General features: G+C 36.2%; 474 protein-coding genes, 14 pseudogenes, 5 riboswitches and 2 other annotated features (1 of these 495 cut by a window edge). Of the genes and pseudogenes, 101 read left to right on the top strand and 387 right to left on the bottom strand.

All coding sequences use genetic code 11. The features are described 5' to 3' along the window. Positions 1-661 carry the 3' portion of a Crp/Fnr family transcriptional regulator gene (locus ACX5JI_RS04970; RefSeq protein ID WP_459499956.1) on the top strand. Its footprint begins 29 nt before the window's first position, so the window shows 661 of its 690 coding nt (coding positions 30-690); the start codon falls outside the window, past its left edge; its stop codon occupies positions 659-661. Between the two features lie 97 nt (positions 662-758). Here the strand turns inward: ACX5JI_RS04970 and ACX5JI_RS04965 are convergent, their stop codons facing one another. The 4 genes from ACX5JI_RS04965 to ACX5JI_RS04950 form a co-directional block, all read right to left on the bottom strand. Further along, positions 759-1,181: a YfmQ family protein gene (locus tag ACX5JI_RS04965; protein WP_459499955.1), complete on the bottom strand. Its 423-nt coding sequence runs from the start codon at positions 1,179-1,181 to the stop codon at positions 759-761. Between the two features lie 33 nt (positions 1,182-1,214). Then, positions 1,215-2,651 (bottom strand): MocR-like pyridoxine biosynthesis transcription factor PdxR, encoded by a 1,437-nt coding sequence (pdxR, locus tag ACX5JI_RS04960; protein WP_459499954.1) that lies wholly within the window; start codon positions 2,649-2,651, stop codon positions 1,215-1,217. A 313-nt stretch (positions 2,652-2,964) separates the two neighbouring features. Next, a complete protein-coding gene (locus ACX5JI_RS04955; RefSeq protein WP_459499953.1) occupies positions 2,965-3,159 on the bottom strand; it encodes a hypothetical protein in 195 nt (64 codons plus the stop codon). Positions 3,160-3,503: 344 nt separating this feature from the next. After that, positions 3,504-4,895 (bottom strand): amino acid permease, encoded by a 1,392-nt coding sequence (locus ACX5JI_RS04950; protein ID WP_459499952.1) that lies wholly within the window; start codon positions 4,893-4,895, stop codon positions 3,504-3,506. Between the two features lie 741 nt (positions 4,896-5,636). On the opposite strand from ACX5JI_RS04950, the gene ACX5JI_RS04945 reads away from it, so the two are divergent. Both ACX5JI_RS04945 and ACX5JI_RS04940 read left to right on the top strand, forming a co-directional pair. Next, the gene (locus ACX5JI_RS04945) at positions 5,637-6,035 is read left to right on the top strand and encodes a DUF2871 domain-containing protein (protein ID WP_459499951.1); all 399 of its coding nucleotides are present in this window, start codon (positions 5,637-5,639) and stop codon (positions 6,033-6,035) included. 13 nt (positions 6,036-6,048) lie between these two features. Further along, positions 6,049-6,531 carry a CcdC family protein gene (locus ACX5JI_RS04940; protein ID WP_459499950.1) on the top strand — a complete coding sequence of 161 codons (483 nt, stop codon included), beginning with the start codon at positions 6,049-6,051 and terminating at the stop codon, positions 6,529-6,531. Between the two features lie 261 nt (positions 6,532-6,792). On the opposite strand, the gene ACX5JI_RS04935 is transcribed toward ACX5JI_RS04940, so the two are convergent. The 7 genes and pseudogenes from ACX5JI_RS04935 to ACX5JI_RS04905 all read right to left on the bottom strand — a co-directional run. Next, complete coding sequence (locus ACX5JI_RS04935) at positions 6,793-7,500, bottom strand: GntR family transcriptional regulator (RefSeq protein ID WP_459499949.1); 708 nt, start codon at positions 7,498-7,500, stop codon at positions 6,793-6,795. Positions 7,501-7,530: 30 nt separating this feature from the next. Next, positions 7,531-8,940 (bottom strand): glycoside hydrolase family 1 protein, encoded by a 1,410-nt coding sequence (locus ACX5JI_RS04930; RefSeq protein ID WP_459499948.1) that lies wholly within the window; start codon positions 8,938-8,940, stop codon positions 7,531-7,533. Positions 8,941-9,583: 643 nt separating this feature from the next. After that, positions 9,584-10,396: pseudogene (locus tag ACX5JI_RS04925) on the bottom strand (glycosyltransferase); the annotation flags it as partial. A gap of 108 nt (positions 10,397-10,504) precedes the next feature. Beyond that, a pseudogene (locus ACX5JI_RS04920) lies at positions 10,505-11,158 on the bottom strand (class I SAM-dependent methyltransferase); the annotation flags it as partial. Between the two features lie 448 nt (positions 11,159-11,606). Further along, entirely contained in the window at positions 11,607-11,963 is a 357-nt protein-coding gene (locus ACX5JI_RS04915; RefSeq protein WP_459500284.1) for an amidohydrolase family protein, read from the bottom strand. Positions 11,964-12,036: 73 nt separating this feature from the next. Beyond that, positions 12,037-12,306 carry a DUF1292 domain-containing protein gene (locus ACX5JI_RS04910; RefSeq protein ID WP_459499947.1) on the bottom strand — a complete coding sequence of 90 codons (270 nt, stop codon included), beginning with the start codon at positions 12,304-12,306 and terminating at the stop codon, positions 12,037-12,039. Positions 12,307-12,472: 166 nt separating this feature from the next. Beyond that, positions 12,473-12,679, bottom strand: a pseudogene (locus ACX5JI_RS04905) (IS200/IS605 family accessory protein TnpB-related protein); the annotation flags it as partial. A gap of 675 nt (positions 12,680-13,354) precedes the next feature. Between ACX5JI_RS04905 and ACX5JI_RS04900 the strand changes: the two are divergent. Further along, positions 13,355-14,248, top strand: coding sequence for a mechanosensitive ion channel family protein (locus ACX5JI_RS04900; RefSeq protein ID WP_459499946.1), 894 nt, complete (start codon positions 13,355-13,357; stop codon positions 14,246-14,248). Positions 14,249-14,672: 424 nt separating this feature from the next. On the opposite strand, the gene asnB is transcribed toward ACX5JI_RS04900, so the two are convergent. Together asnB and ACX5JI_RS04890 are read right to left on the bottom strand one after the other, a co-directional pair. After that, on the bottom strand, positions 14,673-16,571 hold the full coding sequence (gene asnB / locus ACX5JI_RS04895; protein WP_459499945.1) for an asparagine synthase (glutamine-hydrolyzing): 1,899 nt from the start codon (positions 16,569-16,571) through the stop codon (positions 14,673-14,675). A 302-nt stretch (positions 16,572-16,873) separates the two neighbouring features. After that, the gene (locus tag ACX5JI_RS04890) at positions 16,874-17,821 is read right to left on the bottom strand and encodes a LysR family transcriptional regulator (protein WP_459499944.1); all 948 of its coding nucleotides are present in this window, start codon (positions 17,819-17,821) and stop codon (positions 16,874-16,876) included. A 458-nt stretch (positions 17,822-18,279) separates the two neighbouring features. Here ACX5JI_RS04890 and ACX5JI_RS04885 point away from each other — a divergent pair, with 458 nt between their 5' ends. Then, positions 18,280-18,918, top strand: a complete 639-nt coding sequence (locus ACX5JI_RS04885; protein ID WP_459499943.1) for an HD domain-containing protein — start codon at positions 18,280-18,282, stop codon at positions 18,916-18,918. Positions 18,919-19,270: 352 nt separating this feature from the next. Here the strand turns inward: ACX5JI_RS04885 and mutL are convergent, their stop codons facing one another. From mutL to spoVFB, 33 genes and pseudogenes are all read right to left on the bottom strand, one after another. Continuing rightward, positions 19,271-21,202, bottom strand: a complete 1,932-nt coding sequence (gene mutL, locus ACX5JI_RS04880; protein WP_459499942.1) for a DNA mismatch repair endonuclease MutL — start codon at positions 21,200-21,202, stop codon at positions 19,271-19,273. An 8-nt stretch (positions 21,203-21,210) separates the two neighbouring features. After that, the gene (mutS, locus tag ACX5JI_RS04875) at positions 21,211-23,880 is read right to left on the bottom strand and encodes a DNA mismatch repair protein MutS (RefSeq protein ID WP_459499941.1); all 2,670 of its coding nucleotides are present in this window, start codon (positions 23,878-23,880) and stop codon (positions 21,211-21,213) included. Positions 23,881-24,049: 169 nt separating this feature from the next. After that, entirely contained in the window at positions 24,050-24,592 is a 543-nt protein-coding gene (gene cotE, locus ACX5JI_RS04870) for an outer spore coat protein CotE (protein WP_459499940.1), read from the bottom strand. Positions 24,593-24,721: 129 nt separating this feature from the next. Beyond that, positions 24,722-25,153: a YlbF/YmcA family competence regulator gene (locus ACX5JI_RS04865; RefSeq protein ID WP_459499939.1), complete on the bottom strand. Its 432-nt coding sequence runs from the start codon at positions 25,151-25,153 to the stop codon at positions 24,722-24,724. After that, positions 25,154-26,683, bottom strand: a complete 1,530-nt coding sequence (gene miaB / locus ACX5JI_RS04860; protein ID WP_459499938.1) for a tRNA (N6-isopentenyl adenosine(37)-C2)-methylthiotransferase MiaB — start codon at positions 26,681-26,683, stop codon at positions 25,154-25,156. A gap of 438 nt (positions 26,684-27,121) precedes the next feature. Next, positions 27,122-27,988 carry a 2-oxoacid:ferredoxin oxidoreductase subunit beta gene (locus ACX5JI_RS04855; RefSeq protein WP_098490052.1) on the bottom strand — a complete coding sequence of 289 codons (867 nt, stop codon included), beginning with the start codon at positions 27,986-27,988 and terminating at the stop codon, positions 27,122-27,124. Beyond that, complete coding sequence (locus tag ACX5JI_RS04850) at positions 27,975-29,732, bottom strand: 2-oxoacid:acceptor oxidoreductase subunit alpha (RefSeq protein ID WP_459499937.1); 1,758 nt, start codon at positions 29,730-29,732, stop codon at positions 27,975-27,977. The genes ACX5JI_RS04855 and ACX5JI_RS04850 overlap by 14 nt, the downstream gene beginning before the upstream one ends. Positions 29,733-29,991: 259 nt before the next feature. Further along, positions 29,992-30,915: a dipeptidase gene (locus tag ACX5JI_RS04845; protein ID WP_459499936.1), complete on the bottom strand. Its 924-nt coding sequence runs from the start codon at positions 30,913-30,915 to the stop codon at positions 29,992-29,994. Positions 30,916-30,977: 62 nt separating this feature from the next. Then, on the bottom strand, positions 30,978-31,238 hold the full coding sequence (gene spoVS, locus ACX5JI_RS04840) for a stage V sporulation protein SpoVS (protein WP_000404341.1): 261 nt from the start codon (positions 31,236-31,238) through the stop codon (positions 30,978-30,980). A gap of 148 nt (positions 31,239-31,386) precedes the next feature. Next, a complete protein-coding gene (ymdB, locus tag ACX5JI_RS04835) occupies positions 31,387-32,181 on the bottom strand; it encodes a 2',3'-cyclic-nucleotide 2'-phosphodiesterase (RefSeq protein WP_459499935.1) in 795 nt (264 codons plus the stop codon). Between the two features lie 348 nt (positions 32,182-32,529). Further along, on the bottom strand, positions 32,530-34,098 hold the full coding sequence (gene rny, locus ACX5JI_RS04830; protein WP_459499934.1) for a ribonuclease Y: 1,569 nt from the start codon (positions 34,096-34,098) through the stop codon (positions 32,530-32,532). Between the two features lie 462 nt (positions 34,099-34,560). Next, complete coding sequence (gene recA / locus ACX5JI_RS04825) at positions 34,561-35,592, bottom strand: recombinase RecA (RefSeq protein ID WP_459499933.1); 1,032 nt, start codon at positions 35,590-35,592, stop codon at positions 34,561-34,563. Positions 35,593-35,736: 144 nt separating this feature from the next. Beyond that, positions 35,737-36,975 carry a competence/damage-inducible protein A gene (locus ACX5JI_RS04820; RefSeq protein ID WP_459499932.1) on the bottom strand — a complete coding sequence of 413 codons (1,239 nt, stop codon included), beginning with the start codon at positions 36,973-36,975 and terminating at the stop codon, positions 35,737-35,739. A 20-nt stretch (positions 36,976-36,995) separates the two neighbouring features. After that, the gene (pgsA, locus tag ACX5JI_RS04815; protein WP_459499931.1) at positions 36,996-37,574 is read right to left on the bottom strand and encodes a CDP-diacylglycerol--glycerol-3-phosphate 3-phosphatidyltransferase; all 579 of its coding nucleotides are present in this window, start codon (positions 37,572-37,574) and stop codon (positions 36,996-36,998) included. A 63-nt stretch (positions 37,575-37,637) separates the two neighbouring features. Next, positions 37,638-38,552, bottom strand: coding sequence for a helix-turn-helix domain-containing protein (locus ACX5JI_RS04810; protein WP_459500282.1), 915 nt, complete (start codon positions 38,550-38,552; stop codon positions 37,638-37,640). Between the two features lie 21 nt (positions 38,553-38,573). Further along, positions 38,574-39,359: a DUF3388 domain-containing protein gene (locus tag ACX5JI_RS04805; protein ID WP_459500281.1), complete on the bottom strand. Its 786-nt coding sequence runs from the start codon at positions 39,357-39,359 to the stop codon at positions 38,574-38,576. A 137-nt stretch (positions 39,360-39,496) separates the two neighbouring features. Next, on the bottom strand, positions 39,497-39,745 hold the full coding sequence (locus ACX5JI_RS04800; protein WP_459499930.1) for a DUF3243 domain-containing protein: 249 nt from the start codon (positions 39,743-39,745) through the stop codon (positions 39,497-39,499). An 80-nt stretch (positions 39,746-39,825) separates the two neighbouring features. Further along, on the bottom strand, positions 39,826-40,539 hold the full coding sequence (gene ymfI / locus ACX5JI_RS04795; RefSeq protein WP_459499929.1) for an elongation factor P 5-aminopentanone reductase: 714 nt from the start codon (positions 40,537-40,539) through the stop codon (positions 39,826-39,828). A 154-nt stretch (positions 40,540-40,693) separates the two neighbouring features. Further along, positions 40,694-41,980: an EF-P 5-aminopentanol modification-associated protein YfmH gene (gene yfmH, locus ACX5JI_RS04790; RefSeq protein WP_459499928.1), complete on the bottom strand. Its 1,287-nt coding sequence runs from the start codon at positions 41,978-41,980 to the stop codon at positions 40,694-40,696. Next, positions 41,981-43,255 carry an EF-P 5-aminopentanol modification-associated protein YfmF gene (gene yfmF / locus ACX5JI_RS04785; protein WP_459499927.1) on the bottom strand — a complete coding sequence of 425 codons (1,275 nt, stop codon included), beginning with the start codon at positions 43,253-43,255 and terminating at the stop codon, positions 41,981-41,983. A gap of 197 nt (positions 43,256-43,452) precedes the next feature. Beyond that, the gene (locus tag ACX5JI_RS04780; RefSeq protein WP_459499926.1) at positions 43,453-44,412 is read right to left on the bottom strand and encodes an ABC transporter permease; all 960 of its coding nucleotides are present in this window, start codon (positions 44,410-44,412) and stop codon (positions 43,453-43,455) included. Then, positions 44,413-45,471: an ABC transporter permease gene (locus ACX5JI_RS04775; protein ID WP_459499925.1), complete on the bottom strand. Its 1,059-nt coding sequence runs from the start codon at positions 45,469-45,471 to the stop codon at positions 44,413-44,415. Continuing rightward, positions 45,464-46,996 (bottom strand): ABC transporter ATP-binding protein, encoded by a 1,533-nt coding sequence (locus ACX5JI_RS04770; protein WP_459499924.1) that lies wholly within the window; start codon positions 46,994-46,996, stop codon positions 45,464-45,466. The genes ACX5JI_RS04775 and ACX5JI_RS04770 overlap by 8 nt, the downstream gene beginning before the upstream one ends. 105 nt (positions 46,997-47,101) lie before the next feature. Next, complete coding sequence (locus ACX5JI_RS04765) at positions 47,102-48,178, bottom strand: BMP family lipoprotein (RefSeq protein WP_459499923.1); 1,077 nt, start codon at positions 48,176-48,178, stop codon at positions 47,102-47,104. An 88-nt stretch (positions 48,179-48,266) separates the two neighbouring features. Continuing rightward, entirely contained in the window at positions 48,267-48,992 is a 726-nt protein-coding gene (locus tag ACX5JI_RS04760; RefSeq protein ID WP_459499922.1) for a GntR family transcriptional regulator, read from the bottom strand. 222 nt (positions 48,993-49,214) lie between these two features. Beyond that, positions 49,215-49,316, bottom strand: a riboswitch (purine riboswitch). Positions 49,317-49,520: 204 nt separating this feature from the next. Then, the gene (locus ACX5JI_RS04755) at positions 49,521-51,917 is read right to left on the bottom strand and encodes a DNA translocase FtsK (protein ID WP_459499921.1); all 2,397 of its coding nucleotides are present in this window, start codon (positions 51,915-51,917) and stop codon (positions 49,521-49,523) included. A gap of 213 nt (positions 51,918-52,130) precedes the next feature. After that, complete coding sequence (locus tag ACX5JI_RS04750) at positions 52,131-52,334, bottom strand: YlzJ-like family protein (RefSeq protein ID WP_459499920.1); 204 nt, start codon at positions 52,332-52,334, stop codon at positions 52,131-52,133. Further along, positions 52,331-53,080: a ClpP family protease gene (locus ACX5JI_RS04745; RefSeq protein ID WP_459499919.1), complete on the bottom strand. Its 750-nt coding sequence runs from the start codon at positions 53,078-53,080 to the stop codon at positions 52,331-52,333. The genes ACX5JI_RS04750 and ACX5JI_RS04745 overlap by 4 nt, the downstream gene beginning before the upstream one ends. 98 nt (positions 53,081-53,178) lie before the next feature. After that, positions 53,179-54,849, bottom strand: a complete 1,671-nt coding sequence (locus ACX5JI_RS04740; protein ID WP_459499918.1) for a ribonuclease J — start codon at positions 54,847-54,849, stop codon at positions 53,179-53,181. A gap of 622 nt (positions 54,850-55,471) precedes the next feature. Continuing rightward, the gene (dapA, locus tag ACX5JI_RS04735) at positions 55,472-56,350 is read right to left on the bottom strand and encodes a 4-hydroxy-tetrahydrodipicolinate synthase (protein ID WP_459499917.1); all 879 of its coding nucleotides are present in this window, start codon (positions 56,348-56,350) and stop codon (positions 55,472-55,474) included. Between the two features lie 11 nt (positions 56,351-56,361). Continuing rightward, positions 56,362-57,594 carry an aspartate kinase gene (gene dapG, locus ACX5JI_RS04730; RefSeq protein ID WP_459499916.1) on the bottom strand — a complete coding sequence of 411 codons (1,233 nt, stop codon included), beginning with the start codon at positions 57,592-57,594 and terminating at the stop codon, positions 56,362-56,364. Between the two features lie 22 nt (positions 57,595-57,616). Then, a complete protein-coding gene (asd, locus tag ACX5JI_RS04725) occupies positions 57,617-58,663 on the bottom strand; it encodes an aspartate-semialdehyde dehydrogenase (RefSeq protein ID WP_459499915.1) in 1,047 nt (348 codons plus the stop codon). Between the two features lie 149 nt (positions 58,664-58,812). Next, positions 58,813-59,001 (bottom strand): annotated as a pseudogene (gene spoVFB, locus ACX5JI_RS04720) (dipicolinate synthase subunit B); the annotation flags it as partial. A 111-nt stretch (positions 59,002-59,112) separates the two neighbouring features. On the opposite strand from spoVFB, the pseudogene ACX5JI_RS04715 reads away from it, so the two are divergent. The 3 genes and pseudogenes from ACX5JI_RS04715 to ACX5JI_RS04705 form a co-directional block, all read left to right on the top strand. Then, positions 59,113-59,304 (top strand): annotated as a pseudogene (locus ACX5JI_RS04715) (hypothetical protein); the annotation flags it as partial. Between the two features lie 211 nt (positions 59,305-59,515). Then, complete coding sequence (locus ACX5JI_RS04710; RefSeq protein ID WP_459499914.1) at positions 59,516-60,088, top strand: hypothetical protein; 573 nt, start codon at positions 59,516-59,518, stop codon at positions 60,086-60,088. A gap of 11 nt (positions 60,089-60,099) precedes the next feature. Beyond that, complete coding sequence (locus ACX5JI_RS04705; RefSeq protein WP_459500293.1) at positions 60,100-60,354, top strand: hypothetical protein; 255 nt, start codon at positions 60,100-60,102, stop codon at positions 60,352-60,354. 15 nt (positions 60,355-60,369) lie between these two features. On the opposite strand, the gene ACX5JI_RS04700 is transcribed toward ACX5JI_RS04705, so the two are convergent. From ACX5JI_RS04700 to ACX5JI_RS04490, 43 genes and pseudogenes are all read right to left on the bottom strand, one after another. Further along, entirely contained in the window at positions 60,370-60,564 is a 195-nt protein-coding gene (locus ACX5JI_RS04700) for a Phr family secreted Rap phosphatase inhibitor (protein ID WP_459499913.1), read from the bottom strand. Next, a complete protein-coding gene (locus tag ACX5JI_RS04695) occupies positions 60,561-61,655 on the bottom strand; it encodes a response regulator aspartate phosphatase (protein WP_459499912.1) in 1,095 nt (364 codons plus the stop codon). The genes ACX5JI_RS04700 and ACX5JI_RS04695 overlap by 4 nt, the downstream gene beginning before the upstream one ends. A 166-nt stretch (positions 61,656-61,821) precedes the next feature. Continuing rightward, positions 61,822-62,823 carry a GH25 family lysozyme gene (locus ACX5JI_RS04690; RefSeq protein WP_459499911.1) on the bottom strand — a complete coding sequence of 334 codons (1,002 nt, stop codon included), beginning with the start codon at positions 62,821-62,823 and terminating at the stop codon, positions 61,822-61,824. Continuing rightward, positions 62,823-63,050, bottom strand: a complete 228-nt coding sequence (locus ACX5JI_RS04685) for a BhlA/UviB family holin-like peptide (RefSeq protein WP_000389069.1) — start codon at positions 63,048-63,050, stop codon at positions 62,823-62,825. Before ACX5JI_RS04685 ends, ACX5JI_RS04690 begins: the two co-directional genes overlap by 1 nt. 63 nt (positions 63,051-63,113) lie before the next feature. Beyond that, positions 63,114-63,902: a hypothetical protein gene (locus tag ACX5JI_RS04680; RefSeq protein ID WP_459499910.1), complete on the bottom strand. Its 789-nt coding sequence runs from the start codon at positions 63,900-63,902 to the stop codon at positions 63,114-63,116. Positions 63,903-63,995: 93 nt separating this feature from the next. After that, the gene (locus tag ACX5JI_RS04675) at positions 63,996-66,137 is read right to left on the bottom strand and encodes a glycosyl hydrolase family 28-related protein (protein WP_459499909.1); all 2,142 of its coding nucleotides are present in this window, start codon (positions 66,135-66,137) and stop codon (positions 63,996-63,998) included. Further along, positions 66,064-66,261 carry a hypothetical protein gene (locus ACX5JI_RS04670; protein ID WP_459499908.1) on the bottom strand — a complete coding sequence of 66 codons (198 nt, stop codon included), beginning with the start codon at positions 66,259-66,261 and terminating at the stop codon, positions 66,064-66,066. Before ACX5JI_RS04670 ends, ACX5JI_RS04675 begins: the two co-directional genes overlap by 74 nt. 1 nt (position 66,262) lies before the next feature. Further along, a complete protein-coding gene (locus tag ACX5JI_RS04665) occupies positions 66,263-68,413 on the bottom strand; it encodes a phage tail spike protein (protein WP_459499907.1) in 2,151 nt (716 codons plus the stop codon). Next, entirely contained in the window at positions 68,410-69,087 is a 678-nt protein-coding gene (locus tag ACX5JI_RS04660) for a phage tail protein (RefSeq protein WP_459499906.1), read from the bottom strand. Before ACX5JI_RS04660 ends, ACX5JI_RS04665 begins: the two co-directional genes overlap by 4 nt. Before the next feature lies 1 nt (position 69,088). Continuing rightward, a complete protein-coding gene (locus ACX5JI_RS04655; RefSeq protein WP_459499905.1) occupies positions 69,089-72,379 on the bottom strand; it encodes a phage tail tape measure protein in 3,291 nt (1,096 codons plus the stop codon). Between the two features lie 13 nt (positions 72,380-72,392). Continuing rightward, entirely contained in the window at positions 72,393-72,581 is a 189-nt protein-coding gene (locus ACX5JI_RS04650; protein WP_459499904.1) for a hypothetical protein, read from the bottom strand. A 38-nt stretch (positions 72,582-72,619) separates the two neighbouring features. Then, positions 72,620-73,006 (bottom strand): hypothetical protein, encoded by a 387-nt coding sequence (locus ACX5JI_RS04645; protein ID WP_459499902.1) that lies wholly within the window; start codon positions 73,004-73,006, stop codon positions 72,620-72,622. Between the two features lie 11 nt (positions 73,007-73,017). Next, the gene (locus ACX5JI_RS04640) at positions 73,018-73,653 is read right to left on the bottom strand and encodes a major tail protein (protein ID WP_459499901.1); all 636 of its coding nucleotides are present in this window, start codon (positions 73,651-73,653) and stop codon (positions 73,018-73,020) included. An 11-nt stretch (positions 73,654-73,664) separates the two neighbouring features. Further along, on the bottom strand, positions 73,665-74,042 hold the full coding sequence (locus ACX5JI_RS04635; protein WP_459500279.1) for an HK97-gp10 family putative phage morphogenesis protein: 378 nt from the start codon (positions 74,040-74,042) through the stop codon (positions 73,665-73,667). Further along, positions 74,035-74,367 carry a hypothetical protein gene (locus ACX5JI_RS04630; protein ID WP_459499900.1) on the bottom strand — a complete coding sequence of 111 codons (333 nt, stop codon included), beginning with the start codon at positions 74,365-74,367 and terminating at the stop codon, positions 74,035-74,037. The genes ACX5JI_RS04635 and ACX5JI_RS04630 overlap by 8 nt, the downstream gene beginning before the upstream one ends. Continuing rightward, positions 74,357-74,689 carry a hypothetical protein gene (locus tag ACX5JI_RS04625; protein WP_459499898.1) on the bottom strand — a complete coding sequence of 111 codons (333 nt, stop codon included), beginning with the start codon at positions 74,687-74,689 and terminating at the stop codon, positions 74,357-74,359. The genes ACX5JI_RS04630 and ACX5JI_RS04625 overlap by 11 nt, the downstream gene beginning before the upstream one ends. Further along, on the bottom strand, positions 74,667-74,927 hold the full coding sequence (locus ACX5JI_RS04620) for a head-tail connector protein (RefSeq protein WP_459499897.1): 261 nt from the start codon (positions 74,925-74,927) through the stop codon (positions 74,667-74,669). Before ACX5JI_RS04620 ends, ACX5JI_RS04625 begins: the two co-directional genes overlap by 23 nt. Position 74,928: 1 nt before the next feature. Next, positions 74,929-76,224, bottom strand: a complete 1,296-nt coding sequence (locus tag ACX5JI_RS04615; protein WP_459499896.1) for a phage major capsid protein — start codon at positions 76,222-76,224, stop codon at positions 74,929-74,931. Position 76,225: 1 nt separating this feature from the next. After that, positions 76,226-76,807, bottom strand: coding sequence for an HK97 family phage prohead protease (locus ACX5JI_RS04610; RefSeq protein ID WP_459499895.1), 582 nt, complete (start codon positions 76,805-76,807; stop codon positions 76,226-76,228). Continuing rightward, positions 76,797-77,981 carry a phage portal protein gene (locus ACX5JI_RS04605; protein WP_459499894.1) on the bottom strand — a complete coding sequence of 395 codons (1,185 nt, stop codon included), beginning with the start codon at positions 77,979-77,981 and terminating at the stop codon, positions 76,797-76,799. The genes ACX5JI_RS04610 and ACX5JI_RS04605 overlap by 11 nt, the downstream gene beginning before the upstream one ends. A gap of 15 nt (positions 77,982-77,996) precedes the next feature. Continuing rightward, positions 77,997-79,721: a terminase large subunit gene (locus ACX5JI_RS04600; protein ID WP_459499893.1), complete on the bottom strand. Its 1,725-nt coding sequence runs from the start codon at positions 79,719-79,721 to the stop codon at positions 77,997-77,999. Continuing rightward, entirely contained in the window at positions 79,718-80,143 is a 426-nt protein-coding gene (locus ACX5JI_RS04595) for a P27 family phage terminase small subunit (RefSeq protein WP_459499892.1), read from the bottom strand. The genes ACX5JI_RS04600 and ACX5JI_RS04595 overlap by 4 nt, the downstream gene beginning before the upstream one ends. 103 nt (positions 80,144-80,246) lie before the next feature. Continuing rightward, complete coding sequence (locus tag ACX5JI_RS04590) at positions 80,247-80,621, bottom strand: HNH endonuclease (RefSeq protein WP_459499891.1); 375 nt, start codon at positions 80,619-80,621, stop codon at positions 80,247-80,249. After that, a complete protein-coding gene (locus tag ACX5JI_RS04585; protein WP_459499890.1) occupies positions 80,618-80,911 on the bottom strand; it encodes a Rho termination factor N-terminal domain-containing protein in 294 nt (97 codons plus the stop codon). The genes ACX5JI_RS04590 and ACX5JI_RS04585 overlap by 4 nt, the downstream gene beginning before the upstream one ends. A gap of 169 nt (positions 80,912-81,080) precedes the next feature. Continuing rightward, the gene (locus ACX5JI_RS04580; protein ID WP_459499889.1) at positions 81,081-81,539 is read right to left on the bottom strand and encodes a hypothetical protein; all 459 of its coding nucleotides are present in this window, start codon (positions 81,537-81,539) and stop codon (positions 81,081-81,083) included. A gap of 525 nt (positions 81,540-82,064) precedes the next feature. Then, a complete protein-coding gene (locus tag ACX5JI_RS04575; protein ID WP_459499888.1) occupies positions 82,065-83,213 on the bottom strand; it encodes a YecA family protein in 1,149 nt (382 codons plus the stop codon). 180 nt (positions 83,214-83,393) lie between these two features. Further along, on the bottom strand, positions 83,394-83,936 hold the full coding sequence (locus ACX5JI_RS04570) for a site-specific integrase (RefSeq protein ID WP_459499887.1): 543 nt from the start codon (positions 83,934-83,936) through the stop codon (positions 83,394-83,396). Next, positions 83,933-84,394, bottom strand: a complete 462-nt coding sequence (locus ACX5JI_RS04565; RefSeq protein ID WP_459499886.1) for an ArpU family phage packaging/lysis transcriptional regulator — start codon at positions 84,392-84,394, stop codon at positions 83,933-83,935. Before ACX5JI_RS04565 ends, ACX5JI_RS04570 begins: the two co-directional genes overlap by 4 nt. Positions 84,395-84,520: 126 nt before the next feature. Then, complete coding sequence (locus ACX5JI_RS04560) at positions 84,521-85,039, bottom strand: BC1872 family protein (protein WP_459499885.1); 519 nt, start codon at positions 85,037-85,039, stop codon at positions 84,521-84,523. After that, positions 85,026-85,208 carry a DUF6877 family protein gene (locus ACX5JI_RS04555; protein WP_459499884.1) on the bottom strand — a complete coding sequence of 61 codons (183 nt, stop codon included), beginning with the start codon at positions 85,206-85,208 and terminating at the stop codon, positions 85,026-85,028. The genes ACX5JI_RS04560 and ACX5JI_RS04555 overlap by 14 nt, the downstream gene beginning before the upstream one ends. A 25-nt stretch (positions 85,209-85,233) precedes the next feature. Then, complete coding sequence (locus ACX5JI_RS04550; RefSeq protein WP_459499883.1) at positions 85,234-86,091, bottom strand: hypothetical protein; 858 nt, start codon at positions 86,089-86,091, stop codon at positions 85,234-85,236. A gap of 41 nt (positions 86,092-86,132) precedes the next feature. Next, positions 86,133-86,342, bottom strand: coding sequence for a DUF3797 domain-containing protein (locus ACX5JI_RS04545; protein WP_459499882.1), 210 nt, complete (start codon positions 86,340-86,342; stop codon positions 86,133-86,135). A gap of 23 nt (positions 86,343-86,365) precedes the next feature. Further along, positions 86,366-86,557 carry a DUF3954 domain-containing protein gene (locus ACX5JI_RS04540; RefSeq protein ID WP_459499881.1) on the bottom strand — a complete coding sequence of 64 codons (192 nt, stop codon included), beginning with the start codon at positions 86,555-86,557 and terminating at the stop codon, positions 86,366-86,368. Positions 86,558-86,633: 76 nt separating this feature from the next. After that, on the bottom strand, positions 86,634-86,996 hold the full coding sequence (locus ACX5JI_RS04535; protein ID WP_459499880.1) for a cell division protein SepF: 363 nt from the start codon (positions 86,994-86,996) through the stop codon (positions 86,634-86,636). Further along, positions 86,971-87,160, bottom strand: a pseudogene (locus ACX5JI_RS04530) (hypothetical protein). Before ACX5JI_RS04530 ends, ACX5JI_RS04535 begins: the two are co-directional and overlap by 26 nt. After that, a complete protein-coding gene (gene dnaB, locus ACX5JI_RS04525; RefSeq protein WP_459499879.1) occupies positions 87,160-88,491 on the bottom strand; it encodes a replicative DNA helicase in 1,332 nt (443 codons plus the stop codon). Before dnaB ends, ACX5JI_RS04530 begins: the two are co-directional and overlap by 1 nt. Next, positions 88,488-89,447, bottom strand: coding sequence for a DnaD domain-containing protein (locus ACX5JI_RS04520; RefSeq protein ID WP_459499878.1), 960 nt, complete (start codon positions 89,445-89,447; stop codon positions 88,488-88,490). The genes dnaB and ACX5JI_RS04520 overlap by 4 nt, the downstream gene beginning before the upstream one ends. A 1-nt stretch (position 89,448) precedes the next feature. Beyond that, positions 89,449-89,625, bottom strand: coding sequence for a hypothetical protein (locus ACX5JI_RS04515; protein WP_459499877.1), 177 nt, complete (start codon positions 89,623-89,625; stop codon positions 89,449-89,451). A gap of 121 nt (positions 89,626-89,746) precedes the next feature. Then, positions 89,747-89,929, bottom strand: a pseudogene (locus ACX5JI_RS04510) (hypothetical protein); the annotation flags it as partial. Between the two features lie 182 nt (positions 89,930-90,111). Then, positions 90,112-90,333: an RNA polymerase subunit sigma gene (locus ACX5JI_RS04505; protein ID WP_459499876.1), complete on the bottom strand. Its 222-nt coding sequence runs from the start codon at positions 90,331-90,333 to the stop codon at positions 90,112-90,114. A 12-nt stretch (positions 90,334-90,345) separates the two neighbouring features. Beyond that, the gene (locus ACX5JI_RS04500) at positions 90,346-90,933 is read right to left on the bottom strand and encodes a sporulation sigma factor-processing peptidase (RefSeq protein ID WP_459499875.1); all 588 of its coding nucleotides are present in this window, start codon (positions 90,931-90,933) and stop codon (positions 90,346-90,348) included. Between the two features lie 88 nt (positions 90,934-91,021). Continuing rightward, a complete protein-coding gene (locus ACX5JI_RS04495; protein ID WP_459499874.1) occupies positions 91,022-91,270 on the bottom strand; it encodes a hypothetical protein in 249 nt (82 codons plus the stop codon). 37 nt (positions 91,271-91,307) lie between these two features. Next, the gene (locus tag ACX5JI_RS04490) at positions 91,308-91,499 is read right to left on the bottom strand and encodes a helix-turn-helix transcriptional regulator (protein ID WP_459499873.1); all 192 of its coding nucleotides are present in this window, start codon (positions 91,497-91,499) and stop codon (positions 91,308-91,310) included. Between the two features lie 133 nt (positions 91,500-91,632). On the opposite strand from ACX5JI_RS04490, the gene ACX5JI_RS04485 reads away from it, so the two are divergent. The 3 genes from ACX5JI_RS04485 (at position 91,633) to ACX5JI_RS04475 (ending at position 93,311) form a co-directional block, all read left to right on the top strand. After that, the gene (locus ACX5JI_RS04485) at positions 91,633-92,097 is read left to right on the top strand and encodes a helix-turn-helix domain-containing protein (RefSeq protein WP_459499872.1); all 465 of its coding nucleotides are present in this window, start codon (positions 91,633-91,635) and stop codon (positions 92,095-92,097) included. A gap of 13 nt (positions 92,098-92,110) precedes the next feature. Further along, on the top strand, positions 92,111-92,539 hold the full coding sequence (locus ACX5JI_RS04480; RefSeq protein WP_459499870.1) for an ImmA/IrrE family metallo-endopeptidase: 429 nt from the start codon (positions 92,111-92,113) through the stop codon (positions 92,537-92,539). 97 nt (positions 92,540-92,636) lie between these two features. Then, positions 92,637-93,311 (top strand): hypothetical protein, encoded by a 675-nt coding sequence (locus ACX5JI_RS04475; protein WP_459499869.1) that lies wholly within the window; start codon positions 92,637-92,639, stop codon positions 93,309-93,311. A 4-nt stretch (positions 93,312-93,315) separates the two neighbouring features. On the opposite strand, the gene ACX5JI_RS04470 is transcribed toward ACX5JI_RS04475, so the two are convergent. Further along, a complete protein-coding gene (locus ACX5JI_RS04470) occupies positions 93,316-94,053 on the bottom strand; it encodes a hypothetical protein (protein WP_459499868.1) in 738 nt (245 codons plus the stop codon). Positions 94,054-94,262: 209 nt separating this feature from the next. Between ACX5JI_RS04470 and ACX5JI_RS04465 the strand changes: the two genes are divergently transcribed. Continuing rightward, on the top strand, positions 94,263-95,810 hold the full coding sequence (locus tag ACX5JI_RS04465) for a recombinase family protein (RefSeq protein WP_459499867.1): 1,548 nt from the start codon (positions 94,263-94,265) through the stop codon (positions 95,808-95,810). A gap of 32 nt (positions 95,811-95,842) precedes the next feature. Here the strand turns inward: ACX5JI_RS04465 and dpaB are convergent. Then, positions 95,843-96,268 (bottom strand): annotated as a pseudogene (gene dpaB / locus ACX5JI_RS04460) (dipicolinate synthase subunit B); the annotation flags it as partial. Further along, entirely contained in the window at positions 96,265-97,167 is a 903-nt protein-coding gene (gene dpaA / locus ACX5JI_RS04455; protein WP_459499866.1) for a dipicolinic acid synthetase subunit A, read from the bottom strand. The gene dpaA and the pseudogene dpaB, both read right to left, overlap by 4 nt. A gap of 343 nt (positions 97,168-97,510) precedes the next feature. On the opposite strand from dpaA, the gene ACX5JI_RS04450 reads away from it, so the two are divergent. The 6 genes from ACX5JI_RS04450 (at position 97,511) to ACX5JI_RS04425 (ending at position 98,777) form a co-directional block, all read left to right on the top strand. Continuing rightward, positions 97,511-97,636, top strand: a complete 126-nt coding sequence (locus ACX5JI_RS04450) for a YjcZ family sporulation protein (RefSeq protein ID WP_459499865.1) — start codon at positions 97,511-97,513, stop codon at positions 97,634-97,636. Between the two features lie 40 nt (positions 97,637-97,676). Continuing rightward, a complete protein-coding gene (locus tag ACX5JI_RS04445) occupies positions 97,677-97,787 on the top strand; it encodes a YjcZ family sporulation protein (RefSeq protein WP_459499864.1) in 111 nt (36 codons plus the stop codon). A 41-nt stretch (positions 97,788-97,828) separates the two neighbouring features. Further along, positions 97,829-97,939 (top strand): YjcZ family sporulation protein, encoded by a 111-nt coding sequence (locus ACX5JI_RS04440; protein ID WP_459499863.1) that lies wholly within the window; start codon positions 97,829-97,831, stop codon positions 97,937-97,939. Positions 97,940-97,980: 41 nt separating this feature from the next. After that, a complete protein-coding gene (locus ACX5JI_RS04435; protein WP_459499862.1) occupies positions 97,981-98,091 on the top strand; it encodes a YjcZ family sporulation protein in 111 nt (36 codons plus the stop codon). Positions 98,092-98,130: 39 nt separating this feature from the next. Then, the gene (locus tag ACX5JI_RS04430; protein WP_459499861.1) at positions 98,131-98,235 is read left to right on the top strand and encodes a YjcZ family sporulation protein; all 105 of its coding nucleotides are present in this window, start codon (positions 98,131-98,133) and stop codon (positions 98,233-98,235) included. A 119-nt stretch (positions 98,236-98,354) separates the two neighbouring features. Next, positions 98,355-98,777, top strand: coding sequence for a hypothetical protein (locus ACX5JI_RS04425; protein ID WP_459499860.1), 423 nt, complete (start codon positions 98,355-98,357; stop codon positions 98,775-98,777). Positions 98,778-99,217: 440 nt separating this feature from the next. On the opposite strand, the gene ACX5JI_RS04420 is transcribed toward ACX5JI_RS04425, so the two are convergent. The 56 genes and pseudogenes from ACX5JI_RS04420 to ACX5JI_RS04145 all read right to left on the bottom strand — a co-directional run bounded on the left by ACX5JI_RS04420 (position 99,218) and on the right by ACX5JI_RS04145 (position 159,877). Continuing rightward, positions 99,218-99,451, bottom strand: coding sequence for a YlmC/YmxH family sporulation protein (locus ACX5JI_RS04420; RefSeq protein WP_459499859.1), 234 nt, complete (start codon positions 99,449-99,451; stop codon positions 99,218-99,220). A 198-nt stretch (positions 99,452-99,649) separates the two neighbouring features. Next, positions 99,650-100,888 carry a M16 family metallopeptidase gene (locus tag ACX5JI_RS04415; RefSeq protein WP_459499858.1) on the bottom strand — a complete coding sequence of 413 codons (1,239 nt, stop codon included), beginning with the start codon at positions 100,886-100,888 and terminating at the stop codon, positions 99,650-99,652. Between the two features lie 86 nt (positions 100,889-100,974). Beyond that, positions 100,975-101,874 carry a polysaccharide deacetylase family protein gene (locus ACX5JI_RS04410; RefSeq protein ID WP_459499857.1) on the bottom strand — a complete coding sequence of 300 codons (900 nt, stop codon included), beginning with the start codon at positions 101,872-101,874 and terminating at the stop codon, positions 100,975-100,977. A gap of 157 nt (positions 101,875-102,031) precedes the next feature. Next, complete coding sequence (gene pnp, locus ACX5JI_RS04405; RefSeq protein WP_459499856.1) at positions 102,032-104,185, bottom strand: polyribonucleotide nucleotidyltransferase; 2,154 nt, start codon at positions 104,183-104,185, stop codon at positions 102,032-102,034. A 160-nt stretch (positions 104,186-104,345) separates the two neighbouring features. Continuing rightward, positions 104,346-104,615 carry a 30S ribosomal protein S15 gene (gene rpsO, locus ACX5JI_RS04400; protein WP_001229392.1) on the bottom strand — a complete coding sequence of 90 codons (270 nt, stop codon included), beginning with the start codon at positions 104,613-104,615 and terminating at the stop codon, positions 104,346-104,348. Positions 104,616-104,715: 100 nt separating this feature from the next. Continuing rightward, positions 104,716-105,687, bottom strand: coding sequence for a bifunctional riboflavin kinase/FAD synthetase (ribF, locus tag ACX5JI_RS04395; RefSeq protein WP_459499855.1), 972 nt, complete (start codon positions 105,685-105,687; stop codon positions 104,716-104,718). A gap of 43 nt (positions 105,688-105,730) precedes the next feature. After that, positions 105,731-106,654: a tRNA pseudouridine(55) synthase TruB gene (truB, locus tag ACX5JI_RS04390; RefSeq protein WP_459499854.1), complete on the bottom strand. Its 924-nt coding sequence runs from the start codon at positions 106,652-106,654 to the stop codon at positions 105,731-105,733. 220 nt (positions 106,655-106,874) lie between these two features. Next, a complete protein-coding gene (gene rbfA, locus ACX5JI_RS04385) occupies positions 106,875-107,231 on the bottom strand; it encodes a 30S ribosome-binding factor RbfA (protein WP_002173084.1) in 357 nt (118 codons plus the stop codon). A 15-nt stretch (positions 107,232-107,246) separates the two neighbouring features. Further along, positions 107,247-107,528: a DUF503 domain-containing protein gene (locus ACX5JI_RS04380; RefSeq protein WP_459499853.1), complete on the bottom strand. Its 282-nt coding sequence runs from the start codon at positions 107,526-107,528 to the stop codon at positions 107,247-107,249. Then, positions 107,525-109,591 carry a translation initiation factor IF-2 gene (infB, locus tag ACX5JI_RS04375; RefSeq protein ID WP_459499852.1) on the bottom strand — a complete coding sequence of 689 codons (2,067 nt, stop codon included), beginning with the start codon at positions 109,589-109,591 and terminating at the stop codon, positions 107,525-107,527. Before infB ends, ACX5JI_RS04380 begins: the two co-directional genes overlap by 4 nt. 4 nt (positions 109,592-109,595) lie before the next feature. Further along, positions 109,596-109,907, bottom strand: a complete 312-nt coding sequence (locus ACX5JI_RS04370) for a YlxQ family RNA-binding protein (protein WP_001286526.1) — start codon at positions 109,905-109,907, stop codon at positions 109,596-109,598. Further along, on the bottom strand, positions 109,908-110,180 hold the full coding sequence (gene rnpM / locus ACX5JI_RS04365; protein WP_000071126.1) for an RNase P modulator RnpM: 273 nt from the start codon (positions 110,178-110,180) through the stop codon (positions 109,908-109,910). 11 nt (positions 110,181-110,191) lie between these two features. Next, positions 110,192-111,292 (bottom strand): transcription termination factor NusA, encoded by a 1,101-nt coding sequence (gene nusA, locus ACX5JI_RS04360; protein ID WP_459499851.1) that lies wholly within the window; start codon positions 111,290-111,292, stop codon positions 110,192-110,194. A gap of 17 nt (positions 111,293-111,309) precedes the next feature. Next, positions 111,310-111,780, bottom strand: coding sequence for a ribosome maturation factor RimP (gene rimP, locus ACX5JI_RS04355; protein WP_000359094.1), 471 nt, complete (start codon positions 111,778-111,780; stop codon positions 111,310-111,312). Between the two features lie 334 nt (positions 111,781-112,114). Beyond that, positions 112,115-113,530: pseudogene (locus ACX5JI_RS04350) on the bottom strand (PolC-type DNA polymerase III); the annotation flags it as partial. A 97-nt stretch (positions 113,531-113,627) separates the two neighbouring features. Continuing rightward, entirely contained in the window at positions 113,628-115,454 is a 1,827-nt protein-coding gene (gene ltrA / locus ACX5JI_RS04345; RefSeq protein ID WP_459499850.1) for a group II intron reverse transcriptase/maturase, read from the bottom strand. Positions 115,455-116,184: 730 nt separating this feature from the next. Further along, positions 116,185-119,082 (bottom strand): annotated as a pseudogene (locus ACX5JI_RS04340) (PolC-type DNA polymerase III); the annotation flags it as partial. Between the two features lie 128 nt (positions 119,083-119,210). Beyond that, complete coding sequence (locus ACX5JI_RS04335; protein ID WP_459499849.1) at positions 119,211-120,911, bottom strand: proline--tRNA ligase; 1,701 nt, start codon at positions 120,909-120,911, stop codon at positions 119,211-119,213. 150 nt (positions 120,912-121,061) lie between these two features. After that, positions 121,062-122,318 (bottom strand): RIP metalloprotease RseP, encoded by a 1,257-nt coding sequence (gene rseP / locus ACX5JI_RS04330; protein WP_459499848.1) that lies wholly within the window; start codon positions 122,316-122,318, stop codon positions 121,062-121,064. A gap of 17 nt (positions 122,319-122,335) precedes the next feature. Then, entirely contained in the window at positions 122,336-123,478 is a 1,143-nt protein-coding gene (gene dxr / locus ACX5JI_RS04325; RefSeq protein WP_459499846.1) for a 1-deoxy-D-xylulose-5-phosphate reductoisomerase, read from the bottom strand. Between the two features lie 20 nt (positions 123,479-123,498). Next, positions 123,499-124,290, bottom strand: coding sequence for a phosphatidate cytidylyltransferase (locus tag ACX5JI_RS04320; protein ID WP_459499845.1), 792 nt, complete (start codon positions 124,288-124,290; stop codon positions 123,499-123,501). 17 nt (positions 124,291-124,307) lie between these two features. Continuing rightward, a complete protein-coding gene (uppS, locus tag ACX5JI_RS04315) occupies positions 124,308-125,084 on the bottom strand; it encodes an undecaprenyl pyrophosphate synthase (protein WP_459499844.1) in 777 nt (258 codons plus the stop codon). 85 nt (positions 125,085-125,169) lie between these two features. Beyond that, a complete protein-coding gene (frr, locus tag ACX5JI_RS04310) occupies positions 125,170-125,727 on the bottom strand; it encodes a ribosome recycling factor (protein WP_459499843.1) in 558 nt (185 codons plus the stop codon). Positions 125,728-125,729: 2 nt separating this feature from the next. Next, positions 125,730-126,452: a UMP kinase gene (gene pyrH, locus ACX5JI_RS04305; RefSeq protein ID WP_459499842.1), complete on the bottom strand. Its 723-nt coding sequence runs from the start codon at positions 126,450-126,452 to the stop codon at positions 125,730-125,732. A gap of 66 nt (positions 126,453-126,518) precedes the next feature. After that, entirely contained in the window at positions 126,519-127,406 is an 888-nt protein-coding gene (gene tsf, locus ACX5JI_RS04300; RefSeq protein WP_459499841.1) for a translation elongation factor Ts, read from the bottom strand. 82 nt (positions 127,407-127,488) lie between these two features. Continuing rightward, positions 127,489-128,190 carry a 30S ribosomal protein S2 gene (rpsB, locus tag ACX5JI_RS04295; RefSeq protein WP_026590321.1) on the bottom strand — a complete coding sequence of 234 codons (702 nt, stop codon included), beginning with the start codon at positions 128,188-128,190 and terminating at the stop codon, positions 127,489-127,491. Positions 128,191-128,677: 487 nt separating this feature from the next. After that, positions 128,678-129,457, bottom strand: coding sequence for a GTP-sensing pleiotropic transcriptional regulator CodY (gene codY, locus ACX5JI_RS04290; RefSeq protein WP_459499840.1), 780 nt, complete (start codon positions 129,455-129,457; stop codon positions 128,678-128,680). Positions 129,458-129,533: 76 nt separating this feature from the next. Continuing rightward, the gene (hslU, locus tag ACX5JI_RS04285; RefSeq protein ID WP_459499839.1) at positions 129,534-130,925 is read right to left on the bottom strand and encodes an ATP-dependent protease ATPase subunit HslU; all 1,392 of its coding nucleotides are present in this window, start codon (positions 130,923-130,925) and stop codon (positions 129,534-129,536) included. A gap of 22 nt (positions 130,926-130,947) precedes the next feature. Then, positions 130,948-131,490, bottom strand: a complete 543-nt coding sequence (gene hslV, locus ACX5JI_RS04280; protein ID WP_459499838.1) for an ATP-dependent protease proteolytic subunit HslV — start codon at positions 131,488-131,490, stop codon at positions 130,948-130,950. A gap of 43 nt (positions 131,491-131,533) precedes the next feature. Further along, positions 131,534-132,433: a tyrosine recombinase XerC gene (gene xerC, locus ACX5JI_RS04275; protein WP_459499837.1), complete on the bottom strand. Its 900-nt coding sequence runs from the start codon at positions 132,431-132,433 to the stop codon at positions 131,534-131,536. Between the two features lie 65 nt (positions 132,434-132,498). After that, a complete protein-coding gene (trmFO, locus tag ACX5JI_RS04270) occupies positions 132,499-133,803 on the bottom strand; it encodes an FADH(2)-oxidizing methylenetetrahydrofolate--tRNA-(uracil(54)-C(5))-methyltransferase TrmFO (RefSeq protein ID WP_459499836.1) in 1,305 nt (434 codons plus the stop codon). Positions 133,804-133,854: 51 nt separating this feature from the next. Continuing rightward, positions 133,855-135,933: a type I DNA topoisomerase gene (gene topA, locus ACX5JI_RS04265; protein ID WP_459499835.1), complete on the bottom strand. Its 2,079-nt coding sequence runs from the start codon at positions 135,931-135,933 to the stop codon at positions 133,855-133,857. 144 nt (positions 135,934-136,077) lie between these two features. Then, positions 136,078-136,947, bottom strand: a complete 870-nt coding sequence (dprA, locus tag ACX5JI_RS04260; RefSeq protein WP_459499834.1) for a DNA-processing protein DprA — start codon at positions 136,945-136,947, stop codon at positions 136,078-136,080. Positions 136,948-137,035: 88 nt separating this feature from the next. Next, the gene (sucD, locus tag ACX5JI_RS04255; protein ID WP_459499833.1) at positions 137,036-137,938 is read right to left on the bottom strand and encodes a succinate--CoA ligase subunit alpha; all 903 of its coding nucleotides are present in this window, start codon (positions 137,936-137,938) and stop codon (positions 137,036-137,038) included. Positions 137,939-137,957: 19 nt separating this feature from the next. Continuing rightward, positions 137,958-139,118 carry an ADP-forming succinate--CoA ligase subunit beta gene (sucC, locus tag ACX5JI_RS04250; protein ID WP_459499831.1) on the bottom strand — a complete coding sequence of 387 codons (1,161 nt, stop codon included), beginning with the start codon at positions 139,116-139,118 and terminating at the stop codon, positions 137,958-137,960. Positions 139,119-139,318: 200 nt separating this feature from the next. Then, positions 139,319-140,086: a ribonuclease HII gene (gene rnhB / locus ACX5JI_RS04245; protein WP_459499830.1), complete on the bottom strand. Its 768-nt coding sequence runs from the start codon at positions 140,084-140,086 to the stop codon at positions 139,319-139,321. 58 nt (positions 140,087-140,144) lie between these two features. After that, positions 140,145-141,008: a ribosome biogenesis GTPase YlqF gene (gene ylqF, locus ACX5JI_RS04240; RefSeq protein ID WP_459499829.1), complete on the bottom strand. Its 864-nt coding sequence runs from the start codon at positions 141,006-141,008 to the stop codon at positions 140,145-140,147. A gap of 22 nt (positions 141,009-141,030) precedes the next feature. Continuing rightward, positions 141,031-141,582, bottom strand: a complete 552-nt coding sequence (gene lepB, locus ACX5JI_RS04235; RefSeq protein WP_459499828.1) for a signal peptidase I — start codon at positions 141,580-141,582, stop codon at positions 141,031-141,033. Between the two features lie 101 nt (positions 141,583-141,683). After that, on the bottom strand, positions 141,684-142,028 hold the full coding sequence (rplS, locus tag ACX5JI_RS04230; protein ID WP_001186515.1) for a 50S ribosomal protein L19: 345 nt from the start codon (positions 142,026-142,028) through the stop codon (positions 141,684-141,686). A gap of 144 nt (positions 142,029-142,172) precedes the next feature. Further along, entirely contained in the window at positions 142,173-142,907 is a 735-nt protein-coding gene (gene trmD, locus ACX5JI_RS04225) for a tRNA (guanosine(37)-N1)-methyltransferase TrmD (RefSeq protein ID WP_459499827.1), read from the bottom strand. Beyond that, on the bottom strand, positions 142,907-143,422 hold the full coding sequence (rimM, locus tag ACX5JI_RS04220; protein WP_459499826.1) for a ribosome maturation factor RimM: 516 nt from the start codon (positions 143,420-143,422) through the stop codon (positions 142,907-142,909). The genes trmD and rimM overlap by 1 nt, the downstream gene beginning before the upstream one ends. A gap of 120 nt (positions 143,423-143,542) precedes the next feature. Further along, on the bottom strand, positions 143,543-143,770 hold the full coding sequence (locus tag ACX5JI_RS04215; protein ID WP_033664774.1) for a KH domain-containing protein: 228 nt from the start codon (positions 143,768-143,770) through the stop codon (positions 143,543-143,545). A gap of 14 nt (positions 143,771-143,784) precedes the next feature. Beyond that, positions 143,785-144,057, bottom strand: coding sequence for a 30S ribosomal protein S16 (gene rpsP / locus ACX5JI_RS04210; protein WP_000268748.1), 273 nt, complete (start codon positions 144,055-144,057; stop codon positions 143,785-143,787). Between the two features lie 102 nt (positions 144,058-144,159). Beyond that, positions 144,160-145,509, bottom strand: coding sequence for a signal recognition particle protein (gene ffh, locus ACX5JI_RS04205; protein ID WP_459499825.1), 1,350 nt, complete (start codon positions 145,507-145,509; stop codon positions 144,160-144,162). A gap of 12 nt (positions 145,510-145,521) precedes the next feature. Next, complete coding sequence (locus tag ACX5JI_RS04200; RefSeq protein WP_459499824.1) at positions 145,522-145,854, bottom strand: putative DNA-binding protein; 333 nt, start codon at positions 145,852-145,854, stop codon at positions 145,522-145,524. 283 nt (positions 145,855-146,137) lie between these two features. Further along, positions 146,138-147,127 (bottom strand): signal recognition particle-docking protein FtsY, encoded by a 990-nt coding sequence (gene ftsY, locus ACX5JI_RS04195; protein WP_459499823.1) that lies wholly within the window; start codon positions 147,125-147,127, stop codon positions 146,138-146,140. Positions 147,128-147,141: 14 nt separating this feature from the next. Further along, on the bottom strand, positions 147,142-150,714 hold the full coding sequence (smc, locus tag ACX5JI_RS04190; RefSeq protein WP_459499822.1) for a chromosome segregation protein SMC: 3,573 nt from the start codon (positions 150,712-150,714) through the stop codon (positions 147,142-147,144). A gap of 269 nt (positions 150,715-150,983) precedes the next feature. Then, entirely contained in the window at positions 150,984-151,721 is a 738-nt protein-coding gene (rncS, locus tag ACX5JI_RS04185; protein ID WP_459499821.1) for a ribonuclease III, read from the bottom strand. A 59-nt stretch (positions 151,722-151,780) separates the two neighbouring features. Then, on the bottom strand, positions 151,781-152,014 hold the full coding sequence (gene acpP, locus ACX5JI_RS04180) for an acyl carrier protein (protein ID WP_000786063.1): 234 nt from the start codon (positions 152,012-152,014) through the stop codon (positions 151,781-151,783). 71 nt (positions 152,015-152,085) lie between these two features. Continuing rightward, on the bottom strand, positions 152,086-152,826 hold the full coding sequence (gene fabG / locus ACX5JI_RS04175; protein ID WP_459499820.1) for a 3-oxoacyl-[acyl-carrier-protein] reductase: 741 nt from the start codon (positions 152,824-152,826) through the stop codon (positions 152,086-152,088). Then, positions 152,820-153,770, bottom strand: a complete 951-nt coding sequence (gene fabD / locus ACX5JI_RS04170; RefSeq protein ID WP_459499819.1) for an ACP S-malonyltransferase — start codon at positions 153,768-153,770, stop codon at positions 152,820-152,822. Before fabD ends, fabG begins: the two co-directional genes overlap by 7 nt. 14 nt (positions 153,771-153,784) lie before the next feature. Continuing rightward, the gene (gene plsX / locus ACX5JI_RS04165; protein WP_459499818.1) at positions 153,785-154,777 is read right to left on the bottom strand and encodes a phosphate acyltransferase PlsX; all 993 of its coding nucleotides are present in this window, start codon (positions 154,775-154,777) and stop codon (positions 153,785-153,787) included. Continuing rightward, positions 154,774-155,367 carry a transcription factor FapR gene (fapR, locus tag ACX5JI_RS04160; protein ID WP_459499817.1) on the bottom strand — a complete coding sequence of 198 codons (594 nt, stop codon included), beginning with the start codon at positions 155,365-155,367 and terminating at the stop codon, positions 154,774-154,776. The genes plsX and fapR overlap by 4 nt, the downstream gene beginning before the upstream one ends. Before the next feature lie 89 nt (positions 155,368-155,456). Next, a complete protein-coding gene (gene recG, locus ACX5JI_RS04155) occupies positions 155,457-157,505 on the bottom strand; it encodes an ATP-dependent DNA helicase RecG (protein WP_459499816.1) in 2,049 nt (682 codons plus the stop codon). A gap of 307 nt (positions 157,506-157,812) precedes the next feature. Further along, on the bottom strand, positions 157,813-159,492 hold the full coding sequence (locus tag ACX5JI_RS04150; protein ID WP_459499815.1) for a DAK2 domain-containing protein: 1,680 nt from the start codon (positions 159,490-159,492) through the stop codon (positions 157,813-157,815). 22 nt (positions 159,493-159,514) lie between these two features. Next, positions 159,515-159,877 (bottom strand): Asp23/Gls24 family envelope stress response protein, encoded by a 363-nt coding sequence (locus ACX5JI_RS04145; protein WP_000021109.1) that lies wholly within the window; start codon positions 159,875-159,877, stop codon positions 159,515-159,517. 376 nt (positions 159,878-160,253) lie between these two features. Between ACX5JI_RS04145 and rpmB the strand changes: the two genes are divergently transcribed. After that, a complete protein-coding gene (gene rpmB / locus ACX5JI_RS04140) occupies positions 160,254-160,442 on the top strand; it encodes a 50S ribosomal protein L28 (protein ID WP_000124776.1) in 189 nt (62 codons plus the stop codon). Between the two features lie 71 nt (positions 160,443-160,513). On the opposite strand, the gene spoVM is transcribed toward rpmB, so the two are convergent. The 17 genes from spoVM to ACX5JI_RS04055 form a co-directional block, all read right to left on the bottom strand. After that, complete coding sequence (gene spoVM / locus ACX5JI_RS04135; RefSeq protein ID WP_001213600.1) at positions 160,514-160,594, bottom strand: stage V sporulation protein SpoVM; 81 nt, start codon at positions 160,592-160,594, stop codon at positions 160,514-160,516. Positions 160,595-160,659: 65 nt separating this feature from the next. Next, positions 160,660-161,301 carry a thiamine diphosphokinase gene (locus ACX5JI_RS04130; protein WP_459499814.1) on the bottom strand — a complete coding sequence of 214 codons (642 nt, stop codon included), beginning with the start codon at positions 161,299-161,301 and terminating at the stop codon, positions 160,660-160,662. Positions 161,302-161,405: 104 nt separating this feature from the next. Then, a complete protein-coding gene (rpe, locus tag ACX5JI_RS04125) occupies positions 161,406-162,050 on the bottom strand; it encodes a ribulose-phosphate 3-epimerase (RefSeq protein ID WP_459499813.1) in 645 nt (214 codons plus the stop codon). 2 nt (positions 162,051-162,052) lie between these two features. Next, a complete protein-coding gene (gene rsgA / locus ACX5JI_RS04120; protein ID WP_459499812.1) occupies positions 162,053-162,934 on the bottom strand; it encodes a ribosome small subunit-dependent GTPase A in 882 nt (293 codons plus the stop codon). Positions 162,935-163,235: 301 nt separating this feature from the next. Then, positions 163,236-165,209 carry a Stk1 family PASTA domain-containing Ser/Thr kinase gene (pknB, locus tag ACX5JI_RS04115; RefSeq protein ID WP_459499811.1) on the bottom strand — a complete coding sequence of 658 codons (1,974 nt, stop codon included), beginning with the start codon at positions 165,207-165,209 and terminating at the stop codon, positions 163,236-163,238. A gap of 8 nt (positions 165,210-165,217) precedes the next feature. Next, complete coding sequence (locus ACX5JI_RS04110; protein ID WP_459499810.1) at positions 165,218-165,970, bottom strand: Stp1/IreP family PP2C-type Ser/Thr phosphatase; 753 nt, start codon at positions 165,968-165,970, stop codon at positions 165,218-165,220. A 4-nt stretch (positions 165,971-165,974) separates the two neighbouring features. Then, entirely contained in the window at positions 165,975-167,063 is a 1,089-nt protein-coding gene (gene rlmN / locus ACX5JI_RS04105; RefSeq protein ID WP_459499809.1) for a dual-specificity RNA methyltransferase RlmN, read from the bottom strand. A 4-nt stretch (positions 167,064-167,067) separates the two neighbouring features. Next, the gene (rsmB, locus tag ACX5JI_RS04100) at positions 167,068-168,402 is read right to left on the bottom strand and encodes a 16S rRNA (cytosine(967)-C(5))-methyltransferase RsmB (RefSeq protein ID WP_459499808.1); all 1,335 of its coding nucleotides are present in this window, start codon (positions 168,400-168,402) and stop codon (positions 167,068-167,070) included. Continuing rightward, a complete protein-coding gene (gene fmt, locus ACX5JI_RS04095; protein ID WP_459499807.1) occupies positions 168,399-169,343 on the bottom strand; it encodes a methionyl-tRNA formyltransferase in 945 nt (314 codons plus the stop codon). The genes rsmB and fmt overlap by 4 nt, the downstream gene beginning before the upstream one ends. 16 nt (positions 169,344-169,359) lie before the next feature. After that, a complete protein-coding gene (gene def, locus ACX5JI_RS04090; RefSeq protein WP_459499806.1) occupies positions 169,360-169,836 on the bottom strand; it encodes a peptide deformylase in 477 nt (158 codons plus the stop codon). A gap of 11 nt (positions 169,837-169,847) precedes the next feature. Next, positions 169,848-172,253, bottom strand: coding sequence for a primosomal protein N' (priA, locus tag ACX5JI_RS04085; protein ID WP_459499805.1), 2,406 nt, complete (start codon positions 172,251-172,253; stop codon positions 169,848-169,850). Continuing rightward, positions 172,250-173,455, bottom strand: a complete 1,206-nt coding sequence (coaBC, locus tag ACX5JI_RS04080) for a bifunctional phosphopantothenoylcysteine decarboxylase/phosphopantothenate--cysteine ligase CoaBC (RefSeq protein ID WP_459499804.1) — start codon at positions 173,453-173,455, stop codon at positions 172,250-172,252. Before coaBC ends, priA begins: the two co-directional genes overlap by 4 nt. 199 nt (positions 173,456-173,654) lie before the next feature. Then, a complete protein-coding gene (gene rpoZ / locus ACX5JI_RS04075) occupies positions 173,655-173,867 on the bottom strand; it encodes a DNA-directed RNA polymerase subunit omega (RefSeq protein WP_459499803.1) in 213 nt (70 codons plus the stop codon). Position 173,868: 1 nt separating this feature from the next. Then, entirely contained in the window at positions 173,869-174,486 is a 618-nt protein-coding gene (gmk, locus tag ACX5JI_RS04070; protein WP_459499802.1) for a guanylate kinase, read from the bottom strand. Between the two features lie 13 nt (positions 174,487-174,499). After that, complete coding sequence (gene remA, locus ACX5JI_RS04065) at positions 174,500-174,763, bottom strand: extracellular matrix/biofilm regulator RemA (RefSeq protein WP_001251459.1); 264 nt, start codon at positions 174,761-174,763, stop codon at positions 174,500-174,502. A 67-nt stretch (positions 174,764-174,830) separates the two neighbouring features. Next, positions 174,831-175,706 (bottom strand): YicC/YloC family endoribonuclease, encoded by an 876-nt coding sequence (locus ACX5JI_RS04060; RefSeq protein ID WP_459499801.1) that lies wholly within the window; start codon positions 175,704-175,706, stop codon positions 174,831-174,833. A 98-nt stretch (positions 175,707-175,804) separates the two neighbouring features. After that, a complete protein-coding gene (locus ACX5JI_RS04055) occupies positions 175,805-178,525 on the bottom strand; it encodes a calcium-translocating P-type ATPase, SERCA-type (RefSeq protein ID WP_459499800.1) in 2,721 nt (906 codons plus the stop codon). Positions 178,526-178,630: 105 nt separating this feature from the next. Here ACX5JI_RS04055 and ACX5JI_RS04050 point away from each other — a divergent pair, with 105 nt between their 5' ends. Together ACX5JI_RS04050 and ACX5JI_RS04045 are read left to right on the top strand one after the other, a co-directional pair. After that, positions 178,631-180,340 (top strand): Rqc2 family fibronectin-binding protein, encoded by a 1,710-nt coding sequence (locus ACX5JI_RS04050; protein ID WP_459499799.1) that lies wholly within the window; start codon positions 178,631-178,633, stop codon positions 180,338-180,340. Between the two features lie 377 nt (positions 180,341-180,717). Further along, positions 180,718-180,972, top strand: a complete 255-nt coding sequence (locus tag ACX5JI_RS04045; protein WP_459499798.1) for a YbeF family protein — start codon at positions 180,718-180,720, stop codon at positions 180,970-180,972. Between the two features lie 165 nt (positions 180,973-181,137). Here ACX5JI_RS04045 and ACX5JI_RS04040 read toward each other — a convergent pair whose 3' ends face one another. Further along, complete coding sequence (locus ACX5JI_RS04040) at positions 181,138-181,692, bottom strand: helix-turn-helix domain-containing protein (protein ID WP_459499797.1); 555 nt, start codon at positions 181,690-181,692, stop codon at positions 181,138-181,140. A 114-nt stretch (positions 181,693-181,806) separates the two neighbouring features. On the opposite strand from ACX5JI_RS04040, the gene ACX5JI_RS04035 reads away from it, so the two are divergent. Continuing rightward, positions 181,807-182,391 carry a LysE family transporter gene (locus tag ACX5JI_RS04035; protein ID WP_459499796.1) on the top strand — a complete coding sequence of 195 codons (585 nt, stop codon included), beginning with the start codon at positions 181,807-181,809 and terminating at the stop codon, positions 182,389-182,391. 47 nt (positions 182,392-182,438) lie between these two features. Here the strand turns inward: ACX5JI_RS04035 and pyrE are convergent, their stop codons facing one another. The 40 genes and pseudogenes from pyrE to ACX5JI_RS03835 all read right to left on the bottom strand — a co-directional run bounded on the left by pyrE (position 182,439) and on the right by ACX5JI_RS03835 (position 226,588). Beyond that, positions 182,439-183,071, bottom strand: coding sequence for an orotate phosphoribosyltransferase (pyrE, locus tag ACX5JI_RS04030; protein ID WP_459499795.1), 633 nt, complete (start codon positions 183,069-183,071; stop codon positions 182,439-182,441). After that, positions 183,068-183,784: an orotidine-5'-phosphate decarboxylase gene (gene pyrF, locus ACX5JI_RS04025; RefSeq protein ID WP_459499794.1), complete on the bottom strand. Its 717-nt coding sequence runs from the start codon at positions 183,782-183,784 to the stop codon at positions 183,068-183,070. Before pyrF ends, pyrE begins: the two co-directional genes overlap by 4 nt. Next, the gene (gene pyrD, locus ACX5JI_RS04020; protein ID WP_459499793.1) at positions 183,769-184,698 is read right to left on the bottom strand and encodes a dihydroorotate oxidase B catalytic subunit; all 930 of its coding nucleotides are present in this window, start codon (positions 184,696-184,698) and stop codon (positions 183,769-183,771) included. The genes pyrF and pyrD overlap by 16 nt, the downstream gene beginning before the upstream one ends. Further along, positions 184,695-185,474: a dihydroorotate oxidase B electron transfer subunit gene (pyrK, locus tag ACX5JI_RS04015; RefSeq protein ID WP_459499792.1), complete on the bottom strand. Its 780-nt coding sequence runs from the start codon at positions 185,472-185,474 to the stop codon at positions 184,695-184,697. Before pyrK ends, pyrD begins: the two co-directional genes overlap by 4 nt. Then, positions 185,471-188,689 carry a carbamoyl-phosphate synthase large subunit gene (carB, locus tag ACX5JI_RS04010; RefSeq protein ID WP_459499791.1) on the bottom strand — a complete coding sequence of 1,073 codons (3,219 nt, stop codon included), beginning with the start codon at positions 188,687-188,689 and terminating at the stop codon, positions 185,471-185,473. The genes pyrK and carB overlap by 4 nt, the downstream gene beginning before the upstream one ends. Beyond that, positions 188,674-189,771: a carbamoyl phosphate synthase small subunit gene (locus ACX5JI_RS04005; RefSeq protein ID WP_459499790.1), complete on the bottom strand. Its 1,098-nt coding sequence runs from the start codon at positions 189,769-189,771 to the stop codon at positions 188,674-188,676. Before ACX5JI_RS04005 ends, carB begins: the two co-directional genes overlap by 16 nt. Beyond that, positions 189,768-191,054 (bottom strand): dihydroorotase, encoded by a 1,287-nt coding sequence (gene pyrC / locus ACX5JI_RS04000; RefSeq protein ID WP_459499789.1) that lies wholly within the window; start codon positions 191,052-191,054, stop codon positions 189,768-189,770. The genes ACX5JI_RS04005 and pyrC overlap by 4 nt, the downstream gene beginning before the upstream one ends. Then, entirely contained in the window at positions 191,038-191,952 is a 915-nt protein-coding gene (locus ACX5JI_RS03995; RefSeq protein WP_459499788.1) for an aspartate carbamoyltransferase catalytic subunit, read from the bottom strand. The genes pyrC and ACX5JI_RS03995 overlap by 17 nt, the downstream gene beginning before the upstream one ends. 148 nt (positions 191,953-192,100) lie before the next feature. Beyond that, positions 192,101-193,384 carry a uracil permease gene (uraA, locus tag ACX5JI_RS03990; protein ID WP_459499787.1) on the bottom strand — a complete coding sequence of 428 codons (1,284 nt, stop codon included), beginning with the start codon at positions 193,382-193,384 and terminating at the stop codon, positions 192,101-192,103. Positions 193,385-193,529: 145 nt separating this feature from the next. Then, positions 193,530-194,072 carry a bifunctional pyrimidine operon transcriptional regulator/uracil phosphoribosyltransferase gene (gene pyrR, locus ACX5JI_RS03985; RefSeq protein WP_459499786.1) on the bottom strand — a complete coding sequence of 181 codons (543 nt, stop codon included), beginning with the start codon at positions 194,070-194,072 and terminating at the stop codon, positions 193,530-193,532. Between the two features lie 205 nt (positions 194,073-194,277). Further along, positions 194,278-195,186, bottom strand: a complete 909-nt coding sequence (locus ACX5JI_RS03980; protein ID WP_459499785.1) for an RluA family pseudouridine synthase — start codon at positions 195,184-195,186, stop codon at positions 194,278-194,280. A gap of 4 nt (positions 195,187-195,190) precedes the next feature. After that, on the bottom strand, positions 195,191-195,649 hold the full coding sequence (gene lspA, locus ACX5JI_RS03975; RefSeq protein ID WP_459499784.1) for a lipoprotein signal peptidase LspA: 459 nt from the start codon (positions 195,647-195,649) through the stop codon (positions 195,191-195,193). Positions 195,650-195,773: 124 nt separating this feature from the next. Then, the gene (locus tag ACX5JI_RS03970) at positions 195,774-196,103 is read right to left on the bottom strand and encodes a TraR/DksA C4-type zinc finger protein (RefSeq protein WP_459499783.1); all 330 of its coding nucleotides are present in this window, start codon (positions 196,101-196,103) and stop codon (positions 195,774-195,776) included. 222 nt (positions 196,104-196,325) lie between these two features. Next, a complete protein-coding gene (gene ileS2, locus ACX5JI_RS03965; RefSeq protein WP_459499782.1) occupies positions 196,326-199,091 on the bottom strand; it encodes an isoleucine--tRNA ligase in 2,766 nt (921 codons plus the stop codon). An 82-nt stretch (positions 199,092-199,173) separates the two neighbouring features. Beyond that, positions 199,174-199,397, bottom strand: a binding site (T-box leader). A gap of 51 nt (positions 199,398-199,448) precedes the next feature. Continuing rightward, positions 199,449-199,955: a septum site-determining protein DivIVA gene (gene divIVA, locus ACX5JI_RS03960; protein ID WP_016116021.1), complete on the bottom strand. Its 507-nt coding sequence runs from the start codon at positions 199,953-199,955 to the stop codon at positions 199,449-199,451. A 93-nt stretch (positions 199,956-200,048) separates the two neighbouring features. Next, on the bottom strand, positions 200,049-200,822 hold the full coding sequence (locus ACX5JI_RS03955) for a YlmH family RNA-binding protein (RefSeq protein WP_459499781.1): 774 nt from the start codon (positions 200,820-200,822) through the stop codon (positions 200,049-200,051). Positions 200,823-200,837: 15 nt separating this feature from the next. Beyond that, the gene (locus tag ACX5JI_RS03950; RefSeq protein ID WP_459499780.1) at positions 200,838-201,101 is read right to left on the bottom strand and encodes a YggT family protein; all 264 of its coding nucleotides are present in this window, start codon (positions 201,099-201,101) and stop codon (positions 200,838-200,840) included. Between the two features lie 6 nt (positions 201,102-201,107). Next, on the bottom strand, positions 201,108-201,566 hold the full coding sequence (locus tag ACX5JI_RS03945; protein ID WP_459499779.1) for a cell division protein SepF: 459 nt from the start codon (positions 201,564-201,566) through the stop codon (positions 201,108-201,110). A gap of 19 nt (positions 201,567-201,585) precedes the next feature. Then, entirely contained in the window at positions 201,586-202,260 is a 675-nt protein-coding gene (locus ACX5JI_RS03940) for a YggS family pyridoxal phosphate-dependent enzyme (RefSeq protein WP_459499778.1), read from the bottom strand. A 5-nt stretch (positions 202,261-202,265) separates the two neighbouring features. Further along, positions 202,266-203,075 carry a peptidoglycan editing factor PgeF gene (gene pgeF / locus ACX5JI_RS03935; RefSeq protein ID WP_459499777.1) on the bottom strand — a complete coding sequence of 270 codons (810 nt, stop codon included), beginning with the start codon at positions 203,073-203,075 and terminating at the stop codon, positions 202,266-202,268. A 116-nt stretch (positions 203,076-203,191) separates the two neighbouring features. Further along, positions 203,192-203,470 carry a YlmC/YmxH family sporulation protein gene (locus ACX5JI_RS03930; RefSeq protein ID WP_459499776.1) on the bottom strand — a complete coding sequence of 93 codons (279 nt, stop codon included), beginning with the start codon at positions 203,468-203,470 and terminating at the stop codon, positions 203,192-203,194. Positions 203,471-203,590: 120 nt separating this feature from the next. Further along, entirely contained in the window at positions 203,591-204,370 is a 780-nt protein-coding gene (gene sigG / locus ACX5JI_RS03925; RefSeq protein ID WP_003199794.1) for an RNA polymerase sporulation sigma factor SigG, read from the bottom strand. 171 nt (positions 204,371-204,541) lie between these two features. Further along, positions 204,542-205,261: an RNA polymerase sporulation sigma factor SigE gene (gene sigE / locus ACX5JI_RS03920; RefSeq protein WP_459499775.1), complete on the bottom strand. Its 720-nt coding sequence runs from the start codon at positions 205,259-205,261 to the stop codon at positions 204,542-204,544. A gap of 19 nt (positions 205,262-205,280) precedes the next feature. Beyond that, positions 205,281-206,198 (bottom strand): sigma-E processing peptidase SpoIIGA, encoded by a 918-nt coding sequence (gene spoIIGA, locus ACX5JI_RS03915; protein WP_459499774.1) that lies wholly within the window; start codon positions 206,196-206,198, stop codon positions 205,281-205,283. Between the two features lie 614 nt (positions 206,199-206,812). Next, on the bottom strand, positions 206,813-207,967 hold the full coding sequence (gene ftsZ, locus ACX5JI_RS03910; RefSeq protein ID WP_459499773.1) for a cell division protein FtsZ: 1,155 nt from the start codon (positions 207,965-207,967) through the stop codon (positions 206,813-206,815). Between the two features lie 39 nt (positions 207,968-208,006). After that, entirely contained in the window at positions 208,007-209,308 is a 1,302-nt protein-coding gene (ftsA, locus tag ACX5JI_RS03905; protein WP_459499772.1) for a cell division protein FtsA, read from the bottom strand. 183 nt (positions 209,309-209,491) lie between these two features. Beyond that, a pseudogene (locus tag ACX5JI_RS03900) lies at positions 209,492-209,587 on the bottom strand (small basic protein); the annotation flags it as partial. Positions 209,588-209,691: 104 nt separating this feature from the next. After that, complete coding sequence (locus tag ACX5JI_RS03895; protein WP_459499771.1) at positions 209,692-210,477, bottom strand: cell division protein FtsQ/DivIB; 786 nt, start codon at positions 210,475-210,477, stop codon at positions 209,692-209,694. 98 nt (positions 210,478-210,575) lie between these two features. Then, complete coding sequence (murB, locus tag ACX5JI_RS03890; protein WP_459499770.1) at positions 210,576-211,481, bottom strand: UDP-N-acetylmuramate dehydrogenase; 906 nt, start codon at positions 211,479-211,481, stop codon at positions 210,576-210,578. A 50-nt stretch (positions 211,482-211,531) separates the two neighbouring features. Then, positions 211,532-212,635 carry an undecaprenyldiphospho-muramoylpentapeptide beta-N-acetylglucosaminyltransferase gene (gene murG / locus ACX5JI_RS03885; RefSeq protein WP_459499769.1) on the bottom strand — a complete coding sequence of 368 codons (1,104 nt, stop codon included), beginning with the start codon at positions 212,633-212,635 and terminating at the stop codon, positions 211,532-211,534. A gap of 215 nt (positions 212,636-212,850) precedes the next feature. Then, on the bottom strand, positions 212,851-213,942 hold the full coding sequence (gene spoVE / locus ACX5JI_RS03880; protein WP_459500278.1) for a stage V sporulation protein E: 1,092 nt from the start codon (positions 213,940-213,942) through the stop codon (positions 212,851-212,853). 87 nt (positions 213,943-214,029) lie between these two features. Further along, entirely contained in the window at positions 214,030-215,382 is a 1,353-nt protein-coding gene (gene murD, locus ACX5JI_RS03875; protein WP_459499768.1) for a UDP-N-acetylmuramoyl-L-alanine--D-glutamate ligase, read from the bottom strand. Continuing rightward, complete coding sequence (gene mraY / locus ACX5JI_RS03870) at positions 215,383-216,357, bottom strand: phospho-N-acetylmuramoyl-pentapeptide-transferase (RefSeq protein ID WP_459499767.1); 975 nt, start codon at positions 216,355-216,357, stop codon at positions 215,383-215,385. A 22-nt stretch (positions 216,358-216,379) separates the two neighbouring features. Further along, on the bottom strand, positions 216,380-217,855 hold the full coding sequence (locus tag ACX5JI_RS03865; RefSeq protein ID WP_459499766.1) for a UDP-N-acetylmuramoyl-L-alanyl-D-glutamate--2,6-diaminopimelate ligase: 1,476 nt from the start codon (positions 217,853-217,855) through the stop codon (positions 216,380-216,382). A gap of 280 nt (positions 217,856-218,135) precedes the next feature. Beyond that, on the bottom strand, positions 218,136-220,052 hold the full coding sequence (locus ACX5JI_RS03860) for a stage V sporulation protein D (RefSeq protein WP_459499765.1): 1,917 nt from the start codon (positions 220,050-220,052) through the stop codon (positions 218,136-218,138). 97 nt (positions 220,053-220,149) lie between these two features. Continuing rightward, positions 220,150-222,297, bottom strand: coding sequence for a penicillin-binding protein (locus tag ACX5JI_RS03855; protein ID WP_459499764.1), 2,148 nt, complete (start codon positions 222,295-222,297; stop codon positions 220,150-220,152). A 22-nt stretch (positions 222,298-222,319) separates the two neighbouring features. Beyond that, the gene (gene ftsL, locus ACX5JI_RS03850) at positions 222,320-222,682 is read right to left on the bottom strand and encodes a cell division protein FtsL (protein ID WP_459499763.1); all 363 of its coding nucleotides are present in this window, start codon (positions 222,680-222,682) and stop codon (positions 222,320-222,322) included. Between the two features lie 15 nt (positions 222,683-222,697). After that, positions 222,698-223,630: a 16S rRNA (cytosine(1402)-N(4))-methyltransferase RsmH gene (gene rsmH / locus ACX5JI_RS03845; protein WP_459499762.1), complete on the bottom strand. Its 933-nt coding sequence runs from the start codon at positions 223,628-223,630 to the stop codon at positions 222,698-222,700. Positions 223,631-224,004: 374 nt separating this feature from the next. Further along, positions 224,005-225,621, bottom strand: coding sequence for a bacillithiol biosynthesis cysteine-adding enzyme BshC (gene bshC, locus ACX5JI_RS03840; protein ID WP_459499761.1), 1,617 nt, complete (start codon positions 225,619-225,621; stop codon positions 224,005-224,007). 79 nt (positions 225,622-225,700) lie between these two features. After that, positions 225,701-226,588, bottom strand: coding sequence for a 2-dehydropantoate 2-reductase (locus ACX5JI_RS03835; RefSeq protein WP_459500276.1), 888 nt, complete (start codon positions 226,586-226,588; stop codon positions 225,701-225,703). A gap of 302 nt (positions 226,589-226,890) precedes the next feature. Between ACX5JI_RS03835 and ACX5JI_RS03830 the strand changes: the two genes are divergently transcribed. After that, a complete protein-coding gene (locus tag ACX5JI_RS03830) occupies positions 226,891-227,364 on the top strand; it encodes an N-acetyltransferase (protein WP_459499760.1) in 474 nt (157 codons plus the stop codon). A 26-nt stretch (positions 227,365-227,390) separates the two neighbouring features. On the opposite strand, the gene ACX5JI_RS03825 is transcribed toward ACX5JI_RS03830, so the two are convergent. From ACX5JI_RS03825 to ACX5JI_RS03815, 3 genes are all read right to left on the bottom strand, one after another. Beyond that, positions 227,391-227,912, bottom strand: a complete 522-nt coding sequence (locus ACX5JI_RS03825) for an RsfA family transcriptional regulator (protein ID WP_459499759.1) — start codon at positions 227,910-227,912, stop codon at positions 227,391-227,393. A 129-nt stretch (positions 227,913-228,041) separates the two neighbouring features. Then, complete coding sequence (gene rpmF, locus ACX5JI_RS03820; protein ID WP_001984764.1) at positions 228,042-228,215, bottom strand: 50S ribosomal protein L32; 174 nt, start codon at positions 228,213-228,215, stop codon at positions 228,042-228,044. Between the two features lie 61 nt (positions 228,216-228,276). Next, positions 228,277-228,777 (bottom strand): YceD family protein, encoded by a 501-nt coding sequence (locus tag ACX5JI_RS03815; protein WP_459499758.1) that lies wholly within the window; start codon positions 228,775-228,777, stop codon positions 228,277-228,279. Positions 228,778-228,930: 153 nt separating this feature from the next. On the opposite strand from ACX5JI_RS03815, the gene ACX5JI_RS03810 reads away from it, so the two are divergent. Continuing rightward, positions 228,931-230,172, top strand: coding sequence for a nucleotidyltransferase (locus ACX5JI_RS03810; RefSeq protein WP_459500275.1), 1,242 nt, complete (start codon positions 228,931-228,933; stop codon positions 230,170-230,172). A gap of 24 nt (positions 230,173-230,196) precedes the next feature. Here ACX5JI_RS03810 and ACX5JI_RS03805 read toward each other — a convergent pair whose 3' ends face one another. After that, positions 230,197-231,222 (bottom strand): SepM family pheromone-processing serine protease, encoded by a 1,026-nt coding sequence (locus tag ACX5JI_RS03805; protein WP_459499756.1) that lies wholly within the window; start codon positions 231,220-231,222, stop codon positions 230,197-230,199. After that, positions 231,215-232,006, bottom strand: coding sequence for a patatin-like phospholipase family protein (locus ACX5JI_RS03800; RefSeq protein WP_459499755.1), 792 nt, complete (start codon positions 232,004-232,006; stop codon positions 231,215-231,217). The genes ACX5JI_RS03805 and ACX5JI_RS03800 overlap by 8 nt, the downstream gene beginning before the upstream one ends. A gap of 114 nt (positions 232,007-232,120) precedes the next feature. On the opposite strand from ACX5JI_RS03800, the gene spoVV reads away from it, so the two are divergent. After that, complete coding sequence (gene spoVV, locus ACX5JI_RS03795) at positions 232,121-233,353, top strand: dipicolinic acid transporter SpoVV (protein ID WP_459499754.1); 1,233 nt, start codon at positions 232,121-232,123, stop codon at positions 233,351-233,353. On the opposite strand, the gene coaD is transcribed toward spoVV, so the two are convergent. Next, entirely contained in the window at positions 233,345-233,836 is a 492-nt protein-coding gene (gene coaD / locus ACX5JI_RS03790) for a pantetheine-phosphate adenylyltransferase (RefSeq protein ID WP_459499753.1), read from the bottom strand. The two genes, spoVV and coaD, sit on opposite strands and share 9 nt — an antisense overlap. Beyond that, positions 233,833-234,399 carry a 16S rRNA (guanine(966)-N(2))-methyltransferase RsmD gene (gene rsmD, locus ACX5JI_RS03785; RefSeq protein ID WP_459499752.1) on the bottom strand — a complete coding sequence of 189 codons (567 nt, stop codon included), beginning with the start codon at positions 234,397-234,399 and terminating at the stop codon, positions 233,833-233,835. The genes coaD and rsmD overlap by 4 nt, the downstream gene beginning before the upstream one ends. A 564-nt stretch (positions 234,400-234,963) precedes the next feature. On the opposite strand from rsmD, the gene ACX5JI_RS03780 reads away from it, so the two are divergent. Then, positions 234,964-235,353, top strand: a complete 390-nt coding sequence (locus ACX5JI_RS03780; protein ID WP_459499751.1) for a DUF7147 family protein — start codon at positions 234,964-234,966, stop codon at positions 235,351-235,353. Positions 235,354-235,424: 71 nt separating this feature from the next. Here the strand turns inward: ACX5JI_RS03780 and ACX5JI_RS03775 are convergent, their stop codons facing one another. The 6 genes from ACX5JI_RS03775 to ACX5JI_RS03750 all read right to left on the bottom strand — a co-directional run bounded on the left by ACX5JI_RS03775 (position 235,425) and on the right by ACX5JI_RS03750 (position 238,847). Next, positions 235,425-235,691, bottom strand: a complete 267-nt coding sequence (locus ACX5JI_RS03775) for a YlbG family protein (protein WP_459499750.1) — start codon at positions 235,689-235,691, stop codon at positions 235,425-235,427. 128 nt (positions 235,692-235,819) lie between these two features. Beyond that, positions 235,820-236,272, bottom strand: coding sequence for a YlbF/YmcA family competence regulator (locus tag ACX5JI_RS03770; protein WP_459499749.1), 453 nt, complete (start codon positions 236,270-236,272; stop codon positions 235,820-235,822). Positions 236,273-236,374: 102 nt separating this feature from the next. Further along, the gene (locus ACX5JI_RS03765) at positions 236,375-236,947 is read right to left on the bottom strand and encodes a histidine phosphatase family protein (protein ID WP_459499748.1); all 573 of its coding nucleotides are present in this window, start codon (positions 236,945-236,947) and stop codon (positions 236,375-236,377) included. Positions 236,948-237,024: 77 nt separating this feature from the next. Further along, complete coding sequence (locus ACX5JI_RS03760) at positions 237,025-237,270, bottom strand: YlbE-like family protein (protein WP_459499747.1); 246 nt, start codon at positions 237,268-237,270, stop codon at positions 237,025-237,027. A 12-nt stretch (positions 237,271-237,282) separates the two neighbouring features. Beyond that, positions 237,283-237,720 (bottom strand): YlbD family protein, encoded by a 438-nt coding sequence (locus ACX5JI_RS03755; protein ID WP_459499746.1) that lies wholly within the window; start codon positions 237,718-237,720, stop codon positions 237,283-237,285. Between the two features lie 89 nt (positions 237,721-237,809). Further along, a complete protein-coding gene (locus ACX5JI_RS03750; protein ID WP_459499745.1) occupies positions 237,810-238,847 on the bottom strand; it encodes a CAP domain-containing protein in 1,038 nt (345 codons plus the stop codon). Between the two features lie 205 nt (positions 238,848-239,052). On the opposite strand from ACX5JI_RS03750, the gene ACX5JI_RS03745 reads away from it, so the two are divergent. After that, the gene (locus ACX5JI_RS03745) at positions 239,053-239,418 is read left to right on the top strand and encodes a YugN family protein (RefSeq protein WP_459499744.1); all 366 of its coding nucleotides are present in this window, start codon (positions 239,053-239,055) and stop codon (positions 239,416-239,418) included. A 45-nt stretch (positions 239,419-239,463) separates the two neighbouring features. On the opposite strand, the gene ACX5JI_RS03740 is transcribed toward ACX5JI_RS03745, so the two are convergent. The 7 genes from ACX5JI_RS03740 to cyoE form a co-directional block, all read right to left on the bottom strand. Further along, a complete protein-coding gene (locus ACX5JI_RS03740) occupies positions 239,464-240,462 on the bottom strand; it encodes a formamidase (RefSeq protein WP_459499743.1) in 999 nt (332 codons plus the stop codon). A gap of 266 nt (positions 240,463-240,728) precedes the next feature. Further along, positions 240,729-241,634 (bottom strand): cytochrome c oxidase assembly factor CtaG, encoded by a 906-nt coding sequence (ctaG, locus tag ACX5JI_RS03735; RefSeq protein WP_459499742.1) that lies wholly within the window; start codon positions 241,632-241,634, stop codon positions 240,729-240,731. A gap of 187 nt (positions 241,635-241,821) precedes the next feature. Beyond that, positions 241,822-242,160 carry a cytochrome c oxidase subunit IVB gene (ctaF, locus tag ACX5JI_RS03730; RefSeq protein WP_459499741.1) on the bottom strand — a complete coding sequence of 113 codons (339 nt, stop codon included), beginning with the start codon at positions 242,158-242,160 and terminating at the stop codon, positions 241,822-241,824. A gap of 3 nt (positions 242,161-242,163) precedes the next feature. After that, positions 242,164-242,787 (bottom strand): cytochrome c oxidase subunit III, encoded by a 624-nt coding sequence (gene ctaE, locus ACX5JI_RS03725; protein WP_459499740.1) that lies wholly within the window; start codon positions 242,785-242,787, stop codon positions 242,164-242,166. Continuing rightward, positions 242,787-244,622: a cytochrome c oxidase subunit I gene (gene ctaD, locus ACX5JI_RS03720; RefSeq protein WP_459500273.1), complete on the bottom strand. Its 1,836-nt coding sequence runs from the start codon at positions 244,620-244,622 to the stop codon at positions 242,787-242,789. Before ctaD ends, ctaE begins: the two co-directional genes overlap by 1 nt. Positions 244,623-244,682: 60 nt before the next feature. After that, a complete protein-coding gene (coxB, locus tag ACX5JI_RS03715) occupies positions 244,683-245,732 on the bottom strand; it encodes a cytochrome c oxidase subunit II (RefSeq protein ID WP_459499739.1) in 1,050 nt (349 codons plus the stop codon). A 97-nt stretch (positions 245,733-245,829) separates the two neighbouring features. Next, on the bottom strand, positions 245,830-246,753 hold the full coding sequence (cyoE, locus tag ACX5JI_RS03710; RefSeq protein ID WP_459499738.1) for a heme o synthase: 924 nt from the start codon (positions 246,751-246,753) through the stop codon (positions 245,830-245,832). Between the two features lie 502 nt (positions 246,754-247,255). Between cyoE and ctaA the strand changes: the two genes are divergently transcribed. Next, positions 247,256-248,161 carry a heme A synthase gene (gene ctaA / locus ACX5JI_RS03705; protein ID WP_459499736.1) on the top strand — a complete coding sequence of 302 codons (906 nt, stop codon included), beginning with the start codon at positions 247,256-247,258 and terminating at the stop codon, positions 248,159-248,161. A gap of 88 nt (positions 248,162-248,249) precedes the next feature. On the opposite strand, the gene pyc is transcribed toward ctaA, so the two are convergent. The 3 genes from pyc to ACX5JI_RS03690 form a co-directional block, all read right to left on the bottom strand. After that, the gene (pyc, locus tag ACX5JI_RS03700) at positions 248,250-251,696 is read right to left on the bottom strand and encodes a pyruvate carboxylase (protein ID WP_459499735.1); all 3,447 of its coding nucleotides are present in this window, start codon (positions 251,694-251,696) and stop codon (positions 248,250-248,252) included. A gap of 361 nt (positions 251,697-252,057) precedes the next feature. Next, positions 252,058-253,248 (bottom strand): FtsW/RodA/SpoVE family cell cycle protein, encoded by a 1,191-nt coding sequence (locus ACX5JI_RS03695; RefSeq protein ID WP_459499734.1) that lies wholly within the window; start codon positions 253,246-253,248, stop codon positions 252,058-252,060. A 123-nt stretch (positions 253,249-253,371) separates the two neighbouring features. Continuing rightward, positions 253,372-253,659, bottom strand: a complete 288-nt coding sequence (locus ACX5JI_RS03690; RefSeq protein ID WP_459499733.1) for an Fpa/YlaN family protein — start codon at positions 253,657-253,659, stop codon at positions 253,372-253,374. Positions 253,660-253,812: 153 nt separating this feature from the next. On the opposite strand from ACX5JI_RS03690, the gene ACX5JI_RS03685 reads away from it, so the two are divergent. Further along, complete coding sequence (locus tag ACX5JI_RS03685) at positions 253,813-254,310, top strand: peptidyl-prolyl cis-trans isomerase (RefSeq protein WP_459499732.1); 498 nt, start codon at positions 253,813-253,815, stop codon at positions 254,308-254,310. Positions 254,311-254,383: 73 nt separating this feature from the next. Here the strand turns inward: ACX5JI_RS03685 and ACX5JI_RS03680 are convergent, their stop codons facing one another. Together ACX5JI_RS03680 and ACX5JI_RS03675 are read right to left on the bottom strand one after the other, a co-directional pair. Next, positions 254,384-255,712 (bottom strand): PhoH family protein, encoded by a 1,329-nt coding sequence (locus tag ACX5JI_RS03680; protein WP_459499731.1) that lies wholly within the window; start codon positions 255,710-255,712, stop codon positions 254,384-254,386. A gap of 258 nt (positions 255,713-255,970) precedes the next feature. Further along, on the bottom strand, positions 255,971-256,426 hold the full coding sequence (locus tag ACX5JI_RS03675) for a pyridoxamine 5'-phosphate oxidase family protein (RefSeq protein ID WP_459499730.1): 456 nt from the start codon (positions 256,424-256,426) through the stop codon (positions 255,971-255,973). Between the two features lie 142 nt (positions 256,427-256,568). Here ACX5JI_RS03675 and ACX5JI_RS03670 point away from each other — a divergent pair, with 142 nt between their 5' ends. After that, positions 256,569-256,769: a YlaI family protein gene (locus ACX5JI_RS03670; RefSeq protein ID WP_459499729.1), complete on the top strand. Its 201-nt coding sequence runs from the start codon at positions 256,569-256,571 to the stop codon at positions 256,767-256,769. Between the two features lie 36 nt (positions 256,770-256,805). Here the strand turns inward: ACX5JI_RS03670 and ACX5JI_RS03665 are convergent, their stop codons facing one another. The 3 genes from ACX5JI_RS03665 to typA form a co-directional block, all read right to left on the bottom strand. Continuing rightward, positions 256,806-257,081: a hypothetical protein gene (locus tag ACX5JI_RS03665; protein ID WP_459499728.1), complete on the bottom strand. Its 276-nt coding sequence runs from the start codon at positions 257,079-257,081 to the stop codon at positions 256,806-256,808. A gap of 11 nt (positions 257,082-257,092) precedes the next feature. Further along, positions 257,093-257,395 carry a YlaH-like family protein gene (locus ACX5JI_RS03660; RefSeq protein WP_459499727.1) on the bottom strand — a complete coding sequence of 101 codons (303 nt, stop codon included), beginning with the start codon at positions 257,393-257,395 and terminating at the stop codon, positions 257,093-257,095. A 218-nt stretch (positions 257,396-257,613) separates the two neighbouring features. Then, on the bottom strand, positions 257,614-259,458 hold the full coding sequence (typA, locus tag ACX5JI_RS03655; RefSeq protein WP_459499726.1) for a translational GTPase TypA: 1,845 nt from the start codon (positions 259,456-259,458) through the stop codon (positions 257,614-257,616). Positions 259,459-259,598: 140 nt separating this feature from the next. Between typA and ACX5JI_RS03650 the strand changes: the two genes are divergently transcribed. Next, complete coding sequence (locus tag ACX5JI_RS03650) at positions 259,599-259,775, top strand: DUF5325 family protein (RefSeq protein WP_000400126.1); 177 nt, start codon at positions 259,599-259,601, stop codon at positions 259,773-259,775. Between the two features lie 45 nt (positions 259,776-259,820). Here the strand turns inward: ACX5JI_RS03650 and ACX5JI_RS03645 are convergent, their stop codons facing one another. Continuing rightward, a complete protein-coding gene (locus ACX5JI_RS03645) occupies positions 259,821-260,612 on the bottom strand; it encodes an inositol monophosphatase family protein (RefSeq protein ID WP_459499725.1) in 792 nt (263 codons plus the stop codon). Between the two features lie 88 nt (positions 260,613-260,700). After that, positions 260,701-260,889 carry a YkzI domain-containing protein gene (locus ACX5JI_RS03640; RefSeq protein WP_001250169.1) on the bottom strand — a complete coding sequence of 63 codons (189 nt, stop codon included), beginning with the start codon at positions 260,887-260,889 and terminating at the stop codon, positions 260,701-260,703. Positions 260,890-261,095: 206 nt separating this feature from the next. On the opposite strand from ACX5JI_RS03640, the gene ACX5JI_RS03635 reads away from it, so the two are divergent. Continuing rightward, positions 261,096-261,722: a YktB family protein gene (locus tag ACX5JI_RS03635; RefSeq protein ID WP_459499724.1), complete on the top strand. Its 627-nt coding sequence runs from the start codon at positions 261,096-261,098 to the stop codon at positions 261,720-261,722. Positions 261,723-261,804: 82 nt separating this feature from the next. On the opposite strand, the gene ACX5JI_RS03630 is transcribed toward ACX5JI_RS03635, so the two are convergent. Next, positions 261,805-262,074 (bottom strand): UPF0223 family protein, encoded by a 270-nt coding sequence (locus ACX5JI_RS03630; protein ID WP_459499723.1) that lies wholly within the window; start codon positions 262,072-262,074, stop codon positions 261,805-261,807. Positions 262,075-262,623: 549 nt separating this feature from the next. Here ACX5JI_RS03630 and ACX5JI_RS03625 point away from each other — a divergent pair. Together ACX5JI_RS03625 and ACX5JI_RS03620 are read left to right on the top strand one after the other, a co-directional pair. Next, a complete protein-coding gene (locus tag ACX5JI_RS03625; protein WP_459499722.1) occupies positions 262,624-264,096 on the top strand; it encodes an aminotransferase class I/II-fold pyridoxal phosphate-dependent enzyme in 1,473 nt (490 codons plus the stop codon). 74 nt (positions 264,097-264,170) lie between these two features. Next, entirely contained in the window at positions 264,171-265,001 is an 831-nt protein-coding gene (locus tag ACX5JI_RS03620; protein WP_459499721.1) for a protein-glutamine gamma-glutamyltransferase, read from the top strand. 34 nt (positions 265,002-265,035) lie between these two features. On the opposite strand, the gene ACX5JI_RS03615 is transcribed toward ACX5JI_RS03620, so the two are convergent. The 4 genes from ACX5JI_RS03615 to ACX5JI_RS03600 all read right to left on the bottom strand — a co-directional run bounded on the left by ACX5JI_RS03615 (position 265,036) and on the right by ACX5JI_RS03600 (position 266,042). Next, a complete protein-coding gene (locus tag ACX5JI_RS03615; protein WP_459499720.1) occupies positions 265,036-265,167 on the bottom strand; it encodes a GapA-binding peptide SR1P in 132 nt (43 codons plus the stop codon). 62 nt (positions 265,168-265,229) lie between these two features. Next, positions 265,230-265,361, bottom strand: a complete 132-nt coding sequence (locus tag ACX5JI_RS03610) for a GapA-binding peptide SR1P (RefSeq protein ID WP_459499720.1) — start codon at positions 265,359-265,361, stop codon at positions 265,230-265,232. Between the two features lie 58 nt (positions 265,362-265,419). Then, positions 265,420-265,548: a GapA-binding peptide SR1P gene (locus tag ACX5JI_RS03605; RefSeq protein WP_459499719.1), complete on the bottom strand. Its 129-nt coding sequence runs from the start codon at positions 265,546-265,548 to the stop codon at positions 265,420-265,422. Between the two features lie 197 nt (positions 265,549-265,745). Then, the gene (locus tag ACX5JI_RS03600; protein ID WP_459499718.1) at positions 265,746-266,042 is read right to left on the bottom strand and encodes a DUF3055 domain-containing protein; all 297 of its coding nucleotides are present in this window, start codon (positions 266,040-266,042) and stop codon (positions 265,746-265,748) included. A 132-nt stretch (positions 266,043-266,174) separates the two neighbouring features. Between ACX5JI_RS03600 and ACX5JI_RS03595 the strand changes: the two genes are divergently transcribed. After that, positions 266,175-266,567, top strand: coding sequence for a DUF1885 family protein (locus ACX5JI_RS03595; RefSeq protein WP_459499717.1), 393 nt, complete (start codon positions 266,175-266,177; stop codon positions 266,565-266,567). On the opposite strand, the gene ACX5JI_RS03590 is transcribed toward ACX5JI_RS03595, so the two are convergent. The 5 genes from ACX5JI_RS03590 to pdhA all read right to left on the bottom strand — a co-directional run bounded on the left by ACX5JI_RS03590 (position 266,564) and on the right by pdhA (position 272,087). Beyond that, complete coding sequence (locus ACX5JI_RS03590; protein ID WP_459499716.1) at positions 266,564-266,797, bottom strand: hypothetical protein; 234 nt, start codon at positions 266,795-266,797, stop codon at positions 266,564-266,566. The two genes, ACX5JI_RS03595 and ACX5JI_RS03590, sit on opposite strands and share 4 nt — an antisense overlap. A gap of 395 nt (positions 266,798-267,192) precedes the next feature. Next, positions 267,193-268,605: a dihydrolipoyl dehydrogenase gene (gene lpdA, locus ACX5JI_RS03585; RefSeq protein ID WP_459499715.1), complete on the bottom strand. Its 1,413-nt coding sequence runs from the start codon at positions 268,603-268,605 to the stop codon at positions 267,193-267,195. A 5-nt stretch (positions 268,606-268,610) separates the two neighbouring features. Further along, a complete protein-coding gene (gene pdhC, locus ACX5JI_RS03580) occupies positions 268,611-269,897 on the bottom strand; it encodes a pyruvate dehydrogenase complex dihydrolipoyllysine-residue acetyltransferase (RefSeq protein ID WP_459499714.1) in 1,287 nt (428 codons plus the stop codon). 93 nt (positions 269,898-269,990) lie between these two features. Further along, positions 269,991-270,968 (bottom strand): pyruvate dehydrogenase complex E1 component subunit beta, encoded by a 978-nt coding sequence (gene pdhB, locus ACX5JI_RS03575; RefSeq protein WP_459499713.1) that lies wholly within the window; start codon positions 270,966-270,968, stop codon positions 269,991-269,993. Positions 270,969-270,971: 3 nt separating this feature from the next. After that, positions 270,972-272,087 carry a pyruvate dehydrogenase E1 component subunit alpha gene (gene pdhA, locus ACX5JI_RS03570; protein WP_017151120.1) on the bottom strand — a complete coding sequence of 372 codons (1,116 nt, stop codon included), beginning with the start codon at positions 272,085-272,087 and terminating at the stop codon, positions 270,972-270,974. Between the two features lie 514 nt (positions 272,088-272,601). Between pdhA and ACX5JI_RS03565 the strand changes: the two genes are divergently transcribed. Together ACX5JI_RS03565 and def (ACX5JI_RS03560) are read left to right on the top strand one after the other, a co-directional pair. Continuing rightward, the gene (locus ACX5JI_RS03565; protein ID WP_459499712.1) at positions 272,602-272,757 is read left to right on the top strand and encodes a YjcZ family sporulation protein; all 156 of its coding nucleotides are present in this window, start codon (positions 272,602-272,604) and stop codon (positions 272,755-272,757) included. A gap of 168 nt (positions 272,758-272,925) precedes the next feature. Next, positions 272,926-273,480, top strand: coding sequence for a peptide deformylase (gene def / locus ACX5JI_RS03560; RefSeq protein ID WP_459499711.1), 555 nt, complete (start codon positions 272,926-272,928; stop codon positions 273,478-273,480). 71 nt (positions 273,481-273,551) lie between these two features. Here def (ACX5JI_RS03560) and ACX5JI_RS03555 read toward each other — a convergent pair whose 3' ends face one another. Then, positions 273,552-274,325: a Cof-type HAD-IIB family hydrolase gene (locus ACX5JI_RS03555; RefSeq protein ID WP_459499710.1), complete on the bottom strand. Its 774-nt coding sequence runs from the start codon at positions 274,323-274,325 to the stop codon at positions 273,552-273,554. Between the two features lie 576 nt (positions 274,326-274,901). Between ACX5JI_RS03555 and ACX5JI_RS03550 the strand changes: the two genes are divergently transcribed. Together ACX5JI_RS03550 and rnjA are read left to right on the top strand one after the other, a co-directional pair. Further along, a complete protein-coding gene (locus ACX5JI_RS03550) occupies positions 274,902-275,114 on the top strand; it encodes a DNA-dependent RNA polymerase subunit epsilon (protein ID WP_459499709.1) in 213 nt (70 codons plus the stop codon). 3 nt (positions 275,115-275,117) lie between these two features. Next, a complete protein-coding gene (gene rnjA / locus ACX5JI_RS03545; RefSeq protein ID WP_174099243.1) occupies positions 275,118-276,785 on the top strand; it encodes a ribonuclease J1 in 1,668 nt (555 codons plus the stop codon). A 38-nt stretch (positions 276,786-276,823) separates the two neighbouring features. On the opposite strand, the gene ACX5JI_RS03540 is transcribed toward rnjA, so the two are convergent. The 12 genes from ACX5JI_RS03540 to ACX5JI_RS03485 form a co-directional block, all read right to left on the bottom strand. Continuing rightward, positions 276,824-277,489: a potassium channel family protein gene (locus ACX5JI_RS03540; protein WP_289372530.1), complete on the bottom strand. Its 666-nt coding sequence runs from the start codon at positions 277,487-277,489 to the stop codon at positions 276,824-276,826. An 82-nt stretch (positions 277,490-277,571) separates the two neighbouring features. After that, positions 277,572-278,438: a cytochrome C oxidase assembly protein gene (locus ACX5JI_RS03535; RefSeq protein ID WP_459499708.1), complete on the bottom strand. Its 867-nt coding sequence runs from the start codon at positions 278,436-278,438 to the stop codon at positions 277,572-277,574. 365 nt (positions 278,439-278,803) lie between these two features. Continuing rightward, on the bottom strand, positions 278,804-279,262 hold the full coding sequence (locus tag ACX5JI_RS03530; protein WP_459499707.1) for a TlpA disulfide reductase family protein: 459 nt from the start codon (positions 279,260-279,262) through the stop codon (positions 278,804-278,806). 74 nt (positions 279,263-279,336) lie between these two features. After that, positions 279,337-279,885, bottom strand: a complete 549-nt coding sequence (locus ACX5JI_RS03525; protein ID WP_003199933.1) for a peroxiredoxin — start codon at positions 279,883-279,885, stop codon at positions 279,337-279,339. Positions 279,886-280,170: 285 nt separating this feature from the next. Further along, positions 280,171-281,301, bottom strand: coding sequence for an N-acetyldiaminopimelate deacetylase (locus ACX5JI_RS03520; RefSeq protein WP_459499706.1), 1,131 nt, complete (start codon positions 281,299-281,301; stop codon positions 280,171-280,173). Between the two features lie 56 nt (positions 281,302-281,357). Continuing rightward, entirely contained in the window at positions 281,358-282,080 is a 723-nt protein-coding gene (gene dapD / locus ACX5JI_RS03515; protein WP_459499705.1) for a 2,3,4,5-tetrahydropyridine-2,6-dicarboxylate N-acetyltransferase, read from the bottom strand. 71 nt (positions 282,081-282,151) lie between these two features. Continuing rightward, positions 282,152-283,009 (bottom strand): transcriptional regulator CcpC, encoded by an 858-nt coding sequence (gene ccpC / locus ACX5JI_RS03510; protein WP_459499704.1) that lies wholly within the window; start codon positions 283,007-283,009, stop codon positions 282,152-282,154. Between the two features lie 392 nt (positions 283,010-283,401). Next, positions 283,402-283,845, bottom strand: a complete 444-nt coding sequence (gene cbpB, locus ACX5JI_RS03505; protein ID WP_459499703.1) for a cyclic-di-AMP-binding protein CbpB — start codon at positions 283,843-283,845, stop codon at positions 283,402-283,404. A 251-nt stretch (positions 283,846-284,096) separates the two neighbouring features. Continuing rightward, positions 284,097-284,288, bottom strand: coding sequence for an antirepressor AbbA (abbA, locus tag ACX5JI_RS03500; RefSeq protein ID WP_459499702.1), 192 nt, complete (start codon positions 284,286-284,288; stop codon positions 284,097-284,099). Between the two features lie 74 nt (positions 284,289-284,362). Next, a complete protein-coding gene (locus ACX5JI_RS03495; RefSeq protein WP_459499701.1) occupies positions 284,363-284,881 on the bottom strand; it encodes a ribonuclease H-like YkuK family protein in 519 nt (172 codons plus the stop codon). 76 nt (positions 284,882-284,957) lie between these two features. Beyond that, positions 284,958-285,107, bottom strand: coding sequence for a hypothetical protein (locus ACX5JI_RS03490; protein ID WP_459499700.1), 150 nt, complete (start codon positions 285,105-285,107; stop codon positions 284,958-284,960). Between the two features lie 297 nt (positions 285,108-285,404). Beyond that, positions 285,405-285,641, bottom strand: coding sequence for a YkuJ family protein (locus ACX5JI_RS03485; RefSeq protein WP_000055151.1), 237 nt, complete (start codon positions 285,639-285,641; stop codon positions 285,405-285,407). A 232-nt stretch (positions 285,642-285,873) separates the two neighbouring features. On the opposite strand from ACX5JI_RS03485, the gene ACX5JI_RS03480 reads away from it, so the two are divergent. After that, positions 285,874-286,110 carry a glutaredoxin family protein gene (locus tag ACX5JI_RS03480; RefSeq protein ID WP_459499699.1) on the top strand — a complete coding sequence of 79 codons (237 nt, stop codon included), beginning with the start codon at positions 285,874-285,876 and terminating at the stop codon, positions 286,108-286,110. Positions 286,111-286,134: 24 nt separating this feature from the next. On the opposite strand, the gene ACX5JI_RS03475 is transcribed toward ACX5JI_RS03480, so the two are convergent. From ACX5JI_RS03475 to fadH, 3 genes are all read right to left on the bottom strand, one after another. After that, the gene (locus ACX5JI_RS03475) at positions 286,135-286,629 is read right to left on the bottom strand and encodes a DUF3993 domain-containing protein (protein ID WP_459499698.1); all 495 of its coding nucleotides are present in this window, start codon (positions 286,627-286,629) and stop codon (positions 286,135-286,137) included. Positions 286,630-286,812: 183 nt separating this feature from the next. After that, positions 286,813-288,030: an EAL domain-containing protein gene (locus tag ACX5JI_RS03470; RefSeq protein WP_459499697.1), complete on the bottom strand. Its 1,218-nt coding sequence runs from the start codon at positions 288,028-288,030 to the stop codon at positions 286,813-286,815. A gap of 239 nt (positions 288,031-288,269) precedes the next feature. Continuing rightward, a complete protein-coding gene (gene fadH / locus ACX5JI_RS03465) occupies positions 288,270-289,034 on the bottom strand; it encodes a 2,4-dienoyl-CoA reductase (RefSeq protein WP_459499696.1) in 765 nt (254 codons plus the stop codon). A 410-nt stretch (positions 289,035-289,444) separates the two neighbouring features. On the opposite strand from fadH, the gene ACX5JI_RS03460 reads away from it, so the two are divergent. Further along, complete coding sequence (locus ACX5JI_RS03460) at positions 289,445-290,302, top strand: metallophosphoesterase (RefSeq protein WP_459499695.1); 858 nt, start codon at positions 289,445-289,447, stop codon at positions 290,300-290,302. 99 nt (positions 290,303-290,401) lie between these two features. Next, positions 290,402-290,635, top strand: a complete 234-nt coding sequence (locus ACX5JI_RS03455) for a hypothetical protein (RefSeq protein ID WP_459499694.1) — start codon at positions 290,402-290,404, stop codon at positions 290,633-290,635. Between the two features lie 166 nt (positions 290,636-290,801). Here ACX5JI_RS03455 and ACX5JI_RS03450 read toward each other — a convergent pair whose 3' ends face one another. Both ACX5JI_RS03450 and ACX5JI_RS03445 read right to left on the bottom strand, forming a co-directional pair. Then, positions 290,802-292,925: an RNA degradosome polyphosphate kinase gene (locus tag ACX5JI_RS03450; RefSeq protein ID WP_459499693.1), complete on the bottom strand. Its 2,124-nt coding sequence runs from the start codon at positions 292,923-292,925 to the stop codon at positions 290,802-290,804. Positions 292,926-293,034: 109 nt separating this feature from the next. Then, positions 293,035-294,573, bottom strand: a complete 1,539-nt coding sequence (locus ACX5JI_RS03445; protein ID WP_459499691.1) for a Ppx/GppA family phosphatase — start codon at positions 294,571-294,573, stop codon at positions 293,035-293,037. A 180-nt stretch (positions 294,574-294,753) separates the two neighbouring features. Between ACX5JI_RS03445 and ACX5JI_RS03440 the strand changes: the two genes are divergently transcribed. Continuing rightward, entirely contained in the window at positions 294,754-295,212 is a 459-nt protein-coding gene (locus ACX5JI_RS03440; RefSeq protein WP_459499690.1) for a YkyB family protein, read from the top strand. A 30-nt stretch (positions 295,213-295,242) separates the two neighbouring features. Here ACX5JI_RS03440 and ACX5JI_RS03435 read toward each other — a convergent pair whose 3' ends face one another. Beyond that, positions 295,243-295,863, bottom strand: coding sequence for a YkyA family protein (locus ACX5JI_RS03435; protein ID WP_459500271.1), 621 nt, complete (start codon positions 295,861-295,863; stop codon positions 295,243-295,245). A gap of 862 nt (positions 295,864-296,725) precedes the next feature. Between ACX5JI_RS03435 and ACX5JI_RS03430 the strand changes: the two genes are divergently transcribed. Continuing rightward, positions 296,726-296,959: a phage holin gene (locus ACX5JI_RS03430; RefSeq protein ID WP_459499689.1), complete on the top strand. Its 234-nt coding sequence runs from the start codon at positions 296,726-296,728 to the stop codon at positions 296,957-296,959. Between the two features lie 31 nt (positions 296,960-296,990). Here ACX5JI_RS03430 and ACX5JI_RS03425 read toward each other — a convergent pair whose 3' ends face one another. Then, positions 296,991-297,506, bottom strand: coding sequence for a hypothetical protein (locus tag ACX5JI_RS03425; RefSeq protein ID WP_459499688.1), 516 nt, complete (start codon positions 297,504-297,506; stop codon positions 296,991-296,993). A 407-nt stretch (positions 297,507-297,913) separates the two neighbouring features. Between ACX5JI_RS03425 and ACX5JI_RS03420 the strand changes: the two genes are divergently transcribed. The 3 genes from ACX5JI_RS03420 (at position 297,914) to metE (ending at position 303,092) form a co-directional block, all read left to right on the top strand. Continuing rightward, a complete protein-coding gene (locus tag ACX5JI_RS03420) occupies positions 297,914-299,449 on the top strand; it encodes an MDR family MFS transporter (RefSeq protein WP_459499687.1) in 1,536 nt (511 codons plus the stop codon). Positions 299,450-299,539: 90 nt separating this feature from the next. Next, positions 299,540-300,094, top strand: a complete 555-nt coding sequence (locus tag ACX5JI_RS03415) for a PadR family transcriptional regulator (protein ID WP_459499686.1) — start codon at positions 299,540-299,542, stop codon at positions 300,092-300,094. A gap of 392 nt (positions 300,095-300,486) precedes the next feature. Continuing rightward, positions 300,487-300,675, top strand: a riboswitch (cobalamin riboswitch). Between the two features lie 128 nt (positions 300,676-300,803). Further along, positions 300,804-303,092, top strand: a complete 2,289-nt coding sequence (metE, locus tag ACX5JI_RS03410; RefSeq protein WP_459499685.1) for a 5-methyltetrahydropteroyltriglutamate--homocysteine S-methyltransferase — start codon at positions 300,804-300,806, stop codon at positions 303,090-303,092. Between the two features lie 437 nt (positions 303,093-303,529). Here the strand turns inward: metE and comJ are convergent, their stop codons facing one another. Both comJ and nucA read right to left on the bottom strand, forming a co-directional pair. Beyond that, complete coding sequence (gene comJ / locus ACX5JI_RS03405) at positions 303,530-303,913, bottom strand: competence protein ComJ (RefSeq protein ID WP_459499684.1); 384 nt, start codon at positions 303,911-303,913, stop codon at positions 303,530-303,532. A gap of 52 nt (positions 303,914-303,965) precedes the next feature. Next, a complete protein-coding gene (gene nucA, locus ACX5JI_RS03400; protein ID WP_459499683.1) occupies positions 303,966-304,400 on the bottom strand; it encodes a DNA-entry nuclease in 435 nt (144 codons plus the stop codon). A gap of 237 nt (positions 304,401-304,637) precedes the next feature. Here nucA and ACX5JI_RS03395 point away from each other — a divergent pair, with 237 nt between their 5' ends. Beyond that, positions 304,638-305,381: a DUF3967 domain-containing protein gene (locus tag ACX5JI_RS03395; RefSeq protein WP_459499682.1), complete on the top strand. Its 744-nt coding sequence runs from the start codon at positions 304,638-304,640 to the stop codon at positions 305,379-305,381. Positions 305,382-305,409: 28 nt separating this feature from the next. Here ACX5JI_RS03395 and ACX5JI_RS03390 read toward each other — a convergent pair whose 3' ends face one another. Further along, positions 305,410-306,684, bottom strand: a complete 1,275-nt coding sequence (locus ACX5JI_RS03390; protein WP_459499681.1) for a sensor histidine kinase — start codon at positions 306,682-306,684, stop codon at positions 305,410-305,412. A 306-nt stretch (positions 306,685-306,990) separates the two neighbouring features. Here ACX5JI_RS03390 and ACX5JI_RS03385 point away from each other — a divergent pair, with 306 nt between their 5' ends. Both ACX5JI_RS03385 and ACX5JI_RS03380 read left to right on the top strand, forming a co-directional pair. Then, positions 306,991-307,191, top strand: a complete 201-nt coding sequence (locus ACX5JI_RS03385; RefSeq protein WP_459499680.1) for a protein YkzT — start codon at positions 306,991-306,993, stop codon at positions 307,189-307,191. A gap of 102 nt (positions 307,192-307,293) precedes the next feature. Continuing rightward, positions 307,294-308,457 (top strand): aminotransferase A, encoded by a 1,164-nt coding sequence (locus tag ACX5JI_RS03380; RefSeq protein ID WP_459499679.1) that lies wholly within the window; start codon positions 307,294-307,296, stop codon positions 308,455-308,457. Between the two features lie 14 nt (positions 308,458-308,471). Here the strand turns inward: ACX5JI_RS03380 and ACX5JI_RS03375 are convergent, their stop codons facing one another. From ACX5JI_RS03375 to ACX5JI_RS03360, 4 genes are all read right to left on the bottom strand, one after another. Beyond that, on the bottom strand, positions 308,472-309,494 hold the full coding sequence (locus tag ACX5JI_RS03375) for a LacI family DNA-binding transcriptional regulator (protein ID WP_459499678.1): 1,023 nt from the start codon (positions 309,492-309,494) through the stop codon (positions 308,472-308,474). Between the two features lie 275 nt (positions 309,495-309,769). Then, positions 309,770-310,612, bottom strand: coding sequence for a maltosaccharide ABC transporter permease MalD (gene malD, locus ACX5JI_RS03370; RefSeq protein ID WP_459499677.1), 843 nt, complete (start codon positions 310,610-310,612; stop codon positions 309,770-309,772). Then, entirely contained in the window at positions 310,613-311,914 is a 1,302-nt protein-coding gene (locus ACX5JI_RS03365; RefSeq protein WP_459499675.1) for a sugar ABC transporter permease, read from the bottom strand. 77 nt (positions 311,915-311,991) lie between these two features. Beyond that, positions 311,992-313,251 (bottom strand): sugar ABC transporter substrate-binding protein, encoded by a 1,260-nt coding sequence (locus ACX5JI_RS03360; RefSeq protein ID WP_459499674.1) that lies wholly within the window; start codon positions 313,249-313,251, stop codon positions 311,992-311,994. Between the two features lie 320 nt (positions 313,252-313,571). Here ACX5JI_RS03360 and ACX5JI_RS03355 point away from each other — a divergent pair, with 320 nt between their 5' ends. Beyond that, positions 313,572-315,332: an alpha-glycosidase gene (locus ACX5JI_RS03355; RefSeq protein WP_459499673.1), complete on the top strand. Its 1,761-nt coding sequence runs from the start codon at positions 313,572-313,574 to the stop codon at positions 315,330-315,332. A gap of 110 nt (positions 315,333-315,442) precedes the next feature. Here the strand turns inward: ACX5JI_RS03355 and ACX5JI_RS03350 are convergent, their stop codons facing one another. Further along, positions 315,443-317,137 (bottom strand): glycoside hydrolase family 13 protein, encoded by a 1,695-nt coding sequence (locus tag ACX5JI_RS03350; protein WP_459499672.1) that lies wholly within the window; start codon positions 317,135-317,137, stop codon positions 315,443-315,445. 235 nt (positions 317,138-317,372) lie between these two features. Between ACX5JI_RS03350 and ACX5JI_RS03345 the strand changes: the two genes are divergently transcribed. After that, positions 317,373-318,473 carry an ABC transporter ATP-binding protein gene (locus ACX5JI_RS03345; RefSeq protein ID WP_459499671.1) on the top strand — a complete coding sequence of 367 codons (1,101 nt, stop codon included), beginning with the start codon at positions 317,373-317,375 and terminating at the stop codon, positions 318,471-318,473. 73 nt (positions 318,474-318,546) lie between these two features. On the opposite strand, the gene ACX5JI_RS03340 is transcribed toward ACX5JI_RS03345, so the two are convergent. Continuing rightward, positions 318,547-319,056, bottom strand: coding sequence for an SDR family NAD(P)-dependent oxidoreductase (locus ACX5JI_RS03340; protein ID WP_459499670.1), 510 nt, complete (start codon positions 319,054-319,056; stop codon positions 318,547-318,549). Positions 319,057-319,504: 448 nt separating this feature from the next. Then, positions 319,505-319,960 (bottom strand): RDD family protein, encoded by a 456-nt coding sequence (locus ACX5JI_RS03335; protein WP_459499669.1) that lies wholly within the window; start codon positions 319,958-319,960, stop codon positions 319,505-319,507. A 156-nt stretch (positions 319,961-320,116) separates the two neighbouring features. Here ACX5JI_RS03335 and ACX5JI_RS03330 point away from each other — a divergent pair, with 156 nt between their 5' ends. Continuing rightward, a complete protein-coding gene (locus tag ACX5JI_RS03330) occupies positions 320,117-320,533 on the top strand; it encodes a DUF3997 domain-containing protein (protein ID WP_459500270.1) in 417 nt (138 codons plus the stop codon). Positions 320,534-320,548: 15 nt separating this feature from the next. On the opposite strand, the gene ACX5JI_RS03325 is transcribed toward ACX5JI_RS03330, so the two are convergent. Both ACX5JI_RS03325 and ACX5JI_RS03320 read right to left on the bottom strand, forming a co-directional pair. Then, on the bottom strand, positions 320,549-320,734 hold the full coding sequence (locus tag ACX5JI_RS03325) for a hypothetical protein (protein WP_459499668.1): 186 nt from the start codon (positions 320,732-320,734) through the stop codon (positions 320,549-320,551). Between the two features lie 81 nt (positions 320,735-320,815). Beyond that, entirely contained in the window at positions 320,816-321,568 is a 753-nt protein-coding gene (locus ACX5JI_RS03320; RefSeq protein ID WP_459499667.1) for a hypothetical protein, read from the bottom strand. A gap of 934 nt (positions 321,569-322,502) precedes the next feature. Between ACX5JI_RS03320 and ACX5JI_RS03315 the strand changes: the two genes are divergently transcribed. After that, positions 322,503-323,165, top strand: coding sequence for an AAA family ATPase (locus ACX5JI_RS03315; RefSeq protein WP_459500269.1), 663 nt, complete (start codon positions 322,503-322,505; stop codon positions 323,163-323,165). A gap of 46 nt (positions 323,166-323,211) precedes the next feature. Here the strand turns inward: ACX5JI_RS03315 and ACX5JI_RS03310 are convergent, their stop codons facing one another. From ACX5JI_RS03310 to ACX5JI_RS03300, 3 genes are all read right to left on the bottom strand, one after another. After that, complete coding sequence (locus ACX5JI_RS03310) at positions 323,212-324,387, bottom strand: acetyl-CoA C-acetyltransferase (RefSeq protein WP_459499666.1); 1,176 nt, start codon at positions 324,385-324,387, stop codon at positions 323,212-323,214. A 139-nt stretch (positions 324,388-324,526) separates the two neighbouring features. After that, the gene (locus ACX5JI_RS03305; protein WP_459499665.1) at positions 324,527-324,976 is read right to left on the bottom strand and encodes an NUDIX hydrolase; all 450 of its coding nucleotides are present in this window, start codon (positions 324,974-324,976) and stop codon (positions 324,527-324,529) included. A 122-nt stretch (positions 324,977-325,098) separates the two neighbouring features. Further along, the gene (locus ACX5JI_RS03300) at positions 325,099-325,392 is read right to left on the bottom strand and encodes a DUF3928 family protein (RefSeq protein ID WP_459499664.1); all 294 of its coding nucleotides are present in this window, start codon (positions 325,390-325,392) and stop codon (positions 325,099-325,101) included. Between the two features lie 186 nt (positions 325,393-325,578). Here ACX5JI_RS03300 and ACX5JI_RS03295 point away from each other — a divergent pair, with 186 nt between their 5' ends. Beyond that, positions 325,579-326,196: an ImmA/IrrE family metallo-endopeptidase gene (locus ACX5JI_RS03295; RefSeq protein ID WP_459499663.1), complete on the top strand. Its 618-nt coding sequence runs from the start codon at positions 325,579-325,581 to the stop codon at positions 326,194-326,196. A gap of 134 nt (positions 326,197-326,330) precedes the next feature. On the opposite strand, the gene ACX5JI_RS03290 is transcribed toward ACX5JI_RS03295, so the two are convergent. Together ACX5JI_RS03290 and ACX5JI_RS03285 are read right to left on the bottom strand one after the other, a co-directional pair. Then, positions 326,331-327,095 (bottom strand): DUF1129 domain-containing protein, encoded by a 765-nt coding sequence (locus ACX5JI_RS03290; protein ID WP_459499662.1) that lies wholly within the window; start codon positions 327,093-327,095, stop codon positions 326,331-326,333. Continuing rightward, entirely contained in the window at positions 327,095-327,427 is a 333-nt protein-coding gene (locus ACX5JI_RS03285) for a PadR family transcriptional regulator (RefSeq protein WP_459499661.1), read from the bottom strand. The genes ACX5JI_RS03290 and ACX5JI_RS03285 overlap by 1 nt, the downstream gene beginning before the upstream one ends. Positions 327,428-327,622: 195 nt before the next feature. On the opposite strand from ACX5JI_RS03285, the gene ACX5JI_RS03280 reads away from it, so the two are divergent. Continuing rightward, positions 327,623-328,399, top strand: coding sequence for a 3-hydroxybutyrate dehydrogenase (locus ACX5JI_RS03280; RefSeq protein WP_459499660.1), 777 nt, complete (start codon positions 327,623-327,625; stop codon positions 328,397-328,399). Between the two features lie 71 nt (positions 328,400-328,470). Here ACX5JI_RS03280 and ACX5JI_RS03275 read toward each other — a convergent pair whose 3' ends face one another. From ACX5JI_RS03275 to ACX5JI_RS03260, 4 genes are all read right to left on the bottom strand, one after another. Next, complete coding sequence (locus ACX5JI_RS03275) at positions 328,471-328,614, bottom strand: YvrJ family protein (protein WP_459499659.1); 144 nt, start codon at positions 328,612-328,614, stop codon at positions 328,471-328,473. A gap of 438 nt (positions 328,615-329,052) precedes the next feature. Beyond that, the gene (mtnA, locus tag ACX5JI_RS03270) at positions 329,053-330,123 is read right to left on the bottom strand and encodes an S-methyl-5-thioribose-1-phosphate isomerase (protein WP_459499658.1); all 1,071 of its coding nucleotides are present in this window, start codon (positions 330,121-330,123) and stop codon (positions 329,053-329,055) included. Further along, on the bottom strand, positions 330,120-331,301 hold the full coding sequence (mtnK, locus tag ACX5JI_RS03265; protein ID WP_459499657.1) for an S-methyl-5-thioribose kinase: 1,182 nt from the start codon (positions 331,299-331,301) through the stop codon (positions 330,120-330,122). Before mtnK ends, mtnA begins: the two co-directional genes overlap by 4 nt. Before the next feature lie 90 nt (positions 331,302-331,391). Further along, a riboswitch (SAM riboswitch) is annotated at positions 331,392-331,533 on the bottom strand. 73 nt (positions 331,534-331,606) lie between these two features. After that, positions 331,607-332,386: a carbon-nitrogen family hydrolase gene (locus ACX5JI_RS03260; RefSeq protein ID WP_459499656.1), complete on the bottom strand. Its 780-nt coding sequence runs from the start codon at positions 332,384-332,386 to the stop codon at positions 331,607-331,609. 97 nt (positions 332,387-332,483) lie between these two features. On the opposite strand from ACX5JI_RS03260, the gene ACX5JI_RS03255 reads away from it, so the two are divergent. The 6 genes from ACX5JI_RS03255 (at position 332,484) to ACX5JI_RS03230 (ending at position 337,631) form a co-directional block, all read left to right on the top strand. Further along, positions 332,484-333,674 carry a pyridoxal phosphate-dependent aminotransferase gene (locus ACX5JI_RS03255; protein ID WP_459499655.1) on the top strand — a complete coding sequence of 397 codons (1,191 nt, stop codon included), beginning with the start codon at positions 332,484-332,486 and terminating at the stop codon, positions 333,672-333,674. Between the two features lie 52 nt (positions 333,675-333,726). Further along, positions 333,727-333,832: riboswitch (SAM riboswitch) on the top strand. A 64-nt stretch (positions 333,833-333,896) separates the two neighbouring features. Next, positions 333,897-335,141 carry a 2,3-diketo-5-methylthiopentyl-1-phosphate enolase gene (mtnW, locus tag ACX5JI_RS03250; protein WP_459499654.1) on the top strand — a complete coding sequence of 415 codons (1,245 nt, stop codon included), beginning with the start codon at positions 333,897-333,899 and terminating at the stop codon, positions 335,139-335,141. Beyond that, complete coding sequence (locus tag ACX5JI_RS03245; protein WP_459499653.1) at positions 335,138-335,797, top strand: 2-hydroxy-3-keto-5-methylthiopentenyl-1-phosphate phosphatase; 660 nt, start codon at positions 335,138-335,140, stop codon at positions 335,795-335,797. Before mtnW ends, ACX5JI_RS03245 begins: the two co-directional genes overlap by 4 nt. Further along, complete coding sequence (locus ACX5JI_RS03240; RefSeq protein ID WP_459499652.1) at positions 335,794-336,432, top strand: methylthioribulose 1-phosphate dehydratase; 639 nt, start codon at positions 335,794-335,796, stop codon at positions 336,430-336,432. The genes ACX5JI_RS03245 and ACX5JI_RS03240 overlap by 4 nt, the downstream gene beginning before the upstream one ends. Then, positions 336,410-336,940 carry an acireductone dioxygenase gene (mtnD, locus tag ACX5JI_RS03235; protein WP_459499651.1) on the top strand — a complete coding sequence of 177 codons (531 nt, stop codon included), beginning with the start codon at positions 336,410-336,412 and terminating at the stop codon, positions 336,938-336,940. The genes ACX5JI_RS03240 and mtnD overlap by 23 nt, the downstream gene beginning before the upstream one ends. Before the next feature lie 415 nt (positions 336,941-337,355). Then, on the top strand, positions 337,356-337,631 hold the full coding sequence (locus tag ACX5JI_RS03230; protein WP_459499650.1) for a hypothetical protein: 276 nt from the start codon (positions 337,356-337,358) through the stop codon (positions 337,629-337,631). Positions 337,632-337,752: 121 nt separating this feature from the next. On the opposite strand, the gene ACX5JI_RS03225 is transcribed toward ACX5JI_RS03230, so the two are convergent. The 4 genes from ACX5JI_RS03225 to ACX5JI_RS03210 form a co-directional block, all read right to left on the bottom strand. Next, complete coding sequence (locus ACX5JI_RS03225; protein ID WP_459499649.1) at positions 337,753-338,085, bottom strand: DUF3909 family protein; 333 nt, start codon at positions 338,083-338,085, stop codon at positions 337,753-337,755. Between the two features lie 4 nt (positions 338,086-338,089). Further along, complete coding sequence (locus ACX5JI_RS03220) at positions 338,090-338,968, bottom strand: NAD(P)-dependent oxidoreductase (RefSeq protein ID WP_459499648.1); 879 nt, start codon at positions 338,966-338,968, stop codon at positions 338,090-338,092. Between the two features lie 4 nt (positions 338,969-338,972). Beyond that, positions 338,973-340,103 (bottom strand): serine hydrolase domain-containing protein, encoded by a 1,131-nt coding sequence (locus ACX5JI_RS03215; RefSeq protein WP_459499647.1) that lies wholly within the window; start codon positions 340,101-340,103, stop codon positions 338,973-338,975. 92 nt (positions 340,104-340,195) lie between these two features. Next, entirely contained in the window at positions 340,196-341,488 is a 1,293-nt protein-coding gene (locus ACX5JI_RS03210; RefSeq protein WP_459500268.1) for a GGDEF domain-containing protein, read from the bottom strand. A gap of 443 nt (positions 341,489-341,931) precedes the next feature. Between ACX5JI_RS03210 and ACX5JI_RS03205 the strand changes: the two genes are divergently transcribed. The 3 genes from ACX5JI_RS03205 to ACX5JI_RS03195 all read left to right on the top strand — a co-directional run bounded on the left by ACX5JI_RS03205 (position 341,932) and on the right by ACX5JI_RS03195 (position 343,626). Next, positions 341,932-342,549, top strand: a complete 618-nt coding sequence (locus ACX5JI_RS03205) for a nitroreductase family protein (protein WP_459499646.1) — start codon at positions 341,932-341,934, stop codon at positions 342,547-342,549. 219 nt (positions 342,550-342,768) lie between these two features. Further along, entirely contained in the window at positions 342,769-342,987 is a 219-nt protein-coding gene (locus ACX5JI_RS03200) for a hypothetical protein (protein ID WP_459499645.1), read from the top strand. A gap of 234 nt (positions 342,988-343,221) precedes the next feature. Beyond that, a complete protein-coding gene (locus tag ACX5JI_RS03195) occupies positions 343,222-343,626 on the top strand; it encodes a DUF3915 family protein (RefSeq protein WP_459499644.1) in 405 nt (134 codons plus the stop codon). A gap of 57 nt (positions 343,627-343,683) precedes the next feature. On the opposite strand, the gene ptsP is transcribed toward ACX5JI_RS03195, so the two are convergent. The 4 genes from ptsP to glcT all read right to left on the bottom strand — a co-directional run bounded on the left by ptsP (position 343,684) and on the right by glcT (position 349,041). Further along, a complete protein-coding gene (ptsP, locus tag ACX5JI_RS03190) occupies positions 343,684-345,396 on the bottom strand; it encodes a phosphoenolpyruvate--protein phosphotransferase (protein WP_459499643.1) in 1,713 nt (570 codons plus the stop codon). Beyond that, a complete protein-coding gene (gene ptsH, locus ACX5JI_RS03185; RefSeq protein WP_000411078.1) occupies positions 345,396-345,659 on the bottom strand; it encodes a phosphocarrier protein HPr in 264 nt (87 codons plus the stop codon). Before ptsH ends, ptsP begins: the two co-directional genes overlap by 1 nt. Before the next feature lie 134 nt (positions 345,660-345,793). Further along, positions 345,794-347,857: a PTS glucose transporter subunit IIABC gene (gene ptsG, locus ACX5JI_RS03180; RefSeq protein WP_459499642.1), complete on the bottom strand. Its 2,064-nt coding sequence runs from the start codon at positions 347,855-347,857 to the stop codon at positions 345,794-345,796. Positions 347,858-348,192: 335 nt separating this feature from the next. Beyond that, complete coding sequence (gene glcT / locus ACX5JI_RS03175; RefSeq protein ID WP_459499641.1) at positions 348,193-349,041, bottom strand: glucose PTS transporter transcription antiterminator GlcT; 849 nt, start codon at positions 349,039-349,041, stop codon at positions 348,193-348,195. 165 nt (positions 349,042-349,206) lie between these two features. On the opposite strand from glcT, the gene ACX5JI_RS03170 reads away from it, so the two are divergent. Next, positions 349,207-350,025 (top strand): HAD family hydrolase, encoded by an 819-nt coding sequence (locus ACX5JI_RS03170; RefSeq protein WP_459499640.1) that lies wholly within the window; start codon positions 349,207-349,209, stop codon positions 350,023-350,025. A 74-nt stretch (positions 350,026-350,099) separates the two neighbouring features. Here the strand turns inward: ACX5JI_RS03170 and phnF are convergent, their stop codons facing one another. The 6 genes from phnF to ACX5JI_RS03140 form a co-directional block, all read right to left on the bottom strand. Further along, positions 350,100-350,831: a phosphonate metabolism transcriptional regulator PhnF gene (gene phnF / locus ACX5JI_RS03165; RefSeq protein WP_459499639.1), complete on the bottom strand. Its 732-nt coding sequence runs from the start codon at positions 350,829-350,831 to the stop codon at positions 350,100-350,102. Then, positions 350,761-351,549, bottom strand: a complete 789-nt coding sequence (gene nagB / locus ACX5JI_RS03160; protein WP_459499638.1) for a glucosamine-6-phosphate deaminase — start codon at positions 351,547-351,549, stop codon at positions 350,761-350,763. Before nagB ends, phnF begins: the two co-directional genes overlap by 71 nt. A gap of 4 nt (positions 351,550-351,553) precedes the next feature. Continuing rightward, positions 351,554-352,696 carry an N-acetylglucosamine-6-phosphate deacetylase gene (gene nagA / locus ACX5JI_RS03155; protein ID WP_459500267.1) on the bottom strand — a complete coding sequence of 381 codons (1,143 nt, stop codon included), beginning with the start codon at positions 352,694-352,696 and terminating at the stop codon, positions 351,554-351,556. A 249-nt stretch (positions 352,697-352,945) separates the two neighbouring features. Beyond that, a complete protein-coding gene (locus ACX5JI_RS03150) occupies positions 352,946-353,848 on the bottom strand; it encodes a ComEC/Rec2 family competence protein (RefSeq protein WP_459499637.1) in 903 nt (300 codons plus the stop codon). A gap of 76 nt (positions 353,849-353,924) precedes the next feature. Further along, positions 353,925-354,500, bottom strand: coding sequence for an SMC-Scp complex subunit ScpB (gene scpB / locus ACX5JI_RS03145; protein ID WP_459499636.1), 576 nt, complete (start codon positions 354,498-354,500; stop codon positions 353,925-353,927). A gap of 213 nt (positions 354,501-354,713) precedes the next feature. Beyond that, the gene (locus ACX5JI_RS03140; protein WP_459499635.1) at positions 354,714-355,451 is read right to left on the bottom strand and encodes a segregation/condensation protein A; all 738 of its coding nucleotides are present in this window, start codon (positions 355,449-355,451) and stop codon (positions 354,714-354,716) included. Positions 355,452-355,620: 169 nt separating this feature from the next. Here ACX5JI_RS03140 and ACX5JI_RS03135 point away from each other — a divergent pair, with 169 nt between their 5' ends. Together ACX5JI_RS03135 and ACX5JI_RS03130 are read left to right on the top strand one after the other, a co-directional pair. Continuing rightward, positions 355,621-355,716 carry a YjcZ family sporulation protein gene (locus ACX5JI_RS03135; protein WP_000510192.1) on the top strand — a complete coding sequence of 32 codons (96 nt, stop codon included), beginning with the start codon at positions 355,621-355,623 and terminating at the stop codon, positions 355,714-355,716. Between the two features lie 191 nt (positions 355,717-355,907). Next, positions 355,908-356,426, top strand: coding sequence for a DUF309 domain-containing protein (locus ACX5JI_RS03130; RefSeq protein ID WP_459499634.1), 519 nt, complete (start codon positions 355,908-355,910; stop codon positions 356,424-356,426). Between the two features lie 20 nt (positions 356,427-356,446). On the opposite strand, the gene ACX5JI_RS03125 is transcribed toward ACX5JI_RS03130, so the two are convergent. Both ACX5JI_RS03125 and ACX5JI_RS03120 read right to left on the bottom strand, forming a co-directional pair. Then, positions 356,447-356,812 carry a GNAT family N-acetyltransferase gene (locus ACX5JI_RS03125; RefSeq protein WP_459499633.1) on the bottom strand — a complete coding sequence of 122 codons (366 nt, stop codon included), beginning with the start codon at positions 356,810-356,812 and terminating at the stop codon, positions 356,447-356,449. A 276-nt stretch (positions 356,813-357,088) separates the two neighbouring features. Further along, complete coding sequence (locus ACX5JI_RS03120) at positions 357,089-357,526, bottom strand: peptidylprolyl isomerase (RefSeq protein WP_459499632.1); 438 nt, start codon at positions 357,524-357,526, stop codon at positions 357,089-357,091. A gap of 186 nt (positions 357,527-357,712) precedes the next feature. On the opposite strand from ACX5JI_RS03120, the gene ACX5JI_RS03115 reads away from it, so the two are divergent. Further along, the gene (locus tag ACX5JI_RS03115; RefSeq protein WP_459499631.1) at positions 357,713-358,579 is read left to right on the top strand and encodes a DUF1002 domain-containing protein; all 867 of its coding nucleotides are present in this window, start codon (positions 357,713-357,715) and stop codon (positions 358,577-358,579) included. Positions 358,580-358,836: 257 nt separating this feature from the next. Here ACX5JI_RS03115 and ACX5JI_RS03110 read toward each other — a convergent pair whose 3' ends face one another. From ACX5JI_RS03110 to ACX5JI_RS03065, 10 genes are all read right to left on the bottom strand, one after another. Further along, complete coding sequence (locus ACX5JI_RS03110; protein WP_459499630.1) at positions 358,837-359,640, bottom strand: Cof-type HAD-IIB family hydrolase; 804 nt, start codon at positions 359,638-359,640, stop codon at positions 358,837-358,839. Between the two features lie 226 nt (positions 359,641-359,866). Further along, complete coding sequence (locus ACX5JI_RS03105; protein ID WP_459499629.1) at positions 359,867-361,339, bottom strand: spore germination protein; 1,473 nt, start codon at positions 361,337-361,339, stop codon at positions 359,867-359,869. Continuing rightward, the gene (spoVAEA, locus tag ACX5JI_RS03100; protein ID WP_459499628.1) at positions 361,317-361,895 is read right to left on the bottom strand and encodes a stage V sporulation protein SpoVABEA; all 579 of its coding nucleotides are present in this window, start codon (positions 361,893-361,895) and stop codon (positions 361,317-361,319) included. Before spoVAEA ends, ACX5JI_RS03105 begins: the two co-directional genes overlap by 23 nt. Positions 361,896-361,900: 5 nt before the next feature. Then, positions 361,901-362,251 (bottom strand): stage V sporulation protein AE, encoded by a 351-nt coding sequence (spoVAE, locus tag ACX5JI_RS03095; protein WP_459499627.1) that lies wholly within the window; start codon positions 362,249-362,251, stop codon positions 361,901-361,903. Between the two features lie 3 nt (positions 362,252-362,254). Further along, positions 362,255-363,271, bottom strand: a complete 1,017-nt coding sequence (spoVAD, locus tag ACX5JI_RS03090; protein ID WP_459499626.1) for a stage V sporulation protein AD — start codon at positions 363,269-363,271, stop codon at positions 362,255-362,257. A gap of 12 nt (positions 363,272-363,283) precedes the next feature. Continuing rightward, entirely contained in the window at positions 363,284-363,742 is a 459-nt protein-coding gene (gene spoVAC / locus ACX5JI_RS03085; RefSeq protein WP_459499625.1) for a stage V sporulation protein AC, read from the bottom strand. A gap of 393 nt (positions 363,743-364,135) precedes the next feature. Beyond that, positions 364,136-364,894, bottom strand: coding sequence for an RNA polymerase sporulation sigma factor SigF (gene sigF / locus ACX5JI_RS03080; RefSeq protein WP_459499624.1), 759 nt, complete (start codon positions 364,892-364,894; stop codon positions 364,136-364,138). A 12-nt stretch (positions 364,895-364,906) separates the two neighbouring features. Further along, positions 364,907-365,347, bottom strand: coding sequence for an anti-sigma F factor (spoIIAB, locus tag ACX5JI_RS03075; protein ID WP_459499623.1), 441 nt, complete (start codon positions 365,345-365,347; stop codon positions 364,907-364,909). Next, entirely contained in the window at positions 365,348-365,698 is a 351-nt protein-coding gene (spoIIAA, locus tag ACX5JI_RS03070; RefSeq protein WP_459499622.1) for an anti-sigma F factor antagonist, read from the bottom strand. It lies immediately after the preceding gene. Between the two features lie 177 nt (positions 365,699-365,875). Then, the gene (locus ACX5JI_RS03065; RefSeq protein ID WP_459499621.1) at positions 365,876-367,069 is read right to left on the bottom strand and encodes a D-alanyl-D-alanine carboxypeptidase family protein; all 1,194 of its coding nucleotides are present in this window, start codon (positions 367,067-367,069) and stop codon (positions 365,876-365,878) included. 165 nt (positions 367,070-367,234) lie between these two features. On the opposite strand from ACX5JI_RS03065, the gene ACX5JI_RS03060 reads away from it, so the two are divergent. From ACX5JI_RS03060 to ACX5JI_RS03045, 4 genes are read left to right on the top strand one after another with little or no spacing between them, the layout of a single operon-like run. Next, complete coding sequence (locus ACX5JI_RS03060; RefSeq protein WP_459499620.1) at positions 367,235-367,654, top strand: GntR family transcriptional regulator; 420 nt, start codon at positions 367,235-367,237, stop codon at positions 367,652-367,654. Further along, on the top strand, positions 367,620-368,501 hold the full coding sequence (locus ACX5JI_RS03055; RefSeq protein WP_459499619.1) for an ABC transporter ATP-binding protein: 882 nt from the start codon (positions 367,620-367,622) through the stop codon (positions 368,499-368,501). The genes ACX5JI_RS03060 and ACX5JI_RS03055 overlap by 35 nt, the downstream gene beginning before the upstream one ends. Further along, on the top strand, positions 368,491-369,576 hold the full coding sequence (locus tag ACX5JI_RS03050; RefSeq protein WP_459499618.1) for an ABC transporter permease: 1,086 nt from the start codon (positions 368,491-368,493) through the stop codon (positions 369,574-369,576). The genes ACX5JI_RS03055 and ACX5JI_RS03050 overlap by 11 nt, the downstream gene beginning before the upstream one ends. 21 nt (positions 369,577-369,597) lie before the next feature. Continuing rightward, the gene (locus ACX5JI_RS03045) at positions 369,598-370,665 is read left to right on the top strand and encodes an ABC transporter permease (RefSeq protein WP_459499617.1); all 1,068 of its coding nucleotides are present in this window, start codon (positions 369,598-369,600) and stop codon (positions 370,663-370,665) included. A 19-nt stretch (positions 370,666-370,684) separates the two neighbouring features. Here the strand turns inward: ACX5JI_RS03045 and ACX5JI_RS03040 are convergent, their stop codons facing one another. Together ACX5JI_RS03040 and ACX5JI_RS03035 are read right to left on the bottom strand one after the other, a co-directional pair. Further along, the gene (locus ACX5JI_RS03040) at positions 370,685-371,230 is read right to left on the bottom strand and encodes a hypothetical protein (protein ID WP_459499616.1); all 546 of its coding nucleotides are present in this window, start codon (positions 371,228-371,230) and stop codon (positions 370,685-370,687) included. 104 nt (positions 371,231-371,334) lie between these two features. Continuing rightward, the gene (locus tag ACX5JI_RS03035) at positions 371,335-371,754 is read right to left on the bottom strand and encodes a MarR family winged helix-turn-helix transcriptional regulator (protein WP_459499615.1); all 420 of its coding nucleotides are present in this window, start codon (positions 371,752-371,754) and stop codon (positions 371,335-371,337) included. A gap of 160 nt (positions 371,755-371,914) precedes the next feature. Between ACX5JI_RS03035 and ACX5JI_RS03030 the strand changes: the two genes are divergently transcribed. Together ACX5JI_RS03030 and ACX5JI_RS03025 are read left to right on the top strand one after the other, a co-directional pair. Next, entirely contained in the window at positions 371,915-372,577 is a 663-nt protein-coding gene (locus ACX5JI_RS03030; protein ID WP_459499614.1) for an SIMPL domain-containing protein, read from the top strand. A 135-nt stretch (positions 372,578-372,712) separates the two neighbouring features. Next, positions 372,713-374,002 (top strand): NCS2 family permease, encoded by a 1,290-nt coding sequence (locus ACX5JI_RS03025; protein ID WP_459499613.1) that lies wholly within the window; start codon positions 372,713-372,715, stop codon positions 374,000-374,002. Positions 374,003-374,037: 35 nt separating this feature from the next. Here the strand turns inward: ACX5JI_RS03025 and corA are convergent, their stop codons facing one another. The 9 genes from corA to spoIIM form a co-directional block, all read right to left on the bottom strand. Then, positions 374,038-375,000 (bottom strand): magnesium/cobalt transporter CorA, encoded by a 963-nt coding sequence (gene corA / locus ACX5JI_RS03020; protein ID WP_459499612.1) that lies wholly within the window; start codon positions 374,998-375,000, stop codon positions 374,038-374,040. Between the two features lie 61 nt (positions 375,001-375,061). Beyond that, positions 375,062-376,366, bottom strand: a complete 1,305-nt coding sequence (locus tag ACX5JI_RS03015; RefSeq protein ID WP_459499611.1) for a pyrimidine-nucleoside phosphorylase — start codon at positions 376,364-376,366, stop codon at positions 375,062-375,064. A 7-nt stretch (positions 376,367-376,373) separates the two neighbouring features. Then, positions 376,374-377,195 (bottom strand): purine-nucleoside phosphorylase, encoded by an 822-nt coding sequence (locus ACX5JI_RS03010; protein ID WP_459499610.1) that lies wholly within the window; start codon positions 377,193-377,195, stop codon positions 376,374-376,376. A gap of 13 nt (positions 377,196-377,208) precedes the next feature. Continuing rightward, complete coding sequence (deoB, locus tag ACX5JI_RS03005) at positions 377,209-378,393, bottom strand: phosphopentomutase (protein WP_459499609.1); 1,185 nt, start codon at positions 378,391-378,393, stop codon at positions 377,209-377,211. Between the two features lie 355 nt (positions 378,394-378,748). After that, positions 378,749-379,489 carry a FixH family protein gene (locus tag ACX5JI_RS03000; protein ID WP_459499608.1) on the bottom strand — a complete coding sequence of 247 codons (741 nt, stop codon included), beginning with the start codon at positions 379,487-379,489 and terminating at the stop codon, positions 378,749-378,751. 456 nt (positions 379,490-379,945) lie between these two features. Continuing rightward, positions 379,946-380,836 carry a site-specific tyrosine recombinase XerD gene (gene xerD / locus ACX5JI_RS02995; protein ID WP_459499607.1) on the bottom strand — a complete coding sequence of 297 codons (891 nt, stop codon included), beginning with the start codon at positions 380,834-380,836 and terminating at the stop codon, positions 379,946-379,948. 6 nt (positions 380,837-380,842) lie between these two features. Then, entirely contained in the window at positions 380,843-381,073 is a 231-nt protein-coding gene (locus tag ACX5JI_RS02990) for a YqzK family protein (RefSeq protein WP_459499606.1), read from the bottom strand. Positions 381,074-381,176: 103 nt separating this feature from the next. Further along, entirely contained in the window at positions 381,177-381,632 is a 456-nt protein-coding gene (gene fur, locus ACX5JI_RS02985) for a ferric iron uptake transcriptional regulator (protein WP_000392654.1), read from the bottom strand. Positions 381,633-381,739: 107 nt separating this feature from the next. Beyond that, positions 381,740-382,357, bottom strand: coding sequence for a stage II sporulation protein M (gene spoIIM / locus ACX5JI_RS02980; protein WP_459500266.1), 618 nt, complete (start codon positions 382,355-382,357; stop codon positions 381,740-381,742). 155 nt (positions 382,358-382,512) lie between these two features. On the opposite strand from spoIIM, the gene ACX5JI_RS02975 reads away from it, so the two are divergent. Then, complete coding sequence (locus ACX5JI_RS02975; RefSeq protein WP_459499605.1) at positions 382,513-383,064, top strand: GNAT family N-acetyltransferase; 552 nt, start codon at positions 382,513-382,515, stop codon at positions 383,062-383,064. 22 nt (positions 383,065-383,086) lie between these two features. Here ACX5JI_RS02975 and ACX5JI_RS02970 read toward each other — a convergent pair whose 3' ends face one another. Beyond that, positions 383,087-383,626, bottom strand: a complete 540-nt coding sequence (locus ACX5JI_RS02970; RefSeq protein ID WP_459499604.1) for an NUDIX hydrolase — start codon at positions 383,624-383,626, stop codon at positions 383,087-383,089. A gap of 75 nt (positions 383,627-383,701) precedes the next feature. Between ACX5JI_RS02970 and mciZ the strand changes: the two genes are divergently transcribed. Continuing rightward, positions 383,702-383,830, top strand: a complete 129-nt coding sequence (gene mciZ / locus ACX5JI_RS02965) for a Z-ring formation inhibitor MciZ (protein WP_459499603.1) — start codon at positions 383,702-383,704, stop codon at positions 383,828-383,830. Between the two features lie 53 nt (positions 383,831-383,883). After that, positions 383,884-384,798 (top strand): aldo/keto reductase, encoded by a 915-nt coding sequence (locus ACX5JI_RS02960; protein ID WP_459499602.1) that lies wholly within the window; start codon positions 383,884-383,886, stop codon positions 384,796-384,798. Between the two features lie 29 nt (positions 384,799-384,827). Here ACX5JI_RS02960 and ACX5JI_RS02955 read toward each other — a convergent pair whose 3' ends face one another. From ACX5JI_RS02955 to ACX5JI_RS02945, 3 genes are all read right to left on the bottom strand, one after another. Next, the gene (locus ACX5JI_RS02955; RefSeq protein ID WP_459499601.1) at positions 384,828-385,655 is read right to left on the bottom strand and encodes an aldo/keto reductase; all 828 of its coding nucleotides are present in this window, start codon (positions 385,653-385,655) and stop codon (positions 384,828-384,830) included. A gap of 145 nt (positions 385,656-385,800) precedes the next feature. Further along, a complete protein-coding gene (locus ACX5JI_RS02950) occupies positions 385,801-386,325 on the bottom strand; it encodes a GrpB family protein (RefSeq protein WP_459499600.1) in 525 nt (174 codons plus the stop codon). 68 nt (positions 386,326-386,393) lie between these two features. Next, positions 386,394-386,657 (bottom strand): YqkE family protein, encoded by a 264-nt coding sequence (locus ACX5JI_RS02945; RefSeq protein ID WP_459499599.1) that lies wholly within the window; start codon positions 386,655-386,657, stop codon positions 386,394-386,396. 233 nt (positions 386,658-386,890) lie between these two features. Between ACX5JI_RS02945 and ACX5JI_RS02940 the strand changes: the two genes are divergently transcribed. Both ACX5JI_RS02940 and ACX5JI_RS02935 read left to right on the top strand, forming a co-directional pair. Next, positions 386,891-388,480: a bifunctional metallophosphatase/5'-nucleotidase gene (locus tag ACX5JI_RS02940; RefSeq protein ID WP_459499598.1), complete on the top strand. Its 1,590-nt coding sequence runs from the start codon at positions 386,891-386,893 to the stop codon at positions 388,478-388,480. 179 nt (positions 388,481-388,659) lie between these two features. After that, the gene (locus ACX5JI_RS02935) at positions 388,660-389,103 is read left to right on the top strand and encodes a ferritin-like domain-containing protein (protein ID WP_459499597.1); all 444 of its coding nucleotides are present in this window, start codon (positions 388,660-388,662) and stop codon (positions 389,101-389,103) included. Positions 389,104-389,236: 133 nt separating this feature from the next. Here ACX5JI_RS02935 and ACX5JI_RS02930 read toward each other — a convergent pair whose 3' ends face one another. Further along, complete coding sequence (locus tag ACX5JI_RS02930; RefSeq protein WP_459499596.1) at positions 389,237-389,713, bottom strand: ribbon-helix-helix domain-containing protein; 477 nt, start codon at positions 389,711-389,713, stop codon at positions 389,237-389,239. Positions 389,714-389,847: 134 nt separating this feature from the next. Between ACX5JI_RS02930 and ACX5JI_RS02925 the strand changes: the two genes are divergently transcribed. Beyond that, a complete protein-coding gene (locus ACX5JI_RS02925) occupies positions 389,848-390,873 on the top strand; it encodes an alpha/beta fold hydrolase (RefSeq protein WP_459499595.1) in 1,026 nt (341 codons plus the stop codon). A gap of 254 nt (positions 390,874-391,127) precedes the next feature. On the opposite strand, the gene ACX5JI_RS02920 is transcribed toward ACX5JI_RS02925, so the two are convergent. After that, positions 391,128-392,066 (bottom strand): LacI family DNA-binding transcriptional regulator, encoded by a 939-nt coding sequence (locus tag ACX5JI_RS02920; RefSeq protein WP_459499594.1) that lies wholly within the window; start codon positions 392,064-392,066, stop codon positions 391,128-391,130. A 146-nt stretch (positions 392,067-392,212) separates the two neighbouring features. Continuing rightward, positions 392,213-392,692: a GNAT family N-acetyltransferase gene (locus tag ACX5JI_RS02915; RefSeq protein WP_459499593.1), complete on the bottom strand. Its 480-nt coding sequence runs from the start codon at positions 392,690-392,692 to the stop codon at positions 392,213-392,215. Positions 392,693-392,775: 83 nt separating this feature from the next. Here ACX5JI_RS02915 and ACX5JI_RS02910 point away from each other — a divergent pair, with 83 nt between their 5' ends. Continuing rightward, positions 392,776-393,699 (top strand): alpha/beta hydrolase, encoded by a 924-nt coding sequence (locus ACX5JI_RS02910; RefSeq protein ID WP_459499592.1) that lies wholly within the window; start codon positions 392,776-392,778, stop codon positions 393,697-393,699. 15 nt (positions 393,700-393,714) lie between these two features. Here the strand turns inward: ACX5JI_RS02910 and ACX5JI_RS02905 are convergent, their stop codons facing one another. Then, complete coding sequence (locus ACX5JI_RS02905; protein WP_459499591.1) at positions 393,715-393,960, bottom strand: DUF2552 family protein; 246 nt, start codon at positions 393,958-393,960, stop codon at positions 393,715-393,717. Positions 393,961-394,062: 102 nt separating this feature from the next. Between ACX5JI_RS02905 and ACX5JI_RS02900 the strand changes: the two genes are divergently transcribed. From ACX5JI_RS02900 to ribH, 5 genes are all read left to right on the top strand, one after another. Beyond that, positions 394,063-394,302: a CDGSH iron-sulfur domain-containing protein gene (locus ACX5JI_RS02900; RefSeq protein ID WP_459499590.1), complete on the top strand. Its 240-nt coding sequence runs from the start codon at positions 394,063-394,065 to the stop codon at positions 394,300-394,302. Positions 394,303-394,562: 260 nt separating this feature from the next. Continuing rightward, a riboswitch (FMN riboswitch) is annotated at positions 394,563-394,707 on the top strand. A 308-nt stretch (positions 394,708-395,015) separates the two neighbouring features. Continuing rightward, the gene (gene ribD / locus ACX5JI_RS02895) at positions 395,016-396,128 is read left to right on the top strand and encodes a bifunctional diaminohydroxyphosphoribosylaminopyrimidine deaminase/5-amino-6-(5-phosphoribosylamino)uracil reductase RibD (protein WP_459499589.1); all 1,113 of its coding nucleotides are present in this window, start codon (positions 395,016-395,018) and stop codon (positions 396,126-396,128) included. Further along, positions 396,110-396,754, top strand: a complete 645-nt coding sequence (gene ribE, locus ACX5JI_RS02890; protein WP_459499588.1) for a riboflavin synthase — start codon at positions 396,110-396,112, stop codon at positions 396,752-396,754. Before ribD ends, ribE begins: the two co-directional genes overlap by 19 nt. Before the next feature lie 12 nt (positions 396,755-396,766). Beyond that, the gene (locus ACX5JI_RS02885; protein ID WP_459499587.1) at positions 396,767-397,960 is read left to right on the top strand and encodes a bifunctional 3,4-dihydroxy-2-butanone-4-phosphate synthase/GTP cyclohydrolase II; all 1,194 of its coding nucleotides are present in this window, start codon (positions 396,767-396,769) and stop codon (positions 397,958-397,960) included. A 22-nt stretch (positions 397,961-397,982) separates the two neighbouring features. Beyond that, the gene (ribH, locus tag ACX5JI_RS02880; RefSeq protein WP_459499586.1) at positions 397,983-398,444 is read left to right on the top strand and encodes a 6,7-dimethyl-8-ribityllumazine synthase; all 462 of its coding nucleotides are present in this window, start codon (positions 397,983-397,985) and stop codon (positions 398,442-398,444) included. Positions 398,445-398,467: 23 nt separating this feature from the next. Here ribH and ACX5JI_RS02875 read toward each other — a convergent pair whose 3' ends face one another. The 8 genes from ACX5JI_RS02875 to ACX5JI_RS02840 all read right to left on the bottom strand — a co-directional run bounded on the left by ACX5JI_RS02875 (position 398,468) and on the right by ACX5JI_RS02840 (position 405,342). Continuing rightward, on the bottom strand, positions 398,468-398,788 hold the full coding sequence (locus tag ACX5JI_RS02875; RefSeq protein ID WP_459499585.1) for a hypothetical protein: 321 nt from the start codon (positions 398,786-398,788) through the stop codon (positions 398,468-398,470). Positions 398,789-399,077: 289 nt separating this feature from the next. Next, entirely contained in the window at positions 399,078-400,076 is a 999-nt protein-coding gene (gene bioB / locus ACX5JI_RS02870; protein WP_459499584.1) for a biotin synthase BioB, read from the bottom strand. Then, positions 400,030-400,890 carry a malonyl-ACP O-methyltransferase BioC gene (bioC, locus tag ACX5JI_RS02865; RefSeq protein ID WP_459499583.1) on the bottom strand — a complete coding sequence of 287 codons (861 nt, stop codon included), beginning with the start codon at positions 400,888-400,890 and terminating at the stop codon, positions 400,030-400,032. Before bioC ends, bioB begins: the two co-directional genes overlap by 47 nt. Continuing rightward, complete coding sequence (locus ACX5JI_RS02860) at positions 400,883-401,596, bottom strand: alpha/beta fold hydrolase (protein WP_459499582.1); 714 nt, start codon at positions 401,594-401,596, stop codon at positions 400,883-400,885. Before ACX5JI_RS02860 ends, bioC begins: the two co-directional genes overlap by 8 nt. Then, a complete protein-coding gene (bioF, locus tag ACX5JI_RS02855) occupies positions 401,593-402,780 on the bottom strand; it encodes an 8-amino-7-oxononanoate synthase (RefSeq protein WP_459499581.1) in 1,188 nt (395 codons plus the stop codon). The genes ACX5JI_RS02860 and bioF overlap by 4 nt, the downstream gene beginning before the upstream one ends. Further along, entirely contained in the window at positions 402,746-403,474 is a 729-nt protein-coding gene (bioD, locus tag ACX5JI_RS02850) for a dethiobiotin synthase (RefSeq protein ID WP_459499580.1), read from the bottom strand. The genes bioF and bioD overlap by 35 nt, the downstream gene beginning before the upstream one ends. After that, a complete protein-coding gene (bioA, locus tag ACX5JI_RS02845; protein WP_459499579.1) occupies positions 403,471-404,862 on the bottom strand; it encodes an adenosylmethionine--8-amino-7-oxononanoate transaminase in 1,392 nt (463 codons plus the stop codon). Before bioA ends, bioD begins: the two co-directional genes overlap by 4 nt. Before the next feature lie 123 nt (positions 404,863-404,985). Continuing rightward, positions 404,986-405,342, bottom strand: coding sequence for a hypothetical protein (locus ACX5JI_RS02840; protein WP_459499578.1), 357 nt, complete (start codon positions 405,340-405,342; stop codon positions 404,986-404,988). A 143-nt stretch (positions 405,343-405,485) separates the two neighbouring features. Continuing rightward, positions 405,486-405,706, top strand: a binding site (T-box leader). A 253-nt stretch (positions 405,707-405,959) separates the two neighbouring features. Here ACX5JI_RS02840 and nhaC point away from each other — a divergent pair. Beyond that, on the top strand, positions 405,960-407,333 hold the full coding sequence (nhaC, locus tag ACX5JI_RS02835) for a Na+/H+ antiporter NhaC (RefSeq protein ID WP_459499576.1): 1,374 nt from the start codon (positions 405,960-405,962) through the stop codon (positions 407,331-407,333). Between the two features lie 70 nt (positions 407,334-407,403). Here the strand turns inward: nhaC and cpdB are convergent, their stop codons facing one another. Then, positions 407,404-409,785: a bifunctional 2',3'-cyclic-nucleotide 2'-phosphodiesterase/3'-nucleotidase gene (gene cpdB, locus ACX5JI_RS02830; protein WP_459499575.1), complete on the bottom strand. Its 2,382-nt coding sequence runs from the start codon at positions 409,783-409,785 to the stop codon at positions 407,404-407,406. Positions 409,786-410,075: 290 nt separating this feature from the next. Between cpdB and ACX5JI_RS02825 the strand changes: the two genes are divergently transcribed. Continuing rightward, positions 410,076-410,846, top strand: a complete 771-nt coding sequence (locus tag ACX5JI_RS02825; protein WP_459499574.1) for a GDSL-type esterase/lipase family protein — start codon at positions 410,076-410,078, stop codon at positions 410,844-410,846. Between the two features lie 73 nt (positions 410,847-410,919). Beyond that, positions 410,920-411,366, top strand: coding sequence for a MarR family winged helix-turn-helix transcriptional regulator (locus tag ACX5JI_RS02820; RefSeq protein ID WP_459499573.1), 447 nt, complete (start codon positions 410,920-410,922; stop codon positions 411,364-411,366). Positions 411,367-411,389: 23 nt separating this feature from the next. On the opposite strand, the gene ACX5JI_RS02815 is transcribed toward ACX5JI_RS02820, so the two are convergent. The 7 genes and pseudogenes from ACX5JI_RS02815 to argC all read right to left on the bottom strand — a co-directional run bounded on the left by ACX5JI_RS02815 (position 411,390) and on the right by argC (position 416,925). Then, positions 411,390-411,560 carry a hypothetical protein gene (locus ACX5JI_RS02815; protein ID WP_459499572.1) on the bottom strand — a complete coding sequence of 57 codons (171 nt, stop codon included), beginning with the start codon at positions 411,558-411,560 and terminating at the stop codon, positions 411,390-411,392. A gap of 57 nt (positions 411,561-411,617) precedes the next feature. After that, positions 411,618-411,754: pseudogene (locus ACX5JI_RS02810) on the bottom strand (DUF2062 domain-containing protein); the annotation flags it as partial. Beyond that, entirely contained in the window at positions 411,751-412,701 is a 951-nt protein-coding gene (gene argF / locus ACX5JI_RS02805) for an ornithine carbamoyltransferase (protein WP_459499571.1), read from the bottom strand. The gene argF and the pseudogene ACX5JI_RS02810, both read right to left, overlap by 4 nt. A gap of 12 nt (positions 412,702-412,713) precedes the next feature. After that, positions 412,714-413,874, bottom strand: coding sequence for an acetylornithine transaminase (gene argD / locus ACX5JI_RS02800; protein ID WP_459499570.1), 1,161 nt, complete (start codon positions 413,872-413,874; stop codon positions 412,714-412,716). Then, positions 413,871-414,638: an acetylglutamate kinase gene (argB, locus tag ACX5JI_RS02795; protein ID WP_459499569.1), complete on the bottom strand. Its 768-nt coding sequence runs from the start codon at positions 414,636-414,638 to the stop codon at positions 413,871-413,873. The genes argD and argB overlap by 4 nt, the downstream gene beginning before the upstream one ends. 12 nt (positions 414,639-414,650) lie before the next feature. Beyond that, positions 414,651-415,877, bottom strand: coding sequence for a bifunctional glutamate N-acetyltransferase/amino-acid acetyltransferase ArgJ (argJ, locus tag ACX5JI_RS02790; RefSeq protein ID WP_459499568.1), 1,227 nt, complete (start codon positions 415,875-415,877; stop codon positions 414,651-414,653). Between the two features lie 10 nt (positions 415,878-415,887). Then, positions 415,888-416,925, bottom strand: coding sequence for an N-acetyl-gamma-glutamyl-phosphate reductase (gene argC, locus ACX5JI_RS02785; RefSeq protein WP_459499567.1), 1,038 nt, complete (start codon positions 416,923-416,925; stop codon positions 415,888-415,890). A gap of 225 nt (positions 416,926-417,150) precedes the next feature. On the opposite strand from argC, the gene ACX5JI_RS02780 reads away from it, so the two are divergent. Next, positions 417,151-417,336 (top strand): YqzH family protein, encoded by a 186-nt coding sequence (locus ACX5JI_RS02780; RefSeq protein WP_459499566.1) that lies wholly within the window; start codon positions 417,151-417,153, stop codon positions 417,334-417,336. A 29-nt stretch (positions 417,337-417,365) separates the two neighbouring features. Here ACX5JI_RS02780 and ACX5JI_RS02775 read toward each other — a convergent pair whose 3' ends face one another. Continuing rightward, a complete protein-coding gene (locus ACX5JI_RS02775) occupies positions 417,366-418,160 on the bottom strand; it encodes an SDR family oxidoreductase (RefSeq protein WP_459499565.1) in 795 nt (264 codons plus the stop codon). Between the two features lie 9 nt (positions 418,161-418,169). Then, on the bottom strand, positions 418,170-419,123 hold the full coding sequence (locus ACX5JI_RS02770) for an MBL fold metallo-hydrolase (RefSeq protein ID WP_459499564.1): 954 nt from the start codon (positions 419,121-419,123) through the stop codon (positions 418,170-418,172). A gap of 167 nt (positions 419,124-419,290) precedes the next feature. Here ACX5JI_RS02770 and proI point away from each other — a divergent pair, with 167 nt between their 5' ends. Next, positions 419,291-420,130 (top strand): pyrroline-5-carboxylate reductase ProI, encoded by an 840-nt coding sequence (gene proI / locus ACX5JI_RS02765; protein WP_459499563.1) that lies wholly within the window; start codon positions 419,291-419,293, stop codon positions 420,128-420,130. A 53-nt stretch (positions 420,131-420,183) separates the two neighbouring features. Here the strand turns inward: proI and sdaAA are convergent, their stop codons facing one another. From sdaAA to rnz, 3 genes are all read right to left on the bottom strand, one after another. Beyond that, the gene (gene sdaAA / locus ACX5JI_RS02760) at positions 420,184-421,062 is read right to left on the bottom strand and encodes an L-serine ammonia-lyase, iron-sulfur-dependent, subunit alpha (protein WP_459499562.1); all 879 of its coding nucleotides are present in this window, start codon (positions 421,060-421,062) and stop codon (positions 420,184-420,186) included. Between the two features lie 18 nt (positions 421,063-421,080). Next, the gene (sdaAB, locus tag ACX5JI_RS02755) at positions 421,081-421,740 is read right to left on the bottom strand and encodes an L-serine ammonia-lyase, iron-sulfur-dependent subunit beta (protein WP_459499561.1); all 660 of its coding nucleotides are present in this window, start codon (positions 421,738-421,740) and stop codon (positions 421,081-421,083) included. 986 nt (positions 421,741-422,726) lie between these two features. Further along, entirely contained in the window at positions 422,727-423,650 is a 924-nt protein-coding gene (gene rnz / locus ACX5JI_RS02750) for a ribonuclease Z (RefSeq protein WP_459499560.1), read from the bottom strand. Between the two features lie 188 nt (positions 423,651-423,838). Here rnz and ACX5JI_RS02745 point away from each other — a divergent pair, with 188 nt between their 5' ends. Beyond that, on the top strand, positions 423,839-424,093 hold the full coding sequence (locus tag ACX5JI_RS02745) for a DUF3932 family protein (protein ID WP_459499559.1): 255 nt from the start codon (positions 423,839-423,841) through the stop codon (positions 424,091-424,093). 155 nt (positions 424,094-424,248) lie between these two features. Further along, complete coding sequence (locus ACX5JI_RS02740; protein WP_459499558.1) at positions 424,249-424,770, top strand: YhcN/YlaJ family sporulation lipoprotein; 522 nt, start codon at positions 424,249-424,251, stop codon at positions 424,768-424,770. Positions 424,771-424,927: 157 nt separating this feature from the next. Here the strand turns inward: ACX5JI_RS02740 and ACX5JI_RS02735 are convergent, their stop codons facing one another. After that, entirely contained in the window at positions 424,928-426,166 is a 1,239-nt protein-coding gene (locus ACX5JI_RS02735) for a DNA polymerase IV (protein ID WP_459499557.1), read from the bottom strand. 158 nt (positions 426,167-426,324) lie between these two features. Here ACX5JI_RS02735 and ACX5JI_RS02730 point away from each other — a divergent pair, with 158 nt between their 5' ends. Continuing rightward, a complete protein-coding gene (locus ACX5JI_RS02730) occupies positions 426,325-426,531 on the top strand; it encodes a hypothetical protein (RefSeq protein ID WP_459499556.1) in 207 nt (68 codons plus the stop codon). A gap of 209 nt (positions 426,532-426,740) precedes the next feature. Here ACX5JI_RS02730 and ACX5JI_RS02725 read toward each other — a convergent pair whose 3' ends face one another. Beyond that, positions 426,741-427,859, bottom strand: a complete 1,119-nt coding sequence (locus tag ACX5JI_RS02725; RefSeq protein ID WP_459499555.1) for a tripeptidase T — start codon at positions 427,857-427,859, stop codon at positions 426,741-426,743. Positions 427,860-427,983: 124 nt separating this feature from the next. Then, positions 427,984-428,526 (bottom strand): GNAT family N-acetyltransferase, encoded by a 543-nt coding sequence (locus tag ACX5JI_RS02720; protein WP_459499554.1) that lies wholly within the window; start codon positions 428,524-428,526, stop codon positions 427,984-427,986. Between the two features lie 256 nt (positions 428,527-428,782). Between ACX5JI_RS02720 and prli42 the strand changes: the two genes are divergently transcribed. Continuing rightward, complete coding sequence (gene prli42, locus ACX5JI_RS02715) at positions 428,783-428,875, top strand: stressosome-associated protein Prli42 (protein ID WP_459499552.1); 93 nt, start codon at positions 428,783-428,785, stop codon at positions 428,873-428,875. Between the two features lie 115 nt (positions 428,876-428,990). Here prli42 and ACX5JI_RS02710 read toward each other — a convergent pair whose 3' ends face one another. From ACX5JI_RS02710 to ACX5JI_RS02625, 18 genes are all read right to left on the bottom strand, one after another. Beyond that, on the bottom strand, positions 428,991-429,230 hold the full coding sequence (locus ACX5JI_RS02710) for a DUF3894 domain-containing protein (RefSeq protein ID WP_459499551.1): 240 nt from the start codon (positions 429,228-429,230) through the stop codon (positions 428,991-428,993). A 63-nt stretch (positions 429,231-429,293) separates the two neighbouring features. Next, positions 429,294-429,854 (bottom strand): L,D-transpeptidase, encoded by a 561-nt coding sequence (locus ACX5JI_RS02705; RefSeq protein ID WP_459499550.1) that lies wholly within the window; start codon positions 429,852-429,854, stop codon positions 429,294-429,296. 140 nt (positions 429,855-429,994) lie between these two features. Then, positions 429,995-430,963 (bottom strand): aromatic acid exporter family protein, encoded by a 969-nt coding sequence (locus ACX5JI_RS02700; protein WP_459499549.1) that lies wholly within the window; start codon positions 430,961-430,963, stop codon positions 429,995-429,997. Between the two features lie 276 nt (positions 430,964-431,239). Further along, positions 431,240-431,962 carry an amino acid ABC transporter ATP-binding protein gene (locus ACX5JI_RS02695; protein WP_459499548.1) on the bottom strand — a complete coding sequence of 241 codons (723 nt, stop codon included), beginning with the start codon at positions 431,960-431,962 and terminating at the stop codon, positions 431,240-431,242. Further along, positions 431,955-432,614, bottom strand: a complete 660-nt coding sequence (locus ACX5JI_RS02690) for an amino acid ABC transporter permease (protein ID WP_459499547.1) — start codon at positions 432,612-432,614, stop codon at positions 431,955-431,957. The genes ACX5JI_RS02695 and ACX5JI_RS02690 overlap by 8 nt, the downstream gene beginning before the upstream one ends. Positions 432,615-432,651: 37 nt before the next feature. Next, complete coding sequence (locus ACX5JI_RS02685; RefSeq protein WP_459499546.1) at positions 432,652-433,431, bottom strand: transporter substrate-binding domain-containing protein; 780 nt, start codon at positions 433,429-433,431, stop codon at positions 432,652-432,654. Between the two features lie 303 nt (positions 433,432-433,734). After that, entirely contained in the window at positions 433,735-434,148 is a 414-nt protein-coding gene (locus ACX5JI_RS02680) for a BrxA/BrxB family bacilliredoxin (RefSeq protein ID WP_459500264.1), read from the bottom strand. 144 nt (positions 434,149-434,292) lie between these two features. Beyond that, positions 434,293-434,700: a YjdF family protein gene (locus ACX5JI_RS02675; RefSeq protein ID WP_459499544.1), complete on the bottom strand. Its 408-nt coding sequence runs from the start codon at positions 434,698-434,700 to the stop codon at positions 434,293-434,295. A 119-nt stretch (positions 434,701-434,819) separates the two neighbouring features. Then, positions 434,820-435,293 (bottom strand): NUDIX hydrolase, encoded by a 474-nt coding sequence (locus tag ACX5JI_RS02670; RefSeq protein WP_459500263.1) that lies wholly within the window; start codon positions 435,291-435,293, stop codon positions 434,820-434,822. Positions 435,294-435,452: 159 nt separating this feature from the next. After that, complete coding sequence (locus tag ACX5JI_RS02665) at positions 435,453-436,631, bottom strand: FtsW/RodA/SpoVE family cell cycle protein (protein ID WP_459499543.1); 1,179 nt, start codon at positions 436,629-436,631, stop codon at positions 435,453-435,455. A 345-nt stretch (positions 436,632-436,976) separates the two neighbouring features. Next, positions 436,977-438,296: a dihydrolipoamide acetyltransferase family protein gene (locus ACX5JI_RS02660; protein ID WP_459499542.1), complete on the bottom strand. Its 1,320-nt coding sequence runs from the start codon at positions 438,294-438,296 to the stop codon at positions 436,977-436,979. 15 nt (positions 438,297-438,311) lie between these two features. After that, complete coding sequence (gene bfmBAB / locus ACX5JI_RS02655) at positions 438,312-439,295, bottom strand: 3-methyl-2-oxobutanoate dehydrogenase subunit beta (RefSeq protein WP_459499541.1); 984 nt, start codon at positions 439,293-439,295, stop codon at positions 438,312-438,314. Positions 439,296-439,308: 13 nt separating this feature from the next. Then, entirely contained in the window at positions 439,309-440,310 is a 1,002-nt protein-coding gene (bfmBAA, locus tag ACX5JI_RS02650) for a 3-methyl-2-oxobutanoate dehydrogenase subunit alpha (RefSeq protein ID WP_459499540.1), read from the bottom strand. A gap of 26 nt (positions 440,311-440,336) precedes the next feature. After that, positions 440,337-441,758 (bottom strand): dihydrolipoyl dehydrogenase, encoded by a 1,422-nt coding sequence (gene lpdA, locus ACX5JI_RS02645; protein WP_459499539.1) that lies wholly within the window; start codon positions 441,756-441,758, stop codon positions 440,337-440,339. 4 nt (positions 441,759-441,762) lie between these two features. Further along, on the bottom strand, positions 441,763-442,866 hold the full coding sequence (buk, locus tag ACX5JI_RS02640) for a butyrate kinase (protein WP_459499538.1): 1,104 nt from the start codon (positions 442,864-442,866) through the stop codon (positions 441,763-441,765). 87 nt (positions 442,867-442,953) lie between these two features. Continuing rightward, the gene (locus tag ACX5JI_RS02635; protein ID WP_459499537.1) at positions 442,954-444,054 is read right to left on the bottom strand and encodes a leucine dehydrogenase; all 1,101 of its coding nucleotides are present in this window, start codon (positions 444,052-444,054) and stop codon (positions 442,954-442,956) included. A gap of 34 nt (positions 444,055-444,088) precedes the next feature. Beyond that, positions 444,089-444,988 (bottom strand): phosphate butyryltransferase, encoded by a 900-nt coding sequence (gene yqiS, locus ACX5JI_RS02630; protein WP_459499536.1) that lies wholly within the window; start codon positions 444,986-444,988, stop codon positions 444,089-444,091. 195 nt (positions 444,989-445,183) lie between these two features. Further along, on the bottom strand, positions 445,184-447,256 hold the full coding sequence (locus tag ACX5JI_RS02625) for a sigma-54 interaction domain-containing protein (RefSeq protein WP_459499535.1): 2,073 nt from the start codon (positions 447,254-447,256) through the stop codon (positions 445,184-445,186). A gap of 137 nt (positions 447,257-447,393) precedes the next feature. On the opposite strand from ACX5JI_RS02625, the gene ACX5JI_RS02620 reads away from it, so the two are divergent. Then, positions 447,394-447,627, top strand: coding sequence for a DUF2627 domain-containing protein (locus tag ACX5JI_RS02620; protein ID WP_459499534.1), 234 nt, complete (start codon positions 447,394-447,396; stop codon positions 447,625-447,627). Positions 447,628-447,665: 38 nt separating this feature from the next. Here ACX5JI_RS02620 and ACX5JI_RS02615 read toward each other — a convergent pair whose 3' ends face one another. Continuing rightward, positions 447,666-448,394 carry a glycerophosphodiester phosphodiesterase gene (locus tag ACX5JI_RS02615; protein ID WP_459499533.1) on the bottom strand — a complete coding sequence of 243 codons (729 nt, stop codon included), beginning with the start codon at positions 448,392-448,394 and terminating at the stop codon, positions 447,666-447,668. Positions 448,395-448,444: 50 nt separating this feature from the next. Here ACX5JI_RS02615 and ACX5JI_RS02610 point away from each other — a divergent pair, with 50 nt between their 5' ends. The 3 genes and pseudogenes from ACX5JI_RS02610 to ACX5JI_RS02600 all read left to right on the top strand — a co-directional run bounded on the left by ACX5JI_RS02610 (position 448,445) and on the right by ACX5JI_RS02600 (position 450,405). After that, positions 448,445-448,591: a YycC family protein gene (locus tag ACX5JI_RS02610; protein ID WP_003200201.1), complete on the top strand. Its 147-nt coding sequence runs from the start codon at positions 448,445-448,447 to the stop codon at positions 448,589-448,591. A gap of 414 nt (positions 448,592-449,005) precedes the next feature. After that, positions 449,006-450,106: pseudogene (locus ACX5JI_RS02605) on the top strand (tetratricopeptide repeat protein). Next, the gene (locus tag ACX5JI_RS02600; RefSeq protein ID WP_459499532.1) at positions 450,106-450,405 is read left to right on the top strand and encodes a Phr family secreted Rap phosphatase inhibitor; all 300 of its coding nucleotides are present in this window, start codon (positions 450,106-450,108) and stop codon (positions 450,403-450,405) included. The pseudogene ACX5JI_RS02605 and the gene ACX5JI_RS02600 overlap by 1 nt, the downstream one beginning before the upstream one ends. Before the next feature lie 585 nt (positions 450,406-450,990). Here ACX5JI_RS02600 and ACX5JI_RS02595 read toward each other — a convergent pair. The 7 genes and pseudogenes from ACX5JI_RS02595 to ACX5JI_RS02565 all read right to left on the bottom strand — a co-directional run. Beyond that, positions 450,991-451,086 (bottom strand): annotated as a pseudogene (locus ACX5JI_RS02595) (sporulation initiation factor Spo0A C-terminal domain-containing protein); the annotation flags it as partial. 171 nt (positions 451,087-451,257) lie between these two features. Beyond that, positions 451,258-452,070, bottom strand: a complete 813-nt coding sequence (locus ACX5JI_RS02590; protein WP_459499531.1) for a hypothetical protein — start codon at positions 452,068-452,070, stop codon at positions 451,258-451,260. A 108-nt stretch (positions 452,071-452,178) separates the two neighbouring features. Continuing rightward, on the bottom strand, positions 452,179-453,537 hold the full coding sequence (locus ACX5JI_RS02585; RefSeq protein WP_459499530.1) for an ATP-binding protein: 1,359 nt from the start codon (positions 453,535-453,537) through the stop codon (positions 452,179-452,181). Between the two features lie 99 nt (positions 453,538-453,636). Then, on the bottom strand, positions 453,637-454,317 hold the full coding sequence (locus tag ACX5JI_RS02580; protein ID WP_459499529.1) for a sigma-70 family RNA polymerase sigma factor: 681 nt from the start codon (positions 454,315-454,317) through the stop codon (positions 453,637-453,639). A 221-nt stretch (positions 454,318-454,538) separates the two neighbouring features. Next, positions 454,539-454,880, bottom strand: a complete 342-nt coding sequence (locus tag ACX5JI_RS02575; protein WP_064469362.1) for a hypothetical protein — start codon at positions 454,878-454,880, stop codon at positions 454,539-454,541. Positions 454,881-455,129: 249 nt separating this feature from the next. Next, positions 455,130-456,071 (bottom strand): hypothetical protein, encoded by a 942-nt coding sequence (locus ACX5JI_RS02570; protein ID WP_459499528.1) that lies wholly within the window; start codon positions 456,069-456,071, stop codon positions 455,130-455,132. Between the two features lie 98 nt (positions 456,072-456,169). Next, positions 456,170-456,427 (bottom strand): hypothetical protein, encoded by a 258-nt coding sequence (locus ACX5JI_RS02565; RefSeq protein ID WP_459499527.1) that lies wholly within the window; start codon positions 456,425-456,427, stop codon positions 456,170-456,172. A 1,316-nt stretch (positions 456,428-457,743) separates the two neighbouring features. Between ACX5JI_RS02565 and ACX5JI_RS02560 the strand changes: the two genes are divergently transcribed. Further along, positions 457,744-458,319: a recombinase family protein gene (locus ACX5JI_RS02560; protein WP_459499526.1), complete on the top strand. Its 576-nt coding sequence runs from the start codon at positions 457,744-457,746 to the stop codon at positions 458,317-458,319. A gap of 336 nt (positions 458,320-458,655) precedes the next feature. On the opposite strand, the gene ACX5JI_RS02555 is transcribed toward ACX5JI_RS02560, so the two are convergent. The 5 genes from ACX5JI_RS02555 to ACX5JI_RS02535 all read right to left on the bottom strand — a co-directional run bounded on the left by ACX5JI_RS02555 (position 458,656) and on the right by ACX5JI_RS02535 (position 461,345). After that, a complete protein-coding gene (locus tag ACX5JI_RS02555) occupies positions 458,656-459,291 on the bottom strand; it encodes a hypothetical protein (protein ID WP_448160908.1) in 636 nt (211 codons plus the stop codon). A 14-nt stretch (positions 459,292-459,305) separates the two neighbouring features. Beyond that, positions 459,306-459,683, bottom strand: a complete 378-nt coding sequence (locus tag ACX5JI_RS02550) for a phBC6A51 family helix-turn-helix protein (protein ID WP_459499525.1) — start codon at positions 459,681-459,683, stop codon at positions 459,306-459,308. Beyond that, positions 459,676-459,951 (bottom strand): helix-turn-helix domain-containing protein, encoded by a 276-nt coding sequence (locus tag ACX5JI_RS02545; RefSeq protein WP_064469356.1) that lies wholly within the window; start codon positions 459,949-459,951, stop codon positions 459,676-459,678. The genes ACX5JI_RS02550 and ACX5JI_RS02545 overlap by 8 nt, the downstream gene beginning before the upstream one ends. Before the next feature lie 531 nt (positions 459,952-460,482). After that, positions 460,483-460,650 carry a hypothetical protein gene (locus ACX5JI_RS02540; RefSeq protein WP_459499524.1) on the bottom strand — a complete coding sequence of 56 codons (168 nt, stop codon included), beginning with the start codon at positions 460,648-460,650 and terminating at the stop codon, positions 460,483-460,485. A gap of 485 nt (positions 460,651-461,135) precedes the next feature. Continuing rightward, complete coding sequence (locus ACX5JI_RS02535; RefSeq protein ID WP_064469355.1) at positions 461,136-461,345, bottom strand: hypothetical protein; 210 nt, start codon at positions 461,343-461,345, stop codon at positions 461,136-461,138. Positions 461,346-461,373: the final 28 nt, after the last annotated feature.

The following is a 461,373-nucleotide window of genomic DNA, read 5'->3' as shown; positions in this document are numbered from 1 at the left end:
ATCAACTTACTTAACAAATAAACATATACAGAAACTTTTCACTCACCTTCATCACCCATTTCAAATTCGACGATATGATGTAAAAGAAATTGTGTTACACGAAGGAGGAACTATTGACGGCCTATACATTCAAATATCTGGACGTACAAAAATCACGACGAGCGTAATTACAGGGAAAGCATTATTACTTCGATTTTGTTCTGCAATTTCCATCATGGGTGATATCGAACTCATTCAAAATGTAAATATACAATCTCATGTATGCGTTGAAGAAAAAACCGATTTTATTTTTATTAATAAACACTATGTTAATAAAGTACTTTTACATGACATTACTTTTTTACAGGAACTTTTACGCCATGTGACTTACAAACTACAAACATGTACAACTGCCTCACGTATTAATTTGCTAGCTTCAGTAGAAACACGATTTGCAAGTTACTTATGTACAATACGAAATACATCTAAACTATTCGGGAGAGAAATTCGTACAACAGATCATCACGAGATTGCTTCACTTATCGGTACTACAACTCGACATTTAAATCGTATTATCGAAAAATTAAGTATAATGAATGTCATTCACAAAGAAAATAAACAAATTATCGTAAAAGATTGGGAATCTATTGAACAGCTTTCTAATGGTTTAAGATACGAATGATATCGTTATACTAAACATCGCTGCATTCCCAAAAGGAGCAACTCATTCTAATTGCTCCTTCTCTTTATGATTTGTCTTTATAAATGTTTAGACGATCCTAAACTACATCTCCCGCCACTAACATAGAACGGTTTTGAAGTGTTTTTGAACGCAGACTATACCCAATTACTTTCTTCTTATACTGTTTAATTACATCAACGTGATCATCGAAACTGTAAATCGAAAACTTAACATCATGTTTGCCTCTCTTTGTTTCAATTACTAATGGAATTCCATCATGCTGTGGCGGAAAATAGTATTTCTCTAAAAATATCGCTTCGTTAAACTGATTAATTATTTGGAGTCTATCTTCCTCTTCTAAGCCTTTTCCATCAACCGTTACAGTGACAGTCTCCTCATTCAATTGTGGGTGCAATTCAAATCTACTGATAAAAGACTCTACAACTGAGGTTGGAACACTTGACACTACTATTTTAAGACCACCGAAAAGAAACAACATCACTACAAACCAGGTCGTCATAATTTATCATCTCCGCTACATTCTAAATTCTTATTATCTTTGAATACTATTTAAAATTTCTGCAAATCGTGTCATTCCTATATGAATGTGATTCGTATTCTCTCTCCCAAAAGTAAAGCGTACATACTCTTTTTTTGACCCTAAAACACTTCCTGGAACAAAAGCTATCCCGTTTTGTATCGCCCCTCCCAATAAATGGTGTTCATTAATTGAGCTCTGCACTTGACACCATAAATGGATACCCCCCTCCGGAACATGAAATTTAACTTGATTCCCTAAAAGTTCCCTAAGACTTGTAATTAATTGGTCTCTTCTCTGTTTTAGTTGTTTACGAAGCATCGAAATATGAACATGAAAATTTTCTGATTCTAAAAATTGATTCGCTATCCATTGTGGAAAGACACTATGTCCAAAATCGACTTGCTGCTTTGCATCTGCTAAACGCTCAATGACCCGGGGCGGACCAATAATCCACCCAATTCGCAATCCAGATGCTACAATTTTCGATAATGAACTAATATACAGAACATTTCCATTCGTATCCATAGATTTTAAAGTTGGATTTACGTTACCATCGAAGGCTGTTAAGCTATAAGGATCATCCTCTACGATTGGTATCCCAAATTCAGATGACAATTCTAAAAGCCTTTTCCGGCGAGACAAAGAAAGGACCGTTCCTGTTGGATTCTGATAGTCTGGATTTACAAATACCATGCGTATTCGATGTTTTTTATGCAAATCTACCAAGTCATCTGGATTCATCCCATCCTGATCTACAGGTAGATAGAATATTTTTAACCCAGCAGATTTAAACATCGGAAGCGAAAAACAATAAGATGGGTCTTCAATCGCAATCGCATCTCCCGGTTTAAGCAAACATTTCACAATAAGATTAAGTGCTTGTTGCGCCCCTGATGTAATTAAAATAGAACGAGAATCAACATCGATATTTTTATATTTATCAACATGCAAAGAAATCGTTTCCCTTAACTTTTCATTTCCTTGTGGATGATCATATCCTAGATGCTCCATAAATATTTGTTCTGAAAGAATCATGCGAAACTGATCAGTAGGAAATAAATCCTGTGACAACTCACCACTTGCCAAATTAATCAAATCATCCTTTTGTATTTCCGTTCGAATATGTTGGACTAGCGGCAGATTCGGGAGAAATGAACCATCTTCTACGTATCTCCCCCAGTTTGGGGTACGTTTACGCGATACCCCCCATATATCTGTGTTTATCCGCGTTCCGCTTCCTTTTTTTCTCTCTACTATCCCAAGCGATTTCAGTTCCTCATATGCCGCTACTACCGTACTACGGTTCACTTGCAACTCTTTTGCTAAAGTACGTTCTGAGGGTAACATACTATCTGAAGAAAATTCTCCCGAAGAAATTCCCTGTTCTATATAGTCAGCAATTTGTTTATAGACTGGCGTTTTATCTGCACGATTAGGTCTCCATTCCATCTAATTCTCTCTCCCTTATCAGCAGACTTTTTTATTATTCAAAATAAAAATTAACGTGTTAACTTCCGTTTGTTATATACTAAATACTTCTACACGAAATGTCATTTGAAAGTATTTCCCTATTTTCATTTAGCCTACCCTATCCCTATCCAACTATGAAGATATTAACTCATTCTACAGTATGAATAGTAGTAACTAAATTCATACATTAGGGCATCTAGCTACTTTACGTTAAAGAGCAATGTCTCTCTATTCTTATAAAAAATAATCATCCCATTTCATTTAGACCACCTATTTATTAAAAATAGAAGGACTACAAAACAGCAACCGCATACCACGTAACACCTATAAGCAGACTTAAAAGCAGAACGATATAAATAGCAGTCAAGTTCGTCACATTTTGCTTCGTAGACTGCCCGTAATTTTCTTCCGTATTTCTTGCAACTAACATCGTCCCTAAAAGGGATACAATTACAATAATAATAACGAATGAAATTGCAAATTTCATTGGCTTTCTCCTCTCTAAAACCAGTCTATTTGAACAAATAATCTAATTGTTTAACTTAGGGATGAGAACATAATTATGATACTTAAAGCATACTATCCTTCTCTTTTATAATAAGTGATATTCACTCCGAAAGGACCATCCACTTTCACAAGTTTTTACTCATCCACTTTACAAATATAAACTAAAAAAGAATCATACCAACAAAAAAAAGCAAACAACCTACTGAGCCTTGCTCATCAGTTGTTTGCTTTATATTAACCCTCTAATATATTTTGGCTTCTTTATACCTACATCAAAATTTTTTAATCTTATTAATTAGAAACATGTTAACTAGACAAAGTGAATTAACGGTTAGCTACTTCACTCTCTGATTGAACATCTACCGGAACACGCTTCCCAATTCCAAAAGCATAAAAGCTAATGGTAACGACCGCCAGGAAAATGATACCTACGATAAGTGAGATTCGTGTATCTTCATTGAACCACATACCGATTAATACCATAATTAAAAAGGCAATCGTTACATAGTTTGTCACAGGTGCAAACGGCATTTTAAACGGATGATTTTCCATTTCAGCTCCTTTTGCTTTTCTGAAGCGAATTTGACTAATCAGAATGACAAACCACGGAACCATACCCGGAAGCACACTTGCGCTGTATACATACACGAATAAGTTTTTCGGTGCAATATAACTTAAAATAACACCAATTGCTAAACCAATTAACACACCAATCGTACCAAATAAAGGTACACCGTTACGAGAAATTTTCGCAAAGTATTTTGGTGCTTGTCCATTCACTCCTAATGTATAAAGCATACGTCCTGCACTATAAATACCACTGTTACACCCAGACATTGCAGCTGTAATTACGACAAAGTTAATCAATCCTGCTGCTGCTGTAATCCCAACTTTCGCAAAAGTTGCTACAAATGGACTACCAATTGAATTCAGCTGATCCCAAGGGTAAACAGTTACAATCACAAAAATAGCCCCAATATAAAAGATTAAAATACGCCAAATCGTACTTTGAATTGCTTTCGTTAACGTTTTTTTCGGATCTTTTGCTTCACCAGCTGTAATCCCAATTAATTCAACACCTTGATACGCACCAACAACTAGCGATAGAGCAAAGAAGAATCCCGACCAGCCGCCCGTAAAGAAGCCGCCGTTCTCCCAAAGATTAGATACCCCGATTGCATTTCCTCCGTTACCAACTCCAAAGAAAATAAGTCCAAACCCCGCAATAATCATTAATACAATGGTAACGATTTTAATCATTGCAAACCAAAATTCAAATTCACCAAACGATTTAACAGAAATTAAATTCGCTGCACCAAGAATCACCATTGTGATGATGCCTGGTATCCAAGCAGGTAAATCTGGGAACCAGTACTGCATATATGCCCCAACTGCTATAATTTCTGACATTCCAACGATGACCCATTGGAACCAGTTGCTCCACGCCGTCATATACCCAGCTAATGGATGTATATATTTATGACCAAACGTCGCAAATGAACCTGTACCTGGCTCTACATACAACATTTCTCCCATCGCACGCATAATGAAAAATATAAAAATCCCTGCAATTGCATAAGCAAGCATTACCGATGGGCCTGTCCATTGAATCGTACTGGCTGATCCCATAAATAAACCGACACCAATTGTACCGCCTAAAGCAATCATTTGAATATGACGCGCTTCTAATCCCCTTTTTAGTTCTTTATTTGCCACTTTATTTCCTCCTCATTCACAATTCATCAGCGAAATGTGATACTACAACTCATATTAAGTAAAAATAATAAGCAAGCGTCACTTCTCTCTCTCCGAAAAACTCCCCCTAAAATCTTTTTTACTTCTTTTGATCATTCGAAATAATCTGAAAAATAAACCCATCTCCCTTTCATCATTAAGTTACAAAATTACTTATTTTATAATAATTTATCTTTCCGAAAAACACAATTATTTTCTGAAAAATTATTCTATATAAATTATTAGAAAATAATAACTATATTAGGAATAAAAACCATTATCAACTTATTATAAAACCACTTTATCATCTAGCAAATTTAAGAAAATAGTTATCTACCTACTATGAAATCGCTACATTAGTATAATAAAAAGTACAACTTCCTTATCAACGTTTCGGCTTTATTTTAAATTCATAAAAGGCTAGTAACAAATCCGTTTCATGTATTATGTTATGAACAACCTCGCAGAAGATGGTTATATCATTGACAGGAGACTTTTTCCATTACACTTATGCTATATTTCCCTATCCCACTGCCAGATTTATATACACTCCAGTAATTTTTCTTTCATTTACAACAGAAATGAATCTAAATATAACGATCAAACAAGCCGAATATGTAATATTGCGTTCATATTCTATTCATAATTCTCATGTAACATGCTTTATATAAAGTTTTTATTATCAAAAATCACCATTGCTAAAACTACCTTAGGAGGTATACGATGAAAAAACTATATCATGCATCGTTCACGTATTTAATTATCGGTTTACTATCAGGTATATTTGCAAGAGAATATGCAAAAGCACAAGGAATTCAAGGTACTACTCTGCTGAACCTTTTGCACACACATGTACTAGTTCTTGGATTTTTCTTCTTTTTAATTGCCTTAGCCTTATCAAAATCATTCGCATTTCATGAAACAAAAGGTTTTAACACGTGGTTCATCGTCTATAATATTGGATTAATTTCAACCATTTCTTCAATGGCGGCTCGTGGATTTCTTCAAATCAATGGAACTGATTTGAAAGGATTAAGCCATATTGCAGGAATGTCTCATTCTATCATCGGTGTCGGCCTCGTTTGGTTTATGATTCTATTAAAAAAATCATACAAAGGATAAAAGGAGGACAAATATGAACTTAGCTGTTCTATCAAGTATTATAGCTCTTTGTATGGCTGTGGGAATGATGTTTCTTCGTTTAAAATCAGCAAAAAAACCTGTAACACTAAAAAAAATTATACTCCCACCAATTTTTATGAGTACGGGAGCTTCTATGTACGTCTTACCAGAATTTCAATTAACAACAGCAGAAATTCTAGAAACAGTTATCATTGGTTTATTTTTCTCCATTTTTCTTATCAAGGCGTCAAAATTTGAAATACGCGGAAAAGACATCTATTTAATTCCCTCTAAAGCGTTTATATTTATTTTAGTCGGTTTACTTGTTGTCCGTATTGCTTTTAAATCATATTTAAGCCAATCAATTGATTTAGGGCAGTTAAGCGGCATGTTCTTTTTACTCGCTTTTGCGATGATTGTTTCTTGGAGAATTGGAATGTACCGTTCATTTATAAAATTACAGCGTGAAATGCTGTTTGTAGACAGAGGTCTTTAATGGAAAACGGTCATCTCTATATAATGTGAGCCCGATACAATATCGGGCTCACATTATTTACTTTTCTATGGAAACATTCATGAATATATAGGGGAGTCATACTCCTCTATATATTCATGATGCTCCCCAAAAGTTAATACATGTATAGCAATACTTTCCCCTAACACTTCATAATATGCCTACTTTTATAACAGCTTGAAAACACTAGTTAGAAAGATTAAATTATGGATTTGTACTTGTATCCGCCCATAAAATTTTTGTTTATTTAAAATTAATTCGATTTAAAAGCTTTGTCTTTTGATAGTGGAACATCGATTGAGAGAGCTCAAAGATCGTTCCATTGGCAAGGTGTACTGTATTTTCGATGAGAAGTACTGGATCATGTTCATGTATTTCTAATAATTGTGCACTTTCTTCATCTGCTTTTTCACAACTAATTACTTTATCGGCAAATCCGATATTAAGTTGTAAATCTTCAATTAAATAGCTGTATATAGATTTTAATGCAATGTCTTCATTTAAATATGGAACGATATCTTTTTTTAAATAGCTTAGTTCAGTAGAAAACGGTTTACCGTCGACAATACGTAGCCGCTTCAAAAAGTATAATTTTGTTCCTACTTGACATTGCATCCGCTTTGCTATTTCTTCATTTGCTTCTAGTACTGCTAGTCGTAACACTTTCGTCTCCACATTTTGTGAAACAAGGTTTTTCGTTAAACCCCGTAGACTTCCTAAATTAATGTAATCTGTTACAGATGTTTCTCGTAAAAACATTCCACTTCCTTGCACTTGAAAAATATAACCTTTATTCACAAGTTGACTGATTACTTTGCGGATTGTATTTCGACTTACTTCAAATCGATTCATCAACGCTTCTTCTGTAGGTAGCTTTTTCGTTTCATTAAAAATTCCATCTCGAATGTCTTGCTCTAAAACATCTGCAATCTGTTTATACTTCGCACTCATATACTTTCTCCTAAAATTCTCTTTTGTCCTTTATAACTCTTCACCTCTCGTTTCAATAATATGCTTATACCAATGAAACGAAAGTTTTTTCTTCCGTTTTAAGTTATCATTATGGTCGACAAAAATAAAGCCATATTGTTTTTTATAACCATTTAACCAACTTAACAGATCAATAACAGACCATGCGTAATACCCTTTCAAGTGAATCCCTTCTTGAATCGCACGTTTCACAACTTTTAAATGCTCTTCAATATATTTAATTCTTGGAATATCTACAATTTCTCCATCTATAATTGGATCTTCATCACCAAGTCCGTTTTCCGTTACGTACATTTTAATATCACCATATCGTTCTTTCAACATATGCAAGCCATCCAAAAATCCTTCTGAAGATATTTCCCATCCCCATTTTGTATACGTTTTATCTTCCATCTTCACTGTTCGATAAAAACCATCAAAAGAAGGATTCCCTGGAGCAAGTGTTGCGTTTTCTCTAGAATGTTCCTCGTTTTTAACACCGCTATTATATCGTTCAACTCGTATAGGTTGATAATAATTCAAACCGATAAAGTCATTTTTTTCAGCATTTTGTTTTATCGTTTGTAACTCTTCGTTCGTCCAGTTCGGTGTCCAGCCTTTTTCTTCTAATTGCTGCACAACATAAGATGGATACTCCCCTTTCAATACTGGATCATAATACCAAAATGTTTCATATTCATTCGCATGATTTGCTGCTCGTATATTTTCCGGGTGATGATCCACACTATACGCAGGTAAAAACACATGTGTAATCCCAATCTCTCCGTATTGCTTTAACTGCTTGTACAATGCAACGGTTTTAGCATGTGCATAAAATACATAGTGAGTGGCTTGAAAATATTTTGAAACGTCATTTTGAATTCCTGGTGGATGCGCTCCCTTTAAATACCCTAATCCGCAAAACATCACTGTCTCATTAAACGTAATCCAATGTTTAACCCTATCACCGAATGCTTTAAAACAAACTTCTGCATACTTTACAAAAGCTTCTGCAGTTCGTTTATTCGTCCAGCCCCCATCTTCTTCTAAAGTTGATGGCAAATCCCAGTGGTATAACGTTACAAATGGAACAATTCCATATTTTAAACATTCATCAATAATATGATTATAAAATGCTAATCCTTTTTCATTTACTTCTCCGTCTCCAGTTGGTAAAATCCTCGCCCAAGAAATAGAAAAACGATAAGACTCTAGACCCATTTCTGCCATTAATCGAATATCTTCTTTATATCGATGATAATGATCAACAGCTACATCACCATTTGTCTCATTGTACGTTTTACCAGGGATTTTCGAGAACATATCCCAATTCGTAACACCTTTTCCATCCTCATTCCATGCACCTTCTACTTGATAAGAAGCTGAAGCAGCCCCAAATAAAAAATCATGCGGAAACTTCATAGTATATACCTCCATTTCATTCCAATAAATCAAATTCATGTATACATATAAAATTTATAGGTACAAATTTTATATGTACCAGTATATCGTAAGTTTTTATTTTTTTCTATATGCAAAGTATGAGTGCTCCCACTTAGAATTTTCTCGCCCGTTGGACCCTTCCTATTTCACGTACAAGTGATTCTACATATAAAAGCGAAACAACCTTAAAATTCCTAACCTAATAACGATAGTTCTTCTCCAAAATTTAATGTAAGAAACAAAAACGGTCACCCTTTCACGAAATATTGATGACAAGGTGACTGTTTTTGTTTTAAATTATACATAACTTTAACTTGATAACTATACTTCCTGATCATCCCTTTTCAAATCCACTTCAATCTTTCATAATAAACATTTCGCTACTACTGTACCTTATTCGTTTTGATATTATACTCATAAAAAATGTAATCTCTTCATTAAATAGCAAAGAAGATTGCCAAGGATGATCCTTGAAACTGCTGAAAATTTTAATCTTAACAGCCCCAAAAGAAGCGATTGACTATATCACTTCTTTCATTCCTAAACTTATACAAACTATTTAACAGTTTCCAATAGCAGTCTACTTCCCTTTTTTGGATTGCCTATCTACCAATATCTCGTGCTATTTCGTATGATGAAAGTTTTGAAAAAAGCTAGTTTTACATAATTCAGACGGTTCAAGCAACTGGCCAGCATGGTAAGCATATTTAGCCATAGCAGTAAGATAATTCGCATTGGAAGTAAAAAAACCTTCTTGCTTTCCTGTTTGAATTCCATGATACCAATCTTCTAACCCCTCTACTATTTTACTTCGTTCATTTGATTGTTGATTTGTATGAATTCTAAAATAACTAAGTGGTTCAGCTATATATACTGATTTCCCTTGAGATAATAATGTTAACCAAGAAGCTATATCAACGTTACACAAATATCTTCTACCTTTAAACGTACCAAATGGATGTGTTAAATCTTTTTTACGAAACAACACTGTTGTTGGTTCTCCTATCAAATTACATACATTCATCAGCACTTTTTCCCCTAATTGTTTTTCATTTAATACTGTATCTATTGTAAATAAAGGTTCAGTGGACCATACATTTGGCGAAATATTTCCTTCATCATCAATTACTTTACGATATGATGTTACTAATTTAATTTCTTCGTTTTCATCCATTAAATAATAGTTCATCATTTTTTCAATTTTCTTCTCATGATATAAATCATCGTCCATCAAAAAGTTAATATATTCACCTTTTGCTAATTGTAAAAGCAGAATATCATTCTTAAATTGTCCCAAGTTCTCCTCATTTTTTATATACTGTATATTTTTGTGAAAAGGTAAATATTTATTTTTAACTAATTTTTCTGTTTCGTTATTTGTACTATCATCACCAATAATAATTTCGATATTTGGATATGTTTGTTTCAAAGCAGATTGTAAAGCTAATTCGAAATATACTGGTCTATTATATGTTGGTATTAATACGCTAACCAATGGTAATTCAATTTGTTTTTTTTCTACATTCCGAAAAAAATTCCCTGTATATCGATTTTGCAACTCATTTATTTTATTAAATACACCTTCAAATTTTTCATCATAGCCTTTAGGAAATAAAACACCTAAACCAGAAGAATGAACAAACTCAAAATGTGGATATTTTTGTTTTACTTGATCCCAAAATTTATATACTCCAAAATTTCTTTCTTTTACCGAAATATCATGAAACAATATAACTCCTTGTTTTTTTAATTTAGGTAACCACGTTGTAAAATCATGCGAAACTGCTTCATAAGTATGATAGCCATCAATATGCAATAGATCTATTGTTTCATCTTCAAAAAGAGGTAGCGCATCATCGAATGTAGAACGTATCATTTTAGCTATATTAGAGTAATATAAATTTATTGCGATAGATACTGTTTTAAACACATCATCACCATAAAATCCACTATGCAAATCCCCCGTCCAAGTATCAATAGCAAAACATTCCGTAGAAAGACTCCCATCTTTTATACTTTGGCAAAAGCTAAAAAAAGAACTTCCAAAATGAGTACCTAATTCTACAATTTTTTTAGGTTTCATAAATCGCACTAAATCGTATGCAAAATTAGCATGCCCACTCCAAGCTGAACTTCTAATATTCGGATCATGATTGTCAACCTCAAACACAGGCAAATAATATATCCACTTTTCCATCATTTCACTCCTATAAATAAAAATTATAAAGCATTCAATCCTACACTCTATAAAATGTATTCATAAGCTTTAAATGTGTGATGTTATAACTTTTTTGTAAATAGGAAAAGTGCGAGTTATGATTGGCAACTATATAAATCCATTTTGATTTTAGGGCACATAACCCACTGCTAGGAAAAACAAAAAGTGAACGACACTCATTTTCTCTCTTTGTTTTCACTTGGCATGGGGCAGGAAGAGGGGCTGACCGCTTCTATGCATAGCAGGATGCTCTCTCCCTCCTAATTGGAACCTAAAAATTTGATTAAACTATCTCGCATAATTATAAATCCAGGATTACTCCCCTCAACGTATTTAACGAAAGAGATAACCTAAGTTTTGCAAGATGATTCACAAACTGTAGACCGCCATGGTCCTATTCAAGGGAATTATGCATTTTGAGAAGCTATCAGGAATTATTTACAACTATATTAGGTAATACTAATAAATTCGCTTTCTTACCTTCATCTATTGTACCTACTTGTTCATCAATCCCTAAAATCTCCGCGTTATTTTTTGTTACCAGATGAATTGCTTTTCTTTCATTAATACCACCAAAACGAATCATGCGATCTAACTCTCGCCAAAAATCATAGTGTGATACATAAGCCATTGTCGCATCGTTTCCCGCTCCTACACTAATGTCATTTTCAACTGCTTGTTGGAAACTAATTAACATGTCTTCGTAAACAATTTTAGCATTTTCAAAAAGTACATCATTAATATTTTTTTTACTTCTATCTAGTAATGCATATGGATAAGCAATTGATGGACATGTATGGTGCCCCCCCTATAAAAAAGAGGACAGATATACATCTCCCTCTTGTGTTCAGCCAATATTATTCTTGCTCATCCATAATTTTCTCAAACGCAGCAGATACTTTTTCAAATTCCTCGTCACTCTCAATGTATGAGAATTCACTATCTTCTTCTACTTTTAAAAAGAAGATATCAATGTCTTCCTCTGTTTCCGTTTGAATGTCTTCTACAAAGCCAACAGCAATGTATTCTGCTCCTTCGACATTCATCGTTCCAAGCACTTCAACTTCCTGCTCCTCATTATTCTCATCGCTAAGAGTAAAAATTTCTCCTACTTCAATTTCCGCCATACTCATCCTCCTGTCATACTCTAAAAAATAGAATGTATAAATCGCATACTTACTAGTATAGCTTTCCATAAAAAATCGAATTAATGCGCAAAGAACAACAATTTCTTGCCGCTTCAGCGTAAGTATCCACTTTCTTGTTCATATCTTTCTACAATCATCTTCGGCAGTAAGAGTTCAATTGATAGTTCCGTTTGAGAACAAGATGAAGACTGTCTGTATGCATCTTACGGTTCCAACGTTTTTTCCAGACGATTGTTTGAAATGCAAAGCGCTTCGCTCGATTATATATTTCAATCGTCTGTGTCAATACATCTATCATTTCATACGGTAAACCGGTCTTATAGATCCGTTTCGAAAAATACGCTTTCTTCACCCGTTCTCACCCCATTTTGTTTGATACGATTATCATACACTAAAACAAACGTATGTTCTTAAAAATGATTCATCCCCTACCTTCACTTCACATTTAGAGGCGGGGCCTTCTCAGTTAAAATGATAAATTAAATATGAAGCAAGTGTTAAGGTGAACTAAAGGTGACTTTAACTTAATTCGAAGAATGAAGTGACCAAACTTTGTTTTAAACACTGTACATATACTTACAAAGAGGTATCTCCAATTTGATTAACCTTTATTCAAATTGGAGTGTTTCTATTTGTAGTTAACTCCATGTTTATTTGAAGTTTTTAATCAACCTTTATTGTAAAGTTACATCCTTTTGTGGATTTGAAATAAAGTCGTATCGTTTATAAAAAAATTGCACCGTTATACTCCCTTTATATTATCTAAAGGGGTATATTTATAATAAACAGGAAAAGAACATCTGAAATTGAAAGATCAATTAAGAAAATGTTGAATGACAATTAATTGTTTCGTTAAAGGGTCATAGTGTTGAAGATGAACTGGGAATAAAAATCAAAACACATAATAAAAAAAACAATATTTAATGTCAAAGTAACAGATGACTCTAGAAAAAATTTCCAGTTGATTAAAAAGGATTTACAATAAACCAGTTCTTCATGAAATTTTCATTTTTAAGGAAGTGGACGGATGAATTTATTAACTTTTACTGAGGAATTTTTTAATTATGTAAGGGAGTTTTTACTTTTAAGATTTACACTATTTGCTTTAGTTCTCATGACTTTTTCCTTTGTCGTAAACCGTAGTATTGATTGGTTCTTTAGGAAGTCAAGCTTTTTTGATAAAGAAGTAGAACAGACGATTCAAAGTGTAATTCGATCAATTTTTAGGTATGGAATTATAATCAGCCTTGTTATTTATCTAATTAGTCAATTTGTAGATATCAAAGGTATTCTTGCAGGTGCAGGGATTGCTGGAGTTATCGTCGGTTTTGCTGCACAACAAATGCTAAAAGATGTTATATTAGGGTTCGCAAGGTTAACGGACAAAGAGTTTCGTGTCGGCGATTTTGTTACTTTTAACGGAACAAGTTCAGGTACCATTGAGGAAATTGGTATTCGTTTTATGCAAATCCGTGAATGGTCGGGAAAACTTCTTACCATCCCGCACGGAGAGATTAGAACCATACAAAATTTTAATAAAGGCTGGATGCGGATTATTGAACGGCTTACGGTAAGTTATCAGGAAGATCCTATAAGAATAAAGGAATTGTTAGAAAAAGCATGTGTTATCTGCAATGAAAAATTGAATCACAGTCTATATAGGATAGAGGAAGAGGTTGTTGAACCATTTCAATATATTGGTGTTACAGACTTAAATCCAAACCTTAAATATGTTGGGTACGAATTTTGTATTGTAGGTTCGGTTAAACCTGAGGAATATTTTGAAACTTCTAGGCGAGTAAGGTTTGAACTAATGTCTATATTCCATAAGAATCAAGTACAAATGCCAGCAGCGAATATGTTCGTTCATACTGAAAAATTACAGGAGATTCCTGGAGAACAGCTTTCACCAAGTAGGTAAAGAAAACTAGCTGATTGGAGAACCTAAGTCTGTTCATGAGGTGTGATTGGAAATTATATTTTTGGGTTTGTAGACGACAGCTTTTGATGAGTTTAAGGGGTCTCCTAAAAAGTAACTTCCTTACTTGGGCGCGGTTCTGTAGCAAGAATCGTGCTCATTCTTTATGTATCGGGACATATTCTTGAATAACTCATTGTGGAAATAATAAAAATTCGGGATGGTGCGTTGGTGGAATAAGGAACATTAAAGTAATCAAACTTTTTTATATTTATAGTCATTTTAATATGTCGCTCCTTTTCCTCTTTTTATCATTGTTGACAGATTAAAAGAGGCTCGGGCACAAAAAAAGGCCGTGGAGAAGACTTTCTCCACGGCCTGTAAAGAATGTCATTTGTATGACATTCTTTTACCCAATCCATTCGTTTTAAACTAAGCTATACACTCCACACTCTTCACGAAATAAATTCGTATCATATTTATGTTCTATATAAACTTGGTGCCATACCATAAATGCTATTACTGTCCAAATTTTACGACTATAATCACCTTTATCTGTGCGATGTGCTTCCAGTAAGTTTAATACATATTGTTTATCAATTAAATGCTCTGTTTGGCTTTCTTTAATAATAGTAACAGCCCAATCATGCATTTCATCTTTTAACCAGTGACGTATCGGCACTGGAAAACCAAGTTTCTTACGATCTAGTACATGATCTGGAACGATTCCGCGTACGGCTTCACGTAAAATAGCCTTTGTTTTTCCATTGGAAATTTTTAACTCTGTCGGGATTTTAGAAGCGACATCAAAGACTTCTTTATCTAGAAATGGAACGCGTAATTCTAGTGAGTGAGCTGTAGACATTTTATCCGCTTTTAATAAAATATCTCCACGTAACCATGTGTACATATCAATGTATTGCATTTTACTTACATCATCATAATCTTTAATTTCATTATACAATGGTCTGGTGACATCCTTATAGTTAACACTTTCATTGTAAGACTTCATTAACTCCCTTTTCTCTTCTTCACGAAAGATTTTCGCATTACCATAGTAGCGTTCTTCAATTGGTGTGCATCCACGCTCTAGAAAGCTTTTCCCTTTAAATCCTTCTTTAAGCGCTCCACTTAAAGCTTTTAAAACTGTTTTCCCTGAAGTTGGAATGTATGAAAACATTTTTAAAGAGTTTGGCTCACGGTAAATATTATATCCACCAAATAGCTCGTCTGAACCTTCACCAGAAAGAACAACTGTTACATGTTTACGCGCTTCTTTTGCAACAAAATACAATGGCACTGCTGCTGGATCTGCTAATGGATCATCCATGTGCCACATGATTTTTGGAAATTCATCCATAAATTCTTGTGGTGTTACAAATACACTATAGTTTTTTACACCTAATTTCTCAGCAGTTTCTTTCGCTACATCTACTTCACTAAATCCACGGTGCTCAAAACCAACGGAGAACGTTAGGAGATTCGGATTTATTTCTTTTGCAATGGAAGCAATAATAGACGAGTCGATCCCGCCAGATAAAAATGCACCTACTGGGACATCACTGCGCATATGTACTTTTACTGAATCATATAATACATTGCGAATTGCTTGAATGTGTTCCTCTTTTCGGGTATCTAAAGCATTGAAGTATGGTTTCCAGTAGCAATGAATCTCTATTTCTTTTCCAATTTCTTTTATGAAATAATGACCAGGTTCAATTTTGTTAATATCATTTGTTAATGTTTCCGGTTCTGGTCCGTATTGATACGTAAAATAATGTTGCAGAGAAGTTGGATTTACACTCTTATCTTGCATGACATGTAAGATACTTTTCTTTTCAGATGCAAAGAAAGTTGTATCATCCTGTTGTGCAATGTAAAGTGGTTTAATTCCAAAATGATCACGCGCGCCAAATAACTTTTTCTCTTGACGATCCCAAATAACAAAAGTATACATTCCACGAAGATGATTTACACATTCTTCTTTTACATGAGCATATAATGCAACAATAACTTCCGTATCTGACTGAGTTGAAAAATTTGCTCCCTGTTTAATTAACATTTCACGTAGTTCTATATAGTTATAAATTTCACCATTGAACATAAGTATATAACGTTCATTTTCATATGTTAGCGGTTGATGTCCCGCATCCAAATCAATAATGCTTAAGCGTCTAAATCCAAATTGGACATGCTCGTCACGGAAATATCCTTGATCATCCGGACCGCGATGGTATAACAGATTTGTCATATTTTCAAATTGTATTTTTTCTGTTTCTGAATAATCTCTTGCAGTATTATACAGGCACCCTACATAACCACACATTTTTTTACCTACTTTCGATTTATCTATTTCCTAAAATTTCAATAGTGTGATTCACTTTCTAAAAGGTAAGAAAATCACATCCTTTATTTAAGGCTTAGCAAATATTTAATGCTTATAAATTAATATTTATCTCTTATACAGTTTCTAATAAATTTAGATAACAAAGATATTATTATTGATAAGTCAAGCTAATTTAAACCTTAGTTAAATTATAAATCTATAACAGTTTAGGGCAATGCTGATTTTTCTATCACAATCATAGATATGTTCTATAATTTTTCTACTATTTATTTCAATTTCTATTAATATTTAATTAATTTTCTAATCTGTTCTTTACTTTGTTCAGAAATAGGAAATCCCAATTTTATAATTTCATTTGTAAGTAATTCGATAAAATTTCTAGTACCAAACCCAATAAATTTATCCCTACGCAAAATAAGATTAACTTCCCTACTAATACTAGGATTTACTATAGGGATAGCTGATAAATCATTATCCTCATTAATATCCAGTAAAGTTTTAGATACAATCGTCGCTCCAAATTCACTCCTAACGAGATCAAATAACGAGTCGATACTAGAGGTCTCAATGATTGGATACAAGTTTATTTTTCGTGGTATGCATGTATAATTCAATAACTTTCTACATTCATGACTTTCTGGAAACAAGATTAGTGGTAATTTATTCACTTCAGAGAATTGTATTTCTTTCTCATTAACTAATGGGTGGTTATTTGATAACACTAAAAATAGCTCTTCTGTATATAATGGTATTTTTATAATTTTTTCATCTTCGAATACGTAATCGGAAGAATCAATTGTAACAGCAAAATTAACCTGATTCTGATTTATTAATTCTAATATTTCATCTGAACTTATAATCTTTACTGTTACCTCTGGATAATTTTTATGAAAATCTAATAATAAAGTGGAAACTAGGTCTGTTAGTTCGCCAGGCAAAGCTGCGATTGAAATTTTCCCTCCCTTTATTTCTTTCAATTCACTTATTTTTTCTTTTATATTATCTACTGCATTAAAAATATGTTTACATTCATTAGCTAAAATATAACCAGCATCAGTTATAGCTATTCTCTTCCCTAATCGGTCAAATAACGGCATACCTATTTCATCTTCAAGTACTCTAATTTGATGGCTTAATGTAGGTTGTGTAATCCCCAACTTATTTGCTGCTTTTGTAAAATGAAGTTCTTTACAAAGTGTCATGAAATACTCTAACTGCCTTAATTCCATATTAAAAATAATCTCCTTCATTTTTTATTAGTCCATTACTAGAGACTTAATTTATTTAGTGAAAATAATTGTATTTCTTTGTACCTCTTTCCTCTTATTATAAGAAAGCCTTAACTTTCTAACCTTATAATAACTTTATATTCTTTCTGTACTTTACCATTGTCGAAATGTCCTATTCCTTCATTTATGAAAAAACGTAATTCACTCTAAATACATGTATGAGAGTGAATTACGTTTTTGTTACTTGAGATTCGCTAAAATTTTATGTAGCAACCTCATTTTAACTCTCAGTTGTTAATGAATCAATTCTATCATCTCTATAATTAAAATAGATACTATCTATCATTTTTATAGAAATCATAACATTGATAAATAACCAGTGGTTTATATAATAAAGTTAAGCTCATGAGCCAATCGTTTAAACAAATATAGAGATAATAAATAAGGAGGCAACTTATATGCAAAAAACAGTTGCAGGTATTATAATTCCCGATAGTAAGATGGCGGTAGAGGCTCAAGAAATACTTCGTGAATATGGTAATGATTTACTTTGGAATCACTCAAACCGTGTTTATTTATTTGGTGCCCTTCAAGGGAAAAAAGCTGGTCTTAAATATGATGAAGAGCTATTATATGTTAGCGCTCTATTCCATGATCTTGGGCTTACAAAGAAATTTAGTAGTCCAGATAAACGTTTTGAAGTAGATGGTGCAAATGCTGCACGTAGTTTTCTTCAACAACATAGTATGGATAATGAGTCAATTAGACTGGTTTGGGATGCGATTGCACTTCACACAACGATTGGAATTGCTGAATATAAAGAACCTCAAGTTTCATTAATTTATTCTGGAGTAGGATACGATGTTATGGGGGATGGATATGACGAAATTTCAGAGGAAATTCGTGAACAAGTTGTATCTGCCTTTCCTCGAGATAATTTCAAGCAAAAAATTCTTCCTGCTTTCCTTGAAGGTTTCGCTCATAAACCTGAAACTACTTTTGGGAACATTAAAGCAGATGTTTGCTCGCTCCTTCTTCCGGGCTTTAAACGCAAAAACTTCTGTGATTGCGTTTTACACTCACCTTGGAAAGAATAGTCATTAAACTTTTTATTGGTAGAAAAAGGAAACGTCTAAAATAACTTGATTACAATGCTGTTTTTTCTTTATTTTCTAAACTGCGTTTTTTCCGCTTTATCATTATCAAGAAAATGACCAAAATAAATCTTTTCATATTCATTCTTCTATATAAATATCAAGGAAATTAAAGAAGCTGATCCCTGTTGAATACAGAAATCGGCTTCTTGATGTTACATAACTTTTTTTCAAAATGCCCTTTACAAAGGGTACGGATTATTCTATCGCTTCTTTTTCATAAATCAATATTTTATCAAAATAATAACAAAAAAACTCATTATTTCCTTTTAGTTTTTCCTTTTACACACTATACCTACATCACCCGCTTAAACATCTTCTCCAGTTCATACGTCGAATGATGTACCAAAATTGGTCTACCGTGCGGACATGTGTACGGATTTGTTGTTGTGCGTAGTTCTTCGAGTAAAGCAAATATTTGATCGTTCGTTAAATATTGATTTGCTTTAATTGATGCTTTACAGCTCATCATGATCGCTGCTTCTTCACGTAGTTTTTTTATATCTACTTTTTTCAACTTGACTACTTGCTGCATCATTTCATCAATAATTTGTGTTTCCTGTCCTTTCGGAAACCACGTTGGATGCGAACGAACGATAAAGGATTGATGACCGAATTGCTCTAGGAACAATCCCACTTTTTTCAATTCTTCTAACTGTTCTTCGACACGTAAAAATTCAGTGAGAGACAAGTCAATGCGATATGGTACGAGTAATTCTTGTACTTCTTGCGTAACTCGTCCTACTTTTTCACGGAAATATTCATAATTGATCCGCTCTTGTGCTGCATGCTGATCAATCATATATAACCCTTTGTCATTTTGAGCGAAAATATAGGTTCCATGCATTTGTCCAATTGGATAAAGCGGTGGTAAATCATTTCCGTTCATTTCGATTTCTTGTATTTCGTCCGATTCTTCTAATTCAAAGTCTTCCTCATCAAAGTTCCAAGCTTTTTCCCCTTGGATAGGCTCCTTAGCAATTGGCTTAACAGGTTGCCAATTATTTTCTTCTCTAACTAAAGATTCCGGTGGTTGCCACTCCTCTTTTGGCGGCTGCCAAAGTACGTTTTGTTTTTGTGATTTCTCTTGATCTTCTTCCTGCTTCTCATCCATTCCAGTCGGTAAAATAATCTTTGGCATAGGCGGCTCTTTCGGCTTTGTATGCTCGAACTGAAACTGTTCTTGTACACTTTCATCTTTTTCTTTCTTCTTTGTTGTAGCGCCGGCATCTGGAATGAGCTGAATTTTTTTAAAAGCATCTTGCAACGTTTGTTCAATTAATTGCAGCAGCTCTTGTTCTTTACTAAAACGCACTTCTAATTTCGCTGGATGAACGTTCACATCAACTAACATCGGGTCCATCTCGATTGATAAGAATCCGATTGGATAACGTCCAACTGGAAGCAATGTATGATACCCTTGCTGAATAGCTTTCATTAATACGTAGTTTCGAACGTAACGGCCATTTACAATCGTTGACATGTAGTTACGAGATGCTCTCGTTACTTCAGGTAATGTTACATAACCACGAATGGTAAAATCTAATGATTCTGCTTCAATTGGAATAAGTTTTTTAGCAACTTGGATGCTATAAATAGCTGCAAGCACTTGTCTTACATCACCATTCCCGGAAGTGTGTAGTAACTTTTTCTCATTATGAAATAACTTCAAAGATACTTCCGGATGCGACATTGCAATTCGGTATACAATATCTGTAATATTCCCGAGCTCCGTATGAATGGTTTTCATATATTTAAGGCGTGCTGGCGTGTTAAAAAACAAGTTTTGAACAGTAATGTCTGTTCCTTTACGACTCGCTGTTTTCTCCTGTTTGATAATGTCCCCGCCTTTAATAATAAGGTGTGTCCCTGGCGCATCCCCTGTACTTGTAATCAGCTCTAATTCACTAACAGATGCGATACTTGGCAATGCCTCACCACGAAAACCTAAAGTCCGAATACGAAACAGGTCATTTTCATCTTTAATTTTGCTTGTTGCATGTCGTTCAAACGCGACGATGCAATCCTCTTCAGCAATCCCGTCTCCATTATCAATGATACGAATTTTCGATAATCCAGCTTCTTCTAAGTGGATTTCAATAGATGTACTATTCGCATCGATGGAATTTTCGACAAGTTCTTTTACAACTGAAGCAGGGCGTTCAACTACTTCCCCTGCCGCAATTAAATTGGAGAGTTGATCATCGAGTTTGCGAATTTTCCCCATCTACTTACTCATCCTTTCTTTAACTTTTTCTGTAAACGATACAATTCATTTAACGCTTCTAAAGGCGTCATATCAAGCAAATCAATTTTTTTAATTTGTGTTAAGACAGCTGTTTCTTTTTGATCAAACGTAGGCTTGTCTTCTTTTTTCACAGACTGCTCTGCCGCAAAGAAAGATAGCTGTGATTCCGCTGATTCTTCCTTCTCATCTGGCAATACTTCTTGCTCTTCTTTCACAACTACAGGCTCTTGAATGACTTCTTCTACTTGCACTTCTTTTCGTTTTGGAATGATAATTTCTTCTTGCCCTTCGAGTTGCGCTAATACTTCTTTCGCACGAGCAATTAAACTATCTGGAAGCTCTGCAAGCTGGGCAACGTGAATACCATAACTTTTATCTGCTGCACCATCTTGAATTTTATGCAAGAAAACAACCTTTCCGTTTTCTTCAATAGCTGAAACATGTACATTTTTCAGCTGCGCTAAACTTTCTTCTAATACTGTTAATTCATGATAATGTGTTGAAAATAATGTTTTCGCTCCAATTTGGTCATGAATATGTTCAATAATTGCTTGCGCAAGCGCCATACCATCATACGTAGATGTACCGCGTCCAATTTCATCAAATAAAATTAGACTTCTTTCTGATGCATTTGCGATTGCATTTTTTGCTTCTAACATTTCGACCATAAATGTACTTTGACCTGAAATTAAATCATCGGCTGCACCAATTCTCGTAAAGATCTGATCAAAAACAGGTAACACCGCTTCCGTTGCTGGTACAAAACAACCAATTTGCGACATTACAGTGACAAGCGCTAATTGACGCATATACGTACTTTTACCAGACATATTTGGCCCTGTAATTAAAAAGACATCCATATTTTCTGGCATGACACAATCATTTGGCACGTACAATTTGCCGTTCAATACTTTTTCTACAACAGGATGACGACCATCTTTTATAAAAATTTCGCGTTTATCTGTTAAAACTGGTTTTACAAATTGTTCTTCTTCACTTACTGTTGCAAAACTTTGCAGTACATCTAATTCACTAATCACTTTCGCTAAGTGCTGCAGCTTTGGAATAAATACTTTTACTTCTTCACGAAGTGCAGTAAACAAATCATATTCTAGCTGTACAATTTTTTCTTCCGCTTCTAAAATTAATGTTTCTTTTTCTTTTAATTCATCTGTAATGAAGCGCTCGGCATTGGCAAGCGTCTGTTTGCGCTCATAACGTCCTTCCGGAAGCGAAGCAAGGTTTGCCTTTGTCACTTCAATATAGTAACCAAAAATACGGTTATAACCGATTTTTAATGATTTAATCCCTGTAATATCACGTTCACGTTTTTCAAGTTCCGAAATCCACGTTTTCCCATTTTTACTAACATAGCGATATTGGTCTAGTTTGTCATTATAACCATCTTTTATAATATCTCCATCTTTTATAGAGAGCGGTGGATTCTCTTGAATACTTCTTCCTAGTAACTCTGTTAAACTTTCACATGGGTCTGCCCCGTGAATTAATCTTGCCGCATACGAATTATCTAGCAAACTAATTGCCTCTAAAATAGCTGGCACTTGTAGAAGTGAACGCCTTAATTGTAATAAATCGCGTGCATTTACATTACCATATGCGACTTTTCCTGCTAACCGTTCTAAATCATACACTTCTTTTAGTTTTTCTTTTAAATCTTCACGTAAGAAATAGTCATTCACAAATGTTTCAACCATTTCTAAACGTTCTTCAATAGCGCCTTTTTGTATAAGCGGGCGTTCCATCCACTGTTTTAACATGCGACCGCCCATAGCTGTTTTCGTTTTGTCTAATAACCATAATAAAGAACCTGTTTTTTCTTTTGTTCGAAGGGTTTCTGTTAACTCTAAATTACGTTTTGAATGCACATCAATTTTCATAAATTGATTTGTATAATAAATATCTACTGGTTGCAGATGATCTAATGAACGTTTTTGTGTTCGTAGGACGTAATTTAATAAGCGTCCTATTGCTGTAATTAATTTCGTTTGAGTTACATTTTTTACAAGATGCTCTAACCCTTCTGGAACTTTCGTCTCATCTTCATAAGAGATTGTCATCTTTAGTGTTTCTGTCAACTTGTTCAGTTCATCTTTTGAAAATGTAGAGTCTACAACAATTTCTTTTGAACCAGTTGCGTATACTTCTAACAACACATCTTCTACAGAACCTGTTAACAATGTTACCGTATTTTGTCCTGTTGTTAAATCATTACAAGCTAATGCATACGAACCATCTTCAAAATGAGTTAATGCTGCTAAGAAATTGTTTTCTTTCTCATCAATTGTCCGCCCTTCCATCATCGTTCCTGGCGTAATCAACTGAACAACTTCCCGACGCACAACACCTTTTGCTGTTTTTGGATCTTCTACTTGCTCACAAACTGCTACTTTATATCCTTTTTCAACGAGCTGTTCAATATAGTTTTTCGCTGCATGATATGGGACACCGCACATCGGTATGCGATCACTACTGCCACCATCTCGGCTCGTTAGTGTAATTTCAAGTTCATGCGCTGCCTTAACTGCGTCTTCAAAAAACATCTCATAAAAATCACCTAAACGGAAAAATAAAAAGGCATCTTGATAGTCTGCCTTGACCTTTAAATATTGTTGTATCATCGGGGTATACTGAGCCATGTGTTTCCTCCATACTTCATAAAAATGTGCTATATTTATATGCCGCACTTCACGGACATTCTTATCTCCTCTTTTTAGGAGTCTCCTTTCATTATAGCACATTTTTATCCAGAAATATGTTCATTCACATTATACAAAAAGCTAGGAAGAATTTCTCCCTAGCTCTCTATTACTCCTCTTCTGCATCTACAATAAAGTTTGGATCTAACTCTTCAAATTCATCATCATCTACTTCAAAATTATCTTCACCTTCTGGGCATCCATCTGGATTTACATTTACACAAATTTTCGTTTCCCCTACAACTTCTGTTACAAATTCACGCTCTACAGTTACTACAATTTTGTTACCATTTGGTGAAACAATCGCTTCTAAACAATTTGGATGTTGAATAACACGAGCGATAATTTCTAAATCTTCACCTGAAAAATTTTTGTCACGATATCCAACATCGATTTCGTCCGTGTAACTAACGCGTTCTGTTACAACTTCTGTTTTTGTGTTTTCATCAAATGAGTACCACGTATTTACATCGTAGTATCCTTCAATTCCTACAGACTTTCCATTCTTTTTCGCTTCGTATGTGTGATTGATTACCCAGCAACCGAGAATACTTGTCGGCTCATGATTTGATTCACATGTATGCGTTGACTTTGTATACTTACGTCCTTTGCCCACTACTGCCTTTGTAATAATCTCTCTAAATTCGGACATTCGGAACCCTCCTCAATCAATATTCATTTAATCATATGCGTGACAATAGCGGAATGTGTCATTCTTTTTTTGACAAAAGATTATAAGGCAGCAGAAAAACAAAAAAGAGATGTCTATCAGACATCTCTTTTAACAACCACAGTCCCCTTTTTTACTCTCTACTTCAGCACCTGTTTCACCTTTTAACACATTGCCACCAGTTGAAATTAAAATTTCATCCGTTACATTATTAGAAATAGTACTTGCTACAAGTTGCAGTAAATCATTTACATATGTTTGTGAAGATTTAAATTCTTGTACAACTGGAATAGCATCAAGTTTATCTTGCAGAGCATCTATTTCCGCTTCTACTTTTTTCAATGCTTCCCATTTCCCATAATGCTGCAAGTTTACTGCTTGTTTTTGCAATACTTTAATTTCATCAATTGTACGCTTTACATTTTCATTCTTATGAATTTGCGCTTCTGCACGTTTAAAGAAATCTACTTCTTCTGTTTCAGAAATCATTTTCGCTAATTCTTTCGCTTGCTCGACAATTTCATCTTTTGTATAAACTTTCATCTATTTCACCTCGATCGGCTCCTCAACCAATTCCCCGTTTAGAGACCAAGTTTTTGCTTCTGTTATTTTTACTTTTACAAGCTGACCAATTGCAGATTTTGGAGCAACGAAATTTACAAGTTTATTTACACGCGTATAACCTGCAAGTACGTCAGGATTATTCTTACTTTCTCCATCAACTAACACTTCAACAATTTGCCCTTTATATCGTTTATTCTTTTCCACAGAATATTCATTAACTAATGCATTTAAACGTTGTAAACGCTCTTTTTTCACTTCCATTGGTACATTATCCTTCATTTTTGCAGCAGGTGTACCTTCACGTGGGGAATAAATAAATGTAAATGCACTATCAAATCCTACTTCGCGATATAATGACATCGTCTCTTCAAACTGCTCGTCCGTTTCATTTGGAAAACCAACAATAATATCAGTTGTTAATACTGCATTCGGAATCGCTTCTTTAATTTTACGTACTAGTTCTAAATAATGTTCACGTGAATATTTACGTGCCATAATCTTTAGCATATCTGTACTTCCAGATTGCACTGGTAAGTGGATATGCTCAACTAAATTACCACCTTTTCCGAGCACTTCAATTAAGTGATCGTCAAAATCACGTGGATGGCTTGTCGTAAAACGAATACGTGCTATATCAATCTTACGAAGTTCATCCATCAAATCACCAAGACCATATTTCACATCTTCAAAGTCTTTACCATATGCGTTTACATTTTGACCAAGAAGCGTAATTTCTTTATATCCATTTGCAGCTAAATGACGAATTTCATTAATAATATCTTCTGGACGACGACTACGCTCTTTCCCGCGTGTATACGGTACAATGCAATATGTACAGAACTTATCACATCCATACATAATATTTACCCACGCTTTAATATCACCACGACGTACTTTCGGAAGATTTTCAATTACATCGCCTTCTTTTGACCATACTTCAACAACTGTCGCTTTTGAAAACATAGCCTCTTTTAAAATGTACGGTAAGCGATGAATATTATGTGTACCGAATACCATGTCCACATGCTGATTCTTTTGCATAATTTTATTTACTACAGATTCTTCTTGAGACATACAACCACACACACCAATTAAAAGATCAGGATTTCTTTGTTTTAATGGTTTTAAATGACCAAGTTCCCCAAACACTTTATTTTCAGCGTTTTCACGAATGGCACAAGTATTTAATAGAATCACATCTGCATCTTCTGTCGAAAATGTTGGTTCATATCCAAGCGCTGTAAAAATACCAGCCATTACTTCTGTATCATGCTCATTCATCTGACATCCATAAGTACGGATATAAAACTTTCTCCCTGTCCCAAAGTTACGAAACTCTTCTGGCAAACCAAAATCACGCTCGATTTTCACTTCTTCTTTCCCGCGTTTTTTTGCATCCTTTAAGGAAGGTGGCTGATATACATTTTCAAAGTATTTACTGTAATCTTTTTCTCCTTTTTTCATAGAAGAATTGGCTTGCTGACTTGCTAATCGTTGCTCTTCGTTCATGGGTAATCTCCTTTCAACCTTCACCATACTCACTCTGTAGTCTATTTTGATGACAATCAGACCCATTTTTAAGATTCGGATAGTTTGAGAGATAGCTTGCCCCTTTGAAAACCAAGTAACCGATCTAACCATCCGTAAGAATGGAGTCTTCCCGACACCAATAGACATCCCTTGTTGTTTTCATCTTGTCCTTTAAAAATGTATTACTTTATTCCTATATACACTATCATAGTATAAGATGTTTAGCCAATTTTCACAACAAAGAGACCGTATCATACCCATGTACTACATGCATACAGACCAATCGTCTTCTGACCAGACGATACACGACTATTTTATCATTCTAAATTTTCTGAGTAAATAAAACACACTGAGGTTAACACATTTTAATCACTCACTATGTAAAAAAAAGCTGCCAATTAGCAGCTTTTTTTACGATTACATAAACTCAGCAACGAGTTCATCAAACATTTTTTGATCCATTTGTAAATCAGCTTGAACTAATGGTTTTTCACTATACCCTTTTACTAACTCTTGATAAGAAGGCTGCTCTGTATTTTGATAAATTAAGCCCGTTACTAAACCTTTGTTTTCCATTAATGTTTGCATAGCAACCATCCGATTAGATGGATCGTATCCTTCGACTGTACTTAGTTTTGTTAAATTCTCTTTAAACCAGTCATACGTATTTACTTTATTATACGTTACGCATGGACTGAATACGTTAATTAAAGAGAAGCCTTTATGCTGAATACCAGCTTCAATAAGCTGCGTTAATTCTTTTAAATCACTAGAGAAGCTTTGTGCCACAAAAGTTGCACCAGCTGTTAACGCCATCTCCATTACAGATAACGCCGGTTCAATTGAACCTTGTGGTGTACTTTTTGTTTTAAATCCTGCTTCACTACGTGGTGAAGTTTGCCCTTTTGTTAAACCATAAATTTGGTTATCCATAACGATGTACGTAATGTCAATGTTACGACGAATTGAATGAATTGTATGTCCCATACCAATTGCAAAGCCATCTCCATCACCGCCAGATGCGATAACTGTTAAATCACGGTTTGCCATTTTCACACCTTGAGCGATCGGAAGTGCACGTCCATGAATACTATGAACGCCATATGAATTAATATAACCTGAAATACGACCTGAACAGCCAATCCCAGAAATAACAGCTAATTCATCAGGGTTTAAACCAACGTTAGCTGCTGCACGTTGGATCGCAGCTTGCACCGAGAAGTCTCCGCAACCTGGACACCAGTTTGGTTTTACACTGTTACGAAAGTCCTTAAATGTTGCCATTTAATACAACCCCTTTTTTGCATTCGTTGTAAATTTCTTTTGGTAGGAATGGATTCCCGTCATATTTTAACAGACTAGAAATCTTCTCACCATTACCAAGATTCATTTTTATAATGTTAGCAAGCTGACCAGTTGCATTGTTTTCTACTACAACAACGCGTTTTGCGTCCTTCACAAGTGGAAGAATTTCATCAGTTGGGAACGGATGAATTAAACGAACATGAGCATGATTTACTTTTAATCCTTCTTGCTCTAAACGCTCCATTGCTTCTTCAATTGCACCACGAGTAGAATTAAAGCCAACTAACAATACATCAGCATCATCATATTTAGCATTTTTGTAAACAGGGGTATTAAACTTTAAATTCTCCATTTTACGGAAACGTTTGTCCATTTGTGCTTTACGATTCAGTGCTGATTCAGATGGTTTACCCGTTTCATCATGTTCTACACCTGTCACATGGTGAACACCATTTTTCATACCAGGTAAAACGCGTGGTGAAATACCATCTTCCGTCACTTCATAACGTTTAAAGTAAGCTTTATTTTCGCGCTCTGGTAACTCTACTTGTAAATCAAGCTTACCTCGGCGAATTTCTACTCTATCTAACTTCAGTGGTTCTACTGTTTGCTTTCCTAAAGAAAGCTGTAAATCTGTTAAGAAAATAACAGGAACTTGATATTCTTCTGCTAAGTTAAACGCTTCTACGATATCATAGAATGCTTCTTCAACAGTACTTGGCGCCATTACGATTTTCGGGATTTCACCGTGTGTCCCGTAAATCATTGCCATTAAATCAGATTGCTCCTGCTTTGTTGGTAAACCAGTACTTGGACCCCCACGCTGCGTATCAACGATTACAAGAGGTGTTTCTGTAATACCAGCTAATCCGATTGCCTCCATCATTAAAGATAGACCTGGACCCGCAGATGCCGTTAGAGTACGTACACCAGCATAGTTTGCACCAATTGCCATTGTACAAGCAGCAATCTCATCCTCTGTTTGAATAACGGTTCCGCCTACTTTTGGTAATTTTTTAATTAAGTATTCCATGATTTCAGAGGCAGGTGTAATTGGATACGCCGACATAAAGCGTGCACCACCAGCTACTGCACCAAATGCAATTGCATCGTTACCGATCATAAACATACGTTTTTGACCATCAGCCTTTTCAAGCTGCATCATATTTACTTTTTCACCAAGTAATTCTTTCATATATTGAGAGCCACGTTTAATCGCTTCCATATTCTTTTGAACGACTTGCTCTCCCTTACGACCGAAAATTTCTTCAACAACTTCTAAATATACTGTTTCATCTAATCCCAATACTGCACTAGATGCTCCAACAGCAACCATATTTTTCATTAATGATGTCCCTAATTCAGAGGCAATATCCGTAAACGGTATTGCATATAAATTCACATCTGCATTTTCCGGTATAGTTGGATTAAATTTTGCATCTGCAACAACAATCCCACCTGGGCGTAATTCGTGAAAATTAAAGTCTATTGTTTCTTGATCAAATGCAATTAAAATATCTAAATCATCAGATATCGCGCGCACTTCAGTTGTACTTACGCGAATTTTATTGTTTGTATGACCGCCCTTAATTCGTGATGAAAAGTGGCGGTAACCGTATAGGTAATATCCTAAACGGTTTAATGCAATACAGAAGATTTCCCCTGTACTTTCAATTCCTTCACCTTGTTGTCCTCCAACTTTCCATGAAAGTTGACTAATCATTCCCTACACCCCTTTTGGCTGCATTCATTGTAGTGTATTTTTTTACAGTAATAGTTTAGCACTTTTTATACAAAGAAACTACAATGGATGCAAATTATACCTCTTCAGACTTCCATGAATCTTTTGCATAATCTTAATTTGTTTACAATTCTAGCCTTCCAGTGAAAAAAATGCAATAATTCGGCTTTGTTTTTATTCTATTTTTAATTTTTTTCGAACTCTTTATATTTAAATTTAAAAGACATTATAAAATAAGCAACTAAAAAGAAATATGGCGAATGAAATTACCATATAAAAAGCTTTGAACATTCGTTTCACTGTATCGCTTACTCAGTTCATTGATTACATATTCATAACACCGATACGCTTCTACCCCAACCACCATTTCTGTGATACCATCAAAATCCGAACCAAACCCTATATTACGTTCTCCTCCAAGCGAGCAAATACGCTCCACATGCCGTAATATATCATCCATATAAGCAGGCCTATGATTGGTTAAAAATTCTGGAACGAACGTTACCCCCATTACACCATCTTTTTTAATAAGGGCTTGTACTTGCTCATCTTTTAGGTTCCGAGGGTGCTGACAAAGCTCATGACAATTTGAATGTGATGCAATTGGATATTGAGCAATCTCCATCACATCCCAAAAACCTTTTTCATTCAAGTGAGACACATCGGTCCATAAACAAAGTGAATTCAACTCTTCTACAACCTTCTTACCAAACGTAGTAAGCCCCGCTCCCCTTGTTTCCAACGCTCCATCAGCTAATAAATTCGCATAATTCCACGTAAGTCCGACAGATCGAACTCCTAAACGGTAGAGTGTGCGCAGTTTCATCATATCTTTGCCAATTGCTTCGCCACCTTCTAATGTTAAAATGGCACCAATTTCATTTGAACCTAGTTGCTCTATATCTTTTTTTGTCTGAATCAATTTCATATTTGGTAGCGATAACACCTGCTTATAAAATATATCTACCATAGCTAAAGCTACTTCAAAACGTTGTTCATATGATATGAATTCAGGTACATATATCGCAAAACATTGAACGCTTCCTTTTCTTCTTTCCAATTGTTCAAATGTAATATGTAAAGACGAATCATCTTGAAAATCCTTCTTCCCTTTTGCACTCCAGAGTTGCCATAATACATCACAATGCGCGTCAAAAATTTTCATTTTTATTCCCCCTTCCCCATAAAAACAACCTGTTTGCTTTTAGGCAAACAGGTTGTTTAAACTTAACGAGGTTCTACAATTAATTTTATTGCTGTACGTTCTTCACCATCAATCATAATGTCTGTAAAAGCTGGGATACAAATCAAATCCAAACCACTAGGCGCTACAAATCCTCTTGCAATGGCTACTGCCTTCACGGCTTGATTTAATGCACCTGCGCCAATAGCTTGGATTTCTGCTGTTCCGCGTTCGCGAATAACTCCAGCAAGTGCACCGGCTACAGAGTTAGGGACCGAAGTTGCTTTAACTTTTAATATTTCCATTCCTCGTTTCCTCCTCGTTTCTTTAAAAAGTATTAGCGATTATTTCACTTTAACTTATATTCACGAGGAGAGACATGTATTCCTGCTAAATTTCTGTAATTTTTCTAAAAAATTAAAATATAATGTTTTTTCTAATTTTTAAACAGTATTATTCAAAAAATGGCTGATCATCATTGATTAAAATACGTTCAATTTTTTTCGCTTTTCCTGTATTAGGATCCACATCAATTAATACTGCACTTAATTGCGTTCTTCCATTTGTTACTTCAAAACGTACGGGTAAATTCGTTAAAAACTTTTTCAGTACAGCTTCACGATCCATACCTAAAATCCCATCATATGGACCAGTCATTCCAACATCTGTAATGTAAGCTGTCCCGCTCGGTAAAATACGATTATCCGCTGTTGGAACATGCGTATGTGTCCCCACTACTGCCGTAGCACGTCCATCTACATACCAACCAAGCGCTTGTTTTTCACTTGTTGTCTCAGCATGAAAATCAATAAAAATAATATTTGTACGCTTTTTAGCAATATTAATTAATTCATCCACTTTTCGGAACGGACAATCAATCGGCGGAAGAAACGTGCGTCCTTGTAAGTTAATCACCGCTACTTCTGTACCGTTGCAATTTACAAAAATAAGTCCTTTTCCTGGTGTTCCCTCTGGGAAATTGGCTGGTCTTGCGAGATATTTTGCATCATCAATAAATTCGAATACTTCACGGTTATCCCAAGCATGATTCCCAAGTGTAACTGCTTGCGCACCACACTCTAAAAAGTTACGATAAATTTTCTCTGTAATACCACGACCACCCGCAGCATTTTCTCCATTAATAATTGTAACAGTCGGCGTATATTTTTTCTTTAACGCCGGCACGTATTGTTGAATCATACTTCTTCCAGGAGATCCTACTACATCTCCAACAAATAAAATCCTCATATGTCTTACCCTTTCTATGTACCATTTATTTTATTACTACTTTACAAGCTATTCGTTTGCAAGAAGAACACAACGTGAATTGAAACACTTCCTCCATTCCAGTCAGTTAAAACTGAAATCGAATAAAGTGCAACTTTAATTAGTAGGAACTTTTTCATTCTCCACTAATTATTAGTCCTAATCAATTGACCTTATCCGTAATGTATCTCTCCCCTATATTCGTCGTTTCTACAACATTTTAAGGCGAAAATATTCCCCCTACAAATAGCAAGATAACAGTAGTTTACAAACGTTTTATTTTATATTACCCAATCCCAACACAAAAAAATAAAGTGGTGTTTCACCACTTTATTTTGCGTATTCCACCGCACGTGTTTCACGAATAACGGTTACTTTAATATGTCCTGGATAATCCAGTTCATTTTCAATACGTTTTCGAATATCTCGTGCTAAACGATGAGCTTCTAAATCATCAATTGTATCCGGTTTTACCAAGATGCGAACTTCACGTCCTGCTTGAATTGCAAAAGATTTTTCTACTCCTTCATAGGATTCTGAAATCTCTTCTAGCTTTTCAAGACGACGAATATAGTTTTCAAGCGTTTCACTACGAGCTCCTGGTCTTGCAGCTGATAGCGCATCCGCTGCTGCGACTAGAACAGCAATGATAGAAGTTGGTTCCGTATCTCCATGGTGAGATGCGATACTATTTATAACAACCGGATGCTCTTTATACTTCGTTGCGAGTTCAACACCGATTTCAACGTGGCTACCTTCTACTTCATGATCAATCGCTTTTCCGATATCATGTAATAAACCAGCACGTCTTGCTAGTTTTTCATCCTCGCCAAGCTCCGCTGCCATAAGTCCTGTTAAGTATGCTACTTCCATAGAATGTTTTAAGACGTTTTGTCCATAGCTTGTACGGTATTTTAAACGACCTAAAATCTTAATTAAATCTGGGTGTAATCCGTGAACACCCACTTCAAACGTTGTTTGCTCTCCGACTTCGCGAATATACTCATCCACTTCACGTCTTGATTTTTCGACCATCTCTTCAATACGCGCTGGGTGAATTCGTCCATCCTGTACAAGTTTATCAAGAGCGATACGAGCTGTTTCACGACGAATTGGATCAAATCCTGATAGGATTACCGCTTCCGGTGTATCATCAATAATAAGGTCAATACCTGTTAACGTTTCTAACGTACGAATATTACGACCTTCACGTCCGATAATACGTCCTTTCATTTCGTCATTTGGAAGATTTACAACCGAAACGGTTGTTTCAGCAACATGATCAGCTGCACATCTTTGCATTGCAAGAGATAAAATCTCTTTTGCTTTCTTATCCGCTTCTTCTTTCGCACGAACTTCACTTTCTTTTACCATAATGGCAATTTCATGAGAAATTTCACTTTCTACTTTTCCTAAGATAATTGCTTTTGCTTGTTCGCGTGTCAGATTGGAAATGCGCTCTAATTCCGTTTGTTGCTTTTGAACTAACTCTCCCACTTTGCTTTCCAACTCTTCAATCTGTTGTTGTCTCGCTACAAGAGATTCCTCTTTCTTTTCTAACATTCGCTCGCGTTTATCGAGCGTTTCGTCTTTACGATCAAGGTTCTCTTCTTTTTGCATTAAACGATTTTCTTGTTTTTGTAATTCACTTCTACGATCACGAATTTCTAATTCGGCTTCTGTACGAAGTGTATGAATTTCATCCTTTGCTTCTAAAAGCGCTTCCTTCTTAAGTGCCTCTGCCTCACGATTCGCTTCGTCTAAAATACGTCTCGCTTCGTTTGCTGCACCATTAATCTTCGCTTCTGCAATAGACTTTCGAACAAAAAAGCCAACAACTGCACCGACTGTTGCAAGCAAAATGGAGATGAGTATCCAAATTAATGTACTACTACTCATGATTTCACCTCCCCTTGCTATGAATGAAAAAAGACTGTCGGCATGTACATTGATTCGCAACGTACAGCAAAGACCGTCGTCCCGCTTTTTTAAGGGACTTTCTTCATTTCACAATTAAAATGTCATATTATTATTTCGGCAAGATTTAAGTCTTACTCCGAATATTACTTCTCTTCTAGAGAAGAGTGTATCGTATATAAGAAAAAATATACATTCTCATTGTATCTATCGCAATTTTCATTGTCAAGCGTTGTCTACTTTTACTTTCTTTACCTTTGTACCTTAATCATCTATGAATAATAAAAACAAATCATATATTATCCTGGAAAACCTTAGTAAATGCCATCTAATCGTCCTAAAACATGTAAATATTTTTCTTTATACACTTTCCTCAAAGTAATGAAAATATTTTGTATTCGTATACATATAACAAAAAAAGACACACGAACGTGTCTTTTTTCATTAATCAATAAGCGTTCCATCTTCCATGTTTTCAGAAGCAGAATCCTCACCAATTCCATGATGTTCACGAATAAAGAAGGCAATTTCATCTCTTACATCCGGATTTTCTTTTAAGAACTGCTTCGAATTTTCACGACCTTGTCCTAAGCGTTCTTCATTGTAAGAGTACCAAGCACCACTCTTTTGAACGATATCAAGTTCAGAAGCCATATCTAAGATTTCACCTTCTCTTGAAATCCCTTCTCCGTACATAATATCAACTTCAGCAACACGGAATGGTGGTGCTACTTTATTTTTAACTACTTTTATTTTTGTTTTATTACCAACAATATCGTTACCCTGCTTTAATTGCTCGGCACGACGTACTTCAAGACGAACTGTTGAATAGAATTTCAACGCACGACCACCTGGAGTTGTTTCTGGGTTCCCGAACATAACCCCAACTTTTTCACGAATTTGGTTAATAAAGATCGCAATTGTTTTTGATTTGTTGATTGCACCTGAAAGCTTACGAAGCGCTTGTGACATTAAACGTGCCTGTAAACCGACATGAGAGTCACCCATATCCCCTTCGATCTCAGCTTTCGGCACAAGAGCTGCTACAGAGTCAATTACGATAATATCAATTGCTCCACTTCGTACTAAAGCTTCTGCAATTTCTAAACCTTGTTCTCCTGTATCAGGTTGTGATAATAGTAACTCATCAATATTAACACCTAACTTTTGTGCATATACAGGATCCATCGCATGCTCAGCATCAATAAATGCTGCTTGTCCACCTTGACGTTGCACCTCTGCAATCGCATGTAAGGAAACTGTTGTTTTACCTGAACTTTCAGGTCCATAAATTTCAATAATACGGCCGCGTGGGTAACCACCTACACCTAAAGCTACATCAAGTGCTAACGAACCACTCGGCACCGTAGAAATTCTACGTTCCGCTTGTTCTCCCAATTTCATAATTGAACCTTTACCGAATTGCTTCTCTATTTGTTTTAACGCCATATCTAATGCCGCTTGACGATCACTCATTCAAAATTCCTCCTTAACTGAATTGCTACTCTTATTATACCTATTTTCATATCAATTTGCCAACAAAAATCGAACGTTTATTCGATTTTTTTATTTTCTATAGAAGAATGTATCATTTTTCATTACAAAAAAGCTAGAAAAGATTTAAATCTCTTCTAGCTTTTTATATAAATGATAAAATCCATATTTCACCGAGCGTTCTCGAATTTGCTGACGGCTTCCGCTTAATATAAGAGAAAAAACAACAGTTGGTTCATTCTTTATTGCTATACCTACAAAAACAGTACCAGGTTCTTTATTTTCCGAAGCATCCGGTCCTGCCACTCCAGTGAAGCTAATTCCAACATCTGCCTTCAATAATGTCTTTACATTTTCAGCAAGATAACGAGCACATTGTTCACTAACAGCACCAAATTTTCGTAGTGTTTCTTCAGGTACTTGCAACATATGTTGCTTCACATCGTTATGATAGCAAATTACGCCGCCCTTAAACACAGAAGATACACCTGCATTTTCTGTTACTTGATTTCCAAATAGACCACCTGTTAAACTTTCCGCACATGCTAAAGTTAAACCTTTTTTCTTCAATAAATCGATTGCTTTATTATGAAGAAAATCTTGGTTATACCCGTAGAAAAATTCCCCTACTCGATCTAAAATCAAATTTTCCACATGTTGAATAAGCACTTCTGCTTGCTTTATATCGTGATGTTTAGCGGTCAAACGGAGCGTTACTTCTCCATCTGAAGCTAGTGGAGCAATTGTTGGATTCGTTTGACCCTCAATTAAATCTTGAACTTTCACTTCTAGTTGGGATTCTCCAATACCGAAAAAACGAAGAACACGGGAATATATATGCTCTTCAGTTGTAAAGTTACGTAAAAACGGCTCTACGTAGCTTGTATACATCGGTTTCATTTCTTTTGGCGGGCCTGGTAATAGAATATAAACCTTTTCTTTCTTAGCTACTCCCATCCCCGGTGCCATACCATGATCATTTGCAAATACAGTCGATCCTTTTAAAACAAGCGCTTGTTTCTTATTATTTTCTGTGAACTCGCGTCCTGTACGTTTGAAATATTCACCAATTGACGTTAGTGCCACTTCATCATAAACAAGTTCTTCTTGCAAGGCTGACGCAATGGTTTCTTTCGTCAAATCATCTTTTGTCGGTCCTAATCCACCAGTAAAAATGAGTATATCTGCACGCTTCTCAGCAATTTGAATCGCTTCTTGTAAACGATGATTATTATCACCGACAACAGTATGATAATACACATTGATTCCGATGGAAGCTAACTTTTCAGATAAAAACTTCGCATTTGTATTTGTAATTTGTCCGAGTAACAATTCCGTTCCAACCGCAATAATTTCGGCATTCATTCCGATTCCCCCATAAGCTGTTATTTTGAATTTACAAAAGCAGCTCTATTTTTCCAGAAATAGTCCCAGCCAGAAATAACTGTAAAGATAAGTGCAATCCATATGAAAATGTCCGCAACCGGAATATGGATTAGATTTAACGGTACATCATGTAATAAATATGCTGAAATTGCAATAATTTGTGTCCATGTTTTAATTTTACCTAACATATTTGCCGCAACAACCTCACCAGTTCCAGCCAATATAAGACGCAATCCTGTTACAGCAAACTCACGGCTAATAATTACAATAACAATCCAAGATGGAACATATTGCATTTCTACTAACGTAATAAGCGCCGCTGAAACGAGTAATTTATCAGCTAATGGATCAAGAAACTTCCCTAAATTCGTTACAAGGTTATATTTTCTTGCATAATGTCCATCAATCCAATCTGTAGCTGAAGCAATAATAAAAATTATCGCTCCTACTAAATGTTGAATTGGTAAATCTACATTCCCAACTGTATACGTTCCCCAGTTAAAAGGAGCTAACATAGTTACTAAAAAAATTGGAATTAAGCAGATTCGAGATATTGTAATTTTATTTGGTAAATTCACAGCTATTCCTCCATCATGTCAAAAACATTTGTTCATTGAAAAAAGTCATCGAAGTGATGACTGTTATTGTGCAGGTTGTCCTATCCCTTGGTTTTTTATCACCAATCTTTGATGATATTCTTTCTCTGGATCTAACGGGAACGCAACCACTTGGCCATTCAGTTTAATTTCAACATTTCGTGCATTTCCTATGTTAAGGTTTACCTCTTTTACTGTTGATAAATCTTGTTTTTCTGTTTGACCTTCTTGTAGTGTACCGCTAAAAATGTCATTACCTGCTTCATTTTTAATACCTACATAACTCGCACCCTTTGCTACAACTTCCAATTCTAATGTTTTATTATTATGAACTTCCAAAGTAGATATCTTACCGCTTGTTCCAACCACTTTCACCTCTTGTTGTCCAGCTGGTGGTTGTTCAGTTTGCTCTTCTTTCTTTGGCTCTTCTTTTTTAGGTTCTTCTTTCTTTGACTCTTCCTTTTTCACTTCATCTTCTTTCGCATCTAACGGAGAGTCCTTTGCTTTTTGAACTTCAATTTGTTCACTGTTTTTTGTTTGTACTTGTCCATCATCTTTTCCAGTTAACCATTGGACTACAAACCAAATCACTACTCCAAATGCAATTATCAATAATGCAATCAATATTTTAGGCATATGATCTGCAATTGGATGCGATGTTGCTTTTTGCATTGTTTCTTGTGTCTTTTGACTTTTTGATACTTGCGGTACATCATGAGATTCAGATTGTGGTATCACACTTTGATACTCGACAAGCAACTCTTCTCCATTCAAACCAACTGCATCCGCATATTGTTTAATAAATGCACGTGCATAAAATGCACCAGGCAATACGCTATAATCGCCTTCTTCAATTGTAACTAAATAACGTTTTTGAATTTTCGTAACCTCATGTAGCTGATCGATAGACAAGCCTTTCGCTTCCCTTGCCTCTTTCAACTTTTGTCCTAATTCCGTCACTACTAACACCTCAATATTTCTTTAAAAATCAAACATAGAGAAATTATTTTGCGTTCCTTGCTCAATTTCATCTACTAAATTGTATTGAATTTCTTCATCATAATCGTTACGCAATTCAATAATATAATCAAAATCATCAAGTGTGTATTCTGATTGACTTACAAATACATCTGGATGTTCGACAACCTTTGTTGCAGGCAATCTCATAATTTCACGAACGAGCTGCCAATGTCTTTCATTCGCACGCTTTGTTGAAACAATTCCATCTAATATAAAAATATTATCGTCACTATATTCATCTTCAATTAGTTGACTGCGCACAGTTTGTTTAATTAGAGTAGATGAAACAAAAAGCCAACGCTTATTTGCGCAAACACTTGCAGCAACGATAGATTCCGTTTTACCAACGCGAGGCATCCCTCGTATCCCAATGAGTTTATGGCCTTCTTTTTTCATAATTTCTGCCATAAAATCAACGAGTAATCCAAGTTCATCACGCACAAAACGAAATGTTTTCTTATCGTCTGCATCTCGTTGTATGTACCTGCCGTGCCTAACTGCCAACCTATCTCTAAGTTTTGGCGGACGATATTTCGTTACTGTTATATTATCCATCGTATTCAAAATTGATTCAAGTCTAGAGATTTGCTCTTGACTATCACACATAAGTAACAGTCCACGCCGAGCGTTATCCACACCATTAATCGTGACAATATTAATACCAAGCATACCGATTAACGAAGAAACGTCACCAAGCAAGCCAGGTCGATTTTTATGTATTTCATATTCAAAATACCATTCAATCACCAAACGTCACTCCCCTCGCTTACTTTACACCTACGTACTATATTATATGATTTTTCGTTAATAGGGAAGATAAATGTAGAATTGAATCACAGTATTTTCAATACCTAAAAAAAAGAGAGGATTTTCCCCTCTCTTTTTTACTTATGTTGGACAAACTTTACCATTAAATTAGCGATCGTGTGTTGCTCTTGTTCATCAGCAACTTTCCAAAGCTCCGCTAATAACTTTTCTTGATCATTTCGTGCCTCTACTTCATTTGCCAAATAGTCACCGACACGGAATGCCATATCTGAAACCGCACCACCATCTAGCCCTTTTCCTTCTGCCTGTTCTAAGCGCTCTCCTAAAAAGCTTTTCCACTGGTCAAAATTATCTAATACTGACATGATTAAGCACCTCACTATTAAGTAATTGAATCATACTTAATATGGACCACTTCTCACTTTTTATGTACATATTTTTCTTTTTAACAATGCCACCCACCGTTCACTCCAATAACTTGTCCTGTTATATATGAAGCGGATGGTGATACAAGGAACGAAACAGCTTTTGCAACTTCCTCTGGAAATCCAATTCTTCCTGCTGGAATCTCTTCTGCAATTTCTTTCTTATCCTCTTCTGAAAACACACTTAACATTTCAGTATTTATTGCTCCTGGCGCCACTGCATTTACACGTATCCCGCTCAAAGCTACTTCTTTCGCTAATGCTTTTACATACGAATTTTGCGCTCCTTTCACCATGGAATATAGCACTTCACAAGACGCTCCTATTTGACCCCATATAGATGAAATAACAACGATATTTCCATTCCGCAAGCGAATCATCGATGGAAGCGCAAGCGAAAGAAGGTTATAAACACTCTTCACCTGCAATTCCACCATCTCATTCAATTGCTCATTTGTCACATCTGTAGCCAAACCAAATACACTTTTCCCAGCTGCATACACAATAACATCAATAGAGTGATGAATTTGGGCCCAAAGTTTTTGCGCCCCATCTGCCGCAGCTAAATTAGCTTGAACTGGAATAATCGCTCCTAACTCGAGCTTTAATTTCTTTATTTTTTCTTCACTCTTGTTGTAATGAACATACACTGTATAACCATCTTCAACTAATTGTTTTGAAATTGCAGAGCCAATTCCTCCGCTTCCTCCCGTCACTAGTGCGAACTTTGTCATATGTATCCTCTCTTCTCTTTCAACTCCTATATTCACAAACAAATAACACCCCCACCTTACAATTTAGCAATAGCTAAAAAGCTAGATGAGGGGGAACGAACTATCCATAAAATTCTAAACCTCAAAATTCAAGACCAACTATTCATGTTTCACTTTATTTCTTTGGCAAGACTTGGCAAACACTCATTCTTTCCTCAGATAAAAATACTTTTGCTGCTTCTTGTAAATCTTGAACAGTTAAACCTTCTAACACAGAAAGAGCATCAAACAAACTAGTTTCATTAAACGCATACCTTGTGAATTGATTTGCAATATATTCAGGTGAGTTAAGTGAGCGTAAAAAGCCACCAATTTTCTTTTTCTTTACACGCTCTAGCGCCTTCTCATCTAACTCATCATAATCCGTCTGTAATAAAATACCTTTCAAGCGATCGGCTAGCTGATCCGGCTGTTTCGTGTCGCCACCTACCATTGCAAAACCGAAGTTATTTTCTTCTGTATAATCATAAGAGAATGAATCATCAATGAGTCCTTCATTATATAAAGACTCATAATGTGCTGATCCTTTCCCAAATAAATAATCTAAAAGTAATGTAAGCGCAATCTCTTGTTTTAAAAGTTCTTTCCCTTTTTCTTTCAGTCCCGTCGCTTTAATACCGACTAAACATTTTGGTGTTTGAACGGGCATAGAAATAATTTTTTTCTTTTCATTTACCGCTTCTGGTTCCTTTTCAAATGAACGTACAATTTCTGGTTGGTTTTTATAATCTTTTTTCGCCTGATTTTCACGTACTAAACTCATTGTTTTTTCTGGATCAATTGCCCCTACAACAAATAACAACATATTGCTAGGATGATAAAACGTCTCGTAACATTCATACAATAGATCTTTTGTAATTTTGCTAATAGACGCAATCGTCCCTGCAATATCAATCTTAATTGGATGTTTCACAAATAAACTATCGATTAAACCGAAATACAGACGCCAATCTGGGTTATCTTGATACATTTGAATTTCCTGACCGATAATCCCCTTTTCTTTTTCAACTGTTTTTTCAGAGAAATAAGGTTCCTGAACGAAATTTAATAATGTATTTAAATTTTGTTCTACATTTGATGTACACGAAAACAAGTACGCTGTTCTCGTAAACGATGTAAAGGCATTTGCAGAAGCACCTTGTTTACTAAACAACTGAAACGCATCATGATCTTCTTTTTCAAACAGTTTATGCTCAAGAAAATGCGCAATTCCATCTGGCACCCGAACCATTTCTTCTTTTCCAAGCGGAACAAATGTATTATCAACGGAACCATATTTTGTTGTAAATGTCGCAAACGTTTTGTTAAACCCTTGCTTTGGTAATACATATACATCTAGCCCATTTGGAAGTCTTTCATAATAAAGAGTTTCTTTTAATTGTTCATAAGAAATTTTCTCCATCTATTCTCCCTCCGTTCCGTGTAAAAAGTAAATTGTATCTAGTTCGATATTATTGGCAACCTTTACAATTTCCTCTTTTGTAACACTTTCAATCCCAGTCAACCATTCCTCTACTGGACGCGTGCGTTCTGCAATAACGCCATGATAAAGCATTTCCACGAAACCACGTGGTGTATCAATCGCTTCTAAAATTTGATTTTGAATGACACTCTTCGTTTGATGAATCTCTTCTTCTGAAAACTCACCGCTTTGCATTGCTTTCATTTGCTCTTTAATAATTTCGACCGCTTTTTCATAATTTTTCGCTTCAATTCCCGACATAACAAAAAGAAGACCTTTATGGCTTTCAAAACGAGATGCTGCATAATACGCTAAACTATTTTTTTCACGAACATTCACAAATAATTTCGAATGCGAGAATCCACCAAATAATCCATTAAATAACTGCAGTGCAAAATAATCTTCATCACGGTACGTAATATATGTGCGATATCCAATATTTAATTTACTTTGCTTTAATTCTTGTTTTTCTATAATTTCTTGTTCTTCATTATTTCGTTTATGAAGAATGACATTTTTCTCTTTTGCCACGCGAGGCGAAATTGAAAAGTATTTACCTACTAGATCAATTGCCTCTCCAGCTATGTCACCAATAATATATAAATCCATTTCATCTTCCGCTAACACTTTTTGATAATAGCTGTATAACGTTTCATTCGTAATAGCAGCAACACGGTCTTTTTGACCATTTGCACTTAAACGATACGGCTCTACTTTACACATTTCTTCTATTAATCGCTCATTAGCATAACGCATTTTATCATCATATGTCGCTTCAATTCGTTGCACGAGCGCCCTTTTTTCACTTTCTACAATTGATTGTAAAAAACCATTCCCTTCCGTCGCTGGATGTAATACGATGTCAGCTAGCATAGACAGCGCCTTTTCAAAGAGTGGCGGTGCATCCTGTAAATATGCCTCATTGGCAATATCCACATAAATAGAGATGATATGATCTTCCCCTTTTTTACTTACATCCACTGCTAGGGAAGAACCGTACAGCTCCTCTAAATATTGACGAAGACGAATGACAGATGGTAGTTTTTCTGTTGCACTTTGTAATACATATGGTAATAAAGCACGCTCTGTCACCGTTTCTTCGTTTAAAGGTGCTTTCAAGCGAAAGACAAATGTATTTGTTTTATATTTATCTGTCGGAATCATATGTACACGCAAACCACCTAGTTCATGCATTTGCTGTTCCATTAGTTTCATTATTATAGCCCTCCTTTACGTATGTAGGAATATTCCTCTTCAATATACAGTTTTTAGAAACGAAAAAGCAACTTTTCTCCCTTACATACTTTCTTCAAATCGTTATAAGTGAAAAGCTGAAAGAAAATTTCTGTATTAAGCATATTCTATGTAAAAAAGCCCGCACTAATGTGCGAGCTTTTTTACTTTATCAATACTTATCGTTTTCCTTTTTCATAAGGGGTTCCAAGCGCTTTTGGAGCTTCAGAACGCCCTACAAAACCAACAAGTGCTAAAATTGTAAACACATACGGTAATATCGTTAAGAAAACACTCGGAATTTCTTTTAATACAGGAATTGTACCGCCAGTTATCCCAAGGGATTGTGCAAACCCAAAGAATAAAGCTGCACCTAGTGCACCAAGCGGATTCCATTTACCAAAGATCATCGCAGCTAACGCTAAGAAACCTTGTCCTGTAATCGTTGCACCTGAGAAGTTGTTTGAAATTGACATTGCAAAAATTGCACCGCCCACTCCTGCAAACATCCCTGAAATACAAACAGCGATATAACGCATTTTATACACATTAATTCCCATTGTATCTGCTGCCATTGGGTGCTCACCAACTGCACGAAGACGAAGACCAAATGGTGTTTTATAAATAATGTACCAAACAACAAATGCTAAAATAATGGCAATATACGATGTCAATGGTACATTTGAGAAAAATATTTTTCCAATAACCGGAATATCTGAAAGTCCTGGAACATCAATTTTTTCAATACGGTATTGAATAAAATCAGTTTGTCCCTTACCAAAAATCTTCTTAATCGCAAACACTGTTAATCCAAGAGCTAAAAAGTTAATTGCTACTCCACTTACAACTTGATCAGCACGGAATGTAATGGATGCGACTGCATGAAGAAGCGCAAATAATCCCCCGCCAATCGCAGCAAATATTAGTGCAATCCAAGGAGTCATTGCCCCCCACGTATCGCCCATTAATAGAGTTGTAACGATACCAACAAATGCTCCAAACAGCATTAATCCTTCCAATGCGATGTTTACAACTCCAGATCGTTCACTAAACACCCCACCTAGTGCTGTGAAAATAAGTGGCGCTGCCGTATATAACGTACCCGTCACAAGAATGGCTAAAATATCTAGAAAGCTCATTTATTTCCCCTCCTTGCTCATGCGCGTAAGTGCCCAGCGTAATACATAGCTACAAGCAACAAAGAAAATAATACATGCAATGATTACATTAATTAACTCAGATGGTACATCTGCTTCAAAGTTCATTTGCGGAGCTGCACTTTTTAAACCACCAAATAGTAAAGCTGCCAGTAATATACCAAATGGATTATTTCCGCCAAGAAGAGCTACTGCAATCCCATCAAATCCAATCCCTGTAAATGACGACATTGCTGTCATATTCTGAAACGTTCCAAGCCCTTCCATTGCACCGCCAATCCCTGCAAATGCCCCTGCAATTGTCATGGATAGTACAACGTTACGAGATACTTTCATACCAGCATATTGAGAAGCATGTTCGTTAAATCCAACAGATTTCAATTCATAACCTAAAGTTGTTCTATCTAATAAGAACCACATCAGAATCGCAATTAAAATTGCCACAACAATCCCCCAGTGTAAACGAGAGCCATCCGTCAAAGAAGCTAACCACTCAGAAGATAATGAGGCACTAGACTTAATATCATACGATTTTTCATTTGCTTCATGTAAAAAGCGCTTAATAAGGTCATATGTAACATAAAGTGCAATGTAGTTCATCATAATCGTAACAATTACTTCATTTACTTTAAATTTCCCTTTTAAATAACCTGGAATAAATCCCCATAAGCCACCAACTATAGCTGCAACTAAAATTGATAACGGTATATGCAAGAATGCTGGTAATGATACCGCATAACCAAACCAAACTGCTGCAAGCCATCCAACTAATAATTGTCCTTCTACCCCGATATTAAATAAACCTGTACGGAATGCAAATGCAACCGAAAGACCTGCTAAAACAAGCGGAATCATCGTCCGAAGTGTTTCACCTATAGCTTGCGGATTACCAACCATTCCTTCCCATAGTGCTGCATAGCCGACAATTGGATCATATCCACTAACTAACATAACAATGGCACCAACAAGCAAACCAAAAATAACGGATAACACCGGAACTAAAATATTAATCGTTCGCTCCGTTAAAAAATTTTTAGCCATTTGTATTCACCTTCTCTTTCCCTGTTCCACCAGCCATTAACAGGCCAAGCTGTTGTTCATTTGTTTCTTTTGCATCAACAATTGCTACGATTTCTCCTTCATATATAACAGCAACACGGTCACTAACATTTAAAATTTCATCAAGTTCTAAAGATAAAAGAAGTACAGCTTTTCCTTTATCTCTCTGCTCGATTAGTTTCTTATGAATAAATTCAATCGCCCCTACATCTAAACCACGTGTTGGCTGCGCTGCGATTAACAAATCGGGGTCACGATCCACTTCACGCGCAATAATTGCTTTTTGTTGGTTTCCACCAGAAAGCGCACGAGCCAACGTTTGTTCGCTAGGTGTACGTACATCAAAATGTTCAATAAGCTCTTTTGCTTTTTTCGTAATTTTACTAAAGTTTAAAATTCCCTTATTTGAAAATGGGTTTTGATAATATGTTTGCAAAACAATGTTATCTCTAACAGAAAAATCAAGAACAAGCCCATGCTTATGACGGTCTTCTGGAATATGACCAATTCCTTCTTCCGTAATTCGTCTAGCTGGCCAGTTTGTTATTTCTTTACCTTTAATTGCAATAGAACCTGACTCAACTTTTCGTAAACCAGTAATTGCTTCTATCAATTCACTTTGTCCATTCCCATCAATCCCTGCAATACCAACAATTTCTCCTGCACGAACAGTTAAGTCAAGGCCTTTTACAGCAGGTAATTGGCGTGCATCATGAACAATAAGATTTGCAATAGAAAGTACATCTTCCTTCGGTTTCGCGTCTACTTTTTCTGTTTTAAAATTCACTTGACGTCCGACCATTAGCTCTGCAAGTTTATGTTCATTTGTATTTGCAACGTCAACGGTTCCAATCCCTTTTCCTTTACGAATAATCGTACAACGATCGCATACTTCCATAATCTCTTTTAACTTATGTGTAATAAGAATAATAGATTTACCTTCTTGCACGAGCTTTTTCATAATTTGAATTAATTCATGTATTTCTTGTGGAGTTAATACTGCTGTCGGTTCATCAAATATTAAAATTTCCGCTCCGCGATAAAGCGTTTTTAAAATTTCAACACGCTGCTGCATACCAACTGAAATATCTTCAATTTTCGCATACGGATCTACCGCTAAACCATATTGTTCCGATAACTGTTTAATCTCTTTTGCAGCTTCCTCAACAGCAATTTTTCCTTTTTTCTTCGGTTCATTTCCAAGAATAATATTCTCTGTAACTGTAAAATTATGAACGAGCATAAAGTGTTGATGAACCATACCGATTCCAAAGTCATTTGCGATGTTAGGGTTTGTGATTTTCACAGAGTTCCCTTTAATTTTAATTTCTCCTTGTTCTGGTTGATATAGGCCAAAAAGAACGTTCATTAGCGTTGACTTCCCTGCACCGTTTTCTCCGAGTAAAGCATGTATTTCTCCCTGTTTTACCTGCAGCGTAATATCATCGTTCGCTACAATGCCTGGGAATACTTTCGTAATATTGTTCATCTCAATTACGTATTCCATTTTGTTCCTCCTTTTAGCAGGGAACATTCCCCAATTACACTCTATTAAAAGTAATGTTATATATACAAAGGTTAGTTCCAAGAACTAACCTTTGCTATTGCTCTATTATTTCTTCAGAGAAGCTTCGTATGCTTTATACTCATCATCAGTGGCAGGTACTTTAATTTCACCAGCAGTGATTTTTTTCTCAAATTCTTCTACTTTTGTTAAGATGTCTGGGTTTACTTTTTTCACATTATCAGTTGTTTTTGCAATACCAATACCGTCATCTTTCAAACCAAACTCTTCTACTTTTCCGCCTTTTAACTTACCATCTTTTGCTTCTTGTGCTACTTTTGCAACTGCGATATCAACACGTTTCACCATAGAAGTTAGCGTTACATTTTCAGGCATACCTTCTTGATTTTGGTCACGGTCAACACCAATTACCCAAACATTTTCACCTTTTTTCTTGCGGTTTTTCGCTTCTGTAAACACACCGTTACCAGTTGCACCTGAAGCATGATAAATTACATCTACTCCTTGACCGTACATTGCTGATGCTAATACTGATCCTTTTTCTGGTTTATCAAATGCATCCGCATACTGCGCTACAATTTCAATGTTTGGATTTACTGCTTTTGCGCCAGCTTTAAAGCCTGATTCAAACTTTGTAATCAATGGACTCTTTACCCCACCGACAAAGCCAACTTTATTTGATTTCGTTGCCATCGCTGCTGCAACCCCAACAAGGAAAGAACCTTCATGGTCTTTAAATGTAATACTTGTTACGTTTGGTTTTTCCACAATAGTATCTACAATTGCAAATTGTTGTTTCGGATATTGATCTGCTACCTTTTCAATTGAGTCCTGCATTAAATATCCAATACCAAATGTCGCATTATAATTTCCTTTTGCAAACTTCGTTAAATTCGGAATATAATCTGAATCTTTAGTTGATTGAAGATATCGGAATCCTTCATTTTTTTTCAAATCATTATCTTTACCAAATTTCGTTAAGCCTTCCCAAGCTGATTGGTTAAATGATTTATCATCAACGCCCCCAATATCTGTAACCATACCAACCTTGAAACTCTTATCAGTTTTTTTGTCACTACTTGCCTTATCAGAATTACCACATGCACCTAACACTGTACTCGCTGCTAACGTTAATGATAATAAAAGACCTGTTTTTTTCTTCATACTAGAAACCCCTCCTAATTGTTATATGTATCTATCAATATGCCAGCGTCCCCTTCTTCTTGCTGTCACCCCCCTAAAAAGGAACTGATTACATACGTTTTCGTAATACGTGGAAGCTAAATTTATCGGCTCTAAAATAATTAATAGAATATAAAATCGGCTCATCATTTTGATCATAATGCATTTGCTTTAGTATGAGCAGTGCTGTTTCTGGCTCACATTGTAAAACTGGTGATATTTTAGGATGGTAACCAATCGGTTCAATATGAGCAACTGCATATGTAATACGTTTATGCGTATTATTATGAATGACAGTAAGTAGTGACTCTTCATTATAATCAGACAAGTCCGGCAATACTTCTTTCGCCAACTTATCAATGCAATAAACAACAGGCTCTCCGTCTGCTGTACGAACACGCTCAATCATCACAGCCTCAAAGCCTTCATCACTATTAAACTTTTCTTTTTCCTCTTCTGTTAGACTCGTAGTAGATGATGATAAAAAGATTGTTCCTGGTGCTTTCCCCACACTAGAAATCATATCCGTAATACTAGAAAGTTGTTCAATTCCAGAAGAAAATAACGGCTTCGCATTCACAAAAGTACCAACACCATGTCTGCGAATAACAACATTCTCTTCTTCTAAAATGCGTAATGCTTCTCGCAAAGTCGCTCTACTTACGCCAAGTTCTTTCGCCAAATCAAACTCTGAAGGCAACTTTTGTTTTTCTTTATACGCCCCACTTTTGATTTTCTCTTTAATATGATCGATTACGCGTAAATACAAGTGTCGACTATCGGATTTAACTGACATAAGACTCCCCCCACACTTCAATTATTCGACCTCTGATGTAAGACTTCTGTTCTCTTTTTTCAACCAATATTATCGTAATCATACAGTAGAAAAACATTTGTCGAATAAATGTTAATACTTTTTCAAAATGCAATTTTCTATCTTTATTCCATAAAAAAAACTTTGCACCACCCCATTCCTCATATAGAGAAAAAGTTAGGTACAAAGATCCCTTAATCCTTTGTTACACACTTTTCCCCTCATAGTCTAGCAATTCATGGTTGCCAGGTAGAAACTTATGGACCTTATCTCCAAGATTATATGAGGCAGTGATTCTTTTCGAAGTAATCGTACCACCTGCTCCCATATGTGTCAACACAATTCAACATTTTTTTACATTTAATATCGAACATTTTTCAAAAATATCACGAAAAGCATTCGTATTCTAAAGTATCAATATTAATGTAAGCCCTTTCTTTAACACTGGTTATAGTATATAACAAAAATCTTATATAAAAAAGCCCAATTGTAAGGAATTGGGCTTTTTTATCAAGAACTTTTTTCTTGTATATCTTTAATTAAAACTTCTCTCGGTTTACTACCTTCATAAGGACCGACTACACCATTCATCTCCATCGCATCAATGAGACGCGCTGCACGTGTATATCCTACTCGAAATCTACGTTGTAGCATAGAAACAGAGGCCGTTTGCATTTCTACAACAAGTTGCACCGCTTCGTCATATAATTCATCTTCTACTTCCTGTTTTGTTTCTGGCACATCTTGCGGGATCATATCCTCCTGATATTGCGCTTTTTGTTGCGCAACAACATATTCTACAACTCGTTCTACTTCATCATCTGATAAAAATGCACCTTGTACACGAACCGGTTTCGATGCACCAATTGGTATGAATAGCATATCCCCTCGACCTAATAATTTCTCAGCGCCACCACCATCAAGAATCGTTCGAGAATCAGTTTGTGAAGACACTGCAAATGCAATACGAGACGGAATATTCGCTTTAATAACACCTGTAATAACATCAACAGATGGACGCTGCGTTGCGATAATTAAGTGAATACCAGCAGCGCGTGCCATCTGTGCCAAGCGCATAATTGCATCCTCTACATCAGAAGAAGCAACCATCATTAGATCAGCTAGCTCGTCCACAATTACAACGATATAAGGAAGCTCTGGTTGCTTTGCTTCTGATTGATTATTATGCTCTTTAATATAGTCATTATATCCTTCAATGTTACGTGTTCCGCTATGTGCAAACAATTCATAACGACGCTCCATTTCACTCACAACTTTTTTCAAAGCTTGTGATGCTTTTTTCGGATCCGTTACAACAGGCGTTAATAAATGCGGAACCCCATTATATACATTTAACTCTACCATTTTCGGATCAATCATCATTAATTTTACTTCATGTGGTTTGGCACGCATTAAAATACTAACAATAATACCATTAATACATACACTCTTTCCGCTACCGGTTGCTCCAGCTACTAATAGATGGGGCATCTTATTTAAACGTGCTAACACTGCTTCACCAGTAATATCACGTCCAAGACCAATTAGCAATTTTTCTTCGGGATGATTGTTCGCTTTTGAATCAAGCACTTCTCTAAGCGTTACCATAGAAACCTCTGCATTCGGAACTTCAATTCCCACTGCGGATTTCCCAGGAATTGGAGCTTCAATACGAATATCTTTCGCAGCTAATGCGAGTGCTAAATCATCACTTAAACTCACAATTTTACTTACTTTCACTCCCATATCAGGGTACACTTCATATTTCGTAACTGCAGGTCCTTTATGTACTTTCGTTACTTTCGCTTTCACACCAAAACTTTGGAAAGTACGTTCAAGCTTACGAGCATTTTCATAAATTTTCTCATTTTCATTTGTAACCTGCTTATTTTTTGGAAACTTCAATATATCGATAGAAGGCAGCTTATAATCTTTGTTTTCTACATTTGAAAATTGCATTGGGGGCGTTTTTGTTTCCCCCTCTAAAGATTCAACTATCTTTTCTCCTCGTTTCTTTTGCGGCTGCTCTTTCAGTGCAGCTGGTGGATGTTCCTCTTCCATAACAGACGGTGCAATCAAATCACCAGCAGCCTCATCTTCACGATTTTTATCCTTTTCTTCACTTACTGGGTAATTCTCTGTGAAGTTTGAAATAATTGGTGGACCAATTTCGATTTCTTCTGCTGGTTCAACACTCTCTTCTTGCATATCGAAACGTTCACTACGCGTGCGCCTTGTCGTTTTTTTCTTTTCTGTTTGCTCAGCAACACGCTTCGATCTCCAATCTTTATAATCACCTTGCATGACTTGAAACTGACTTCTTATCATCCGTCCAATTGGCGCTAACACTTCTCCAATATGTTTATTTGTAATGCAAAGTATACCAAGAATAACAAAAATAATACCAATAATATATGCTCCTACTTCATCAAATAAAAAATAACAAGTTGCAAACATAAGGGCACCAAACATACCACCGCCTAAATGGACAGTATCTGCACCTTTTTTCATTTCAAGAAAGAACATATTTTTTGTACTAACAATCACAGATGTATTTTCTACCGCTCCATCTTTTGTAAGAAGGTTAAATAATGTAATATGACTAAACATTAATATCGCTAGCACGATTAAATAAACACCAATTAACCTTTTATTCAACAAATTCGGCCATGCACGTTTTATAACGAATGCGACTGATAAAACAATTACACCTATTACGCCAATGATGTACCATTCGCCAAAGAAAAAGCGAAAAAATAACACAAACGATTTTCCTACAACACCTAGTTGCAAAATTGTAATGATTGAAAGTGCAAAAAGAGTCAACCCGACGATTTCGTAATACAAAGTTGGTTTTATGGTACGTCTCGCTTTTGATTTCGTCCCTCTTTGCTTTTGTTTTGCCATTTCTTCACCTCAAGTCCAAAAATTAAGTAAAACTTTCATTCATTGAAAAGTCCCTCTACGTATCATTTATCATATCTTTTAAATCTGCTTACCTGACATTTTACACTTCTTGTAAAATGTCAGGTAAACAGAAGAAAGCAGCCTAATCATGGCTGCTCAACCGTCTTGTTTTTTATATTATACCATAGCTTCTAAACAAAATCCTGCTTTTTGCTAAAAGGTTATTTTCTGACCCGGTTCATACTGTAGGTAATGGGATGGATTGGTACTTAATACACGAACAACGGAATAATGTTGATTACTCTCTTCCAATACAACCATCTCGACTCCATTTACATTCACTACCTTTTGTCGTTCGTATTGAGAGTAATCTACTTCGTACACAAGTTGCTCTGGCATAATTGTATATAAAATCATTGCAACAACTTCCCGTCTTGACTTCCATCTATTTTCATATCTATTAATGCGTTCAACTTTCGAATCGCATCCCCAATACCGCCAACATCATCTATAAGACCATACTTCACGGCATCTATTCCAATTACATTTGTTCCAATATCTCGCGTTAAATTCCCTTTAGCAAACATGAGCTCTTTAAAACGATCTTCCGTCACTTTCGAATGTTTTGTTACAAATCGAATTACACGTTCTTGCATCTTATCCAAATACTCAAACGTTTGCGGTACACCAATGACAAGACCGGTGAGACGAACTGGATGAATCGTCATCGTTGCAGTTTCAGCAATAAATGAATAATCGGTTGAAACCGCAATTGGCACACCTATCGAGTGCCCTCCACCTAAAACTAAAGATACAGTTGGCTTCGACAATGAAGCCACCATTTCAGAGATTGCCAATCCAGCCTCAACATCCCCCCCCACAGTGTTTAGCAATAAAAGTAATCCTTCAATTTTCGGATTCTGCTCAATTGCCACAATTTGTGGAATCACATGTTCATATTTCGTCGTTTTATTTTGTGGTGGAAGCTGCATATGTCCTTCTACTTGTCCAACAATTGTTAAGCAGTGAATACGTGATTCATTCATTTGCGGAACATTCGTTTGACCGAGCTGTTGGATTTTCTCTATTACTGATGCCTCTTTGGAATCCTCTTTCGGTTCTGCTTCTTTTTCCTCATTTGTTAAACCATCACGTTCTATCATATCGCATCCCCTTTCACTCTTATACAACTATTATTTCTTAAGTTGCAAATTTCATGCGATAGGGATGAAAAAGAAAAAACCACCGGTAAAGGTGGTTTTTATACTTCCATGATAATTGGTAAAATCATCGGTTTTCTCTTCGTTTCCTCGTACAGGAATTGTCCTAATAATTCACGAATATTTTGTTTTAACATAGACCACTCAATAGAATATTCTTTAATGGATTGTTCAACAATTGTACGTACAATATCTGTAGACTTTTCGATTAACGCCTCAGATTCACGAACATACACAAAACCACGTGAAATAATTTCTGGTCCAGAGATGATTTTCTTCTCGTCTTTTCCAAGTGTTACAACAACGACTAAAATTCCGTCTTGTGATAACATCTTACGATCACGCAAGACAATGTTCCCAACATCACCTACACCTAATCCATCAATAAGGATATTGCCCGCTTGTACTTTTCCAGCTGGCTTTGCCTCTTCACCTTCAAAAGCAATTACGTCGCCCTTTTCTACGATGAAAATATTTTCTTTCAAGACACCAACATCTTCCGCCAAATACGCATGTGCTTTTTGCATACGAAACTCACCATGTACGGGTATAAAGTATTTCGGTTTCATTAAATTTAACATCAATTTCAATTCTTCTTGACTACCATGACCGGAAACATGAACTTTTCTTTCTCCGTAATAAACGACTTCTGCACCAGCTCTAAATAGTAAATCAATAATTTTAGACACCGATATTTCATTTCCCGGAATTGGAGAAGCTGCGATGATAACTGTATCACCTTTACGAATTGAAATTTGTTTATGAGCTTGCTTCGCCATACGTGAAAGGGCTGCCATTGGTTCACCTTGACTCCCAGTTGTTAAAATCGCTACCTTCTTCTCTGGGAAATTATCAACTTCTTGCAATGAAATAACCATACCATCTGGAATTTCTAAATATCCAAGGCGTCTTGCAATATCAACCACTTTCACCATACTCCGACCTACTACTGCCACTTTACGTCCTGTTTCAGCAGCTGCATCAAATACTTGTTGGATACGATGTACATTAGATGCGAAAGAAGCAATGATAATGCGTCCTTCTGCATTATAAAATACTTTTGAAATTTCCACACCAACCTCTTTTTCAGAACCTGTGTAACCAGGACGTTCAGCATTCGTACTATCAGATAAAAGACAAAGAACACCTTCGTTCCCAATTTGCGCCATTTTACCCAGATCTGCCCCACTATTACCAATTGGTGTTTGATCAAATTTAAAGTCTCCTGTATATACAATAGCACCTTTTGATGTATGGAAGCACACACCAACTGAATCTGGAATACTGTGTGTTGTTCCAAAGAATGAAACCGTTGTCGTATTAAATTCTACAGTCGAATTAGAATCAATTGTTTTTAAATCTACGCGGCCTAGCATTCCCGCTTCGCCAAGCTTTTCTTGTATAAGACCTAATGTTAATTTTGTTCCGTACACTGGAATAGATAGTTTACGCAGTACATAGACAATCCCACCAATATGATCTTCATGTCCATGTGTAATAAATAAACCTTTTACTCTGTCTTGATTCTCTACTAAATATGTAATATCAGGAATAACAATATCAATTCCAAACATTTCGTCTCCCGGGAACATCAATCCCGCATCAACAATAAAAATTTCAGAATCAATTTCCACACAATACATATTTTTCCCGATTTCACCTACTCCACCAAGAGCAAATACTTTTACAGAATCAATCTCTTTTCTCTTCATGTTGTTGCCTGGTTTAAAAATCTTGCAAACACTGATTTCACTAAAATTGCAGAGACACCAGGGAAACTCTACAACCACCATATATTCACCGTCCAAGACGAATGTCCTTACCGTTATGCGATATCATGTTCTTGTTTGTTTTTTAAACCAGGTTTCACCTCTCTTTCATTATATAAATCAAATATCTTATGCGATATGATATGAAAATTCCGTTAAAACATAATTTTCCCATTTTTGCTAAGCATACCCGTACTAAGCTACTTAGCCATATTATAACTGATACAAGAAATAGAACACAAGTTAATTTGTGAGAAAGAGAGGAGAACCAGTGAAATTTCAAGGGAAACAGATCTTCAATTCACAACAAATTCGTTATGATTTCTTTTTTATTTCAAACATAGTTACAACCATATTAATACAAATTAAAAGAACTAGATGTATATAGAGTCGTATATTTTACAACATACAATCTCGCCCGAGTAATTACATATGCTTTTAGCCTATATTTATTTAAACCCATTTAAAAACACTAGCCAAATTCACAAAATACTAATTCTTTACCGTAAGACAATTCTTTCATTCATAATAAAAATGACCTAGCTTTTACACTAGGTCATTTTTATTAACGAGAAATCGATTGCATTACACCTTGCAACGTTAATCGTTCGTCTTCTGTTAATGGGATAAGTGGTAAACGTACAGATCCTACGTCTAATCCAACTATTTGTAACGCTGTTTTTACTGGTGTTGGGCTCGGTGCCATAAATAATGCATTTGTTACTTTAACAAGTAATTGATGCAGTTTCTGTGCTTTTTTGAAATCTCCCGCTTGGAATGCTGCAATCATTTCTTGCATTTCATTTCCAATTACATGAGAAGCAACCGAAACAATCCCTTTTGCTCCAACTGCCATAGCTGGTAACGTTAAACCATCATCACCGCTGTATACAGCAAAGTCGTCCGCTGTTTTTTCAATAATTTCTGTCATTGTTAATACATCGCCGCCAGCATCTTTAATCGCAACAATGTTTGGTATTTCTGATAAACGAACAACTGTATCAACGGAGATTTGTACAATAGATCGCCCTGGAACATTGTATAGCATAACCGGCAGCTCTGTGCTTTCAGCAATTATTTTAAAATGCTGATACATCCCTTCTTGACTCGGTTTATTATAATATGGTGCCACTAGCATAATCGCATCGACACCAACTTCTGTTGCTTTTTTCGTTAATTCGATAGAAGCATGTGTATTATTGCTACCTGTTCCAGCGATTACGGGCACCCTTTTATCGACAACAGATACGACATGGCGATATAACGCTACTTTTTCTTCTGATGACAATGTAGGAGATTCTCCAGTTGTTCCTCCTACCACGATTGCTGTTGTACCGTTATCAATTAAATAATTTACCAATTTCGTTGTCTTTGCAAAATCGATGTTTCCATTTTTATCAAACGGCGTTACCATCGCTGTTGCAATTGTCCCAAAATCTACCATGGTCTCACTCCTTATTGTTCCAGTCGCTTTTCTTTTGAAAGTTCAAACGCACTATGCAATGCATTTACAGCTTCCACTAAATCTACTTCTTTCACAAGCACCCAAATTGTCGTATGACTGTCAGCTGATTGTAAAATTTGAACACCTTTTTCCGCTAGAGCTGTAACAATTTTAGCGGTAACCCCTGGATAACCGGCCATCCCAGCTCCAACGATAGATACTTTCGCACAATGTTCTGTCACAACCGGCTCATATCCAAGGTTTTTTAACAATTCAACAGCACGTCTTGACACATTATCACTTACTGTATAGGCAACACCTGTAGGCGAAATGTTAATTAAGTCCACACTAATTCCTTCATTGGCCATTTCTTTGAAAACATGTTGCTGTAAATCATATGATCCATCTTTCGCAAGTACTTTAATTTGCGTTACATTTGATACATGTGCAATACCTGTAACTGGACGTTCTTCTACATCCTGCCCTTTTGTAGCACCATCATATGCAGCAATCAGTGTCCCTTCACTATCAGAATACGTAGAACGTACACGAAGTGGTACCTTTGCATGCATTGCAATTTCAACTGCACGCGGGTGAACAACTTTTGCGCCTTGATAAGCCATGTTACAAATCTCATTGTATGTTACGTTTTGAAGATGACGTGCATCCTTAACAATGCGTGGGTCAGCAGTCATTACACCTTCTACATCAGTAAAGATATCTATATATTCAGCATGAAGCGCAACACCTAACGCTGATGCTGAAGTATCACTACCTCCGCGTCCAAGTGTTGTTGTATCGCCTTCTTTCGTCTGCCCTTGGAATCCAGTAACAACAACAACATCTACATTTTGTAATTCTTCATGTATACGATCACAATTCATTTCAACAATCTTTGCGTTCGTAAAATCATCATTTGTCACAAAACCAGCTTGCGCACCGTTCATTGCTGCTGCTTGTACTCCGTTTTCATTTAACATATTTGAGAAAACGATTGCCGAGATTAATTCTCCGCATGATAATAATAAATCTTGCTCTCGTTTTGAGATACTAGATTCATTTTGATTTACAAGACTTAATAATGTATCTGTTGCATACGGTTCACCTTTACGTCCCATAGCTGATACAACCGTAACCACTTTATAACCAGCATCTAATGATTTTTTAATATGATGAAGGGCATGCTTACGTCCGTTTTCGTCACGTACAGATGTCCCACCAAATTTTTGAACAATAATTTTCATTTTTACACCTTCTCTTAGCCGTTTACACTAATTGCAATTTTACTAATCGTTCTGCAATTTGAACAGAGTTCCATGCAGCACCTTTTAATAAGTTATCAGATACGACCCAAAGATGGAATCCTTTTTCATTATTTAGATCTTTCCGAATACGTCCAACGAACACTTCGTTTTTCCCTACTGCAGTAGATGGCATTGGGTATAATTGTTCTGCTGGATTATCTTCCAGTACAATTCCTTCTGCATTTGCAAGTAAGTTTTTCATTTCTTCTACTGTTACACCTTCTTTTTCTACTTCAATGTAAACAGACTCAGAATGACCTGATACAACAGGTAAACGCACACATGTTGCTGCTACTTCTAACTCAGGCATATGCATAATTTTTTTCGTTTCATTAATCATTTTCATCTCTTCAAATGTAAATCCATTATCTTGAAACTTATCAATCTGTGGGATCGCATTAAAAGCAATTTGGAAATGTTTTTTATCACCTGATACAGGTAAAACATTTGCCTGTATTTCTTCCCCATTTAAGATTGCTTGTGATTGTTCATGAAGTTCTTCGATTGCAGCAGCGCCCGCACCAGACACAGCTTGATATGTGGAAACGATTACTCGTTTTAAACCAAACTGTTGACGAATTGGCTCAAGAGCAACTACCATTTGAATTGTAGAACAATTTGGGTTCGCAATGATACCATTATGTTCTTTTAAATCGTCTTCGTTCACTTCTGGTACAACAAGTGGTACAGTTTCAGTCATACGGAATGCACTTGTATTGTCAACAACAATCGCACCACGTTTCGCTGCCTCCGGTGCTAATTGTTTCGATACAGATCCACCTGCACTAAAGAGTGCAATATCGACTCCTTCAAAGCTTTCAGGAGTTGCTTCTTGTACTGTGAACTCTTCTCCTTTAAATACAAGCTTCTTGCCTGCAGAACGTTTAGATGAAAGTAACGTTAACTTCCCAATTGGAAATTCTCGTTTCTCTAAAGTATTTAACATTTGTTCACCAACTGCGCCAGTTGCTCCAACTACAGCGACATGAAAAGTTTTTTGCTTTTCCATCACTATGCCCCTTTCTAGATACCAATTCTTCTATACTTAGAATTAGAAGGAGTATAAAGTACCCCTTCTAACTTTAATAACGTTAATTTTATCATATTCTGCAGTAAGAATGATGGTTTCATAAAAAAATGTCTGTTTTTTTTCGTTTCTCAATTCATATATCTGAATTTTTCCACAACAACAGGCTGTAATTGCTTCCCTTCCAACGCTTCTATAATTGTATCTTCAAGCAGTTCCATACGAGCTACCATTGAGTTTGGTTTTTTCTCTGGGGCATCTTGCCCAAATGGGACGAAGTATATATTTTTTGTGGCCATTAAGCGCATGAGGTTGACGCCAACAGGGTAGTAACAAATATATGTATTATATAATTTCTTCTATTATATATAAAAAAACTTAAAGACTAAATTAATTTTCAAATCCATTTCTTGGAGAATTACATTAACATTAACTTTACTACTGGTGATAAAGCATTTGATAAGGATTAGGAGCTTACTATTGGGTTAAAAGCTATTAAAGAGTTTGTTATGAAAGTTAAGTCCGGAGTAAAAATGAATAAGGGTAAGTTCGCTTGTTTCAACGGGATTTTCAATAACTTAATGGACAAGTTCTACTTTGATAAGGAGTTTATGGGAGTATAAAAAAGCTCCCAAACGTTGAGGAATCAATAAGGGAATTTTTTCAAAAAGCATATGGAGCGGGATTTCCTACAACCGTAATACATTTTTTCATATTGTTAAAACACTCAAATTTTCTCTTAAGGATGGGAAATCTTTATATCTTATTTATATAATTTATGTTATGGTACAATATGTTAATTAATTACAATACTTTCTAAAAGGAGTATACATAATGAAAGCAACGAAACTAATAAGTCTCGCAATTCCGTTTATGTTACTAACAGGTTGCGGAACAGATTCAGCAGAGAAGAAAGCAGACACGAAGGTAGAAGTAAAAGCAGAAGAAAAGAAGACTGATAGCTTACAAGTATCAGAAGAAAAGAAGTCTGATAGTTCAAATGTAGCAAAAGCGAAAAGCCAAGATGACGCAAAGGTTAAAGCAGAAAAAGAGTACAAGTCAAAATTAAACTCTTTAATGGGGGATTTTACGAAACAAATACAGGAATTAAACGACATTGTAGCTAGTGATAAATCAGTAATAGACAAAGGAACAGAATTCAACGAAAAGAAGGATGCTTTTACAAAAACAACTGAAAAGATAATTACTTTAGACCCTGGAGATAAATATAAAGACGTTCATAGTATTCTACAAGACGCTATGTATTCAGCAAAAACGGGCGCACTTACAGTAGATGGTGGTTTAATCTTAAAAGATGAAAATTTAGTTCATCAAGGTGGGGAGTCAATGACTAAAGCGTCTAAACTACTACTTGAAGTAGATAAAAAGTTGAAAGAGACAAAATAAGGGATATAACAATGAAACGTAAACTATTAGCAGTTGCATTGCCAGTTATGTTAATTAGTGGGGTAGGTTGTTCTAAAGACAATGCAGAAAAAAAGAAGACTGATAGTTTACAAGTAGCAGTAGATTATAAAACTTCTATACTTGACTTAAGTAAAGCGTTAGAAAGCAAATTATCTACAGAAGAATTAAAAGAGTTACTTATGAATGCTAAAGTTCAATACATAGTAAAAAAACCGACTCAATTAAGAGCCGGTTTTTCCTTTTAATATATATTAAGTTGTTTACTGTTGTACTACTCCACCGTGATCCCCATGATTAGATGTAGGATAATCTCCATAAACTAAATCTGGTCTTGCAGGTGCTCCGCCATCACCAACATTGATTGCTTGTTGTGTACTTAAAGAAAGATTCAAACCAAATGATAAAATCCCTGCAATTACTAATCCTTTTATTATTAATCCCTTTTTTTTCATCATTTTAATGCTCCTTTTTCTAAATATTTTTTCTGGGCTTGATTATTGACGTAAAAATACTTACTTGCCTTTGAATCATTTTCTTCTTTGTAAAATTGCAAAGCCAAAACTTCGCTATATTCTTGAATACACTCCCATAAACTTTCTTTTTCAAAGTACGAAATTCCTTCTAAAACTACAGGTTCTAGTAGTACACCCGAAACTTTTTTATTCAGTTCTTTCAAAATCATAAAACGATGTTGAAACTCTTTGTTCTTTAACTTATTACATATATTTAAACCTTCTTCAATTAGTTCTGCTGCAATGTTTGTTTCACCTAATTTATAGTGTTCACGTGCTAATGCAAAAATAGCTTTAAAGTGGTTAGGGTTAACCTTTGTTACTTCTAAAAGATGACGGATAGCTGAACTAGAAAGATTTTGATTCGCATATAACCATCCTAAATTGTGACGAACCATTAAAATGAACCTTTCTATACCTGATTTTTGAAATACATCTAATGCTAAAGTGAAATTTTCTTCGGCTTGTTCATATTGCTTCAAATCTATACACGACATTCCATATATATTGTTACACAAAGCAACGTTTACTTCATACCCTGTATGTTTTATATACTCGTCCTTTGCTACACGTACATAGTTAATTGAAAGTAAAGGCTCGTATGACTGATAGTAAAAGTATGCAATTCTATAATTAAATTCAGCCTGTTCTATTGGGTTAGACATATATTTTAATAATTCTTCAGCTTGTTCAAAATGATTTTTTGACTCATTGTAATTTGAAACGAACATTAAATGAATACCCTTGAATAAATGATAATAGTATATTAAATGTGCATCATTAGGAATTGGTAAAGAATCAATTTTATCAAATTCATCATGAGAAATATTCATACTATCTGTTAATACTTTATACCTAAAATTTAATAACGAATAGTAAAACCATATGTTTTGATCTTCTTCGATATGATTAATTGTAGAATCGATTTCTTCTTGTAATAGTTTAGATTGAATAAAATCTTGTTTTAACATTGATTGATACCAAGCATCCAATGAATGCTTAATTCGTTCTTTAGTTACTATATGTGTATCCACAATAAATTATCCCCCTTGTCATCTATCTATATTTTACTAAATATTAACACAATTCAGCGCGTTTTATATTTAGTCCCCTTTAAAACCACTTGAAAAACAATTATCAGAATATTCACCCAGAAACAAAAAACAAAAAAGCCGACTCACTTAAAAGCCGGCAATTATTTTATCTAATCCATTTCACATAAGATTCATCAAAGTACATCCAACCTTCAACACCCTCGCCTGTAACGTAAATCCAATTTTCATAACGATAATGTACATCGTATGCAGATTGTTTTGTAATTACATTAACCACCGGATCTCCTGTGCTTGCTCCTTTGCGAAGATTAATATTCGTCCCAGAAACCCAAACGACACCATTTGTTTTACCACCTTTATTGATAAAGCACACATCATCTCTCAACCAATTATCCTCAGCGATTTTGTACCAAAAATGACCGTCAACATAACTCCAAGCTAAGTATGGATGTTTACTCCCTTTATTGACTTGGCGCATAACTTTTGCATCAGTCGATGGGCTTTGTCGTACATTTGTAACATCAGCGCTTACAGTAATGCTGCCTAAAGTATCTTTTTCTTCTACAATTTCATTATTTGTACCAGCACCAGTAAACCAATCTAAAGATTTACTACCAATTAATTTGTTTAAATCACATTTTCCAATACCAGTTACATTGCCTGTTTCTGTATACTGCCAAATATCACATGGATAAGCTGGTTTATTATCGCCATAACGTGGGATCCATACGAAATCAGCATTTATATTTGCTGCCCCAAATTCTACATACGTATGATGGGCAATGTATAACCCTACTTTTTTAGCACCTAAACGGCGTAACTCGTCAATGAAAGCCTGTGTTCCTTCCTTCATGTTATCCATTGTTTTTTCTTCCACATCCACTACCCAGAACAATGCATCCTTATCGCCACGATTCCAGAAATCTCGAGCTTCTACTTTTGCATCTTCCACAGATACAAATCGGCAAAAAGCATAGTTTCCGAATGGTACATTATGAGCCTTCATAGAAGCTACATAAGACTTGTACATATGATCTACAACATTTGACCCATCTTGTACCCTAGCAATTACTAAATCTAGCTGTGGAGCTGCTACGCTCCAATTAATATCACCATTCCATTTTGAAATATCTACAACGTATCCCATTACTGAACATCTCCTTCAAATAGTTTTTGTTTAATTTCTGTTACATCTTTAGAAATAGATCCAAAGGCCTTAGCCTGCTCTTCAATTACTTGTTGGTTTCTATCAATTACTTGTTGATACTTTTCTTCACGCTGCTCATTCTTTTTCTGCGTAGTAAAGAGCATCCACACGAATAACGCTGCGAATGCTCCTTGTTGAATAACTGAATTGAAAATAGCGTCCTCCACCATTCCCATCTCCTTTTGGCAAAATAAAAAGAGAGACGATTGTCCCTCTTTTTTAAAAGCTTTTTATATTTTATAATCACTTAAACAATGGCTAATAAATGCCAATATTTCATTCATACTATTTTTTGCTACTTGATTATGTCTCGTAACGAAAACCTCATCATTACTGTAAACTCTAGTGTTAATGTCTTTTTCTTTTAATGCTGATAACAATTGCGGTATGTGATCCTCATACGTTTCATCATTTATAGATGTAATCAAATACACATTCGGTTTATATCGAGAATCCTTTATCACATTTTCTAGATAACTAGAATAAAATCTCTTACTCTTTCTATCTGCGTCCTCTGGAAGTAAATAAGAAAGGAACGGCTTATAATTTTCGATCCAAGCCATTAAATCAAATTGAGGAACAACACCAATAATGTTCTCTATCCCCAATTTGAACCCGAAACTCAAGCTAGCATATGCTCCTTTTGATATACCGAAAAAAGTAACATTGTCTTTTCGAATTCCGTATGCATTGATTTTATGTTTCAGAAACTCCATGACAGCCTCTTCTACATCAAACTTTCCATTTAATCCTAGATAATATGAGCCTACTAATCCAAAATCATCTTTAATATATATCTTTCTACAATTGAAATGCTTTAAACCGTCGATTAAGGTGTATGGGAATCTTTCCGCTGGTGATTCGGATTTTTCGTTACCCATCGATTGAAAAATAACTAGCAACTTAGATTTCCCTACATAGTTTGCTACACCGTAAGGATCTTCTAAAAAAGTTAGTTCAACACCATTTTTCGCTTTGTATTTTTGTTCTTCATCTTCAATAATTAACCGTTTAGCCATTTTGTTAAGTACCCCCATCATGTCTATATACATATATATTAACATGTGAAACTAAATACCTTACATTAAAATTCCCATTTGTTAACTAAATTGTTAAATTGCATTACCTGTTTCCACTAAATATGAAGGGTTCGAATTGAATTTGTTAGTACACCCTTTAAAACTGTTACCTGTAACAACTACAGATTGAGATGTACTGCTAAGCATTACAGCATTGGTAAATCCTCTAGCAACACTTCCTGTGATTGTTACATTCTCACAATCTTGTGTGTTAAAGGCATTATTTCCAACTGCACCTGTATTCACAAGGATTGCAGATACACTAGCGCTTTTAACGTTTATAAGTCGCATAATAGATGAATTATATTTCGAGCTGTCTACCGTCAACGTCATGTTCGTCATATTTACACGATCCGCCATAATGTATACGCAAGCCGTGCTCGCTGCCCCTACTGGGTCGCCTGGTAAGATGTCAACGTTACTTATATTCAAAGAGCCACCAGCATGACCTGCACGTATTGGTGTGTACATATCCCTGAAACTGCAATTTTCTATAATTAAACCATCTCCAGTTCCATAACTATGGATCCCATATCCATCAACCGCACCACCGATGTTCGCACCGATAATTTTCATATCTTTAAATAGTTTACCAACATAAATGCAAGTTGATTTCGTAGGTTCTCTATCACTCGGCGCTTGAAGTGATTGCCATGTGCCACCGTTAATGGTGACATTGAAATGACTACCTGCCTCGCCCCCGGGTAAACGGCAGAATGCATTCGGACTTCCCAATGATGTACAGTTTTCATATGTGATATTTCCCATTTTAGAACCCTCTGGAGTTTGTCCTACAGCAAAGCCCCCAACTTGGCGTGTTACATTTTCTGCGAATGGGTAATTGTCTATCGAAACACAATTAATATATTTAACGTTAGATAAATCAAATTCGGGTAGGTGAATATGAATTTCGAATCCGCAACCTCTATTATTTATCGCTTTACAATTGATGTATTCAATATAACTTGGACCATCGTCCATCTCGTAAGCGTTCATGCTAGACGAACCTTCTCCATTAATTGTGCAAGAATTTTTTACTACACATCCATCAAATGTGATTCGAGTCGAAAGACCTCTGTGAACAGCTCCTACAGGCGCTTTCAAGTTTTGATCTGTAACACTTATTCCGTCTTCCTTAATGTTGTCACACTCTACATTGAAGTATGAATAACGAACAGAACGAAGATCTAAAGCGCCTTTTGTATTTATAACTTTACAGTTTTTAACTTTTACATAATCGCTGGTAATGAATTGCAAACCGTACACATGATTATTAAGACCATCAAATGTAATGTTTTCGATTGTTATATTTTCATTTAATCCAACAACAGCCACTCTATCAGTAGCACTAGGTGCTTTGTACGTCGGAAAATTAGCATTAATCAACATAGACCTGGAATAAAATCCAGGGACTCCACCGGTATTTTTATGAATAATAAAGGTATTATCAGGATTCTCACCAATGAGTTTCGTTGATGATTTAACAGCTAGTGTACCGCATAAATACATCCCTCTTGGAAAGTATATAAGTTCTTCAGAGTCTATTGCGGCTTGTACAGCTTTTGTATCATCATTTATTCCATCACCTTTAGCCCCAAAACTTAATACACTAACCCAGTTCTTTTGTAAAACATTTACCTTTTTATTAATTTCTTCTGCTATTGTTATTGCTTCTACAGCTATATCTTTCGCAGCAATAATTGCAGGGACATCCATTTTATAAACTTCCTCAAGTATGGTATCAGCTGTCTCTTGTGTTTCATTTATCCTCTCTTTTAAATTGTCGAAATCACTAACATAGTTTTCTAAAATACTCTTACCTTGTTTTACATCATGTCCTAGCACAACTTTTAAGTCCGGTGTTGTAAATCTCTCGGTTCCTTTTTCAAAAGCAAAGTACCCCATCCACACTCCACGAGCTGAAACGGCTTCTTTTGAAAATACATATTCAAACATTCCACCTGCTGCATTTGTAATATCCGCAACATTACGAACGAACGGCCCACTTGAATTAGCAGCCTCATAATTTGCTGCGTATCCGGTCAGATCAACTGTTTTCCCTCGTTCTTTTAAAATTACAACAACCTTTAGTCCGTTCTCATCATTTTCCCGTGCTGTTATTGTTTTCAGTGGATTTTGACTCGCTAGGTCGATCACTATCGTTTCCGTTCGCATGTAGCATCTCTCCTTCTAAGATAAATAATCTTGCTTTCAAGGTCGCATTCTCATGCTGTACTCTAGCAATCTCTTGAGCTAAAAATTCATTTGTCAATTGCACCATTTGTACGTCAATCTTCATCTTATCCCTCCTTATCTGCTTTTCGGTTTAACGAATCACGAAGCTCTTGGATTTCTCTATCGTGCCGATCTGTCTTGCCCTGTAGACTTTGAATATCTACCTGAGCTGTCCCTAATCCACTACCTAAGTCGTTAATCTTCTCTAGGTTTGATGAAGCGTAATCCCAAGCACCATTCGCTCTATTTTTCGCATAGGTAACATCTCCCCATGCAGTATTCACGTCACGACCATTGATTTTCACTGTGTTAATAGTATCTATAAAGGCTTCTCCCCATACTTGTTTACTTTGACCTAGAGACCCACTTCCTGAGGTGTTCGGATTAAATGCGACAGACTCTCTGAATCCGCTGTGATTCGTAATACTCCAACTTCTGCCAAAGATTGAACTTTCGAATCTTCCTGCACCCTCGAAGTATATCGGTTGTTTAAAATAAGAACTTGCTAAGAAATTCAGTTCTGCATGACAGAAGAATGTTGGCGCAAATGAGTATAAATCACCTTTTTCACCGTCAATGTAAACGGATTGAGTAACTGATCCGTCAATATTACGTTTACCAAAAGAAAGTGCAGCATCTTTATTCGCTGTGGATTCTATTGCCCATGTTGTGATTTCTTTTCCATCCGCAGCTCGAACTTGTGATATTGTGGTTGATATTTTTTTATTTACACTGTAAAAATCGATGGCCGATCTATCCAGGTCGATTTTGAACGTATCATTACGCGCTCTTAGTTTTCCCGATTCAATGTCATCAGCTATTAGATTCTTAATTTTAGCCAACGAAGCATCTAATGTACCTGTTGTCATAAAGTCAGCTACTATTCGACCATCACGAGTGATAGCTGTTTCATATGGTCCGTTTATCCCTTTTGAGGAATATCCCAATCCATTTATATTCCATTGCCAAACTTTTTGAGTTGTCTTTTCGGAATCTGTATCCATAATTAATAATCTTTCGGGATACACACGTACATGACCACCAAAACCACTGTTAATAAGATTAGTTGCATTATTCTTCGCTTCTTCCAATACGGAAAGTGGCATATCAGATAATTCATTTTGCATTTGATCAAGTTTCCCCATCACATCTGTAAATGAATTTTTGAAATTACCAATTGTCAAGTTGGTATATTCTTTTTTAATCGGATCATACTTGTACGATATTACTTTTGCTTGTATGTGGAGATTATCTTCACTATGTATAACTGTAACTGTATCAGACATATATACACGTTGTAGCACAGCAAAGTCTTTGTATTCTTCTGTCTGGGATAGTTCTTGAAACTCTACTTTATAAGTCGCCTGTGGCTGGTCTACTTTTTGAACCTCAAATATTTCTTTCGCCGCTGCTCTTAACAATTTATACGCTTCTTCTAAAGGAACCGCGCCTTCATCATCTGCATTATCACCAATAGCCGCTTTTATGTGCTTAAACTCTACAATTCGAATCTTAGGATGTGGATACTTGTTAATTAGTGGACTATCTACATATTTTTCAGGTAAAAACAGTCCATCAAATCCTTGAGGCATGATACGAGTAACCGGACTCTTCCAATCAACCGTTCCTTCATAACCTAACAAGTTTTTCTTGTGTCTAATTTCAACTCCACGATCTCTTCCACGATGATTTAACATCTTTACATCAAAGTTATCCCGTAGTAATTCTCCGCCCCAACGATTGATAAAAGAATTTTCCTGGCTACTATCCAAAATGGCTTCCACAGGATTCTTTCTTACTATACGAGCGCTAGAAACCTTTGGTATATCAGAGAAAAAAACAAAAGGATGCTTATATTGACACCCTCTTGAAATCCTTTCTAATGCACCACTTCCATTTATAGACTCTGGAAATATATCTTCAATTAAATTTTCGGTTAAATCATAAAAGATATGATAACAAAATACCTCTAACTCACCCATACTAGGTTTGGCCGTTGCAATCCTAAACAATTGGTCTCCATCTGGTGTAGGTGCTTTAACAATACTCATACCATCAATTTCTGTTCCGTAAGGAGCAAATAGAGGATATCTAAACTTAAACACAAATAAACCGTTAAGTTCTTCCTCGACGGATGGATCATAAATATGTGGGTCTAGAATCCCGATTCCATTGTGTGTAAAATCTGTTTCATTCGGCTTATATAACTTAATCATAGGTATCTCCACCGCGGTTCAATTACAATTCGATTTACATTATCGGACCATGCAATTGTATTTCCTCCTACTTTAAAAATAGGAAATTCACCTACTGTTGTTATTGGAGTTGTTCTGGAATAAGCGGTTAATAACTCTGAATCTATGACAACAGAATCCTTTACACCCTTTATTTGAAAAGTAACATCATTAATTGTTAGTTTTATATCTCCACTACCATAAATTTCAAACTTCGGTTCTGATTCAAATGTACCAATATTAAAAATCATATCCGACTGTGTCAATTCAATTGAAGTTGTCATTGCATATTCGAATGGATCAAAATTAAATCTCACTTCAAACTTCCCATACTCTTCAATTTCGTTTTCTACGTCTCCGATTTCTACACTTTTTATTTTCCGATACACATCGTCATCAGTAAAAAATAATGTTTCTCCATTCAACAACCATGCTTTAGCCTGGCGAATCAAACGTTTAATATTATCATGATCTGACAAATTAAATTGAATCGATAAAGGAACGTCTTCATATGCTCCCTTTTTGGTAAGCGATCCATGTCGCCCTGGAACTTTTATAAATTCCACTTCCCTTTTTGCAGTAGGAATAGCAGGGCGTTCTAATACATATAATCCATAATTCGTTGCGAATTCATTATCAATTATTACATCTAACAATTTAAACCCTCCCTATTCCTACTTGTACACTTCGCCCATGTTCTGCAAACCATTCATTTGCTTTTTCATACATACGGTCGATATCACGGTCATTTCTGACCACAGGATTGTGAATGTGGACTTCCACAGATTCTTTTTCCATTGTTGCAGCAATCCCTCGTCCAATTGCCCCTAACGTTTGTTCATTCAAAGGTAAAACACCCTCTGGTCCAGCTTCTCCTGCACCTTGTAAATTACCACCGTTCATCCCGAAAATAGTTGGACGAGTAAAAATACCACCTTTTGCACGCCAATCTATATTGAGACCGCTTGGATAAGAAATTTCCTTTCCTAACACTGTTTTTGTACTAGTTTCCAAACTAAAGTGTGGCATTTTAGGCATTTCAGGCTTCGGAATTTTTAATTTAAGTCCCTCAAAGAATCCCTTGATTTTATCAATCCACCCCTTCACCGTATCCGCTGCCTCTTTTATTGGATCAATAATATTACGTTTAGCTTCATTGAATTTTTCCAGTGCAGAACTTTTGATACTCTGAAACCTTTCGTTTGCCGTGTTATACATTGATGTTACTCTTTCTTTCAAACTATTATACGCTTGCGTTATTGGATCAATAATATGCTGTTTCACTGAATTCCAAGCTGAAAGTGTAGCTGATTTTATTTGTTCATATTTTCCGCTTAACCAAGTAACTAAATCTCCAAATTTTTCTTTGCACCAGTTATATGCATCCTGAACAGGCTGTATAATATATTGTTTCACAGCATTCCAGGCTGATTGAGTAGCAGCCTTTGCTTGTTCATATTTTTGACCTAGCCAATTGACTAACTCGCCAATCTTTCCACTCACCCAGTTATATGCTTCTGTGATCGGATCGATAATGTATTTACTTATTGCAGCCCAAGCAATTTGAGTTGCCGCTTGAATAAGTAGCCACCCTGCCTGAAGAACCGTTGAAATTAAAGAAATAATAGGGTCTAAGACTGTAAGAATAGTATTCCAAGTATCCGACCAGGCTTGAGTCAGTTGCCCCCATAATTGCGATGCTGTTTCGACAAGAGACGACCACCAAGAGGACGCCGTTTCGACAATTCCTGACCATAAATCACTAAAAAATTGACCTATCGGGTCAAAAAATGAGTGACACATTTCTAAAAATGAAGCCCAGGCTTCTGAAAAATATGCAACTGTGGAAGACCAGGCATCTTGACACGTTTGAACTATACCAGACCACAATTCACCAAACCACGTCGAAAATTCAGACCACTTTTCAGAAAGCCAATCAGTTATTGCACCCCAATTTTGTATAACTACTATAATTGCGGCTATTGCTGCTGAAACACCTGCAATAATCCCTATTACTGGCCACAACGCTAAATTTAAAGCACCAAAAGCAACTGATAAAACACCTACAGCTATACCGATAGCCGTAATAATAGCTGTCAAACCAGCACCAATAGCAATAAAGTTTTGAAGTGGCTCGGGTAATTTCGAGAACCAATCAATTACTGAGGTTAATCCCTCCGCTGCCTTAGGTAAAACATCTGCAGCAAGATCTGCAAGTTTCTTTCCGACCGGTTCTAAAGCTGCTTGTGTTTCACGTAACGCACTTTGCAGCTTCTGTCCAATAGATTCTTCCTGAAGCTTTTTCATTTCATTCATACGTCCGTTTACATCACCTAAACCACCATTTACATCATTTAAACTTAATACTGCATCAGCGCCCATGTCTTCCCACTTGGTACCAAATAGAGCAACACCAATCTGGTTTGCTTTTACTTTGTCATCCATTTTTTGAAGATCGCCTAATACAGCATTAAATACATCGGCTGCTGTACCTTTACCTTGATTAAAAGACTCCCATACTTTTTGTGTCTCTTCAGATAAATCACCGAATCCTTCAGATACACCTTTAGATCCATCTTGCACACGAATGCCAAATTCTTTCACAAGGTCATTGATGTAATCGAGATTATAAGAGCCGCTTGCAGTTCCATTAGCTAGAATAGTAAACATTTCATCGGCACTAAATCCAGCCTGTTTGAATAACGGTGCATATTCTGAAAGGTTATCAAATAATTCATCCGAATAATTCAAACCGCTTTGCGCACCTGCAGCAAGTAAATCAAATGTTTCTTGTGTAGATAATCCAAACTGTGACATCAGTTGACCTGCACCACGAGTCGCTTCATTTAGGTCCACATCATATATCTTTGCAAGTGTTAAAACATTCTCAGATGCACCTTGTAGTTCTTCATGTGGAACATCTCTCATATTTTGATAGACTTTTATTAACGCCTGGTCCACTTCCTCAAGGTTTTCACCAAATCCCTTTTTCCAAGTATCAACAGCGATTTTTTGAAGGTTTTCTGCTCCCTTCCCTGTCAAACCTAAAGAAGCTTGGATTTTTCTTTGAGAAGCATCAAATTCTATCGCTGTATTTGCAATGGATTTACCAATTTCAATCAACTTCCCTGACATATCCTGCAATATCTGAGTAGCTTCCAATAAATTATGTACATCTAACTTCCGTCCAATTTCAGCCATACCGTCCGCTGCTTGACCACCACTTCGGCCAACATCTTGAAGTGAATTCTCAAATTGCTTTAATGTCGTTTTCGCTTGATTTAATTTAGTTTCAAGTTGCTGCACTTCTGCGGAATTCTCACCATACACACGCTTTGCTGCACTTAACTGTCGTTCTAAATTATCAACTACCCTATCAGTCATTTCCATTTGTTGACGTAGTTGTCTCTGAGCCAATTCCAGCTTATCTGCTTCACTAGCATTCGCACCTAATTCAGCATTTTGAAGTTTAAATGAACTTGTTAACCGCTTTTGTTCAGCTTCAAGTTTCTTCGTATTCTCTTGTAACTTGTCCATATCTTCACGTGCTTCTCTGGCCTCAATTGCTTGTTGTGAAAGACCTTCTGTAACTCTTTTCATTGCATTTCCAAGAGATGTTTCAGCACGTTCTGCATCAAGTAGCTTTCCATACATTTTATTAAGCTGTTCAGCTGTAGTATTAGTGTCCCTGGACATTGCTTCATATTCGGCACGTAACATTGCTGTACGTTTCTTTGCAGCCTCCATTTGTATTTCAAGCTTTTTCTTTTCGGCCCGAAGTCTATCAGTCATAGTGGCATCTTGCCCCATCGCTGCAATATGATTTTTATATTCCTTCGCGGCATTGTTCATAACCATATTGATTTGTTTTAACGTCTGAGCATACTGAACTTGTCCATCCATTTTGAAATTAAGCACGACGTTTCTTTCTTTATTATTCCCTGCCATTTTCTCACCTCACTTATCGGAACGGAGTTTGATCTAACGTGTAAATTTGTTTTTCCTTCTTCTCATTTAAAGCATCTGGATTGTTATATCGAAGATGCATAATGTATTGTTTTAAAAAATGATTAGGAGTGATTTCCCAAAAATCATCCATGCTATAACCAAGCAACGTATTACCGACATAAAAATAAAAATCCCAGTCCAATTCGGACTGAGATTCTTCATTTTTATTCAGTATGTTCTTTACTTTTTTTCTTGTTTCAATTTCTCCATATCAGAGTGTTGGAAGGTTTGGCCTTGGAAAATGTCCATTACAACTTTGAAAACATCAGGTAGATCATACATAGGTATTGAATTTTTGATTTCTTCCGGTGTACATTCAGTACCAACACTACGAACCATCGCATAAATCAGCGTGCTCATTAATTTAATTTCTTTTTCACCTAAACTAAATTGTTCTTTCGCCAGCATTGCATGCAATTCTTTTTCGAACACATGATAATCACCACCATATGACTCTTCCACATACGGAAATGAAGCCATCGTAAAAATAACAGGGATTTCTACTCCCTGTATCTTAATTTTATTTCTATTTATATCAACGTTAACTAAATCACTTAAACGTGCCATATTATCACTCCTTATTCACCTGTTTGAGTCGTTCCACCTAATTGCGCTAATTGAGATTCATCGAAAATTACTTGTTTTAGGAAATCTGCAACTTTAATCTCTTTTGCTTCTGGATCACCAGTATCTAATTCAGCTTGTGTAACATCATTGTATAGCAATGGATCTGCTGTAATTGTGTAAGCAACGTCGTCCACAGTCATTTCTTCATTCTGCGTTTTCCAAGATTCTTCTACTGGAGCAACTGTACATTTCGGATACCACCGTAATACTTTTGTCCCATCATTCAGTGGAAATACAACACCTACTGCAAACTTTGGATATTCCTTCGCCTTTGCAGTTTCAAAAGACACACCTTTTTTACGTGTTTTTGCAAAGATTTTATCTTTTACCTCACGGTTTAGACCAGCAAGATTAAATGCTAGTCCGAACGCTGTATTCTTGACAATGTTAATAATCTTTTTGTTAGATGCCCATTTTGTAAAATTTGTAGATGTCGTCGAAATTGTTAAATCTGAAATATTTGTTTGTTGATAAATGGTATCTTCATAAGTTGGCAAAGCATTAGATGTTTCAGTTCCTTTCATCATACATAAATATAAATCTTCAATCCCCACAGAATATTGAATTTCTTTATTTTCAATTGGCATGTATATTATCCTCACATTCTATCTATTATTTTTTGCACCATAATATCTGAAATTTTGTCGCCCTCTGCATCAAAGGTATTCTGTACAAAGTGTTTTCCCTTCACACGACCTTTGCCATTTGCTTTTTTATGGCCATGTTCAACTAAGTACCAATACCAAGCTTCATCTTTAAATTCGACAGATACATGATCATTTTTCATGACAACCTTTAGGCTATCTCTTAAATGCGTTCGCTTATTTTTATTGGACGCTTTGATTTTTGGTTTTAATTTACTTGCGAAATACTTTGCTGCCTCGTCTAATACATCCAGGCTTACTTGTTTATCAACACTTAATAGCGTATTAATATCTTCCAATACCTCCGCAAATCCATTATTATTACTAGCCATTAATACACCTGACATACGTTATAAACTGCGTCACAGTGTCGTCATTTTCATCGTAAGGCATTCCATCAAACTGTGCATATGAAACACCAGCATCATTAAAAACAACCTTTAATGGTTCAATATCTTGCTCTGTACCCTTTGTAACAACTGAAATTTGATATAACGGCATGGACTTTAAAACCTTATTAGAAGCCCTCTTATGTTGTTCATTCACAAATTCATACACAATATAAGGCTCTTTTGCTTTTGTTGGAGCTTCATCACGATAAACAGGTATTCCTGATTGCTTCATGATTGTTCGCAACTCTTGAACATTAATTTGCATAAGATAATGACACCTCCATCATGCGGTCCTCTTCACGTACATAAATGCGCTCAATATTGTAAATACGGCCACCAACTTTTACACGATAATCTTTTTGATTATTTTCAATATCTCTATCAACACGAACCTCAATTTTCTTTACAATTTCATTCGTATCTTTTGTTGTAAATTTGTCAGTGGCGGTAACTCCAATGTTGTTATAACGAATTTTACGTTCCAAGGGATACCCCATGACAACACGGTCTGTCTCTGGATCAATTGTCTCTCCTAATTTAAGTAGGTCGCCCAGCCATCTAAGTTTATTCGTCTGTCTCTTCGGCATCATATACCTCCTGAATAAAGAAAGGTGTCATTGCATCAAGTGCCTGTTCTAATTCTTTTTCTGCCACACGATATTCATAGAAAATACCGGCACACATAATAACCAGGTATTCTACTTCTCTTCCACAAGCCTTTTTTACATATCTTTGACCTTGTTTGATATAAAAAGAGAGCATGGAATCATCCATACCCTCTTCCCAATGTATATGACCTTTTAGTTTATCGATTAAATCATCCATATTAAGCTCCAGTAGAAGCTTTTAAAACATACTTATAAACTGGAACTTCAAATGGTGAATGAATTAGTTGTGCATCTAGTAAGTTCCAAATACGGAAACCTACACGGTTTGTACGTGAGAATAACTCAACTAATTTTTGGACTTCTAATGATCCAATGACATCTTGAATGTAGAATTTAGAGAAGTCACCAAAATAGAATACTGGTGTATCTGGTGAATCAGTAATGTCAATTGCATCTTCTTCCTCAACAGGGAAGCCTAATAACGTATAACCAATTCCGCCTTCCGCTTGATTAAATGGACGAAGTAATGGGAAACCGTCATCCGTTTTCATTGTTTCAATTTTTGTTAGCGCTGCTGTATTTAACACCCATCGTGCTTTTTTACGTACTTCTTTAACTGGTGTATTTTTCATCTTTACCAATGCATCATAAAGATTTTTATCATCCGTTTTAAATTCAACGGCTTTCTTTGCTAATGCACCATCATTTATGTTATTAGCTTCATCGCCATTAACCATATATTGAGTTTCTTTACGAACATAAGCCTTTTTCAGCTCATCCATAACAATTTGTTCAATCGGTAAACCTGTACGTGCTAATAATTTTTTCGTCACTGTAGCAAGTGCATCAAATTCCGTTGGTGATAATTCGATCTCATCAAATTCGATATCTGTTTCTGGAATTTCATTATTTGTTCGCTCATTTTTATGCCCTTGAGCTTCTGCCTTTTTAACTAAAACAGGATACTTAATATTTTCTTTTGTTTTTACTCCTGTTCCTAATCGACGTAAGAAGTTTTCTTCTTGAGCATACGTAATAATTTCTTTACTTAAGAAATCTGGAATCGTAACAGACCCATTACCAGTAACTAAGCCTAATGCACGAGCTTCTCTCTCATCAATATTACCCACAATATAATTAGCGAAAGCTGAACGAGTTTCCTTTTCTTTATTTTTAGTAGATTTATGACCTTTAGTAGCAAGACCCGTTCCAATAGCTGCCATGATTTCAGAACGTTGCTCTTCTGACAGTTCAGTTTTTACATCTGAATCTTCTTTTGCTTCTGGATCCTCTTTTTTCTCGTCTTTCTCCGGATCTTCTTCTTTTTCGTCTGCTTCTAATTTCGCTAATTCCTCAGCAAGAGTTTGCGCTTCTTTTGTTAATGCTTCTACTTCAGTCTTAACCGCTGCTAATTCTTCTGAACGAACTTCACCTTTTTCAACTTTACCTTGTAATTCTTCTAAACGCTTTTTCGTTCTTTCTTGAGATGCTTTTAAGATCTCTTTTAATTTCATGTCACATTTCCTCCAAAATAGTTTGTATTTGTTTAATAATATTGCTTCTTTCTTCTGTATCATCTTCCACAACTGTTTTTACAGCTACTTCTGTACTTCTCATTTCAATCATGGTTGCATTTTCGCCCCTGGTTTCAATAGAAGTAGCAACATACGCTGGTGTCATATCCAAAATAGAAACTTCTAAAAGCTCTAATTCTTTAATCGATCGTTTTTGAACACCAGCTTCGCCCTCTTCCCATGAATCTTTTTCAGAAACAAAACCAAATGACCAACCACGCAATTCTTTATTCCTTGCCTTCTCAATCACTTGTTCATCTGTAACTGTAGCAATCGCCCTTAAACCAATATTATCTTCATACAATTCCAGATTTCCGTTTTCAGTAGATCCTAGTTTCCTAGTTTTATCGTGGTTAAAAAGCAAGTCTATATTTTGAGCCTTCTTTAACGCTTTTTCAAACGTTTTGGGAGCAATCTTCTCTTTGAAATACCCCCTTGGAGAAGGCAACATTCGACTTTCTCTGTCCACAACATTCACATAACCATCAAGTACGACTTGATTCCCTCGAACCTCAATTTTCATTCTCTTCACCTCCTCCCAATGAACCATCTGTTGCTTCTTTCTTGCCTATTTCGGTTAAATCATTTGAAATATAAATAGCTCGTGATTCCTTTGTATTTTGTTTAGGGAATCCAAGCATATCGGCAACATTATCAGGTGAAGTAATAGCTGTACGCACAAGATTATAACCGATATTCGTCTTGTTGCTATAAGTGACAAAATCAAGAATATTAATCTTGAATTTAATTCGTTTCCCCGGATTTTGACCATAAAAAAGAAGACTCAAATGGTCTTCAAAATTTTTCATTATTGGTCTCACTGCTTTGTTGTGGATATACATCATGGCTTTTTCCATATCTTCTTTGATTAGCTCCGTGTATGTATCCACATTTATACCTAAAAACTTACCCAAATCCTTTTTATATACATTTAGGTAGGCTAGGGTCTTTTCGTCATCTAACGGGCTTTTAAGCGTGTCAATTGAGTACCCTTTTCCGAGAGGGATCATTTTTACAGACCTTGATTCATCGATGGATTCCAGTTGATCTAAAATTGCATTGATTAACTTTGACTGTGCACCATTTTGTGGATTAATATGAGCATCCAAATTTAACAAGAATGCTAATAGGCCACCCTTTTTATATTTGTCAGTTAAAGTTTTCTCAGCTGACATCACGCCCTCGAGTGTATCTCTTCCCAAGTCAAGAATACCTTTTCCTTTTAAATGATCTGCACCAATATTTTTCACATGACGAATCATAAATGGAGGAACTTCTTGGCCACCAATATTAAAATGTTCTACCAAATTATCATCTAACTCTGTAAAAACATTTGAGGCTAAATGTATTTGAGTGCCGTTTAATATCGGAAATGTTTCTCCCTCGAGCAAATAAGTATTCGTCATTAATTTAATGAATTCAGATTGTGTAAGATAATTATTCGGATTCTTTAAAATGCGAAGTGCAATATCATCTTTAATTTCATTACCGAGTTCATCTTCCACAACAATATCAGCCAATACCATTTGATTACTAATATCTTGTAGCAACTCGTAAACATCGCTAGATTGCAAGATATTTGAATCCGTAACATACACACCGCCATAACGAATACTTTTTCCTAAGACATCATCAAGATAGCCACGCTTTTCAGCCTGCTTAAATAAAAAATTTGAAAACCTATCCCTTAAACCCAATTTCTCACCACCTTTCTATCTGTAAATTTCACCGATTAATTCATCCATTCCCTCTTCGCTCACATCATCCATAACCATCATGGTTTCTTTATGAGCAACTAAAAAAGCAACAAATCCATCAATTTTCTTTTTGGACTGTCGCTTACTTGGGGCTTTCATTCCGTTGATATTTGTGACTACTACAACATTAAGAGCACAATAAACAAATAAAGGGTTATCGGTAATCAATCGTTTTTCATATATTAGTATTTCTGAATCATCAAGCATCGCATTCATAACGTTTGGATACTGGTTTACAGCTATACATTCTAACCCTAAGTTCTCTAGTTTTTCTATTAACTTTTGAGACATCGCTGGGTCATAGTTTATTTGTTGTACATCGTATAAATTCATGCATTCCACAATATATTCCATGACTTGGTCCTGATCAATCATTTTGCCATCGCAAAATTGAACGAAACCACGTTCAATCATATCTGTATATGGCACATTATCCTCTTTCTCTCTAAATTCAATGTTATCAGTAGGAATAAAGTACATTTGTTTAACTTTAAGAATCGACCTTCCTTCTTCATCATGTGAAGGAAAGTTTAAACTTACACATGTTAAATCTGTTGTTTTAGATAAGTCTAATCCTAAATAACAAGTTTCACCTGTAAGATCACCCAACTCGTCCACAAGAACATGCTGTACTTGATCTTGCTCAAAATAATTATCCGCTCCATTTACGAAAACATTTAAGTGTTTGGAAAGGAACTCAGCTTTTGAATGTGCGGACTGTTTCGCCTTTTTGAACTCAATCTCGAGTTGTTCCATCGTAACGGACACGCCAATATTCGGATTAACCATTTCCCAAACTTTACGGTCTTCCCAATCATAATTTTTGTTTGGCTCCCAAATTGCAACAAACAAAGAATCATCATCGTCATTTTCGAGAACTTGTTTTGCGTATTTATATACACGCATCCCAACCGAAGAAGAGCCTTTACCTGCCGTTGAAATATTCAACATGATTGGCTGTTCACGAGAAATCTGTGCCGATTTCAAGTTATCGTACATATCCATATTCTCTTGCGCATGAAGTTCATCATTCAACACGAAATAAGGGTTCTTTCCTTCAAGACCCTTTGTGTTTTTTGTTAGTACCTTGAACTTATTTTGATATGCAATTCCATTGATGTTATAACGATACATCGCACCGCTGACTGTACCATTAACACCTTTATAAATTTGTGTAGGCGCTGCTAAAGGTTCTGAGTTTTCTATTGCTTGCGCTATTGGTTCGGCTGCATTTTGGGCTTGTTCATAGTCAGATGCCGCACAATAACAGTCCGCACCAAGTTCACCTTCTCCATACATCGCGTATAACAATGCACCGGCCGCAATAATGGTTTTCCCATTTTTCTTCGGAACTTGAACATATGATTCACGAACAACACGAACAGTCTTACCCTTTTCATTTTTATGATACCAACCGTACATGTTTGCAAAAACAAACATTTCCCACAACTCTAATTCCATTAACTGACCTGCAAGCGGTCCTTTAACATGACGGACGAAGGATTGAACGAAATCTAGCATTTCATTTGCACGATTTACATCAAACCAAATATCTTTACGTTTCTTCCACTTCTTATAACGCTCTACAGCAAGAATAATCGACTTCGGGTATTTCTTCTTATTACGCATAACGTTATTTGCATACTTATCCGCAAAGTTAACGTTTGGTGTAATAATCATTTTGTTTTCCGCCATTTCTCACGATGAGCTGCTAATTCATCTTTTGGTTCATTAGATTGAATATTTTCTGTATTTTTAGGCGTTTTTTGTACACTTTTACCCTTATTCGTCATTCCAAGAGATTCTAACATTTTATTCTTCTTATCATTCCAAGTTTCAACTTGTTGAGCAAGTGGATGCTTCATTTCGTTTATCGCTCCAGCCTTGTTCTTATGGGTTTTTGTAGCTGCAAAACCATCAGATTTCCATTCATCAAACATAGTTTTATAAATGATAAAAGCATCTAAATAATTTTCAATTAATGGTTCGAGTAAAGGTGTGAAATTCTCTTCATCAGTCAATAATTTTATGATTCTATTTCGTTCTTCATCCCTTGCTACATCTAACATTTCCAACTTTTTCTTTTTTGACATTCGAGTCATTTTCACACCCCCCTTTATTTTTAAAAACTGGTGCAACTATTGATGTGCCCCCTACGCTACCTATCCTTCCCAAACCAAAAATTTTATTTTTTGACAGGGGGGCTTATCCAAAATAACTCGGAAAAACCTTTTTTGGTTTATCTTCATTTTCTTCTTTGATATGACATTTTGGACAAAGTAGCATTAAGTTGTTTATTTCTAATTTAAGTGTTTCATCTTGTTTAATTGGTATGATGTGATGAACATGAGCACTTCGACCAAAGACGAACCTTCCACATCGCTGACAGTATCCTTTCTCTCTTTCGTATACTTGAGACCTGACATACTTCCATTCGTCTGTTCTATAGAAAGGTTTGTTCTCATGATGATAGATGTTCTTCTTGTCTTTCTTCTTCCTTGGTTTGTTACGCTTATGTTCCTCACAGTAACGACCTTTGTTTATTTTGTTATGGCAGCCATTGAAGTCACAGTACTTCATGATAGTAATTCAATGATGTCTTCTTTCTTTTTAACATCAGTTGGAATTTCAATACCTAACTCATCAGCATACTCACGTAACTCTTTCACTGTCATGTTACTCAGTACTGGTACTTCACTAACCACTGTCATATCTTTACCGTTTGCTAAGTCCACACTCATGATCATACTCTCTGGATTAACAGTTACTTCGAATCCTGGTTCTTCACCAGCTGGAACAAATAGACTTCGCTTTTCTTCGTTATCCCAATACTCTGTGCCTGATATTGTTTTTCTAATTTCAGTAATCATTTTGTTTCACTCCTTCATTTATCAATCTAATTCTTTAACTTCCTTTGCTTTGAGGAATTGAATCATAATTATCAAGCAAAGTATGAAGCCACCGAAAAAACTTAAACAATAATACATGTCATTACCACCTATGTAATTTTCACACAATAAAAAGCACCCAAAATGGATGCTATTTTTTATAAACTATATAATTCCCTTTAGAGACTAAATAACCAACTAGTAACATACAAAAACCTCGTAACGTACCCATAACACTTGGGTCATTAAGGGTAAACTCTTGGGCAAGCCATTTTCTATCTCGAGGTAATGCGCTATACAATTCCCTAATTAATTTTTCATCAATTTCTTGATTGTAATAATGTGCTATGTTATTTCTTATACGATTAAATTTATTATAAGCCCCTCGCATATCATCGCTTATTAAATCTAGGGCATGAACCAATTGAAGCTTTTGGGCAAAGCTAAAATTATTTAAATCAATCGCTTTAGAATTAGGTAAATTCTTTTCAAGAATTTGTATCATTATAGATTCAATATATAAGTGAGATTTTAAAAAAACATATAACGGTTCCTCGTTTTTCATATCTTTACTAAACTTAGCTACTAAACTATTTACTGACTCATTCAAATGTTATCACCCCTTAAATAGATAATAACATCAAAGTTCCTCATACTACCTATATATTTTTACATAATAAAAGAGCAACCATGCATCAGTTGCCCTTTCGTCAATCTCTTATGCGAATACGGTAAATGAAGTTTTTGTCTTTTCCCTTAGAAAGAAAAAACCGCTATCCAATTAGATAGCGATTTTCCTCAAAAATAGACAAGTCATGTTTGTATATCGCATATTTCATTTCGTTTGGTTAAGGTGTTTTCACGCCTCTTTCAGTCGCTAAACTGTATATGTCTTTCCTGCTACACACGTCTCTGTATTAGCGACTGAAAGAAGAGCAAAAGCTCTCCTGCATCAACGGGTTCCATTCAACCTGCACCATTGATCTGGCTACGGATTTTAAAAAACATACCGTCAATATGGAGCCGTTTAGAATTCAAAAATCGACATCGCGAGTTGTGTTTTCCGCCACTTCTCACAATACAAATATATCACGTTGATTACAAAACAACCGGTACATTTACTGCCAAAAAGCGGTCACGACTCTGCCACTTTTTCTTCCCTCACGTAGTTTGTAAGTAAATCATACGGTGTACTTCTTAATAGATTTTTCCGCATTTGGATATAGTAATATGTTTCAAACTCAGCAGAAAACATTTTAAAGAACGTATCTTTTTGTTGTTTCGTAAAGCTTCTCCATAAGCTAGGCGCTACTACTAAGTTTTCTGTATATGCTGGTAAGAAATTATTAATGTAATTTCTGAATTGATCTTTTGTTAAACTTTCTAATTGTTGAATGTAACCCTTGAAAAAATCAGTCTCATCCTTTACCCAGCTAAATATAAAACATGATTTCCCACCGTTTGGAAGAATAGTGAAGAATAGTGTCTTTAACCTTTCATCTTCCATAGAATATGTATCATTCATTACATTCCCTTTAATATCATGAGTTAATGTACAGGCTCCACAAGACGCCATACTTATTTCATAATCAAACGTAAATGTTATAGATTGAATCATATCATAATTCTCATTCATTAAAGCATCGTCAAATAAACGCTTGTACTCAAATAAATCTTTTAGAGATAGTTCCTTAAATCTGTAATCTGCTACAAAGTCACTTACCTTCGCGATAGATGGTCTTACTTTGAATAGTTGTTGTGAAGATTTCAATAGCTCTTTTTTCTTATGCATTTCTAAAGCAAACGCTCTGTATGCAAACAAAAAGCATTGATTACTAGAATTAACATCAATTTCTTTAGTTTCTATATCTCGAAAAACTAATGTGTCGTGTTTATCACAAAAACCAGTGAAAGTTGTTGCTTTATTTTTACTCTCGTCTTTAACATCATAAATTAGATCATCTTTTCCGTAGTCTGTATTCAGGATTACTACATGACCATCCTCTGATATTTTTGACAAGACACCATTATTTTGTAGTGAATGAGCACTCTTTATTTTACCTTCACATTGTTTAGAATCTGGATATAAACATTCTTCGATTTTCGATTCTTTATCCAACTTATATGCGTAATTTTTAAATGCTCCCTCTCTTTTTTTATTAGGTACTTTTTCAAACGGTAATTCTTGATCTTTTCTATTAATACAACAGGCTCTGTATTTTTTCCCACTACCGCATGGGCATGGCTCAGTTTTCATAAACTTATGGAATTTAATTGGTTCCATGTGCATCACACTCCCTTAAGTAATATTAACATATGACTTACCCATATCTTATATTTTGTGTAACTGTCCCAAATGCTGAATCCCTTATCACACTTAGCTTTATAAATCCTTTGATTTTGAGTTACACAACACATAAAAAATGGTTAACTGTAAAATACAAAAAAGAAAAAAGGATGTTTGCTATATCTTGAACTTAGTCATAGCCTTATCCATTGCATCCTGGTTAACACCAATGTATCTTAATGTGACTCTTTCGGATGAATGATTGAATATCTCCATAAGTAAAGCGATATTCTTTGTCTGCATGTACATGTGATATCCGAATGTCTTACGTAATGTATGTGTTCCTATTTCATCTAATCCAAACTCCGCTGCGGTATTTCTAAGTATCTTATATGCCATACTCCGCCCGATCGGTTTATTTTTCCCTTCTCGACTCTTAATCAAGTATTCATTATCTTCTCTTTCCTCAATGTACCAGCGTAGTTCTCTTTTTAGTGCTGGAGTCAATTGAATACGCTTCTGCTTCCCTGTCTTCTTTTCTCTCATTGAGATATGGCTTCCTTTTAAATCACTGACTCTTAATTTTAAAATATCACTGATCCGTAAGCCTGTATTAATTCCCATTACAAACAAAATATAATTACGCTCATTGTTTTCTCTCAAGTGCTCTTTAATCTGTTGTATTTGCTCTGGATCACGAATTGGTTGAACAAAATTCATTCCTGCTCACCTTCCGTTTGCTCATAAACTTCTAATCTAAGTGCAAAAGCAAGTTTATAAAAAGCATTAGCTTTATTACGTCTATATGTACGTTCACTCATGCCAATCTCGTTATAAACCATATAATCAAAGACTTCTTCATCTTCTAAATAACGTTTTACAATTATGTCTCTTTGATTCTTACTAAAACGATTTAATGCCTTGTCAATTTGGAGAGATAAACGCTGTAATTTCACTTCTCGCTCACCTAATTCCACATTTGCTAAAGCAACATCTTCAGCGGGATTGCCTACCACGTTTGTCGGGCCGTGATATCTTACCTCACAAGAAGCTGTGACTTTCATCTCATTTCTGATCATCCCAAACTGTCTATAAATACGAACATTTTCAAGAACATCTTCTATACGAGATTGTGTTGCTTTACGATCAATTTCGGGTAAGAAAGTTAATTGTGCCATATATAAAACACTCCTTGTCTGTTTGAATAAAATAAAAAAAGCGGACATCAAACTACAGAGCAATATTGATAATGCTCTTTATAGTTTGATGTCCGCTGGTTCTTCCAGTAGGACTAAATATTTAATTTAATCTATTATACCATTTCCCCTAAATGCATTTACAGCTGCTACACAAACAGCAATTCCAAACTTTTCTTCAACAATATAATCATTGTTATCTATGTTAACTTGCCAATAACCATCTTCAGTTTTAACTCTCACGTCACGACCGGCTTCATTTAACTGATCCAAAATGATTGCCGCGTAATTGATGGCATCAAAATTTTCTATTGGCATATCATGAAACGGTTTTCCATCTTTCCCCCAATGGGTTTCTACCTTCTCCCATCCAAGCACTTCATGAGCAATCACATCATTCAATTTTTCAACTTCATTTAAACTATCAAAAGAAATCCAGCTATCTTCAAAATGAGCAACGAAATTATCATCGATGACACTATATACAACACATCCGACTTTCCATTCACAGCCATCATGTGCTATTACAGAATCATATTGTTTTAACGCTTCCCCGTTCTTATCAACCGCATTTATTTCAATTGCACCTTGTTTCCACATTTCTTTAGCTTTTTCAATGTTTGTCATTTTTCGTTTCCTCCATTCTTTCTGCCACTCTTTTGGCATATCTAACTTGTTGTTTTATATAAGGATCGTCCCAACTTCCACCACTTGCAACCCGATCCGTTAAACGACTTTTTATATCTGTAAGTACCTCGAAAGGTAATAAATGAGCAACCCTATTTAGTTCGTCCATATTCTCACTCTTTTCTTCAAAATAACTATTTGGTTAACATTCCATTTTCTGTTGCATCTGCAAAACTTACAGGATTAACGCTAGAAGCATCCCAATATTCTCCGCCTATTAGAACTGCATTTTTTTGTTTGTTATAGCCTTCTACAAGTTGCCATGCATTTTCATTATCCAGCGGTACAACAACATCACCATTCTTAAATTCATCCATCTCACGACCAGCCTCTTTAAACTTTTCGCAGCGTGTTTCTTTTGCAAGTTTAGCTACTTCTCTTTGTTGAGCTTCTTTATTCAACTCTTGTCCCATTTTCATTAACAGATTACGGAAGTGAACGAAATCGCCTCTATTGTCATACCCAGCCGAATAAGTATAGATTCTTGATCTACCTAGATTATGAGCTTGATATTTTTGATATCGTTTAGCTTCTTCAAGAATGAAGAAGAACGCTTCATTTTCCCATTCTGTTTCTACCCATGCCATTGCCAACTCATCTTCAATGCCATAAACTTTGAAATAATCGTAAAAATCATTAACAAAAATCGTTTTTCCATTAACGCTTTCTACATCTTCATATTGCAGATTTTCAAAACTTCTCACTTCAATTGGACACTCTTCATCTTTCCACTCATAAAAAGAGTCTACCGCCTCCACTTCGTTGTCATGCCATAACTCCCTATCCGTATCTGCACAAAATTCCAATGTACTATTATCAAAATAACCTTCTAAATCCATGCTATACGGTATATATTGTTTTCTTTTTTTCTGAACAACGTGTATAGGGTCACTTGTATAAACGTTATCCTCTGCACCGCTATACTGCTTTTCACTAAATAACTTTAAGAACTCTGCTTGTTTTTCTGTTAATTCAACTGTTACCTTTGCCATTTCTCATTTCCCCCTAGTTTTATAATCTAATAACGCTTTGGTTACAATTTATTTAATGCTTCATCGATCACTTGTTTAATTTTCTTTTTACTTACTCCGTTGTTAACATCGTATTCGAAATTAAACCCACACTTACAAGTACGTTTGACTATATCGTCATCAACTTCTAATGTACCTTGACCATTACCAACAAATTGATTACTACAATTCGGACAGTCATTAATAAGTGGTGATATTCTCAAAAAATCCATTGCGTTAATTTTTATTCCCCCATTTAAATTAACTGTGTTTTCCGTTCATCTACACGAGTTACTTTTCCGCTTTTATATGTAAAGGACTGTTCCCCATGACCGCTTGTTGGTGGCTCTATTGGATGAATTTGTCCATCTTTCACAACATAAATCATATTTTCTACTAAAGAAATTTCAGCCTTCATTTCTGCAATATTTTCCTTGATGATTGCCAACAGAACCACTCCCATATATGTTATAATTACTTTGTCGAAGTAAGTCGGGAGTAGTCTCGGCTTTTTTATTTTGTCCTCATAAATACTGCACAACATTTTCTGGAACAAAGGTTTGATCAAACGATAAGTGAAGTCGAATTGGAATTGGCTCTTTGTTATCCCTTGCTTGCTTACACAGTTCTTCAGCATCTTCCCAACCAAATCGTTTATCCTCTGCTCGTTTATAACGCCAAACTCCAATTGTATAATCTTCAAATAGTTCATACTGATCACTTGGTGCTGTTGTTGGCTTTAACTCATCTACTGCTTTTGCCTGACGTGGAACTTGAACAACTACATCAGCAAACCGCACTTTTGAATTTAATCGCTGAATGTGTGCTTTCTTAGGATTGAACGCTACCACCGGCTCAACATCAAAGATTGTTAACTGCTTTGTCATTGTTCTTTCCCCTCTAGCACCAGCAAGCCTGTCTTTAAAATCCTTTCAAGCTGCGTTAAAGTTAATTGATCTAATGTTTGTCCATTTATTTCTGCTAATCCTAAACCAAGTAATTTACGAATAATGAATAGTTTTCTACGTTCAACTTCTTGTCGTAGTATCATCACTTAGCCTCCTGCTTTGGATGTGTATCAAATCTTCTCTCTAAGTTAACGAACTTACTAAATTCTTTAACGAAAGCTAGTTCTACACTTCCAACAGGGCCATTTCGCTGTTTAGCAATTATAATTTCAATCATATTTTTGTTTGGTGTTTCCCTATCATAATAATCCTCTCGATATAAGAGTGTAATAATATCTGCATCTTGCTCAATTTGCCCCGTTTCACGTAAATCTGACGGCATCGGTCTTTTATCTTGTCTACTTTCTACAGCGCGGCTCAACTGTGATAAAGCAACTACACACACACCTAACTTTCTAGCCATCAATTTCAATTTACGACTGATTTCACTTAATTCTTGCATCCGATTTCCTTTGTGTTTTGGATCACCTGTAATAAGCTGTAAATAATCAATCATAACTAATACCTTTTTGCCTGGGTGCTTACGTTTGAGCTTTCTCGTTTTGCTATAGATCTCTTGCATTGTCATGCCAGCATCATCGTAAATCTCAAGAGGTAATTTATTTATGATTCCCATAGCTTTCGAAGCCTTATTCCAATCATCTAAGTTAAATGATTTTTTTGGGTTTTTCATTTTCATTGCGTCCACATTACCTACACTAGAAACCATTCGTTTAAGCAATTGCTTATTGCTCATTTCAAGCGAAAATATTGCTACTGCTGTATCTGTTTCAGCCGCATTGCATGAAATATTTAATGCGAATGCTGTCTTTCCCATCGATGGACGAGCTCCAACAATAATTAAATCTCCTTCCTGAAAACCAGAAGTCATATTGTTCAGTTCTGTATATCCAGTATTAATCCCGGTTAAATCACCAACATCTAATTGCATTTCCTTGTATAGATCAACTAGTGTTTCCTTCAAATCGAATTCTTCTGAGTATCCAGTTTCCTCAATTGCATTCAACTGATCAACTGTGTTACTAATTGCGCTAATATCTTTATCGTTTTGAATACGTTTGTATAAGTTCCCAGCAACTTCTTGAGCATGCCGCATTTTCCAAGATTCGATAACTAAACCTTCGTGATATGAAAAGTTCTTTGTTGTAGGAACTGAATCAGTTAGATTAATAAAAAAGTCAATCCCGCCGATTTGCTGTATAAAAGCCTTATCGAACTTTGCAATAAGTGACACAATATCTATTGGGCTATCGTTAACATCTAATTCACGCATAGCTTTAAAAATGACTTGATGTGTTGGAAGTGCGAATTGATTTTCTTTTAACTGACAATCTTTAATCAACTCTCCTTCCGAGATAATAGCTCCCAAAATACTTTGTTCTGCTTCTACATTGCGAATGATGTCGTTACTCATTGCGCCCACCCATTATTCTGTAAAAACGCTTGAAGTTCTTCTTCAGTAGGAATACTTTCTTTCCAAGCTTCTTGTTGATGTAACACTTTTTTAGTTGATTCAGATAAACCATGCTGTTGATGTGCTGGTTGTTGTACTTGCACTGTTCGTTTATCTCGAAATCCTTTATCAGCCGCTTCTACATCAGCTACTGTTTTAAGACCTTTAAGATGCCAATCTCGTAAGATAGCATTTACATACGACATATTTCTTGTATTTTTTCCCAAAGCAATTTCCATTGCCTTGATAACTAGCTCTGCATTTAAATCATCTACCCAATCATAAATACCATCCGCGATAAAAGGTGTGATCAATCCGAAGTTTTGCTCGTAAAAAGAAATTGGATTAACAACAACCTCGTTCTCGCGTTCTTCTTGTTGTTGTTCTTCTTGTTGTTGTTCTTCTTTTTCTTCTTCTTTTTCTTCTTCTTTTTCTTTTTCTTCTTCCTTGCTAGGGTCTTCCAAGCCCCTTATAAGCCCCTTCAAACGGACTGATAAATACTCCTTAATACGAGGGATTTTAAAATCTTGTTCTTGCTCTAATTGCAAACATGTTTCATAAAAATCAACTAAGAAATCCTGGTCTTTTGCAGATTGAATCTCTTTTAAAACACACTTTTCAATGTTTACATTTTTTATAGGATTGAACTTTAACCAGTTGATTAAAAATAGTTCTTTTGTTTTTTGGTTGTAGTTAATTTTCCCGTACTCAGCAAAACGTTCTAATAGCTTCATAACAGTTTCGCGATTATATCCTGTATCCGTTTCAATAATACGAAGTGGAAGCTCGTAGATGCCCGATTGAGACGTTTTACCGTTTGTCATCAAATACAAGTAAAAATACTTTTCCTCCGGTGTAAGATCTAAAACAAATGAATCCTGCCAAAATGAAACTTGAACTGGTCTATAAACTGCCATATTATTCATCCTCCCGTTTGCATATCGCAAATCCATCTTCTATACGTAATAAGCGATAGTTCTTGTATCCTTTTGTGAGATATTGTGTTACTAAGTACTTTAGGTGCTGTTCTGATGTCGATTGCTGAATTAAATTAGGATTCAGCAACACTTTATGTAATGTTTTGTCTAAAAGCATTTCGCACCCTCCGTTGTTATACCAATTCTAATTTGGTATAATTAACCTAAATTAAATTTATTAAGTACATTCTTCTATCACTTTGCCGAGTGATAGATTTTTTATTTTCTACGAGTTACCAACGAAGCATTTGAAACTCTTTTGCGCATCGATCTAACTCTTTTTCCCAACGGCTTGATTCTTCAAGCGACTTCGCATTAAACATGTTATGAATGCATGAAATCATACAATCATGAAGCTTATTCGCAAACGAAAAATCTCCTGGAAGAACAAGATCATGAAGACGATTGTATTCATTTTTCATGGTTTCCACCCCATTTCTATGTAGATTGATGCTGTACGCATCGTTACAACCAGAAAGGTTTATTGTAAGGGGATGGGAGGAACAATCCCTTTCTGGTCATAACGACAAGCACAGTGCTTGTCCAAACGAATAATAAAATGTTATAATTGCTTTATCGATATATTTTTTTGAGCTACTGTTGTCTAGGCGGTAGCTTTTTCTTTTGCCCATTTATGCTTTAAAGTGAATGATGCTTCAATAATTTTTATACGAATTTCCACTAACTTCTTCTCTTGATGTAATTCCTCTAGTTTTTTATGATCATTAAATGTTTTAGCTATTGTTATTTCGCCATTTAACTTGGCATCATATCGAACTAATTTCTTATAATCATTTAAATTAGGATTCTTATAATCTACTGTCATATATATTCCTCCTTACAACACTTTCGTGAGATTCATTAAACTATCTACCGAATGAATAATGACGTTTTCCGATATCGCTTTTTGCAACCAACTTCTTTGTATTTGGTCCATAATGTCAGAGTGAACTTGCGATAAGGCTTGTACTACACATTGAGTCGCTTGAATCATATCGAATATTTCTTTTGCATGAACTGCATACTCATGTTTCTTTTGTTCACTCAACTGCCATGATCGTGTCGTGATTTGCAAATTCATAATTTCCTTTGCTGCTGCAATACCTTCTTCAGCTTGTTTGATGTAATTCATAAGTTGTAAATTAACATCTTGTGTTAAACGTGGATCTGTAGGCGGTAATCCTACACCGTAAATATGTTTAATTGCTTGTTTGTTTAACGTTGCTTTTGTCGCATCACACCAGTCCATTGCAAGCTCGAACGGTGGTTTAGAAAAGCCGGCCTCTATATTTTTCAAACGGTCGTATGTAATACCCAAATACTCCGCTAGTCCTTTCTTTGTTTTTAACGTTGCATCTTCACAACATTCCCTCGCATTTTGTAACAGTGTATTTATTGATGAATTGCAATAAATACTTGTTCGCATATTTGTTCGCCTCCATATTAAGTTTTTAAAGTATTAAAATGATTAGTACATACATAACTTGTCTATTTTTTATGTAAAAAGAGAGGAACTACTCCTCAATATTTTCTTTTGTTTGCAATTCATCGATGATGGCCCAACCTGCCTGGTAATATGCTCGAAGGATTTTATCAATTTCCTTTTGTGGTTTCGGCTCAGGAGCCACAACATAAACTTTCGTTTTCCCAAATTCATAAGACGCTGAATATTCTTCTTGTTGGCTCATGGTGTCACCTCTTGAAGTGCTTTCTATATTTGTATGCTGCTGATCTGTTGGTACTGCCATGTTACTTGCTGCCATTTTTTCACCTACTTTCTACAATTCAGCGCACCATGGTTTACACTTGTTCAAAAAAAATATCTTCTACTTTGGTATTTAGTTCTTTTGCAATTTTCACAGCAATAATAACGCTAGGTTGCTTCTTTCTGTTTTCAATCTCTGATAGATATTGTCTTGTTATCCCCACTTTTTTCGCTAAAATTTCCTGCGACATCCCCACTTTTTTCCTAGCTTGAGCTAGACTGTTCATTCAATCACCACCAGTTATTTGTTTATGAGTTGATTGTAAACTAAAGTGCGCAAATCTGTCAACCATAAAGTGCATGTTTTTCCTAGATTTTTTGTAAACTATTGTTTACAATTTTAAACAAGGAGGTTCTCATATGAATACATTAGGTACAGTAATTTCAGAATATCGATTAAAAAACAAACTCTCTCAAAGAGATTTTGCTTTACTATGTGATGTCAGTCATTCATATATAAATAAATTAGAAAAAGGCATAGACCCTCGAAGTGGCAAGCCTGTAGAACCCACTTTATTTATGGTTGAAAAAATCGCAAAAGCAATGAAGAAAAGCAAAAATGAGCTATTAGAAGAAATAGGTTATCTAGAACCTAAAAAAAGAACCAACGTTCCTCTTTCTTCAAAAGAAGAACGCGATATTGCACGTGATTTAGAAAAAACATTAGAAGAATTAGATAATAGTGAAGAAGCATTAATGTTTGATGGAGAACCAATTGATGAACATACGAAAGAAATGATTCGTATTTCTCTTGAAAACTCAATGCGCATGGCAAAACAATTAGCAAAACAAAAATTCACTCCAAATAAATATAAAAAAGATTGAATGGAGCGAACGAATGGACATCAAAGAATACGTACTAAAAATTACACAAAAACACGGCACCACAAATCCATTTGAAATTGCTAGGCAAAAAGATATTTATGTGTTGTATGAGGACCTAGGGAATACTCTTGGCTTTTACAACACTTATAAACGATTTAAATTTATTCATATTAATAATCAAATTGGCGAAATAACCCAGAGATTTGTTTGTGCTCATGAATTAGGACATGCTTTACTTCACCCTAAAGCTAATACTCCTTTCTTACGTAATCAAACATTTTTCTCTGTAGATCGTTTAGAAATTGAGGCGAATACATTTGCTGTAGAATTATTACTTACGGATGAAATGGTTGCTACATATGACAATACACGTCTTACTATTCAAGAAATTGCAGAGATTCATGGAGTCCCTAAAGGATTTTCTCGTTTAAAAACTTATTAATGTAAATCTAAAATACATTTCTATAGATTAAGAGTTACAACATCAGGTATCAATGAAAAGTGTTTTATATTAATTAATGCAAAAGGAGATATGTTACATGGCTACATCTTTTTTTATATGTAATGCTGTAAAGTTTTCTACTGAAGCATTTAGCACCAATAGTCAATTGCAATTAGTAGAGCCCAATGGATTAGAACTATCAGAGGGAGAGCCAAACACTCAGCTCGTCCCAAATTCACAAACATACTTACAACACTTTCATACCTTTGATTGCTATCACGAAACTACAGAAAAAGTTTATGGAAAAGTTTTCGGTCGGAACTTTTCATATTATTTGAAACCTCATAAATTCTACACTTTTTGTAATTTTGAGCAAGAGTTAGCTTTTTTACGCTTGAATGTGGATTCTTCAGAAGAGGTTATTAAAACGTTAAATACACAAAGTTCATATAAACTTACCAAAATAAACATAGACTTTGAAAAAATCATTACAAAGGTTCCAGAAATATCTGGAATGTGGTTAAAGGTTTTAAACAACTTAAACCTGGATTCTGTAGCATATTTTGGAAAAGATGTCGATCGAGATCCTAGGGTTCAAGAAATGGTTGAAAGTGGTGAGGTTTCTTATGTTCAAATGAGATATTTAAAAGATGGTCAAGAACACAAAATAGGTATTTCAAAACGTGGATCGATTACACTATATAATTCATATAAAAATATAGAAACAGAGTTGGACATGGCTTGGGATATATATATAAAGCTACTAGCTTAATCACCTATTTTGGCGATAAAGCTAAGTAGCTTTTTGCTAGATTTTTTAATTGATCATAAGTACCACTATTTATTTCAATCTGTTTTTTATAAATAGAAACTTTGTTATCTTGAATATAGAAACTCGCATTAAAATCAATATTGGTAGGATCTATTTTCTTAAGGAACAATCCAAAATATGGATTATTTCCTTTAAATTCAATTCTAACACTATATCTTTCATTATATGGTTGAAATACCCTTTTCAATTCATTAACAATAACATCTAATTTTTCTTCAAATATTATTTTACTTCCACGATAAGAAATTTCCATATCTTGTATATCAAAAACGAATTGTTTTCTCTCCTCGTCCCATGTAACTTCAAACCGTATTGCACCTAATTTATAGTCTTTACGAGTTTCACTTATTTGTCTTACCTTTAACTCATTTGTCGAATATATTTCTCTAAGTTTAACATCTAACTCTTCTAAAGCTTCACTAGATAGGTTAGACATCATATAAATTCTCATATTCCACAAACATTCTTTATTAGAAAGATGAAATTTTATTCTTTGTATAAAAAGGAAAAATATATTTGAATTATTATAGGTAGCCTGGATTGCAAATAGTAACCAACCTATAATTATAGTCCCATTAGTCCAAAAGTTCACCCATGAGCTTGATGGTGGTACTATAAAATTAAATATACAGAGCCCTATAAATAATATCCAAACCAGAGCTAAATTTATGTACTTTTTCATAACATATCCTCCCTTCTTTATATACACTTACAATATTGATTAAATTATACAACAGAACATACGTTTTTTCATTACAATTGCCTATACAAAGTGATGTTCCTCTTTATTATTTATATATTAGACAATATATCATCTTTCAAAACATTTTTCATTCACTTTCATAGAACAAACGTTTCCTATATAATAAATAATAACAAGGAGGTCTAATTATGAAAACCGCAATCTACCTAAGAAAATCCCGCGCTGATCTCGAGGCTGAAGAACGCGGCGAAGGCGAAACATTAGCAAAGCACCGTACTACCCTTTTAAAGATAGCTAAGGAAATGAATCTAGATATTTTAACCGTTCGTGAAGAAATCGTTTCTGGTGAAAGCTTAGTCAAACGTCCTGAAATGTTAGCACTACTTGAAGAAATTGAGGATAACAAATACGATGTTGTCCTTTGCATGGATATGGACCGCTTAGGACGCGGTGGTATGAAAGAACAAGGAATCATTTTAGAGACGTTTAAACGCTCCAATACGAAGATTATGACACCTAGGAAGACTTATGACCTTAATGACGAATGGGACGAAGAATACAGCGAATTTGAAGCTTTTATGGCACGGAAAGAATTGAAGATTATTACTCGTCGTATGCAACGTGGCCGCATAGCTAGTGTGGAAGCTGGTAACTATCTCGGTACACATGCGCCTTACGGATATGATATCCATCGTTTAAATAAACGAGAGCGTACATTAACTATTAATTCGGAAGAAGCTTCTGTTGTAAGAATGATATTTGAGTGGTATGCAAATGAAGATATGGGTGCCTCTGCTATTATGCATAGGTTAAACCAACTTGGCTACAAAAGTAAGCTAGGAAATGATTGGAATGCATATACTATATTGGATATGCTCAAAAATAATATTTATATTGGAAAAGTCACTTGGCAAAAACGAAAAGAAGTAAAACATCCGGATGCAACGAAACGAAGTTGTGCTAGACAAAATAAGGCTGATTGGATTATTGCCGATGGAAAACATGAGCCTATCATCTCTGAAAGTTTATTTGAAAAAGTACAGGATAAATTAAGTACGAGGTACCACGTTCCCTATAATACAAATGGTATTAAGAACCCACTAGCTGGAATCATTAAGTGTGGTAAATGTGGCTATAGCATGGTGCAACGTTATCCTAACAAACGAAAATATACAATGGATTGTAAGCACCGCGGTTGTCAAAACAAATCAAGTTATACAGAGCTAATCGAAAAGCGTTTACTCGAGGCGTTAAAAGAATGGTACATCAATTATAAAGCTGATTTTGAAGCACATAAGCAAGGTGACAAATTAAAAGAAACACAAGTTATTCAAATGAATGAAGCTGCATTACGAAAGCTTGAGAAAGAATTAGTGGATGTCCAAAAACAAAAAAATAATTTACACGATTTATTAGAGCGTGGCGTTTATACCGTCGATATGTTTTTAGAACGTTCGAAAGTTATTTCCGATCGTATCAATGAAATTACTTCCACGATGGAAAACTTAAAAAAAGAAATTAAAACAGAAATTAAGAAGGAAAAAGTGAAGAAAGATACCATACCTCAAGTCGAGCATGTTCTTGATCTGTACTTTAAAACAGACGATCCAAAAAAGAAAAACAGCCTCCTAAAGTCAGTTTTAGAAAAGGCTGTTTATAAGAAGGAAAAGTGGCAAAGGCTCGATGATTTCGAACTTGTGCTTTACCCTAAGCTCCCTCAAGATGGCGACATATAAGCGTTCGCGCTTTGTCGTCACCTTGTTGGTGTAATTAGATTTACCCCATTAAGACCAAGAGCATCGTTTGTCGAAACAGCCAACACAACTGGCTTCCCATTTCGCAGTGCCGCCTTTGCCGCCATTAATACTGGCGAATCGGTCATTGCGTTCGCGAATTTACTCATTGAATTTCCTGTTAAAGGAGCAATCACCATGCAATCTAATGGGATTTTTGGCCCAAGTGGTTCTGCTCCTACAATAGAATGAATAACCTTATTTCCTGTTATTTCTTCAATTTTTTCAATCCACTCCGCTCCTTCACCGAATCTCGTATTCGTTGTTTGGACAGTATAGGAAACAACCGGAAGCACTTCCACTCCCTCCGCAATCAACTTTTCTACATGCGGCATAACTTCTGCATACGTACAATGTGAACCTGTAAATCCAAAACCAATTCGTTTCCCTTTCAAACTCATTTTTCATCCCCCTCTCTTGCAATCATATCTTCTGTTAATAGCTGAGAAAGAACATTTGCTAAAATCTGTCCCGCTGTTTTCGGCGCAACAATCCCCGGAAGACCTGGCGCTAGCAATGCTTTAACTCCCCGCTTCTCTGCATAGCGAAAGTCCGTACCACCTGGCTTAGAAGCTAGGTCGATAATTAAAGTGTGTGCTGGCATTTGTGAAATGACACTTGCCGTTACTACAAGGTGTGGAATTGTATTAATAAGAATGTCAATATCACTTACTTCCTTCTCAATGTGCTCCATGTAAAAAGGAGAAAACGTCATTTCCGAAATACGAGCGATATGTTCCGAACGCCTTGCTCCTACTTTGACATGTGCTCCTAATGATTGAAAAGCCCTAGCTACACTCATCCCAGTTCTACCAAATCCTAAAACCATTACGTTTGAACCGTGAATCGTATAATCTGTATTTTGAATTACCATCATTAATGTTCCTTCTACAGTTGGGATAGAATTGTAAATCGCCACATCATCACGATCGAATAATTTCACAAGTTTTCGATTTGTTACAGATACGATATTCTCCAAATAAGGTGTACCAATTCCGGAATATATAGTAAAATTTGCTGGTGTTTTTTCAATTTGTTCCTGCGTAATAACAACTTTTTCATTTGAAAAAATAGTATCTACTTCCCCTTTTGGATTTGTTCCTGCTACCGGCAAAATAATTGCATCTAAAGAAGTGAAATCTAGATCGTGCATATGTTCTTTTGCCGCCCCTGTAAATCCATGATCCAGTTGATCAAACCCTACTAATGAAAGTTTGGCATCAAGTTCAACCAACTTCCGAATCACCTCCAGCTGCCTTGCATCTCCTCCTATGACAGCAATGTGCATCTCAGTCAACATTCCCTACTTCACCTTCTTTTTCTTTCATTTATAAGAAAAGTGCCTACTTTTTCTTTTTCCTCCATAGCATATGTAATGTATAAGCTTTGGGTGATTGACTTCAAACGGATATTTTAAATATACATAAATTTTAATATCATATTTTTAAAATTGATTAATGACACTTGTCCTCTAATTAAAAAAATTAATATAAAAGCACATAACCATCTACTAATTCTGACATATATTAACATTGTATTGACAAGCAAGCACAAGCTGTTCATATCGTTGAAATTAGCTTGCTTTCATTACTATCTATATTGCTAGAAATTTCGACAGCGCTATGAAGTCTATTTTTTGTTGAATGGAGGGATTTTTCTTGGCTGAACAAAAAGGATATGGATCCGGCTATGGTAGCTATGGCGGGTTCGCTTTAATCGTCGTGTTGTTTATTTTGCTTATTATTGTTGGTGCTGGTTATTATCGTTAATTTTATGCATTTCATTTTTATTTAGAATGGAGGGATTTTCTTGGCTGAACAAAAAGGATATGGATCCGGCTATGGTAGTTATGGCGGGTTCGCTTTAATCGTCGTGTTGTTTATTTTGCTTATTATTGTTGGTGCTGGTTATTATCGTTAATTTTATGAGGCTCATTTTTGTATAGAATGGGGGGAAATCTCTTGGCTAAACAAAAAGGAAATGGATCCGGCTGTGGCAATTATGGCGGATTCGCTTTAATCGTCGTGTTGTTTATTTTGCTTATTATTGTTGGTGCTATTTATTATTATTAGTTTTATAAAGCTCACTTTTGTATAGAATGGGGGGAAATCTCTTGACTAAACAAAAAGGAAATGGATCCGGCTATGGCAATTATGGCGGATTCGCTTTAATCGTCGTGTTGTTCATTTTGCTTATTATTGTTGGTGCTGCTTACTTTTGTTAGTTTATAAAGTTCATTTTTATTTAGAATGGGGGGAATCTCTTGGCTAAACGAAAAGCATATGGATACAGCTGTGGTGGCTACAACCAATTTACTTTAATCGTTGTGTTGTTTATTCTGCTTATTATCGTTTATTTAGCTAAGTGACATCCTCTTTGCACCGTTAAAGTTAGACAATAGATTGCTTCACATAATGTGAAGCAATCCTTACCTCATATAACATATGTTTAAGACAATCTATACGTTCACTGCGAAAGGAGAAAAAAATGGAATCTCTCCCGCATTTCCCCGAAAATGTTTCTTGTCAACTTTTATCTATTCCAAAGAATACAGAACCAAAAATTAAAAATTCAGTTCAAAAAGAATTGATCGCACAGGTAGCAAAAATAGAGAAGTTTATTACTTCCAAACCAACAACGAGTAACATCAATAAAACCCAAGAATCTAAGTCTAATATCCCTTTTCCACTCCAAATCAATATTCCTTATTTCAATATACACTTAGATTCAACAGAACTACTAGGCATTGCTAAATCTGTACTTATAGAAACACTATTAAAAAAAGTTCAGGACCCTGAATTTTTAATGAATATTTTAAATAGTGAAGGTGGAAATAAATTGCTTAGTTTAGTAGGTAATTTATTCAATACTAATAATCAAAAACCAGAAGAAAATGCTGACGAAAAATAACTTTCATCTATTTTATAAGTAATATTCGAATACTTCTATCGTACACATTTTTTATATACTTTCCTTCTTCAATACTAAACACTGTGTAATACTTTTCTACTCTTATATTTAAAATAGGGTACACCTTTTAACCAATGAAAAGGTGTACCCTATTTTTATAATCGCTAGTCCGTAAAATAGAATATTGTTCATATATATAAATCCAATTTGATTTTCTAACAGATACATTATGGTTATGAAGAACAGTTGGAGACCTTCACTCATTTTCTCCTTCTGTCTTCACATGGAATGGGGCTAAAAAAGGCACTGACCGCTTCTATCCATGGCCGGATCCTCTCATCCATCTGAAAAGAATGATTTGATGTTAGTTTTTTAATTTGGATTTATATAACGAAAGCATTTACATAATTTCAAATGATTGATTTGTAATAGGTTTGCTACTATTCCAAATCAAAAATAATCATATCATGCCCGACTTTCTTAATCCTACTCCAGTCTATCCTTACTTCTTGTTGTTCTCGTTTCAACCCCCCCCATTTGCCAACCGGTATGATGAGAGCTTGAATTTTCCCGTCTTTCTCATTAATCTCTAAATCAGCATGACCTAAAACTCCCATTTTTTCCGCACGTTCTAAATCCACAATTTCTTTTCCACTTAATTCGCTTAAGCGCATATGCCTCTCTCCTTTACAAAAAGACTTGCCTGCATTCCCTTCAAATTTCATCCTATAATAAGTACGTATTCTACATGTCTCTAAAAAATACCAAGAACATGGAGTCCTCTTTCTAACCTTCAAAATTTCTTATAATGCTAAAAAAGTTGGTGTATAAAAATAACCGTATCTCCTCGTAAGAGATACGGTTATTTCGTCTTATTTCATTCCTTTTGGAAGCTCTCCATTTGGACTAATAAGTGCTGCAGAAAATTCATTTGTAAACATATTGCGAACCAATGCATCTACATCTTTTTTCGTCACATTGTTTACACTCTCAATAATTTCATCAAGAGAGCGATGCTTTCTAAGAAGTAATTCATTTTTACCATTACGACTCATACGGCTATTCGTACTCTCTAAACTCAACATTAAATTCCCTTTAAGCTGTTCTTTACTATTCACAAGTTCTTTATCTGTAATACCTGTATTTTTCAATGTCTCTAAAGTCTCTTGCATTGTATCGTATAACGTATCTAATTGTTGACTTCCTGTGCCACCGTAAAGTGTTAACATCCCTGTATCTTCATAAGAAGAATGATAAGAAAACACTGAATATGCTAACCCTCGTTGTTCGCGCACTTCTTGGAATAAACGGCTACTCATACTGCCACCTAATACATTATTTAATACAATTAAGTTATAAATATCTTCATGCCCCATTTGCAATCCTTGGAATCCTAAACATAGATGAGCCTGCTCTGTTTCCTTCTTACGAGAAACCTTATTAAAATGGAAAATTGGGCTATGTACTTGTTCCCGATTTGTTGTTCCTTCGTAATCACCAAAATATTGTTCCACTGTTTGAAGAAATGATTCATCAATATTTCCTGCAATCGATACGACAACATTTTCAGGTGTATAGTGATCTTTTATATATTGACGCAACGTATCACCAGTAAACGTTTCAAGTGTTTCTTCTGTTCCTAAAATTGGATACCCAAGTGGATGCGTTTCATATGTCGCCTTCGTTAACATATCATGTACGATATCATCTGGCGTATCCTCGTACATTTTAATTTCTTCAAATACAACATTCTTCTCTTTCTTCAATTCTTCCTCATCAAATGTAGAGTTAAAGAACATATCAGCTAACACATCGAGCGCATATTTTGCATGCTCATCAAGTACCTTTGCATAATAGCACGTGTATTCTTTTGAAGTAAATGCATTCACTTGACCACCGATACTATCAAATGACTCTGCAATTTCTCTCGCACTACGCGTCTCTGTCCCCTTAAAAAACATGTGCTCTAAAAAGTGCGAAACTCCATTATTTTTTTCATTTTCATTCCTTGAACCTGCATGAATCCATATACCAATTGCAACAGAACGAACAGTTGGTATATTCTCCATAACGATTCTTACACCATTTTTACAAGTATATTTTTTAATCAAAAACTTTCCTCCTAATGCCAGTTTCTCTAAATAATTGCTATTATTTAATGATAACAAGTTTGAACATGAATGTCATGCAAATGTATTTAATCAATACGTTTTTCATCTAATAATTCTGTAATGCCTCCTACTTTATATCCTTGTTTTTTAAGCTGCGAAATCATCGTATCTAGCGCCTCTGTTGTTGGGGATGTCGGATGCATCAATACAATTGCACCCGGGTGTACTTTCTGCATCACACGCTGGAGGAGCACTTCAGGTTCTGGACGTTTCCAATCAATTGTATCAACTGTCCACATAATGGTCCCCATCTTTAATTCATCCGCCACTTCTACAACTTCATCACGGAAACTTCCACTTGGTGGTGCAAACCATCGTACTTTTTGATTTGTAGCTGCCTCTATAATTTGATTTGTCTTTTGTAATTGTTCTTGTATCTGACTTCTAGATAGCGTTTTCATATCTGGGTGTGTATAAGAATGATTCCCGACTTCTTGTTTTGCATCCACAATCATTTTTGCAAAACGTAAATTTTCTTTTACCCAACGTCCTTCTAAAAAAAACGTTGCTTTCACATCATGTTTTTTTAGCGTCTCTAATATACGAGGTAAGTACTCATTCCCCCAAGCTACATTTATTGTTAATCCGACCATTTTCTTATTCGGATGCCCACGGTAAATCGGAGATGGAGATAAATCCTCTAAATGAACGCTAGGTGATGTTTCTCGAAAGACAAGCTGTTTCTCATTAAACCCTCCTAGCTTCTTCATATTATTATAAGACGCCTCTATATCAATTTTCTTCCCATTATATCCTGGTGTCGCTTTCCAAATTTTATCGATTACTGCATTTTGCGGGGCGATTACATACTGTTTTGCCTGCTTTTGAATTTCTTCATACAAATTATCTTTTGCAACCACTGAATATGAATATACCCCTATACAAAAAAAGAATATAGTTATACATGCAAATATACGTGTTTTCATATACACCCTCCCATTAACAATCCACAACGAAAAAACCATTTTCTTCTTATCTTTGTTAATTTGAGCGTTATGATGAAAAGTATACCTATCTGGCTGTAAAATCTATATTGTTACTGTTTTTTTTATAATAAAAAAGCCAGGGATTCTGGCTTTTCACTTAGTTCTGTTCTTGTGTATTTTCTTCTTTTGAAGCTTCTTCTTTCGCAGCTTCTTTTTCTTGCTCTTCTTTTAGCAATACTTTTCTAGATAAGTTTACACGGCCTTGTTTGTCAATCTCGATAACTTTAACTGAAATCTCATCACCGATTTTCACAACATCCTCTACTTTACCTACGCGCTCAAGTGCAAGTTCAGAAATATGAACAAGTCCATCTTTACCGCTGAATAATTCAACGAAAGCACCAAATTTTTCAACACGTTTTACTTTTCCTAAGTAGATTTCCCCTACTTGTACTTCGCGAACGATATCTTCAATAATTTTCTTCGCCTTTTCATTCATCTCTTGATCAATTGATGAAATAAAGACTGTGCCGTCTTGTTCGATATCAATTTTGACACCTGTTTCTTCAATAATCTTATTAATTTGTTTACCACTTGGTCCAATCACATCACGGATCTTATCCGGATTAATCGTCATTGTGATAATTTTTGGAGCATATGCAGATAACTCAGTACGAGGCTCAGCAATAACAGATAACATATGGTCTAGAATGTGCATACGACCAACTTTCGCTTGTTGTAATGCTTCCTCTAATATCTCACGAGATAAACCATCGATTTTAATGTCCATTTGTAATGCAGTTACACCTTTTGCTGTACCTGCTACTTTGAAGTCCATATCACCTAAATGATCTTCCATACCTTGAATATCTGTTAAAATTGTGTAATGTTCACCAGATTTCACTAGCCCCATTGCAATACCAGCAACTGGCGCTTTAAGTGGTACACCCGCATCCATCATCGCTAATGTACTACCGCAAATACTTGCTTGTGAAGTAGAACCGTTAGATTCTAAAACTTCAGATACAAGACGAACTGTATACGGAAAATCCTTTTCAGATGGGATAACAGGCTCAAGAGCACGTTCTCCTAATGCACCGTGACCAATTTCACGACGACCTGGTCCACGCATCGGTCTTGTTTCACCAACACTAAAGGATGGGAAATTATAATGGTGCATAAAGCGTTTTGATTCTTCTACACCAAGACCATCTAAAATTTGCACATCGCCTAATGCTCCTAATGTACAAATACTTAATGCTTGTGTTTGCCCACGTGTGAACAAACCAGAACCGTGGGTACGAGATAAAATACCAACCTCTGATGCTAAAGGACGAATTTCGTCACCTCTACGTCCATCTGGGCGGATTTTTTCAACTGTAATTAGACGACGTACTTCTTCTTTTACAATTTTGTATAGGATTTCATTTACTTGTCCTAATGTCTCAGCATCAGCTTCTTGTGCTTCATAATGCTCAATAACACGCTTTTTCACTTCGTTAATTGCATTTTCACGTGCATGTTTTTCATGCACTTGGATTGCTGAATGCATATCTTTTTCTGCCATTTCACGTACAGCTTGGTTCAGATCAGCATCCACTTCATAAAGTTTCACTTCTGTTTTTTCTTTACCTACTGCTTGTACAATCTCCTCTTGGAAAGCAATTAGACGTTTAATTTCTTCATGTCCAAACATAATTGCTTCCAACATTGTTTCTTCAGGTACTTGATCAGCTCCTGCTTCGACCATGTTAATCGCATCTTTAGTACCAGCTACAACAAGGTGAATATCACTTTGCTCTTGCTGTTCTACTGTTGGATTAATAATGAATTCGCCATTAATGCGACCAACTGTTGCGCCTGCAATTGGACCTTCAAATGGAATATCTGAAATCGATAATGCTAATGAAGAACCAAGCATAGCCGCCATCTCAGAAGAACAATCTTGATCAACACTCATTACGATGCTGACAACTTGTACTTCGTTACGGAAACCATCTGCGAAAAGCGGACGAATTGGACGATCAATTAAACGACTTGCTAAAATTGCTTTTTCACTTGGACGACCTTCACGTTTAATAAAACCACCTGGGATTTTTCCTACTGCATATAAACGCTCTTCATAGTTTACTGTAAGCGGGAAAAAATCTACATTTTTTGGTTCTTTTGATGCAGTTGCTGTAGATAGAACTGCTGTATCGCCATATCTTACTAATACTGCTCCGTTTGCTTGTTTTGCAAGCTGACTTGTTTCAATCGTTAACTGACGACCAGCTAAATCTATCGAGAAGACTTGCTTTTCTTGACTCATTTAAGTACCCCTCTCAATTTAAAATATTCAATTCTTCTATGTAAATGGATAGTATATCACAATATTCTTCCTCTAGTATTGCCGAAAATTAAGTAAGCTATAAAGAGTAGAAGATATATTTTTACCTAACAAAAAAGCGGGAATATTCCCGCTTCTTTGACTATCGACGTAAGCCAAGCTTTGTGATTAATTCACGGTAGCGTGTGATATCGCTATTACGAAGGTAAGTAAGTAAGTTACGACGTTTACCAACCATCTTTAATAGACCACGACGTGAATGATGATCTTTCTTGTGAGTACGTAAGTGCTCATTTAGAGTGTTAATTTGCTCTGTTAGGACAGCAATTTGAACCTCTGGAGAACCAGTATCAGTCTCATGAGTTCTAAATTGTGCAATGATTTCATTTTTACGCTCTTGTGTTAAAGCCATCCTATTTCACCTCCTAATAATTAAACCCCCAATTACCTAGCAAGCGTCGGTGAGTCGCAATGCCAAGCAATGGTTGTCATAAAGTACATAACATAGAATACTACTTTTCATTTGAAAAAGCAAGTATATTCTTTGCGGTACTAAAATATTCTTGTGCTGTTTTTTTATCTTTTTCAATTTGAGCAACTAACTCGTCAATACCATTAAACTTTTTCTCTTCTCGAATGCGCATATGCCACTCAACAGCAACAACCTGATCATATATATCCTCATTGAAATGGAATAGATGCACTTCAATAGACAACTTACGTTCCTCTTCTTTAAATGTTGGTTTATAACCAATGTTACATACGCCATCATGCCACTCATCATAAACTTTTAATCTTACCGCATATACACCAACAGGTGGCAGAAGATACTCATCACTCAAAGCTACATTAGCTGTTGGAAAGCCAATTTGACGTCCACGTTTATCCCCGTGCACAACCGTTCCTTCTACTGTATAAGCTCTACCTAAAATAGATGGAATTTGTTCCATTTCTCCATTTCGAATGAGTTTTCGTAATGCTGTAGAACTTACTTTTTCTTCTTGAAATTCAACTTTTTCGATCACGGTCTGTGTAAACTCCCCTCTTGCATGAAATGGTAAAGTCTCCATCGTCCCTTTTCCTAAACGTCCATATGAATAGTCAAAACCAGCTACTACATGCTTTACATTTAGCCCAATAATATATTCATCTACAAACTGTTGTGGCAGTAATCCAGCAAATAATTCATCAAATTTCACTACATATAACATATCAATCCCTAAATCTGCAATTACTTTTTCTTTAATAGATAGCGGTGTAATATACTCCACATGCGCTTCTTTTTTCCCTAATACAACCGATGGGTGTGGATGAAACGTTATGACAGCACTTTTGTACCCTCTTTCATCCGCTATTTTTTTTGCTGTTCGAATCACACGTTGATGCCCTAAATGAATGCCATCAAAAAATCCTAATGCCATTACAGTAGGTGGTAATTCTACTTTATTTTGTTCATGTGGATGAGTTAAATGAATGAGTTTCACGCTTGAATTCACCTTTTTCTGTAATAATCCTTCCAATAATTCATTATAGCTTTAGTTCTTGATTATTCACAAGCACTTTCATTGGCTTTAACATACCAGGGTGTTTTGGATGATGTTCATAAATCGCTAAACAACGCCTGTTTTTATCAAATACTGTAATGAACGGAGCTGTCACTTGCAGTTCATTCTTTAAAAACATGCCATTTTTTATCTTTTCTGCTTGTTTTTCATCTACAACCATTTTTGGAAATTTACTTAATGCTTCATCAATTGAGATGAAAATAGACTCTACTGTTCCATTTTGCATGTTTTCTTCAATTTCTTCAAATGATATGCAATCTTCTAGCACAAATTCTCCTGAAGCCGTTCTCACCAGATGTGACATATGTGCTGGAAATCCTAGTTTTTCACCAATCATAACCGCTAATGTTCTGACATATGTTCCTTTACTACATGTAACGCGGAAACGGAATGAAATATTCTCCCCTTCAAATACTTCACGATTATCAAGTAGCACAAACTCGTGAATTGTTATTGTCCGAACTGGACGTTCAACTTCTTGTCCTGCTCTTGCATATTCATATAGTTTCTTCCCATTCACTTTTACAGCTGAATACATGGGGGGGACTTGTTCAATTGTACCTGTTAATTCTGCTAATACAGTTTCTACTTCCGTACGTGTAATTACACGATTTACATCTTGTTTTTCCACTACTTCACCAGAAGCATCTTCAGTCGTTGTCGAAAATCCTAGTGTAACTTCACCTTCATATGTTTTTGTTTCGCTTGTTAAAAATTGCGCAATTTTTGTAGCACGCCCTACACAGATCGGTAATACACCTGTTACATCTGGATCTAACGTTCCTGTATGGCCAATTCTCTTTTCACGCAATATCTTTCTTAATTTAAATACACAATCGTGTGATGTCATTCCTTTTGGTTTATGTAATAGTAATACACCTTCCATACGTTCACCTCATCGTTATACTTTTGTAGAAGGTATCCAAAAATCCGGCATAAATAGCAATCACATTTCTTCACCATACCTCATGTACATCCAGCAACACTCAGTCTCCTTTTGGCTTCTTCACTTCGAAATGCACAGCTTTCTTTATCCTTCCTTTTGAACACACTAATATGCAAAACTTACCCTCCATTGAAAAAATGGATAGACAAATGTCTATCCATTATTCTTCACGTTTACCGTCTTTATTAATTTCATGTAAAAGTGTGTCAATTCGATGACCATATCCGATAGACTCATCAAATTCAAAGGAAATCTCCGGTGTTTTACGAAGACGAATACGTTGGCCAATTTCTGAACGAATAAAGCCTTTTGCCTTCGCTAAGCCCTTTAATGTGTTTTCTTTCTGTTCTTCGTCTCCTAAAACAGAAATATACACTTTAGCAATTTGTAAATCTCCACTCACTTGTACATCCGTTACTGTAACAAATCCAATACGTGGGTCTTTAATTTTACGACTAATAATGTCGCCTAATTCTTTTTTCATCTGCTCGCCCACACGGTTCGCACGTAATTTCATAACTATTCACCTCATTCAATACCATTCCAATTGTGTTATCGTACGTTCAATCTCAGGAAATGAATCAATGTACGAAAGTACACGATTCATTTCTTTTTCACAGACAACACGATTTGAGGATACGGAAACAATTGCAATTTCTGTACGTTGCCATACATCTTGGTACCCCACTTCTGAAACAGACACATTGAAGCGCTGTTTCAGACGGGTTAACACACGTTGTAAAATTGCTCGTTTCTCTTTTAAAGAATGCACATCATAAATCATACACTCAAATGAGAGTGAAGCAATGATCATCGCTTCACTTCTTCCATAATGTAAGCCTCAATGATGTCCCCTTCTTTAAGATCGTTGTATTTCTCAATTGTAATACCACACTCATAGTTTTGTGCAACTTCTTTTACATCGTCTTTGAAACGTTTTAACGTATCAAGTTGCCCTTCATAAATTACTACGCCATCACGAATAATACGTACGCCGCTATCACGTGTAATTTTACCATCTATTACATAACATCCTGCGATTGTTCCAACTTTCGTTACTTTGAACGTTTGACGAACTTCCGCTTGACCAATTACTTTTTCTTCGAATTCAGGATCAAGCATACCTTGCATTGCTGCTTCAATCTCTTCGATTACTTTGTAAATGATGCGGTGTAAGCGAATATCAACATTTTCTAATTCAGCTGTACGCTTCGCATTTACATCAGGACGTACGTTAAATCCGATGACAATTGCATTAGATGCAGAAGCTAAAATAATATCAGATTCTGTAATCGCACCTACGCCTGTATGGATGATTTTTATTTTTACACCTTCAACATCAATTTTACGAAGTGATGCTGCCATTGCTTCTACAGAACCTTGTACATCTGCTTTCACAATTAGGTTAATTTCTTTCATTTCGCCTTCTTGAATTTGTTGGAATAAATCTTCAAGGCTTAACTTAGATTTTTCACCGCGCTGCGCAAGCAATGCTTGTTGTGCACGTGATTCACCAATTTGACGTGCTTTCTTCTCATCAGCAAATGCCATGAAGCGATCACCAGCTTGTGGCACTTCATTTAAACCTGTAATTTCAACAGGAGTAGATGGGCCAGCAACTTTAACGCGACGACCGATATCACTTACCATTGCACGAACGCGTCCAAATGAAGTTCCAACAACGATTGGATCTCCAACTCGAAGTGTACCATTTTGAACAAGTAATGTCGCGATTGTTCCTTTTCCTTTATCAAGTTGCGCTTCAATTACAGTACCAGCTGCATAGCGATTTGGATTTGCTTTATATTCTTCTACTTCACTTACAAGAAGAATCATTTCTAGCAAGTTGTCAATGCCTTCGCCTTGAATTGCAGAAATTGGTACGAAAATTGTATCGCCACCCCAAGCTTCTGGAACTAATTCATATTCTGTTAATTCTTGCATTACGCGATCTGGATTTGCTGCTGGTTTATCCATTTTATTCACAGCAACGATAATTGGTACTCCAGCTGCTTTCGCATGGCTAATCGCTTCAACTGTTTGTGGCATAACACCGTCATCAGCTGCAACAACAAGAATTGTAATATCTGTTACTTGTGCACCACGAGCACGCATCGTTGTAAATGCCGCGTGACCCGGTGTATCTAAGAACGTAATTTTCTTATCATTTACATCAACTTGGTATGCACCGATGTGTTGAGTAATTCCACCAGCTTCGCCAGCAGTTACTTTTGAATTACGGATAGAGTCAAGTAATGTTGTTTTACCATGGTCAACGTGTCCCATAATTGTAACAACAGCTGGACGCTCTTTTAAGTTTTCTTCATTATCTTGCTCATCAATGAAAGTTTCAAACTCAGTTTCGCTTACAATTACTTCTTCTTCTACTTCGATACCGTAATCAGTAGCAATTAGCTCAATTGTATCTTTATCCAAATCTTGGTTGATCGTTGCCATAATTCCTAGCATAAAGAGCTTTTTAATAATTTCAGATGGCTCTTTGCTTAACTTTTTAGCAAGGTCACCTACTGTAAGGCTTCCAGAGAAAGTAATTTTATCTGGCGTCTCTACTATTTGCGTTTGTTGTCTTCCAGCAAAGTTATCTTGACGTTTGTCTTCATTTCCTTTGCCTTTTTTCTTCTTCTTATTGCTGTTCTTTTTGCTACGAACAACTTTTTCTTCTACTTCAAACTCATCTGCAACAGAAGGTTTTTCTGCTTCATTATTATACTCATTATCTAATTTGTTTACTACTTCATCGTCTAACATTGTCATATGATTCGAAACCTCAATATTCATTTCTTTTAGTTTTGTAATAATATCTTTACTTGAAATATTGTACTTCTTTGCATATTCGTGTACTCGAATTTTACTCATACCTTCACCCCCGGTAAGTTGTATCAAGCATGCTACGCAGCTTTTTCGCAAAGCCCTCATCTAACACAGCTACAACGACTCGCTCATCTCTCCCAATCGCATGCCCTAATTGTTGTCGATTTTCGACTTTTCTCATTGGTATATTGTAGTACGTGGTCTTATCAGTGATACGTTTTGTAGTGTTCGCTGACGCATCTTCAGAAAGCAATACAAGCTTTGCTTTGCCACTTCGTACTTCTTTTAAAACAAGTTCTTCACCCGAAATGAGTTTCCGAGCGCGGTTTGCTAGTCCTAAAAATGATTTCCAATCGGACACTTATTTCGACTCCTTTTCAACAAGCTCAAGAAGCTCTTCGTAAAGGGAACTGTCGATTTTCGCTTTTAGATGATGTTCCAAAATATTTTTCTTTTGCGCTTGGATAATGCATTCCTTGTCTTTTGACAAATATGCACCGCGTCCTGATTTTTTTCCAGTTACATCAATAGACACTTCGCCCTCTTTGGAACGAACAATGCGAACGAGCTCGCGTTTTGACTTCATTTCTTGCGTTGCAATACATTTTCGTAACGGAACTTTTCGATTGCTCACAATCATCACCTCTATTCGATTTCGTCTTCGACTGAATCGAATGCGATCATGTTGTCTTCTTCTGTTACAATACCAAGTTGTTTCGCATCAGATTCGCTTTTAATATCAATTTTCCAACCTGTTAATTTAGCTGCAAGACGTGCATTTTGTCCACGCTTACCAATTGCTAATGAAAGCTGGTGGTCTGGAACAACAACAGTTGTTGCTTTTTCCTCCTCATCCACAAGTACTTTTACAACTTGTGATGGGCTTAAAGCATTAGCCACATATTCAACTGGATCATTTGACCAGCGAACGATATCAATTTTTTCACCTTTTAATTCATCTACGATACGTTGTACACGTTGTCCTTTTGGTCCTACACAAGAACCTACCGGATCAACATCAGTATTCTCTGCATATACAGAAATTTTAGAACGATCGCCTGCTTCACGTGCTACAGAACGAATTTCTACAGTTCCATCATAAATTTCTGGCACTTCAATTTCAAATAAACGTTTTAAAAGGCCAGGATGTGTACGTGATACGTAAATTTGTGGTCCTTTTGTCGTTTTTTCTACTTTTGTAATAAATACGCGAATACGATCATGTGGTTTATATTGTTCATTCGGCATTTGCTCACTTACAGGTAATAAAGCTTCTACTTTCCCTAAGCTTACATAAATGAAACGAGCATCTTGGCGTTGTACAATACCAACCATGATGTCTTCTTCACGATCACTAAATTCTGAATAAATCACACCACGCTCTGCTTCACGCACACGCTGTGTTACAACTTGTTTTGCAGTTTGCGCTGCAATACGTCCGAAATCTTTTGGCGTTACTTCAATTTCTAGTACATCGCCATCTTGATAGTTCGGGTTCATTTGTCTTGCTTCTTCTACAGAAATTTCAAGACGTGGGTCAAACACATTACTTACAACATCTTTACGTGCTAAAACTTGAATTGTTCCCACTTCTGGATTAAAGCTAACACGCACGTTTTGTGCTTGGTTAAAATTGCGTTTATACGCAGAGATTAAAGCTGCTTCAATTGCATCAATAATAATATCTTTGCTAATACCTTTTTCTGATTCTAATACGAGCAAAGCATCTAACAACTCAGTGCTCATGAAGATCCCCCTTCTTACTAAAACGTAACAGCAAGTCGCGCATTTGCAACTTTATCCATTGGAATTTGGATTTCTTTTTTACGTGTTTTAATAGTTAATAGTAATGTAATTGTTGTACCATCGTAGGAAAGTAGCTTTCCTTCAAACATCTTTTCACCATCAATTGGCTCATATGTTTTAATTGCCACTTGCTTTCCTACCGCTTGTTGGAAGTCTTTCTCTTTCTTTAATGGGCGTTCTGCTCCAGGAGATGATACATCCAAAAAGTAAAGATGAGGAATTGGATCCTCTTTATCTAAAGCTTCGCTTAAACGTTCACTTACCGCACCGCATTCTTCAATGTCGACCCCTTTTTCAGAATCGATGAATACGCGTAGAAACCAGTCTTTTCCTTCTTTCACATATTCTACGTCTACAAGTTCAAGATTTAACTCTTCAACAATCGGCTGTGCAAATGCTTCTACAACTTCTGTGACTTTCTTATCCATAAACAGCCTCCTTCCTGCCGCCATGTACCATTTGAAAGAAAAGAACTCCGCTCATAAAAACGGTCTTTCTTATTCTTTCTCGTTAGCTAACAAAAGCCCCTGCCGTTAAGCAGGGAATATCTGTCTTAGTATTACCAAATTTAAGAAGTAAAACTTGTAACAAAATATGTATATACGACAGAAATGCCTCACCTACCTACATAGATAAAACATAGATAGTAACAAGAAAGAGTGGGTTTCCCCACTCTCTTTTTCGCAAAATATACATGACATGGTTATCTCGGTTAATAGTATACCATAGCAAATGCTGATTTGCAAAGACTTTTCCTACCTATTAGAACAGCGATAATTGGTTTTGATCCGGCAAATCACCTAGGCAACCTTGACTATCTAAATACTCAATTATCGTTTTAGAAACCTTACTACGTTGTTGTAAATCTTCTTTTGATAAGAAATCCCCATTTTTACGAGCTTCTACAATACTAACAGCTGCGTTTGTACCAAGACCAGGTACTGCATTGAATGGAGGGATTAACGAATCTCCATCAATAATAAAGTCTGTTGCATGCGAACGGTATAAATCAACTTTTTGGAATGAGTAGCCACGTTCACACATTTCAAGTGTCATTTCTAATACCGTTAATAAACTTTTCTCTTTCGGCGCTGCATCCAATCCTTTTTGGGCAATTTCATCAATCCTCGCTCGTATGGATACTGAACCTTTTGCCATCGCCTCTACATCAAAGTCATCCGCACGTACTGTAAAGTATGCTGCATAGAATAGGAGCGCGAAATGTACTTTAAAGTATGCAATACGCACAGCCATAAGTACATACGCAGCGGCGTGGGCCTTAGGGAACATGTACTTAATCTTCTTACAAGATTCAATATACCATCCAGGCACATTATTATTGCGCATTTCTTCTTCCCATTCTTCCGGAACACCTTTACCTTTACGTACCGATTCCATAATTTTAAACGCTAGTGATGGATCTAATCCTTGATAGATTAAATATACCATGATGTCATCACGACAACCGATAACTTCACTTAGCGTACATGTACCGTTATAAATTAATTCATTCGCATTACCAAGCCATACATCCGTACCGTGAGACAGTCCAGAAATTTGGACAAGCTCTGAAAATGTTGTCGGTTTTGTTTCTTCTAACATCTGCCTTACGAATTTTGTACCGAACTCCGGTATACCAAGTGTACCTGTTTTACAATTAATTTGTTCTTCTGTTACACCTAAAGATTCTGGGCTAGAGAAGATTTTCATTACTTCAGGATCATCTGTTGGTATAGTCTTCGGATCCACCCCACTTAAATCTTGCAGCATACGAATAACAGTTGGATCATCGTGTCCTAGTATATCGAGTTTCAGCAAATTATCATGGATAGAATGGAAGTCAAAGTGTGTTGTTCTCCACTCCGCTCCTATTGAATCCGCAGGAAACTGAATTGGTGAAAAGTCAAAAATGTCCATGTAATCCGGTACAACGATAATACCACCTGGATGCTGTCCAGTTGTACGTTTTACCCCTGTGCATCCTGAAACAAGACGATCAATCTCTGCATTTCGAATTGTTAAGTTATGATCATTCGCATAACCTTTTACATACCCATAAGCTGTTTTCTCTGCAACCGTACCAATTGTTCCAGCACGATATACGTAATCCTCACCAAACAGTACTTTCGTATAATTATGGGCGCGTGGCTGATATTCTCCTGAGAAGTATAGTGATAGGTAAGCATTTGATATTATCTCCAGCTTTTCCCCCACTCCACACCGTGCGTGAGGCTTTCACACTCACACGGCGTTCCATCGTTAACTCTGTCGAAGTTTATAAGCTAAGTTTTGGATTTCCTACTTCCGTTCTCAGCTTATTTAATTTGTTTAAAGCTTTCTTTTCAAACTTAGCTAACATTTTTTTGTAATCTTTATTTGCAAGAGGGTCTTTATTATGAATTAACATATGATATTTCTTATTGATAATAATTAAGTTATCATATTCATCACTACCGCCTTCAGCTGTTGACTTGATGTGGTGACATATAGCATTATGAGGAGTCAATCGTTCCCCTGTTATTCCACAACATCCTTTTTGCGCAACATATTTACTTAAGCGGTTGTTTTCATACAGAACACTTTTTGCTTTATATATTCCTTTACGAAACATTTCGATTTCCCGCACAGACACACGCTTTATCTCTTTATGAATTGATGCCCTATCCTTTTCATTATAAACGGAGAAGTTAGGATCTCTTTGACCTCGTATATCATGTCGAATCGCTTCAATAGGATAGACCAGTAATCCATTACTTTTAAACCTTGGACAATTATAATCTCCATAGAATTTATCAATGATATTATTCGTTTCCTTTGTATAAACAAAGATGTTTCTGAACATCAATGATTTTATATTCGGATGAATTTTATGTCTTATCTCATTAAAATCTTGAGAAATTCTGGTCGCAATTTTGTAGTAGTTATGCAATCCAAGAATGTTAGAATTAAAATTCATCACTTTTTCTGGAGTGGGACTTTTCCTCATCTTAACGAGTTGATGGCGGATAACGCCTAATACCTTCTCTTTTGCTTTCGGGTCCATCTTTGAGTTTACGATATAGCCTGTTTTGGCATTTCTTTTTTGAACGGCTCTAAAGCGAATCCCTAAAAAGTCTGTACCGTTTTTCCGTAAGTTTGTGATTTTACTTTTTTCTTCACTTATCTCAAGACCTAATCTTTCCTTAAGCCATGTTTCAACCGCTATTTTAATCTTTCTAGCGTTTGCGTAGGAATTTGTGAAGATTTTAAAGTCATCCGCATATCTTACTAAATACATTGGTTTTAACCTTGTCTTTTTAAGTGCATCCGTTTTATTACGTTTCAATTTGTAAGGCACTCTCGTCGGTTTTGTTTCCCATTGGTTTGACACCCACCAATCAAGTTCATTTAACACAACATTGGCTAGCAATGGAGATAAAATACCACCTTGAGGAGTCCCTTTAACAGGAATACCTTCGCCTTTAATTTCCGCCTTCAGCATTTTTTTGATGATGGATAAAACACTTTTGTCCCGTATTCCAATTGTCCATAGCTGCCTCATTAACTTTTTATGATTAACGTTATCAAAGAAACCTTTAATATCTATGTCCACTACAAAATGTTGGTGACTGTGATTGACCATATGATAACACCTAGCTAAAGCGTCATGAGTGCTTCGTTTTGGTCGAAAACCATAGCTTTGCGGATGAAACTTCCCTTCAACAATCGGTTCCAAAATTTGCAGGAACATTTGCTGAATTAATCGGTCTTCAATCGTCGGAATTCCTAGAGGTCGCATTTTCCCGTTTGGCTTTGGTATAAACACACGTCTTACTGTGTGTGGCATGTAGTTTTCCAATCTCTTCTTCGTTAATCTGATTAGCTTATCAGCATCTATTTTATTAAGATGTTTCATTGTGTGTCCATTTGTACCTTTCGTTTTACTCCCCGTGTTGCTTTTTAAATTACGAAAGGCTAATCGAATGTTTTCTTCAGAAACAATCAGCTCATAAATGTTTTTGAAATATCGACCCTTTTTGCTCTCTTCATAAAGATTATCAAAAGTTGATTGTAAGCCAAAATATTCATTGTTTCTTAATTTTTGAATCATTAAGTCAGCCAACTAATCACTTCCTTATGAAGTTTTCGTTTCTCTTTTGTCATACACGAATCTGACTTTTGTAGGTTTTGTTTCGACGTTAACGACTTGTGCCCTTCCCTCTGAAATGTTTTTATCCTCCGACTTATTGGTTATTCAGTCATCTTCAGCATTTCATTAAGCGGTACTACGGCACTACTGCCACTTTCGTAAAATGTGTTATAGCATCTGCCTTTCCACATACCATCGTCATCGAAGTGCAACCTTCTCTTATGTCGAAAGCTTCACACGTTCCACTATTCCTATCTGTACATAATTCCCTTAGGTTCCCCCTAAATTCCGCCAAGCTTGACTGTGCCTGTAACACAGTATGGATTTTCATAACCAAACGCTTACTCATCCACACTTGGAAGTCCTCTTTAGACCCCGTTACATTTCTGTAACGTGACATTCACGAAAAGTCAGTCGAGGGTTCGTCCCAGTGATTCTACTGATTCTAACCGTAGGAATTTTATAGACACCAGACATATCATTCACAGAAGATTTATATCTCCCTTTCCTCGTCTTTTACGTTAGGGTGAATTTCAGCCTACTTTAACGGGCTTCAAACGATGTTGATGTTTGCAATATCGCTATCGCTTGCCGTTGCTTCAGTGAGTATGTTTCAGGGCGTTATTCCATCATTCCATACTTCGGAATAGCAGTTCTACTAGCAGATGCTAGTGCTTAACCTTTTCAGTTAAGAACGTGTCGCACTCAAATCAATGTCGGGAACTTTATCCCCTTTAAATCCAAGGAATGTTTCGAACGGAATATCATGTCCATCTTTTACATACGGAACATTACATGTTGGGCATTCTTTATCTGGCAAGTCAAAACCAGAACCTACAGAACCGTCATTAAAGAATTCTGATTGCTTACACTTCGGACATACATAATGCGGTGGCAATGGGTTTACTTCTGTAATTTCCATCATCGTCGCAACGAATGATGAACCTACAGATCCACGCGAACCTACTAAGTATCCATCTACAAGTGATTTTTTTACAAGCTTATGTGAAATTAAATAAATAACGGCGAATCCATGTCCAATAATACTTTTCAATTCTTTTTCAAGACGAGCTTCTACAATTTCCGGGAGCTCTTCGCCATAAATGCTACGAGCCATTCTATAACTCATATCACGTGTTTCATCATCAGCACCTTCAATTTTCGGTGTGTATAAATCATCTTTTACTGGATGGACATCACCAATGAATGATGCGATCTTTTGTGTATTTGTTACAACAACTTCTTTCGCTTTTTCTTCACCTAAGAATGAAAAACAATCTAGCATTTCATCTGTTGTACGGAAATGTACAGGCGGTAATGAATGACGGTTTAATGGGTTTGCTCCACCCTGCGAACTCACTAAAATTTTACGATACATTGCATCTTCTGGATCTAAATAATGTACGTTCCCTGTAGCAACAACTGGCTTATCTAATGTTTCACCTAGTTTTACTAAGTTAGAAATAATTGTTTTTAACTGTCCTTCATCTCGGACAAGTTCACGTTCTACTAAATGACGTAACACCTCTGGAGGCATAACTTCAATATAGTCATAGAACTGCGCAATCTCCTCTACTTCTTCAGGAGCCTTTTGCATCATCGCTTCAAAAACTTCTCCTTTATCACAAGCAGTCCCTACTAAAATGCCTTCACGGTATTTTTTTAATAATGAACGCGGCACACGTGGTACACGGTAAAAGTAATCTAAGTGAGAATATGAAACAAGTTTATATAAATTCTTCAATCCAACATCTGATGTAGCAAGTAATGTTGTATGACTTGGACGCCCACGTTTATATGCATCCCCTTGTCCCATACTATCGTTTAATTGATCGTGATATTCAAATCCTTTTTCAATCACATCTTTTAACATTTTCACAAGTAAGTATCCCGTTGCTTCTGTATCATAAATTGCCCGGTGATGTTGCGTTAATTCAATATCAAGTTTTTTACACATCGTATTTAAGCGATGGTTCTTCATTTCTGGGAATAAGAATCGTGCAAGTTCTAACGTATCAATAACTGGGTTTTTCGTTTTTTCTAAACCAGCCTTTTTAAACCCTACGTTAATAAAGCCCATATCAAAGCTTGCGTTATGAGCAACGAGTGTATGATCACCCATCCATTCCTCAAATTTTTTGAACACTTCGTCCACTTCCGGTGCATCAGTTAACATATCATCTGTAATGCCTGTTAATTCAATAATCGTCGCCGATAAAGGTTGATGCGGATTTGCGAAAGATTCAAAGCGATCGATAATCTCGCCTCCTTTTACCTTTACAGCAGCTAACTCGATAACCGTATCGTATACAGCAGATAGACCCGTCGTCTCAACGTCAAAAACAACGTACGTTTCATCTGCAAGTAAACGATGCGCTTCGTTATAAGCGATAGGTACACCGTCATTAACTAAGTTTGCTTCTACTCCATAAATGACTTTTACCCCTGCCTTTTTACCCGCTGAATACGCTTCTGGGAAAGACTGTGCAACAGCATGATCTGTAACCGCAATGGCTTCATGCCCCCATTTCCCAGCTTGTGCAACAAGCTTAGATACTGAAGTAACAGCATCCATTTGGCTCATCGGAGTGTGAAGGTGAAGTTCTACACGTTTTTCCCCTTCAGGTGCTTTATCTTTACGAGAAGGCCCTGTTATTTCATTAATATCATTTGCGATCATTACTAAATCTCGAACAAATGTATCGTTTTGAACAGAACCACGCGCTTTAACCCACATTCCTTTTTTCAAAGATTGTAGCATCGGAATATCTTCTTTATCACGTGAGAACATTTTGATCATAATAGAATCCGTATAATCTGTTATTTTTAAAGTCAATAACGTACGTCCACTACGAAGTTCTTTTGTTTCTACATGGAAGACATATCCTTGAACTGTTTTTCTTCTTTCTTCATCTTGAATCTCTCGCATCGGTGTAATTTCTTCATCCGGCTTAATAAGATATCCAAGTACAACCGGTCCTTCATGAACAACATTGCTTTCCTCAGCTTGCTTCTTAGCCATTTCTTCCATAGCTTGTATAACACGTTGACGATCTTCTTGCTCTGTTTGTTCACGAAACTTTTGAACTTCTTCTTCATTTTGTTTTATATTTGTGTCGAGCTGAAAACGAGGAAATCCAAAGACTTCATATTGATCCCCTACTAACTTCGCTACATTTTTCTTTAAAGCCGTAGATTCCAACTCATTATTCACATTCAGTAACAACTTCACTCCATTTACATGTGGAAGTTGCTTCTTTAAATATGCAAACATAGGTGAAAACGTAATTCGCTCTGTACAAAGTGGCCAATATGCCCTAACCTCTTCTTCTGTAAATTGTTTATTCTCTGTTTCTAATGCGAATGATGTTTTTGCAATATGAGAAAATGACTGCTTAAGTTTCGTTTCTAGCAATTCATATAGTTCTGTTGGCAAAATGCTCGGCACTTGTAAATTAAAATGCCAACTTTTATTTGCTTTGTCAATGACTAGCCTTTGAATACTACCACCTTTTAAATATTGATTAATAAGGTCTTCAGGCATTTGCAACTGCTGGAGCAAAATTTGAAATCGCTCTTGTTGTTCGTTTAATACTGACATAAGCAACCTCCTTCCATCTGCTATTATAAATTGAAATGTTCGGTTCAGCAAAGAAAGGTTCTTCCTTCTTTACTAAAAAGTTTGCTCTACAAAGAAAGAGAAGGTACCTCCTACTGAGGTACCTCTTCTTATTTTAAAATATTAGCGATATATGTGTGAAATTCTTCTACTTTCACTTCTGCAGATTCATTTGTAGCACGTACTTTTACTTCAACGATACCTTCATCAGCTTTTTTACCAACTGTTACTCGAACTGGAAGACCGAATAAGTCCGCATCAGCAAATTTAACACCCGCACGCTCTGCACGATCATCTAATAACACTTCATAACCTTGTTCTTGTAATGAATTGTAGATCGATTCACCCACTTCGCGTTGTGCGTCAGACTTCATGTTTACGGGAATCACATGTACATGGAATGGTGCAACTGCTTTTGGCCAAACTAAACCATTTTCATCATTAAATTGCTCAGCAATTGCTGCAACTGTACGAGATACCCCAATACCATAGCACCCCATGATAAGTGGCTTCATTTTTCCATTCTCATCTAAGAATGTTGCATTCATTGCTTCGCTATAGCGTGTACCTAATTTAAATACATGTCCAACTTCGATACCACGAGCAAACTGAATTGTTCCATTTCCATCTGGAGATTGATCTCCTTCTTGAATAAAACGTAAATCTGTATATTGACTTACTTTAAAGTCACGCTCTGGATTTACATTTACATAATGGAAGCCTTCTTCATTTGCACCACAACAACCATTTACAATTGCTGCTACAGCATGGTCAGCGATTACTTCCACATCACCAGTTACTCCAATTGGTCCTAATGAACCAACTTCACAATGTAACAGTTCGCTTACCTCTTCATGAGAAGCAAGTTCAACAACAGAAGCACCGTATACATTCTTCACTTTTACATCATTTACTTCATGATCTCCACGAACAAGTACAACTACGAATTTCTCATCTACTTTGAAGACCAAAGATTTAATACAATTGGATGCTTCAATATTTAAGAAAGCAGACACTTCTTCAATTGATTTTTGATCTGGTGTTGCTACTTTTTCAAGAGCTTTTTCTGCTTCATCACTCTTCGTATAAGAAGCAACAACAGGTGCCATTTCAATATTCGCTGCATAATTAGATGTATCAGAATACGCAATTGTATCTTCTCCTACATCCGACAATGCCATAAATTCGTGTGTATCTTTACCACCCATTGCTCCAGAATCAGCAATAACTGCGCGGAAGTTCAAGCCACAACGAGCAAAGATATTTGAATATGCTTGATATAGACGATTGTAAACTTCATCTAAGCTTTCTTGTGTTGCGTGGAAAGAATATGCATCTTTCATTAAAAACTCTCTACCGCGCAATAAACCAAAACGTGGTCGCTGCTCATCACGGAACTTCGTTTGGATTTGGTATAATGTTAAAGGTAACTTTTTATAAGATTTAATTTCATCACGTACAAGATCTGTAATTACTTCTTCATGTGTCGCTCCAAGAGCAAATTCACGATCATTACGATCTTTCATACGCATTAACTCAGAACCGTAAGAATACCAGCGACCTGATTCTTGCCATAATTCCGCAGCTTGTAACGCTGGCATTAATAATTCTACAGCCCCTGCTCGTTCCATCTCTTCTCGAACGATACGTTCCACTTTATGTAATACTTTTAGCCCAAGTGGTAAAAAGCTATAAATACCAGAAGCATTTTGACGCATGAATCCTGCACGAAGTAACAATTGATGACTTTTAATTTCAGCATCAGCTGGTACTTCACGTAATGTAGGACTAAATACCATACTTTGTTTCATCTATTCGCACCTCTTCAATTTACTCTAATACGCAGTAAAACCCCTCACCTCAAATTCGGTGAGGGATTACCACTCTAAGAGTTTTATTCATTTGATTCACTTCATAGAAAATATCATGAACTTTATACTAACTGCAATTCTCACTTTATTTTACAAGAAGAACCTTCGAATGTCATTCCACGTTACAACTAACATAAGTAGCATTAATAACGCAAAACCAATAAAGTGAACCATTCCTTCTTTTTGACGATCAATTGGTTTTCCTCGCAACGCTTCAATTAAGAAGAAGAATAAACGTCCTCCATCAAGAGCTGGAACAGGTAATAAGTTGAATAAACCAAGGTTTATACTTAAAACAGCCGCCAAGCTCAGAACACGAATGACACCATAATCTACTACCTGGTCTGTTAAATTATAAATCCCTACCGGACCTGATAAATCATTAATAGAGAACTGACCCGTTACTAATTTCACAAGGGAATCAAAAATTAATTTTGTCCATGTATACGTCTGCTCAAAACCTGATTGAATAGAACCAACAATAGATTTCTCTACAGGAGAGTATACACCTATTCTACCAACCTCTTCTTTACCTTCTTTATCAGCTGTTGGGGTTACGTTTACATTAAATTGTTCGCTGTCACGTTTTACATGCAACGTAATTTCTTTATTTGGATGTTCACGTACAATCGTCACAACATCTTTCCAAGTATTCGTATCTTTCCCATCGATTGCTTGAATCGTATCATCTTGTTTCAATCCTGCTTGTTCTGCAACACTATCCTTCATTACTTTTCCAATCATTGGCTTATCAACAGGAATACCTTGTACCAATCCAATGATAACAAAAATAACAAATGCCAAAATGAAATTCATCGCAGGCCCTGCAAAGATTGTTAATGCTCTCTGCCCTAACGTTTTAGAACCAAATTGTCTATTAAACGGGGCAATTTGTATTTCTTCTCCAGCTGAAACGATACGAGCCTTTTCATTCACACGGAATGTTTGTAATTCTTCCTCGTATTCTTCATAACCAGAAATTGTGAGATGATTTTCTAAATCAGCTTGTTCTACTTCAATCACGCGAACATTCGGATACTTTTCACGCCCGTCTAAAACTAATTTCATAACCTCTTCTTTTTCATTTAACACAAGTCCAACTTTTTTCCCTGGTTTTAATTCAACCGTTTCTGCATCCTCGCCAGCCATTCTAACATAGCCTCCAAGAGGCAGCAGCCGAACTGTATACACCGTTTCATTTTTTTCAAATGAAAATATTTTCGGTCCAAAACCAATTGCAAACTCGCGACATAAAATACCCGCTCTTTTTGCGAAATATAGATGCCCTAGCTCATGGAAAAATACGAGTGCACCAAAAATTAATATAAAGGCAATCGCTGTATTCAATTCCATAACCACCTTTGCTAAATTTGTTCCATCACAAATCGTCTTGTGGCTGCATCAATTTCCTGAATCTCCTCTAAGCTCGGACGCGCAATGACATTGTGATGGTGCATTGCTTTTTCAATGAGATCTTCTACTGTTAAGAAACCAATTTTCTTTTGTAAAAAGGCTGCTACAGCTACTTCATTTGCTGCATTCATTACAGCTGGCATACTACCGCCTATCTTTCCAGCTTCATACGCAAAACGCAGGCAACGGAAACGCTCTTGGTTCATTTGTTCAAAGTGCAGTGTTCCAATTTCCCATAAATTTAACTGTTTTGTATCTGAAAGCGGTAATCTGTCAGGATATGTAAGTGCATATTGAATGGGTACACGCATATCCGGTGAACCGAGCTGTGCCATTACACTACGATCCTCAAATTCAACCATAGAATGGATAATGCTCTCTTTATGTAAAACAACATCAATTTGCTCATAAGGTATGCCGAAAAGCCAATGCGCTTCGATGACTTCCAGCCCCTTATTCATCATTGTAGCAGAATCAATTGTAATTTTCGAACCCATTGACCAGTTTGGATGACGTAGTGCATCTTCCACAGTCACATGATGTAATTCATCTCTCGTTTTATCACGGAAGCTTCCGCCAGAAGCAGTTATAACTAAACGAGAAATTCGCTTTTCATTTTCTCCGTTCAAACATTGAAAAATAGCTGAATGTTCACTATCGACGGGAAGTAATGACACATTATGTTTGCGTGCAGCTTCCATTACAATGTGTCCTGCAGTTACTAACGTTTCTTTGTTCGCAATTCCAATTGTTTTTTTCGCCTCAATTGCACGAAGTGTTGGTAACAACCCTACGCTACCTACAACAGCATTTATGACGACTTCTGCACTCGGATAAAGAGCTACCTCTAATAATCCTTCGTCCCCATATACTACTTTTGTATTTCCAGAAACGGATTGTAACCTGACAACATCTTCTTCTCTTTGTACAGAAACAAGCTGAGGAGAAAATTCTTGAATAACTTTTACTGCGTAGTCAATATTTTTCCCTACAGAAAAAGCAACGAGACGGAATTGTTCTGGATGCAAGCGTAACACATCTAAAGTTTGCGTTCCAATTGATCCGCTTGCTCCTAATAAACTAATGTTTTTCATGACTCGAGCCCCTCGTTTTGTTATGAAATGAAATGTAAGAAGTGTAAAATTGGTAATACGAACAACCAACTATCTGTTCGATCTAATATCCCACCATGTCCAGGTAAAATTGTACCTGAATCTTTCACACCGTAATGGCGTTTAAATGCGGATTGCACTAAATCACCAATTTGTCCAAAAATAGATATTGCGATTGTAACAACGATTACCATTCCAATATTCTCATGCACTTGGAAGAACATATTATATACAAAAGCAACAACTATACCGCAAAAAATACCGCCTAATGAACCTTCTATCGTTTTATTCGGACTAATCTCTGGCCATAATTTTCTTTTTCCAATCGCTTTCCCTATGAAATATGCACCTGAATCAGTTGCCCAAATAACAAATAATGCATAAAACACATATTCAATTCCCGCTATTCTTGTTTCATTTAAATACAAGAAGCCCATTGCAACATATGTTGTTGCCATAAGTAAAAATGAAGCATTGTCAAAAGTAAATGTATTCTTTGAAAGAACTGTATATGATAACAGTAATAAAACAATCACAAATGTGATTTCTAATTTATCCAATCCAATCCAATCAAAAACTCCTCGCGCACTACTTGGAACTAAAGTAATCCATAGTAATAATGCAGCTAAAAATGTTGGTACCGAAATAAGTGTAAGCTTGTTCATACGAACTAATTCATACAATCCAATAGAAGCAAGTGCATACACTAAAACTGTAAAAGGCACGCCACCGTAAAATACGATGGGGATAAATAGCGCGGCAGCAATCACTCCAGTAATAATTCTCTGTTTCACTACCAAACCCTCTCTTTCTACACGCCTCCGAATCTGCGCCCCCTATGTTGAAAGTCTGTAATCGCATTTAGCAAATGTTCCTCGGTAAAATCTGGCCAATACACATCTGTAAACCAAAGCTCCGAATACGCAATTTGCCATAGCATGAAATTGCTAATACGCAATTCCCCACTTGTACGAATAAGCAGGTCTGGATCAGGTAAAGAACTTGTCATTAAGTATGAAGAAATCATTTCTTCATTTATATCTTCTGAACGAACTTTTCCTTCTTCGCCATCTTTCACCATATGTTGCACAGCAGAAACGATTTCATCGCGACTTCCATAGTTTAACGCAAAATTGAGAATTAATCCCGTGTTCTCTTTTGTATCTTCCATGGCCTTTTCCATCGCTCTGCGCGTATGCGTAGGAAGACGATCTTTTTGTCCAATTACTCGAACTTGTACATTTTCTTCAATTAACTCTGGTAAAAATGCACCTAAAAATTCTTCTGGAAGTTTCATTAAATAATCTACTTCCTTTTTCGGTCTTTTCCAGTTCTCAGTAGAAAAAGCATAAAGAGTCAGCACTTTCACATCAAGTTTACTAGCAAATTTCGTAATCTTTTTTACTACTTGCATTCCTTCATGATGTCCAGCAATACGAGGCATTGCTCTTCTCTTTGCCCATCTTCCATTACCATCCATAATGATTGCAATGTGCTCTGGGATATAGCCCTCTTTCACTTTTTCAATGAGATGATCAAACGATGTGACCTTTTTACCTTTAAAAAAAGGAAATTTTTTAAACATCATTCATACCCTCCAACAAGCAGACGTATGCCTAAAAGTGTAAAAAGACCCCCTTAAGAAGAGGGTCATAATTGCGAAGTTATCGCTATTACACTTCCATGATTTCTTTTTCTTTGTTTTTTGCGATCTCGTCAACTTTTGCAATATATTTATCTGTTTCTTTTTGGATATCTTCAGTATATCCTCGTAAGTCATCTTCTGTAATATCGCCAGCTTTTTCAAGCTTTTTAAGATCGTCATTCGCATCACGACGTACGTTACGAACTGCCACTTTTGCTTCTTCAGCGTATTTCTTAACAGTTTTCACTAAATCTTTACGACGTTCTTCCGTTAATGCAGGAAACGCGATACGAATTACCGATCCGTCGTTAGAAGGGTTTAATCCTAAATCAGCTTTTAAGATTGCCTTTTCGATATCACCGATAGATGTTTTATCATAAGGTTGAATCACAAGTAGACGTGCTTCAGGAACTGTGATGTTCGCTAATTGCACAACAGGTGTTGGTGCGCCATAGTAATCAACTTGTACCTTATCTAAAGCAGACGCGCTTGCACGACCAGCACGAACTGACGCTAATTCACGAGAATAAGCAGCAACTGCTTTTTCCATTTTTTCATTTGCATTTTTTAATACTTGTTGTCCCATATTTATTTCCCCCTTACAATTGTTCCGATATTTTCGCCTAAAACGGCACGTTTAATATTTCCTTTTTCCATAACCGAGAATACAATTAATGGAATATCATTATCCATACATAATGAAGAAGCAGTAGAATCCATTACACCTAAACCTTCTTTTAATACATCTAAGTATGTCAGTGTTTCATATTTCGTAGCTGTTTCATCAATAGACGGATCTGCACTGTAAACGCCGTCTACATTATTTTTCGCCATTAAAATAACATCAGCTTCAATTTCTGCAGCACGTAAAGCCGCTGTTGTATCTGTAGAGAAATATGGATTACCTGTACCCGCTGCGAAAATCACAACACGTTTCTTCTCTAAGTGACGAATCGCTTTACGACGAATATAAGGTTCTGCCACTTGACGCATTTCAATAGAAGTTTGAACACGCGTTTGAATGCCAATGTTCTCTAAACTATCTTGAAGAGCTAATGAATTCATAACTGTCGCTAACATGCCCATGTAATCCGCTCCTGCGCGATCCATGCCCATTTCACTTCCAATTTTCCCACGCCAAATGTTACCGCCACCTACAACAACAGCAACCTCTACATCAAGTTCTGCAATTTCTTTCACTTGTTCTGCAACTGACTTAATAACAGCTGGATTAATCCCAAATCCTTTTTCACCAGCTAAAGCTTCACCGCTTAACTTTAAAACAACACGATTATATTTCGGTTTACCCATAATGAACCTCCAATTGCTTACATCTTTATTTTAAAAAAGGGAACACAATGTGTTCCCTAAACTGTATTAGTTGCTACCTTTTACTTGGTTCATTACTTCTTCAGCAAAGTTGTCTTCACGCTTCTCGATACCTTCACCAACAGCATAGCGAACGAATCCTTTAACTGTTCCGCCTTTAGATTCAGCGAACTGACGAACTTTCATATCAGGGTTTTTAACGAATGTTTGGTCAAGTAAGCAAATCTCTTCAAAGAATTTACCTAGGCGACCTTCAACCATCTTAGCAACGATTTTTTCAGGCTTTCCTTCGTTTAAAGCTTGTTGCGTTAATACTTGACGCTCATGCTCAACTTCTTCAGCTGTTACAGCATCGCGGTCGATGTATTTAGGGTTAACTGCTGCAATGTGCATTGCTACGTCTTTAGCAGCTGCTTCATCAGTAGAACCTTCAAGAACTGTTACTACACCAATGCGTCCACCCATATGTAGGTAAGCACCGAATGCATCTGCATCAGTTTTTGTTACGATTTCGAAACGACGAAGAGTAAGTTTTTCACCAATTTTAGCGATTGCTTCATTGATGTGCTCTTCTACTGTTTTACCATTTGCAATTGTTTGAGTCATAGCTTCCTCAGTAGTTGCAGGCTTGTTAGCTAGTAAGTGAGCAGCTAATTCTTTTGTTAAAGCTTGGAAACCTTCGTTTTTCGCAACGAAATCAGTTTCAGAGTTTAATTCTAAGATTAAAGCTTCGTTACCTTTTGTTTCGATGTAAGTTAAACCTTCAGCAGCAATGCGGTCTGCTTTTTTCGCAGCTTTCGCAATACCTTTCTCACGTAAGAAGTCAATCGCCTTCTCCATGTCGCCATTTACTTCTGTTAAAGCTTTTTTGCAGTCCATCATACCTGCGCCTGTTTTTTCGCGAAGTTCTTTTACCATTTGTGCAGTGATTGCCATACTTTTCATCCTCCTAAAATATGTATTTATACCTTAAAAAAGGTGATAAAAGGCCTAACCCCTTATCACCTTTCCAAATTTGTTACGCAGTAACAGTCTCTTCACCTTGTTTTGCTTCAAGGATCGCGTCTGCCATTTTAGATGTAAGAAGTTTTACAGCACGAATTGCATCATCGTTTGCTGGAATTACGTGATCGATTTCGTCTGGATCACAGTTTGTATCAACGATACCGATGATTGGAATGTGTAATTTGCGTGCTTCAGCAACTGCGATACGCTCTTTACGAGGGTCTACTACGAATAATGCACTTGGAAGACCTTTCATATCTTTAATGCCGCCTAAGAATTTTTCAAGACGCTCTAACTCTTTTTTAAGTTGAACAACTTCTTTCTTAGGAAGTACTTCGAAAGTACCATCTTCTTGCATTCTTTCGATGTCTTTAAGACGCTTAATACGCTTTTGGATTGTTTGGAAGTTTGTTAACGTTCCACCTAACCAACGTTGGTTAACGAAGTACATACCAGCACGAGTTGCTTCTTCTTTAATAGCTTCTTGCGCTTGTTTTTTTGTACCTACGAATAAGATGTCTCCACCTTCAGCAGCGATGTTACGCATTACGTTGAAAGCTTCCTCAACTTTTTTCACAGTTTTTTGTAAGTCGATGATATAGATACCGTTACGCTCTGTGAAAATGTAACGTTTCATTTTTGGGTTCCAACGACGAGTTTGATGTCCGAAATGAACACCAGCTTCAAGCAATTGCTTCATAGAAATTACTGACATAATTTAGTTCCTCCTAAATGGTTTTTGATATCCTCCGTTTACTTCATCTTTAAGTGAAACTACAAACGTAGCACCAACACTTAAATCAGTAAACGTGTATACTTTGTACTGACACCACTGCTTACTATATCATAATGAAATAGTACAATCAAGTCGAAAATGCGAACAATGTAAAACTTTCTTTTTGATTATCATTCTATTCGTCTTTTTCTCTGATTCAATTCTCTATACAAATTGAAAGACCATCAAAATTTTTCTACTTGAGCCATTCCCCCTGCGTAAAAAAGTGCAAGTTATCCTTATGACCTCTCACAGTAGTGAATTACATAGTAAAAACAAAAACACTTTTATATAGTATTACCACTCTATTTCACTTTAAGCACACTTATCTATGATAAAGAGCAAAGATCATCTTCTCACAAACTTATAATGATTCTCTCAGAAAACAAAAAAATCTCTCCTCCTCAGAGGAAAGATTTTCTCCATGTTAGTTTGTTTTCAATTTAGCAAGTTCATGTAAAAACTTGTCATTTAATACTTTAATGTATGTTCCTTTCATACCTAAAGAACGAGATTCAATAACGCCTGCACTTTCTAATTTACGAAGTGCATTTACGATTACAGAACGTGTAATCCCTACGCGATCAGCAATTTTACTTGCAACAAGTAAACCTTCTGTTCCGCTTAATTCTTCGAAGATGTGCTCGATTGCTTCTAACTCACTGTATGATAATGAACTAATTGCCATTTGAACAACAGCTTTACTACGAGCTTCTTCTTCAATTTCTTCCGCTTTTTCACGCAAGATTTCCATACCTACTACAGTTGAACTGTATTCAGCAAGAATCAAATCATCATCTAAAAATTCTTGACCAAGACGAGCTAAAATTAATGTACCTAAACGCTCACCACCACCAACGATTGGCACGATTGTAGTTAAACCTTGATCAAATAGTTCTCTATTCTCTACAGGGAACGCTGTATATTCACTGTTTACATCTAAGTTAGACGATGTTTCTGTAATATTAAATAGACTTTGTGTATATTCTTCCGGGAATTGACGCTCTGCAAGCATTTGCTTCATACGCTCATTTTCAATTTGTTGATGAATTGCATATCCTAATAATTTACCGCGACGACTTACAACGAATACGTTCGCTTCAATCACTTCACACATCGTGTCTGACATTTCTCTAAAGTTTACAGGTTTTCCTGCTGCACTCTGTAATAATGCATTTAATTTTCTCGTTTTTGCTAATAATTCCATTTCTAAATTTCCTCCTACATGTTACTCACATTTTTTTCATCATTTGGAAACTTGGGCGAGTCACCTGATGACACTATTACAAAATAAACTGGCTCACATCTTTATTTTTGGCAATTGTCGCCAATTTCTCCTCTACATATTGAGGTGTTATCGTTATTTTTTCTAACGTAATTTCAGATGCTTCAAACGATAAATCTTCAAGAAGTTTCTCCATAATGGTATGAAGCCTTCTCGCTCCAATATTATCTGTATCTTGATTAACTTGATAAGCAATCTCAGCAATCTTACGAATAGCATCGTCAGAAAATTCAATTTCTATACCTTCAGTTGCCAATAATGCTATATATTGTTTCACTAAAGCATTATCAGGTTCTACAAGAATTTTAACAAAATCATCTACCGATAATTTTGTTAATTCCACTCGAATTGGAAATCTTCCTTGCAGTTCTGGAATCAAATCAGACGGTTTGGACATATGGAAGGCACCAGCCGCAATAAATAAAATATAATCTGTTTTCACCGATCCATATTTCGTTGCAACGTTCGATCCTTCGACAATTGGCAAGATATCACGTTGTACACCTTCACGCGATACATCCACGCTATTCGACTGCTTACCAGCAATTTTGTCAATTTCATCAATAAAAATAATCCCGAGCTGTTCAGCACGATAAACAGCCTCTTGTGTAACTTCATCCATATCAATTAAGCGCTGTGCTTCTTCATTTGTCAAGACTTTTCTTGCTTCTGTTACAGAAAGTTTGCGTTTTTTTGTTTTTTTCGGCATAAAACTTCCTAGTGCATCTTGGAAATTCATTCCCATTTGCTCCATGCCAGTTCCTTGTAACATATCAAACATAGAAGACTGTTGCTCCGTTACTTCAATCGATACAATCTCTTCTTCAAGCAATCCGGCAGCGAGTTTCTTTTCAACTTCTTGACGTTTCTTTTCAACGTCTATATCATCTTGTGTTTCAGCTGTCTGATTTGTACTTTGATTTCCACCAAATAACATTTCTAACGGATTTTTAAATCCAGTTTGTTTTTGCGGACTTGGTACTAAAATTTCAACAAGTCGTTGGTTCGCTTGTTCCTCAGCCTTATCTTTAACCTTTACGACCATTTCTTCTTTTACGATGCGAACTGAAGTTTCGACGAGATCGCGTACCATAGATTCTACATCTCGGCCTACATATCCAACTTCTGTAAATTTCGTGGCTTCAACCTTAATAAAAGGTGCTCCAACGAGCTTCGCCATTCGTCGTGCTACCTCTGTCTTCCCAACTCCTGTAGGGCCAATCATTAAAATATTCTTCGGAGCAATTTCATCACGTAAATCTTCTACTAATTTACTGCGACGATACCGATTTCTAAGCGCTACTGCAACCGCTTTTTTCGCATCTTTTTGACCAATAATATATTGATCTAATTTTTCTACAATTTGACGCGGAGTAAAATGTAAATGCATATAAAATGCCTCCCTTACGATTCTACAATTCTTCCACAATAATATTGTGATTTGTATACACACAAATGTCCCCAGCAATCTCCAAACTTGCTTTCGCAATCGCTTTCGCTGTTAACTGTTCACTTGCATGTTGCTTTAAAGCGCGGCCAGCTGCAAGTGCATAATGTCCACCTGAACCAATTGCTAAAATACCATCATCCGGCTCTATTACTTCTCCTGTTCCCGAAACAAGAAGCATCGTTGTTTCATCCATGACAATGAGCATCGCTTCCAATTGACGCAGCATCTTGTCACCACGCCATTGTTTCGCCATTTCAACCGCAGCACGTTGTAAGTTGCCGTTGTACTCTTCTAATTTCCCTTCAAACATTTCAAAAAGAGTAAATGCATCTGCAACGGAACCAGCAAAGCCAGCTAAAACTCTACCTTGAAATAGCTTTCTAACTTTGCGTGCCGTATGCTTCATCACAACCGCATTACCCATTGTCACCTGACCGTCTCCAGCCATTGCACATTCCCCATTATGATGAACTGCAAATATCGTTGTCGCGTGGAAATTTCCCATAGAAAAAAACTCCTTTATATGTTTTTATAGCTTTAAAAGCAATTTATGCCCGTGGGTGATGCTTCATGTAAACAGAGCGCAATCTTTCTTTTGAAACATGCGTATAAATTTGTGTCGCTGATAAATTTTCATGCCCCAATAACTCCTGCACAGTTCGTAAATCTGCGCCTTCATCTAACATATGCGTTGCAAATGTATGCCTTAACATGTGCGGACTTATTCGCATTGTAAGAGAAGTTTTCTTAATGAGCTCATTTAAAATATAACGTACACCTCGATCTGTTAACGGCGTGCCTTTTGCATTTAAAAACACCATTTGAGAGTGTTCCTCTGTTTTTTTAGCTAACTGTTTTCTTCCGTTTTCTATATAAGTAATTAAAGCACCTTGTGCATAGTCCCCAAACGGTACGTATCTTTGTTTTTTGCCTTTTCCCATTACTAGAATTGTTCCTACCGAAAAATCAATGTCCTCAAGTTGTAAACCTACACATTCACTCACACGAATCCCGGTTGCATACATCAGCTCTAATAAAGCTTGATTTCTTTGACCTAGCGGCGTTTCTATATCAGAAACTTCAAACAAATTCTCTAATTCTTCACTATACAAAAACTTTGGAATTGACCATTCTTTTTTGGGGAGTGACGCAAGTGCAAACGGATTATCTTCTCGATATCCTTCACGCATCAAAAAACGATACAAACTTCGTAAACTTGATACTTTTCTTGCGACAGATTTACGGGCTAACTTTTCATCGTGTAGCATCGTTAAATATAAACGAACATCTACGTATGTAACATCTAAAAAAGAGGATATACCTTCTCGTTCCATAAATTGCACAAAATGTTCTAAATCATTTTGATAACTCGCAATTGTATATTTTGAATAATTTCTTTCAATTTGTAAATATGTAACGAATAATTGTAACAATTTATTCACATTCATATAACTCACCTCAATAAAGGCTACTAAATTGTAGCACAACTCAGTAGCCTTTGCAAGAAATTTAACTAAATATTTACAAAATTTTGAATTGTTTCTAAAGCGCGTGTTGCGTACGCTTCATTTCGTTCTTGTTTCTTTTTAATTTTCTTTTCTAACGGTACAAATAAACCAAAGTTTGCATTCATCGGTTGGAAGTTTTTTGCATTTGTTGCAGTGATATAATTCGCCATACTTCCCATTGCAGTTACAGGAGGTAATACAACTGGCTCCTCGCCTTTTACAAGACGCGCTGCATTAATACCCGCTAATAGACCTGATGCAGCTGATTCTACATACCCTTCCACACCCGTCATTTGACCTGCGAAAAATAAATCATCGCGATGTTTGTATTGGTACGTTGGACGAAGTAACTTAGGCGAATTAATAAATGTATTACGATGCATTACGCCATAACGTACAATTTCAGCATTTTCTAATCCTGGAATTAACTGTAACACTTCTTTTTGAGGCCCCCACTTTAAATGTGTTTGGAAACCAACAATATTGTATAACGTTCCTGCTGCATCATCTTGACGTAATTGAACAACAGCATATGGTGTTTTCCCTGTTTTTGGATCTTCTAATCCAACTGGTTTCATCGGTCCAAATAACAATGTTTGTCTCCCGCGTCCCGCCATTACCTCTACAGGCATACACCCTTCAAAGAATACTTCTTTTTCAAACTCTTTTAATGGCACTGTCTCTGCAGCAATTAAAGCATCATAAAAACGATCGAACTCTTCCTCTGTCATAGGACAGTTCAAATATGCTGCTTCGCCCTTATCATAACGAGATTTTAAATATACCTTGTTCATATCAATGCTGTCTTTCTCGACAATCGGTGCAGCAGCATCATAAAAATAAAAGTAATCTTCACCCGTTAATTCTTTTAGCTGTGCAGCAAGATCCGGAGATGTAAGTGGGCCTGTTGCAATAACAGTTGGTCCTTCTGGTATTTCTGTAATTTCTTCGTTCATCACAGTTACGTTTGGATGATTTTTCACATACTCTGTTACTTTTGCTGCGAATTCATGACGATCCACAGCCAACGCTCCTCCTGCTGGAACAGAACATTCATCTGCCGCACGAATAATGACAGAGTCCATTCGGCGCATTTCTTCTTTAATAACACCAACAGCGTTAGTTAATGTATTCGCGCGAAGCGAGTTACTACATACTAGTTCTGCAAATTTATCCGTATGATGAGCCGGTGTTTGTCTTACAGGCCTCATTTCATATAATTTTACTTGGACACCACGTTTTGCAATTTGATAAGCTGCTTCACTTCCTGCAAGACCTGCACCAATAACGTTTACTACTTGTGTTGTCATCTGTTTATCACCTTTCCTTTTCTACCCCGAAAAAAATGTGAGCAGTTACGCTCACATTTGTTGTTCTTCTTCATAATCACAAGAAATACATTGTACTTGAACGCCTTTTTTCAACTTCTTCTCTACAAGCATACTTTCACACTTTGGACATTTCCGACCAATCGGCTTATCCCAAGACACAAAGTCACATTCTGGATATGTGCCGCACCCATAGAAAAGACGTTTCTTTTTATTGCTTCGGCGTTCAATAATTTGTCCTTTATCACATTTCGGACAAGTTACACCGATTTCTTTCACAATCGGCTTTGTATTACGGCAATCAGGGAAATTAGAACAAGCCATAAACTTCCCATATTTACCCATTTTAAAGACCATTGGGTGACCACACAACTCACAGTCTTCCCCGGCAGGTTCATCTTTAATTTCGACTTCACGCATTTCCTTTTCTGCTTTTTCTAAACGAGGTTCAAAGCCTACGTAAAAATCATCAACAACTTTCACCCAATTCGCTTTTCCTTCTTCTACTTTATCAAGATTTTGCTCCATGTTGGCAGTAAACTCGATATTAATAATTTCTGGGAAAAACTCTAAAATGAGTTCAATTACAATTCCTCCAAGTTCAGTAGGAACAAATCGTTTATTGTCTAATGCAACGTATCCTCGCTTCTGAATCGTCTCGAGTGTTGGCACATAAGTAGACGGCCTTCCAATCCCAAGATCTTCAAGCGTCCGAACTAAGCGAGCCTCAGTATAACGTGGTGGTGGCTGTGTAAAATGCTGCTTCGGTTCCACATCTTTTGAAAATACGGTTTCTCCTATTTCTAACGGCGGCAACATTTTATCTTTTTCTTCTGCACCATCATCTTTTGACTCCACATACACTTTCGTAAATCCTGGGAATTTCACCACTGATCCACTTGCACGGAATTGAACATTATTATTAATGAGTTTAGCTGTAACGGTATCCATTATAGCAGATGCCATTTGACTTGCAACAAATCGCTCCCAAATCAATTTATATAAACGATGTTGATCGCGACTTAAGAAACTTTTCAATTCCTCTGGCTTTCTCATCACAGAAGTTGGACGAATGGCTTCATGCGCATCTTGTGCATTTGCTTTTTTCGTTTCTTTCTTCTTCTCTGTTCCTATGTATTCCGAACCAAACGCCTCAGTAATATAAGAACGTGCTTCTTCTTGTGCCGTTTCTGAAATACGTGTTGAGTCTGTTCTCATATACGTAATAAGACCGACAGTTCCCTGCTTACCAATGTCTATCCCTTCATAAAGTTGCTGTGCAAGCATCATGATTTTCTTCGCACGCATATTTAGTTTACGCGCTGCTTCTTGTTGCAGAGAAGACGTAGTAAATGGTAATGCTGGATTGCGCTTTCGCTCTTTCTTCATCACATCTTCAACCGAAAATGCATTGTCCTTCATTTTTCCAATTATTTCTTTTACTTGTGCTTCATTTGTTAACTGGACTTTTTCACCGTCCACACCGTAAAATGACGCTTCAAATGTGTCTTTTCCTTTTACAAATTCTGTTTTAATTGTCCAGAATTCTTCAGGAATAAAGTTTTGAATCTCTCTTTCACGCTCAATTATTAAGCGAACCGCTATGGATTGTACGCGTCCTGCACTTAATCCTTTTTTAACTTTCTTCCATAATAAAGGACTAATATTATAACCAACAAGACGGTCAAGTATCCGTCTTGTTTGCTGCGCATCTACTAAATTCATATTGATTGCACGAGGATGCTTAAATGATTCTTTTATGGCATCTTTTGTAATCTCATTAAATACAACTCGGCAATCTGATTCAACGTCCACATTTAACGAATTCGCTAAATGCCAAGCAATTGCTTCCCCTTCGCGGTCTGGATCGGCTGCGAGATAGACTTTCTTTGCTTTTTTTGCGGCTGATTTTAAATCTTTTAAAACAGGACCCTTACCACGAATGGTAATATATTTCGGAGTGAAGTTATTTTTCACTTCTATCCCCATTTGACTTTTTGGTAAATCGCGAACATGTCCCATAGACGCGACAACTTTGTATTTTTTCCCTAAATATTTCTCAATGGTTTTCGCCTTAGAAGGCGACTCCACGATTACGAGGTAATCTGACATGCTAGTGCCTCCTTAAGAGGTGGATTCAAGTCTTCATTAATCTTATTGATTTCTCTTGTTTTTGTCAATCAAGAATGAGTATAACATACAGTGCCACTCTACCATTTGTCAATAATTGTTTAATAAAAACATAAAAATATAAGGTTAAATTAAAAATTCTTCGAGAATATCCTCTGCTTTCTGCACAAGTTTGGCCCCTTGCTGAATGAGCTGATTTGTCCCTGTTGAACTTTCCTTAAATATAGGACCAGGAAGCGCAAATACTTCTCTATTTTGCTCTAAAGCAAGATCTGCAGTAATAAGCGATCCACTTCTTGCTTTTGCCTCTACAACTAAGACCCCTTTACAAAGTCCACTTATAATTCGATTTCTTTTTGGGAAATACCATTTTCGCGGAGGATAATGGGGTGGATATTCTGTTAATAGCAACATATGTTTTTTCCACATACTATAAAAATGATTATTTTCCTTCGGATACATGTACTGTAATCCATGCCCTAATACAGCGATAGTCGGACTTTGTTGACGCACTGTAATTTCATGAGCGATTGTATCAATTCCACTTGCAAACCCGCTAACAATTAACCAGTCTTTATGTATTAGAGGATGTAAAATAGATTGTATGCTATTTCTCTCATATAAAGACGGTTTTCTCGTTCCGACCACCGCTATTTTATTTGCCTTATCAAGAAACTCCCTTTGCCCTTTTCCATATAAAATAAGGGGTGGATCTGGTATTTCACGCAACAATTTTGGGTAGTTCTCATCAAATATTGTAATATAAAAAATATGGTTTTGTTCTAAATGACGTATACATTGTAAGGGTGTAGTTGTTTGTAGGAAGTTAACTAGTTCTAAAGATTTTTTTGAGGTTAAACCAGCATGCTTTTCAAACTCCATCGCACTAAAGCGATACAGTTTCTTTACCTCTGGATCGATATACAATAAGCGAGTTAATGCTTTCCAATGATCTGCTAACACATAATGAAGATGGAGCAATCGTTCCTTTTTCATCACCATTCTCCTTACCCATAATTTTTATTATGTAAACAGAAAAAGTGTAAAAAGACACCCTCTAGCACGAAGGTGTCTTTCAAAAAGATTAATAGTTTTTACAAGTTTCAAATAACCCTTTTTCTTTTAAAACAGAAATTAATGTTTCACCCATAACAGCTGGTGTTTCAGCAACTTTAATACCACAAGCTTCCATTGTTTTAATCTTTTCAGCTGCTGTTCCCTTTCCACCAGAAATAATAGCACCAGCATGCCCCATACGTTTACCTGCTGGCGCTGTTTGACCGCCGATGAAACCTACGACAGGCTTTGTCATGTTTGCTTGTACCCATTCTGCTGCTTCTTCTTCTGCTGTTCCACCAATTTCACCAATCATAATAACAGCATGTGTTTCTTCATCTGCATTAAATGCTTCTAATGCATCGATAAAGTCTGTACCATTGACAGGGTCACCACCGATACCTACAGCAGTTGATTGACCAATGCCTTCTTGAGTTAATTGATGTACAGCTTCATATGTTAGTGTACCAGATCGAGATACAATACCTACATGACCTTTTTTATGAATATATCCTGGCATAATACCAATCTTACATTCATCAGGCGTAATTACACCTGGACAGTTTGGTCCAAGTAAACGTGTCTGTTTACCTGTCATATATTTCTTAACTTTAACCATATCCAATACAGGGATTCCTTCTGTAATACATACTACTAAATCAATCTTTGCATCAACAGCTTCCATAATTGCGTCAGCCGCAAAAGCGGGTGGAACGTACACAACTGAAGCGTTTGCGCCCGTTGATTTTACAGCATCTTCTACTGTATTAAAGACCGGTACACCTTCAATTTCAGTGCCACCTTTACCAGGTGTTACACCACCGACAATTTTCGTACCGTATTCAATCATTTGCTTTGTATGGAATAAACCTTGTGAACCAGTAATACCTTGTACAATAACTTTTGTATCTTTATTAACTAATACGCTCATTTTTCTCCCCCGCTTTCTATTAGCCCACTAGTGAAACAATTTTTTGTGCACCGTCTGCCATAGATTCTGCTGCAACAATATTTAAACCAGATTCATTTAAAATTTTCTTACCTAACTCAACATTTGTACCTTCAAGACGAACAACAAGCGGTAATTCAAGACCTACTTGTTTCGTAGCTTCAATAACACCTTCTGCGATTACATCACATTTCATGATGCCACCAAAAATGTTAACAAAAATACCTTTTACATTTTTGTCAGAAAGAATAATTTTGAAAGCTTCTGTAACTTTTTCAGCTGTAGCACCGCCACCAACATCTAAGAAGTTAGCTGGATCACCATGATAATGTTTAATGATATCCATTGTTGCCATTGCTAATCCTGCACCATTTACCATACAACCGATATTTCCATCTAAAGGAATATAGTTTAAGTCGTATTTAGAAGCTTCGATTTCTTTTGGATCTTCTTCTTCAAGATCACGAAGTTCTAAGATGTCTTTATGACGATATAATGCATTCGAATCAAAGTTTAGTTTCGCATCTAATGCCATAACCTTCCCGTCACCAGTTGTAACAAGTGGGTTAATTTCTGCAATAGAACAATCTTTTTCGATATAAGCACGATATAAGCCCATCATAAACTTCACAGCTTGTCCTACAAGCTCATTTGGAATATTGATGTTAAATGCAATACGGCGTGCTTGGAAGCCTTGTAGACCTACTGCTGGATCGATATACTCTTTAAAGATTTTTTCTGGTGTTTTTTCTGCTACTTCTTCAATTTCTGTACCGCCTTCTTCAGAAGCCATTAGAACAACTTGAGAAGTCGCACGATCTAAAACTAGACCAACATAATATTCTTTTTTTATATCGCAACCTTCTTCAATAAGTAAGCGTTTCACTTCCTTACCTTCAGGACCTGTTTGATGCGTAACAAGCGTAGTACCTAATATACTTTCCGCATATGTACGAACTTCTTCTAAATTTTTCGCAACTTTTACACCGCCAGCTTTGCCGCGTCCACCAGCGTGAATTTGCGCTTTTACTACACATACTTCTGTTCCTAGTTCTTTTGCTGCTTCTACAGCTTCTTCTACTGTAAATGCAACCTTCCCGTTCGGAACGCTAACCCCATAGCTTCTAAGGACTGCCTTACCTTGGTACTCATGGATATTCATGGTCCCATCCTCCCCTGTTTTCCTGTTTTACTCAAAAAGTTTTTTAATGTTTAAAAAACACTACATTGCCATTGTATAAAATGATTGCCACGCTGTCTACAATAAAGTGTCAGAAAACTGAAATCGCTTTATTCTTTTTTAAAAATAGTAATATTAATATGCGAAAATAAAAAAATAAGCTGTAGATTCACAGCTTATTTTTAGATCATATCTTTAATTGGTGCAAATGTTTTTCTATGTTCTTCTAATACACCATATGTTTCAATCGCTTGTAAGTGTTGTTTCGTTCCATAACCCATATGTTGTTCAAAACCATATTCAGGATGTTCCTTACCTAACTCCTTCATCATACGATCACGCGTAACTTTTGCGATAATAGAAGCAGCTGATATAGAAATACTTTTTGCATCCCCTTTAATAATGGATGTTTGTGGGATTGATGTAGGAAGTTTCATCGCGTCAATTAATAAATGTTCTGGTGTACATGATAAATTCGCGATCGCATCTAACATCGCTCTTTTCGTCGCTTGATAAATATTTATCTCATCAATAACTTCAGGTGTTACAATCCCAACACCAATCGCTACCGCCTTTTCTTTAATTTCACCATAGAAACGCTCACGCTTCGCTTCACTGAGTTTTTTAGAGTCATTTAACCCCGGTATATAGAACTCCTCTGGAAGAACGACAGCGGCCGTAACAACCGGCCCAGCTAACGGCCCTCTTCCTACTTCATCAATTCCAGCAATATACGAAAGCCCTCGTTCACGTAATGCTTGTTCATATTTAGACATCTCTAAAAATTGTGCTCTTTCTTTTTGTCCTTGTTCTTTTTGTTTATGCCATTTCACAATTAATTTTTGAACACCTTTTCGCTCATCTTTTATTAACATTTGAAGGCGTTCATCTTCTTCTGTCATAATTTCTTGCAGCAAACATTCCACTTCGTGAATTGTGAGTTTTTGCATTATATGTACACTCCTTTTAAAAAAATAACCAAAAAGAAAAGACGTACAAACGTACGTCTTATACCTCTTCTACAAATTCATCCGGCGTTTCAAATGTCATTCTTCCAAGTTTACCACCACGAAGTTCACGAAGAACAAGTTCTGACGTCTTATCATAATCAATCATTCCGCCGCCCATTAGACAGCCTCTATTCTTGCCAATCGCATCAAATAATTCAACAATATCTTCTGGTATTTCACTTAGTTTATAACGCTCTTTTAATCGCTCTGGATAATATTTTTCCATAAAGCGCAGTGCATAAACTGCTACATCTTGTAAGTTTAAAATAGAGTCTTTAATTGCACCAGTGGTTGCAAGGCGAAGACCTACTAATTCATCCTCGAATTTCGGCCATAAAATACCCGGTGTGTCTAACAGCTCCATTTCTTTTCCAACTTTAATCCATTGCTGAGCTGTTGTAACACCTGGGCGGTCGCCTGTTTTCGCGATATTTTTCTTTGCTAATTTATTAATTAACGTAGATTTCCCAACGTTCGGAATTCCAACAATTAATGCGCGAATTGCTCTTGGTTTAATCCCTTTTGCAACCATTTTATCAAACTTTTCTTTTACAAGCACTTTACATGCAGCTGTAATTTCTTTCATACCTTGTCCAGCTTGTGCATTAATCGAAATCGCTTTATGGCCTTTCTCGTCAAAGTAAGCAATCCACTGCTTAGTTAAACGATCATCCGCCATATCAGCTTTATTTAAAACAACCAATCTTGGTTTATGTGTAATAATTTCATCAATCATCGGATTTCGGGAAGATAAAGGTAAACGAGCATCTACAAGTTCAATTACAACATCGATTAACTTTAACTTTTCTGTTACTTGGCGCCTCGCCTTTGCCATATGCCCTGGAAACCATTGAATTACCATGTTGCCACCTTCTTTTTCTCTTTTATTTCACAATACGTGCGTCTTTTAATGGCCAATATAACATATTTGCTTTCCCCATTATTTGGTCTATCGAAATCGTTCCAATGGTACGGCTATCTTTACTAAAACGACGATTGTCACCTAGTACAAATAATTGACCTTTTGGAACAGTTTTTTTACCAGTAATTTCTTCAAGCTTAAAGTCATATGTAAGTGGTCCATCAGCAAGTTGTTGTTTCTGTTTGTCCAAATACGGCTCCTCATAAGGTTTTCCGTTAATATAGAGCTTATCATTACGATACTCAATTTCATCACCTGGTAAGCCGATAACACGTTTAATATAATCTTTTTCCTCTGTCGCTTGGAATACAATAATATCAAAACGCTTCGGTTCTCCAATGTGATAACCAATTTTATTCACTATCATTCGATCACGGTCATGTAACGTCGGTGACATTGATACGCCATCTACAAGAATTGGCGCGAAGAAAAACTGTCTAATAACACCAGCTAGCACAACAGCAATTAAAATCGCTTTTATCCATTCCCAAAGCGAACTCTTCTCTTTCTTCATGTATTTCCCCTCCACAATTATGTAAGCTGATCGTATTATATCAAAAATTCATATAGATTGGAAAAAGGGAGCTTGTGCAATTACAAGCTCCCATACATGTCTTATCGAATTTCTTTAATACGTGCTTTTTTACCGCGAAGGTTACGTAAGTAGTATAACTTAGCACGACGTACTTTACCACGGCGAAGTACTTCGATTTTCGCGATTCTTGGTGTATGGATTGGGAATGTACGTTCAACACCTACACCGTAAGAAATCTTACGAACTGTGAAAGTTTCACTAATTCCGCCACCACGACGTTTAATTACAACACCTTCAAAAAGCTGAATTCTCTCACGAGTACCCTCAACTACTTTTACGTGTACACGTAAAGTGTCACCAGGACGGAATGAAGGTAGGTCAGTTTTTAATTGGCCTTTTGTAATTTCTGCGATTAATTGTTGCATATTCAATTCTCTCCTTTAAACAGATGCTCTTATAAAGTCATTAATAAATTACAGCGGAACATCGTTAATACGGCTACTGCTTTCAGTAGCACAAATGTTATAATAGCATATCGCTAAGCCCGTTGCAATAGAAAATATATGAAGTTATTGTTCTTCTTCAATCTGGTGGAGCCATTTTTCTTCTTGTTGTGATAACTCACGTTCTTTAAGTAAATCCGGTCTACGCGTATATGTGCGACGCAACGATTCCTTATGACGCCATTCTTCAATATTCTTATGATTTCCTGACATGAGTACATCTGGTACTTTCATGCCGCGAAAATCAGCTGGACGTGTATAATGCGGATGTTCCAATAAACCTGTACTAAAAGAATCTTCAACTTGCGAATTTTGATTTCCAAGTACCCCCGGCAAAAGACGTACCACACTATCCGTAACAACCATAGACGCTAATTCTCCGCCCGTTAACACATAATCACCAATAGAAATCTCATCTGTTACAAGATGTTCACGAATCCGCTCATCATATCCCTCATAATGACCACACACAAAAATAACATGTTCCTCCTGCGCGAACTCTTCTGCCTTTTTCTGCGTAAATCGTTCTCCTTGTGGACACATTAATACAACCCTTGGTTTACGTTCTGTTTTCTTCGTTAATTCTTCTACAGCATCAAAAATAGGTTGCGGTGTTAAAACCATACCTGCTCCACCGCCGTATGGATAATCATCTACACTATTATGCTTGCTTGTTGTATAATCTCGAAAATTTACAACTCTAAGCTCCACTGCTTCTTTCTCTTGCGCTTTTTTCAAAATCGAAGATCCAAACACACCAGTGAACATCTCTGGAAATAATGTTAAAATATCAATTTTCATTATAGCAATCCTTCCATCACATGAATGGTTACTAGTTTATTTTCGATGTTCACTTGCAGCACAACATCATCAATGTATGGAATTAAAAGCTCTTGCCCCTTCGGACGTTTAATCACCCATACATCATTTGCACCAGGAGATAAAATCTCTTTTATCGTCCCTAACGCCTCTCCATCTTCTGTTACAACTTTACACCCAATAATTTCATGGTAATAATATTCACCTTCAGCAAGTTCACCAAGTTGTTCTTCGGGCACCTTTAATAGAGAACCTTTAAACTTCTCCACTTCATCCACATTGTTATATCCTTCAAATGTCAACAAATCAAACGTTTTATGTTGACGATGAGAAGTGATTTTTACCGGAAGCGGTTCTGATCCTTTTTCGCTCCATATGTATAATGTATTCCCTACCTTATATCGTTCTTCTGGAAAGTCAGTACGAGAAATGACACGGATTTCTCCTCTAACACCATGAGTATTTACAATTTTCCCTACATTAAACCACTTTGTCATAAACAGCACGTCACCCCTGTTTTCTATATAATTTAAGCATCTCCATTCCGTACATGGAACATGCAATTTCTCTTAAAATGTTAAAAAAGGGAGAGGAACAGATCCTCGCCCTTTTAACATTTATTGAATTTCCAGTGTAACTTTTTCATGATTATGATGTCCCACTGAATACAAGAGCATCCGAATTGCTTTTGCAACTCGCCCTTGCTTTCCAATGACTTTCCCAACATCCTCAGGATGTACAGTTAATCGATATTTTATCTCTCCGTTGCAAAGTTCCTGTGTAACCTTCACATCTTCAGGATGATCTACAAGAGGCTTGACGATCGTTTCGATTAACTCTTTCATAGCCATTGCCTCAATTACTTACCTTGTTTAGATAAGTGGAATTTCTCCATGATACCTTGGTTAGAGAAAAGATTACGAACTGTATCAGATGGTTTCGCACCATTTCCTAACCATTTTAATGCTGCTTCTTCGTCGATTTTCACTTCAGCTGGTTGAGCAACTGGATTGTAAGTACCGATTTCCTCAATGAAACGTCCGTCACGAGGAGAACGAGAATCTGCAACAACTACACGATAGAAAGGAGTTTTTTTAGCTCCCATACGTTTTAAACGAATTTTAACTGCCATTTATAAAGCACCTCCGAATTTATTTCACACAGATAATTATATTAGCAAAAAGACTATTGCTTTGTAAAGTATTTTTTCTTAACAGAGCCATCTTTTTTTTCCTTACATAAATGGAAACTTCAATCCACCTAGTCCTTTTTTCTTACCTTTTTGCATGCCCGTCATCGTCTTCATCATTTTTTTCATATCTTCAAACTGTTTCAGTAGACGATTGATTTCTTGTACGGTTGTACCGCTACCTTTAGCAATGCGTTTTTTACGACTAGCATTGATGATTTCCGGTTGTTCTCGTTCTAAAATTGTCATAGAACGAATAATGGCCTCAATATGCCCAATTTGTTTTTCATCAACTTGCGCATTTTTCAGCCCTTTAATTTTATTTGCACCAGGAAGCATCCCTAACAATTCGTCAAGCGGTCCAAGTTGACGCACTTGTCCAAGTTGCTCGAGAAAATCGTCAAGTGTAAACGAAAGCGTGCGCATTTTTTGCTCAAGTTCTTTTGCTTTTTCTTCATCAACTGTAGCTTGCGCCTTTTCAATTAATGTTAGCACATCACCCATCCCTAAAATACGGGATGCCATACGCTCAGGATGGAATGCTTCAATCGCATCTAACTTTTCACCCATACCAGCAAATTTAATTGGTGTATTTGTTACAGCTTTAATAGATAATGCCGCACCACCGCGTGTATCACCATCTAATTTCGTTAACACAACACCTGTTAAACCTAACTGATCATGGAAGCTTTGTGCAACATTGACCGCATCTTGTCCTGTCATCGCATCGACAACTAGGAAAATTTCATCCGGCTTAGCAATTTCTTTCACTTTCGCTAATTCATCCATTAGTTCTTCATCGATATGCAGACGACCTGCTGTATCGATTAAAACATAGTCATGATGATCTTCTTTTGCTTTTGCAATCGCTTGTTTCGCAATTTCAACAGGACTTACTTGATCTCCTAATGAGAAAACAGGCATGTCCAATTGCTTCCCTAATGTTTCAAGCTGTTTAATGGCTGCTGGACGGTAAATATCAGCTGCAACAAGCATTGGTTTACGATTATGCTTTTTACGAAGCAAATTCGCAAGTTTACCTGTTGTCGTTGTTTTACCTGCTCCTTGCAGACCAACCATCATAATAACAGTTGGCGGCTTATTAGCGACAGCAATTTTACTTTGCTCTCCGCCCATAAGTTCAGTGAGTTCTTCCTGTACAACTTTAATTACTTGTTGCCCAGGTGTCAAACTCTTCATTACATCTTGTCCGACAGCACGCTCAGACACACGCTTTACAAAATCTTTTACTACTTTAAAGTTAACATCCGCTTCTAAAAGAGCTAGACGAACTTCTCTCATCATTTCTTTTACATCGGCTTCAGAAACTTTTCCTTTGCCGCGGATTTTTTGCATCGTCTGTTGAAGTCGGTCGGCTAATCCTTCAAATGCCATATTGCCGCCCTCCTAATCTAATTTTTCGATAGCTTCAACAACTTGTTTCATTTCTTCATTCACATGCTCTTCTTCGATGATTAGCTGTTTTAGCTTTGCAACAAGTCGCTGTCGCTCTTGAAACTTTTGAAGTAATACTAATTTCTCTTCATATTCTTCAAGCATCGCTTCAGTCCGTTTAATATTATCATACACGGCTTGGCGACTTACATCAAATTCTTCCGCAATTTCACCAAGAGATAAATCATCTAAATAGTAAAGCGACATATAACTTCTTTGTTTTTGCGTTAACAACGATTGGTAAAAATCAAACAAATAATTCATTCTCGTTGTTTTTTCGAGCATGTTGGATCATCCTTTGTTAAGTGATTTCCCTTTACATGAATTAGTTTACATGGAGTCTAAAAGAGTGTCAAGTTTTTTTCTTAACATCCTATATTTTTATAAAGTGAAACTTTAATCAGTGGGGGTTTTCTTCCCCCTACTGATTATTAGCACTCACCAATCGGGCTTTTACGGGCAGCAAGGCTCCCATCTAACTTCTTTGTATTCGCCGAACTTTGAGGCGGAAGTTTTACTGCCCGTTAATGCGGGACAAAAAAGAAGCGGAAATACCGCTCCTTCTACTTTATACTTCTTCTTTTTCTACTAAATTTGCAAATAAACCATATACATATTGTTCTGGATCAAATTGCTGCAAGTCGTCCATTTGCTCTCCAAGCCCAACAAATTTTACAGGTACATCCATCTCATTACGAATGGCTAATACGATACCACCTTTAGCCGTTCCATCTAATTTCGTTAAAATAATACCTGTAACATTCGTTGCTTCACGGAATGTTTTCGCTTGACTTAAACCATTTTGTCCTGTCGTCGCATCAATGACAAGCAACACTTCATGAGGAGCTCCTGGAACTTCGCGTTCAATAACACGCTTCACCTTTTCTAGCTCTTTCATTAAGTTTACTTTATTTTGTAAGCGTCCTGCTGTATCACATAATAAGACATCTACTCCGCGCGCTTTTGCCGCTTGAACTGCATCATACATAACAGCTGCTGGATCAGAACCAGATCCTTGTTTAATTACTTCCACACCAACGCGATCGCCCCATACTTCTAACTGTTCAATTGCTCCTGCACGGAACGTATCTCCTGCTGCTAATAAGACAGACTTACCTTCTGATTTAAACTTATGAGCCATTTTACCAATTGTCGTTGTTTTCCCAACACCGTTAACACCGACAAATAAAATGACTGTTAATTGATCTTGTTGCATATTCAGTTCATTACTAAAGCCTTCATCGCCTTTATAAATCCCTACTAATTTTTCCGAAATAACAGCTTGTACTTCTTTCGGATCTTGAATATTACGTCGTTGTACTTCTTCTTTCAGCTGATCGATAAGCTCCATTACCGTCGCAACACCAACATCTGCACCAATTAAAATTTCTTCTAATTCTTCAAAGAAATCCTCATCAACTTTACGATAGCGATATACTAGATCATTTACTTTATCCGCAAATGAATTTCTCGTTTTTTCTAACCCATGCTTAAACTTTTCAGTTACAGTGTCTGTTTGCTTTGAAATTTTTTCTTTTAGTTTTTTAAAGAAACTCATTCTTCTCATCCTTCCTATTCACTTGTAACAAGCTCTTCTTCCCCGTCACCTAATCGAACGGAAACAAGCTTAGAAACTCCTGATTCTTGCATTGTTACCCCGTATAATACATCTGATTCTTCCATCGTACCTTTTCGATGTGTAATAACAATAAACTGCGTTTCATCACTAAACTTTTTCAAATACTGCGCGAAACGAGCTACATTTGCTTCATCAAGCGCCGCTTCAACCTCATCTAACACACAGAACGGAACGGGTCTCACTTTTAAAATACCAAATAGCAGTGCAATCGCAGTTAAAGCACGTTCTCCACCTGAAAGTAAACCTAAGTTTTGCAATTTCTTACCTGGTGGCTGTGCAACAATATCAATACCCGTATTTAATAAATCTTGCGGATTCGTCATCACTAAATCTGCTCTTCCACCGCCAAACAACTCACAGAAGACCGATTGAAACTCCGTACGGATTGCTTGGAATGTAACAGAGAAACGTTTTTTCATTTCTTCATCCATTTCCATAATCACTTGATGCAATGTCGCTTTCGCTTCCTCTAGATCATCTCGTTGTTCTAACAAGAATGTATGTCGTTCCGCTACACGTTCATACTCTTCAATGGCACCTAAGTTTACTGTTCCGAGCTCTTCAATAGACAGTTTAATTAATTTCACCTTTTTACGCGCATCCTCTGGCGGCATCGTCATTGTATACTTCAGTTTTGCTGCTTCAAATGAAATAGTGTACGTTTCACGTAAATGTTGCAATCTATTTTCTAATTCAACATCCAGACGATTGATTTGCACTTCTTGGTCTTTTAAAACCTCAAGAACATATTTATGGCGTCCTTTCGTCTCTTTTACTTCACGCTCTATATGTTCTACCCGTTCTTGAAGAGTCAAACGTTGCTCACGACGAGAAGCAATTAATTCCGATGTTTGATTTCGATCATGCGCTTTCTTTTCAATCATATTCGTAATTTGCTCTTCACCGCTTGAATTAGATGTCATTTCTTGCTTTAAGAACGATAAATCTTCTTTTGTTTTTACAAGTGTTCGCTCTGTTTCTTCTTGTTCTTTCGTCAAACGATCCACTTTCTCTTTTTGATGTGACAAACGTTGCTGCTGTTCTGCTACTTGTACTTTTAGCTCCGTCATCTCCGTTTGCACTTTTTCTCTCGAAGAATGTTGCTCACTTTTTTGCTTCGTTAAAGCGATAATCTTTTCGTCAAGCGCTGTAATATCTTTTTGAAGCTCCTCTAAAATTCCATCCAGCTCTTGCTTTCGCTCTTGCATTTTCACTTGATCTTGTAAAAACCCTTCTATTTCTAAATCATAGATAGATAAACGATCATTAATACGGTGCTCTTCTAGCTCAAGTTGATTAATTTCTTCTTTTAATTTTTGTTCATCGACACGCTCTCGTTCCGCATCATGACGTAATTCATTTATTTTAATTTCTTTTTCTTGTATTTCTTGTTTTAACGCTCTAACAAAGTTTTCTAACTTAGAAGTTTTTTCTTCCATTTCAACAAGTTTCTTGCTCCACTCTTCTAATTCTCGCTGTCGTCCTAATAAGGATGATTTCGCTTGTTTTACAGCTCCACCTGTCATCGAACCACCTGGATTCACAACATCACCTTCAACAGTTACAATACGATAGCGATATTGTAATTGCTTCGCTAGCTCATTTGCTCCCCTTAAATCTTTCGCAACAATGACTGTTCCTAATAAATTTGAAACGATGTTTTCATATTTATTATCGTAATGTACAAGTTCCGCTGCAACACCGATAAACGATTGATGTTGTTTTACTATACGTAGTTGTTCGAATGATAACGATCTTCCTTTGATCACTGCCTGTGGTAAAAACGTTGCACGCCCATGACGATTTTGTTTCAAAAAGGCGATTGCCTTACGAGCATGTTCTTCTGTTTGGACAACAACATGTTGCATAGCTGCACCAAGCGCAATCTCCATAGCAACTTCATATTCCTTCGGTACAGTAAGTAGTTCAGCTACCGCACCTTCAATTCCTTGAAGCTTGCTTTCACGGGCTTTTAACACCTCACGTACACCTTGATAGAATCCAGAATAATCTTCTTGCATCTCTTCTAGCATTTCTTTTCGAGAACGAGCTTGTTGAACAAATTGATACGCTTGATACAATTTCGTTTCATTTTCACTATATTGCGTCTTACATTTCCCAAGCGCCGTTTCTGTTTTTTGTATATTTGTAATAACGCTTATAATTTTCTCTTTTACTTGTTCATAGTTCTCTACAAGTTTCGCCTTTTTGGCTGTAATTTGCATACGTATTTGTACATACTTTTCATTTTCTTCATCAAGGCGTTGATTTTTAGAATTTTGTTGTTTGAATTGTTCCTCAAGCATAGATAGTTCATTGCGGTTACTTGCTTGTTGATTTAAAAGTTCAATATAATCGCCTTTTAAATGTTCGATTTGCTCTTCCAGGTTTTCGGCATATGTAGACAGAAGGTTCTCGTTTTCATGTAGCTTCTGTTCTAACTCCTTTACCCGATTTGCAAACGTCATAAGTTCTTCCGTACTTGTTTCAATTTCTCCATCGTAAACCTTAGCTTTTTCTGTTAACTCAATAATGAACTGTTCAAGCTGCGCACAGTGCGTTGTTGCATTTTGCTTTCGTTCCTTTAACAATTCACGCTGTCCTTCTAATTTTTCTAACTCTTTACTAGAAAGAAGGAGAACCTCTTGTAAGGAATTTACAGATTCATCAATCGCTTGCAATTGTCCACGCAATTCTTCAAGCTCCGCTTCACTTTTTTGTAAATGTGTTGCCATTTTTACTTCTTCATCTTTATTCTGCCCAAACTGCTTTCTAAGCGTTTCCCATTTCTCATGTAATTCTTCAATTTCATATACAATGAGAGCCGCTTCAACTTTTTCAAGTTCTTCTTTTTTCTCAAGGTAATCTTTCGCAATAGAAGCTTGCTGCTCGAGCGGCTCCACTTGGCTACTTAATTCATGAATGATATCTTGCACACGATTTAAATTTTCTTGTGTTTCTGCTAATTTTCCTTCAGCTTTCTTTTTACGAAGTTTATATTTCAATACGCCTGCAGCTTCTTCAAATACACCGCGACGCTCTTCAGATTTACTGCTTAAAATTTCTTCTACTTTCCCTTGACTAATAATCGAAAAAGCTTCTCGTCCCATACCAGAATCCATAAACAAATCAACTATATCTTTTAATCGACATGATTGTTTGTTAATAAAAAAGTCACTATCTCCCGAGCGAGAAACCCGGCGCGTAACACTCACCTCGTTATACTCAATCGGCAAACGCTGATCTTCATTATTTAAAGTTAATGTTACCTCTGCAACATTAACCGCTCTTCGCGTATCACTTCCTGCAAAAATAATATCTTCCATTTTTGCACCACGTAATGATTTTGCAGATTGTTCACCTAGCACCCAGCGAATCGCGTCAGTAATATTACTTTTTCCACTTCCGTTCGGACCTACTACAGAGGTCACACCTGGGACAAAATCAACAGATACACGTTCTGCAAAGGATTTAAATCCTACTATTTCTAATCTCTTTAAAAACACGAAAGGCTTTCCTCCTATTCTCCGCTTCTATCGCTTATATCTGTAAAAACAGATTACTGTACGGATTGATATTTATCTTCTTATACGTAAATAAAATAAAACTTTAATCAGCCCTTACCAATCGGGCTTTTCCAAGCAGCCCACCCCACCGGATCCTCCTTGCTTCTCTCTGAATCTTTAAGTCGTGGTCTTACTGCCCGCAAATAGCGGGATAAAAATAAAGTTTCATTCTATGCATAAGGAATCCCCCTCATATAAAGGGGGATTCCTTATGATTGTTCTTTTAACGTTTTCAACGCCTCTGCAGCAGCTTGTTGTTCTGCTTCTTTTTTCGACTTGCCGCTACCAAGACCTAGCGCCACACCATTTAATGTAACACGTGACACAAATTCTCGATTGTGAGCAGGTCCTTTTTCTTGCAAAATTTGATACTCGATATTACCGCTACCATCACGTTGAATTAATTCTTGTAATTGACTCTTATAATCCATCACATGAGAAAAAGCACCTTCATTAATTTTGGGGTATACGATTTCTTTTAAGAAACCCCATACTGTATCTAATCCTTGATCAAGATAAAGGGCACCAATAAACGCTTCAAAGACATCCGCTAACAGAGCTGGTCGTTCGCGTCCGCCTGTCATTTCTTCACCTTTTCCTAATAGAACGAGATTACCAAATGACAATTCATTTGCAAAACGGACAAGAGATGGTTCACACACAACAGCTGCGCGCAGCTTTGTTAGTTCCCCTTCGCTCATTGTCGGATATTTTTGAAACAAATACTGTGATACAGTTAGTTCTAATACAGCGTCTCCAAGAAATTCAAGACGTTCATTGTCTTCATGTGGTTTTTTCCGATGCTCATTCACATACGATGAATGCGTAAATGCTTGAATTAATAATTTTTCGTCTGTAAACGTAATACCTATTTTTTGTTGAAACGTTTTAAAAGCTTCACGATATTTTGTTTCATATTTTTTTTCTCTATATTTTCGGTACGGCATAGGTCCCTCCAGATATAAGCCGAGAAAGCCCCGCTATAAAACGGGACTTCACTTAAGCATTATAGATGACTCTCTATGTAAGTCACAGCATCGCCAACAGTAGCAATTTTTTCTGCTTCTTCATCAGAAATTTCCATTTCAAACTCATCTTCTAGTTGCATTACAAGTTCAACTACATCTAGGGAGTCTGCACCTAAATCTTCTTTAAAACTTGCAGCTGGTACTACTTCTGTTTCTTCTACTCCTAAACGATCCACGATGATTTTCGTTACACGCTCTAAAACATCTGCCATAATTCATTCACCTCCCCTCAAATATTATATTAAATATTTCACAAAAAAACTAGGTGAAATCGTTTCTTTTCTTACATTACCATACCACCATCAACATGAAGTGTTTGTCCTGTAATATATTTACTGTGATCAGCAGCAAAAAATGTTACAGCATTTGCAATATCTTGCGCTTCTCCAAATTTAGCGGCTGGTATTAATTTTAGCATTTCCTCTTTTACATTTCCGCCTAACACATCTGTCATATCAGTCGCAATAAACCCCGGAGCAATTGCATTTACTGTGATATTTCGACTAGCTAATTCTTTTGCAGAAGTCTTTGTCAACCCAATTACCCCAGCTTTTGCTGCAACGTAATTCGCTTGACCAGGATTTCCTGTAACACCGACAACAGAAGCAATATTAATAATGCGACCATGGCGCTGACGCATCATATAGCGAGATACTGCTTTTGTACATAAGAATACACCTTTTAAGTTTGTATCAATAACTGTATCCCATTCGTCTTCTTTCATACGCATCAATAGGTTATCTCTAGTTACTCCTGCGTTATTTACAAGAATGTCAACTTGTCCAAATGTATCTACAGTTTGTTTAACAAGGTTGGTAACTTCTTCAGCATTCGCAACATCTGCTCTCACCGCGATTGCTTCTGAACCAAGTCTTTTGATTTCATCAACTACTTCATTAGCTTTTTGTTCATTGCCGGCATAGTTCACTACAACCGTCGCCCCTTGCTTTGCTAAATCAATTGCAATGGCACGGCCAATCCCGCGTGACGCACCTGTCACTAACGCTACTTTCCCTTTTAACATCCGCTTTCTCCTCTCAAACTTGAAATGGTATCTTTCAATGTCTCTTCATCATATATCGCATATACTTTTGCAGATGGAGCAATTGATTTCATAAGACCAGCAAGAACTTTTCCAGGACCAATTTCAATAAATGTATCTACACCTTGTTCTACCATATATTCAATAGATGGGTACCATAAAACTGGCGAATAAAGCTGTTCAATTAGCTTCCCTTGAATATCTTCACTACGGTTAACACACGTTGCTGTAACGTTTGCAACAACTGGAATGTTTGCATCTTGAATTGTGATTTCATTTAAAACACTTTGAAATTTCTCAGCTGCCGGTTTCATTAACGAAGAATGGAATGGTCCACTCACACGAAGCGGAATTGCTCGTTTCGCACCATTTTCCTTCACTTTTTGAGAAGCAAGTTCCACCCCTCGTTTCGTTCCAGAAATAACAATTTGCTTCGTACTATTCATATTCGCAATTTGCACAGCGTGCCCTTCATTTGTCACTTCTTCTGTAACTTGTTTCAGAACATCTGGGTTTGCTCCTAAAATAGCAGCCATTGCACCTTCTCCACTTGGCACAGCTTCTTCCATATATTCACCACGTTTTCTTACAGCGTATACAGCGTCCTCAAAGGTTAACGCTCCTGCTGCAACAAGCGCGCTATACTCACCTAAGCTATGTCCTGCAACATAATCAGGCATAATATCATATTGTTTCAAAGCTGTTAAGATTGCAATACTTGTCGTCAGTAGTGCTGGTTGCGCATTTGTCGTTAATGTCAGCTTTTCCTGAGGTCCCTCAAAAATTAATGATGAAAAAGATTCCTGTAAAACTTCATCCGCTTTTTGAAACACTTTCGCAACCTCTCTATTATTCCCTGCTAATTGCTGTCCCATTCCAACCGCCTGTGAACCTTGGCCTGGAAAAAGAAATGCTAGTTTTCCCATTTCAAATCCTCCTCTTATTGAAGCGGCTCTTTCTCCATTACACTTGAAATTGTAGGAATAACTTCTTTCGCTACCATTTCTCTCGTTTGACGAATCGCACTAAAAATCGATTGATCATTAGAAGAGCCATGAGCCTTAATGACTGGAGCTTTTAATCCAAATAGTGCTGCTCCACCATATTCCGAATAATCCATTTTATCTTTTAATACCATCAGCTTCGGTTTTAATACCGCTGCCGCTAATTTACTTGTGAACGAACTCATTAATTGTTCTTTTAACATAGAGAATAGTGCAAGTGCAGTTCCTTCCAATGATTTTAGTGCTACGTTTCCAGTAAAACCATCACATACAACTACATCTGCCACACCTTGTAATAAGTCTCTTGACTCGACATTTCCAACAAAGTTAATTGGTGCTTCCTTCAACATCGCAAATACTTGTTTTGAAAGATCATTTCCTTTGCCATCTTCAGTACCAACATTTAAAAGTCCAACACGTGGATTTTTAATTCCCCTTACTTTTTCAGCGTAAACAGAACCCATAACCGCGTATTGATATAAATGAATCGGTTTTGCATCAACATTTGCTCCAACATCTAGCATAACAAATCCTTCTCCATCAACAGTTGGCATTGTTGGTGATAGCGCTGGTCGTTCAATCCCTTCCATACGTCCTACCACAAACAATCCAGCGGCCATTAAAGCTCCTGTACTACCTGCTGATATACATGCATCTGCAATCCCATCTTTTACTTGCTGCGCTGCAAGTACCATGGAAGCTTGCTTTTTACGGCGAACAGCTCTTACCGGCTCATCCGTCGCTTCAATCATTTCATCTGTATGAAGTATCGTAATTCGTTCTTCATTTGTTAAATGTTGACGAATCTCCTCTTCTTTTCCGACTAACGTAATATGTAAATCTGAATATTCCTTAATAGCTTTCATTGCTCCTAATACAACTGCCTTCGGAGCGTGATCGCCGCCCATTGCATCTATTGCGATTTTCATAATTTGTTACCTTCCTCACTATAGTTACTAGATCGATACATCTCAAAAGTGCCTTCAAAAACAAGTTCTTCACCAACAAAGCTACGCACTTTGACAATCGTCCGTCCTTTATCATTCTCCACGTCTTCAACTCGCACTTTTGCAACAACACGTTCTCCTAATTTTACAGGGCGAATGTATCGAATAGTAGACTTTGCAGTTAGAGCTAATTCTTCATCAATAACTGCAACAGCTAGTGAGTTTGCTTGAGCAAATAAATGATGTCCTCGAGCAATTTGATTTCTTTTAAATACATGCTCCATCTTCACTTCGAAAATAGAAATTGCATGTCTATCCAATTCTATATCAATAATTTCTCCAACTACCTCTTCTAATGGTAAAGATTTCACATCTTCTTCATGCTGCCTTGTCGCCACATGTTTAATTCGTTCTCTTAACTCCGGAATAGATAATTCCATTCGATCCAGACGAACCGTTTGTATACTGACTTGAAACTGCTCAGCTAACTCTTCATCCGTTATAAAGGGATTCGTTTCTATTGTTTGCTGTAATAATGCTTGTCTTTCTTTCTTGCTTGTTCTTTTCTTCATACCGCACCATCCATTTTTATGACTAGGTACTAACAGTAGTATATAATCATTAAAAGTAGAATGCAACAAAAAATTTGCACATCCCACTTTTAATCAAGCTTTTCTCCTTGAAACACACCAGTTCCTTCAAGATATACACGTAACGGCGCATACTGTTCGTTGTGCCAAAACGCTTCTGAATCAACAAGTAACGCTGCATCTTGTCTCGCCGTTTCCAACGCTCGATAATCATGTACCATATCAGCTACCTTAAACTCTGGTAGACCACTTTGTTTACTCCCAAAGAAATCCCCAGGACCACGTAACTCTAAATCTTTTTCCGACAATACAAATCCATCATTTGTTTCCGTCATAATGCGCATGCGTTCTTTCCCAGTTTCCGATTTCGGATCTGCGATTAACAAACAATACGACTGCTCACTCCCCCGTCCAACACGGCCTCTTAACTGATGGAGCTGAGATAAACCGAAGCGCTCCGCATCATAAATTACCATAACAGTTGCATTTGGCACGTTGACACCAACCTCAACTACGGTTGTTGAAACAAGAATTTGTACTTTATTTTCACTAAATTGCTCCATGACAGCCTCTTTTTCTTGAGAAGATAGGCGTCCATGCATTAATCCCACTTGAAATTTCCCTTGATAATGATGCATCAACATACTATGTAAATCAATAGCATTTTGCACATCTAGTTTCTCAGACTCTTCAATAAGTGGACAAATAACGTAAGCTTGCCTTCCATTTTTGACTTCTTTTTCAACAAAGCCAAGAACGCGATCTAACATATCGTGTTTCGCCCAATACGTTTCAATTACCTTTCGACCAGCTGGCATCTCATCAATAATAGAAACATCCATCTCTCCAAACGCAGTAATTGCCAATGTACGCGGGATTGGAGTTGCTGTCATAAATAATACATCCGGATTTTCACCTTTCTCCCGTAACACACGGCGCTGTGCTACACCAAATCGATGTTGTTCATCAGTAATAACAAGTCCAAGCCTATGAAAAATAACTTCATCTTGAATTAAAGCGTGCGTCCCAACAAGGATGTCTATTTCACCTTGTTCAAGCTTCGCCAAAATCTCACGCCGTCTCGCTCCTTTTACCGAACTTGTTAACAACTCAACCTTCATATTAAAATGAGAAAATGTCTCAGCGAGCGACTGATAGTGTTGCTCTGCTAAAATTTCCGTAGGCACCATTAACGCTCCTTGATAATGAGCTAACTTAGCTGCATAAAGAGCAATTGCAGCTACAACAGTCTTCCCTGACCCTACATCCCCTTGTAATAATCGATTCATTCGATATGGAGATTCCATATCTTTCATAATTTCATTCACAACTCGGCTTTGGGCACCAGTTAATGGAAACGGAAGCGCATCGGTAAACTCTTGTAATTCTTCCATCAGAATTTCTTTTTTCGTTCCCTTTGAACTTTCTCTTTCTAATTTACGAAGAGTTTGCATTTTAAGTTGAAATAAGAAAAATTCTTCATATACAAATCGGCGACGCGCCTGTTTTAAATCTTCTTGGCCAACCGGAAAATGCAATGCCCGAAGAGCATCATAGCGCGGCAATAATTTATAACGACTTAACAAACCAGCCGGCAACACTTCCACTATAGAATTCCCATACTCTTTCAATGCTTGCGCAATAAAACGACGCATTTGTTTTACTGTCAACTTTCCCTTCACCGAATACACAGGCTCCACTTCTTGCTGGCGTACAATCGGTCCAAAATGAAGCTCCGAGACAGAAATTGTTTGGCGATGTTGATCCCATTTACCGGTAATCGTTACCGTCTCATCCAGCGTTAATTTTTGCTTATAATAAGGTCTATTAAAGCATACAGCTGTAATTAAATAGCGACCAACAAGAACACGAACGGTAAGACGCGATTTTTTCTTTCCATAATATTGCAATAAGGGGGCACTATGCACTTTCCCCTCAACTGTCACACGTTCGTCATGCTTCACCTCAGCCAAGTCTTTCATCGCATAATCTTCATAACGGTACGGAAAATGTTCTAATAGATGAGAAACTGTATAAATTCCCATCTCATGTAATAACTCAGATGTTTCTTCTCCGATTCCCTTTACATCCGTAACAGGAACTTGTACAACTTCATTCAAAATTTTCACGCTCCGTCACATCATTTTCTTCATTTTATTTTACAGATTACAGGCTAATACTTCCACCTGCAATCGCTCTCTTCTACTTATATATTCTATCATAGGCACTCTAAAGGAAACTACTTTAACCCTCTTCATACATACAATCTACGAATGATATACGTAAGAAAAGAGCCTCACTATAGCAGCAAGGCTCTTTTCCATCATCGATATGCTAGCCTTTTGAATAAGAACTAGGGATGCTGTACATATTACTAGTTCTTGCTCATTAGCAAGTAGTCAATTCCTCGGTATAAAACATTCTTTCTTATTCTACAGAGAAGATGAAAGAATACACAGGTTGGTTTCCTTGATGTACTTCTACTTCAGCATCTGCAAATTGCTCTTCTACAAATGAAACTAATTCAGCAACTTCTTTATCTGTCGCATCTTCACCTTGTAAGATTGTTACAATTTCAGAGTCTTCATCAATCATACTTTCTAACAATTGCTTCGCTGCACCTACTTTTTCAGCATTTGTAGATACAATTTTCCCATCTGCAATACACATGAAGTCGTCTTTTTGAATTTCTACACCATCAATTTCTGTGTCACGAACCGCGTACGTAATTTGTCCTGTTTTCACATGAGATAATGCTTCCTTCATGTTTTCTTCATTTTCTTCTAATGTTCCCGCTGGATTAAATGCCAACATTGCAGCCATACCTTGAGGAACCGTTTTTGAACGAACAACAATAACATCTTGATTTACAACTGATGCCGCTTGCTCCGCTGCCATCACGATATTCCCATTATTCGGTAGAATGATGATTTTTTCAGCATTTGCTTCTTCAATTGCTTTTACGATGTCTTCCGTACTTGGATTCATCGTTTGTCCACCTTCGATAACCTTAGTTGCCCCAATGCTCTCGAATAAGTTTTTAATACCCGATCCCATGGCTACTGTTACAATACCGTATGGCTGTTTTTCTTTCTGCTCTTTCACTTCTTCACGCATAGGTGCTGTTGGCTCATCTAATAAAGCAGTGTGCTGTTCACGCATGTTTTCTACTTTAATTTTAATTAAACTACCGTAACGTTGACCATAGTTCATCGCATCTCCAGGGTGTTCTGCATGAATATGAACCTTTACAATTTCATCGTCCGATACAACAAGTAACGAATCTCCATATACACTAATATCTTCACGGAATTTTTGTTCAGAGAAATTATGCTCCTTTACTTTATCAGCCTCTAATTTCACCATGAACTCCGTACAATATCCGTATTTAATATCTTCTGTACTCAATTGACTTTGTACACTACGGTGATGCTCTGCACGTACCATGTCATTCATAGATGATTGCACTGGCGCATCAGAAGAAATCATTTCTCCTTTTAAGTCAGCTAAAAAGCCTTCATATACAACAACAAGACCTTTACCACCGCTATCTACAACGCCAACTTGTTTTAATACAGGTAATAAATCTGGCGTACGATTTAACGATGCATTTGCTTCTTTTACAACGTCTTCCATAAACAAAACAAAGTCGCGCTGTTTTTTCGCAACTGTGACTGCATATTTACCCGTTTCTCTGGCAACCGTTAAAATCGTTCCTTCAATCGGTTTCATAACCGCTTTATACGCTGTTTCTACACCTGCTTCTAAAGCAGCCGCAAAATCAACTGTTGTTAACTCTTCTTTTTGCTCAATGGATTTAGAGAAACCTCGGAATAACTGAGATAAAATAACACCTGAGTTACCACGCGCTCCCATTAACAATCCTTTCGCTAAACTCACACCGACTTTACCAGCATGCTGTGAAGGGTTTGCTTTCACTTCACGTGCTCCTGAAGTCATTGATAAATTCATATTCGTACCGGTATCGCCATCTGGAACTGGAAAAACGTTCAATGCATCAACAAGTTGAACATTGTTTGTTAAATTATTCGCTCCTTGAATAATCATTTGTGATAAACGTTTTCCATCAATTTTTTGAATTGACACAGATTTTCCTCCTTAATGCACATTACAAGTTGATTACTTTAACTCCTTGTACGTAGATGTTTACAGAATCTACTGCTAGTCCTACCGTTTGATCTAATGTATATTTCACTTTTGTTTGGACGTTATGTGCTACCTCTGAAATTTTTGTACCATAGCTCACAATAATATACATATCAATATGTACTTCATCTTCGTCTTTACGAACAATAACGCCTCTAGTGAAGTTTTCTTTTCGTAAAATGTCTGTTAATCCATCTTTTAATTGGTTTTTTGAAGCCATACCAACGATACCGTAGCAATCTACCGCGGCACCTCCAGCAATTGTTGCAATTACATCTGTACTAATATCAATTTGACCGTACTTTGTTTTAATTTCAATTGACATCTCGTTTCCCCCTTCATAAATGGTGAAAGTGAGCTAGACTACTTTAATTACTATCATATAATCTTTTCAAAGAAAATTCCATCGTTCTTTCTTTTCGCTCTCATATTTATGCTAATCATTACACTTTTTTATGACGAGCAAAATAGTCCATTGTTATTATACAACATGTACTACTATATTATGTCAAGTAATTTTTCTTGATTTCTTCTTTTCTTTATTAACATGTAGTGTCAAGTAATTTTTCTTGATTTCTTTTTTATACACTGTTGCATTCTCTTTTTAGTTGTGTTAAATTATAGTAGTGTTTTTAGCATCGCATAAAAGACTAACATTGAAAAATTACGTATGGTAAGGTAGTTAAGGGAGGGAAATATAGATGGCTCGTGTTTGTGCTATTACTGGAAGAAAAGCTCGTTCTGGTAACTCTCGTTCTCACGCAATGAACGCTACAAAACGTAAATGGGGCGCTAACCTTCAAAAAGTTCGCGTACGCATCGACGGTAAAGTTCAACGTGTTTACGTTTCTGCTAGAGCATTAAAATCTGGCAAAATCGAACGTGTTTAATAATAAAAAAAAGAGCCAATAGGCTCTTTTTTTATTATCCTCATGAAAAAAGCACCATTAATGGTGCTTTTTTAGTCTTTTTTAAAGGTATTTAACACCGCGCGAACAATTCCACCAAGAAATTTAGGTAACTTAATTGTATAAAATCTCATGGTTTCCCTCCTAATCCCCATTACTCCACTTGTTTACTATAGATGTAAGGAGCCACGTTGTTGCTTCAATCCGTGCTTCTTATCATCATTAATATGCCAGAAGTAAATGAAAAAGTACCTTTTTCCGCAACGAGTTCATTACTAATACAAAGCGTTGATCCCCATTCTATCGTTTTATCAGTAAGAGGATATTTAAAACCACGAAGTGTAATACCACTTACAATTTCCGTAACAGGTACAAAGGATATGTATGGAAATTGTTTATTTTCTTCAATTATATGTACACCTACTTTTTTTACAGATATTTCATTTTTATTATCAACAATATACATTTCAGTATTCGCTTCTAATCCTTTTAAAAGCATTTGTATATTCGCTAATCCATGATCGAGCCTTCCACCTGTAGCACCAAAAATACGAATCAACTTCGGCTTTTGCTCTAGTGCCCAATGAATCGCAATTTCTAAATCCGTTTGATCTTTTTCTCGCGGAACAATATGTAACTCATCTGTCTGTTTTTGCATCCAAGCTAATTCTTCACCTGTAACTGAATCATAATCACCAAATGCAACGAATGGTTTAATCCCTCTTTGCAACAAATGATATACACCACGATCGACTGCCGTCCATACTACTTCCTCATTTTCATAGAGAGAGAAATCAGCACAATACTCCCTAGGTCCTCCAGCTAAAATATGAATAATCATCTTTTCTTCCCCCTCTATAGAAAAAGGCAATCTGCCAGTCGGTAGATTACCTTTTTTCTACATGATCCCTTTCTAACAGATCATGAAATTTTTCTTACATCTATTTATCCACGAATTACTCGAATTGCTTCACCGCGGTCTTTTTGATTGTATACTGCCGATCCTGCTACAAGAACGTTCGCTCCAGCTTCCACACAAAGTCTTGCAGTTTCAGCGTTTACACCACCATCAACTTCGATTTCCACTTGTAACTTACGCTCTTTGACCATTGCTGCAACTTGTTTAATTTTCGATAGTACAGAATGAATAAACTTCTGTCCGCCAAACCCTGGATTTACTGTCATAAGTAATACCATATCAACATCTTCTAGTACATGTTCAATCATAGAAACTGGTGTATGAGGGTTTAATACAACTCCAGCTTTGATACCATATGATTTAATTAATTGAATTGTACGATGTAAATGTGGACACGCCTCTACATGAACAGTAATAATATCTGCTCCAGCTTTTGCAAAAGTAGGAATATAGTTATCTGGATTTTCGATCATTAAATGCACATCTAATGGTAAAGATGTGATAGGACGAATCGCTTCTACAATTAATGGACCAATGGTAATGTTCGGAACGAAATGTCCATCCATTACGTCAACATGAATATAGTCCGCTCCGCCCTTTTCTACATCTTTAATTTCTTCCCCTAGTTTTGAAAAATCTGCTGATAAAATCGATGGTGCAATTTTAATCATAATTAATACCTCGGCTTTCTCTCTCTAATTTCTTCTACAAATTGTTTATAATGTTCATAGCGATATTGTGTAATTTTTCCTTCTTCAACTGCAGTTTTCACCGCACATTTCGGCTCTGAAAGATGTGTACACCCTCTAAATTTACAGTATTGACTCTCTTCTTTCAACTCTGGGAAACAATGTGTAAGATCTTCTACCTCTATGTCAATAAAATCAAGAGAACTAAACCCTGGTGTATCTGCAACAAGACCGCTTCCTACTGCGATTAGTTCCACATGTCTCGTCGTATGCTTTCCACGTCCTAAGTGAGAGGAAATATCGTTTGTTTTTAGCGCCAAATCTGGGCGCAATACATTTAACATGGAAGATTTCCCGACACCCGATTGCCCCGCAACAACTGAGATACAACCTTCTAAAAATGGTTTTAAGATATCAATACTTTCTGATGTATTGATCGAAGTAAATAACACATCATATCCCATTTCGCGATAATCCTGTGCATAAGATTCAACAGTTTCTCGCATACGTTCATCTACTAAATCCATTTTACTAATACAAATAATTGGCTTAATGTTATGATATTCAATTAATACTAGAAAGCGATCTAATAACCCTGGGTTAAAATCTGGTTCAACTGCTGAGAAAACAAGGATTGCCTGATCCACATTAGCAACAGGCGGTCTCACAAGTTCATTTTTCCGCTCAAAAACCTCTAAAACATACCCCTCATTTGGATTCTCTGCTTGAAAAGCTACTTGATCTCCTACAAGTGGTGTAATTTTATTTTTTCTAAATACACCACGACCGCGGCACTGTGTAATTCCATCTTCATGCTGCACATAGTAAAAACCACTTAACGCTTTTACAATTTTTCCTTCTGCCATATCATTCTCCTTGATTCTATATAAAGTAAAATTTTTATCAGCCTCTCATCAAGCAAACTTTTGCATACCGTTATCCTTTTTAAAAGCTTTGAGACTGAGTACTACTAGCGAATACTAGGATAAAACTGACTACCAACTCAAATTACCCTTTATTTTCACTTCACCTTTATGGCCATTCTTCTATTTCAAAACATAATTTCTTCCCTTTTTCCATCCACTACGTTAACAGCATAACAGGCATGGACAACAAATTCCACTTTCTATACAAAGAAGGTGGAATCCACAAACTGGAGACACACCTTTACTCGGCTGGATATGGAACTTCTTTATCAATAATTGTCGTTCCATCTCGAACAATTTTGTAATGACCTTTCGTTCCTTCTTGAATAACAAATTCTAAAGAGATCGTCGTTGACTCCGTTATCGTTCGTGTTTCAATCGGTTTATCCATTTTCTGCTGCATATCTTCTTTATATACCTCAATTGTTTGCGGTTTTCTCTCACCCACTGTAGGAGGCTCGTATGGAATCGGGATGTTATCCACTTTTACTGTTTTCGTTACTTTAGGCTTCGGACCATCAGAGATAGTAATCGTTACTGTATCGCCTTCTTTTAGCGGTGTTCCTGGTTTTGGTGATTGTGAAATGACCAATCCTTTACCAACTGTATCCGAATGTTCTCTTTTTATATTTGGAACCAATTTCTTTTCAGTTAAATAGCTATTCACACTATTTTCAGTCCACCCCGAAAAATCAACAGGTCGAATTTGGTAAGGACCTTTACTTATCCAAACTTTCACATCCTGCTCAGCTTCCACAACCATCTGATCTACCGTTGGAATTTGTTCAACAATTTCACCTTTTGGCTTTTCACTTTCAATATAGTATGGGACGATAATTTTATATTTCCCTTCTAATTCCTTCTTCACGGTTTCAAAGTCTTGCCCAATTAAATTATCCATCTTATTCTTTTGTTTCCCACCAGATTGATAAATAGTGATTTTTGTATTTTCTTTTACAATTCTCCCTGCTGTTGGATTTGTTTTAATTACCTTACCCGCTTCTACTTCATCTGTATACACAATATTAGGCTCAGCAACTTCAAACCCTTTCTCAACAAGCGTATTCACCGCTGTTTCATATTTCATCCCAGACACATCTGGAATTTTCACTTCTTTTGGTATAAAGAATCCCGGGATTACAGTAAGCGCTAACGTGATACCGATTGCTAAAAGTAAAAATGTTGTAATTAAAACTTTCAACATTTTATTACTTCGCTTTTTCTTTTCACTCGGTTTCACTTCTTCGTTTTTGATCTGTTCTTCTACATTACTCCCATTCAATACAATGGTTTCGTCGCTTACATTGCCAAATAGTTGTTCTTGCTGAATAATCGGAATCGCTTTCGTCGCTTCCATATCTTCAGGTATATAGAATGGTTGTTCATTAATCCGTTCTGGATATAAAGCTGTTTCAATATCTCTCTTCATCGCATTGGCAGACTGATAGCGATGAAACGGATCTTTGGCGGTTGCTTTTAAAATAATATTTTCTACGCTTTGTGGAATATCTGGATTCCATCGCTTTGGAGATGGGGTCTCATTTTGTAAATGTTTTAAAGCTATCGCAACCGCAGACTCTCCCGAAAAAGGTTGACGCCCTGTTAACAGTTCAAACATAACAATCCCAAGTGAATAAATATCCGATTGCTTACTCGCTATCCCTCCGCGCGCTTGTTCTGGCGACAAATAGTGAACTGAACCAAGCACTGAGTTCGTATGCGTTATCGTCGTTGCACTTGTAGCCGTTGCAATACCAAAGTCGGTCACTTTCACAACTCCATCATTCCGAATTAAGATGTTATGTGGCTTTATATCTCGATGAACAATTTCAAAATGATGAGCGTGTGCCATTGCAGATGTTAACTGCTCCATAATATCAAGAGCTTCTCCTATAGGTAACATCCCACGCTCATTTATGTATTGCTTTAATGTTTGTCCAGGTACATATTCCATAACAAGATAATAAATTCCATCTTCTTCCCCAACATCATACATATTCACAATATTTGGATGCGACAACGTTGTAACAGATTGCGCTTCTCGATGAAAACGTTTAATAAACTCATCGTTATTTGCATAATCGAGTCGTAGAATTTTTACCGCTACATCCCGGCCTAATATATCATCATGTGCTAAATATACATTGGCCATTCCTCCGCCACCAATCATTTTTAGTAGCTTATAACGGTCGTTTAAGCGTTTTCCAATCATCACGTTGTAATTCACCTACTTTCGTTTGCCGAATCCACATAATCAACAATAACAAGTGTAATATTATCTTCTCCACCATGGTCATTCGCAAGTTGAATAAGATGTTCCCCTTTTGTCTCGAGCTGTTCTTCTAATTGCAAAACCTTTCGCATATCATCCATAGCAACTTTATTTGATAATCCATCAGAGCAAAGAAGCAATTGATCATTTTCTTCCAACACCAATGTTTTAACATCTAACCCTACTTTTTCTTCTGTTCCAAGCGCTCGTAAAAGCACATTCTTTTTGGGATGATACTCTGCATCCTCTTTTGAAATCTCACCATACCTAACCAATTCATTTACAAGTGAATGGTCTTCTGTTACAAGCGATATATCTCCATCTGATACAATGTAACAACGGCTATCTCCTATATGCCCAATTGTTACAAATCCTGCTGTACAAATTGCAGCAATAATCGTCGTTCCCATGCCACTACATTCTACATGCTTTTTAGAGTATTCATATACACGCTCATTAATAATTTTAACATTTGTATGTAACCATTCTTCTGCTTTTTTTGGTGTATCCATATTATATGTTTGCTTCCAATAATCATGGAATAGTTGAATGGCCATCGAGCTAGCAACATCGCCTGCTCGATGACCTCCCATTCCATCAGCTACCACCGCTAAAATATCCCCATCTAAATTATGAAAAACTCCTGCACCATCTTCATTATGTTGACGAACTTTCCCTTTATCCGATAGAAACACGGCTTTCATCTTGTCACCTCGTCTCTTCTTTGCGCTCCTTTGCACGCAACTGACCGCAGGCAGCATCAATATCATGACCTTGTTCACGGCGAATCGTTACATTTACTCCACGGTCTTTCAACGTTTTTTCAAATAAGAAAATTTGTTCACGTGGTGTTCTTACGTAATCGCGTTCTGGCACATAGTTTACCGGAATTAAGTTAACATGACATTTTACACCTTTTAACAGTTGAGCCAATTCTTCAGCATGCTCAACTTGGTCATTTTCTCCCCCAAATAAACCATATTCAAACGTAATGCGACGCCCAGTTCTATTTACATAGTACTTAATAGCTTCCATTAAGTCAGGTAGCTTATATGCACGGTTAATCGGCATTAACTTTGAACGTAATTCTGTATTTGGAGCGTGCAATGAAATCGCAAAGTTAATTTGCATATCTTCTTCAGCAAACTTATAAATTTTCGGGATAATTCCACTTGTTGAAACCGTCATATGACGTGCACCAATATGGAGGCCTTTTTCATGGTTGGTAATGCGTAAGAATGCCATTAAATTATCGTAATTATCAAACGGTTCTCCAATTCCCATTACAACAAGAGAACTCACGCGTTCATCCGTCTCATCCAGCGCACGCTGCACTTCTACCACTTGTGCTACAATTTCTCCAGCCTCTAGGTTTCTCTTTAACCCACCTAGTGTAGATGCACAAAACGTACAACCAATGCGACAACCAACTTGTGTTGTGACACAAATGGAATTCCCATACTCATGTCGCATTAATACTGTTTCAATAGAATATCCATCATATAATTGGAATAGAAATTTAATGGTTCCATCAGAAGATGTTTGTTTCACTAACGTCTTTAAAGTAGTAATATCAAAGGAATTCGACAATTTATCACGCAATCCTTTGGAAAGGTTTGTCATATCCTCATAATTTTTTACACGTTTTTTATATAGCCAATCAAAAATTTGACCTGCACGGAATTTTGGTTCCCCTTGTTCCTTTAACCAATCTTGCATTTCATGAAGTTGTAAAGAGTAAATAGAGGGATTTTTTGGTTCTACAGTTTTCTTTTGTTTTTTTACAGTCGTTTCCATGATGCTACACCTTCTTTCTTAAACAAGCAATATAAAAGCCATCCGTTGCAAAATAATGCGGTAAAATTTGTACTTGTCCTTCATTTATATAAGGACGTAACTTTTCTGGCATACGCTCTTTCATAGTAGTATCCCATTCAAATTCAGGGTGTCTTTGTAAAAATTGCTCTATTACTTGTTCATTTTCTATTTTTTCAATTGTACACGTACTATAAACGAGACGACCACCTACTTTTAATAAAGGTGCTACTTTTTCTAGTATCGATAGCTGAATGGTCGACAGTCTTTCACTATCGCCCTTTTCTTTCCCTAATTTAATATCAGGTTTACGTCTAATTACACCAAATCCAGAGCATGGTGCATCTACTAATATTTTATCAAAACTTTCGCTTGCAAAATGCTCTTGTACTTTTCTGGCATCAAGGGCCTTTGTCACAACATTTTCTAAACCGAGACGCTTCGCTTGTTGCTCGATTAAACGAACTTTATGCGGATGCAAATCAAGTGACATTACCTGTCCAGTTCCCTTTAAACGCTCTGCAATGTGCGTTGTTTTCCCACCAGGTGCTGCGCAGCTATCAAGAACCGTATCTTCTTCTTTCGGTTCCAAAGCACGCGCAACAAGCATAGAGCTTTCATCTTGAATGGAAAGGAAACCGTTTTTAAACGCTTTTGTATGCGCTATGTTTCCTTTTTCAATTTGGATAGCATCCTCTGATAAATCACCATGCTTTGCCTCTATTCCCTCATTTTCTAGCAAGGAAATCGCTTCTTCTACCATTCCTTTATTAACATTTACACGCGCTGCTGAAACAGGTGGAAGTAGGTTTACTTCACACATTTTTTTCGCCGTTTCTAAATCGTATGCTGCCGTCCACTCTTGTACAAGCCACTCTGGATGACTTGTTGCAACAGCCAGGCGTTTTACAGGATCTTTTATCTCCTCTACAGACGGAACACCTTCACGCTGAATGGAACGTAACACTCCATTTACCATCCCCGCAATTCCTTTATGTCCGCGACGTTTTGCAATTTCAACTGCTTCATGGATTGCCGCTCTTTCTGGAACACGATCTAAGTACAACATTTGATATAAAGATAGGCGGAGTAAGACTTTCACCCATGCCTCTACCTTTTTTCTTAAAAATGGTTGCAAATAATAATCAAGCGTGTCACGACGTTGAATCGTTCCATACACGATTTCTGTTAACAATCCAACATCTTTTCTATCAATTTGACTCTTCTCGATTAAATTATTTAAAAGTAAGTTGCTATAAGCTCCGCTTTTTTCAACTTGTATTAAGCCATCAAGAGCTAACTCACGAACATTTTGTCTCATGCGTCTTCTCCTAACTTCGTACCAATTTCAAGTTTCGTTCCACGTAAAAATTGTGAACAGCTCATACGCTTTTTACCAGATGGTTGCAAATCAGTAATTTTAATCGCTGTTTCATTTCCTGTTGCCACAACGAAACCATCTTCTTCAATTGCTACAATAGAACCTGCTTCAGCTTGCACTACTACAGAAACTTTTTCGCCCCACCATACTTTCACAACTTGCCCAGCTAAAGTTGTATAAGCAACTGGCCACGGATTTAAACCACGAATGTGATTGTATACTGCTTCGCCTGTTTTCGTCCAATCAATCTTTTCTTGCTCACGTTTAATATTGTAAGCAAACGTTGCTTCATCCTCATTTTGTTTTATTGGCTCTAATCTTCCTTGTATTAAAAGCGGCACTGTTTTTGATAATAAGTGCGCTCCTGCTTCACTTAATTTATCAAATAATGAACCCGTTGTTTCGCGCTCTTCAATTTCTACTTCTACTTGCGTTAAAATATCACCAGCATCTAATTTTTCCACCATATACATAATTGTAATACCTGTTTTTTCTTTTCCCTGCATGATAGAGTAATGAATCGGTGCACCACCGCGAAGTTCTGGAAGTAATGAAGCATGAACGTTAATGCATCCATACTTCGGTGCTTCTAAAATTTCATTTGGTATAATTTGCCCGAACGCAGCTGTTACAATTAAATCTGGCTCTAATGCCAATACTTTTTCATATTCGTCTTTTTCACGAATTTTTAACGGTTGTAACACCGGGATACCATGCTTTTCCGCTTCAACCTTAACAGGTTGTGGCGTCATAACTTTTTTTCTACCTACCGGACGATCTGGCTGCGTTACAACACCAATCACATCATATCCATCTTCAATAAGACGACGAAGCACCGGTACAGAAAAGTCCGGTGTTCCCATAAACACTACTTTTATCATTCAAAAACCGCTCCTTTTACATCTCTTCTAATTCATTTTCCTCATAATATCTCGTCACTTTTGATGTAAATAAAACACCGTGCAAATGATCGATCTCATGTTGAATGGCGCGTGCTAGAAAATCATCTGCCTCTAATAAAAAGATTTTACCACGACGATTTTGCGCACGTACTTTAATATAATCTGCACGCTCCACTTCACCATAAAGTCCCGGAAAGCTTAAGCAGCCTTCGGGACCTACTTGTTCACCACGTTTTTCTAAAATAACCGGATTAATCAATTCGATTTTCCCCGTATCATCACCAATATCAACAACTGCCACTTGTAAACTTACGCCGACTTGTGGTGCTGCTAAACCAACACCGTCTGCAACTAACATTGTTTCATGCATATCTTTTAACAAATTCACTAACTTTTTATCAAAGTTAATTACCCGTTCACATGGTGTTTCTAACACTTCATTAGGATGCTTTACAATTTCTAAAACTGCCATATTTTCCTCCACTACATTAACATTGTTGGATTAAAGTCGATTGAGATCTGCAAATCTTTTTGCATTTCTGCTTGATAATGTTCATTTACCATTTTGAGCACGTACTTTAAGTTTGGTTCCCGCTTGTATTTTATCATGCATTGGTATCGATATCTATCTTTTATCCTTGGAATTGCTGAAGCGACAGGTCCTAACACTATTGTTTGCCGCGAGCAATGCGTTCGTAAATGACCGACAATTTTTTCCGTTACTTGTACCGCTTTTAATAACTCTGGATGTGAAACGGTTACAAGCACAACATAATAGTATGGTGGATATTGCCTCATTTTTCTCATTTGCATTTCTTGTTCAAAAAATACATCGTACTGCTGATTTTTTGCTAGTTCTATACTGTAGTGTTCCGGCGTATATGTTTGAATGACTACTTCTCCTGGTAATTCATGTCGACCTGCTCTCCCACTTACCTGTGTCAATAATTGATACGTTTTTTCGCTTGCCCTGAAATCTGGTAAATGTAGCATCGTATCGGCTGTTAAAACACCGACAAGTGTAACCTTTGGAAAATCAAGACCTTTAGCAATCATCTGTGTTCCAAGTAAAATATCAGCTTTCTCTTCACCGAAAGCTCTTAATAACTTTTCATGCATTCCTTTACGGCTCGTTGTATCAACATCCATCCGGATGACCCGTGCCTCTGGAAATAACTTTGTAATTTCTTCTTCTACCTTTTGCGTTCCTGTCCCAAAGAAACGAATATACGAACTATTACAAGCAGGACAAGCATTCGGCATACTTTCCTCATAACTACAATAGTGACATTTTAAACGATGATTCATCTTATGATAAGTAAGTGATATATCACAATGAGGGCATTGCACGACATAACCACAATCACGACACATAACAAACGTTGAATGGCCTCTTCGATTTAAAAAAAGAACCATCTGTTCATTCTTTTCTAACCGATCTGCTATTTTCTCATGAAGTAATTTTGAAAACATAGAACGATTGCCATCACGCAGTTCCTCACGCATATCCACAATTTCCACTGTCGGTAATGCTTGTTCATTCATACGCTTCTGCATAGTGAGTAATTCATAAACACCTTTTTTCGCTCTAGCAAATGATTCTAGTGTCGGTGTTGCACTGCCAAGTACGATTGGGCAATTATGATATTTCCCTCGCCAAATCGCTACATCTCTAGCATGATACCTCGGATTATCCTCTTGTTTATAACTAGACTCGTGTTCCTCATCAATAATAATAATTCCTAAATTTTCAAATGGAGCAAAAATAGCAGAACGCGCTCCAACAACAACCTTTACTTCTTTTCGTAAAATTTTCCGCCATTCATCATATTTTTCCCCAACAGAAAGCGCACTATGAAGAACTGCAACTTGCGAACCGAAACGTCCTTTAAATCGGTCTACCATTTGTGGTGTTAACGCAATTTCCGGAACAAGTACAATCGCCTCTTTTCCTTTTTCCAGCACCTCAGCAATCGATTGCAAATACACTTCTGTTTTACCACTTCCTGTAACACCATATAGCAAAAATGGATTGTATGTTTCATTTGTAATAGATGACAAGATAGGCATAATCACTTGATTTTGTTCATCTGTGAGCGGAAATGGCTTTGTCTGTTCAAAAGATTCATCATCATACGGATTACGATATACTTCAACATACTTTTCTAAAAGCAACCCTTTTTTCACAAGCGACTTTACCGGTGCATCTGTTATTTGCAATTCTTCTGTTAACGTTTTCAACGTCACACTGTTGTAATTTTCCACAAAGTAATACAGTACATCTTGCTGTTTCTTACTTTTCATTTCAAAGGCAGCTGCCTCTAATTGTTCCTGTAATACTTGCGGCTGAACTACTCTTTGTTTTTTCTTTTGAACTTTATCCTTTACTTTATAGATAACTTCAATCGTACCGTTTGTTATTTCTTTTTGAACTATACGATACATATGTGAATGAGTAGCAATTTCTTCCCAATCTATTGCTTCTTTTCCTTGAAATAAATCACGAATTTCCGGTGCTACTTCATCTACTTTATGGAGCTGTAACCGCTTTTTGTAGGTCGCTTTTATTGCAGTCGGGAGCATAACTTGAAAAGCTGAAATCGTATAACATAACGTTTCATCTGTCAGCCAAAAACCAAGTTTTAATAACTCTTCATTTAAAACCGGCGTAACATCTAATATTTCATGCAATGCTTTTAATTTCTTACTTTCCACATCAACTGAATCTTTTATTTCAATAATAAAACCTTGTAATTTCCGCGGCCCAAATGGAACGACTACACGCATACCTGTTTGTACAATATCTTCCCATTTCTTAGGGATAATGTAATCAAACGGTCGATCAGTTTGCCGTGCCGGTACATCTACAATTACACTTGCAAATTTCATACATGATCCTCTTCCAACATCGCTTCAATTTGCATAAAAATTTCACGTGCAACTTCTTTCTTTGTTAAAAGAGGTAATTGAATAACTTCTCCATCTTTTCTATACATTGTTACAATATTCGTATCCGTACCAAATCCGGCTCCTTGTACTTTCACATCATTCGCAACAATCATATCCGCATTTTTTTCACGCATTTTTTTCGTTGCATATTCCTCTATATTTGTCGTTTCAGCAGCAAAACCGATAAGGAGTTGATGCTCTTTTTTCTCTCCAAGTGTTTTCAAAATATCAATTGTTCTTTCTAACTCAATAACTGCATCGCCACTTTTCTTTTTCATCTTCTGATCATACACAAATTTTGGGCGATAGTCTGCTACTGCAGCTGTTTTAATGACAACATCCATCGATCCATAATGTTGCATTACAGCTTCTAACATATCCTGCGCAGATTCTACTGGCACAGTTGTTACATTTTCAGGTGGCGCTATTGCAGTTGGACCCGAAATAAGAATTACATCCCCTCCTAAATGAGCAGCAACTTCCGCTAAAGCATACCCCATTTTCCCTGAAGAAAAATTGGTCATAAAACGTACTGGATCAATTTTTTCACGAGTTGGGCCAGCGGTTACTAAAATTTTCTTTCCTTGTAATGGTTTATGTTCTGAAAAGACTTCTTGTAATCGATTCATAATTGTTTCTGGTTCTTCTAATCGACCTTTCGCAACATATCCACAAGCTAAAAAGCCTTCTCCAGGTTCAATAAATGTATATCCCAAACCTTTTAATGTCATCATGTTCTTTTGAACAATTTTATTTTCATACATATGCACATTCATAGCAGGTGCAATCCAGACTGGTGCTGTAGTAGCTAATAACGTTGTTGTAATCATATCATCCGCGATACCATTTGCTAATTTTCCGATACAATTCGCAGTTGCTGGAGCAACAAGCACAACATCTGCCCAATCTGCTAAATCAATATGAGCGATGACTGCAGAATCTTTTTCATCAAACGTATCCGTATATACATCGTGGCGAGACAGCGCTTGAAATGTAAGAGGTGTAACAAATTTCATCGCCGATTCACTCATCATGACTTTTACAAGTGCTCCTGCTTGTGTTAGTTTACTCGTTAGTGCAGCTGCTTTAAAAACAGCAATGCCCCCTGTTACACATAGAAGTATCTTTTTCCCTTTTAGCATATGACTCGTCCTCTTTCTTTTTCAAACTTATTCTGCTGAAATGTATTCATTCCAGCTCGTCAGTGCTAGTATTTCATTAGGCCAGAACCTAGTTCTTTATAGCTCCATCGTAAAAAAATAACAACCTACTTGTAAATAGGTTGTTACCGTTACATAGAAAAGTATAAAGTCTATGTTTTCATTTGTCGAAGAGAATGCTTTACTCAGCTATTTTTCCTTCGCTTGGTACATACTTCAATGCTTCCGCATCGATTTCTTCTAACGCTTTACCTACACATTTATGAGAAACAGGCTTTTCCACAACACAGTTGTTAGCCATTTGCATTTCACGAGCACGCTTTGCAGCTACTGTTACTAATGTATATTTAGAGTCGATTTTTTTTAGTAATGAATCAATTGATGGATTTAACATATTATATACCCTCCGTCATTTCTTTATAATATTTCGCTACTCTCTCACGGCGGCAATGTTCACCAACCACAATAGCTTTAATACGTTCACAAGCAAGTTCTACTTTATCATTTTCTACTACATAGTCATAAGCGTCCATCATCTCGATTTCTTCTTTTGCTACAGTTAAACGATTTTCAATAACATCTTCAGTCTCTGTACCTCGACCCACGATGCGATTCTTAAGCTCTGATAAGCTTGGAGGAGCTAAGAAAATAAATACACCTTCTGGAAAAGCTTTCTTTACTTGAATTGCTCCTTGTACTTCAATTTCTAAGAACACATCTTTTCCTTCTTGCAATGTTTGTTCAACATAATCGACTGGTGTTCCGTAGTAATTCCCCACGAATTCTGCCCACTCAAGTAGCTTTTCGTTACGAATCATTTCTTCAAACTCTTCTCTCTCTTTAAAGAAATAATCCACACCATCCACTTCACCTTCGCGCGGCTTACGCGTCGTTACTGAAATGGAGTATTGGAATTTTGTATCTTCATGGCTGAACAATTCTTTTCGAACTGTCCCTTTTCCAACGCCAGAAGGTCCTGAAAGAACGATGAGCAACCCTCTTCTACTTCTCATAAATATGTAAAACCTACCCTTCCTCACTTAAATCTTCTTTATTATTTAAACGATGTGCAATCGTCTCTGGTTGAATGGGACTTAATACAATATGTCCATCATCCATAACAATAACCGCCCTTGTTTTTCTCCCATACGTAGCATCTAGTAACACGTTATGTTCACGCGCTTCCTGCACCGTTCGTTTAATAGGAGCTGACTCCGGACTTACAATTGCAATAATTCGATGAGCAGATACGATATTTCCATATCCAATATTTAAAAACCGCATGGCCATAGTTTGCGCCTCCTAGTAAGTCTATCCGATTTCCCCACCACGTATAACTTTATATATTTTTTGACAGCTACTCAATATTTTGTACCTGTTCACGAATTTTTTCAAGGTTATTTTTCATTTCTACAACATATTTTGAAATTGTTAAGTCATTTGCCTTAGAACCAATTGTATTAATTTCACGATGCATCTCCTGTACGATAAAGTCCATTTTCCTTCCAACAGGCTCTTTCGTCTCAAGTGCTTCTTGAAATTGATCCAGGTGACTTTGCAAACGAACCAATTCTTCATGAATATCCGAGCGCTCTGCAAACATCGCTACTTCTGTCAACAATCGTTGTTCATCTAAATCCTGATTATGTAATTCCTTTAACCGATTTTCTAATCGTTCACGATATCTTTGAATCACAGTTGGTGCATGCGGAATGATCGCATTTACACAATTATGAATCTCTTGTAAACGATACACTACATCTTTATGTAAGCGTTCTCCTTCGCCATCCCTCATTATTTTCAACATACTAGCAGCTTGGCGAACAGCATCATATAAATTTTGTTCAAATTGTTCGTTTTCATTTTCCATTTCCTCAATTGCCGTTACTTCTGGCATTCCCATGAGTTGTTGAAGTGTAATGGCATCTTGTAATTGGAATTTCGTTTTCACATCTTCCATAATGGATTTGTACTGCTGAAGAAGCGACCAATTCACACTCAGCTTTCTTTCCACAAGCCCTTCGCCTGTAATGATAATAGACACTTCAATACGTCCACGACGAACTTGCTCTGCAATTAATTTACGAATTTTGTCCTCAAAAACCACCATTTGTTTCGGAAGTCGAATATTCATCTCTAAAAAGCGATGATTCACTGACTTCATTTCTACTGTAATTTGGAAAGCTTCGTTTTCTACCTTTGCTCTTCCAAAACCTGTCATACTAGAAATCATTTTTATCACATCCACACCATGAAATAACTCAATGAAAAAGGTAATAGAGATACAACTCTACTACCTTTTGTAATTATATCACATTTTCATATCATTGACTATTTCAAGTTTATCCCTCTCTTATACAATATAGGTTTCTTTTTCTCTTTTTTTCCTGTCAATAAAGAGCCCACTAATAAAAATGTTGGAATAGATGATAAACCACCGATTAATAACCAATCCCTCGCTTGAATAGGCATTGTACTAAAAATCGGTTGCAATGGCGGATAATAAATAACAACTAACATGAGTAATACTGAAATAATAACTGCTCCAACTAAATACATATTGCCAAGCGGATTACGATGGAAGATAGAATGTTCACTTCGGCAATCAAATACATGAATAAGCTGTGCTAGAACTAATGTAGCAAAAGCTACTGTTTGAGCATATTTCAATTCATTTGGATGCTGATTAAACGCAATAATAAATGCAAGTAACGTTACAATACCAATTAGAAAGCCGCGACTCACAATTTTCCAAGCTAGCCCTCTTGCAAACACCCCTTCTTTCGGATGTCGTGGATTTCTTCGCATGACATCTCCTTCAGCTGCATCTAATCCTAGTGCCATTGCAGGTAAACCATCTGTTACTAAATTGACCCATAAAATTTGAATTGGAACCATCGGAAGTGGCAATGCCAGTACCATCGCAAATAGCATAACTAAAATTTCTCCAACATTTGATGCTAATAAATAACGAATGAACTTCCTAATATTTTCATATATATTTCTTCCTTCTTTAATTGCCGATTTAATCGTTGCAAAATTGTCATCTAACAATACGAGAGATGAAGCTTCCTTTGCAACATCTGTTCCTGTAATTCCCATCGCGATCCCAATATCCGCTGTTTTTATTGCAGGAGCATCATTCACGCCATCTCCTGTCATTGCAACAACATGATCTTTATTTTGAAAAGCTTTTACAATTTTTAATTTATGTTCAGGAGATACACGGGCGAATACATAAGTATCTTCCACAATATCCTCTAGTTCGTCTACAGACATATTTGCTAATTCCACACCTTCTATAACGCGGCCACCAGACGGTAAAATCCCTAACTGCTCCGCAATTGCCATCGCTGTTACTTTATGATCTCCTGTAATCATTACCGTTTTAATGCCAGCCTCTTTACACTCTTTTACAGCCTGTTTTACTTCTGGTCTTGGCGGGTCTATCATTCCTTGTACCCCGACAAGCATGAAATCTTTTTCGACGTCTCTTTCATTTTCAATTGAATCTGTTGCTTTTAACGGCTTAAACGCCACTGCAATTGTTCTAAGTGCTTGACTTCCAAGACTATGAATCGCCGCCTGTACCTCTTTACGATACAATTCGCTTAAAGGTTGCTGTTTATTTCCCCACAAAATCGTTTGACTCATTTGCAAAAGAACATCAGGTGCCCCTTTTGTAACTACAAATTTTTTACCCTCACGGTCCCTTACGATAACACTCATCATTTTACGTGTAGAATCAAAAGGGAACTCATGAATAATTTCAAATTTTTCTTTTAAAGCCTCACGTGATATTCCGGCTTTCATTGCCGCTGCAACGAGCGCACCTTCTGTCGGATCTCCATCTAAAACATACGTTTTTTTCTTTTTTACAACGCTCGCGTTATTGCATAGACAACCAAATGTTAACAATTGGTATAACGACCTTGTAGATGCCGGATCAATCTTCTGTTCACCTTTCATAAACGACCCAGTAGGTTCATATCCTTGCCCTGTTACATGCCATATTTCGCCACCTGACCACATGTGTGTTACCATCATTTTATTTTGTGTCATCGTTCCTGTTTTGTCCGAACAAATAACAGAAGCACAGCCTAAAGTTTCTACTGCTGGTAATTTTCGAACAATCGCTCTCTTTTTAATCATACGCTGTACACCAAGTGATAACGCGACCGTAACGATTGCCGGCAACCCTTCTGGAATAGCAGCAACAGCAAGGGAAACTCCCGCTAAAAACATATGATATACTTCATTCCCTTGATATACGCCAGCTAATACAACAAGCGCCGTTAAAATAAGAGCGACAATAATTAATATTTTTCCGAGCTGCTCTAATCTTCTTTGTAATGGTGTTTCCATCTGCTCTGCATTTTGTAACATATTCGCAATTTGCCCCATAGCAGTATTCATACCAGTCGCTACAACGACCCCTGTTCCAGATCCCCTTGTAATCATCGTACCCATAAACGCCATATTTTTTTGATCACCTATTGAAACACCTTGCCCTTGCAATGCTTCAACCTTCTTTTGTACAGGTACCGACTCTCCTGTAAGAGCCGATTCTTCAATATATAAACTTGATGACTCCACAAGACGCACATCTGCCCCAATACGATCACCACTAGAAAACTTAATAATATCCCCCAAAACAAGCGCCTTTGATGGTGCTTTCATCCACTTTCCATTTCGTAATACAGTAACTTGCGGGGCGGCTAACTCTTTTAAAGCTTCCAGTGATTTTTCCGCTTTTCTTTCTTGAAAAAAACCGAGAATGCCATTGATGATGACAATGGCAACAATAGCAATAGAATCAATGTATTCACCTAAAAAAGCTGAAACAATTGTTGCCCCAAATAAAACAAGCACCATAAAATCTTTAAACTGCGCTAAAAAAACCATCAGTGCAGAAGGTCGTTTTGCTTCTTGTAATTCATTTGGACCTAACTTCTTCAAACGCCCTTCCGCTTCTTGTTCTGACAGTCCTACCTCCACATTCGTATTCGTTCTTTCTTCCACTTCATGTGCACGCATTTCATACCAATTCATCTCGCTATCGACCTCCTGATTGCAGACATGCTCTAATGAAAGCTTATTCAGCCTCGTCCAAAAAAATGCTATAATTAACATGTAGTTAGAAAGGAGTGTTCATTGATGGCATTCGATGGATTATTTACAAGAGCGATTACACATGAAATTGCAAATTCTCTTCAAACAGGAAGAATTTCAAAAATATATCAACCTTCAAAATATGAAATTTTATTACATATTAGAGCAAACGGAAAAAATCAAAAATTAATTCTTTCCGCACACCCTACATATGCACGTATGCATCTTACAAATCAAAACTATGATTCACCAGCACTACCGCCAATGTTTTGTATGCTTCTTCGCAAACATTTAGAAGGTGGTTTTATTGAAAAAATCGAACAAATTGATTTAGAACGTATCATCCAGATTACAGTTCGAAGTCGAAATGAAATTGGCGATGAATCTTTAAAAACAGTAGTAATTGAAATAATGGGGCGCCATAGTAACATCATCCTAGTAGATGCGAAAACAAACGTTATTTTAGATAGTTTAAAACACGTTTCTTTAGCGGTAAACCGCCATCGTACTGTATACGCTGGAGCTGAATACGTTGCACCACCAGCTCAGCATAAAATCAATCCTTTGCAGATTGAAACACAAGATGAGTTTATTCGACCACTAGACTTTTTAGCTGGAAATATGGATAAACAACTCGTCGGATCCTTTATGGGGCTTTCTCCACTCTTTGCAAAAGAAGTTGTAAAAAAAGCTGGTATGGTAAATGAAACTGCATTATCAGCAGCATTTTTCACATTACAAAAACCATTGCAAGTACATCAATATGAGCCGACAATGATAACAGCAAGCGGAAAAGAATTCTTTTATTTATTCCCACTCGGCCATTTAAATGGCGAAGAGAAAACATTTTCATCTGTTAGTGAATTATTAGACCGTTTCTTCTTCGGGAAAGCGGAGCGCGACCGTGTCAAACAACAAGCTCATGATCTAGAACGATTTATGCACAACGAAAAAACAAAAAATGAAAAGAAGTTAATTAAGTTACAAAAAACATTACAGGACGCTGGAAAAGCAGATAAATATCAATTATTCGGTGAGCTGCTTACAGCTAACATGTACGCACTAAAAAAAGGAGATAAAGAAATAGAAGTCGTTAACTACTACGATGAGAATGGCGGAACAGTAAAGATCACATTAGATCCATTAAAAACACCATCCGAAAATGCACAACGTTATTTCCAAAAGTATCAAAAAGCAAAAAATTCTGTTGCAATTGTAGAAGAACAAATCGAAAAAACAAATGAAGAAATCATTTACTTTGATAGCTTAATGCAACAAATGGAGGCTGCTTCTTCAAAAGATATTGAAGAAATCCGCGAAGAATTAGCTGAAGAAGGTTACATGCGTAACCGCAAATCAAAAAACGCAAAGAAAAAACCATCCAAACCCGTATTAGATAAATATATCGCCAGCGACGGAACTGAAATTTTCGTCGGTAAAAACAATAAACAAAATGACTATTTAACAACGAAATTTGCACGACGTGATGAAATTTGGTTACATACGAAAGATATTCCAGGTTCTCATGTTCTCATTCGCTCATTAGAACCTACAGATGACACGCTATTAGAAGCTGCCAACCTTGCTGCTTATTACAGTAAGGCAAAAGATTCTAGTTCTGTTCCTGTCGATTTCACAAAAATTCGTCATGTTAAAAAACCGAGCGGTGCTAAGCTAGGTTTTGTTACATACGATAATCAACAAACGTTGTATGTTACGCCTGATGCAGATACCGTGATGAAGTTAAAAGCTTAAAATTAGTAAGAAAAAAACGCAATGATTGTGAGTAATCATTGCGTTTTTTTATAACATGTTTTAGACCCGTCATTATCTATTAATATTTTTTATTCACCTTGTCATTACAGTACATGAAATTAATCTATTTTCTTTCTTCCCGGACGTAAAAACTCCCAATCTCTTCATACACTAAACTACACGAATGCCTAAAGGATGTGAGCAAAATGGGAGTGGAATTAACACTTCTGCATCCCCTCTATATTCTTTGTTAATTGTTGAAATACACTAATTTTAAAAAGGGGTTGCTAACCACTTGTCGAAATTATATTAGAAGAACAATATTTTCAAAACGTTTATGACAAACAGATTACTTTTTAAGAAAAGGAGACGTAACCATGAATGAATTGATGTTCGTCTTGTTTATTTGTCCAGCACTTATTTTTATCGTTTCAGTAATTGGGACACGTAGAACAAAAACATATTACGTGATGCCAATTGTAACGTTTGCTATTTTTCTCATATTAGGAGTTATATTGTTTCCCCCATCCTTTTTCTTTTGGGTTGGCATGTATAGCATTTTCTCATTTATCGTTTCTTATATGACTTTATTATTTATAAAGGGGTATGAAGCCATAGAGGAGAAACACTAATATTTTACTTTGAATTCTGTTAAGAAATAATATTGATAATTTGGACAAGTCCAGGATTTCTATTAAGTAGTCCTATTTCCTCATAATAAGTAACCATCATGAAAACGTCTTAAAGAAAAAACCGGCTCCCTTTATGTTAAGGTAGCCGGTTTTTTAGGTTCCTTATTAACTTGGATAATATATCGTCATACTTAATCTAGCTAATGTTTCTCCCAAATTATAATATGTATGTGGTCTATCAGCCTTAAACCTGATTGAATCACCACTTTTTAACTTATAGTTACATTCACTAACGCGAATCATTACTTCTCCATCAAAAACAGTAATAAATTCCTCCGTTCCCTCTCTATGAGATTCAGAACTTAACATCCCTTCTTTTTCAATTTCGACAGAGTAAATTTCAAAGCGTCTATCCTCTTGGAATGGAAAATGAGGATAAACTCTATATCTCCCATTGTCTTCAAATAATACTTGAATTTCCTTTTTTAAAACAACTGTAATGTCTGGTTGCGGATTATTTATAAGAGAAGTAAAAGAAACCTTTAACCCATTCGCTATTTTCCAAATCGTTGTAAGAGTTGGACTTGACTCTCCTCTTTCAATTTGTCCGATCATCGTTTTACTTACACCACTTAATTGAGAGACCTTTTCCAAACTTAACTTTTCTTTTTCTCTAATAGCTTTTAAATTTTTTGCAAGAATAATCTGAATTTCTTCCATAAAACCACTCCTATCCTATATACATTATAACGACCGTTATGTATAATAAAAAGCACAACGTTATATTGTTCATTTCGGACATTATAACATACATTCATGAAAGGGAGATCCAAAATGCCTTTATTTTCATTTTTGTTATTTGTTTTTATTAGCAGTTTCACCCCAGGTCCCAATAACATCATGGCAATGACGTTTGCGAATAAACATGGATTAAAGAAAACATTTACATTTTGTTTAGGAGTTAGTTTTGGATTTTTTGTTCTCACATTATTGTGTAGTTTTTTTAACATCATACTTACAAGTGCTCTGCCAATCATTGAATTTCCTTTAACCATTTTAGGTGTAGCTTATATGTTATATTTGGCTTTTAAAATACTTACCAGTAAAGGAAATACGGGGGGAAATGATGAAGAAAATCGAAACTTTTTTTTGATAGGTATCTTGTTACAATTTGTTAATCCAAAAGGTATTCTTTTTGGGCTTACAGTAGTGGCAACCTTTATTCTCCCCTATTACCATTCCTATTCCAGCTTCCTTATGTTCTCATTATTTTTAGGAATGGTTGGCTTAATGAGCACATTTAGTTGGAGTCTATTTGGCTCTATTTTTCAAAAGCTCTTATTACAATACAGACAGCAGTTTAATATAGTTATGGCAATTTTATTGGTATTTAGTGCTATATCCATTCTTTTCAAATAGGTAAAAAAACACGACCGCGTTTCCCCCCGCAGTCGTGTTTTTCGTCATTAAGCTGTAACCCAAGCTTCGTCAGCTGGATTTTTACGCCATTCTTGCAATTTCTTCGTTTCAGCTTGCCCGATCATACCTTGTTCTGCTGCTACTTCAGTTAATGTGCTGTAGTCACTTAAAGAATACGATGCTACGTTTGCTGCTGCTAATTTTTCTTTTCCTGCTTCAAGTTCGTATGTGAAGATTGATACGATTCCTAATACTTCACAACCAGCCTTCCGAAGTGCTTCTACACAAGTAATTGCGCTGCCACCAGTTGAAATAAGGTCTTCTACTACTACTACTTTTTGACCTTTTTCTGCTTTTCCTTCAATTTGGTTCCCTTTACCATGACCCTTTGCTTTACTACGTACGTAACACATTGGTAAGTCCATACGATCACTTACCCATGCAGCGTGTGCAATACCAGCAGTTGCTGTTCCTGCAATAACTTCTACAGCCCCGAAGTGCTCTTTAATTAACTCTTCTAATCCTGCTGCAATCGCTTGGCGTACTTTTGGATAAGATAATGTTAAACGATTATCACAATAAATTGGTGATTTCATACCAGAAGACCAAGTAAATGGATCATTTGGTTGTAAAAATACTGCTCCAATTTCTAATAGATGAGATGCGATTTCTTTTTTCATATTGTTACACCTTCCCACTGTTGTTTTACTGTTTTATACGCTTCAAGCGGATTTTCTGCTTTGGTAATGCTACGTCCTACTACGATGTAACTTGAACCAAGTTCCCTCGCACGTTTCGGCGTCGCTACGCGCACTTGGTCATTCACGTCATCACTTGCAAGACGAATCCCCGGTGTTACTGTTACAAATGCAGATCCACATACTTCATGTAACTTTGGTACTTCTAGTGTTGAACATACAACACCGTCAAGTCCACTTTCTTTCGTTAATTTCGCATAGTGAGCAACCGCTTCTTCTAACGTTTTCTCAATGCCGATCTCTTTTTTCATCATAGCTTCCGAAGTGCTTGTTAGTTGTGTAACTGCAATACAAATCGGTCTCTCTTTTCCTTCTTGCTTACCTTCCTCTAATCCCTCAATCGCGGCTTTCATCATGTTGCTTCCCCCAGCAGCATGAACATTTACCATATCAACATCTAGACTAGCTAGGCTACGCATAGCGCTTTTTACTGTATTCGGAATATCATGAAGTTTTAAATCTAGAAAGATTTTATGTCCTTTTTCTTTTAAGTACGTAATAATTGCAGGGCCCTCTTTGTAAAATAACTCCATACCTACTTTGACAAATAATGCTTCCCCTTCAAAGTGGCATAAAAATTGTTCTACCTCTTGTTTCCCTGGAAAATCTAGTGCAACGATTAACGACTGTGACATACTTGCTTCCAGCTCCTTCCTTGACATTCCGAAATATGATCAAATCCTAATTCATCTAATAGTGCCGGTAATTCTTTAATAATTGTCGGACATACGAACGGATCAATGAAGTTCGCTGTACCTACTGCAACTGCACTTGCGCCTGCATAGAAGAACTCAATTACATCTTCTGCTGATTCAACGCCGCCCATTCCGATAATTGGAATGTTCACCGCTTGACTTACCTCATGTACCATACGAATTGCCACCGGCTTAATCGCTGGACCTGATAGTCCACCTGTACGGTTCGCTAAAATTGGTTTTGCTGTTTTTAAATCTAGACGCATACCAAGCAATGTATTAATCATCGTTAAACCATCCGCACCTGCATTTTCGATCGCCTTTGCAATCTCCACAATGTTTGCCACATTCGGTGACAATTTCACATATACGGGCACTTCAGAAACCTCTTTTACTCGCTTCGTTAAATCAGCAGCAATTTCCGGGACAGTACCAAAAGCGATACCACCCGTTTTTACGTTTGGACAAGAAATATTTAATTCTAGCGCATGAACATTTGGTGCTTTCGAAATTTCCTTTGCTACTGCTACATAATCCTCAGCTTGTGAACCAGCAACATTCGCAATAATAGGAAGGTCGAATTGTTCTAGCCAAGGTAATTCAGAAGTCATAACCTTTTCTAGTCCAGGATTTTGAAGTCCAATGGCATTTAGCATTCCGCCTGGCGTTTCAGCTACACGCGGCGTTGGATTCCCAAAACGAGGTTGTTCTGTCGTTGCTTTAATCATAATGGATCCAAGTACGCTTAAATCATAAAACTGTGCATACTCACGACCAAATCCGAAGCAACCAGATGCTGGGATGATTGGATTCTTTAATGATAATCCTGGTAATTCAACTTGCAATCTGTTCATAGTACAACCTCCCCGATTGGAAATACTGGTCCATCGCTACACACCTTCTTGTAAGAATGTCCATTTGGATCTTCTTGCAAATGGCATACACATGCGAAACATGCTCCAATACCACAGCCCATACGTTCTTCTAGTGAAATGTAGGCTTTTTTCTCTTTATAACGGCCTTCTAATGCACGTAGCATTGCTAATGGTCCACATGAGTAAAGAATGTCAAAGTCAATTCCATACGCGTCAATTACATCTGTTACAAATCCTTTTGTACCATGTGTACCATCGACCGTTGCAACATACGTATCACCGAGCTCTGCGAATTTTTCTTCGTAGAAGACAACATCTTTCGTTTGGAAGCCTAATATGTGAATGACACGTACACCTTTTGCAACAAGGCGTTGTGATAGTTCATAAAGTGGCGGGACACCGATTCCGCCGCCTACTAATAGAGCGGTTTTTCCAGCTTCCGCTTCTGCGACCGGAAACCCGTGTCCGAGTGGTCCTAACACATCTACAAGTTCACCTTGTTTTCTTTTTGCTAATGTTTTTGTCCCTTGCCCTTCCGCACGATATAGCATTGTAAATTCGTTCTTATCTTGATCAACGTTACAAATACTAATTGGGCGGCGTAGCAGAGGCGTAATGCCTTCTGCTACCTTAATGTGTACAAACTGCCCTGGTTCGTTCATTTGCTTTACAAGATCCCCTTGAAGCACTAATTCATAAATATTTTTTGCGATTTCTGTTTGGTTAACGACGATCATATTTTGCTTTTGCATCATGCATGTACCACCTCGTGACGCTGCGCTGGCGCGATTTCTTTCATTGCGTGAGCTGAGAATGTCATTGATTCTAGTACTCTTAAAATTGCTCTTGTTGTATCAAGTGACGTTAAGCAAGCCACACCATTTTCTACTGATTCACGGCGAATGCGGAAACCATCACGCGCTGGTTGTTTTCCTTTTGTTAATGTATTGATTACAAACTGTGCTTTCCCTTGACGGATAATATCAAGTAAGTTGTAGTCTTCAGAATCAATTTTGTTTACAACTTGCACCGGAATGTTTTTCTCTGTTAACGATTGTGCTGTCCCTGCTGTTGCTAATAAGTTATAGCCGATTTCATGGAAACGTTTTGCAATTTCCATTGCTTCTTCTTTATCTTTATCCGCCACAGTAATGATTACTGATCCATGCGTTGGAATGTTAATTCCAGAAGCAACAAGCCCTTTATATAATGCTTTTTCAAGCGTTAAGTCTTTCCCCATTACTTCCCCTGTTGATTTCATTTCAGGCCCTAATGTTGTATCAACTGAACGTAATTTCGCAAATGAGAATACTGGAGCTTTTACATACACTTCCTTCTCTTCTGGGTGATAGCCAGTTCCATATCCTTGTTCTACAAGGTTTTGACCTAAAATAACTTTCGTTGCAACATTTGCCATCGGTACGCCTGTAATTTTACTTAAGAATGGTACCGTCCGGCTCGCACGTGGGTTTACTTCAATTACGTACACTTGATCTTCGAATACTACAAACTGGATATTCAGTAATCCAACAATGTTTAAACCTTTTCCAAGTGCAATTGTATGTTCAATAATTTGTTCTTTCAGTTTTGCCGATAAACTTTGTGGTGGATATACTCCAATTGAGTCACCAGAGTGGACGCCAGCGCGCTCAATATGTTCCATAATACCTGGAATGAATACATTTTCACCGTCTGAAATTGCATCTACTTCAATTTCTTTCCCAACCATATAGCGGTCAATTAATACTGGATGATCTGCATGAACTTTAACTGCGTTTTTCATGTAGTGCAGCAGTTCTTCTTGACGATATACGATTTCCATCGCACGTCCACCTAGCACGTAAGATGGTCTTACTAATACTGGATAACCAATTTCTTCAGCGATTACTACCGCTTGTTCTACAGTTGTTGCTGTTTTACCTACCGGTTGCGGGATACCTAATTGTGTTAATGCAGCTTCGAATTTATCACGATCTTCTGCACGGTCTAAATCTTCAAGTGATGTTCCTAAAATTTTCACACCGTGTTCTTCTAATTTCGCTGCTAAGTTAATTGCCGTTTGTCCACCGAACTGAACGATAACACCTTCTGGCTGTTCTAAATCAATAATGTGCATTACATCTTCGATTGTTAATGGTTCAAAGTATAATTTGTCAGAAATACTGAAGTCTGTTGAAACTGTTTCTGGGTTATTGTTAATAATAATTGCTTCATATCCGGCTTCTTTAATTGCCCATACAGAGTGAACTGTTGCATAGTCAAACTCAACACCTTGGCCGATACGGATTGGACCAGATCCAAGTACAACTACGCTTTTACGATCGGTAACGATCGATTCATTTTCATCTCCATGTGTGCTGTAGTAGTAAGGTGTTGCAGATTCGAATTCTGCCGCACAAGTATCTACCATTTTGAATACTGGCGTCATGCTATTTTCTTTACGCACATCATAAATTTCACGTTCTGTTTTACCCCAAGCAGCTGCGATGTAATGATCACTGAAGCCCATTTCTTTTGCAGATTGTAATACTTCCATATTTCCTACATTCGCTTTTACTTCGCGTTCCATGTTTACAATGTTTTCGACTTTTTGTAAGAAGAAGAAGTCCATTTCACACCATGCGTTGATTTCTTCTTTCGTTACACCTTGACGGATCGCTTCTGCTACAACAAACAGACGCTCATCATCAGCTTTTATAATACGTTTTTTCATCGTTTCTTTATCAAGCTCTTTTAGATGCTCTAACTCTAAGTGATAAATGCCAAGCTCTAAAGAACGAACCGCTTTTAATAATGATTCCTCTAAGTTACGTCCGATTGACATAACTTCACCAGTTGCCTTCATTTGTGTACCAAGTGTTCGGTTTGCTGATTCAAACTTATCAAACGGCCAGCGCGGAATTTTTGAAACAACATAGTCTAATGCTGGCTCGAAGCAAGCATATGTTTTTTGTGTTACTGGGTTTACAATTTCATCTAATGTTAAGCCGACTGCAATTTTCGCTGCTAACTTCGCGATTGGATATCCTGTTGCTTTAGATGCTAATGCAGATGAACGACTTACACGTGGATTTACTTCGATTACATAGTATTGGAAGCTATATGGATCAAGTGCGAGCTGAACGTTACATCCACCTTCAATTCCTAACGCACGAATAATTCGCAATGAAGTGTTACGTAACATTTGATACTCACGGTCACTTAATGTTTGACTCGGCGCTACAACGATAGAATCACCTGTATGCACACCAACTGGATCGATATTTTCCATGTTACATACTACGATTGCGTTATCATTTGAATCACGCATTACTTCGTATTCGATTTCTTTACAGCCAGCAATACTCTTTTCTAATAAACATTGCGTTACTGGGCTATGTTTTAAACCACTTGTTACCGTTTCAATTAATTCTTCTTCATCGTGGCAAATACCGCCGCCTGTTCCGCCAAGTGTAAATGCTGGGCGAACAATTACTGGATAACCAATTTCTTTTACAAATTCATATGCTTCATCAAGGTTATGAATGATTTCACTTGGTGGTGTTGGTTCATTTAAATCTTGCATTAATGTACGGAATAAATCACGATCTTCTGCTTGCTCAATTGCTGATAATTTTGTTCCTAAAATTTCAACTCCGCACTCATCAAGTACACCTGATTTTGCAAGTTCAACAGCCATGTTTAAGCCCGTTTGACCACCTAATGTCGGTAAGATTGCATCTGGACGTTCTTTACGAATAATACGGCTTACGAATTCTAATGTTAATGGTTCAATATATACTTTATCTGCCGTTGCAGTATCTGTCATAATTGTTGCTGGGTTAGAGTTAACAAGGATTACTTTGTAACCTTCCTCTTTAAGAGATTGACAAGCTTGTGTACCAGAGTAGTCAAACTCCGCTGCTTGCCCAATTACAATTGGTCCTGATCCGATTACTAAAATTGTGTTAATGTCTAGGCGTTTTGGCATAACTCTTCCCCTTCTTTCTTGAAGTTTTCGATCATTGTTAAGAAATCTTCGAATAAATCATTTGCATCTTCTGGTCCCGCTGAAGCTTCTGGATGGTATTGTACTGTAAATGCTGGGAACTTCGTATGACGAAGACCTTCTACTGTTCCATCATTTAAAGCTACATGCGTAATTTCAAGCTCTGTATTTTTAACTGATTCTTCTTCTACTGCATAACCATGGTTTTGAGAAGTAATTGCTACTTTTCCAGTTGCAAGGTGTTTTACTGGATGGTTTAAACCACGGTGACCGAATTTCAATTTACTTGTATTTGCACCAGATGCTAGAGCGAACAATTGATGTCCAAGGCAAATCCCGAATAAAGGTACTTTTCCGATGATTTCTTTTAACATTTCAATTGCTTCTGGTACATCTTTTGGATCACCAGGTCCATTACTTAACATAATTCCGTCTGGACTAAGACGTAAAATTTCTTCCGCTGTTGTATTGTAAGGTACAACGATTACATCACAATCACGTTTATTTAGCTCGCGCAAAATACCGTGCTTCATTCCGAAGTCCACAAGTACAACGCGGTAGCCACGACCGGGACTTGGATACGGATCTTTTGTTGATACACGCTTTACATGATCTGTAAAGACCGTTGCTTTTAATTGACTTACAATGTAATCTACGTCTGCATCCATGTTACAAAGGCGTCCGCGTAATGTTCCATATTGACGAATTTTTCGTGTTAGTTTTCTCGTATCAATTCCTGCAAGTCCTGGAATGTTTCTTCCTTTTAAATACTCATCTAATGAAATTTCGTTACGGAAGTTAGATGGATGGTCACAAATTTCATTTACAATTAAACCGTGTACAGATGGCTGAATCGATTCAAAGTCGTCACGATTAATTCCGTAGTTTCCAATTAGTGGGTACGTAAATGTTACAATTTGACCGCAATATGATGGATCGGATAATGTTTCTTGATATCCAGTCATTCCTGTTGTAAATACAACCTCACCTGACTTTTCGATCTCTCCTCCGAAACCTTTTCCAATTAATACTGTTCCATCTTCTAAGATAAGTTGTCTTTTCATACTAATGCACTCTCCTTTTGCCATGCGATCTTACCACCAACGATTGTCATAACCGGCCAACCTTGGCATTCCCAGCCTGCGAATGGTGTATTTTTTCCTTTTGATAAGAATGTTGTTGGATCAATTTTGTCTTCTTGTTCTAAATCGATAATTGTAATGTCAGCTGCTCTGCCTTCTTTCAGGCGGCCTGCTTCTAAACCAAATGTGTCTGCTGGTTTTTCCGTTAAAAATTGAATCAATTGTTCTAATGTGATAATTCCTTTTTTCACAAGGTTTGTATAAAGTAGTGGGAATGCTGTTTCGAAACCAGTAATTCCAAATGGTGCTCTTTCAATACCTTGTGCTTTCTCTTCCGCTGTATGTGGTGCATGATCTGTTGCGATTATATCGATTGTTCCATCTAATAACCCTTCAATCAAAGCAGCATGATCTTCTTTTCCACGAAGCGGTGGGTTCATTTTAAAGTTAGGATCCGCTGACGGAATATCATCTTCACATAGTAGTAAGTGATGTGGTGTTACTTCTGCTGTCACTTTAATTCCAGCACGTTTCGCATCACGAATCACTCGTACAGATCCTTTTGTACTTACGTGACATACGTGATAGTGACAATCTGCCGCTTCCGCAAGCAATATGTCCCGGGCAATATGTACAGATTCACATACTGATGGGATACCGTTTAATCCGTGTTTCTCAGAAAACTTCCCTTCATGTACACAACCTTTATTAATTAGCGTATTTTCTTCACAGTGCGCAACGACTGCCATATTTAATTTCGCTGCACGCTTCATAGCAGCTAACATCATGCTCGCATCTTGTACGCCTACTCCATCGTCAGTAAACGCGAATGCGCCAAGTTCTTTTAATGTTTCAAAGTCTGTCATTTCAGAACCTGCTTGGCGTACTGTAATCGCGCCATATGGCAGTACATTTACATGCGCGTTTTCTTTAATTCGCTTTTGCAAATCTTCCATATGTTCTTTACTATCTGGTACTGGTCGTGTATTTGGCATTGCACAAATTGTTGTAAAACCACCTTTTGCCGCGGCAAGTGTACCTGTTTCAATTGTTTCTTTATGTTCACCACCTGGTTCACGAAGATGAACGTGTACATCTACTAATCCAGGTGCAATTAATTTTCCGTTTACATCGATTACTTCAGCATTATCTGCCGTAATATTTTCTGCTACTTTCGCAATTTTACCGTCTTGTACGAGAAGATCTGTTGCTACAATTTTTCCTGCTTCATTTAGATAACGTCCGTTTTTAAACAAATAATTCATGTTTCATTCCTCCTAATACATTTGGTAATGCGCGTTTTAGTACAGCCATTCTTACGTAAACTCCGTTTTCCATCTGTTTGAAAATACGAGAGCGCTCACACTCAACGAGCTCACTCGCAATTTCTACATCGCGGTTTACAGGAGCTGGATGCATAATAATGCTTCCTTGTTTCATACGTTTTTCTCGTTCAATTGTTAAACCGTGCTGCTCATGATACTCTTTCATGATGCCTGTTTCATAATGATCATGACGCTCATGTTGTACACGAAGTAACATCATCACATCAACTTCTGAAACAAGTTCATCTAAGTTTTTGTATGTTCCAAATGCGTTTGTTTCATCCTTCCACTCTTCTGGGCTAGCAAAGTAAATGCTCGCTCCTAATTTCGTTAATGCTTCAGCATTAGAGCGTGCTACTCGGCTGTGGCGGATATCTCCTACGATCGCAATCTTTAATCCTTCAAAACTCCCAAACTCTTGTTTAATTGTTAGAAGATCTAGTAAACACTGTGTTGGATGATTTCCACATCCATCACCAGCATTTAAAATTGGAATGTTTACTTTATCTTTTAGCTCATCGAAGTAGCGATCCTCTTGATGGCGAATGACTACTGCTTTTGTTCCGATTGATTCTAGTGTTCTTATCGTATCGTATAGTGTTTCTCCCTTTTGTACGCTAGAGGAATCTGCTGAGAAGTTTAACACATCTAGTCCTAATCTCTTCTCTGCAACTTCAAAGCTAAATTTTGTTCTCGTACTATTTTCGAAAAATAAGTTCGCTACAAACGTTTGCTCTGTTGTTTTGCTCTCTTTCCCATTCGCGAAATCTTCTGCTTCTTTCAGGATTTCTGAAATCTCTTCTTTCGATAATTCACTCATCGTTAACAAATGGCTCATTGTCATCCCTCATCTTTCTGATTTTTATGATAACACCTTTGTATTTGTATAACAATAACTGCATAAAAATACCCTAGCCGTGTGAGACTAGGGTGCAAGAAAGAAGCCACCCTTTTCTGTCTCACAGGACTGAATTAAAAGGTTGTTTTTATGAAGCAAGCTGCTTAGATTGTTGTTTCTGTTTCATTTCAGGTAACAGTAGATTTAACAGTACACCAACGATTGCTGCAAGCGCCATTCCTTCAACTTGGAATGATTCTCCAACGCGGAGTACTGCACCACCAATACCGATTACAAGAATCACTGATGCGATCATTAAGTTACGTTTGTCGCTTAAGTCTGTTTTCTCGTCTACCATCATGCGTAAACCACTTGATGCAATTACGCCAAAGAGTAAGATTGATACACCACCCATAACCGGTGTTGGAATCGAGTGAATCAATGCTGAAATCTTACCGATAAATCCGAACATAATTGCGAACACCGCTGATCCAACGAATAAGTATACACTGTACGCTCTCGTAATTGCGAGTACACCGATGTTTTCACCATATGTTGTATTCGGTGGTCCGCCGATTACTGAGGCGATTAATGTTGCTACACCATCCCCAAAAATTGAACGATGTAAACCTGGTTTTTCAATTAAATCTCTATTTATTACATTGCCAAGTACAATTTGATGCCCGATATGTTCTGAAATTGTTACAAGTGCTACTGGCACCATTAAGAGTACAATCTTCCATGAAAACTCTGGTGTGTAAGTTATAAATGGTACGGTAAAGTCTGGTACAGTGAACCATTTCGCTTCTGCTACCGGCTTTAAGTCTACTAATCCTTGGAAGTACGCGAAGATATATCCGCCGATAATCCCTAGTAAAACTGGTATGATACTGAAAAATCCTCTTCCAAATATGGAGCAAATAATTGTAATTGCTAACGTTACGAGCGCTACGGAGAAATGTGTAACACTATATTTTCCATCAGCATTATTCATTGCCATATTAACTGCTGTGTGTGCTAATGCCAATCCGATAACCATTACAACCGGACCTACGACAATCGGCGGAAGTAACTTCATAATCCACCCCGATCCTGACTTCTTAATTCCAAGTGAAATTAAGATGTAAACAAGTCCTGCTAGTAAGCCACCAAGCATTGCTGCTCCTGGCCCACCTGCTGTTTTTGCTGTAATAATTGGTGCGATAAACGCAAATGATGATCCGAGATATGCTGGTACTTGACCTTTTGTTATAAGAAGGAACGCTAGTGTTCCTAATCCACTTGATATTAAAGCTACTGATGGATTCAGTCCTGTTAAAAACGGAACAAGCACTGTTGATCCAAACATCGCGAACAAATGTTGTATACTTAAAAATAACCATTTTCCGGGTTTCGGTACTTCCTGAACGTCTAACACTGGCTTTTGTTCCATTGTTACATCCTCCTTCAGTTTAAAACTTTGCAATAAAAAAACTCTTTGCGCCTATGCACAAAGAGTCCTATACGTTCATATGCCAAATTTGACATATGAAGGCCAAGACCCTTTGGCAGCCTCACGGGACTACATTTAAAAGGGCTTATTTATCATATATACTTACTCGATCTTGCTGATCCGTCTCTTGCAGATCAACTTCAATTCGTTCTTCACTCGACGTTGGAATGTTCTTTCCTACATAATCAGCGCGAATTGGTAATTCACGATGACCTCTGTCTACAAGAACAGCGAGCTGGATTTGTGATGGTCTCCCTAAATCCATAAGAGCATCCATTGCTGCTCGTACCGTTCTTCCTGTATATAATACATCATCTACAAGAATCACTTTTTTCTTCGTAATGTCCACGGGAATATCTGAACCTTTTACAAGTGGTTCTTTGTTTTTAGATTGTAGTGTTAAGTCATCACGATACAATGTGATGTCTAACTCACCTACTGCTATTTCTTTCCCTTCAATTTGACCAATGCGTTCTGCTAAACGCTGTGCAATAAAGATACCACGTGTTTTAATTCCGACAAGAACACAATTATCAACACCTTTATTACGTTCCACAATTTCATGACTGATACGTGTTAAAGCGCGGCGGATCATTTGGTCATCTAAAACGACAGCTTTTTCTTGCATGTTCTACACCTCCAAGCTTTTTTCCTTACGTGAGAGGAATGGTATAAAAAAAGTCCTCTCAGCGTGTGCGAGAGGACTTTTGAAAAAAGGGTATAACCATACCCTAAGTATTTCAAACCGTTACCTTCTCAACCTCACGGGGCTGTGTTAAAGGATCATTATTTAACTGTTGTTAGTATCGCAGGTTTTACGCACTTTGTCAATACTATTTCCGTAAAGCATGTAAGACTTCTTCAAATATCGCTGGTACAGGTGCTTTTAATTCAATATATTCACCTGTACGAGGGTGATCAAACCCTAAAATCCCTGCATGAAGCGCCTGTCCATCTATATCTAATGTTTTTTTCGGACCATATTTCGGATCTCCCGCAAGTGGATACCCGATATATTTCATATGAACACGAATTTGATGTGTACGTCCCGTTTCTAAACGACATTCAACAAGCGTGAAATCTTTAAATCGTTCTAACACTTGAAAATGTGTAACAGCGTGTTTCCCATTTTCATCAACCGTCATACTTTGACGATCCTTCTTGTCTCGAGCAATCGGTGCATCAATCGTCCCTTTATCATGCGGAATTACACCATGAACAATCGCCTTATATCGTCTTGTTACTGTTTTTTCCACAAGCTGATTTACAAGAGATTCATGTGCCATATCATTTTTAGCTACCATTAATAAACCAGATGTGTCTTTATCAATACGGTGCACAATACCAGGACGCATTACGCCGTTAATACCGGATAAATCTGTACAATGGTGCATTAACCCATTTACAAGTGTACCACTCGTATGTCCAGGTGCTGGGTGTACAACCATACCGCGCGGTTTATTCACAACTAGTACATCAGCATCCTCATAATGAATTTCTAAATTCATATCTTCTGCACGAATGTCAAGTTCTTCTGGTTCTGGAATCGCTACTGCGATTTCATCATTCGCTTTTACTTTATAATTTCCTTTAATGGCATTTCCATTTACCGTTACGACACCATCTTTAATCCATTGCTGTACCTGGGAACGTGACCATTCACTGTTTACACCTGCAACGAATTTATCAATCCGTTCACTTTTTTGTTCTTCTGCAACTGTTACTTGTACTACTTCGCTCATTCAATTACTCCTTCATTTTCTTTCCTTCTAATAATGTTTGAATAATAATTAATACAACCCCAATACATAAAGCTGAGTCAGCTATGTTAAATACCGGATAGTTGTATGAAAAAATATACACGTGAATGAAATCCACCACTTCTTGTCTAAATACACGATCAATAAAATTGCCAATTGCTCCGCCTAATATAAGACCTAAAGAAACGCCTAGAAGCTTGTCTGTTTTTGCATACTTCTTCATATAAAATACGATAAATCCTACAAAAACAACTGTAATAATATAGAAGAACCACATTTGATTTTCTAACATGCCCCAGGCAGCTCCTCTATTCCGATGTGATGTTATGTATAATACATTATCGATAATCGGGATACTTGTACCTAATTCCATGTTCTTTACAATGAACCATTTCGATATTTGATCAATGGCAATGACAAATACGGCTATTAAATAATATATCATTTTTATTTCCCCCACAAAGACAGTGTACCTCAAAATTTTAGCATAGCTACGACCTTTTCACAATGAACCTTTACGGTAAGAATAAAATAAAATGAAAAAAGGCAATATAATATCGTTGTGCCTATCAGACATTTACTTTCTCATATAAAAATTCATGAATTGTACGAGCTGTTGGCATCATTTGCATTTTCTTTACAGGAATATATTTCCCTGTTTCTTCACAAACCCCATACATATCAATTTCCATTTTAAATAGTGCTCGTTCCACATCTTTTAAATCTTCTCTTATATCATGTAAAAACAACTTCTTTTTCGCATCTTCCTTCATTTCATAGCCTAGTTCTTGCCCAAATTCCATATGGTATGTGTGCATCGCTTCTTTTGCCAGTCGCTCCTGTAATTCTTTTTTCATCAATTGTAATTCTTCTTTGATTTCCATATAGATTTCATTCACGTATACATTCCTCCCGGCTGCAATGTACCGTTAGTGTGTCCGAAAAATTCTCACTTACCGCTCACACATTTTTCCTTCCTAGGAAATTGCTTAACAATCTCCTTCACCTTATCCAATAGAAAAGTCCATAACCAATCGAATTTCCCATCCTTTTGCTAAAAATTCTTCCTCAATATAAAAAACTGACTGCTGGAATAGCAGTCAGTTTTCATTATCACATTATTATTTCACATAGTTTTCTTTTACAACTGTTGCACAACGCTCACATAATGTCTCATGCTCAGCGTCCTTACCAATTGTTTCAGAAACAACCCAGCAACGTTCACATGTTTCACCAGTTGCCTGTGCTACGACAACAGCTGTATGCTCATATTTCGGAGCATCTGCTGGAGCTTCTTCCATTGTTCCGCCAAGTTTATACTCAGAAACAATAAACAATTGTTTTAAATCTTCACTAATCGATTCTAATGTTTGTTTCATTTCTACAGTTGGATATAACGTAATACTTGCATTTAATGACTTACCGATTACTTTTTCATTACGAGCCACTTCTAAAGCTTTTAATACGTCATCGCGAAGTGTCATAAATGCATCCCACTTTGTTTTTAATGCTTCTGCACCTTCTACTTCTACAGCTTCTGGCATATCAGTTAGCTGAACGCTTTCTTCTACAACACCAGGAACATATGGCCATACTTCATCAGCTGTATGAGGTAAGATTGGTGTTACAAGTTTTGTTAATGCAACAAGAACATCATAAAGAACTGTTTGAATGGCACGACGATCATGCTGATTTGCAGCTTCGATGTATAAAATGTCTTTTGCAAAGTCTAAATAGAATGAGCTTAAGTCAATTGTACAGAAGTTATGAATCGCATGGTACACTGCCGCAAAGTCATATGTTTCGTATGCTTCTTTTACTTTTGTAATTAAGTCATTTAATTTTACTAGCATATAACGATCCACTTCACGTAGTTCCGCTTTTGCTACTGCATCTTGACTTGGATTAAAATCAGCTAAGTTTCCTAATAAGAAACGGAATGTGTTACGGATTTTACGATATACTTCTGCTACTTGTTTTAAAATATCATCTGAAATACGTACATCAGATTGATAATCAACAGAAGACACCCACAGACGTAAAATATCTCCGCCTAATTGATCCATAATTTTCTTCGGTACAACAATGTTCCCGATGGATTTACTCATTTTACGGCCTTCACCATCTAGTACGAATCCATGACTTAAGACACCTTTATATGGCGCTTTACCTGTTACTGCGACTGCTGTTGATAATGAAGAGTTAAACCAGCCGCGGTATTGATCAGATCCCTCTAAGTATAAATCAGCTGGACGTTGTAAGTCCTCACGCTCTTCTAAAACAGCTTGGTGTGAAGAACCTGAATCAAACCATACGTCCATAATGTCTGTTTCTTTACGGAATTCGCCATTTGGACTAGATGGATGTGTAAATCCTTCCGGTAATAAATCCTTCGCTTCACGTTCAAACCATACGTTAGAACCGTTCTCACGGAATAGACCTGCTACATGATTGATTGTTTCATCCGTAATAATTGGATCGCCATTCTCTGCATAGAAAACAGGAATTGGTACACCCCAAGCACGTTGACGAGAAATACACCAGTCACCACGATCACGAACCATGTTATGAAGACGTGTTTCCCCCCATGCTGGCACCCATTTCGTTTCTTGAACAGCTTGTAATAGCTCCTTGCGGAACGCTTCAATAGATGCAAACCATTGCGCTGTCGCACGGAAAATAATTGGTTTTTTCGTTCTCCAGTCATGTGGATAAGAATGTGTGATAAATGTTAATTTTAATAACGCGCCAACTTCCTCTAATTTTTCCGTAATTGGTTTATTCGCTTTATCGTAGAATAAGCCTTCAAATCCAGGTGCTTCACTTGTTAATACACCTTTATCATCAACTGGGCAAAGAACTTCCAATCCATATTGTTTACCAACAAGGAAATCGTCTTCCCCGTGTCCAGGCGCCGTATGTACACAACCTGTACCAGCGTCTGTTGTAACGTGCTCACCAAGCATAACTAAAGAATCACGCTCATAGAATGGATGCTGCGCAACCGTGTACTCAAGTTCGCTACCTTTAACTGTTTTCACGACTTCAGTATTTTCCCATTCTAACGTTTTAGACACTGTATCAAATAGTTCAGAAGCAATAATATATTTTTCACCATTTACTTTCACAATACTGTATTCAAGTTCTGGGTGAACAGAAATACCTAAGTTGGCTGGTAATGTCCAAGGTGTTGTTGTCCAAATGATAAATTTCTCATCGCCTTCTAATACGTTTTTCCCGTCCTTTACTGGGAAAGCTACGTAAATAGATGCTGATTTTTTATCTTGATATTCAATCTCAGCCTCAGCCAAAGCAGATTCACTCGTTGGAGACCAATAAACAGGCTTTTGTCCTTTATAAATGTAACCTTTTTTCGCCATTTCACCAAACACTTTAATTTGTTGTGCTTCATACGCTGGCTCTAAAGTAATGTACGGGTTATCCCAATCTGCACGTACACCTAGACGTTTAAACTGCTCGCGTTGACGATTGACTTGTTCATATGCGTACTCTGCACATAATTTACGGAATTCTGCCACTGTCATTTCTTTACGCTTTACACCTTTATTTGTTAAAGCTTGCTCAATTGGTAAACCATGTGTGTCCCAGCCTGGTACATATGGTGCGCAATATCCAGTCATCGATTTGTAACGAACAATAAAATCTTTTAATACTTTATTTAATGCGTGTCCCATATGAATGTCACCATTTGCATATGGAGGACCATCATGCAGTACAAATAAAGGACGACCTTTTGTATGTTCTTGTACTTTTTCATAAATGTTCATCTCAGCCCATTTTTCTTGCATTGCAGGCTCACGTTTTGGTAAATTCCCACGCATTGGGAATTCTGTTTTCGGCATTAGTAATGTATTTTTGTACTCCATGCTCAATTCCTCCTCGAATATATAAAAGAAAAGCTCTTTTTCTAAATAAAACGGAATAAAAAAGAGACCTTCTCATCCCCCAAAAAGGGACGAGAAGGTCTCCCGCGGTACCACCCTAGTAGACCATACATATAAATTGGTCCTCTTTATATTCTTAACGCGAATATACGCCTACGCTTACTTTTTTTTGTTCAGCGTGGAACTCCAGGGTGATCTTCCCGTTTATCTCCTTATCCTGAGCTTACACCGTCCTCAGTTCGCTATATAAGGTATGAAAAAGGTACTTATCCCTATCTTCGTTTTTCTTAATAAATATGTTGTTTAAAATTATATGTAATAATGAGAAAAACGTCAAGCTTACACTGTTTCTTCTTTCTTTAATAGCTCGTCCACTTCTTCTTCTAACTCAATTAATTTGTCCCAATCATCGTTGTTTAACATTTCCAGCTGGGCTTCTAATAGCATACGGAAACGCGTACGGAATACTTTCGCTTGTTTCTTTAACTCTTCAATATCAAATGCAACTTTTCTTGATTTTACTAAAGCTTCATTAATGATACGATCTGCATTTTTTTCCGCTTCACGTACAATTAATTTCGCTTCTTTTTGTGCATTACGCTTTACTTCTTCCGCCGCTTCTTGTGCAACGACGATAGATTTATTTAACGTATCTTCAATGTTAGAGAAATGATCTAATTTCCCTTCTAGCTGGGCAACTTTTTCTTCTAATGCTTTTTTTTCACGAATGACCAATTCATAATCTTTAATGATCTGATCAAGAAACTCATTTACTTGATCCTCATCATAGCCACGGAATCCACGACCAAATTCTTTGTTATGAATATCTAATGGTGTTAACGGCACAAACGCCACCTCCAAGTAGTTATCTAAATTTTCCTCTTTTAATTATATCTTTTTTCTTCGACAAAATAAGAGATTTTCCTTCTAAAAAACCAATCATTTTAGTATACCATACAAAACTCTCCATTTGTCGCGTTTCGTTTTTCCTTCTACAGAAAATAATTTACTCCGGCCGTATCCTCTAACTGAAAAAACATCACCTGGAAAACATTCGTATGCAATTTGCTCAACCGTTTTCCAATTTACTTTCACAAGACCATTTTTTATAAGCGGTTGTACTTTTTGTCGTGATATATGAAGCATTTCAGCTAGTAAGACATCTAGCCGAAGTGATGAGACAGTTCCGGACTGTTCTCTCCATTCTTCTTGCAATCGCAATACTTTATTTGCTTGTACCGAGGAGAGTGAGACCTTCATTTTCCCTATCGATTGTAAATTCATTTCAATGTACGAAACAATTTCTTTTGCAACTATAATTTGGGCACGATTTTCTTGAAGCAAAATATCACCACATTTTTCTCTTGTGAGACCAAGAGACATAAATGCCCCTAATATTTGCCTATGTTCAAGCACATAAAACTTGGAAGGATAGTCAATTTCTAATACTTCAACTTGAAACTCTTCTTCATTTACATTCAGGTAACTCGGATAAATAAGAGCTCTTTTCCTTTCCGCTTTTGGCGCAGCACCATAAAACCACAAAGTAGCATCTCCTTGATTTCCCACTATCATCGCAACAATTTGTTGCTGACGTGGATCAAGAAAATCCGTTAGTTTCACTTGATGATATTCTTCAGCCACCTGTTTCCATTCTAATGCTTTATCAACAAAGACCGCTTCTTCAGGTCTAAAATGCTCATAGATGCTCATTCGTTCAACCTCTTATTACAAGAAATAACGAAACAGACTTACTAAACCACTGCTAGCCAATCTCAGCGCAATAATTGCGACAATAGGAGAAATATCAATCATACCAAAAGGCGGGATAAATCTCCGAAACGGCTCTAAATATGGTTCACAAATACGCGCTAAAAAATCACCAAATTTCGATTCCCTAGCCCCAGGAAACCAAGATAGCAGAATATAGATAATAAGCGCCCAGGAATAGATTTGGATAATCCAAAGCAATGCTTGCAAAATAGTTATCATGGCCTATTACCACCTCTTTATATTTGTCTCTTCCTCTTCACCGAACAACTCAGAAATGGCTCCAACAATATCTACAGTCTCAGGTGTACAAATAAATGTTTTTGGTCCTAATTTTTGAATATCCCCGCCTATAGCGTATACAGTACCACTTAAAAAGTCAACGATACGCACAGCTTGATCTGTAGACATTCTTTGCAAATTAATGACAACAGCTCTTCTTCCCTTCAAATGATCCGCAATACCTTGTGCTTCCGAATATGTACGCGGTTCTAGTAAAACAACTTTAGAAGACTGCTTTGCTGTCTCAATACTTACAATATTTTGTTTTGGCTGTGCTTTCGTAATCGGGATATCCTGCTGCTGAGGTTCCTGTTTTTTCATTTCAACTTGCTCCTTTTCCTTTTCGTAAGCTTCTCGCTCTTCCGGTGTGTCAAAAAAGAAGTACTTTACTTTTGACCAACTCATAATAACATTCTCCTTCCTTTTACGCTTTTCCTACTAAAATCGTTCCCAAACGAATATATGTAGCGCCTTCTTCAATTGCAATTGTATAATCATTTGACATTCCCATCGACAACTCCTCACATGGAGCGTACGATAACTCTAGTTCTTGCACTTGCTTTTGTAACCCACGCAACGCTTTAAAACAATGACGAATTTCTGATTCTTCCTCAGTGAATGGTGCCATTGTCATCAAGCCAACTACTTTAATTTTGTCAAACTCTTGCAAAGCACGAATGAACGCAATCGTCTCCTCAGCTGCTATCCCTTGCTTTGATTCTTCAGCTGATGTTTTCACTTGTACAAAACATCGAACCTCTTTTGTAGCCCGTTTTTGGATTTCTTTTGCTAGCGAAATGCGATCTAATGAATGTAAATAGGCAACTTCATTAATAATTTCTTTTACTTTTCTCGTTTGTAACGAACCAATGAAATGCCAGTTTACTTCTGAGCCAAAATGCTCATACTTTTGTAAAAAACCTTCATTACGATTTTCACCTAAATGAGTCAATCCAGCTTCTATTACTTCATTTGTTTTTTCAATTCCTACTGTTTTGGTGACTGCAACGAGCTTAATCTCTTGTACCGAGCGCCCCGCTCGTTCACATGCTGTTTTAATTTCCTCATTTACAAATGTTAAATTCTCTCGTACTACCACTGTTTTCAATCCTCCTTAAAGCCTATGAAACTCAACATTCTTCCTGTTTTCCCTTGATCACGGCGGTGTGAGAAGAACAATCGTTCTTCACAGCTTGTACAAAGAGACGACATCACAATATGCTCTTCTTTTATGCCTGCTTGTATGCATAATATACGATTGATTTCTTTTAAATCAATTGCATATTGTCCGTCTGAAATCACTTTATATGGAACAGGTCCGTTTACTGCTTGTTTTGCGGCTGATAATACACGATCATCAACTACATAACAGCAGGACCCAATGGCTGGTCCAATTGCAACATACATCTCATGAACTGGTACCCCTTCTTCATTCCACTTTTGAATCATTTCTTTTGCAATTTCTTTTACAGTACCCTTCCATCCAGCATGGGCAAGTCCTATCATACCATGTGATGGTGCATAGAAATAGAGTGGAACACAATCAGCATAACACGATGTTAAACATACATCTCTATCCGTTGTATAAATACCATCTGTACTTGGAATACCATCTTCATATAAATAGATTCCTCGTCCTTTTTCTCCGTGCCCTACTTTTTCAACGTGATGATCATGAACTTGCTCTGAACAAATCCAATTTTCTAATGGCTGTTGTAACTTGTTCGCTAAAATACGTCTATTTTCATGAACATTCTCCATTACATCATTTACATGTAACCCTAAGTTCATCGCATGAAAAGAACCTGTACTTACTCCGCCCTCTTTTGTCGTAAACCCTGCAGTAATGTTTCCAAGTTCTTTCCACGCTTGTAAATACAATATACCGTCCTCATATATAAATGGCTCTCTCATAAAACGGCTCCTTCTAATAAAATAACATAAAAAAGTATGATATTTCTTGTCTATTTTACCATACTTCTATTTTTCCATAATGACAACATAAAAAAAAGAGGAATTTGTAATATTATTTAAGAAATTGTCGGTGTTTGTATAGATTCTGTTACAGAATCTACATGATCAGCTCTTACTAAGATTACATCCTCTCCAATTTTTACAATTTGCTTCCACGGAATAATAAATTCGGCCTCTTTTCCAAATATTCCGAGCATACGTGCCTGCTTTGAAATAATAACTGCTTGAATCTTTCCAGTGTTCATATCAATATCTATATCACTAATATTTCCAAGCTTTTTTCCGTCAGAGACATTTACAACATCCTTAATTTGAAATTCTGAAATCCGTATCATTGTCATTCTCCTCCTGCCAATAGCTTCATTTTATTTTCATTATATGAACACACGATCTTTCATATGAACAGAATCTTACGGTGTACAACTTAAAAAGACCTCATCTTAAATGATGAGATCTTATCCTTGAATTGTTTTATTCATTTGTTTAATTGCTGACTTTTCAAGACGTGATACTTGAGCTTGAGAAATTCCAATCTCTTCCGCAACTTCCATTTGTGTTTTCCCTTGAAAAAAACGTTTTCGAATAATCATTTTTTCACGATCATTTAACCGTTTCATTCCTTCTTTCAACGCCAATTCTTCCACCCATTGCTCGTCCCTTTGTTTATCATCACTTAGTTGATCCATTACAAAAATAGGATCGCCTCCATCATTATAAATTGGTTCGAATAATGATACTGGATCTTGAATAGCATCAAGTGCAAAGACGATTTCTTCATGTGTCACTTCAAGTACTTTTGCAATATCCATCGCCGTTGGCTCTTTTGAATTTTCAGCAATTAACTTTTCTCTAACTTGCAATGCTTTATACGCAATATCTCGCAGTGAACGAGAGACGCGAATCGGATTGTTATCCCTTAAATATCTGCGAATTTCTCCAATAATCATCGGCACAGCATATGTTGAAAATTTAACGTTTTGGCTTAAGTCAAAATTATCAATGGATTTCATAAGTCCAATGCAGCCAACTTGAAATAAATCATCAACAAATTCTCCTCTGTTGTTAAATCGCTGAATGACGCTCAGTACAAGACGTAAGTTTCCATTTACTAATTTCTCTCTTGCGCTTATCTCTCCACTTTGCATTTCTCGAAATAATTTACGCATCTCTTCATTTTTTAGTACTGGAAGTTTAGCTGTATCAACACCGCAAATTTCTACTTTGTTTCTCGTCAAAGTGTTCCCTCCTATCGGGAGTTGCTGTACAGTGTAAAGTATCTCCTTTGAAGGGAATTTTATGCATACCATTTTTCTAGTATTTTCAAATAAAAAATACAATAAAACCAATCGGAATACCGATTGGTTTTATGTGCCCACCTTGATAATACAAGTTTTGTAAGTTCTATTTTATACCATTTTATTAAATTCTTTTCGAAGCCTTTTTATAATTCTTTTTTCAAGTCGAGAAATGTAAGACTGCGAAATCCCCAGCATATCTGCTACATCTTTTTGCGTTTTTTCTTCTCCCCCTGCGAGCCCAAAGCGAAGCTCCATAATTTGCTTTTCACGATCATTCAATTGATGTAGAGCTTTCATAAGAAGATGCCTATCTACAGTAGCCTCTAAGTCTTTTGTAATAATGTCATCATCCGTACCAAGAACATCTGATAGTAATAATTCATTCCCATCCCAATCAATATTTAATGGTTCATCGAATGATACTTCCGAACGATTCTTATTATTTCTACGTAAATGCATTAAAATTTCATTTTCTATACAACGTGATGCATAAGTTGCGAGTTTTATTTTCTTTTCAGGATTGAATGTATTCACAGCCTTAATAAGACCAATTGTTCCTATACTGATTAAATCCTCAATATTAATTCCTGTATTTTCAAATTTACGTGCGATATACACAACAAGCCGTAAGTTACGCTCAATCAGTAATGATCGTGCCGCTTGATCACCTTTTGGCAATTTATTAAGGAGTACCTCTTCCTCCTCTTTTGTCAAAGGCGGTGGTAATGCCTCACTTCCACCAATATAGTAAATTTCATCGGTCTTAATTCCAAGTTTCAGCAATACTTTATACCAAAGATATATAAAATAAAATTTTATTTTCCCCATATTCTCCCACCTCTCATAATTAAGCAATTGTCACTTTCTGTGATATCAACATTTTCGGATGTACGATACATTGATATTCTCCATTTGTAGATAATTGCTGTGTATTTAAGCCGATTAATACTTTGTTTACAACCAGATTGTTTCCTTCATGATGGATTTGAACAATATCTGGTTTAATTGCCCATAAAAATTGATGATTAACCCCTACTGCTCGAAAAGGAATTAAGCGTAGCCTCGTTGCCCAGCCCGAATCATTTTCTGGTATTTGAGGAATCTCTGTTTTTGAATAAATCTGTTCTGTTAACCATGTTGGTAAACAATGCTCTAATGATGAAATATGCATAATCATAACCGGTGTTTTCGTCAACGGATCATAAAGCTGATTTCCACTATCAATCAAGCCATCTAATATAATTTCATTGTCAACAAGTTTAATATTCACCTGTACAATTTGGTCATAATGAATCTTAGTCACTTCCACATTTTCAATACGTTTTTTGGAAAAATAATAAATAATTGGAAAACCAAAAATGACAAACATCCAACTTATAGGATCACCATAAGAGATTGATTTTACCTGGACTAACCCATCTACCATTTCATTTGTTTGCAGAAAAAAATGAGTTCCAATTAATCCTCCCCCTACCATAAATGTTACAAAATAAAAGGTGAAAATAGTCTGTATATAATCTCTGAAAGTAGAAAACCCAAACGCTGTATACACAATAAGTAACGAGTATACTAGTTTCATAATTGGATGCGTCATTAAAGAAGCAAAAGGAGTAAAGGCAAAAATAACAATCGTAGAACCAATAAACGCTCCTAGCACAAGCCTCCATCTTTTGATCCTCTTTTTTAACACAGTTGCTGTTAATAAAAGTAAAAGAAAATCAATGCAGGCGTTTAACAACCAAACAACATCGGCGTAAACAACCAAACAATTCACCTCTTTTTTTTAGTTGAGACTAGTATAAAGCATATCCAATAGGAAAGTGTGTCAATTTACGGAGGGGTTTTTTTGTTATTTTGTGGTTTCTAGACATAATCTGTCGTGAGGTATATATATAAATACAAATTGAAAAAATGACATAAAACCATTCTTTTTAGGGGGGAGAGAGCATCCGGCCATGCATAGAAGCGGTCAGCCCCTCTTCCTGCCCCATGCCAAGTGAAAACAAAGAGAGAAAATGAGTGTAGTACACTTTTTGTTCTTCCTAGCAGCGGGCTATGTGCCCTAAAATCAAAATGGATTTATATATTATGAATTTTCTACAAGTTAAGCGGTAGTATCGTTATAGAAATACAAATTGAAAAAATCGGCATCAAACTTAATCTTTGAGGACAAGCGCACATCTGCTCATTCATGAAAGCAATCAAAGCTTTTTTATTCCCCTTTCAGGTAAAAATAGAATGAGGAAATAAGTGGAGTAGCCCCACTCACCACTTATAAAGGAGGGAATCGAAGTAAATGTATAATAGTAAGAGAAGTTTTTTATTTAGAAACATGTAAGGTTATATACAAAAAAAGAAAGGAGCTCGGCTCCTTTCTTTTTATCGTCTACGACGGTTACGTAAAAACGCTGGAATATCAATATCATCTGAATCAGTATTACGTTCATGTACAAGAGGCTCTTCCCGTTTCACTTCGCGTTTTACTTCACGTTGTTTTGGTGGTTGAGCAGTTGGTTGCTGTTGTGCATGACTTGTAGTTGTTGTTGGACGTACGAATGGTTTTGGTGGCTGAACTGCAACACTATCATCAAAACCAGTTGCAATTACAGTGACAACAATTTCATCCTTCAAACTTTCATTAATTACAGAACCGAAAATCATATTTACTTCTGGATCTGAAGCTGAAGCAACGATATCTGCCGCTTCTTGTACTTCATATAAACTTAAGTTTGTGCCTCCAGTAATATTCATAAGAACACCTTGTGCACCATCAATAGATGTTTCTAATAACGGACTAGAAATTGCACGTTTTGCTGCTTCTGCTGCACGATTTTCACCCGTTCCAACACCAATACCCATTAACGCTGAACCTTTATTAGACATAATTGTTTTTACGTCTGCAAAGTCTAGGTTAATGAGACCAGGTGTAGCGATTAAATCAGAAATACCTTGTACACCTTGTCGTAATACGTTATCCGCTTCACGGAATGCTTCAAGCATTGGTGTATTTTTATCAACAATTTCTAAAATACGATCATTCGGTATAACAATGATTGTATCCACATTATCTTTAAATGCTGTAATCCCAGATATAGCTTGTGTCGCACGTTTGCGACCTTCAAATGTAAATGGACGTGTTACAACACCAACTGTTAATGCGCCTAATTCCTTTGCAATTTGCGCGATAACTGGAGCTGCACCTGTACCGGTTCCACCGCCCATACCAGCTGTTACAAAGACCATGTCTGCACCGCGAAGTGCTTCTTGGATTTGTTCTTTACTTTCTTCTGCGGCTTTCTTCCCTACTTCAGGGTTTGCGCCGGCACCAAGTCCACGCGTTAACTTTCCGCCAATTTGCATTTTCGTTTCAGCTTTTGATAAATTTAATGCTTGCGCATCAGTGTTCACAGCGATGAAATCCACACCTTGTACACCGTGCTCAATCATACGGTTTACAGCGTTATTTCCTCCACCACCGACACCGATAACTTTTATGCTCGCTAATTGATCTTGAGTAGTATCAAACTCTAACATGTCGAAATCCCCCTAGAACCTCATTTTTCGTGTGCAATTTTAATCCCATAAATAGCGGAATACACGTTTTACTTTTGACATCATACGCTCGTTGTCTTCATTATTTTTGCTTTGCTGACGAGTTGTTTGTTTTGCAGGTTGTTGCTGTACCGGCATTGGTGCTGGTACGGGTTCAAAATGCGTTTCTTTTTCCTGAACATTTTTCCCGCGCAATTTCGCTTTTTGATAAGAATGTTTAATTAATCCAACCCCAATTGTATACTGTGGTTCGCGAACACCAATATAATCTGGGGTTGCTATACGAACATTTTCATGTAAAATATCATATGCAAGATCAAGAACACCTGGCATAGATGCGATTCCACCAGTAAGTACGTAACCAGACGCTACTTGGTTTACTCCTAGCTTTCGAACCTCTTCTTGAACGAACATCAAGATTTCCTCTACACGTGCCTCAATAATATCAGATAACTCTAATTGTGAATATTGTTCTGTTTGATCGCTTCCCATAATAGGAACAGTAAACACTTCTTCTTCCGATGCAGTATCATAAAAAGCATGTCCATATTTCAACTTAATTTGATCCGCATTTTCAGTGGAAGTTTTAAATCCGATAGCAATATCCTTCGTTATATGATCTCCACCTAAAGGCAATACACTTGTTGCTTGTAATTCCCCATCTTGAAAAATTGATAAAGTTGTAGAACCTCCGCCAATATCAACAAGAGCTACACCTCTATTTTTCTCATCAGAAGATAAAGCAACCGTCGCAGCTGCTAAAGGTTGCAGACAAATATCAACAATTTCAAGGCCCGCTTTTTCTACACAACGTAGTAAGTTATGTAATAACGTTCTTGAGCCTGTAATTAATGTGCCTTCCATTTCTAATCTTACACCGATCATCCCGCGTGGATCGTTAATCTCATCAAGACCGTCTACGATGAACTGTCGAGGCACCACATCAATAAACTCACGCTCAGGAGCAATTGATACAACTTGCGCTGCATCCAGAACGCGTAAGACATCTTCATTTCCAATTTCACGATCTTCATTTGAAACAGCGACAACTCCGTGACAAGGAAGAAGCTGCACTTGATTTGCATTCACACCTACAACAACTTGTTCAATGTGGATTCCCACCATACGCTCAGCTTGTTCAATTGCTTTTTTAATTGATCGAACAGTTTCGTCTATGTCAACTATGGAGCCCTTTTTCAAACCATTTGATTTTACGTTTCCAACACCAATAATGTTTAAACCATCATTAACCATTTCACCAATGATGACTTTAACATTGGATGTACCGATGTCAAGACTAACATATATTTCATTGCTGTTCATTCTTTGGCACCTCCTTCTTTATTTATACCATACAAATCAATATATGGAACAACAATCGCAGCTTTACTATTTATAAGAAAAATATTCAACGTCTTTATGTGTTTCCCTTTTTTAACCCTATATTTTTCTTATTTTTATTTAACATTCACTTATTGATATCACAGTAATCTGTGAATAACTGCTTTATCTTTGAAATAACTGTATTTCAAATGCAAAGATTACCGCCAAATATAAGTCTACACTAAGATGTACTCATAGAAAAGCTAAACTTGCACCAATCCTAGCATGAATCGAAGAAAATCTAATTATTTTTTACCAAATTAACCATAATTATAATGAATTTCGCACATAGAAGAACACAATTATATGCAAAAATGACTATTCTACTGCTTTTTTTCTCCATCATCTAAATATTTGAAGTAGGCGCCGACTTCTAAATCAATTAGAGCTTTTCTACCTGATTCTATATTTTTTATAATAAGTGGATATGCTTCCATTCGCTTAGCAAAATCTTGTATCGTTGTGCTCACTTCATACCCTTCATTCATATATAGAGTAAGATGATCTTCATTTGCATTCGTTGGAGCGTAGTGAATTTCAGAAATAGATCTGAGCGTAGTCGGGGTTAATTCTTCTAGCTCTTCAATTAACTCTTTCATTTTCTCTTCCTTAAACGGTTCAAAAATCGGAGCTGCGACCGGTAGTTTCCCATTCGGTAACACGTCAAGCGTTTTACCATTTTCTAAAAGCGGCTGTAACTTTCCACCCTTGTTTATATAACCTATCGTTACATACTCTTCGATATGAATGTCAATTTTATTGGGAAAACGTTTCTTGACATTCACTTTTTTAATTTCATTTCGTTTCGTTAAATTTCCTTCAGCCTTATGCGCCGTCACTCGAAAATAACTCATTTCATATGTAATTCCAGATTCCTTCATAACTTGTTCATCTGTCATATAATGATTTCCTAGAACACTTATCTTCTTTATATTACTAAGCGGAGACCGAAAATAAATTAAGAAAAGTACTAATAAAAATAAAATCGACACATATAGAATTAATCTCTGATTGACGGGCTTTTTCTTCTTCTTTGGGCTTTTTGGATTCGTTTGGTTCTTTAGTTTTGGTACACGATCTTGTAGTTTAATCACTTTACTATTTTTCATGTACGATCCCCCTATGTAACATAAAGAACGGCATGTTACGCATGCCGTTCTTATCTTCTAATTATACCATAAATGATAACGAGCGGAACAAATAACAGCTATCTTCCAATAATTTCTATTTCTGTATGCATGTCTACATCAAATTTTTCTTTAATTGTTTTTTTTACAAATGCAATTAAATCTAGCACATCTTGTGCTGATGCTGATCCTACATTGACAATAAAGTTTCCATGCATTTCGGAAATTTTCGCACCACCAATTTGATAACCACGTAGCCCTGTCTTTTCGACTAGATTTCCTGCGAAGCTTGGTCGTGGATTTCTAAATATACTACCCGCACAAGGGTGATTCCATGGCTGCGTTTCACGACGATACTCTTTATTCTGTTGCATTATATTAACTATTTTTTCACGATTCCCTGCTTTTAGCTGTAATTCTGCTTCTACTACAATACCAGAACGTTTTTCTTGTAATACAGAAGTACGATAGGAAAATTCCATCTCTTCTTTTGTTAACCACTTCATTGTACCATCTTCAAACATAATACGTGCTCTCACCAAGATTTCTGACATATCTGATTTATGTGCACCAGCATTCATATATACTGCCCCGCCCACACTTCCTGGGATACCACTAGCAAACTCTAATCCGGCTAAACCTTGGCGGCTAAGTAATGTTGACAGCTTAATAAGCGGATATCCTCCTCCAACTCGTACAGTAGTTCCTTCTACTTCTAAGTGATCTAATCCTTCTCCTAGAAGAATTACAACACCTTCGATACCTTTATCCGATATGAGAAGATTAGAGCCACGCCCAATCGCTGTCCACTTTGTGTTATATTTTTTGACTAAATTCAAAGTCTTTTCCACACCAGCAACACTACTTGGCACAATTAGAATATCAGCCGGTCCACCTATTTTTATAGTTGTGTAACGAGCTAAAGGTTCATTTTCTAACACTTTACCAACTTTCGCTTCGATAAGTTTCTTTGCTAATTGTTTCATGATGATCTCCCCCGTATGAAATCTCCGTATTACAGTAGTATGCAGGGTATTCACCTAACGTTATTTTGTACAAGTTGTTTCATCACTTCAAATAATCTATTGGCTGCATCCGGCATTCCTAACTGCGCAGCAGCCATTTTCATATTTTGTAATGTTTCTGTATGTAATAGAATTTCATCAATATCATGAAGAAGTGTTTCAGCAGTTAAATCTTTTTCAAGAAGCATTTTTGCTGCTCCCTTATCGACAACTGATCTCGCATTTTTCTCTTGATGATTATTCGTCACATAAGGACTCGGAATTAAAATACTCGGCTTTCCTAACGCTGTCAACTCTGCTAATGTTGTTGCACCAGCGCGTGAAACAACAAGATCCACACCAGTAAGTACCTCCGGCATATTATGAATAAATGGTTTAATAATTACATTATTCGGATTCCCTTTTTGTTTCACAGCTTCCATGACTTTATCATAATGCACTTCACCTGTAATATACAATACTTCATAATTTTTGTTACCTAATTGTTCAATTGCTGCCACAAATGCATCATTAATCGGTCTTGCTCCACGGCTCCCACCAAAAATAAGCACAGACTTTTTAGAAAGCGATAATCCAACAGAACGCTTTCCTGTCATACCGTTTTGGTTCATCACTTCTGACGCACGTGGATTTCCTGTCATGACAACTTTTGATTTCGGAAAATGTTCAGATGCTGCTTCAAAACAAACTGCAACTTTATCCACATAACGACTTAAAAATTTATTTGTTACACCAGGTACACTATTTTGCTCATGTACTATCGTTGGAATCCCTAATTTTGCTGCCGCATATACGACTGGACCACATACATAGCCACCTGTGCCAATTACAACATCTGGATTGAAACGACGAATATATCTTTTACTATCTTGTACACCTGTTAGAAAACGCATTACTGTTTTTACATTATCAAGAGATATTTTTCGTTTAAATCCACTAATGACGATTGATTGAAAAGGTATTCCTGCTTTTGGAACAATTGTACTTTCTAATCCATTTTCTGTACCAATGTATAAAAATCTTGCTTCAGGATGTAATTTTTTTATTTCTCTAATTAAAGCAAGAGCTGGATATATATGTCCACCTGTGCCACCACCGCTAACTAATACTCGCACTGCAAATTCCTCCGCTTCTCTATTCTAAATTCTATTATATATATTCGTATATTTATAATACACTTCCCGTTTTCCATATAAATCTATTGCGATTTTCCGACACATACATTGCTGATTCAACGAAGAGAGGAATGACTTATACTCATTTTCTCTCCCCTAAAAAAGAAAAGATCCACTTTATATGCAAACGAAAAACCCTGTCTTATAAACAGGGTTTAGTAGCGAGAGTGACGACTTATATTCAATAGTACGCCAACTGCCATTAACATTAAGGTCAAACTCGAACCCCCATAACTTAAAAATGGCAAAGTAATTCCTGTAACAGGCATTAACCCTGTTACAACACCAACATTAATCATCACTTGAATCGCAATCATCGCCACAATACCTACTGCTAAAAACGTACCATATAAATCAGGCGCTCCTAATGCTATACGAATCCCACGCCATAATAACAGACTAAATAATAATAACACAAACGACCCACCAATAAAACCTAATTCTTCGGATAAAATCGCAAAAATAAAATCAGTTTGTGGCTCGGGTAAATAAAGAAATTTTTGCCGACTTTGTCCAAGTCCAAGTCCAAACAAACCACCAGGACCAATCGCAAGTAAAGATTGAATAATCTGAAATCCACTTCCGAGCGGATCTGACCATGGATCCAAATACGAAGTAATTCGTTTCATTCGATATGGTGCTGACGCAATTAATCCAACAAACCCTACTATGCCAATTAACCCTAACATGGAAAAATGAAAAACACGTGCTCCTGAAATGAAAATCATTACGATACATGTCCCAACCATTACAGTTCCTGTTCCAAGGTCTGGTTGTAACATAATCATGCCAAATGCAACAAATACAAAACTAAGTGCAGGAAGTAGCCCCCTTTTAAAAGAAGTGATTACCTTTTGCCTTTCTGCTAAAAATTTCGCCAAAAAAATAATCATCGCAAACTTCATAAATTCTGATGGCTGAATCGAAAATGCTCCAATCCCAATCCAGCTCCGTGCTCCTCCTCGAACAAGTCCAACTCCAGGAATGAGAACAAGGATAAGAAGAATAAAACAAACCAGTAAAATCACCTTTGAATAGGTTCGCCATGTCCAGTAGTCAATTTTCATAATAAAAAACATGGCAGCTACACCAATTCCCGCAAATAACAGCTGTCGTTTTGCAAAAAAGAATGAGTCACCCATCTTATAGGAAGCCCAGACAGCACTTGCACTGTAGACCATTATCATCCCAATTGTTAACAACAAAAGCGTAACGATAATTAAAATAAAATCAGGTGTTTTCTTCATTGGCAATGAGCACCACCTCTTTTAAAGAAGCTTTTTTCTATGTAACAAAACATCAGTAGGTGTTAGCCTACTGATGTTTTGTTTACTTTATATAAGTTTATGCACAGCTTGTATAAAAATGTCTCCTCTTTCTTCAAATGTTTTAAATTGATCCCAGCTTGCACATGCTGGTGAAAGAAGAATAACATCTCCATCTACAGAATGAGCATACGCTCTTTCTACTGCCTCTTCTAAATTATTGACAGTTTCAATGACATCTAATCCTGCTTTTTCCGCTGTCTTTACTAACTTTGGTGCGGTTTGTCCAAATGTTACAATCGCTTTTACATGTTCAAAATACGGAATTAACTCATCAAATTCATTTCCACGATCAAGGCCACCAGCTAGCAAAATAATTGGCTGTGTAAATGCAGATAGTGCTTTTTCTGTCGCTAGCATGTTCGTTGCTTTTGAATCATTATAGAACTTCCGATTGTTAATCGTCGCTACATACTCGAGACGATGTTTTACACCTGTAAAACGTTTTAACACTGTAACGATAGCATCATTTGTTACCCCTAGCAATTTAGCGATACTCATGGCTGCTAAAATATTTTCTAAATTGTGCTTCCCTGGTAAAACGATGTCCTTAATCTCAACAACTTTCTCACCTTGAAAATAAAGAGCACCATCTTTAATACATGCACCATCTTCAATTACCTTAGTAGCTGAAAATAACACTTTTTGTCCCTTACTATTTGCCGATAAAGCCATTACTTCTGCATCATCGGCATTTATAACACTATAGTCCGTTTCAGTTTGGTTTTTAAAAAGATTCGCTTTCGCTAAGCCATACTCTTTCTTTGTACCATGGTAATCTAAATGTGCTTCAAATAAATTTAAAAATGCCGCCACTTTAGGTTGGAATGTTTCCACTCCCATTAACTGAAATGACGAAAGTTCTGTAACTACTACTTCGCTTTCTTTCGCAAATTGTGCGACTTCACATGCTACTGTACCGATGTTTCCAGCAATAACAGGATGCTTTTCCCCTTCTTTCAACATCTCAAATGTTAACATTGTCGTAGTTGTTTTTCCATTTGATCCCGTAATCCCAACAAACGGTGCTGCTGAAATGCGATACGCAAGTTCTACTTCTGTCACAATCGGAATTTGTTTTTCTTTCGCTGCAACAAGTAATGGATTAGAATATGGAATTCCTGGATTTTTAACAACAAGGGAAATATTTCGTTCTAACAACTCTAGTGGATGTCCACCGCATACAACGTCCATTCCTTTTGCTTGTAATTCTGCAGCTAACACATTATCAGCTAATGGTTTTCCGTCATTTACAATGACATTTGCACCTAAGCTTTTTAATAAAGTTGCTGCTGCATAACCACTTTTTGCAATACCTAGTACAAGAATATTTTTATTTTGATAGTCAGTTACAGTTTTCAATTACATCCACACTCCGATATAAATTCCTAACATTGCCAATAAAAATCCTGCAGACCAGAACGTTACGACAACACGCCATTCCGACCAACCGCATAATTCGTAATGATGATGCAGTGGACTCATTTTAAAGACACGTTTTCCTGTTGTTTTAAATGAAATAACTTGAATGATAACAGATAATGTTTCCATTACAAATACGCCACCAATTACAACAAGTAATAGTTCTTGTTTCAATAAAATAGCTACCGCTGCTATCGCGCCACCTAAAGCGAGGGAGCCTGTATCTCCCATAAAAACTTTAGCTGGATTTGCATTAAATACTAAAAATCCAAGTACGGCTCCTACAACTGCCATACAGAAAATAGCTACTGCGTATTGATTTTGTGCAACCGCGATAACACCGAACGCTCCAAATGCGATTGCAGCTGTTCCCGATAATAATCCATCTAAACCGTCCGTTAAATTGACTGCATTTGATCCACCAATAAGCATAAATAGTACAAGAATAAAATATGCCCATTGTAAATCAAATTTCATTTCAGTTCCTGGAATCATTAAATGTGTATCAAATCCCTGTCCTTTTGCGATTACAAAGAATGCAATTGCAATAACGAGCTGGCCAATTAATTTTTGTTTTGATGTTAAACCAAGATTTCTTTTTTTAACAACCTTTATATAGTCATCTAAAAAGCCAATCAATCCATAACCAAATGTCACTAATAACAATAATGATACTTCCGTACCTAACTGTTTAAATTTAATTGCCATGATAAGTGTTGTAACCATCATAGACACATAAATAACGATACCACCCATCGTTGGTGTTCCTGATTTCTTTTGATGTGATTTTGGTCCTTCATCACGAATACTTTGCCCAAACTTTAACTTACGTAAAAATGGAATAAACAATGGCGAAAGGGCAACTGAAATTAAGAAAGCCACCCCAGCCGTTACTAATAAACCTTGTTCAAGCATCTGTAGTCCCCCTCTCATGTTGTTATTCTTTGTTGTTTAGACGCTCAGTGATTGCCTCTTTTGCAATTTCACGATCGTCAAAATGATGTACGTCTTTACCAATAATTTGATACGTTTCATGCCCTTTTCCAGCAATAATAATAATATCTTCTGCTTTCGCTTCTGAAACTGCATGGAAGATTGCTTCTTTTCGATCCGCAATTACTTCATAATTATTTCCGTTTACGCCTATTAACATATCATCCAAAATAGCTTTTGGGTCTTCGCTCCTTGGATTATCTGAAGTCAAGATTGCATGTGTTGCATATTCTGTAGCAACGCCAGCCATAATTGGCCTTTTCGTCCGATCACGGTCCCCGCCGCAACCAACAATACAATACACTTTTCCTTTTGCGAATTGCTTCGCTGTTGTTAACACATTTTCTAAACTATCTGGCGTATGTGCATAATCAACAATAACTGTATAATCTTGTCCTCCATCCACAACTTCAAAACGACCTGAAACTCCAGTTAACTTTTGCACAACATCAACAATCGTTTGTAAAGATACACCAGAAACAAGTGTAGCGGCGATTGCTGCTAACACATTGTATACGTTAAACTTCCCAATTAACTTCATCGTAATATCTATACTTTCATTTGGCGTAACAAGGGTAAATTTCGTTCCACCACTCGTCATTACAATATCTTTTGCCATAATATCACTATGTGTATCAATTCCATAGGTAATAACGGTAGCAGCAGTACTTCTCATATACTCTTCCGCTACTGGATCATCATTATTTAACACAGCGTATTTTTCACGATTATGGTGGTAGCTATTACCAAGTTGAGCAAACAACAAGCCTTTTGCATGCTTATACTCTTCCATCGTTTTATGATAATCTAAATGATCTTGTGTTAAATTTGTAAATACAGCCACGTCATAATCACAACCATGAACACGGCCAAGATCTAAAGCATGTGACGAAACTTCCATTACCGCGCTATTTACATTTTTCTCAACCATACGGTAAAACGTTTGCTGAAGTGTCAGTGCATCTGGCGTTGTATTTTTCACCTCAAATGTTTCATCATCAATTTTCATATTAATTGTTCCAATTAGCCCTGTTTTATGACCATGTGCACGCATAATTTCATCCATGATATGCGATGTTGTTGTCTTTCCATTTGTACCTGTAATGCCAATCAAGTGTAACTTATGCGTTGGCTGCTCGTAAAAACAATCAGCTAAAACCGCTAAAGAACGATAGGTATTTTTCACAAGTACAACTGGAACGTCAACATCAATCGGTCTTTCCGCAATAATAGCAGCCGCACCTTGCGCGGCTGCTTGCTTAGCAAAATCATGGCTATCAACCGTATACCCTTTCATACATACAAATAAGCTTCCATTCGTCACTTTACGTGAATCAGCTTCAATAGATGTAATTTCTGGATTCTCTTTTGGAACAACTGGAAAATCATGCAAACATGATACAAGTGTGTGCAACTTCATTTCACTAAACCCTCTCTACATTGTTTATTTATTTCTTACTTAATAAGCAGTTCTCCATCCTTCATTTGTTAAAGATTGAGAAGAGGAGCATTTGCTAAGCCCGATACATCAGACTCATTTATCAGTGAAGCATATATACTAGCCAAGCTGATAAAGTTTTACTTTACTTCTTATGTTGAAGAGCAATATCTGTTTTCATAGAAAATCAATTTCTATGAAAACAGATATTGATATTATCCCAACTTCCACCAATTGTATCATAAAACACAACCTCTGACCTTTAATTCCCAAAGTAAATTCGGATTTTTGAACCTTCCTTTACTTTCGCGCCAGCTTCTGGTGATTGCTTAATTACTTTCTCTCCATCACCGCTTACATCAAGCTGTAAGTCTACAAGTTGCGTTTGTAAATCTTTTTTCTTCATCCCAATTAAATCTGGAACTTCTATTGTTGGGGTATCTCCCCATTTATATTCCCTCTCCACTTGCTCCTTGCGTGGCTCAACTCCCATAACAGGAAGGACATCGCGAAGAATATTCCCTACAATTGGCGCAGCAACAACACCACCAAATTGCGTAATTCCTTTTGGATTATCAACTGCAACATACACAACAATTTGCGGATCATCTGCTGGCGCAAATCCAATAAAAGATACGATATAGTTATTATCTAAATACTTCCCATCTTTTACTTTTTGAGCAGTTCCTGTTTTCCCACCAACACGATAGCCATCAATATACGCACCTTTTCCAGAACCTTTCGCTACAACATTTTCTAACGCATAACGAACTTTTTCCGATGTTTCCTTGGAAATAACCTTTTTTTTATCGACTGGTGTTTTCTTTCTTACAACTTGATGATTCGATGGATCAACAAATTCTTTCGCAATATAAGGTTGATATAACGTCCCGCCATTTACAGCTGCTGCTACTGCAGCGACTTGTTGAATTGGTGTAACAGAAACCCCCTGTCCAAAAGCCGTCGTTGCTTGTTCAACCGGTCCAACCTTATCTAAGTTGAATAAAATCCCTTTTCCTTCTCCTTGTAAGTCAATTCCTGTCTTCTGTCCAAAACCAAAATCACGAATGTATTGGAATAACTTTTCTTTTCCAAGCCGATCTCCAAGCTCAATAAAACCTGGGTTACAAGAATTTTGGACGACTTCTAAAAACGTTTGACTCCCATGGCCACCAGCTTTCCAACAATGTAACTTAGCACCGCCCACTTCAGCTGCTCCATCATCATAAAACGTATCTTTCTCCAAGTCTACTAATTTTTCATTTAAAGCAGCCGCAAGTGTAATGATTTTAAAAGTCGATCCTGGCTCATATGTACTCCATACAGGCAAGTTTCGATTAAACACTTCTGGTGAAACACTCTGAAAATCTGCTGGATCAAAACTCGGGCGACTTGACATCCCTAAAATTTCACCATTTTTCGGATTCATCGCAATCGCGATCATACCATCTGGGTCATACGTCGAATCTGCGATATTCATTTCTCTCTCTATAATCGTATTGATTCGAGAATCGATTGTTAATTTTAAATCTAAGCCGGCTTCTGGCTTCTTAAAATCATCACCGACATTCGGCATCCTTTGTCCTTTCGCATCCGCAAAAAAACGCACATGCCCTTTATCACCATTTAACTCTTTATCATAATACGCCTCAAGTCCCATAAGCCCTTGATTGTCACTACCAGCAAACCCTAATACATGCGATAAATATTTTCCGAACGGATAATACCGAATGGAATCTTCAGCAATATAAACACCTTTTAAACTTAAAGCACGCACTTCTTTTGCTTTATCATGAGAAATCTTTCTTCCGCCTTTATCCAATCTGACAATAGACTCTTTTTTTGTAATCCGCTTATAAATTTCTTCTTTTTCCACACCTAAAACTGCAGCTAACTTCTCTGCAGTCTCTGCTGTTTTTTCAATTTGCCTCGGTACAACAAAGACAGTTGGTGCACTTTTATTCGTCGCAAGTTCTACACCGTTGCGATCTAAAATTTTTCCACGCTCGGGCTCAAAAGTAATATTTCGGCTCCACGAATCCTTCGCCCGATCTGTTAACATATTCCCAAGAAAAAACTGCACATATCCAAGACGAATATCAATAATTGTAAAAATGAGTATACCTGATATCAATACAAAAATGAGTCTTTTTCGAACAGTCACATTTGATACACGCATACTGGAACAAACCTCCTTTACGCCTAGCTTGTTCCAATATATGCTTGTACCTGTCCGAATAGAACCTCTCATCCTTCTTACATTATGCCCCTAAAATTTATGGTTTTTCTGCCTCTTGCTGTGGTTCAAGTGGTGGTACTAGCGTTACAGCTAATTCCATACCTGCTTGTAATGGCGTTCCTTCCGCCACACTTTGTTCTGTCACATACCCTGTACCAGATGGCTTCAAATTAAGATTTAATGTTTTCGCTAAATTCATTACATCACGAAGTGCCCATCCTTGTACATTTGGCATCAACGGGTTATCCCCTACTAAAAAGACTCGATCACCCTTTAATGTTTTTTCAGTCGCTTTTGGTACTTGTTGTTTTACTTTTCCTTCACCTAGTATAATCGGACGGAATTTAGCCTTTTCTAATGTTGCTTTTGCCTCTTCCATCGTTTTTCCAGTTACATCCGGAACAACCGCCTGTTGCTCTTTCACATATTTCTTCGTATCTTTCACTTCATTCGGTTTAATTTTCAAGTACTCTAAGCTATTTTTCGTTACAGATTTAAACATTTCTGCAAGTGGTTGTGCTCCGTATTCATTATCTTTTAATTTCGGCTGCTTAATTGCAAAGTAAACAATTAACTGTGGATCGTCCATTGGTGCCATACCAAGGAATGAGAAAATATAATTTTCTCTTCCAGTCATATATCCACCTTTTCCATCTGGAATTTGGGCTGTTCCCGTTTTACCACCAACAGAGTATCCGTCAATTTTATATGCATTCCCTGTTCCTTTTGGTGATGTAACAACGCGTTCTAATAATTGTCTTACTTGTGCTGCTGTTTCTTTTGTGACCGGCTTTCCTACTTCTTCTGGTTTATTCTGTAATTCCACCTTATTCGTTATTGGATCTACAATACGATCAATTGTATAAGGTTTCATCATTTTCCCATCATTTGCAATTGCAGTCGCAGCTTGTACAAGCTGTATCGGTGTTACAGTAGAACCTTGTCCAAACGCCGTTGTTACCTGCTGAATTTTTTGATCAAATATAATTGTATTTGATCCTTCACCAGGTAAATCAATACCAGTCTTTTCATCCAATCCAAATTTATGAATATATTGACGAAAACGATCTGGACCGAGTTTTTGATCTCCTAAAATTGCAAATGCAACGTTAGAAGAACGCTCAACCCCTTCATCGAATGTGATAGATCCCCAACCTGCACCATTATTATGGTCTCCTATTTTACGATTTCCAACTGTATACGTACCTGACTGGTAATATTCTTGACCGTTATATACACCTTCATTAATCGCTGCAGCTAGTGTAAAAATCTTCATTGTAGACCCCGGCTCGTACGCATTTGCAATTGGATCATTTAAAAAGTATTCAATATCTCGCTTATTCGGATCATAGCTAGGTTGACTAGACATCCCAAGGATTTTTCCTGTTTTTGGATCTGCAACTATTCCAATTAGCATAGAAGGTTCATAATGCTGATCAGCTTCTTTCATGGCATCTTCTAAGAACCCTTGAATACGTTGATCCGTTGTTAGGTACACATTGTCTCCATTTTTCGGTGGCTTTACATTTTGTTTCCCACCATCTAGAGAAACACCATTACGATCCCCTGTATATGCTACGCTTCCATTAGACGCACGCAAATACTTATCTAAACTCTTTTCTAATCCAAATTTCCCTTCTGCAATCCCATCATCATTCGGTTTAGCAAAACCTAACACGTAAGATGCGAAATCTCCATTTGGATATACTCTAGCTTTTTCTGTAACAAATGAAATACCTGATAAGTTTAAACTTGCTATTTGTTCTTTCTTCTCTTTTGTTAAATTCTTCCCTAGCGTTCCGAATTCCACCTGACTCTTATCTTTATTTAAAGTAGCTAAAATTTCATCTTCACCAGTTCCAAGTACACCTGCAATTTTTTTTGCAGTGTCCTCTTTATCTTGTACAGCATTTTTACCTTTTAACTCCGCGACAAGCTTATATGAGTTTGCATCTTGCGCTAACACACGTCCATTTTGATCATAAATCGTTCCACGGTTCGCTTCTAGTACACCTTTTTTATTATGTTTGTCTTGTGCAAGCTTTGTTAAATCTTGATCGTGTACTGTTCCGGTTGCTTGAATATAAAAGAATCGGGCTAACAACAGCAAAAAGAGCAGGAGGAAAAATATCATAAAGTAACCTGCTCCTTTATTGGTATGAATTTTGTTCATATTCGTCTTCATATTTTCTTCACACCTACTATATTTAATGTAAACCTTTCACATTATTCGCATTAATTTCTAGCCCGTGTTTTTTTGCGATTTCTTCGATACGCTCATAACGACTTAATTTCTCCACTTCAGCTTGCAACTCTTGATTTTGTTTTTGTTGTGTTACAATTTTCTGTTCTATCGTCGCTGCTTCTGTATTCACTTGATACAACCCCGCCTTATTTCCAATAAAAGCAACGCACGCATATAATAAAAAACCAACAAAAGCTACATACAATAATTTTTCAATCCTTGTAATTTTTGTTTTTACCTTTGGTTGTACGCTTTGTTGCGGAGCTTGAGATTGTACTTGTTCTTGCACTTGTTCTTGTTTATACTTTACAGCTAAATTTGTCATACCTCTCTCTCCTTTTTATCGTTTTTCAGCGATCCGTAACTTCGCAGAACGCGCTCGATTATTGTCTTCTAACTCTTCATCAGAAGGTAACGTTGGTTTCCTTGTAACAAGCTTTAGTTTTGGCTTGAACTCATCAGGAATAATCGGTAAGCCTGGCGGAAGCTGTGGCGTTGTACTATTTCGTTTAAACGTTGTTTTACAAATACGGTCTTCTAACGAGTGGAACGTAATAACACTAATTCTTCCACCTGGCTTGACCATTTCAATTGCAGATTCCAACGCTTCCTCAAATACTTTCAATTCATCATTTACAGCAATACGAATTGCTTGGAATACTCGTTTTGCAGGGTGTCCACCAGTTCTGCGAGCTGGAGCAGGAATTCCTTCTTTAATTAACTCCACTAACTCCCCCGTCGTTTCAATCGACTTATTTTCACGATACGCTTCAATTTTCCTTGCAATCTGCTTTGAAAATTTTTCTTCACCATATTGGAAAAAGATTCTTACGAGTTGTTCATATGACCAGTTATTCACAACATCATATGCAGTTAATGAGGCATCTTGATCCATCCTCATATCTAAGGGTGCATCATGATGATAACTAAAACCACGTTCTGGTGTATCTAATTGCGGGGACGAAACACCTAAATCAAACAGAATTCCATCTACTTCTGTTATTCCTAATTCATGTAGCTTTTCTGACAAATAGCGGAAATTACTCTTTACTGTTATAAATTGATCACCGTAAGAAGAAAATTTTTCTTTTGCATTTTGAATCGCAATCTCATCTTGGTCAAACGCAATTAATTTTCCCCCTTCTGTTAGCTGGGATAATAAATAGGAACTATGGCCTCCACCACCTAGCGTACAATCTACATATGTACCACCCGGTTTTATATCCAAACCATCTACTGTTTCTTTCAAAAGAACTGTTACATGTTTAAACATTGTTGCACCTACTTTTTGCAAAATAATTATGTTGAATGTCTCTCTTTTTCCCTTCTAAATAAACCAGACAATATATCGGGAAATGAATGTGCTGAAAACATTTCGCATTCAACTTAGCGTAAGTGGACATCTAATATCCACAAATCGCAGTTTCATTTTATTATATACTAAATTTTATCATTTTTTGCGGGAAATGAAATAAAAACATGTCGAAAAACATAATAATACGTTTACATTTTGTTCTATTTTGTCATATACATCCTTTTTGCTATTCATTTCATACTCTCAATCCAACAGTTTGATAATTCAGTTTCTTTCGTTTTACAGTTAATTCCACAAACTAAAAATAAAATCCTGCTCCTAAGAGCAAGATTTTATAGTTTTATAATATGATGTTTTCCATCCCAAGAGTAAGATTGCTTCATTATTCGTTCAACAAAATCTAATCCAAATTGATTTAAATAATAACATATATTCCATACACGTTCTTGTGGTGCGCCCAACGGACGGAGCGCGTATTGCAAACGACGAAATTTATTCAGCTCTATTTCATGTTTTTTCTCAACATTCCGTTTTAACATTCTTTCTAATAGCTCAATTTGTTCTTTAATTTTCAACTCATTTTTCTCAGCAAACGGCTGTAATCCTGGGTCTACTTTTTTTACAAACTGTTGTAAAGAAGCATGAATGTCCATCATTCTTTCTGTAGCCTCTATAAACTTATCATCAATTGGTTCTTCTATTTGATTAGAAAGCCACTCTTTACGTAACATATCTATATCATTTATAAATGGATCACTCTCTTGTAACTGTAAATCGTGTAAATCGGTTAAAATATCACGTTCCACATAACTAATTGTGAGCCTTGGAACAACCGGAGGTACCATAAACCCGAACACATGAAATACTTGCTGTAATTCACTCCAATAAGCAATTTCACCAGGACCTCCAACAAACGCTAATGTTGGAAATATATACTCCTGCATAAGTGGTCTTGTTACAACATTATTGCTAAATCGTTCTGGTTTTTTTTCCATTTCCGCTATCAGTTCTTCATACGAAAATGAATAAGCACCCTCTTTCCCAACAAATTTTCCATTCTCTTCTTCTAACAACACACGTTCTTCATCAATTTGCATAAATATGTGCACTGCGCTAGATTTCGTTTCAATAATCGGTTTATATCCTTGTTTTTTTACTAACTGTTGTTGACTTTGAAGACCAACCTGCAGTTCTTTATATCGACTTAGTATTTGCTTAAAAAAAGAAACTTCCAATTTTCTTAGCGCTGGATGATGTGAATCAACAAGAATTAAGCCTGAATCTGTAAATAATTTCATAATAAGATGCGCAAAGAAATCTACATATGTACGCGACACCTGCAGTGCATCTTCAACAAACTGTAATACATCCTTTGTAAAATTTGTTTCTGGATATGTTTTGAAAATTTCTTCAATCCACTTTCTACAGTCTTCTATTGAAAGATCAGACTGAGAAGCACTCGCTTTGTTAGGATGACGATCATGAAAAATCGTCTTTTTTATTTTTTTATTTTTCGTTACAAACATATGATTAATTTCATCAATGTCGTGATCTTCACCAGCAATCCAAAATACAGGAACGACGCGAACTCCTAAACTGGCTTCCTTTTCTTTTGCAAGTTGTAAAATCGAAATAATTTTATGTACGGTATAAAGAGGTCCTGTTAATAGTCCTGCTTGTTGTCCTCCTACAATAACATATGTATTTTCGTCCGCTAGTGCCTTTATATTCTGAAGAGTACGCTCTCCAGCATGCAAATGAGTATTATACTCTAATAAATGCGCCACTAAATCTTGACGGAGAAACTTCTTATTACGCAACTCATGCAGACGCTGCTCGAATCCTTCTTCTGTCAATGGATAATCGAAGTATGCCTGCACTTCTTCCTTACCCTTCATATAGTCCGCCACAATACCTTGTAGTGGAACAGAGATTTCTTTTATCTCCATATCATTCTTCCTTTCCTATCCTGTTCTCTCACCAATCCAAATTGTAGTCAATGTTGAATGTAAAAGCAAAGAATATCTCTTATACTTCTAATCCCTTTATTGAATTGTATACAAATTGCAATGTAGGGACTTGCTTTTGCTGTTTCTTTGCTTCTTCTATCACATAACCAATAATAGCATCGATTTCCGTTTGTCGACCTTCTCTTATATCAGCTAGCATAGAGGATGTATTACTAGCTGTAGTTTTACATACACGACAAACTAATTCCCATAATTCCTCTTTTTTTTCCTCTCCGACAAGAAACACGGCCTCTTGAAATATTTGCTCCATAACTTTATAAAAATAAGGATTCGACAACAACGCTCCATTTTGCGCCCCAAATAAAGCCGTTAGTGGATTAATACAGACATTTATTATAAGTTTATTACACATCGTTTGTTTCCAATCTCCCTCTACTCGCACCGGAAAATATTTTGGAGAAAAACAATCTAATAGTGGTTCAAATTGAGATACATCACCATTTATCACTCCAAACTTTGTAACTCCTACTCCTGTATGATTCACTGTATATTCATTTTCTTTTTTTGCACCATGCTCTACAATTCCCACTGCTACATTTTCACATTTTATTTTTTGTAAGATAGGCAAATGAGCCATCCCATTTTGCAAAAAGATAATCCGCCTTTGCTCTTTTATAAGCGGAAGTATATTCACTAAATGATATTGTTTTACAGCAATGAATATATAATCCATTTGTTCGAAGACAATATTCTCCACTGGTATAGCATGTATACGTACCGTTTCCATTTTTCCGTTACAATTACACCTTATTCCCTCCTGCATGAACTTTTCCGCTTGTTCTGCTGTTCTTGTAAATACTGTAACATTCTGTTTATTCTTTTTTAAATAAAATGCAAAAAGCAAACCAATCGCTCCTGGGCCAACAATTCCAATTTTCATCTTTATTCTTCAAAAGTTCCTACTGAGTACCAAAAAGAAATAAATCCTCTCACCTACCAGCATTCTTTTGATTTCCTCCTCCCCATGCTCGTCCTCACATTAATTATATCTTATTTATATTTTAACAATCGAAAGTACATTTCATAAATATATATCAATCCGCTACCTATGGCTAGGATAGCAAACACTAAAAAAATACTGAAAGAAATATTCAATTTTATTCATAAAATCGAAAAAATGAGTTATAATATTATTGGAAATATTTATACTTTTCTTTATTTACAAAAACAAGAAAAGGATGTGGCTTTATGACATTCCCAAAAGTAGAGCGCTTGCTCACCAATTATAAAACGTTAGATGAATTTAAAAAATTTAAAGGCTGTGGCGCTCAAGAACTCTCCATGTTTGAAGAATTACAAGCAAATATTATTGAAAATGATAGCGAATCTCCATTTTACGGTATTTATTACGGTAGATCGCTTATCGCACGTATGAGCTTGTACATGAGAAGGCTTGGTGAATCCAACCTTGAAATTACCGGCCCTTATGTGGAACTTTCAAAACTTGAGGTATTAGCAAACTTTCAAAAACAAGGTTTTGGTCAAATGCTTGTTAACTATGCAAAACAACTACAATTTCCGATTAAAACAACAGCCCGTATTCAATCCGCTGCATTTTGGGAGAAACAAAATTTCGAAAAAATCTCAACAACTGATGGCGAATTTTATATTTGGCATCCAGAAACTAATTTGAATGCGGTTATAAACGAAGAATCTGCATAAAAAAAACAGCTGTTATTCAGCTGTTTTTATTTTTTCAACTTTTCTAATGTTTCATGCTCATGCATCAAATCTCTTTCTTTTGTTTCTAGCACCATTACACTTCGTTTTCGATCAATATAATCAAGCAAAGTACGATACTCTTCCTCATATACAGATAAACGCTGTAAAAGACGTTCCTGTTCCTTTTGTAACAATTCAATTTTTCGGTGTAATTCTTTTCCGTCTTTCTCTTCTTTATATTTTTGCAAAAACGCAATAACATCATCTAATGTAATTGCTACTGGAGAAAGCTCCACTACTTTCGGCCGCTTTACTTCATAATTTCCCACCTTACGAATTTGTTTTGCCTCTTCAATACGTTCCTTATATTGCTTTCTAACATAAGAATTCCATCTAAATCCGCATGCTGCAGGTGTACGAGATAAGTGTCTACCTACCTCTTTAAATGCGGAAAGTTGCGTTCCACCTTCACAAATATGCCGGAGTACCACTTCTGCCAGAAGTAAATCTTCATCATCAGTCCATGCATCTTGTCTTGTTGTCGCCATCTCTCTAGTCCTCCTTATGCATTTTTTATTAAACATATGCAGTTACTAGAAAAGATAGAATACCAATATGTAAAGATCAGACAAAAAAAATAAACGTAGAAGAATATCTTCTACGTTTATTTTTTGCAATTACTTGCTGATTACTTCTTTACCTTTGTAAGTACCGCATGCTTTACATACACGGTGAGCTAATTTCGCTTCACCACAGCTTGGGCACTCTACCATACCAGGTACTGATAATTTGAAATGCGTACGACGCTTTCTTTTTACTGTTTTAGAAGTTCTTCTAAAAGGTACAGCCATTCTTCCCACCTCCTTAAAAGAAATAGTTATTTTCATATGAAGGCCTGAACCAGTCTTCCGATTATTTGTCAAAAAACTTCGCAAGTCCTGCTAATCTTGGATCCACAGGCTTTTCTTTGCTTTCTTCCGAAATCACTTGCCAGTCTTGACCTTGCGTCGGTGCTCCACCGGAAACATCATCACTGAAAATTTGCATTGGAATCTCCAAAAGTATATTTTCCTTTATTATCGGGAGTAAGTCAAGTACTTCTCCTTCTAAGTAATGAATTTCTGCTTCCGTTTCATACTCTTCTGCTGAAGTTTGGAACACCTCAGTTGTTTTAATGTCAAATGGTAATGTTACATCTACTAAAGAGCGAGAACATGGTAACACCATGTTTCCAGTTATATGTAGATGAAACGTAAACTTACTAGAGCCAAAATCAACTCTACCTGTTACATGAACAGGATTAATTTCACGAATCTCTTTCTCGACTTCTTTTAGCTCACTTACATCTACCATCTCATCCAATGTCAATCCTTTATTTCTCAATTTGTTCAATTGATGGATGGACCATTTCATATCATATCACCTCAAGGCAACAAACAAAATTATAGCTAGCCATTTTATATTTGTCAATGTTTTTTCTTTACACTATAATGAAGTCATTATAGGAAATAATATATAGATTATCACGTTTTTAGAAAAGATGCTACATCGAAAGGAGAGATTATCATAAAGGCTAGTGGTATTATTGTCGAATATAACCCCTTTCATAACGGTCATGCTTATCATGTGCAAGAAACAAAAAAGTTAACACAGTGTGATATTACAATCGCTGTCATGAGTGGACCGTTTTTACAGCGCGGCGAACCAGCTCTCGTGTCAAAATGGTACCGAACAAAGATGGCTCTAGCTGAGGGCATCGATCTTGTCGTTGAACTTCCCTATGCATTCGCAACACAAAAGGCTGAAACATTTGCTAATGGTGCCATTTCTATTTTAGATGCGCTTGGCGTTTCTGACATTTGTTTTGGTAGTGAAGATGGAAACATTCAAAATTTTTATAACACCATTTCTATACGCCAAAAAGAAAAAAACACTTTCAATCAACTTGTGCAACAATTTATGGATACTGGAAACAGCTATGCAAAAGCAACTTCCCAAGCCTTCTCACATATATTATCAGACAGCAATACTGTTGATATGTCACAACCAAATAATATATTAGGTTTACATTACATTGAAGCGATTCTTTCTCAAAAAAGTTCCATTCATGCACATACCACCGAAAGATTCGCAGCTCATTATCATGACGAGAGCTTTCAAAATGACCATATCGCAAGCGCTACCAGTATTCGCAAACAATTATTTAGTGAAAATAATTCATTCACAACCATTTATCCATTTGTACCGAATTGTACCGCATCTATTTTAGAAAACTATAAACAAACGTATCGTATACTACATTGTTGGGAGACGTATTTCCCATTTTTTAAATATCGACTTTTAACAATGCCTCCCAAGGAGTTACAACATATATATGAGATAGAGGAAGGATTGGAACACCGTATTTTATCAAAAATACATCATACCTCTTCATTTCTCACTTTTATGGAAGCACTAAAAACAAAACGTTATACATGGACTAGATTACAACGAGCATGTACTCATATTTTAACGAATACAACAAAAGAAGAAATAGAAAAGGCACGTATAGAAAAGCATTCACCATATATCCGTTTACTCGGTATGTCACAAAAAGGACAAACTTATATTTCGAAACATAAAAGAAGTCTAGGGCTTCCGCTTCTTACTCATATGAAGGGACCTGGACATCCTGTTCTAGATATAGAACGCAAAGCGAGCGCCGTTTATTTTTCAGCACTACAAGAACCTTTACGTACAACATGTATCCAAAAAGATATAACACAACATCCTATTCGGTATGACGAAATAACGAATACATTTTTATAAAAAAACCTCTCTAAAGCGAGAGGTTTACTTTTTTTCTGACATTTTTTCTAAATATGTTACCGCGTCATCTAATGTATCTACTGGTACAATTTTCATCTTTGTTTCAATATCTTTCGCCGCTTCAAGTGCTTCTTTATAATTCGATGTCGGTGCTCCTTTTTCATTTGGAGCAAAAAATATTTCTGCACCCGCATCACTAGCTGCGACAACCTTTTGCTGAATGCCGCCAATCGGACCGATTTCTCCTTTTTCATTAATGGTTCCTGTCCCAGCAATTTCGTGACCTTTTGTCATATCTTTTTCAATTAATTGATTATAAATTTCTAATGTAAACATTAATCCAGCCGAAGGACCGCCAATTTCATGTGAATCAATTTTTACTTTTGGATCTACTACTAATTCCCTTTCAGTAACAATGGAAACTCCGATCCCCACACGCCCCTTACCATCAGGAATTTGTTTTAATGTCAACTTTTCTTCAAAATGTTTTCCCTCTCGAACGTACTCAACCTTTACTACCTCGCCTTCTTTCTTCCCCTTCATGTGCGCAATAAATTGGTCTATCGATTCAAATGGCTGACCGTCAACAGAAACAATTATATCTCCGAGTTTCAACTTTCCTTCAGCAGACATTTCTTTCGCAACCCCAGCAACTAACACACCTTTATTTTGAAAGAAAACTGGGCGATTCGCACGTTTATATGCATTATAAATCGCTGCATCTTGAGAATCTTTCATTGCATACGCTTGACGAAATTGATATTCCTCATCACTTTCGCCCTTTTGTAAAACTTCCTCTGCTTTAGAAATATGATTATATTTATTAAATTGGGCAGCGATTAAGTTTATAACATTTGCCGGTCCCATTGAAACTGTCACGAGCATAAAATCACCTGATTCTTTCTTTCCACCATCAACTTGTACATAAGGCTCTAATTTCGCAGCCATTCCTGGTTTCGTTACATAATATGGAAGACGTACATAGACCAGTAACATCGCCAATATAACCCCAATTAAAATTGCATATATAAATCGAAAACGCTTAAACATTATTTTTCTCCTTCCACTGCTCGATTAATAAGTAAATTTTCTGAATATGTTTTTCAGCTTCTTCTTCTCCAACTCGAATAATATCTTCAATATTAGTAAACGCGCGCGAACTAAATTGTTCTACCGCTGGGCGCATCATTAAATCCGAAGCAATTTGGCGATTAACAACAAGTTCATGTTGCATAATTTCAATACTTTGCATGATAACATCATAAATGGATGTAATTTCTCCGTTCACCTTAATAGGCGATACATCTACAGCAATTATAATATCAGCACCTAGCTCTTTTACAACAGATACAGGAATACGATCAATAACCCCACCGTCCACTAATAAGCGACCATCTATTTTCTCAGGCACGAACACTCCTGGCACAGAAATACTTGCTCTGACCGCATCAGCGATAGAACCCTTTGTAAATACAACCTTTTCCCCCTTTAAAATGTCAGTAGCCACAACTGCTGTGGGAATATCTAGCTCTTCTAATTTTTTATTATATGTAAACATTTTAATCATATCTTTGACACGTTTTCCAGAAATAAAGCCCATTTTTGGTACAGTAAAATCCAAATAGTATTTTCGTTTAAATAATGCCGCCATTCGATAGAGTCTCTCAATGTTGCAATTTGCTGCATAAAAAGTACCAATTAACGCCCCCATGCTACTTCCAGCAATCATATGAATCGGAATATTTGCTTCTCGTAACACTTTAATTACACCAATATGCGCGAAACCTTTCGCACCTCCAGATCCAAGAGCTAAACCTATTTTAGGCTCATTCATTTCTCTCACCCTTAAAATTTTTTCGTCCTCTTTTTCATACTTATGGTCTAAACTCACCTTATGTCCACGTATACTGAAGTGAACGTTTTTTGGGACAAAGGGGGCTAAATTAAAATGTATGAAAAATGGAAAACTGCTTTTCTCACCATAACGATCCTATTTCTCACATCAGCTCTCATACTTCACCCCCAAGCCGCTTTGCAATCTTCTGTTCGCGGATTAAATATATGGTGGGAGGTTGTCTTTCCTTCACTACTACCTTTTTTTATCGTTGCGGAGCTTTTAATTAGTATAGGGGTTGTAAAGTTTATCGGTGTTATATTAGAACCACTTATGCGCCCACTCTTTCGTGTACCTGGTATTGGAGGCTTTGTCTGGGCAATGGGTATGGCTTCTGGTTTTCCAGCAGGTGCTAAATTAAGCGCCAGACTAAGGAAAAGTAACCAGCTAACTCAAATAGAAGCAGAACGACTCGTATCATTTACAAACTCTTCTAATCCATTATTTATTTTTGGAGCTGTTTCTATTGGCTTTTTTAACAACCCAAAGTTAGGTTTCATATTAGCTGCTGCACATTATGTTAGCAACTTTACCGTCGGATTACTGATGCGTTTTTACGGTAACAACAATACTTATATAAAAGAGAAACAACCTATTCAAAAACGTTCCTTACAGCACGCTTTTTCACTCCTCCATGAAACACGTTTACAAGAAAACAGACCAATTGGCCAACTGCTTGGTGATGCTATTATTTCCTCAATTCAAACTTTACTCATGATTGGTGGATTTATTATTTTATTCTCCGTTTTAAATAAAATGATTACTATCTTTCACATCACAGCAGCACTAGCTTTTATTATGCAACATATTTTAACATTCTGCCAACTACCGCCGCACTTTAGCATTCCAATCCTATCAGGGCTTTTTGAAATGACAATGGGTAGCCAGATGATTAGTCAAACGAATCAAGCTACAGTTCTTGAGCAAGCAATGGTAACAAGCTTTATTCTCGCATTTAGCGGCCTTTCCATTCAAGCTCAAGTAGCAAGCATTTTAGCCGAAACTGACATTCGCTTTACACCCTATTTCGTCGCAAGAATTATCCAAAGCATTCTCGCTCCCATCTATACTTTTATATTTTGGGTACCACTTTACGAAAAATTACATTCTTTTTCACCAAATGAACAAGATATTCCTGTTTTTTTCTCAAATCAGTCTTCCATTCTTACAAAGTCTTGGGATGTACTACTTCACTACGGACCTACTTTCACACTATTTTGTTTATATTTATATGTTTTTTTATTATTCTTACGCATAATCAATAAAGAAAAACCCCGTTCATCTTAACGGGGTTTGGAATTTCTCTTTCAAAGCGCGTTCGACAACGGAAGGAACAAGACCAGCTACACTTCCACCATAACGAGCCACTTCCTTCACAATGCTCGAACTTAAAAATGAATATTGATTATTTGTCATAATGAAAAATGTTTCAATGTTTTCATCTAACTTACGATTCATCGATGTAATTTGCATTTCATATTCAAAATCAGAAACCGCACGTAAACCACGTAAAATTGCATTTGCATTACGCATTTTTGCATATTCCACTAATAGTCCGCTATGCGAATCCACTTTCACGTTTGGAATCTCTTTTGTTGCTTCTCGAATGAGCTCCAGGCGCTCTTCTACTGAAAAAAATGGTTTCTTAGAAGAATTATTTAAAACGACAACATATACTTCGTCAAATACCTTTGCGCCTCTTTTAATAATATCCAAATGTCCAAGGGTTATTGGATCAAAACTCCCTGAAGAAATTGCTATACTTGTCATTCGGTCCCCTCACCTTCATACTTATAAATCGAAATCGCCGTAATGCCATAATTTTCTGCTCTTACCTTTACAAGTCTCCCTATCGTTTCAGGTAAGAGTACATCATCTCCATGTTCTGCCATAATCAACCCATCTTCATTCAATAATCCGTGTTGGTCCATAACACTAATTAAAGAAATGATTTTTTGATCTTTGTATGGCGGATCTAACAATATGAGGTCAAATGACAATTCACGTTTAATTAACGCCTTCACAGCGCGTTCTGCATCATTTCTATACACTTCAGCTTGATCATGTAACCTGCAGCTTTCTAAATTTTGATGAATCACCCTCACCGCTTTATTATCTCGATCAACAAAAATCACTTTGTCAATCCCTCTGCTAAGCGCTTCAATCCCAAGTCCTCCGCTACCTCCAAACAAATCGAGAGCAATCCCTCCCTCGAAATAAGGACCAATAATATTAAAGATGGATTCCTTTACTTTATCTGTTGTCGGTCGCGTTGTATTACCTGGCACAGCCTTAAGCGGATGCCCTTTACATTTTCCTGAAACTACTCTCATTTGTTGTCACTACCTTTATTTCAATGTATCGAGCGATTATGCCAAGCGTATATCTGCCCTAGTAACCGCTATCATATTCCACTATTTACTGATGTTTTCAACTAAAAAATCTCCAAATCCACTACCTATTAAAAAAATATTTTATTTCTTTTCATTCATAGTCATCATTGTATCATCACTTTTTAGTATCTCATATGTATATTCATTTCACCCTTTGCGAGCAAAATCTCCTCTACTATTGCAAGTTTTCCTTTATCTTTTTTATCCTATCATAAAATAAAAAAAAGAAAAATAAAAAGCCTACGATAAATTTTAAATTCATTATGTATATCTTCATTTAGATTGGACATAAATAAATATAACAACATCACCTTCGATGTTGTTGCCAACCGCGGAGAAGACTTACGTTTCCCCATAAGTTCTTCCTCCGGTTTCTCCTCTCCCTTTGCCTTCTTACTAGTACATACTAGTATAAGAAGGGCCCTGCTTTGCAGGGTTTTTTTCTTTGTTTACTTTTCATTTTAAAAATGAAGTGATACAGTAAAAGAAAGAGGAGGAAATAATATGATTCAACGTTTTATTGAACTAGGAGAAGGCTACTCCGATTTATATGAATTACTTGAAATTGCAAAGACAAATAAAGAGCGTGTGTCGCACATGTTACAATTTGAAACCTTAAAAAATGATAAAAAGGTATGCTCACTTGTTGTTGTTCTTAAACCAACAACAGTTGGTGATTTCCAACCGTTATACATATGCCGTGAAGGAATTCCTATACTTGAAAATAAAAAAAGCAAACGAATACTTTTATTCGAAGAAACAGCTGAGAGGATTGGAAAAAGTGTCACTTCTTTTACCGTAAAACCTTCTACAACTTTCCCAGAAAAAGAATTATATTTTAACCATCTTATCGGCATCTTACGAATGAATCATTTCATTCCTCCAATGCAATAGCAAATTATACTCATTGTATATTTTTGTTAAAGAAAAAGACCCTCCACCAAAATCATGAAGGGTCTTTCTCTTTAACTATAGTCGTATTCTTTCGCACGATCTGGACGTGAATTTTCAAATTCCGTTTTAAGAAACGGACGATATGATTGCTCAATTTTTTTCACAAAAGGAAGTTTATTTAACTTTTGTATCATATGCTCTATTTGTTCCATATCACAATATACAATTGCATATTTCAAACGCTTTGATATGTAATGAATATTACCATATTTCCGTAAAATCTTGGCATGTTTCAATGAATGTAAATAAACAATCATACTTTGTCGTTGCCCGAACATAACCTTCTCCTTTTATATACTCATATTCTTATATCTTATAAACATCAATCAGAAATTTGAGAAATCATAATACATTGCAGAACAAATTCTGTATACGTTTTCTTTCATATTCTAAAAAACGGGGCACATCACCCCGTTTTTTTACAACCACAACTTCCTCCGGAGCCACAACCGCCTCCGCATCCACCTGCATCAAAAAACGGATTTCCAGTAGGAACTTTAATAGCAGATGATACTTCAGAACCAATTACGACACTGACTTCATCTAATAATTTTTGCAAAGTATTTTCCGCTTTTTTAAAAGCAGCTATCTTTTCGTGTAAATCTACAGAACGTTTCAACTCTCGCATACTTTTTGAAACGAAAGTATAATCAGGATGGTATTTTCCAAAGCGTTGCACTTCTTCATAGCGCTCTTTCATCACTGTAAATTGACCAATTAATGTTTGAGCCTCCAAATCTTCCTGTAACGCCTTATAACATTCACGATAATTCTCTGCTATATCTGAACAGACAATCACTTTTGCAAGCTGTTCTGCTTCGTCTAATATCATTACGCTTTCAAGCGTCGCTACAATCATGAGAGACACCTCCGAGTATCCATCATAACATACTTAAAGCAGAACTACTAATTAGAAAAGTTAAAACTTCTATTACTGACAGTATTCATCCGCCATACCCTCTTATACGCAAATATGCTCCGCGATATTGTATCGCAGTACGTCCCAGCTTCCATTTTTCTCTTTTACATAACTCATGCACGCATTTTTCAATGGCGTTTTAAATGTAATTTCATTAGGTAAGATTGCGTGTAAGATTGCTTTTATCGCATGTGAATGCGCAACAATAATCACGCGTTTACCCACATGTACTTGTGCAACATCTTGCAATGCAGCAAAGCAGCGATTTACAATCTCTTCATCTGTCTCCATACCTTCTACCTTTCCTTCCGCGATAAGCTCTCTAACTGTAGAAACAGGTTTTCCAGAAGCCTCTCCAAAATCCCGTTCAACAAACCGCTCATCAAGAAGAATAGAATGTATTCCAACAGCATTACCAATTACCTGTGCCGTTTCTTGCGCTCTGCCTAAGGGACTGCTAATAATTACATCCCATGCTTCCGACTGCAATGCAACTGCACTTTGACTTGCTTGCTTTTTCCCAACTTCATTAAGCGGAATGTCTTCACGCCCTTGAATAATCTCTTGAAAATTCCAATCAGTTTGTCCATGTCGTACTAAACAAATTTCCGTCATGCTATAACTCCTTTTTTCAATAATCCGTTTCCATTGTAACAAAAGTTTCGCATGACGGACATAGTTTTCCCTTCCAATCATGTTACATTTTGCTGCTTCATATATTGAAACATGTCAATCATAATAGAAGCAACTGACACTTGATTTTGAAATTTTGTAACTTTGTCTGGAATGGTCTTTTTATAATGCTGTAAGGCAGCTAATTCAAATGCCTCTTTTTCCTTAGGATTACGTGATAATTTCCGATACCAATACGGTTGTTCACGAATATAACGCTCTAAATCTTGATCAGCCTTGATAAACTCCATAAGCTCTGCCCTCATCCTCTTTTCCCCCTAATCTTTTCGGAAAAAAAACGGATTATTTTCAGGAGTTCTTTGCTCCGGTTGTGTACGATTCCCTTGAAATTGCTGAATGACCTGTTGCACACTTCCGATCGCATTTGTCACATCAGCTAAATGCTTTTGCATTTGTTCTGCATCTAATTTTTTAAAAAAAGAAAGCATTTGTCCCATTAAATCAACAGTTTTTTCATCCTTGTTTTCTTGTCCTGGAGAAGAAATCACTTTTCTTTCACCTTTATAAACCTTCCACATTTCATCTTGTTCTCCAAGTAAGTACCATTCCTCATAAAATTGTTGCCATGTTTTTTGACCATTTCGAACTTCATGAACCATTTTAGGATGGTGGTTTACAAACTCTTTAAATCGTTGAATAGAAGGGTGTAACCCTGCCTTTGCCTTTGTTTCTGTCTTTGTTTTTGTCTTTGTCATAATACTCACCTCTTCAGATATATCTACTACATTGTAAGAAAAAAAAGGCACATGGTTCGCCTATTTTTAGACGCTTCATGTACCTTTTCTTACTTTCTAATGAAATTTTGAGTATAAAATTTATCGAAGACCCCAACACCTAGCCCAGTAAATTGTTCATTTAACAAATTTTTCCGATGTCCTTCACTATTCAACCAACCTTGTACTGCTGCAATTCCATCAGTATGTTGCGCTGCTATATTTTCTCCTGCAAGTTGAAACGCGACTTGACCACGTTGCAAACGATCTCCTAAACTCCCAAATTTCGGCGAATCATGTGAAAAATAATTGTTCTCTTTCATATCTTTACTATGTCCAAAAGCCACTTCCGCTGTTTGTTGATCCCATGTTAATACTGGCAATTGATGATGACTACGAATAATATTGGTCAAATCTAGAATTTGTTGCATATTCCCATGCTCAATTTGTGCCATTTTCCCTGGAGAGATCGGCTGCTCTGTTGCTAGTTCTCCAGAATAAACAAGTTGATACGGTCTTTGTCGAAGCAATGTATCATCATCCATATATCTAATGCCAACCAGTTTCTGTGTAAACCGATCAAAATATAACTGCGCCCAATCATCTTCTTCTATCGAAACAAGTGGTTGTTCCATAATTTCGGTATCAGACAATTCAAATTGATAACTGTTTTTTCCTTTTTTTAAAGAGATTTCATGTGAAAATGGATTTTTTTTATAAACATCTTCATACTTCTCATTCATACGAAATGGCGCTACATCCACTTGGTCACCAGCAACATAAGCTGTTACAATTTTATGCTCTAGAACACCAAACTGTACATATTGTGACAAGTCTTGATTATAAATCCACCATTCGTAACCATACGCAGAAGGTTCAATTCGAGCTGGCTCACCCCATTTTGCTAATAAATTTTCCGAATCCCCTCCTATTAATTGGGAGATTGTCTCTGGAAATCCTTCATTCATCTGTTTCTTTTTCTTAACAATCTTATGTTCCTTCGGAGAATGAGATTCTTGTAATATATATTGCGAAACGAGTAATTTCCCGTATAAATCAATTGCTAAAATTAAAATCGTAATCATTACGATACGTAATACTTTCTTCAAACAATATACCTCCTGGTCAAACATGAAATTGAGATATACACAAATCCTTATCTTCTTTTTTGTGTGTACCGTACTCTTTTCACTATATCATATTTTCATGAAAAAAGCCGTGATTCTCCCTTTTCTCTCCATACGGGTTGAGTTTTCTCATTTTTCGTACTATTATAAAATTAATGGTTCTCAAATGAAAATAAGGAGGAATTCCATGCAAATTACAAATTCAAAACTTATAGATGCAACCATTGATTTTACGCTTCTCACAGAAATTATGCAAAATCAACACTTTGTCCTTGCCGGGCAGTGGGATTATGAACGAGTTACATACGACTATAAATTTGAAATATTGAATGATGTATATTATTTACGAGTGCAAGGATTTGCAGTAGAGGGAGAGATTGGCAGCCGACACGCACAAGTTAAATTACTTCCTCCATTGTTAGGAAAACATTATTATCCTCATGGTGTTGAATATGGCGAGAATGAAGTCTTCCCTACAAATGTCCTTCAAAAAAGCGAACAACTCTTGCAAAACATTGAAAAAGAGCTAAAGGAATTTCAAGTTATTGAGTAAACAAAACAGGCGTGTCCATATGAACACGCCTGTTTTGTTTATTCATTAAGAATGAATTGTCTTTTTCACTGGATAACCATATATAGATCCATCTTTCACCTTAATTTTATCTTCCCACGGAACTTTATAGTTGCCTTCTGCTAAGTCTTTTACAAATGTGTATGGATTTTCTTTTACCCCTCCCGGCGTAGCTACATAACCTCTAGAACCTAAATTGTAAATATTGTTTTCAAGACCCCATCCTATTCTAGCTTGGTCCGCTAATTCTGGATACACTTCTGCAGTAACAATCTCCCACGGATTTCGGTGCCCTTGTACTAATGTAGTCCCATCAAAATTACATACTTGTCCTTCACCAAAGTAATAAAACACACCATCGTATCCAGCTAAGTTTACCGATAATGTATACATCAAATTTTGCCATGCATTCGAACGATTCGTTAACATCCATTGCTCACTCACCTGTGTGCTATATCCAGAAATGCGAATTAAAACATTGGCACCTTTATAGGCTGCCTCGCGAGCAACTTCAGGAAACATACCATCATGACAAATACAAACTGCTAACTTACTTCCTCCCGGTCCCTCACAAACAGGTAAACCTAAATCTCCTGCTTTCCACGGTTCAACAGGCACCCAAGGATTCAATTTCCGATATTTCAAAATCATCTCACCTTGTGGATCAATAATAATTGCTGTATTGTATGGTTCTCCACCATCTGGATTTTTTTCCATGATCGAAAACACACCATACACCCCTGCTTCTTTACACGCTTCAGCAAATAAATCTGTTTCTGGTCCAGGTACCGTACATAAAAATTCTTCTGTTGTCCATTTCTTCGTGTTAAGTCCCTGCGTGCTATACTCCGGAAACACTATTAATTCTAAACCCGGGTAACCAGCTTTTGTTGAATGAATTGTTTTAATAATCTGTTTTATTTGATTGTCAATATCTGCTCGCGACTCCACTATTGGTACCGGATATTGAATTAAAGCTGTTAAAAAACCACTAATTGGCTTTACCATACTTCCACTACTACCCATTTAAAATCCCCCTTAAAAATAATTTATGTTTAATAAAGAGAGCGTATTATATACTTCTCTATTCAAACCTAAAATTAAAGTTTAAAAATGCACCTCAATAAAACTAGTGGCGACTCCTTGCATGTCTTTAACAATATAATTTTCAAATCATTTCTTATATTTAAACAGATACCACAACCACACTTAAAATCCCTTCTTTTACCATTATCAGTTATGTTCTCCTCCCATTCCATACACAGAAAAAAGGTGCACGCTTATGCACCTTTTCATTTCGTTTGTAAATAAGGAGGCACTGCCTGTAGTTGCTCCTCATCTTTTTTCCGCTCTCTACGTGCCCATTTAAAAAATACATAGCCAATAATCGTACCATATACTATTTCCTGGACAATTTTCATAATGATTCCACCTGTTTGTTGATCTTGTACAATCGGCATCCAATGTAAAAATTCTGGCCCAGTAATATTTAAATCAGTCAGTGTCCCCGCCGGTACACAAAGCTCCATCGCTTTCATCCATGCACTCGGATCTGTATATGTAGTAAACAACGATTCGCTAGCAAATATGATTAATGCACAGGCTGGTGTCAATAATACACCGTTTGCAAACATGTAACCTATTTTTTTTATTTCACTTAATGTTTGATACTGTGGTAATGGATTTAGCATTGGCCACCACATCATAATTGCTGTAAAAAATAACACAGCGAGGAAGATAGGATGTGCAATTTGACTTTGTTTTACAGTATCAAAAACTGCTGGTAGATGATAAAAAGAAAATAAACCATTGAATACAAACAGCGCAATAAGTGGTTTTGTAAACAACATTAATATAATTTGAATAACCTTAAGAGATGTAATATATTGATACAGCCAAATCGGTATTCCTAATAGTAATAGCGGAGGTACTGCGATATACATCACAGCCATTTCAAACATATGCGCACTAAATATAATATGCCCAAGTAAATCTACAGGGCCACCCTTCACAATATATAGAAGGACTATCCCTGCCGTGAAATAGAATATCTGTTTTTTGTTTACCCTTTCTGCATTTTTAAACCGATTCCTATACGGCCCAATAATAAGAAAATAACAGATGAGAATAGACAACATAAAAAGTAAAAAGATCGGGCTCCATAAAGCTTGAAAACCAAATATCCATAAGTTGCTCATTTTTACACCCATCCTTTCAATATAAAGTGAAACTTTAATCAGTGGGGTTTTCTTCATCCCCCACCTATCTTCCTCGCTTCTCTCTGAATCTTGAGGTGGAGGGCCGCCCGCAAATAGCGGGACAAACTCCTTACCCTCATAGGAAAAAGGGAGCGAAGATACCTCCAAGCTCCCTATCCTTTACTTTTTACACCCACACAATTGTCATAAAAGCTACAATTGTTAATAAGCCTACTAATAACCCCGAATATAAGAAAAAGGCTGCTGCTTCATGTCCTTTATGACTCATATGCATAAAATAGTACAATTGAAATATGACTTGCACAACAGCTAACAATAAAATAAATGGTACTGAGAAAAGAGGACTAAATGTTTTCGGATAAGCGACCGCCACAAAAGCTATAATCGTTAAGAAAATCATTAAACCAAATGTAATCACTTGGTGTCTCATTTCCTCTGCACTTCTTTTTCTACGATAAACAAGATCTATCTTTTCATTACTTGTGTTCGTTTGCTTTAACGCCATTGTTTATCCCACCATTCCCATTAAATATACTACAGTGAAAATAAACACCCAAACAACATCAATAAAGTGCCAGTAAATAGATGCGACGTAAAATTTGGGGGCATTATATAAATTCAGCCCCCGCTTCGCATTTCGAAAAACTAATGTTAAGATCCATAACAATCCAAATAATACGTGTAATCCATGAGTTCCAACAAGCGCATAAAACGCTGAGCCAAATGCACTGCTTCTCATAGTATGCTTAAATTCATGCGTATAATGATAAAATTCATAAATCTCAAACCCTAAAAATCCTAATCCTAATAGTACCGTAACAATTAACCAAATTTGCATTTGCTTAAAGTTAAAGTTCTTCATATGATACATTGCATATACACTTGTTAAACTACTTGTTAACAACAGCATTGTCATAATAAAGACAAGTGGCATTTGAAACATTTCTTGAGAAGTGGGGCCGCCATTTGTAGAATTTTTCAACGCTAAATATGTGCCAAATAAGGAAGCAAACAATACTGTTTCGCCTCCAAGAAATAGCCAAAATCCAACAAATTTATTTTTCCCCTCTAGGGTTGCTTTTTCAGGCTCTGCTGGGAATGTTTCATTTGTTAATTTTTCCTCTACATGCATTACGCTGTGCCCCCCTTATCATCTAAATCTTCTTTATGAATATGGTAACCATGGTCATCCATTACAGAACGTAAGAACATTGTACCAAATGTAATGATAAGACCAATAATCGCAACTAAGAGCCAAAACTTATCTTTTCCACCTTGCATGTACATTGCACCAAATGCCGCTATAAATAATCCAAGCGATATTACAAATGGTGAGAATGAAGAGTTTGGCATATGAATGTCACTAACAGGCTCTGCTGGTGTCATTTCTTTATTCCCTTCACGTTTCTCAATCCAAAACGGATCTAACCCCCGGACGAACGGTAATTGCTTAAAGTTATATTCTGGTGTTGGAGCTGGCATTGTCCATTCTAATGTACGACCATCCCATGGGTCACGACCTGCTCTCTCTTTAGACAACGATGTTTTCACCACATTGAATAAAAGAACAATCGTTCCAAGTCCCATGAATATAGCACCAATCGAACTAATTAAATTGCCCGTTTCTAACCCTTGTCCTGGTAAATACGTAAAATAGCGACGCGGCATACCAATTAAACCAAGGAAATGTTGGATAAAGAATGTTAAATGGAATCCGATAAAAAAGAGCCAAAATGTAATTTTTCCTAATGTTTCATTTAATACTCTGTTAAACATAAGCGGCCAATAATAATGTGCACCTGCTAATAATCCAAATACAACCCCACCAACGATTACGTAATGAAAATGTGCCACAACGAAATAATTATCATGGAATTGATAGTCAGCAGGAGCTGAAGCGAGCATGACTCCTGTTACACCGCCCATTACGAAAGATGGGATAAAAGCAACAGCCCACATCATTGGTGTTGTAAACCTAATACTTCCGCCCCACATCGTAAAGAGCCAGTTAAAGATTTTAATACCAGTTGGAACTGCAATTGCCATTGTCGCAACTGAAAAAATGGCATTTGCAACAGGGCCAAGACCAACTGTGAACATATGATGCGCCCACACCATGAATCCTAAAAATCCAATCAACACTGTTGCAAATACCATAGATGAATAACCAAATAAGCGTTTTTTAGAAAATGTAGCGAAAATTTCTGAGAATATTCCGAAAGCTGGGAGTATAAGAATATACACTTCTGGGTGACCAAAGATCCAGAATAAATGCTCCCATATGATCGTATTTCCGCCTAAAGCCGGATTAAAGAAACTCGTACCAAATAAGCGATCTAACATAAGTAGTGCCAATCCCACTGTTAATGGTGGGAAAGCAAATAAAATAAGTGAAGAAGTTACAAAAGTTGTCCATGTAAACATCGGCATACGCATATATGTCATTCCTGGTGCACGCATGTTAATAATTGTAACAAGGAAGTTAATACCACCAATTAAGGTACCTATACCTGATATTTGTAACCCTAGTACATAAAAATCAACACCATGTCCTTTAGAAGCAAGAGATAACGATGCATAAGATGTCCATCCTGCATCAGGTGCTCCGCCTAAAAACCAACTTAAGTTTAAAAATACTCCACCAAAGAAAAACAACCAAAATCCAAGTGAATTTAAAAATGGAAACGCCACATCCCTTGCCCCAATTTGAAGTGGCACAGCAGCGTTCATAAATGCAAACACGAGCGGCATAGCTGCGAGGAAAATCATTGTTGTACCGTGCATCGTTAACACTTGGTTATAAGCATCCCCAACAAGAAAAGCATTGTTTGGAATAGCTAATTGAAGACGAATAAATAAAGCTTCTATTCCGCCAATGATAAAAAACAATCCACCTGCAATTAAATAGAGAATGGCAATTTTTTTATGGTCTACTGTCGTTAAATAATCCCATATAACCGCACCCATCCCCTGTTTTTTTGCTACAGAACCCACGTTTTCAACCTCCCCTTCGCAAATAATCCCTCTTTACCTCTCAACTTTTAACGTTTTCAAATATGCATTTAATGCATCTACTTGATCGTCCGTTAAGTTTCCATATTTACCAGTCATTTTATTTCCTGGTTTCATATTTTCAGGATCTTTTAGCCATTTTTTTACGTTTTCATCGTTATTTTCAGCAATGCCGGCAACCATATCGCGATCAGCAAAGTTTGATAAGTTTGGTGCGATACGTGCAGAAGGTGGTCTACTATCATTTGATCCAGTTGCGTGACAACCAATACAGCTTTTGTTGAATATTTCTTTACCCTCTTGTTCTTTTGTAGAAGCTACTTCCTTCTTGCCATCAAGTTTCTTCATATCTGCAATCCAAGTTTTGTACTCGCTTTCATCAACAGCTTTAACTTTAAATTGCATTAGAGAATGTGATGGGCCACAAAATTCTGTACAAAAACCATTATAAGTGCCTGTTTTATCTGCCTGTAACCACATCTTATTGACATTATCTGTATTCGTATCCATTTTTCCAGCTAAAGATGGAACCCAAAACGAATGTTTAATGTCAGCGCCCTTCAAATTCAAATACACTTTTTTACCTGTGGGGATAACTAAATCTTGCGAAGTTACTATCTTTTCTGATTTGTAAGAAAATTCCCACCAATAAAGATTCGCTGTTACATCAACAACGATTGTATCTTTATCAATATTCTTTTTCTCCATCGCACTTACATCAGCAAGTTTGAATGTATATGTAACAGTCGGAACAGCCAATATTAATAAAAGAATAATCGGAATGACTGTCCATATAATTTCTAGTTTGTGATTCCCTTCCACTTGCTTTGGAATATAATCCTCTTGGCCCTTCTTTTGTCGGAAACGCACAATTACATACAAGAAAATAATAGTAACTACAAGTACTACGCCTACCATAATCGCACTTGCTAACAACAGTAAATCATATTGCATTTTTGCTACTTCACCTTGCGGAATTAAAGTAGATTGAAAGGCTTTACCGCATCCCCCTAACAGTAAAGCCAGCAGTGAAACGAATGAAAGCAGTCGCCACTGTTTCTTCATACAAACAACCCCCACTTTCTTTGTGAATTAGATTGTACTTTATTTATAGTAAGTAAAGTAAATCTCAACGTAAAGAAAATCCCCTTATGTCGTTGTCTTAGAAGAATGTAACTACAATCATTGACACAAATAAGATTGTCAAATAATTCAAGGAGTATACAAACATTTGCACGGACCATTTAATGTCATCCTTCTTACGGAATCCATAGAAACCTAATACGATCCATCCAATGTTAAGCAATGTTGCGATTACCATGAATGTTACTCCAAGTCCACTCATATAAAATGGGAGTGGCAATAAACATACTGTCCAAATCATGATTTGACGTTTTGTAATATCAAATCCGTGTACAACAGGAAGCATTGGAATGCCTGCATTTCGATATTCATCAACACGCTTCATCGCTAAAGCGAGGAAATGTGGGATTTGCCAAATAAACATAATTAAAAATAACATCCATGCGATTGGATGACCTAAACTAGGATCAACTGCTGCCCAGCCAATTAAGGGCGGAACTGCTCCAGATACGCTTCCTACTACTGTATTAAGTGTGTATGCTCGTTTTGTCCATAATGAATATAAAACAACATATGTGAAAGCACCAATGAAACCAATAATTGCTGCCATCGGTGTTGTTAATAACAAGAATACAAATCCAAGAAGTAACAGTGCAATTCCTAACGTTAACACAAACCCAGGTTTATATTTCCCAGTTACTGTTGGACGATTTTTTGTGCGCTCCATTAAATGATCAATATCTCGATCAATATAATTATTTAAGCTACATGATCCGGCCATAATTAATGCAGCGCCGACAATTGTAAAGAACATCTTATCCAAATGGTTTACAGCATCTAATCCATTAAAATGTAAAGCCAACCAAAAACCTGTAAATACAGTAAGTGTATTTGAATTTACAATCCCCATCTTAACGAGCGCTAATAAATCTTGTACGCGTGTTGTTTCCGGTACATTTGTTACAGCTGACTCATCATGCAGCTCACTTGTTGCATGGCTCATCATTTCAACCCCCTCTTAAACCTTTCATCCTTCTTGCGCACCTTTACTTTTCATAATTAGTACGCTTTCATATAGCGATATTATTACAGTAGAAATGTTGTTTTCTCACTCTACTATTAATCTACGCTCATACTCGAGTATATTAAATCATATTTCCTTAACATTTTGTGAAGAAAACATGAACTTTTTGTGTCGAATAATAAAAAAGGTTTTCCTATTACTCCTTATCATAACATGAGGTTACCCTCTATAATAAACTATTTTGTCATATTTAGCATGTATTCTCCCCATTTCTTTTCATAAAAAGTAACATTTCACCACCAAAAAATGGAATTAACCCCCTATCTCTCCCTTGTTTTTGGACACGCTCTCCTCATCTTCATTTTTTTGCTATTTTATTATTTTTTATATATCATAGGGGTTGTAGTGCGTTTTGTTCTATAAAATGCATGGGATGAAAATATTTCGCAATAACTTCATAACAGAAAGATGGTGAAACAGATTGCAACGCTTTATTAAATGGTTAGCAGTCATCACAAGCCTTGACTTACTAGGAGTTTTATTAGGAGGGGCTTTAGTTACAAAAACAGGTTCAGGTCAAGGGTGCGGTAAATCATGGCCACTTTGTAATGGTGAGCTCGTTCCTTCTAATCTATCAATGGAAACAATTATTGAACTCAGTCACCGTTTAACATCAGGATCAGCAGGAATTCTCGTTACCCTTCTTTGTATCTTATCCTGGAAATATTATAAGCATGTACGCGAAACAAAAACGCTTGCTATTTTATCTTTTGTCTTTTTAGTTGCACAAGCGCTAATGGGAGCGGCGGCAGTTGTTTGGGGACAAGTACCAGCTGTACTAGCTATTCATTTTGGTATCTCTCTAATTTCATTTGCTTCTGTCATTTTACTAACGTGCCTAATTTTTGAAATCGACAAAAAATTCGATGCACGTTCCCTCATTATGGACAAAAAAATGAAGTTTCATATTTATGGTGTAACAATTTACAGCTATATCGTCGTCTATACAGGAGCTTTAGTCCGTCACGAACGTGCTAGTTTAGCTTGTCCAGACTTCCCGCTTTGTAGCAAAAACAGACCATGGCCTACGCAATTACATGAATGGGTTCAAATGGGACATAGGGTTGCCGCAATCTTAATATTTGCTTGGATCCTATACGCGATGATTCTTGCTATTCGTCATTATAAACAACAACGAGTTATATACTTTGGATGGATTATTTCATTTATTCTTGTTACGCTTCAAGCAATTGTCGGTATTTTAGTTGTTTATACAAATGCGAGCTTATCAATGGCTTTGTTACATTCGCTCTTTATTTCTTGCCTCTTTGCCGTACTATGCTATTTAGTTATGTTAGGTACACGAAGTGCAATAAATGCAAAATAAGCAATCCTTTTAATAACTTGCCATTATGGCAAGTTATTATTTTTATATAAAGAAAAGAGCTACTTTTGGGTAGCTCTTTTCTTTATTATTATTGCTCTAATTCAATCAGTAAATCTCCTGTTTGAATCGCATCGCCATCTTTTACATATACTTTCTTCACTTTTCCATTGAATGGCGCCTGAACTGTTGTTTCCATTTTCATCGCTTCGGTAATTGCCATAGAATCGCCTTTTTTTACTTCATCGCCTTCACTTACAACGATTTTAATGACCGTTCCTGGCATCGTTGCACTAATATGATTTGGATTTTCACGATTTCCTTTCACCCGCTGCGCAACTGTCGATTTAATACTTTCATCTTTCACAACAATTTCACGCGGTTGGCCGTTAAATTCAAAGTAAAGCACGCGCGTTCCATCTGGCTGAGGCTCTCCAATTGACACAAGTTTAACCATCAATGTTTTACCTTGTTCAATTTCCACTCCAATTTCTTCGCCAAGTCTCATGCCATAGAAAAACGTAGGAGTATCAAGTACTGATACGTTTCCATAAAGCCCAGCAACTTTTTCATAGTCCATAAACACTTTTGGATATAGCGCATATGCAACTACATCAAAAATTGTTACCTCACGGCCAAGTTTATGGAAGAGTTCTTCTTTTAACGCGTTGAAATCTACCGGCTCTAATAATTCTCCTGGTCTTACTGTTAATGGTTCTTTTCCTTTTAAAATAATCTTTTGTAATTCTTTCGGGAAACCACCATATGGTTGTCCAAGATCACCAGAGAACATTTCTACAACAGAACCAGGGAAATCCAATGCATGTCCACGCTCAATAACATCCTGTTCTGTAAGATGATTTTGCACCATAAATAACGCCATGTCACCAACAACTTTTGATGATGGTGTTACTTTGACAATATCACCGAACATATCATTTACACGACGATACATGACTTTTACTTCATCAAATCGATCTCCTAAACCGACCGCTTTCGCTTGTTGTTGAAGATTACTGTATTGACCACCTGGCATTTCATGCATATATACCTCTGTATGAGGCGCATTCATACCACTTTCAAATGGTGCATAATATTTCCGCACATCTTCCCAGTAATGTGACAATTTTTCTAATGAATCTACATTCACATCTGGTTGTCTTTCATTCCCACCTAACGCATAATATAACGTATTTGCACTTGGCTGTGATGTTAGACCTGCCATCGAGCTTACAGCTACATCGACAATATCAACACCCGCTTCAATTGCTTTCGTATATGTTAAAACACCGTTTCCACTCGTATCATGTGTGTGAAGGTGAATTGGAATTGATACCGTTTCTTTTAGAGCAGAAACTAAGTCATAAGCTGCATTCGGTTTTAATAGTCCAGCCATATCTTTAATACCTAGAATATGTGCTCCTGATGCTTCCAATTCTTTCGCTAAGTTTTTATAATAATTCAAGTCATATTTACTACGCAGTGGATCATGAATATCTCCTGTATAACACATTGTTGCCTCTGCAATTTTGCCACTCTCTCTTACAGCGTCAATTGCAACTCTCATACCTTCCACCCAGTTTAAACTATCAAAAATGCGGAATACATCAATTCCAGCTTGTGCTGAACATTCTACGAATTTTTGAATTAAATTATCTGGATAGTTTTTATAACCAACTGCATTCGATGAACGAAGAAGCATTTGGAATAAAACATTTGGCATCCTTTCACGAAGTTCTAATAATCTTTCCCATGGATCTTCTTTTAAGAAACGATACGCAACATCAAATGTTGCACCGCCCCACATTTCAGCTGAGAATAAATTAGGTAACATTCTAGCTGTTGGCTCAGCAATTTGATTTAAATCTTTTGTACGAATACGCGTTGCAAGTAATGATTGATGCGCATCACGGAACGTTGTATCTGTTAAAAGCACACGTTTTTGATCTTGCACCCATTTGACTAATCCATCTGCTCCGCGTTTGTCTAAAATTTGTTTCGTTCCCTCTTGAATTGGTTCGTAATGTTTTACATTTGGTATACGTGCATCTGAGAAAATTGGCTTCTCTTTCTTCCCTACTCCCGGGAACCCATTTACTGTTACCGTACCAATATAACTTAACATCTTCGTTCCGCGGTCTTTACGTTTCGGGAACACGAACAATTCAGGTGAAGCATCAATAAACGATGTATCGTACTCCCCTGATAAGAAGTTTTTATGTTTTACTACATTCTCTAAGAATGGAATATTTGTTTTAATACCACGGATACGAAACTCTTTTAAGTTACGCTCCATTTTCGCTGCAGCTTGTTCAAATGTAAGTGCCCAAGTTGTAACTTTAACAAGTAAAGAATCATAATACGGCGTAATAACTGCTCCTTGGAAGCTATTACCTGTATCTAGACGAACACCAAAACCACCACCAGAACGATATGCCATAATTTTTCCTGTATCAGGCATGAAGTTATTAAGCGGGTCTTCTGTTGTTACACGTGATTGAATCGCATATCCATGTACAATAACGTCTTCTTGTTTTGGTACACTCACTATTGGACTATGTAAAGAATGTCCATCAGCAATCAAAATTTGCGACTGGACAATATCAATTCCTGTAATCATTTCTGTAATTGTATGTTCTACTTGAACACGCGGATTTACTTCAATGAAATAAAATTCATTACCTTTTACAAGGAATTCAACTGTACCAGCATTTAAATAGTTTACATTTTTTGTTAATTTCACTGCCGCTTCACATATACGATGACGAAGTTCATCTGAAAGCGATACACTTGGTGCGATTTCAACCACTTTTTGGTGACGACGTTGTACAGAACAGTCGCGTTCGTATAAATGTACAACATTTCCTTCTTCATCTGCTAATATTTGAACTTCTATATGTTTAGGTTTTTCAACGAATTTTTCAACATATACTTCATCGTTACCAAAAGCTGCTTTCGCTTCTGATTTTGCACGATCATAAGATTCTTTCAATTCATCACCATTGCGTACAATACGCATACCACGGCCACCACCACCAAGTGATGCTTTAATAATTATCGGGTAATCATACTTTTTAGCGAACTCTTCAACTTCTTCTAATGAATCCACTGGTCCATCACTGCCAGGGATAACTGGAATATTTGCTAATTGCGCTTGTGTTCTTGCTTTTACTTTATCTCCAAACATATCTAAATGTTTGCTCTTTGGTCCGATAAAAATAATCCCTTCTTCTTCACAACGTCTAGCAAATTGGATGTTTTCTGACAAGAAACCATATCCAGGGTGAATCGCATCCACATGATTACTTTTCGCAATCTCAATAATTCCCTCAATATCAAGGTAAGCATCAATTGGCTTTTTGCCTTCTCCCACTAAATAAGATTCATCTGCTTTATAGCGATGGTAAGAACCGCTATCCTCTTTTGAATAAATTGCAACTGTTTTTAATCCAAGTTCTGAACAAGCCCTGAATACACGAATTGCAATTTCCCCGCGGTTAGCTACCAATACTTTTTGAATACGTTGCAGCTTTGTCATGATTTTCCCCCTCTACTTTCCTACCACTCTAAAGATTAAATAGACACACACTCTAAAAAGCGTGAAATTCTTCACTTTCTTTCCGAACTAATATTTAGAAAGCTTCACTTTATTTTTATTCATCATACCTTATTTTTCAACAAATGATAAGTTTTCTGATCAATTTGTTTCACAAAAATAGTATAGCACAACTCTTCTTTTTCTAACACCTTTATTGTATATCACATTAAAATAAATATAACATACTATATTGTTTTACCTCTCAAAAGTATAACCTAATTTAAAAGCATAATAAAAAGGCTTTGTGTTATTCAACACAAAGCCTTTTTATCCTACTATCCATAGACAGTAAGAACCCACTTTATTTTACAACAACAAGGTGCGGTTCACCTTGTTCTGTCTTTTTCTTTACTTGTTCTTGTTGTTTTTCTTGTCGTTTTATATAACTTCCTATGTTGAGTAATATGCCCATCGCAACTAAATTTGCCATTAAAGAGCTACCGCCATAACTGACAAAAGGCAAAGGTACACCAGTAAGAGGCATTAGCCCAGACATACCACCAATGTTAACAAACGTCTGTACCCCAAGTAAACTAGCAATACCTATAGCAATTAAACTGCCAAATGGGTCTTTACACTTTTGCGCAATTCGCAATGAACGTATAATAATAAGTAACAAACTAATTAAAATAATCGCTACACCGATAAAGCCGAGCTCTTCCGATATAATCGCCATAATAAAGTCTGTATGTGGCTCAGGTAGATATCCGAACTTTTGTATACTATTCCCAAGCCCTCTTCCGTTTAGTTCACCCGAAGCAATACCAATAAAAGAATTTACCAATTGGAATCCATCACCTTGTGGATCTTCAAATGGATTTAGAAATGCTACGAACCGTGCTTTTTGATAAGGCTTCAATACTAAGTTACCAACTAAGTATAAAAGCGGAATCCATACAATTGCACTTAATACGATACGCTTTATCCACTTGTTAATTGGCCCTCCTGAACAAAGGAACATAATCCCGACTACACCTATGATTAACAGTACCGTCCCTAAATCATTTTGCTTCAGAATTAAAAATACTACTAACCCTATAAACAAAATTGTCCCTGCTGACCCTTGCCATACTGAAGTATCTGTTTCTTGCTTTCTTGCAAAGAAACGTGCGAGTACGATAATGATAGCTATTTTAACAAATTCAGCAGGCTGTATACCAAACACCCAAGCTTGCGCGCCATTTGCTTTCGTTCCAAGCAACAAAGCTAACGATAGCAAACTAATGCTCCCTAGCATCATTAGTAATAAAATAATTCTCTTTCTCCAAAATTGGTATGGGATCACAGAGATTATGCCCAATCCAAATACTGTACCTATACCTAATGCTACTAATTGCTTATGAAAAAAGTAATCACTCGGCAAATTCAGTTTAGCATACCTTGTAATGGCCAAAATAGAGCTAGCACTGTATACCATTATAACTCCCAGTACACATAAAATAACAAGAGGAAGCAATAATGAATAATCCATTGACTTCCATACTTTTTTCATTCCATATCCTCTTTCTGTTTTCAATTTAATTGTTGTATTCCATATGTATTGGAATTCTTCCTGCTTTATTATACAAATAAAAAGCTCAAACTTAGCCAGTTTGAGCCCCCTTATTTGAACCCTTTATTGTTGTTTGTTTGTAAATGCTTCATGAAGTGCTGATAATTCCCGTTCCAACTCTCCTAGCATTTCTTTCCCTTGCTCTTCTGTAATAAGACCAAGACGAACCGCAAAGTCAACTTCACGGGATAGCCCAAACATTTGTGTGTCGAGCACTTCTTCATATAATGGACATTGCGGCATCGTAAGGTGGTCCATTTGCACCTTAATAAGTCTTAAAATCTTCTCCGCATCCGCTTGTAGAAGGGCAAGTGCCTTTTCCTGATGATTTGCTACTGTCTCAGACGCCAAATTGATTCCCTCCGTTTCCGTCCTACTCTCCTATCCTATCTATTAATATTAGCGATAGTTTTCATAAATTGCAATAGAAACATTTCTTGTGACAATCGTGTCTAATACTATTATACTGAAAAGTGGGAGCATAATACAAATGGGGGAACAACAATGAGTGAAATTTTATTTATAAATGGAAACGTACGCTTTCCGATCACACTGGATCCAAGTGTTTGGATTTTTGATGATCGAAAAGTAGATTTAACAACTTACTTCGCTGAAACGAAAGAAGAGAAATCAGAATTAGAAGACTATTTAAAGCATACTTCCGAACACTGGGACCGGGAAATTCGTGATGGTGCTGCTTTTCCACCGATTCAAAAAAGCGTAAAGAAATTTAAAAAAGAACAGCTTATTACAGGAACGTTTGGCATACCACTTCGCCCTTTTCTCAACAATGCTGAACTTACAACCGAAGCAACATATGTTGAAATCCATACACTACATGATTCAATCCTACTTTCATTAGAAGAAGCCAATCATGTTATCCTTGGATTTTCAAAAGATGGACAGCCGCTAAGAGAAGATGGACCTGTTCACCTTTACTTTGGGGACGGCTCTAATATAAACAATCCAATTCGAAATATCCGTAAATTTACAATTATTTAAAAAAGGAGTTGGCAATAGCCACTCCTTTTTCTGCTCTTTATAGTTACCAATATTCCTACCTTAAACTTTTACTTTACAATAAATCGGCTGCTAATTGCGCTAAATTAGAGCGCTCTCCTTTGACAAACTTTACATGTCCGCTAATTTTTTGTTCTTTAAATTTCTCGACAACATATGTTAGTCCGTTATTATATTCATCTAAATAAGGGTGATCAATTTGTTGTGGATCTCCCATTAATACAATTTTACTTTTTTCTCCTACCCTTGTTAATATTGTTTTCACTTCATGTTTCGTTAAATTTTGCGCCTCATCAATAATAATAAATTGATCTGGAATACTTCGCCCTCGTATATAAGTAAGGGCTTCTACTTCAATGGACCCCATTCCTGCTAAAATCGCATCTAATTCACCTGGTTTTTTTGTATTAAATAAATACTCTAGATTATCGAAAATCGGCTGCATCCACGGTCTTAATTTCTCTTCTTTTTCTCCTGGTAAATAACCAATATCCTTACCAACAGGAACAATCGGCCGAGCAACAAGGAGTTTTTTATACAATCCTAAATCCTCAGTTTGCATAAGGCCAGCAGCTAACGCAAGTAACGTTTTACCTGTTCCTGCTTTTCCGGTTAACGTTACGAGTGGAATATCTTCACGAAGCAACAATTCTAACCCCATAATTTGTTGCACATTTCGCGGGCGTATCCCCCAAACTTGCTCATTATGAAAAATAAGTTTCCTCACCTTTTTCCCTGAATAATCAACAATTCCAAGTGCAGAGCTAGAACCACCTAATGCATCTTTCATCACAATAAACTGATTTGGATAAAATGGATGATTAGCAATTTCTGATAAAGGAAGTTCCCCTTTTTCATAAAAGTGATTTAATTTTTCTTTTGATATGTAGCCTTCTAAAAAACCTGAATATATATTATCTACTTCAATAACACGATCACTTAAATAATCTTCCGCTTGTAAACCAATTGCATCCGCTTTTACTCTTACAAGTACATCTTTACTTACTAAAATGACGGCCTTTCCATTCTCTTTCTCTTCTTCTTCTACAGATAAGTTTTTCGCAACAGCTAAAATGCGATTATCGTTTGTTTTTTCAACAAAAATATCTTGCAGTTGAACAAATGAGCGATGATTTAATTCAATACGAAATGTACCTCCATTTTCAAGAGAAATACTTTCATGCAATTTTCCCAATTCACGAAATTTATCTATCAATTTAGATACATAACGAGCATTTCGTCCAACTTCATCCATGTAGCGCTTTTTCGAATCAACCTCTTCTAATACAACTGCTGGAATCACTACTTCATTTGTTTCAAAAGAAAAAATAGATAAGGGATCCTGCAAAAGCACATTCGTATCTAACACATAAATTTTATCCAACCTGTTACCCCCTGACTCCACTTTTTAATTTGTAGAACAAGGGTTTCATCCATAATTATGATATGGACGAACCATTGTTATAATTATATGTAATGTATTAACGAGGTAGAATCGAAATTCATATAAATCAAAAACTTTTCTGAATCATTTTTCTCATTTGCAATTAAATACTATATTCTAACGTAAAACAATGATTACCTGCTCATTCGATAGAAAAAAATAGAACAGGATGAACAACCATATTGCTCATCCACTTTTTTACAACTCCTTCATCGCCGTCAAAACTTGATTATCAAGTTTTACAGCAGCACGAAGATCGTATGTTTTTTCATATGTTGGTTCCGAGGTAAGCTTTGCTCCATAAAACATAACATCACGCACTTCTTGAACAGACACTTCTACTACAGTTAATTTAAGCGAGATACCATCCAATCTATCCTTTAAAATCTTTGCTTCACCGCTAATGGAAAATACAGATTCATTTGCCATTACATTCAGTACAATCCCTGCATGATGGCGTAAATTTTCTACAATGCGCGAGCGTTGATCAACTGCAAATCGAATTCTCGTCCCATTCATTGCGTACACCCATGAAATAGCACTTACATTTGGAACAGTCTTTTCAAAATCAATTGTTGCAATTGTTATAATACGTCCTTCTCGTAAAAATTGAACTAAAGAATCTGTCAATGTAGGTTCTACTACATTTGCCATATTTCCACCTCCAATACTTTATTCATCTTAATAATAACTTATTTTTCGAATTGCGAAAATATTATTTTTTTCCCTCACAGTTCAAAAATATCAAATTTACATGATATACTTATATCGATAGAACTTGTATTGAGGTGACGAAATGAGAGTCAAATGCATGCTTTGTGATAAAAAAGAAGAATTAGATGACGAAAATCCTATGGCCAAAAGGCTTCGTAACCGTCCCATTCATACATATATGTGCATGGAATGCACAGAACGTATTGCAGAACGTACAACGGAACGCCATGCAACCGGAAAATTCCACCTATATCGTGATAAAACAGTAGAAGATGAGTGGTAAACTGTTAAATAAGTCCTTAATCATTCAGATGGGGGCTTATTTATATTTCTCTGGCTCTTGTATCATTTGATCTAAGAAACAATCTATGAGCTCTACTGGAAATCTTGTAGAACATTTCCCTTCTTCTCGTTCATATGTAACCAAATACATATCTTCTTTTTTTTCCACCGTGACATCTCTTACTTGATGATCTTCATATAAGATGTTATGAAATAGCAAATATGTTTCTTGTGCAGCCACATCATGCGGACGAGCTTCTGCGACAGTTTTAATTGTCAACCAATTATATAATACATCTTGTACAGAACGCATGAAATCCCCCCTTAACTCGCCTTTTGTTGCTTCGCTTGACGTAAACGTAATCTATAAATACCTAGTACAATCGCTGCTACAACAAGCCCCTCTCCAACCGGTAACAAAACTCCTAAAAAAGTTAAAACTGTACATCCAATTGCTAAGGCCCCGTAAACCACAACATTTTTTAATAACGATAGCTTCCTAGCAAAACCTAAGTTATATACAAGCGCACTCAAAACAATCATTGTGCCATACAGCATCCACATCCCTACTTCAGGATTTACATCTACATTGTATAGCTTCGCGAAAAATGACATTCTTTCTAGCACTACACTTTCCTCCTTTATCTAATACAAACGAAAAAGCCTATGTATTTGAATATAACCTCAACTCATTCAACCAACTCTGCGTGCCTTAATTCTTAATTTGCGGGGCCATCTACTATAAGATTACCTCGCAAAAAAAATGCTGTCTATAAAAGATTTAATTTTCTAAAAATAAAACCAAAAAAGAACTGCCTTTTTTACAAAAGGCAGTTCTACATTTTTTACGCTTCTACAGATTTCTTTTTCTTAGCAGCTCTTTCGCGCTCACTCTTATCAAGAATCTTTTTACGAAGACGAATTGATTCTGGTGTTACTTCACAATACTCATCATCATTTAAGTATTCTAATGATTCTTCTAAAGTCATTAGACGTGGTTTTTTCATTGTTGACGTTTGATCTTTCGTTGCAGAACGAATGTTAGTTTGTTGTTTCATTTTTACAACGTTAACTGTTAAATCATTCTCACGTGTATGTTCCCCAACAATCATACCAGCATATACTTCTGTACCTGGTTCAACGAAGATTACACCACGGTCTTCAACTTGCATAATACCGTATTGTGATGCTTTTCCTGTTTCTAATGAAACTAGAACACCTTGACGACGTCCACCAACTTGCCCAGCATGAACTGGTTGGTAACAATCGAATGTATGGTTTAAAATACCATAACCACGTGTTAACGTTAAGAACTCTGTTGTGTAACCAATTAGACCACGTGCCGGAACCATGAACGTAAGACGAACTTGACCATTTCCGTTATTCACCATGTCTAACATTTCACCTTTACGCGCACCCATTGATTCCATAATAGAACCAGTATATTCTTCTGGTACATCAATTTGTACACGCTCTACAGGTTCACATCTCACGCCGTCAACCTCTTTAATGATTACTTCTGGTTTAGATACTTGTAATTCATATCCCTCACGACGCATGTTCTCAATTAAAATTGATAAGTGTAACTCACCACGTCCAGAGACAATCCATGCATCCGGAGATTCTGTATTGTCTACACGTAAACTTACATCTGTTTCTAACTGTGAACGAAGACGCTCTTCAATTTTACGAGATGTAATATATTTACCTTCACGACCTGCAAATGGGCTGTTATTTACAAGGAATGTCATTTGTAATGTTGGCTCATCGATACGTAATAACGGTAAAGCCTCTTGATGCTCAACCGGACATACCGTTTCACCTACGTTAATATCTTCCATACCTGAAACAGCTACTAAATCTCCAGCTTTTGCTTCTTCAATTTCTTGACGTTTTAATCCGATGTAACCAAATAATTTCGTTACGCGGAATTGTTTTACACTTCCGTCAACTTTCATTAATGCAACTTGTTGTCCAACTTTCATTGTACCGCGGAATACGCGTCCAACTCCAATACGACCAACATAATCATTGTAATCAAGAAGTGCTACTTGGAATTGAAGTGGCTCTTCGCTGTTATCAACTGGTGCTGGAATATGTTCAATGATTGTATCAAACAATGATTTCATATTCTCTTCTTGATTTGCTGGGTTTGAATCTAAGCTCGCTGTTCCGTTCATTGCTGATGCGAATACAACAGGGAACTCTAATTGATCTTCGTTCGCACCAAGTTCGATGAATAAGTCAATTACTTCGTCAACTACTTCATCAGGACGAGCAAAGTCACGGTCAATTTTATTTACAACAACGATTGGAGTTAAGTTTTGCTCAAGTGCTTTCTTTAAAACAAATCGCGTTTGTGGCATACAACCTTCATATGCATCAACAACAAGTAACACACCATCAACCATTTTCATGATACGCTCTACTTCACCACCGAAGTCTGCGTGTCCTGGTGTATCTAAAATGTTAATTCGTTTATCTTCATAGTGGATCGCTGTATTTTTCGCTAAAATTGTAATACCGCGCTCTCTTTCTAAGTCATTCGAATCCATTGCACGTTCTTCTACGTGCTCATTTGCACGGAATGTCCCCGCTTGACGTAATAATTGGTCAACAAGTGTTGTTTTACCATGGTCAACGTGGGCGATAATTGCTATATTGCGTAAATCTTGTCGTTTTTTCAACATGTCCAACTCCTAGTGTCTTTTTAATCCTTCTCTATTATAAGAGCGAAGGGGATACAATGGCAATCAAAATAAAATCAAGAATGAAAATATAGTTGTATTCTTACTTTTGTGAAAGTAAAATGAAATTGGAGGGTGAAGATATGGAACATATTCAGTATCGCTTTTTACTAACAGCTATTATCGGTGTTATTTTCTTAATTGGTATCGGAATTATGATTGCTGAAAATAGTCCCATCGGTATTATCATTTGCATTATTGGCACATTTGTTACAGTCGGATATGGATTTGTAACAAAACGAAAAATGCGTAAATCATAGTAACATAAAAAAGTAAGAAGCTTTTTCTAGCCTCTTACTTTTTTGTTACTGTGATACATATTGTAATATCTCTTCGTATACTCCAGTTTTTGCAACCAATACACTGCTCTTCTCCACGATAGAGAGTGCAGTACCAGCGAATGTCGTCACCTTACCACCGACTTCTTCTACAATAATCATGCCACCGCCAAAATCCCAAGGTGATAATCTAGGCGTCACGTAAGCATCTAATCTTCCGGTTGCAACGTAAACCATTTCTAATGCTGCACATCCATATGAACGTGTCCCTCTTGCCAATTTTACAAGCTGTATCATTTTTCCCATATTAAGTAACGGATTATCAGTAAGCCAAGTTGCATTTAAAGCAATTATTCCATGCTCCACTGTACTTTTCTCTAGCATAGGAATGGATACATCATTACAAAAGGCTCCCTCTCCTTTCACAGCATGATATAGCTCATCATGAACCGGATCATAGACAAGACCAATTTTTCCGATACCGTTCTCATAAATGCCAATTGAAATCGCAAAGTTTCTTTTTTGGTGAACAAAATTCATCGTGCCATCAATGGGATCAATTAACCAAACAATCCCGTCCAGAGAAGCAACCTCATCTCCATACCCTTCTTCTCCTAAAATAGAATGTTCCGGGAATGTTTCTTTAATTCTCCCAATCAAAAACTGTTCTGTTTCTCGATCCATATTTGTTACAAGATCAGCTGCATTTGATTTCGTCTCTACAATAAGTGTCTTTTGCAATGATGCTATTAAACGTTCACCAGCTTCTCGAATCCATTGTTTTGCATGTGTATCGATTTCTTTCCATACCTCTTGCATGTTTAAACACTCCGATCTATACTGTTCACAGAAAAAACGAACCCTTTATAAGGTTCGCACCAACTTAATTTTTATACATATACTATTATTACGCTTCTAAACGGATCATTTCAAGTCTCAGTACTTCTAATTTTTGTACACACTCTTCTTTTTTCTGATTGTCATTTTCCATCATTGCATCATATAACGTCGCTAATTCATAATCTAACTCTAATCTTAGCACCGGAATTCTTTTTTCAGCATCTGTTCTCTTTAACGCATTAATTACCTGTCTCATTTTTATTGCCTCCTCCCAATATTCGTCTGCCCTTGGACTAGAATTAACTTAATTTTCTGATTTTTTGTTTTATACTATATTATGTTGGATAAATCATCTATGCAACAAAATTATATTTTTTTACGTGAAATTTTTTATGTTGCTTTTGTTATGAATGGTACAAGCTATGCTAAAATAAAAACAAACTAGGAGTTGGAGGAACAGTCATGACACTACAAACATTTCAAGAAAAGGACTTTGCAGTCTTTTCTGTTGATGGCCTTGAAGAGCGAATGAACGCTATTAAAACAAATATTCATCCTAAATTAGAAGCTCTAGGCAAACAATTTTCTTATTATTTATCAGAGCAAACTGGTGAAACTTTCTTCTATCATGTTGCGAAACATGCACGTCGTAAAGTCAATCCACCAAACGATACTTGGGTTGCTTTTTCAACAAATAAACGAGGATATAAAATGCTACCACATTTTCAAATCGGTTTATGGGGTACTCATGCTTTCATATACTTTGGTTTAATCTATGAGTGTCCACAAAAAGTGGAAGCGGCTCGTGCCTTCTTAGAACATTTAAATGATTTAAAAACAAATATACCAAATGACTTCGTTTGGTCCATTGACCATACTAAACCAGCTGTAAAACCACATAGCACACTTGAAACAACTGATTTACAAAAAATGATTGAACGTTTAGCAACTATAAAAAAAGCAGAGTTATTAGTCGGTATTCATATCTCACCACAAGAATTCTCAACACTTACTAATGAGCAATTTCTTGTGAAGATACAAACCACGATGCACTCACTCCTTCCTTTATATAAAATTTGCAATCGGTAATAGAAAACGGACAATATGTATATTGTCCGTTTTAAGTTGTTCCCCCATTATAGCACTTTGAAATTTATTTTTCAAAATTTTTTTACAATTTTACAATCTTTTGTTCTTCGACTTCTTTCGCCTTTTGAATTGCTCGATATATAGAGTAACCACTTACCTCTTGAAACTCTTTATCAATCTTCTTCTCTTCCGCTTTTGATGGTACAATCTCTTTAAAACCGCGATATAACCTCATTAATTCTTCTCTGACGATTCCTTTTTCATATACCTGTTCGATCGCCTCATAGAATGTCACAATTGCAATCATCTCATCATTTGACCAATCATAATCAAGTGGATATTGATATTCCATATGTACACCTCATTCATTTTTATCATTATGCTATCTCAAAAATATAACTTCCATTCTTCTTTATCATAGCCCCCCTGCATTATACACTATTTCTCTTTTATTATGGAACGTTCTCCCTTCACAAAAGAGAATGAGACAATAAAAGTTATATACCTTCTCCTCACTTTACTGTTTTATTTTAACTGTATTTTAATGTAAAGAAATAAGAAGCTAAAATACAATTTTTGTAAGCAAGACTCTACTTATCGATTCTCTAAGCTTTAAGTTAAAAATTTTACTACTCATGAATAACGAAATACATTTATTATTTATGCATATAATAAAAATAATAATTTTTCTATACATATATAATCATTGGTGATATAATGCTTTTGTTTTATTACAAATATAGTGAAGCTTCCAATTACAAAAGTCTTTTAAATGGGAAGTGAACAAGTCAAGTTCTTATAGACGGTTATAGAACTATATAGGGGAGATAACTTTCTTACTGAACAAGATACATATAAAACAACTTATAATAAATATTAAAAAGAAGAAGGGGTGTATAGATTGTCCCAATACCAAACACCATTGTTTACCGCTTTAGTAGAGCATAGCAAGCGAAATCCAATTCAATTCCATATCCCAGGTCATAAAAAGGGCCAAGGAATGGACCCTGCATTTCGCGAATTTATTGGGCATAATGCATTAGCAATTGATTTAATTAACATTGCTCCGCTCGATGATTTACATCATCCAAAAGGTATGATTAAAGAAGCTCAAGATTTAGCTGCAAGTGCATTCGGTGCAGATCATACTTTCTTTTCTGTTCAAGGAACAAGCGGTGCGATTATGACAATGGTGATGAGCGTTTGTGGCCCAGGAGATAAAATTCTCGTACCACGAAACGTTCATAAATCTGTAATGTCAGCCATTATTTTCTCAGGCGCAAAACCAATTTTTATTCATCCTGAAATTGATCCAAAACTTGGTATTTCACACGGGATTACGATTCAATCTGTAAAAAAAGCACTCGAAGAACATTCAGATGCAAAAGGATTACTCGTTATTAATCCAACATACTTTGGATTCACTGCAGACTTGCAGCAAATTGTAGAATTAGCGCATTCCTACGAAATACCGGTATTAGTCGATGAAGCTCATGGTGTTCATATTCATTTTCATGATGAATTACCAATGTCAGCTATGCAAGCTGGTGCTGATATGGCTGCGACAAGTGTCCATAAGCTCGGAGGTTCATTAACACAAAGCTCAATTCTAAATGTAAAAGAAGGTCTTGTGAATGTAAAACATGTACAGTCGATTATTAGCATGCTTACAACAACATCAACTTCCTATATTCTATTAGCTTCTTTAGACGTTGCAAGAAAACGTCTAGCGACTGAAGGAAAAGAATTAATCACCAAAACAATTCAATTAGCCGAACATGTACGCAGTACTATAAATAATATTGAAAATCTATACTGTCCTGGCAAAGAAATGCTAGGTATGGATGCAACATTTAGCTATGATCCAACAAAATTGATTGTATCTGTCAAAGATTTAGGGATTACAGGTCATGAGGCAGAATTATGGTTAAGAGAACATTACAACATTGAAGTTGAGCTGTCAGACTTATATAACATTCTATGCCTTGTTACATTAGGGGATACAGAGGATGAAACGAAGATTCTTATCGAGGCCTTACGAGAACTAGCAATGACATTTAAAGATAGAGCTGACAAAGGTGTACAAGTACAAGTTGAAATTCCAGAAATTCCTGTTCTTGCCCTCTCTCCTCGAGATGCCTTTTATTCAGAAACAGAAGTCATTCCCTTTAAAGAGGCTGCTGGCCGCATTATAGCAGATTTCGTTATGGTTTACCCACCAGGTATTCCAATCTTTACCCCAGGTGAAATCATTACGCAAGAAAACCTAGACTACATTCATAAAAACCTAGATGCCGGTTTACCAGTACAAGGTCCTGAAGATATGACATTACAAACTTTACGCGTTATTAAAGAGTACAAGCCTATCATTTGATAGGCTTCTTTTCACCATTTGTTCTTTTTCTCATACGATACTAAAGAATGTAACGTATAGGTGGGGATACAATTATGATTGTGATTGGTCGCTCTATTGTACATCCTTATATCACGAGTGAAAACGAACCGTTTGCTACTGAGAAACAACAAATATTAGCCATTATGGCTGGAAATCAAGAAGTATATTCCTTCCGAACAACTGATGAGCTCAGCTTTGATCTAAATTTGCGGATTCATATCATTACATCTTCCTTAGAACTCTTTCAAAGTGGATTTCAATTCCGTACATTCCAAGAATCTTATTGTAATCCGAAATTTTGGAGTAGGACATCACTAGGAGGATTTCAATTACTCCCAAATGTACCACCCTCCGCCGCGATACGAGATATTTTTAAAAATGGAAAACTATACGGAACAGAATGTGCAACAGCCATGATTATTATTTTTTACAAAGCACTTTTAGCACTATATGATGATGAAACTTTTAATCGCTTATTCGCGAATCTTTTACTATACACATGGGATTATGATCGTGATTTAAAACTAGTAACAAAAACGGGCGGGGATATCGTTCCTGGCGATCTTGTTTACTTTAAAAATCCACAAGTGAATCCATCCTCAATTGAATGGCAAGGAGAAAACACCATTTATTTAGGGAATTTCTTCTTTTACGGTCATGGTGTAGGAGTAAAAACAAAAGAACAAATTATTTATCTATTGAACAATCGAAGAATTCCCTATGCGTTTGTCTCAGCATACTTAACAGATTTTATTACCCGTATAGATAGTCGCCTCATGAGCCAATATGCTTCTATTAACATTCTACAAACAAAACTCAAATTTATTCCTATCCGGGATGATGCGATTGTCGCAACGATTGGGCACACAACTACAATCCATTAAAAAAAAGCGTCTGCAAATATGCAGGCGCTTTTCATTATTGGGCTTTTGTATGCTCTTTACGACCACATTCGCAATGCGATTCACATTTCCCGTAAAGTACTGTTGTTTTTTCATCTTCAAAGTGTGCAATTGTTCCTTCACAAACTTGACATACGATTGTTCCCATCTTCCGTTTCCCCCTGAGTTTGAATTATGATTAAAATTTTCTATATTTACACGTCCTATATATTACTGGGCCTTTGTATGCTCTTTACGACCACACTCACAATGCGATTCACATTTCCCATAAAGTACTGTTGTTTTTTCATCTTCAAAGTGTGCAATTGTTCCTTCACAAACTTGACATACGATTGTTCCCATCTTCCGTTTCCCCCTAAGTTTATGGTCTAAAAACTTTTCCGTTGCAAGATCATATATATTACTGGGCTTTTGTATGCTCCTTGTAATCACATCCGCAAGATCCACATTTCCCATAAAGTACTGTGACTTTCTCATCCTCGAAGTGTGCAATTGTACTTTCACAATCTTGACATACGATTGTTCCCATTTTTTTATTTCCCCCTAAGTTTATAATCCCAAAAACTTTTTGTAACCGCTTAACTTTCTGTCTTTATTTTAATATGTTATACTTTTTACGTCAATAGGTTTTTAGTATAACACATTAAATTTTTCATTTTATATTAGTATGAGATAATAACGTAAAAAAACAGTCATATCTTAATATGTACGACTGTTTCCTTTTATTTATTCTTCATATTCAGCATGTAAAGAAGTCGGCGGAACAAGAAACTTAAAGAATTGCGCTAAGTCATCCGCTTCCTCCTCCGACTGTAATTTAAAGACCTGTTGTAAATGAAGAACATTGTCGACATCATCTTGTCCTAATAGAGTCGCTCTCCCCGTTTGCATGCAAATAACAAGCGGTTTTCCAAAAAACATATTTGTATAAATAACACCAAAATCATAACGGTTTTCATGTGTCATAAATCCCAGAAATCGTACTTTCACACTTTCATGCTCATCATACAATTTTTCAAACATTTGCTTTCTCCTTTCTTCACAACACTTGCTACCGTATATATTAAACAAAAAAAGAAAAGAACCTTTTTAATTTTCAAAAATTTACAACAATGATAAACTATTTGTATATATTACGTTAGGAGGAATCTCTTTATGCAACATGCGTTTATTAAACTTGTACCTAAATCAAAACAACAAATTGTCTCGTTAGACGATGTAAAACAACTTTTTCATTATTATAAAAAAATCACTTCTCAAACTGGTGCGCAAGTTAACTATGCCTACACTAACGTAGCATTCCCATACGAGATAATTGACACATCAGAGACTACACTTGAACTCAAATCTAGTCATGATCGATATCATTCTATTTATGTGGGGGTAGGAATGGAAAACGAGCAAGCTTTCATTCAAATCTCCTTACCATCTACTGCTACATTTGGAGATAAAGGAAAAGCAAATGAATTTTGTCGTTTTGTAGCAAAGAAATTAGAGGGGGAATTAAGGCTATTCAATGGGAGAACAATGTATTTTTATAAACGCTAACTATAAAAAAAGAAAGATATCATCAAAAAGAGCGTGCTATTTGTGCAAGTAAGAAATAGTGCCTGCTTTCTTATACTCAGAACAACATACGCAATTACATATGCTAAATAAAGAAATACGAAAAAGAGCATCACTTTATAATGAAACTTATCACCATTTGATAAGTTTAGTACAAGAGAAAATCCACTCCATAAAAGGAAATGATAAAATATAACATATATAATTCTCACAGAACCATCTCCTTTAACATGCACTATTTTATCACGCATTAACGGGCAGTAAGACTCCCACCTCAAAGTTCAGCGAATACAAAGAAGTTAGGTGGGAGATCGACTGCCCGTAAAAGCCCGATTGGTGAGGGCTAATAATCAGTGAGGGATGAAGAAAACCCCCACTGATTAAAGTTTCACTTTATAATAAGATATGGTACCGAGCTCAAATCCATTACATAATACGAAAAGATCTAATCAATTTAAGTCCAAATGCATTGCTATTACATATAGTATTACAAATTCATTTCACAAATACACATAATGACCTTATTAAACATACTAATACCATATTCCATTAAATAAAAAATACCCCGCCTCTATAACGATAAGAGGCGGGGTATTTTTTATTTAAATTATTTTACAATGTGAATTGGCATTCCAAGAGCAACTTCTGCTGCTTCCATTGTGATTTCACCTAATGTTGGGTGAGCGTGGATTGTTTGAGCGATATCTTCTGCTGTCATTCCAGCTTCGATAGCTAAACCAATCTCAGAAATAATATCAGAAGCGCCTGCACCTGCAACTTGTGCACCTACAAGAAGACCATCTTCTTTACGTGTTACAAGTTGTACGAAACCATCTGTGCTGTTTAATGATAGAGCACGACCGTTTGCAGCGAATGGGAATTTAGAAACTACTACTTCCATTCCAGCTTCTTGTGCTTGTTTTTTCGTGTAACCAACAGATGCTAATTCTGGATCAGTGAAGCATACTGCTGGAATTCCGATGTAATCGATTGCTGCTGCATGGCCACTAATTGCTTCAACAGCTACTTTACCTTCGTAAGAAGCTTTGTGAGCTAATGGTGGTCCAGGAACGATATCACCGATTGCATAGATGTTTGGTACGTTTGTACGGCATTGCTCATCGATTTCGATGATACCGCGGTCAGTCATTTTAACGCCCACTTGCTCAAGACCAATTTCTTGTGTATTTGGACGACGACCTACAGTTACTAATACGTAATCTGCTTCTACAGTTTGTACTTCGCCTTTAACTTCGAAGCTAACTTTTACGCCAGTTTCTGTTTCTTCAACGCCTTTAGCCATAGCTTTTGTATGGATATTCACGTTGCCTTTTTTCTGAAGGGCACGCTTAACAACTGTGCTCATTGCTTTTTCAAAACCAGCTAAGATTTCGTCGCCAGCTTCTACTACAGTAACTTCAGTACCGAAGTTAGCATATGCAGTACCTAATTCCATACCGATGTAACCGCCGCCGATTACAACAAGTTTTTTAGGAATTTCAGGTAAGCTTAAAGCACCTGTAGAGTTGATAACACGTTTAGAATATTTGAATCCAGGAATTTCAATTGGTGTAGAACCAGTTGCAAGAACAGCATTTTTAAACGTATAAGTTTGAGCTGCATCTTCAGTCATTACGCGTAATGTGTTTGCATCTACGAAGTAAGCTTCACCGCGAATGATTTCAACTTTGTTACCTTTAAGAAGGCCTTCAACACCGCCAGTTAATTTCTTAACTACGCCATTTTTCCATTCTTGAACTTTTGTAAAATCAACTGTTACGTTCTCAGCAGTAATACCCATGTCATCAGAATGTTTTGCATTCTCATAACGATGACCTGCATTGATTAACGCTTTAGAAGGAATACATCCAACGTTTAAGCATACGCCACCAAGGTTAGCTTTTTCAATAATCGCTACCTTTTGACCTAATTGTGCTGCACGAATTGCTGCAACATATCCACCAGGACCTGCACCAACAACGACTGTATCTAATTCAATTGGGAAATCTCCTACTACCATTGTTATTACGCCTCCATTACTAATAATTGTGGGTCGTTCAATAAACGTTTAATTTGGTTTAATGCTTTTTGAGCAGTTGCACCGTCAATTAAACGATGGTCAAAGCTTAGAGATAATGCTAATACTGGAGCTGCAACGATTTCACCGTTTTTCACAACTGGCTTCTCAGCAATACGACCGATACCAAGGATCGCTACTTCTGGGTGATTGATAACTGGAGTGAACCATTGTCCACCTGCAGAACCAATGTTTGTGATTGTGCAAGAAGCACCTTTCATTTCCGCTGGAGCTAGACGACCGTCACGTGCTTTACCAGCAAGCTCATTGATCTCGTTAGAGATTGTAAAGATAGATTTACGATCTGTATCTTTTACAACTGGTACTAATAGACCTTTATCTGTATCAGCTGCGATACCGATGTTGAAGTAATGTTTATGAACGATTTCTGAAGATGCATCGTCTAAAGAAGTGTTCAACATTGGGAATTCACGTAATGCAGATGTTAAAGCTTTTACAACGTATGGAAGGTAAGTTAATTTAATACCTTTGTCAGCTGCTACTGCTTTGAACTTCTTACGGTGAGCAACAAGTTCTGTTACATCAATTTCATCCATTAATGTTACATGAGGAGCTGTATGTTTAGAGTTAACCATTGCTTTCGCAATCGCTTTACGGATACCGCTCATTTTCTCACGAGTTTCTGGGTATTCACCAGCTGGAATTGGTTGTGCTTTTGGTGCTTCTTCTTTCGCTGCTGCTGCTGGAGCTTCTGCTACTGGAGCTTCAGTTGCTGCTACTGCTTGTCCACCATTTGCAAATGCATCGATGTCAGCTTTTACAACACGGCCATTTTTACCAGTGCCAGCTACTTTATGAATGTCTACACCTTTTTCACGAGCGTATTTACGTACAGATGGCATAGCAATTACACGCTCATTTACTACTTCTTCAGTTGCTGCTGGAGTAGCTGCCGCTGCTGGAGCTTCTTCTTTCGCTTCTTCAGCTTTTGGAGCTTCGTCATGGTCGTCACCTTTAAATTTAAGGTTTTCGTATCCAGGAGCATCAAACTTAATTAAAGTATCTCCTACTATTGCAACTGTGCCTTCTTCTACAAGTACTTCAAGTACTTTACCTTTAACTGGAGAAGGAATTTCTACAACAGCTTTATCATTTTGTACTTCAAGAAGTACATCGTCTTCGTTTACTTCATCGCCTGGTTTAATAAACCATTTTACAATTTCACCTTCGTGGATACCTTCACCGATATCTGGTAGTTTAAATTCAAATGCCACGGAATTCAGCCCCCTGATTCATTTCATTATTATGGAATAAGCGCAAAAGAAATCAGCATGTGCTGATTTCTTTTGCACATGAAAAACTAAAAATTAGAAGTTCATTACTTTGTTAACAGCTTCAACAATATCTTTATGATTTGGTAACCATACGCTCTCAGCTTGAGAGAATGGGAATACTGTATCAGCAGCTGCAACACGTACAACTGGAGCTTCTAAGTTTAAGATTGCACGGTCGTTAATTTCCGCTACAACGTTTGCTGCAATACCAGCTTGTTTTTGAGCTTCTTGAACAACAACTGCGCGGCCTGTTTTTTCAACAGAAGCGATGATTGTTTCGATATCTAATGGTTGAACTGTACGTAAGTCAACAACCTCTAAAGAGATACCTTCTTTTTCAAGTTCTTCAGCAGCTTTTAACGCAGCATGTACCATCGCACCGTATGCGATAACAGATACATCTGTACCTTCGCGTTTAACATCAGCTTTTCCTAAGTCAACTGTGTATTCGCCTTCTGGTACTTCTTGACGGAATGAACGGTATAATTTCATATGCTCTAAGTAAATAACTGGATCGTTGTCACGAATCGCAGAGATTAAAAGGCCTTTTGCATCATATGGAGTAGATGGAATAACAACTTTTAAACCCGGTTGTTGTGCAACTAATCCTTCTAAGCTATCAGCGTGTAATTCTGGAGTATGAACGCCGCCACCAAATGGAGAACGCACTGTGATTGGAGCAGTCCAACGTCCACCAGAACGGTAACGTAGACGAGCCATTTGACCAGAAATTGAATCCATTACTTCATAAACGAAACCGAAGAATTGGATTTCTGGAACTGGACGGTAACCTTCAAGTGCAAGTCCAACAGCAAGACCGCCGATACCAGACTCTGCAAGTGGAGTATCCATTACACGGTCTTCACCGAATTCAGCTTGCAAACCTTCTGTAGCACGGAATACACCGCCGTTTACACCAACGTCTTCACCAAACACAAGTACGTTAGGGTCATTTTTCATTTCAACGCGTAAAGCATCAGTGATTGCTTGAATCATTGTCATTTGAGCCATGGCTTACTTCGACTCCTTTTCTTTGTAAATTTCATATTGTTCAGCTAAGTTGTAAGGCATTTCTTCGTACATGATTTCCATTAAATCAGTTACTTTTTGTTTTGGAGCTTGGTCAGCCTTAGCAATTGCTTGTTTGATATCTTCTTTTGCTTCTTCGATTACTTTTTCTTCTACTTCTTGAGACCATAGGCCTTTGTTTTCTAAGAATGCACGGAAGCGTACGATTGGATCTTTTTGTTCCCACTCGTTTTCGATATCTTTTGTACGGTAACGAGTTGGATCATCACCAGCCATTGTATGTGGACCATAACGGAATGTTAAAGTCTCGATTAAAGTAGGACCTTCACCATTTACTGCGCGCTCACGAGCAAAAGCAGTTGCTGCGTATACAGCTAATGGATCCATACCGTCTACTTGAATTCCGTAAATACCTGCTGCTACTGCTTTTTGTGCTACAGTTTTTGCTGCAGATTGTTTTTCTACTGGAGTAGAGATTGCATAACGGTTGTTTTGAACAACGAAGATTGCTGGAGCTTTGAATGCACCTGCAAAGTTCATACCTTCGTAGAAGTCACCTTGAGAAGCACCACCGTCACCAGTGTAAGTAATTGCAACAGATTTTTTACCACGTAATTTCATACCTAACGCAACACCAGCAGTTTGGATGATTTGCGCACCGATAATAATTTGTGGAGCAAGTGCATTTACATTTTCAGGCATTTGGTTACCCATGAAGTGTCCACGAGAGAATAAGAATGCTTGGTATAATGGTAAACCATGCCATACTAATTGTGGAACATCACGATATCCTGGTAAGATGAAGTCTTCTGCTTCAAGTGCGAAATGACTTGCTAATTGAGAAGCTTCTTGTCCAGCTGTTGGTGCGTAGAAACCTAAACGTCCTTGACGGTTTAAAGAAATAGAACGTTGATCTAGTACGCGAGTATACACCATACGGCGCATTAATTCTTTTAATTGATCATCAGTTAATTCAGGCATTGCTGCTTCATTCACAACTTCGCCTTTTTCATTTAAAATTTGTAATGTCTCAAATTGAGCTGCGATAGCTTTCATTTGCTCATCAACATTAAATAGGGTCTTTTTTGTTTTAGTACCCATTCCGTTCACCTCTTCCTCTCTTGAACCATATTCTGAAACGCTTTCACTAGCATCTAGCTAGTCCGAAAACGCAACCATGTAAACCGACAAGAAACCTCATCGGTTGAGAATAATTTTGTGTACCTAACAATCTGTACTAATGTTTTTTCAGAAACATATTAATACAATCTTGATCACGTTTTTTAGTTTACAACTATTCTAATCACGATGTCAATTACTTTGGTTACGATTTTTTTATGAATAACATTGAGGTTTACACTATATGATAGATGTTTTGATTTTTACATCTGTATTAGTATGCAGTCACCTACTGTTATATTGTTCCCTATTTAACCTTTTTTTCATCATAGAATAATATGTAAACGATTTAATTCTTCTTAGTGTTTCTCTCTTTATCATAAAAATATGCAATCACTTCTTCCTTTTCTAGGCAAATGTCTATACACTTCTAACCACTCTCCCATACATTATAACAACCGCATTATTAGCGGGAAATGATAAAGGAGGTCATCTCATGTACGGATACACATATTGTTATCCAACTTGTTCCTATCCTTCCTATCCTTCCTATGGCTATGGAGGTTCTTGTGGAGGATCCGGACGCGGCTTCGCCTTAATCGTTGTGTTGTTTATTCTTCTAATTATCGTTGGTGCTGCTTGCATTCGTTAATGTAAAACAAAACAACTATAGAAAGAAATAGGCGGCTCTGCCGTCTTTTCTTTTTACTAAACAAACGATACTGAAGAAATTACTACGCAAATTATATAGATGCCATGTACTTTATCATGACTTTTTCCACCTCCTTTGGTAGACTAAAAGAGAAAGGAGAGATTGTGAATGCTTACAATGAACGATGTAATTCGTGAAGGAAATCCCATTTTACAAGCAGTAGCAGAAGAAGTATCTCTGCCAGCAAATGAGGAAGATACACGTACACTACGAGAAATGATTGAATTTGTCATAAACAGTCAAAACCCTGAAATGGTTGAAAAATATAACTTACGTCCAGGAATTGGGCTAGCGGCACCTCAAATTGGCATTTCAAAAAGAATGATTGCTGTTCATGTTACTGATCCAAATGAAACACTATACAGCTATGCTTTATTCAATCCTAAAATTATTAGTCACTCTGTTGAACGTACATACTTATCAGGAGGCGAAGGATGTCTTTCTGTAGATCGTGACGTACCTGGATATGTTCCGCGTTATACACGAATCACAGTGAAAGCAACTACCATCGATGGTGAAGAAGTAACATTACGCTTAAAAGGGTTACCAGCAATTGTATTTCAACATGAGATTGATCATTTAAACGGTGTCATGTTTTATGACCATATTAATCAAGAAAATCCTTTTGCAACTCCCGATAATGCAAAACCATTCGAAAGATAGCATAATAAAAAGCAGAAGCCTTAGCTCCTGCTTTTTTACTTGAAATGAAATGGTTCCCACACTATACTTTATTACAAGAGACGAGCCCACTGCAAACCGTGTAAGATTCCATCTTCACTAACATCTTTCGTTACATAATTAGCAAGTTTTTTTAACTCCTCGTGACCGTTCCCCATCACAATACCTGTTCCCACTGCTTCAATCATTTCTAAATCATTTAGCCCATCTCCAAAAGCATATACTTGTTCACGCTTAAATCCTAATTTCTCAATGAACTTCTCAATTCCTTTTGCTTTTGAACCACCATTTGGGATAATGTCCATAGAATACGCATGCCAACGAATAAAATGAAAATCCGGATAATCATGAATAAACTTTCCTTCCTCATCCGCTTGGCAGAAAAGAAGTGTTTGATAAACATCTCGATTTTCATAAAAATTTGGTTCGTATGATGGATGCTCAAATTGCAAACTTCCGAAACTTTCTTTGACATAGTCATGATACTCTACTGTTGCCCTCATATCTTTATGATCTAAATAAACAAGTGGGTATCCCTCTTGTTTCGCAAATGTGGTAAATGTATGTAACGTACTAGGCTGTAATGGATTTTTAAAGATCACCTCATCTTCAAATACAACGTATTGCCCATTAAAACTCACATAGTTATGAATGTTTAGCTCCTTGCGAATGTCTTCAAACATGAAAGGCGCACGCCCTGTCGCAATTGCCACATGAACCCCTTTTTCTTGCAGTGTACGTACTGCTTCTCTTGTTGATTGTGGAATTTTTTTATCATGATCCAGTAGCGTTCCATCAATATCAAAAAAGACGATTTTATCATTCATTTTCAAAACCCTTCCCAACCTTCTATCTTCCTATCTGTACTACTTCTTTTCAAATCCTAAAAAAAAGTATAACATATTAAACATCTGTGAAGAAAGCGTTCACTTTCTAACCTTATTGATGAAATGTGCATATACTATCAAAAGAACATGGAAAGTAGTTTGAATGAATTTTCTTTTCCAATCTATCTCATACTATATTCATAACTGAGGTTGTACTACCTGTGAGAGCAAAAAATGGACCTAAGATTACGTCTAAGCCCTAAACATTCGGACAGCACTTCCCTCATTTATTTCTATGCTTTTCTAGTATATATAGATGAAGAATTACTACTAATAGACATGAAATTAAGTATGCGTGTTTCAAATAAGGAAAGGAAGGAGCAATCATGCTGAAGAAGCTGAAGAAAAAGCTAAAACGCTATTTAAACGATTTAGTCCGTAAAAAGACGATAGCTTAAATCGTGCCCATTTCGGGCTTTTTCTTCATTCTCATTCGAAAAAACATGAAAATCATAACTATTTGCTTTATAATAGGTAACAGATAATGCAAAACATAGACAAGGAGAGGTTTTCCCAATGATTTTTAAAGTATTTTATCAAGAAAAAATGACTGAGGTTCCAGTGCGTGAAAATACAAAGGTTTTATATTTAGAAGCAGGATCTGAAAAAGAGGTTCGTACAAAATTACAAAAGTTCGCATATAATATTGAGTTTGTCCAATCTGTTACTGGTGCTCATCTTGAATATGAAAAGCAAAATGCTGATTTAACTTTAACGGAGATCGTATAATTTATGAAATTCCTAAAAAATGATCAGGCAGCCGTTTTCGCTCTTGGTGGACTCGGTGAAATCGGCAAAAATACATACGCTGTCCAATTTCAAGATGAAATTATTATAATTGATGCTGGAATTAAGTTTCCAGAAGACGAACTTCTCGGAATCGACTATGTGATTCCTGATTACACTTATTTTGTACGAAACGAAGATAAAATTAAGGGGTTATTTATTACTCATGGTCATGAAGATCATATTGGTGGTATCCCTTATCTATTACGTCAAGTAAACATTCCCATCTACGGCGGGAAATTAGCTATTGCTTTAATTAAAAACAAATTAGAAGAACACGGATTACTTCGAAAAGCAAAACTTTACGAAATTCAAGAAGATGATGTTATCAAATTCAAAAAGACGTCTGTATCGTTCTTCCGTACGACACACAGCATTCCCGATTCATACGGTGTTGTGGTGAAAACACCGCAAGGACAAATTGTTCATACAGGAGATTTTAAATTTGATTTCACACCAGTAGGAGAGCCAGCAGACTTAACGAAGATGGCTGAAATCGGTAAAGACGGTGTACTTTGTCTCCTGTCTGATAGCACCAATAGTGAAGTGCCTAACTTCACTATGTCTGAGCGCCGCGTCGGTGATAGCATCCAAGATATTTTTCGCAAAGTGGAAGGTCGTATTATCTTTGCAACCTTTGCATCAAATATCCATCGCTTGCAACAAGTTGTTGAAGCTGCGGTTGAAAACAATCGTAAAGTAGCTGTATTCGGTCGAAGTATGGAAGCAGCTATTGAAATTGGTCATAACCTTGGCTATATTCGCTGTCCGAAAGATACATTTATTGAATCATCTCAAATTAATCGATTACCTGCTAACAAAGTTGTTATTTTATGTACAGGTAGTCAAGGCGAACCAATGGCAGCCCTTTCTCGTATCGCGAATGGGACACACCGTCAAATTCAAATTATTCCTGGCGATACAGTTGTTTTCTCTTCTTCACCAATTCCAGGTAATACTGTTAGCGTAAGCCGTACAATTAATATGTTATATCGTGCTGGCGCTGATGTTATTCATGGTAAACTTTCAAATATTCACACAAGCGGACATGGTGGACAAGAAGAACAAAAATTAATGCTACGTCTTATTAAACCGAAATACTTTATGCCAATTCATGGTGAATTCCGCATGCAACGTATGCATATGAAATTAGCAAATGATTGTGGCATTCCCGAAGAAAATTGCTTCATTATGGACAATGGTGATGTTCTTGCTTTACGATCAGATGAAGCGAACGTTGCTGGAAAAATTCCATCTGGATCTGTGTATATTGATGGAAACGGTATTGGGGATATTGGTAACATTGTACTACGCGATCGTCGTATTCTTTCTGAAGAAGGACTTGTTATTGTAGTCGTCAGCATTGATATGAAAGAATTTAAAGTTGCGGCAGGACCAGATATTATCTCCCGTGGATTTGTTTATATGCGTGAGAGTAGCGATTTAATCAATGATGCCCAAACATTGATTACAACGCATCTTGAGAAAGTAATGGAGCGAAAAACAACACAATGGTCTGAAATTAAAAATGAGATTACAGATACATTGGCACCATTCTTATATGAAAAAACAAAACGTCGTCCAATGATTTTACCAATCATTATGGAAATATAAAAAAAAGCAATGCTTACAAGCATTGCTTTTTTTATACTTTATCTTAAAAAGTGCTTAAAGCGATTCACTTCATCATCATGACCAATCACAATTAAAATATCTCCTGATTGGATATTTTCTGTAGCTCGGGGAGAAACAATAACTTCTTTCCCTCGCTTTATTGCCACAATATTCAATCCAAACTTCGCACGGATATCCAGTTCAATTAGTGAGTGACCATCAATCTTTTTATTCGCAATAATTTCTACAATGCTATGTTCATCTGAAAGCTCCAAATAATCCAATACGTTACTAGAAGCAATATTGTTTGCAATCCGTTTTCCCATATCACGTTCCGGATGAACAATATGATCTGCTCCTATTTTCGTTAACACTTTTTCATGATAATCATTTTGAGCTTTTACTGTAATATTTTTCACACCTAATTCTTTCAAAATAAGCGTTGTTAAAATACTTGCATTTAAATTATCTCCAATTGCAACAACAACATGGTCAAAATTACGAATACCGAGACTTTTTAAGACCATCTCATCTGTTGAATCTGCAATTACTGCATGGGAAGCAATATTTGCAAACTCATTAATTTTATCTTCATCTAAGTCAATTGCCATTACTTCCATACCTAATTGAGCTAATTCACGACAAATACTGCCGCCAAAACGTCCAAGTCCAATGACAGCAAATTCTTTCTCTTTCTCACTCACATGAATTCCTCCAATAACATCAAGTCCTACCTAGTTTCATTATAGCATATTTTATATGCGCAAAAAGTTTAGTCAAGTGTGTTTATTTTTGTTTTTGTATATAAAAATACTGTTGTAAATAAAACACAATAATACAAACTAGCATACCAAAAACAAAAATGTTCCCAAAAGAGCTAAACGTTTGAAACACAAATAATAATGTTTCTTGACCAAAAAAGGCAAGTAGAAGCTGTATAAAAGCAAATAAGAGCGCCCATTTATAATGATGTTGATGAAATAAATAATGAGTTGCCCCTAAAAATGCACAGAATGAAACGATAAAAATCCACCACGTTTCTAAAAATACTTTCCCCCCTGTAAAATTATATCCATTTACAATAAGTGCAATAATTCCAATTACCAACATTGTTGGGACGCTCCAAAATAAAGCTCGACTTCTGAAAAACCGAAGACCATTAGCATCTCCTTTTTCACTTGCACAATATGTTAAAAATACTGTACTTATATACAAAACAGAAAAAATTGTTAGCAGGATGATTAACCAAAAATGGAACTGATTATATTCATGCTCGATATTTGTCACAATAGCTGCTAACATGCTTGGAATCAACATCCCCGTCCATCCATCAATTTTCCTTTCACTCCAAAATACAGTATTTCCTATTCGAATACCTAAAAGCATAAAAATAATAACACCTATTACAAATAAAGTTGTCTTATTTCCAACTAAACTTGTTGAAAAAGCGATTAAACCAATAAATAAAAAAAGAACAAATCCATTCATAATCTCTAATACAGGTGATAAATAACCCTTCACCCATGTATAGGTTTCTTCATATTCACGTTTATTCGTTAAACGATATGCATAAAAACTTATCCCAAAATAAACGGCTGCGATAATAACATATGCATATAAAAAGAAACATAAAATTGTGCTTCCAATCTCCACCTAATTCCCCACCCTTTTTCTATGTATCACATTGATTTTACACATTTTTTATATAAAAAGTAAACTAAAACATACAGTTTCATTTCTTTCATTGACCACTCCCACAGCTAAAGCACATGGGCTTTCCCGCTCACAAATTCTGTGAAATTCCCCTTCACATCTACACCAAAAATGTCTCTCACTTAACTTACGATTTATAAAGTGAAACTATAATCAGCCCTACCTAGAATGTTGAAGTGGAAATTTTACCACCAGCAAATACTCGGATAAAAACAAAAACCCCCTAATAAAAAGGAGGTTTTTGCCCAGATCAAAAGAAATTTCTACTACCAAGCCTTCTGGCATGTAAATAGAAAATCCCCCTATTATTCCGCTTCTTTTTGCGCTTCGTCTAACACGCGATTTACTCGTTTCGTTAGCATTTGCATGCCACTTCCACCCGCTTGAAAATGACGAAGTACGCCATTTTTATCAAACACATAATACGCTGGTACATATTGGTTTTCAAATGAATCTGTAACCGTATGTTGATTGTCCACTAAAATAGGTTGGGATATTCCGTGTTCTTTTGCAACTGCTTCCACCTGTTCAAGGTTTAAGTCTTCTTCCGAACGTGGCATATGAACAGCAACCACATTTAAATCCTCTTTATATTCATCACGAAATTTATTAATATCTGGCATTGCTTCTTTACATAAATGACAACTAACTGACCAGAAATGAATAAGTGTTGGCTTTTCGCCAATTAATGATTCACGTACTACTTCTCCATTTAATACTGTTGTCGCTCCTTCTAAAGAAGGCATTGGCTGACGTAATTTCATTATTTTTCCCTCCTAGTATATGTAAAGAAAGGCCTAACAAAATATTGTTAGACCTCCTGTATTTTACAATAGAATTAAACGTTTAAAGTTGCTTGACCTGGTTTCCAGTTTGCTGGGCAAAGTCCACCAGTTTGAAGAGCTTGAAGAACACGAATTACTTCGTCAACTTCACGACCGATATTATTGTGATGTACAACTTGGTACATTAACTCGCCTTCTGGACTAATGATGAATAAACCACGAAGTGCAATACCTTCTTCTTCAAGTAACACACCATAGTCACGAGATACTACATGGTTAGTATCAGCAGCTAGAGGGTATTTCAGTTCACCTAAACCGTTTTTCGTACGATCAGTGTTAATCCAAGCTAAGTGAGTGTGGATTGTATCTGTAGATACACCAATTACTTCTGCATCTAGATCTTCGAACTCATCATAACGATCAGAAAGTGCGATAATTTCTGTTGGACATACGAAAGTGAAGTCCATTGGATAGAAGAAAAGCACTGTCCATTTGTCCTGTTTCATAACCTCTTCAAGACTTACTTTACCAAATTCTTTGTTTGGCATAACAGCGTCCATTTCAAAGCGTGGCGCTTGTTTTGCTACCATACGTTCTGCCATATGTATCAACCTCCGTAAATTTTTTATCATATACTGTCTACTCTTGTATTATATAAGAGGAATCCGTTTTTAGTCAATCTCATTTGATAATTATTACAAAATAACTTACTAACAACTCATCCCTCCCTACCATTATAAAGTATTGTGTTAAAATTACAAAAAAAATGCATTATACACTGCAACTTTATTCAGTAAAGATGTACTCCCACCTAACTTCTTTGCATTCACTGAATATTGAGGTAAGAGTCTTACTGCCTGCAAATAGCGGGATAAAAAGAACAGGTCTTAGCTTCTGTTCCCTTTCCACTTTACATACTGGTTTAAAAACGAAATAGTCTGCTCAATGACTTCTTCCCTTGGTTGTAATTTCGCATGGTGTAAACCATATTCTGAGTCTACTCCAAGCCAAAACATAAATCCCGGAATATCACGAAGCATATATCCAAAATCTTCGCCCGTCATCGCCTCGGTACATGTAATAACATTCATATTTGTTCGCTTAGATGCAAACTCCATAAACTCCTGCGTTAACTCTTCATGATTATATACTTGATAGTACATGGCGCCATAATCAATGACAGCCTCACATTGAAATGCCGCTTCAATCCCTGCAACAATAGCTTCAATTCGACTTTTCACTCGTTTCATTGAATCGACAGATAATGTTCGAATCGTCCCTTCTAATCGAGATTTTTCAGCAATAATGTTTTGAACTGTACCACCTGTAATTTTACCAATTGTAATAACCGCACTATCCAGCGGATTCACATTGCGACTAATTACAGATTGAAGTTGTGTAACAAGATGGCTCGCTGCAACAATCATATCATTAGCTGTATGTGGATATGCTGCATGCCCACCTTTTCCTTTTAAATCAATATATAATTCTGATGTATTTGCAAATAGAAGACCTTTTTTTGTGGCAATTGTCCCTACTGGATACTCAGGTGCGATATGAAGACCCAAAATCATATCTGGCTTCCATTCCTTTAGCTCTTCACTTTCTAACATAGGAAGAGCACCACCTGGACCTTCTTCAGCTGGTTGAAATAGAAAGACAAGATCATCATCTATTCTGTCATTTACAGCAGCAGTTAAAAGTCCTAAACCAATAGTAGTATGTAAATCATGGCCACATGCGTGCATCATTCCTTCATGAGTAGAAGCGAATTCATAACCAGTTTCCTCAGTAATCGGTAAACCATCAATATCTGCGCGATAACCAATCGTTTTCTCTGGATTTCTACCCCTTACCTTAACAATTACACCTGTTTTCCATGTTTTCACTTCGATATTTCCCTTAGAAAGTGTATTGATATACTCTAAAATATATCGTTGCGTTTTCCATTCCTTAAATCCTAATTCTGGAATTTCATGTAAATCTCTACGAATTTGTACAAATTTACTAACTGTCATATTTCCACCGCCATTTATAAAAAGCGTAAGAGCCTATTGCCCTTACGCTTTCTTTTTTATTTTTCTGGGTTTAATTGACGAAGCTCTTGTTTAATCTCTGTTTTAGCTTTTGTCTTCTCATCAATTTCTTTAATAACACGGGCTGGTGTTCCTGCAACTACTGTATATGGTGGTACGTCTTCTGTTACAATCGCACCTGCTGCAACAACTGCACCTTTTCCTACTGTTACACCTTCTAGAACAACTACGTTTGCACCAATTACAACATCGTCTTCAACGATAACCGGTTTTGCAGAAGGCGGCTCGATAACACCTGCAAGTACAGCACCCGCACCAACGTGACAGTTTTTACCTACTGTAGCGCGTCCGCCAAGCACTGCATTCATATCGATCATTGAACCTTCACCAATTACTGCACCGATATTAATCGTTGCATTCATCATAATAACGGCATTGTCACCAATTTCAACTTGGTCACGAATAATCGCACCTGGTTCAATACGAGCTTTAATACCTTTTAGATCAAGCATTGGAATCGCAGAATTACGACGGTCATTTTCAACAACGTAATCTACAATGTATTTTTTATTTTCTTCAATAACTATCTTAATTTCAGACCATTCTCCAAATAAAACACCAGCTTTTTTATTCACAAATGCTTGTACTGTTTCAGGGAATGTTACTTCTTTTAAATCCCCTTTTATGTATACCTTTACAGGAGTTTTCTTCTCACTTTTTTGAATAAACGAAATGATTTCGTTCGCATCCATCATTTTCATGCTTGTTGCCTCCTAAATCCATTTATAATGTTACTCTACCAAACGAAAGAGCTACTAGCAAGACAATAATCCTATTTTTTCATTTGAATTTCTTCAATTATATCTAAAAATGCTTGTACTTGTTTAAGTTTTCTTGCAGAATCACTTGTCAATAACCACGTTTCTCTCGTCAACTGAACCGGTGTTTTATATGTCTTTTCTCTTACTTCTTTTAAAACAGTAGAAGGCAATAGCGCATAACCAATTCCATTTAATACAAGCTGCTTACACGTTTCAATTTGATCAACTACAATCGTCCGTTTCGGAGGATTAGAAAATAAACCGTACCACCAATTTTGTATTTGTCCATAGTATGTCGAATCGCTTTTAAATTGTATAAACGGTCTGTTTGTATCTTTCAACATAGAAATATCTTTAATTTCTGTATCAACTAAATACAGCTCGTCCTCAAACAATTGCTCTTTATACCCTTTATATTCTTGTTTCCCCCGTAATATAGCTACATGGACATCCCCTTCATAAAATTGCTTTTGTACTTCACTACTCCATCCTGTAAAAAGAGAAATTTTAACAAAGGGATATTTTTGGACAAACCTCTTTAAAACAGGTGGTAACCAATATTGTCCAATTACAGATGCCACAGCGATCTTTAATGTTCCATATGTTTCTGTGCGATAGATTGCTAATTCGCTTTTGATTGCCTCTTCTCTTTGTAACATATCTTTCGCATAATTAGCTACTTTTTCTCCTTCTGGTGTAATTGTCAATCCTTTTTGAGAACGGATAAAAAATTTCATTCCCCACTGTTTTTCCATTGATTGTAATCGTTGACTAAGGGCAGGCTGTGAAACGAATAAGCGCTCCGCAGCTTTTCTCATATTAGACTCCTGCGCTAAAACAACCATCATTTGAAAATCATCAATTTGCAACTTTCTCCCTCTTTCCTTATCTTACATGTAACCATCTAACTTCAATATATACGTTGCATACTCATTTAACATGCAATACTTCATTTTTATTTTCAAGAAGATTGAAGGGAATTACCACTTCTCCACCTTTTATACTTACACAAGTCTCTCTACATATAAGCAAAAATGGAACTGCCTAAATACAACGAATCTTTACGTGGAAAGGAGCATCCGGCCATGTATAGAAGTAATCCCATCCTTTTCTTGTCCCCTCTTAATGAAAAACAAATCACGATCCTCTTTTGTTCTTCATAACAGCGGCTTTCATATTGGAGAATCAAAATACCTTTATATAAAAGAGATGCATGATAAAAAAGCGACTTCTCTGTTTATTCGAAGTCGCTTACCCTTCTTTATCGATTATGCTGTCTTACTTTTCTATTCAACAATTTCAAAATAGCACGCCTTGTTAAAATCCCTTCGAAATACCCATCATTGTTTACAGCACAAATAAAAGGATGATCAATTGTCATTTCTAACGCCTTAGCGAATGAATCTCCAAGTCCAAGATTCGGAATGTCTTTTTTCATTACATTCTCAACCTTCATATTTTCAAGCTTTTCAAACTCAATACGTTCTAACCCTAAAATCCCATCTAAAATCATAGCCGTACTTATTAATCCTTGTAATTTATACATAGGGTCTAAAACAGGAATTGCAGAATATCCTGATTTTACAAGAACAAGTAAAGCATGCTCTAAGCTATTTCCAATTTGGACATGTGCAACCTTCTCTGATGAAATCATCAAATCTTTAACCAGCACTTGTTGAAACTCTTCTTTTGGAATACTAATCATAATTATATCCCCCACTTTTTCTCCCTTTTTCCTGCTAACATGATATCTCCAATAGACAATTCATGAGGATCTTACTGTTCAAAATGAATCATATCCTCAGCTAAAATTTAACTTTATTTCTCATTCCTATTCATATCTTATGATAGCGTTTTCATATTATTATTTTGTCCTAATTTTATTCCTATAAAAATAATGATACACAGTTCATTTTACCATAGAACAAAAAAAAAAGACTACCTTTCTGGTAGCGCTTAGTATCCTTCATTTTTTAATCGATGAAATAACCTTGTAATTCTTCTATATTGAAAAATATCCGTTTCTTTTAAACCACTTTCAATATCCGTGATCTCAACAGCTAAAATTTCACTAGCATAGTTTTGCCGAAATAAAATATCCAACAATAAACTTTGTTCTTCTTTTGTCAACGTGACGCTCTTCTGCATATACTCCTCTCCTTATACTTTTTCTTTATTATATAAAATATTCATTTAGTTTAATAGATAAAAAATTCAGTTTTCTATTTCGTATAACGATTTGCATAACTAAAAGCAGTATAAGCATCAGGCTTAATTTTTGCAGTTAACCCCATTGCCTCCACTTTCATTGTCATATCCGAAATAAATTCTTTTGTTAGTCCATTATTTCCTATATCTAAGTGAATTTCCATTACAAACCCCGCACCTTCCTGGGCATATGGATGTAATAACTCCCATATAAGCCTTATATGTTCTGGTGTAAACAAGCAAGCCACTTCCTGGCTAAACTGTGTTTCTAAATATATTTTTTCGCGTAAAGTAGGTGGTTTTTCATCCACCGCTTTATGCCTTAAGCATCCCCATGCTCCTTTCCCAACACGATGAATGTGCACTGCTGTAATAAAACGTGTATTTCTGTGATGTACTTGTGAATCTGTTCCAATAGACAGACGATATACATTGCATGGATCTCTTTCAATAAAATTACAAATACGTAAGAATACTGTTTCAAAATCCATATTTCTCTCTGAAACGTTATAAAATTGAGATTCACCGTCCACATAGTCACGTCCCTTCGATTAGACAGACTTTTTTGTATTCTCATTGTATGGGACAAAAGGATAAAATATGACTTTATTATCCTTTACTCGTTTCTATATTTCGAATAGAATACTTACATGCTGGACAAGTATAAATTACATTTTGATTAGACTGAGCTGTTAATACATGATCCATTTCAAATGACATATGACATTTTGGGCAGACAACAACCGGCAATCGTTCCATCTTTCACATTCCTTTCAAACTTTTAATACCAGTGTCGGAAGAACAAAAAAATCTTATACATGCAAAGTGAAACTTTAATCAGTATGTTTTTCCCTACCCCACCTAAGTTTTAATTCCCCTGAATTTTGAAGTGAGGCCTTACCACTCATAAATAACATGCCAGAATGAAATTCCCATCAGAATTATATACATGATTCTCTCCACACCCCACCTTCCATTCCTTATCTTTTTTCTTGAAGGATAAAGTTATGGTTAACAAAAAAGGTACCGCGAGAAGCGGTACCTTTTTTGTATGTATTAAGAAATAATATCGTAAATCTCAATTGCAACCATATCAATGTTATCGAATTGATATACTTGTGGCTTTTCGCCTTGTTGATACACTTCTAACTCATACATTTCACTTTTATCGAAAAATTTCACGCTACATTTACGTTCACCGTTCACTTCAAAATAGCGTTGCGCTACTTCACCGCTTTCAGCTTGTTCTTGTAGACTAACAAGTCGAGTTAAAATTCCTTGGAGTAGAGACATGAAATCTCCCCTTTCTCTAATCTTCCTACCAATAGGTTTTACAGCTATACTCATTCTATCCGTCATAACAGAAAAAATGTTCCACACTCTAGGATAAAGCTTATTGGCAAGAAACTCAACTAAAATTTGTCGAAAAAAGAAGGAAAAAGCAGAAAGGAAATCTTTTTCTTCCCTTATTGCTGTTTTTGGAACTGCAGAATATAATAAAAAGCAGAAAAAAGGAGGAATTATAATGAAAAAAATAGAGGTTTATACGCAACCAGATTGTCCACCATGTGCAATTGTCAAAGAATTTTTAAAGCACAATCACATAACATATGAGGAGTTCGACGTAAAAAAAGATACTGCCGCTCGCAATCGTCTTTTATATGACTATGATTCATATTCAACCCCAACAGTTGTCATTGACGGTGAAGTTGTTGCTGGTTTTCAAATTGAGAAGCTACAACAGTTACTAAATATAGAATAGGAATAGGCGACTACACGCCTATTCCTATTCTTTTAACTCTTGTAACTTTTTCATTTCCGTTAAAACTTCCTGACTCTCATGATATCCCGCTACTTTCCATTTTCCTTTATCCTGTTGTAATGTTACAATTTGATATTGTTCATTTTTTGTCCGTTCATATACATACAAAAGGCGATGTTCTTCATCATACGACATTTTTGTTGCTGAATGAAATGAAAAAGGCGCTTCTTTCGTAGGGAGCAAATATTCACCACTCTGCTTATCATTCCTACTATTTTCATCTGTAAAAACTTGAAGGAAATTATCTGTAAAGTACGGCGATAACACATCGATCATTTTATTCATCGGCAAGTGCTTTCCACGAATTGAAAATTGTGCCTCATATCCCTTTTGAATTGTCATAAACACTTCTTTCCGGTCCACATTCACTTCTTCTTTCCCTAAAACTGTTGTCACACTATAACCTACTAGAAAGGCAACACATACGAATAGAACAAACCATATTCCATATTTCTTCATTTCTTCACCTTCCTTTTAAAAGAACTTGTCTTTGTAGTATTCATTGTAACAATGATTATGCAAAGAAAGGGACGGTTTCGTTCGTAAAATCTTTACAATGATAGACAGCATTTTTACCATCATTTTCACTATTACCAATTTATGATAAAAACAAACAAAAAAATGCACGAATCTCTTCGTACATTAAAATAAAACATCTTCTTCATATAAAAACTCATAGGACAAATCAATAAATAAAAAATGTTCATCGTCAATTGGGAAAGAAAATGTTCGTACCATTTCTCCCGTCTCTATATCTGCATACAAATCAGAAAGTCTCGCTTTATTTTCAAATCGCATCTTCATTATATTTTCTAAAAAGTACGGGCGCCAGCTCCAATTCTTCATATAATATTCCGGCATAACAATCCATTCACCGTCTTTTTTCATAATGTTTCCTGATTGCTGAAAACCATCTTCATTGCAAATAAAAATTCGAAAACTATAATCCGATACATGTTGACTAAACTGTAGTAGCCAATCATTAATCTCTTCATTCTTTTTCTGCTTAGATAAAACATTCCCAACTTGATCACGCAATGTTTCTGTTAATTGATAAATCTTTTGTAGTTTTTTCTTTTCATGTTGAATAAATTGATGACATTCATTGCCAAGACGTTCTTTTAAAATATCTGTTTCAATAAAATCTGGCAAACACTTTTTTAGATAATTCCCTTGATAGTATCTCCCGCCATTTTTCCATGCATATTGCAACTGGTAAAACGCATCAATTTCTTCATATAATAGTGTCGCACCAATCCTTCTCGCTAACAACGACAAAGAATATAAAATATCTTGATACGATTGTAAAAGTGCTGTTTGTCTTAAATTCGTTAAGTCTACTTTTAAAATGTCAGGTGCTAGCACACTAATCTGTTCTAAATTACTCGTACCTGTCCCTACTTTATTAATGGAAATTTGAATGCCATATGTACGGTAATACATAAGTAAATGATTAAACTGTTCTATATCTTCCTTACACTCATGTTCCGTTATTTCCAACACAATATTACTTAAGTTCAGCCCTTTTTTTTCATACATTAATAATAACTGCAGCAAACTCTCATCTTCGTCGTTCATTAATACATTTGCATTTCGGTGTATAAACAATAAAAAATCTTGTTTTTTTTCTAAATAGCGCTCTAACGCTTTTTCTACTATGACATTATCAGCTTCCAGTTGGAATTCACCTGGAATAGAATCATCATGAAAAAAAGAAGAAAGACTTTCTATCCCTTCTTCCGTTTGGATACGCCCCACTACCTCATATCCAATTACTGTATGTTCATCAGCACTAAAGATAGCCTGATAATAAGGAAGGACTTTATCCAAGTTACTCATCACATCTAATGCATCTACCAAAACGTTTCCCTCCCTTTACTTTTCAAAAAATTATAACACGGTATGTATAGAAAAATAATAAAAAATCCCTTCAGTTTTCCTGAAGGGATTAGAGGGGTAAAATGCTAAGGGGAATTAGCAATTCTACTATGAAGAAAAAAGAGATTTTAAATATACCTTATAAAAAACCTATTGTAAACCCTTTTCTTTCACATGTCACAATTCCGACACATTTCACCTCATATTAATGGGTAATCCCTTTAAAACGGATATTGATGCAAATGTTGTCCACCATCCATTGTCATACATGTTCCATTTATGTATGCTGCTTCATCAGAACATAAATAAAAAGCTAAACCCGCAATTTCTTCTGGTGTACCAAGCCGACCAAGTGGGACGCTTTGCAGTGTCCGATTAGCAGCTTCTTTTGAAATCCATAATTTATCCGCACCACCTGTTCGTTCTATTGGTCCAGGAGCGATTGCGTTGACGCGAATACCGTATTTACGTCCCCACTCAACAGCGAGCGTTTTTGTCATTGCTAACACACCAGCTTTCGCCGCAGCAGAATGAATAACACCAGGTCCTGCATCCCAGGCATACGTTGCTACCATATTAATGATATTTCCTTTGATCCCTTTTTCAATCCAATATTTCCCGACCGATTGACTGCAATAAAAAGTACCATTCAATACAATATTAATAACCGAGTTCCAACCATTGATTGATAAATCTTCTGCAGGACAAATAAAATTACCTGCTGCATTATTTACTAAAATATCAATACGTCCAAATTTTTCATCCACATATTCAATCATATGCTTTATATCCTCTATATTTCGGACATCCATTTGCACTGTTAATACTTGCCCTGAAAACTGCTCAATCTCTTTTTTGGCTTCTTCAAGCTTCTCTTCTGTACGCCCTGTAATAACAACGCGGGCTCCTTCCTTCGCAAAACGAGCAGCCATTCCCTTTCCCATTCCACTTGAACCACCTGTTATGATTGCTACTTTCTCTTTCAAATTATCCCCTCCCTAAAAATGAATACACATTCATTTTACCACTTTATTTCATAGAAATCTTTATATTTTTAAATTTTTCTGATATCTTTAAAAAAGAAGCTCACTTTTCTTACAATCTATATCCATCTATTTGAACTTTTCTTTTTACCATCCTTGGCTACAAAGAACAAAAAAGCGATTCACGCTTGTTCCCCCTTTTTTCTTGACATGAGATAGAAAAAAAGTCGGACCGCTACTTATAATGCTCGTGCTAATCTAAAAGTTAGTTTTTTTATCTTTTTTTCAATCCGTATATACTATATAATCCTAGCACACGAAATAAACCGAAAGGAGAACAAAGTGACCTATACTATATTACATGTATACTTTAGAAACTTCCTTTTCGATAATATAGGCCCGCTCATATTCCCATGAAAAAAATAACGAGAAGAAACTTTATAAAAACAAGTATACACACTTGTCTCTATTCTTGTGTTACAGCTGGTCTCGGTTATTACTATGCAAAGTATATAGAACCGAACTTTCTTTCTTTAACACATCACACACTTCGTTCTTCACTCATCCCAAAAAACTTTCAAGGTATGAAAATCATTCAATTTAGTGATTTACATTTAGGATACTATTTTTCTCTCCAACATCTTACTACAATTGTTTCAAAAATAAATGAACTCGCGCCCGATATCGTCCTTTTTACTGGTGATTTAATCGATGACTACCAAACATATAGTGAAACTCCTTTTGTTTCTTCTATTTTAAGAAACATTCGTGCACCTTTTGGCAAATTTGCAATCTACGGAAACCATGATCATGGTGGATACGGAACAGAATACTATCGTCAAATTATGGGTGACGCGGGTTTTGAAGTATTACAAAATACCGAAAAACGGATTCGCTTATTAGATAATAGTGAAATTTCTATTTTCGGTATTGATGATATGCTCCTTGGAAAACCAGAAATTGATATAACTCTACACAATGTACAAAAAAATCTATATACAATTGTGCTCGTACATGAACCTGATGTAGCACCTAAAATTGCAAACTTCCCCGTAGATCTCCAACTTTCTGGTCATAGTCATGGTGGACAAGTACAGATTCCCTTTTTAGGGGCAATTGTTACCCCAGCACTAGCAAAACATTACATTGAAGGTTTTTATCATATTCAAGAATTACTCCTTTATGTAAATCGCGGCCTTGGAAGAACACGCGTTCCATTCCGCTTTTTATCTAGACCTGAAATTACAATATTCACTCTGCATCACTTGTAACTTACAATTGCCTATTTTCTTATATATCCTTTCTTGTACTCGCTCATCCATGCTTTTTCACCATATGATAACAATGAGTCCAATAAAGGAGGTTTGTTCATGTACTCATATCCTCATCCCTATCTAGTTCGTTCAGGACCCATTGGCCCAGTAAGTGACTCACGTTTCTTACCGTTCTTCGGTGTTCCATTCTTAGCCGGAATTGCAGGCGGGTTACTTGGCGGAGCATTAGCATTCGGCCCTAGACCACCTTACTATCCCCCCTATCCACCGCCATACCCACCGGCGCCATCTCCTTGTTACGGAAATCCGTGCCAACCGTATTACTATTAATATGAACAAAAACTATGAGAAAAAGCCTCTTGTTGTTAAGAGGCTTTTTTCGTCATATTCTTATAATCTTGCATTCATGAGCTTCCTTATTCACAATTTATTAAACTTCTTTGATACATAAATCGCAGTTGTGAAAATAAAAGCAAATCTTCACTCAATTTACACATTACTCTGCATCAGTATTTTGATAAGCCATCTTAAATAATTTCTCTTGGCTATCGATTTCTTGCGAACCATTGTTTATCACATAATAGTATTCACCATCTTGATTTTGTTCGCGTGTTTTTACATTATCTGCTAAAATCAGTTGCAAGATTGCTTTTATTCTTGCTTTCATTTCAAATCCTAAAATCGGAAATGAAATTTCCACCCGCTTTTCCATGTTCCTTGTCATCCAATCGGCTGACGATAAGTAAATTTTTTCATCTCCATTATGATGAAAATAGTAAATACGGCTATGTTCTAAATAACGTCCAACAAGACTAATGACACGAATATTTTCACTCACGTTTTTAATACCAGGCCGCAAACAGCACGTTCCTCTAACAATCACTTCTACTTTCACTCCAGCTTGCGATGCCTCATATAATTTTTGGATTAACGGTTTATCTGTTAAGGAGTTCATCTTTGCGATAATATGTCCATTTCCATACTGTTTATGATAGCGAATCTCTTCATCAATCAATTCCATAAATTGATGGCGTATATCAAACGGTGCTACTGACAAGTGGTGGAAATGCGGTTTTGTTGTATAACCACTTAAGTAGTTAAAGAAATTTGTCGCATCTACTCCAAAATCTTTGCGAGATGTAATATATCCAAAATCCGTGTAAAGTTTTGCAGTAGCATCATTATAATTTCCTGTTCCTAAGTGGACAAATCTTTCAATTTTCCCATGTTTTCTTCGTACAACAAGCGTAATTTTACTATGCGTTTTCAAATGACTTACACCATAAATAACGTGGCAACCAGCTTGTTCAAGTTCCTTTGCCCAATGAACATTATTCTCTTCATCAAAACGAGCTTTTAATTCAACAAGTACCGTTACTTGTTTTCCTTTTTCAGCTGCAATCTTTAATGCCTGAATAATGGGAGAACCTCCACTCACACGATATAATGTTTGTTTTATCGCTAGCACATTTGGATCATCGGCCGCATCACGCACAAAATCAATAACTGGCTGAAAAGATTCAAACGGATGATGTAATAGAATATCATGCTCCAGTGCTTTTTCAAATACATCTTCCTCATCATCTAAATCTTGAGGTGGCTGTGGTATAAGAGCTGGATAAACAAGATGTTCATATAAAGGCGCTAATTTTTTATATAGAGAAAATAAACATGTTAGGTCTAACGGCCCATCCATCATATATACATCTTCATCTTTCACTTCTAAAACTTCATACAGTAAAGATAATACTCTTTCATCTACATGCTCTTTACCAATTTCTAAACGAACAGCCGCTCCCCATTTACGTTTTTTTAACTCTTTTTCAATTACTTTTAATAAATCACGTGCACCCTCTTCATGAATTGTTAAATCTGCATTACGTGTAATGCGAAAACGAGTAACAGAGGATACTTTATATCCTGTAAACAATTTATGAGTAAAGCCACTAATTACATCTTCTAATAAAATGAATTTCTGTTTTTGATCTTCACTCGGTAAAAAAATGAAACGTTCGAGCAAGGATGGAACTTGAACAATGCCAAGCTTTGTTCGATTTTCTTCCTCTTCTTGCTTTTCATCATAGAGAATAGTAGCTAAATTCAAACTTTTATTTAACAACATAGGGAATGGCCGATAGGCATCTATTGCCACGGGCGTTAAAACCGGGAAAATTTGTTCATCAAAATACTCTTCAATAAATTCACGTTGTTCTTTCGTTAAATCTTGAAATGCTAACGGCTCAACACCTTCTACTTCAAGTGCCGGTAACACAGTATTTACAAATGTATTATACTGAACTGTCATTAATTCATGGGCTTTCATGGCAATTTTATTTAGCTGCTGTTTTGGTGTTAATCCAGCCTTATTTTCCGGTTGATTGAATCCAGCTTTTACTTGATCCTTTAATCCCGCAACACGTACCATAAAAAATTCATCCAAGTTTGAACTAAAAATACTTATAAACTTTAATCTTTCTAAGAGTGGATTACTTTCATCTTGTGCCTCTTGTAACACACGTTCATTAAAAGCGAGCCAGCTTAATTCACGGTTATTATAATATGCAGTATCATTTAAATTCACAGCATTTAAATTTATAGTATTTTCCTTCATTAATCCCATTTTCCCTCACACTTCCCTTTGAAACTTTTTCAATATAATTTAGTTACATTTATTGTAGCAAATTCCAATTTATTAAAGTGTAAATTTTTTGTAAAGACATCCGTACAACTTAGCTTTTCCCCTCAAATACTAGGTGAATATTCATCTTTAATGCTTTTTCAAGTTGTTTTTTCTGCTTTTCCGCCTGCACTTTTTCCGCTAAGGCCGATCGTTCACACAAAATGTGAAATACTAGCCCCTCTTTATTTCTCTTCACCTGAATCGTTTCAATTAGTTCTCTTTGCCTCACATTTAAAGCGGCAGAAAATTGTAAAATCGCTCCTAATAAACGAATCTTTTTTTGTTCACTCTTATCAAACCATCCTTCAAATGGTTCTAAATATTGCTTAAATAACATTTTCGACTTATAGGATGCAATAAGTGCAAGTCTAATACGCTCTTTATGCATCATGCCATCAATTGTCTTATTCGCCAATAAATAGAATGTATGCAGACGGCTTGCTTCCGCATCTATGTATTTCCCAATATTAAATACTTTGGCGGCTTGATAAAATATATTCCAATCTTTTTCTGAAAAAGTGATAATTTCAGACTCTTCAAGTTGTGTACAAATTAGCGTTCCATGCTTAATAAGTTGCACCACGAAGTTCATATCCATTTCATACTCATAGGACAATAAGTATAAACTCTCTTCTATCACATTTGGATAATAAATAACACCTAAATTTTTTGTAAGTTCCTCATAGAAAACCCCTTCTCGTAGTCCTTTTCTACTTAATACAAATGACGGGGCTTGTATAATATTTGTTAACATATAAAATACTTCTACAGCTGGAATAATTGTATCAGCCCGATCTTTTGCTAGCCCATCTAGTTTCTGTACTTCTGTAAAAGAAAGACGTTCCAATTCTTCTCTTACATCCCTTATATCTTCTTCCTTCATTTTATATAAATGCAAACCTGCTATCGGATAAGAAATTATATTTTGATGAATCTTCACCATATTCCGGGCACTTCCACCTATGGAGATAAGAGGTAGCCTTTTACCTTTTAACCAAGGTAATGTTTGAAATTGATACCATAAATATCTTCTTAATTCTTCTAGTTCTTCTGTAGTTGGTATCTCATTACGAATAAATTGTTGTTTCAGAGAAAGCGCTCCAAAAGGAAAGCTGTGATATTCCACCATTTCTCGGTCCCGAAAATAGGTAACCTCTGTACTCCCCCCGCCAATGTCAACAGTAATTCCTTCAGTAAAGGAAGTTGAATTCATTACAGCTAAGTAACCATAACGTGCTTCTTCATATTCAGATAAAACCCTAAGTACAAAATCAGTTTTTCCTTCTACAAGTTTTTTTATTTCTTCTTGGTTTTTCGCTTGTCTAATTGTTGCTGTCGCAACACAAAGAACAGTATGTAACCCATGAAACCTTGTACTTTCTTGAAATTGGAGTAGTGTTTGTAGCAGTATATTCATTCCCTCTTCTATAAGCACACCATCTATTAAATAATTTCTTAAACGTGCTACAACTTTTGTATTTTCAACTTCCTTATAAAAACCACCATTTTGTTTTTCGTAAATTACCAATCGCATCGTATTTGAGCCAATATCAATAATGGCATATTGTTGTTTCAATATATCTTTCACACTTCTCACTCTTTCATTATTAAATTTCTAGAATCCATTCCTATCATTATTATACAAAATAGTTGTTTTTTGTAACAATATTGCTTTAATATTTAAAATATATACAATTATTTTTTGTATATAATAAAAACCATTTTTATTTATGCTATAATATTGAAAAACTAGAAAGGGGATCCCATTATGAAAGCTTCACAACCGCAGTCTCATTCGCACAAACAATATTCTATTGATCAATTGGCTCAATCTATTTTCATTGTAAACCGGCATGCTAAAGCCGCGACGAATCCTAAATACCTATATTGGTTGAAAAAGTTTGCTTTAGAACGTTTAATTCGTGAAAAAAAAGCAATTAAAGAAGGATTACATTTCTCTAGGAATCCACGCTTTAGCCAGCAACAATCAGATGTTCTCGTTCGATTAGGCGACTATTTTTTCCATATCCCTCCTACAAAAGATGATTTCAATACACTTCCACATCTCGGTAGCCTTGAATCTTCCTATAGAAACCCCAAAACGAATCTTTCTTTAGCAGTAGCAAAAAAAACACTCCAAGATTACATTGGACCAGAAGCGCTAAAACAAGAAAAAAAATTGAGTGAACCAATCCCTTGGTATCGTCGTACGTATACGAAAAAATAAAGCAGGCTTGGCTATAATAGCCAACCTGCTTTATTTTTTTTCTTCTTTTATTTTTATATTCGCCTGTTTATAAAATGCGATTTTTTCTGTATTATATGATTTTGTATATTCATTAAACTTATCTTTTTCAGCATCAATATCTTTATAAGATTGGTTCACCTTTTTCACTTTATCACTAATATCTTTTAATTTCGCTCCCTTATCTTGAAGCATTGTAAATAGTTCTTTTTCTAATTTTAATGATTTACTATAACTATCATACAGCTTATTGAAAGACTCATGACGTTTTTCGTAAGTTTTCTTTACTTTGTCTGCTTGTTCTTTCAGCTTACCATTCTCGATTTTCCCGACAAATTTATCAACTGATTTCACTTCTTCTTTCGCTTTATTCAATGCTTCTTTTTCTTTATCCATTACTTTTCCACGTTCTGCTGTATTTTTCATTGCTTGATCTAATTTTTCTTTCACAGCTTGATTATTATCTTTTCCTTCTTGTACAATTTGACCATATAATGTTTGACCTTCTTTTTCTAATCCCTCTAATTTTTTGGCATCTTCAAACATTGGTTTTTCTTGCTTCGCAGCATTTTCAAATGCTACATATAACTCCTCTTCTGGTTTCGGACCGAAACATCCAGCCAATACTGTCATAGATAAAGCTACTACAATTGCTATTTTGTTATATTTCAACTTCTTTTCCTCCTAATTAAATTTCACCAGTACTTTTTATTTCATCTAAATTTCACCTAATCATTGGCGAACTAGATTAAATTCCCCTGTATGACTACAACTCTTACAGGTTATGTAAAGGATTGAAATATGAACCCCCCGCCACGATAACACGAATTGCAAACTAGCAGCTTCATTAAAAGCCACTGTCGGCTCCTCACGTCTTCCATTCTATCATTCCCTTTCTATCTTTCTATCAAACTTTTCTTGTCCATTTTACACACTCTAAAGGTTTACTTGCAACAATTTACAAAAATTCTTTTTATTCCCTAAAAAGAAAAGTGTAGAGATTGTTCCCTCTACACTTTTTAAATGAAAAACATTGTGCAAAATGTATTGACACATCCATCATAATTATATGATGTTTAAATCTATTTTTAAAGACTTTTGTTACAAAATACTCTCTTTTTGTAACAAAAGAAAAAAAATTGTTACGAAAAAACTTATATAATTCTACTTTTACGCCTGAATTCCCCCGTCCTAAATCAATCATCTTCTAAAATAACAACTAATTATGTTTTATATAATATAACTTATAAGTAAAGCAACACGACTGAATATCTATACACCACGCATTGCTATCGATTCGGTAGCGAACTGCCAATCTTCCTTTATGCTTTATATACATTCTTCGTTCATCACAATATATATTTCAATATTAATAATACTTTTTTTTAAAAATAAAAATGTATATATTTCTCTTCCATTTTATCTCTCAAACTTGTATCCATTTCGTTTCTATTTCATATATATAGTATATACCCCTTACAGAAAGGAGAAAAAAATGTTACAAAAAGAAAATATTCCAGACATCCTTCGTTTTTTAACCGGTTTTCTCTTATCATTAAAACTATTATTTCAATCATTTGGTCTTTCTTTTATTACAAACGATCAAATTGATGCAATCATAAATGTTACTTCTTTCTTATTTATCTTATACTTCGGATATAAAAATAACTATGTCGGAAAAAAAGGCTTGGAGCAGAAAAAATTACTAAAGAAGCATAAGTTGCATTAAAAAAGGAACCCACGTCCAATGGGGTTCCTTTTTATTTTTGTTTGGAGATTACTTCTTTTGTTTGAAACGGCCCATATAATTGGCCCTTCTGCTGAAATGTATATGTGGCACACAACGAAATACATGACGGGATTTGTATACGGGATGCTTTCACCTGACAGATTAATTGCGCTTTTTCACCTGATAGTAATTCATCAATACGCCACCTTACAAGTTGAAATAAAAACTCCCCCGCCCCTTTATTCGTTTGTAATGTATTAGGCATATATGCAAAATGATCACGAATCATATGACTAACGATTACGCGCGAAATGTCTTCGCTTCCTCTATTTTCAACTTCTAATTGAATAAAAAGAATTTCCTGTACTCCATAAACTACTTCTTGTGAAAAACACTGCTCTTTTATACTGCGAATTTGTAATGTTACTGCGACATTTGGATTAGACTGTTTTATCGTAATTTCTCTAGAACCACCTTCCCTCCACATAACAGGTTGTAAAGACGTCGGAAACACTTCTCTCTCTAAACCCATTTCCCATATTTTCACAATAACAATTCACCTCATTCCAAATGATATTATCTGTATAAATTTACTCTGCACTCCTAAATCATAACCTAACCTTCTCTTCTTCATCTTAAATCATAGGTTTTTATCTGTCCCTTTATATTATTCGGCAACATGATAAAAAAAACATTTTAAATAGCTATAAACTTGATCATTCTTCATTCCTCCTTTTATGTCTTCAATATTACAAGCTACAGAACAAAAAAATTGCTTTATAGTCAAATTTGACTATAATATAAATTAAGCTTTCTATTCTTTATGACAAAAGAACGTCATCTTAATAAAGGAAACGATAAAATCATAATCGTACATAAAGACATACTAAAGCATGAACTACCAATTAGCTTTTTCTAAAAAGCGATTAATCTTATATAAAAGGAGGAATACATTTGCAAGAGCAAACATCTCAAAACAAAGTAAACAAAACAAAATTTGTTGTAGCTGGATTGTTACTCGGTATTTTAATGGCAGCAATGGATAATACAATCGTTGCCACTGCCATGGCAACAATCGTTGGAGACCTAGGAGGATTTGATAAATTTGTTTGGGTCACATCAGCTTACATGGTAGCAACAATGGCAGGGATGCCGATTTTCGGTAAATTGTCTGATATGTACGGACGGAAGCGGTTTTATATCGGTGGTTTGCTTCTCTTCTTGCTAGGCTCAATTCTTTGCGGTACGGCATCGAGCATTGAACAGTTAAGCATTTACAGAGCAATCCAAGGAATTGGTGGCGGTGCTCTCATGCCAATTGCCTTCACAATCATGTATGACATATTCCCCCCAGAAAAACGCGGGAAAATGACAGGACTATTTGGCGCGGTTTTTGGAACATCAAGCGTATTTGGACCTTTATTAGGGGCTTATATTACAGATTATATAAGTTGGCACTGGGTATTTTATATTAATATTCCATTAGGGCTTATCTCCTTCTTCTTCATCTCGAAGTATTACAAAGAATCTCTACAATATAGAAAACAAAAAATTGATTGGGCTGGTGCCATCACGCTTGTAATAAGCATTGTTTGCTTAATGTTTGCACTAGAACTTGGCGGTAAGGAATATGCATGGGATTCTAACATGATTCTTGGACTATTTGCTACGTTTGTTCTCATGCTTATCATTTTCTTTTTCATAGAAAGACGAGCAACAGAGCCAATTATTTCTTTCCATTTATTTAAAAAGCCTTTATTTGCAGCAAGTCAAGGAGTTGCCTTTTTCTATGGAGCAGCTTTTATTATTTGCACTGTTTATATTCCAATTTTTGTTCAAGGTGTTCTCGGTGGTTCCGCATCAAATGCCGGATTAGTTTTAACACCGATGATGGTAGGTTCTGTAATTGGAAGTCAAGCTGGTGGACAATTTGCTTCCCGAACAAGTTACCGTAACATCATGATTGTGTCTGGTATTTTCTTTATACTTGGTATCTATTTACTCAGCACTTTAACAATGGAAACACCTCGCTCACTTGTAACGCTCTTTATGGTTCTTGCTGGACTTGGAGTTGGATTCTCTTTCTCTGTTTTAAGCATGTCTTCCATTCACAATTTAGAAATGAGAGACCGTGGTTCTGCGACATCCACAAATTCATTTTTTCGTTCTCTCGGAATGACTCTTGGTGTAACAATTTTCGGTACGATTCAAAATCATATTTTCACTGATAAATTAACATCGGTTTTCCCACCAGAATTAGCAAAAATGGCACCTAAAAATGGGGATACAAGCTTTTTATTATCACCACAGGCCACTGAAAAAATTCCACCTCACATATTGGATGGAATTAAACAAACACTTGCGATATCTATCGCTGATACATTTTTCTGGGCGCTTATTCCAGCCGTCCTAAGCATGATCTGTATTACACTAATGGGCAAAGAACGTCTCGTAACTGGAACAAAAAACAAACAGAAACAAGTCAGTTAATATACACTAAAACAACGGTATATCTCTTTATCAAAAGAGATATACCGTTTATAATATTTTAAAATTTTATATTACAGGAGTTGAAACAGCATGAGTATGAAACTAGTCATCCTCGGCTTACTACTCGAAGGAGATAAACATCCATATGAAGTGCAACATATAATGAAAGAACGTCATATGGATTGTTACATTAAATATGCAAAAGGATCTCTCTACTACGCTTTTGAACAACTAGAAAAACAAGGGGCTATTGCAGTTACAAATGTAATACGCGATACCAATCGACCCGATAAAACGATTTTCCATATAACTGAAACTGGAAAAGAACTTTTCCAGACGCTACTATTAAAGCAATTCGAAGCTAAAAATCAAATATATAAACCAATCTATTCAGCACTATCTTTCGCTCATTTTGGTGACGAAAAAACAATCATCCCTATTTTAGAACAAAAGATAACTGACACAGTTCAATATTTACATACGATGCAATCCATATACGAACATAGCAAAAAAAATGTTCCTCGTGCACAACTTTATATTTTAAAAAGTGTTATTGAACATATTACAGTTGAATTAAATTGGCTAAATGAGCTATATAAAGACGCAAGTACTGGGCGTCTTTCCGAAATCGGAACAGACATATAATATGTCTTAGCACTAACTCTCTTCCTTCACTGCTTATAAAGTGACCCTTTAATCAGCCCTCACCAATCGGGCTCTTACGGGCAGCTCGCCCCCACGCTCTGAATCTTGAGGTGGGGGCGAGCTGTCCGCAAATAGCGAGATAAAAATCTTTATCTAAATTTTTATAAGCAGTTTTCCCACTTTACCCTTACATATACCAAATCACATTTCTTCTTACAGTCCTTTAGATACAGCATTTTTTTGTAAAAAAATAGTTTTTTAACATATTTGAAAATAAAATATTCTAAATGATAAGAATGCAAAACTTTGAAATATTCTTATTTTAAAACAGTAGACAAAATTTAAAAAATTGTGTTAAAATTTGTTTCAATATCATATTCGCTTGTTAAATTCCTTTCAAAAGGAAAATAGGCACACGGGATTTCTTATTTCGTGTTTAAAAGGAAAGTTTGGTGAAATTCCAACGCGGTCCCGCCACTGTAAGTGCAAAGACCTCTTTTCTATACCACTGTGAAAACGGGAAGGGAAAAGAAATCGTATAACGCATAAGCCAAGAGACCTGCCTATTTTAACAACACTGATAGACTCACGGCTGCTGATTAGGTGTTAGAAACGAGAAGAGAGGGATATTTTTTGTACCTTTCCCCTTTCGTGACAAGCATTTCCGAGTAAACAGAAATGCTTACTTTTAATTAGGGAGGAATTTAAAATGGCAATTCAAACAAGTAATTTAGGGTATCCACGAATTGGATTACACAGAGAATGGAAAAAAACGTTGGAAGCTTTTTGGTCAAACAAAATTGATGAGCAGCAATTTTCAACGACAATGAAAGAAATCCGCCTTCAACATGTAAAAGTTCAACAAGAAAAAGGAATCGATTTAATTCCAATTGGCGACTTTACATATTATGACCACGTGCTGGACACAGCCTACATGCTTGGCTTTATTCCATCACGTTTTTCGGAGTTTTCTTCTTATCTTGATGTATATTTTGCAATGGCACGGGGTTCCAAAGATCACGTTGCTTCTGAAATGACAAAATGGTTTAACACAAACTATCATTATATTGTTCCTGAATATGAAGAAGGATTGAATATTTCCTTAAAAGACAATCGACCACTTCGCTTATACGAAGAAGCAAAGCAAGAATTAGGTATCGATGGAAAACCAGTTATATTAGGACCTTATACATTCTTAAAATTAGCAAAAGGATATAAAGAAGATCAATTTGCAACTATTTTAAATCAACTAGTTGCACCTTATATACAACTATTAACTGAATTACATGAAGCTGGCGCACGCTTCGTACAAATTGATGAACCAATTTTCGCCTCTTTAACTAAAGAAGAAATCGCAGAAGCTAAAAAGCTTTATGAAACAATTCGTAAAGGTGTACCACATGTATCGCTTATTCTACAAACTTATTTTGATAGTGTAGAAGAAAATTATGAAGAGATTATTACATTCCCTGTATCCGGCATTGGATTGGACTTTGTTCACGGTAAAGAAGGAAATGTAAAAGCTATTTTAGAGCATGGCTTCCCGGCCGACAAAATCTTAGGGATCGGTTGTATAGATGGCCGTAACATTTGGAGAGCTGATCTCGATGAGATTCTTTCTTTATTTAAAACATTACAAGACCGTGTTACACCGCAAGAGTGGATTATTCAACCTTCTTGTAGTTTATTGCATACTCCGATTGATAAAACAGAAGAAATACACTTATCGACAGAACTATTTGATGCTCTTGCATTTGCAAATCAAAAATTAGAAGAACTTGTACTTATTAAACGCGCACTCTCTGAAGGTGTAGACAGTGTGAAAAAAGAATTAGCTACTTACCGCACCGCTCATGAAGCTATACGTTCTTCAGCTGCGCGTAATCGTGAAGATGTAAAAGCAGCTCGTGCAGGTCTTAAAGAAGAAGACTTCTCTCGTCCTCTTCCATTTGAAAAACGTTATGCTTTGCAACAAGAAGCATTGCAGTTACCGCTACTTCCAACAACAACAATCGGTAGCTTCCCGCAAACTACTGAAGTTCGTCAAACGCGTAAACAATGGCGAAGTGGTGATATTACAAACGAACAATATGAAACATTTATTGAAAAGGAAACTAAAAAATGGATTCAATATCAAGAAGAAATCGGCCTTGATGTGCTCGTTCACGGTGAATTTGAACGTACTGATATGGTAGAATACTTCGGTGAACGACTTGCTGGTTTCTCTTTCACTAAAAATGGTTGGGTACAATCATATGGTTCTCGTTGTGTAAAACCACCTGTAATATATGGTGACGTTGCCTTTATTAGCGGGATGACAATTAAAGAAACTGCGTATGCACAGAGCCTTACAAATAAAGTTGTCAAAGGTATGTTAACAGGACCTGTGACAATTTTAAATTGGTCATTCGTTCGAAATGACATTTCACGAAAAGAGGTTTCATATCAAATTGCATTGGCACTTCGTCATGAAGTCGAATTACTTGAATCTTCTGGCATTCGTGTTATTCAAGTTGATGAACCCGCCCTTCGCGAAGGGATGCCATTAAAGGAAAAAGATTGGGATGCATATATTACATGGGCTGTTCAATCATTCCTTTTATCAACTTCTTCTGTAGCGAACGAAACACAAATTCATACACATATGTGTTACAGTAACTTTGAAGATATTGTTGATGCAATCCGTGCTTTAGATGCTGATGTGATTTCTATTGAAACATCAAGAAGCCATGGTGAATTTATTCAAACATTAGAACATACAACATATGAAAAAGGCATTGGTTTAGGTGTTTATGATATTCATAGCCCTCGTGTTCCAAGTAAAGATGAAATGTATACCATTGTAGAACAATCATTAAAAGTATGTGATCCAAAATACTTCTGGATTAATCCAGATTGCGGTTTAAAAACAAGAAGAACAGAAGAAGTTATACCCGCTTTAGAGCATATGGTGCAAGCTGCTAAAGAGGCTCGTTTTCTTTTAAAAACAAACGCTTAATTAAAATAGGGTGTCCTTTCACAGGATACCCTATTTTAATATAAATCCAAATTTAAAAACTAACATCAAACCATTCTTTTTAGATGGATGAGAGCATCTGGCCAGGCATAGAAGCGGTCAGTTCCTTTTTTAGCCCCATTCCATGTGAAAACAGAAGAAGAAAATGAATGAAGGTCTCTGTCTGTTCTTCATAACCATAATGTATCTGTTAAAAAATCAAATTGGATTTATATATTTTCCAACTAGCTGTCTTTGCTGTTTATGGTGAAGCTATATACCCAAACTGAAAAACAACCTCTATTCTTTTTAGATCGGAGAGAGTATCCGGCTCTACATAGCAACAATCAAATCCTCGTCCTGCTCCATATCAATTGAAAGCCAACAAAAAAATGTGTGCATGTCACCTTTTATTTTTCATGGCATTGGCTTTTTCATTCTTACTCTTCAAAAAATAATTCATACCGAACTCTATACAATTCATCCTCCGTCGGCTCTTCAAGTGGCGTTATTTGCAGCACTAGCATATATTCGCCTTGTGGAATTGGAATATGTAATTTACTTGAAAGAATGCTACTTATGAAAACCCCCTCAGTTCCTACCGAAAATGGTGCTGATATCGTTCTCATTACCTTTTCTTTCTCAGTATGTTTCCCAACCACACCTTCAATTTCACACGTATAATCAGAAATCGCCTCAAAAACAATTACACCTTCTGCTTCAGCGTATCCTCTCTCAAAGTCTTCACTCGTCCAGTCTACATAAGGCTGTTCTCCATCATAGTTCATCACGATTAATTGTGAATAGGAAATTGTTAATTCCACAACTATCCTTCCCTTTCTACTATTGATTTTAAGTAGTTTTTCCAATCACCTGCTACTTCACAACAAACTTCACACGAGTCCCATCCGGATATTTATCTAACTGATTTCCAACCCAAGAACCTGCGCCTCTATTATCAGCAGGACTAATATATTCAATATGTGCACCTTTTCCGCCTTCTTTACACATTGCCATTGGCCATTCATCACGATCGTATCCTTTTTTTGCTGGATATGGAGCTAGAGATAACTTCCTTCTATCAGCGGCACCACTTCGATCAATCGTACACACTTTAGACTGCCCTTCTTTCATCGCACTTGCAATATGTTTTCCTGTCTCTGGATAACGTTCTTTTGGAAATTCTAAAACTTGATCATATGTACCTTCTTTCTTAGTCTTTGATTCTGTTGGTGTAAATGCTTCATATATGGCAAGCAAAATAGAAAAAATAGCAATAATCGAAATGATAATTCCTTTTAATTGTTTCATATATACCTCCGTTTTCGGTCCTAATTTCTTTTCCTAAGCTATTATAACAAACTTCCTTCCTATATGTTTTCAGACATTATTTTATCCCTTCTTCCCCTTTACGCCAAAAACATTTATTTTCATGCAACTTTTCACTAATCATGTAGAAAACTTCTAGACTTCCGACATTCTTTTTCAAAGGAAGTTCGAATAAAAGATGGAATTTGTATATACGATACTTTTTGGGGAGGAAATGCCATGGAGGCAACATATAAAACGAAGGATGTTACAAATAAAACCGGAATCCCAAAACACATAGTTCGAAAATATAGTCAACTTCTAGAACAGCACGGTTATACAATTACAAAAGCCGCTGATGCTCGTATATATAAAATGGATGATATGAAACTTTTAAAATTAATTCATGAACGAGCAGCCACTTTACAAGAAGATATTACAGAAACAATTCCTATTATTTTAAAAGAAAAAGACAGTCCACCTGTACCATTATTAAAACAACATCAAGAAGTACAAGAGAAAGAAGAAAGTCGTCATTTTGAAGAATTCATGTTAAAACTTGAGATGCTCGCTCAATTAAATGAAGCAATTATTCATCAAAATTCCACCTTAATTACACAAAACCGATTAAAAGATGAAAAACTAGATGAATTAATGCAACAAGTGTATGTTAAAGAAGGTAAACAAGAAGAAATGCTACAAGAACTTATTGATCATGCTGCTCAAACAGATGAATTACAAAAAGAAAAAATGGACTTATTAATGAATCATATGTATAAGCGTGAGTCAAAACAAGAACAAAAAATGAACAAGCTTGTTAATGATGTTTACAATAAAGACAATAATCGAGATGCACAACTTCTACAAGTCATTCGTGAAATTCAAGAAACAAAACGACTAATCGCTGCCTCAAAGGAGCAAACTTTATTTCAAACATTTAAAAATTTATTTATTCGAGCCAAACCAGAAAAAACAAGCAAATAAACAAAAAGTTACCTTCTATCGGTAACTTTTATTCCTTATTTCTAACTGCTGGTAATGTAATCATTGCTTCCGTTCCTTTTCCACTCTCACTTTTATATTCCAGCGTACCATTATGTGCTTGTAAAATACTAAAGGTAACCATAAGCCCTAGACCTGTTCCTTTTTCTTTTAACGAATAATACGGCTGCCCAAGCCTAGCTAACTGTTCTTTCGTCATTCCAACACCACTATCTTTTACTCGTACTATAATGACATCATCTTTTTGAATAGCAGTTACTTTTAAATATCCTTTGTTTTCTTGAATTGCTTCAATTCCATTTTTAACAATATTCATAATTGCTTGCTTTAACTTTGTCTTATCGCCAATCGTATAAAGATTCTCAGAAATTTCAACTTGTAAATACACACCTTGCATAGCTGCAAATGAAGACATTAAAGTCGTCATTTCTATAAGCTGTGCTGATAAGCATATATGTTCCTTTTTTTCAATTTGTGGTCTAGCTAAATTCAAGTAATCTGAAATAATTTGTTCGGCCCGATCCAGCTCTGCTAATACAAGACGCATATAATCTTTATTCTTCACATCTTCAGTACTCTCTAATAGTTGAATAAAACCACGAACAACTGTAAGAGGATTTCGAACTTCATGTGCTACACTTGCCGCTAGCTCGCTTACAATGTTTAATTTTTCAGATTTTTGCATCTCTGTACGTAACAGTACATTTTCATTTAAATACTCTGTTAAATACACTTGAAATACCATTGTCATAACCATAATAAGGGACGCAAATATGTATCCACTATATAACGGCGACGTAGATTGCATAAAGTCCACTCTTAGTAAACTCCCAAGCATACTACATGCTAAGCCAACAAAAACATATAAAGATGAAATAATAAGAGCTAAGATAAGTTTTTTTTCTCTTGGAAAAACAGACCACTTTTTTGATAACAATAAAGGAATAATTGCAAGACATAACACTTCTATTATTCGAAGCCACTGTAAATCATTCAAAAACCATTCGTATATTATAAAAATAAAAGCTGGGATAATCCCTGCGATCCCGCCATACAAAAAACCACTAATAATTGGAATTGCATGAAAATTGTAATCGCAAATATTCCCAAAACAAATTGGGTATGTCATGGAAAGAACAAGCGTAACACTAGATAAAAACATAATAAAATAGCGATTGGGCTTTGGAAGCATATCTTGATAACGGTTTAGGCGAATCGCTTCATATAAAAACAGTGGTAGAATAATGATAGCAACTTGAATCATCAAATCACGGATTAGCTCCATACCCTTTCATCCTCTACATGTATTTTGATATGATTATATCATTTTACAGTCACTTTTGTTTTAAAATTTAGATTTTTCTTAACATATTTGTAAATCATTTATGAATAAACGTTTAGAAATGTTACAACTTTCCGAAATGATTGTAAACCCTGTACCAAACTATCATGATGTAGTATACAATGAACACGGGTTAACAAATACAATAAAAATTGTCCAATAAACGGACATCTATAACAACATATCGCATATAAATACTATCTAGGTTTACAAATAAGTGACTATTATTTTAGTAGGAGGAAGATAAATATGGCAGGGACTACGCTTGTTTTAAAAGAGGAGAATTTGGTTGTTCTCGAAAATGTGGATAAATCAGTATACGAGGAATTACAAGATAAGGCTGGAGAAGAAAATTGCACATGTGCTGTAAATGAATCTATTGTACACCTTGGAAAAGTGTCTTCTGTTCTTTGGAATGAAGATGAAATAGATTGGGAATATGGGTATTAAAAAGTCGCTTTCAGCGGCTTTTTTATATGCACTCTAAAGCGTACATATAAAATTTATGGTAAAATAAAAGAAATTTTTGTAAACGGAAGAAAGGGAGACAACATGGAACAATTCATTAATCCTAGAGTGAAGGATATCCAAATTTCTGGTATTCGCCAATTTTCTAATATGATTCAAAACTACGATAATCTCATTTCTTTAACAATTGGACAACCAGATTTTCCAACTCCTTCTTTAGTAAAAGAAGCTGCAAAGCGAGCTATTTCAGAAAACTATACTACCTATACACACAACGCTGGCTTATTAGAGTTACGTAAGGCAGCTTGCCATTTTCTAAAGGAAAATTACGATTTACACTATTCACCTGAAAATGAAACCATCGTTACAATTGGGGCTAGCGAGGCAATTGATGTTACATTTCGTACCATCCTAGAGCCGGGAACAGAGGTCATTTTACCAGCTCCTATTTATCCAGGCTATGAGCCTATTATTAGACTATGTGGCGCCACACCTGTTTTTATAGATGTTCGTGAAACAGGCTTCCGTCTAACAGCAGAAGCGATTCAAAACGCAATTACAGATCAAACAAGATGCATCGTTTTACCTTACCCTTCAAATCCGACTGGTGTTACACTGTCAAAAGAAGAACTAAAAGATATTGTAGATGTTTTAAAAGATAAAAACATCTTCATTCTTTCTGATGAAATTTATAGTGAACTTGTATATGAGGAACGTCACATGTCCATTGCACATTTTCCAGAAATGCGTGATAAAACAATTGTTATTAACGGACTAGCAAAATCCCATTCAATGACAGGTTGGCGCATCGGTCTTTTATTTGCTCCAAGCTATTTAGCACAGCATATTTTAAAAGTGCATCAATACAATGTTACGTGTGCAACTTCAATCTCACAATACGCTGCAATCGAAGCATTAACAGCAGCGAAAGATGCACCTAAAATGATGCGACATCAATATAAAAAACGCCGTGATTATGTATATAATAGACTTATTCAAATGGGGCTTACTGTTGAAAAACCAACGGGAGCATTTTATTTATTCCCATACGTTGGCGATATCACTTCTTCTTCATTTGATTTTGCTATTGACCTTGTCAAAGAGGCTAGACTTGCTGTTGTTCCAGGAACAGCATTCTCAACGTATGGCGAAGGATACCTCCGTCTTTCATACGCTTATAGTATGGAAACCTTAAAAGAAGGCTGCGATCGTTTAGAAAAGTTTTTAAAACAAAAAGCTAAGAGATAAAACTCTTAGCTTTTTTATACGTGTTGATCACAAGTTTGACGTTTGAGTAATTTATGTGGAATAATGATACATTTCGAGATAGATTCAGAGCCTTCCACTTTGTCTACTAAAGCTTTTGCAGCCTCATACCCGAGCTGATAAATATTCACATCGACTGTTGTAAGCGGTGGACTTGCAATCTCAGACAATAAAGCATTATTAAAACTCACCAGAGAAACATCTTTCGGTACGGAAACTCCTTTTTTTGCAAGCGCACTCAATACTCCAAGACCAATTAAGTCATCTGTTGCCATAATTGCTGTTGGCGGTTTTTCAAGACTCATTAACTCTTCTACAGCCTGTTGACCGCTCTCTCTTGAAAAATCAAAATGTAAAATATATTCATCTGGTAACACAATGTCAGCTAGTTTTAATGCATCACTCATTCCAGCTAAGCGATCCTTTGTAACAAGCAAATCAGAACCGCCACCAATAAATGCTATTTGTTTATGCCCTAATGCAATAAAATATTCCGCTACTTCTCTTGCAGCTGTATAATTATTATTATCTACATATGTAATTTCATCTTTTCTCTCATACGGCTTCCCAATTAAAACAAATGGAAAACTTTGTTCATGTAAATATTGAATAATACGATCATTTTCACGTGAATAGAGAAGAATAATTCCGCCAATTTGACGACCCTGTACCATCTTCACAACGCCATTAAAAATCTCCTCTTCCGTCTCACCAGTTGACATATACAGTGCATAACCTTCAACATGTGCAAACGAGCTAATTCCTCGAATTACTTCTGGGAAAAATGGATTTTGAAATGCTTTGTTTGCAGAACTCGGCATAACAAGTCCAATCGTTTTTGTCGTTTGATTCGCCAGACTTCTCGCATTTAAATTCGGATGATATCCTAACTCGCTCATTACTTTACGAACACGACGCTTTGTTTTTTCACTTATACTTGGATTATCAGCAATTACACGAGACACAGTAGATGGTGCAACATTCGCCTTTTTTGCTACATCTTTAATTGTAACTGTCATTAAATCTCCTCCTCTCTTCTCATTCTTCATTCATATCTATTTTTATTCTGCATTCCACAGATATTAGGAGAAAATGAAAGCCACCATTACTTTATTTCATTTCTCAAAAAAATTATTTTAATGTAAACTAATATTCTCCCTCTTCATGTATTGTAAGGGATAGCAGCTTATTTTCCTATACTATAATATACTATTTTTTTCACATCTGTTCCTTACGATATCATATGAATCCGAATTTCTCCAAAAAAAGAGGAATGGAACACAATGTCCCATTCTCATCCTTTCGTACCTCCAGCCGTTAAGCCTGAAATAAAATATTTTTGCAATGATAAGAATAAAATAGAGATTGGTATTGCAATTAATACAGATCCAGCTGCAAATGTTGTAAATTCATTACCAAATTTCTTCGCTACCATTTCATATAATCCAACAGCTAATGTATAATTTTCTGGCGTGCGTAAAATGATACTCGCTAAAATAAAATCGGTAAACGGACCAATAAACGTAAATAAAGCTACGACTGCCACAATTGGTTTTGCAAGTGGCATAATAATTTGCCAAAAAATACGGAAGTGGCCTGCCCCGTCCATACGAGCTGACTCATCTAATTCTTTTGGAATCGTATCAAAATATCCTTTCATAAGCCACGTATTCATCGGAATTGCCCCGCCGACATAAATTAAAATTAACGATAAATGCGTATCAATTAATCCTGTTAGTTGAGCTAATACATAAAGCGCAATTAACGCCGAAAAATTCGGTATCATTTGCAAAATTAAAAATGTTAATAAACCATTCTTCCTTCCAACAAAACGGTATCTTGAAAATGCATAAGCTGTAAAACTAATGGATAGTACCGAGAAAATCATCGTCAAAACACTTACTTTTAGTGTATTTTTATACCAAAGTAAATAATTGCTTTGCGAAAGGTCTAATAACTTCCGGTAATGATCTAACGTTGCATTTTCCGGAATAATACTTGATCCTGATAGACTATCTCCTGGATTAAACGATGAACCAACAATCCATAATAATGGATAGAAAATAATAACACACATTATAAAAATTACGAAATAACTTAATGAAAGACGTAGCATCTTCTGTCGTTTTATATTCATTTACATCATATCCTCTTCTTGGAATGATTTTGTTCTTTTAAATTGCCATAAAGCAACTGAAATAACAATTAACGATAAGATCATCGTAAGTGCTGCTGCTTTTCCGTATTGCGCTGATGTCATCGTTAATTTATAAATCCAGGAAATTAAAATATCTGTTCCACCTGCATTTTGCCCTGAAACAGCAGGCCCGCCGCTATTAAATAGATAAATAATACTGAAATTATTAAAGTTAAACGTATATTGTGTAATTAATATCGGTGCTGTTGCATACAAAACAAGCGGCAATGTAATTTTTCTAAATTGTTGCCATGCCGTTGCACCATCTACTGTAGCTGCTTCATACAATTCCCCTGGAATCGATTGCAATATCCCAGTCGTCATTGCAAAAATAAATGGAAAACCAAGCCATGTTTGAATGAATATTAAAGCAATTTTCGCCCAAAATGGATCCGTCATCCAAGCAATTTTCTCAATTCCAAATAAAGCTAACACTTGATTGTTAATTGCTCCAAATGATTCATTAAACATACCAGCGAAGACAAGAATGGATACGAATGCTGGAACTGCCCACGGTAAAATAAAGATTGTACGAATCACTGCTTTTCCTTTAATACCAGGTTGGTTCACTAATATGGCCAAGAAAATCCCAAGTGCTACTTGTAAAGTAGTCGCGACAAATGTCCAAATAACCGTCCAAGAGAATACACTTAAAAATGTATCTCTCCACATTGGTAAAGTGAAGATATCAACAAAGTTTTTAAAACTAACCCACTCTACTAATTTCGCCGGTGGAGAATGATATAAATCATAGTTTGTAAATCCAATTAAGAATACGAAAATAATTGGAAACACCACTACAAAGATCAATAATAAAAATCCTGGCGAAACCATCAAATATGGAAAACCTTGATCTAATAAATTACGGTATTGTTCTTTCACAGAATTTAACGGTATTCCTATATCACGTTTTTTCCCATTGTGATAGGCATCATATAAATTTAAAGCATATATTCCTAGGCCAAATGCAATAACAATTAGTGCTAAAATCCCTTCCACTAATAGAAAGATAGAATGGTCCCGAGGAACTTCTGTACCAAGCGTGACAATTCCCCATAATCCCATATTTAATAAATCAGCAAAAGCTATAACAAATGAACCTGTTAATACAAGAAAGATAAGACCTTTTACATATTGTTTATTGTATATTTGACCAATACCTGGAATGATTGACAACATCGCGGCTGTTTTGCGGTATTTTGAACCGTTCACTCCCTGCGCTGGTTCAATGGATGTTTGCATGTTTATTCCCCCTTTTTTCTTCCCCTTGGAAGGAGGAGAATTCGTACCTCTCCTTTATAAGAGATACGAATTCCGTCTTATTTTTGCTTACTATGGTTTGCTTCAATATTTCCTTTAATTTGTTTCACAGCTTCATCAAGTGCTGCTTTTGGCTCTTGTTTTCCAGCTGCAAGTAACTCTAATGCAAATCTCGCAGGTTCCCATACTTCTTGCATTTCTGGAATATTTGGCATTGGAGTACCTGTCTCAGCCTGTTTAGTGATTGCTTTTGCAGCTTCACTGTCTTTAATCATTGAATCTTCCATTAGCGATTTTACAGGAGGAATTTCTTTTGATTTTTCATAACGAATTTTTGCATTTTCTTCATTTGTTACCCAATCAACAAATTTCGTTGCTAAATCTTTATTTTTTGAGAAACTCGTTACATGCCATCCTTTTACACCCACAAAAGTTTTCATCGGTTGACCATTTGGTAATTTAGGCATTGGTGCTACCCCATAATCAATTCCGTTTTTTTCCATAGCTTGAAATGCCCAAGGACCGTTCATAATGGATGCAGCTTTTCCTTCATTAAATAATCCATCTGCAGCTGCCCCACCATTCTCACCAATAATACCTTTTGGGAATAAGTTCTCCTTGTACCATTTTTGAATATATTCCATCCCTTGCACCGCGCCACTACTATTTAATCCGATATCGGCTGTATTCGGGTTTCCATCTTTCTCACCAAAGATATATCCTCCCATACCAGCCATAAATGCGTTCGCAAAGTACAAATTATCTCCTAACGCTAAAAATCCATACTTTCCATCTTTTGTGAAATCTTTCGAGAAATTATATAACTCATCCATTGTTTCTGGTGCCTTTGGCATAAGCTTTTTATTATAAATAAATACAGGTGTTTCAATCGCCTTTGGCAAACCATATAATGTTCCTTTATAAGTTTGAGCCTCTAAAGATAAGTCGGTAAATTTGCTCTTTACAGCATCATCAACCTTTACTTCATCAATTAAACCTTCAGTAACAACATTTCCAATTTGATCATGTGGTAATGTGACAATATCAGGACCTGTACCTGCTGGACCATCTAAACGTAGTTTTTTTGTTTGATCTGTCATTTGAATTTCGGCAACTTTTACTTTTACATTATATTTTTTTTCAAAGCTTTTTACTGCTGGTTCTAATGCAACACCTTTTTTGAGATCCTCCCAAACAAGAAGATCATAATCCTTCTTCTCTTTACTCGCTTCCTTTTTTCCTGAATCTTTCGGACCACATGCCGATAACATACCAATTGCCAGAGCTGAAACTGTTACTAGCGATAATGCTTTCTTCACTCTCAAAACCTCCCCAAAATTATATGTACTAATCCACTCAAAAAATGAAAACGTTTGCATTTAATAGTTTAATAGAAGCGCAAACAATCTTCTAATTTATGAAAACGTTTGCGCTATTTGTCTATCATTATACATTCTTTTATATATTTTGCAAATATTTTCTTTCTGTATTTTTCAAAAATTTTATGTCATTTATACTTTTTATCCATTGACTTTATATGAAATGAATACTACCCTTATAAGCAACATTAAAATTATAATAACAGAAACCGTTTGCAATATATTCTTATTTATAGAGATATCAAAGGGGGATTTTCTATATGTTTAAAGAAGCAATATACCATAGACCGAAGGATAATTACGCATACGCTTACGATAAAAAAACGCTTCATATTCGATTACGTACGAAAAAAAACGATGTCGATATTGTCTCAATCCTTCATGGCGATCCTTATGAATGGCAAGATGGAAAATGGAGTACAGCAACCAAATCGATGAAAAAAATCGGCTCAACAAATTTATTTGATTATTGGTTCGTTGCAATTGATCCAAAATTTAAGCGCTTACGATATGGATTTGAACTAAAAAACAATACAGAAACGATTATCTATACAGAACGCGGCTTTTTCCCTGACATACCTCGTGATGATGTTGGCAACTTTTTTTGTTTTCCATTTATTCATGAACAGGATGTTTTTAAAGCCCCTTCATGGATAAAAGATACAGTGTGGTATCAAATTTTCCCAGAGCGTTTTGCCAATGGAGATGCTACATGTAATCCTGTAAAGACACTCCCATGGGGAAGTACTACTCCGACAGCTACTAACTTTTTCGGTGGAGATTTTGCAGGTGTTATCCAGCACCTTGATTACCTTGTAGAACTCGGTATTACTGGTGTTTACTTTACACCGATCTTTAAGGCACACTCTAATCATAAATATGACACGATCGACTATATGGAAATTGATCCACAATTTGGGACGAAGGAAACGTTTAAAGAGCTTGTTAATAGCTGTCACGAACGCGGCATAAAAGTCATGCTAGATGCCGTTTTTAATCATAGCGGATACTTTTTTGATAAATTTCAAGATGTTCTTAAAAATGGTACGCAATCACTATATAAAGAGTGGTTTCATATTCATGAATTTCCGGTAGTAACAGAACCTCTTCCGAACTATGATACCTTTGCCTTTACACCATATATGCCGAAATTAAATACAGCTCATCCAGATGTAAAAGAATACTTACTCGAAGTCGGTCGTTATTGGGTACGAGAATTTCACATTGATGGCTGGCGTCTTGATGTAGCGAATGAAGTCGATCATAGCTTTTGGAGGGAGTTCCGTAGTGAAATAAAAGCGATTAACCCTGAAGTCTATATTTTAGGCGAAATTTGGCATGATGCCCTGCCATGGCTGCAAGGTGATCAATTCGATGCCGTCATGAGCTATCCTGTTACAAATGCCCTCCTTTCTTATTTTGCAACCGAAACAATTGGGGCAAGTGAATTTATGGAACAAATTACAGCTTCTCTTCATTCTTATTCCATGAACGTAAACGAGGCTGCTTTTCACCTATTAGACAGTCATGACACACCAAGAATTTTAACAACCTGTAACGGAAATAAAGATAAGGTAAAGTTAATGTATGTATTCCATCTGTCTTTCATCGGCTCACCGTGTATTTATTATGGTGATGAAATTGGGATGGATGGCGGAATGGATCCCGAGTGCCGCAAATGTATGGTCTGGGATGAAAATAAGCAGGATAAGGCATTACTTAAACATATCCAAACATTACTTTCATTACGGAAACAATATAAAGCATTTGGTGGCCATGGAACACTTCAATTTATTGAAGCAAATGATGGGCAGGGCTACATTTCCTATACAAAAACACATGAAGAAGAAACAATTTTCATTGTTTTAAATCCAACAAACAATGAAATATCAGCTCCTATACCTTTTGATATCGCCGGTAAAAAAATTGTAAATTTATATACAAATGAAGAATTTTCTGCAGAAGTAAACTCATTACAGGTTACACTGCCACCATATGAGTTTTCCATTTTGAAATGGTAAAATATAAAGTGAAACTTAAATCAGTGGGGCTCCATCCGCACTGATTGGGCTTTTACGGGCAGTTAATACGGGATACAAGCCTTGTGTCAAAGATTACACAAGGCTTTTCATTATTTTAATTTATATGCTCTTGCTTCATATGGTTGTAAATTGATACTCTTAATTTCTTCATCTCGTATATCATAATTGTTTATCAATAATTCTGAATGATCATAATTTAACTCTTCAGGCATTTCAAATATACAATTATCCTCAGTAAAGTTTGCAATAACAAGTAATTTTTCGTCTTTCCATGTTCTCACATAAGCAAAAATTGAAGGATGTTTCTCTAAAATTAAATTATATGTTCCATACACAATCATTTCGTGTTTTTTACGAAGTTCAATTAATTTTTTATAGTAATAAAAAATAGAGTTCGAATCTTGTAAAGCTTGTTCTACATTGATTTCTTTATAATTAGGATTTAATCCAATCCACGGTTCTCCCGCCGTGAAACCAGCATGCTCAGCTGCATTCCACTGCATTGGTGTTCTAGCATTATCTCTCCCCTTTATATAAATCGATTGCATCACTTTTTCTTCACTTTCACCGTGTTCTATTACTTTTTCACGATACATATTTAACGATTCAATATCACGATACTCATCAATCGAAGCAAAATGAACATTTGTCATCCCAATTTCTTCTCCTTGATAAATATAAGGAGTACCTTTCATCATATGAAGTACTGTCGCTAACATTTTCGCTGATTCAATGCGATATGTTTTATCGTTACCAAAGCGAGAGACAACACGAGGCTGATCATGATTGTTCCAATACAAACTATTCCACCCTGTTTGTTCTAATGCTTCCTGCCATTTTGTTAAATTCTGTTTTAACGTAAGGAGTGGACATGGCTGTACATCCCACTTTCCTCCCTCTCCAGAATCTAAATCCATATGTTCAAACTGAAATACCATTTGTAATTCTTGACGTTCTTCCGCTGTATAAAGTTTAGCCTCTTCTGTTGTTACACCTGGCATTTCACCAACTGTCATAATATCGTATTTTGACAATACCTTCTGATTCATTTCATGTAAGTACGCGTGAATGTTCGGCCCATTCATAAAGTATTGATGGCCTGATACATAACCTTCTTTGTCTGTTTTCACAGTTGGTAATCCCTCTGTTTTAGAAATGAAGTTAATCACATCCATACGGAAACCATCAATTCCTTTTTCAAGCCAAAACTCCATCATTTCATAAACATCTTGTCGTACTACTTCATTATCCCAATTTAAATCTGGTTGCTTTTTAGAGAATAAATGTAAATAATATTCATCTGTCATTTCATCATATTGCCAAGCTGAGCCACTAAAAGCTGCTTCCCAATTATTTGGTTCTCTTCCTTCTTTCCCAGAACGCCAAATATAGTAATCTCGAAATGGATTATCTTTTGACTTACGAGATTCAATGAACCAATTATGTTCATCAGAAGTATGGTTAACGACTAAATCCATCATTAATTTCATATTACGTTTATGCATTTCACTTAATAATTCATCCCAATCGTTCATCGTTCCAAACTCATCCATAATCTTTCGATAATCGCTAATGTCATAGCCATTATCATCATTTGGAGATTCATAAACTGGTGATAGCCAAATCACATCTATACCTAGTTCCTGTAAATAATTAAGCTTTGAAATAATTCCGCGAAGGTCACCAATCCCATCACCATTACTATCCATAAAACTACGTGGATAAATTTGATATACAACACTTTCTTTCCACCATTGTTTTTCCATCATGCTACCCCATTTCATTTTTTACATTTAAAAAATTCTTGGCGCAAACGCTTTCATTAATGAATGATAACAGAATTTAAAAGAAATGAAAATAGCGTTTACATTTTTTCGAAATTTAGTCAAATCTCAAAGAGAAGAGGCTTTATTTATTAAATATTTTATCCAATATGTGAAAACGCTTTATTTATTAAGTGCGTTCGTTTATAATAAACCCAAAGAAAACGTTTGCATAATTTTTCTAGGGGGAAAAGTCATGGCAGAACTAAAGTTAGACAATGTTTATAAAATCTATGATAATAACGTCACAGCAGTAACAGACTTCAATTTACACATTCAAGATAAAGAGTTTATCGTTTTCGTTGGTCCATCTGGATGCGGAAAATCGACGACACTACGAATGGTAGCTGGACTTGAAGACATTTCAAAAGGGGAATTTTCTATTGATGGTAAGGTAATGAATGATGTTCCTCCAAAAGATCGTGATATTGCAATGGTCTTTCAAAACTATGCACTCTATCCACATATGAGCGTTTACGATAACATGGCATTTGGATTAAAGCTTCGTAAAATCCCAAAAGACGAAATTGATCGCCGTGTAAAAGACGCAGCTCAAATTTTAGGACTTTCAGAATATTTAAACCGAAAACCAAAAGCATTATCTGGTGGACAACGCCAACGTGTTGCGCTAGGACGTGCGATTGTTCGTGATGCAAAAGTTTTCTTAATGGACGAGCCGTTATCAAATCTAGATGCAAAATTACGTGTAGCGATGCGCTCAGAAATTTCTAAACTACATCAAAGACTTGGAACAACAACAATTTATGTAACACACGATCAAACAGAAGCGATGACAATGGCTTCACGCCTTGTCGTTATGAAAGATGGAAAGATTCAACAAATTGGCTCTCCAAAAGAAGTATATGAAATGCCAGAAAATATTTTCGTTGGTGGATTTATCGGTTCTCCTGCAATGAATTTCTTCCGTGGTAAATTAACAGAACAAGACTTTGTTATAGATGATAAAGTAAAGATTAAAGTATCTGAAGGCAAAATGAAATTATTACGTGAACAAGGTTACGTAAATCAAGAAATTGTACTAGGAATTCGTCCAGAGGATATTCATGATGAACTTTTATTTTTAGAAGCTTCACAAGGGACAACATTTACAACTCAAATTGAAGTTGCAGAATTATTAGGGGCAGAATCTATTTTATATATGAACCTTGGAAATCAAGATTTTGCAGCCCGTGTTGATGCAAGACATTCCTTTACACATGGTGATCAAATCCAACTTGCATTCGATATGAACAAAGCACATTTCTTTGATAGTAAAACAGAAAAACGCATTCGCTAAAATATCACTTTCTTTATCTCAAACGGATACAAAAAAAACCGTCCACATATGTATTTGGGGCGGTTTTCTATTATTATACTAAGGTTCCTACTGTATGAAGTGACTGTTCTTTCGTACAAATAACACCAAAAATAGGTAAATCACTTAACATCACTTCTTCTTGCTGTTTCATAAAAGATGACGTCAATTGCTTTATTTCTATCCAAACGTCATTAATACAAAGTGCATTGGAATCGTTCCCTTGTTGACGTGAGAAAGTAGAATCTATTTTATATAATCCAGCATTATTAAAGAGCATATCAATACGATTGTAAGCGGTAATAGCTGCTTCAATGACACGTTTCCAGTCCCCTTGTTTCGCCATATCATGGGTAACAAAAAGTGCCTCTCCACCTAATTCTACAATTTCCTCCGCTGTTGCTTGTCCATTTTTCTGATCAATATCTGTCACAATTACTTTTGCACCTTGTTCTGCTAACAAAAGAGCCGTACTACGGCCAATACCGATACCACCGCCAGTTACAACGGCAACTTTTCCTGCAAGCTTCATCGTCATTACTCCTTCTGTAAGTCTTACCGTCATTCAGTATACTCCTTTCGCCCGTAGCTCTGCAAGCAGGAAAAGCCAAGATCACTTCTTGTAAACGTTTGCTTATTTATTTTCTATTTTTTCTTATTATAATATGGAGCAAAAACTAGACCGATAAAAATAAGTATACAAAATATGTTAATCTTTTAAACAAAAAAATAGGATGTATAAAAAGTTTGCGCTCGCTCGCTTACTTTCTAATACATCCTACATCAATATGGAGGGTACTCTATAGGAAATGTCTGTCCTATATAACCTTCATTATACCAATTTTAATTTATCGAATTTTGTAAAAATTTAAGAAGTTATATAAATTTTATTTTTCCAACATACAAGTCACTACTATACATAAGCATAAGCTCTCGGTCACCTGAAAAAGACTTTATGTTGTTTTTAATTTGTATTTATATAAAACACCTGTATCCTTCTATCCTACTACTTTTCAAACAAGACTCATCACTTTTGTTTTCATAATGAGATCATGAAAACCACAATTATCGTGACGAAACAACATCATATATACATTACAAATAGACGGAATTCCAAGTAACAATATGTTTGGTAATAACAATACAAAGAACCGTACTGTTAGCCTTTGAATTGTTAACTTCTCACTTGTTAATGATACAAGTCTTATTCGTGTTATTTTTTTACCGATTGTACAGCCGTTCCATATAAATGGAACAAAAATAAAATATAAAGCCATTAATATAAAAACAAGTGCAAAGTCATATCGATAATCGCCTAAGCTTATATTAAAGCGATTGAAGATGGCTCCATAATTTCCTGTTACAATTGCCACTACCGCACCATACATAATAGAGATTAAAAACATATCAATAACGGAAGCACCTATGCGATTCATTACCATCGCTGGACGATGCATCTTTAACTTCATTTTATGTCGACTCCTTCGTATCCTTTTTTACCTGTTTCATCGTACCATTTCTAAAAAACATTGTAAACAACTCATATATTGGCGTTTTTTTTTCTTTTCTTGTACAATGTGTTTACTACAAGCATTTTTAAGGAGGGCCTCATATTGAAGCACTTGATGACCGTAATCGCCATTATATTATTGACTAGTTGCACACCAAACTCTAGCCATTCAGCTTACACCATCAATGAAGAATATGAACTCATAAAAACTTCCGGAAATGCATTTGAACTTTTTCCAAAGCAAGATGCTGCATACGCTACACAATATGTCCCTGCTAACATTGTAGAAATTGCATGGGACGATATATATATTATTGCAAAACAAGTTGAAGAAAAAACTACACCAAATAACCCAGAATCTAGCATTACAAATAAACAAGCCGAATACTATTGGATTATTGATATGAACAACAATCGTCGTTTTGGTCCTTATAATGAAAAACAATTTCAAGAACAGAAAGCAGCATTTCGAATTTCTGCACAATTACAAACCGTAGAAACCTATTTAAATAAACAGTCATCAAACACGTAAAAATGATATACTTTTTCAGTCTATTTGTTGATTTTTATAGCTTGGATGTTCCTCTTTTATTGTGATAACAGTACCGCATTTTTTACAAATTTCTACCTCTGCGGCTGTTTGTGCAAATAAAGTAAGATATTTTTTTCGGTCTGGTGCTATCGTTCCTTTTTCAATCTCTTTACTACCACATTCGTAACATCTTTTCCCCATTTTTCTTCCCCCTTTGCACTTTATAATACATTCGCTTTAATTTGACAAATTTCCTGTTTATTTTCTACACAAAAAAACATCTCACTTAGACAGTGAGATGTTAAATGTTTGTGGTTCTACAACAGTATTATTTGCATCACCGCCGGTTGCAAGAGTATCAGTTGTAAATGTAATTTGATTAATCTCTTGTTTCTCATCATCAAGTATTAATCCAATGATTCCTTCCCTTACTTCTCCTGGCTTATAATCTTCTCTTGTGACACTTTTTGTACCTACAAGCGTATCCTCTTCGTATAAAAAGTTTTGTTTTGGAACATTAAATTGCTGTGTTCCATTAATGGTAACATCATTCATTGAGAAAAATTGCATGTCTTTATCTCCGCTATTTTCTACCTTATATGTAATTTCGACATATCGTACTTTATCCCCAATGTCTTTCCCACTTAACGAAGCATATAACTCAGCATCTTCTCGATTGACTTTATCTCCAAGTCTGCGCTGTATTTCTTCTGGACTTAACACTGTATATACTTTTAACGTATCTTTTGCATCCTGACTCATTTGTGATAATGTGATGACCTTTACATCTTGCATATGAATTTTCATTGGAAGTACTTCAAATGTTTGATTCACATGTTGTAGTTGTTCTAATTTAAATGTACCCCAATCTTTTTCTTTTACAGCCTGTCCAACTTTCTTTAATTCCTTGCCACCATACTCAGTTGTTTCTGGAATAGATTCTTTCTTGACCTCTTTTTTTTCTTCCTTTTGGAAACAACCGCTAAGCAGAATGATCGAACTACATAAAATACAAATACTTTTCCATACTTTCATCTTCTTATTACTCCTAACACTCTTATTCATAATTAACTAGATTATTCTTTTATTTTATATACTGCTGAAACAATGAATATACAAAAAAATGGCAAGTCCGGATACTATTATACCCCCAATTTATAAAATTTGAAAATACGGGACTAACAATACATGAGCAGTAACTATGCTAAGCGCTGTTTACATTTGCATATTCCACATATTTTCTTTTCCCTCTTGCTGAAATCTATCGTTGTTTCATGCAAAAAGGGATGGCAGGATGTGCAAATGAAAATAGCATACGTTACTTCTTTTTGAAACTAAAAGCCTTTCTATGTAAGACACCTTCTATCATAACGATATCGATTCTTTATCTGCAATACTTATTTTTACATTGGAATATCTACACTTTCAATGATACAATTATGATGTAATATTTAGGAAATCGAGGTGATATAACTTTGCCATTAATGATTATATCTCTCCTTATTCTATTAGGACTTTTTATAACGACATATATTGGATTTCGTCTATGGAAACACTTAAAAATAATCAAATATATTGCAAGCCTATTAAGTTTTACCCCGCATGAGCGGGCAGTAAAACTCCCACCTGAAAATTCAGCGAATGCAAAGAAGTTAGATGGGAGATCAACTGCCCGTAAAAGCCCGATTGGTTCAACTAATAATCAGTGGGGGATGAAGCCCCCACTGATTAAAGTTTCACTTTATGACCGTAATATTGATTTTTACCTTAAAGAAAAATACATATGGATGGGAAGGCTTTGCTTTTGGAATTCTACAATTTATAATTTTAGTCGCAAGCTGTTTTATTCTTGTATTTGCTGCTATATTAGAAACGAAATCTTCAACGAATTGAGGTATATATTTTGAATGAACATACACCCTTTCTAAAAAATGTCTCCTTGCAAAAAGAACAGATTCCTAATTTTTCTATGTACCCGTATTGCTTACCCGCGATTCGAACATTGCAATCACTTAGTTTTCATCCTAATGTAACATTTATTATTGGAGAAAATGGCACTGGTAAATCCACATTGTTAGAAGCAATTGCTATCGCTTTAGGTTTTAATGCGGAAGGTGGTACAAAGAATTTTCGTTTCGCTACACATGATTCTCATTCATCCTTACACAAATATATTCGAGTAACGAAAAGCTTTGCTACACCAAAAGATGGATTCTTTCTACGTGCGGAGTCGTTTTATAACGTTGCTTCTTATATTGATGAGATTGATGCAGTAAATTCCTATGGGGGTATATCATTGCATGAGCAATCTCACGGTGAATCATTCTTTTCCTTATTTATGAATCGCTTTTCAGGACAAAGTTTATATATTTTAGATGAGCCTGAAGCCGCATTGTCTCCAATGCGGCAACTTTCAATGCTTATTCGGATGCATGAATTAGCTGAGCAAGGATCACAATTCATTATTGCAACGCACTCTCCTATTTTAATGGCTTATCCAGAAACGACCATATACTCTTTAACACAAGAAGGAATCTACGAATCCACCCTAGAAGAGACGGAACATTATCAAACAACGAAACTTTTTTTCGAAAATCGTGACCGCTTATTTCATCATTTGTTTCAATCATGAATGTAAACTCTTATCAAAAAAAGAAGCAGCAAATTGCTGCTTCTTTTTACAACGTTTCTATAAATAAAGCGACCCCAATGCCCCCACCGACGCAAAGAGATGCAATACCTTTTTCTAAACCTTGTCTTCTTAATTCGTGAATTAAACTTACTGTAATACGTGCACCTGTGCAACCGATTGGATGCCCAAGCCCAACACCACTTCCATTCACATTTACTTTTTCACGATTTAAGCCAAGTTCTTTCTCAACAGCTAAATATTGTGCTGCAAAGGCTTCATTGATTTCTAATAAATCGGCATCTTCTAATGACCAATTTACTTTCTCTAAACCTTTACGAATTGCTGGTGCTGGACCAATTCCCATAATCTTCGGGTCTACCCCAGCTACAGAATAACCAACGATTCTAGCTAATGGTTGTAAGCCTTTCTCTTTAGCCTTTTCTTCACTCATTAATACTAAAACCGCACTTCCATCATTAATACCAGACGCATTCCCAGCAGTTACTGATCCGTCTTTACGAAATGCTGGCTTTAAACTTGCCAACTTCTCAGCTGTAATATCAGCACGCGGATGTTCATCCTTGGAGAATATAACTTCTTTTCTACGTTCTTTTATTGTAATAGGAACAATTTGTTCATCAAAATAGCCTGATTCAATTGCCTGAATCGCTAATTGATGACTACGCAGCGCGACTTCATCTTGTTCCTCTCTTGTAATCTCATATTGTTCAACTAAATTTTCCGCTGTTTCCCCCATCATAATATGATGAATTGGATCTTCTAAAACCTCCCACACCGTATCACGAATCTCTCCATGCTGAAGACGTTGTCCCCATCGGTGTTGTTTTAATGCATAAGGGCTTGAACTCATCGCTTCTACTCCGCCTGCAACAACAACATCACTTACACCTAACTGAATTTGCATTGCTGCTGACATAATCGCTTGCATACCTGAAGAACATTGACGCTGTATCGTATAACCTGTAACTGTTTCCGGAAATCCTGCTGCTAATGCAGCTGTTCGCGCTGTATTTGCTTCGTCTGTTCTTTGAATACAATGTCCTAAAATGACTTCATCCACTTCATGAGGTTCTACTCCGCCTCTTTTAACAGCTTCTTGAAGTACAGGAACAGCTAATTCTACTGGCGTTACATTTTTTAGCGCTCCACCAAAAGTCCCAATTGGCGAACGAACTGCGGCTGTAATGACTACATTATGCATCTTGCACTTGCCCCTCTCTTATGTATCCTAGTAAGTTTTTAGGTGGAGTAACATAAGATGTATATCTAAATTTATCATACTACAAACATGCTAAAAAATCAAAATATTTAATATAATAAAAATAGAAAGAATCGAAATTTTATTCTGTTAATGCGTACAAGAATTTTTGTAATATTTTCTCTGTTGTTTTGTTTAACCGAGGTAATTTTTCAGCAGGAAAATACTTAAGAGCCAATCCTTCTTCATCTAACTCTATTTTTCCGCTTACGTGATACGCTTGGTATAGATGAATCACATTATAAATTTCATCCCCATTCGGATAGCGATAATATACTTCTTTTCCAGAAAGAACACCAAGAAACTGCAACGTCTTCGCTTCTAACCCTGTTTCTTCAAAAAGCTCTCGCCGAGCTGTTTCTTCCGTTGTTTCACCTAACTCCATTGCACCACCGGGTAACCCCCAATCATATGTATCCGAGCGGTATTGAAGCAATACTTCTTGTTTTTCATTTAAAATAATTACTGCCGATCCTACAAGAATTAACGGCCTTGTACCGACGGACTTTCGTAACTCTTCGATATACCCCATTGTATAAACACTCCTCTCTTTTTTCCCTTCCTTATCATAGCAAAATTCCTTATTTTTTTGTGCTATGTAAAAAAATATTATGGTAACAAAAAAAGGAAGCAATCGCTCCCTTCTCATTACTTTTATTTTCGAAAACTTTCATATTTAACTGCTTCAAATGCCTTTTCAATCTCTTCATTTCGATAATGAACATATGTAAAACGACCTAATTCTACTAATCGAGAGATTTCTTGTAACGCTTTTTGTTTTTCATATATCTCTTCAATCGTTATATGTACATAAAATTTCATAAGTGGATGTTCATATAAAGCTTCTCCAACCTCCACATACACTTTCTCTACCCCTTGAACCATTCTTACATAACTTGCAAACTGATAAACAGCTTCTCGATCTGATACAATTTTTAATGTATACATACATTCTCCCCCTTTCTTTTACTATAACAGAATGAATCACATATCATCTGATTAAACTATGAATATTTTCCGACTTCTTTCATAAACCAAGCTAAAATACACCCATTTATAGGGATTATGTCCATACATAACACTCTCTTGCTACATAGTATAGTAGTAAACTGTTTTCCATTTGAGGTGTTTCTAATGGACCCATACGTAAATGTATGTATTTGTATTGCCCCTGGCTCCGATATTACAAACGACCGTATCGCCAAAGACTTAGCAGTTGCCGAATCCATCTGGCACCCGATTTCATTTCACATTAAAGATGTCATTAAACTCAATGAATCATTTAGATTTCATGATGGTGAAATTAGTTATATTGATTCTATCCAAAAACAACCTAAACTGTCTTCTTTTTTTAACAGCTGTTCATCACAAGTTCCACATTGTAATATTTATATTTGTTATATCGGAAGTAATTATTTTAGAGAACGATCTGTAATTGCATGTGCCTATTCATTCGTTATAAACAAAATCCTCACGGGTTATATTATCCTTACCAATGCTGCTTCTCCAATGAAAAACATATATACACTTGCTCATGAGATTGGACATATTTTATTTACAAGGCGTATTAACGGAAAGCTAACCCATGCAGATCCACATTCCCCAACCGGTTCTGAGCATCACCCTTCTTCCACTAATCTTATGTATCCTATTATTCCTCGTCCAAACCAAGTCCACATTGAATCTTTATTAACAAGTGAACAGAAAAATCTCGCTTTGCAAAGCCCTTTATTACACAGAAAAAAACAGTAACAACAATGTCACTGTTTAAAAACAAATTATTCTAGTTCGGCTGTAAGGATCTCTAATCTATCCAAAGCAGCCTTTTTTATTATGTACAAAACATATTTTACTATATTACTCTTATAAGTTGGTATATTCTTTCTTTACATTTTAGACGTTTCAGTTTTCTTTAAATCTATGTTCATCAATAAAATTAAACTTCCATATAAAAATACTGGCTCTAGAACGTCAAATTTTGTATCCTTAATTGCTGTACATTCAAATACAAACATAATGGTAAATAATATAACTACTAGAAGCAATCCCATCCAACCTGCTAAACGCATATTTATAATAGCCGCTAAGAATAGCAATAAGCCACCCAATATATAACTTTGCAATGGAGATAAATAAAAAAGTGGTGGTTCGTACCATTTGTTTAATAACATAATACAAACAATTAATATAATAGGCAAAATTGCTATACATATATATAGAATAGAAAACTCCTTTAACTTACTTGTTATAAATGTTGACTTACGAAAAGCTATAAGCCCCATAGGGATACTAATAGCCAGTACAATTGGATATCCAATTAAACTTATTAATGATACAAATACAGCTTCATCTGTTCCATGAAATAACAAATCTGGAACACACCAATATGCAAGAACCCCAATTATAAATAAAACTAATAGTTTAAAGTTTTCTTTTTTAGCCCCTTCCATTTCCTTTGCTAATTCCTCTGCATACGCTTCTGGTGAATGTCCAAAAATATCTTGAACTGTTTTCCCATCCTTTTCCCCCTCTATTAAATGTAGCTCTGCATCCTCTAAAAATGACTCAATATCCTCTTCTTTTCTGCCTTTCATTAATAGGTATACCTTCATATCTATTAAGAACTTTTCTCCTTCTTTAGAAACGTGCATTACCCTCTTCTCCCCTTTCCTTCCAGTAAACGTTCTACACTACTTTGCATCATTTCCCAGCGTTCCATAAATTCATCTAAAGCATCTTCACCTTTTTCTGTTAATGTGTAATATTTCCGCTTCGGACCAGATGGTGATTCCTTCATTACGCTCGTAATTAGCCCTTCCTTTTGCATTCGTATTAATAACGGATAAATACTTCCTTCACTTGCCATTGTGAAACCATAGCTAGCTAACTTCTCACTCATTTCATATCCATATATTTCTCCTTCAGAAATAATTGCAAGGAGACACCCTTCTAAGATCCCTTTCAGCATTTGGCTTGTCGACATAATCAAAATCCTTCCTCTACCTTGTTTTACAAGATAGATAAGCATAAGTATCTTGCTTTACCAAATAGTATAGCAAAAGCTACTTTGCAAAGCAAGATAGCTAATTGTATTTTTCCAAATCTTTGCAGGATTTTTATCCTCTTCTCTCTAAATAGAGCATTAAGATGAATCTTATATAAAGGAGTGTTTTTCAGCATGTTTACAAATCGTGTCGTCTTTTTAACAGGTGCTGCAAGTGGTATTGGCTATGAAATGGGGTATGCGTTTGCAACAGAAGGGGCTAAAGTGGTGATTAGTGATCGCCTTGAAGATCGTGCACAGGAAGCTGCTGAACAATTACAAAGAAAAGGCTATGAAGCAATCGGTTTAAAATGTGATGTTACATCCGAACAAGAAATATCATCCGCAATTGCTGCAACAGTTACAAACTTCGGTTCATTGGATGTACTCATTAATAACGCAGGTATGCAACACGTCTCACCAATTGAAGAGTTCCCAACTGAGAAGTTTGAACTTCTTATTAAAATTATGCAAATTGCGCCGTTCATTGCAATAAAACATGCTTTTCCAATTATGAAAAAACAAAAGTATGGACGAATTATTAATGTGGCTTCTATTAATGGACTTGTTGGATTTTCCGGAAAGGCCGCTTATAATAGCGCAAAGCATGGTGTAATTGGTTTAACAAAGGTTGCTGCTTTAGAAGGCGCTACACATGGAATTACAGTAAACGCCCTCTGCCCAGGCTATGTTGATACACCGCTTGTTCGAAATCAGCTCCAAGATTTAGCGACAACAAGAAATGTTCCACTAGAAGGGGTATTAGAAGACGTTATTTACCCACTCGTACCACAAAAACGACTGCTAACTGTAGATGAAATTGCTAATTATGCCTTATTTTTAGCAAGTGAAAAAACAAAAGGAGTAACTGGTCAGGCTGTTGTTATCGATGGAGGCTATACAGCACAATGACTCTTTTAATTATGAAAAAGGCTTATGCTTCTTGAAAGCATAAACCTTTTCCTTCACTTCGTTTCATGCGGCTATTCATATCTTGTCATCTGTTGTGGTAATTTCTCGATCGCGACAATGACGCCATCTAATTTACTCTCAATACGATGAAGTAAATATAATGTCACAACGATTGGAAATCCAACATTACCGATCATAGATATCCATTCCTCCATCTATCCCCCCTCCTTCCTATTAAATAAATAAGTACTAGAAAAGAAATTGGGCAGTAAGAAAAACCGGATATTATATCTATCTTGTAATTTTCAAACATGTAAGTCGCAGTTATGAAAACAACTGAAGTTCTCCACTCATTTTCTCCCTCTGTTTTCATATGGCATGGGGCTGAAAAAGCACTAACCGCCCCTATCCATCTAGCAGATGCTCTCTCCCGCCAAAAAGGAATGATTTCATGTTAGTCTTTCAATACCCATCTATATATATCCATTTTGATTTTTCGACACATAACTCGCTGCTATGAAGAACAAAAAGTGTACTACACTCATTTTCTCTCTTTGTTTTCACTTGGCATGGGGCAGGAAGAGGGGCTGACCGCTTCTATGCATGGCCGGATGCTCTCTCCCACCTAAAAAGAATGGTTTTATGTCATTTTTTCAATTTGTATTTATATAACTTGTTTTCTCAAATAATGAAGCGATTGCTACTTCATAATCCCCTTGTAAAATCCCTTTTTCAGTAATAATCCCAGTAATAAGATCATGAGGCGTTACATCAAAAGCAGGATTATAAACACCGACTCCCTCTGGAGCAATTTGTTTTCCAAAAATCTTTGTAACCTCACATTCGTCTCGTTCTTCAATCACAATTTCAGCGCCTATTTTCTTTGTAATATCAAATGTAGAAAGCGGGGCAGCAACATAAAAAGGAATCTGAAAATATTTTGCCAGTATAGCTAAATGTAAGGTTCCTATTTTATTGGCTGTATCACCGTTTGCGACAATTCGATCTGCTCCCACAATAATAGCAGAAATATTTTTTGTCCGTATCACATGGGCCGCCATATTATCTGTAATAAGCGTTACATCAACACCAGCTTGTTGCAATTCCCATGTCGTAAGGCGTGCCCCTTGTAAAACAGGTCTTGTTTCACATGCATAAGCATGTAAGTTCACCCCACGTTCTTTTCCAATATAGAATGGAGCTAGCGCTGTACCGTATCTTGCCGTAGCAATACTTCCAGCATTACAAATCGTTACAATAGAATCTCCATCTTTAAATCTAGTTAAAGCATGTTCTCCAATACTACGGCACACAATTTCATCTTCTCGTTGAATTTTAAGTGCTTCCGCTTCTAATATCTTTATCGCTTCTTTCATTTTTGTTTCCCCCTTAATAGAGGTACTCATACGATCAATTGCCCAAAATAAATTAACAGCTGTCGGGCGTGAAGTTGCTAAGTAATTACAATCTCGTTTGAATTTTTTTTCAAAATCAACCATATTTGTAACATTATATTTTTTTGCTGCAAGCGCTAAACCAAAAGCAGCAGTAATACCAATTGCAGGTGCTCCTCGTACTTCTAACATAACAATACTTTTCCACACATCTTCAATACTGTTCAACGTTTTATATTCTACAACATGTGGTAATCTCGTTTGATTTAATAAAGCAATAGAATCTCCCTTCCAACTTACAGAGCGCGGAACAGCAACTGTCTTACTCATGCTTTTATCCCTCCAGATACAATACGTTGAAATAATGTTTGGAACAAACGAATATCCGCACCTGCCGTTTCATGTAACAATAATTCTCGCCCTAAATATAATGCATGTTTTTTCACTTGAATTCTTCTATTCTTATCCTCTATGTCATCTAAATCTGCTACATGTGCTAATCCAATTGTTCGACGAATAATTTCACAACCAGCAAATCCAACTGCATCAGCAAAAATATTTTGCAATATAATCGCAAGCCATTGTTTCTCCTTTGTATACGGTCCTATCCCTTCTAGTACCCATAGCTTTGTAAATGTTTGTACAAAATTACTCCATGTTTTTTCAATATGGTAGAATAGAATATTTCGTTTCTCGTCTTCTCTTGATAGAGCATTCAACAATAAATTTGCAATAAATTGACCAAAGTCAAATCCAAGCGGTCCAAATGTGGCGAACTCCGGATCAATTATCTTCGTTTCAGCAGTTGATGAAAAAATACTACCTGTATGTAAATCACCATGAATTAACGCTTCTTTTCTAGTTAAAAATTTATATTTATACTGTGCTACCTGTAATTTTAATTTCTTGTCACACCAAAGTTCATCTAGGACAGATTTCAACTCTTTCTCATAATCGTTTGTTTCATAATTTCCAAACGGATCTGTAAACACAAGATCTTCTGTAATTTTACAAAGATCAGGATTTACAAACTGTCCGTCTAACACTCTTTTCTCTTCTGTTAATAGGCCAAAATCTGATGTATAAAACAAAATGTGCGCTAAAAAGCGTCCGATATGCTGAGATAAAAGCGGATAATCTTCCCCTTCTATCAACCCTTTACGAGTAATGGTAAGAGCCGATAAATCTTCCATTACAGTCACTGCTAACTCTTCATCATGACCGTATACTTCTGGAACATATTCCGGTACATATTTTGCAAAAATTTGCAGTGCTTGACTTTCAATTGTCGCCCTTTTTATCGAAAGTGGCCAGCTTTCTCCAACAACTTTCGCATACGGAAGAGCCTGTTTTACAATCATACCGTGCTCCCCATCATGGAGCCGGAATACGTAATTTAAGTTTCCATCTCCTATTTCATGACAAGTTATCTTTGCCTCTTTCTGAAAATATCCATGCTCTTTTACATACTGAACCGCTGTTTCTTTTGTTAATGAACGATATCCCATTTTCTTATCCTCCTTTTTTAATTCAGAGGCTTTTCATCATAAGAAAAACCTCTTTCCATGAAGAAAGAGGTTTGAAGTTTATCTTCTCACCTCTTATCTGTCAGAAAGCTATTCTTTCTGCTGGAATTAGCACCGTGCCTTTTTGGCGCATAAGCGCCCCATTTCACAATGGTATTACGGTCGGTTGCTGGGTTTCATCGGGCCATATCCCTCCACCTGCTCTTGATAAGAGTTGCATGATTTATTCGAATTTTTAACTTTCTGATTCAGACTATAACAAGAATAAAAATCATTTGTCAACATTTTTATTTATATAATTCTGGACGTCGATCTGCAAAAACAGGAATACCCTTACGCACTTCCTTAATTTTTTCTAAGTTTAAATTCCCTTGTAAAATTGATTCTTCTTCTCCTGCTTCCACTACCACTTCTCCCCATGGATCAACAATAAGAGAATGTCCAGCAAACATATTATTTGGATCCTCTCCTGCTCTATTGCACGCAACCACGTAACATTGATTTTCAATCGCTCTCGCTTGAAGAAGTAAACGCCAGTGCGCTAAGCGAACAAGTGGCCATTCTGCTACAACGAATAATACATTTACGCCCCTGACAGTATGAACACGCATCCATTCCGGAAAACGAATATCGTAACAAATGACACCACCGCACTGCACACCATCCAGTGTAAATTCTCCTGTCCCACCACCCGCTATTAAATAGTTATGTTCATTCATCAACTGGAACAAATGGACCTTGCTATACTCACCTTGCAATTTCCCTTCACGATTCACTATATACATCGTATTCGTAACCCCTTGATCTGTTTGCTTTGCAATAGAACCACCAACAATATTTACATCATATTGCTGTGCCCATTCTGAAAGAAGTTGTTTTACTTTAATTCCCTCCACATCTGCAATTTCTAGAAGCCTTTCTAAATCATAACCAGTCGTCCAAAGTTCCGGTAATACGATAACGTCTGGTTCTCCTTGCATCGCTTCTTCTATTTTTTTCTTTGCATGTTCAATATTTATTTTCACATCTCCAAAAGCAATATCCATTTGAATACATGCGACTTTCATTTTATCCACCTCATTTTCAATTTTTCTTTACAAAAACTTAGAAAGGTTATATCATTTGTCACTAGAATTGTAACAATTTTCAAAAGAGGTGGAAAGTATGAAACATTTTCAACCTTCCGAGATTGTAACTTCGTTACCAACACAGTTTTTCGCTTCGCTTGTTGCAAAAGTTAACAAAGTGGTTGCAGCAGGTCACGATGTTATCAATCTAGGGCAAGGTAATCCAGATCAGCCAACACCGCCGCATATCGTAACAGCTTTACAACGTGCAGCAGAAAAAACGGTTCATCATAAATATCCGCCATTTCGCGGACATGAAAACTTAAAAGAAGCCGTTGCTACGTTCTATGAGCGTGAATACAGCGTCAAAGTTAACCCAAAAACAGAAGTTGCTATTTTATTTGGTGGAAAAGCAGGACTAGTAGAATTACCACTTTGTTTCACAAACCCTGGTGATACAATCCTTGTACCCGACCCAGGATATCCTGACTATTTATCTGGTGTCGCTTTAGCCAAAACAAGCTTTGAAAAGATGCCGTTATTAGCAGAAAATAATTTTTTACCAGATTACACAAAAATCGATAATTCTATTGCTACACAAGCAAAATTAATGTTTTTAAATTATCCTAATAACCCAACTGGTGCTATCGCGTCAAAAGAGTTCTTTGAAGAAACAATTGCATTTGCGAATAAAAATGATATTTTAGTCATTCATGACTTTGCTTATGGAGCAATTGGTTTTGAGGGTAACAAACCAACTAGTTTCTTACAAGCAGATGGTGCAAAAGATGTTGGCATTGAAATTTACACACTATCAAAAACATTTAATATGGCCGGTTGGCGCATCGCCTTTGCTATCGGTAACGAAAGTGTCATTGAAACGATCAATTTACTACAAGATCATATGTATGTCAGCATTTTTGGTGCTGTACAAGAGGCAGCTTGCGAAGCACTACTCGGTTCACAAACTTGTGTAAATGAGCTGGTTGAACGCTATGAATCACGAAGAAATACACTCATTTCAGCTTGTCATTCAATTGGCTGGGATGTTGTCGCACCAAATGGTTCATTTTTTGCATGGCTTCCTGTTCCTAACGGTTATACATCGGAACAATTTACCGACTTATTACTAGAACAAGCACACGTAGCAGTTGCACCTGGAGTCGGATTCGGTGAACATGGCGAAGGCTACGTTCGCGTTGGATTATTACATACAGAAGAACGACTACAAGAAGCCATTCAACGAATTGATAAATTAAAAATTTTCAAAAAAACATTGACATCCTAAAAAAACTCTGTCAAAATTCAGATAACGAAAAAATTCAAACATTTCAAAATACTTCTTATCAAGAGCAGGTGGAGGGACGAGCCCGACGAAACCCGGCAACCGATCTACAATTGTAGACACGGTGCTAATTCTCGCAGCATTACGCTGACAGATAAGGAGCTGGTTGTAAAAAAACCTCTCCTTAGCTGAGAGGTTTTTTTATTTAACTAGGAGGTTATAAAAATGAGTGGAATAACAGCAACCTATTTAATCCATGATGATTCTCATAATTTAAACAAAAAAGCCGAGCAAATTGCTCTCGGTTTAACAATTGGTTCATGGACTCATTTACCACATTTACTACAAGAACAATTAAAACAACATAAAGGTAATGTCATTCATGTTGAAGCGTTGAATGACCAAAAACGTGTAAATACATATCTTGAAAAAGAAGTAACACGTGGACTCATTAAAATTCATTATCCATCACTAAATTTCAGCCCAGATCTACCGGCCATTTTAACAACAACTTTTGGGAAATTATCACTAGATGGTGAAATCAAACTAATTGACTTAACATTTTCAGACGATTTAAAAAAATATTTTCCTGGTCCGAAGTTTGGTATTGAGGGCATTCGAAATCAGTTAAAGGTCCATGACCGTCCACTTCTCATGAGCATTTTCAAAGGAATGATTGGACGCAATATCGGATATTTAAAAACACAGCTTCGTGATCAAGCAATTGGTGGTGTAGATATTGTAAAAGATGATGAAATCTTATTTGAAAATTCATTAACACCACTCACAAAACGAATTTCTGCTGGAAAAGAAGTATTACAGTCTGTATACGAAACATATGGGCATAAGACTTTATATGCAGTAAATTTAACAGGGCGTACCTACGATCTAAAAGAAAATGCAAAACGTGCCATCTCAGCTGGTGCAGATGTTCTTCTATTCAATGTATTCTCGTACGGACTAGATGTATTGCAATCTCTTGCTGAGGATAAGGATATTTCTATTCCTATTATGGCGCACCCTGCTGTTAGCGGTGCTTATACATCATCAAAATTATATGGGATTTCTTCACCATTGTTACTTGGAAAATTACTTCGTTATGCTGGTGCAGACTTCTCTTTATTTCCATCACCATACGGCAGTGTTGCATTAGAACAAAAAGAAGCTCTTCTTATTACAAATAAACTAACTGAAAAAGATCCGTCTTTAGAACAAAGCTTCCCTGTTCCATCAGCTGGCATTCATCCTGGTTTTGTTCCATTTATCCTTCGAGATTTTGGCAAGGATGTTGTCATTAATGCAGGCGGTGGTATTCACGGTCATCCAGCCGGGGCACAAGGCGGAGGAAAAGCATTTCGAGCAGCAATTGATGCCACTTTGCAAGGAATCCCATTGCGTGAAGCAGGTAACACTGATTTACATGCTTCACTGCAATTGTGGGGAAATCCATCTCACGAGGTGAAACTATGAGTCTTCAAATTTTTTGTGACTTCGATGGTACGATTACGAACAATGATAATATCGTTGCCATCATGGAGAAATTCGCTCCACCAGAAGCCAAAACAATTAAACAAAAGATTCTATCACAAGAAATATCTATTCAAGAAGGGGTAGGGAAACTATTTTCCCTTTTATCTACAAGTTTACAAGAGGATATCACTACTTTTATAAAAGAAACCGCGGTGATTCGCCCTGGATTCCAAGAATTTGTACAGTTTATTCAAACAAATCAAATTTCACTTCACATTATATCAGGAGGAATGGACTTTTTCGTCTATCCCCTTCTAGAAGGAATCATTAGTCCTGAACACATTTATTGTAATACGACTAATTTTTCCGGTGAAACAATTAAAGTGAACTGGCCACATCCATGTGATGAACATTGCAAGAATCAATGCGGTCTTTGTAAATCAACATTAATTCAGCGATTAAGTTCAACAAACGATTTCAACATTGTCATTGGAGATTCAATTACCGATTTACAAGCAGCAAAACTTGCTGATAAAGTATTTGCTCGTGACTTTCTTATCACAAAATGCCAAGAACACCAAATTTCCTATACAGCATTTGAAACGTTTTATGACATACAGACAGAAGTTAAACAATTGCTTGAGGTGATAAAATGAAACAGCTTTTTCACAAATGGGAAGAGTTAAGTAAACTAAAGAAAGAATTAACGGATCGCAACTGGTTTCCTGCTACAAGCGGAAATATTTCAATAAAAGTAGGCGACGCTCCAACTACCTTCCTTATTACAGCAAGTGGAAGAGATAAAACGAAAATTACGCCTGATGATTTTCTATTAGTTGATCATACAGGAAAGGCTGTTTTAGAAACCGATTTACGCCCTTCCGCAGAAACCTTGTTGCACACTCATATTTACAATCATACAGAGGCTGGATGTGTCTTACATATTCATACAATTGATAACAATGTGATTACAAACATATATGAAAAAGAAGTTTTACTTTCGAATCAAGAAATTATTAAAGCTCTTAATATATGGGAAGAAGGAGCATCTATCAAAATTCCAATCATTGAAAATCATGCTCATATTCCAACGTTAGGAGAAGATTTCCGAAAACATATTCATGATGATACTGGGGCTATATTGATTCGCAATCATGGCATTACCGTTTGGGGAAAAGATAGCTTTGATGCAAAGAAAAGATTAGAGGCATATGAGTTTTTATTCCAATTTTATATAAAACTATTATCAATTCAAGGAGGCGTTTCACATGGCGCAAATTCGTATTCATGAACGAAACACACGTATTGAAAATGAAGTGGAAGTGGAGCAATTTTTACAAGGAGAAGGTGTTTTATATGAGAAATGGGATATTTCAAAACTTCCCTCTCATTTACAAGAGAACTATTCCTTAACTGATGAAAACAAAAAAGAAATTTTAACAGTATTCTCAAGCGAAATTACTGATGTTTCAGAACGCCGAGGTTATAAGGCGCACGATGTTATTTCCCTTTCAAATACAACGCCTAATCTCGATGATTTATTAATTAACTTTAAACAAGAGCATCATCATACTGACGATGAAGTACGCTTTATTGTCAGCGGACATGGTATTTTTGCCATCCAAGGTAAAGATGATCGCTTTTTCGATGTTGAACTTGAGCCCGGTGATTTAATCTCTGTACCAGAAAATACAAGACACTATTTTACTTTACAAGATGATCGCCAAGTTGTAGCTATTCGTATTTTTGTTACAACAGAGGGCTGGGTTCCTATTTACCCCGCTATTCGCGGGCAGTAAGATCTCCCACGATGGGTGGGAAATCTTACTGCCCATAAAAGCCCAATTGGTGGGGGATAATAAAGCCTTCCACTAATTAAAGTTTCACTTTACTAAGGTAGTTAGTTGAATAAAAGGAATCGGACCCCCTTTTCCATCCTTTTATTCACTCTACATATATACATCCTCCTATGGAACAGGCTTATTTCATAAATATGAAATAAGCCTGCTTTTTTATTTTCTCTTGCTTTGTAATATCTCCTGATAGATGAGTAATATCTACAGAACTTTTTTATTTTCACTTTATCAAGTACGTTTCTCAATAAATTTTGAACATTCTTTGAACTTTTTCTGAAAATTCCGTTTAATTTGTGTTATAATACAAATAATAGAAAATGAAGCGAAAATAAAACTGCAAAAAAAGAGGGGGAAGAACATGAATGTAATTCTAGCACTTATATTCGGAGTTACTTGTGGAGCTATTCCTGCTATTCTCGGGGCAATTATGGAGGAATTAGAAATTGGTATATTTGGTTTTGTCGCATCTTCTGTAAGCGCTTTACTTTTCGGCTTGTATGGTGCTATTCCTGTCGCTATACTCTTCACATTATATATACTACGTCATGCGCGCACAAAGCAATTCAGTCGAAACCATATGGCCCAAATCATTCCATTTCCAATTGAACGCTCTCGCCGTGCTTCCAGCTTATAATTCCATTATTTTATCCTCACAATACATCTACTTTCTTATACCCTGTCTGTATCGAATTTAGCTCCCAGGTTTATTTATCATGTTTTAAACATAATAAAAAAGTCCTCCACCGAGGACTTTTTTATTTATTATCTTCTAAAAACTGAAATAACTCTTGTAAATGAAGAGCATCTTCTCCGTAACTAACAGATACATAACATACGTCATCAATTTCAGCATACATATACAAATCAATGCCTTCACGATCATACTTTAAAGCTAAGTAAAATTCCATTTCTTCTAACATTTTCTTTGAAGTTCGAATAACATAATGGCCATTTTCATCACGTCCGTATTCAAACTTTGGCTCAAAATCATATTTTTTCCTAAATGCTGCTTGTTGCTTATCATTAATCGGCGTACAAGTTGTCCGCTGCACAGCATCAATTATCCCATCGAATTTTTTCAAATCCATCCTATTACCCCTTTATGTATTTTTTATATAATACTTGTGTGCCACTGTCTTCCTCTCCAGCTTCTACTAATTGTTCATATAAACCTTTTGCAAGAGTTAAACCTGGGACAGGTAATCCTAATTTTTCAGATTCATCTAGTGCAATTTTCATATCCTTCATAAAATGTTTCACATAAAACCCTGGTGCAAAATCCTCTTTTAACATGCGCGGGGCTAAATTACTTAATGACCAACTACCAGCTGCTCCTGTTGAAATACTCTGTAATACTTTATCTGGATCCAATCCTGCTTTCTTTGCATAAGCTACCGCTTCACAAACTCCTATCATATTAGAAGCAATCGCAATTTGATTGCACATTTTTGTATGCTGTCCACTTCCTGCCGGCCCTTGTAACTGAATGTTCTTTCCTAGTTTCTCAAACAAAGGTAAACAAACTTCATATACATCTTGGTCTCCACCAATCATAATGGCAAGTTTACCTTCTTTTGCCCCAATATCTCCTCCTGATACTGGTGCATCAAGCGTATACACATTCTTTGTTTTTCCAGCTTCATATATACGTTTCGCTAGCGTTGGTGTAGATGTTGTAAAATCAATTGCAATTGTCCCTTCATTTGCATTTGTGAGAATTCCTTCTGTTCCAAAATAGATTTCCTCCACATCATGCGGATACCCTACCATCGTCATAACAACATCTACATTCTGTACCAATTCTTTTGGTGAATCACACCAATGTGCTCCTTCTTTTAATAAAGGAGTTGCCTTTTCTTTCGTACGGTTGTACACATATACTGTATAACCACCTTTTAATAAATGGTGTACCATACTCTTCCCCATAACACCTATGCCAATAAAACCAATTGATGAAATTACCTGTTTCATCTACTCATCCCCTTTGTTCTATTAAGTCGCTGACCATCTTCCTAAATTCCTTATTCAAATCATCATTTATGCCATTTTGTACATTTGAAAATAAAATAACAAACGTTCTATTATCTTTATTAAAGTTATTAAATGTATTCCAACCAGCAACTACACCATGGTTATGAAAATAATCAGGGTAAATATAAAAACTGAATGCATATTTTCGTTCTGGTGGAGGCGTAAACATCATTTGTATACTCTTCTCTGAAAGAAGTTTTCCATTTATAATTGCTTCATCCAACTTCTTCATATCCCCAACTGTAGTATACATCTCACCACAGCCATATAACCAATCCATCGCTAATTTTGGTGCAGGTACAAGCGCATTGTCTTTCTTTGTATATCCTTTCGTAAAATGTTGATCTCCTGGCATCATATTCCCCATGCCTGATTCATACATTTCTGCCCGTGCAAATATATTTTCCTTTACATATTCCCCTAGAGGCTTTTTAGATATATTTTCTATAATATAAGCCAACACCATATAATTATAATCCGTATACGTCCATCCAGTCCCTGGCGGAAACTCTACCTTTTGTTTTCCTATCCATGTAACTAAATTTAAGCGTGATGTAGCATTTACTTTTCCCTTCCCCTTCCCTGGTAAACCAGAAGTGTGTGTTAGAAGATGGTATAATGTAATATTTTTATCCGCCGGAAATGAAGGGATATATTTATTTACATTGTCCTGAATATTTAATTTCCCTTGCTCTTGCAACTGTAAAGTCGATGCTGCCACCACAGTCTTAGTAATAGAACCAATACGATATTTTGTTTGGGGCGTATTTTCAATTTTGCTTTGAACATCCGCATACCCATACCCTTTATTCAGCACAACATAATCTTTATCCGTCACGAGAACCGTCCCATTAAAACCTTTGTCCTTTAAATATTGATCTAACTTTTGTGCCACACTGGCATAATCAATTGGTAGTTCCTCCTTTTTCGCCAAAGCATCGTGCAACCCAGACTCAACAGAAGGGGTGATCTTTGAAGTTACTGCCACTTCCTTCTTTGGTATGTAAAAAAAGCAATATACACTTCCGCATACGATAGAGCCAATCAAGACCATAATAATCCATTTCTTTATCATTCAAAAACCTCCGTAGTCGCTTCCTTATAAATGGTCCCCTCTTCCTATTATCTGATAACAGAAAAAAATCGCAACAATTTGTTGCGAAAAAATCACATTTTTTCCTTTCTATATAAACGCACTTGATTTTTCCCATTTTTTTTTGCTTCATATAAAGCAATATCCGCTCGTTGTACGAATTCCTCTTTTGTAATTCCTTGCTCATATAAAGCAACTCCAAAACTCGCCGTTAATTTTGAAATGCGAGAGAACTGTTTCGTTTCAATAAAAAAGCGTAGCGATTCGGCTAACTGAAAAGCCTCTTTTTCGGTTGTACTTACTACTAATATAACAAATTTCTCTCCACCCCACCGTGCGAAAATATGCTGGGATGCTATTTTAGATTTCAGAAGTTCTGCTAACTGAATTAATGCTAAATCACCAAAATCATGCCCATATGTGTCATTCACTTTTTTAAAATCGTCTATATCAAAAAGAATAAGAGCCATTATTTGATTCATGCGGTTCTCAATTCTCCATTTTTCCTCCAATAATTGCTGAAACTTTAAACGGTTATATATTTCTGTTAAGGAATCCATTGCAGCAAGTTGTTCTTGCTCTTGATATAATGCATCCAACTCCGTAATCTCTGTACACTTAACAATATACCTAGATACATTTTCTAATACCGGTGCAGCACGTAATAAAAAAACAATTTCTTCGCCTTCATCATTATACATTTTTATTTTCCTGGCATTTTCTAACGAATCATCAAGCCAGGTTATATCATGATTTGTTGTGTAATATCCATGCTCTTGAATAAAATGTTCCGCAAATATCATATGATTCTCACGGTATGAAAGTAAATCTTCATATCCAAAAAAACTCAAAAAGTTCGTATTACAATCAACAATCTCATCATCTTCTACAATAAATAATAAATCATTTTGAAAATCAAACATCATTTGAAGAAGCTCTTGTTGAATAGTCACTTGCTGTAATAGTGATATTTGATACAAACTCTTGTTTACCTCTTCTAGCACAATCTGTGGTGTAGCAGGAGCTAGCACAATATTTCGTATCCCTATTGTAAGCAACTCTACAAACTTTGATGTCACCGGCTGATCCCATATAACAATAAAAGAACTCGTGGAATTATATATGCGTTTTATACGCTCTACTTGCGCACCGTCCGACACATAAATAATTACAATTTGTGGTCGAACTTTTTCAAATAATATTTCTCCTTCTTCAAAACTATTTGCTATAAACATACATTTTGGGTGTATATCATCAATTGTATACTGATGATTACCCCCTTCTTCTATATAAAGTACATTTACATGGAGATCTTGTAATACATTTTGAAAAATCGTATTTTCTAATAAAAAATATAGTATGTTCACCACTGGCTTTCACTCACTTCATATATCCTGTTGTACTGAATGCTTCACTCTCCTTTTTTACAAGGGATCGTTATCAAAAGAAACCGATTAATAAGGGCTAAGCATCAGCAAGAACGAAGAGTTTGCCCGCTGACAAGAGCTGCACTTTGCATATTCCTTCTTAAGCTGTGAATCATCTTTTTATTGTATGACCACACGAATAACAACGTGTGTACGCACGCCCTCATTTTATTTTAATCTCAACAACTTGACAATTAAAATAAAGATATTATATTCTTTTACAGTGATAACTTACAAAATGTAAGTATAAATTTGTACATATGGAAGTTTTATAAAGTGAACCTTTAATCAGAGGTATTTTTCTTCATCCCCCTCTGAATCTTAAGGGGGGCTTACTGCCCACAAATAGTGGATAAATTAACATAAAATTTTGGAGGTATATTATGACACAGCAAGATTTCTTTACTGTTTTATACGAACGAACATCTAATCGTGCATTCAATCCTGAAAAAGAAATTTCAAACGACGAATTACAAGCGATTTTAAAAGCAGCTGGCCAAGCGCCATCAGCTTGGAACTTACAACATTGGAAGTTTCTTGTTTTCCAAGGTAAAGATGTACAAAACCGTTTACATCCAATCGCTTATAATCAGCAACAAATTCTTGATGCTTCTGCAGTAGTCGCTATTTTAGGTGACCTAGAAGCAAATAAAAACATCGATTCTATATATGGACCAATCGTAGAGCAAGGGTTTATGACAGAAGAAGCAAAGGAACGTTTGTCACAAAATATTGACTCTGCATATAAACGTGAACAATATCCACGCGATGCAGCCCTTTCCAATGCATCTTTAGCCGCAATGCAACTTATGCTTGCAGCGAAGGCAACTGGCTGGGATACTTGTGCAATCGGTGGCTTTAATCCACAAGCACTAATGGACGAATTTAATGTTTCTTCTCGCTATGTACCAATTATGCTCATTACAATTGGAGAATCTACATTAAAAGGTCATCCAGCACCGCGTATGAATATCGAACAAGTAATGGAATGGGCTAAGTAAAACACTCCCACAATCGCATCTAAAAACGAAGGATATACGCCTTCGTTTTTAGATGTTTTTTTGTAATATTCCATATATAAATAGCATTATATTTCTCTTCTCCTCCCTCTGAACTGTAATATTTTGTCGAACTTTGTTACACTTTGAAATATAAGGGGTGATTTTTTGTTACAATTGTGATACAATAGTAACAAATAGATAACAAGAGAGGGATTTTCATTGAATTCATATGGAAGCTTTATTGCATTTTTAAGCTACGCCGTAACGGTACTGCTTCTATACTTTATTGGAGATGCCACAAATATTACAATGTTACAATTTCCAAAAGAAAAAGCACTACAGCTAGAAGAGGGACTACATATCTCACAGTCTATCGTACCATTACTATTAGCTCTTCCCGTATATGCAATCGTTTTATATAAAAGTAAAAAAATATAAAGGATGCCTTTTTTACAGCTGAAGGTGTCCTTTTTCATATCCAGTTATTCGTAATGAAAGAACAAATACTACACTAACGGTTACAACCTATCTCTTTAGACATTTGTTCTTTTATTCAAATGCCTCTCGATTCATTTAAAATAAGAAAATATCCTATTTAAAAATTCACCCTCTGTCCAATCACCTTATATACAACTTACATACATTATAAGTGTGAAGGGGGTGATGAGAATTATGTTTGGATCTTTTGGATCTTTTGGATGTTGTGATGGTTTTAAAGAATGTCGTCATGGCAGAAATGATCACTGTCAGCATGGCAGAAATGACCACCGTCAGCATGGTAGAAATGACCACCGTCAGCATGACAAAAATGATGGTAATCATCAAAACAGAGTATCATGTAACGTTCTTGCTAACGTCTCGATTGGAACAAGAATTTCACTTCTATGTATTAAAGGCTGTGGCACATTCCGTGATGTAGTATTCGAAGGTTTTAGTGGTGGAGTTGCTCTTTTCTCCAATGAATGCAAAAAGCATCATTACTATGAAGAGTGCGAAGAAGGATGTCATCACAATGACCATTTTAAAGGGGTATTGCGTGTGTGCCCAGATGATATCACTGCACTATCAATTTGCTAGCATTTGATAGTAAAAAGCCTGAGACCGATTTCAAATCAGTCCCAGGCTTTTTTTCTATTAAATGCTTTTAACTAATTCAACAACTTCTTCAGCAGTTGACATTGTTAATGCTTTTTGTGCTAACTCTTCCATCTCTACTTTTGACAACTTACTTAGTTGTGTTCTTGCAGGAAGAATAGATGTTGCACTCATACTGAATTCATCTAATCCTAATCCAAGTAATAATGGGATTGCAAGTGAATCTCCTGCCATCTCACCACACATACCAGCCCATTTTCCTTCTTTATGAGCAGCATCGATAACCATTTTTACAAGACGTAAAATAGATGGATTATACGGTTGGTATAAGTAAGATACGCGTTCATTCATACGGTCAGCAGCCATTGTGTATTGGATTAAGTCGTTCGTTCCAATTGAGAAGAAATCAACTTCTTTAGCGAACTGATCTGCTAATACTGCAGAAGCAGGGATTTCTACCATCATACCTACTTCAATAGCGTCAGAAACAGTTGTACCCGCCCCTACAAGTCTTTCTTTCTCTTCTAATAAAATCGCTTTCGCTTGACGGAATTCATCAAGAGTTGCAATCATCGGGAACATGATTTTTAAGTTACCGTATACGCTAGCACGAAGTAATGCACGAAGTTGTGTACGGAACACATCTTGTTCGTCAAGGCATAAGCGAATCGCACGGTATCCTAAGAAAGGATTCATTTCTTTTGGTAAATGTAAGTATGGAAGTTCTTTATCTCCACCGATGTCAAGTGTACGAACAACAACTGGTTGACCTTCTTTTACACCTTCAAGAACTGCTTTATACGCTCCGAATTGCTCTTCTTCTGTTGGAAGATTGTCACGGCCCATGTATAAAAATTCTGTACGATATAAACCAACGCCTTCTCCGCCGTTGTCAATGATACCTTGTACATCATTTGGTGTTCCAATATTTGCAACAAGCTCAACATGGTGTCCATCGCTTGTTACAGTTGCTTGATCTTTTAATTTAGCCCATTCAGCTTTTTGCTCTTCAAACTTTGCCTTCTTTTCTTGGAAAGCGTTAAGAGTTTCTTCAGATGGGTTTACAATTACTTCTCCATCTAAACCGTCGATGATTACGATATCGCCATTTTGGATTTTCTCCATAACAACTTTTGTACCAACAACAGCTGGAATTTCCATAGAACGAGCCATAATTGCAGAGTGAGATGTACGTCCACCGATATCAGTTGTGAAACCTTTCGCATAGTTACGGTTTAATTGAGCTGTATCAGATGGCGTTAAATCTTCAGCAATAATGATTACTTCTTCAGAAATTGTACTTGGATTTGAGAAGTTAATTCCTAGTAAATGTGCAAGAACGCGTTTTGTTACATCGCGAATATCTGCTGCACGCTCTTTCATATATTCATTATCCATGTTTTCAAACATAGTAATGAACATCGTTGCAACTTCATCCATTGCAAATTCAGCATTTACTTTCTCGCTATTTACTTTATCTTTTACTGGATTTACTAGTTCTGGATCATTTAGTACTAGTAAATGTGCTTCGAAGATAGCAGCTTTATCAGCACCTAACTCAGCAAAAGCGTGATCTTTAATAGCTTCTAATTCAGATTTTGCTTTCTCAAGCGCAGCGTCTAAGCGTGCAATTTCTGCAGCTTCATTCGTAATCGTTTTCTTTTCAATGTTAAATTCAGGATTTTCAAGTCTGAAAGCCTTTGCAATAGCAATCCCACTTGATGCAGCGATCCCTTGAATGTTAAGAGTCATTATTCTCCTAATCCTTCGTTTTTCATAGTTTCTTCGATAGCTGCTAGTGCTTGAGCTGCATCATCACCATTTGCAGTGATTTTAATTTCTGCGCCTTGTTGAATACCTAAAGACATAACGCCCATAATTGATTTTAAGTTAACATTCTTTCCGTTATACTCTAAATTAATGTCTGCACCAAATTTGCTTGCAGTGTTTACAAGTAGAGTTGCTGGACGAGCATGAATTCCTGAGTCGCTAGTTACTTTAAAGATTTTTTCCATGATAATTTATCTCCTTTAAATACAGTATTTTTTAGTTGTATAGACGTGAGTACTACATCATCTATTGTATATAATAGGCGATGTTCGGTCAACCACATCGCCTATTATAATTATAAACATTTTGCGTCAATTTCTTACTGAATGTCAATAATTGCGTTTTCGCCCTTCTTAACATTTCCATCTTTTTTCAATTCGACTTGTTGCCCTTGCTGTAAATTCGTAAAAATAATTGGTGTAATAATAGATGGTGCATTTTCTTTTACAAATGCTAGATCTACTTTTAATAACGGTTGTCCTTGTTTCACTGTGTCACCTTGCGCGACAAGTGCTTCGAACCCTTCACCATTTAATTTTACAGTATCAATACCGAAGTGAATTAAAATCTCTTTTCCGCCTTCAGATTGAATCCCAATTGCATGTTTCGTTGGGAATACATTGACAATCTCACCGTCAACTGGAGAAACTACGGTTCCCTCTGTTGGCTCAATTGCAAATCCATCACCCATCATTTTTCCTGAAAATACTTGATCAGGTACTTCTGTAATTGGTAGCAGTTTCCCTTCAATTGGAGATACAATTGTTTCATTTGTATCCGTTTTTTGTACAGTTTCTTCTGCTTTTACAGGCTCTTCTTTTTCAACATGAGGTGTACGACCTGACATAATATCATGAATTTGTGATTTTAACGTGTCAGATTTCGGCCCGAAAATTGCTTGAATGTTATTTCCAACTTCAAGTACTCCCGCTGCCCCAAGTTCTTTTAAGCGATCTTTGTTTACATTTTTTTGCTCATTAACTTGAACACGTAAACGAGTGATACAAGCATCTAAAGAAGCAATGTTTTCTTTTCCACCAAGCGCTACTAACACTTCACGTGGAAGTTCACCTGCTTCTGTTTTCCCTGCGCCATCAGTATCCGTCGTTACTTCACGACCAGGTGTTTTTAAATCCCATTTACGGATTGCGAAACGGAATCCGAAGTAGTAAATAACTGCAAGTACAAGACCGACAACGATTACCCACCACCATGGTGTACGGCCTGGTAAAACACCGAATAGTAAGAAGTCAATTAAACCACCAGAGAATGTCATACCAATTTTAACACCTAAAATTTGCATTGTCATAAATGATAGACCTGCAAATACAGCATGGATTCCAAATAATACTGGTGCTACGAATAAGAATGAAAATTCAAGTGGCTCTGTAATACCTGTTAAGAAAGATGTTAACGCAGCAGATCCTAAAATACCAGCTGCTAATTTTTTATTTTCTGGACGTGCTTCATGATACATTGCTAAAGCTGCTGCTGGAAGACCGAACATCATGAACGGATATTTACCTGTTGTAAATGTACCAGCTGTTAATTCTACACCGTCTTTTAATTGTGCCATAAAGATTTTTTGGTCGCCACGGATTAGTTCGCCAGCTGCGTTTGTATACTGACCAAATTCAAACCAGAACGGTGAATAGAAAATGTGATGTAATCCAAATGGAATTAAGGAACGTTCAATTAAACCAAAAATAAATGCTGCTAACGTTCTATTCGCATCAATCATTTGATGTGAGAACGTATTTAAACCACCTTGAATGTGTGGCCAAATGAAACACATTACAATACCTAATAGTAAAGAGAATGTTGCAGTTGCAATTGGTACGAATCGCTTACCTGCAAAGAAACCTAAGTATGAAGGCAATTCAATATTGAAGTATTTATTATAGCAATATGCCGCGACTATACCGACGATAATACCACCAAATACCCCTGTTTGTAGTGTTGGAATTCCTAACACATTTGCATATGCTGGATCTGTAAAACCAATTTTTACTGGGTCTGTTCCAGTACTTGTTACTTTCACAAGCTTGTCTACTTCTAAGAACACACTCATCGTCTTGTTCATAATTAAGTAGCCGACGAATGCTGCTAAACCAGCTACTCCGTCTCCACCAGCGAGCCCAATCGCTACCCCAACTGCGAATAATAACGCAAGATTAGCGAAAATAATATCACCAGATTGCTCCATGATTTTTGCAACCATTACGAACCAATCTGCTTTTAAAGCAGGAATAACATCTGTTAACTGTGGATTTTGAAATGCATTACCAAATCCAAGTAAAATACCTGCTGCCGGTAAAATCGCTACTGGAAGCATAAGCGCTTTTCCGACTTTTTGAAGAACACCAAAGATCTTCTTAAACATGGAAACCCTTCCTCTCTTATCTATATTGTACTTTTCGACAAACGCCAAAAAGGCATGAGGAAAAAAAGATAGAACGATAGCTATACAAAAGGTAGTATGTCCCTTTCTCTAGCTTACATTCCTGACTTTTCTCCACTCATGCCTGATCGAATCAGTAACACGTGTCAAAAATAGGTTTACGTATAAGTTCACTATTTTAAAGCAAACGTTTTCGTTATTTGCCTTAACTTGTTTGTCGAAATTTGTATAACTGTGCAAAGTTTATTATACATAACATTTGTAAGCGATTCAATCCTTTTTTTAACGTTTTCATTTTAGACAAGAATATATATCTTTTACACACGCTCTGCTTTTATTAATCTTTGCAAATGCATCGTTAAATAAATACTTTCTGCTTCATATACCGGAAGTTGTAATTCTTTCTGCATTACCTTCACAAGCTTCCACGCTAAATTATAACAAACTGGATACTCCGCTTTTAATAAATCAGCAAACCCTTGTGATTCTTCTACCTTCTCTCCCTTTTTTACACGCTCAATTGCATATTGCAAATGACGAATCAGACGTAAATAATGAATACTTTCTGGGTCTAATGTAATGTGTAAATTTGTTTCAATTAAAGATACAAGCTGTGCAATGAGACGAGAATTTTGACTAACAGAAGATAAATCAGAATTCGTAAGTGAACTATAAATGTGAAGTGCAATAAAACCAACTTCTCCTTCTGGCAATGTAATTTGCAAACGAGAATTTAAGAGTTGTACAACTCCTTCAGCGATTTTATACTCCTCTGGATATAGCATCTTTGTCTCAACTAAAAAAGGATTATCAATTGTGAATCCTTGCTTCATCCTTTTGATTGCAAAAGAAATATGATCCGTTAAAGCAATATGAATATGTTCATTTAATGGTGATTGCGCCTTTTCTTGAATGTACAACATAATATCATTCATTACTTCAATTAGTTTTTCACTTACATGTGGTACTAAACGTTTATATTGTTCACGATCACGTTCATTTTTCAAAACAAACATTTTTTCAATTTGTTCTGCTTCCAACACATCTTTCGCTTTTTTTCCAAATCCAATTCCTTTACCGATCACTACTACTTCCTCATGTTCAGGATGGCTAGCAATGATGACATTATTATTTAAAACTTTTTTAATTTCAAGATAATTATTCATATAACACCACCCTCGTACTTAAATAGCCTACTTTTATGTTACAGAACATTCTTCTTTTTCGTCAATGCAAAACATCTACCATTTTAGAAAAAATCATTTTTTAGACATGCTTGCACTATATACGTATAATGAAAAAGCATATGCACATAGAAAGGAGATAACAAAATGATTAAAATGTTTGTAAGCGATATTGATGGTACAATGATGCAGCACGGGGGCATCATTGATCAAGAAGATATCGCCGCACTTCGTAGTCTCGTAGACCAAAATGTAATTCTTTGTTTCGCCTCTGGTAGGCTGGATAATGAAATTGCTGGTTTAATGAAAGAGGTTGGTACCCATTTTCACCGTATCAGTGTGAATGGTGTCTTTGTATACACACATGATAATAAACAACTATTGTCATCGACATTTGATTCAAATATTTTACCCGATTTGTTAGCTATGACAAAAGAAGAACCATATTTTCGTTATGTAAGCGATGAACATAATTATTACATCGAGGAAAAAACACCTTTTATCTATGAACTTGAAGAACAAATCACAATGACTTCTGTTGAAGAACCAAGTTTATTAGAAAAAATTGATGATACAATCTTCCCAAATAAAATTTCTGTTGGTGGCATGAAAGAGGACTTACAAGCCCTTCAGAAAAAAATTGATGAAAAATACCATGGGAAGGTCAGCACCTTTATTTCAGCTGAACAGTGCTTAGATGTTATGCCACCTAATATTAGTAAAGGCTCGGCCATCTCTGTTTTATTACAGGAATTCCAAATAAAACCTGAAGAAATTGCTTGTATTGGCGACTCTTATAACGATATCCCAATGTTTGCACTAACACCTCATAGCTTTGCTATGGCGCAAGCAGATAACGCAGTAAAAGAACATTCGCATTATGTCGTAGACTCTGTAAAAGATGCTGTCGAACACGTTCTAGCTCACAATTCAAAGCAAAATAAAAATACGACTCACTCCCTATAAGGATGAGTCGTATTTTTATTTTGCTACATATCCGATGAACTGAAAGTAGAATGCGCTTCACAAAATAATGTATATTACTTATTTCGTGAAATACTCGTAATAAACTTATAACGATCACCACGATAAATACATTTTACGTATTCTAACGGCAATTTACCTTCTGCATATGACCATTGTCTCATTACAAGTACAGGTGCCTTTTTAGGAATATGCAGATGCTCCGCTTCAGCATCCGTTGCAATTGATGCTTCAATCGCTTGGGTAGCACGAACAAGTTTAAAACCTAACTTTTTCTCTAAATGTTCGTATAAAGATTGTTGCAAAATCTCTTCGTTAATATCTTTTACAAGAGTTGGCGACAAATATGTCGTTTCAAAAGCAATCGGTTCGTCATCAGCTAAGCGAATACGCCTCACTTCATACACCGATTCCCCCTCTTGTATTCTAAGCCGGTCTGCTATTTTAGCAGTAGCAGGAACTAGGCGGAAGCTCAATAACTGACTGCTCGGTTTCATACCACGAGAAATCATATCCTCTGTAAATCCGGTCATTCCTTGTAACTTCTGCTCCACTTTCGGAAGTTGGACAAACGTTCCAATTCCACGTTTTCGATATAAATATCCTTGTTCCACTAAGTTATTAATTGCCTGTCTGATTGTCATACGACTCACTTCGAATTTATCACAAAGTTCATTCTCAGATGGAATTTTATCTCCCGGCTTCCATTCGCCGTCCTCAATTAGCTGTTTCACCCACTCTTGAATCTGATAATAGATCGGAAATGGTGAATACTTGTCGATGTTCATCAGCAATCGCCTCACTGCATAAAGATAGAGCTTCTTGATCAGCGATTACGGTTACATTCGGATGACGTTGCAATACTGTAGCAGGACACGTCTCGCTATATTCACCTTGCAACAATTCCTTCATTGCTTCTGCTTTTTTCGGGCCAATCGCAACAAGTAGAATGTGTTTCGCTTTCATAATGCTTCCAATCCCCATTGTAATCGCATGGGTTGGCACATCCTCTTCTTTTTCAAAGAAGCGAAGGTTTGCTTGGCGTGTAGATTCTGTTAATTCTACAATATTAGTTGGAGAATTAAATGGTGTTCCTGGCTCATTAAATCCGATGTGACCGTTTTCACCGATTCCAAGAATCTGTAAATCAACTGGGTTAGCTGCTAGAATGCTTTCATAACGCTTGCACTCTTCTTCTAAATCACTTGCCATCCCATTTGGTACATAAGTTTCTTTAAATGGAAGATGATCAAACAACTGCTCTTGCATAAAATAATGATAGCTGTTTTTATCTTCATGTGGTAAATTTACGTACTCATCTAAGTTTACAGTGGTTACACGGCTTGTATCAAGTTTATTTTTTCTCATTTCTGCATAAATACCAAGTGGAGAGCTTCCTGTAGCCATTCCTAACGTTGGATTTTCTTTTGATTTAACAACTTCCTTAATTAATTTATAACCTGCTTCAGCTAATTCTTCTGGAGTTTTTACAACAAGAATATTCATCTATTTACTTCCCTTCTTTCATATGAATTCCTAATCGAACCGTATCATATACATGTAAATTTTCTGTCATGATAACAAAATCTGCATCTTTCCCTACTGCTAATGCACCTTTGTGATCTAATCCAAATTCCTCTGCTTGGTTAACTGATGTCATGAGAACAGCGTCCTCAATTGAGCATCCTGTAAATTCAATTACATTCCGGAAAGCTTGGTCCATTTTCAAAATACTACCAGCTAACGTTCCATCTTCTAACCTTGCGCTACCATCTTTTACATGTACAGGCTGGCCGCCAAGTTCATACAATCCATCTTCTAGACCTTTCGCACGCATTGCGTCAGTAATAACACTTACTTTTTTAGGTCCCTTTAATTTATATGCTAGTTTCACCATATCCGGATGAATATGAATACCATCCGTAATCACTTCAACCATTACATCTGGGTTTAATAACACATGACCAACAACTCCTGGTTCACGGTGATGTAACCCGCGCATTTGATTGTATAGGTGTGTCGCATGTGTAATGTTTCTATTTTTTAATTGTGCATCAATTGCATCTGTATGTCCCATCGTGCCAACAACACCAGTTTCAGCAAGATATTGTTCAAACTCTATCGCACCTTCTTCTTCTGGTGCATACGTTACTAATTTAATTAAATTACCACTTGCTTCTTGCCATTGTTTAAATTGTTCAATATTCGCAGGAACGATATGTTCAAGCGGCTGTGCTCCAGCACGTTTCTTTGAAACATATGGTCCTTCTAAATGAATATATTCAAAATGTGCTCCCTTTTCTTTCGCTTCTTTTGCAGCGCTTAAAGCCGCTTCAATTGCTTCTGGAGCTTGCGTCATTGTTGTTGGGAAATAAGTTGTAACTCCTTCTTTTAACATTTCTTTTCCAAGAGTTACTAATCCATTACTATTTGCATCCATCGCATCAATATCGTATCCACCATGAATATGAACATCAATCATACCTGGAATCACAACTTTTCCTTCTGCATCAAATACAGTTTCATTTTCTTGTGATACATATTGAGCCATCAAACCAATTTTTTCAATTTTTTCTGCGTAACGAATAAATCCACTTTCTATTACTTCGTGACCTGTATAAATTTTGGCATTGATGACAACTTGCGTTTTCATTTTCATCGACCCTTTCCCATGAAATACCTACTTGTTATTATTACCTATTTGCCTAATTCCATCTTAATATATACATGAGTAGTTGTCTATACATTAAAAGTAAATTTCCTCTTTTATGATGAAAAAGGAAATTCTACTGTTCTTCTCTAATTATAATATATACTATTCATTCTTTCCAAAAGAAGACATTAAGCTTGTTATGAAATTTGGTAACGATTCCTTATTGGGTTTAGAGGCTACTACACCAAATTATTTTAATAATGGCAGCGGGAGCTTAGACCACATTACAATATATTTTCCATCCGTTTCCATTTCTATCGTTCGTTTATCTGTTGCATATGTCATCACACCATATTTCTTTAACCTGCTTACTACACTTTGATGTGGATGACCATATGGATTTTTTTTATCATACGAAAGAATCGCAAATTGAGGATTTACCTTTTCTAAAAATTGTTCACTCGTTGACGTATATGAACCGTGGTGACCTACTTTTAACACATCTGCATGTACATCATACCGCTTTATTATTTTCTTTTCAGTCCGTACATCTGCATCCCCCATTAATAAAAAATCAGCTTTACCATAGCGAATCTTTAAAACAATGGATGATTCATTATTTTCATCCTTTGATTCCCCATTATTTAATACTTGAATTGTTACTTTTGGATCTAACGGAATATACTGTCCTTGTTTCACACGAACAAACGGAATACTCCTCTTTTTAATACTATTTCTATATGTATGATACGTAAAAGAACTATAGGTTTTGCCGCTGTCTAATACAAGTGAGACTGGCATTTGTTCTATAATCGGGATAAGTCCGCCTATATGATCCATATCTGGATGCGTCCCTACAATAACATCTAAATGGTTAATTCCCTTTTCGATTAATTTTTGAATGATTACCTCTCCAGCTTCATAAGGTCCTCCATCGATTAACATCGTTTTACCATTAGGTAAAATAATAAGTATAGCATCACCTTGTCCTACCTTAAAAAAGCTCACTTTCATTTCCCCTAAATGTGGACGTTGCATGGAAAAAGAGGACGCAGTATGAACAGACATCATATATCTTTTGGCAGATACGCTGTTTAATGAAAAACATAATAAAACAGAAACTAGCAATAGAATAATCCGTACACCTTTCATAATTCGTCTCCTTTTTTCATTTAGTATGACACGAGGTGTATTTCATATTCAAAAAAAAGCTTAGCAATGTGCTAAGCTACGATTTTGACAGTTCCTTTAAAGAACCAAAGAATAAGTCCGCTTCATTCATTTGTTCATCTTCTTCAGAAAGAGCTGGTAAATCATCTAATGTTTGAAGTCCAAATGTATCTAAAAACTCTTTCGTAGTACCATATAAAATCGGACGCCCTGGTCCTTCTGCTCGGCCCGTTTCTTTAATAAGTAAGTGCGAAACCAATGTTTGCAATGCTCGATCTGTTTTTACACCACGAATTTCTTCCATCTCCGTTCTTGTAATGGGCTGACGATAAGCAACAATCGCCAATGTTTCAAGAGCTGCTTGTGAAAGAGACGCGGCGGTTGGTGTGTTCATTAATTTTTGGTAATAATGGGCATGTTCTTTTTTTGTGGCAAGGCGATATATTTTTGCAAATTGTACAATTTGCAAACCTCGCTGCATTCCTTCACATTCCCTTTGCATTTCCTCAATGAGCTGCACAACATCTTTCACTTCGATCTCAAGTACTTTTGTAATTTGTTCTAAGGAAATACCTTCATCACCTGCAACAAATAAAAGCCCTTCAATAATTGCCATCTGTTCTTTTTTATCCAACATATAGTCTCCTTTCTCATACTTCTCCACACAAAAATATCCATAGGAAAAACCGAAACACAGTATATTGCGTCCGGTCCAACATTCCTTCTATTGTGCCAAAACACGATCATGCGAACCTTTGATAAGTGGGAGTATTTCCACCGATCATTAGCTCTCACTCATCAAATACTTACTGCGAGCTTTTCTCACAATTTTAAAGTACAAGTTGTACTAAGCTTTAGAGCGAGTCAAAAAGATCTCATCAAAATTGTGTTCTTGCTCAATAATAATTTGTTGATTTTTCATAAGTTCGAGTATAGCTAAAAACGTTACAACCATTACTTCACGCTCTTCATCAACAAATAAGTCGTAAAAACTTTGGCGTCCTTTCGCTATTTCTAACTGCTGTAAAATGTCATTCATCCGCTGTTCAATCGGTATTTCCTGACGGGTAATTCTTGTTGTTACTGGACGTTTTGACTTTTTACGACGCATAAGTTTTTGAAATGCCGCTAACATATCATACAGTGTGACATCAAGAGGTAAACTTGTCTCCTCTTCTGATTGAAACGATGTAAAATCGATTGGTGGACGTGTATAAAGTTGCGCTCGTTCTTGTTCTCTCTCTTTTAATTCAGCAGCAACTTGCTTATATTTTTTATATTCAATCAACCGCTCCATCAACTCTTGACGGGGATCATCTATAAAGTCTTCACCATTATCTGGTACATCTTCCTCTTGTTTCGGTAATAGCATTTTACTTTTAATTTGTAATAGCGTTGCAGCCATCACCAAATACTCACTTGCAACATCCAATTGCAATTCTTTCATCGTATGAATATAAGATACATACTGTTCTGTAATTTCCGCTACAGGAATGTTATATATATCGATTTCATAACGATGAATTAAATGTAACAATAGATCTAAAGGCCCTTCAAAAGCCTCTACTTTAAAATTATATTGCACAAAGCATCCCACCACATTTTTTCTATAACAACATAAGTATAGAGCATACTCATGTTCTATCCAACCTTTTTCAGAAATTTAGTTAAAAATAGACATATGCCCATGCAATACTGCCCAACCTTTCATATGATAACAGTGTAGTAAGTTCAAGTGTAGGAGGTTAAAAACTATGGGCCATGTTGATTGTGGTTTTAACGGTGGTTTTGCTTTACTTGTTGTGCTGTTTATTTTATTAATCATTGTAGGCGCAGCTTGTTTCTGCTAATGCAGAATATAGTAAACGGCTAGAGAAATCTCTAGTCGTTTATTATCGATTACAATATTTGCAAACAATAAGAATCTACATTTACCTTGCCGTTTCGAAAAAATAACAGCATTAGAACTTTCCATTACTCACATTGTTGTTTCGCTTCATGATACACTGTACATAACACTATTCAGACAGGAGCGAAAAGGATGTATCCTACAGCATACATACAGTTTTTAATTCATTTTCATGGAGATTACGATTACTTTGAATGCCATGAAGTGTTAGAGGAACATTGGAAATCTAAGCCCATTGAAGAGCGCGACAACTACTGGGTTGGTTTTATTCAAATAGCAGTTTCTTTATACCATCACAGACGCTCAAATTGGAATGGTTCCATACGAATGATGAAAAGCGCTATCGCTATTTTAAAAAAAGAAAATACACAAGTACACAAGTTAGGACTTGATCATCCAAAGCTTTTAACTATATTACAAGCACAATTACAATCTATTCAAGCACAGGGGCCTTTTACACCTATCTTTTTACCATTCTCAGATCCTTCGTTAGAAAACACATGTCTGCAATTATGTACAGAAAAAATGATTCCTTGGAAAGATATTCATTCGCTACCTACCGAGTACATTATTCATAAACATAAATTACGTGACAGAAATGATATAATTGCCGCACGAAACGAACAACTAAAAAAAAGAAGGCAGAGATGATATGGTTCTTATCTCTGCTTTCATGAATGTATATTTTGTTCAACTGCTTGACACTTTTCGCAAAAACTAGCAGTTTGTTCATTGCCACAAATCGTAACATCTTGAAACTTATTTTTTAATTCTTGTACCATCTTCGTTCCAATCCCTATGTGGCGGTAAGACGGATTTACACTAATATGTTGAATCTTTAATACAGTTTCTTCTTTAATAACTCCAATAATCCCAACGAAATCATCATTTTGTTTCCATAAATACAGTTGCCAACTATCATTTTTGTCATATTCTTTCATTGTCACTTGTAAAGTTTTTACATTTTTTTCAGTCGGCATAAAAGAAAGAAGCCCCATTGCAATTTTTTCATAACTTTTTTTAAAACGAATTAACATAAACCTTATCCCTTCTTACAAAAGTTATAAATCATGTATCCCCTCTATTACTATTTCCACATCATATCCATTCTACAATATTTTCACTATGGTGAGAAGGGCTGTCAAAATAACTTGATAATCATACAAAAAAAATTTAGGAAGGTCAAATGTATAGCAGTCCTTTATTTTCACTAATAAAGGACATTTTTATCTGTCTCTAAATATCATATAAAAATTTGAAGAATGATTATTTAGCGGCAAAAAAAAAAGAGAGCACTAATCGCTCTCTTCAACTTATTCTTCCCAAACTTTAACTTCTGTCATTACATCGCCTTGACGCATGTTTAATACTGTTTCAATACCACTTGTTGCTTTACCAAATACAGTATGTACACCGTCTAAATGTGGTTGTGGCTCATGAACGACAAAAAATTGGCTACCACCTGTATTACGACCAGCATGTGCCATAGAAAGTGAACCAACTAAATGTCTATGAGGATTCCCGTCAGTTTCACATGGAATAGAGTAACCAGGACCACCTGCTCCAGTTCCTGTTGGGTCTCCACCTTGGCTTACGAAACCAGGAATAACACGGTGGAATGTAACTCCATTATAGAAACCTTGATTTGCTAATTTTTTAAAGTTTTCAACCGTTTTTGGTGCTTCTTCTGGGAAAAATTCCAATTCGATTTTTTCACCATTCTCCATTAATATGTATCCTAAAGTTTTCATACGTATAAGTCTCCTTTCAACTATCTCAGCACTATATTACCATATTCACGCTCAGAAACAAAAAGAATCCGACAATCTACATACTTCTTTTTTAAATAAACAAGAAGACAGATGACAAATTTTAAAAATATACTATAATTACTCTGTTGCCCGTAAATTCCAGAAAGAGAAAGGGAGCGATTTTTCGTGAAAACGAAACTTTTAGCACTGCTGTTAGCTGTTACGGTATTTATGATTCCAACAGCTTCGTTTGCAGATATAATTGAAGGAGAATCAATCGTTACATTAGGAGAAAACTTATCAGAACAACAAAAACAAGATCTTTTGAAAGAGATGAAATCTCCAAAAGATGCGCAAATTATTACTGTATCTAATGCGGAAGAACATAAATTTTTAGAAGGTATCGTTCCAAAGGCACAAATTGGTACGAGGGCAATTTCATCTTCTATGATTACGTATACAAAGCCAGGGTCTGGTCTGATTGTACGAGCAAAAAATATTAATTGGGTAACAGATGCAATGTACACAAATGCACTCATTACCGCGGGTGTCAAAGATGCAGAAATCCAAATCACAGCACCATTTAAAGTATCGGGAACAGCTGCTTTAACAGGACTAATGAAAGCTTATGAAACAACAGCGAACAAAGAAATTCCTGAAGAAGTAAAAAAAGTAGCCAATGAAGAAATGGTACAAACTGCTAAGCTTGGTGACAAAATTGGCGATGAAAAAGCCGTTCAACTTGTTGCAAAGGTAAAAGAAGAAATTGCGAAAGAACAGCCAAAAACAACAGAAGATTTACGTGCGCTCATACAAAAAATCGCTGATCAACTTGGTATTACACTAACAGATGAACAGTTAGATAGTTTAGTTTCACTCTTTGATAAAATGAAAAATTTAAATATTGACTGGAACCAAGTTGGTAGTCAATTAAATAAAGCGAAAGAACATGTTTCGGCCTTCTTAGGATCTGAAGAGGGACAAGGCTTCTTAGATAAAGTAAAAGATTTCTTCTCTAGTATCATTGATTTTGTTAAATCATTATTTAAGTAAGAAAAAGCTCGTCATTGACGAGCTTTTTCTTTATACATCCAAATTAAAAAACGACATAAACCCTCTTCTTTTTAGATGGAAGAGATCCTCGCCCCATACTTTGTGAAAATAAAGAGAGGAAATGAGTGGATATTTCTTTTTGTTTTCATAGCCGCCATTTATATGTAGGAAAACGAAATGGATTTATCTCGCTATTTGCGGACAACAACACTCTCGCATTAACTGGCAGTAAGACCCCCACTGATTAAAGTTTCACTTTATATAAGCAAAGGTAATTTCATAACAGCTTCCTCTACAGAGCGCACAACATGACGTGCCTTTTCCTTTACATATGGATGTGCATGATGAAGGGTAAAAGAATGTGGTGTCACTGCAAACATGGAAATATCATTGAAAGAATCACCAATACATGCTACTTCATGTGCTTCAATTTTTAAATGCTCCATCAAACGTTTTAACGCACTTCCTTTACTAACTCCCATTGGCATAATATCCACATAACCTGTCCCGGAAATAAAAATTTCAGCTTGCTCATGAAAAATTCTTCTTAATTCGTGATCTAATGTCACAATTTTTTCTGCATCTCCATATACAAATAACTTTGCAGGGTGGACTGTTTTACCAAATTCTTCTTCAAGTGTTTCTATTTCTGCAATATGCACGCCCATATATTCTTCAAAAACATAATGATGTTCATTTTTCTTTTTTGTATATCTCTGCTCTTTTGCACAAACAATATCAGCTAGTCTTTTTTCGTGTATATATTGATATATTTCCTGGGCAACTTGATCATTAAATCTCGATTCATGGAATACTTGCCTATTCGGTAATAGCATTGTAGCTCCATTTAAACCAGTTGTGTAATATGGAAAAGTGAATCTTTTAACTGCATCATGAATTCTATGTGTAAAGCGGCCAGAAGCAAAACAAATATTTGTCCCTTTTTCCGCCAACCAACAAAGTGCTTTCTCATCTTCCTTATGAATGCGGCTCACATTATACACAAGTGTATCATCCAAATCGCTTACAAATAGTTTGATCATATCCTCGTCCCCCTTCATACACAAAGTCTACTCTAAGCATACAAGAAAAATGTTGTATTTTTGTTAAAAAACAATAAATTTATAATAAAAATAGTTCCCCGCAAAAAAACGTGGGTATGTAGATAGATGTAAACTCCACTCCAAGTGGACGCTTTCCGTTCCGTGTATCGAAAATGATTCATTTGCAAAAATCAACCACACATTACGGTGATGAACCATAAAAATAAGCAGGGAAATTCCCTGCTTATTTTTGTCGACGTATATTTTGTGGATGTACAATACTTGGACGCACTTTTAAACTAGACATAGTTGGGCGTAATAATATTGTTTTTAATGCGCCCCAATCAAATGGTAGAAACGGCCATAAATACGGTGTTTGCAAACTTTTAACGGACGTTAAAAATAAGATTAACATCGTCATGCCGATTACAAATCCTATCTCATGAAACAAACCAGTTAAAATAATAACAAATAATTTTCCTAGTTTGTTTCCAAGTCCTAACTCATAACTTGGTGTTGCGTATATTCCAATCATTGAAACCGCTGTATATAAAATAACTTCTGGAACAAATAAACCAACATCAATTGCAATTTGTCCAATTAAGATTGCTGAAATTAAACCGGTAGCTGATGATAGAGGAGTTGGCGTATGAATCGATGCCATTCGCAAAAACTCAAGTCCAATATCAGCTAGAATGATTTGTAATAAAATCGGGAGATGGGTCATTTTATTTGGCCCAATGAAGGCAAGCTTTTCTGGCAACAACGTTGGCTCAAACACAAAAACAAGCCAAAACGGCAATAAAAACAAGGAAAATATTATACCTACAAAACGAACCCATCGTAAAAATGTACCAACCGCTGGGTTTTGCCTAAACTCTTCTGCATGCTGCACATGATGAAAATACGTTGTTGGTGTAATCATCACGCTTGGTGATGTATCAACAATAATTAGAACATGCCCCTCTAATAAATGATTTGCTGCTACATCTGGTCTTTCTGTATAACGAATAAGCGGGAAGGGATTATAACCTTGCTTTACTAAAAATTCTTCAATCGTTTTGTCAGCCATCGTAATTCCATCTACTTCAATATTCTCTAGTTCTTGCTTAATGATTTTTACCAAATTTAGATTTGCAACATCTTGAATATACGTAATACAAATATCCGTTTGTGAACGATCTCCTACCCGAACCATTTCATTTCGAAGGCGTGGATCTCGAATGCGTCTTCTTATCAATGCTGTATTCACAACAATATTCTCTACAAAACCATCTCTTGCTCCGCGCACCACTTTTTCTGTATCTGGCTCTGTCGGTGTTCGCCCTGGATAACTCCGAACATCGATTGCAAAAGCTTCCGTTTCACCTTCTACAAAAATAATAATAAGTCCAGATAATACTTGTACCATCACCTCATCCATCGTTTTCACTTTACTTACTTGTTGATGAATGAGACGATTTTCTAAAATTTCAACTGTATCTTTCTCAATATTCCCTATCTCATTTGTATCCACTGCTTCTTCCAAAATCGGAATAATATAGTTTGTATCACACAATCCATTTACAAATAATACACCTATTTCTTTATCTAGAATTTGAAACTTACGAATTCCGACATCAAATGTGACGTCAAGTCCAGCTGTTTGTTTCAAATAATTTTCATTGTCACTCAAGAAGGAAGAAATCGGAACGCTAACCTTCTTCTTTTCTGTCATAAAACCCACTTCTTTCTAAAATTAATTGAATTGCTTTTTTTGTAATTGGTGATCCTCGCTCCCATTCATCATTTCCGCACATCTTCCCTATATCACCAATCCCAACAATTACCGGAACATTTAATTCATCTAAACAATAAATCGTATCCCCATTAATTCTTCCCATTTCACCATCTGAAAGTCCAAATTTATCTACACCATATTCTGTCAATCTGCCTTCTCGATCCACACTAACATCTACACGTGCCCACTCCAGGTGATGTGTATTAGATGCAACAGCTAAAATACCAAGAACATCAATTTGTTTATGCATGGCCACATATTTTAACGCCTTTTCCCCTGAACCTTCTCCTATAAATCCACTATCATCAAACATAACAAATACAGGGTCAGATGGTGTTTGCATAATAAGCTCAACAGTCTTTCTTCCTGTCAGCTTCGTCGGATTACTTTGAGAAGCTGAAATACATCTTCCGCCAAATTCCTTTGCTAACAACTCAATTGTTCGCTTTGCATATTCATCTCCATCTGTCACCAAAATAACCCTTCGTCTCATCTCATTTATCCTTTCGGTTTACATATAAGCGCCACAAAAAACGAAAATAATATTGTAGCTGAAATACCTGAAGAAGTTAAACTAAACATGCCCATTCCAATTCCTAAATAACCATGTTTTTCAGCCGCTTCCAATGCCCCATGTAAAAGGGAGTGTCCAAAGCTCATTATAGGAACCGTTGCACCTGCCCCTGCGAATGTAATAAGCTTATCATATAATCCAAAGCTATCTAAAATCGATCCGATCACTACAAAAGTCGCCATCAAATGTGCAGGGGTTAATTTAGCAAAATCTAATAATAGCTGTCCTATAACGCAAATAGCACCTCCAACGATAAACGCATATACAAAATCCACCATTCACACCCCTTTTACCCTTTCAAATACAACACCGTGTGCAATTGTCGGAATCGTTTCTTTTTGTTGTATCATAACTGGACTTAACAATGCTCCCGTTGCAACTACAAAAATACGTTGTAAGTTTCCTTTTTTCATTTCTTGTAGTAAATGCCCATATGTTACAACTGCCGAACAGGCACAACCGCTTCCGCCTGCAAACACTTCTTCTTGATCTTCGTTATAAATCATTAATCCGCAATCATTATATACATTGCCTAACTCATACCCTTCCTCAAGTAAAAGTCGCTTCGTAATTGGTGCCCCAACACCTGATAAATCACCTGTAACGATAAGATCATAATCAGCCGCACTCCTACCTAAATCTTCAAAATGCTGTTGAATCGTATGAGCGGCAGCAGGTGCCATAGCTGAACCCATGTCAAAAGGATTTGTAATTCCTAAATCTTGCACTTTTCCAATCGTTGCAGCTGTTATTTTAATACTGCTTGTTTCTTTACTAATTAAAGCGGTTCCTGCCCCTGTAACAGTTGACGTTGCTGTACCTGGTCTTTGTCCTCCGTATTCTGTCGGATAACGAAATTGACGTTCCGCTGTCGCATTATGACTACTAACCGTTGCTATTACACGGTTAGCAAAGCCACCATCAATAAAAGCTGAGCCAATTGCTAATGTCTCCATTGATGTTGCACAAGCGCTGAACATGCCTAAAAAAGGAATGCCAAGCTCCCGAGCCACGTAATTTGCTGTAACGGTTTGGTTTAATAAGTCGCCCGCTAAAAAAAAATCAATTTGCGAAGGCTTTACATCCCCTTTTTGCATGACCTGCTGAATGGAATCCTTCATCAATCTTCTTTCAGCAAGTTCCCAATTCTCTTCCTCACAGTGCAAATTATCATATGAAATATCAAAACATTTTCCAAGAGGACCTTCCGCTTCTTTTGGACCGACAGCAGTACCAGTTGCATTCACAAATATATTATTTTGAAATACCCATGTTTGCTTTCCTGTCAATCTCATATATAGTCTCCTTTAAGACAACCAAAGTTTAAACGTATATCGAAGTAAACCAATAATGTATGCTCCAACAACTCCAAAGACAATTACACTTCCAGCCAACTTAAACATATTTGTCGCAACTCCAAGCACAATTCCCTCACTGCGATGCTCCATCGCTGCACTTGCCATTGAATTTGCAAATCCAGTAACAGGCACCGCTGAACCAGCCCCTCCAAATTGACCGATTTTATCATACACACCAAATCCAGTTAACACAGTTGATAATAATACAAGCGTCGCTATTGTAGGGTTCCCTGCTGTTTGCTCACTGAAGTGAAAATAATGCATATAAAATTTCATCAAACATTCACCCACTATACAAATGAGTCCTCCTACAACAAACGCTTTTACACAATTCATCACATAATTTGGTTTTGGATGATAATCTTTCACTTTATTTATGTAATCATCTTTTAATTTATTTTGTGTCATTTTGCTACCTCCTACCTTGCAAAATAAGTCTGATGAACTAAAGAGCCCGTTACCTTTTCAAATTCCTCGTAGTTGTAGTATGGTTTTTGGAAAATTTTCTAATACAACTTTTTTCATGATTTTTTCCTTCTTCTCAAGTCTATATATATCCACTTTGATTTTCCGACATATAAATAACGGTTATGAAAACAAACAGAAACCCCCACTTATTTCTTCTTTTTGTTTTTACATGGCATGGGGCTAAAAAGGGCACTGACCGCTTCTACACTCGGCCGGATGCTCTCTTCCAGCTAAAAAGAAAGGGGTGTGTCGGTGTGTCAGCTTTTCAATTTATATTTATATAGTTGAAATATCGGTGTCTTCTAATCCCAAACAAAAAGATCGAATAGATGGCTATTCATCTATTCGATCTTTCATTTGTTTTAATATTTTCTTTTCAAGCCTCGATACTTGGACTTGTGAAATCCCAATTCTCTCCGCCACTTCTGATTGCGTTTGATCTTTATAGTAACGCAAATATACAATGAGACGTTCGCGCTCATCCAGTTCTCTAATTGCCTCTTTTAAGGCGATTTTATCAAACCATTTCGTTTCTGATTGATCTGCAATTTGATCTAATATCGTAATGGGATCTCCATCATTTTCATAAACCGTTTCATGTATGGATGATGGTGTACGACTCGCTTCTTGCGCAAGCACAACTTCTTCCGGCGTTAGTTCAAGTGCCTCCGCTACCTCATTAATTGTGGGAGCCCTCCCATATTCTTTCGAAAGCTCATCTTTCATTTTTCGAATTTTATTTCCAGTTTCCTTTAAAGAGCGACTTACTTTCACCGATCCATCATCACGTAAAAACCGCTGTATTTCTCCAATAATCATGGGAACTGCATAGGTTGAAAATTTCACTTCAAAAGACAAATCAAACTTATCTACCGATTTTAGAAGCCCGATACAGCCAATTTGAAATAAATCATCTGGTTCATATCCTCGGTTAAGGAAACGTTGTACAACTGACCATACGAGACGCATATTACTTTGGACTATCGTATCTCGTGCCCCTTGATCTCCATCTTGACTTTTTTGAATTAACGCTTTTAACTCGTGATCCTTCAGCTGCGTTTTCTTCTTCTCATTTCTGACCTCTATGTCCATAGACAATTCTCCTTAATTGCATAGAGCGTTACTATTTGATAAGTGTTTTGTCAAATGGATTGTTGTCCCGAAAGATTCATTTGAAATAACTTCTACTTCATCCATAAAATTTTCCATGATAGTAAATCCCATTCCGGAACGCTCTAATTCAGGTTTAGTTGTAAAAAGAGGTTGCCTTGCCTCATCTAAGTTAAAAATGCCAACCCCTTCATCTCGAATCGTGAGTTTCACCATTGCTTCTTCCAACATGACTGAAATGTAAACAACACCTTCCGCATTCCCTTCATATCCATGAATAATTGCATTCGTAACTGCTTCAGACACAACTGTTTTAATCTCTGTTAATTCCTCCATCGTTGGATCCAATTGCGCAATAAAAGCAGCAACTGTGACGCGAGCGAACGATTCATTTTGACTTACTGCTGAAAATTGAAGGTTCATTTCATTTCTCATTTATGCCACCCCCAACGTCGCGAGCGCATGCGCTTCACTTTCTTCTAAGCGAATGATTTTAAACAGACCTGACATTTCAAATAAACGCTTTACAGGAGGTGAGATTGCACAAACTACCATCTCCCCTCCTAAACTTTTAACATGCTTATATCTGCCTAATATCACACCGAGACCAGAGCTATCCATAAATGTTAATTTTTCCAAACTCAGTACAATATGATGAGCGCGATGCGTCTCAATCATATCCGTCACTTTTGCTCGCAACTCTTCAGCAGTATGATGATCTAGTTCACCCGCTAGCCGAATACATAAGACGTCACGCTTTACTTCTAAATGCACGGAAAGACTCACACGATTTCCTCCTTATGCTCAAACTTGACTCATTTACATACATAAGATTTTCGTGAACATAAAATAAGAATCCTTCCTACTGACAAAAGAAGTACTATTTCGTCATAATGTGAATCTTTCAGCAATTATTCTACTTTTTTCATATATAGAGTCAGGAAAGCATCCATACTGTTTCCTTTATTTTGATGTTGAAAACATCCCTAGACTTCTTTTAAATAGCTCCCACCAGCTTGCTGCAGCAATATCCTCTTTCGCTACAAGCGTTTGCTTCAATAAAACGTCTTTATCTTTTTTAATAACAAGCGTACCAAGTGCATCACCTTTTTTAATCGGCGCTTTTACTTTCTTTTCAGTAATCACTTCTTGTTTTACCTTATCCATATTTTCTCCTTTTTTCATCAGAAGAGATACGTTATCCGATGCAACTAAATCTACTTTTTCTTTCTTACCTTTTCCTACTTTTACGGTTTGAATTTTTTCACCGCGTTCATACATTTTTTTCGTTGTATATTGTCCAAACGCATAATCAAGGAGTTTTGTTACCTGATTGTTACGCTCTTTTGAAGTAGGCGCTCCCATGACGACTGATATAACACGCATCCCATTTTTTTCAGCTGATGCTGTTAAACAATATTTTGCTTCTGTTGTAAAACCTGTTTTCACACCATCTACACCCGGATAAAAACGAACTAATTTATTCGTATTCACAAGCCAAAACTTTTTCTCAGTATTTTCCCGTAAATAATCTTCGTACTTTCCTGTATATTTTCGAATGAGTGGATATTTCATCAATTCTTTCGCCATAATTGCCATATCACGCGCTGTTGAATAATGATCTTTCGCTGGAAGACCCGTTGGATTTTGGAAATGTGTATTTTTCAGCCCTAAATCCTTCGCCTTTTTATTCATCATGTTTACAAACCCTTCTTCTGAACCAGCGATATGCTCAGCGACCGCAACAGATGCATCATTTCCCGATGCAATTGCAATACCTTTTAGCATTTCATTCACTGTCATTTCTTCACCCGGCTCAAGAAAGATTTGTGACCCACCCATTGAAGCTGCATGTTCACTTGTTCTGACTTTATCTTCTAGTTTTAATTTTCCCTTTTCAACTTGTTCCATAATCAGTAGCATTGTCATAACTTTTGTCATACTAGCAGGTGGTAGTTTTTCATTTGGACTTTTCTCAAATAAAACTTTACCCGTATCTTGCTCAATCACAATTGCTGACGATGCTTGCTCTGCTAATTTCGGTCCCGTTTCTACTTTTGGTTTCTCTGACTGCGCTTTCTCAGATTGTGCAAAACCAACCGAAGCACCAGAAAATAGCAAAATGAAACAAACAAGTATTCCAAAAACTCGCCTCATGACTAACCCTCCATTCTATATCAAACCTATTTTTCCCAATTCGCATATTTTTATACCATATTTTTCTATATATTCGTATTGACAAATCAATCTATCGCATATATTGTATTAAATGTATTACATGAAGTAGTACACTTAATACTCATCAGGAAGGAGACTTTGCTCTTGCACATTCAACTCGATCCAAGAAGCAACACTCCGATATGGGAACAAATTGTTCAAAACATAAAAGAACTCGTACTCAAAAACATGTTAGCACCAAGCGATAAACTGCCGTCTGTACGTGAACTTGCTTCACTCCTTGTCATTAATCCAAATACAGTAAGCAAGGCGTACCAAGAATTAGAACGGCAAGGCATTATCGAAACGTTACGAGGAAAAGGAACATTTGTCTCACAATCGATTACCCCAACATTAGACGAAAGGAAAATGGCTATGGTTGAAAAACAATTTCACCAACTATTACTAGAAGCTTCTTATCTTGGCATTACAAAAGAAAAAATTCACGACTGGATAGATTCATACTATAAAGAACTAGGAGGAAATACAGATGCTACAAGTGACAAACTTGAAAAAAACAATTGATAACCAAGTCATTTTAGACGATATTTCTTTCACATTACAAAAAGGAAGTATCGTTGGCTTACTCGGAAGAAACGGTGCGGGGAAAACTACTTTACTGCGGACACTTGTTGGAATTTTAGATCCGGATGAAGGGACGGTTACATATAAGGATATGGATGTTCATAAACATCCAGAGATTAAGCAGAAGGTAGCTTATGTGCCGGATTCTACTAATGTATTAAGTGGCTATACGGTGAAAGAGATTGCGAAGTTTTATAAGGCGGTTTATACAAACTTTAATGAAGAATATTTTTATCAACTGCTAAAGCGCTTCAATCTCCCTGAAAAACGCATTCGTAATTACTCACGCGGTATGAAAGCACTTCTTGCTATCATTTTAGCTTTTTGCACAGGCGTAGAATATATTATTTTAGATGAACCAACAAATGGACTCGATCCAATTGTAAAAAGACAAATCTTGCAATTTCTAATTGAAGAAGTATCAGAACGGGAAATTACTATTCTCATTTCGACCCATCACTTAGATGAAGTTGAAAAAATTGCAGACACCGTCATTATTCTAAAAGACCATACGATTGCTTCAATTACAGCATTAGAAGATACGAAATCTCGCTATGCGAAAGTACAAGTCGCTTACGAACGTTCACTACCGCAAAAACTAGAGAACTTAAATAATATTAAAATATTAAACCAAACCGGAAAGGTATATACCATTTTAATTGAAAGCAATGTGGCAAATACATTAGAGAAATTCCATAAAGAACAACCCCTTTTATTAGAAGAATTACCAATGTCACTCGAAGATATATTTGTCACAACATTTGAGGAGGGTTCGCATGTTTCGTAAGGCTTTATGGATGAGACAATGGAAACAAGGGAAATATATTGTTCTGTTGTTTTGGCTAATTAGTTTGTATCAGCTACCTTATAAATATTATCAAGCGGCACAAATGGAACTTAGCCAATCAAAAATGAAAGTTCAAGACTATATTTATTACTATTCCTATTCTTTTGGTACATTTGAAACCGTCTTTATACAAGGGATTATTATCACTGGACTTGCTTGTCTTTTAATTGGATGGGAACGTAACAATCAATCTACTGATTTTTTATCATCTATGCCGTTTAAGAGAAAAGACATTTTTTTAGTAAAATGGTTGTTCGGTGTTTTAAATATTATTACAGTAAACATCATTTGCTGGATTAGCATGTATGGAATAAAAAACGTATCGTTTCACAATGAGTATCAAGTCTTTACTCCGTTCCACTTTTATTTTTTAGATGCTTTAGTTGTACTCATTGCAATCTATACATTCGCTTTATTCATCGGTACGATTACTGGAAATATTTTCTCACAAAGTAGCTTAACTGCAATTTTATTATTTCTACCATACGGTCTAATCCTATTAATATCGGGGCTTGTGTATACTCATACAAGTGATTCCGCAGAGGCATTAGGCGAAATAGAATATCAGACTGGAGAATACTTACGACACGGAAGTATTGTTAGACCATTAGAGTTTTTCACTATTTCCTATGACTACCATCCTATAGTGGAATTTGATGAACAAGGAAATGAAATTTCAAGATTACCACAGAAGGATCCCATGGAAAAAACATCTATACCATCCATATGGAAGTTATTAACTCCTTTCGCTTATATCATTACCTTTTTACCGATTGCCACTTTCTTATATACACGTTCTCCAAATGAACATAACGGAAAAATCTTACTATTTCCCAAGCTACATAAATGGTTCATGTTCTGTACCGTTCTTTGCTTTGCTTTGTTTGGTGGTAGAGTATTAGGTGGAAAAGCAGCATTCTTTTCTTATTACATTGGCTTTTTTATAACCGGTACAATTAGCTATTTCATTTTTACTCGTCTACTCAAATGGAAATTCTCTTTTGGAGGGAAATAAGAATAAATCGAGGTGAAAAAGATGTTTCATAAAGCTTTATGGATACGTAACTATAAACAAGGGAAATATGTCATTTGGCTTTTTTGGTTAAGTACTTTATACAGCTTACCATATAAATATTATACAAACGCACAGCACACCGCTGAGTATTTACGCCGCACAACAGATACCTATTATGGATATCATTTACAAGGAGCTGACGCTATAGTATTTCCTGCACTTCTATTAATCGGATTAGCCATCCTTTTAACAGGGTGGGAACGTAATAATCAAACAATCGATTTTCTACAGTCTATGCCCTTTAAACGGTCACATATATTTTTATCGAAATGGTTATTAGGAATCGTTCATATTGTGAGTGTACTAAGCCTTAGTTGGCTCCTTATGTATATCATCTATAGGAACACGATACACGCCCAGTATCAATCGTTTACACCATTTCATATATACTTTTCCTATACACTGATTACGCTAATTGCAGTCTATACGTTCACACTCTTTATTGGAACGATTACAGGAAACATTATTTCTCAAAGTGTCTTGAGTTATATTCTCATAATTTTTCCTATCTATATTTTTCAGTTAATATTTCCATTCTTTGCATTACATGTAGATTTATCACAAGAAGAATACAATAATAATTATATTAAGTATGCAAATTATACAGAGAATACAAGTATAGTAGCTCCTCTTACTCATTTTCGCATTAACTACGATTATGATTCACAAAGGGAACCTATAACAGATGAATTTGGGAACATCAAAAAAGGACCTACTTATCATCACATCCCGTCTACTTGGACGCTGTTGAGCCCTTTTATTTATATACTCATCTGCCTTCCGCTAGGAGCTTATTCATATACACGTGCTCCAAACGAGCATAACGGAAAAATACTGCTATATCCAAAACTTCATAAATATTTCTTAATCTGCACTTCTTTTTGTTTCGGCCTTTTGGGCAGTGCTATTTTTATTGATGGTAGTAACTCTTTACCTCTTTACTATATGTACTTTATAGGATCTGGCATACTGACATATGCTATTTTACGCCGCCTATTAAAACACAAACTTTCTTTACATGCAAAATAACCTCCTCACCCCGAGGAGGTTATTTCACATTCTCTCTTCTTTCCCCATATTGTTTCTCTTCTTTCATCCCAAATCCATCGCCGTTCTCTATGATTTGATCTGTAGGGGCAACAACACTTTCAGCGATTTTCCAATCTCCCTGCTCTTTTACAAACACTTGCAGAAAGTAGTTCATCCCGTTTAATTGATATGGATTTTCTTTTTTTACGTTGTAGCGCACTGCAACGTAGTACACTTTCATATTTTCTTTTCCGATTCTTGAAACATATTGAGATAGTCTCGGTATATACATGGACGCTTTTACAAAAGGTAACCGCTTCGCTTTTACAAGAGACGAACTCGTTACATTGCGCAGTGTATCTTGATTACGTATGTTATCACTATGATGAAATAAAATCGCATTTTGCATCGAACGAACCCATAGTTTTGAATATAACACAGGATTATCCTTTGAAATGTATTGTACTTCCTTTTGTACAACTTGAATTGGAGTGCCGGCATAAATCAACGTACTAGAACAGACAAGACTTCCAATTGTAACAATAATCGAAATGATGTACTTCATCATTTTTCCTCCGCATACTTTTTAATGTAAGTATCGGAATTTCAAAATGTTTTTATTCAAAAGGAAAAAGGATAGGAAAGCTAATCGCTTCCTATCCTTATGTATTACAGTACGCGACCAAATAGTTCTAAGACCATCTCAACCTCTTGATCGCTCCACTCTTTAAATTTTTCTTTATAGTATTCTTTACGTACAGCTTCTAGTTTTTGCGTAACTTCTTTTCCATGTTCTGTAATTTCTAAATATACGATACGACGATCTGAATCAGAACGTTTTCTCGTTACAAAACCTTTTCGTACAAGGCGATCTGTTACCGCTGTAATATGGCTAGATGTTACATTTACTTCACTAGCTATTTGCGAAGCCATTTGTGGACTTTTCAAAAATAAAGCACGTAATACAGAGAACTCATTATATGGCATATGCTCTGAAAAACGTGTATTAATATCATTTTGTAATAAACGTATCATCTTTCGAAATGAAGTAGATAAATCTAAAATTAGCGCGTCTCTTTTTTCGTTCACTAGCCTCGACCCTTTTTTTATAATATTTATACATATTATAATCTATAAATAGCTAAATTGTATATGTTTTCTTTCTTTTCACTTCTCAATTATGTAACTTTTTACATACATTTTTCTCGCACTTTCACTCATATACATATAAAAAGGATGGTGAACAAACATGCAAGTTGGCATAAATCCATATTCACCCGATATCCGAAATGGAAAACAACCAACCATTACTGTACAAGGCGAAGGAATTATAAAAGCAAAACCAAATGTCGTTGTATTAACAATTGGTATTAAAACAGACAATAAAGATGTGAAACAAGCACAAGAGGAAAATTCCATGCATTCTAGACAATTACTTAGCGCATTAAAGCAAATTGGTATTGCTGATAAAGATATAGAAACCATTTCATATACAATTACTCCTCAATATGAATACGTGAATGAAAAAGCACTCTTACAAGGTTACCGTGTCGAGCATTTGTATGAAATTACCGTTTTAAATGTACAAAAAGCTGGGGAAATATATGATATAGCTGTTACAAATGGCGCAAATGTAGCAAGAGGATTACGCTTTCGTATTTCTCATCCAAATGCGTACTATCAACAAGCGCTCTTACAAGCAGTCCAGCACGCCAAGGAAAAAGCGAGTATTATTGCAAATTCGTATCATTTAAATATTAATCCCGTCCCGCTTTCACTCGTTGAAGAAGCAGCACAAACACCACGTGAATTTGTGTCTCACTCGGCATTGCATGCATCAGCCGCTCCTCCCATTCAATCTGGAGAACTAGAAATCATCTCTACTGTTCGTGCCATTTTCACATATTTGTAGCATCATTCAACATTTAAGTAACCGTTATCATTTTCTTTGTTGTAAAAACATTATGTTCTGATATAATAAAGGACGGTGAGCCTTTTTAATAGGGATATCACGGGTGGGAGAGGGATATGAAAAAGAAGGTTTAACATGAAAGGAATACTTGAACGAACATTTAAATTAGACTTACACCACACATCACCAAAACAAGAAATATTAGCTGGGGTGACATCATTTTTTACAATCGTTTATATTATGATTGTGAATGCATCCATTTTATCAGATGCCGGCATTCCGCTTGAAGCAGGAATTTTGGCAACTGTTTTTAGCTCATTTGTCGGATGCCTACTGATGGCATTTTGGGCAAATGCGCCTGCGATTCTTGTACCAGGTATGGGTGTAAATGCATTCTTCACTTATACTGCTGTGCACACGCTTGGCTTAAATTGGCAAGAAGCATTAGCAGCAGTCTTTATCGCCGGCATCATTTTTGCAATTGCCGCGTTTACACCGATTGCTCGTACGCTCTCATTATCAATTCCAAAGTCATTAAAGGAAGCGATTACTGTCGGCATCGGTTTATTCTTAGCTTTCATCGGCTTGCAAAAAAGCGGCCTTGTCGTTTCGAATCCGAACACTGCTGTTGCATTAGGAAAATTAAGTAGTCCGGTTGTTCTTGCCTCGCTGCTTACTCTTATTGTGGCACTTGTGTTATTTATTCGTAACGTGCGTGGGAACTTTTTATGGACGATTGCAATTGGAACCGGTATTGCATGGATATTCGGTCTTGTTGATACCAATCAACTTGGAAATAGTTCATTTTCATTCTCAAACTATGGGGATGTATTTGGGGCTATGTCCTTTGGAAAACTTTCTTCCTTACCGTTTTGGATTGCAACATTTTCCTTAAGCATGGTGCTTATTTTTGAGAACATGGGGCTTTTACATGGATTATTAGAAGATGATCGTAAATTCCCACGTGCTTATCAAGCAAATGCAATTTCAGCAATGACATGTGGTCTATTTGGCACAAGTCCTACCGTTTCAACAGTAGAAAGTGCCGCAGGTATTACAGCAGGTGGCAAAACAGGTCTGACGTCTATCGTTACTGGGATGTTATTTTTTGCATCACTGTTTGCCCTTCCTTTTGTCAAACTAATTCCTGATAGTGCCATTGCACCAATCTTAATTATTATTGGCGGTCTAATGATTACAAACATTCAAGAAATCCCTCTGAACGACTTTTCTGAAGGATTTCCTGCATTTTTAGTTATCGTTATGATTCCGCTCACATATAGTATCGCTGATGGCATTGCGTTCGGATTTATTGCTTATCCTATCTTAAAAGTTGCTCTTGGAAAGCATAAAGAGGTCGCACCGTCCATGTATATCATTACATGCTTATTCTTAGCCATGTTTGTGTTACACGCTATTGGCTAAGTAAAAAAACGCTGAAGAGTCCCTCGGCGTTTTTTTTACTTAAACCATCCTTTTTTATAAAACCAAGCCATCATCCCTCCGCCAATTAAAGCCATAAGGAGTAAGCAAATAAAGTAACTATATGTCCCCGCTAATTCTGGCATATGTGTAAAGTTCATCCCATACACCCCAGCAATAAATGTTAATGGCATGAAAATTGTCGAGAAAACCGTTAATGTTTTCATAATATTGTTCATATGATGTGAATTCAATGAAAAATAACTATCCCGAATATCTGCTGTTAATTCTCGGCTTGCTTCAATCATCTCTGTAAGCTTTAACAAATGATCATGTATATCTTTAAAATAAATTTCATGATCACTTACACCGTAAAAACGCGTTGAATTTAAAATTCGATACAAAAGATCGCGCATTGGTATAATTGTCCGTCTAAGCTTAGATAAATCCGTACGAATATCAAATACTTCTTCTAATACACTTCCGGCTGTATCTCCCTTTAAATTATCATCAATTGCATTTAAGTGATCTTCAATATAGTAAACAGGTGCAAAATAGTCATCTACAATTTGGTCAATGATTGTATGAGATACGTGCAGGGGACTCTTCTTAATACGCTTTCTCTCACCAAGCGTTGTCCACACTCTTTCAATCGCATTATTATGTGAAAAATGGAAAGAAACAATATAACGATCGCTAACAAATAAATCGATTTCATGTGGTTCTAATCCATCTTCCCCAAATGCATGAAGAACTAAAAAGTTATATCCGTCATAAAAATCCACTTTTGGCCTCTGTACGTATTCCACACAATCTTCAATTGCAAGGGGATGGAACTTAAAGTGCTCTTGTAAAATATATGTATACTCTTCTTTTGTTGGCTTATATAAATCAAGCCAGTACCATACAATATCTTCTCTTCCTGTTTCTTCTAACGGAACATCATATAATACTTCATCTTCTTTCGTTACTGCACAAATTCTAATCATAATTTCACCCATTATTATTATAAACAAAAAATAGTATAAAAAGCCAAGGAGAAGGCTCCTTGGCTTTTTTAACTTATTTCGTTACGATGCCATGCACAAGTTTCGGTGCATCTACATGCTCTTTTTCTATTTTCATGTTCTCATAAATTTTCGCTTTTACATCTTCTACATTTTCACGGTTTGCGTAAATCGTAACAAGTGAGTCACCTTTTTTCACGCTATCCCCTACTTTTTTACGAAGCATAAGTCCAACTGCTAAATCAATTTCAGATTCTTTCGTTGCACGTCCTGCCCCTAAAAGCATTGCCGCTGTTCCAATCTCATCTGCAACAATTTCAGATACGTATCCATCTTCTTTTGCCTCTACTTCAATTTTAAATTGTGCTTGCGGCAGTTTAGAAGGATCGTCCACAACAGAAGCGTCTCCGCCTTGCGCTGCTAGGAACGTTTTAAATGCTTCTAACGCTTTTCCATTGTTCATTACTTCAATTAGCTTTTCACGCGCATCTTCTAAAGAAGAAGCTTTTCCAGCAAGGTATACCATTTGACTTCCAAGCGTTAAGCATAGCTCTTCTAAATCTTTTGGTCCCTTACCTTGTAATGTATCAATTGCCTCTTGTACTTCTAATGCGTTACCGATTGCTTCGCCAAGCGGTTGGCTCATATCTGAAATAACTGCCATCGTTTTACGACCGACGTTATTCCCGATACGTACCATTGCTTCTGCTAAACGTTTTGCATCTTCGTCAGTTTTCATAAATGCACCTGCACCTGTTTTCACATCAAGTACAATCGCATCTGCGCCAGCTGCAATTTTCTTACTCATAATCGATGTTGCGATTAATGGCATAGAATTCACTGTTGCTGTTACATCACGAAGTGCATATAGCTTTTTATCAGCAGGTGTTAAGTTTCCACTTTGTCCAATAACAGCAATTTTATTTTCATTTACAAGACGCATAAATTCGTCATTTTCAATTTCCACATGGAATCCTGGAACTGCTTCTAATTTATCAATTGTACCACCTGTATGCCCTAAACCACGACCAGACATTTTTGCAACGGGTACATCTAAAGCAGCTACTAATGGACCTAATACAAGCGTAGTTGTATCACCAACACCGCCTGTTGAATGCTTATCTACTTTGACCCCTTCAATCGCTGATAAATCAATTGTATCACCGCTATTTACCATTGCCATCGTTAAATCAGCACGTTCTTGTTCATTCATATCTTGGAAGAAAATCGCCATTGCAAGTGAGCTCACTTGATAATCTGGAATATCACCATTTGTATATCCTTGGACAATAAAGTTAATTTCTTCTGTTGTTAATGCATGTCCATCACGTTTTTTTGCAATTAGGTCCACCATTCTCATTGTGAATTCACCCCTTAATTTGTTTTACAATTGCTTTTACTAATGCTAAGAAATTCGCCTTAACACGCTCCGTCGTTTCAATTACTTCATCATGATGAAGTGGTTGATCTAAAATACCAGCTGCCATATTTGAAATACAAGAAATACCAAGTACTTTCATACCAGCATGACGCGCTACGATAACTTCTGGTACTGTTGACATACCAACTGCATCGCCGCCAAGTGTACGAAGCATACGAATTTCAGCAGGTGTTTCGTATACAGGACCTGTCATACCAACGTATACACCTTCTTGTACTTTAATATTTAATTCAGCTGCAACTTCTTTCGCCATCACGCGAAGCTCTTTCGTATATGATTCAGACATATCTGGGAAACGTACACCCATTTCAGAATCATTTGGTCCGATTAATGGATTCGTACCCATGAAGTTAATGTGATCTGAAATTAACATTAGGTCGCCTGGTTCAAATGATGTATTTACGCCACCAGCTGCGTTTGTTACAACAACTGTTTCTACACCAAGCTCTTTCATAACACGAACTGGGAATGTTACCTTTTGCATGTCATATCCTTCGTAGAAATGGAAACGTCCTTGCATTGCTACTACTGTCACACCTTGAAGTGTACCGAATACAAGTTGACCTGCATGACCTTCTACAGTTGATACTGGAAATTCAGGAATTTCACTGTAAGGTACTGTTACGGCATTTTCGATTTCATCTGCTAATACACCTAGTCCAGATCCAAGGATAAGTCCTACTTGTGGTGTTTCTTGAAATTTCTCTTTTAAGTATGAAGCTGATTTTGTAATAAGTTCACGATTCATTATATTGTCCCCCTTATTTCTTTAAGTCGTTTAAGAAACTTGTTCCGTATTTTGGCATTGTTACACCGAAGTTTTCTGCTACTGTTGCACCAATATCAGCAAATGTTTGACGAAGCGCCAACTCTTCTCCGCCATCTTTCATACTTGGGCTATATGCTAATAATGGTACATATTCACGCGTATGGTCAGTACCAGGATGAATTGGATCATTACCATGGTCTGCTGTAATTAGTAATAAGTCATCTTCTTGTAGTTTTTCAAATACTTCTGGAAGTCGTGCATCATAGTCTTGCAGCGCTTCTCCGTAGCCTTGAGGATCACGGCGATGACCGAATAATGCATCAAAATCAACTAGGTTCAAGAAGCTTAAACCTGTAAAGTCCATGTTTAATGTATCTACAAGCTTGTCCATTCCGTCCATGTTAGATTTTGTACGAAGAGATTCCGTTACCCCTTCTCCATCATAAATATCAGAGATTTTACCAATCGCAATTACATCATAATCACTATCTTTTAACTCATTCATTACCGTACGTCCAAATGGTTTTAATGCATAATCATGACGGTTTGGTGTACGTGTAAAGTTTCCAGGCTCTCCAACGAATGGGCGAGCAATAACGCGACCTACCATATATTTCTCATCTAGCGTTAATTCACGCGCAATTTTACAAATTTTATATAGTTCTTCAAGTGGTACCACTTCTTCATGAGCAGCAATTTGTAGTACGCTATCAGCTGAAGTGTAAACAATTAAAGATCCTGTTTCCATTTGCTCTTTACCAAGCTCATCAAGTATCTCAGTTCCTGAAGCTGGTTTATTACCGATAATTTTGCGTCCTGTTTTTTCTTCTAATTCATCAAGTAATTCTTTCGGGAATCCTTCTGGGAATACTTGGAATGGCGTATCGATGTAAAGTCCCATGATTTCCCAATGACCTGTCATTGTGTCTTTACCAGTAGATTTTTCTTGCATTTTTGTATAGTAACCAAGTGGTTTCTCTACTTTAGAAATCCCCTTCATTTCACGAATGTTACCAAGGCCTAATTTCACCATGTTTGGCATGTGTAATCCATTCATATGTTCAGCAATGTGACCGAATGTATCAGAACCTAAATCACCAAATTTTTCAGCATCCGGTGCTTCTCCAATTCCTACAGAGTCCATTACGACTAGGAAAATACGTTTATATTTATTCATAACTGCAACCTCCTATATGTTCAGTTCTACTTCTTGTAGTATGTTCAAAACGCTGTAAAGTGAAACTACTATTCATGAGAATCCACTTTATCTTCGACTAACAAAATGTACGTCTTCTCGTTATTTTGCAGCATTCCTGCTTTTCTAAGTCAGATGTCAGACATCTCGTATTGCTATCATAACATGTTTACGCTTTCTTTTTAACCTATTTTCACAGAATTTCTTATTTCTTTTACACTTTCTATTGTAATCCATTCTGCAGGAAAGTGCTAATGAAATTACGACTTATCTCGTAATATTGAAATAAAAAGAGGCTGCCAAAAGTAGCCCTTCAGCTACTTTTGGAACAGCCTCCTTATTTTACTTCTACTTTTTCTTCTTTATGTTCATGAAGTTCACCTTTTCTCACATGAACTTTTACTTGATAAGCACCCGTTTCTTTAAACGTATGTTGACTCACATACTCCCCTTTATTCCCTTCTTTTGCAGGAATAAACTCATGCTTTTGTGCACCATCTTTCCAAATCTCAAGCTGTACTTCAGCTTCAGTTAGTGCTTCTTCTTTTTGCTTCAAATGCACTTTCATTGTCGATTCAGCATTTGCCTTCACATCATCAGCCATAAGATGAATCATCGTATCACTCTTATGATCGCCATGACCTGCTTCATGACCACTTTTTTCTTTCTTTGCATCCTCAACTTTCGCATTACCAACTGCCACTTTTACTTCTGGCATAACATGCATTTCACGTGCATTTGTATGTGCAACAACATGGTATACGCCGTCCGATGGGAATGTTTTCTCGACCGCATAAACACCTTTCCCTTTATGTTTACCATTTAGCATTTCATGTTTCTCTTCGCCATCTTTCCAAATTTCAAACTTCACATCGTCAGCATCCGTTACTTTTTCTTTCCCTTGTGTAACAAGTGCTTGTACTTCTGTTTTTTCATTTGGCTTAATTTCTTTCGGATTTGTTTGAACCGCTACTTTCACTTCTTCAATCTTATCCTTTTTTGTTGATCCTTCTTTCTCTGTATTACAGCCAGCTAATGCTAGCATTGCAATAAACAAAGTGATTACAAGTTTTTTCATTATGATTTCCTCCTTTATACTTTATTTAGTATAGAGGATATACTAGTTTCTATTCCAGCATTCTACTGAAAACAATGTACGAAATGTTTGTGAAGTTTTTGTGAATTCCTTACATCTACTTACTTTTTATTCTCCAAACACTTTATTCGTTTACGAATTACCTTTGGCAATATATATTCATTTTGATTTTCCACCATAATCAGTCGCGGCTATACAGAACAAAAGGTGCGTACTACTTATTTTCCCTCTTTATTTTCTACTAAGGCATGGGGCATGAAAAGGAGTTAACCGATTCTATGCATGGCAGTGCTCTCTCCCTTACCTAAAAAGAATAGGTAAAGTGAAACTTTAATCAGTGGGGTTTCCTTCATCCCTCACTGATTATTAACCCTCACCAATCGAGCTTTTACGGACAGCCCGCAAATAGCGGGATAAAAGCAAAAAAGAGCATAATACTTATGCTCTCGGATGAAACTGTTTATATACATCTTTTAATCTAGTTTTTGAAACGTGCGTATAAATTTGCGTTGTTGAAATATCTGCATGCCCAAGCATTTCTTGAACCGCACGCAAGTCCGCTCCATTTTCTAATAAATGCGTCGCAAAAGAATGACGTAATGTATGTGGCGTAAGTTCTTTTTCTATATTCGCTTCTTTTGCTAGGCGTTTTAAAATTTTCCAAAATCCTTGACGTGATAAACGGTTGCCATGATGGTTCAAAAAGAGCGCATCGACTGTTTTTTTTCCCATTAATTCTTTTCTGCCCTTTTCAATATAACGTTGAATTGCTTCCGTAGCTAAACTCCCTAATGGAATAATTCGCTCTTTATTCCCTTTTCCGATGCAGCGGACAAACCCCATTGTCAAATGAACATCCTCTAAATTGAGTGCTATCAATTCAGAAACACGAAGTCCCGTTGCATATAGCAGCTCTAACATAGCCTTATCACGAATACCAAATGCACTCGTCACTTTAGGCGTTTGAAGTAATGCCTCTACTTCATCCACTGACAATACTTTCGGTAATTTCCTCTCACCTTGGGGCGTTTCAATATGTACAGATGGATCGTGTTCTACCACTCTTTCACGAAGTAAAAACTGATGAAACGAACGAATAGAAGCGATATGGCGCGCCAATGTTTTTGATGATTTTCCATTTTCTTTTAAATGCTGCAAAAAATTCACAATGTGTATCCTTGTCACTTCATGAAATGTTTTGCTTTGTTCGACATGTTGTAAGTACTTCACATAACTTTTTAAATCCCTCTCATAGGATACAACTGTATTTTTTGCTAATCCTTTTTCAACAATCATATAGTGAATAAAATCTTTTAATTGATCTTCCAATCTACACTACTCCCCATTTTCATAAAAAAAAATTATTCTATTTACGAAAGCATCCTTTGCCGGTTCCTCATTACCAGATACTTTTTCTACTATCTCTTCTTTTGGTTTTTCATAACGATGATAACTTTCATATTCTTCATTTATCCATAGTATAGCGAAATAAAACATAATCGTACAACCTGTAAATAATAAAAATACTTTCATCCCATCAAAAGTTAACTTTAAAGCTCGGCGCATTGTAAACTCCTCCAAAATATATGTTATTACAACATATGCCAAGCCTTCTGCGATTTATACCTATATTAAATAAAAAACCTCTTCCTAGCTAAATAGGAAAAGGTTATTTTTCATCCGTTTCATTTTCTTGACAATTTTTACAAATTCCATGGAAAGTTAAACGATGGTCTTTTACTTTAAAGCTCCAGTCTCGTTCTACCTTATTCTCCACTTCACCAAGTAAATCTTCTTGAATTTCTTGTACAGCACCACATTGTGTACAAATTAAATGATGATGGAAACGCTGTGCACCTTCTTGGCGTAAGTCATAGCGTGAAACACCGTCTCCGAAGTTAATTTTATCAACAACTTTTAACTCAGATAATAACTCTAAAGTTCGATAGACGGTTGCTAATCCGATCTCTGGCGACTTTTCTTTTACAAGGAGGTAAACATCTTCTGCGCTTAAATGATCTTCTTCATTTTCTAGCAGCACACGAACTGTTGCTTCACGCTGTGGTGTTAGTTTATAGCTCGCTGCATGCAATTGCTTCTTAATTCGTTCAATTCTCTCTTCCATTCGGTACTACTCCCTCCTCGCCACTCTTACACCATTATATCAGAAGAAGGGCTTCTGTCAAAAGAAAAAACAATCAAAATCACTTGATAATAATTCTCATATAGTACTTATTTTTTATTGATGACTTCTACGACTTCTTTCATTAACACTGGTGACGCATAAGCTTCAATGCTGGATGCAATCGCTAGCACTAGACCAATAACAAGAAAGAAGCAAGTGTAGCGAATTAATAACGGTAGTAGTGGCTCAGTAATTTTTCGAATAAATTGATGCCTAATCATGCGTAACGAAAAACTTGCAGCAATTGTCGTCATTACAATAAATGCCGGAATAATAATTAAATTTTGTGGCAACACAGATACAAACGCTAACAACAATCCATTCCACCCGTGCTGACTAACTAAAAAACCTACTGTAAATCCAACAACTATCCCTTTTAAAAATAATAAAATAAAAATGAGAGGCAATCCAATAATTGAAATACCTAACAGCCAAATAAATCCGATATATTTCAATTGCGAAAAATAACTTTCCCGAAACATGTCACTCGCAATTGCAAATTCCCCTTTAGAAACTTGTCCAAAAAATCGATTCAAATAAAAGGATAAATCTTGTTTTTGATTCACCTCTAAGCTGTTGACAAGAATAGCACCAAATACCACACCCATCAATAACAAAACTGAATTAAATATATAAAGCGAAGAATTCTCTTGTATATGAGAAATTACACGATCTTGCCACGTTTTTCGTAACATTTTTCTTCCCTCCGTTCACACTCTTACTAAAAATGTATGAAAGAAAGAAAAAAGTATGACGAATTAACATTGAAATTCCGCTCTACTTTGCTAAACTTAAAAGTAGAGAATAGGAGGGATTTTTCTTGAAACCATTATTATTAGATTTTCCGACATTATTTCAAACTGATCGCCTGCAAGTACGCAAACCATTTCCAGGAGATGGAACAGAAGTACATGAAGCAATTCAAGCTTCTTTAGAAGACTTACAACCTTGGATGTCTATTACATCTGAAACAGAAGAAAGCGCTGAGGAAACAGTTCGAGAAGCTCACGGACAATTTTTACTTCGTGACACATTAGCTTTTCATTTATACGATAAAGTATCTGGTACATTTATTGGGGCTCTTACCCTTCATCCAGAAAACTGGAATATCCCAAAATTTTCACTTCGTTTTTGGTTACATAGTGCTTATACAAAACAAGGTTATATGACAGAAGCCGTGAAAGGTGCTGTTCAATTTGCTTTTGATAAGCTCGGTGCTAGACGACTTGAAATCCGCTGCGATGCTACAAACGTAAATGCATGTGCCTTAGCGGAACGCCTTGAATTTATTTTAGAAGGTACACTAGAAAATGATTTTCTTGCTCCAGATGGCAGCTTACGTGACACACGTGTATATGCCAAAATTAATTAAAACACTCGCCTTAGGCGAGTGTTTATTTTTGTAATTGCAAGTATTGTACAGCGAACATCGTCTTTGCATCATGGATACGTTGATTGTTCATAAGTTCAATTGCTTCTTCTAATGAAACTTCCATTAATTCGACAAACTCATCCTCATCTAAAGCTGCCTTATTTTCCTTTTTCTTTAACCCTGTCGCTTTATATACGTATAAAATCTCATCGGCAAAACCTGGTGATGTGTAAAAAGATGTGATGAATTCCATTTTATCACATACATATCCTGTTTCTTCTTCTAATTCACGAAGCGCTGTTACTTCTGGTTTTTCTCCTGGTTCTAACTTGCCAGCAGGTATTTCGACAATCTCTTTTTCTAATGCTTTACGATACTGCTCAACAAGCACAATCTTCCCTTCATCTGTCACAGCAATAATAGCAACAGCACCCGGATGATTGACAATTTCACGTTTACTCATCTCTCCATTTGGCAATACTACATCATCAATACGAACTTTAATCACTTTCCCATCAAAAATTGATTCAGTTGCAACCGTTCTCTCTGCAAGATTACTCACAATATTTCATCTCCCTATTCTATTTCCTAATTGTTCTTCATACATTTTACCACACCAAAAAGGAGCGTGATAAAAATGAAAGTATATATTTTACCAAACCGTATCACATTAGTCGGAAAAGCTTGGCAAATTCGTAATAAACTAAAACAATATGGAAAAGAGTACGCGACTGTACAAGACTGGATTATCGCAAACAAAAAGTAAACGTTTGTCAACCTTCTTCTGCTTTCGTACAATGTAAGTAAGGAGGTTGACCGATGAAAAAACGACAATTAGGAAACTCAGATTTATATGTTACTGAAATGGGGTTCGGTTGTATGTCTCTTGGCACCGATGAACACGAGGCAATCCGCATTATCCATGAAGCAATCGATCTAGGAATTAATTTTTTTGATACGGCAGACTTATACAATTATGGATTAAATGAAGAATTTGTTGGCAAAGCACTTAAAGAAAAACGCGATCAAATTGTTCTTACAACAAAAGTAGGAAACCGCTGGACAGAAGAAAAAAACGGCTGGTCTTGGGATCCTTCTAAAACTTATATAAAAACAGAGATAAAAGAAAGCTTACGCCGCTTACAAACAGATTACATCGATCTATATCAACTGCACGGCGGTACAATAGAAGATTCTATCGATGAAACAATCGAAGCGTTTGAAGAGTTAAAACAAGAAGGTATTATTCGCCATTACGGCCTCTCTTCTATCCGGCCAAATGTTATTCGTGAATATGCAAAACGTTCTAACATTGTTAGCGTATTAATGGAATATAGTCTATTAAATCGCCGGCCAGAAGAATGGTTTTCATTCTTACAAGACAATCAAATTAGCGTGATTGCTCGCGGGCCACTTGCAAAAGGACTCTTAACTGACAACAATGAAAGAAAGATAGAAAACGTGCGAGAAAAAGGCTATCTTTCTTATTCTCATAACGAATTAACAAACACATTAGCTACTGTAAAAGAGATTACAACGAATCGTTCGTTAACTGAAACAGCTCTTGGGTATTGTTTGCATACTCCTGTTGTTGCGGCTGTTATTCCTGGCGCTAGTTCCGTAAAGCAACTACAAGAAAATGTACAAGCTCATAATCAATCTCTATTAACAAATGAAGAATATAAAACAATTCAATCGTCTGTTAAGTACGATACATACGCATTACACCGTTAAAAAACGCTACCATTTTCGGTAGCGTTTTTTTATAGCGTATCGTATTTATCAGGATTTGTACCTACATGTAAATTACGATTTAGCGTATCAATTTGTTTCATTTCTTCTTCTGTTAAGGAAAAATCAAAAATAGTAAAGTTTTCCTTAATGCGAGATGGTGTAATCGATTTAGGAATTGTTACAATCCCGCTTTGAATATCCCACCGTAAAATAATTTGGGCAGGCGTTCTTTCATATTTTCTAGCAATTTCTTGAATGATTGGATGCTGAAATACTTCGCCGCCCCTCATTAATGGGCTCCATGCTTCCATTTGAATTTGTTCATTTTGACAAAAATCACGTAATGCAAACTGTGCCAGCATTGGGTGAAGTTCTACTTGGTTCACCATCGGCTTCACATTACAATTTGGCAGTAGCTGTTCTAAATGGTGCTGATGAAAATTCGAAACGCCAATTGCACGCACTTTTCCTTCTTCATATAATTTCTCAAGAGCACGATATGTATCTATATATTTCCCTCTTATTGGCCAATGAATTAAATATAAATCTACATAATCCATTTGTAATTTCTTTAAGCTCTTCTCAAATGCTTGAAGTGTCATTTCGTATCCTTGGTCGTCATTCCATACTTTCGTCGTAATAAACAAGTCTTCACGCGCAATCCCTGATTCCCGAACCGCTTCTCCGACACCGCTTTCATTTTCATATACAGTTGCTGTATCAATAGAACGATATCCAACTTCTAAAGCTGTTTTTACCGCTTGCTTTACTTCTTCTCCCTCTTTTGCTTTATATACACCTAAACCGATCATCGGCATTTTTACGCCATTATGAAGTGTAGTTGTTGGAATATACATAATTGTCCTCCTCTTCCTCTCCTGCTAATTCTCTAGACAGGGTGCCGCTAAATTTTATAACCGTCACTTTATTTGAACAAGATTTATGGAAAAAGTCAAAAAATACATACAGTTAACATAATATTTTTATAAAAATATTATATGCTCACTCGCTCACATTCTTTTCTAACCATTCTTTTGCTTTCTCGTCAATATCATGTACAAAATCAGTCTTTCCTTCTGTATATTGCTCTCCATTATATGTAAACTTCTCCGCTAGTTCTTTCTTTAATGTTGCATAGGCTTCAGCTTCTTCACAATGTGCCATCATATAATCACGAAACGCTAAATGGCGTGTAATTTCTGGGTTTCCTGTTTCAAATACATGTAAATGATACGAACGTTTTTCTTCGGTTCCATGAATAAAAAAACGACGACCCGAGATGCCATTTTCACCTTTTGCAATATAACCAAGCTGTTCGAAATACTCATCCCAAGTATCTACTCTCTCAATATTTTCTACTTCCATAATCATGTCAACGATTGGCTTTGCTGCGAGACCTGGTACTGATGTACTACCAATATGATGCACTTTAACTGGTTCTGGCATCGCTGTTTTCAGCCTTTTTTCCTCTATTTGAAACTTCTCAATCCAATGATTTTCATATGGAACTACCTCAATTTTTCTCATCCCAATCCCCTTTTCTATTACATCGTTAAAAAAATCATCAGTGCAAGTCCACTGATGATTTTTTTGTATTATTTAAAGTCTTTCCAAGTGAGACTGCTTTCACTTAATAATTCTTCAAACGATTTATTCTTTTCACGTTCCTTCTGCTCTTTCTGCTTTCGTTCTTGGTCTTCTATTTCTTTTTGCTCTACTCTTGCTTGCAATTCTTTCTTTTTACTTTTCAATTGATCCATTAATGAAGCTTGTAGTTGATCGCCAATTGTAATGGATTCCTTCTCTGTTTGATCCATTTTCGTTTGTCTTTGCTTTTGTCCTTGTTTCTTTTTTTTCATATCTTGTTCACCTTTTACTTTTTTCTCTATTATAGGGGAAATGAATCCCTCTAGACAATGAAAAAGGTCCATTCACTTTTGATTTTTCTATATGTAGATTTTGTAAAAATGTAAATAAAAAGATAAAATTCTATTAATTTTTATAATAAATAGAATTTTTGTAGTAATCTCTCTCTTAATCTATTAAAATTATGTCGTATGATGTCAGATTATAAAAAAGGGAGAGAAAATGTATGTGGAAAAAAGTCATTCCTGCAGCTCTAGCATTAAGTACCATTACTTTTTCAAGTGTATTCGCTGCTCAGCCATCTCAAGTATCAGCAGAACAAAATCGCTACATAGACGTGCAAATGCTTGGCATTAACGACTTTCACGGTCAACTAGACACTGTAAAGAAAATTAACAATAAAGAAGCAGGAGGAGCTGAGTACTTAGCGGCTTATTTACGAGATCGTGAAAAACAAAATCCGAACACATTAATGGTTCACGCTGGCGATATTGTTGGAGCAAGTCCCCCCGTTTCAGCACTATTACAAGACGAACCAACAATTGAATTTTTAAATGATTTAGGATTTGATGCTGGAACGATTGGAAACCATGAATTTGATGAAGGTATTAACGAAATGAATCGTCTTATTTACGGTGGAGATCACGAAAAAACAGGAAATTTTAAAGGGGCAAACTTTCCTTATGTCGCTGCCAATTTCTACAACAAATCAACTGGCCGTTTATTTCTACCACCATTTACTGTAAAGATGGTACAAGGCGTTCCTGTTGGCTTTATCGGAGTTGTAACAACAGATACACCTAATGTTGTTATGCCTACTATGTTACAAAATGTACAAATTACAGATGAAGTAGAAGCAATTAATAAAGCCACGCAACAACTGAAAAGACTAGGAGTCAAATCAATTGTTGTTCTAGCTCACGTTGGAGGTACAACTGATGATACTGGTGTAACGAATGGTGATCTCGTTCGTCTAGCCAATGAAACTGATTCAGAAGTCGATGTGATTTTCGGTGGTCATAGCCATACGTTTGTAAATGGAACCGTAAACGATAAACTCATCGTACAAGCAAACTCTTATGGAATGGCTTTTGCTGATGTGGATATGAAGATTGACCGTAAAACAAAAGACATTGTCTCAAAAAAAGCCGAAGTTGTGACAACCTATCATGAAGGAATACAGCCTGATCAACAAGTGAAAAAGAAAATGGAGCAATACCAAGAAAAAATTGCGCCTCTTGTAAATCAGGTTGTTGGAAAATCTACCGCTCCAATAGATCGTAAACAAAATGCCGCTGGTGAATCAACTCTCGGAAATTTAGTGGCAGACGCTCAGCGTGCAACCATGAATACTCAAATTGCTCTTATGAATCCTGGTGGTATTCGTAATGATTTAGATGCTGGCGATATTACATGGGGCGAATTATATGGAATTCAGCCATTTGGAAATCAACTCATAAAAGTCAATTTGACTGGCCAAGACATCCGAGATATTTTAAATCAACAGTGGCAAAAAGATAAAACAAGAATGCTTCAAATTTCAGGTATTCAGTATACTTGGGATGCAAATAAACTAGATGGTGAAAAAGTTACCAATATCCATTTAACAAACGGTGAAGAGTTAGTAGCCTCAAAAACTTACAGCGTCGTTGCGAATGCCTTTTTAGCTTCAGGAGGCGATGGATTTACATCCTTTACAAATGGGCAAAATGCTGAAACAGGACCAAATGATTTTGAGGCATTAGTGGATTATGTAAAACAAGTAAAAGAACCAATCCAACCAGTTATTGATGGCAGGATTCAAAAGCTGAACTAATTTTTCTATCCAACATACGTTAACATCAAAAGAGCTCTACTATATTTTCACTTGAAACCGCCGTATTTTAAATAAATGCGGCGGTTTTTCATACATTACCTAAACTCTATTCTAAAGGATATGCACCTAGTACCTCCCTTTTTCGTAGGATACATAAGAATAAAGTAGGAGGTAACCTCATGTATTCCTATTCAAATCATTATGACTTCCTATACAGACAAAACGAAAAATTAATTGTTGACATCGAAAAAGCCATCAATGGAGAGTACAGCGCAATAAATTGTTATGCCAAATTAGCTAATTTAGCTCCAACAGCTCAGGAACGAAAGCAAATTCTTGAAATTCGCCAAGATGAAATAAAACACTTCCAACAATTTGTACACATTTACACCAACTTAACAGGTAAGCAACCTCAACCAAAAATCATTGAAGAATGTCCAAATTTTTATGAAGAGGGATTAGAATTCGCTCTACAAGACGAGCAGAAAACCGTTGACTTTTACTTAGAAATTGCAGATGATACTACAAATCAATACATTAAAGAAGCATTTCGTAGAGCGGCGGCAGATGAACAAAATCACGCCGTTTGGTTCTTGTATTATTTTTTGAAAGCTAAAAAATAATCCTTGTTCTATACAACATAAACACCTACTTCATAGGAATTTTCTTTTCCCACCTAACTTGAGAACCGTAATTCATAACAACTATTTAACAGAAAGGATACATGCTCTTACATAGAACATAGTATCCTTCCTTTCATTTCTCTTTGGATAATTCATCAACCTCTTCATACTTGCATAAAAATTCCATCAACGCTTCCTCGACAATTTTAGATTTATGAACTCCTGTTCCATCAGCTACAACGTCTAATTTCCTTAAAATGTCCGTACAAATAGAAAAAGTACGTTTTTTTTTCTCACTACTTTTGATTATTTTTGTAAGAACGGGCTCCTCACGTTTTCGCAATAATTCATAAATTTTTTGTAGTTGTTCATAAATTAAAAGTTGGTAATCTTTTTTAGCATATTGAAGTGCAGCTGCTTCTTGAAGGTGTAAGTGCCGGGGCTCTTCTCCTTCTCCAATGAATATTCGTTTTTTCTGTTCGCCATCATATTCATATCCAAGCCCCCTTAACTTTTTCGACAATGCATACGGGCTCATGTTGAGGCGTTTGGCTATAATAGCAAGTGGTTCCCGTTTGTTTAAACAATCTATAATTTCTCCAATCGTCACGTCACGTCCCCCTCTCCCCTGAGCTCTCATAGTTGAAATACAGCCTACATGTTATGATACAATAACTTTTTAACAGTATATGCAAGATCGTACACCCGTGCGATACATCCCCTTAGAGAACAGGAGGTTTTTATATGCTTTTTCGTAGCCAAACTCCAAAGTTTTACAACGAATTAAAGAATCCAATTCCAAATAGCGTCGCTACGATCGAAAGCGTTATGATTAACAATCGGAAACAAACTCTTCTTATTCGTGGCCAAAACATACATCAGCCTATTTTATTATCCTGTCACGGCGGCCCTGGTATGGCACAAATTGGATTCATCCGTCATTTTCAAAAAGACTTAGAAAAACATTTTATCGTTGTGAATTGGGATCAACGTGGAGCAGGCAAATCCTTTTCTTGGCGGGATATAAAAACAAAATTTACAATTAAAAAATTTGTATCAGATGCACTTGAAGTAATCAAATATCTTCTTTCTCGCTTCAAAAAACGAAAACTATTTCTCGTGGGACATTCTTGGGGCAGTATTATCGGTTTACAAATTGCAAATCAATATCCTGACTACATCGAGGCTTATATTGGCATTGGGCAGGTTGTACATATGAAACAAAACGAAGAATTACTCTATCAACACTTACTTCATTCCGCAAAACAACATGGGCATGAGCGGGCATTAACTTCTCTAACAAAACTAGGGAAACCTCCTTTTCTAGACATGCGACGTCTTATGATTCAAAGAAAGTGGCTTGGTACATTTGGAGGAGCAGTTCAAAATGGAACCTCGTTTTCTTTCATCCGAAAAGGATTATTTTCTTCAGAATATACGTGGCTAGACTGGATGAAATTTTTCGCAGGAAACGTGAAATCTGGGACGTTGTGGGAAGAGATGCTTAAAGTAGATTTCTTTTCCTCCATCTCAAAACTTTCCGTACCGATTTATTTTTGTTCAGGTCGTTTCGACTACCAAACACCTTATGCACTCGTTCAACAATACTGCGATACAATTCAAGCACCCATCAAAAAAATGATTTGGTTTCCAAACTCCGCTCATTCGCCAAATTTAGAAGAACCTGAACTATTTGCAAAGTCTTTATGCTCTATTAAACAAGAACTAGCTTTTCCACACTATATAAATACAAATGAAAAAATGACATAAACCATCCTTTTTAGGTGGGAGAGAGCATCCGGCCATGCATAGAAGCGGTCAGCCCCTCTTCCTACCCCATGCCAAGTGAAAACAAAGAGAGAAAATGAGTGTAGTTCACTTTTTACTCTTCCTAGCAGCGGGTTATGTGTCGAAAAATCAAAATGGATTTATATAGTCACTACATTACTACTATATTTCGTTACTTATATTCGGTGTTAGTGCTGCCATCACATTATAAAAAAGGTGCGACTTATCTGCACCTTTTACTTTGTCGATTCACGTTCAATTAATACAAACTCTTCTTGCTGTACTTCCTCAAGTTGTACTTGTCCCTTTTTTATTTTCCTTACTAAGCTTTGTACTGCTACAGCTCCTTGTTGTTCAAAAGACCTTCCAATCGTTGTCAAAGTTGGCGTAATCCATTCACCTTGTAAACTTCCTTCAAACCCAATGACTTGCAAATGAGTAGGTATACGAATTCCAAGCGTGTTCGCCGCTCGAATGGTAGCAATTGCAATCGCATCACTAGCAGCTACTATACCGTCTATATATGGGTGTTTTTGTAATAATTCAATAATTCGTTTTCCCTCTGCCCCTCCTCTTATTTTTTCTTCTCGATAAGCAATTCCTTCTTCCCAAACAGCATCCAAAAAACCAGCGGTATGTTCCTCTATTGCTGCATCTTCTAACTCATTACCAATATAAGCAAGAAAATAGCAGCCTTTTTCCTTTAACAAACTAACTGCTTTTCTACCACTTTCATAATATGTACAAATAGATGGATTTAATGTTCCTTCCCCAAGTACAACAAATGGAAGAGAAAGTTGCTTTACACACTCACATACATCTTTCATCACAATAACACCGGCAATATGATTTTGTACTACATCTATATACTCTTTTTTATTTTCCATATTACAAATAACAATTTGATATCCCTCTTTATAGGCGGCCTCTTCTACTGAACGAAGCAATGTTATATAGGATGGATTTTGTAAGTTTGACACTACTATAGCTATCATTGTCGAAGCTTTTTTAAATAATGCCTTTGCTACAGCATTCGGTTGATACTTTAGCTCTTCAATTGCTTGTTTTACTTGTTTAACTGTATCCTCATGGACATACCCTTTTTCATTAATCACTCGTGAAACGGTTGCGACTGAAACACCGGCCAATTTTGCAACATCACGTATGGTTGCCACATCGTCACCCCTTAATATGGTAATAGCTTACAATTTAAACCTAAAACAAAGTAAGACATTCGTCAAGGGTATTGTTTTATATTTCTGAAAATTGTTACATAATATTTTTCTTACTTCTTCATCTTCCTCTCATCTATACATTATTTTTATACATCCATTTTTTCTAGTTGAATTTCATGTAAAATCGCGATGTTATCATACCCAACAAGCGGAATTTCCCGCTTTATCTTTCTCGCCTCCTTGACCGCATCTATATATAAGTTAGTCATTATAAAACCACGTTTCTGATAGAAACGAAGTGCATTCGTATTATCATTTGTTGTAATAAGCCATACCTTTTTACAACATTGTTTTTTTGCACTATCAATTACATACTCTACAAGTTTCGTTCCAATCCCTTTTCTCTCCTTATAGCTATCCAATGAAACAATCTCACAATCATTTCCCTTTATCTCATACGTGATAATTCCTATTATTCTGTCATCTTCAAGCGCAACAAAACCAGGTAATTGATCTAACTGATGTGCCTTTCCACGTGAAACCATTAGTAGGCTTCCCCAATTCTCACGCATAAATAGCCCAATTTTCTCTCTCATTTCCACTTTGATTTTTTGTATTTGAACCATGCCCCACTTTCTCCCCTTTTCACATCATTATGATACAATATGATTGTATCATATGCAGAGATGTTTGGAGGATGAGGTAAAGTATGAAACGTTTTCTTACAGCATTGTTAACCGTACTAGGGACATTAATTGGTATCGGTATTTTCTTTACCAATAAAGTCATGTACTTAAAGAAAAAAACAGAAGAAGAAATTTTAGAGAGAGAAACGAAAAAACATTTTCGCGTAGAAGATTTTAACGCTATTCCAAAAGAAGAGATTCGTATTCCTTCGCAATTTAAATATGACATTCACGGCTATTACATTTCTGCTGGAAATTCGAATAAGTTTATGATTTTTTGTCATGGTGTAACTGTAAATAAAATAAACTCTGTTAAATATGCCAATTTATTTTTAAATAGAGGATATAATGTATTCATTTATGATCACCGCCGCCATGGTAAAACAGGTGGTAAAACAACAAGTTATGGCTATTACGAAAAACATGATTTAAAGACGGTCGTCGATTGGCTAAAAGAGCGTTTTGGAACAAATATTATACTTGGTATCCATGGAGAATCGATGGGAGCTGCAACACTCCTTCAATATGCGGGAATGGTGGAAGATGGCGCTGATTTTTATATTGCAGATTGTCCATTCTCAGACTTTTATGGTCAGTTACAACATCGCTTAAAAGTCGAGTTCCATTTACCGAAATGGCCACTACTACCATTAGCAAACGCCTTTTTAAAAATTAGAGACGGTTATACAATACAAGAAGTTTCTCCGATTGATTGTATTAAAAACATAAATAATCCAGTTCTTTTTATTCACAGTAAGGAAGATGACTACATTTTATGCGATATGACAAAAGCACTGTATGAAGCAAAAGAAAATAATAAACAGCTCTTTATTGCAGAACACGGTACACACGCTTGTTCTTATAATGAAAACAAGCAAGAATATGAAGATGCCGTAGATCGATTTTTAAAAACATATGTGAACGAAACAAAAAACAGGCTTGCATAAGCCTGTTTTTTCATATTATTGTGCTAACACATCTGTAACTTGTTCCATATTTTCAGAAATCCATTTTACTGCTTCATCAAGCGTTTGAAATTCTGTTGTTTGAAATGTTACTTCATCTTGCAAAAGCCACACATCTTTTGGCTCCTGCCCTACACCTGCAATCGACCAATGCAGTAAACTATAGGGATGATTATCATTTAAAAACGATACCCATGTGCGCTCACTTGCAATATTTTGCAATGTACGTAATTGTTTATTCATGTTTCGTCACCTTACTATGTATCAATTATAAACGTTATTATAACACTCTCTACCTCTATACACAAAGTACTGTTTTTGTTGTCAAGCGCGTACTGCAATTATATGATGAACATAAGCGTTTGGAAAGGAGGGATAACGTTGGCAAAAGTACAAATTAAAGTAAATGATAATGGTTCATTTCGCATTACAGGGGATGTGGAATTAATCGACGCAGAAGGGAATGTTTTCCCAGCAAAGCCGGCATTTTCTTTATGCCGCTGCGGTTTATCAAAAAATATGCCTTATTGCGATGGTTCTCATAAAGGAAAATTTGAGTCTGTCGTTCGAGCATCAAAAGAATAATAGTATAGAAGCGTGCGCGATGAGTTGCGCATGCTTCTCTATATGCCATATAACTCATTACGAAATATACCCGTTTCTTTTATTTAACATTACCTAAATCAGTTCCCTCTCTCCCCTAAAAAAGCAAGTTCCTCTCTGTTTTTCAATTTGTATTTACATCGTATAACAACATGAATCCCACCTTAATTTTCATATAATTCTTCACATTCTAATACTTTTTACTATCATTTTTTCTTTTTTGTGCTATAATGTGAGCAAACAGCATCCTTCGGGGTCGGGTGAAATTCCCAACCGGCGGTGATGAAGTGCACACTTCTAAGTCCGTGACCCGTTTTCAATCTTGGAAACGGTGGATCTAGTGAAACTCTAGGGCCGACAGTATAGTCTGGATGGGAGAAGGATATGTTTTCTAGTGCTTATATAGCGAATACACTTTTATTTTGGCGTACACATTTTTACTGATTCTTTTTGAATCGCTGTATATGTTTTCTTTCATATACTTATTTTTCTATGCTGAAATAAAAAGATACGACTAGCGTCTAAAAAATTGATAGTTTGCTAGGCTTCTTTTCCGTGCAAAAATATCAATCATCGTTAGGTTTCTTTCCTATACTCTCGTATTCGAACTATATTTCTAGAAATCACGTCTCCCAAACCCCAAGGATATTATTATCCTTGGGGTTTTTTGATTTTTCTTAGGAGAGGTGAAACGAATGACAGACCAAGAATATATGAAGATTGCCTTACAGTTAGCACAAAGTACTGCAGGGCAAACAAGTCCAAATCCAATGGTCGGTGCTGTTGTTGTAAAACATGGAAACATTATTGGAATGGGAGCGCATCTACGTGCAGGCGAAGAACACGCTGAAGTTCACGCCCTTCGTATGGCTGGTGATCAAGCAAAAGGATCCACTGTATATATAACGTTAGAGCCATGCAGTCATTTTGGCAAAACTCCACCGTGCTGCGATTTACTTGTTGCAAAAGAGGTAAAACGTGTTGTAATCGCTACGCTCGATTGCAATCCGCTCGTTTCAGGTAACGGTGCAAAACGTTTGCAAGAAGCGGGGATTCGTGTCACTACTGGTGTTCTCGAAGAAGAAGCACTCTTATTAAACCGGTACTTTTTCCACTATATGAAAACAAAACAGCCGTTTGTAACAATAAAAACAGCGATGAGTTTAGATGGAAAAATAGCAACTACTACCGGAGAAAGTAAATGGATTACTGGTGAAGTTGCTCGCAAAGACGTTCATCAATATCGGCATATGCACGATGCCATCCTTGTCGGAGTGAATACTGTTATAGCTGATAATCCATCTTTAACAACACGTCTTCCAAACGGAGGAAAACATCCAATTCGAATCATTTTAGATACACATTTACGAACGCCCCTGTCCTCTCATGTCATTACTGACGGGATCGCACCAACATGGATTATTGTTGGGAAACATGTAAATAAAGAAAAAATAGCAACGTATGAATCTCAGGCGGTATCTGTACTCCAAATGCAGACGAGCCAAATTGAAATATGCGACCTTCTCCTCCTTCTCGGTGAGAAACAAATTCTTTCACTCTTTGTTGAAGGCGGACAATCAATGCACGCCAGCTTTTTACAAACAAAGTGTTTTAATGAAATTGTAACTTATATAAGCCCTAAATTAATCGGTGGAAAAGATGCCCCAACTATGTTTGGTGGCACTGGCTTTAGTAAGCTACACGATACAATTTCTTTGCAAATTCAAGAGATGAAACAAATTGGTGATGATATAAAAATCATCGCTACAGTGCGAAATGAGGTGCCTGCATGTTTACAGGAATTGTAGAAGAGCTTGGAACTGTTTCAAATATAAAACAAAGCGGGGAAGCGATGCAGCTAACCATTACCGCAAATACAATTTTATCAGATGTACATTTAGGAGACAGTATCGCTGTAAATGGTATCTGCTTAACCGTCACTTCCTTTACAGCGTCTTCGTTTACTGTTGATGCCATGCCCGAAACAATGCGGGCGACATCACTCCGTATGCTTGGCACTCGTTCTAAAGTGAACTTAGAACGAGCAATGGCTGCAAACGGACGCTTTGGTGGACATTTCGTTACAGGGCACATTGATGGAATTGGAACCATTGTAAGTAAAAAGCAGCACTATAATGCCATATATTACAAAATTGAAATTCCAGATAATTTGCTCCGTTATTGTTTACACAAAGGGTCAGTAGCTGTTGATGGCACAAGCTTAACGATATTTGATATAGATGAATCTTCCATTACTATTTCACTCATTCCGCACACAGTAAGCGAATCTATTATTGGTGAAAAAATAGCTGGAGACATCGTGAACATTGAATGTGACATGATTGGAAAGTATATTGAGCGTTTTATTTCAAAGCCTAAAAAACAGAACAGTTCAGTTACAGAAAGCTTTTTACAAGAAAATGGATTTCTATAAGGGGGAAGCACAATGTTTCATCGTATTGAAGAGGCACTAGAAGATTTAAAACAAGGAAAAGTGGTTATTGTATGTGATGATGAAAGCCGTGAAAATGAAGGGGATTTCGTTGCTTTAGCAGAGAATATTACGCCTGAAACAATTAATTTTATGATTACCCATGGTCGTGGTCTTGTCTGTGTACCGATTACAGAGCAATATGCTGACCGATTACAGTTAGAGCCTATGGTTTCTCATAATACAGATTCTCATCATACGGCGTTTACAGTAAGTGTTGACCACGTTTCTACAACAACGGGTATTAGTGCTTACGAACGTGCAACAACTGTACGCGAGTTATTAAATCCGGCATCAAAAGGAACGGATTTTAATCGTCCAGGTCATATCTTTCCTTTAATTGCGAAGGAAGGCGGTGTCTTGCGTCGCGCTGGTCATACCGAAGCAGCTGTTGATTTAGCAAGGTTATGTGGCGCCAAACCAGCAGGGGTCATTTGTGAAATTATAAAAGAAGACGGTACGATGGCACGTGTTCCTGATTTAGTACAATCAGCAAAACAATTTGATATAAAAATGATTACGATTGAGGATTTAATTGCTTATCGCCGCCATCATGAAACGCTCGTAACAAGAGAAGTAGAAATTGCATTGCCGACAGATTTCGGTACCTTTCATGCAATCGGTTATTCCAATTCGATTGATCAAAAAGAACATATCGCTCTCGTAAAAGGAGACATTTCTACTGGTGAACCTGTTCTCGTGCGTGTCCATTCTGAATGTTTAACTGGCGATGTTTTCGGTTCATGCCGCTGTGACTGCGGCCCTCAACTTCATGCTGCTCTTGCGCAAATTGAACGTGAAGGAAAAGGGGTTCTTCTTTATATGAGGCAGGAAGGGCGCGGCATTGGATTACTTAATAAACTTCGTGCATACAAATTGCAGGAAGAAGGACTAGATACTGTGGAAGCAAATGAAAAATTAGGCTTTCCAGCAGATCTTCGTGATTACGGCATCGGTGCCCAAATTTTAAAAGATCTAGGTTTACAACAATTGCGTTTATTAACGAATAATCCGAGAAAAATCACTGGCTTGCAAGGTTATGATTTAGAAGTTTTCGAACGCGTACCGTTGCAAATGCCAACAAAAGAAGAAAACAAAGTATATTTACAAACAAAATTAGAAAAATTAGGTCACTTATTAAGTTTATAATATATAAAGGGAGAGATATAATATGGTATTCGAAGGTCATTTAGTTGGTACAGGATTAAAAGTAGGGATTGTTGTTGGACGTTTCAATGAATTTATTACAAGCAAACTATTAGGCGGCGCATTAGATGGACTAAAACGCCATGGTGTAGAAGAAAGTGATATTGACGTTGCATGGGTTCCAGGTGCATTTGAAATTCCATTAATCGCAAAAAAAATGGCTAGTAGTGGAAAATACGATACGGTTATTACGCTAGGAACAGTCATTCGTGGTGCTACAACTCATTATGATTATGTTTGTAATGAAGTTGCAAAAGGTGTTGCCTCTTTATCATTACAAACAGACATCCCAGTTATTTTCGGCGTATTAACAACTGAAACAATTGAGCAAGCAATTGAACGCGCCGGTACGAAGGCTGGTAACAAAGGCTATGAATCTGCAGTTGCTGCAATTGAAATGGCTCATTTATCCAAACAATGGTCATAACAAAGAGGCTTCATGCCTCTTTGTTATTTTTTTACTTTTTTCCGCACATCTTTAATTAATTCGTCCATCGTTTTTCCTTCTGTTTTAATACGAAGGTTTTGAGCAATTTTCCACACATTTTCTCGTCTTTTTTCTTCCTCCACAATATGAAGTTCTTTCCGCACTTCATTTAAATCTTTTCCTTCAGTTTCTATACCAAGATGCTCCGCTTTTGTTCGAAAATGCTGTTCAATTCTTTGCTGCATTCCTTTTTGTTCTGGATTTTCAGCTGCCTTAACAGGATCAGTACTTATTGCCTTTAATAAAATAAGAACCGTCATAATGGCGAGTATATATTTGTGCATGTGACATCCTCCAGACCGAGATCAATTACACCTTTACTATGTACAATTACAGTGTGGAAAATGCACCCACACCATTCATTTTTCATGAAAAAGTTACTCAAATAAAGTGAAACTTTAATCAGCCCTCACCAATCGGACCTTTACAGGCAGCCCACCCCCCACCTATTTTCCTTGTTCCTCTCTGAATCTTGAGGTAAGGGTCTCACTGCCCGCAAATAGCGGGATAAAAGTTTCTACTTATTTTATTCACAAAAAAACAAGCCCTCTCAAAGAGCTTGTTTTTTTATATTTATAATGCACATTCCTCAATTTCAAACCCTAAATCCTCAATCATATTCCAATCCTTTGTCGGCTCTTGTCCCGCTGTCGTTAAATAATCACCAACAAAAATTGAATTTGCTGCAAATAAGCCAAGTGGCTGCACAAAACGTAAGTTAATTTCACGACCACCGGAAATTCGAATTTCTTTTGATGGATTTACAAAGCGCATCATCGCTAACACTTTTAAACATTCTACTGGTGTTAATTTTTTCTGCCCTTCAAGCGGTGTCCCTTTAACAGCAACAAGGAAATTACATGGTATAGAATCTGCATCTAAACGCTGTAATTCAAAGGCAATTTCAACACGCTGTTCCTTCGTTTCTCCCATTCCAAAAATCGCACCAGAGCATGGAGAAATGCCAGCTTGCTTTGCTTTTTCTACTGTATCAACGCGATCGTCATATGTATGCGTTGAACAAATGCTATCATAATTGTTGGCATGTGTATTTAAGTTATGGTTATAACGGTGAACCCCCGCTTCTGCTAAGCGACCAGCTTGATCTTCATTTAAAAATCCTAAGCAACAGCAAATTTTCAAATCTGTCGTTTCACGAATTTCTTTTACAGCACCAATAACATGATTCACTTCTTTATTCGTTGGACGACGGCCAGATGCAACAATACAATATGTACCTGCTTTACGACGAATCGCTTCATGAGCTCCCTCTACAATCTTTTCTTGCGTTAACCATGCATACTTATCGATTGGCGCTTCTGAAACAATAGACTGCGAACAGTACCCACAATCTTCTGGACATAATCCAGATTTTGTATTAATAATCATATTCAATTTCACTTTTTTACCAAAGTAATGATGGCGAATAATATAAGCTGCATTCATAACTTCTAATACTTCCGTGTCATCTGCTTCTAAAATAGCTATCGCTTCTTCTTTCGTTATATTTCTCCCCTCTACTACGTCAAATGCAATTTTCTTCCAATCCACTTTTGTTTGTACTTGTTTCATTTTTTCTCTTCCCCTCTTTTTCAATATACGCAAATAAAGCATGATACGTTGCTACAATTTCTCCTTCTTCTGTGAAGTCTCTTTCATATATGCGAAACATATTTCGAAAGAGAGAAGGACTTTGACAGTAATATTCTGCATTACTATTCGTCGCGCCTACTTTCCGAATGGATTGTAGAAAGTCCCGAACTTTAGTAAACTTTTCTATGTAACATGTTTCAGAAACATGAACATCCCCTGTTACACTTTCACATACATCTCGCAACTGTTCTCTCGTTAAAAAACGTTGTCCAACTGATACGTTGTTTTGTATTTTTCTTTCTTCTTTAGCATTTTGAAATGCTGTATGAAGCTCTTGAAATGTCTGTTCTCCAAATGTGGAAAATAACAACAAGCCATCTTCAAATAAATGCCTATTATATAAACGGTGTACCACCATTTCCAAATCATTTAACCACTGAAATGTTGCACTTGAAATAATGACATCAAATGATTCCCTTAGTGTAAGATGTTCAATATCTTCACATCGAAATGCTACAGATTCAACATGATTTCTCATTTTTGCAACAGCGATCATACTTTCAGCAAAATCAATTGCGGTAATTGTGGCATTCGGAAAAGAAGCCGCTAATTGTTCAGTCAAATATCCTGTGCCACATCCAAGTTCTAAAATACGAATGGAAGACATCTTGTGATACTGTTTTTTCATGACTAAAAGCAATTGCTGCGCCATCTTTTTTTGTACACTTGCATATTGATCGTAGGATACAGCTGCCCCATTAAATCGTTTTTGTAATAACGTTTTGTTAATCATTTTGTATCCCCTCTATAAACTGAATGGTCTCATTCGCGAAATATTCGGAATTCGTTACACAAAGCGCATGACCCGCTCCTTTTATTACTTTAAGTGCTGCATTGGTATGCTCTTGTATATAGTGAGCAGCAGATAGTGGACATATCATATCCTGTTCTCCGTGAAGAAGTAATATCGGCGTTTTTACGGACTTCAGCTTGCTTCTCATATCCGTCTCTATTAAATAATCAAGCCCCAGCTGTAAAGATTCAACGGAATCACCTTGAAAACACGCTATAATCCCAGCAAACTGTTCCCTACCTTTTATTTCTTGTTTTGTAAACATACTTTTATAAAAGCGCTCCAATGTATCACCCTTTTGCTTTGCTAAACTTCTTTTCATCCGTTCTACAAAAGGACGTTTCCATCCGCTCTCATAATTTTCATCCACTGTAAACTTTGCCGTACCACCTATTAAAATCATTCCTTTTGTCCGCACTCTGTCACATACTTGAAGAGCAGCTAATGCACCAAGTGACCAGCCAATTAAAATGACATCCTGTCCCCTTGCAACTTCTGCTACTCGTTCTGCAAAATTAGCAACCTCTTTTACACTACGCCATTCAACAAATCGAACAGAATATTCTTGAAAATATGGAAGTAATAACTCCCATACTTGTTTTTCCATCCCCCATCCAGGAATGAAAATAAGCTCGGGCTGTTTCACCGCAGTACCCCCTCTTCTTTACCGATTCGAATGATTTGTTCAGTAGCCCATTGTAAATCGGCTTTTGCATGTTCAGACGTAACTGCAAATCGAATTCGCGAATTATTATGCGGAACAGTCGGTGGCCTAATCGCAATCGCAGCAATTCCTGCTTCCTGCAATTTTTCGCTAAAACGCATCACAACTTCATTCGATGGGACAATAACTGGGACAATATGAGTTGAACTATCGCCAATATTAAAGCCAGCTTCCTCTAAAGTAGTGCGGAAATATGCCCCATTTTCTAAGAGACGCTGCCTTCTTTCTGTATCTATCTTAACAATTTCAATTGCACGTTTTATTGCACCTAGTGTCCCAGGTGGTAATGCAGTTGTGAAAATAAAACTTCTCATCGTGTTTTTCATATAATCGACGCACATTGCATCACCTGCTACATACGCTCCATAACAACCTAGCGCTTTACTAAATGTTCCCATATGAATGTCGATTTTCTGAGAAAGGCCTTGTTCGATATGAGCTAATCCCGCACCATGCCTTCCATATATTCCACTTGCATGCGCTTCATCAACCATCAATAATGCTCCGTATTTTTCTTTCAGCATAATCAGCTCTTTCAGATGCGCAATATCTCCATCCATACTAAAAACCGTGTCTGTTACAATTAATTTTCGTTTCGCAACAGGCGCCATTCTTAGCAGTTTTTCCAAATGTTCCAAATTATTATGGCGATATCTTTTATGTTCTGCACCACTAAGCATAATACCATCGACAATGCTGGCATGATTTAATTTATCGCTAAAAACAATATCATGACGCCCCATTAAAGAAGAGATTGCACCTACATTTGCTACATACCCACTGTTCATAATGATTGCTTTTTCAGTTTCTTTCCAATGACATACGCTTTGTTCTACCTCTTCATATAGTGAATAATTCCCTACAACTAGCCTTGATGCTGTTGCTCCTACTCCATATCGCTTTATCGCTACGATAGATGCTTCTTTTAATCTTCCATCTCCAGCCAAGCCTAAATAATTATTCGAAGCTAAATTCAACATACGTTTTCCATTTCTAATAAGCCATGATTCGTCAGCTTGCTCTGTCACGACTACATTTCTATATTGTGATTTCTCTTTCAAACGATTTAAATTAGATTGAAAGTGTAGATTCCACAGTTGATCCATGTTTCATAAGCTCCTCTACATTCGAAATCGCAATATTCTCCTCTGCTACTCTTAATAGTTCATCACGCGTAAACCCTTCTGGAAGTTCCGGTAGTAAACCTAAAACAGACACACCACTTAACTCCTCAATCATTTCTTTATTTTCTTGTACACGTTCGTTCTCACATTCTTTACAACCAGATAAAACGACACCAGCAACTGACAATCCATGTGCTTTTGCATAAGAAATAGTTAAGAGAGTATGATTCACTGTACCTAAAGTCGGACGAGCAACGATAATAAGTGGTAACTGTAATTGTTTTGCAAAATCAACTACTAATGCATCTTCTGTATACGGAACAGCAAGACCACCTGACCCTTCTACAAACAAACTATCAAACTCTGTCATTAACTCCTGAAAATGAGCGGTAATTTGCGCTAGTTTCACAGTTTTTCCTGCCCTCTCCATTGCCAGTCTTGGCGCAAGAGGTTCTTCAATAGAATAAGGACAAATTCGATTCGTCTCTGTCGTCACTCCTGATGCGACTTTCAATCTAGCTGCATCACCTTCTCGGTTTGAATGGATATGACCACTTTGCAACGGTTTATACACACCAATGTTATAGCCACGATTTCTAAGCACCCCTACTAACGCACCTGTAACAATTGTTTTTCCAACTTCTGTATCAGTCGCTGTTATAAAAAAACCGCTCATAATTCTCCCTCCGTAACGTCTGCGATTGACTGATATAATATATGAAGCATTTCATCAATCTCATCTATCTTAGATGCTAATGGCGGCATAAATACAATCGTGTTACCAAGTGGGCGCAAAATCATTCCTAGTTCTCTTGATCTTTTACATACTTCTACGCCTACTCTCTCCGTCCACTCAAACGGCTCTTTCGTTTCTTTATTTTTCACAAGTTCAATTCCTATCATCAATCCACACTGACGAATATCTCCAACATGCTTGTACTCGTAAAGTGCTTCTAATCGTTTCTCTACATATGCTGCTTTATGTGCAACATCTACTACTAGATTTGTTTTTTCATAAAGTTCCAAATTAGCAATTGCAACAGCGCATCCTAATGGATTACCAGTATAACTATGGCCATGGAAAAATGTTTTCTGCTCTTCATAACTACCTAAAAAAGCATCATAAATTTCATCTGTTGTTACCGTAATAGCTACTGGTAAATACCCGCCTGTTAAGCCCTTTCCAGCTGTTAAAATATCCGGCGAGACATTTTCATGTTCACAAGCAAACATTTTTCCAGTACGGCCAAACCCTGTCGCTACCTCATCTGTAATAAATAAAATATTATATGTGGTGCAAAGGTCACGAAGACCTTTTAAATATCCTTTCGGCATTGTAATCATGCCGCCCGCCCCTTGCATTAACGGTTCTACAATAATCGCAGCAATTTCTTCATGTTTTTGTTTGAATAAATCTTCCATCTCTTCCAAATGTTTTTGAACGATTTGCTCTTTGTTATCCCCATAAGGAGAACGATATGTATATGGATATGGCATTTTTATCGCGTCAAATAAGAGTGAACTGTACACCTGATGAAACAAGTCAATTGCTCCTACCGAAACAGCCCCAATTGTATCTCCGTGATACGCTTCTTTTAATGTGATAAACTTTTGTTTTTTAGGTTTCCCTTTATGCTGCCAATATTGAAAAGCCATCTTAATTGCAATTTCAACAGCTGTAGAACCAGAATCTGAATAAAATACTTTCTTTAAACCTTCTGGAACAACTGCAATAACCTTTTCTGCAAGTAAAATTGATGGTACATTGGCAAGTCCTAACATCGTTGAATGAGCGACCTTATTTAATTGTTCACGAATTGCATCATCTAATTCAGGCACATGATGTCCATGAACATTAAGCCAAATTGAAGAAACACCATCCCAATAGCCATTTCCATTTACATCATATAATTTACGCCCTTCTCCTCGTTCAATAATAACGGGATCTTCCGCTAAATAATCTTTCATTTGTGTAAACGGATGCCATACATACTCTTTATTTTTGTCAGCTAATTCTTCATATGTATAAGCACTTTTTTCACTTGTATTACGACTAACAGCCACAATTGTCACCCCTAATGTTAACTTTTATATAAATATAGTTAACATTAAAATTAAAGCACTGTCAATTTTTTTTCGGATCATATTGTTCTAAAAAAAGAACGACTTATCATCAGATAAGTCGTTTTATTTTCCATGTTGAATCTTTCCAATTTCTAAAATAATCTCTTCATCTTTTTTGCCTTCAGTATCTATTCCAAGTTGCTTTGCATGTTCTATTAATAATTCATGTCGCTGTTCAAATCTAGCTTTATCTAAATCTTTTCGAATTTCTTCTTCCGTTTTCCCGTCAAGAGAAACTCCTAATTTAGCAGCGGTCTTTTCTCTATTCTTTTCTTCTTTCACTTTCTCTAATTCCTTCGTTTCTACTTTTTGTACATTCCCTTGTTTTGCTTGATCTGATGATGCTGCAAATGCTGTATAAATTCCAGCACTACCACCTAAAATAAGTAAGGTTGTAAAAAGAAATACTTTTTTCTTCATCCAATCCCTCCCTTCTCCATTCATTATAACGCACGAATTCAAAATTTAAAAAATATTCTTTTATTGTTTTCTTTTTAAAAATAATTCATATATATATTGACATATGAACTAGGTTTGTGATAAAAATTTAACTAACATCATATGAATCGGCAATGATAGGATTTAGTAGTATTTCGTTTTCTGATTTCAGAGAGCTGGTGGTCGGTGTGAACCAGTACAGAACGATTTATGAATTACCCCCTGGAGCTTCTTTTGCGAAACGTTTGGAGTAGTGAAAGACGGTTATGGACCGTTACTTCTACAGAGTGGTGAAATGAAACTGTTTCACAATTTAGGGTGGTACCGCGATTTTTTCGTCCCTGCATATATTGCAGGGGCGTTTTTATTTTCTGTTGGTGCATATAATACGACCCTTTATTTTGTGCTACGTCCATTTCACAAGCTAGGGTGGTACCGCGATTTTTTCGTCCCTGCATTATATATGCAGGGATTTTTTTTATGATGTTAAACAATTACCGGTAATCTGTCGAAAGATTCTAAATTCTAGAAGGAAATATGCAATATTGGCGAATTTTATATAAAAAAGAACTATTTTAGATTATTAGGAGGAGCAAACAATGATTTCAAAAATCGAATCCATTCTTTTAACAATTTTCATTTTTTTCTGTATTGGCTTTAGCGTTATTCAAGTAGGAGCATCACCACATATTCCAATTTTATTTGGCATTATTGTATTGTTAGCATTCGGATTTATAAAAAAAATCTCTTGGTCTGATATGGAAAAAGGGATGATTAGCAGTATATCAGCTGGTATTCCATCCATTTTCATCTTTTTACTTGTTGGTGTATTAATTAGCGTTTGGATTGCTGCTGGGACAATTCCAACATTAATGGTATACGGATTTCAGCTTGTCTCCCCAAAGATTTTCATTCCGACAGTCTTTGTTGTTTGTGCAATTGTTGGAACAAGTATTGGTAGTGCCTTTACAACAGCAGCAACAGTAGGACTTGCCTTTATGGGAATGGGCACTGCTCTTGGCTACGATCCAGCCCTTATTGCTGGGGCCATTATTTCTGGGGCTTTCTTCGGAGATAAAATGTCTCCTTTATCTGATACAACAAACTTAGCACCTGCTGTGACAGGGGTAGATTTATTTGAACATATTCGCAACATGCTTTGGACAACAATTCCGGCTTTCATTATTGCCTGTATCGCCTTTTTCATTTTAGGAAATGGTTCTTCTGGAGATGTGGATTTCACTACTTTTACACGTACATTAGAACAAAATGCAACGATTTCAATTGTTACCCTTATTCCCATTCTATTACTGTTCTTATTTGCTTTTAAAAAGGTACCTGCTGTGCCAACTTTGCTGGCTGGAATTGTAGCTGGAATTATCATCCTCTTCATTTTCAAACCAAGCACATCACTTACTGATTTAATGAAAATTATGCAAGATGGCTATGTGTCTAAAACAGGAATAAAAGATATTGATAGTTTATTATCACGCGGCGGGTTGCAAAGCATGATGATGTCTATTGCACTTATTTTCCTTGCTCTTTGTATGGGTGGATTATTACAGGGAATGGGAATTATTACACAGCTTATGAACATAATTTCTAACCTCGTTAAAACAAGTGCACGTTTAATCGTTTCTACCGCTGCAACAGCAATTGGTGTTAACTTCTTGCTTGGTGAACAATACTTATCTATCGTTTTAACAGGACAAGCATTTGCTCACAAATACGATGAAGTTGGTTTAAAACGTCGTAATTTATCACGAGTACTAGAAGATGCTGGTACAGTAATTAACCCACTTGTTCCGTGGGGTGTAAGTGGTGTCTTCTTAACGAACGTACTAAGTGTTCCAACAATTGATTATGTTCCATACGCAATCTTCTGCCTAGCTTGTCCAGTTGTGACAATTATCGTTGGATTGACAGGATTTGGACTTTCTTGGAAAAAAGAAAATCCTGTTACAGTTTCTTAAATAAACGATAAAGAAAAAGGGGTTACCACTATCGGTAATCCCTTTTCTCTTTCTTCGTCTATCTACAATATTATCTATTCGCTTTTTTTCTTCTAAATAACAGCAACACGCCTGCCCCAACAAACGCAAGTCCTGCTCCAATTGTAGAGAAGACACTCGCTCCCGTTTTTGGTAAATCACGATCTACTTCGGTTGTTTCTTTACCTTCGCTTACATTTGTAGGCTCTTTCGCATCTTTATTTCCATTGTTTTCACCACTTGGTGTTACTGAGTTACCACCGTTGTTCCCCTCACCTGGTTTTGCTTCGTTACCGCTGTTGTTCTCTCCGCCTGGTGTTGATGGGTTTCCACCGGTGTTCTCCTCACCTGGTTTTGCACCATTTCCACCAGTGTTCTCCTCACCTGGTTTTGCTTCGTTACCACCAGTGTTCTCCTCACCTGGTTTTGTTTCGTTCCCACCGGTGTTCTCTCCGCCTGGTGTTGATGGGTTTTCTTCATCTTTCTTTTTTGTTAGGTCGATCGCATATTTTGCAAACTCATTTTCAGATGAACCAACATAAGAAATCGCACCATCTTTTGTAATATACTTTTGTGCATTTGGCGAAGAATCAAATGTCGTATTTAATTTTTCAGCAGCAATCGGCTTGAATTTCCAGTTTTGATCCGCTGCCGGGTTAATAATCGGTGTTTCTTTCATATATTTCACAATGATTTGACGCGTTTCATCTTGAGACTGATATACAACTTCTCCCTTACTTACACCAGGGAATGTTTGACTACTACCACGATAGTTATTAGTCGCAACAATAAATTCTTGATTATCAGCTATTGGTTTCCCATCATATGATACATTCACAATACGATTCGCAGTTGGATTTACTACTTTTCCTTCTTTATCGTATTTTGCTGGTTGTGTTACATCAATTTCGTATTTTACACCATCTAAAATATCAAAGTTATATGTAGGATAGTTTATATTTACTAACGATTGTTCTTCCTTTTTAGCTGGATCAATTTGATTAAACTGACCTGCTGACATTTCCAGCCATTCTTTTACTTGAGCACCGTTTACTTTTACAGCATACAATGTATTTGGATATACATATAAATCAGCAACGTTTTTAATTGCTAACGTCCCTGCTGGAATATCAGTATAATAAGTCGCACCATTTCGGCCGCCCGCTTTAAAAGGTGCACCTGCTGATAGAACTGGAATACCTTTATATTTACTGTACTTTCCATCACCTGCAAATAGCTTTTCTACATACCATTTTTGCGCATTCGTCACAAGCTGTACAGATGGATCATCTTGCACAAGTGAAAAATAACTATTAATTGGTGCTGTCGTTTTACCAACAGGAGTATTTACATATTTAATTGTCGCTTCATGATCGTCTTTTATTTCATCAACTAGTCTCTTATCTGACGCTACTACAGCATTTCCTTTACTATCAGAAATTGGACGAACACTTGGAACTGATTTGTCTTTTTGTACTTGCCACTTGCCATTTACCTTTTTCAGCTGCATATCAATGATTCCGAGATTACTTCCGAAAACACCTGGCATTACAACTGGAACACCATTAAACTTGTCCGTTATTACCGTATGTGAATGGCCCATTAACACTGCATCGACACCCGGAACGTCTGTCGCTAAATAGTACGATGCATTTTCCATCCCAACATTGTAACCGCTTTTATCGACACCAGAGTGCGCCAAAGCAACAATAATATCCGCACCTTCAGCTTTCATTTTCGGAACCATTTTCTTCGCCGTTTGTACGATGTCTTTCGCTTTTACTTTCCCTTCTAAATTCGCTTTATCCCAGCCCATTACTTGTGGTGGTACAAAGCCCATTACACCGATTTTCACTTTTTGCTTTTGACCGGATTCATCTTCTACCTCTTTTTCAAAAACATGGTACGGTGTAAAGGCGTTTTTATCGTTCTCTTCATTATTATCATGATCGTCTATATACACGTTTGAGTTAATAACCGGGAACTGCGTTTTACTAGTCGCCTTCTTTAAGTAATCTAAACCATAGTTAAATTCATGGTTTCCAAGAGAAATGACGTCATACTTCATTAAATTCATTAAACGATATAACGGGTGAACATAGTTTCCATCCAATCCTTTTTGCGCAACATAATCCCCAAGCGGCGTTCCTTGTATCGCATCCCCATCATCAAATAGCACGGAATTTTTCGCTTTTTCACGTTCCTCATTTACAAGCGTTGCCGTCTGAACTAAACCCACTTTATTATCTGTTTTCGTTTGATAATAGTCATAGTTCATTAAGTTAACATGAATATCGGAAGTTTCCAGGATTCGTAAATTAACTGTACTTTCTCCTATTTGCTCCTCTGCATGAGCAATAGTTGGTGATACTTGAGGTGCCATAACGCCTAATGCAAGCGTCGCTCCCGCTAATACTTTTTTTGAATTTTTCACAAAAAATCCCCCTTACAAAATTGTCCCTGTAAAACAAAAAATGAGCACATTAGCCTCTAATAAAGTATTCCTTGTATCATTATTCTCTTCTTTCTTCATATTAGAGTGGCATTTACTGGCTTATCTGACATTATCATACCGAACACACTTTCAAATCGTCAATATTTTTTGACACGTTTCTACAAATTTTCTGTAAAGTTATTGTGAATTTCTCATACAGATATACTATACTCTTCGATTGCTTATAAAGAAAAATATGATACAATTACAGACTACAAGGAGGGTAAATTATGAAAAAAGTCATTTTAATTCTACTTTGTCTCCTCCTTCTACTCATTTCTTATTCGTATTTTGAAAAGAACGACGAGACAAAAAAACAAGAAGAAAAAATAGCAACATCTGCTCCAAATTGGATTACTAAGCAAACAAATGACTCTTTATATCATCTTGTTTTAGGGGATTCTCTCGCAAAAGGATACGGTTCTACAAAAGGTGGATATGCGGAGCTAGCTTCCAGCCAAATAGAAGGACAAATTCACAAATCAATTCAAGTAGAAAATCTCGGTGTAAATGGTTTAACAACGGATCGACTCGTCCAAATGATTCAATCAGAAGAAGTAAAGCAAAAAATTAAAAAAGCGAATTTTATTACCATTAGTATTGGCGGAAATAATTTATTTCGCTTAAATCGTAATGTAGGAGTTATGGAAGGTATTAAAATGTTAAACAAAGAAAAAAATCGCTTTGAAACAGATATAAAGGATATTGTAAGTACGATCCGAACAATGAATCCAAATGTATTACTCATTTTATCGGAACTCTATAATCCTTTACAACTCGACGATTCCATCGCTTCTTACGCCGATATGTTTTTAGATGGCTGGAATGATTCTGTTTATTCTATTTCCAAAGCTAACCCTCCATCTATCGTATTACCCGTTCGAAAATTACTACCAAATGATAAAAAAGAATTACTGTACGATCAAGTGCATCCAAATGATAAAGGTTATGAAGTTATCGCTAATGCTTTTTCTAAGCAAGTCTTATCCTACAAAGATTAAAGCAAAAACGAACAATTCTATTTTTATACGACACCTTTTTTTGTTACAATGATAATGGGAGGGGGGCCTTTATATGGAATCACGCAAGTGGGAACGTATTGTTGATCATCTTCTTTCGTTAGTGCCTCTTTTTTATCGAAAATTCATGCTTCCTGGAGAATTTTCTTCACAAAGGCACATGCCACCGTCACATACACAGGTGTTACTGCTATTACATGAACACAGCACATTAGCCGTGTCAGAAATCGGAAAACGATTAGCAATTTCAAGACCAAATATGACACCTCTATTAAATAAATTGATTCAGGACGGACTTATAGAGCGGCATTACAGCGAAAAAGATCGAAGGGTCATTTTAATTTCCCTAACACTAGAAGGGAAATCGTTAGTAAATCAATATCAACAATTCATTTTAGACAAATTAAAAGAAAACTTTCAAACATTATCGGAAAGCGATCGTGATCAACTCATTCATTCCCTTCAAACGATTCAAAATTTAATTTTGAAAACAAACGTGTAAAGCTGCTTCCAAAAGAAGCAGCTTTACGATTCATAATAATTTCCATAATATACATTTGAATATGGCCATGTCATTAAGTAAGGCTTTTGTTCCTGAGAAGACTGCGGTGGCTGATAGAGTCCAAACTGTTGCCGTGCATAATTCCCGGTATAATAATTCGCATATGGATATACTTGCGGTACATAATAATACATTCGCTTTTCCCCCTTTTTCTTAAACATATTCAAGGTAGAAAATGAATGTGACATTTTCTATATTTGTACAAGTGTTTTCCTCGCTTGTTTTTTTCTTTTTTTCAAACGTAACTTACGATTTTTTCATATAAATAATGTACAATACAATAAGATATGATTCCCAATACAACCCCTAAACTTGTCAACACAATTAGGAAGGCTTTTTAATGTTGTGAAACAGACTTACCAATAATGCTTTTTGAGCGTGTAATCGATTCCCCGCTTGCTCAAAGACAACAGAAGCAGGTCCATCTATAATTTCTCCCGTTACTTCCTCTTCACGATGCGCAGGTAAACAATGTAAGAAACGATATGTTTTTTTTGCATGTTGAACAAGTTGTTCATTCACTTGAAATGGTTTAAATAATTTATATTTCTCTTCCGTATCCTCTTGTCCCATACTCATCCAAACATCTGTATAGATAAAGTCAGCATCTTCAACTGCCAATTCTGGACTATTTAATATTTCAATATTCGCGCCCGTCTCCATCGCAATTTTTAGCGCACGCTTTACAATTTCTTCATTCGGTTCATACCCTAACGGAGTCGCTACTGTCATATTCATACCGACTTTTGCACTTGCTATTAATAAAGAATGGCAGACATTATTTCCATCTCCTATGTAAGCAAGTTTCATATCTTTAAATGTATGAGCTGTTTCATATATCGTCATTAAGTCCGCTAACGCTTGACACGGGTGATGATCATCTGTCAATCCATTAATAACCGGGATACTTGCCTCTTTCGCAAGCTCTTCTACATCCACGTGTGAAAATGTACGAATCATAATCCCATCAATATAATGAGATAATACTTTTGCAGTGTCTGAAATACTTTCTCCTCTGCCAAGCTGCATTTCTTTTCCACTTAAAAACATTCCATGCCCACCAAGTTGCATCATTCCTGCTTCAAAAGAAACACGCGTACGAGTTGAATGTTTATCAAAAATGAGCCCTAATATTTTTCCTTCTAATAACGGTTCATGTTTATTCTTTTTTAAATAAATAGCAAATTCAATTAAAGAAATCATTTCTTGCTGCGTTAATTCCTCTAATGTTAACAGGTCTTTCGTTTGTAATTTTGGCACTTGTATCGTTGACATAGAACTTCCCCCTTATACTATTGGTAATTTTTGTTTACTCATTACTTTTTTCATTACATTTACCGCTTCATCTATTTCTTCATTCGTTATAATAAGTGATGGTAAAATCCGTAAAATATTCAGTCCAGCCTGTAAGACAAGAAGTCCTTCTTTTTCTAACTGTCCTATCACTGGCGTGACATCATACTTACAAACGACACCAATCATAAGTCCTTTCCCGCGAATATCAGTAACCCATTCCACATCATGTAATTCTTTTTTTAATTTTTGTAGTAAATATTCTCCTTTTTCTTGCACTTCTTGTAAAAAAGATGGTTGTTTTATAATTTGTAGCACTGCTTCCGCTGCTGTCATAGCAATATAATTCCCGCCAAATGTAGAACCGTGCGTCCCAGCTGTAAAAGCAGTCATCAATTCTTTCCTTCCCATCATCGCTCCTACCGGTATCCCATTTCCAAGTGCTTTTGCCACTGTCACAATATCTGGAGAAGTTCCTGTCTGTTCATAAGCAAACAACGTCCCTGTTCTTCCTATCCCTGTTTGCACCTCATCGATCATATAAAGCGCCCCATATTGTCTACATAACCGTTCAATTTCCTGTAAAAAAGAGATGTCAGCAGATAAGACGCCACCTTCTCCTTGAATCACTTCTACCATAACTGCAGCAACTTCTTCGTTCATTGTTTCTCTGAGCGTTTCTATATCATTAAAAGGAATATGTACGAAAGATGGAAGAAGTGGTCCGAATCCCGTTTTAATCTTCTCTTGTCCAGTTGCACTCATTGTTCCAAAAGTTCTCCCGTGAAAAGATTGCTGAAATGTTAAAACAAGAGATTTCCCTGTATGCTTACGCGCTAGTTTAAGCGCTGCTTCATTCGCTTCTGCTCCGCTATTACAAAAGAATACGTAATCTAACTCGCGTCCTTCTGTTAATAGTGCCGCTACCTTTTCTTGAACCTCATGCGGAAAAAGATTTGATATATGCCAAATTTTCTGTAATTGATTTGTCACCGCTTCTACAAGGACAGGATGACAATGTCCTAAATTACATACAGCAATTCCAGAAGTGAAATCTAAATACACCTTTCCATTCTCATCTATGACTTTCGCTCCAGTTCCTTGGACAATTTCGATACTCCGTCTTCCGTACGTTGGAAATATATGACCATTCATACAATATTCCCCCCTTTTGTTACTGTCGTTCCGATCCACTCACCAGATGTTCCGATAAAATGTTTTGTACCATTTACAATGCTGACATGCTGAACACCCATCTGTATCGAAGTAAGAGCTGCCTGTACTTTCGGAATCATTCCCCCTGTAATAATTCCTTCTTCTATGAACTGCAGGAGCTCTATTTCATCTGTTTTCTGTAACAATTTCCCTTCGCACAATACACCATCTACATCCGTAATAAAGAGGAGTTCTTTTGCTCCTAACGTATATGCAATTCCCGCTGCAGCAATATCTGCATTTATGTTATAAACTTCGTCGCCTCTTACTCCAATCGGTGCAATAACCGGAATATAGTTCAAATCTAGTAACTCTTTTAGTAGTGAAGTCTCTACACGGCTCACTTCACCGACATATCCTAATTCTTCATCCAGTGGCTGAACTTGCAGTATCCCTCCGTCACAACCAGAAATTCCAATTGTACGTAAGCCCTGCTTTTGAAACTGCATTACCATTTTTTTATTCGTACTCCCGCATAAAACCATTTGAACAACATGTAGCACCTCTTTTGTTGTCACACGTAATCCATTTTTCTTTTCACTTGAGATATTCAATTGCTTTAACGTAGCATCAATTTCTGGTCCGCCTCCATGGACAACAATAACCTGATATTTCCTCTTTAACTGTTCTATACATTCAAAAAACACATTGTCTAAACGATCTAACATACTCCCCCCGCACTTTACTACGATATACTCGCTCATTTTTGTCTCTCCTTACGTACGATAACAAGCATTTATTTTCACATATTCATAACTTAAGTCGCAGCCCCAAGCTCTTCCCTTTTCCTCTCCAAGATGCAAATGAACAGCAATAACAATTTCAGACTGCTTTAATTGCTTATTCATTTCCTTTTGAGAAAATGCTTGTGGTTCACTATTTTGCAAAACGGAAATAGACTGCACAGCAATATCAACAGCGGTAGGCTCAATAACAACTCCACTTTGACCAATCGCACTAATAATACGACCCCAATTTGCATCTTCACCATACATTGCTGTTTTCACAAGACTAGAACCAACAATTTGTTTCGCAACCTTATTCCCTTCTTCTACTGTTCGTGCACCATATACATTTACTTCAACTAACTTTGTAGCGCCCTCACCATCTTTTGCGATTTGCTTTGCTAATTCCTCACATACTTTTTGCAGAGCACACATGAACTTTTCCCACTCTGCATGATTTACATCAATGATAGTCGTGCCTGATAACCCACTTGCCATCGCAATGACCATATCATTTGTAGACGTATCTCCGTCCACTGTAATTTGGTTGAATGTGTGATTTGTAATTTGAGATAAAGCTAGTTGAAGTGCATCTTGTTTTATATTGACATCAGTTGTAATGAAACTAAGCATCGTTGCCATATTTGGATGAATCATTCCAGAACCTTTAGCAGCACCAGCAATCGTCACTTCTTTTCCTTCAATCGTAAACTGATAACACGACTGTTTCGTCACAAGATCGGTCGTTAAAATCGCTTCATAAAAAGAGTTTGCTTTCTCCTTATCTTTTGTTGGTACAAACGATGAAATTCCATCACGAATGACCCCCATCGGCAACGGTACTCCGATGACACCTGTTGATGCAACCGCTATGTGCTGCTCTTTTATATGAAACTGCTTCGCTGCTAACGCTCGCATTTCATAAGCATCTTGTACTCCTTGTATTCCTGTACAAGCATTTGCATTTCCGCTGTTTACAACAATCGCTTGTAATTTCCCCTCTGCCGTAATACTTTCTTTTGTTACTTGCACCGGTGCAGCCTGCAATTGATTTTTTGTATACACAGCACCGCAATTAGCAGGAACATCACAAACAATTACTCCCATATCTTTTTTCTCTTTTTTGAGCCCAACCGAAATACCGGTCGCCATAAACCCTTTTGGCGTTACAATTGATCCGTTTGCAACTTTTATAATAGAATCTGTCTCAAGCATCATTCTTCCCCCCTTATGGATAAAGCGGTATATATTGTAACCCTGCTGTTTCCTCTAATCCTGCTAATAAGTTTGCATTTTGAACTGCTTGCCCTGCAGCTCCTTTCATCATATTATCGATGACAGAAACAACTGTAATACGTCCTGTTCGTTCATCATAAGCCATTCCAATATCACAATAATTTGAACCTCTCACTTCTTTTGGACTCGGAAAGTTCCCTTTAGGACTGATACGAACAAAAGAAGCATGGCAATACGTTTCTTCATATAATCCTTGTAATATATGTACATCAACATCTCGTTTGGTTTTTGCATAGAGAGTAACCATAATCCCTCTTGACACCGGTATTAAATGTGTACTGAATGTAATTGGTTTTGCCTTGTCATTCCACTCTATAAGCATTTGTTCAATCTCTGGAACATGTTGGTGCTCATTCACCTTGTAAATGTGAAAATTATCATATAGTTCAGGAAAATGAGTCGTTGTTGTCGGTGTCTTTCCTGCTCCTGATACTCCTGATTTCGCATCAATAATAAGTGAGTCTTCCTCTATCAGCCCATCCTGCATTAAAGGTGCTGCTGCTAATAGTGCTGCTGTTGCAAAACATCCTGGATTCGCAACTAATTCTGCTTCTTCAATAGCTGACTTTTTCCATTCACTCAATCCATACACTGCCTTTTGAAGAATTTCTTCCTTTGCAGGAGGCTTTTTATACCATATTTCATATAGGTGCGGATTTAACATACGAAAATCACCTGATAAATCGATAACTTTTAAACCAGCCGCTAGCAAGCGAGGGGTAAGCTTCACCGAAACCCCTGCCGGTGTCGCTAAAAATACAATACGAGCCTCCTTAGCTATTGCATCCACGTCGATTTCTTGTAACGTATGGGCAACAAAATTTCGTAAGTGTGGATATGCATTTGTTATTCGTTCTCCTACTTGTGAAAAAGAATGAAAAGATACAATTGAAAAATACGGATGGTGATGCAACAACCTTATTAACTCAATTCCTCCATATCCTGTTGCTCCAATAATTGCGACTTTCATATGTTCCTCCTTATATTGATTCTTTAAATTAAGTATGATTATAATATTGTATATTTATAGAGTCAATTAAATATTTATTTATTGTAAAAGTTTTTAAATCGTAATTTTTCTAGAAAAACAATAACCATACTTGAATTTTTATGCAAAAATAATGTATGCTAGTATTTTTTTTATACTTCAAGTACAATAAAAGCAATACATGTATACATGCGAGCGGAGAAAAATATGAATGAAAAATTAATTGAGAAGATGTTAATAAAAAGTTTTCGGCAATATCAATGTACGCCTGTTTCAAAAGAGGATCAGGAAAGTTTAATTCAGAATATCCAAACAATGATTGGTTCTGAACTTGATATCGATGTATATGAAGCTATTGAGGATATTGTTTATGAGTACATTACAGGAAAGTAAAAAATAGGAGATTTCCAAATGGAAATCTCCTATTTTTTACTTAACGATTTACCTGCTACACGTTCAAAAATCCCTGGAAATAGTGCAAAAAGTTTCGGCCCAACACTCATCCATTTTGGCAAATTTACTTCACGCTTTTTCGTGTGCATCGCTTTTACAATTTGTTCTGCTACATATGTCGGCTTTAACATGTAACGCCCCATATTTTTTACATATGTACCAGATTGATCGGCGATCTCAAAAAAGTTTGTATCAATTGGCCCCGGATTAATTGCTGTTACATGAATATTTGTATTTGAAAGCTCCATACGTAAGCTATTCGTAAACCCTAATACCGCATGTTTACTTGCTGCATATGCACTAGATTTTGGCGTAGCAATTTTCCCTGCTAACGAAGCCACATTAATGATATGTCCACTATTTCTCGCTACCATATGAGGTAATGCCGCTTTCGTACAAGCTACTAATCCAAATACATTGACCTCGAACATATCTTTCACTTCGCCCATAGATGCTTCTTCAAATGTTTTAAAAATACCAAATCCCGCATTATTTACTAATATATCGATTTGTCCTACATCTGTTAGTATTTTTGCAAAGGCAATATGAACCGCTTCTTCTTTGCTTACATCTAATACATAATAATAGCAAGGTGTATTGTAAGTCGTTTGAATTTTTTCGGCTAACTTCTGTAACTTCGCTTCTGTCCGTGCTATTAATACAGGGACCGCTCCTTGTGATGCAACTTGCATCGCGATTTGTTCTCCGATCCCACTAGAAGCTCCGGTAATGACGATTACTTTTTCTTGTAAACGTCCCATCATCGCTGTCACCTACTTTGCATAATAAATCAATTGTGGCGACGATTCATCAATCATCACTTGTTGATTATATGCTAAAAAGTCTAATTGTCCAACTGTTTCTGAAATCGTAAGTGGCAATTGTTCTTTATATAATACAGGAAATAATTTCACACATACTTCAAAAGCTGTCATCGGTTTTTCTTTTAATAATTCTAATACTTTAAATGCACGTGTCCCTTGCTTTTGTAACCTTCCCTCGATCAACTCTTTCACACTCACAATATCTTCTCCATGACCTGACAAAATACGTGAAATATTCATGTTACTTAAACGTTTTAATGTTTGATTATACTGTAGTAAAGGTCGCGCTCTCTCTGTCTGTCCTTCATATGGTGGTTCTAAAATTGGATTTGAAGAAATATGACTAATTAAAGCATCCCCACCAATTAACAATCCATCTCGTTCCCTATATAAGGAAATATGAGTAGAAGCATGCCCAGGTGTTTCAATCACTGTAAACTCAGGTAACGATTCAATACTGTCTCCTTCTCGTACAGTATGTGTTAATGATCGGTTACAAGAATATTTAAGTGTTTTTGTTGTAAGTAATGCTTCATTTTGCAAAAATGCTTCTGGAACTCCAAATTGTAATGCTGCTTCTTTAAAAAATTGCTGATAGCGCCTCAAAAACTCAGCATTCTGCGTGATCCATGGTTCATTCCATGGATGGCCAACAATATTTGTCCTCTCAGAAAATGTATTTAAAAGCCCACAATGATCAGCATGATGATGTGTAATCACTACTGTTTCAATGTCTTCTATTTTGTATCCTAAAGTTCCTAATTGTGTTTCTAATGCACATTTTGCTTCTTTTGTATTTGTCCCTGTATCAATTAATGTTAATGATTCTCCTTCTACTAAAAATACATTAACTGTCTCAACTGCAAATGGAACAGGAATCTCCATTCGATGAATTGCTCCCATATTTATGCCCCCCCGTCTCTCTCCGGTTCAAAAATGAATCCCTCTTCAGTTTACAACTTCCATAAAAATTTGTCATTATTTTCAGATAAAAAGAAGGTGTTTTCGATAACAAAAAGAATATATGTAAATTTATAAGTTTTTCTTACAAAAAAGAAGGAGGCTTCATCATGTCTATTCAAAATATTTCCTTTTTAGGTGCTGGATCAATAGCTGAAGCGATTATTGCTGGTTTATTAGATGCGAATGTCGTAAAGGGTGAACAAATTACAGTAAGTAACCGCTCAAATGAAACAAGATTACAAGAATTGCATACAAAGTATGGTGTAAACGGAACCCACGACAGACGAGAACTACTGGCTCATGCAAATATCATTTTTCTAGCAATGAAGCCAAAAGATGTTGCAGAAGCCCTTACACCTCTTAAAGAATATATAACAAATAACCAACTTATCATTTCATTATTAGCAGGTGTTTCTACAAGCTCTATTACAAGCCTGCTTCAAAAAAATGTTCCGATTATCCGTGCAATGCCAAATACTTCAGCAGCCATCTTAAAATCAGCTACAGCTATTTCTCCTTCCTTGCATGCAACAGAGCAACATGTTCATATCGCGAAATCTTTATTTGAAACAATCGGACTCGTTTCGGTGGTAAAAGAAGATCATATGCATGCTGTTACTGCGCTATCTGGAAGTGGTCCTGCGTATGTGTATTACGTAGTTGAAGCAATGGAAGAAGCTGCGAAACAAATCGGCTTAGAAGAAACTGTGGCTAAATCTCTTATTTTACAAACAATGATTGGTGCGGCTGAAATGCTGAAGGAAAGTACGAAGCACCCTTCCATCTTACGAAAAGAAATTACCTCTCCTGGTGGAACGACAGAAGCTGGAATCGAAGTATTGCAAAGTTTTCATTTTCAGCAAGCACTCGTTGCTTGCATTACACAAGCAACAAAACGCTCCCGTGAACTCGGAAAAACATTAGAACAATTAACCAAAGAAAATTAAAAAAAACGAAGCTCAGAAAATAACTCTGTGCTTCGTTTTATCATAATCATTTCTTATTTACTACTCTTCCCAAAAATCTCTTCTTGGAGACGACGTCCTGTTGGCGTTGCTGCTAGCCCACCTTCAGCCGTTTCACGAAGAGCAACTGGCATTGTTTGACCAATTCTAAACATCGCTTCAATCACTTCATCACATGGAATTGTGCTTGTTACATCAGCTAGTGATAAATCCGCTGAAATCATGGCATTTGAAGCACCCGCTGCATTACGTTTTACACAAGGAACTTCCACAAGTCCAGCAACCGGATCACATACTAACCCTAGCATATTTTTTAAGGCAATCGCCATCGCTGTAGCTGCTTGCTCCGGTGTTCCCCCAGCCATTTCAACAGCTGCCGCTGCTGCCATCCCACTTGCTGAACCAACTTCAGCTTGGCAACCTCCAGCCGCACCTGAAATACAAGCATTATTAGCCACAACCATCCCAAATGCCCCTGCTGTAAATAGAAATTCAATCATTTCTTCACGTGTTGGCTGTAATTTTTCCTTAAGTGCAAATAGAACACCTGGTACTGTTCCAGCTGACCCAGCTGTTGGCGTTGCACAAATGATTCCCATCGCGGCGTTCACTTCATTTGTTGCAACTGCTTTGCTCACTGCATCCAAAATTGTATGGCCAGATAAGCCTTTTCCACTCTTCATATATTCTTGAACTTTAACAGCATCGCCGCCCGTTAAACCAGTCGGTGATTTTACACCACGAATTCCACGTTCTACTGCTTGTTCCATTACAACTAAGTTCTTTTCCATTCCGGCAAGTACTTCTTCACGAGAGATACTTCTTGTCTCCATCTCACATTGAATCATAATTTCTGCAATTTTTACCTTTTGTTCTTTAGCTTGTGCCACTAGTTCCGCTGCGTTCCGAAACATGGTGTATCCCCCCTGCAATTAGTCCATAATTGTTACTTGACAAATATTTGATTGTCCTTTGATTTCCTGAATTACTTCATCTGCTAATAATTCATCCGTTTCAATAACCATTAATGCTCTTCTCCCTTTTTCCTTGCGAGAAACACTCATTGTACTAATGTTAATTTCGTGTTTAGCAAGTATAGAAGCTACAGATGCAATTGCTCCAAAGCGGTCATTATTCACAATCAGAAGTGCCGGACTTGTTCCTGATAGTTGTAAATCAAATCCATTTAATTCTACCACTTCAATCTTTCCGCCACCGATTGAACAAGCAACCACTTCAATTTCCTCTTCTCCTTTATACAAACGAATTCTCGCTGTATTCGGGTGTGGTGCATTCGCTTCTTCTTCAATGAAATTCACTTCAATTCCATGCTCTTTTGCAATTTCTAGCGCGCTTGGGATACGCGTATCATCTGTTTCAAATCCTAGTATGCCCCCAACCAACGCTACATCCGTACCATGGCCACGATATGTTTTTGCAAATGAACCATATAGTGAAATGACAATCTTTTCCGGTTCATGACGAAAAAGTTGTCGCGCAACTTGCCCCATTCTTGCTGCACCTGCTGTATGTGAGCTAGATGGTCCAATCATAACTGGACCGATAATATCAAATACTGATCGATATTTCATCGTAATTCCCCCTAAATCTTCTATGAAAAATGCCTTACTACTATTCTATTAAACTGCCACATCCGTCGCTTTCCCACCTGCACCACGAATTTGCTATGCTGTACGAATTGGATAATTCTCGAATAGAAGTGAGCCAATATATCCTGAAACGAGACCAGATACCATAGTATATAAATCCAAATTAAAAAACTAACATCAAACCATTCTTTTCAGATGGATGAGAGCATCCGGCTATGGATAGAAGCCGTCAGTGCCTTTTTTAGCCCCATTCCATGTGAAAACAAAAGGAGAAAATGAGTGAAGGTCTCTGTCTGTTCTTCATAACCATAATGTATCTGTTAGAAAATCACATTGAATTATATATAAGAAACATACTGTTATTTTCATCGGATCATTAAGGCCATACATCACCATAAGTCCTACAATAATAATACATGCAATTAAAACGAATCCTTCTGGTACACGTTTTTTCAATTTGCTTTACTAAAAATGAGATGAGATAACCCAGCTATAAACCCTGGGAGCAACCAAAATTTTAACACAGAAGCGCCTACAAGCATAGCATAAACAGGCAATACTCCAACTTCTTTCAAAAACGAGATTCCAATTAACTTTCCATGATGCCCTCTTCCTTTTAGTCAATTTCAATTCATTACGAAAAACGGCTAAAATACACGCTGTAATTCACGATAAATTGTAATGTGCCCTCATTATAGCTCGTTTTTGGTAAAACGCTTACTTTTTGAATTTTTAAACTTCTAAACCACACTTCATTTCCTTCTTTTGTATCCAAAGACAAAAAGTATACAACCGTTTTTCAAAACAAATGATATTGTGTATTTTTTCATATTCCTTCAAGAACATCAAAATCTCTTCACTACTTTATATAAATAGTAAATGATAACAGTTCTATCTATGCAATAGAGAACATTTTTTTACGCAAAATAAAACAATGACAAACTTATGTTGTCATTGTTTGTAAAACGTTACCTTTCTACTGGAAAACATTTTAAATCCATCGCCATTTCCGTATTTACAAACAGCGCCCGTGCTTCTTGTAACAATTCCTTGTATGTATCTCCTTGATACCGCGAACTAATGTGAGTCAATATTAATCGTTTCACATTCGCTTGCAATGCAATACTTGCTGCCTGTCTTGTCGTTGAATGAAAATAATCATGTGCCTGCATTTCATCAACTGCTGCAAACGTCGCTTCATGAACAAGTACATCCGCATCTTGCGCAAGCTCTCTACTCGCTTCACAATAACGCGTATCTCCTAATATCGTAATAATTCTCCCTTTTTGCGGTGGACCAATAAAATCTTCCCCATGTAAAACTCTTCCATCATCTAACTCTACTGTTTCACCATCTTTTAACCGCTTAAAGATTGGTCCTGGTTTCACTCCTGCTCCTAATAATTTCTCAACAAGAAGATGCCCCTTTATATCTTTCTCTACAATGCGATATCCAAAGCATTCAATTCCATGCGATAACCTCTTCGTTTCTACAGAAATTTGAGGGTCTTCAAAAACAATACCTTCCTCTGTAATTTCAACAATTTCAAGTGGGTATTTAACATGTGTTTTACTCACTGATAAGGCCACTTCAACAAATTGCTTAATTCCTTTTGGACCATAAACTGTTAATGGCGTTGTCCCTCCTTGAAAAGAGCGACTCCCTAATAAACCAGGTAAACCAAAAATATGGTCACCATGTAAATGTGTAATAAATATTTTTTCAATGCGACGTGGTCGCACAGATGTATGTAAAATCTGATGCTGCGTCGCTTCACCACAGTCAAATAGCCATGTTTCTCCTCTTTCCTCTAACAATTGCAAAGCAATTGATGAAACATTTCTTCCTTTTGAAGGAACTCCTGCACCCGTTCCTAAAAATACAAAATCCATCTTTTTCCTCCAGCTCTTTATATACTCTATCTTCCATCTTACGGAATGTTATTTCAAATGGCAAATCAAACTTCCTGTACCACTCATCTAGACGACTATATAACACGAACATTAAAGACAAAAAACTTAACATTCGTTCGTGTTTTGTAGTAAAATGATCATATCATATAGAAAAGGAGCCGTTAACTATGAAAGAAGTATTTCGTTTACAAACTGATTTGTCTTCTTCATTTGATCGCTGGGTAAGTTCTTTCGTTTCTGATAATCCCGCACAATTACAATGGACAACTTTAAAAGAATTAATCCATGAATACACAACTTTGCATACAACTCAAACATTGCCAGAATACATTTCTTCTTCCACTACATATTATGCACAACGCATTTCAACATCAAGCAATTCAGAGATTGTGATTTATGAAAATCCTTCTATCTCATATTAAATTGAGGTACTAAACATAAAAGGTATCGATTTTCGATACCTTTTTACATTCTCATACATACATCAATCCGCTAGCCCTTCTTTTAATCATTCTTATGCATAACAAACAGACAACTGGTCATTTTAAGAACATAGTATGATGAAGGAGGGTTACCATTGAAAAATGTAAAAATGCTTACAATCTTTTGCTTAACAGCTATTTCGCTATTTGGGTGTGCAGGAGCTCAAAAGGATAAGGCGCTGGATAATCGTGAAAACAACGGCATTCGAAATGTTAGATATGAAGGTAACAATACTGATTTTCAAAGGGTTAGAAATAATACGAATGACTTCACCAATAACGAAACACGACTACACGTAGCAAATAAAGCAGCTGACCGAATTGTTGCATTAAAGGAAGTCGACAAAGCAAATGTAGTCGTCACAAACAGAAACGCCTATGTTGCAGTTGTTTTACATGAAAACGTAAATGTCATCACAAAGCAATTAGAAAACAAAATTGCTGATCGAGTAAGAGCTACAGATTCTGATATCCGCAATGTATTTGTATCATCAAACCCTGATTTTGTAGATCGAATGAGAAACTATGTAGACAAAATTAATCAAGGTAAACCAGTAACGGGGTTATTTGAAGAATTTACCGAAACCGTTCGAAGAGTATTTCCTAACGCTCGTTAATCAAACAGCCTGATTGAACTCCCCTCCTCTACAAGAACTTAAACGTGTGGGACACAACAACAGTTCCTTTCAATAAAAAATGAGTAACTACGGACTTTATAGCTTTAGGCTAGCTAAACATAAAAGGTGTCATGATCTAAAACTGTCATGACACCTTTTACATAAATTTATTTTCTAATTTTTGCTGAAAAGATTTCTCCTGGTTTCGAAACAACTGACTCCCTCTTTGTAAAATAGGAGTTCCATACTTCTCATTAATCTGATCAATGACAGCTAGTAGCGGTTCTTCTTTCGCATCTTCTTCAAATGAAAATAAGTCTAGCTGCTTCATTGATTCTGTTTTCCACTCTAGCTCCGTAGCCGTAACGCCAAGCAACCTGATGGGATCACCATCCCAATGCTCTTTCCATAAACGTGAAGAAGCTTGGAAAATATCACGTTCTTGCCAAATCGCATTCTTTAATTGTTTGCTCCTTGTTACCGTACGCCGATCATAATATTTAATCATAACTTGAATGTTATAGCTGACAAGAGTCCGTTTTTGTAACCTTTTGCTAACCGATTTCGATAACTCCTCTAACATAGCAAGCAATTCTTTCTCTTCGTCTATATCTCGAGAAAATGTTTTCGAATTTCCAATGCTCTTATGTTGCCCCATTTGATTTGGATCGACTTCCCTGTCATCCATACCTTTTGCACGTTTTTGTAACTCGGCACCATGATTGCCTATTTTGGTGCGAATGACATGCTCTTCACCCTTTGCTAAATCTCCAATTGTATGTATATGAATGTCTTTTAGCTTTTCAGCCGTTTTCTCACCAATTCCGTGCATCGATTCAACCGGACATGGCCAAAGTAACTTCCCGATATCTCGTTTCCGAAACACAGTAATCCCAAGCGGTTTTTTCATATCGGACGCAGTCTTCGCAAGAAAAAGATTGGGAGCTATCCCAATGCTGCATGGGAGTTGCAGTTCTGTTAATAATGCTTGCTGGATCATCTTTGCAATCTCAAGTGGTGAACCTAACCCATAACAATCTGTTATATCTAAATACCCTTCATCTATAGAAACTGGCTGTATCTTTTCCGTAAACCGCGAAAGAATTCGAAACATCTGAAACGATGCCTCACGATATAACGTAAAATTCGGTGGCTTTACAACTAATTCCGGACATAGCCGCTTCGCTTCCCAAAGCGGCATAGTTGTCCGCACTCCATATTTCCTTGCTTCATAACTACATGTGACAATAATTCCTTTTCTCTCTTTTTCATTGCCTGCAATTGCTAATGGTTTTCCTTGTAACGACGGATCATGCGCAATTTCAACTGATGCAAAAAAACAATTCATATCAACGTGGAGAATGACACGGCCATTTTTCGGGTACATTTCTCTCATATTTCCCCCTCCAAACAGAACGTTCGTTCCTTATTTTCATTATATCAAATTCAACGAAAACTGTGGATCCTTTCACTGACAAAAATCACGGTCTTTTCTATTATATTTTTGATATACTTACATTATTAATGGATAATTCTGTAAAAGGAGTGATAATTATGAACAACAATAGTAAACTCAATTACACGTTTCTCGTTATTATATTCATTATTGCTATTAACTATTTACTACTACCTATTTTCAATATTAACGTTAATACCTTCACACTTCTCCCTCACGTAGTGCGTGTCGCAACAACATATATACTCCCATGGATGTTTTTATATTGGCTGATTCGCCTTGTAAAAGCAATTGAATCCAAATAGAGTTCAACTAATCGGACCTTTATGGACAGTTGATTCCCCATCTATCTTCCTTATTTCTCTCTGAATCTTGAGGTAGCGGGCTTACTCGCCCGGTAAGGCGAGATAAAGTGAAACTTTAATCAATGAGGTTTTACTGCCCGCAAATAGCAGGATAAAAAAAGAACGTGTAAACCAAATAAGGTCTACACGCTCTTTCTCCTATATTACAATTACTTCGCAACTTCCTCAATAATCGCAACAACCAATTCTGCTGTTTTTGCTAATTCTTCTACAGGAATCTTTTCATTTGTTGTATGAATCTCTTCATAACCAACTGCTAAGTTTACTGTTGGAATACCGTGTCCAGCAATCACGTTTGCATCACTTCCGCCACCACTTTGGTGAAGAGAAGGTGTACGACCAATTTTTTCAGCAGCACGTTTTGCAACTTCTACAACATGATCACCATCAGCGAATTTAAATCCTGGGTACATAACTTTCACTTCAACATCTGCTTGACCGCCCATTTCTTTTGCAGTTGTTTCAAACGCTTCTTTCATTTTTGCAACTTGTTCTTGCATTTTTTCATCTACTAAAGAGCGAGCTTCTGCAAAGATTTGCACATGATCACAAACGATATTTGTTTGTGTGCCGCCTTCAAAACGACCAATGTTTGCCGTTGTTTCAGAATCAATACGGCCAAGCGGCATTTTTGAAATTGCTTTTGCTGCAATAGTAATAGCAGAGACACCCTTTTCAGGAGCTACACCAGCATGAGCTGTTTTTCCGCGAATAATTGCATTTACTTTTGCTTGCGTTGGTGCTGCAACTACGATTTCTCCAACTTTCCCATCGCTATCTAATGCATAACCATATTTCGCTGTAATACGATCACGGTCTAATGCTTTCGCACCAACAAGACCAGATTCTTCACCAACTGTAATAATGAATTCAATTTTCCCATGAGGAATATTTTTTTCCTTTAAAACACGAATTGCTTCAAACATAGAAGCTAATCCAGCTTTATCATCTGATCCTAAAATAGTAGTACCATCTGATACGATATAACCGTCTTTAATAGAAGGCTTAATTCCGTTACCAGGAACTACTGTATCCATATGAGAAGTGAAGTAGATTGTATCTACTCCTTCTTTTGTTGCTGGTAAAGTACAAATTAAGTTACCCGCGCCATGTCCAGTTACACTCATTGTGTCATCTTCGAATACTTCAACACCTAAATCAGTAAATTTCTCAGTTAACACTTTGCAAATTTCTGCTTCATATTTTGTTTCAGAATCTACTTGAACAAGTTCCATAAATTCATTTACTAAACGTTCTTGATTAATCATGAGAATGCGCCTCCTGCACTTACGTTTCTATGTAACAGTATTAATTATAACAGAATTTCGAAAAAGTTTCGAAAGACACGAAAAAAACGATGGTTCACACATCTAGATCACCATCTGTTCTCTTCTACTCGTTTAAAAGTACCCAGCGCATATGATCTTCCCAAATCTCATTAACCATTAACATTTTCCGAGACACTCCCTCATATTGAAAACCAAGCTTCGTTACAACTTGGATAGAAGCTAAATTGCGAGGCATAATTGGGGCTTCTATTCGGTGTAAATGAAATTCTTGAAAAGCGACATCAATTGCTTTTCTAAGCGCTTCTGTCGTATATCCTTTATTCAATTCGTCTTTATCTAATTTATAACCGAGAACACACGATTGATAAATCCCTCTCACAATTAAATTAAAAGAAATACATCCAATAATATTCGTATGGTCTCCTTTCTTAAAAATCCATAATCGAATGATTTTTCCGTCTTTACATTCTTTTCTATCTTTTTGCAATCGTTTCTTTTGATAGTCTAGTGTGAAAAAATCATCTGGTCGATACTCTTCCCACGCCTTTAAAAACTCACGATTTTTATCGTAATATTGAAGAACGTGCTCTGCATACGACTCATCAAGTTCTCTTAATTGTAACCGTTCTGTTTCATATATTTTCATGATCGTATCTCCATTCTTCACCTAATAAAGCGTTTATCTCACTTTTACTATTTAGTAACATCTAGAATGAAATTGAAAGAGAAGTGAGGGGCATTCTCCTAAAAAACACTGACCGCATTTTTCTATATTCTCCATCCATTCTAAAATATCCTGTTGAATTGTAGAGATACTCCTTGAATTTTGTCTTCCATACCCTCTTGTCCCTCATTTCATTTCTCGATACAATAAAGTTGAACCAATTGTAAGGAGGATTCAAATGAGCAAAAAAGCACAAAAATTTATGATATACGTTATGCTATTTTCCATGCTTGTAACAACATTGCTGGCAGGCGCAAGTATGTTTTGGTAAAAAGGGCGGTACCAGCCGTCTTTTTTACTTTCTAAGTATATACAAACAGGCTGTTTATTCTCTTAGATAGATAATAAACAGCCTGTCCAACCTGAATTATTTTAATGACTACTATTTATTTCATGATTAGCACAATCGCAACAATGCTAAACATGAAAGCCATAACAAGCCCCATAACAAAACTTGTATACTGTTTCTGCTGAAACGCTCCAATTACAAATGTTAAATTAAGTAACGCCATAAATACAATAGATACAAGAAAAGAGCATATATTAAAAGCTGCCAATATGAACGTAACAACGAATAAGACGCCAATGAAAAATTGCATATAAGAAAGCCTTGGATTCAAATACATACAAGCAACTCCTTTTCCTATTATCTTTGTATATTCTCATTAACGCATGATTATATACACATGTCAAGACAACTTGGATAGAAAGAAAAAGTCAACTTGTAAGTTGACCTTTTCATACGCAATAGCTCCTTTTTCTTTTGCAAGTTGCTGAAACGTTCTTTTCGATTTTACAATCCACACCTTCGTTCCAATTGGAATACGATCAAATAAATATTCCACATCTTGTTTCTTCATCCTTATACACCCTTGTGAAATATACTTCCCAATTGAACTTGGCTGATTTGTACCGTGAATACCATATTTACTCCCGTCAGTACCTCGTGCGTTAAATCCCATCCACCTCGATCCAAGCGGATTTTTTGGTGAACCGCCAGGGATGTCCTTCGCAATATAATACGGATCTTTTGCTTTCATTACAATGTCAAAAGTACCTTCTGGTGTTAACTTGTTTGTTTTTCCGGTTGCTACAGGAAAAACTTTTTGAATTTTACCATCATCAATATAAGCAAGTTTATTCGTCTGCTTATTTACAATAATAAATGGGTCTCCTGCTCTTGGATTATCACCAAGAGGCCAAATTGGTGAAAGGGAAAAACATAATAGCAAGGATAGAAAATACGACATGATTCATTCCTTCCTTCTATATATAAATCCATTTTAACTTTTCGGTATAGGGAGAAAACGAACTCTGACCGCTGCTAGACATAGCCAAATACTCTCGCTCACCTAAAAAGAATGGTTTGATGCTGTTTTTTAATTTGGATTTATATAAGTTCTTTCACACTATCTTTCCCTTTAAATTTACTTTTAATGAGTAAATATTGCTCCATTTCATAAACAAGTTGAACAAGCTTTGCACGCATTTCAAATTCTTCACGCGTCTCAGGAAGTGGCATTTCTTTAAAGATTTCTCGCATTTCTTGTAATTGTCTAAGCGAAATAAGTCCCGTACTTTCAGGACGAATTGAGTTCCCGACATTTTCAATCACTTCTGCAATCATATTTGATTGTTCATATGACCACGATAATGAAGCCGCAAGTGGCATAATGCGCTCTAAAATTTCAAATTGTTGCATGCGCATATCGAAATACTTATAATAATAATCATCTTCCCGCATAAATTCATTTTCAAGTTTTTTAAAGGACAGATCTTTTGCTCGTTTCAATATTTCCTCTGTTTCAATCAATTCTTTTCCAGACCAAGTACTATCCCGATTCCGTAAATATACAGCCATCTCAAATAAAATCGTTTTAAAATTCCACTCTACTTTTTCCTGATACCCTTTTAATTTCTTTTCTGCACTTGGCATATACATATTTATTAATAAAGCCACACTAATTCCAATTGTTAAAATTGCAATTTCATTTCCAATTGCTGACCATGTAATTTGCTTTAAGGAATACAGATGCATAACAATAACAGAGCTCGTCACAATTCCTTCTTGAATTTTAAACATAACAGCTGTTGGGATAAACGTTAAAAGTAATAAACTAATAGCAAGTGGTGTATAACCGATTGTTTCAAAAATGCAAAATGAAAACGCCATGGATAGTAAACAAGCTAAAAATCGGTGCAAAGAAACTTGAAGTGATTTCCACTTCGTATTTTGTACACATAAAATAACTAAAATCCCTGCTGAACTATAAAATTCTAAACCGAATAACTGCGCAATAAAAACTGCTGCACCTGTTCCCACTGCTGTTTTCACTGTACGATATCCAATTCTAAACATATCATTACTCCTATATATTCATTTTGATTTTCCGACATATAAGTCACGGCTATGAAAGCAAAAAGAGACTTCCACTCGTTTTCTCCTTTTGGTTTCACTTGGCATGGGGCTAAAACAGGCACTGACCGCTCCTATGCAAGGACGGACGCCCTCTTTCACCTAAAAGGAAAGGTTTTCTGCATTTTTATATTTGTATAAACATAGTTACAGTAAGTATAAAAAAAGGATGACAAACTGTCATCCTTTTCTTCTTATTATTCACGTAACTTTTACATGTTACAATATTTTTTGTAAAAATTCTTGCGCTCGCTTGCTCTTCGGCGCGGTAAAAAACTGTTCTGGGTGTGCCTCTTCAATAAGTTTGCCATCATCTAAAAAGAGCACGCGATCCGCTACTTCTTTTGCAAATCCCATCTCATGTGTCACAATTGCCATTGTCATTCCAGTAGTCACTAAAGACTTCATTACTTCCAATACCTCTTTTACCATTTCTGGATCAAGTGCAGATGTTGGTTCATCAAAAAGCATAACTTCCGGTTCCATTGCTAACGCCCTTGCAATTGCTACACGTTGCTTTTGACCACCTGAAAGACGATTTGGATACGTATCTTTTTTATCGAGCAGTCCTACCTTTTCAAGAAGTTCCTTTGCCTTTTTCTCAGCGTCTTGCTTGGCCACTCCTTTTACATTCACCGGTGCATACGTAATATTTTCTAATACAGTCATATGAGGGAATAAATGAAAATGTTGAAACACCATCCCAACATTTTCACGAACACTCATAATATTTATTTTTGGATTGGTCACTTCGTCATTACCAATCCAAATGTGACCGCTTGTAGGTGTTTCTAATATATTCATACAACGTAAAAACGTTGATTTCCCCGATCCAGATGGTCCAACAATAGCAACAACCTCACCCTTTTCGATTGTTGTCGTAATTCCTTTTAATACTTCACTTTGTCCAAATGATTTATGAAGGTTTTCAATTTTAATCACTTTTCTTCATTCTCCCTTCAATTGTTTTCCCGATTAATGTAAGGATAATGACTAGAATATAATAAACAAGTCCAACAAATAGTAACGGCTCTAGATATTTAAACGTTTCACCGCCTACAATATAAGCACGGCGCATTAAATCAGTTGCACCAATTACTGTTACGACAGCCGATTCTTTCGTAAGTGTTGCAAATTCATTCACAAGCGCCGGTAATATATTTTTTAATGCTTGTGGGAGAATAATGTTTCTCATCATTTTTCCATACGGTACTCCTAGCGCCATCGCTGCTTCTGTTTGTCCTTTATCAACCGCTTGAATACCTGCACGAATAATTTCTGACATATATGCGCCCGAATTTAAACTAAAAGCAAGTATCGCTGCTAAAAACGCCGGTATATCGTATTCAAAGATTTGCGGAACACCGAAATAAATAATCATTAATTGCAGAACGAGCGGTGTACCACGAAATATTGATGTATATAAATCAGCAGCGATATTTAAAACTCGTATTCTAGCAATTTTACAAAGTGCTAGTAACGTTCCTAACACAAACCCAATCAACGCAGACACAGCTACAATTTTTAATGTTATTTCTAAACCCTTTAATATATATGGTATCGACGGAGTAATTGCCGAAAAATCTAGGTTCATCTTTTGTCATTCCCCTCACAGAAAATAGAAAGGCAGCTTATTTTTCGCCGCCAAACCATTTCTTCACTAATTTGTCCATTTCGCCATTCTCTTGCATCTTCTTAATCACTTTATTAAACTCTGCTGTTTTATCACTATTTTTCGGAAGAGCGATTGCCGCTCCTACTTCTTTTGGATCTTCCTTGATTTCAATTCCTTGTAAATCTTTCATTTTTTCTAAATAATTTTTAGCAACTGTATCCTCTAAAATAGCAGCATCAAAACGTCCAGCTTGAATCTCTTGTACAATTTCAGGTATGCGATCACGGCCTTCTGCTTTGAAATCTACTTGCTTTTTAAAGTCCACTGCTTTCTCTTCTTGAATAGAACCTGTTTGCACTCCTACTTTTTTATCTTTTAAATCTTGTAATGATTGAATGCCAGAATCCTTTTTCGAAACGATCATATTTTTAGCAACAAAATATATATCTGTAAAGTCTACACTTTCCTGACGTTTTGGAGTTGGCGTCATACCTGCCATTACAAAATCCACTTTTCCTGAGTTAAGCGATGCTAATAATCCGCCAAAATCCATATCTTTTATTTTCACTTCATACCCAAGTTCTTTCCCAATATAGTTTGCGATATCTATATCAAACCCGATAATTTCATCACTTTTTGAAGCTTCCACATATTCATATGGTTTATAGTCAGCTGAAGTACCCATTACAAGTACTTTTTTATTTTTATTCGCTGCTTTTGTTTCTCCCTTACTACAAGCACTAAACATACTTACGATTAAAATAAGTGCAAATGAAATTGATAATAACTTCTTCATGTTTCTTCCCCCTAATAATGTATATTTAAAAGTTTTATAGAATTTTTATTCGTTGTTTGTATTGTAGCAACCTTTTTATTTTTATGCAACTATCAAAATAAAAATTAATTACAAATTCTTTAAAAACAACAATATCAAGATATGAATTGAATAAAATAATGTATAAAACACATCTTTTATGTATATATCCTCTTGGTATAAAGACTTAAAAGTAAATATTTTAACTCCCTTTTCCCCAGTCAGGAGACCAAAATAAAAACGGTATGTACACTTATAAGTGTACATACCGTTTTTATCGCTTTATTATAGCTCTTCACAATTCTCTTCAAAATACGATTGTAATTTTGCAATAACTTGCATTGGATCGTGGCCTTCAATTTCGTGGCGTTCAACCATCGTTACAATCTTCCCATCTTTTAATAACGCGAAAGACGGAGAAGATGGTGGATATCCTTCAAAAAATTCACGTGCACGCGCTGTTGCTTCCTTGTCCTGCCCTGCAAATACTGTCACAAGGTGATCTGGACGTTTATCATAATGTACGGAATGTGCAGCAGCAGGACGAGCAATCCCACCTGCACAACCACATACTGAGTTGACCATTACAAGTGTCGTACCTTCTTTCTTAAATGCGTCATCGACTGCTTCTGGTGTTGTTAATTCTGTATAACCAGCAGCCACGATTTCCTCACGCGCTTGACGAACAACATCGTTCATAAAAAAGTTAAAATTAATCAAGGGTTTCCCTCCTCTAGATATATCTATTTGTATCTTACCAGTTACCGTTTCAGAAATACAAGTAAACTCGCTTGTATTGTTTCTAATATAAAAAATCTTAGAGAAAAGGCTCTAAGATTTTTATTAATGACCTCGATGCTTTTGCTTTGCTTTTTGCACTTTTATAAGACGCTTTCTTCGCTTTTCTACTTCACGTTGCTCCTTAGCATACACTCGCTTTTCTTGTTTACGCAATTCATATGACAATCGAATCGCTTCTTGTGCCTTCGTAAGGCGAGAAGAGTTTATCTCTTTTGCTGCTTGTCTTATTATACGCTTTATATTTTTGGGACGTTTCTTCTGCCTTACTTCGACTCCGCACCGAGCAGCGGCTTGAAAATACGATAACATCTCCTCATTTACAAACGAAATTATTTCTTCGTCTGATGGCTCAGCACCAAAAATATATCGCGCCCCGTACAATTTTTCTTTTTCTTGTTGTGTAACAAGCCCTACAAAGTATTGACCATCATGATATACTGTTAATTCCATCAACAGCCCCTCCTAAAAAAGATTCAGAAATACTGGACATCCCGGAGGGGAAGGTTACTGACATACTAGTATGCGCCTGGACTACCAACCAGAACTGTGTTTTTGTATTTCTATAACTATTATATATGTTTTCTACTTTCTTTTTCTACCTTCACATACGCTTCAATCATCTTTTTATGCGAGCCTACAATATAATCTGGTAATTCTGTAATTGGAAAGAATTTAAGTTGAACTGCTTCCTCTTTATTAACAGATAACAAGCCTTCATACTCATTCGTATAATAAGCAGTCGTTACAGATTGAAATTCATCACCATTCGCTAATTTTATAAAATAATTTGCTCCAGAGAACACATTAATAAGCTTTAAATTCTTCACCTGAATTCCTGCTTCTTCATACACTTCACGACAAGCTGTTTCTTCTGGTGATTCTCCAAGTTCCATTAAACCGCCAAGTAATCCCCATTTTCCGTATGGCTCTGTTCGTTGTTGCAACAAAACATGTCCATATTCATCCAATACAAGAACAACAGCACCAACTAAAATTAAAGGGCGATGACCAACTACTTTTCGTAATTCTTCTACATATCCCATCGTAACAAACCCTTCTTTTTTTATTTCGTTGTCCACACTATTGTATCATATGCAGGAAATGGTAAAATGTTTATATTTTTCTTTTTAGTATGATTAACACAACTTCTATATATTAAAAGGCTGATTCGTATGAAAACGAACCAGCCTTTTAACATGAAATTAACTAACTGAAAACATATACTTTTTATAGGTTTTTCGTACCGATAGAACAAGCCCCATCATCATCATATTTGAAAATAAGGAACTCCCTCCATATGATAAAAACGGAAGCGCAATTCCTTTTACGGGCATTAATCCAACGATCATACCGACATTTTGGAAAATTTGTAGTGTTAAAACACCAATTATACCCGCACATAATAATGTTCCAAACAAATTATCTGCTGAATACCCAATTATAATTGTCCGATATAAAAGAAGAAGGAACATAAATACAACAAAAGCTGCAATTAAAAATCCACCTTCTTCAGCAATTGTAGCAAAAATGAAATCGGTATGCTTTTCGGGAATGTAGACACTTCCATATCCAAAGCCTTTTCCATCCATTCCCCCACTACCAACCGCTAAAATCGATTGCTGTGTTTGATACCCTTGATCTGCGTGCTCAAATGGATCTAACCATCCCAAAATTCGTGACTGTTGGTGCGGCTTTAGTAAGGTAACCAATTTGTTGAAAAAGATATCTGGGTATTTCACAAATATAAATGCTAACGTGGACAATATCGTCAGTGGAATAACTGTACATAATGCAATTAATTTCTTTTGAATACCTGACATGAATAAAATACATGCGATACCTGCAGCATATAGGAAAACCATCCCTGTATCAGGCTGACTATATACAAATAAAGCAGGTGGAATCGATACTAAAATAATTTTACCGACTAACATCAAATCCGTTTGAAAGGTTCGTACCACATATTTCGCATTATGCTTCACCGCTAAACTAGCAACTAAAATAAGTAACGCTATTTTGAAAAACTCTGATGGTTGAATTGCCCCAAGGACAGGAACACGAAACCATCTTTTTGCACCTAATATTTCAGGCGTTAAAGCTTTAAATGGTGAAATCTTAAGTATGATAATGGAAGCAAATCCAACAATATAAAATGGCCACGCTAATTTTTGTAGTTGGTCTAAATCAATGCTTGCAACGAGTAGTAATAACACAATACCTATTATATAGTTAATCCCTTGTTTCATTGCAAAGTTCGAATCTCCATATTGTCCCGTTTGCTGACTACTATATATGGCAGCTATACTTGTAATACATAATACACACAAAATTAAAATTAATTTTACATCTAAACTTTTTAGAAACTCGGTACCTCTCTTCATGACAACCTCCTGAAACATTGTTAAAGCAAAATAAAAAATCAGGAGTCAATACGCTTCTTGTTTTGACGGCTGATTGTACATTCATCTATAAATTCCTTATATAGAATAACTTTCTTTTCCAAACAATACAATACATTATACTACAGTTTCATCAGTAAGATTTGCCAAAAAAGCATTCTTTTTTTTATTGTATATCTATATACTGGATATCAGCAATATATTTTCACAAATTCATAATACATTGCTATTCATTGTCAGATTAATGGAAGGCGCTTTTAATGCGGGATAAGAAGTGAAGAACTATATTTGTTCTAAAGGAAAAAGCTCGCAGACGCGAGCTTTTTATTAATATACAGATGTATTATCCGCTGATATATTTTCAAGAATTTCTTTTACACGTCCTAAGAATTTACCACAAATTAAACCATCAAGTACACGGTGATCAAGAGATAAACATAAATTCACCATGTCACGTGCACCAAACATGCCATTATCCATAATCACTGGACGTTTTACAATCGATTCTACTTGTAAAATCGCAGCCTGTGGATAGTTAATAATCCCCATAGACTGAACAGATCCAAATGATCCTGTGTTATTAATTGTAAATGTACCACCTTGCATTTCGTCTGCTTTTAATGATTTTGTACGAACTTTTCCTGCAAGTTCTGTAATCTCACGAGCGATACCTTTAATTGTCTTCTCATCCGCTTGTTTAATAACAGGTACAAATAATTCATCTTCTGTTGCAACTGCGATAGAAAGATTAATATCTTTCTTCTGAACAATCTTGTCCCCAGCCCACATTGAGTTAATTTGTGGGTATTCTTTCAATGCTTGTGCAACTGCTTTAACGAAGAATGCAAAGAATGTTAAGTTAAAGCCTTCACGCTTTTTAAATTCACCTTTAATTGAATTACGGTATGACACAAGATTTGTTACATCTACTTCAATCATCATCCATGCGTGCGGTGCTTCGTGTTTACTACGTAGCATATTTGCAGCAATCGCTTTACGCACACCTGTTACCGGAATTTCGATATCTCCAGGTACTGTTGGTACAGAAACTGGTTTTGCCGATTCTGATTTTGGTGCTGCTGGCGCCTGCGCTGCTTTTGGTGCTTCTTGCGATGCAGGTGTTGACACAACTGCTGCCTCTTTTTTCGCACCAACTTGCGGAATATTTCCAGACTCCACAATATTCAATATATCTTTACGTGTAATACGGCCATTTGCTCCGGTACCTTCTACTAAATCTAAATCGATATTATGTTCACCTGCAAGTTTTAATACAGCTGGTGAGAAACGTGGTTTACCATCAGTTGGTTGCTTCACTTTTGGCGCTTTTTCAGATGAAGCTACTTCTACTTTTGGTTCCTCTTTTGTTTTCTCTTCTACAGCCGTAGCAGCTACTTCATCTGCTCCTTCGACTTGAATCACACAAACAACTTCACCTACAGCAAGTGTATCACCTTCACCAGCGATTAATTCTTTCACAATTCCAGTGAAAGAAGATGGCACTTCTGCATTTACTTTATCTGTCATTACTTCTGCAAGTGGATCATATTTATTTACATGATCACCAACATTTACGAGCCACTTACTAATTGTACCTTCTGTTACACTTTCCCCAAGCTGAGGCATTGTAATATTTTCTACAGCCATGTATAGTCCCCCCGATTAAAATTCCGCAAGTTCACGCATTGCTTTTTCAACTTTATCTGGATTTACCATAAAGAATTTTTCCATTGTTGGTGCATATGGCATTGCTGGAACGTCTGGACCTGCAAGACGTGCAATTGGTGCATCTAAATCGAATAAGCAATTTTCTGCAATAATTGCTGCTACTTCACTCATAATGCTTCCTTCTTTGTTATCTTCCGTTACAAGAAGAACTTTCCCTGTTTTAGAAGCCGCTTCAATAATTGCTTCTTTATCTAATGGATATACAGTACGTAAATCAAGAATGTGAGCAGAAATGCCATCTTTCGCTAATTTTTCAGCAGCTTGAAGAGCAAAGTGAACACATAATCCGTATGTAATGACAGTAATATCATCACCTTCACGTTTTACATCTGCTTTTCCGATTGGTAATACATAATCATCTTCTGGTACTTCACCTTTAATTAAACGATATGCACGTTTATGTTCAAAGAATAATACTGGATCTTCATCACGAATTGCTGCTTTTAATAATCCTTTTGCATCATATGGTGTTGAAGGAATAACAATTTTCAAACCAGGTTGATTTGCAAATAACGCTTCTACAGATTGTGAATGATACAATGCACCGTGAACACCGCCACCAAATGGTGCACGAACAGTGATCGGACAAGTCCAGTCATTGTTCGAACGGTAACGAATTTTTGCTGCCTCAGAAACAATTTGGTTTACTGCTGGCATAATAAAATCAGCAAATTGCATTTCAGCAATTGGACGCATTCCGTACATCGCAGCTCCGATTGCTACCCCAGCAATTGCAGATTCTGCAAGTGGTGTATCCAGCGCACGATCTTCACCGAACTGATCATATAATCCGTGTGTCGCTTTAAATACGCCACCTTTTTTACCAACGTCTTCTCCTAATACAAATACTTTTTCATCGCGTTCCATTTCCTCGCGCATCGCTAATGTAATCGCGTCAATATAAGACATTACAGCCATGAAACGTTCCCCCCTATTCTGCGTATACGTGCTTCAATGCATCTTCAGGTGCTGCATACGGAGCATTTTCTGCATAGTCTGTTGCTTCGTTTACGATATGCATAATTCCATCTAACATTTGTTTTTCAGATTCCTCTGTTAACACGCCAACTTCTTTTAAGTAAGCGGCAAATGTAAAGATTGAATCTTTTTTCTTTGCTTCTTCTACTTCTTCTTTATCACGATATACACGATCATCGTCATCACTAGAATGTGCTGTTAAACGATATGATACTGTTTCAATTAAAGTTGGACCTTCTCCGCGGCGGCCACGGTCTGCCGCTTCTTTTACAGCTTTATATACCGCAAGCGGATCATTTCCGTCTACTGTATATCCTGGCATACCATAACCAATTGCACGATCTGATACATTTTTACATGCTAATTGCTTTTCAACCGGGATAGAAATTGCATATTTGTTATTCTCACACATAAAAATAACAGGCAATTTGTGTACACCAGCAAAGTTAGCCCCTTCGTGGAAGTCACCTTGGTTAGAAGAACCTTCACCAAATGTTACAAACGTTACTAAATCTTTCTTTTCCATCTTCCCAGCCAATGCAATACCTACTGCATGAGGTACTTGCGTTGTAACTGGTGATGAACCTGTTACAATACGATTTTTCTTTTGACCGAAGTGACCAGGCATTTGACGACCACCAGAGTTTGGATCTCCTGCTTTTGCAAAGCCAGATAACATAAGCTCTTTTGCTGTCATACCAAATGCTAGCACAACCCCCATATCACGGTAGTATGGTAATGCATAGTCTTTTTCACGATCAAGCGCAAATGCTGCGCCGACTTGTGCAGCTTCTTGTCCTTGACAAGAAATTACAAATGGAATTTTCCCTGCACGGTTCAATAACCACATACGTTCGTCAATTTTACGTGCGAGTAACATCGTACGATACATTTCTAATACTTGCTCATCACTTAAGCCAAGCTCTTCATGGCGCTTTTCTTTTACTTCTGCCATTTTCATAACCTCCTAAATCCACATTTTTATGCGTGTAACGCTTTTCCATCTACTGCTAATGCAGCTTCACCAATCGCTTCTGATAGTGATGGATGCGGATGAATTGTATGTGCCACTTCCCAAGGTGTTGCATCAAGCACTCTTGCAAGACCTGCTTCAGAAATCATATCCGTTACATGCGGTCCAATCATGTGAACACCAAGAATATCATTTGTTTCTTCATCAACTACAAGTTTGACAAAGCCATCTGATTCCCCATATACAAGCGCTTTTCCAATTGCACGGAATGAGAATTTACCTACTTTTAACTTATAGCCTTTCTCTTTTGCTTCCTGTTCTGTTAAACCAACAGAAGCAACTTCTGGGCTACTATATACGCATTTCGATACCATAGAATAATCAATTGGCATAACTTCTTTACCTGCAATATGTTCTACAGCAACGATCCCTTCATGAGAGGCAACATGTGCAAGTTGTAAGCCGCCAATTACATCACCAATTGCGTAAATATGCGATTCTTTCGTTTGATAAAACTCATTTGTTTGAATATATCCTTTTTCTACGATGATATCTGTATTCTCTAGACCGATATTTTGCGTATTTGCTTGTCTTCCTACAGATACAAGCATTTTTTCTGCCTTGAATTCTTTATTTTCACCATTGTGTTCAGCTTGAATTGCTACTCCATTATCTTTTACTAATGTTTCTGGTAATACTTTTGCACCTGTCACTACTTTAATACCTTTTTTCTTTAAAAGGCGTTGCATTTCTTTTGAAACATCTTGATCTTCAAGAGGTAGGACGTGCTTTGCGTATTCTAATACAGTAACTTCTACACCAAAGTCAGCAAGCATAGATGCCCATTCAATCCCAATTACTCCACCGCCAACAATAATAATAGATTTCGGAAGCGTTTCCATTTTTAGGGTATGATCTGATGACATTACGTATTCTCCGTCTAATTCTAATCCCGGTAATGAATTTGGACGAGAACCTGTTGCAATAAGGACATTTTTAGGAATTAACATTTCATTCTCTTCTCCACTTGCAAGTTCAACCGAAATTGTTCCTGGCATTGGAGAGAAGATAGAAGGTCCAAGAATTCGGCCGATACCTTCAAACACATCAATTTTACCTTGCTTCATTAAATGTTGAACGCCTTTATGAAGCTGCGTGACAATCTTTTCTTTACGCTCTTGTACTTTTGCAAAGTTTAATTCTACATTGCTCGTTACAACGCCAAACTCTTCACTCTTTTTGGTAGTTGCATATACTTCAGCACTACGAAGCAGCGCTTTACTAGGAATACATCCTTTATGTAAACAAGTTCCACCAAGATTATCTTTTTCAACAAGCGCTGTTTTTAGCCCTAATTGTGATGCACGAATAGCAGCAACATATCCACCAGTACCGCCGCCAACGATGACTAAATCATATTCTTTTGCCATTATCTCAACCCCTAGCTACCGTTTCTTTTTCTCGTACAACATACTCTTTTGGAGCTTCTTCCTCACGTAACACACGAAGCGCCCCTTCTGCTAATGCTTGTAATTCATCTTCTCCAGGATGTACAATGACATCTGCAATCCAATGAACACGCTCTTTAATTTCATCAACAAGGATTTTGCTATATGCAAGTCCACCTGTTAACACAATCGCATCTATTTTCCCATGAAGAACGGTGCTTGCCCCGCCAATCTCTTTTGCAACTTGATATGCCATTGCTTTGTAAATAAGCGTTGCCTCAGGGTCACCTTTCTCAACCATGTTTTCAACTTTAATTGCATCATTGGTACCAATGAGACTTACTAATCCACCTTGTCCAACAATCTTTTTCATCATTTCATCGCGGTAATACTCACCAGAGAAACACATTTCAACCAACTGTCCAACTGGTACTGTTCCAGCACGTTCTGGACTAAATGGCCCTTCTCCATTTAAGCCGTTATTTACATCGATAACTTTTCCATTTTTATGAGCGCCAACAGTAATCCCGCCGCCCATGTGAGCAATTAATAAGTTTAGATCTTCATACTTACGATCAAGTTCTGCTGCAACTTTTCGTGCTACCGCTTTTTGATTTAACGCATGAAAAATACTTTTCCGTTCCATGCCAGCGATCCCACTAATACGTGCAATTGGCGCCATTTCATCAACAACAACTGGATCTACGATGAATGCTGGAATATTTAACCCAGAAGCGATCTCATACGCTAATATTCCTCCAAGGTTTGACGCGTGATGACCACTATAGCCATTTTTTAAATCTTCTAACATCGATTCGTTTACTGTATACGTGCCACCTTCAATCGGACGAAGTAATCCCCCGCGGCCACAAACAGCATTTAATTTCGAAATATTAATACCATGAGAATGAAGAACTTCTAAAATCGTTTCTTTTCGAAATTCATATTGATCAATAATTCGTTTATATTCCCCAATTTTATCCACATCATGACGAATCGTTTCTTCTAGAACAGGTCTTTCATTATCAAAAACACCTATTTTTGTAGATGTACTACCCGGATTAATAACAAGGATTCGATTTAAGGACACTGTTGCTACCTCCACCTTTAAATTCAAAAGGCAGTGGAAACCTCATAAGAGGTAACCACAGCTTTTGTAAAATTTATATATGATAGATTATCGACGGCTAATAATATCATGACCGTTGCGTAAGAATGTGCTACGTGTATTTTTTAAACTTGCAATACGCTCTTCAGCTAGACGATCTGCTGCAACATAAGTTGGCACACCATCACGTTTTGAAATCTCAATTACTTTTGCAATTGTGTCATAAATAGACTCTACGCGTTTTAATGCACGTTCTCTATTATATCCATATAATTCATCTGCTACGTTAATTACGCCGCCTGCATTAATTACATAATCTGGTGCGTATACAATTCCCATTTCATGAACCACATCACCATGACGATCTTCTTTTAATTGGTTATTTGCAGAACCCGCAATTACTTTCGCTTTCAATTGTGGAATTGTTTCGTCATTTACTGTTGCACCTAATGCACATGGCGCGTAAATGTCACATTCTACACCGTAAATGTCGTTTGGCTCAACTGCTGTTGCACCAAATTCTTCTACTGCACGTTGTACCGCTTCTTTATTAATATCTGTAACGATTAATTGTGCCCCCTCAGCATGTAAATGTTTACATAAGTGGTATGCTACGTTTCCGACACCTTGAACAGCAATTACTTTACCTTCTAAGCTATCTGTACCAAACGCTTCTTTCGCTGCTGCTTTCATACCACGATACACACCATAAGCAGTTACTGGAGATGGGTTACCAGAAGAACCGAATGAAGGTGAAATACCTGTAACAAAATCAGTTTCTTCGTGAATAATATCCATATCATCTACAGTTGTACCAACATCTTCTGCTGTAATATAACGACCGTTTAAACCTTGAATGTAACGTCCTAGTGCACGGAACATCGCTTCACTTTTATCTTTACGTGGGTCACCGATGATAACTGTTTTTGCACCACCTAGATTTAAACCAGCTGCTGCATTTTTATATGTCATCCCTTTTGCAAGACGCAATGCATCTTCAATCGCCGCTTCTTCAGAATCATATGTCCACATTCTTGTTCCACCAAGGGCTGGTCCAAGTGTTGTATCATGAATTGCAATGATTGCTTTTAATCCCGATTCTTTATCTTGGCAAAATACTACTTGCTCATAATCATATTTTTCTAAGTATTCGAAGATTTCTAATGTCATTGTCATTTCCCCCTAATTGTTTTACTCTTTTGGTTTATTTAGAAGCAGTCGCAACTGCTAACGCTAATGAATATACTTTTGTTTCTGCTGAATCAGCACGAGATGTTAAAACAATTGGTGCTTTTGCACCAGCAATCATCGCTCCTACATTTGCATTTGCAAAGTAGACAAGCGATTTATATAGCACGTTTCCAGCTTCAATCGTTGGGACGAGTAAAATGTCTGCCTTACCTGCTACATCACCTACTATGCCTTTATGCTCTGCTGCAATTTGTGATACAGCATTATCTAAAGCAAGCGGTCCATCAACGATACAATCTTTAATTTGTCCGCGACGATTCATTTGTGTTAACATCGCTGCATCGATTGTCGCCTGCATCGCTGGATTAATAACTTCCACCGCTGCGATTGGAGCCACTTTCGGCAATTCAATTCCTATTGCCCGGGCAACAGAGACAGTATTTTGTATAATAGCAGCTTTTTGTTGTACATCAGGTGCAATGTTCATCGCTGCATCTGTGACAAAAATAAAGCGATCATAATTTGGAACTTCAAATGCAGCAACATGCGATAGCACGCTACCTTTACGCAGTCCCCACTCTTTATTTAATACTGCTTTTAAAATACTTGCCGTTGGAATGTTCCCCTTCATAAGTACATCTGCTTCACCATGTCTTACTGCTTTAACAGAAAGTTCTGCAGCCTGAATGTTTGATGACGCTGCAATTACTTGAACATGTTCCGATGTTTGTAATCCATGTTCTTGTAGCATTTCCATAATTGTTTCTTGATTTCCATATAGACGAAATTGAGCTAACTGTAATTGAATCGCCTTAGCTACTGCTTCAATTACTTCATGATCTTCAGCTACTGCTACAGCTACTGTTTTTTTAGGCTGTCCTGCCGCTTGATCAATTAAGTGTTTTAACTTCATATTTTGTACTCAACCCTTTCCGTCGTCCCTCGTCTATTCATTAAGCAAATACCGTGCCAACTTTTCAAATTGGCCATACCAATTATGAAAACGCATACAAAATACAGTGAAATCAGTACTTTGGAAAATTACATAATATTCTGTCTTAAATTGTCGTTTTTTATATACCATGCAATAAATTGCATGGTGCGCAATTTATTGCATGCCATTTTTTGCATGGTCATACTTTTCTAACTTATAATACAAATTTCGAACTGAAATTCCTAACGCTTTCGCTGTCTTCGTTTTATTCCCATCAAATTTCTCTAAATATTCATGTATAATGTTTCCTTCAAACTCTGTGACCAAATGTTCAAGGGGCTTTTCCTCTAGTTCTAGCAGCAAATTACCACCTTTTAACTCTACTTGATCTTCCTTATGTAAAGAGGGTAAATGATGCACATCAATATACATCTCATTATAATTCATAAAAATAATAGCCCGTCCCAAAATATTTTCAAGCTCCCTGACATTTCCCGGCCAATCATACGATTGCAAATATTCAATAGCCGATTCCGTTAACCCTTCTACATTACGGCCATAATCTTGATTAATTTTTTGAATCAATCGTTCTGATATAACAGGAATATCTTCCTTTCGCTGACGAAGAGAAGGAATTTGAATCGGAATTTTATTCAAACGATAATATAAATCTTCTCGGAATTCTCCTTCCAAAATTGCTTTTTCTAAATTCACATGTGTCGCCGCAATCACCCGAACATGAATAGGAATCGGCTTTGTTCCCCCAACCTTCACAATTTCTTTTTCCTGCAAAACGCGTAGTAATTTCGCTTGTGTACTTGCAGAAAGCTCTCCAATCTCATCTAAAAAAATACTCCCATTATTCGCCTCTTCAAAAAAACCACGTTTTCCGCCTCTTCTCGCTCCGGAAAAAGCCCCTTCTTCATAGCCAAACAATTCACTTTCTAATAAATTTTCCGAAATAGCAGCACAGTTCACACGAACAAATTTATTGTATTTACGATTACTCCCATTATGAATAGCATGCGCAAACAACTCTTTACCAGTTCCCGACTCCCCGCGAAGCAATACAGTTGCCGGGGTATTTGCTCCAAGCTTAGCTTGTTCTATTGCCGCCATTGTTTCATCAGAAGTCCCTACAATATCATCAAAAGAATATTTCGCTTCTAGCGTTCGAATAATCTGTCTCGCACGATTTAATTCATGTGTTAATTTTTGAATTTCTGACACATCACGAATTACACCAACGCTCCCCTTCAATATACCGTCAACAATAATCGGTGCGACATTTACAATTACATCTCGTTTTTTCTGTCCAATCTTCATATGTATCCCTCGAACAGCTCTACGCGTTCGAAGTACTTTCATATGCATACTCTCGCCCTCTACAATATCAGTTGTCGCCGGCTTCCCAATAATATCATCCTCGGATAGACCCGTTAACTTTGTATAAGCAGGATTAATAACAAGACCTCTTCCTTTCTCATCTACAACAGAAATTGCTTCTTCTGATGAATGAATAATCGCTTCCAATAATGTCTGAATTTCCTTTAAATCTGTAACTTCTTCCGCCAAATCCACAACTTCTGTAATATCTTTAAAAATCGCAAATGCCCCTTGAACTTCTCCATCTTCTTTCAAAATAGGAATACGCGTTGTAATAATCTTCTTTCCATTTCCTAATGTCAACTCATGATTGACTTCTATTTGTTTCGTTCGTATAATTCGAAGTAATTTACTAGTCGGGATTACTTCGAAAATATATTTCCCCGCCGCTTCTTTCGCTTTATAGCCTGTTATACGTTCTGCACTTTTATTGAATAACTTTACATATCCCTCTGGATCAATCACGATCATTCCATCATGAGTGGAATTTAAAATTAAATTCCCTTGCTGCGTTTGTTCCTTTAACTTTTCAATCAAATTCTCTTTCTCATGCGCCAACTTCGCAACAATTTTCGCAATATCTCCTGGGATTAAAAGAGTATTTTCACGTTTCTTTTCTAAAAGAATTTTATGTAAATGATAATCCCCAGTCATATCGAATATCACATCAATATCCACTTCCAAAAAAGGCTCTATATCCACTCCAATTGCAATATGTTGTTCTTTTGCAAGTTGTAACCCCTTCGCCTCTGGATTTATATCAATCATTCCTGTAATTTCAAATATATTCGAACTATGCAGCAAGCCAAGAATTGTACTTCCACCTTCACCCGCTCCGATAATTAATACTTTTTGTTTCACACATTACACTTCCCCTCGAAGTATCTCTGCAAAATTTTTCACACCTTTATCTTACTCGTTCAGCATCCTCTTGACAAACCCCCTTTTTATATACCATCATTTAATATATACGAAATTATCTGAAAAGGAGCGTACCTATGCAGCGTTACCTTGCTCTTCTATTAGCACTCATCCCCATTTCATTAGCAGTGTTAGGTATAAAACTAATGAGAGATACTGTATTTGGTATTCTCTTATCTCCTATCCCTGTATTATGGTTACAATTTTTAATAGGAGTATTTTGCTTTGCAATCGGTTTTTATATCTTTGGCGGCTTCGTATTATACCGTGATCGTAAACGTAATAAAGTACAAGCTCGTTTTCGCAGATAAGTAAACAGAAAAAATGAGACCTTCTTTCATGAAAGGTCTCATTTTTTCACTTGCAATAACATTCTAGCCATTTCTGGATAATCCGTAATAATCGCTGATATATTCATATCAAAATATTTACGCATAACCGTCTCATCATTTATCGTATATGGACGAACCTCTACTCCACTTTCCATTGTTAATGCGGCAATGGCATCCGGTAAGTAACGATAATTCGGATGAATGGCCGTAGCCCCCATTTTTTGCGCATAGGCCCATGGGCTATGTAAACCTTCTCGGTATAAAATAGCCGTTTGAATATCCGGAGCCATCATATGACATCTTTTCATACTGTAATGGTTAAAAGAAGAAAAAATAACCCGCTCCTCCAAACCAAACTTACGCACAAGTGTTATCACTTCTTCTTCTAAACCACGGTATGGAATTTTATTATTTTTAAATTCAATATTGAGTAGCAACCGGTTTGACTGTAACCAATCTAGCACTTCCTCTAGTAAAGGAATCCGGCAAAAACCTACTTTTTCTGAAAACTTATAACTCGCATCTAATTTTCGTAAATCTTCATATGTAAAACTGCGGACGGCACCTTTTCCATTCGTTGTCCGATTGACCGTTTCATCATGGATTACAACAACTTTTCCATCCTTCGTAAATTGAACGTCTAATTCAATTCCATCCGCCTGAAACGATTCTGCAAATTCAAACGAAATCATTGTATTTTCTGGATACGTTCCCGCTGCACCTCTATGAGCAAATACAAGAGTCATCCTCTCTCCCCCAATCTTATGCTATACTATACGAAAAAGGAGGTACTTCTATGAAACCATTACAAATTTCTCCGGACACTGCCATTCGCCTATCAAAAGCTCTAGGCGTTCCACTGGAACAAATTATGCATATGCCGCAACATATTTTAGTTCAAAAATTAGTTGAATTAGAAAAACAAAATAAAGATGAAGAATAATATAGTCCTGTTTTGCAGGGCTTTTTATTATAGCTTATTTCAATACCGTCATTATATCATAGGGAATCTCAAGCCAAAATCCTTTCCTACCCCTTCTCACATAATCAAAACAAATGTTTCATTTATAAATGATAGGAAACTTGCTCTCCTTATTCATACCTTTATTTAAAACGCATGTCAATATATCGATAAAAACGATTGTTTATATAGAGTAACAGCACTGAAATACAAAAAAGCAAGGAACAATACCTTGCCTTTTTACAAGTAACACCTATTTGCTAACACACACAACACCTAATAATGGAATTGAAATTGTTAAACAAATGTTGAGAAATATGTAAATTTGATTTCTATTATATTTTATTCTTGTTATCATTAATTATGAGAATATTTTAAAAAAAGAGAGAGGATTTCATGAACGTTCCAGTGAAGGGGAATGAACAAGTTACAAAACTGTTTAATGACTGGTACCAAGCTATGTTACAGCAACAAATCTCAAAAAAGAAATTGATGAGAGTATTAATAGAATAAAGGATATTCAAGACGAACAGTATCAAGACCAAAACCTACTATTATACTATTCATTGTTAGATTTTAGATATAAGGTGTTAACAGACAGCTTAAGTATTACCAAAAATAGTTTTGATGTTATCGAATCATATAACGCACCCTCGGACGAATTTCTTTCATATTATTATCACTTTTTCAAGGCGGTACATGCCACATTAACAACAAACTATAATGAAGCCAGCGAACATTATGAAAAGGCTGAAAAGTTACTGATTGCCGTTCCCGACGACTTAGAACGTGCAAAATTTTATTATCGTATTTCAGCATTTTATAACTATACTTATCAACCACTTAAAGTTATTAACTACGCAAATAAAGCATTAGCTATTTTCATTCAACATACAGGATACGAAACTAACGTTGCATTATGTAAGAACCTTTTGGGCGGTGTTTGTATTCACCTTAAACAATACGAACAAGCTGAAGAATATTTCACATCAGCTATTGATATTCTACAAAAACAGAACGAAAAAACACTAATTTTACGTGTTCGTAACAACATCGGCTGGTTATACGCAAGCCAAAATCTTTCTACATTAGCTATTCGTCATTTATCAGAGGTTACCGAGAATCTACCGAACCACTACAAAGCTATTTTGTTGTTAGGTCGCGAACATTTCAAATTAGAAGAAATCGAAAAAGCCAATGAACTCGCTGAACAAGGTGCAAATATTTGTAACGAACTAGATGACGAAGTATACAAACATCACTTTGCTATTCTACGAGAAATGAACCATAACATTTCGACCGAAAAAATTGAAAAAGTAATTCTTGAAGGAATCGCATATTTTGATGAAGAACAATTAGTATGAATATACACAAGAATACGCAGAAAAATTAGCACTTCGCTTTTATGAAGAAGAAAACCACTTAAAAGCAAGTAAATACTTCCATCTATACCATCAAGCTAAACAAAAAACATTTGAAAAAGGGGCGTTAAAATAATGAAGAAACTTGGATTAATTGCGTTAGGATTAAGTTGTGTCGGAGTTTTATCGTTTGGAGTAAGTGATGATTCGCCAAAATCGTATGCTTATGGGGATTATCCTGCACCACAAAGACCAGATTTAGCCTATAGCGAAGGACACACGGGTGGTGTAAGTAAACTAGAAGAACATGGGGATACACCTGCACCGCAAAGACCGGATTTAGCATTAAATATAGGGGATACTTGGTCACCTGCCGATAATAGAGGTGATACGCCCGCACCTGCTTATGACCACGGAAGACCACCAGTAACATAAGAAAGTCATGCAGATCTACCTGTTTCTCCTGCTGACACACATGGTCACACAGGTGTAAGTAAACTAGAAGGTCACGCTGATTTACCTGTACCTGCGTATGAACACGGTGAAACAATAATTTAATTAACAAAAAAGAACGTCCAAGCATCCACACTAGGCGTTCTTTTTTTGTAAAAATAAAAACCGCAAATTAAATCGCAGCTTCTTGTAATACTTCTCGGACACCTTTCATCATATCAGAAATGTTAACCTCTCTACTCTCTCACATTCCTATCATTGCAAGAATAATGATTTTAAATTCTTCATCTTTAATATGTGTACAAACTTCACTTTTTCTCCTTTCTACACTTCATGATTTTCTCTCATATACAAAAAATATATGTAACGTTTGACCATAGATTTGCAATGTTTTAGCCGACAAGCTTTTATTTAAACAATGCCACATAAAATTATCTAGCTGTAATTCAAATTCAGTCAAAATTAAAAACACCGTCTTTCATTGGTTTGATTTACAAGCCAATAAAAGACGGTGTTTGCTATATTACATGATCAATAAGTGCAAAAAATCTTTCGTTATGTCTACTCTCAGCTAGCCTTATGTTCAAGCCTTAACTTATCTGCAACCATTGCGATGAACTCGGAATTCGTAGGTTTTGCTTTTGACATGGATACTGTATAACCACCGTTATATCAAGGCATCTTACATTTCATAACAATTATTAAAAACTTCTATTTATTGGTTAGAAGTGTGGAATTTATTGCTTATCTAAATTAAATTGTATCATCTATCCAAAATACCTTCAATACTAAATCAAGAATCAGCCTTTCTAACAAATGTTATTTTATATATATTTAGTCCTTCATTTCCTTTTCCACATAATCTAATAGTTTACTTGCAGTGACTTCTTCAATATAAAACCCTTTACTAAGTGATTCAACTTTCTCAACAGTATCTTTACCTTCTTTTGTACTTATCTTTTCGGCACCGGAAGCCTTAACATTATAATATAATTCTTGTTTCTCACCATAAATATCTTTATATTCCAATCTACAATATGTTTTAAATTCACCTCCACCTATATCAAAGTGGTAATTGCTTTTTTCTGCTTGTTTTTGTTCAAGGGGTTCCTTCAGTTTCGAAAATTCTCTTGTTACCTCGATTATCTTCTTGTTGTTTCCCTCTTTGAAGAATTTATTTTCATGCGTAACTATTTCCTTTTGCAAAGCCCCTGTTTTGAATCCATAGTAATAATTTTTTATCGGAACTATAATATGCTTTTCTACCTCATCCTTACTATAATCCGATATAACAATATCCAGGAAAGTAAACATCTTTGAATCAAATTCTTCCATTAGCCCACCTTCATTATGGATAGCTAAACTCTCTCCAATTGCAAAACCATTCTCATCATATTCGTAATCCCTTTTAAAATTAATGAGAGGTCTTTTTTCAATTTTTGTAGTTTCCATCTGTTGTTCCATAATTTTATTTGTATTATAGGTTAGTACTACTGCACTAATGGAAACAAACAATGCCATAGCAGCTATTATCGCTTGACCTAGCTGATTTCTTGGCATAAAGGTCCAAATTGTTCGTTTATTCTTTGATTTCTTTCTAATTGTTTGTTTATTCCTTGATTTCTTTCTGTTACTCAAATCCTTCATCTCCCATATATCTAATATCTAATATCTAATATCTATATTATAAGGAAGAAAAAATTTTTAAAAGCACTACAATTAAAAATCTATATGATTACATATGGACTTTACTACTTATATAAACTCCAAAGTAAAAGTATTTGGTAAATAATTACGTCCTACAGCTTTTCCATTTATGATGTCTTCGAAGAAATGCAATCTAACCTCAATTTCACCGTTATTTACATGTATTTCTTTAATACTTTCAGTAATAATTCGACAAACAAGCTGATTATTAACCTGAATAAGGTTGTTCAATATTTGTTCATCAACCGTCAAACCTTCACTTCTAATATTCTCGGGACAATATTCTAGCACCTTATAATACATTTGTGCTAAAAACATCTTGAAGTTGTATAACTCTATGTCATTCATATGTGCTACACAGGTATATAGATATCGTGCATCAATATACCTATATTTCACCTCATCATTAGTTGTATCATGTCCTTTTGGTCTTTGAGAATATACCCATTCATTAAACACTCTCATCCCCATTGCTAATTGTTGGAAAACCTCTCTGAAGAAACGCTTATTATCCTTATTAAATAACTCATCCTTCTGCAACACTTTTTCAATAATACAGTAATTAACCAATGGGTCTAACCATAGAGGATATTCCATGTATAACGTAGGAGTGAAAAAGTAATCTGGTGGTAAATCAAATATTGTTGTTGCCCTTAAAATATGTTCTAATGTCGGAAATGCCTTTCCCTCAAAGTAATCATCTATTTTATGTGTGTCAAATCCTAATAGTCTAGCAAATTCCAACTTATTATACTTATCTTGATATCTATAAATTTCATTTATTTTGCATGCAAATTCATTTGATGTAAAAACAAACTCTCCTTTCATATACTTATCAAGCTTTGCTGATAGTGAATCCTCATCCATCCTATTACGTTCCAATATCATTAAATCTCGTTCTTTAAACTCATATTCATCCGCACTTTTTATTCGATGCCCAATCCTTTCAAAATCTTCTCTATTGGCATTTACACTTCTCGTATTTCTCCTCACATATATTGTATTTTCTTGTACAATTACTTTTTTTGGTCCATTTAAAGTTTTTGGTGATACATTTATTTTTTCACCCTCATGAATATACATAATTCCAAGTGGCATTACCTTGTCTTTTTGTTCATACTCAAAATAGAATAGACTAAACCTTATTGAATAACCTAATGTCGATTCAATTTTTTCGCCTAGATTTGCTTCATCTATCTCTTCTTTTACGCCCACCAATTCAAGTGACCTATCCTTTACCCCCAAAAGTAAATACCCACCACCACTATTAGAAAAAGCTAGTACATCTTTTACAAATGAATAAAAGTTTTCCTTTGATTTTACATGTAAATCCTCTTTAAAATCCCATCGGTCATCTTCTCTTCCTGTTCCATACATTTCAAAAAATTGATGTTTACTAACTGACATGATTACCTTTACTCCCCTCTATGTAAAAATATTCCTAAACTTAATATAGCATGTAAACAAAAAATCATCGATTTATCTTCATTAAACAAATACCTAATTTCACCAGTCAATCCCTTCTCTTAACCTCCTCTTTGCAGACTCAAGGGTTCGCCTAACTTTCTCAGGATGATTCACACCATATAAACACCCTAAATCTCGATATGATAAATGTGGACTTTCTAAATATGTTGTTATTAAATCCACTTCAATATCACTACAATACTGTTTAATCAAGAGTTTAATTTCTACATCGTCCTCAATACGAAACGGCGAATCAATCTTTTCTAAATCTGCCATAAGGTCAACATTTTGATGATTAGCCTTTCGCTTATTCGTCTGTAATTTCGATTTTATTAGGTTATAGCCTGTACACTCTAATGACTTTCTGATTTTTTCATACAGATAATACTCATCATTCCATGAATGTTCTCGACACACATGCCATAACTTCTCCCAAAATACACTTTCAAAATCATCTCGATAAATCCGCTTGTTTTTCCATGCATTTTCAAATCTATTAAGGGTTGATTGAATTAACCATCCTATTAAATAATCATTAAAAATGATATGGAAGGCATCCTCCCCTTCTTCCAATCGAAGTAAAGCATACTTATTCCACATCTTTTCTACTGCAAGCACCTGCTTTATTTTTTTATCATTATAAATTCGCTTTATTCGTTCCAACTTATCTTCCTGTTGTAGCTGAATATAGGTTTTCTTTTCTCTTGTGTACAATCTCATGTTGCCGCCTCCATAATTTTTAAAAATCTTTTTAAGTTTGCTGTGACAAAACTACAAAAAATGTTGTATCTATAAGTGTCTAAGAAGGGAAAGAAATTATCTCTCTCCTTTCTATTGGTCTCTACACACATAAAACGTGACACTAAACCTTAAAAAATCATTATTTATATGGACGAACGGCACTGAAATAAAAAAAGACAAGGAACAATGTCCTCGTCTTTTTACCTTCCTCTATTCTGTTCTTCTACTTCTAACCAACATTTTATAAATTCTCTTAGCTTATTTGAAAATGCATCAATTGTTGTAAACCCTTTTTCTACCCCTTCCAAGCTATATCCCGCTAACATACCCGCTAAATCCTCATCTATCAAGAATTTCATCATATAAGCATTATTTTCACTTAGAATATATTTCTCTACACTTTTAGGATTATCATCTTTTATTATGTGTGCAATTGTTTCACGTTCTGCCCCTAATCCTTCTTTAATCATACATTCATAAAAATCCTTTTGTGTTACCCCTAATCCTTCAAAATCCACCTTACAATATATTACTTTCTCCATAATTAGCCTCCACCAACTTTTAATATTATTATAGTATATACATCTCTATATTAAGCTTAAGTATTTACTCCATTCTACTCTATCCTTAAAGTTTCACTTCTAATAAAGTTCACATATATATTTTCACTTGAATTCACCCATTGAAAATATCAAAATATAAAAGGTAAAAGGTAAAACAAAAAAATTTTTGAAGAGTAATATCCTAAAGTAATAAAAGCCACAAATTAAATCGCGACTTTTTTCTTGTTTTTAGGCATCTTTCATAATATCGGAAACTTCCACACCACTACTTACACATATTCCCACCATTGCAGGAATAATGATTTTAAATTCCTCGGGATGGATAACACTTATATATGAAGCCCTAGGATTACTTTTTCTTGCATTAGTTCTTCGAGATTTCAAATTAATTCCTCTCTCTAATTTGTTTGCAAGATGATGACGAAGGTCTATCCAACCTTTATTTGTACTAATATTACCGTGAACAACTTTGGAATAATGATTAACAAGTTTACGAAGAAGTGTTTTAGGGTTTTTATATTGAACTTCCTCCTTCACTAATACTTTAATTACCATTTGTTGTTCTTGTAGCTTGTTCTCCATTTCAGTAATATGACGATTTTTAAAATCCATTAACTTTTCAGAAGCATGTGCCAATCCGTTTATATCCCCCGTCATTAGGGCTTTTCCCACAGCAATTTGTAACGCTTGTTCTTCGCTAATATCAGCGACTTTAATCTCATCTGACGTTTTCTCTTCGATGTTCAATAATTGAGTACGAACTTCTTTTGCAACAAGGCTGTCTCGTAATAGCATTCCGACACGCAAAATTGCACGTTTAGGGAAAAGTGCCACCTCGGTATATGGAATTCTCATTTCACCGTTAATTAGTATATGCCCTCTTTTTCTTTCAACTTTAGCGTGTGAAATAAGTTCACGGGCTAAATCCTTACCTACATTTATTTTATAACCATCTTGTAATAGTTCCTCTTTATTTTCTTTTATTACATGTCGTATAACACTACCCTCTATCTCATAAAACTCCGCAACTTGCTTTGTTGTTGCCATTTCCATATTAGGTAAAAGTAATAATCCTTTCACTTTTTCTAATACGTCCACACGGTTCATATAAGATTCACGAACATTGGCGTTGATAATAAATGTTTCTTCGTTTTTGATTAAATTTGTCATAATAAAATTCCTCCGAAAGTGTTTGATTTTGTCCTTACACTTTCTATTGGTCTTTTGTCCCTCGATATGTGACATATAAATTGTAATTATTTTAGATTTTATTTTAAGTTGTCTAACATTCGTTTTAAAAGTTTCGGAATGAAAATACAATCTGAAATAGGGTACCAGTGTATTAATAGCATTACTAAAATACCAAGTAAAACAGAAGATATCGGTAAAAAGCGTTTTATCCTTTCATTGACGCCGACAATTAAAGCCGCAATAACTCCTAATTCAATCGTAAGTATGTTTCCTCTTTTAATTAATTCTTTTATTACTTTAAATTCTTTTAAATTATTAAGTTCTTTTAGTAGCACCCCGCCCGTTACCTATTTCAAGGTGTCCAAGTCACTCCACCTGTTACCTATATCTATTTAGACAAGGGAAGGAGGGCGTTACCTATTAAATTTCAACTAGTGACGGTGGGTGTTACCTATTCATTAAACTTTTTTAACCCAAGCACCATAATTGGGGAAGTTTTCTTTTGCCTTTGTCAACGTTTCATTTAAACACACTTCACTGTTAAAATCATCAATGACAACTCGATAAGCTTGTGTTGGTGGTGTTACTTTCTTCAATCCAAAGAAATTTCTTTCGGTTCATTTTTGTAACGCATATCGTGATTCGTAAAAAGTAGAAAAAAACGATTCCAACAAGCTTCCCTTTATTCGTTATATACAAGAAAACAAAAACACTCCCAAAAATGTAGGAAGAAACTATGAAGATACAGATTCTCATTTCGGCATAATTTTTTGTTGAAATTTTTTTTACCAGCTATCGGCTTCCTATCTTGGGCGTATTTTATTTTGTGTATTTTCGACAGCTATTATCTCCCACTATATACCTCCCATCTCCCGTATACCCCATCGACTTTTCGTTTTCTTATAAATTTACAAATATATTTTGTTGAATTAATTGATTGAGGAAGGTTCGTGAATCAAGAAAAATGAAAGAAGAAATTGAAAATTAATATTCAAAACAAAGTAATTCAAATAGATGAAATGATGAAAGGTTTGAATGAAGATAAATTCTTAATACAAATTGAAAACATTTCTAGCAATGAACATACATTCATTATCAGTTTGTAAGATTCATTGTGCTAATCATGTTAAGTAATAGAGGTAACGATACATACGTTAGAGGCGTGTGATTGCATCATATGGTGGTGTTGTGCCGTGTACCTACCAACATACATATCCATTCATATTGGTACTACAAGGATTGTATACAACAGTGAATAGGAATGTGTGAAGCGTGTCTGTGCCGTACGTGTTCATGTTACCTAATACAATACCTATCGTTTAACAATGACGTGCGTGTCATGAATTTGTGGCGTTATCCTCTATGTCCCCTTTAAAGAAATGCCCCCTATTAAATAAGTACCGTCCTTCAAAACGGTAGCCCCTTGTTTAAAATAGCCCGGCTTCAAAATAAAGGTAGCTGCCCAAACTTACAACAACATAGGAGGATATAAAACACCGCCCCTTTTAATTTACCGAACGTCCATTAGGGCAGGAGATTTCGGACACTCTATCCTTTGTTGATTTCATGCGGTTTACACCGTCCGTTTGACATGTCCATTTTCTAATTGTACAATTAGGACAGAATAAAGGACATCGGGAGGGCATTACATATGATTATTGGATACGCAAGAGTTAGTACAGTAGAACAGAATTTGGACGCACAATTAGAAGCATTGGAAGAAGCAGGGGCTACGAAAATATACCAAGACAAAAAGTCGGGAAAAGACATGCACCGTGAAGGATTACAAGAAATGCTTTCTACGTTAAAAGTGGGGGACACTTTGGTCATTACAAAGATTGATAGAATCGCTAGAACAATTAAGGGTGGTATTTCATTAATTGAAGAACTAACAGCAAAAGGAATCAAATTACACATTCTTAATATGGGCTTATTCGACGGTTCTCCTACGTCCAAACTAATCATGAATGTTTTACTATCCGTTGCTGAATTCGAACGTGAGATAATGCTAGAACGTCAACGTGAAGGCATTGCAATTGCGAAAGCAAACGGCAAGTATAAGACGAAGCCGAAGAAGTACCACGATAACAACCCAGGATTAAATGAAGCATTGGAGAAGCTAGCAAACCGCAAAACAAACGGAAAGACCGTTAAACAGATATGCGAAGAAAATAACGTAACGCGTTCATCGCTGTATGCAATCGCAAAGGAAAAGGGGATTCTGTAAAACAGGATTCTTTTTTTGTACAATTTGTAATGGCTTTATGACATCATAATTCACTAGAATATATTCCCAACACCATATTTCTAGTGATAGCTGAATGACGGATAAAGCCAGTAATAACGCGGATTCACGTAGGATTCGTTCTCATTTTCCGTAACAATATTCGGTGCGTATGTGGGTAGTTACGCGACTTGTACAATCGTTTTAAATCGTCTAGAAACGCCGTGTGCGTGTTGTAGTGTCCCCTTTAAAATAAGTTATTCATATAACGAAAAAGAAGCCCTACAACGTAGTTAAACGTCATAGGGATTCGCTGTGATACTTATTTGATTGTGCTTATTATTTAACCAGTTGTTCCGCGTATTGTTGTGCCGGATAAGAAAGTGTCCCCGTATACAGTGCGTCCCCTACTTCATTAACGGTAGGTTCAAAAAGTGCTTTAAAGTGATTACCACGCTGAACACTACTACCTAAATCAATAATATGATTACCACGGATATCGACCTCACGAAGACCTAGACGTTCGTTAAGCTGACGGTATTTCAATAACTCAGCCGCACCTTTACCAAATTCATCATGGTATTGGACTAGTTTTTGTAAGTATGCTAATTTTGCATCTTTCAATTCTTTCTCTAGTTCCGCTTCTCTATTGCGGATACCATTTACAATAGATTGTGTTTCCTTTTGTACTTCATCACGAAGTCCAGTTAAAGCATTTTGTAATAACCCATCAAAATCACGAAGCATGGTCACCACTTGGTCGCGTGTAACGAGTAATGCATCAAGGTCGTTCTTTAATCGTGTGTTAACGCTGCCATCATTCATTACAGCGTTCTGAAAATCGGCTTCTACTTCGCCCTGCATGTAACGGATATCCTCATCCAATTTCACCAGTTGGTTTTGTAACTCCAATCGTTTACCTTCGTACTTCTCAATAATCTCATTTGCTTGTTCTAATGTTGTTTTAATTCCCATAATTCCATGTCCCCCTATAAATTTAGTGCCGCGTCTATTTGTGCGTAGATATCCGGCGTTATTTCTTTCGTAACGTTCAATTCTTGTTTCACGTTAACTTCTTCATTCTTCAATTTTCCAGTAACCTGCATAAACAATTTTGCGTGTTGGAACGACCCTTTGTTTGCTTTATCAATCACGGTCTCCATTATCTCTTCAAACGCGTGGTCAATGAGTTTCTGACGCAATTCCTTTTCAATTTGACGACCTTCTTCGCAATCCCTGTACGAAAATAGGGTTCGGCGACTGATTCCAAGTGATTTCGAGATACTGGTGTAACTCTCACCACTTCTTTTTCTATAAAAGCTTTCTTGAACGATATCCCTTTGTTGTGGTGATAACTTCTTACTCATTTGATGCGATACCTCCATGTTTTTGAATTACGTACAAATTGATGACAAGAATCTCTTGTAAATCCAAGTCCATGCTTTGTAACGCACGTACGATGCGATAATTAGATAGTTTAGTGATTCTACGTCTACCAGTCTCAAATTTATGTAGTAGCGATTGTTTAACACCGCTAATCTCCGATAACTCTCGACAAGACACACCTTTTAAAGAACGAAAGAATCGAATAGTTTTGCCATGTAACATAATATCTAATGCTTTATTGTCTTCCATTGAAATGACCTCCATAATGTATGTGTAAGTTTGATTGTTTGAAATAGAAATAGGACGCCGAAAAAATCGATGCCCACTTTTAATAAGGAATACAACCCGATAGTTGGATTTGAATCGATTGGCATAGAAAGAGAAAAGCTTTCCCTACCCTTATACGGTTCTAAAGCCCTCTCGTACAAGACGAATTGGACAAATTGGGATATTTATTTTCAAAAAAAGAAAGCCAACGAAACGAATCGCGGCTTCAAAGAAGGAACTGAATTCAGCAACAAAGAGTAGGGAACTCCGGTCATTTGTTTTCTTATTTTGTTGAAAGCTTTTATCCAATATCTTTTTAAGACCTAACAAATAGGCGTAGCCCAGTGAAGACCTTTAGGTCTGAACTGCTTCACTTGACCTTTCTTTTGTAACGGTATAAACTCCATTGATAATCACAAACGCTTTGCTTAGCGTATATTTTGCAAGTAAGAATAAAATAGGACACTTAAAATAAAAAAAGACAAGCAATAGTTTGCCTGCCTTCCTTAAATATTAATCTCTTTGTTCTGCTTCCCATTCATCATAATCCTTGTCATAATTATCAAGATTACCGTCTCTTTCAAAATAGTCATCGATATCTGGACGTCTATCATAATCCCAATTGCCTTCTGAATCGTCTGGATGATAATCTTCTGGGTCATTTCTGTAATCATCTAACATAATAAATTACCTCCTTTCATTCATTATAAAAACATTATACATAGATATTTTAACAGAATCCATTATCTATTAAAAACAGATATAATTCCCAGACAATTCAACTTCATTAAAATAATTTTACCTACTATCATTTGTTTTTCTTTATAACTTGATTCTATGATATACTTACAATAGAACGAGGGGCTTCACTCTTCCCTCTATGAACTTTATCTGTATCTATTTATTTTTGCGTCTAGTTTACTTATTAGCTAGACGTCTTTTTTATTTCTTCTCATTTGCTGATTTTCCCACAAAAAAAGAACCTCGTCATTAAACGAAGTTCATCTAGGGTATTTTGCATGAAAATAGAATTTTATCCTTATTTCGATAGTAGCATAATCAAATTCAAACTACAATCACACTTACTAGTAAAATTAGCCTGCTGAGATTGCAAAATCTAGCCATTTAGTTTTGCTTTTACGTACCATTGCATTGCTAATCTTCTTCTAGCCTTTTTTGTTATACCAATTTGCTAGTAGTTTAAGCACGATTGCTACGATTAGTACGATTGTTGTCGCAATTCCAACGTAATCAAGTAATTCAGGTGTTTTATAACTTGTTGTTGATATTACCAAGATAAGAAACAACGTTAAAACAATTAAGTCACTATCTTGTCTTAGTGGATTGATGCTTATCCCCTCTGTCTTTCTTCTCATTTCTTCACCTTCTTATTTATTTTTTAAT

The organism is Bacillus sp. C1 (assembly GCF_054570475.1).
This window is presented reverse-complemented; position numbering and strand designations above follow the sequence as displayed.

Excerpts from the sequence above, each read along its gene's own strand:
- ribE (WP_459499588.1), top strand. The coding sequence starts at position 396,110 with ATGTTTACAGGAATTGTAGAAGAGCTTGGAACTGTTTCAAATATAAAA.
- ACX5JI_RS04955 (WP_459499953.1), bottom strand. The coding sequence starts at position 3,159 with ATGAAATTTGCAATTTCATTCGTTATTATTATTGTAATTGTATCCCTT.
- remA (WP_001251459.1), bottom strand. The coding sequence starts at position 174,763 with ATGGCCATGCGGTTTTTAAATATTGGATATGGAAATATCGTATCTGCT.
- acpP (WP_000786063.1), bottom strand. The coding sequence starts at position 152,014 with ATGGCAGATGTTTTAGAGCGTGTAACGAAAATCATCGTGGATCGTTTA.
- pyrD (WP_459499793.1), bottom strand. The coding sequence starts at position 184,698 with ATGAACAGATTGCAAGTTGAATTACCAGGATTATCATTAAAGAATCCA.
- ACX5JI_RS02590 (WP_459499531.1), bottom strand. The coding sequence starts at position 452,070 with ATGAAGGATTTGAGTAACAGAAAGAAATCAAGGAATAAACAAACAATT.
- ACX5JI_RS04940 (WP_459499950.1), top strand. The coding sequence starts at position 6,049 with ATGAACTTAGCTGTTCTATCAAGTATTATAGCTCTTTGTATGGCTGTG.
- pyrK (WP_459499792.1), bottom strand. The coding sequence starts at position 185,474 with ATGATGCAAAAGCAAAATATGATCGTCGTTAACCAAACAGAAATCGCA.
- ACX5JI_RS03555 (WP_459499710.1), bottom strand. The coding sequence starts at position 274,325 with ATGAATGATAAAATCGTCTTTTTTGATATTGATGGAACGCTACTGGAT.
- cotE (WP_459499940.1), bottom strand. The coding sequence starts at position 24,592 with ATGTCCGAATTTAGAGAGATTATTACAAAGGCAGTAGTGGGCAAAGGA.
- ACX5JI_RS04535 (WP_459499880.1), bottom strand. The coding sequence starts at position 86,996 with ATGACAAAGCAGTTAACAATCTTTGATGTTGAGCCGGTGGTAGCGTTC.
- ACX5JI_RS03170 (WP_459499640.1), top strand. The coding sequence starts at position 349,207 with ATGATTAAAATGTTTGTAAGCGATATTGATGGTACAATGATGCAGCAC.
- ACX5JI_RS04110 (WP_459499810.1), bottom strand. The coding sequence starts at position 165,970 with ATGAAAGCCGTGTTTCTATCGGATAAAGGGAAAGTTCGTCAACATAAT.
- ACX5JI_RS03455 (WP_459499694.1), top strand. The coding sequence starts at position 290,402 with ATGTACTCATATCCTCATCCCTATCTAGTTCGTTCAGGACCCATTGGC.
- ACX5JI_RS03955 (WP_459499781.1), bottom strand. The coding sequence starts at position 200,822 with ATGAGCATCTATGAGCATTTTAGACCTGAAGAAGCGGTCTTTGTTGAT.
- bshC (WP_459499761.1), bottom strand. The coding sequence starts at position 225,621 with ATGGAGATAAAAGAAATCTCTGTTCCACTACAAGGTATTGTGGCGGAC.
- ACX5JI_RS04495 (WP_459499874.1), bottom strand. The coding sequence starts at position 91,270 with ATGGCAGCAAGTAACATGGCAGTACCAACAGATCAGCAGCATACAAAT.
- ACX5JI_RS04820 (WP_459499932.1), bottom strand. The coding sequence starts at position 36,975 with ATGAATGCCGAAATTATTGCGGTTGGAACGGAATTGTTACTCGGACAA.
- ACX5JI_RS03760 (WP_459499747.1), bottom strand. The coding sequence starts at position 237,270 with ATGAGGGCAGAGCTTATGGAGTTTATCAAGGCTGATCAAGATTTAGAG.
- ACX5JI_RS02905 (WP_459499591.1), bottom strand. The coding sequence starts at position 393,960 with ATGAATAAACAATTACGTACATTGCAAAATATTGCAAGTGAGCGCACA.
- ACX5JI_RS03780 (WP_459499751.1), top strand. The coding sequence starts at position 234,964 with ATGATTCAACGTTTTATTGAACTAGGAGAAGGCTACTCCGATTTATAT.
- ACX5JI_RS03335 (WP_459499669.1), bottom strand. The coding sequence starts at position 319,960 with ATGAAGTTAAAGATGCATCGTCCAGCGATGGTAATGAATCGCATAGGT.
- ACX5JI_RS04215 (WP_033664774.1), bottom strand. The coding sequence starts at position 143,770 with ATGAAAGAGTTAATCGAAACGATCGTCAAGCCTCTTGTAGATCATCCT.
- ACX5JI_RS03015 (WP_459499611.1), bottom strand. The coding sequence starts at position 376,366 with ATGAGAATGGTGGACCTAATTGCAAAAAAACGTGATGGACATGCATTA.
- ACX5JI_RS04625 (WP_459499898.1), bottom strand. The coding sequence starts at position 74,689 with ATGCCGAAGAGACAGACGAATAAACTTAGATGGCTGGGCGACCTACTT.
- ACX5JI_RS02825 (WP_459499574.1), top strand. The coding sequence starts at position 410,076 with ATGAAAAAAGTCATTTTAATTCTACTTTGTCTCCTCCTTCTACTCATT.
- ACX5JI_RS02670 (WP_459500263.1), bottom strand. The coding sequence starts at position 435,293 with ATGGGATATGTAGAAGAATTACGAAAAGTAGTTGGTCATCGCCCTTTA.
- ACX5JI_RS04590 (WP_459499891.1), bottom strand. The coding sequence starts at position 80,621 with ATGAAGTACTGTGACTTCAATGGCTGCCATAACAAAATAAACAAAGGT.
- ACX5JI_RS02725 (WP_459499555.1), bottom strand. The coding sequence starts at position 427,859 with ATGATTAATCAAGAACGTTTAGTAAATGAATTTATGGAACTTGTTCAA.
- rpe (WP_459499813.1), bottom strand. The coding sequence starts at position 162,050 with ATGATTAAAATTGCACCATCGATTTTATCAGCAGATTTTTCAAAACTA.
- ACX5JI_RS03765 (WP_459499748.1), bottom strand. The coding sequence starts at position 236,947 with ATGACGGAAATTTGTTTAGTACGACATGGACAAACTGATTGGAATTTT.
- ACX5JI_RS02720 (WP_459499554.1), bottom strand. The coding sequence starts at position 428,526 with ATGAAAATATATGAAACAGAACGGTTACAATTAAGAGAACTTGATGAG.
- ACX5JI_RS03255 (WP_459499655.1), top strand. The coding sequence starts at position 332,484 with ATGAAACATTTTCAACCTTCCGAGATTGTAACTTCGTTACCAACACAG.
- ACX5JI_RS04550 (WP_459499883.1), bottom strand. The coding sequence starts at position 86,091 with ATGGCAAAGGTAACAGTTGAATTAACAGAAAAACAAGCAGAGTTCTTA.
- ACX5JI_RS03280 (WP_459499660.1), top strand. The coding sequence starts at position 327,623 with ATGTTTACAAATCGTGTCGTCTTTTTAACAGGTGCTGCAAGTGGTATT.
- ACX5JI_RS03945 (WP_459499779.1), bottom strand. The coding sequence starts at position 201,566 with ATGAGTTGGTCAAAAGTAAAGTACTTCTTTTTTGACACACCGGAAGAG.
- proI (WP_459499563.1), top strand. The coding sequence starts at position 419,291 with ATGTCTATTCAAAATATTTCCTTTTTAGGTGCTGGATCAATAGCTGAA.
- ACX5JI_RS04490 (WP_459499873.1), bottom strand. The coding sequence starts at position 91,499 with ATGAACAGTCTAGCTCAAGCTAGGAAAAAAGTGGGGATGTCGCAGGAA.
- plsX (WP_459499818.1), bottom strand. The coding sequence starts at position 154,777 with ATGAAAATCGCAATAGATGCAATGGGCGGCGATCACGCTCCGAAGGCA.
- ACX5JI_RS03595 (WP_459499717.1), top strand. The coding sequence starts at position 266,175 with ATGCAACATGCGTTTATTAAACTTGTACCTAAATCAAAACAACAAATT.
- sdaAB (WP_459499561.1), bottom strand. The coding sequence starts at position 421,740 with ATGAAATATCGATCAGTATTTGATATTATCGGTCCAGTTATGATTGGA.
- ACX5JI_RS02615 (WP_459499533.1), bottom strand. The coding sequence starts at position 448,394 with ATGACTCTTGTATTTGCTCATAGAGGTGCAGCGGGAACGTATCCAGAA.
- ACX5JI_RS03320 (WP_459499667.1), bottom strand. The coding sequence starts at position 321,568 with ATGAAAGTATGGAAAAGTATTTGTATTTTATGTAGTTCGATCATTCTG.
- spoVM (WP_001213600.1), bottom strand. The coding sequence starts at position 160,594 with ATGAGATTTTATACAATTAAGTTACCTAAATTTCTTGGTGGAATTGTT.
- ACX5JI_RS02620 (WP_459499534.1), top strand. The coding sequence starts at position 447,394 with ATGCAGCGTTACCTTGCTCTTCTATTAGCACTCATCCCCATTTCATTA.
- ACX5JI_RS03030 (WP_459499614.1), top strand. The coding sequence starts at position 371,915 with ATGCAAGTTGGCATAAATCCATATTCACCCGATATCCGAAATGGAAAA.
- ACX5JI_RS03355 (WP_459499673.1), top strand. The coding sequence starts at position 313,572 with ATGTTTAAAGAAGCAATATACCATAGACCGAAGGATAATTACGCATAC.
- ACX5JI_RS03340 (WP_459499670.1), bottom strand. The coding sequence starts at position 319,056 with ATGACGGTAAGACTTACAGAAGGAGTAATGACGATGAAGCTTGCAGGA.
- ACX5JI_RS04890 (WP_459499944.1), bottom strand. The coding sequence starts at position 17,821 with ATGGAATTAAGGCAGTTAGAGTATTTCATGACACTTTGTAAAGAACTT.
- mtnW (WP_459499654.1), top strand. The coding sequence starts at position 333,897 with ATGAGTGGAATAACAGCAACCTATTTAATCCATGATGATTCTCATAAT.
- ACX5JI_RS02735 (WP_459499557.1), bottom strand. The coding sequence starts at position 426,166 with ATGAGAGAAATGTACCCGAAAAATGGCCGTGTCATTCTCCACGTTGAT.
- rnjA (WP_174099243.1), top strand. The coding sequence starts at position 275,118 with ATGAAATTCCTAAAAAATGATCAGGCAGCCGTTTTCGCTCTTGGTGGA.
- rsmB (WP_459499808.1), bottom strand. The coding sequence starts at position 168,402 with ATGAGACAAAATGTTCGTGAGTTAGCTCTTGATGGCTTAATACAAGTT.
- ctaG (WP_459499742.1), bottom strand. The coding sequence starts at position 241,634 with ATGAGCAACTTATGGATATTTGGTTTTCAAGCTTTATGGAGCCCGATC.
- ACX5JI_RS04145 (WP_000021109.1), bottom strand. The coding sequence starts at position 159,877 with ATGTCAATTGAAATTAAAACAAAGTACGGTCAAATTGATATTAGTACA.
- ACX5JI_RS03855 (WP_459499764.1), bottom strand. The coding sequence starts at position 222,297 with ATGAAGACGAATATGAACAAAATTCATACCAATAAAGGAGCAGGTTAC.
- ACX5JI_RS04855 (WP_098490052.1), bottom strand. The coding sequence starts at position 27,988 with ATGGCAACATTTAAGGACTTTCGTAACAGTGTAAAACCAAACTGGTGT.
- ACX5JI_RS03365 (WP_459499675.1), bottom strand. The coding sequence starts at position 311,914 with ATGCAAACATCCATTGAACCAGCGCAGGGAGTGAACGGTTCAAAATAC.
- rpsP (WP_000268748.1), bottom strand. The coding sequence starts at position 144,057 with ATGGCAGTTAAAATTCGTTTAAAACGTATGGGAGCTAAAAAAACTCCT.
- pyrH (WP_459499842.1), bottom strand. The coding sequence starts at position 126,452 with ATGGGTAAACCGAAATATAATCGTGTTGTTTTAAAGTTAAGCGGTGAA.
- ACX5JI_RS03550 (WP_459499709.1), top strand. The coding sequence starts at position 274,902 with ATGATTTTTAAAGTATTTTATCAAGAAAAAATGACTGAGGTTCCAGTG.
- ACX5JI_RS03530 (WP_459499707.1), bottom strand. The coding sequence starts at position 279,262 with ATGAAATTACGTCAGCCAATGCCTTCTTTAGAAGGAGCGACAACAGTA.
- ACX5JI_RS03040 (WP_459499616.1), bottom strand. The coding sequence starts at position 371,230 with ATGAAGTACATCATTTCGATTATTGTTACAATTGGAAGTCTTGTCTGT.
- pyrR (WP_459499786.1), bottom strand. The coding sequence starts at position 194,072 with ATGCAAGAAAAAGCTGTCGTTTTAGATGACCAAATGATCCGCCGCGCT.
- ACX5JI_RS03695 (WP_459499734.1), bottom strand. The coding sequence starts at position 253,248 with ATGAAAAAAGTATGGAAGTCAATGGATTATTCATTATTGCTTCCTCTT.
- ftsZ (WP_459499773.1), bottom strand. The coding sequence starts at position 207,967 with ATGTTAGAGTTTGATACTACTCAAGATCAATTAGCGAGCATAAAAGTT.
- ACX5JI_RS04620 (WP_459499897.1), bottom strand. The coding sequence starts at position 74,927 with ATGGATGATTTAATCGATAAACTAAAAGGTCATATACATTGGGAAGAG.
- ACX5JI_RS03310 (WP_459499666.1), bottom strand. The coding sequence starts at position 324,387 with ATGCATAATGTAGTCATTACAGCCGCAGTTCGTTCGCCAATTGGGACT.
- nhaC (WP_459499576.1), top strand. The coding sequence starts at position 405,960 with ATGATTTCAAAAATCGAATCCATTCTTTTAACAATTTTCATTTTTTTC.
- ACX5JI_RS02600 (WP_459499532.1), top strand. The coding sequence starts at position 450,106 with ATGAAGAAACTTGGATTAATTGCGTTAGGATTAAGTTGTGTCGGAGTT.
- ACX5JI_RS03055 (WP_459499619.1), top strand. The coding sequence starts at position 367,620 with ATGCTACAAGTGACAAACTTGAAAAAAACAATTGATAACCAAGTCATT.
- ptsG (WP_459499642.1), bottom strand. The coding sequence starts at position 347,857 with ATGTTTAAGAAGATCTTTGGTGTTCTTCAAAAAGTCGGAAAAGCGCTT.
- ACX5JI_RS03215 (WP_459499647.1), bottom strand. The coding sequence starts at position 340,103 with ATGATAAAGAAATGGATTATTATGGTCTTGATTGGCTCTATCGTATGC.
- ptsP (WP_459499643.1), bottom strand. The coding sequence starts at position 345,396 with ATGACTCTTAACATTCAAGGGATCGCTGCATCAAGTGGGATTGCTATT.
- ACX5JI_RS04500 (WP_459499875.1), bottom strand. The coding sequence starts at position 90,933 with ATGCGAACAAGTATTTATTGCAATTCATCAATAAATACACTGTTACAA.
- ACX5JI_RS03995 (WP_459499788.1), bottom strand. The coding sequence starts at position 191,952 with ATGAGCCATTTGTTAACGATGAGTGAATTATCGAAAGAAGAGATTTCA.
- lpdA (WP_459499715.1), bottom strand. The coding sequence starts at position 268,605 with ATGGTAGTAGGAGATTTCCCAATTGAATTAGATACAGTCGTTGTTGGT.
- ACX5JI_RS03380 (WP_459499679.1), top strand. The coding sequence starts at position 307,294 with ATGGAACAATTCATTAATCCTAGAGTGAAGGATATCCAAATTTCTGGT.
- ACX5JI_RS04425 (WP_459499860.1), top strand. The coding sequence starts at position 98,355 with ATGGAATCTCTCCCGCATTTCCCCGAAAATGTTTCTTGTCAACTTTTA.
- ACX5JI_RS03665 (WP_459499728.1), bottom strand. The coding sequence starts at position 257,081 with ATGCGTTCTGTACAAGATGTATTATATAATTGGTTGACAATTAAAACT.
- recA (WP_459499933.1), bottom strand. The coding sequence starts at position 35,592 with ATGAGTGATCGTCAAGCGGCATTAGATATGGCGTTAAAACAAATAGAG.
- abbA (WP_459499702.1), bottom strand. The coding sequence starts at position 284,288 with ATGCAGAAGAGCGTCACGTTGACAAAAGAAGAACAAAGTTTATTGTTG.
- ACX5JI_RS04680 (WP_459499910.1), bottom strand. The coding sequence starts at position 63,902 with ATGGCTAAACGGTTAATTATTGAAGATGAAGAACAAAAATACAAAGCG.
- ACX5JI_RS04690 (WP_459499911.1), bottom strand. The coding sequence starts at position 62,823 with ATGGGATACGTTGTAGATATTTCAAAATGGAATGGTGATATTAATTGG.
- ACX5JI_RS04465 (WP_459499867.1), top strand. The coding sequence starts at position 94,263 with ATGAAAACCGCAATCTACCTAAGAAAATCCCGCGCTGATCTCGAGGCT.
- ACX5JI_RS04775 (WP_459499925.1), bottom strand. The coding sequence starts at position 45,471 with ATGGCTAAAAATTTTTTAACGGAGCGAACGATTAATATTTTAGTTCCG.
- mtnD (WP_459499651.1), top strand. The coding sequence starts at position 336,410 with ATGGCGCAAATTCGTATTCATGAACGAAACACACGTATTGAAAATGAA.
- ACX5JI_RS02710 (WP_459499551.1), bottom strand. The coding sequence starts at position 429,230 with ATGTATTTGAATCCAAGGCTTTCTTATATGCAATTTTTCATTGGCGTC.
- ACX5JI_RS03390 (WP_459499681.1), bottom strand. The coding sequence starts at position 306,684 with ATGGAGCTAATCCGTGATTTGATGATTCAAGTTGCTATCATTATTCTA.
- ACX5JI_RS03345 (WP_459499671.1), top strand. The coding sequence starts at position 317,373 with ATGGCAGAACTAAAGTTAGACAATGTTTATAAAATCTATGATAATAAC.
- ACX5JI_RS04520 (WP_459499878.1), bottom strand. The coding sequence starts at position 89,447 with ATGGCAGTTTATAGACCAGTTCAAGTTTCATTTTGGCAGGATTCATTT.
- ACX5JI_RS02660 (WP_459499542.1), bottom strand. The coding sequence starts at position 438,296 with ATGGCTGTAGAAAATATTACAATGCCTCAGCTTGGGGAAAGTGTAACA.
- ACX5JI_RS03670 (WP_459499729.1), top strand. The coding sequence starts at position 256,569 with ATGAGAGTCAAATGCATGCTTTGTGATAAAAAAGAAGAATTAGATGAC.
- fmt (WP_459499807.1), bottom strand. The coding sequence starts at position 169,343 with ATGATAAAAGTAGTGTTTATGGGAACACCGGACTTTTCTGTACCGGTG.
- ACX5JI_RS03435 (WP_459500271.1), bottom strand. The coding sequence starts at position 295,863 with ATGACAGTATTGGCTGGATGTTTCGGTCCGAAACCAGAAGAGGAGTTA.
- rpsB (WP_026590321.1), bottom strand. The coding sequence starts at position 128,190 with ATGTCAGTAATTTCTATGAAGCAATTGCTTGAAGCTGGTGTTCATTTC.
- ACX5JI_RS03135 (WP_000510192.1), top strand. The coding sequence starts at position 355,621 with ATGGGCCATGTTGATTGTGGTTTTAACGGTGGTTTTGCTTTACTTGTT.
- pdxR (WP_459499954.1), bottom strand. The coding sequence starts at position 2,651 with ATGGAATGGAGACCTAATCGTGCAGATAAAACGCCAGTCTATAAACAA.
- ACX5JI_RS03245 (WP_459499653.1), top strand. The coding sequence starts at position 335,138 with ATGAGTCTTCAAATTTTTTGTGACTTCGATGGTACGATTACGAACAAT.
- rncS (WP_459499821.1), bottom strand. The coding sequence starts at position 151,721 with ATGCCGTACCGAAAATATAGAGAAAAAAAATATGAAACAAAATATCGT.
- ctaD (WP_459500273.1), bottom strand. The coding sequence starts at position 244,622 with ATGGGTGCGGTTATATGGGATTATTTAACGACAGTAGACCATAAAAAA.
- rimM (WP_459499826.1), bottom strand. The coding sequence starts at position 143,422 with ATGACAAAGTGGTTTAATGTAGGGAAAATTGTAAATACTCATGGTGTT.
- rsmD (WP_459499752.1), bottom strand. The coding sequence starts at position 234,399 with ATGAGAGTAGTTTCAGGAAAATGTAAAGGGCATCCGCTTAAGGCTGTG.
- ACX5JI_RS02540 (WP_459499524.1), bottom strand. The coding sequence starts at position 460,650 with ATGTTAGATGATTACAGAAATGACCCAGAAGATTATCATCCAGACGAT.
- argD (WP_459499570.1), bottom strand. The coding sequence starts at position 413,874 with ATGAATGGTCATATATTTCCAACGTACGGAAGACGGAGTATCGAAATT.
- dnaB (WP_459499879.1), bottom strand. The coding sequence starts at position 88,491 with ATGAGTAACGACATCATTCGCAATGTAGAAGCAGAACAAAGTATTTTG.
- ACX5JI_RS03330 (WP_459500270.1), top strand. The coding sequence starts at position 320,117 with ATGACCGTAATCGCCATTATATTATTGACTAGTTGCACACCAAACTCT.
- ACX5JI_RS02875 (WP_459499585.1), bottom strand. The coding sequence starts at position 398,788 with ATGCACAAATATATACTCGCCATTATGACGGTTCTTATTTTATTAAAG.
- mciZ (WP_459499603.1), top strand. The coding sequence starts at position 383,702 with ATGAAAGTATATATTTTACCAAACCGTATCACATTAGTCGGAAAAGCT.
- ACX5JI_RS03755 (WP_459499746.1), bottom strand. The coding sequence starts at position 237,720 with ATGACAAAGACAAAAACAAAGACAGAAACAAAGGCAAAGGCAGGGTTA.
- ACX5JI_RS04850 (WP_459499937.1), bottom strand. The coding sequence starts at position 29,732 with ATGATTAGTCAACTTTCATGGAAAGTTGGAGGACAACAAGGTGAAGGA.
- mraY (WP_459499767.1), bottom strand. The coding sequence starts at position 216,357 with ATGCTTGAACAAGGTTTATTAGTAACGGCTGGGGTGGCTTTCTTAATT.
- ACX5JI_RS04705 (WP_459500293.1), top strand. The coding sequence starts at position 60,100 with ATGAAACGTAAACTATTAGCAGTTGCATTGCCAGTTATGTTAATTAGT.
- ACX5JI_RS03740 (WP_459499743.1), bottom strand. The coding sequence starts at position 240,462 with ATGGGTAGTAGTGGAAGTATGGTAAAGCCAATTAGTGGTTTTTTAACA.
- ACX5JI_RS04935 (WP_459499949.1), bottom strand. The coding sequence starts at position 7,500 with ATGAGTGCGAAGTATAAACAGATTGCAGATGTTTTAGAGCAAGACATT.
- ACX5JI_RS03130 (WP_459499634.1), top strand. The coding sequence starts at position 355,908 with ATGTATCCTACAGCATACATACAGTTTTTAATTCATTTTCATGGAGAT.
- metE (WP_459499685.1), top strand. The coding sequence starts at position 300,804 with ATGGCAATTCAAACAAGTAATTTAGGGTATCCACGAATTGGATTACAC.
- ACX5JI_RS04505 (WP_459499876.1), bottom strand. The coding sequence starts at position 90,333 with ATGACAGTAGATTATAAGAATCCTAATTTAAATGATTATAAGAAATTA.
- ACX5JI_RS04845 (WP_459499936.1), bottom strand. The coding sequence starts at position 30,915 with ATGAAAATTTTTGACGCGCATTGTGATGTATTATGGCAACTCTGGAGT.
- ACX5JI_RS03930 (WP_459499776.1), bottom strand. The coding sequence starts at position 203,470 with ATGATACGGATTTCAGAATTTCAAATTAAGGATGTTGTAAATGTCTCT.
- ACX5JI_RS03000 (WP_459499608.1), bottom strand. The coding sequence starts at position 379,489 with ATGAAAAAACTTGTAATCACTTTGTTTATTGCAATGCTAGCATTAGCT.
- ACX5JI_RS03440 (WP_459499690.1), top strand. The coding sequence starts at position 294,754 with ATGAAAGCTTCACAACCGCAGTCTCATTCGCACAAACAATATTCTATT.
- ACX5JI_RS03120 (WP_459499632.1), bottom strand. The coding sequence starts at position 357,526 with ATGAAAACTTTAGGATACATATTAATGGAGAATGGTGAAAAAATCGAA.
- ACX5JI_RS04865 (WP_459499939.1), bottom strand. The coding sequence starts at position 25,153 with ATGAAAGTTTATACAAAAGATGAAATTGTCGAGCAAGCGAAAGAATTA.
- ACX5JI_RS02945 (WP_459499599.1), bottom strand. The coding sequence starts at position 386,657 with ATGAAAAAAAAGAAACAAGGACAAAAGCAAAGACAAACGAAAATGGAT.
- ACX5JI_RS04545 (WP_459499882.1), bottom strand. The coding sequence starts at position 86,342 with ATGGATTTTTTGAGAATATCACCACTTATTAATGACTGTCCGAATTGT.
- ACX5JI_RS03275 (WP_459499659.1), bottom strand. The coding sequence starts at position 328,614 with ATGGAGGAATGGATATCTATGATCGGTAATGTTGGATTTCCAATCGTT.
- ACX5JI_RS04750 (WP_459499920.1), bottom strand. The coding sequence starts at position 52,334 with ATGATTTTATATACAATTATGCCAGAGCAACTTGTGTACGAAGTAGAT.
- ACX5JI_RS04485 (WP_459499872.1), top strand. The coding sequence starts at position 91,633 with ATGAATACATTAGGTACAGTAATTTCAGAATATCGATTAAAAAACAAA.
- ACX5JI_RS02745 (WP_459499559.1), top strand. The coding sequence starts at position 423,839 with ATGAAAGAAGTATTTCGTTTACAAACTGATTTGTCTTCTTCATTTGAT.
- bioC (WP_459499583.1), bottom strand. The coding sequence starts at position 400,890 with ATGATTAACAAAACGTTATTACAAAAACGATTTAATGGGGCAGCTGTA.
- coaD (WP_459499753.1), bottom strand. The coding sequence starts at position 233,836 with ATGACAAGTATAGCAATTTCTTCAGGGAGTTTTGATCCAATAACCCTT.
- topA (WP_459499835.1), bottom strand. The coding sequence starts at position 135,933 with ATGTCAGATTACCTCGTAATCGTGGAGTCGCCTTCTAAGGCGAAAACC.
- ACX5JI_RS03635 (WP_459499724.1), top strand. The coding sequence starts at position 261,096 with ATGACACTACAAACATTTCAAGAAAAGGACTTTGCAGTCTTTTCTGTT.
- ACX5JI_RS03865 (WP_459499766.1), bottom strand. The coding sequence starts at position 217,855 with ATGAAGTTGCACACACTTGTATCATGTTTGCATGATTTTCCAGTTGTT.
- fabD (WP_459499819.1), bottom strand. The coding sequence starts at position 153,770 with ATGGGAAAACTAGCATTTCTTTTTCCAGGCCAAGGTTCACAGGCGGTT.
- rpsO (WP_001229392.1), bottom strand. The coding sequence starts at position 104,615 with ATGGCTTTAACACAAGAGCGTAAAAATGAAATCATTGCACAATTTAGA.
- ACX5JI_RS03615 (WP_459499720.1), bottom strand. The coding sequence starts at position 265,167 with ATGGGAACAATCGTATGTCAAGTTTGTGAAGGAACAATTGCACACTTT.
- ACX5JI_RS04760 (WP_459499922.1), bottom strand. The coding sequence starts at position 48,992 with ATGTCAGTTAAATCCGATAGTCGACACTTGTATTTACGCGTAATCGAT.
- ACX5JI_RS03105 (WP_459499629.1), bottom strand. The coding sequence starts at position 361,339 with ATGACAGAAAAGAAGAAGGTTAGCGTTCCGATTTCTTCCTTCTTGAGT.
- ylqF (WP_459499829.1), bottom strand. The coding sequence starts at position 141,008 with ATGGTAATTCAATGGTTTCCAGGGCATATGGCAAAGGCGAGGCGCCAA.
- nusA (WP_459499851.1), bottom strand. The coding sequence starts at position 111,292 with ATGAGCACTGAGTTGTTAGATGCTTTGCTCGTATTAGAATCAGAAAAA.
- ACX5JI_RS02935 (WP_459499597.1), top strand. The coding sequence starts at position 388,660 with ATGTATTCCTATTCAAATCATTATGACTTCCTATACAGACAAAACGAA.
- ACX5JI_RS04055 (WP_459499800.1), bottom strand. The coding sequence starts at position 178,525 with ATGAATTGGTATGAAATGCGTGCACATGAAGTGGAAGAAAGAACGAAT.
- ACX5JI_RS03675 (WP_459499730.1), bottom strand. The coding sequence starts at position 256,426 with ATGGCAAATGTAGTAGAACCTACATTGACAGATTCTTTAGTTCAATTT.
- ACX5JI_RS03745 (WP_459499744.1), top strand. The coding sequence starts at position 239,053 with ATGCAAATTACAAATTCAAAACTTATAGATGCAACCATTGATTTTACG.
- ACX5JI_RS04200 (WP_459499824.1), bottom strand. The coding sequence starts at position 145,854 with ATGCTCGAAAAAACAACGAGAATGAATTATTTGTTTGATTTTTACCAA.
- ACX5JI_RS02900 (WP_459499590.1), top strand. The coding sequence starts at position 394,063 with ATGATGAACATAAGCGTTTGGAAAGGAGGGATAACGTTGGCAAAAGTA.
- ymdB (WP_459499935.1), bottom strand. The coding sequence starts at position 32,181 with ATGAGGATTTTATTTGTTGGAGATGTAGTAGGATCTCCTGGAAGAAGT.
- ACX5JI_RS03010 (WP_459499610.1), bottom strand. The coding sequence starts at position 377,195 with ATGAATCGTGAACTTATTACAAAATCAGCTTCATACTTAAAAGAGAAA.
- lepB (WP_459499828.1), bottom strand. The coding sequence starts at position 141,582 with ATGAAGAAAGAGAAGAGTTCGCTTTGGGAATGGATAAAAGCGATTTTA.
- nagA (WP_459500267.1), bottom strand. The coding sequence starts at position 352,696 with ATGAAAACGCAAGTTGTCATCAATGCCAAAATTTATACAGGTCACGAA.
- ACX5JI_RS03025 (WP_459499613.1), top strand. The coding sequence starts at position 372,713 with ATGAAAGGAATACTTGAACGAACATTTAAATTAGACTTACACCACACA.
- ffh (WP_459499825.1), bottom strand. The coding sequence starts at position 145,509 with ATGGCATTTGAAGGATTAGCCGACCGACTTCAACAGACGATGCAAAAA.
- ACX5JI_RS04900 (WP_459499946.1), top strand. The coding sequence starts at position 13,355 with ATGAATTTATTAACTTTTACTGAGGAATTTTTTAATTATGTAAGGGAG.
- ACX5JI_RS03640 (WP_001250169.1), bottom strand. The coding sequence starts at position 260,889 with ATGAGACAGGTAATTAATGCGTTAAAGAGAACAGATGCTGAAAAAAGA.
- rnhB (WP_459499830.1), bottom strand. The coding sequence starts at position 140,086 with ATGCAAAAACTCACAATTCACGAAGTGGAATGTTTGCTGCAAGAAATT.
- ACX5JI_RS02950 (WP_459499600.1), bottom strand. The coding sequence starts at position 386,325 with ATGAGAAAAATTGAGGTAGTTCCATATGAAAATCATTGGATTGAGAAG.
- ACX5JI_RS04570 (WP_459499887.1), bottom strand. The coding sequence starts at position 83,936 with ATGAATTTTGTTCAACCAATTCGTGATCCAGAGCAAATACAACAGATT.
- ACX5JI_RS02555 (WP_448160908.1), bottom strand. The coding sequence starts at position 459,291 with ATGGGAATTAAAACAACATTAGAACAAGCAAATGAGATTATTGAGAAG.
- ACX5JI_RS03395 (WP_459499682.1), top strand. The coding sequence starts at position 304,638 with ATGGAGGCAACATATAAAACGAAGGATGTTACAAATAAAACCGGAATC.
- ACX5JI_RS04515 (WP_459499877.1), bottom strand. The coding sequence starts at position 89,625 with ATGCTTTTAGACAAAACATTACATAAAGTGTTGCTGAATCCTAATTTA.
- ACX5JI_RS03475 (WP_459499698.1), bottom strand. The coding sequence starts at position 286,629 with ATGAAGAAATATGGAATATGGTTTGTTCTATTCGTATGTGTTGCCTTT.
- ACX5JI_RS04005 (WP_459499790.1), bottom strand. The coding sequence starts at position 189,771 with ATGAAAAGACAACTTATCTTAGAAGATGGAACAGTATTAATTGGAAAA.
- ACX5JI_RS04745 (WP_459499919.1), bottom strand. The coding sequence starts at position 53,080 with ATGATAGAACGTGATGGTTTAACAAATGAGGAAAAAGAAGCAGAACCG.
- bfmBAB (WP_459499541.1), bottom strand. The coding sequence starts at position 439,295 with ATGGCTGTAATGTCTTATATTGACGCGATTACATTAGCGATGCGCGAG.
- ACX5JI_RS04700 (WP_459499913.1), bottom strand. The coding sequence starts at position 60,564 with ATGATGAAAAAAAAGGGATTAATAATAAAAGGATTAGTAATTGCAGGG.
- ACX5JI_RS03325 (WP_459499668.1), bottom strand. The coding sequence starts at position 320,734 with ATGGGGAAAAGATGTTACGAATGTGGTAGTAAAGAGATTGAAAAAGGA.
- ACX5JI_RS03300 (WP_459499664.1), bottom strand. The coding sequence starts at position 325,392 with ATGTATACATTAAAAATTGTATCAGATCGAGAAGCTGTTTATCAGTTT.
- pgeF (WP_459499777.1), bottom strand. The coding sequence starts at position 203,075 with ATGAGAGAGCCATTTATATATGAGGACGGTATATTGTATTTACAAGCG.
- ACX5JI_RS03225 (WP_459499649.1), bottom strand. The coding sequence starts at position 338,085 with ATGGATTTGAAAAAATTCGATGGGATAATTGATGCTGTGCAGCGGACA.
- ACX5JI_RS02815 (WP_459499572.1), bottom strand. The coding sequence starts at position 411,560 with ATGTATTATTATGTACCGCAAGTATATCCATATGCGAATTATTATACC.
- dprA (WP_459499834.1), bottom strand. The coding sequence starts at position 136,947 with ATGAAAAAGGAACGATTGCTCCATCTTCATTATGTGTTAGCAGATCAT.
- ACX5JI_RS02885 (WP_459499587.1), top strand. The coding sequence starts at position 396,767 with ATGTTTCATCGTATTGAAGAGGCACTAGAAGATTTAAAACAAGGAAAA.
- ACX5JI_RS03525 (WP_003199933.1), bottom strand. The coding sequence starts at position 279,885 with ATGGCAGAACGTATGGTAGCAAAACAAGCGCCACGCTTTGAAATGGAC.
- ACX5JI_RS02700 (WP_459499549.1), bottom strand. The coding sequence starts at position 430,963 with ATGTTTAGAATTGGATATCGTACAGTGAAAACAGCAGTGGGAACAGGT.
- ACX5JI_RS03800 (WP_459499755.1), bottom strand. The coding sequence starts at position 232,006 with ATGAATGAGCCTAAAATAGGTTTAGCTCTTGGATCTGGAGGTGCGAAA.
- ACX5JI_RS04800 (WP_459499930.1), bottom strand. The coding sequence starts at position 39,745 with ATGTCAGTATTAGATAATTTTGACCAGTGGAAAAGCTTTTTAGGAGAG.
- asnB (WP_459499945.1), bottom strand. The coding sequence starts at position 16,571 with ATGTGTGGTTATGTAGGGTGCCTGTATAATACTGCAAGAGATTATTCA.
- ACX5JI_RS02780 (WP_459499566.1), top strand. The coding sequence starts at position 417,151 with ATGAATGAAAAATTAATTGAGAAGATGTTAATAAAAAGTTTTCGGCAA.
- ftsA (WP_459499772.1), bottom strand. The coding sequence starts at position 209,308 with ATGAACAGCAATGAAATATATGTTAGTCTTGACATCGGTACATCCAAT.
- ctaE (WP_459499740.1), bottom strand. The coding sequence starts at position 242,787 with ATGCATGTAGAGGAAAAATTAACAAATGAAACATTCCCAGCAGAGCCT.
- ACX5JI_RS04035 (WP_459499796.1), top strand. The coding sequence starts at position 181,807 with ATGCCTTTATTTTCATTTTTGTTATTTGTTTTTATTAGCAGTTTCACC.
- ACX5JI_RS03460 (WP_459499695.1), top strand. The coding sequence starts at position 289,445 with ATGAAAAAAATAACGAGAAGAAACTTTATAAAAACAAGTATACACACT.
- phnF (WP_459499639.1), bottom strand. The coding sequence starts at position 350,831 with ATGAACATCGACAAGTATTCACCATTTCCGATCTATTATCAGATTCAA.
- ACX5JI_RS03385 (WP_459499680.1), top strand. The coding sequence starts at position 306,991 with ATGGCAGGGACTACGCTTGTTTTAAAAGAGGAGAATTTGGTTGTTCTC.
- ACX5JI_RS04740 (WP_459499918.1), bottom strand. The coding sequence starts at position 54,849 with ATGAAGAGAAAAGAGATTGATTCTGTAAAAGTATTTGCTCTTGGTGGA.
- ACX5JI_RS04665 (WP_459499907.1), bottom strand. The coding sequence starts at position 68,413 with ATGATTAAGTTATATAAGCCGAATGAAACAGATTTTACACACAATGGA.
- ACX5JI_RS04770 (WP_459499924.1), bottom strand. The coding sequence starts at position 46,996 with ATGGAATACGTAATTGAGATGAACAATATTACGAAAGTATTCCCAGGC.
- frr (WP_459499843.1), bottom strand. The coding sequence starts at position 125,727 with ATGGGACAACAAGTATTAAAAAATGCAAATGAAAAAATGGAAAAAGCA.
- spoVV (WP_459499754.1), top strand. The coding sequence starts at position 232,121 with ATGTATGAAAAATGGAAAACTGCTTTTCTCACCATAACGATCCTATTT.
- corA (WP_459499612.1), bottom strand. The coding sequence starts at position 375,000 with ATGGGTGAAATTATGATTAGAATTTGTGCAGTAACGAAAGAAGATGAA.
- ACX5JI_RS03315 (WP_459500269.1), top strand. The coding sequence starts at position 322,503 with ATGTACCCGTATTGCTTACCCGCGATTCGAACATTGCAATCACTTAGT.
- trmD (WP_459499827.1), bottom strand. The coding sequence starts at position 142,907 with ATGAAAATTGATATTTTAACATTATTTCCAGAGATGTTCACTGGTGTG.
- ACX5JI_RS04045 (WP_459499798.1), top strand. The coding sequence starts at position 180,718 with ATGAATGAATTGATGTTCGTCTTGTTTATTTGTCCAGCACTTATTTTT.
- ACX5JI_RS04050 (WP_459499799.1), top strand. The coding sequence starts at position 178,631 with ATGGCATTCGATGGATTATTTACAAGAGCGATTACACATGAAATTGCA.
- pnp (WP_459499856.1), bottom strand. The coding sequence starts at position 104,185 with ATGAGTCAAGAAAAGCAAGTCTTCTCGATAGATTTAGCTGGTCGTCAG.
- spoVS (WP_000404341.1), bottom strand. The coding sequence starts at position 31,238 with ATGGAAATATTAAAAGTTAAAGCAACTTCGGTCCCTAACTCTGTAGCC.
- ACX5JI_RS04610 (WP_459499895.1), bottom strand. The coding sequence starts at position 76,807 with ATGAAAATTGAGGTTCGAGGGAATCAAGTCGTACTTGATGGTTATGTG.
- ACX5JI_RS02690 (WP_459499547.1), bottom strand. The coding sequence starts at position 432,614 with ATGAACCTAGATTTTTCGGCAATTACTCCGTCGATACCATATATATTA.
- typA (WP_459499726.1), bottom strand. The coding sequence starts at position 259,458 with ATGTTGAAAAAACGACAAGATTTACGCAATATAGCAATTATCGCCCAC.
- ACX5JI_RS02635 (WP_459499537.1), bottom strand. The coding sequence starts at position 444,054 with ATGACATTAGAAATCTTCGAATACTTAGAAAAATATGATTATGAGCAA.
- rsgA (WP_459499812.1), bottom strand. The coding sequence starts at position 162,934 with ATGGCAGAAGGAAAAATTGTAAAAGCGTTAAGTGGTTTTTACTATGTG.
- ACX5JI_RS03305 (WP_459499665.1), bottom strand. The coding sequence starts at position 324,976 with ATGGGGTATATCGAAGAGTTACGAAAGTCCGTCGGTACAAGGCCGTTA.
- ACX5JI_RS02560 (WP_459499526.1), top strand. The coding sequence starts at position 457,744 with ATGATTATTGGATACGCAAGAGTTAGTACAGTAGAACAGAATTTGGAC.
- argB (WP_459499569.1), bottom strand. The coding sequence starts at position 414,638 with ATGAGCGAGTATATCGTAGTAAAGTGCGGGGGGAGTATGTTAGATCGT.
- ACX5JI_RS04885 (WP_459499943.1), top strand. The coding sequence starts at position 18,280 with ATGCAAAAAACAGTTGCAGGTATTATAATTCCCGATAGTAAGATGGCG.
- ACX5JI_RS04565 (WP_459499886.1), bottom strand. The coding sequence starts at position 84,394 with ATGGCACAATTAACTTTCTTACCCGAAATTGATCGTAAAGCAACACAA.
- rimP (WP_000359094.1), bottom strand. The coding sequence starts at position 111,780 with ATGGATAAGAAAGTCACAGAAGTTGTAGAAGCATTTGCACAGCCGATT.
- ACX5JI_RS04965 (WP_459499955.1), bottom strand. The coding sequence starts at position 1,181 with ATGACGACCTGGTTTGTAGTGATGTTGTTTCTTTTCGGTGGTCTTAAA.
- spoVE (WP_459500278.1), bottom strand. The coding sequence starts at position 213,942 with ATGAAGAAAACACCTGATTTTATTTTAATTATCGTTACGCTTTTGTTG.
- ACX5JI_RS02550 (WP_459499525.1), bottom strand. The coding sequence starts at position 459,683 with ATGAGTAAGAAGTTATCACCACAACAAAGGGATATCGTTCAAGAAAGC.
- pdhB (WP_459499713.1), bottom strand. The coding sequence starts at position 270,968 with ATGGCTCAAATGACAATGATTCAAGCAATCACTGATGCTTTACGCGTT.
- ACX5JI_RS02610 (WP_003200201.1), top strand. The coding sequence starts at position 448,445 with ATGAAACCATTACAAATTTCTCCGGACACTGCCATTCGCCTATCAAAA.
- spoVAD (WP_459499626.1), bottom strand. The coding sequence starts at position 363,271 with ATGAGATTGACAGGAAAGCAAACATGGGTATTTCAAAATAATATATTT.
- nagB (WP_459499638.1), bottom strand. The coding sequence starts at position 351,549 with ATGAATATTCTTGTTGTAAAAACTCCAGAAGAATTAGCTGAAGCAGGT.
- ACX5JI_RS03205 (WP_459499646.1), top strand. The coding sequence starts at position 341,932 with ATGACACAGCAAGATTTCTTTACTGTTTTATACGAACGAACATCTAAT.
- ACX5JI_RS03565 (WP_459499712.1), top strand. The coding sequence starts at position 272,602 with ATGTACGGATACACATATTGTTATCCAACTTGTTCCTATCCTTCCTAT.
- fur (WP_000392654.1), bottom strand. The coding sequence starts at position 381,632 with ATGGAAGAGAGAATTGAACGAATTAAGAAGCAATTGCATGCAGCGAGC.
- argJ (WP_459499568.1), bottom strand. The coding sequence starts at position 415,877 with ATGATGCTTGAGACAGATTCTATTATAAAAGTTGCAAACGGATCAATT.
- fapR (WP_459499817.1), bottom strand. The coding sequence starts at position 155,367 with ATGAAGAAAAGAACAAGCAAGAAAGAAAGACAAGCATTATTACAGCAA.
- ACX5JI_RS04675 (WP_459499909.1), bottom strand. The coding sequence starts at position 66,137 with ATGCGAACGGAAACGATAGTGATCGACCTAGCGAGTCAAAATCCACTG.
- ACX5JI_RS02940 (WP_459499598.1), top strand. The coding sequence starts at position 386,891 with ATGTGGAAAAAAGTCATTCCTGCAGCTCTAGCATTAAGTACCATTACT.
- ACX5JI_RS02580 (WP_459499529.1), bottom strand. The coding sequence starts at position 454,317 with ATGAGATTGTACACAAGAGAAAAGAAAACCTATATTCAGCTACAACAG.
- ACX5JI_RS04480 (WP_459499870.1), top strand. The coding sequence starts at position 92,111 with ATGGACATCAAAGAATACGTACTAAAAATTACACAAAAACACGGCACC.
- spoVAEA (WP_459499628.1), bottom strand. The coding sequence starts at position 361,895 with ATGAGACGAAGGGTTATTTTGGTGACAGATGGAGATGAATATGCAAAG.
- ribH (WP_459499586.1), top strand. The coding sequence starts at position 397,983 with ATGGTATTCGAAGGTCATTTAGTTGGTACAGGATTAAAAGTAGGGATT.
- trmFO (WP_459499836.1), bottom strand. The coding sequence starts at position 133,803 with ATGACAACACAAGTAGTAAACGTTATTGGTGCAGGTCTTGCAGGAAGT.
- ACX5JI_RS03110 (WP_459499630.1), bottom strand. The coding sequence starts at position 359,640 with ATGAAGGGGGACGAGGATATGATCAAACTATTTGTAAGCGATTTGGAT.
- dpaA (WP_459499866.1), bottom strand. The coding sequence starts at position 97,167 with ATGTTGACTGAGATGCACATTGCTGTCATAGGAGGAGATGCAAGGCAG.
- sigF (WP_459499624.1), bottom strand. The coding sequence starts at position 364,894 with ATGGACATAGAGGTCAGAAATGAGAAGAAGAAAACGCAGCTGAAGGAT.
- uppS (WP_459499844.1), bottom strand. The coding sequence starts at position 125,084 with ATGATGTTTAAAAAATTTCCTTTTTTTAAAGGTAAAAAGGTCACATCG.
- hslU (WP_459499839.1), bottom strand. The coding sequence starts at position 130,925 with ATGCATTTACATTTTACTCCGCGTCAAATTGTAGAAAAATTAGATCAA.
- dxr (WP_459499846.1), bottom strand. The coding sequence starts at position 123,478 with ATGAAAAACATTAGTTTATTAGGAGCAAGCGGATCAATTGGAACGCAA.
- ACX5JI_RS02545 (WP_064469356.1), bottom strand. The coding sequence starts at position 459,951 with ATGGAAGACAATAAAGCATTAGATATTATGTTACATGGCAAAACTATT.
- ACX5JI_RS03430 (WP_459499689.1), top strand. The coding sequence starts at position 296,726 with ATGTTACAAAAAGAAAATATTCCAGACATCCTTCGTTTTTTAACCGGT.
- ACX5JI_RS02775 (WP_459499565.1), bottom strand. The coding sequence starts at position 418,160 with ATGATGGGACGTTTACAAGAAAAAGTAATCGTCATTACCGGAGCTTCT.
- ACX5JI_RS04335 (WP_459499849.1), bottom strand. The coding sequence starts at position 120,911 with ATGAAACAAAGTATGGTATTTAGTCCTACATTACGTGAAGTACCAGCT.
- ctaF (WP_459499741.1), bottom strand. The coding sequence starts at position 242,160 with ATGGCGTTAAAGCAAACGAACACAAGTAATGAAAAGATAGATCTTGTT.
- codY (WP_459499840.1), bottom strand. The coding sequence starts at position 129,457 with ATGGAATTATTAGCAAAAACGAGAAAATTAAATGCATTATTACAGAGT.
- def (WP_459499806.1), bottom strand. The coding sequence starts at position 169,836 with ATGGCAGTTTTAGAAATTGTAAAGCATCCTAATGAAGTGTTAGAAACA.
- glcT (WP_459499641.1), bottom strand. The coding sequence starts at position 349,041 with ATGAATAATTATCTTGAAATTAAAAAAGTTTTAAATAATAATGTCATC.
- ACX5JI_RS04575 (WP_459499888.1), bottom strand. The coding sequence starts at position 83,213 with ATGGAACCAATTAAATTCCATAAGTTTATGAAAACTGAGCCATGCCCA.
- ACX5JI_RS03480 (WP_459499699.1), top strand. The coding sequence starts at position 285,874 with ATGAAAAAAATAGAGGTTTATACGCAACCAGATTGTCCACCATGTGCA.
- rpmF (WP_001984764.1), bottom strand. The coding sequence starts at position 228,215 with ATGGCTGTACCTTTTAGAAGAACTTCTAAAACAGTAAAAAGAAAGCGT.
- pdhA (WP_017151120.1), bottom strand. The coding sequence starts at position 272,087 with ATGGGTACTAAAACAAAAAAGACCCTATTTAATGTTGATGAGCAAATG.
- ACX5JI_RS04555 (WP_459499884.1), bottom strand. The coding sequence starts at position 85,208 with ATGGACGAACTAAATAGGGTTGCTCATTTATTACCTTTCGAGGTACTT.
- bfmBAA (WP_459499540.1), bottom strand. The coding sequence starts at position 440,310 with ATGGCAGAAGTAAAAGAAAAGCGCCATGAAGAGCTTGGCTTAAGTGAT.
- ACX5JI_RS02990 (WP_459499606.1), bottom strand. The coding sequence starts at position 381,073 with ATGCGCCGAGCTTTAAAGTTAACTTTTGATGGGATGAAAGTATTTTTA.
- hslV (WP_459499838.1), bottom strand. The coding sequence starts at position 131,490 with ATGGGAAATTTCCACGCGACAACGATATTTGCAGTTCATCATAATGGG.
- miaB (WP_459499938.1), bottom strand. The coding sequence starts at position 26,683 with ATGAACGAAGAGCAACGATTAGCAAGTCAGCAAGCCAATTCTTCTATG.
- ACX5JI_RS04645 (WP_459499902.1), bottom strand. The coding sequence starts at position 73,006 with ATGGCACGTTTAAGTGATTTAGTTAACGTTGATATAAATAGAAATAAA.
- ACX5JI_RS04945 (WP_459499951.1), top strand. The coding sequence starts at position 5,637 with ATGAAAAAACTATATCATGCATCGTTCACGTATTTAATTATCGGTTTA.
- carB (WP_459499791.1), bottom strand. The coding sequence starts at position 188,689 with ATGCCAAAACGCCTAGACATTAACACAATTTTAGTAATCGGATCAGGA.
- malD (WP_459499677.1), bottom strand. The coding sequence starts at position 310,612 with ATGAATATAAAACGACAGAAGATGCTACGTCTTTCATTAAGTTATTTC.
- nucA (WP_459499683.1), bottom strand. The coding sequence starts at position 304,400 with ATGAAACAATTAAAAGGAATTATCATTTCGATTATTGCTATTTTTTCT.
- ACX5JI_RS04655 (WP_459499905.1), bottom strand. The coding sequence starts at position 72,379 with ATGGCAGGGAATAATAAAGAAAGAAACGTCGTGCTTAATTTCAAAATG.
- ACX5JI_RS04585 (WP_459499890.1), bottom strand. The coding sequence starts at position 80,911 with ATGATTACTGAAATTAGAAAAACAATATCAGGCACAGAGTATTGGGAT.
- ACX5JI_RS03605 (WP_459499719.1), bottom strand. The coding sequence starts at position 265,548 with ATGGGAACAATCGTATGTCAAGATTGTGAAAGTACAATTGCACACTTC.
- ACX5JI_RS04470 (WP_459499868.1), bottom strand. The coding sequence starts at position 94,053 with ATGAAAAAGTACATAAATTTAGCTCTGGTTTGGATATTATTTATAGGG.
- ACX5JI_RS03290 (WP_459499662.1), bottom strand. The coding sequence starts at position 327,095 with ATGCACGTTTCTAAAGAAGGAGAAAAGTTCTTAATAGATATGAAGGTA.
- rpoZ (WP_459499803.1), bottom strand. The coding sequence starts at position 173,867 with ATGTTAAATCCATCAATTGATTCATTACTAAAAAAAATCGACTCTAAA.
- ACX5JI_RS03815 (WP_459499758.1), bottom strand. The coding sequence starts at position 228,777 with ATGAAATGGTCCATCCATCAATTGAACAAATTGAGAAATAAAGGATTG.
- ACX5JI_RS03610 (WP_459499720.1), bottom strand. The coding sequence starts at position 265,361 with ATGGGAACAATCGTATGTCAAGTTTGTGAAGGAACAATTGCACACTTT.
- ACX5JI_RS02680 (WP_459500264.1), bottom strand. The coding sequence starts at position 434,148 with ATGAACGATGTTGTTCGTCAAGCGCGTGAGGAAATCGTGGCTGCTGGT.
- rsmH (WP_459499762.1), bottom strand. The coding sequence starts at position 223,630 with ATGTTTAAACATGTAACAGTTCTTTTGAAAGAAACAGTAGATGGTTTG.
- argF (WP_459499571.1), bottom strand. The coding sequence starts at position 412,701 with ATGTCAACGATACAAGTGCCAAAATTACAAACGAAAGACCTGTTAACA.
- ACX5JI_RS04380 (WP_459499853.1), bottom strand. The coding sequence starts at position 107,528 with ATGATCATTGCTTCACTCTCATTTGAGTGTATGATTTATGATGTGCAT.
- ACX5JI_RS04930 (WP_459499948.1), bottom strand. The coding sequence starts at position 8,940 with ATGAAGTTTCCGCATGATTTTTTATTTGGGGCTGCTTCAGCTTCTTAT.
- cbpB (WP_459499703.1), bottom strand. The coding sequence starts at position 283,845 with ATGATTAGTATTCCAAAAGAAGAGTTTCAACAAGTGCTGGTTAAAGAT.
- prli42 (WP_459499552.1), top strand. The coding sequence starts at position 428,783 with ATGAGCAAAAAAGCACAAAAATTTATGATATACGTTATGCTATTTTCC.
- ACX5JI_RS02955 (WP_459499601.1), bottom strand. The coding sequence starts at position 385,655 with ATGTATATTCCAACAACTACACTTCATAATGGCGTAAAAATGCCGATG.
- bioD (WP_459499580.1), bottom strand. The coding sequence starts at position 403,474 with ATGAGCGGTTTTTTTATAACAGCGACTGATACAGAAGTTGGAAAAACA.
- mtnA (WP_459499658.1), bottom strand. The coding sequence starts at position 330,123 with ATGAGTAAGACAGTTGCTGTTCCGCGCTCTGTAAGTTGGAAGGGAGAT.
- ACX5JI_RS03450 (WP_459499693.1), bottom strand. The coding sequence starts at position 292,925 with ATGGGATTAATGAAGGAAAATACTATAAATTTAAATGCTGTGAATTTA.
- priA (WP_459499805.1), bottom strand. The coding sequence starts at position 172,253 with ATGAAATTTGCAAGTGTAATTGTAGATGTACCGGCACGGCAAACTGAT.
- dapA (WP_459499917.1), bottom strand. The coding sequence starts at position 56,350 with ATGGTAGATTTTGGGACAATTGCAACAGCGATGGTAACGCCGTTTGAT.
- ACX5JI_RS03770 (WP_459499749.1), bottom strand. The coding sequence starts at position 236,272 with ATGATTGTAGCGACGCTTGAAAGCGTAATGATATTAGACGAAGCAGAA.
- rnz (WP_459499560.1), bottom strand. The coding sequence starts at position 423,650 with ATGGATTTTGTATTTTTAGGAACGGGTGCAGGAGTTCCTTCAAAAGGA.
- ACX5JI_RS02665 (WP_459499543.1), bottom strand. The coding sequence starts at position 436,631 with ATGAAGAGAGGTACCGAGTTTCTAAAAAGTTTAGATGTAAAATTAATT.
- ACX5JI_RS02585 (WP_459499530.1), bottom strand. The coding sequence starts at position 453,537 with ATGTCAGTTAGTAAACATCAATTTTTTGAAATGTATGGAACAGGAAGA.
- ACX5JI_RS03195 (WP_459499644.1), top strand. The coding sequence starts at position 343,222 with ATGTTTGGATCTTTTGGATCTTTTGGATGTTGTGATGGTTTTAAAGAA.
- ACX5JI_RS02685 (WP_459499546.1), bottom strand. The coding sequence starts at position 433,431 with ATGAAGAAGTTATTATCAATTTCATTTGCACTTATTTTAATCGTAAGT.
- sucD (WP_459499833.1), bottom strand. The coding sequence starts at position 137,938 with ATGAGCGTATTAGTTAATAAAGATACAAAAGTTATTGTACAAGGTATT.
- ACX5JI_RS03260 (WP_459499656.1), bottom strand. The coding sequence starts at position 332,386 with ATGAAAGTCGCATGTATTCAAATGGATATTGCTTTTGGAGATGTGAAA.
- ACX5JI_RS04640 (WP_459499901.1), bottom strand. The coding sequence starts at position 73,653 with ATGCCAATTGAAAATAAAGAAATTCAATATTCTGTGGGGATTGAAGAT.
- ACX5JI_RS03490 (WP_459499700.1), bottom strand. The coding sequence starts at position 285,107 with ATGGAACGATTGCCGGTTGTTGTCTGCCCAAAATGTCATATGTCATTT.
- def (WP_459499711.1), top strand. The coding sequence starts at position 272,926 with ATGCTTACAATGAACGATGTAATTCGTGAAGGAAATCCCATTTTACAA.
- yfmF (WP_459499927.1), bottom strand. The coding sequence starts at position 43,255 with ATGAAACTAATGGAACAGCAAATGCATGAACTAGGTGGTTTGCGTGTA.
- dapG (WP_459499916.1), bottom strand. The coding sequence starts at position 57,594 with ATGAAAATTATTGTTCAAAAATTTGGTGGGACATCTGTACGTGACGAA.
- ACX5JI_RS02705 (WP_459499550.1), bottom strand. The coding sequence starts at position 429,854 with ATGTCGTATTTTCTATCCTTGCTATTATGTTTTTCCCTTTCACCAATT.
- sucC (WP_459499831.1), bottom strand. The coding sequence starts at position 139,118 with ATGAATATCCATGAGTACCAAGGTAAGGCAGTCCTTAGAAGCTATGGG.
- ftsY (WP_459499823.1), bottom strand. The coding sequence starts at position 147,127 with ATGAGTTTCTTTAAAAAACTAAAAGAAAAAATTTCAAAGCAAACAGAC.
- ACX5JI_RS04910 (WP_459499947.1), bottom strand. The coding sequence starts at position 12,306 with ATGGCGGAAATTGAAGTAGGAGAAATTTTTACTCTTAGCGATGAGAAT.
- pyrF (WP_459499794.1), bottom strand. The coding sequence starts at position 183,784 with ATGTCACAGTCGTTAATCGTTGCACTAGATTTTCCAGGGAAACAAGAG.
- ACX5JI_RS04595 (WP_459499892.1), bottom strand. The coding sequence starts at position 80,143 with ATGACTCGAATGTCAAAAAAGAAAAAGTTGGAAATGTTAGATGTAGCA.
- pyrE (WP_459499795.1), bottom strand. The coding sequence starts at position 183,071 with ATGAAAAAAGAAATCGCATCTCATCTATTAGAAATTGGAGCAGTATTT.
- ACX5JI_RS04475 (WP_459499869.1), top strand. The coding sequence starts at position 92,637 with ATGGCTACATCTTTTTTTATATGTAATGCTGTAAAGTTTTCTACTGAA.
- ACX5JI_RS03375 (WP_459499678.1), bottom strand. The coding sequence starts at position 309,494 with ATGACAGTTACAATTAAAGATGTAGCAAAAAAGGCGAATGTTGCACCA.
- ACX5JI_RS03065 (WP_459499621.1), bottom strand. The coding sequence starts at position 367,069 with ATGAGGCGAGTTTTTGGAATACTTGTTTGTTTCATTTTGCTATTTTCT.
- ACX5JI_RS02925 (WP_459499595.1), top strand. The coding sequence starts at position 389,848 with ATGCTTTTTCGTAGCCAAACTCCAAAGTTTTACAACGAATTAAAGAAT.
- ACX5JI_RS03685 (WP_459499732.1), top strand. The coding sequence starts at position 253,813 with ATGAGTGAAATTTTATTTATAAATGGAAACGTACGCTTTCCGATCACA.
- ACX5JI_RS03520 (WP_459499706.1), bottom strand. The coding sequence starts at position 281,301 with ATGACAGTTAGTAAATTTGTACAAATTCGTAGAGATTTACATGAAATT.
- spoIIAB (WP_459499623.1), bottom strand. The coding sequence starts at position 365,347 with ATGAGAAATGAAATGAACCTTCAATTTTCAGCAGTAAGTCAAAATGAA.
- ACX5JI_RS03045 (WP_459499617.1), top strand. The coding sequence starts at position 369,598 with ATGTTTCATAAAGCTTTATGGATACGTAACTATAAACAAGGGAAATAT.
- yqiS (WP_459499536.1), bottom strand. The coding sequence starts at position 444,988 with ATGAAGTTAAAACACTTAATTGATCAAGCGGCAGGACAGCCTAAAAAA.
- dapD (WP_459499705.1), bottom strand. The coding sequence starts at position 282,080 with ATGAAAATGATGGATGCGAACGAAATCATTTCGTTTATTCAAAAAAGT.
- ACX5JI_RS03825 (WP_459499759.1), bottom strand. The coding sequence starts at position 227,912 with ATGGCGACAACAAGACAAGATGCATGGACTGATGATGAAGATTTACTT.
- ACX5JI_RS03220 (WP_459499648.1), bottom strand. The coding sequence starts at position 338,968 with ATGAAACAGGTAATTTCATCAATTGGTTTTATTGGCATAGGTGTTATG.
- bioF (WP_459499581.1), bottom strand. The coding sequence starts at position 402,780 with ATGGATCAACTGTGGAATCTACACTTTCAATCTAATTTAAATCGTTTG.
- yfmH (WP_459499928.1), bottom strand. The coding sequence starts at position 41,980 with ATGGAGAAAATTTCTTATGAACAATTAAAAGAAACTCTTTATTATGAA.
- xerC (WP_459499837.1), bottom strand. The coding sequence starts at position 132,433 with ATGAATGTGAATAAATTGTTACAATTATTCGTTACATATTTACAAATT.
- ACX5JI_RS03415 (WP_459499686.1), top strand. The coding sequence starts at position 299,540 with ATGAGTATGAAACTAGTCATCCTCGGCTTACTACTCGAAGGAGATAAA.
- ACX5JI_RS03150 (WP_459499637.1), bottom strand. The coding sequence starts at position 353,848 with ATGAAAGGTGTACGGATTATTCTATTGCTAGTTTCTGTTTTATTATGT.
- ACX5JI_RS02535 (WP_064469355.1), bottom strand. The coding sequence starts at position 461,345 with ATGAGAAGAAAGACAGAGGGGATAAGCATCAATCCACTAAGACAAGAT.
- rbfA (WP_002173084.1), bottom strand. The coding sequence starts at position 107,231 with ATGAAATTACGTGCGAACCGTGTGGGCGAGCAGATGAAAAAAGAATTA.
- lpdA (WP_459499539.1), bottom strand. The coding sequence starts at position 441,758 with ATGGCAAAAGAATATGATTTAGTCATCGTTGGCGGCGGTACTGGTGGA.
- ACX5JI_RS03645 (WP_459499725.1), bottom strand. The coding sequence starts at position 260,612 with ATGCAAGAGGTATGGAAAGAAATCGATACACATGCAAAACAATGGATT.
- ACX5JI_RS04410 (WP_459499857.1), bottom strand. The coding sequence starts at position 101,874 with ATGAAAACACGTATATTTGCATGTATAACTATATTCTTTTTTTGTATA.
- rny (WP_459499934.1), bottom strand. The coding sequence starts at position 34,098 with ATGAGTAGTAGTACATTAATTTGGATACTCATCTCCATTTTGCTTGCA.
- ACX5JI_RS02820 (WP_459499573.1), top strand. The coding sequence starts at position 410,920 with ATGGAATCACGCAAGTGGGAACGTATTGTTGATCATCTTCTTTCGTTA.
- ACX5JI_RS02570 (WP_459499528.1), bottom strand. The coding sequence starts at position 456,071 with ATGACAAATTTAATCAAAAACGAAGAAACATTTATTATCAACGCCAAT.
- ACX5JI_RS02575 (WP_064469362.1), bottom strand. The coding sequence starts at position 454,880 with ATGGAGAAAGTAATATATTGTAAGGTGGATTTTGAAGGATTAGGGGTA.
- ACX5JI_RS04040 (WP_459499797.1), bottom strand. The coding sequence starts at position 181,692 with ATGGAAGAAATTCAGATTATTCTTGCAAAAAATTTAAAAGCTATTAGA.
- uraA (WP_459499787.1), bottom strand. The coding sequence starts at position 193,384 with ATGGAACAAAAGCCAGTGTTAGACGTTCAGGAAGTACCGAAACCCGGA.
- lspA (WP_459499784.1), bottom strand. The coding sequence starts at position 195,649 with ATGATATATTATTTAATAGCCGTATTTGTCATTGCCATTGATCAAATA.
- pyrC (WP_459499789.1), bottom strand. The coding sequence starts at position 191,054 with ATGAATTATTTGTTTAAAAACGGACGTTATCTAAATGAAGCAGGAAAA.
- ACX5JI_RS03775 (WP_459499750.1), bottom strand. The coding sequence starts at position 235,691 with ATGTTCGGGCAACGACAAAGTATGATTGTTTATTTACATTCATTGAAA.
- spoVAC (WP_459499625.1), bottom strand. The coding sequence starts at position 363,742 with ATGACACAAAATAAATTAAAAGATGATTACATAAATAAAGTGAAAGAT.
- fabG (WP_459499820.1), bottom strand. The coding sequence starts at position 152,826 with ATGTTAAAAGGGAAAGTAGCGTTAGTGACAGGTGCGTCACGCGGGATT.
- pyc (WP_459499735.1), bottom strand. The coding sequence starts at position 251,696 with ATGACAAAGCTGCAACGTATTCAAAAAGTATTGGTAGCTAACCGCGGG.
- argC (WP_459499567.1), bottom strand. The coding sequence starts at position 416,925 with ATGAAAGTCGCAATTATTGGAGCAACAGGATATGGAGGAATTGAGTTA.
- rlmN (WP_459499809.1), bottom strand. The coding sequence starts at position 167,063 with ATGGAAACGACTGTAAAAAAACAAAAGAAAACTGTAGAACCAAAAAAT.
- ACX5JI_RS04615 (WP_459499896.1), bottom strand. The coding sequence starts at position 76,224 with ATGAAATTAAAAGAGATCTTAAAAGCATCTCAAGAAAGAACGAAAAAG.
- ACX5JI_RS03895 (WP_459499771.1), bottom strand. The coding sequence starts at position 210,477 with ATGAAAAATAGTAAAGTGATTAAACTACAAGATCGTGTACCAAAACTA.
- ACX5JI_RS02915 (WP_459499593.1), bottom strand. The coding sequence starts at position 392,692 with ATGGTTCAAATACAAAAAATCAAAGTGGAAATGAGAGAGAAAATTGGG.
- ACX5JI_RS03980 (WP_459499785.1), bottom strand. The coding sequence starts at position 195,186 with ATGAGCGAAGTAGTACAAGTAACAGTTGCAGAAGAACAAAAAAGTGAA.
- ACX5JI_RS03285 (WP_459499661.1), bottom strand. The coding sequence starts at position 327,427 with ATGTCGACAAGCCAAATGCTGAAAGGGATCTTAGAAGGGTGTCTCCTT.
- ACX5JI_RS02730 (WP_459499556.1), top strand. The coding sequence starts at position 426,325 with ATGAACAACAATAGTAAACTCAATTACACGTTTCTCGTTATTATATTC.
- ACX5JI_RS03860 (WP_459499765.1), bottom strand. The coding sequence starts at position 220,052 with ATGCGTGTATCAAATGTGACTGTTCGAAAAAGACTCATTTTTGTATTG.
- ACX5JI_RS03230 (WP_459499650.1), top strand. The coding sequence starts at position 337,356 with ATGAATGTAATTCTAGCACTTATATTCGGAGTTACTTGTGGAGCTATT.
- bioB (WP_459499584.1), bottom strand. The coding sequence starts at position 400,076 with ATGAAACAAGTACAAACAAAAGTGGATTGGAAGAAAATTGCATTTGAC.
- ACX5JI_RS03295 (WP_459499663.1), top strand. The coding sequence starts at position 325,579 with ATGGACCCATACGTAAATGTATGTATTTGTATTGCCCCTGGCTCCGAT.
- ACX5JI_RS04420 (WP_459499859.1), bottom strand. The coding sequence starts at position 99,451 with ATGCGCTTAAGCGAATTAAGTGGAAAAGAAATTGTGGATTTAGAACGT.
- ACX5JI_RS03830 (WP_459499760.1), top strand. The coding sequence starts at position 226,891 with ATGACATTCCCAAAAGTAGAGCGCTTGCTCACCAATTATAAAACGTTA.
- tsf (WP_459499841.1), bottom strand. The coding sequence starts at position 127,406 with ATGGCAATCACTGCACAAATGGTAAAAGAACTTCGCGAAAAAACAGGC.
- coaBC (WP_459499804.1), bottom strand. The coding sequence starts at position 173,455 with ATGCTAAAAGGGAAAAAGATACTTCTATGTGTAACAGGGGGCATTGCT.
- ileS2 (WP_459499782.1), bottom strand. The coding sequence starts at position 199,091 with ATGGAGTACAAAAATACATTACTAATGCCGAAAACAGAATTCCCAATG.
- ACX5JI_RS02960 (WP_459499602.1), top strand. The coding sequence starts at position 383,884 with ATGAAAAAACGACAATTAGGAAACTCAGATTTATATGTTACTGAAATG.
- ACX5JI_RS03650 (WP_000400126.1), top strand. The coding sequence starts at position 259,599 with ATGGAACATATTCAGTATCGCTTTTTACTAACAGCTATTATCGGTGTT.
- ribD (WP_459499589.1), top strand. The coding sequence starts at position 395,016 with ATGACAGACCAAGAATATATGAAGATTGCCTTACAGTTAGCACAAAGT.
- ACX5JI_RS03050 (WP_459499618.1), top strand. The coding sequence starts at position 368,491 with ATGTTTCGTAAGGCTTTATGGATGAGACAATGGAAACAAGGGAAATAT.
- ACX5JI_RS04780 (WP_459499926.1), bottom strand. The coding sequence starts at position 44,412 with ATGAGCTTTCTAGATATTTTAGCCATTCTTGTGACGGGTACGTTATAT.
- rpmB (WP_000124776.1), top strand. The coding sequence starts at position 160,254 with ATGGCTCGTGTTTGTGCTATTACTGGAAGAAAAGCTCGTTCTGGTAAC.
- mutS (WP_459499941.1), bottom strand. The coding sequence starts at position 23,880 with ATGGCTCAGTATACCCCGATGATACAACAATATTTAAAGGTCAAGGCA.
- ACX5JI_RS03805 (WP_459499756.1), bottom strand. The coding sequence starts at position 231,222 with ATGTTTAAGCGTTTTCGATTTATATATGCAATTTTAATTGGGGTTATA.
- cyoE (WP_459499738.1), bottom strand. The coding sequence starts at position 246,753 with ATGAGCCATGCAACAAGTGAGCTGCATGATGAGTCAGCTGTAACAAAT.
- asd (WP_459499915.1), bottom strand. The coding sequence starts at position 58,663 with ATGGAAAAGCAAAAAACTTTTCATGTCGCTGTAGTTGGAGCAACTGGC.
- ACX5JI_RS02770 (WP_459499564.1), bottom strand. The coding sequence starts at position 419,123 with ATGGGAGCAATTCATCGAATGGAGATTCCTGTTCCATTTGCAGTTGAG.
- murB (WP_459499770.1), bottom strand. The coding sequence starts at position 211,481 with ATGAAACAATTAGCAAAGAAACTTATCGAAGCGAAAGTTGGTAAAGTG.
- ACX5JI_RS04450 (WP_459499865.1), top strand. The coding sequence starts at position 97,511 with ATGGAGGGATTTTTCTTGGCTGAACAAAAAGGATATGGATCCGGCTAT.
- ACX5JI_RS04670 (WP_459499908.1), bottom strand. The coding sequence starts at position 66,261 with ATGAAGATTGACGTACAAATGGTGCAATTGACAAATGAATTTTTAGCT.
- truB (WP_459499854.1), bottom strand. The coding sequence starts at position 106,654 with ATGGAAGGTGTATTACTATTACATAAACCAAAAGGAATGACATCACAC.
- ymfI (WP_459499929.1), bottom strand. The coding sequence starts at position 40,539 with ATGACAAAGTTCGCACTAGTGACGGGAGGAAGCGGAGGAATTGGCTCT.
- ACX5JI_RS02840 (WP_459499578.1), bottom strand. The coding sequence starts at position 405,342 with ATGAAGAAAAAAGTATTTCTTTTTACAACCTTACTTATTTTAGGTGGT.
- ACX5JI_RS03485 (WP_000055151.1), bottom strand. The coding sequence starts at position 285,641 with ATGTCTCTACTCCAAGGAATTTTAACTCGACTTGTTAGTCTACAAGAA.
- ftsL (WP_459499763.1), bottom strand. The coding sequence starts at position 222,682 with ATGACAAATTTAGCTGTAAAGTATAAACAAGAACAAGTGCAAGAACAA.
- sdaAA (WP_459499562.1), bottom strand. The coding sequence starts at position 421,062 with ATGTTTCGGAACGCAGCGGAACTAGTGGCACAAGCTAAAGAACAAAAG.
- ACX5JI_RS03600 (WP_459499718.1), bottom strand. The coding sequence starts at position 266,042 with ATGTTTGAAAAATTGTATGATGAGCATGAAAGTGTGAAAGTACGATTT.
- ACX5JI_RS02675 (WP_459499544.1), bottom strand. The coding sequence starts at position 434,700 with ATGGAATTAACAGTATATCATGATGGTCAATACTTTGTAGGGCTTGTT.
- ACX5JI_RS04635 (WP_459500279.1), bottom strand. The coding sequence starts at position 74,042 with ATGGCTAGTAATAATAATGGATTTGCGGAGGTATTGGAAGATATTAAT.
- ACX5JI_RS04755 (WP_459499921.1), bottom strand. The coding sequence starts at position 51,917 with ATGGCAAAACAAAAGCAAAGAGGGACGAAATCAAAAGCGAGACGTACC.
- ACX5JI_RS03350 (WP_459499672.1), bottom strand. The coding sequence starts at position 317,137 with ATGAAATGGGGTAGCATGATGGAAAAACAATGGTGGAAAGAAAGTGTT.
- ACX5JI_RS04060 (WP_459499801.1), bottom strand. The coding sequence starts at position 175,706 with ATGATTTCTAGTATGACAGGTTTTGGAAGAGCAAAGGTAGAAAACGAA.
- ACX5JI_RS04765 (WP_459499923.1), bottom strand. The coding sequence starts at position 48,178 with ATGAAGAAAAAAACAGGTCTTTTATTATCATTAACGTTAGCAGCGAGT.
- deoB (WP_459499609.1), bottom strand. The coding sequence starts at position 378,393 with ATGAATAAATATAAACGTATTTTCCTAGTCGTAATGGACTCTGTAGGA.
- mtnK (WP_459499657.1), bottom strand. The coding sequence starts at position 331,301 with ATGGGATATCGTTCATTAACAAAAGAAACAGCGGTTCAGTATGTAAAA.
- ACX5JI_RS04710 (WP_459499914.1), top strand. The coding sequence starts at position 59,516 with ATGAAAGCAACGAAACTAATAAGTCTCGCAATTCCGTTTATGTTACTA.
- ACX5JI_RS02910 (WP_459499592.1), top strand. The coding sequence starts at position 392,776 with ATGAAACGTTTTCTTACAGCATTGTTAACCGTACTAGGGACATTAATT.
- ACX5JI_RS04560 (WP_459499885.1), bottom strand. The coding sequence starts at position 85,039 with ATGACAAACATTGAAAAAGCTAAAGAAATGTGGAAACAAGGTGCAATT.
- ACX5JI_RS03630 (WP_459499723.1), bottom strand. The coding sequence starts at position 262,074 with ATGGAATATCAATATCCACTTGATTATGATTGGTCAAATGATGAGATG.
- ACX5JI_RS03240 (WP_459499652.1), top strand. The coding sequence starts at position 335,794 with ATGAAACAGCTTTTTCACAAATGGGAAGAGTTAAGTAAACTAAAGAAA.
- mutL (WP_459499942.1), bottom strand. The coding sequence starts at position 21,202 with ATGGGGAAAATTCGCAAACTCGATGATCAACTCTCCAATTTAATTGCG.
- gmk (WP_459499802.1), bottom strand. The coding sequence starts at position 174,486 with ATGAGAAGTAGAAGAGGGTTGCTCATCGTTCTTTCAGGACCTTCTGGC.
- ACX5JI_RS04630 (WP_459499900.1), bottom strand. The coding sequence starts at position 74,367 with ATGCAAATTAATGTTCAAGAGTTGCGAACAATCATGAAGCAATCAGGA.
- ACX5JI_RS03620 (WP_459499721.1), top strand. The coding sequence starts at position 264,171 with ATGATTGTGATTGGTCGCTCTATTGTACATCCTTATATCACGAGTGAA.
- ptsH (WP_000411078.1), bottom strand. The coding sequence starts at position 345,659 with ATGGAAAAAATCTTTAAAGTAACTAGCGACTCAGGAATTCATGCTCGT.
- ACX5JI_RS03950 (WP_459499780.1), bottom strand. The coding sequence starts at position 201,101 with ATGATAACTATTTTGCAAGCATTGCTTTGGATTATCCAAATCTATTCC.
- infB (WP_459499852.1), bottom strand. The coding sequence starts at position 109,591 with ATGAGTAAAATTCGAGTACACGAATATGCAAAGAAGTACAATATTTCA.
- ACX5JI_RS04130 (WP_459499814.1), bottom strand. The coding sequence starts at position 161,301 with ATGATTATTCATATTTTAGCTGGAGGACCTAGGGAGTATTGTGCTGAT.
- ACX5JI_RS03125 (WP_459499633.1), bottom strand. The coding sequence starts at position 356,812 with ATGTTAATTCGTTTTAAAAAAAGTTATGAAAAAATTGCAATGGGGCTT.
- rplS (WP_001186515.1), bottom strand. The coding sequence starts at position 142,028 with ATGCAACAATTAATCGCAGAAATTACAAAAGGCCAATTAAAAACTGAC.
- ACX5JI_RS04600 (WP_459499893.1), bottom strand. The coding sequence starts at position 79,721 with ATGATTATTACACCAAACGTTAACTTTGCGGATAAGTATGCAAATAAC.
- coxB (WP_459499739.1), bottom strand. The coding sequence starts at position 245,732 with ATGAAGAAACAGTGGCGACTGCTTTCATTCGTTTCACTGCTGGCTTTA.
- sigE (WP_459499775.1), bottom strand. The coding sequence starts at position 205,261 with ATGGGGAAAATAAAATTTTATTTTATATATCTTTGGTATAAAGTATTG.